The organism is Pseudomonas mohnii (assembly GCF_900105115.1).
Classification (GTDB): domain Bacteria; phylum Pseudomonadota; class Gammaproteobacteria; order Pseudomonadales; family Pseudomonadaceae; genus Aquipseudomonas; species Aquipseudomonas mohnii.
This window is the reverse complement of the sequence record NZ_FNRV01000001.1, coordinates 5397501-5858873: the sequence shown is the minus strand read 5'-3', so window position 1 is coordinate 5858873 and position 461373 is coordinate 5397501. Positions and strand designations below refer to the sequence as shown.

Here is a 461373-nt window from a genome sequence, read left to right as displayed (position 1 = left end):
GGCCCGAGCCACAGTCTGAACAGAGGCGAACGCGATCGACCAGCACCCCCTCTTCGAGCCAGTCCTGCTGCACCATCAAGCCGAGCCAGACAAACGCGTTGATCTGCTCGTTGTCAGCCAAGGCGTCCAGCAAAGGGTAACGGTAATGCTGGGGCACCTCCGGGTCGCGCAACGCAAACACATGGGCGTTTTCGCGCAACCACAACCAGGACAGCACCCGGCTTTCGAATCGCTCGGGGGCGGCCCCCTGTTCAAGCAGCCTGAAGCGCTCCTGCCAGGCGCCCCAAAGCTGCTTGATCTCACTGGACTCGACAGGACACGCACCATCGCCCAACGCTTCACACCAGCCATCCTGGTCGCGGCAACAGTAAATAAGGGTATAGCGATACGGGGGGATCGAGCGTAGCTTGCGCAGCACTTTGCCCGCATAGGCCGCTGGCATGTCCAGCAGTAATACATCAAATGCGCGGGCCGCCAACAGGCTGCCCAAGTCGGAAAAGTGTTCAAGTTCTGGAAGATTCAGACTGGGCACTCTATTACCGAGTATCGCGATTCGAGGATTTGGAATGGGCATGACGCACGTCCTTTAGAGAGACAAGTGCGGTGAATTGAAGTTATCAACACTAGCACCAATGACGAAGCGCGCTTGCTTTTATTCTGATTTTTTTGCAGATACACGGCAACAGCACTTCGTCACCTAACTTCCTTTGCAACCCTTCCTCAATCAGATAATGATCACAGCCGACCAACCTCGCACGACATCAAATTTTTTACCAATGTAAATCAACGTCTTAGATAATATAGCCCGATATATTATTGTATATATTGTCAGTACTAGTAAATCGCCACCTTGATAGCGTTGCGCCATTCAATGCATTTGCAAACTCTTCCCTATAAGTGCCTTTAATTAATAAAACTGCCGGCATACCTCACTTCAAACCAGAAGTTCAAAATTTTTTTATAGCCATTTGGCTTTTCGATATAACTAAAATTTAGTAAAAGCAAAATCAGTAACAACAGCTTAACACCAACTTGGAAAACAACGAATGTTTGCCCAGTTAATTAGAACTTATTCCTTCTCCAGTTACTTTCTATTCCGAACAAACCACTCGAAGACATTCACGTAACCAGCGATGCACCGGATCGGCATCCAGTCGTGGGTGCCAGAGCATGGCCACGGTGAAAGAAGGCAATGACACCGGAAGTTCGAAACTGTGCATGCCTTCGCGCAGGTCGGCCGTGTGGCGCTCCGGCACGCTGACGATCAAATCACTGGTCCGGGCGAGCGAAAGTGCCGTCGAAAAGCCGGCGACGATGGTGGCGACCTCGCGCTCCAATCCGAGCCGTTCCAGCGCGTCATCGATCGGCCCCTTGTCCAGGCCGCGCCGGGACACGCCGATGTGACGGCCCGTAGCGAAACGCGCAGCGCTGATCGGGCCCTGACTCAACGGATGCCCCGAACGCACCACGCCGATGAAACGGTCACGGAACAGACCCTGGGTACGCAATTCCGGACCGGCGCCTTTCCCCACCACCCCGGTTTCCAGATCCACCGTGCCGTCGCGCAGTGACGTGCTGTCCTTGTCCGTTTTGTGCACGAAGCGCAGGCGCACACCGGGCGCTTGTTCGGCGATGCGCGCAATCAGCCTGGCGCCGAAATTTTCGACAAAACCTTCACTGGTGCGCAGGGTGAACGTGCGAACCAATTGCGTGAGGTCCGGTTGCTCGGCCGGACGCAGCACCGCTTCGACCTCCTGCACCAGTTGGCTCACCTGCTCTCGCAAGGCCAGTGCCCAAGGCGTGGGCACCAGACCGCGTCCGGCCCTGACCAGCAGCGGATCGCCAGTGGTTTCGCGCAATCGCGCCAGCGCCCGGCTCATCGCTGACGGACTGAGGCGCAAGCGCTTGGCGGCGCGGGCCACGCTGCCTTCTGCCAGCAGCACATCAAGGGTAATCAGCAAGTTGAAATCGGCGGTGGACATGCAATGCCTCGTGGCGGGCTCATGGGGCGTTGAATGCACGTATTAAGTGCAAAGGCTGCGTCTTCCGCCATGTTAGGCGCGGGCGTAAATTTCCGATAGCTCCAATCGGGAGTGGCCACGAGAGGGGGACCCCATGAATTCGACAACGACAATGACAGAGGGCGCGCAACGAACAGGATCCGTCAGGTGGGCGCTGGCCAGCCTGTCATTGTCGATGCTGCTGTCCGCCCTCGGCACCAGCATCGCCAACGTGGGTTTGCCGACGCTGGCCCAGGTGTTCGAGGCCTCCTTTCAACAGGTGCAGTGGATCGTCCTCGCGTATCTGCTGGCCATCACCACGCTAATTGTTAGCGTCGGCCGGCTCGGCGATCTGACCGGACGGCGGCGCCTGCTCCTGGGCGGGATCGGCGTTTTTACCCTGGCTTCGGCCTTGTGCGGCCTGGCACCGACGCTCGGCCTGCTGATCGGCGCGAGGGTCCTGCAGGGCCTGGGCGCGGCGATCATGATGGCCCTGACCATGGCCTTCGTCAGCGAGACCGTGTCCAAGGAAAGGACCGGCAGCGCCATGGGCTTGCTCGGGACAATGTCGGCGATTGGCACCGCAATGGGCCCTTCGCTCGGCGGCCTGCTGATCGGCGGTTTCGGCTGGCGGGCGATGTTTCTGATGATGCTGCCGCTGGGCCTGGTGACGCTGCTGCTTGCGTATCGCTACTTGCCGGCCGATCAGCGCAAGGCGGACACCGTGGGCAGCGGTTTCGATCCGCTGGGTAGCCTGTTGCTGGGCCTGACACTGGGCGCTTATGCATTGGCCATGACCCTCGGCCGCGGCCACTTTGGGCCCTTGAACATCGCCCTGTTGCTGGTCACGTGCGTGGGCGTCGGCCTGTTCATTCGGGTGGAGGCCCGGGTCGCTGCGCCGCTGATTCGCCTGGGGATGTTCCGCGATCCGCAGCTGAGCGCGAGCCTGGCCATGAGCCTGCTGGTGACGACGGTGATGATGGCAACGCTGGTGGTCGGGCCGTTCTACCTGGCCCGGGCGCTCGGGCTGGATGCGGTCGGGGTCGGGTTGGTGTTGTCGGTCGGGCCACTGGTGGCGGCACTGGCCGGCGTACCCGCCGGGCGCATGGCCGACCGCTTCGGCGCGCGGCGCATGACCTTCGCCGGGCTCATCGCCCTGGGGCTGGGTTGCTTCGCGCTATCGGCGCTACCAAGGACATTCGGTATCGCCGGCTACCTCGCACCCATGGTCATCATTACCCTGGGTTACGCGGTGTTCCAGACCGCCAACAATACCGTTGTCATGAGCAATGTGGCGCCGGACCGGCGGGGCCTAGTCTCTGCGTTGCTCAACCTGTCGCGCAATCTCGGGCTGATCACCGGGGCCTCGGTGCTGGGCGCGGTGTTTGCGCTGGCATCTCATTCGGTGGACATCAATACCGCACCTCCCGAGGCGGTTGCCAGGGGCATGGGCGTGACGTTCATGGTGGCATGGGGACTGATCGGGATTGCTTGTATGATCGCCCTGATCAGCCGCCGCAGCCATTAAGCGGTCACCGTGTGTCGCGCAGGTCCCTGTTGTGTATGCGCAGGTCCCTGTCGGTGCTGAAGACAGGTCGCAATCCAAACCACATCGCGTTTATCGCAGATCAGCCCAACCCGTACGTTTGAGCCGACCCTAAAGATCAAGCCCCGAAAACGACTCGAGGCTTGATGAGGATCACGCAGCATTAGGCCTTACGTCCTCCGCCGCCGCTGTGGTCCCCGCCTTTGCGCCCCGCTTCAGAGCCTTTATCCATGTCATCGGCCATATTGTCACCACGACCGCTTCCCTGCCCGCCGGTGGTCGAATGATGAGCATCGCCCGACTGGCGTCCACCGGAGGCCTGACCACCCTTCTGTCCTGGTTTGGTCATGTCCTGCTTGTCGTCAGCAAACTCGCCGCCGCGCTGGGTACCTTGCCCACCACCTGACATGCGATCAGCGTCGCGCGATTGCCCGCCCGACGCCTGGCCGCCTTTCTGGCCTGCCCGTTGTGGATCATTGGTTACGTTGCCGCCGGAAGCCCCTGTGCCTTTCTTGGTGGTATCGGAAGCCTTGTCCCGATCACTGGCTGAATTACCGGGGTTCTTGTTTTCTGTATTGGCCATTTCTGTTCACCTCTTGAGTCGTTAGTACGAGCTCGGGCCCGTACAATTCGGAGGGCGCAGGGAATCGAAAGTTTGAACGCAAATCCGGTGTCGCGACGAGTGGATTTCGAGGGTTAGTTCCATTGAATTCAGGAACAATCGACTGGCGGACGCAGCCGCTCAAGCCCGGACCGTACGCCGCTTTTCAAGAATCGAAGGGCATTGTTGACTAGACTGGATAACGCGCGGTACGTCCTCCTGGCTGCGGACTCGGAAGGCCAATCAATGACAGAGCACATCGTACATTTTCATTGCCAGATCGATCAGGGAACGACTGAGCGCTTCAGGGATTGCTGCCTGGAAGCGATCGATCAAGGGGCCCATTCGCTGCTCTTGAATCTGTCCACCAGCGGCGGCAGTACCAACTTTGGCTTTACCCTTTATACCTTCTTGAAATCATTGCCAGTGCCACTCTGCGCGATCAATGCCGGCAACATCGAATCGATGGGCATCATCATGTTCCTGGCAGCCGGCCGTCGAATTACATCCCCCCATTCGCGATTTCTGATTCACCCGATGAACTGGTACTTCAGCCAGAAATCGGTCGACCACCAGCGGTTGAGAGAATACCTGTCGAGTCTGGACAACGACCTGGCACGCTACGTCCAGATATTTGCCCAGGAAACGGCGGAGGCCCCCACCAGGCTGGACATTTTCCACTGCCTGTCGGCGGAGGAAAAAGTCATCGCCGCCCACGAATCCATGGCTTACGGCATCGCTCACGAGATGCGGCAAATGGTGTTCGCCGACGATGTCAAACACTGGAAAGTCAGTGGTGGATGAGGCGGGCCAGGCAAACGCGACGCCGTGACGTCGCGCTCGCCTGTCACTCAGTGAGGCGCGCGGGGGATGGTTTTGAGCAGGTCTTCAGGGCTGATGTGGCCGACCACTGACTGAACGCTGCCCGGTTGCGGCAGATCCAGGATGTGGCCCTTCATCTTGCCGATCACGTGCATTTCGCACGGTTTGCAGTCGAACTTCAGGGTCAGCACTTCATCGCCGTGCACCAGTTGCATCGGCGCGACCTTGGTGCGAACGCCGGTGACGCCCTTGGCCTGTTTCGGGCAGAGGTTGAAGGAAAAACGCAGGCAGTGCTTGGTGATCATCACCGGCACTTCGCCCGTCTCTTCGTGGGCCTCGTAGGCCGCGTCGATCAGCTTCACGCCGTGACGGTGATAGAAATCACGAGCCTTCTGGTTGTAGACGTTGGCCAGGAACGACAGGTGCGATTCCGGGTACACCGGCGGTGGAGTGGTCTCGGCTTTGCGAGCGCCCCGTGGGTGTGCGGCGATGCGCGCCACGGTCAACGCTTCGATCACTTCGCGGCGCAAGGCCTTGAGCTGCGAGTTGGGGATGAACCAGGCCTGGGGTGCGTCCAGCTTGATGTCCGTGGCGTGGTATTCGGTGGTGCCCAGTTGGCCCAGCAGATCGTGCAGTTGCTCCAGGGCCTGTTCCGGTTTGTTGGCCACACCGAACGGTCCGTCCAGGTTGACGCTGGCGCTGACGCCCTCTTCACTGGTGGCGGTCAGCTCCAGGCGATCTTCACGCAGGCGCGCGACCCACGAGAGACCGATACGGCGCTCGGCGGACGTCTTTTGCAGCGCCTGGGCCCAGTTGTGATCCAGGTTGCGGCTGAGCGGGTGATTGGGGCGCAACTGATGCAAGCCTTTTGGCATCTCGTTTGGCTCGACGCGGTAGCGGTAGCGCTTCTCGCCGTCCTCTTCGAACTCGCCCTTGGGCTCGGCAATGTTGGTCCGCCAGCCCACCACTTCACGCTTGACCAGCACATTGAGGCCGTCGCCGTTGGACAGCGGCTCGTGAGTGACCACCAGCAGATCACGCTTGCCGACTTTTTCCACCACGCCCACCGGCAGGCCGGTGAAGGTCGGCGAATCGAAGGCGCCGATGTCGATCTTGCGTTCGCTGACGAAGTAGTCGGTGCTGCCGCGGTGGAAGGTCTTGTCCGGATCGGGCAGGAAGAAGTGCGCGGTGCGGCCGCTGGAGGCGCGGGCCAGGTCCGGGCGGTCTTCAAGCACGTCGTCCAGGCGCTGGCGGTAATAGGCGGTGATGTTCTTCACATAACCCATGTCCTTGTAGCGCCCTTCGATCTTGAACGAGCGCACGCCGGCTTCGACCAGGGCGCGGATGTTGGCGCTCTGGTTGTTGTCCTTCATCGACAGCAGGTGCTTCTCGTAGGCGATCACCCCGCCCTTTTCGTCTTTGAGGGTGTACGGCAGACGGCAGGCCTGGGAGCAGTCGCCCCGGTTGGCACTGCGGCCGGTCTGCGCGTGGGAAATGTTGCACTGGCCGGAGAATGCCACGCACAGCGCGCCGTGGATGAAGAACTCGATCGCCGCATCGGTCTCGTCGGCGATGGCGCGGATTTCCTGCAGGTTCAGCTCGCGGGCCAGCACCAGTTGCGAAAAACCGGCCTGATCGAGGAACTTCGCCCGCGCCAGGGTGCGGATGTCAGTCTGGGTACTGGCGTGCAGTTCGATCGGCGGGATATCCAGTTCCATCACGCCCAGGTCCTGGACGATCAGCGCGTCGACACCGGCATCGTAGAGTTCGTGGATCAGCTTGCGCGCCGGCTCCAGCTCGTTGTCGTGCAGGATGGTGTTGATGGTGGTGAACACCCGGGCGTGGTAGCGATGGGCAAACTCCACCAGCCGGGCGATATCGCTCACCTCGTTGCAGGCATTGTGGCGGGCGCCGAAGCTTGGCCCCCCCAGGTACACGGCGTCGGCGCCATGCAAAATGGCCTCGCGGGCGATGGCGACGTCGCGGGCGGGGCTCAGCAATTCGAGGTGATGCTTGGGTAGGGACATGTGTTTTTAGTCTGGCTTGTCACGATCAAGGCACGCATTGTAGCGGCGAAACGCCTGACCGGCACCCGTATGCTGCCGGGTGGTGCTCACTTGCTGACTTTCTTCAAAACACAGCAGATCAAATGTGGGAGCGGACTTGCCCTCGATGGGGGCGGTACATCCAGCATCCTGGTTGCCTGACCCACCGCCATCGCGGGCAAGCCCGCTCCCACAGAGTTGAGTGTCGCTGGAAGGGATCAGCCCTTGGCGGCCATCGCGGTGACTTCCACGCGCATGCCTTCGACTGCCAGGGCGGCCACGCCAACGGCGGCGCGTACCGGCCATGGCTTGGCGAAAAAGCGCTGGTAAACCTCGTTGAAGGCAGCCCGGTCGGCCATGTCGGTGAGGTAGATGGTCAGGTGCAGAACCCGGTCCATGGAGCTGCCGGCCCGCTCCAGCGCAACCTTCAGCGCCTGCAGGGTGCATTCGCTCTGGAGGGTGATGTCGCCCAGCTCCAGGCTGCCGTCGGCACGGGTCGGGATCTGGGTGGAGACCAGCAGGCCGCCAAAACCGGCAACGTCGGAGGAGATGGAATCGGCATCGGGGTCAGGAACGAAGGTGATGTCTTGATTGGCCATGGGAAACTCTTGCTCGAGGGGTAAAGGGTCGGTCGAAACCGGGCGGCCAGTTTACAGCGCCATCGTCTGGCCGTCCCTGAATCAGCTCGAAAACCCCGCCCCCACGCAGAGTGCCCCTGCCCCGTTACACGCGGCCGCGCCCGCATTCACCGAATCAATGAATTGCACGAACGCCTGGCCAGGCAGTGGCAACGAGAAGAAATTGCCCTGGCCGACCTCATACCCTTGGGCCTTGAGGATGTCACGCTGGACGGCGGACTCGATGCCTTCGGCCACCACGGTCAACGACAGACTCTTGCCGATGCCGATGACCGACTCGCTCAGGGCCCGGCAAGACGTATCGTGCTCCAGGTCGTCGACAAAACTCTTGTCCAGTTTCAGCTCGCTGATCGGCAGATGCCGCAAATACCCCAGACTGGAGTAGCCCGTGCCGAAATCATCGATGGCCAGCCGCACCCCCAACGCGTGCAGATCGCGGATGGTTTTACAGGTGCCAGGACTGTTGGAAAGCACCACGCCCTCGGTCACTTCCACGCACAGGTCGGCGGGTTGCAAACCGTATCGCTGCAATTGGCCGGCAATCAGTTCGGCCAGATCGAGGTTATGAAAGTTGATCGGCGACAGGTTGATCGAAAGCGACGCAATCGCCAATCCCTGTCGACGCCAGACGGCCAGTTGTTCGCATGCCGCTTGCAGCACCCATTGACTCAGTTCATTAATCAGCCCGCACTCCTCGGCCAGCGGTATGAATTGCCTTGGCGAGATGTCGCCCAGGGCCGGATGCGCCCAGCGAGCCAACGCCTCGACACCCACGAGCCTGCCGCTGTTGAGGTCGATCTGCGGCTGGTAGAACAACTCGAGGTTGCCGGTGGCCATGGCGTTGCGCAGCGCCGTTTCCAGCACCAATCGGTCTTGAGCGATCCGGTTCATCTTTTCGACAAAAAAGCTGAAGCTGCCGCGCTCGATGCGCTTGGCCTGATACATCGCAATGTCGGCACGGTGCAGCAAGGTCTCCATGTCACGCCCATCGCCGGGGAACAGGCTGATGCCAATGCTGGCCGAAACGACCACCGACATGCCCGCGATCGTCATCGGGCGACTCAGGAGCATCATCATCCGCTCCAGAAAAGTCGCGACCTGTGTCGCGTTCATGCGTGGCAGCACCAGGACGAATTCGTCGCCGGACAAACGCCCGACCAGGTCGGCCTCTCGCAACAGGCTGCGCAGCCGGTGCGCCGTGACGCGCAATAACTCGTCACCCGAGGCATGGCCCAACGCATCGTTGATTTGCTTGAAACGATCCAGGTCGACAAACAGCACGGCCAGCTCCGCCTGCTCTCGCGCCATTTCGCCCAGGGTGCGTTGTGCCTGGGCGAGCAGGTAACTGCGATTGGGCAGGCCGGTCAATCCATCGTAAAAGGCCATTTTTCGAATGGATTGGCGGGCTTGCTCGCGTTCGAGGGCCAACATGCACAGATGCGTGCCCGCTTTGACCAAGTGGCCATGCAAGGGGTCCGGTCCACGGCTTTCCCGGAAATACAGTGCAAAGGTCGCGGCGATGCGCCCGGCACCGTTGCGCACCGGCATCGACCAACAGGCCTGCAAACCGGACTGTTGTGCCAGGTGCTTGTAGTCCGCCCACAGCGGGTCGTTGTTGATGTCGGTCACCAGCACCGGTTCGCCCCGGTAGGCGGCCGTGCCGCAGGACCCCGTCGTGGGGCCGATGACCAGGCCCTCGATGGCCCTGGAGTATTCGACCGGCAAGCCGGGGCTGGCCAGGGGATGCAGAATTCCTTGCGGATCAACACTGAGGATCGACACGATGACTTCGGGGGCGATGCGTTCAATTTCATGGCACAACAACGTCAGCACGCTCTCCAGCGACTCCTCCTTGAGCAATGCGCCAATGACTTTGTTCTGCAGCACCTCATGCAACTTCGACTGGGTAATGTCCGTCAGCACGATCACGACATGTTCGAGCTGGTCTTGAGCATCGAAGACGGGTGTCGAGGACACATGCACCCACAGGCGCTGTCCGCTGCGTTTGCTGATCAGTGCGCTGAACTCGTGAGGCTGGCCGCAGAGAATGGCTTCCAGCTCCGGCTCCGCTTGCGTCTCGGCCCGAGCGTCGGGCACGAAGAACAGCAAGGGTGATTGCCCGATCACCTCCTCACGGGAATACCCCAGCAAGCGGATCAGTCCGTCATTCACGTAGATAAGCTGTCGATGGGCGTCGACGATGCACGTCGCCGAATGCGTGGCATTGATCGACATCGATAGCAACCGGTGCTCGAGGTCTTGCACGCGCAGGTGCGTGACATCCTTGAGGAAGACCGCATGCAGGGTCTGGTCATGCATAACAATTGTCGAGACGGACATCACGCCCCAGCGCTCCTGACCATCCTGGCGCACGATCCGCGTATCCAGACTGCTGCCTGCCAGGTGATGGACGCCGCCGTCCGTGTGCTCGCTGGCAGAATCGTCAGGGTTCGGGTCAAGCCCCCGGGGAATCAGGGCACTGACGTTACCGCCCAGCGCCTCAATGCGCGAACAGCCCCAAAAGCGTTCGGCAGCGGCATTGAAAAACACCACGAGGCCCTGCGCATCCACGACCACCACGGCGTCGATAGCCTGCTCCAGTGTTTGCACCAAGACGCCTGGAGCCGCTTCGTCTCTTGCCAGTTCGACCCTTGTGTTCATCGCTGCCACACTTATCCGTGCAACCACCGCCTTTCATCCAGAAAAGCCTGTGGAACGCCGAAAGACCCTTCCCTGCCAGAAGGTACCCATCATCCAGGCAACAGTTGACTCCGGTTAACGAAGCGCAACGGCATCAAGAACATGGAAATCAGGATAGCCGTGAAGTGGCGACCTGACGAAAACATCGGCGTCAGGCCACCCGTTCAATCTTTTGCGCACGGCGCTTCTTCTCGGCGCCGTTGAAGCGCATCAACACGATTCGCACGAACTTGTTCCAGGCGTAACCGACCACGATCCCGCCGACGATGGCGATCACCACGGCCAGTACAGGGCTGTCATTGAGGCGACGGGCCACGGACTGGAACTGGAAGTGCGTCAGATAGATGTACAGCGTTGACGCCGCGATGGCGGCGAGCCCCCGCGCGATGAGTCCTGGCACGGGCACCGAGCGGATCCAGATCACCGCGAGCACCGCCGGCACCGCCACATCGATGTATTCGCTCATGCCAACCGCAGGCAAGCCATGCCCGTAGAACTCCAGTAAATCTCGCCCGCCCACCACAATGACCGCCACCGCGCTGGCCATCCATTTGCGCCGGGTGGAGTCGGCATAGTGAATGGCCATGCCGAGCACCATGATCGCCAGGAAGTGCTGTGGCACCCGGTTATCCAGCGCTGAAGCGTCAAACACATACAGACTGATCAACAGATCAGCCACCGCCAACAGGCAGGACGCCATGAGCAAATAACGGAACGGATTGGAAAGGATGATTTGCCTGACGCGCTCGAACGACAACACTAGCCCGATAATCACGATCATCTGCAACAGCACTTCAACGTACCAATAGGTGAAGTAGCCGATGTCATTGGGTGCAAACCAGTTGGAAATCATCAAGACGGACTGCCAGTGAAATCTGTCGAAAAGCACCTGGGTCAACAACGTATACAGGACGGTGGGCACTGCGATAGTGGCCACGGACTTGACGAGCGTACTGGCGTTACCGCGTTCATTGATGGCTTGAAATTGAAACCTCGCCAGGCTGAGACCGGACACGACGAACAACACCGCCGTTTCGCCGAAGAACGCCCAATCCTTAAACAGTTGAAAATGCCCGACAACGATCATCACGATGGACATGACCCGCAGCAACACGGGAACTTCCATTGCCCGAACGGCCAGCCGCGAGGGTTTGGCGGTATTGGCCAACTCACCCAGATCACGGACCGGCAGCATTTCCCATCGTTCGGGCAAATGCCCGATCAACCGCTCAAGGACCATTGACGCCTGGACGAACGACAGCGAATCGCCGCCCAGCTCGACGAACGACAGGTTGGCGTCGATATGCGGGACGTCGAGGATTGCAGACCAGGCGTCCGCCAGCTTGAGCCCGATCGGCGACAGATTCTGGTCCGAGCCCGGGGACGCCGCTTGCGTCGAAGCGCCCGCCGCAGTCAGCGCCCGCTTATCGATCTTGCCATTGGGCGTCAGTGGAATGGCGTCCAGAAACACGAACAACGCCGGCACCATGTAGTCGGGAAGTGCCTTGCTGACATGCTCGCGCAATTGAACCGACGAAACAGGCTGGGTTGAAACGCAATAGGCCACCAGCCTCACGCTGGAACGGTCATTCGCCGCCAGCACAACGCACTGCTTGATTCGAGGATGGCGCGAAATGGCGCCTTCGATTTCAGTCAGTTCGATTCGGTGCCCGCGAATCTTGACCTGACTGTCACCCCGCCCCAGAAACATGACACTGCCATCCGGAAGGTAGGTGCCGAGGTCGCCGGTCTTGTAGCAAATGTCATCCGGGACACGGGTAAAGGGATTGACCACAAAACTATCCCGGGTCTTCGCCGCGTCACCCCAGTAACCCAATGACAGATAGGGGCTGCGAATCAGGATTTCCCCCACTTCTCCAATGCCGGCCAACTGACTGGCGTCATTCACGACCAGCAGTTGTGCCCCGTCTATGCCTTTGCCCAGCGGTATCCGCGAATTGTCGGCGGTGGGATCGAGCGGGTGAAACGCCATGGCCTGTGGCGTTTCCGTCGTACCGTAGAAGTTCACGCTCTTTGCATCGGGTGCAATGACGCGCATCTGTTCGTACAAGGTATCGCTCAGGGCGTCGCCACCCCAAAACAGGTAGCGCAAATCGTTGAATCGGGTTCCATTGATCTTTGCGCCCGCTTCAATGAGCTTGCCCAGGGGCGGCGTCAAGTGAATGACCGAAATGGCATGTTCATGCAGCCATGTGGCCAGGGCCGATGGATCGATAACCAGCGACTGCGCCGGAATGACCACTTTCGCGCCGATGGACAGCGGCGTGAAGACGTCCCTGTAGACAGGGTCATGACCCAGTCCGGACAACAGGGAAAAGCAATCGTTTTCCGATAGCGAATGATGCCGGGCATGCCACTCGATGAAATGAACCAGCGGCGCATGGTGGGTGACAATCCCCTTCGGTTCACCGGTACTGCCCGATGTGAAGGTGATGTAGGCCGGATGAGCCGGGTCGACTTCCGGCAAATCATCTGGAGCAATGGCAAACGCTTGCAGGGATTCGTCAGGCGATTCGGGAATCTGCACCACCTGCGGATGAGCAGTGCCCTGCCCCGGTTGTACAGGCCCGGGATCGAAGGTCGCCCCGCCGCAAAGCAACACAAACGAGGGCTGCAGGATGCGTATGATCTGGTCGATGCGCGCAGCGGGATAGGCCATGTCGGCGACGCTGAACGTCAACCCGGCCCGCGAGGCGCCGAGCATGGCGTAGACCAGGCCCGCGCAGCGATTGGAAATGATGACCACCCGGTCTGACTCGCGGGCGCCTTTTTCGATCAGAAAGCCGGCAATGCCCCGGCTTATGCGCTCAAGTTGACGATAACTGCACGATGCATCGTGGGAAATGACAGCGGTTGCATCGGGTGTACGGTTCGCGTACTGCAAGAAATCCATGAATATCGGACGTTCGACACAATATTCCAGGGTCAGCATTGGGTTGGGGCGAACATCCTGCATTTATTGATCCTGCTCCGCATGAAGTCGATTGCGACCCGGTACCCATGACCGCAATCGAACTGACGCCGTCATTCCTTGGTCAGCGCTCCGGGTAAGGTAGCGCCCTGCTGGAAAATCACCGTTTGCGCCGGTATCGGTGCCGGGAAGCCCGCCTCGCCGAGGGCATCCTTGATGGTGCGATTGGTGTCGAAATACACCTGCCAGTAGTTTTCGTTGTGGCAATAAGGACGCACCGCCAACACGGGCCCTACCAGATTGAACTCCAGAATCTCCACATCCACCGCCGGCTCGGCGAGCACGTTGGGAATGGACGCGATTTTCTGCTTGAGCAAGGCCGCCGCTGCCTTCCAGTCGGCGGCGCCGGACAGCTGTGCCTTGAGTTCAACACGGCGGAAGGGATTGTGGGTGAAATTCTGGATGTTGTCGCTGAAGATCTTGTTGTTGCCCACCAGGGTCAGCACGTTGTCCGGGGTGTTGATCGCCGTGGCGAACAGTCCGATCTCGGTGACCGTGCCTGTTACCCCGCCGGCGCAGATGAAATCGCCCACCTTGAACGGCCGCAGGACAATGATGAAGGCACCGGCCGCCAGGTTGGCCAGCAACCCCGACCAGGCCATGCCGATTGCCAGGCCGACTGCGGCGAGCAACGCGGCGAAGGTGGTGGTCTGCATGCCGAGGTAACCGAGGATGCCGATCACCAGGATGATGTTCAGCGTCACCGTGATCGCCGAGCCCACATAGCGCAACACCGTCGGGTCGACCTTCTGCTTGCCCAGGGCCTTTTGCACCATATGGACGGCAAAGCCGATCAGCCAGCGCCCGACGATCCAGAACGCGATGGCGGTGAGAATCTTGATCGCGAAAGCGGCCCCGTAGGCCTGGACGATGGCGATGAGGGCGTTGAACTTGGCAGTGGTGACATTAACGATAGTCTCGTCCATGGAGGGAGCTCGCGAATGAGGGTTGACCTCAAGACGCTAGCACAGCCGGTGAGCCCTGCCAGTCGAATTGCGTTACCTATGCCTGGGGTACATCGCTCTGTAGGAGCCGGCCTGCCAGCGATGGTCGTTAACGATGATGCGTGTGGCCTGGTTAAACGCGGCGTGTTTGAGTCCATCGCGAGCAGGCTCGCTCCTACAGGTATTGTTACCTATGCCTGGGTACATCCCTCTGTAGGCGCCAGCCTGCTGGCGAGGGTCGTCAACGATGACGCGTGTGGCCTGGTTAAACTCGGTGTATTTGAGTCCATCGCGAGCAGGCTCGCTCCCACAGGTATTGCGTTACATCGCTCTGTAGGAGCCAGCCTGCTGGCGAGGGTCGTTAACGATGACGCGTGTGGCCTGGTTAAACGCGGCGTATTTGAGTCCATCGCGAGCAGGCTCGCTCCTACAGGTATTGCGTTACATCCCTCTGTAGGAGCCAGCCTGCTGGCGAGGGTCGTCAACGATGACGCGTGTGGCCTGGTTAAACGCGGTGTATTTGAGTCCATCGCGAGCAGGCTCGCTCCTACAGGTATGGCGTTACATCCCTCTGTAGGAGCCAGCCTGCTGGCGAGGGTCGTTAACGATGACGCGTGTGGCCTGGTTAAACGCGGCGTATTGGAGTCCATCGCGAGCAGGCTCGCTCCTACAGGTATTGCGTTACCTGTGCCTGGCTTCTGCAGGATTGCGTGAACGGCATTAAAAAGCCCGCTCAAGGCGGGCTTCGAAGGTTAAGTAGGTGGCCAGCGCTGGTCTCTGGCTTACAAGGTTTATCAGGCCTCCCACAGAACAGTCATGTAACCATGATGCAACTAAACACTGTCCTGCTTCACACGGCATAAGGGCTGGATCTCAGCGCGGAGATCTTTCTAACCGTGTACCCTTCGGAGCGCGCCCCACGCCTCCTCGCTATCCGCTTGCGCATCAGTCTGCGTTTTCACCTACAACTTCAGATTAGCAAAGCACTCAGGGAATGGGTGGCCGTTTTTAGACCGATTTCATCCTGGGAAACACCTGGCTGGAGGGAAAAATGCTATCGCCCTCACCGCTCCAGCGATCAGCCTCGACAGGGTCATTCATCGGATAGCGTGTCCGGCCCGGCAAAGTGCTGTAAATATGCATGAACTGCTGCATTATCACAGCGCTCAGCCAGACAGGCCTTCGTGAACGTCAATGTTTATAAGCGTTTCGATTGGCATGCAATGTGCCGTATCCAAACACTCAAACGCCAATATCGAGCTGATCCATCAATGGATATCCTGAATTTGCTGGCCAAGAAAGCCCAGCCCCTCGCAAGCACCGTCAGCGCCGACGGGCAACTGCTCAACCTGTCCGCCAGCCTGAGCGATCAATTGGGCTATGCGCTGGAGGAACTGCTGGCGCAACCGATCGAACGCATTTTCAGCGTCGAGTCGGTGCGTGCCTTGCAGTCGCTGTTCGCCAACCCGCCTGCCGACGAACTCATCCCGAGCCTGGAGCTCACCTTGATTCGCCACAATGGCGGCCTGCTGCATGTGATCGCCAGTGGCCTGCTGGAATGGCGGACCGTGCAACCTGCGCGCCTGCACCTGGTGAAAATCCCCCTCGGATCGCTGGGCCACCGGCTGCGGGAAATGCACAACGCCAACGAAGTAATGAGCCAGATGCTGCAGAGCGCAAAGGTGGCGTACTGGTGCATCGAATTCGCCGAAGCGGTGAACATCAACAATACCCCGGACGAAATTGTCCGCCAGGTCTTTGAAAACGACTCCCACTGGCGCTTGTGCAACCGCGCCATGGCCGATGTCTACGAGATGCCGTCGGATGTCGATTTCAATCAGCAGCCCGTCCGCCTGTACTGGCCGCGCAGCCCGGCCAACGAAGCATTCGTGCGGCGTTTGATCGAGGCCGGGTTCAGCGTCGACTGCGCCCTCTCGGTGGACCGTCGCCACGATGGCTCGCCGGCCTACGTCGAAAACGATGTGCGGGCAACCATCATCAACGGGCAACTGCTGCGGATGTGGGGCAGCATTCGCGACGTCAGCCAGGAATTGCGCATGCAGCACGACGCCGAGCAGCGCATCGAAGCGTTGCGCCGGGTGTTCGATGCCGTGCCCGACGCCGTGTTGGTGATCGATGAACACCTGCAGCCGCAATGGCGCAATGCGGCGTTCGAAGACACGTTCGGCATCACTCATGGCGCCGGGATCGCACAGTTGCTGCTGGACATGGCCTTGCCCGAACGCACCTGGCACAGCCTGCCGCTACCTGATTTGCATGGGCGCGACCGGAATTTCAATGTGCACTGCTCGCGCATCCTGGTCCGTGAGGGCGTGGCGTGGCGGGTGGCGGTGTTTCGCGAATGCCAGGGGCGTCGCGTCCAGGATTTGCACCCATGAACGACTCGAACCTGCCGCCCTCGTTGCAGATGGGCATGCGATCTTCGGTCAATGCCAGCAGTGAAGTGCTGGGTGCCTTGCTGGAAACCCCGGCACTGCACGCCTTGCTCGACAGCTTCAGCGAAGCACTGATCGTCACTGACGGCGAAGGTCGGGTGCGCTTTCTCAACCTCGCCGCCGAGCGGGTCAACCGGTTGTCGAAACAGCAAGCCATCGGGTTGTCCGAGCGCGATTTCTTCCAGCGCTCGGCCCTGAATTACGACGACTTGCTGGCCGCGCTCAATCGCGGAGGCAACAGCGCCCTGACCCGTTCCCGGGAAGGTCGGGTGCTGCTCAGCAGCACCCATGCCATCCCCACCGGGGCCTACGAAAAACCGTTCCGGATGCTGACCCAGAAAGACTTCGACGGCAGCCAGCCGCAACGGCGGGCATCACTCGGCAATCGACCGGCGGAACCGCAAGGCCTGCGCGACCCGCAGGACAACGCCCTGCACCTCTCGCCTCAACTGTCGAGCATCGCCGACACCGGCGTGCGCGCGTTCCGCCGGCGCGCACGACTGTTGCTCCTGGGCGAGCCCGGCGTCGGCAAGACAGCCATTGCCCGACACATTCACCGTGCGGCCGGCTGGGGTGATCGACCGTTCATTCATGTCAACTGCGGGAGCATTCCCGAGAGCCTGTTCGAGTCGGAGATGTTCGGCTACGAGCGTGGCGCTTTTACCGGTGCGCTGCAGGGCGGCAAGCAAGGCTACATCGAGGCGGCCTCCGGGGGGACGCTGTTCCTCGATGAGATCGGCGAGATCCCCTTGCATGTACAGGCCAAGTTGCTGAAGTTTCTCGAAGACAGCACCATTCAATCGGTCGGCTCGCCCCTGAGCAAAACCGTGCAAGTGCAAGTGATCGCGGCCACCAACAAGGATCTGCGCCACCTGGTGAGCACCGGTGAATTTCGTGCCGATCTTTACTATCGCCTGGCCGTGCTGCCGGTGGAAATCCCGCCACTGCGCCAGCATCGCGATGACCTGCCGTTTCTCATCGACATCCTGCTCAGCCGCATCAACGGTGATCGAGAGCCTTCCCTGAGCCTGTCGGCCGGTTGCCGCAAGCGGCTGATGAGCTATGACTTCCCGGGCAATATTCGTGAACTGGTCAACATCTTCGAACGCCTGGCGGTTCTCGCCGACGACGAGGCGCAAGAGCATCATTTGCCCGCGGAGCTGCTGCAAGCGCAACGACTGAAACCCTCCGTCGTTCAGGGCGCCACCGATCAGAGCGCCGAGCAGAACCTCAAACTTCAGGTCCAGCAGTTCGAACGCCAGGTCATCCTCGAGGCGGTGGAACTGTGCGGCAGCAAACGCAAGGCGGCGCAGCATCTGGGCATCGACATCGGTACGTTGATTCGCAAATTGCAGCGTGACTGATGTCTTGATTCCCTCAACACACAACCCTGTGGGGGCACGCTCGCGCCTACAGGGGTGATGTGGCTTCCCGCCTGAATGCTGCAAAAATGCCTACACCCATCGTTGTTTTTACCCCCAAGCCATCCTCAATAAACAATAAAACCCTTTAATTTCAATAACTTGAATATCTGGCACGCCCTGTGCTCCTGCTATCGCAACCCACCGTCGTTGGGCTTTGCATCACAGCCGGCTTTCATCAGCCGAGCCGATAGTCAGGAGAAAAAACAAGAATGCTGATCACCGGGATCAAAAGCCGACCGGTCTATGACCAGTTGCAACCGCTGCCGGGCGGTACGCGGCACATCATTGCGGGGCAAGGCAGTGGCGGGCGCGCCATGTTGCGCCTGCTCGACGAAATGGCCGGCCTGGACCGGCCCATCACCTTGCTGTATTCCCGCGAGTCCTTTTCCGGGCAGGACTTTGTCGCCCAACTGCAGGAGCATCCAGGCCATCAATTGAAGCTGTACGCCAGCAACCAGGCGTTGATCGATGACCTGAACGACCTGCTCTTCGATGCGCGAATGGGCACCCGTCTGTACCTCGCCGGGTCCGAAAGTTTTCTGGGCAGCGCCATGCAAGTGGCCACCCGTTACGACCTCAACCGCGATGAAGTGCTGCGCGAACATTCCGGCACGCTGGTGCGCCGGGTCTGGTGCGTGCACTGCGACACCTATACCGAAAACGTCACCCAACGTGTCTACGACTGCCCCGGTTGCGGCCTGACGCTGGTGGTGCGCGATCACTATTCCCGCCGGCTGGCAGCGTTTCAAGCGGTCAAGGCCGATGCCGAAGTACCGGGCGAACTGCCGCCCGCCGAGGAGCTCGACACATGAGCCAGAACACTGGGACTTTGAATCTGCGCGTGGCCCGAATCGAATCGGTGACCCCGGAAATCAAGCGCTTCACCCTGGTCTCACCGACCGGCGAGCACTTGCCGGCGTTCTCCGGTGGCAGCCATGTGGTGGTGCTGATCGCCAACGACCGCAACACCTTGCGCAACCCTTACTCGCTGCTGAGTTCGCCCTACGACACCAGCAGCTACCAGATTGCCGTACGTCGCGTGGAAAGCGGTCGCGGCGGCTCGGTGGCCCTGCACGACAGCGTCAATGAAGGCGATCTGATCGAAGTCACGCCGCCGGTCAATCTGTTTCCGCTGATCAAACAGGCACGCTTGCATCTGTTCATCGCTGGCGGCGTCGGCATCACCCCGGTGATTTCCCAACTGGAGGAGTTGCGCCTGAGCAAGGTGCCGTTCGAGCTGCACTACGCGGTGCGCGGCGAAGAACATGCGCAGATTGGCAAAGAGCTGCAGGCGACCTACGGCGACAAGGTTCACCTGTATCGCAAGGGCATCGAAGCGCGCATGGACATCGGCCGGGTCCTGGCCGATCGCCCGCTCGGCAGTCACGTGTACGCCTGCGGCCCGGACAGCATGATCGATGCCACCCTGGCCTGCGCCCGCGAATTGGGCTGGACCGACAGCCACGTGCACTTCGAACGTTTCCTGGAGCAAAGCAGCGGCGGCGAAGCCTTCAGTTTCACCCTGGGCCGCAGTGGCGCGACCATCGAGGTCTCGCCCGACCAGACCATGCTCGAAGCCGTGGAAGCCGCCGGTTACAGCATGCCTTACCTGTGCCGTGGCGGCGCCTGTGGCCACTGCGAAACCGAGGTGCTGGAGCTCGACGGCGAGCTGCTGCACACCGATGACTGGCTGTCCGACGAGGACAAAACCAGCGGCAAGAAAATCATGCCCTGCGTGTCCCGCGCCAAATGCAATCGCCTGGTCATCGACCTCTGATCGACGGAGAAAAAAAACAATGAACATCCCATTCAATCCCGACGAAACCTACCGCGACGACTACACCTTCGCCAACAGCCCGGAATGCATCGCCCGCGCGCCCTTCCCGTTTCCCGATGACAATTACATGTACTCGATGAACCTCGAGCCCCATGTCTCGGTGGGAGACGGTGCCTTCCGCGCCGCGTTCGATATCGATGAGCATTACATCAGCGAATGCCGCGACCGGGCGATCACCCTGGAGAAAGACCCGGGCATGCACTATGTCTCGGCGCCGCACATGATGGAGGCGCAATGGGATTTGCTCGAACTGATCATGGAATCCTACGCCCGGGACTACCCGCAGTACTTCAGCCTGGAGCGTGAAGGCCGCCAGTGGCACTGGACCAACCGGTTGCTGGACATTGACGACCGCTTCACTTTCGGTGACCCGGCCACCCTGCCCTACGAGCCGATGGAGTACGTGACCCGCCAGGCCCAGGGCGACTGGGTGTTGCAAGAGGAGCGCGACGGCACACTGTACTGGGGAGCGGGCATCGCCACCCAGCGCGCCGATTATTCGCTGCGATTCAACCTCGGCATGAGCTGGGAAGAATTCCACGGCCCGGTGCCGCTGGTGAAAGAAATCGGCATGCTCGACCGTGCGCTGAAGTTCCTGCTGCGCCTGCGCACCGGGCATCCGGTGCGGCGTCTGAACTGGTCGCTGACGGTCAACCCGCGCCTCGAGGTCTCGGCCGAAAGCCTGCCGGAATGGGCACCGGACCGGACCATCGTGACCGCGGAAAATGCCGGCAAACTGGTTTACCTGCGCATTGAGTTGCAACCGCTGCATCGCCTGCCGCGCAGCAACGCCATCGTCTTCCCGATCCGCACCTACCTGCTCAGCCTCGAAGACATCGCCACCAACCCGGCCTGGGCCCGGCGCATGCACCGGGTGCTGCGCGACCTGGATCAGCAACTGGTCGACTACAAGGGCTTCAGCCGTTATCGCGATGCGGCGGTGCAGTGGTTGTCGCAATACGACGACGGGCGCGACAGCGAAGTGACAAAGCAGGCTTAAGAAAAATAACGCCTTTATCCCTTGCAGGAGCGAGCTCCTGCAAGGGAGCCGTGGCGAAACAAAGGTCAGAACCCAATCACTGCCATTGATAATGAGGAAATAACATGAGTGGCTCACCTAACGCGCGTGCAAGCGTCAGCGACGACCAGGATGCGGAACAGCTCCGCGCCCTCGGCTACAGTTCGGATTTCAATCGCAGCATGAGCCTGTGGGAGAACTTCTCCCTGGGCTTTACTTACCTGTCGCCGGTCGTCGGCGTCTATACCCTGTTCGGTTTGTGCCTGGCCGCCGGCGGCCCGCCAATGTTCTGGTCTTACTTGTTGATCGGCGCCGGGCAGATGCTGGTGTGCCTGATCTTCGGTGAAGTGGTATCGCAATTCCCGATTTCCGGCGGCGTGTACCCTTGGGCCCGCCGGCTGGTGGGCAAGCGCTGGGCGTGGATGGTCGGCTGGGTGTATGCCTGGGCCTTGTGCGCGACCATCGCCGGGGTCGCGGTGGGTGCCGGGCCTTATCTGGCGATCATGCTCGGCTTCAAGCCCGGTCCCGAGTCCAACATCCTCATCGCCCTGGCGATCATCCTGCTCTCCACGGCGCTGAATCTGGTGGGCACCAAACTGTTGGCGCGGGTGGCGATGTTCGGCTTTCTGTGCGAGTTGGTCGGCGCGATTCTGGTCGGCGGCTACCTGCTGATCTTCGAACGTCACCAGCCGCTCAGCGTGCTGTTCAACACCTTCAACCTCGAGGTGAATGGCTCGTACCTGCCGGCGTTCCTGGCGGCGTCGTTGGCCGGCCTGTTCCAGTACTACGGTTTCGAGGCCTGCGGCGATGTCGCCGAAGAAACGCCGAACCCGGGCAAGCGCATTCCCAAAGCCATGCGCATGACCATCTACATCGGTGGTGCAGCGGCGATGTTTGCCTGCCTGGCGCTGATCCTCTCGGTGCCGGACATGGCCAAGGTCCTGGCCGGTGAAGACACCGACCCGGTCGCCACCATCCTGGCCAATGCCTTCGGCCCGGTCGGTTCCCGCCTGGTCATGGCCGTGGTCATGGTGTCGTTCATTTCCTGCGTGCTGAGCCTGCAAGCGGCGGCCAGTCGGCTGTTGTTCGCCTACGCCCGCGACGAAATGATCGTCGGCAGTTCGCTGTTCAAGCGCCTGTCGGCCAACCATGTGCCTTCGTTCGCCCTGCTGGTCAGCGGCCTGGTGCCGGCAGCGATTGTCTGCCTGGGCATGTTCATGGCCGATGCCGTGGCCACCATCGTCGGCTTCGCCGCGATTGGTATCTACGTGGCCTTCCAGTTGATCGTGGTCGCCGCGTTGATCGCCAGGGCCAAGGGCTGGCGTCCGAACGGTCAATTCACCCTCGGCGCCTGGGGCTTGTGGGTGAACCTGGCTGCGCTGGTCTACGGCGTGTGCGCCATCGTCAACATGGTCTGGCCGCGCTCGCCCGATGCCGCGTGGTACATCAACTACTCGATGATCCTGACCACGCTGGTGGTGATGGGCGCCGGGCTGGTCTACATGCTGCTGGGCAAACCTTATGACAAGGGCACGGCGCCGGCGGGTGACGCGTGGAAGTTCTCCAAACCCAAGGCCAAAGCGACGGGAGTGGCCGGCGCAACGCTGCAACAGCCTTGAGCCCACCGACCCTCTACGACCTGTAACCGACCTGCAGGAGCTGGCTTGCCAGCTCCTACGGGTTTTGTGCCCTGCGCAATGGTGCGGCACCCACCTCTACAACGTCCTCTGACTGTTGCCGATGCCCTTGGCAATATCGATGCCCCAATCCATCGCCGCTTCCATGTCCAGCATGTGCGGCTTGGGATCAGGGTTCTCTTCAATGACCGTGCCGTCCGGCCGGTAAACACCGATGAACATCCCCAGCGAGCCGTCCCTGAGGATTTCGGCCTTGACCTCGATGCTGCATCCATTCGACAGCGTTTCCTTGTGAATCAGATGGCGCTCAGTCATTGCGGCATTCCTCTCCGTACTGGATGTGGACCCTATCCGCCATGCTAGCTCAGCCACGCCAAATAGCGCTGATCCACAGGACCGGAGGCTCCCCCCTGACAGCGGCGTAATGCCTCCTATACTGAAAGCCACCTCCCCTCAGGGGTCTGCACTTCCAACAATAAAAAGCAGAGGTGGAACATGGTCTGGCAGCAAGTCTACGATCCGTTCAATAACCCGGTGCTTTCGACCCTCATGGCGGCCGTGCCGGTGGTGGTGATGCTGGCCTCCCTGGCGTTTTTTCACGTCAAGGCGCACCTGGCGGCGCTGCTCGCCCTCACCTCCGCCTTGCTGATCGCGATCTTCGCCTTTGGCATGCCCGCCAACATGGCCGGGTCGGCCGCGTTGTACGGTGCCGCCAATGGTTTGCTGCCGATTGGCTGGATCGTGCTGAACATCATCTTCCTGCACCGGCTGACCACCGAAAACGGCTCGTTCAAAGTGCTGCAGGATTCCCTGGCGAGAATCACCGACGACCGCCGCCTGCAACTGTTGCTGATCGCCTTCTGCTTCGGCGCGTTCTTCGAGGGGGCGGCCGGTTTCGGTACGCCCGTGGCGGTGACCGGGGCGATTCTGATCGGCCTGGGCTTCTCACCGCTGGCGGCCTCCGGTCTGGCGCTGATCGCCAACACCGCGCCGGTGGCTTTCGGCGCCCTGGGCACGCCGATCATCACCCTGGCCAAAGTCACCGGGCTGGATGAAATGGAGCTGTCGATGATGGTCGGCCGGCAACTGCCGTTCTTCTCGGTGATCGTGCCGTTCTGGCTGATCTGGGCCTTCGCCGGTTGGCGCAAGATGCTGGAAATCTGGCCGGCGATCTTGGTGGCCGGGGTCACCTTTGCCGTGCCGCAGTTCCTGGTGTCCAACTATCACGGGCCCATGCTGGTGGATGTGATCGCCGCGCTGATTTCCATGGCCTGCCTGACCGGTTTCCTCAAGGTCTGGAAACCGGCCACGGTGCATACCTCAGCCGCCCTTTCCGGACGGGTCGACAACTCGAAAATCGATACCGAACACGAGACCAAACCCGAGCCGACCGCGACCTTTGCCAGCGATGCCAAGCCTGCGGTGATGCGCGCATGGATGCCGTGGATCATCCTGACCCTCTTCGTTTTCGCCTGGGGCACCCAGGGCTTCAAGAATATGTTCGACACGCGCCCGGCGATCGATCCGGCCACCCATTCGGCCAAGCTCGACCCCCAGGGCAAACCGTTGTCTGAAGCCAATCCGCTGTTCGCGCCGGTCCTGACCTTTACCACCATCCACCAGCAGATCGAGAAGGTGCCGCCGGTGGTACCGGCACCGAAAACCGAGGACGCGGTGTACAAGTTCACCTGGTTCACCGCCACCGGCAGCGGCATCCTGCTCGCGGCGATTCTCGGCGGATTGCTGATGGGTTACTCCATCCCGCAGTTGATCAGCCAGTACCTGCGAACGTTGTGGGTGGTGCGCTATTCGCTGATCACCATCACGGCCATGCTCGCCCTCGGCTTTCTCACGCGCTATTCGGGCCTGGACGCGACCATGGGGCTGGCGTTCGCGGCGACGGGGATTTTCTACCCGATGTTCGGCACCCTGCTCGGCTGGCTCGGCGTCGCCCTGACCGGCTCGGACACCGCCTCCAACGTGCTGTTCGGCGGCTTGCAACGGGTCACGTCCGAGCAACTGGGGCTCAGCCCGGTATTGATGGCCGCCGCCAACAGCTCCGGCGGGGTCATGGGCAAGATGGTCGATGCCCAGTCGATCGTGGTCGCCTCCACCGCCACCCGCTGGTACGGCCATGAAGGGGAAATCCTGCGTTACGTGTTCTTCCACTCGATCGTCCTGGCGATCCTGGTCGGCGGGCTGGTGACATTGCAGGCTTATGTGGCGCCGTTCAGCCATATGGTGGTGGGCGGCCATTGATCGCCCAAGGCCCTGGCCAGCCTCGAAATGCCCGGGCAATCGTCCGGGCTTTTCACGAAGGGAGTATCGTAAAGCGACTATGAACATTCTCTACGATGAACGCGTCGATGGCGTGCTGCCGGACGTGGACAAGGCCGGGTTGTTGCAGGCGTTGCACACGCAGTGGCCGGGCCTGGAAGTGCTGCATCAGCAGGAAGAACTCAAGCCGTACGAGTGCGACGGGCTCTCGGCCTACCGTACGACGCCGATGCTGGTGGTGTTGCCCCGTGACATTGCGCAGGTCCAGGGCGTGCTGCGCCTGTGTCATGAGCGTCAGGTGCCGGTAGTCGCCCGCGGTGCCGGCACCGGTTTGTCCGGTGGGGCGCTGCCGCTGGAAAAAGGTGTGCTGCTGGTGATGGCGCGCTTCAATCAGATCCTGCACATCGACCCCGCCGCGCGCACCGCGCGGGTCCAGCCCGGCGTGCGCAACCTGGCCATTTCCCAGGCCGCCGCCCCCTACGGCCTGTACTACGCGCCGGACCCTTCCTCGCAAATCGCCTGTTCCATTGGCGGTAACGTTGCCGAAAACGCAGGCGGCGTGCATTGCCTGAAGTACGGCCTGACCGTGCACAACGTGCTGAAGGTCGACATCCTTACCGTCGACGGCGAATACCTGAGCCTGGGCTCGAACGCCCTGGACTCGCCCGGCCTTGATCTGCTGGCCTTGTTCACCGGCTCCGAAGGCATGCTCGGGGTGATCACCGAAGTCACGGTCAAACTGCTGCCCAAACCACAAACCGCGAAAGTGCTGCTGGCGGCCTTCGATTCCGTTGAGAAAGCCGGCCACGCCGTCGGCGACATCATTGCCGCCGGCATCATTCCCGGTGGCCTGGAAATGATGGACAACCTGGCCATCCGCGCCGCCGAGGATTTTATCCACGCCGGCTACCCGGTCGACGCCCAGGCCATCCTGCTGTGCGAACTCGACGGCGTTGAGGCCGATGTCCATGACGACTGCCTGCGCGTACGCCAAGTGCTGGAACAAGCCGGTGCCACCGAAGTCCGCCAGGCCAGGGACGAAGCCGAACGCGTGCGTTTCTGGGCCGGGCGCAAGAACGCCTTCCCGGCGGTCGGCCGTCTGTCGCCGGATTACTACTGCATGGACGGCACGATTCCGCGCCGCGCGTTGCCCGGCGTGTTGCACGCCATCGCCGCGCTGTCGGCGGAATACGGCCTGCGGGTGGCCAACGTGTTTCATGCAGGCGACGGCAACATGCATCCGCTGATCCTGTTCGACGCCAATCAACCGGGCGAACTCGACCGCGCCGAGGCACTGGGTGGCAGGATTCTGGAACTGTGCGTGAAGGTCGGCGGCAGCATCACCGGGGAACACGGTGTCGGCCGCGAAAAAATCAATCAGATGTGCGCGCAATTCAACAGTGATGAACTGACCCTGTTTCACGCAATCAAGGCGGCGTTCGACCCCAGCGGCCTGCTCAACCCCGGCAAGAATATTCCGACCCTGCACCGCTGCGCCGAGTTCGGCGCCATGCACGTGCATGGCGGGCAACTGCCCTTCCCTGACCTGGAGCGTTTCTGATGCACGGCACTGGCGATTGCGACGACAGCAGCCTGCTGCTGGAGCAGGTCAATCAGGCGCTGCAAAACGCTACGCCCCTGCGCATCCAGGGCTCCAACAGCAAGGGGTTCCTGGGACGGGTGACCGCGGGTGAAATACTCGACACCCGCTCGCATCGGGGCATCGTCAGTTACGACCCGACCGAACTGGTGATCACGGCTCGTTGCGGCACGCCGTTGGCGGAGCTGTCGCAAGCACTGGACGCCGCGCAACAGATGCTGGCGTGCGAACCGCCCGCCTTGGGCGATGGCGCCACCGTGGGCGGCATGATTGCCTGTGGCCTGTCGGGGCCGCGTCGGCCCTGGTCGGGATCGGTCAGGGATTTCGTGCTCGGCACCCGGGTGATCACCGGCCACGGCAAGCATTTGCGCTTTGGCGGCGAAGTCATGAAAAACGTCGCCGGTTACGACCTGTCGCGCCTGATGACCGGTAGCTACGGCACCCTGGGGGTGATCACCGAAGTCTCGCTCAAGGTCCTGCCAAAACCCCGGCAAGCCTTGAGCATCAGCCTGGAAATGGACAGCGAACGCGCCCTGTTGCGCCTGGCTGAATGGGGCCAGCAACCCTTGCCGATCAGTGCCGCGTGCCATGACGGCCGGTGCCTGCACTTGCGACTCGAGGGCGGTGAAGGTTCGGTGGCGGCGGCCCACGACCGCTTGGGCGGGGAGTTGCTGGACGCCTCTTACTGGGCCGACCTCAATGAGCAGCGCTTGAGTTTCTTCGACGAAGACCAGCCCCTGTGGCGCCTGTCGCTGCCAAACAACACGCCAAAACTGTCGTTGCCCGGCCGTCAGTTGATCGACTGGGGCGGCGCCCAGCGCTGGCTCAAGTCCGACGCCGAAGCGGCGTTCATTCGCCAGGTCGTCGATGAGGTCGACGGCCACGTCACCTGCTACAGCCACGGGCTCACCGACAGCCCGTTCCAGCCGCTGCCCTCTGCACTGATGCGCCTGCATCAGAGCCTGAAGCAGCAACTCGATCCCCGGGGCGTCTTCAACCCCGGTCGCCTGTATGCGGAGCTTTGAGCCATGCAGACCACATTGAGCGACAGCGCCCGCCAACTGCCCCGTGCCGAGGAAGCCGACAGTATCCTGCGCACCTGCGTGCACTGCGGCTTCTGCAATGCCACCTGCCCGACCTATCAACTGCTTGGCGATGAACTGGATGGTCCACGGGGGCGCATCTACCTGATCAAACAGGTGCTGGAGGGCAACGAGGTCACGCAAAAGACCCAACAACACCTGGACCGTTGCCTGTCATGCCGCAACTGCGAAACCACCTGCCCGTCCGGCGTCGACTACCACAACCTGCTGGACATCGGCCGCGCGGTGGTCGACGCGGCGGTGCCGCGCCCGGTCGGCCAGCGCTTGCTGCGCGAAGGTTTGCGCACGCTGGTGCCGCATCCGGAGCTGTTCAAGGGACTGGTCAGCAGCGGCCAGGTGTTTCGCGCGCTGCTGCCCGGCACACTGCAAAGCAAGCTGCCGCGCAGCGCGCCGCCAGGCAAAGCGCGCCCCACCACCCGCCATGCCCGGCAGGTGCTGATGCTCGAAGGCTGCGTACAGCCGGGTCTTGCGCCCAACACCAACGCGGCCGCCGCGCGGGTCCTGGATCGATTGGGGATCAGCATCACGCCGAGCCGCGAGGCCGGGTGCTGCGGTGCCGTGGACTATCACCTGGACGCTCAGGCCGCGGGTCTGGATCGCGCCCGCCACAACATCGACGCCTGGTGGCCGAGCATCGAAAAAGGCGCCGAGGCCATCGTGCAAACCGCCAGCGGCTGCGGCGCCTTCATCAAGGACTATGGCCATCTGCTGCGCAGCGACCCGGCCTATGCCGAGAAGGCCAGAACCGTCAGCGCGCTGGCCAAGGACCTGATCGAAGTGTTGCGTGACGAACCCCTTGAGCAACTCGGCATACACAGTGCCCAGCGCCTGGCGTTCCATTGCCCGTGCACGTTGCAGCACGCGCAAAAACTCGGCGGTGCGGTGGAAGCGCTGCTGACACGCCTGGGTTTCAATTTGACGACCGTGCCCGACGGCCACTTGTGCTGCGGCTCGGCGGGCACGTACTCGCTGACCCAACCGGAACTGGCGCGGCAACTGCGCGACAACAAGATGAACGCACTGGAAAGCGGCTATCCCGAGGTGATCGTCACCGCCAATATCGGCTGTCAGTCGCACCTTGATGGCGCCGGTCGAACCCCGGTCCGGCACTGGATCGAACTGGTCGAAGCCGCCCTTCCTTAACGAGCCCTGGAGAACCCCATGAAAAGCAAAGCCGTGCTGAGTCAGGCCGAAGTCGGCCAGATCCTCGCCGCCGCCCGGCAGGAGGCGCAGAACAACCAGTGGCCGGTGACCATTGCCGTGGTCGATGACGGCGGTCATCCGCTGGCCCTCGAACGCCTTGATGGCGCCTCGCCCATCAGCGCCTACATCGCCACCGAAAAGGCCCGCACCTCGGCCTTGGGCCGGCGCGAATCCAAGGGCTATGAAGACATGGTCAACGGCGGGCGCCATGCCTTTCTGTCGGCGCCCTTGCTGACGTCCCTGGAAGGCGGCGTGCCGATCATCGTCGATGGCCAGGTGATTGGCGCGGTCGGGGTGTCCGGGGTCAAGGCCGAGCAGGATGCACAAGTGGCGAAGGTCGGGGCGCAGTGCCTGAAATGAACACGCTACCTTCGCCGCGCACATTGTGGGAGCGGGCTTGCCCGCGATGATGGTGGCAAATCCGGCATCCACGTATCAGACATACCGCTATCGCGGGCAAGCCCGCTCCCACAGGGTTCGCGTCGCCTGCCATGGCCATGTTTTCCGCCTCATTAAGTTCGTTCCCGCCAGCAGGCCCCACCGGGATCGCGTTCAACCCGTCGAATAGGAAGCGCACCGATGACCCGTCTCACCGCGAAAGACTTTGCCCCGCCATTGCTGGAGCTCTATGACTACTACGCCCACGGCCTGATCAATCGCCGTGAGTTTCTCGACCGGGCCGCGTTGTTCACCCTGGGTGGTTTGACCGCCAGCGCGCTGCTGGCGTCCTTGAGCCCCGATTACGCCCTTGCCGAGCAGGTCGAGTTCACCGATCCGGACATCCTTGCCGAATACATCACCTACCCCTCGCCCAAAGGCCATGGCCAGGTGCGAGGCTATCGGGTGCGCCCGACGAAAAACGCCGGCAAGGCTGGAAGCGTGGTGGTGGTGCATGAGAACCGCGGGCTCAATCCTTATATCGAGGATGTTGCGCGACGGCTGGCCAAGGCCGGTTTCATTGCGCTTGCCCCGGATGGCTTGAGCTCGGTCGGCGGCTATCCCGGCAACGACGACAAGGGCCGCGAACTACAGGCAACGGTCGATCCGGAAAAGCTCATGAATGACTTTTTCGCCGCCGTCGAGTGGCTGATGAACCAGGCCGACAGCGGCAAAGTCGGCATTACCGGCTTCTGTTACGGCGGTGGTGTGGCCAATGCCGCGGCGGTGGCCTACCCGGAACTGGGCGCTGCGGTGTCGTTTTATGGCCGACAACCGGAACCCAAAGATGTCGTGCGGATCAAGGCCCCGGTGATGCTGCACTACGGTGAACTGGATACGCGCATCAACGAAGGCTGGCCTGCCTACGAAAAGGCCTTGAAAGCCGCCGGCAAGACCTATGAAGCCTTCATCTACCCCGGCTGCAATCATGGCTTCCACAACGATTCCACGCCGCGTTACGACGAAGCGGCGGCCAAACTGGCCTGGGAACGCACACTGGGGTGGTTTCGCCGCTATCTGGTCTAGGCGTTGTCGCAGCGATAAGGATTACGGGTAAGTCAAGGTCACCACGTAATTGCCCGAGGTCAGCGCCCGGCCTTTGCCGTCCACCAAGGCGTACTGCTGACGGAGCGAGCCGCCCTCTTCCCTGCTTTCGCGGATCAGCTTGACCTGGGCGGTCGAACCGTCGATTGAGCGCACTGACTGTAGCGGCGGCACCTTGCGTGTACTGCCGTCCTGGCCGGTGGCCCTGGCAGGACAGCCGTGGAAGGCGAACCCTTCAGCCGACGTCGAAACCGGGCAAGGCGCCTCAACAATGGCGCCACGCAAAGCGATAACGCCTGGCGAGGCGAAACAGGTTCCACTCAGGCTGACCAGCAGCCCCATTGCGATAGAAATACGCAGACAGCTCATCTTCACGCTCCCTTCGAAAAAGCTCATGTCCTTGACGCTGTATCGACCGGATAGCGGATTTCTGAAGATCGTACTGGGGAAGTTCCTACCGACCATCGCTCACCCCGAAGACCTGCTTCGGGGTGACCGTTCTGTTGAGACGGCTACTTCGGTTGCGCCACGGTGCGCAGATACGGCTTCAGGGTTTTGAAACCGTCGGGGTATTTCTTCTTCGCATCCTCGTCGGAGACCGATGTCGGGATGATCACGTCTTCACCCGGACGCCAGTTCACCGGGGTGGCCACGGTGTGTTTGGCATTGAGTTGCAGCGAGTCGAGCAGGCGCAGCACTTCGTCGAAATTGCGCCCGGCGCTCATCGGGTAGATCAGCATGGCCTTGACCTTCTTGTCCGGGCCGACAATGAACACTGACCGCACCGTGGCGTTGTCCACCGCTGTGCGCGAACCGCCACTGGCGTTCGGGTGGATCATGTCGTAGAGCTTGGCCACCACCAGGTTATCGTCACCGATCAGCGGATAGTTGACGGCAGTGCCCTGGGTTTCCTCGATATCACCGACCCACTTGTTGTGGTCGCTGACCGGGTCGATGCTCAGTCCGATGACCTTGGTGTTGCGCTTGTCGAATTCCGGCTTGAGCTTGGCCAGGTAACCCAGCTCGGTGGTGCAGACAGGGGTGAAATCCTTCGGATGGGAAAACAGGATGGCCCAGCCATTGCCAATCCATTGGTGGAAGTTGATCGTGCCTTCGGTGGTTTCGGCGGTGAAATCCGGTGCTTCGTCGCCAATGCGGATGGACATTTTCGAACTCCTTGCAGTGTTGGATGGAGAAGCCGTAAGAGGGCCGACTGCGGTTCCAACGGCATGGGGAAGACGGTTGACGCGAACAGTATAGGAGAGCTTCCAGGGGGCGCCGCCCGCTACTCCACCAGTGCTATCAACAGATAACGCTGCGCATCGGTGAGCATCGGACCAAAACCGGCTCCGGCATTTTCCGCCATGTAGCGCGGGTTGCCGGTACCGGGGATGACGCAGGTCACTGCCGAATGGGACAGCACGAATTTCAGCGCCAGTTGCGGCCAGCTCTTGGCCCCGACTTGGGCGGCCCAGCCAGGCAACGGTCTGCCTTTGAGACGCTCGAGCAGGCCCCCGCCACCGAACGGCCGATTGCAGATCACCGCCACGCCCCGTTCGCGACACAACGGCAAGATGCGCTTCTCGACGCCGCGATCGCCCAGCGCGTAGTTGATCTGCAAGAAATCCAGTGGCTCGGTATTCAGAACGGCCTCCACTTCGTCATACGCCGACGGGGTGTAATGGGTGATACCGATGTAACGAATACGCCCTTGTTCCTTCCAGTGCCGCAACGTCGGCAAGTGAATTTGCCAATCCAGCAGGTTGTGAATTTGCATCAGGTCGATGCAATCGGTCTGCAATAACGTAAACGACCGCTCCATCTGCGCAATGCCCTCTTCGCGGCCACGGGTCCACACCTTGGTCGCCAGAAATGCCGGGGACCGTGGCTTGTGGATCGACAGCAATTCACCGGTCGTCTGCTCCGCACGACCGTACATCGGCGAGCTGTCGATCAGCGTCCCGCCCTTCTCGAACAGCGCGCGCAGCACCGCGGGCAATTGCTTGTAGGCGGCATCGGCGGGGGCCACGTCAAAGCCGCGATAAGTGCCCAACCCAACGATAGGCAATGGTTCGGCGCTGGACGGAATGGCGCGGGTCTGCATGGTCTTGCCTCCTGTTGCGGTCGACGGCGCTGATGGCGCGGCGGCCGGGCCGAACGTGAAGACCGCCGAGGCACCGGCAGCCAGCGTGAGTAGTTTCCTGCGGGTGAACCCCTCTGGATGCTGCATGAGCATGACCTCGGCAAACGGCCGGCGTGCCCCGCTGGCGATTGACTACACTCTGGCAGCGATCCAGCGTAGCCGTGTTCACCCCCGAGCCATCAATGCCGTCCACTAACGTTAGTCGAATGTCACGCAACCTGATGCTGCTTATCGTCGTCCTGGCCGCCTTGTATCTGACGCTCTGCGGGGCGCTGTATGTGTTTCAGCGCGCGCTGATCTACTACCCGCAACCCCGCGCTATCGGGACCAGCGAGACATTGCTCACGTTGCCCGTCGACGACGCGCAGCTCCAGGTTTCCGTCAGGCCCCACGACGGCCCCAATGCGCTGATCTATTTCGGTGGCAATGCCGAGGACGTTTCGCGCAACCTGCCAGAGTTCAGCCAGGCCTTCCCCGACTACGCCCTGTATTTGCTGCACTACCGAGGCTACGGCGGCAGCACTGGCTCGCCCTCGGAAGAGGCCATTGCCCGCGACGCCCTGGCCTTGTTCGACACCGTGCAGGCCACTCATGGGCATGTCGCGGTGGTCGGGCGCAGTCTCGGTTCGGGGGTGGCCGTGCGCCTGGCCAGCCAACGCCCGGCGGCACGCTTGGTGTTGATCACGCCTTACAACAGCCTTGAGGGCCTCGCCGCCCGGCAGTTCCACTGGTTTCCGGTGAAGTGGCTGCTCAAGGACAAATTCGAGTCCTGGCGTTATGCCGCACGCATCACGGTGCCGACGCGGCTGATCGCGGCCGAGCATGACGAAGTGGTGCCAGGCTCAAGCACGCGGCTGCTGTACAGCCATTTCGCCCGGGGCGTGGCTTCGCTGCAGGTGATTGCAGGCACGGGACACAACTCGATCAGCGACAGCCCGGAGTATCTGAAGGCGTTGGGGGATGGTTTGTAGTGACCGAAGGTTTAACGACCGTTGATCCGGCGACCAGGACATCGTCGCGCATGACTGCGTGTTCCATCGTTTGGCCGCTACCGAACCCTGACACCCAGGCCGTCTGAGCCCCGTACAGGCAAAAAAACAACATCCGCTACGTCCGTCGGATGCTCCTCCCCATCCGCCAAAATGCCCGCCCGCCCCGTGAACCAAGTCCCGGGGCGCCAGTCTTAGAGCGGCGCCAAATCCACCCCTCATCGTTGTCATCTCATCAGAGCTGTCCGCACCATGCGCCAAACCGCCCTTGTCTTGCGCTTTTCTTCGCTGTGCCTGTTTACCTTGCTTCCCCTGATCGCCAATCCCGCCCACGCCAGTGCCGAGCGAGAATTGGTGGAAGCGATCAACGATTATCGAGCCCACCCCCAGCGCTGTGAGCGACGTCCAGCTCAACGCCTGTCGCCACTGGCGCTGAAATCCAGCCTGGCCCTGCCCGTGGGCTACGGCGGTGGCTTGCGCGACCGGTTGAAATCCAATGGCTATCAAGCGGTGGCCGTGCGCTCCATCCGTGTGGTCGGTGCGCAGGATGCCGAAGAGGCGTTCGATCTGTTTCAGAGCGAGCATTGCTCGGCGCTGCTGGACAGCCAGTACGCCGACATCGGTGTGAGTCGCAGCCGCAGCGAATGGCAAGTGGTCATGGCGCAACCCGTGCTGGACCGTCAGTTGAACGATACGCGATCGGTCAGCAAAGCCTTGCTCGCGCAGGTCAATGCCGCCCGCGCAAAACCACGCCTCTGCGGGCGCCAGCGCTTTGCCGCCGCACGGCCACTGTCGTGGAATGCCAGCCTTGGCGCGGCGGCGCAAGGCCATAGCAAGGCCATGGCCTACGGTAACTACTTCGCCCATCAGGACCCCGATGGCGACATGCCCGCTGACCGGGCCAGGGCTGCGGGTTACCGTGGCCGGCAGATTGGCGAAAACATCGCCGCCGGCCAAGGCTCACCGAGCAAAGCCATGGCCGGCTGGCTGGCCAGTCCCGGGCATTGCGCCAACCTGATGAACCCGATGTTCACCCAGGTCGGCGCGGCCTATGCCACGGACGCGCGCAGTGACGAGGGGGTTTACTGGACGATGGTGTTTGGGACGCCCTGAAGCCCCTGATGGCTCTCCCTCGGGGCGAAGGAATGTTTTGATAGTTCCTGCGCCGAGACGCTGATGTCAGCACAATGAGTGAAGATAAAAAAGACGATGTGACGATAGCCTTTGATTCAGCCCCGTCAGAGCCAAAGTTGGAGGGTGAAAGCATTATTCAGTTAGACCACGACGGCAATTTTATTGAAGCCCATTCTTATGGAAACTTCGTGGAAAGAATTGAGGGTGGTGTAAGGGTTACTCGTCCGGACGGGGTGACGATAAGCATGATTGATGGTGATATATCCATCGAAAATCTTGTCGCCAAATCGGTAGGTATCCGGGATTTGTCCGAGATCGAGTCATTTGAAATGCGGACTGTGAATGAGACACGCATTTATCGCATGGATTTCCTTGGCGGTGGCCACGTCGAAGTTACCTATTTACAAGACGGCCAACTGTTGGGTGTCACTGGTCAGAACCTTAAGCAAACAATCACGAAAGACCACGAAGTCATTTTTAGCCAAGGGAATTCAGCCAGCGATCAAGTGCATTGAATCGAATGAGCCCGCTTGGCCGGCGGCTCGGCTAACGGTTGTCATTCTGGAAGTAAGCGAAAGCATTGAGCAATGTAAGGAGTCGACACGGTCACGTTGAAGATGAGGGAGTCAATTACAAGGCCATATAACCCTCAGGACGCTGCCATGCGTGACTCCTACAGGCATTACACGCACCTGTAGGAGGTTTTTCCCGAGAAGGCGGCTTCAAGGCTGTCGACTGCTGACCCGCTGCTCGCTGCCCTGGATCAGGGCACCGTTGCTGGCCAGGCGATTGTTGACGTTGGCCTGGTACAGCACCAGCACCTGCTCGTCGTTCACTTCGGCGTGTTCCATCCGCCATCGATGAATCGCAGGCCAAGGCAAAGCTATAGATTGCGATATCGACTACGCCAGCCCAGCAAATTCACTCAACGCTGCGCACAGTAAAGCTCCTACGCCAACCTCGGAATCAGCCACCTTGCCACGTTGGAACGATGAAGCTTATAGTCCGCCCCGTCGTCCACATGGCGACCGGGTTTGGCGACCTGACTAACGAGTGCGAGAGCTATCTGCTTATTTGCAGGCGCCGCCGCATCCGCAAAACTGCTTTTTATGGCAGTTGTGCGCGGGAGACCTTCGGGTCTGCCGGTTACTCGTTTCCGGTTCGCCAACCTGCGTACAACTGCCACCCCATTTCGTTTGGCGACGATCTGCTGGCAGTCTCAGCAAACTAAACGAGGTTTCACCTATGGATAGATACATGCCCCTTACCGGAATCGACTTGATCCCGGCAGCACTGCTCATCGACACCCAAGCGCCATTAGATGTCCTTCAAGCAATGGCGGATTACCGTATTCGCACTGTCACCCAAGTGCTGGAGAACATCGCCTTTCGCGCAGAAATCGGCTGCGACACAGTCGTACTATCCGACTTCTCAAAATTGCTCGCCATACCGTTGCGTGACGGTTGTGATTTGATGGATGTGATCGGTCGGCGGTTGAGGGCGCAGGCTGCGAAGTGAATGAAAACGGGCGACCTGTAGGTCGCCCGTTTTATATGGCTCATACAAAAGCCTAACAGCCTCACTTCTTCGATTTATCGTACGAAAAATCGAGTTTTTTTCTCAGAGAAAGATTTGTTTTTTGGGTAAAGGCAATAAATAAATTCGTCCCCTTTACGGTGTCGTCTCGAAGGCGAGTTGGTACGAAATAGCCGACTCACACCCACAATTGCCCTGACCCGGCGCAGACTCGACCATCATGAAGGCCGTCGTACCACCCTCACCTTCCCGCTCGTGCCACCGCCGCAGAAAAACCGCGCGCCACCATCGGACTCAAGCCCCGACACGCCGATACCGGCCGGCATCTTCAGGCTTTCGAGGACTTCGCCCGAGTGTGGATCGACGCGGCGCAGTTCGCTCTCTTCGGCTTCCCAGGTGCCGTGCCACAGGTCGCCTTCAACCCAGGTCACGCCGGTGACAAACCGGTTGGATTCGATGGTGCGCAGAATCGCCCCGGTCTCAGGGTCGATCTGATGGATTTTCCGCGCCTGATACTGCCCCACCCACAACGTGCCTTCGGCCCAGGTCAGGCCTGAATCGTTGCCGCCACCGGGGGCCGGGATGGTGCCGAGTATCCGGCCGGTACGCGGGTCGATTTTCTGGATGCGGTCCTCGGCAATCTGGAACAGGTGCTGACCATCGAAGGCGGTGCCGGCATGGGCGGCGACGTCGATCGAGCGCAGGGTCTTGCCGGTGTCGGGATCCAGGGCGTTGATTTTTTCTCCGCTGGCAAACCATACCTGCTGACCGTCCCAGGTCAGGCCGTGCACCTTGTCGACATCGGCAAAAGGACCATATTCACGGAGAATTTCGGCGGCTGACTGTTTCATGAAGGTGTTCCTCGCTAGGGGTTGTGGCGTTCATCCTAGCCACCGGGCAGCGGACCGGGGAGTAACAAGGTCGTCGCGAAACCGGGCACCGGCGCAGTCACCCAGCGCCGTGCCCGGCCGTGACCAAACGACTGCACCTTCCCCGCCGTCGCCAGGGTGTCGAGTGCCCTTTGCACGCTGCGCTGACTGTTGCCCAGCGCCAGGGCCAGGGCCGAGCTCGACCAGGACTCACCGTCGGCGAGCAAGGCGAACACCGCGGCATGGCGCGCTTCGACCGGTGGCATCAGCAGCACCACATCGGTAGAAACCCGGGTGACCAGGGCAAATCCCCGTTTGCTGGCGATCACGCTGGCCAGGGGTTTGAGTGCCGCGCGCAGGCGCCCGATTTCCACGCGCAAACGGGCGCGGTGGGATTCATCGCTGAGCTTCAGGCGAAAGGTCTTGGCGATCAGCGTTTCCCGCGACACGTCTGCCGGCCAAGCTTCGGCGAGGGTTCGCACCAGGGTGAAGAGGATCGGACGCGTGGCCAGCGACACCGACATGCCCGCACCGCGCACGACAGAGCGGCAGCCGTCGATCACCAGCGATGTCGAGGCGAGCAGCGCTTGCACTTCGTCGAGCAACAGGGGTCGTGTTTCGCCCTGGCAGATCAGGCGTGCGGCCGGGCTGTCGAGCATCCGTGCCGCACTGTCGACTTCAGCGCACAGCGCCGCAATGCCGGACTGGCGCGCGGCGAGTTCGGCCCTGACGAGCGCCGCCCGTGCCGCTTGGGATTGCAGGCACCGCATCGCAATCCCCGCCACCACCAGTTCATGGTTGGCCCGCAACGCGGGAGGCAGGGTCACCGAATCGAGATCGGCGAGCAGCGCCTGCGCCTCATCGAGCTGCCCGATCAACAGCAAGCGGCGGATCTGCAGATAACGCGCATGGGCGGCGTTGATGGCGTCGCCGTGGGACATCAGTGCGACCCGCGCGGCGTCGAGCGCCTTCACCGGCCAGCCAAGCTCCCGCGAGGCCAGTGCAATTTCGGCTTCAGCGACCACGCAACGCGCCCGCGCTACGGCCTCTTTCGGCCCGAAGGCCCGCGCTGCCCTGCGTACCAGTGCCTTGGCCCGCAGCAGATCGCCCAGTTGCGCCATGGCGATACCCCGCAGTGCCAGCGCCGGTGCATCCTCGCGCAACGCCACCCGGTCCAGCGCGCCGAGCGGGTCGCCCGCCGCCAGCGCCTGCGCCGCGGCGGTGATCAGCGAATCCATTGCAATCCTGCCACGCGTGTCACTCCTGCGTTCAGAAGACCCGCGTTGAGTCTATTTCACGACCGCTCACCACAGCGCCCCTGCTCAGGTACAGGGAAAACCTTGAGCCGGTGTCGGTTTGTCTTGCCGGGCACTCTTTACCAGGCAGGCTTTTTGGTACTTGTACCGATGATACCGCCGGCCGAGACAAGACTGACTCGCCCTGTCTATGCTCAATCCAACCGCAGCGTCGCCAGGAGAATCGACATGAATGAATACCAGCCCATGAGTTGCGACCTCTATGACTATCTGGAAATCGCCTGCATGCGTGGCTATCGACTGGATATCGAGTTGAAAGACGGCGCACGCCTGGTGGCCAAGGCGCTGACCACGCGCACCTCGAGCGAGAAGGAAGAGTTCATCCTCCTCGAGACGGATGACGGTCAACAGGAGATTCGCCTGGATCAACTGCTGGCCATCACCCCCCTCGATGCCAACGCGCAGTTCGGACGAGTGGTGTTTTCCGAAGCCGTCTGCACGTTCTAGAGTTGAATCGCCGCAAGCGACAGGCGGTGGCTTCAGGCGGCCAAAAAGGCTTGTGCCAGGCTCCCGGAAAATTGCCAACAAGGAATGAATATGTCACGAGTACAACTCACGCTGTTCTGGACCTTGGTGGCCTCGACGCATAGCGGCTTGAGCCTGGCAGACGATTCGGCAGAGCTGGCCAAAAAGGCACTCAACCCGGTCGCGGCCATGTACAGCCTTCCCGTGCAATACAACTGGGATCAGAAGCTGGGCCCGACGGGCGATGGCATGCACAGTGTCACCAATATTCAGCCGGTGCTGCCCTTCAGTCTGAATGATGACTGGAACCTGATCTCGCGCACGATCCTGCCCGTCATCGACCAGCATGGCCTGGCACCCAATGGCGCGGCCGACCAGTCGGGTATCGGTGATGTGACCCAGAGCTTTTTCTTTTCGCCGAAGAAACCCACCGACAGCGGCTGGATACTCGGTGTAGGGCCTGCGCTGCTGATTCCCACCGGTAGCGACAAGCTGCTGAGCAGCAAGCAATGGGGCCTCGGGCCGACAGCCGTCGCGCTCAAACAGTCGAATGGCTGGACCCGTGGCATTCTCGCCAACCATATCTGGGGCCTGGAAGACAGTCCGCCGGATAACAAGGACAAGGTCAACCAGACCTTCCTCCAGCCCTTCCTTTCTTACACCACCCACACCTACACCACGTTCGGGGTGAACACCGAATCGACCTACGACTGGCAAACCCGGCAGTGGTCGGTACCGATCAACTTGACCGTCACTCAACTGCTGAGAATCGGCGGCCAGCCACTGACGATCCAGGCCGGGCCACGTTATTGGCTCGACAGTCCGGAAGACGGGGCTCAAGGCTGGGGCTTTCGCGCGGCGGTGACCTTGCTGTTTCCGCGCTGAACACACACCACACGTCACCTGACTCGAACGCCCCACGCCGGCAGGTAAATGTGGGAGCGCGCCGGCTCGCTCCCACCGTGGCTCGGCTACTTGTCCGACTTGATGCTGGTCCAGACCCGAGTGCGCACCCGTTCAAGCTTTTGCGGCAACGGCTGCACGACATACAAGGTTTTCAGGGCTTCGGGGGTGGGCGTCAGGTTGGGGTTGCCGGTGATGTCCTTGTTGATCAGGGCAATCGAATCTTTGTTGGCGTTCGGATAACCGAGGAAGTCACTGATGGGCGCGATGACTTTCGGCTCCAGCAAGGTGTTGAGAAATTCGTGGGCTTCCTCGACGTTCTTCGCACTTTTAGGAATGGCGAAGGTATCGAACCAGATCGGCGCGCCCTCCTTCGGCAAGCGCCAATCGACGACCACGCCGTTGCCCGCCTCCTTGGCGCGATTGCCGAACTGATAGAAGCTGCCGGAGTAACCGATGGCCACGCAAATGTCGCCGTTGGCGATGTCGGTCATGTACTTGGCGGAGTTGAAGTAGGTGACGTAAGGCCGGATCTTCAACATGAGGGCCTTGGCTTTATCGTAGTCGTCCGGGTTCTGGCTGTTCGGGTCCAGCCCCAGGTAATGCAGGGCCAGGGGCAGGATTTCCGACGGCGAGTCGAGCATCGCCACGCCGCAGGATTTGAGTTTTTTCATGTTCTCGGGCTTGAACACCAGATCCCAGCTGTCCACAGGCGCGTTCTCACCCAACGCGGCCTTGACCTTGGCCGGGTTGAAACCAATCAGCACGGTGCCGTACATGTAGGGCACGCCGTACTGGTTGCCGGGGTCGTTCTTGTCCAACAGCTTGAGCAATGCCGGGTCCTGATGGCTCCAATTGGGCAGTTTGGACTTGTCCAGCTTCTGGAACACCCCGGCCTTGATCTGGGTTTCGATGAACTGGTTCGACGGTACCACCAGGTCGTACCCGGAGTTGCCGGTCAGCAGCTTGGCTTCCAGGGACTCGTTGGTGTCGAAGGTGTCCCAGGTCACTTTGATGCCAGACTTGTCGGCGAAGTCCTTGGGCACGGACGGCAGGATGTAGTCCGCCCAGTTGTACACCCTCAACTCGCGCTGTTCGGCGTGCACGGCGCTGGCCAGCAACGTCAGCCCACAAACCGTGGCGCCCAAAATGCGTTTCATAGTGTCCATGGATCAGTTCCCCAATGTCAGCTCTGGTTTTTATGTTTTGAGACGGCAGTGGCCCGCAAATAGCCAAGGGCAAGGAAGATCAAAGATTCTGGTTATGGATTCGAGGGGCGCCGGGTCGGCAGCCTGGCTCCGATTCTTGCTGACAGGCTGGACGCTTCATAGCGTGGCATTGGCCAAAAGGGGATCGTAATGGCCATTATCGGTGGCCGCAGGGAAACGAAGGATCGTCAGAGGAGGGTTTTGTCGCGGGCAAAAAAAACGCCAGACCGATTCGGACTGGCGTTTTTTCATGATCATCCTCAACCCGCGTCTTGGCTGCCGACTGAGTTGAACCTGGATGAGCAAGGAATATGGCAGGGGCGGCTGGATTCGAACCAACGCATGGCAGGATCAAAACCTGCTGCCTTACCGCTTGGCGACGCCCCTGTATCTGCAACTTAAAGGCCCGTGAGGCCCTGTGCGAGAGTGGGCGGAAATTTATCAACTTTCTTCGCAGCTGTGAAGCCCAAACAGAAAATATTTGTTTGAAAACAGCCAGTTATTATTAAACAAGGTTAAACGCAACACCCTCGACGGTGTTTTTTGCCTTTCCAGACAGAATGACCGGGTGCGCACGTTGCGCTCGCGCACAGGCAGGCGCAGATTGATACGGCTGTGCTGAATGCCCCCTTGGGTCGTCATCAAAGCGTCGACCACCCCTGCGGATGACTGAACCTGGGCGCACTGACCTCCTCCTGTTCATTTATCAATAGGACCCGATCATGATCCTCAAGCGCGTAGGTTCGCAGCCCTCGATAAAAGCCCCTGAAGCCTTCTTCACCGGCACCGTCCGCATGGACCCGCTCAACGCCCCTCCGTCACCCGCCCGGGTTTCCGTCGTCAGCGTCACCTTTGAACCCGGCGCACGCAGCGCCTGGCATACCCATCCGCTGGGGCAGACCCTGATTGTCACCGCCGGCTGCGGCTGGACCCAGTGCGAAGGCGAACCGATCGTGGAAATCCGTGCCGGTGATGTCATCTGGTGCCCGCCTGACCACAAGCACTGGCACGGCGCCAGCGCCACCACCGCAATGACCCACATCGGCGTCCAGGAAGCGCTGGACGGTGTGAGTGTGGTCTGGATGGAAAAAGTCACGGACGAGGAATACAACGTCGGCCCGCCCGCGCAATGATGTATCACAGTGTATCCGGGTGACATCGCGATACATCCGCTTGCATCTGGCCTGCCCACCGACACAGGCCAGATACATCGCCGCGCTCAAATGCAGGCAAGGTTTGAAGGGGATCATCCAGAACCCCTGACCAACGGCTTGCAACGGAGACATCCCCATGACGATGGCACTGCGGAACCACGAAAACGGGAAAACCCGCCGTCACCTGGTCGGCGCCTCGCTCCTCGCCCTCAGCCTGTTCGGCGTGCTCGGCACGGCCCACGCGCAGTCGAACGCCGCCGCTCAGACCGAAGCCGGTGCGACTTATACGACGCCCTCTCCGTTCGGCCCGCTCAAGCATGTCACCGCCGGGCTGCTGAATGTCGCGTATGCCGAAACGGGCCCGGCCAACGGACCGGTGGTGATTCTCCTGCACGGCTGGCCATACGACATTCACAGCTATGACGAGGTCGCTCCTTTGCTGGCCGCCAAGGGCTATCGCGTGTTGATGCCCTACGCGCGGGGTTATGGCGATACGCATTTCCTCTCCGATAAAACCCTGCGCAATGGTCAACCGGCCGCGCTGGCCAGTGACGTTATCGACTTCATGGATGCGCTGAAGATCAAGCAAGCCGTGCTCGGTGGCTATGATTGGGGCGCGCGCTCGGCCGACATCGTCTCGGCGCTGTGGCCGGAACGGGTCAAGGCATTGGTGTCGGTCAGTGGTTATCTGATCGGTAACCAGGCGGCCGGCAAGAACCCCCTACCGCCCAAGGCTGAATTGCAGTGGTGGTACCAGTTTTACTTCGCCACTGATCGCGGCCGTGCCGGTTATGAGAAAAACACCCACGATTTCGCCAAGTTGATCTGGCAAACGGCTTCGCCGAAATGGGCGTTCGATGACGCCACGTTCGACCGCAGCGCCAAGGCGCTGGAAAACCCGGACCATGTCGACATCACCGTGTTCAACTACCGCTGGCGCCTGGGGCTGGTAAAAGGTGAATCCCGTTACGAAGCCCTGGAACAAAAACTGGCCACCGCGCCGTCCATCGGAGTGCCGACCATCACCCTGGAAGGCGATGCCAACGGCGCGCCCCACCCTGCCCCCGAGGATTACGCCAAGCGCTTTACCGGCAAGTACGAATTTCGCCTGATCAACGGCAACATCGGCCACAACCTGCCGCAGGAAGATCCGCAAGCGTTCGCCAAGGCCGTGATCGACGCCGATCATCTTTGATGATCGATACCTGCAGGAGCCAGCCTGCTGGCGATGGACTCCAGGACGCCGCATTCATCCAGGCCAGACGCGTCATCGTTGACGACCATCGCTGCGATGCGGCGATCCGACAGGCCAGCTCCCACAGGAAAACGACCATCGCTGCGATGCGGCGACTCGACAGGCCAGCTCCTCCAGGGGGACAGAGGGGATCAGTGTTTCGACATCAGCCCATGCAGCACACCCAATCTCAACCCTGGCTCGGACGGCGTCATGTGTGAGACGCCAAACACCTTGAACGCCGCCAGCATGACCACCAGACCACCCGGCAGAATGCTCAAACGATGAGCCTGTAAACCTGCCAGCTTGAGCTGCTTGACATGCCCGACTTCCAGCAGGCGCAACGACAGGCGCAAGAGACCGCCATAGGTCACGCCGCCTTGACCGTCGTCGTTCAGCCCGTTGGCCTTGAGCACCTTGGCCAGCATCCGTGCCGTGCCTGAAGAACCGATGACTTGCTGCCAACCCTTGGCACGGTAACGGCGCGCCACCCTTTCAAATTGCAGGGTGGCGACACGCTCGGCTTCCAGCAACGCCCGTGCGCTGATCGCGCCTCCCGGAAAGTAACGCGCGCCCACGGTGCCGCTGCCAACGGCAACGCTCTCGGTGAGTAATGGCTGTGCGCCCTGGCCCAGGATCAGTTCGGTCGAACCGCCGCCGATATCCACCACCAGGCGCATGCGCTGGGTATCAGGAAGGGTATGGGCAACGCCGGCGTACACCAGTTGGGCCTCTTCGTGCCCGGAAATGACATCAATGCGGAACCCGAGGTGCCGCTCTGCGCTGGCCAGAAACAAGGGGGCGTTGTCGGCTTGGCGAACCGCGCTGGTCGCCACCGCCCGCACTCGCCCGGCCTCGAAACCCCGCAACTTTTTGCCGAAGCGCGCGAGCGCCTGCCAGCCACGGTCCAGCGCCAGTTCGTCGAGCGCGCCGCCCTGGAAACCCTCGGCCAAACGAACAGGCTCGCGCAGGGTTTTCACTTCCTGGATCATCAATTGCTGATTGCGCTTGACCGACTGGCCGATCATCAGGCGAAACGCATTGGAGCCCAGATCAATAGCGGCAAAGAGTGAGGCATCGCCTTTCATGGTGGGGGTTCCCTGGCAAATTCGACAGCCCGTGGGCCGCTCAACGCGGAGTGCGAGGATGTTGCCACGGGCTCGGTGACAGTCAGATGACACCGGGATCATTTTCTGCTGAATCCCATCGTCACCAGGCCGTCACATCCCCAGGGCTAGCATCGGCACTTCCACCTTCGTCGGGAGTTCCCATCATGCTTTTGACCAACGACACCTTGATGCAACGCATTCATCGCGAGCTGCTCGATCACAGTGACGAAGAACTGGAACTGGAATTACTGGAGGACGGACACGACCTCAATGCGCTGTTTGACGATCACCTCAGCGACACCCCCGAAAAGCAAGAGCGGCGACGCTATTTCAGCGAGCTGTTCCGCCTGCAGGGCGAACTGGTGAAGTTGCAGAGCTGGGTCGTGAAAACCGGCCACAAGGTGGTGATCCTGTTCGAGGGCCGCGACGCCGCCGGCAAAGGGGGCGTGATCAAGCGCATTACCCAGCGCCTCAATCCTCGCGTGTGCCGGGTGGCCGCCCTGCCCGCCCCCAACGACCGCGAACGCACCCAGTGGTACTTTCAGCGATATGTCTCACACCTGCCGGCCGCGGGTGAAATCGTCCTGTTCGACCGCAGTTGGTACAACCGCGCCGGGGTTGAACAGGTCATGGGCTTTTGCAACGCCGACCAATACGAAGAGTTCTTCCGCACCGTGCCGGAGTTCGAACGCATGCTCGCCCGCTCCGGGATCCAGTTGATCAAATACTGGTTCTCGATCTCCGATCAGGAACAGCACCTGCGCTTTCTCAGCCGCATTCACGACCCGCTCAAGCAATGGAAACTCAGCCCCATGGACCTGGAGTCCCGCCGGCGCTGGGAGGCCTACACCAAAGCCAAGGAAATCATGCTCGAACGCACCCACATCGCCGAAGCGCCCTGGTGGGTGGTGCAAGCCGACGACAAGAAAAAGGCCCGACTCAACTGCATCCACCACCTGCTCGGGCAAATGCCCTATGAAGAAGTGGAAATGCCGGCCATCGAACTGCCTGAACGCTTGCGCCAGGAAGACTACTCGCGCAATCCCACGCCGCCGGAAATCATTGTGCCTCAGGTCTACTAGGCGCAGCGCCACTCGGGCTCGCCCCCATAAGCCGTGCTGTTTTTTCTGCTGCCTCCCAAGGCAGCTTTTTTTGCCTGATACCTGATCATTCACAGACGTTGCCGAGTCCGGAACGACAAGTTACAACGGCGACGACTGACCCTCGTCCAGACCCGACAAGGTCAGACCGTCCTTTATAGCGATTGCCCTCCCCCCGACTTGGTGCAAAATACAGCGCTCAGCCAAAAAAACAGCCCGCGTCGCGGAACGCCGTGCAACGAGAACCGATATGAACACCCATTTTCAGAAAAGCGATGTCGCTGTGTCCAAGACCTTGTGTGATGGCCGCCATCACCGTGTCGCCCATCAGCAAGCGGCGGTGGCGGCATGATCGAGGTCACTGAAGTTTCCATCGCCCAACTGCGCGCTGCGCTGGAGTCCGGCCAGACCACGGCGGTTGAGCTGGTCCAGGCCTATCTCGCCCGGATCGATGCGTACGACGGCACCGACACGCCCACCGCCCTCAACGCGGTCGTGGTGCGCAACCCTGAAGCGCTCGCTGAAGCGCAGGCCTCCGATGCCCGTCGGGCCAAGGGCCAGACGCTGGGTCCGCTTGATGGCATTCCCTATACGGCCAAGGACAGTTACCTGGTCAAGGGACTCACGGCGGCTTCGGGCAGTCCGGCCTTCAAGGACCTGATTGCCTATCGCGACGCGTTCACCATCGAGCGCCTGCGCGGTGCCGGGGCGATCTGCCTGGGCAAGACCAACATGCCACCGATGGCCAATGGCGGCATGCAGCGGGGCGTCTATGGCCGTGCCGAGAGCCCGTACAACGCCAACTACCTCACCGCGCCTTTCGCCTCGGGTTCGTCGAACGGCGCCGGCACGGCCACCGCTGCCAGCTTCGCCGCCTTTGGCCTGGCCGAAGAAACCTGGTCGAGTGGCCGTGGCCCGGCCTCGAACAACGGTTTGTGCGCCTATACGCCTTCACGCGGGGTGATTTCGGTGCGCGGCAACTGGCCGTTGACGCCGACCATGGACGTGGTCGTGCCGTTCGCCAGAACCATGGCCGACCTGCTTGAGGTCCTCGACGTGGTGGTGGCGCAAGATCCCGACACCCGTGGCGACCTGTGGCGCCTGCAACCCTGGGTGCCGATTCCGAGCGTTGCCTCGGTGCGTCCGGCTTCCTATCAGGAACTTGCCGTAAAGTCCGACTCACTGGCAGGCAAGCGCTTCGGCGTTCCGCGCATGTACATCAACGCCGATGCCGAAGCCGGCACCAGCGATGCACCGGGTATCGGCGGGCCGACCGGGCAACGCATCATCACCCGTGATTCGGTCATCGGGCTGTGGCAGCAAGCGCGCGAGGCCCTGGAAGCTGCTGGCGCCGAAGTGCTCGAAGTCGATTTCCCGCTGGTTTCCAATTGCGAAGGTGATCGTCCCGGTGCGCCGACCGTGTTCAACCGCGGCATTGTCTCCAAAGAGTTCCTGCACCACGAATTGTGGGACCTGACGGCCTGGGCCTTCGATGATTTCCTGCAGGCCAACGGCGACCCGAAACTCAACCGTCTGGTCGACGTCGACGGGCCGCTGATTTTCCCGCACGACCCGGGCACGCTGCCCAACCGCGAGGGCGACCTGGCCGCCGGCATGGACGAATACGTGAAGATGGCAGAGCGCGGCATTACGCCGTGGGACCAGATCAGCACGGTGCCTGACGGCCTGCGTGGTCTTGAACAGACCCGGCGGATCGATCTCGAGGAGTGGATGGATCGCCAGGGGCTCGACGCGGTGCTGTTCCCGACCGTCGCCGACGTGGCGCCGGCCAATGCCGATGTCGACCCGCAGTCGGCGGATATCGCCTGGAGCAACGGCGTTTGGGTGGCCAACGGCAACCTCGCCATCCGCCACCTGGGCGTGCCGACGGTTACCGTCCCAATGGGTGTGATGCCCGACATTGGCATGCCCGTCGGCCTGACCTTCGCCGGTCGTGCCTATGACGATTCGGCGCTGCTGCGTTTTGCTTCGGCGTTCGAATCGACCGGGTCCAAGCGCCTGATCCCGCCGCGCACCCCGCCGCTGTCTGGCGGCCGATAAAGGGTGTGGGAGAGCTTGCTCGCGAATACAGGGTGTCAGACGACTTAAATAGCGTCTGATACACCGCTTCGCGGGCAAGCCCGCTCCCACAGGATTATGCGTTGATCACAGACCGTGTCAGAACGGCACGGTCAGTTTCATCCAGTACGCATTGCCCTGCGCCCGGTTGCGCACTTCGGTCTCCTGCTCCCACTTCCCGGTGACGAACCATCCCTCCTTGCTGGTGTATTTGATCGACGGCCCGATGGCCAGCGCCCGACCCTTGTTGTCTTTGACCGTCTCGCCGTTCTGGCGGTCATCGGTGGTCTGTCGGTAGTAGTAGCCACCCACGCCCAGCACCCAACCATTACCCAGCCCCCAGCCGACGGCATAGTCGACGTGAAACTCCTGTCCCGAACGGTAGTCGGTCGCCGGGTTCTCGCGGTTGAAGTCGTACATCACCTTGGCATCGAGGTTGAGCCCGTTCGGGTCGACGTAGGACATGGCATAGACCGGCTCGATCACCCAGTAGTTACGCCCGATGTTGGCCAGGTCGCCTTTGTCATAACGACCGGTGGGGGCGATCATGTCCAGGGCGAGGATGCTGTGGAATTTCTCGCTGTGGTGAAAGCCCAGTGCCGGTCCGAAGATCACGTCCCCCAGGCCTTGTTTGCTTTGCGACTGACCGTTGAGATCGACCTTGAGGTCCACCAGCGGGACGATCGCGTGCAGCGCCACGCTGGCGCCAAACAGGGTGTAATCGCTGACCCAGATCAGCCGTGGGGTGATGGCGTTGGCGCGCACGCGAAAATCCACCGGGAGTTTCTTGCCGTCGTTGCCGCGCAGATTGTCGGCCTCATAGTGATTGACGAACAGTTGCCCGTAGAAGCCCGGTGGCGGCATCGCCCCGGACATGTAGTTTTCCGCGCCCAAGGGGTAAGACGTTCCTCCGCCTTCGGTGGCGTGCACCGGGACAGCGAGCGCCGCGCTGACGCTGGCCAGGGTAGAGATCACGAGCAGCTTGTTTGTTCTGCGAGTCATTCGTTTCAACCTTTATTGTTGTTATCGGTCAGGCACGCCCTGCCCGCTCGCAGGGTGTCGAGAAGGCAGGTTCCATTACTGGTTGGAGCGAGCAGGCTCGCTCCCACAGTGGGTCGAGGGCTGTGTCAGATGCGTTTGAACAAAGCCGAACGCTGGGTTTGCTCACTGCCGTCGGCGGCGCTATAGAAGCGCTCCATGAAGATGTCGCGTTCGAACAACCGCCCCTGCATCAGGCAGGTAATGGCCGAATCGATCATCACCGGCGGCCCGCACAGGTAAGCCTTGCGGTTGTTGAAGCGACCGTCGAAGTGCTGCTTCGCGGCGTCATGCACGTAGCCCTTGAACCCCGTCCAGTCGGAATCCTCGACCGCCTGACTGAGCGCCGGCACATAGGTGAAGTTGGCGTGCTCCCGGGCCAGCGCCTCGAACAGTTCGTGGTTGTAGAGTTCGGCGCGGTTGCGCGCGCCCTGGAACAGCACGATCTGGCGGCTATCGCCGGCTTCCAGCAGGTCAAGAATCATCGACTGCGGGCTCGATAAACCGGAGCCGCCGGCGATGAAGATCAGGTCGCCACTTTGCGAGGTGCGCACGAAAAACTGGCCGTACGGCCCGGACAGATCCACCCTGTCGCCGACCTTCAAGTCGTCGTGAATCTTGCCCGTGGCCAGGCCGCTGTCGACCCGCCGTATATGGAGTTCAACTTCATCGGCACGGCTCGGTGGATTGGCCAGGGAAAAGGCCCGCGTGCCTTCGATGCCGGGCAATTGCAGGTTGATGTACTGCCCCGCCTGAAAGGCCATGGGCCGGTCAAGCTTGAGGTGCACGCCTTTGATGGTCGGCGACAGGTCCACCAGTGCACTGACCACCGCGCGGTAGTCCTCGACCGGATGCCCGAGGAAATCCGGGTCGGCATCGATATCGGCCTCGATCACCATGTCGCTCTGCGGAATGGCACAGCACGCCAACACCTTGCCTTCATCGCGCTCCATATCCATCAGCGCAAAGGACGAGGCCGCGCCCAGGTCCGCTTCGCCTTCGAGCACCTGGACCTTGCAGGTGGCGCAGGTGCCGTGCCCGCAGGCAAACGGCAGCCAGACGCCCTGGCGCAAGGCGGCCTGCAGGATGGTCTGGCCCTCTTCCACTTCGATCTGCTCGCCCGTGGGTTCGATCGTTACTTGGTAGCTCATCTCCGTGTCCTCAGTTAAAGGTGCCGGCAATGCCGTTCAAGCCAGGGGTGTCGAGGTGCAGCAGGCTCTTGTGATCAATGCCGTTGGCGATCAGGCTCGCCTCAAGGTCAGGGGTGAACGGCTGATCGTTGAGGCGCCACAGGGCCTGGGCGAAATCGACCCGAGGTGCATCCGGGTGCTGAGAAATCGAAGGCTTGACCACCTGCTCGAGGAAGTCGCTGAACGGCATCGCCGGGGGCAGCGGAAAGGTAAACGGGGCGCAGAACATCAGGTGTCTTTCCCAGCACAGGTACACCAGTTGCAGGCCATGGAAATTTTCCTGGCGGTCCAGGGGTTGGGCGTCGTAGGCGCCGATGGCAGTCACGGGCATGGTCTTGTTCCTTCTTGTTTTCGGTCGACTGCAGGAGTCGGCTGCCGGCGAAGCTAACTAACGGCCACCCATACAGGTGAATGTTCAGCCGCTATCGCGAGCAGGCTCGCTCCCACAATGGTTAGGGTTTCGAGGTGGCCGGTGTGCTGTTGCGATCGTTCGGGTGCCAGTCCTGCCAGCGCCGATGCTCGGTGGAACCCAGGTATTCAAAGTTGTCCTGGCCGGGATTGATGTTGTAGTAATCGCGCACCACCGATTCGACGTCCGCACCACCGCAGTTGCCCTGCAGAATCTGATGCACCGGCAACCAGGCCTGGATGTACTTGGTTGGCTCGTATTCGAAGATGTCGCAGCAACCCTGGGAGCAGAAGTGATAGCGCTCGCCTTCGTGCTCGGCGCTGCGATGGCTGAGGGTGGTCTGGTCATCCGGCTCGCCGAACGACAGCGGGATCTGGCAGATCTGGCAGAGCATCGGCAAGGTCGGGTTGTAGAAGCGCTCGCCCTTTTCCTGCAGCGCGCGCCAGTGCTCAAAGCGTGGACGGTAGATCTTGTCGAAGGTGTCCGGGTACTTTTCCGAGAGCCAGTCCAGTTCCTCGTCGGTCGGCATCCAGGTGTGGAAGTTGGTCGCCTGGCTGTACTGGTAGAAGATCGACCAGGCCTGATGGCTGACGTGGTCCTTGGCGATGTTGGCCTCTTCGACATGCTTGGGTGGGCGGATGCCATAGCGCTCCAGATCCTTGAACAGCGCACCGCCGGCCTCTTCGAAATACACGCCCCAGGCTTCGGACCAGGACATGACTTTGTTCGGCAGCATGTAGTCCATCATCATCCCCACCAGCGTCAGCAGGCGGTAGCCGCGCCAGAACCACTTGTCGATCCAGCGCTGGATGATTGGCACGTTGTCTTCGTGTTGCTCGAGCAGGAACTTGATCACCTCAAGACCGAGGGTCATGTGCCGCGCCTCGTCGGACTGCGCGGAGAAGCCGAAGGTCACCGTGGCCATGTCGCCATTGAACGCCGCGCCGGACATGAACGGCACGAACAGCAGGTTGGTCAGCACGTACTCGAACGAAAACGAAATCGCCGTCAGGAACTCGAACGGACCGGCCGTGCGTGCATCTTCGAAGAACGACTTGGGCACCGAGAGGAACCACACGCGGTCGTGCATGTGAGCGAAGTCATGCAGGCCGTTGAAGTGCTTGTTGTAGTGGCTCATGGCGTGGATCTGCGTCTGCACGTGGCGCAGTTCGTCGATGGCCTGCATCTGGCAGGCGATCCGTGCACCGGCGCCGCTGAACTGCCGGCCCACCCGGGCGAAACCTTGATAGGCCTGGTATTCCAGTGGCGTGACACCGGACAGAAACAGCTTCAGCGCGTTGACGTAACGGGCGTTCGACAGCGTGGTATGGCCGTTGTTTTGCGAGAACGCATCGAAGATCGCGTAGAGTTTTTTCTCTTTCTCGGCCTGGTACTTCCAGTAGGTGTCCATGGTCAGGCGGAACGGGTCTTCCCACTTGTCCCAGTCGGTGATCTTGATTCCTTCGAAACGCTCATGGGGGTAGATGTCCTCGTGGGTCTGGTAGCTCGGCTCCCAGTCCAGGTCACGGGTCATGCAGCGGTATTTTTCTTTGGCATTAAGGCGTTTTTTCACGGCCATGATGGCACTCCCGAATTCTTGTGATGGATCAAACGGCGGTCGGCGACGGATCAGCTGTTCCAGTACAGGGAAAAGCTGTCGTCCTCTTCCACGACGTTGCCGCCCAGGGTGATCACGTACATCAGCATTTCCTGGATATCCCAGACGCTGCCGGTCAGCGCCTCGACCGTCTCGCGGCGGATATCCAGCCGGCCCTGGGCTTCAATGCGGATCATCGAAGGCTGGTGCTGGATCTCGGCATGGGGGTTGTCCTGGACGATGGCGTCGACGATCGAGCGCGCGTAGTCGGTGTCCTGCAGGTTCATGTAAACGAGGGAAGTCATGCTTGGGCTCCTGTCAGGCCGAGTTTTTTCAGGCGCGAGTCGAATTCGCTGCACACCGTATCCAGCGCCGATGGATCGAGCCCCAGGGCCGCCAGCGCTTGCAGCGCCTCGACCGAGCGATGGCTCCAGTGATCGATCCAGCCTTGCACCAGCGCCTTGTTGGCCGCGCTTTCGTTGACCACGGTCTTGAGCAGGGCATCGACCCAGCGCTGGCTTTCGGCGAACCACAGGCGCATGAATTCGGTCAGCATGCCGACCTGGCCGGCGCCGTTGGCCGTCAGCTGTTCGTCGAGTTTGTGGAACAGCAGCGGGTACACCAGGCCGTCGCTGACCAGGTTTTGCGCCACGGTCAATTCGAACCAGTCACGCACCACCAGGGTGTCCTCGACGTAGCGGCGCATGCCCTGCCATGCCGGGTCGTTCAGCCACTGCTGTTTGGCCTGGGCCAGCAACTGGACATCGCCGTCGTCGAGCATCAGGCCGATGCGCGACAGGTACTGGGCGATGCCCAGGCGATCCATGGCCTGGAACATGTGCATCTGCGTCACACTGGTGCCAAAACCATCGGCGGCGATGTTGCTGTTGTTCATGTTGGCGCCCATCTCGGCGTGGCGCAGCGGCAACAACAGCGTGCTGATCAGCTGGACATTGGCGCCGGACAGACCGGCGAGCATGTCGCGCTTTTCGCAGAACGCGTAATCGTGCTCGGCGTTTTCCTGCATCTTGGCCCGGGCCTGGACGTAGGCCCCGTAGTAGTACTGGCGCGGGTCGCTGACGGTGTACCAGTCGGCCATGACCACCGCCGTGCGGGTGGCGTCGTTAAGCAACTTGTCTGGCTGCCAGAGCGGCCGGTAATGGAAGTTGGTCGCCGACTCCAGGTCGAAACTGGCTTCCTGATAGCGGCTGGCCACCTTGTCGCCAAAGCGGCGACGGGTGTGGCTGAAGGTGTTGCGGATCGTCTCGACGGTCGTCGTCTTGATCTCGACACTCATGGAGTGGACTCCTGTGGTTTTTGTTGTGTTGGGTGGTCGGCGACCTGATCAGCGTCGCGGGTTTCGCCGTAGCGCCACTTCTGCGCATCGGCGTCGAGGGCCTCGGACATCTGCGCATCCATGTGCTGCACCCGGTTGTTTTCGCAAAACTGCTGGAACGCCTGACGCGGCAGCACCAACTCGACGAACAGGTCGGGATAGCCGATGGCGAAATCGAATTCGACGAAGGTGGCGTCAGGCTCGCTGCGTACACGGATGTAACGCGGCATCTGATCGAAGGTGCTGCCAGGTTGGCTCATGCTCGGGTACTCCCTTGGTATGGTCGGGGTACGGAGCAACAAGGGTGCCAGCGACGGAAAATCGTTCGAAATTGATTTTTTATTTGTTTAAAAACAATCAGTTAAACGAACGCACCCAGCACCGGGCAGGGTTCAAGACCGGCTGCCGGGCAAGCCCCCGGCAGCGGCAAATTGATCATTTGATCAATCGCCCCCGGCCCCTTCGAGCAAATGAGCGATCATCCGGCGATTGACTTTTGGTCCGCTTTCAGGCCGCTTAGAAAAAGAAAAAGCGACCTTGCCTTGCCTGAAAAACCACGGTCGCTACGATGCCTGGAACAATCCGCCAAAAGCCTGGGCGGACCGCATCGCCACCCCAATAACTACAAATCAGGGGCGAACTGAATGATCACCACGTACAAGGCTACCCAGCACCCGCCGTCGCTCAAGGATCTGAGCGACCAGGTTCGCTTTCTCGGTAGCGAAGGGAAAATCTGGCTGGATGAACAACGCATGTTGTTGATCCAGGTTTCGATGATGGCATCGTGCAGACGCGAGTTGATCGAGATGCTCGGCGTCGAGCGCGCCAAGGGATTTTTCCTGCGCCTGGGCTATCAGTCCGGGCTCAAGGATGCGGAGCTGGCGCGCAAGTTGCGGCCCCAGGGCAGTGATGTGGACATGTTCTTCACCGGCCCGCAATTGCACTCGCTCAAGGGCATGGTCAACGTGCGCCCGCAGACCATCGACATCGATCTGGAGAACGGCCAGTTCTACGCCGATATCGAATGGCAGGACTCCTTCGAAGTGGAAAACTGCCAGACCGAGAACCTCCACTCCGATCAGCCGGTGTGCTGGATGCTGCTCGGTTATGCCATCAGCTACAGCTCGTTTTTCCTCGGCCGGCAGATCATCTACAAGGAGGTCAGTTGCCGCGGTTGCGGCGACGAGCACTGTCGGATCATCGGCAAGCCCGCCGAACAGTGGGACGACGCCGAAGAGATCATGCACTACTTCCAGAGCGACCCGATCATCGATGAACTGCAAGCGCTGCAGGTGCAAGTGGCCAACATGCGCCAGCGCTTGCAGATCGAGGCCGGCAAGTTCTACGGCATCGGCCAGTCGGCGGTGTACCGCAGGACCTGTGCACTGATCGACAAGGTCGCCTTGGGCAAGGCCTCGGTGTTGCTGCTGGGCGAGACCGGCGTGGGCAAGGAAGTGATCGCCCGGAGCCTGCACTTGCGCAGCGAACGGGCCGGCGGGCCCTTTGTCGCGCTGAACTGCGCGGCCATCCCGCCAGACCTGATCGAAGCCGAATTGTTCGGCGTGGAAAAAGGCGCCTACACCGGTGCTCAGCAATCGCGCATGGGGCGTTTCGAGCGGGCCAATGGCGGCTCGTTGTTCCTCGATGAAATCGTCGAATTGACCCCGCGCGCGCAAGCCTCGCTGCTGCGGGTCTTGCAGGAAGAGGAGCTGGAACGGGTCGGCGATTCGCAGACCCGCAAGGTCGACGTGCGGGTCATCACCGCGACCCACGAAGACCTGGAAAACGCGGTCAAGCAAGGGCGTTTCCGGGCGGACCTGTTCTACCGCCTGAACGTGTTCCCGGTGCGCATTCCGGCCTTGCGCGAACGCCGCGAAGACATCCCGCTGTTGATCGATCACTTCCTGGAAAAACTCCACGCCAGCTACAAGAAAAAAACCCTGGGCCTGTCGGACCGGGCGCTGCAGGTGTGCCTGCACTACGACTGGCCCGGCAATATCCGCGAGCTGGAAAACCTGATGGAGCGCGGCGTGATCATCACCGACGAGAACCAGAGCATCACCGTCGACGCCCTCTTCCCGCATTCACCGCAACTGGCCGAAAGCATTGGCCTGGCCAGCGATGGACGCCTGGTCAAATCGGCGCTTGCCAGCGACCAGGACTGGATCGACACCATCATCGACAGCGGTATTGGCCTGGACGGCGTGGAGGATGCGTTGATTCAGGCAGCCATGGAACGCAGCCAGCACAACGTCTCGGAGGCGGCCCGCCTGCTGGGTCTGACCCGGCCCGCGCTGGCGTACCGCCTGAAAAAGTCCCCCTAGACTTACAACAGCGACCGCGTGTCGTTGACGAAGAAGCGGCTCTGATCAACGTCGCGGCCGCCTTCGGTGTTCGACTGGCCATTGCGCAGCGAGAAACCGACGTTCCTGAAGGTGCCCGCTGCCCGATACCCTGGGGGGTGTTCCCGGTGATTTCTTATCGTTATTCGGTTTTTCGCCGCCAACTTCCGCACGCACGAGGGCGCGCCCGATGAATGGCCATGGGTATCAAGGTTGGGAAGTGACGGATGGCGGTGTTGGCGGCTGGCGCACTGCGAAACGCTTCAAGCATTTCGAGGCGTGACAGAAGCGTGTTGTCCGACCTTGGCCAATACTGCAAAGGTTGCCCTGCAAGCCGGAGCTGAAAGATGCCGCTGACTCTTTACTACCATCCGCTGTCGTCGTACTGCCACAAAGTGCTGGTCGCGCTCTACGAACAGGCCATCGAATTCGAAAAGAAAATCATCGACCTCACCAACGAGGCGGACCGATCAGTGCTCCAGGCACTCTGGCCGCCGTGCAAGTTCCCGGTCATCCGCGATCACGCGCGCCAGCGCAACCTGGCGGAGTCGAGTGTCATCATCGAGTACCTGGACCACTTCCATGCTGGCCAGCACCCGCTGATTCCCGCTGATTGGGACACCGCGCTGGAGGTACGCCTGTGGGACCGCTTCTTCGACCTGCATGTGCAGACCCCGATGCAACAGATCGTTGCCGATCGCCTGCGTGGGACCCATGGCGACCTGACCCGCGAGCGCGCCGCGCTGATGACCGCCTACGGCATGCTCGAACGCCAGCTGGCCGGTCGTACCTGGGTGGCCAGCCCGGACTTCAGCCTGGCCGATTGCGCCGCCTGCCCGGCCCTTTTCTATGCCAGCACCTTGCTGCCGTTTCCCACGGACTGCCGGCACTTGCAGGGGTATTTCGAACGATTGACCCAGCGGCCGTCGTTCCAGCGGGTCATCGACGAAGCCCGGCCTTACTTTTCGCTCTATCCATTTGCCGAGGCCATTGCGCAGCGGTTTCGCTAGCCGCTGCCGGGCATTGGCCCGTCCCTTGCTTTGGCTGATTGTGCGCATCAGCACAATCGGCAGCGGAGGTAGTCATGGGGGCGCAAGCATGGGTGGCGGTGTTCATCCTTGCCGTGGCGGCAGTGATCGTCCTGACGACGTTATCGGCGCTGTCATTGCTGACCTCGGCAGCGTCCACGGCCATCGGCATTGCCGAACGGGTCACTACCGACATTCAGCTGCTGGCCGCTCTGGCGCTGAATCCGGCGCAGGCGATAATCATGATCGCCCTACAGGCCACAGGCCTGGCGACGATCACGCCGTTCATGCAGGCGTTGAACCTGGTCATGATCGCGGCAACCCTGTAGACGACGAATCCTGCGGTAAAACCCACGCCGCAGCGCTGCTCTCCCCGCCCCCCAAAAGCTGCCCAAACTCAGGGAATTCCCCCACTGTCGGGGCCCTTTGGCATTGGCAAACAACATGACCGACTGGCCGCCTCAGGTTGCGGCTCCGGCATTCCCGGCCTATGGTCCAAACGAAGATTTGCCACAAATGGCGCGATGACGCGCCGCTGGTTTCTGTCTTTCCAGTGCGAATTTCCACAGGAGGTGACGACATGCCAAACGACTCCCGCCCCGCCGTCCTCGAACTGATCGGCAACACGCCGCTGGTGCGTGTCAGCCGTTTCGATACCGGCCGGTGCACCCTGTTCCTCAAGCTTGAATCGCAGAACCCCGGTGGGTCGATCAAGGACCGTATTGGGCTGGCGATGATCGATACCGCCGAACGCGATGGTCGCCTGCAGCCCGGTGGCACCATCGTTGAAGCCACCGCCGGCAATACCGGTCTCGGCCTGGCCCTGGTCGGTCGCGCCAAGGGATATCGGGTGGTGCTGGTGGTGCCGGACAAAATGTCCACGGAAAAAGTCTTGCACCTCAAGGCCATGGGCGCCGAAGTGCACATCACCCGCTCCGACGTCGGCAAGGGCCATCCCGAGTACTACCAGGACGTCGCCGCGCGGCTGGCACAGGACATTCCCGACGCCTTCTTCGCCGACCAGTTCAACAACCCGGCCAACCCGCTGGCCCACGAGTGCAGCACCGCCCCGGAGATCTGGGCGCAGACCCAGCATGATGTAGACGCCATTGTGGTCGGCGTCGGTTCCGCCGGCACGCTGACCGGGCTGACGCGCTTCTTCAAACGGGTGCAGCCGGACCTGGAGATGGTGCTGGCTGACCCGGTCGGTTCAGTGATGGCCCAGTACAGCCGCGATGGCACCCTGCCGACGCCCGGCTCCTGGGCGGTGGAAGGCATCGGCGAAGACTTCATTCCGTCGATTGCCGACCTTTCCAGCGTGCGCCACGCCTATTCGATCAGCGACGAGGAAAGCTTCGATCATGCCCGGCAACTGCTGCGCGCCGAAGGCATCCTCGGCGGCTCCTCGACCGGTACGTTGCTGGCCGCGGCGCTGCGATACTGCCGCGAGCAGACCGAGCCGAAACGGGTGGTCAGCTTCGTCTGTGACACCGGCACCCGCTACCTGTCGAAGGTCTACAACGACCAGTGGATGTCCGATCAGGGCCTGCTGCAGAGCAAGCGCTACGGCGACCTGCGCGACGTGATCGCGCGGCGTTTCGAAGATGGCCGGGTGATCAGCGTCGGCCCAGATGACACCCTGCTCACCGCCTTCCAGCGCATGCGCCTGGCGGATGTGTCGCAACTGCCGGTGCTGGTCGATGGCCAGCGGCTGATCGGGGTGATCGACGAGTCCGACATTCTGCTGCGTGTGCACCAGGACGCTTCGCAATTTCGCCTGACCGTGGCCGGCGCGATGACCGACAAACTGCAAACCCTGCCGCCCGGCGCCAGCCTGGCCGAGCTGCAAGCAGAGCTCGACCGCGGCCTGGTGGCCATCATCGCCGACGCGTCGGGCTTTCATGGCCTGATTACCCGGTTCGACATGCTCAATCACTTACGGAGATCCCTAGCATGAGTCAGCACGATAAAGACGCCGCGCCACAGGGCTTCGCCACCCGGGTGATCCACGCGGGACAGGCGCCGGACCCTTCCACCGGGGCGCTGATGCCACCCATTTACGCCAACTCCACCTATTTGCAGCAAAGCCCCGGCGTGCACAAAGGCCTCGACTACGGACGCTCGCACAACCCGACGCGCTGGGCACTGGAGCGTTGCGTGGCCGATCTCGAAGGGGGCACCCAGGCCTTCGCTTTCGCGTCCGGGCTGGCAACGATCTCCACCGTGCTGGAGCTGCTCGACGCCGGCTCGCACGTGGTCTCGGGCAATGATTTGTACGGCGGGACCTTCCGCCTGTTCGACAAGGTGCGCCAGCGCAGCGCCGGGCATCGCTTCAGCTTCGTCGACTTGACCGACCTGGCGGCGTTCGAGGCGGCACTGCAAGACGATACCCGGATGGTCATGGTCGAGACGCCGAGCAATCCCCTGCTGCGCCTGTCCGACCTCGCCGCCATCGCCCGAATCTGCCGTGCACGGGGCATTATCTGCGTGGCCGACAACACCTTTGCCAGCCCGTATATCCAGCGCCCGCTGGAGCTGGGTTTCGACATCGTGCTGCACTCGACGACCAAGTACCTCAACGGCCACTCCGACGTGATTGGTGGCATCGCCGTGGTCGGGCAGAACGCCGAACTGGCCGAGCGCCTGGGCTTCCTGCAGAACGCAGTGGGCGCGATTGCCGGCCCGTTCGACGCCTTTCTCACCCTGCGCGGCGTCAAGACCCTGGCGCTGCGCATGGAACGTCACTGCAGCAATGCGCTGGAGCTGGCGCAATGGCTGGAGCGCCAACCGCAGGTTGCGCGCGTCTACTATCCGGGCCTGGCATCGCATCCGCAGCACGAACTGGCGCGACGACAAATGCGCGGTTACGGCGGGATGATTTCGCTCGACCTCAACACCGACCTGGCCGGTTCCAGGCGGTTCCTCGAAAACGTCCGGATCTTTGCCCTGGCCGAAAGCCTGGGGGGTGTGGAAAGCCTGATCGAGCACCCGGCGATCATGACCCACGCCACCATCCCCGCCGACACCCGTGCACAGTTGGGTATCGGCGATGCGCTGGTGCGCTTGTCCGTGGGGGTCGAAGATGTCGAAGACCTGCGTGGGGATCTGGCTCAGGCGCTGGCGCGGATCTGAAGTCGCCGGCAGAGGCTCGATGGAGACGCTGCCAGCGCTTCTCGCCTGCGCAAAGGGTCACGGCATATCAGGTTCAACGATCCTGAGCCAGGGCCAGCGCGCCTGATAACTTTTCGCCTTCTGCGCGAACAGCTCCGGCTTGGGATTCTTGCGATTGATACGCAGCAGGCCGTGCTCGGTGTCGGCCAGGCCGTTGGGTGCATAGAGCTCGCCGGTTTCAACATCCAGACCGATGCAGGTGCCGGCGATCAGGTAGCGATCGATTCCGTCCCTGGCCGACTGAAGCTGAGGATAGGCACCGCCAAACCGCTGGCCGTACCACAGGTGCACGCGAGCCTGGTTCCTGATCTCGACGGTGGCGTCCAGGTCCCGGAACAGGCGCTGCGCGCACTGAATGACCTCATTCTCGGCCTCCCAGGACAGATCCTCGTCGAAGTAGAAGACGTCATAGTCCTTCACACCCCATGCGGCCGGCCACTGCGCCTGATGGTTCCATACAGCCTGGAACAGGCAACCGGCCGTGAGCATGCACTCGGACAAACCCAGTGCAGGCAAACGTGCGGTCAATTGAGCGTTGATGGGGTTGGTCATTGCGATGCTGACCAGGCTTTCGACAGTCAATGTCATGTGCTTCGTCCCTTGTAAATCGCTCCAGTGCTGGCCAGCGACAATAGCGCAATTTCCCGGGACGCCGCTTCACTCGACGGTCAAATCAGCAAATCCTCATAGAACGCGCCGAAGGGACGCTCGGGATGGGCGATCTGGATTTCCAGAATCCACAGGCCGGTATTCGGGCATTGATCCAGATCCCCGAGGTCGCCACCCCGGTAGATCGCATGGGGAAAATCGCTGACCCGGTGACCCTTGATGTCCAGATTGAGCCTCCAGCCCATGGCCGTTGCCTGAGCGGCGGCATAGTCATAAAGCGCCACGCCGGACACCCGCTCGCTGCGCCAAAAGCTTTTGACCCGGTCAAACAGATCCTTGGCCGCCGCCGCACAGGCGATCATTTGCGGATCGGAACCGGTGGTGAATGTTGCGCCGGCATCCCCTTCGTGGCCCTGCCAGACCACGCCCATGTCGATGAAGAAAATGTCCTCTTCGCCCAATTGCGGGTCGCCATCGGAACGCTGCTTGAACGTCTTGAGCGTATTGGCACCGAAGCGCACCAGCAGTGGATGCCAGATTCGATCCATGCCCAGTTCGGACAACACCTGCTTGCCGAGCAACTGCGCCTCGGACTCGCGCATGCCCGGAGTGATGACGCGGGCAATCTGATCGATCGCCTTCCAGGTCATTTGCTGCGCATGGCGCATCGATTCCAGTTCGTAACGTTCGCCTACCGCTTCTTTACCGCTCAGGGCCATGGTCATGAGTCATTCCTTGTTTAAGACCGCGCATGTGATCGCTGTATACCTTTTTATATTGCGATATTCAAGATCAAGGCAGGGGTCACGACCTGGCAGCGTTAAACCGGTGAAATAGTGGCCAGCACGCCGATCAGGATCGTCAGTATCAGAAAGCCACCGAGAAAAAATGCCATCTTGCCCATAAGTCTTCCTCCCGCTTGAAAGTACGGTGCAATCACGGTGGCGACTGCCGACCGTACCGTTATTGTGGCGCGCCAGCTGAGTACGTTACAGAGGCAGAAAGCGCAGAAAAATACGGATCAGATCAAAATCCGCCCAGGAAAGGCCCTGCACGCGAGCCCGGCAAACGCACAACCTGCGGGAGCCCGCTTGCTGGCGATGGACGCCAGTGCGCCGCGTTTAACCAGGCCACACGCGTTATCGTTAACGACCATCGCTGCGATGCGGCGACCCGACAGGCCAGCTCCTACAGGTTTTGCCCTGCCGCATGTCATTAAAAACCCAAAAAAAAGCCCGCTGACCGTCACCGGGTCAGCGGGCTTTCTTTATCGCGGATCAGCTCATCCGGGCGTCCCGTTCACAACGATGGGACCTGCGGATTACAACGCCATATCCGTCGAGGCGTTCTCCTTTGGCGCCTTCGGCTTTTCAGCCTCGACAGCCGGAGCAGCAACCTGACCGATCACTGGTGGCGGAGTCAGTTCCAGCACCTTGGCGGTGTAGGCCCACTCTTGCGCCACTTTCTCGGGGCTGGCATTGAGCGCAGTGCCGTAGCTCGGCACGATCTGGTGCAGCTTCTCTTGCCAGGCCGGGGTCGCGACCTTGTCCTTGAAGACTTTCTGCAGTACCGACAGCATGATCGGTGCAGCGGTCGAAGCGCCTGGCGATGCGCCCAGCAGGCCGGCGATGGTGCCGTCCTGGGAAGCGACGATCTCGGTGCCCAGCTTCAGTACGCCACCGGCGGCTTCATCACGCTTGATGATCTGCACGCGCTGGCCCGCTTGCCACAGGCGCCAGTCTTCAGCCTTGGCGTTCGGGAAGTATTCCTTCAGGGCATTGAGGCGGTCTTCATCCGACAGCATCAACTGACCGGCCAGGTACTCCACCAGCGGGTATTCCTTGATGCCGACCTTGGTCATTGGCCACACGTTGTGCGTGGTCGTGGTGGTCAGCAGGTCCAGGTACGAACCTTCCTTGAGGAACTTGGTCGAGAAGGTCGCGAACGGGCCAAACAGGATCACGCGCTTGCCGTCCAGCACGCGGGTGTCCAGGTGCGGAACCGACATCGGCGGTGCGCCAACGGAGGCTTTGCCGTAGGCCTTGGCCAGGTGTTGCTCGGCGATGGCCGGGTTTTCGGTCACCAGGAACGAGCCACCCACCGGGAAGCCTGCGTATTCCCTGGCTTCAGGAATGCCGGACTTCTGCAGCAGGTGCAGGGCACCGCCGCCAGCGCCGATGAACACGAATTTGGCGTCGGTTTCGGATTTGCTGCCGTCTTTGAGGTTTTTGTAGCTGACGCGCCAGCTGCCATCTGCGTTCTTGGTGATGTCCTGCACTTCGCTGGACAGCTTCAAGTCGAATTTCGGCGTGGTTTGCAGGTGAGCAACGAATTGACGCGTGATTTCGCCGAAGTTCACATCGGTGCCGATCGGAGACCAGGTGGCCGCGACTTTCTGGTTCGGGTCACGCCCTTCCATCATCAGCGGAACCCACTTCTTGATCACCGCCGGGTCTTCGGAGTACTGCATGCCGGCGAACAGCGGGCTCGCTTGCAGGGCTTCATAGCGCTTTTTCAGGAACTTGATGTTGTCATCGCCCCACACAAAGCTCATGTGCGGCGTGGAGTTGATGAACGAACGCGGGTTTTTCAGCACGCCTTGCTGAACCTGCCAGGCCCAGAACTGACGGGAGATCTGGAAAGCTTCGTTGATTTCAACGGCTTTCGGGATCGAGACTTTGCCGTTCTCGTCTTCCGGGGTGTAGTTCAATTCGGCCAGGGCGGAGTGACCGGTACCGGCGTTGTTCCAGCCGTTGGAGCTCTCCAGGGCGACGCCATCGAGACGCTCGATCATTTCCATCGAGGTGCCGGGTTCCAGCTCATTGAGCCAGACGCCAAGGGTCGCACTCATGATGCCGCCACCAATCAGCAGCACGTCGACTTTCCTGGCTTCTTCGGCCTGGGCCGTCGTCATCCCCAACGACAGGGCCAGCCCCAGCAGGGCCGTGTTCACTTTTTTAAACATCTGTAGCACCTATGATAAAACGCAATCCGCCCTTCCAGCTTCACTCACGAGCCTTGATTCACGGCATTCAGGCAGGCTGCCGCAGGTTCTCGCGCATGACATCCGGAGGGTGGGCACACAAGGCCGACTGTATCGACCCCAGTTATATGTCCCTTCTGAACTGACTTTTTATCTTTTTTGGCTTCAGCTACTTGAGCGACAGTGATTCCGTTCGCCTGTCTCAAGGACAGGAAAACTGAATAGGTCAAACCAAGTTGGCGCGAAGAATATCACGACATGGCAAACCCGCGGTTGATGGATCTGCAGGCGCCAGGCTTGCGGTGCAGGGGTGACTATACTCACTGGTCATCCGTTGAGCCTGTGAGGAACCGCCCATGAACGATAAAGACGATCTGCGCAAACACTCCTCTCAAGTCATCGACGGCGTGGAGGCCGCACCCGCCCGCGCCATGCTCCGTGCAGTGGGCTTCACCGACGAAGACTTCAAGAAACCGCAAATCGGCATTGCCTCCACCTGGGCTATGGTCACACCTTGCAACATGCACATCGACAAACTCGCGATCGAAGCCGAAAAAGGCGCGAATGCAGCCGGTGCCAAGGGCGTGATTTTCAACACCATCACCATTTCCGACGGCATCGCCAACGGCACCGAAGGCATGAAATATTCGCTGGTCTCCCGTGAGGTGATTGCCGACTCCATCGAGGTGGTGGCCGGTTGCGAAGGCTTCGACGGACTGGTGACCCTGGGCGGTTGCGACAAAAACATGCCGGGCTGCCTGATCGGCATGGCGCGGCTGAACCGGCCGTCGATCTTCGTCTATGGCGGCACCATCCGCCCCGGTGCCGGACACACCGACATCATTTCCGTGTTCGAGGCCGTGGGCCAGCACGCGCGCGGCGACATCAGCGAGATCCAGGTCAAACAGATCGAGGAAGTGGCCATTCCCGGCCCCGGTTCCTGCGGCGGCATGTACACCGCCAACACCATGGCGTCGGCCATCGAGGCGCTGGGCATGAGCCTGCCCGGTTCCAGCTCCCAGGACGCCATCGGCAGCGACAAGGCTTCGGACAGTTTCCGGGCCGGCCAGCAGGTCATGGAACTGCTCAAGCTTGACCTCAAACCGCGCGACATCATGACCCGCAAGGCCTTCGAAAATGCCATCCGCGTGGTGATCGCCCTCGCCGGCTCGACCAACGCCGTGTTGCACCTGTTGGCCATGGCCCATGCGGTCGATGTCGAACTGACCCTCGATGACTTCGTCGAGCTGGGCAAGGTTTCTCCCGTGGTCGCCGACCTGCGCCCCAGCGGCAAATACATGATGAGCGAACTGGTGGCCATCGGCGGCATTCAACCCTTGATGAAACGCATGCTGGCAGCCGGGATGCTGCATGGCGATGTGCTGACCGTCACCGGCAAGACCCTGGCCGAAAACCTCGCGCACGTCCCCGACTACCCGGCCGGCCAGGACGTGATCCTGCCCTTCGACCAACCGATCAAGAAGGACTCGCACCTGGTGATCCTGCGCGGCAATCTCTCGCCCACCGGTGCCGTGGCCAAGATCACCGGCAAGGAAGGCCTGCGCTTTGAAGGCACGGCACGGGTCTACCACGGCGAAGAAGATGCGCTGGCGGGCATCCTCAACGGTGAAGTGCAACCGGGCGAAGTGATCGTGATTCGTTACGAAGGCCCCAAGGGCGGGCCGGGCATGCGCGAAATGCTCTCGCCGACCTCGGCGGTGATGGGCAAGGGATTGGGCAAGGAGGTGGCGCTGATCACCGACGGCCGTTTCTCCGGCGGCTCACACGGTTTTGTCGTGGGGCATATCACGCCCGAGGCGTTTGACGGCGGACCGATTGCGCTGATCGAAAACGGTGACAACATCACCATCGACGCCGAAACCCGACAGATCACGGTCGATGTGTCCGATGCCGAACTGGCCGAACGCAAGAGTCGTTGGGTGCGGCCGGAATCGAAGTACACACGCGGGGTGCTGGCCAAGTACGCGAAGACCGTGTCCAGCGCCTCTGAAGGCGCCGTCACGGACAAATACCTCTAAAGCCTCCCTGTGCCCCGGATTTCCGGTGCGACCAATGATCACTGTGGGAGCTGGCTTGCCAGCGAAAGCGTCGGTTCTGCCCACATTGATGGTGAATATGCTGCAGTCTTCGCTGGCAAGTCGGATCGCCGCACCGCAGCCCCTACAAAAAGGTGTTGTCAGGCCACCCCGACCTCCACGACCCCATCATTCAACCGCACCGGCCAGACCCGCAGACGCTGTTGCGGGTACTCCAGGCAGGTGCCGTCCTCCAGGCGAAAATGCTGCTTGTAGATCGGTGACGCCACCACCAGATCGCCCTTGAGGCTGCCGACCAGACCGCGGCCGATGACATTGGCCCCCGATTGCGGGTCGTGATTGTCGATGGCGTAGAGGTTTTTTCCCTCGACGCCCGGCAGGTAGAACAGCGCCACTTGCGCGCCGTCCAGCCACACCACCACACCGGAGTCATTCACCAGATCCTGTTGGCTGCACACCGATTGCCAGACGGCTGACACACCGGTTTCAACGCGTTGGGTATTGGACTGAGTCATCAGACAGTCTCCTCGGTAACAGGGATCAGGTTGAGTTCGGCCGCCATGATCGGCCGGCGTTGACCACGTTCCTGAACAAAGTGAATGTCCGGGTCCGGGCGTTTATCGTTGACGAAGGTGCGGAAGCGCTTGAGCTTTTCCGGGTCCTTGAGGGCGTTGGCCCACTCGCATTCATAGCGGTTGACCACCAGCTGCATCTGCGACTCCAGTTCGGCGCCCAGGCCCAGGCTGTCGTGGAGGATCACGTCCTTGAGGTAATCCAGGCCGCCCTCGAGGCTTTCGCGCCAGACCGAGGTGCGCTGCAGTTTGTCGGCGGTGCGGATGTAGAACATCAGGAAGCGGTCGATGTAGCGGATCAGGGTCGCGTCATCCAGGTCGGTGGCGAACAGCTCGGCGTGACGTGGACGCATGCCTCCGTTGCCGGCGATGTAGAGGTTCCAGCCTTTCTCGGTGGCAATCACGCCGACGTCCTTGCTTTGCGCCTCGGCGCACTCGCGGGTGCAACCGGACACGGCGAACTTGAGCTTGTGCGGCGAACGCAGGCCCTTGTAGCGATCCTCGAGGGTCAGGGCCATTTGCACGCTGTCCTGCACGCCGTAGCGGCACCAGGTGCTGCCGACGCAAGATTTCACCGTACGGGTCGATTTGCCGTAGGCGTGCCCGGTTTCGAAACCGGCTTCGATCAACTCGGCCCAGATGTCCGGCAGCTCATGCAACTGGGCGCCGAACAGGTCGATGCGCTGGCCGCCGGTGATCTTGGTGTAGAGGTCGTATTTCTTCGCGACCACGCCTATGGCAATCAGCTTGTCGGCCGTGATCTCGCCACCGGGAATGCGCGGCACCACCGAATAGGTGCCGTTCTTCTGCATGTTGGCCATGAAGGTGTCGTTGGTGTCCTGCAACGGCACCAGCGACGGGTCCATGATCGGCTGGTTCCAGCACGAGGCGAGGATCGAGCCCACGGCCGGCTTGCACACGTCGCAACCGGTGTGACCCCGGCCATGTCTGGCCAGCAGTTTGTCGAAGGTGATGAGCCCTTCCACCCGAACCAGCGCATACAGCTCCTGGCGGGTGTAGGCGAAGTGCTCGCACAGGCTCTTGTCGACACTGACGCCCCGGGCGGTCAACTCATGCTCGAACACTTGCTTGAGCAGACCGGCGCAACCGCCGCAGCCGGTACAGGCCTTGGTCTGTGACTTGAGCAGACCCAGGTCGGTGCAACCGCCGTCGATGGCCGAGCAGATGGCGCCCTTGGTCACGTTATGGCAAGAGCAGATCGTCGCCGCTTCCGGCAAGGCGCCCGGCCCCAGGGTCGGCGCGCCTTCGGACGACGGCAGAATCAGCGCGGCCGGTTCGGACGGCAAGGCAATCGCGTTCTGCATGTATTGCAGCAGGGTGTCGTAGTAGCTGTTGTCGCCGATCAGCACCGCACCAAGCACGCGCTTGCCGGTGGCGTCCACCACCAGGCGCCGGTAGCCGGCGCTCGTCTCGTCGATGAACTGGTAGCTGCGGGCACCCGGTGTATTCGCGTGGGCGTCGCCGATGGAGCCGACGTCGACGCCCAGCAGTTTGAGCTTGGTCGACATGTCCGCCCCCTGGAACGGCTCGGCCACGTCATCACACAGCCGCGCGGCAACGCTGCGCGCCATTTGATAGCCGGGAGCAACCAGGCCGAACAGGCTGCCATTCCACGATGCGCACTCGCCGATGGCGTAGATGTTCGGGTCGCAGCTCAAGCAGGTGTCGTCGATCACCACGCCACCGCGGGGGCCGATCTCCAGCGCACATTGGCGAGCCAGCGCGTCTTGCGCACGGATACCGGCGGAGAACACCACCAGGTCGGTTTCGAGGAATTCGTCGTTGGCAAAATTCATCCGATAGCGATAGTCCTCACCGGCGCTGATCGATTGCGTGGCGCGGGACAGGTGCACGCCGACGCCCAGGCGTTCGATTTGTGCCTTGAGCGCCAGGCCACCCAGATCGTCCAGTTGCACCGGCATCAGGCGCGGGGCGAACTCCACGACGTGGGCTTCAAGGCCCAGGCGCTTGAGCGCGTTGGCCGCTTCCAGACCGAGCAGGCCACCGCCGACCACGACGCCGCGCCGGGCATTGGCCGCCGCCGCTCGAATGGCGTCGAGGTCTTCGAGGGTGCGATAGACCAGGCGCGAGTCGCCTTCAGCGCCTTCAATCGGCGGCACAAAGGGGTAGGAGCCGGTGGCCAGGACCAGTTTGTCGTAGCTGACACACCCTTGCGCGGTGATGACCTGACGACGCTCGCGGTCGATTTCCAGCACCGGCACCCCCAGGTGCAGGGTGACGCCGGGCGTCTGGTACAACGATGCATCGCTCAGCGCCAACGACTCGGCGTCGCGGCCGGAGAAGTATTCGGAAAGGTGCACACGGTCGTAAGCGCGCATCGGCTCTTCGCTGAAGACGTGCAAGCGATAGCGATCAAGGGCTCCGCGCTCGATCAACTGTTCCACACAATGATGTCCGACCATGCCGTTGCCGATCACGACCAGCGTTTGCAGCTTGTTTAACGTGGCTACATTGGAATTCATAAACGACACCTGCCAAAGCCAATCACGGTAAAAAAAAGCAAAAAAAAACGCCTGAAACCTTGCGGTTCCAGGCGTCTTTGCCTGTTCTTTTGCGGTGTTGAAACCAGACGGCTATGCCTGATCCACCGATGTAGCCCACGACCTGTGCGGCCAGTCGATCGTCGTTGACCGAGAGGGCTGTCCCTCTTTTTCAGATGGACTTGAGGGGATTAATGCAGCCTTTGTGCCAGTGGGTGACGGATGCGTTGCGCGATACGCGAAACGGGTCCATCACGCGATGGAAATGGCCTTGCGAGGGTGGGTCAGAGGCGTTCCCGGCAGGATGGAGGCGTTCCAACGGCGGGTGACAGGTGACGCTGAAACACCCGGCAAATCGCCTCGCACTGGTGCACGTCGCCCGCCACGGCGCTTTAAAAGTGCATCCAGGGAAGCGCTTTATGTAAACAAAACGGCCAGCTTCAGCAGGGCTGAAACTGGCCGTCAACGCGGTGCGCCCCTGGGGCCTGACCGGCGGTCTTGCGCTTAGAAAATCGAGATCGGGTAATCCACGATCAGACGGGTTTCGTTGTAATCCCCTTCCGCCTGATCGGCGTTACCGCGGTGCCAGGCTTGACGCACCCGCATCGACAAGTCTTTGGCTGGACCGGTCTGCACCACGTATTTGGCTTCGAAGTCGGTTTCGTGGTGCTTGCCGTCAGAGCCATAACCATAGGCCTGGTAGGCGCTGCCGACCGGCATGTGGGTGCCGTCGATATTGTCGCCGTTCAGGTAGCGCGTCATAAAGCTCAGCCCCGGCACGCCATAGGCCGCCATGTTCAGGTCGTAACGGGCCTGCCAGGATTTTTCGCCTGGACCGTTAAAGTCAGAGTACTGAACCGAGTTGGCCAGGAAGATGGAGTCGGCCAAATCACCCGACTTGTTATTACCAACGGCCACATAGTCAAACGGCGTGTCGCCATGAACTTTCTGGAACGCCAGTGTAACGGTGTGAGCACTCAGGAAAGAGTACGCCGCAGCCATCGACCAAGTGGTGTTGTCGATGGCGCCGGCTTTGGACTGGCCGGAATCGAGGGTGCGGTAGATATTGAAGTCCAGGTTCAGTGACTGATCGGCAGTGAACGGGATCGTGTAGTTGGCATTGCCATAGTATTGGTGCCAGACGTCTTTGAGGTCCGATGCAAACAAGCTCATGGACAAGTTATCGGTCAGCGTGTACTTGCCGCCAAGGTAGTCAATACTCTTGGCCGCCACGTTTGCATAACCGGCATACAGGTCATGGCTATTGTTGGTTGTGGTCGAACCGTTACTGGCGGTGAAGTGCCCGGCGTCGAGGTTCAACCCTTCGATTTCGCTGCTCAACAGGTTGAAACCGGTCGCCGTTTGAGGCGTAGCACGCGTACCCGCCGTGGCCAGGACCGGGTTGTTGGGCTGCAAGTTGCCATAGTGCAGTTCAGTCTTGGAGAACCGGGCCTTGATCGACGCGCCTGCGCTGCTAAAGTCATCCTTCGGCCGGCCGTTGCTGTCGACCGGCAAGTTGCCGGAATCCGCATTGCCTTTGCCACCGTCCAGCTTCACCCCCCAATACCCGTAAGCATCCACACCAAAGCCGACGGTGCCTTGGGTGAAGCCGGAAGTGAAGTTGCCTTGTGTCACTTGCAACCAGTCCTGTTTGTCGCCCGCCGTATTTTTACCGTCACGATCAAAATAAAAGTTGCGAAGTAGGAGGTTCAAACTGCTGCCTTCAACAAACCCCTTGGCAGTCGCTTGGTCTTCCACACCAGCGGCCGACGCTAGTTGACTAACACCCAGTGAAACAGCCAGCGCCACCAAATTCCACTTCAAAGACATTGTTCGTTCCCCTGTTTTTTAATAGAACTGCCTCGTCTCTCAATGCGCAAAAAGCAGGGCATCCCCTGAAGTCGGGCCGTCAAAAGCGAACAGTCGTAAGTCAATGGCAGATAAGAAAAAAAGGCTCTAAGTCGCAATCTTTTGAATGCGCAGAGTGATACACCGTTTTATAACGGTTTATTTTTATTACATGGCAGGCCCTAAGGCGAAAAACTTATAACACTTTCGCACCGAAACATTGATCCGGTTTCCCGTGAAAGTAATTATCAATTCCTGCAACAATTCGGGCTTATACAAACAGATACCTTATCTCGCTTAGAGCGGGCTCGTTATATAGCCGAACACACCCCGGCATTTGAGCTTGACTCAAATGTCCAACACTGAAGGCACCGCAAAAAAGAAGTAGACGAACACGCCGAATCCATCGGCTAGTGCCCGCCCGTTAAAACCATTGAGTCGTTGTCGTCATCGGGCTCTCCGACCATCAATCGCGCACGCGGGTGCATCTGCACTGTGTCCGCAAAGGCGCGATTAGCCGGGTTGTGAACGGCTGGCCGCGACCATTTGGCGCATGACCGGCGGGCGACCGATTGAGCGCCACAGGGCAACAGTTTGTTAACATCCACGCGCTTTTTTTCGCCTGATACGTCAGGCACTGTGGTTTTTCAGTGGTGACACAGGAAGCTTTTTTCCATGAGTACGTTGTATACCCGTCGCACAGTCCTTCAAGGCATGGGCCTGCTGAGCCTTGGCCTGCTCGCCGGCTGTGATGACAGCAGCAAGCTGTCGTTCAAGTACGGCAAGGATCTGAGCGACAAGATCATGGGGCGTAACTTCAAGCTCAAGGACGCCCAGGGCGAGACCCGGATGCTCGGCAGCTACCGTGGCCTGATGCCGATGATCTTCTTCGGTTTCACCCAATGCCCCGCGGTGTGCCCGACGACACTGGCCCGCGCCGCCCAGGCCAAGAAACTGATGGGCCGCGACGGCGAACGCCTGCAAGTGATCTTCATCACCCTGGACCCCGAGCGCGATACCCCGCAAATGCTCGACAAATACGTCAAGGCCTTCGACCCGAGCTTCCAGGCGCTCTATGGCACCCTGGAAGAAACCGCCGCCACCGCCAAGGAGTTCGGCGTGTTTTATGAAAAGGTCCCGAGCGGCGACACCTACACCCTCTCCCACACCGCGACCAGCTACGTCTTCGACTCCAGAGGCAACTTGCGCCTCGGGCTGTCCGCGTCCCTTACCGCAAAAGAGTGCGCAGAAGACCTGCTCACCGTCATGGAGGTCTGCTGATGACTTCGTTGTACGCAAAGCGTTTTAAACAACTGGCCCTGGGCCTGTCCCTGATCGGCATGGCCTGGCAAGCATCGGCGCAAACCCTGGTCAACGACGCCTGGGTCCGCGCGACGGTGGCTGGCCAGCCTTCGACAGGGGCCTTCATGACCCTGCAGGCGGACACCGACAGCAAACTGCTGAGCGTACAGTCGCCCGTCGCCAAGACCGTGCAAATCCACCAGATGAGCATGAAAGACGACGTGATGAAAATGGGTCAGGTCGAGTCCGTCGAGCTGCCGGCCGGCAAACCGGTGAGCCTTGACCCGGGCGGCTACCACGTCATGTTGATGGACCTGAATGCCCAGGTTCAGGAAGGCAGCAAAGTGCCGCTGACCCTGGTCGTGGAAAACGCCAAGGGCGAGAAAGAAACGATCAACGTCGAAGCTGAAGCCAGGGCGCTGGGCACCATGGATCACAGCAAGATGATGGACCACAGCAAGATGCAATGATCTGCTGACCGCCTCATCCCCCGAGGCGGCTCATTGACTGGCAGGGGTTGCACTCAGCCAACCCCGATTCCCGCGCAAGCGTCCGACGTTCGGAAAAAAACCGAACTCCTGCCATCGCGCCTCCTCCAATGTGCAGACACTGGAGGAAAAGCATCATGAACGACGATGACCTGATCAACCCCGCCGAGTCAGAGGACGCCAAGCGTCGGGACGAAGCCAATCCGCCGACGCAACCTCTGACCGAAGAGCAAAAGCTTGAGGAGCAGCGGCGCAAGGTGGCCGAAATAGAGCGCAAGGTGGCCGATGGCAATTGAGCGACGGCGTCAGCCGCGGCTTTCTTGCAACAGATGATCGACCACTCGCTCAAGGCATCGCTGTGCGTCCGCGCCCTGGGCCATGGCCCGGGCATGGCAGTCCAATTGACGACGGGCACTGTTGCCCGACAGCAGCAGTGCCTGGACGGCATCGTAAACACCCGGCTCGCCAATCAGCGCTGCGGTGGGCGCCAATACCGATCGCAGCTGTTCGAGCCATTGTTCGGCGCTGATCACCTCGCCTCCTGCATCGATTACAAAACGCCCTTCGATCCCATGACGCTTGGCCTGCCACTGGTTTTCCTTGAGCAACCAGCGGGCTGTCGCATCGTATCCAGCGCCGGGGTTGGCGCTTGAAATGGCGAACGCGACCATCACTCGAAACAACGTGGCCAACAGTACCGTGTCGGCCAGACGCGGGCAGGCATCGGTCATGCGCAATTCCAGGGTGGGAAAACGACTGGCCGGGCGAATCCCCCACCATCCGTTGCCGCCGTCTTCAATCGCGCCGGTACGCCGCAGCAACGCCAGATAACGCTGGTATTCGCTGTCGTTCTGAAAATATTCAGGGATGCCCATGCGCGGCCAGCCGTCGCAAACGACCTGGCGATAACTCATGAAACCACTGTCCATGCCCTCCCAGTAGGGCGAGGAGCAACTGAGCAACAGCAACAACGGCAACCAGGGCGCCACCTCGTTCAGGACCGCCATCCGATCGATCCCGGCAGGAATTTCCACATGCACATGCAGGCCACTGAGCACGCTGCGCTGTGCCACGGATCGATATTCCTGAAACAGCTGATCGAAGTGCGGCAGCCTTGTCGCATGCTGCTCACGCCAGCGCGCCAACGGGTGACTGCCTGCGCAGAGCAGCCCCAGACCGCGTTCGGCCAGCACGCGATTCAAGCGCTCACGCACGCCGCCGAGAAAATCGGCGGCCTCGCTGGCCTGGGTAAACACAGGCGAGGCCACTTCGATTTGTCCCTGGAACATCTCGTAGGCAAATCCCTCGCCAATGGCTTCGCGACAAGCGCTCAGCAGCTCGGCGCCGGGTTCAGCGAGCATCTGGCGGGTCGTGAGGTCGGTGAGGAAATACTCTTCCTCGATGCCAAACCGGGGCGCCAGGCTCATGGTCACGCCTCGCGTCTGCGGGTAACGGTCAGCGCCACGGCCGCAATGCGTTCGGCCCGTTCATAACCAGGCTTGAGCAATTCTTCGCCGAACACGTCAGGGTCCAGTTCCCGATAGGTCCAGGCAAAGGTGTCGCCGGACAGCATGGGCAGCACGGCCTCCAGAAATGGATCGCTCCCGGCCACCATCGCCACCCCCGTGTACAGCACCAGGCTGCCGCCCACGTGCAGGCGCGGCAACGCTTCGCGAACGATGCGCAGTGACAGGGCTTCGCCCAAGGCGCCACCGCCATCGCGATAGGCGCGGTGCTGGCTGTCGTTCATATAGGGCGGGTTGGCGATGATCAGATCGAATGCACCTTCGACGCTGCCCAGCACATCGCTGTGATAGACCGTGACGTTGCTGGCCCCGGCCAACTCGGCGTTGACGGCCGACAGTCGCAGCGCTCGCGGGTTGATGTCCACGGCCAGCACTTGGGCGTCCCGTCGGGCGCGGGCGACGATCAACGCGCCGACGCCGGCACCACAACCGATGTCCACCACGCGCCGCACAGGCTCGAAACACTGCTGCAAATGCGCTTCGATCAACCGGGCAAAGCGGTAGCTGTCGGGACCGAAAAACACCGAGTCGGCCTGGGTCGTCGGGTACGCCGAATGGGCGAACAGCAATCCTTCGAGGGTTGACCAGCGCACGGTGCTGCGCCACAGCGAGCCATCCCTTTCGACGATGCCTGCCTGCTCCAGCGCCGCCAGTCCCTCCGTCGCAAACAACCGGTGATCGAACGGCATCGACCAACCGAAAACATCGCGCAGGTCCCTGGCCAGCGGTGTCGCCAGGCGCTGAAGAACCCTTTGGTGGGTCAACGGCGTCGGGGTGACGAAACGATAATGCCCGGCGAGCAGGCGCTTGCCCAACTCCAGTAAGCCTTGATCGGCGTTTTGTTGTACTGACATGTGGCGCTCCTTGAGTCAGTGCAAAGGGGTCAGCGCAGACGGGTACGCAATTCAATGAAGCGTCGGGTGGCGTAGAGCCCGGCCGGACGGCAATGACGCTGTGCCGACAGCCACGGAATCAACGACTCAAGCTGTTGCCGTGGCGATTGCTCGCTCAGAGAGTCCTGCAATGCCTTGAGTTCCGGATCATCCGCCCACCCGGCGTCGGCGTGGTTCTCGTCGTGCTTGCGACGCGGTGATGGCTGACTTTTCGGGTCTTGCCAGTCACCGGCCATCCAGTCGCGCAGCAGCTGCTTCTCGTAACCACTGAACACGCCGAACATGGCGGCGGTGCTGCCTTCGATCAAATTCCAGAAGCGACTTTCCTGTGGTGGACAATGGCGCTTGATCCAACCCTTGCGCTCCAGTGCGCCGAGAAAGTCCTCCACCTGCCCGGGCGCCGACAGCCACTCGTTCACGGTCTTGCCCTCGATCCGGCAGTAGTCGGAATGCATGTGCTGACCGAAGCTGCGTTTGCGCTCGAGCATGGCGAGCACTTCGCGATGCAAATCGAAGCCCTGTATCACCGCCGTCGAGCCTGTTCCCAGATCGTTGAGGCGATAACCCAGTGCCACGCGGCGATAGAACTCGTCCCGCCCCTCGTCAACAGGCATCAAGTCCAGCAGCGCCTGGATGGCCTTGCGTGCATGTCCGCTGCTGACGTTGTCGATGGTCACATGCAGGGTGAAATAATACGGATCAATGCCCAGCTCACGCAGTTCATAGGCGCTGATCAACAGGTGCAACGGCAGTTGCTCGTAACCGAGGTTGTAGCCGATCACCTCCGGCATGAACGCCGCGCCGCAGCGTCCCAGCGCCAGTTGAATCGCGCCTTGCAGAAAGTACTGGTCATCCAGCCCTTGCTGATCCTGCGCGTCATGGTCGGCCAGTAACTGGCGGTAAATCACCACATGGTTCTGCCGGGGGTCGCCACTGCCGAGTTCCTCGAGGTAGGTGGTCAGCAGACCGTCGAACCGTTGGTCCTGCCAGCAATCCACCACCCCCTCCAGCCAGGCGCCATCGACCTCTTTGGTCGGCGCGACCCGTTGCAGGAAATACAGCGCGTGAGCCTTGTTCTGAAAATAACGCCGTGCGCCGCCCTGCTGGCGCTCCTCGATGTACCGGGCATAGTCGCGTGCCACCTCGGCACAATGCAGTTCGGCCCATGCCGACAATTGCTCCGGCGTTTCGGGCAAGTCACATGGCAGCTCAGCGGCGCGGGCCAGTTGTTGGCGCAGGAAGGTTTCCCCCCTTGATCCGGCATCGGGAGCATTGCTGTACAACACGCCGTAGAGGTCGCGGCACTGTTCATGACTTGAATCAGTCAGTGTCGAGGACGTGCCGGACAAAAGTGTGAACACGGTCATGAGGTCATTCTCCTGGGCCATGCATTTCGACTGCCCCTGACATCAGGTGGCGATTAAACGAAACGCTGCTCGTTGAACAGGAGATTTGGCCGGCCACGAAAAATTCCATCGGCTTTCCCAGGCCATGGACCGGTGGCAATACAGAATGCTGCGCCAACACCTTCGCGCCTGCGCCCCTATCCGCGATTTGCAATACCGGCACGACGGCGCTCGGGCAAGCTGCATGAGGCTTTGCGCCAGCGACATCTCCAAGCCATTGATATAGCTTGAATTTTTAACAAGACAAGATTGGCACAGCTCATGCTCCTGTCATGGGGCAACCACAGAGATTGCCGGCAACGACCGGTCCTGACTTCCCGTGACAGCAGAGGCTGAACCATGAACGCCATTGACATTCTGAAAGCCGACCATGAACGAGTAAAAACTATCCTGACCCAACTGAACGACTCCACCGAGCGGGCGGTAAAAAAACGCGCCGAGCTGATTGCCAAACTGGAAATGGAGATCACCCTTCACACCAAGCTTGAAGAAGAAATTCTCTACCCGGCCTACAAAAAAGCCGGCGGTAAAGAACAGGAAAAAATGTACTACGAGGCGAAGGAAGAGCACCGCACGGTCGACTCCCTGGTGCTGCCTGACCTGAAGGCCACAGACCCGGCCAGCGTGGAGTTTTCCGGACGCGCCAAGGTGGTCAAGGAGTTGCTTGAGCATCACATCGAAGAAGAAGAAACGGAGATGTTTCCTCAGGCCAAAAAACTGTTGGGCAAAGAGCAACTGGATGAACTGGGGGCACAAATGGAGTCGATGAAGGCTTCTTATAAGAAGTCGCTCGGCGACGGCATGGCGGCCTGATCACTGACCGGCAATACATTGAAGCCTGACGCGGGTCCTTCGACTCCGCGCTCAGGCTTCGCCGCGCAAGGACGCTGCCAGTGTCAAGGCATTGCCCAGCGCAGCGCCGCTGGCGGTGTTGTCAAAGATGCACCAGGTCGCTTGCCCAGCGCCGGTGGCGGCCTGGAGCTCGACCGCCAGGTGTTCAAGGCAGCTTCGTTCATAGGCGCTGTAGTAAATGCGTGGCGAACCATGAAGCCGCCAGTATTGAAGTCCCTGCCATCCTCTCGGAGCGCCATCACCGCTGATACGCGACGGATCCACCACCGCTTGGGTAATGCGATGGCGCACCAGCAGTGGCTCGGCATCGGCCCAGGATTCATGACGCGGCTCCAATACCACATCCCCGAAAAACCGCTGCCTCAAAGCGACAAAAAATGCCTCGGCAAACGGTTCTGCAAACGCCAGTGACGGTGGTAGTTGCAGTAACAGGCAACCCAGACGATCGCCCAACCCGGAGCATTGCCCCAGAAATTCATCGAGTTCCTGCTCGCAGTGTTGCAAACGCCGGACGTGGGAAATCCGCTTGGGCATCTTCACGCAAAAGCGAAAGTCGGCTGGCACCGAATCGGCCCAGCGAACGTAAGTCTGTTGACGATGGGGGCGATAAAACGAGCTGTTGATTTCAACGCTGCCCAAAATCGCTGCATAGCATTGCAAGTGCGTGCCCTCGGTGGGGAACGCCGACAAATGCTCGCGGCCCAGATTCCAGCCAGCGCAGCCCACGTAAAACCGCTGAGCGTTCAATAGCGCACCTTGCCTGTATGCCTTGTCGAGCCCGATTGGCTGGATCCCTACGGTAAAGGCATGGCCGGCGCACCGCAGTTCCCTTTTTCAACTGTTCAAGACCGGCATCCGATCAATGGCTGGCGGGTTTGCGCACCTTCCGACCAGAAACTCCATTCAGGGTCTTGCGCTAACGGTATTATGGTATACCATCAGACGCACAGACACTTTTCACTCTGAAATGGAGCCGCTCATGAGTTTTGAAATCCGCAAGATCGTCAGCTACATCGAAGAAACCTTTATCGAAGGCGGCAAGGCCAGTGATAAGCCTGTGACCATGGTCGGGCTGGCCGTGGTGATGAAAAACCCTTGGGTGGGCAACGGCTTTGTCGAAGACCTGAAACCGCAAATCCGCGCCAACTGCTCCGACCTTGGCGCCATGATGGTTGAACGCCTGGTGGGCCTCATCGGCGGTGCCGAGAAGATCGAAGCCTACGGCAAGGCTGCCGTGGTCGGCGCCGATGGCGAAATCGAACACGCCTCGGCCGTGATCCACACCCTGCGCTTCGGCAACCATTACCGCGAAGCCGTGAAAGCCAAGAGCTACCTGAGCTTCACCAACAAGCGCGGCGGCCCGGGCACCTCGATCCAGATCCCGATGATGCACAAGGACGATGAAGGCCTGCGTTCGCACTACATCACCCTGGAAATGCAGATCGAAGACGCGCCGCGTGCCGACGAAATAGTCGTCGTCCTGGGTTGCGCCGATGGCGGCCGCCTGCACCCACGCATCGGCAACCGTTACATCGACCTGGAAGAACTGGCGGCTGAAAAAGCCCAGTAAGACGGTCGGTCACTACAACAAGAAGGTTTGCAGGAGCGCTCCATGATTCGGCTCACCGCTGAAACCACCCCGGCTGGAACCAGTTACCTGGCGACCGGCCAAGGCCAGCCCGTGGTCTTGATCCACGGCGTGGGCCTGAATAAAGAAATGTGGGGCGGCCAGATCGTTGGCCTGGCCTCCCAGTACCGGGTCATCGCCTACGACATGCTCGGTCATGGGGCCAGCCCGCGCCCGGAAAGCGGCACGCCCCTGCTCGGCTACGCCGACCAGTTGCTGGAGCTGCTCGATCACCTGCAATTGCCCAAGGCGGCGGTGATCGGTTTTTCCATGGGCGGGCTGGTGGCACGGGCCTTCGCCCTGCATTACCCGCAACGCTTGCAAAGCCTGGTGGTGCTCAACAGCGTGTTCAACCGTAGCGCCGAACAGCGCGCCGGTGTGATCGCCCGCACCAGCCAGGCCGCCGAGCATGGACCGGACGCCAACGCCGAAGCGGCGTTGTCGCGCTGGTTCAGCCGCGAATACCAGGCGGCCAATCCGGCGCAGATCGCCGCGATCCGCCAGACGCTGGCAGGCAATGACCCCCAGGGCTACCTGACCACCTATGAGCTGTTTGCAACCCAGGACATGTACCGCGCCGAGGACCTGCCCGGCATCCAGGTGCCGACCCTGATCGCCACCGGAGAACTGGACCCGGGGTCGACGCCGGAAATGGCCCGGCAACTGGCCGAGCGCATTCCCGGCGCGGCAGTTGCCGTCCTCGCCGAGCAGCGGCATATGATGCCCGTAGAATCGCCGCGCCTGGTCAACCAGCTGTTGCTGGAGTTTCTCGATAAAGCGCACTCCCGACCAAACCAAATCAAGGGGATCGTTGCATGACACTCGCACGCTTCCAGATGTGCATCGGCGGTGAATGGGTCGATGCCCTGTCCGGCAAGACCTTCGAAAGCCTGAACCCGGCCCTGGCCGAACCCTGGGCCGAACTGCCCGATGCCGACGAAGCCGACGTCGAGCGCGCCGTGCAGGCCGCGCAGAGCGCTTTCGACAGCCCGGCCTGGCGTGGCCTGACCGCCACCGCCCGCGGCAAACTGCTGCGGCGCCTGGGCGACTTGATCGCCGAAAACAAGGAACAACTGGCGCAGCTGGAAAGCCGCGACAACGGCAAGCTGATCCGCGAAACCCGCGGTCAGGTCGGCTATCTGCCGGAGTTCTTCCATTACACCGCAGGCCTGGCCGACAAGCTTGAAGGCGGCACCCTGCCGCTGGACAAGCCGGACCTGTTTGCCTACACCGTGCATGAAGCCATGGGCGTGGTCGCCGCGATCATCCCGTGGAACAGCCCGCTGTACCTGACCGCGATCAAACTCGCCCCGGCACTGGCGGCGGGCAACACCATCGTGATCAAACCGTCCGAACATGCCTCGGCGACCATTCTGGAGCTGGCGCGCCTGGCCCTCGAAGCCGGGATTCCGCCGGGCGTGGTCAACGTCGTCACCGGTTATGGCCCAAGCACCGGCGCCGCCCTCACCCGCCATCCGCTGATCCGCAAAATCGCCTTCACTGGCGGTGCGGCGACGGCGCGGCATGTGGTGCGCAGCAGCGCCGAAAACTTCGCCAAGCTGTCCCTGGAACTGGGCGGCAAATCACCGAACATCATTTTCGCCGACGCCGACCTCGACAGCGCGATCAACGGCGCCATCGCCGGGATCTACGCCGCCTCCGGGCAGAGCTGCGTATCGGGTTCGCGCCTGTTGGTGCAGGACGACATCTACGACGAGTTCGTGGGTCGCCTGGTGGAGCGCGCCCAGCGCATCCGCATCGGCAACCCGCAGGAAGACAGCAGCGAAATGGGCCCGATGGCCACGGCGCAGCAACTGGCGGTGGTTGAAGGCCTGGTCGCCGATGCCATTGCCGAAGGTGCAAAGCTGCGCCTGGGCGGCAAGCGTCCGCAGAATCTCGGCGAGGGCTGGTTCTATGAGCCGACCTTGTTCGAATGCGACCGCAACTCGATGAAGATCATGCAGGAAGAAGTCTTTGGCCCGGTGGCTTCGGTCATCCGTTTCAAGGACGAAGCCGAAGCCCTGGCGATCGCCAACGACTCGCAGTTCGGCCTCGCCGCCGGCATCTGGACTCGCGACCTGGGCCGTGCCCATCGCCTGGCCCGTGACGTGCGTTCGGGGATCATCTGGGTCAACACCTACCGCGCGGTCTCGGCCATGGCGCCGATCGGCGGGTTCAAGAACAGTGGCTATGGACGCGAAAGCGGCATCGATTCGGTGCTGGCCTACACCGAGCTGAAAACGGTGTGGATCAACCTGTCCCAGGCGCCAATGCCTGATCCGTTCGTGATGCGCTAGGAGTCCAGAGAAATGATCGAACCCGGCATTTACAAAGACGTCATGAGTTCGTTTCCGTCCGGCGTCACGGTGGTCACCACCCTGGACCCCGACGGCGGCATCGTCGGCATCACCGCCAGCGCATTCAGTGCGCTGTCGATCGATCCGGCGCTGGTGCTGTTCTGCCCCAACTACGCCTCGGACACCTACCCGGTGCTGCGCGACAGCAAGCAATTCGCGATTCACTTGCTGTCCGCCGACCAGACCGCCGAAGCCTATGCCTTTGCCGGCAAAGGCAAGGACAAGGCCAAAGGCATCGACTGGCACCTGAGCGAACTCGGCAACCCGTTGCTGGCCAAGGCCACGGCAATCATCGAGTGCGAACTGTGGCGTGAATACGACGGCGGCGATCACGCCATCATCGTCGGCGCAGTGAAGAACCTCATTTTGCCCGCGCAACCGGTGACGCCGATGGTCTACCACAAAGGCAAACTGGGGCCGCTGCCCGCGCTGGGCTGATGGTTCACACCCCCCTGTAGGAGCGAGCCCGCTCCGGGCGGCGCTCCGACGATGGTCGTGAACGATAACGCGTGCTGCCTGACAGCCCTTGGCGTTCTCGGGTTTTTCGCGAGCAGGCTCGCTCCTACAAGGGGCCGCGCAGATCTTTTAATTTTGTCAGGAGCCGGCATGAGCCCAGCAGCCTCATCACTGTTCCGCCAGCAGGCGTACATCAACGGCCAATGGCTGGATGCACCCGACGGCGCGCAACAGGACATCTTCAACCCGGCCACCGGTGAACTCATCGGTCGGGTGCCGAACCTCGGTGCCGAGCATGCGCGCCTGGCCATCGAAGCCGCCAACAACGCCTGGCCGGCCTGGCGTGCACTGACCGCCAAGGAACGCAGCAACACACTCAAGCGCTGGCACGCCCTGATGCTGGAAAACGCCGACGCCCTCGCTGAAATCCTCACCCTCGAACAGGGCAAGCCATTGGCCGAAGCCAAGGGTGAAATTCTCTACGCCGCCAGCTTCATCGAGTGGTTCGCTGAAGAAGCCAAACGCATCTACGGCGACACCATTCCCAGCCACAAGGGCGATGCACGCATCGTCGTCAGCAAAGAACCGATTGGCGTGGTCGCGGCCATTACACCGTGGAACTTCCCGGCGGCGATGATCACCCGCAAGGCCGGCCCGGCACTGGCCGCTGGCTGCCCGTGCATCGTCAAGCCAGCGCCGGAAACGCCGTTCTCGGCCCTGGCCATGGCCGCGTTGGCCGAACAGGCCGGTATTCCTGCGGGCATCTTCAACGTGATCACCGGCGACGCCATTGCCATCGGTGGCGAACTGACCGCCAGCCCCCGGGTGCGCAAACTGTCGTTCACTGGCTCCACGGCGATTGGCAAATTGCTGATGGCGCAGTGCGCGCCGACGTTGAAAAAGGTTTCGCTGGAACTGGGCGGGAACGCGCCGTTCATCGTCTTCGACGATGCCGACCTGGAGCGTGCCGTGGAAGGCGCGCTGATTGCCAAGTTCCGCAATGCCGGGCAGACCTGCGTCTGCGTCAACCGCTTCCTGGTGCAGGACGGCATTCATGACGCCTTTGTCGCCCGGCTGGCCGAGCGGGTTTCGCAGCTCAAGGTTGGCAGCGGTTTCGAGGCGGGCATCACTCAGGGTCCATTGATCAACGAACGCGCCGTGGCCAAGGTCGAAGACCACGTACAGGACGCACTGGCCCAGGGCGCGCGCCTGCTGTGCGGCGGCGAACGCCATGCGCTGGGCAACGGCTTCTTCCAGCCGACCGTGCTGGCCGGCGTCACCACGCAGATGAAAGTCGCCCGGGAAGAAACCTTCGGCCCGCTGGCGGCGGTGTTCCGCTTCGACAGCGAAGCCGAGGCCGTGCACATGGCCAACGACACCGAATTCGGCCTGGCCGCCTACTGCTACACCCGCGATCTGGGTCGTGCCTGGCGCATGAGCGAAGCGTTGGAATACGGCATGGTCGGGATCAACGAAGGGCTGATTTCCACCGAAGTCGCGCCGTTTGGCGGAATCAAGTCCTCAGGCCTGGGCCGTGAAGGCTCCAAGTACGGCATCGAGGACTACCTTGAACTTAAATACACCCTGATGGGTGGGCTCTAAGTCAGTTTGGCCAAACGGCAGGAGCCGCGCTGCGGCCAACAGCACAGCCTCGAGATCTGAGCGCCACAGGAGACACATGCAATGAGCAACGAGAAGTACGAGAAAGGCTTGCAGATCCGTACCCAGGTGCTGGGCGAAGCCTATGTCAATCGCTCCATCGAGAACGCCGACGACTTCACCCGCCCTCTGCAGGAAATGGTCACCGAATACTGCTGGGGTCACGTCTGGGGGCGCGAGGGCTTGTCCCTCAAGGAGCGCAGCATGATCAACCTGGCGATGATCTCGGCGCTCAACCGGCCTCACGAACTCAAGCTGCATGTGCGCGGCGCCTTGCGTAACGGCTTGAGTCGTGAGCAAATACGCGAAATTCTGCTTCAGGTCGGCATATATTGTGGTGTTCCCGCCGCCGTCGACAGTTTCCGGCTCGCCCGAGAAGCCTTCGCCGAAGCCGATGCCGAGGCCTCCAGTTAACCCCTTGGCTGTTTGATCTGACGAGCACGGAGATTGCTGCAATCGAAGTGCTTTTTTTGCATGGACAGCCACAATCAGAGCGGACCCCATGAAACGCCTGCCACTCGACGACAGCTTCAAGGTCAATCGCAACCCCGTTACCCTGCGCGAAATCGTGCTGGATAAATTGCGAAGCGCCATCATGAACTTCCAGCTTCTGCCGGGAGACCGTCTGGTCGAACGCGATCTGTGCGATCGCCTGGGCGTCAGCCGTACCTCCGTGCGCGAAGCCCTGCGCCACCTGGAATCCGAAGGCCTGGTGGAATTCGCCGACGCCAAGGGCCCACGGGTGGCGATCATCACCCTGGCCGACGCGGTCGATATCTACGAACTGCGTTGCGTGCTCGAAGGCCTGATCGTCCAGTTGTTCACCCTGCGTGCCAAGGCCAAGGACATCAAGGCCCTGGAAAAAGCCCTGGAAGAAAACCGCCAGGCCCTGAAGGAAGGTGAGCTGCAACAGGTCATCGACTCCGTGCAAGGCTTCTACGACGTGTTGCTCGAAGGCTCCGGCAACCATGTCGCGGCCACGCAGTTGCGCCAGTTGCAGGCGCGCATCAGCTACTTGCGTGCCACCTCGGTGTCGCAGCAGAACCGTCGTGGCGCCAGTAACCAGGAAATGGAACGCATGGTCGAGGCGATCAAGAGCGGTGATCCGCTGGCCGCTCACCAGGCCTGCGTCGACCACGTCCGCGCCGCCGCCACCGTGGCCCTCGACTACCTCAAGCGCAAGCAGGAAGAGACCGGGGCAATCCCCGAGATCACCCAACCCATCGCCCTCAAAGAACCCCGCATAGGTCGTTGATCATGTTCAGCCCGAGCTTTTGTCCGAAGTGTGGCAGCCCTGACCTGGGTCAACAGCTGCCGCCGGGCGATACGCACGAGCGCCTGATGTGCCGCGGCTGCGGCTACATCCACTACGTCAATCCGAAAATCATCGCCGGCTGCATCATCGAGCAGGACGGCAAGTACCTGCTATGCCAGCGCGCCATTCCGCCGCGTCCGGGCACCTGGACGCTGCCGGCGGGCTTCATGGAAACCGGCGAAACCACCGAGCAGGCGGCCTTGCGCGAAGTCTGGGAAGAAAGCGGCGTACGCGCGGAAATCCTCTCGCCGTACTCGATCTTCAGCGTGCCGAAGATCAGCGAGGTGTACATCATCTTCCGCGCCATCGCCCTGGAAATCACCGGCCAGTACGGGCCGGAAACCCTCGACTACAAATTCTTCGCGCCCGAGGACATTCCCTGGGACAGCATCTATTACCCGGCGATCCGGCAAATTCTCGAGCGCTACATCGAAGAGCGGCAGGCCGGGGTCTATGGCATCTACATCGGCAACGACGATACCGGCAAGATTCACTTCATTCGCTAGCGCCCTTGTAGGAGCGAGCCTGCTCCGGGCGGCGTTCCGACGATGGTCGTCAACGAAAACGCGGGGGAGTCTGACACCCCGCAGTGTTCTCAAGTCCATCGCGAGCAGGCTCGCTCCCACAGAAAAGCACAGCGGCGTTCCGACGATGGTCGTCAACGAAAACGCGGGGGAGTCTGACACCTCGCGGTGTTCTCAAGTCCATCGCGAGCAGGCTCGCTCCCACAGAAAAGCACAGCGGCGTTCCGACGATGGTCGTCAACGATAACGCTGGGGAGTCTGGCACCCCGCGGTGTTCTCAAGTCCATCGCGAGCAGGCTCGCTCCTACAGAAAAGCACAGCGGCGTTCCGACGATGGTCGTCAACGAAAATGCGGGGGAGTCTGACACCTCGCGGTGTTCTCAAGTCCATCGCGAGCAGGCTCGCTCCTACAGAAAAGCACAGCGGCGTTCCGACGATGGTCGTCAACGAAAACGCGGGGGAGTCTGACACCCCGCGGTGTTCTCAAGTCCATCGCGAGCAGGCTCGCTCCTACGGAAAAGCAAGGCGCGCCACCCTGCTCTTAACCACTCATCAGGGCGAGCGTTAGCTCGCCTGCAGCTTTTGATCTTGATCCACCCGCCCCTTCGGTAGGCTGAGTGGAGGTGTGCATCCGGGGAGTGGCGCGCAGCGCCGTTCGACGCAGTCGAACACGCTGCATGCAGGTCGTCGCGAAGCAGACCGGAGGGCAGTGTCCCCGGATGGATACCGGAGTGAAGGAACGCCGAGCCCAAGCGAGGGGCCGGACGCTCGGGGCGAGCCTTTTTTTGCTTATCTTTTTTTTGGCGTTTCCCTCCGTGTCAGGCTACCTGTCGCCCTTGTTGATTGACTCGTTCATTCAAGAGGGCGAAGGTGCATAACAATGTCCAAGTTAGGTAAACGCTACGACAACGACTTCAAAGACTGGGTCGTTTTGCAAATGATGCCGCCCCTCAATCGATCAGTGGCAGAACTTGCCGTTGCGCTCAATCTCACACCACAGTCACTGCGAAATTGGAGACAAATGGCTAGAGATAAAGGCTTGATCGTGCCGGGAAACGGCAAGACCAGCGACCAATGGTCTAGCGCCGATAAATTCAATGCTGTCATGGAAACCGGGCCGTTGAGCGAGGTGGAGATCTCTCAGTATTGCCGAATTAAAGGCATTTACCCTGAGCAAATCCAGCAGTGGCGACTGGCATGCCAAAACGCCAATCCGGTCGTTGATCTCAACTCCCGAACCTCTAAGACGGCCGAGCAACGGCGTATCAAAATACTTGAGCGTCAATTGATACAGTCTGACGCCGGACGTGCGGAGGCGGTGGCTTTGCTGGAACTCAGAAAAAAAGCCAATGCGATCTGGGGCAAGGACAAGGAAGACTGATCAACGCCTCTGATCGTACGCAAGCCATGAAGTTGATTGCGGACGCGGTGCTCAATGGTGCTCGCCGATATCAAGCCTGTAATGAACTGGGGCTGAGCCTGCGAACAGTTCAACGCTGGCGACACGCGGACTGTGATGGACGACTGTTAGCTCAACGGGCAGCTCCGGCCAACAAGCTCAGTGATACAGAGCGCCAAGCGGTGCTTGATGCTGCCAATCAGGCTGGCTACGCCAGCCTCACCCCGCACCAAATCGTTCCAAAACTGGCTGATGAAGGTATCTACCTGGCTTCGGAGTCGACGTTTTACCGTGTGTTAAAAGCCGCTAATCAAAACGTGCGTCGCGGCCGAGCCAAAGCCCCGAAACGCAGGGTGCTGACAACGCATCGCGCAGACGCTCCCAATCAGGTTTGGTGCTGGGATATCACTTGGCTGCCCAGCACTGTCAGAGGTCGTTTTTTCTATTGGTACATGGTCAAGGATGTCTACAGCCGCAAGCTGGTAGCCAATGAAGTGCATGAGGTGGAATGTGCCGAACACGCGTGTGAGCTGCTTAGAAAGGGATGCTTGCGTGAACATACAGCGGGTCGTCCGTTGGTCCTGCACTCGGATAACGGCCACGTCATGAGAGGTTCCTTGTTACGCGAAAGCATGATTGCCCTGGGCGTCGAGCCATCCTTTAGTCGACCAAGGGTGAGCAATGACAACGCTTACGCCGAAGCACTTTTCCGTACCGCAAAGTACTGCCCCCTCTGGCCGGATCAACCATTTGATACGGTTACTGAGGCAAGGCTTTGGGTGCAGAAATTTATCGAGTGGTACAACGAAGATCACCGCCACAGTGCCCTGAAATACGTGACGCCAAACGAGCGGCACGAAGGCAAAGCAACGGCTCTATTACAAGCTAGGACAGTGCTTTATGAGGATGCCAGGGAGGTTAATCCGAGCCGCTGGAGCACTCGAACACGCAACTGGAAGCTGGCAGATGCGGTGTATTTAAACCCAGAGCGCCCTGAAATTAAGGACGCAACGGGCTAACAACTGTAGGACTAAGGCGACAGTTACCTTGACACGTACCGGTTTGAAAAAAAAGTAAGTCGCCGTAAGGGCGAAACCGCCAGCCGCCACTACCGCAGCAACGGATATGTACCCAGTCAACCACACACAGGTCGGCTGTCAGGCCGCCGCCGCTGGCAAGCTCCTACAGTCGATCCGGGGACCACCCCTCAAACCGGCACCACCCCCTCGACAATAATCACCTCAGCCCGAGCCACACCCTCGCGGTGCCCCCTGGCCTCCTGATAAAGATCCGACCGATAACAGGCCACCGCCTGGTCATAGGAATCGAACTCGATCACCACGCTGCGTTGCGGTGTCGGCCGCCCTTCCATCGCCTCGCTGCGCCCACCACGCGCCAATATCCGTCCGCCGTATTCGGCAAACGCCTTCGGCGCCCGCTGGGTGTATTGGCTGTATTGAACGGGATCGGTGATATCCACGTGAGCAATCCAGTACGCCTTCATAGTGACCTCTCCGGTTGTTTTGTATTATGGTATACCACAAAATATTTCCAACAAACACCGAGAATCCTCACATGGCCTTCAACAGCATCGAAGAAATCATCGAAGACTACCGCCAAGGCAAGATGGTGCTCCTGGTTGACGACGAAGACCGGGAAAACGAAGGCGACCTGTTGCTCGCCGCCGACCGTTGCAGCGCCGAAGCCATCAGCTTCATGGCCCGGGAAGCACGCGGGCTGATCTGTCTGACCCTGACCGACGAGCACTGCCAGCGCCTTGGCCTGGAACAGATGGTGCCGAGCAATGGCAGCGTGTTCAGCACGGCGTTCACCGTGTCGATTGAAGCCGCCGTCGGCGTGACCACCGGCATCTCCGCCGCTGATCGGGCGCGTACCGTCGCCGCTGCCGTCGCCCAAGGCGCGAGTGCCGCCGATATCGTGCAGCCGGGGCACATCTTCCCGTTGCGCGCCCGGGAAGGCGGCGTCCTGACCCGCGCCGGGCATACCGAGGCCGGTTGCGACCTGGCACGCCTGGCCGGTTTCACACCGGCCTCGGTGATCGTTGAAGTCATGAACGACGACGGCACCATGGCCCGTCGCCCGGATCTGGAAGTGTTCGCGCGCAAACACGGGATCAAGATCGGCACCATCGCCGATTTGATCCACTATCGTTTAAGTACCGAGCACACGGTCGTACGCATCGGCGAGCGCGAGCTGCCAACGGTGCATGGCACCTTCCGTCTGATCACCTTTGAGGATCGCATCGAAGGCGGTGTGCACATGGCAATGGTCATGGGTGACGTGCGTCGCGAACAACCGACGCTGGTGCGCGTGCATGTGATCGACCCGTTGCGCGACCTGGTCGGCGCCGAGTACAGCGGGCCGTCCAACTGGACGTTGTGGGCGGCGTTACAGCGAGTGGCTGAAGAAGGATGTGGCGTGGTCGTGGTGTTGGCCAATCACGAATCCTCGCAAGCGTTGCTGGAGCGCGTACCACAATTGACCCAACCGCCACGGCAGTTCAGCCGTTCGCAGTCACGGATCTATTCGGAAGTCGGCACCGGGGCGCAGATCTTGCAGAACCTGGGTGTGGGCAAACTGCGGCACTTGGGGCCACCGCTGAAATACGCCGGTTTGACCGGGTACGACCTGGAGGTGGTGGAGAGTATTGCGTTTACCCAGTGATCCGAGCGGAATTTGCCCCGGTGGGAGCAAGCTCGCTCCCCCATGGAATTGTGGCGATCAGAGGCACCGAAGTTTTCCAAATAAAACCGATTCGGCAGATAGCCGGTAAGGCAAAATGCTTGCACAAAGTTTGGAATACCATAATATGATATTCCATAGACCGAACGATTTAGCCAAGTGCGCCCGGCAGGGAAAGCACCAATAACAGCCCTTGGCACGGTCGCCTTTAGAGGCCAGATGGACCTACTGCTCCCGATAGGCGGGCAATACAAAGCCCGCTCAAAAACACAACAAATGAGGGCGTGAAAATGGTGTTGAACAAACGTGCAACCGCAGTACTGTTCGCGGGTTTGCTGGCCACGGCCAGTCACGTGGCAATGGCGGCTGAAAGCGTCAACTTCGTCAGCTGGGGCGGCAGCACCCAGGACGCGCAGAAGCAGGCCTGGGCCGACCCGTTCAGCAAGGCCAGCGGCATCACGGTGGTCCAGGATGGCCCGACCGACTACGGCAAGCTCAAAGCCATGGTCGAAAGCGGCAACGTGCAATGGGACGTGGTCGATGTCGAAGCTGACTTCGCCTTGCGCGCCGCCTCTGAGGGCCTGCTCGAACCCTCGATTTCAAAGTCATCGATCGCACCAAGATCGACCCGCGGTTCGTCTCCGATCACGGTGTGGGCTCGTTCTTCTTCTCCTTCGTCCTCGGCTACAACGAAGGCAAGCTCGGCGCCGCCAAACCCCAGGACTGGTCCGCGCTGTTCGACACCAAGACCTACCCCGGCAAACGCGCCCTCTACAAATGGCCAAGCCCAGGCGTGCTGGAACTGGCACTGCTGGCCGACGGCGTGCCGGCCGACAAGCTCTACCCGCTGGACCTGGATCGCGCCTTCAAGAAACTCGACACCATCAAGAAAGACATCGTCTGGTGGGGCGGTGGCGCGCAGTCGCAACAGTTGCTGGCCTCCGGTGAAGCGAGCATGGGTCAGTTCTGGAACGGCCGGATTCACGCCCTGCAGGAAGACGGCGCCCCGGTGGGCGTAAGCTGGAAGCAGAACCTGGTCATGGCCGACATCCTGGTCATCCCAAAAGGTTCGAAAAACAAGGACGCGGCGATGAAGTTCCTGGCCAACGCCAGCAGTGCCAAGGGCCAGGCCGACTTCTCCAACCTGACCGCCTACGCCCCGGTCAACGTCGACAGCGTGGCGCGCCTGGACTCGGTGCTCGCCCCTAACCTGCCGACGGCCTACGTTAAGGATCAGATCACTCTTGATTTCGCGTACTGGGCCAAGAACGGTCCGGCCATCGCGACACGGTGGAACGAATGGCTGGTCAAATGAAAATGACGGTAACCGCGTCCCGTCCATCCACGCCCGTCGGGAGCGCCTCCGGCGCTGCCGGCAAGGCCGCTGCGATGACGCAATCCCCGACCCTGGCGCAGCGCTGGCGTGGTGCAAGCAACCTGATCCCCGCGCTGTTGTTCCTTGGCCTGTTCTTTCTCGCGCCGTTGATTGGCCTGCTGTTGCGCGGGGTGCTTGAACCGGTGCCGGGCCTGGGCAATTACGAACAGTTGTTCGCCAACTCGGCGTACGCCCGGGTGTTGCTCAACACCTTCTCGGTGGCCGGCCTGGTCACGCTGTTCAGCCTGTTGCTGGGCTTCCCGCTGGCCTGGGCGATCACCCTGGTACCGCGCGGCTGGGGTCGCTGGATTCTCAACATCGTGCTGCTGTCGATGTGGACCAGCCTCCTCGCCCGCACCTACTCCTGGCTGGTGCTGCTGCAAGCTTCCGGGGTGATCAACAAGGCGCTGATGGCCATGGGCATCATCGACCAGCCCCTGGAAATGGTGCACAACCTGACCGGCGTGGTGATCGGCATGAGCTACATCATGATCCCGTTCATCGTGCTGCCGCTGCAGGCGACCATGCAGGCGATCGACCCAATGATCCTGCAGGCCGGTTCGATCTGCGGTGCCAGCCCGTGGACCAACTTCTTCCGGGTGTTCCTGCCGCTGTGCCGGCCGGGCCTGTTCTCCGGGGGCCTGATGGTGTTCGTGATGTCGCTGGGTTACTACGTCACCCCGGCCCTGTTGGGCGGTGCGCAGAACATGATGCTGCCCGAGTTCATCATTCAGCAGGTGCAGTCGTTCCTCAACTGGGGCCTGGCGAGCGCCGGCGCCGCGTTGCTGATCGTGATTACGCTGGTGCTGTTCTACTTCTACCTGAAGCTTCAGCCGGAATCCCCGGTTGGCGCCAGTAACGCGAGGTAAGCCGTCATGCTCCTGACCCCCAATGCCATGAGCCGCCGGATGCGCTTCGGCCTGTACGCCACCACCGGGCTGATCGGTCTGTTCCTGTTGCTGCCGATCGTGTTCATCGTGCTGCTGTCGTTCGGATCGTCGCAATGGCTGGTGTTCCCGCCACCGGGCTGGACGCTGAAATGGTACGTCCAGTTCTTCTCCAACGCCGACTGGATGAACGCGGCCATGGCCAGCCTCAAGGTCGCGGTGCTGACCACGTTCTTCGCCGTGGCCCTGGGTTTGCCAACCGCGTTCGCCCTGGTGCGCGGCCGCTTTCCTGGCCGGGAAATGCTCTACGGCCTGTTCACCCTGCCAATGATCGTGCCGCTGGTGATCATCGCCGTGGCGGTGTACGCGCTGTTCCTGAAACTGGGCTACACCGGGACGATGTTCGCGTTCGTGGTCAGCCATGTGATCGTCGCGTTGCCGTTCACCATCATCTCGATCATCAACTCGCTGAAGCTGTTCGACCAGTCGATCGAGGATGCCGCGGTGATCTGCGGTGCCTCGCGCCTGCAAGCAGTGTTCAAGGTCACCTTCCCGGCGATTCGTCCCGGCATGGTGGCCGGCGCCCTCTTCGCCTTCCTCGTCTCGTGGGATGAAGTGGTGTTGAGCGTGATGATGGCCAGCCCGACCCTGCAAACCCTCCCCGTGAAAATGTGGACCACCCTGCGCCAGGACCTGACGCCCGTGATCGCCGTCGCCTCGACGCTGCTGATCGGCCTCTCGGTATTGGTCATGGTGATCGCCGCCGCACTGCGCCGGCGCAACGAAATCAGCGCCTGAGCGCGCAGGAGAACGACATGAGTGCAGTGATCAAAGATAGCGCCCAGCAAAACGACCAGCCGCTGGTCAGCCTGCGCAACCTGAACAAGTACTACGGCGACTTCGCCGCCGTGGACAACATCTCGCTGGACATCAAGGACGGTGAGTTCCTGACCTTCCTCGGCTCCAGCGGCTCCGGCAAAAGCACCACCCTGTCGATGCTCGCCGGCTTCGAAACGCCGAGCAGCGGCGAGATCCTGGTCAATGGTCAGTCGCTGGTCAATGTACCGCCGCACAAACGCGATATTGGCATGGTGTTCCAGCGCTACTCGCTGTTCCCGCATCTGTCGGTGCGCGACAACATTGCCTTCCCGCTGACGATTCGCAAACTGTCCGCGGCCGAACGTGAACGCCGGGTCGATGCCATGCTCAAGCTGGTGCAGCTCGAGCAGTTTGCCCATCGCCGCCCTTCGCAACTGTCCGGCGGCCAGCAGCAACGGGTCGCCATCGCCCGGGCACTGGTCTACGAGCCACGCATCCTGCTGATGGACGAACCCCTCGGCGCACTGGACAAAAAACTGCGTGAAGATTTGCAGGATGAACTGCGCCAGCTGCATCGGCGCCTGGGCATCACCATCGTCTACGTGACCCACGACCAGGAAGAAGCCATGCGCCTGTCCCAGCGCATCGCGATCTTCAGCCACGGCAAGATCGTTGGCCTGGGCAGCGGCTATGACCTGTACCAGAACCCGCCGAATGCCTTCGTCGCCTCGTTCCTCGGCAACTCGAACTTCCTCAAACTCAAGGCCCAGGGCAATGCGGCGGCTTCGTTTGAAGGGCAGTCGCTGTCGATCCGCCTGACCGCCGGGCTGCAAACCCATCAGGATGTGCTGCTGATGGTGCGTCCGGAAAAAGCATTGGCCTTGAGCGTTGAGCAAGCAGCCCGGGAGCCACTGGCCGCCGGCTGGAATGAAGTCTCGGCCAAGGTCGTGGAAGTGTTGTTCCTGGGCGAAAGCCAGACCTGCAGTGTGGTGACCTCGGGTGGCACCTCGATGACCGTCAAGGCGTTGTCTGCCGCCGGCATGCCCATGAAGGCGGGCGATCCGGTGCGCGTGCGCTGGGCGACGGCGGATGCTTGTGTCTATACCGAATGGGCTGAGAGCGACCTGAACAAGGCGGCTGGGGCCCATTGATGTTTTGAGGTCCATGCCAGTGGACCGGTAATAGAGTGTCACCCTCGGGTCATCACAACGTCGGGTTGTGGTGACCTTTTTTTTCAGTGAGTGTACCTGTCCATTCCTTCGGTAACGGCCACTTGGGGTTCCGCTCTTACAGCGGGTCACTTTGAAAAGCGCAACGCCACCCGGGGCCAAGTAATCAAACCCTGGCGTTCGCTGGGCCCGCCGCGATGGGGCAAGATCATCAATAGCCAGAGCAACGCGAGGCGGCCTGACAGCCGACCTGATTTTCGCGGACACCGCCAATCCCCTGTGGGAGCCAGCCTGCTGGCGATGGACGTCAACGATAACGCGCCCTGTCTGAAGGATCGCGTTATCCGGGCGTTCATCGCCAGCAGGCTGGCTCCCACAAGGGGATCGCAGACAGACCTGTAATCAGGTCCGCTGTCAGGCCGCCTCGCTTTGGCTTTTGAAAAAGAGACTCGCCATCAGGGCAAAACCAAAAGTGGCCGTTACCGCAGGAATGGGTAGGTACTCCGAAAACAAACAACAGGTCGGCACCAGGCTGCCTGTATTCACGAATCACCAGAACAAAAATGCCCGGCCAAAAGCCGGGCATTCCAGACAAACATCACCCAATATCAATCAGTAAAACCAAGCCCCGCAACCCGGCTCAACCGAGCCTGCCCACGAGTTGCCAGGCAGTAATACAGCGGACACGTCACCACCAACCCCACCAGCCACGACAGATCCGCGCCCTCAACCAGATTGGCATAAGGCCCGACATACAGCGATGTATTGGCGAACGGCAACTGCACGATGATCCCGATGAAATACGCCACGATCGCATGCAGATTGAACCGCCCATAGATCCCGCCATCCGCACGGAAGATCGAGGCAATGTCGTAGCACCCACGCTTGATCACATAGAAATCGATCAGGTTGATCGAAGCCCACGGCACCAGCACTAACAGCAGCGCCAGGATCAGCCCGATGAACTGTGAGATGAAGTCCGCCGAAGCGCCGAGCGCGACCACGCAGCACCCCGCCAGCACCACGCTCGACAACACCACGCGCACCTTGATGCTCGGCGTCCACTGACTGGCGAAGGTCTGGATCGAGGTGATGATCGACAGCACCGCGCCATACAGATTCAAGGCGTTGTGACTGATGATGTTGAGCAGGAACAGCACCATCAGAATCGGCCCCAGCCAACCGGTCGATTGCTTGACCGCAGCCATCGCTTCAGTGCCTTCCGGGGTCGCCAGGACCGCCACCGCGCCGAAAGTGAACGAGAGGATCGTGCCCAGCGTCGCGCCCAGGTAAGTGGCGAAGAACGGGCGAGTGATGCCGATATCCGCCGGCAGGTAGCGCGAGTAGTCCGACACGTAAGGCGAAAAGCTGATCTGCCAGATGATGCCCAGGGACACGGTGGCCAACCAGCCGGACAGGTTGAAACCGCCACGGGTGAAGAAGTCCGCCGGCAAGTCATGGGCGAAGATGTAGAGGAAACCGGCGAGCAGCGCGCTGCCCATCACCCAGGTACCAATACGATTGAGGGTATGGATGAAGCGGTAACCGATCACCCCGATGGCGGTCGCGCTGAGGGCACCGATCAGGATACTGGCAGGCACCGGGACCGAAGGCACGATGCCGACGATCGATTTGCCGGCCAACACGATGTTGGAAATGAAAAAACCGACGTAAATCAGGGCGGCAAAGAACACGATCAGCAGCGCGCCATAGCGACCGAACTGACCCCGGCTCTGCACCATTTGCGGAATGCCCATGCGCGGGCCCTGGGCCGATGCCAGGGCAATCACCAGCCCGCCGACCATGTGTCCCAGGGCAATCGCCAACAGCCCCCAGAACAAATTGAGATGGAACACTTGAACCACCATGGCACCGGTGACGATAGGCAGTGGCGCAATGTTGGTGCTGAACCATAGGGTGAACAGATCGCGGGCCTTCCCGTGGCGCTCTGCGAGTGGAACGTAGTCGACCGTGTGATTCTCGATCAACGGGTCTTGCCGGGACATCTGGGACATATGCATGAACTCGAGTTTGTCTGTTCTTATCTTTGTATGAAGCCAAACCGGGGGGACTCTCTGGTCGCCCCTCAGATGAACACCATATTATGGTATTCCAACTTTTTCACAAGACTGATCCGGTCTTTGCAATCCCATCTGATCTGCAATCCTGCCGCAAACCCCCACCCTCTGCCTAGCTGAAAGCCCTGTATTTATTGACCTCAAGACCGGAGGTGTACGTTTATCGGCCGGTAGAAAAAGCCCTTGCAAACGATGTATTACGGTATACCATCAGACCTACAAACTCATAAAAACCATGCACCACACCCGAGGACAGTCCAATGATCGATGCCGCCATCTACAAACAAGTCATGGGCTCGTTCCCGTCCGGCGTAACCGTGATCACCACGCTCGATGACGACGGGCAAATCGTCGGCCTGACAGCCAGTGCGTTCAGTTCGCTGTCCATGGATCCGGCCCTGGTGCTGTTCTGCCCCAACTACAGCTCCGACTCCTACCCGGTTCTGATCAAGAACAAACGCTTTGCCATTCATGTGCTTTCCGGCGGTCAGCAAAGCGAAGCCTATGCCTTCGCGCGCAAGGGCAAAGACAAGGCACAAGGCATCGAGTGGACATTGAGCGAGCTGGGCAATCCGATCCTGGCCAACGCCACGGCGGTCATCGAATGCGAACTGTGGCGCGAATATGAAGGGGGCGACCACGCGATCATGGTCGGCGCGGTGAAGAACCTGATCGTGCCCCGGCAGAATGCCGGACCACTGGTGTATTGCCACGGCAAGATGGGCGCCCTGCCCGTTCTCGCCTGATTCCACAATCCATGTAGGAGCGAGCCTGCTCGCGATGGGCGTCAACAACGCGGGTCGTCTGAATGCCCGTGTTGTCCGCGCGTTTTTCGCGAGCGGGCTCGCTCCTACAGATCTACGCAAATCCCTGTAGGAGCGAGCCTGCTCGCGATGGGCGTTAACGATAACGCGGGTCGTCTGAATGCCCGTGTTGCCCGCGCGTTTTTCGCGAGCGGGCTCGCTCCTACAGATCTACGCAAATCCATGTAGGAGCGAGCCTGCTCGCAATGGACGTCAACGATAACGCGGGTCGTCTGAATGCCCGTGGTGCCCGCACGTTTTTCGCGAGCAGGCTCGCTCCTACAGATCTACGCAAATCCCTGTAGGAGCGAGCCTGCTCGCGATGGACGTCAACGATAACGCTGGCTGTCTGAATGACTGCGTTGTCCGCGCGTTTTTCGCGAGCGGGCTCGCTCCTACGGTTTTGGGTTCCACGCAAATCCTTGTGGGAGCGGGCTTGCCCGCGATGGACGTCAACGATAACGCCGACCGTCTGAATGCCCGTGTTGTCCGCGCCGGAATACATAACCGCCCTCCTGCGTGCCCAGGGACAGATAGGCATAAGCCGAGTGACTCTTGGTAAGTGACCGTCTAAGAGAAATATTTTGCAGATATTCCGTATTATGGTATACCAATAATCAATCAGCCGAACAGCCGTACTCAGGAACGCGCTTTACACTGGCGAGAACACCGGGGAGCCCTGCGCTCATTCCAGGCAACAGGCCCGCAGTCGACAGGCCGACAACAAAAGATCCGAGGTAAGCGTCATGAAATTTTCCCTGTTCGTACACATGGAACGTTGGGACGAAAGCATCAGCCATCGCCAGCTGTTCGAAGACTTGACCGAGCTGACCTTGATGGCCGAAGCCGGTGGTTTCAGCACCGTCTGGATCGGTGAGCACCACGCCATGGAATACACCATCTCGCCGAGCCCGATGCCGCTGCTGGCCTACCTGGCGGCCAAGACCACCACCATCCACCTCGGCGCCGGCACCATCATCGCGCCGTTCTGGCACCCGATCCGGGTCGCCGGCGAATGCGCATTGCTGGACGTGATCAGCAACGGGCGCATGGAAGTGGGCCTGGCCCGTGGTGCTTACCAGGTTGAATTCGACCGCATGGCCGGTGGCATGCCAGCCTCAAGCGGCGGCCAGGCGCTACGGGAAATGGTTCCGGTGGTTCGTGCCCTGTGGCAAGGCGACTACGCCCATGACGGCGACATCTGGAAATTCCCGACCTCTACCAGCGTGCCCAAGCCAATCCAGAAGCCGAACCCGCCGATGTGGATCGCCGCCCGTGACCCGGACTCGCACAACTTCGCCGTGGCCAATGGCTGCAACGTCATGGTGACGCCGTTGATGAAAGGCGACGAAGAAGTACTGGACCTGAAGAACAAGTTCCAGACCGCGCTGGACAACAACCCGGACGTGCCACGCCCGCAACTGATGGTGCTGCGTCACACCCATGTTCACGCAGTCGATGATCCCGAAGGCTGGAAGGTCGGGGCCAAGGCGATCGCCAAGTTCTATCGCACTTTCGATGCCTGGTTCGGCAACAAGGAAACCCCGGTCAACGGCTTCCTGGCGCCAAGCCCGGAAGAGAAATTCGCCGGCCGTCCGGAGTTCGAACTGGACAGCCTGCACAAAACCGCCATGATCGGTACCCCGGAAGAGATCATTCCGCGCATCAAGTACTATCAGGAACTGGGCGTCGACGAGTTCAGCTTCTGGTGCGACAACAGCTTGCCGCACGCCGAGAAGAAGAAATCCCTGGAGCTGTTTATCAAACACGTGGTCCCGGCGTTCCGCTGAGTCCTCTGAGTTGCTTTATGTAGGAGCGAGCTTGCTCGCGATGTTCGTCAACGATAACGCTGGGGGCCTGACACCCCGCGGGGTTCTCAGGTCTTTCGTCGGAACGCCGCCCGGAGCGGGCTCGCTCCTACAGGGTCGATTTCCATGTTCAATGGTCGTCTCCAGTCACTCGCCCTTCCCTCCGGCGCCGCGCGGGCTTACCTGCGCGGTGAATGGACCGCTTCGCACCTGCATTTCAAGCGTTTGCGCGCCAGTGTTTCGGCCAAGCAGAACGGCTTCTGGCAAATAGTTCACTGAGCACTCCCGAACAGGAATCCACGTACCTCGACGTCAGGCGATAGCCTCGCGGTTGTGGTGCATTGTGCTTCGGCCCGGTGGTTATCGGGCTGGCTGGACGCAACAGCGTCCGGCCCATGATCAGGTTTGCTCTATGAACAATAAAAACGCACTGTTGATCATCGACATGCAACAGGAGGACGGTTTCGTCCTCGAACACTTCGATTCGGTGCTGGCCAACACCGCCACACTGCTCCAAAGCGCCCGCCAGCAGCGGGTCCCCGTTATCTATACCCGCCATATCAACCAGGCCGACGGCAGTGATCTGCCACCGGGCGAACCCCGCGCCGCCGATGGCGGCCCGAGCGGCTATCGCGCCGGCACGCGGCAAGTGGAGATCATCCAAAGCCTCGCCCCGCGACCCGATGAAGCCGTCGTCGATAAAGGCCGCTACAGCGCTTTCCACCGTACCGACCTCGATGCCCGGCTCAAGGCACTGGACGTCGACACGCTGATCATCGGCGGCGTGCTGACCGATGTCTGCGTGTTGACCACGGTGTTCGATGCCTTTGCCCTCGGCTACCACATTCGCCTGGTCAGCGATGCGTGCACCACGACCACCGAGGCCGGGCACTATTCGGCGCTGTTGATCATGGCCAACTGGGTCTACTCCCTGGAAATCCTCACCACCGGCGAATGCCGGCGCGCCCTGGAAAACCGTGACTACGTAAGCCTGAGTCCCGAGCACCCGGACCTGTTCGCCCACCAGCCCCACGAACTGCAAAGCACCATCGCCCGCCTGCACACCCACCTCGTCCGGACTCAGGAGTGATCGCCATGCAAGTTGAAAAAAGAAGCATCGATTTCATCCCCGAAGCCGAACGTCATGGTCAGCCGGGTTCACTGTTTTTCATCTGGTTCGGCGCCAACATGAACATCACCACCATCGCCTCGGGTGTGCTGCCGGTGGTGATGGGGCTCAACCTGTTCTGGAGCGCATTGGCAATCATCATCGGCTCGCTGATCGGGGCGATATTCATGGCCTCCCACTCCGCCCAGGGACCGAAACTGGGCATCCCGCAGATGATCCAGAGCCGGGCCCAGTTCGGCGTGCTCGGGGCGGTGTTGCCGCTGTTGTTCGTGATGCTGATCTACCTGGGATTCTTCGTCAGCAACACGCTGCTCGCCGCCCAAGCGCTGGAGTCGGTCAGCCCGTTGCCCGCCAACGGCAACATCTACCTGATCGGCGCCTTGTGCTTCGTCGTCGCGCTCTACGGCTACCGATTGATTCACCGCCTGCAGAAACTGCTGTCGATCCTTTCGCTGCTGGTGTTCGTCGTCGCCACGCTCTTCGCCCTGCAACTGTCGATTCCGCCCGAGCAGTGGCTACCGACCGGGTTCTCGCTGTCGAAATTCCTGGTGGCCGTGAGCATTGCCGTCACCTGGCAGCTGTCGTATGCGCCGTATGTCGCCGACTATTCGCGCTACCTGCCCAGCCAAACGCCGACCGCCAAGGTGTTCTGGTACAGCTACGCCGGGACGGTCAGTGGCGGTGCGTGGATGATGATTCTCGGGGCGATCCTGAGCGTCGGCATCGGCGACTTCTCCAGTAACGTCGGCGGCCATGTCGCCGGGCTGTTCGGCAGCGGCGCGCTCCTGCTGTTCGCCTTCATCGTCTACGGCCAGGTGTCGATCAACGTCTTCAACCTGTACGGCGCTTTCATGTCGACCATCACCGTGATCGAACCCTTCACCCGCCTGAAAGTGACACCCCGGGTGCGCGGCCTGTTCATGCTGGTGATCAGCCTGGTGGCCACCGCCCTGTGCACCATCAGTCAGGATGACTTCATCACCTTCTTTCTCAACTTCATTTTCTTCATGAGCTACTTCCTGATCCCGTGGACGGCGATCAATCTGGTGGATTACTACTGCTTGCGCAAAGGTCAGTACCGGATCGATGACATCTTCGACGTCAACGGGATCTATGGCCGGGTCAACTGGATTGCCTGCGGCAGTTTTGTGCTGGCGATTGCGCTGGAGATTCCGTTCATGAACACCACGCTCTACGTCGGCCCGGTGGCCACGGCCCTCGACGGCGTCGACCTGGCCTGGCTGGTCGGGTTGCTGGTGCCGGCCTTGAGCTACTTCTGGCTGATGAAGCTCGGCAAGCGCGCGCCGGTGCTGAAGCAAGCGTCGTAATCGTTAATCTGTGGCGAGGGCGCTTGCTCCCTCGCCACAAGTCAGTGTTCGACCTTGAGTGGACAGCATTGCAGCCCCGGACAGCGATTAATGAGCTATACCCCTTAATCACCCATTGCGGTTCTTCTATGCAGGAGGTTGGCAATGAAATTCAGAAACTCACTTACCGCGCTCATGGTCATGACCAGTCTGTTCGGCTGCGCTACTTCATCAAACAAGAGCGTGTCCGTTACATTGGTTGCCACCCGGCAAAACACTGGTCAGATCGGCAATGTCGCCTTGTCCGACTGGGGCAAACAGACCGGCCTCAGCTTCTTCATCAGCGGTGTTCCAACCGGAGCGGTGCTGCCCTTGCGCCTCTATTCGTTCATCAACAAGGGCAGTTGCGCAAAACCCGGGCCCGTCGCCTACGCCATGAACGACAAGGTCGATACCGAACGCCAGGCCGTACGTGGCTGGTCGTTCAGCCGAAGCGCCCCCGTCGAATTGTCCGTGCTGCTGGCCGGTGAGTATTCCATTGTCGTGCGCACTGCGGCGACCGATGGAAATGTCGATATTTTCTGTGGGGACATCAAGCAAGGCGTTGCGCAGAAATAGCTCAAGGCCAGCACCCGCATCCCGACTGGCGAGGCGACGCCGGCAGCGGTGCGAACGCCCCCTTAACGCTCACCTGACGGCCCTTCAGCAGAACCTGCTGGCGGGCCTTTTTCATTGGAAGGCGCTATCACTCACAAAAGCTGCAGCTGGATCAGGTCGTCGTTCAGTCTGGCCACAATCTGGTCATAACCGGCCAGGGTCGCGTGCGCCGTCTGCATCGGCTGATCATGGGTGGCCGTGACGATCAGCAAATCCGCCCCCGCCGCTTCGGCCGCGAGAATACCAACAGTGGCGTCTTCGAACACCAGGCATTCGGTGATCTCGACACCCAGTCGCCGGGCCGCCAATCGATAACCGGCCGGATCAGGTTTGCCAGCGCTGACGTCTTCGGCCGTGACCATCACCTGCGGCTCGGGAATCCCGGCGGCGGCCATGCGGCGCAACGCCAACGCTCTGGGGGCCGAGGTGACGATGGCCCATCGATGGGCCGGCAATGACTTGAGAAACCCCGCCGCACCCACCACCTCTGCCACCCCGTCGACATCCTCGAGTTCCGCCTGGGTGATCCATGCCGCTTCGGCTTCGGCATCGACGCCGGGTAACGCCAGACGGCTGATCGTGTCGATGGCGCGGGCGCCGTGGATGGTCGGCAGGAAGGTCTCGACATCGACGCCGTGACGCTTGGCCCAGGTCGCCCAGACGCGCTCGGCGGCGGCAATGGACGTCAGTACGGTGCCGTCCATATCGAACAGAAAGGCACGGTACGGGTGATGGAAAACGCAGGTTTGAGCGGACAAGGCGGACCTTCCTGTCTAACGGAGCTGGCGGGTGTGATGGCCAATGTACAGGATCAATGCGGCGGAAGATTAGCCTGCAATGCGTTTTGTACGCAGTCGAGCAACTGCCCGAGGGCCCAGGGTTTCTTGATGAACCAAACCGCATGCCGCACGCCTGAACTTTCGGGGGTTTCATAGCCGGACATGATCATGATCGGCTTGTCCGGCCAGCGATCACCGACCAGGTTGGCCAGGTCCGCGCCATTGAGCTTGCCCGGCATGGTGATGTCGGTCAGCAGCATCCGCACATCCTGCGCATGCTGCTCCAGATACTGCGATGCAGCGTCCGCACTGGTCTGCGGCTGCACCACAAAGCCTTCGTCCTGCAGGATTTCACAGAGAAACTCCAGAATGAGCGGGTCATCCTCAACCACCAGGATCAACCCGCCAGGAAGGTGTTCGCCCGCTGTCGGTACTCGACTCATGACCGTGCCGCTCCCTGATGCTTCAATGAATTCGCGGGCTCAATGCCGCTGCCTACAGGTAGGAGCAGCGGAGTGGGCGGAAATTCATTTTTGATGCAGGCAAAGGGTGAAACCAGGCAATGGCATGGGGCATGACTTCAAGTCATAGGGTGATAAACCTGTAGGAGCGAGCCTGCTCGCGATGAGGTTTACCAGTCGATATTGATGTTGACTGACACACCGTCATCGCGAGCAAGCTCGCTCCCACAGGGTTTGCAGTTGGCCGGGGTTACTGCGACATGGCGTCCTTTTTCATCGCGTCCTTGCTCATGCTGTCCTTGGACATGGCGTCTTTCTTCATCGCATCTTTGGACATGGCATCTTTGGACATGGCATCTTTGGACATGGCATCTTTTTTCATCGCGTCCTTGGACATGGTGTCCTTGGACATTGAATCCTTGGTCATCGCGTCTTTTTTCATCGTGTCCTTGGACATGGCGTCCTTGGACATCGAGTCTTTGCTCATGCTGTCATTGCTCATCGTATCGGCGGCAAACACGCTGGCGGCGCCGACGGCCAGGCACAGGGACAGAACAACGGTGGTCAACTTTTTCATGATGAAACTCCTTGATGCATGGGGGGACAAACGAAGTTGCCGGGCGCCTGTCAGCTGCCACCGAACCAGTTGTAGCCCTGGTCTTCCCAGTAGCCACCGCTGTAGGTGTTGCTGACGAAAATCGCCTGGATGTGTTTGGGGTTCTTGTAGCCGAGCTTGGTGGGCATGCGCAGCTTCATCGGGAAACCGTATTCGCGAGGCAGCACGGCGCCGTCATAGGTCAGCGCCAGCAGGGTTTGCGCATGCAGTGCGGTGGCCATGTCGATACTGGTGTAGTAGTCGTCGGCGCACTTGAAGCCGACGTATTTGGCATCGGTGTCGGCGCCCACGCGTTTGAGGAAATCGCTGAAGCGCACACCACCCCAGCGGCCGATCGCGCTCCAGCCTTCGACGCAAATGTGCCGGGTGATCTGGTCGGTCTGCGCCATCGCGCGTAGCTCTTCGAGGCGCCAGCTGCGCTTGTCGGCGACCAGGCCGGTCACTTCCAGGCGATAACTCTCCTGGTCCACCACCGGTGCCTCGTCGATGCCGTAGAAGGCATTGAAAGGAAACGGCCGGGTGATCATCGACTCCGGATAGGTCGGCGCCATGGCGTTGGGGTTGAACAGCCAGCCCTGCACCCGATCGTTGAAGCGCGACATCGACGACAAGGCGGTGTCGACGCTTTCGTTGTCGGTGAGGTTGCAGCCGGACAGCATGGCCACGCCACCGAGGGTCAGACCGCGCAGCAGGAACGAACGGCGCGAGCGGTCTTCGATCTGCGGGGCGAGGATTTTGCGGGCGTCGGTCAGGATGGACGACTCGTCCAGACCCGATCCTTGAATGTGCTTTTTCATACGGGCTCCTTGCGACCCACGATCATGGCCAAGAGTGTTTTTGGCACCAGCGCGACCATCACCAGATGCACCGCCACGAAGGCGACCAACAGCGCCATGGCGAAGAAGTGCACACGTCGTGCGCCTTCGTAGCCCCACAGCAGCTCACGCAACAGCGGGAACTGCACGGACTTCCACAGCACCAGCCCGGAAAGCACCAGCAGCGTGATATCGACCATCACGAACAGGTAGGCCACGCGCTGCACCTGGTTGTAATGACTGAGGTCGGCGTGACCGAGTTTGCCCCGCAACGCGGCCCACAAGTCTTGCAGCACGCCTTTGGGCGAGACCGGGAAAAAGCGCCGTTTCAGGCGCCCGCTGAACAGGTTGAACGCCAGATAGACAAGACCGTTGATCGCCAGGAACCACATGGCAGCGAAGTGCCATTGCAACGCACCACCGAGCCAGCCGCCGAGGGTGATCGACTTGGGAAAGCTGAAATCGAAGATCGGCGAGGCGTTGTAGATGCGCCAACCGCTGGTGACCATGACCAGCACCGCCAGGGCGTTGAGCCAGTGGGTCAGCCTTAGCCATCGTGGATGGCTGGCTCTGGGTGAGGCAGGTAGCGGCGACATGACGGGCTCCCGGCTGTTGTTCGTTGGGGCCGAGTATGGGAGCCGCAAGGTCGCCAAATCCTCACGTAAAGTTAAATAAATCGTGATAACTGCCCTCACCCGACCCCTTGTAGGAGCGAGCCGGCTCGCGATGGTCGTTAACGAAAACGCGGGAAGTCTGACACCCCGCAGCGTACTCAAGTCCATCGCGAGCAGGCTCGCTCCTACAAGGTTTGTGGGAACCGCCCATGCTGCAACTATGGTTAAATGCCGCCCCCTTCAAATGACCGACCCGACCCGATGAACCCTGAAGCCCTCGCCACCCTCCGCGAACATTTGCTGACCGCCCTGGCGGCCGCCCCCGCCGAAACCCGCCGCCTGTTCCACGGCCGCGGCCGCTGCTGGCCGGGGCTGGAGCAATTGACCGTCGACTGGTTGCAGGGCGTGGTACTGGTGGCGTTGTTCAAGGAGCCGGAAGCGGCGCAGCTGGAGGCGTTGAAACAGCTTCTGCTGGCATTCACGCAGTCAGACGCCTGGGCGCAATCCGGCGCGCACACCCTGCTGCTGCAACATCGCTACCTGCTGCAAAGCACCACCGAATGGTTGCTCGGGGAAGAAATCGACGAGCTGACGATTGTCGAGGGCGGTCTGAAGTACCGGGTGGACCTTGGGCGCAAACAGAACACCGGCCTGTTTCTGGACATGCGCTACGGTCGCGATTGGGTACGGGCCAACGCCGAGGGCAAACGGGTGCTAAACCTGTTCGCCTACACCTGCGGCTTCTCCGTTGCCGCCATCGAGGGCGGCGCGACCCACGTGGTCAATCTCGACATGTCCAGCCCGGCCCTGAGCCGCGGTCGCGACAATCACCGGCTCAATGGGCATGACCTTGGCAAGGTGACCTTTCTTGGCCACGACCTGTTCAAGTCCTGGGGCAAAGTCATCGGCAAAGGCCCTTACGACCTGGTGATCATCGACCCGCCGTCGTTCCAGAAAGGCAGCTTCCTGTTGACCAAGGACTACCAGCGCGTGCTGCGCCGCCTGCCGGAATTGCTCGCTGAAAACGGCACCGTTCTGGCCTGCATGAACGACCCGGCCTTCGGTGCCGACTTCCTGATCGACGGCGTCACCCGCGAAGCGCCGAGCCTGCAATTCATCGAACGACTGGAAAATCCGCCGGAATTTCCGGATGCCGATATCGAATGCGGGCTGAAGGCGTTGGTGTTCAAACTGCAAAGCTGAAACACCGCCTTCGCCGGCAAGCCGGCGCCTGCAAAAGCGAAAGCGTCAGCGTGGCCGCAACACCAGGGCAAACAGCTCGCCATGTCCGTTCACATTGAGCTTGTGATAGAGATTGCGCCGATGCACCTTCACCGTCTCCGGCGAGATCCCCATGTGCTGGGCGATGGCCTTGCTGGAGAAGCCCTGGAGAATCAGGCGCGCGGTTTCGATTTCCCGTGCCGACAGGCGTGCATCGAAGCGGTCCAGCAAGGTCGCCAGATCACCGGCCACCGCCTCGGCGGCCGGCCCTTGCAGCGGCAGCAGTTGCGTATGTCGACGCATGGCGGCCAGCACCCAATCGCGCACGCACAGCAGGCGACCCTGCTCTTCGAGGCTGAAGCGTGTGGAACGTCCCAGGGACAAACCGAGCACGGCGCCGTCGACGTTGAGCATGAACTGCAATTCGTCGCCGCCGACCACCGAACGGAAGTAACTCAGGTAGTACTCGCTCTGCTGGAACTGGTCGGGTGCCACCGATTCGAGCCTGTGCAAGCCATCGGCAATGCCCGCGCACACGGCCAGGTAGAACGGATCGAGCAGGTACATGCCGGCGCGGTAATCCGCCAGTTCTTCATGCTCGTCGGCAACGCCCCGCGAGTCGAAATCAATCAGCAGGCTGGGCACCCGTCCGGCCTGCATCACCGCGACCAGCGCGTTGTCCAGCGGCACCAGCAAACGCAGGGTGTCGACCAGCGCCCGCCAGAAGCCCTCCTGGCCCACGGCGCCAAACACCCGCGCCAGCCCCTGGTGCAGCGGTAACTCTTTCAACAACGCGTCCACGCACTACCCCTTTCGAGTAACCCATGATGGGAATGGGTGACGGCCACCCCGGTCGATACGCTGCAGACTCCTGATTATCACCGGCCTGCAGCAGGCCAGGAGTGCCGCATCATGAGTGGTCACCGCTCGTATTTCAATCTGGGGTTGGGCGCCTGTCTGGCGATCTCGTTGTCGGCGGTCGCCGCCGATGGCGAGACCGTGCATGTGTACAACTGGTACGACTACATCGGCCCGAACACCCTGCATGACTTCAAGCGTGACACCGGTATCCAGCCGGTCTATGACACCTTCGACAGCGCCGAAGTCCTGGAAGGAAAACTGCTGACCAGCCGCAGCGGCTACGACGTGGTGGTGGCCAGCAACTTCAGCCTGCCGACCCTGATCAAGGCCGGCGCCCTCGCCCCGCTGCCCCACGCCCGGATGCCGGATTTCACTAACATGGACGCGGATCTGATGGCGAAACTGGCCAACAATGATCCGGGCAACCAGTACGCCGTGCCGTACCTGTGGGGCACCAACGGCATCGGCTACAACGTCGACAAGGTTCGCGCTGCCCTGGGTGACAAGGCGCCGGTGGACTCCTGGGACCTAGTGTTCAAGGAAGAGAACCTGGCCAAGCTCGGCCAGTGCGGCGTGGCGATGCTCGATTCGCCCTCGGAAATGCTGCCGGTCGCCCTGCACTACCTGGGCCTGCCGCCCAACAGCACCAACCCCGAGGACTACAACAAGGCCGAAGCGCTGCTGCTCAAGCTGCGTCCACACATCGCTTACTTCAATTCGTCGAAATTCATCAGCGATCTGTCCAACGGCAACATCTGCGTCGCGGTGGGCTGGTCCGGCGCGATGCTGGAGGCCAAGGCCACCGCCGAACAGGCCGGCAATGGCGTGAAGATCGCCTACAGCCTGCCCAAGGAAGGCGCGCCGGTGTGGTTCGACACCCTGGTGTTGCTCAAGGATGCCCCGCATCCGCAACAGGGGCTGGCGTTCATCGACTACCTGATGCGTGCCGACGTCATTGCCCCGGTCAGCAATCACCTCAACTACCCCAACGGCAACCGCAACGCGACGGCGCTGGTGGCCGAGGCAACCCGCAACAACCCTGCGGTCTACCCGTCGGCCGAGGCCCTGGCCACCCTGTTCACCCTGCAACCCTTGCCGCCGGCTACCGAACGGGTGCGCACGCGGATCTGGAGCAAGGTCAAGAACGGCGAATGAATTTGATCCTGTGGGAGCGAGCCAGCTCGCGAAGACGTCGGGTCAGTCGACATCACTTCGCCTGATACACCGCATTCGCGAGCAGGCGCGCTCCCACAAGTGAATCACCGCTGTCAGCCAGATATTTTCCAACCCACGAATTCGAAGATGAGTAAACCGATGAAACCACGTGCCCGCGACCTCAATATCCAGTTTGGCCAACTGCAACCCGGCCCGCTCAATGCCATCACCGATGTCCCCGGCGTGCGCGTCGGCCACAGCAATGTGCGCGGCCGCAGTGCCAAGGGTCGTGACATCCTCACCGGTGTCACCGTGATCGAACCGCGTGCCGGTTCGACCAGCCTGCAACCGTGTTTTGCCGGCGTTCATGTGCTCAATGGCAATGGCGACGCGACCGGCCTGGAATGGATTCGCGAAGCGGGTCTGCTGACCAGTCCGATCGCCTTCACCAACACCCATAGCCTGGGCGTGGTGCGAGATGCGCTGATCGTGCTGGACCGTGAGCAGCAACCGGACGACGGCCGGCTCTACTGGAACATGCCGGTCGTGCTGGAGACCTTCGACGGTTTGCTCAACGACATCAACGGCTTCCATGTGCAGGTCGAACATGTGGCCCAGGCCCTGCGTACAGCAGAAAGCGGCCCGGTGGCCGAGGGCAATGTCGGCGGTGGCAGCGGCATGATCTGCCATGAATTCAAGGGCGGCATCGGCACCGCTTCACGGCGCCTGAACAATGCCCAGGGCGGCTGGACGGTCGGCGCCATCGTCCAGGCCAACCACGGTATTCGCGGTGAGTTGCGCGTCGATGGCTACCCGGTCGGGCGCTACATGGAACAGGTCGATTCGCCGTTCCTCAAGGCATCGCTGCCGCATCCGGGCATGGGTTCGATCGTGGTGTGCCTGGCCACCGATGCGCCGTTGCTGCCACACCAATGCACACGCCTGGCGCAGCGTGCCAGCCTCGGCCTGGCCCGCACCGGCGGTGGTAACGAAGACCACAGCGGTGACATCTTCATCGCCTTTTCCACCGGCAACCCGCACGTGCCGCCCGCCGCCTACGAGAGCAAACGCGCGCCCACCACGGGCAACCTGAGCATGGTCAATAACGATCACATCAGCGAATTGTTCCTGGCGGCCACCGAAGCGGTGGAAGAAGCCATCATCAACGCCCTGCTGGCCGCCGACAGTGCCGAAGGCAATGGGCATGCCGTGCCGGGACTGGATCCGGAAACGCTGCTCGATGCCCTGCAGCAGGCCGGATGGCCGGGCGCCGGGAAAACAAAAAGCTGACAATTATGGGGGTGATTCGACTAGCGGTACTTGAGGTCGAACCCCCAACTTTCTACGATGATTCTGCGCAGCCGCTTGCTTGCCCAAGCCGTTGCGCAGGTGGTGAGTGTACTGAACCCCTATCAAGCTCACCGCCTGCTTCATGCGCATCTTGAGCCTCAATGGCTCCACTTCCTCCCCATCAAAGAGCTTTGAGGCTCTTTTTTAACTGCGCGACTTCCAGACCAGAGAAAGCCCGGCAAATGGCCGGGCTTTGTGCTGCCTGAAATCCGCCCCTTGTGGAAGCGGCCTGCCCGCGATGGACGTCGACGATAACGCCGGCTGTCTGAATGCCCGTGTTGCCCGGGCGTTTTTCGCGAGCAGGCTCGCTCCTACAGGTGCCATGCAGATCCTTGTGGAAGCGGCCTGCCCGCGATGGACGTCAACGATAACGCCGGCTGTCTGAATGCCCGTGTTGCCCGGGCGTTTTTCGCGAGCAGGCTCGCTCCTACAGGTGCCATGCAGATCCTTGTGGGAGCGGGCCTGCCCGCGATGGACGTCGAAGATAACGCCGGCTGTCTGAATGCCCGTGTTGCCCGTGCGTTTTTCGCGAGCAGGCTCGGTCCTACAGGTGCCATGCAGATCCTTGTGGGAGCGGGCTTGCCCGCGATGGACGTCGACGATAACGCCGGCTGTCTGAATGCCCGTGTTGTCCGTGCGTTTTTCGCGAGCAGGCTCGCTCCTACAGGTGCCATGCAGATCCTTGTGGGAGCGGGCTTGCCCGCGATGGACGTCGACGATAACGCCGGCTGTCTGAATGCCCGTGTTGTCCGTGCGTTTTTCGCGAGCAGGCTCGCTCCTACGGGTGCCATGCAGATCCTTGTGGGAGCGGGCTTGCTCGCGATGGACCTCAACGATAACGCGGGGTATCTGAACACCCCGCATTGCCCGCGCGCTTTTCGCGAGCGGGCTCGCTCCTACAGGTGCCATGCAGATCTTTGTGGGAGCGAGCCTGCTCGCGATGGTCGTCAACGATAACGCGGGCTGTCTGAATGCCCGTGTTGCCCGGGCGTTTTTCGCGAGCAGGCTCGCTCCTACGGTTTCGATCGGGTTATCAGACCAGGCGCAAGCGCGGGCCGGTGGCGGGCACGGCGTCCTCCCCCAGTCGTTCGCGCACAAACTCGTTGGCCTTGCGCGTCAATTGGTCCAGATGCCGGTCACGCTGTTTTTCCGCGTCGAGCATGGCGCGCTTGCCATGTTTTTGCAGCAGGTAGGTGTGAATCTGCCGCACTTCCAGGGAGCTGTAGATTGACGCCACATCCAGCAGCGCCATCAGGCCGTCGCTGCCGTGATCGCGGGTGTTCATCAGCACCTGGGTAGCGCGCGCACCCACGACCTGAAAGCCCATCGCTTCGAAGTACGGCACCTTGCCCACTGCACAGGTCAGCTCGGCATGGGGATAGCGACCGACCATCTCCCGCAGCATTTTGCGCGCAACGCCCTGGCGCCGATGGCTAGCATCCACCGCCATATAAGCCACGCCGCACGCCTCGGGATCGTCCTTGACCGGCAAGTACAGCAAAAAGCCGATGACCTTGTCCGGGTCGTCCAGATCGGTGGCGACCAGCAACTCCACATCAATCCCTTTCGCCCCGTTCAACGCCTCCAGATACAGGTGCACCTCATAGCCAATCGCATACTGGTAGACGTTGTACAACAGGTTGCTGGGCGGGATCGCGACCATGCTGATGTCGGTCAGGTTATCGACCACCATCTGCAGGATCTGGCTGTTGATGTGCTCGGGGCACGGGGTTTTGAAGTGGCTGATCTGGGGCATTGCGGGGGCTGACTCCGGGGGCTGGGGTGAAGCGTTGATCGCGGGGCTGCCTATCATAACGTGCCCGGGCGCATTACTCGCCTGCCAAACCGTCGAGACGGCTGAACGTCCGGCCGCGGAAACTGGCGCCGGAGCGATTACGGAGCAATGCGTCCTGAGAGAGCGGATCGCCGGGCCGTTTTTCTCCACACTCGCCTGGCCTAAGGTGGCCTCCAGACATTTAACGGAGATCACCATGAAACACCCCACCCTGCTGTCCAACATCCAGATCGGCCCCTACTCCCTCAGCCATCGCGTAGTCATGGCACCGCTGACCCGCATGCGTTCGGAGCCCGGCGACCTGCCGGGTGCGTTGATGGCCGAGTACTACTCGCAACGCGCCACCGATGGCGGCCTGATCATTTCCGAAGCGACGGTTGTGTCCACCACCGGCAACGGCTACCTCGGTTCGCCCGGCCTGTATAACGATGCACAAATTCCGGGCTGGAAGGCCATCACCGAAGCCGTCCACGCCAAGGGCGGGCGGATTTTCCTGCAGCTGTTCCATGCCGGTCGCCAGTCCCACAGCGACATGCAGCCCGACGGCGCGCCACCGGTCGCGCCTTCGCAGGTCGATTACAACGGCGTTGCCTACACCGCCAACGGCTGGGTGCCGAGCACGCCGCACCGCGCTCTCGACGAAATGGAAGTCGAGGCGCTGGTCGAAGATTTCCGCCGTGCCGCGCAACGGGGCTTGCAAGCCGGTTTCGACGGGGTGGAAATCCACGGCGCCAACGGTTACCTGATCGACCAGTTCCTGCAGGACGGGAGCAACCGCCGCACCGATGCCTACGGCGGCACCATTGCCAAGCGTGCGCGCTTCCTGATGGATATCACCCGTGCAGTGATTTCGGTATGGGGCAGCGAACGCGTGGCCGTGCGGCTCGGGCCCAGCGGCAACTTCGGCGACATGCACGACAGCGATCCCGAAGCCCTGTTCGTCTACGTCGCGCAGCAGCTGGCACCGCTGCAACTGGCCTATCTGCACTTGATCGAGCCCCGGGTACTGGGCAATTCCATCGATGAAAGCAAGGACCAGAACCCGGTGGCCGCGCAGTTGATCCGCCGGCATTACAACGGTCTGATCGTTGCCGCCGGTGGCTTCACCGCCACGTCGGCCGAGCAGATCCTCCAGGCAGGCGACGCAGACCTGGTGGCTTTCGGTCGTGACTTCATCGCCAACCCCGACTTGCCGGAGCGCATTCGCCATGACCGGCCGCTCAACGCCTACGACCGGGAGACGTTTTACGGGGGTAACGAGGTGGGGTTTACTGATTATCCGGTCTATCAGCACAGCGCCTGACATTGGCGCTGGATGCAACATCGCTATCGCGAGCGGGCTCGCTCCCACATTGGGTCTGCGTCGTGCACGAATAATGTGCTCGCCAAAGACCCCTTGTGGGAGCGAGCCTGCTCGCGAATGGGGCCAACCGGTTTCCAGGCCAAACCTCTGCTTTGCAATTGCCCCTCCCCCCTCTACTCTGCGTTAACCCTCCCAGCACCGAGCACATCCCATGATGGACAGCCTCAGCGGTATCACGGCCTTCATTCAAGTGGCCGAAACCCGCAGCTTCACCGAAGCCGGGCGCCTGCTGGAAATCTCCTCGTCCGCGGTGGGCAAGAGCGTGGCGCGGATGGAGGAACGCTTGGGTGTCCGGCTCTTCCACCGCAGCACCCGCAGCGTCACCCTGACCACCGAAGGCGAGCTGTTCCTGGACCGCTGCAAACGCATCCTCAGTGAAGTGGAAGCCGCGCAAATGGAGCTGCTGGACCTGTCCGCCAATCCACGGGGCAAAGTGCGCCTCAGCGTGCCGATCCAGAACGTGTTGATCATGCCGGTGCTGGCCGGGTTCATGCGCGCCTACCCGGACATCGAATTGGACGTGGACATGTCCGACCGCATGGTGGACGTGATCGAGGAAGGGTTCGATGCGGTGATCCGCACCGGCGCACCGCAAGATTCGCGGCTGATGGCGCGTAAACTGGGCGGCTATCAATTGCAGTTGGTGGCATCGCCGGAGTATCTGCGAGAGCACGGCGAGCCGACGCATCCGGACGACCTGATCGGCCACGTCTGCCTGCTGCATAAGTTTCCGGCTACCGGGATGATCGAGCGCTGGCCGCTGCGGATTGGCGAAACGCACATCGAGCCGCACCTGTCGAAGGCGTTGATCTGTACGACGATGGACCCGCTGACGTACCTGGCGATCGATGGGGTGGGGATTGCCTGCCTGCCGGACTTTTCAATCCGCCAGCCACTCGCCGACGGCAGGCTGAAGGTGGTGCTGGAGGATTACACTGACCATACCGGCAACCTGTGGATGCTCTGGCCCGCCTCGAAGCAGACCGCGCCGAGGCTGCGGGTGTTGATCGATTACTTCAAGGACAACATTCTCAAGGGCTGAACTCAGCGTTGCAGCGCCTCGGCAATCGGTGCCTTGCCGAGGCCGAAGCTGAGCATCACCGCCACCCCGAGCATGCCAATGCCTGCGCCCAACCACAGCGCCGACGGTACGCCGTGATGATCCACCATCCAGCCACCGAACAACGAACCCGAGGCAATCGCCACCTGGAACATGGTGACCAGCATCGCCGAACTCGCTTCCGGCAACTGCGGCGAAGTCAGTTGCATCCAGGTGCTCACACCCAGCGGAATCGCGCCATAGGCAATGCCCCATGCCAGCACCGCCAACACCACACCCGCTCCCTGCAACTGCGGCAACGCCAGTTGCGCGATGACCATCAGCAGCACCACCGCACCCAACGACGCCCGCAGATGCCGGGCAACCCCGCTGGCCATGGCGAAGTTGGCCAGCATGCCGACCAGGCCGAAGCCCAACAGGATCGAGGTGATGGCGCCCGTCGAGTAGCCCGCTTCACGGCCAAGAAATGGCGCGATGTAGGTGTAGGCCGAGAAGTGCGCCGCCACCACCAGGCCCAGCAGCAACATGCTGCGCCGGGCGTTTTTGCGCGCCAGGAAGCTCAGCAGCGCGCGCACCTGCAAGCCGTCCCGGGATGGCAATGAAGGCAGGGTCAGGCCTTGGGCGATCAAGGCCAGCAGCGCTAATGCCGCGGCAACGGCAAAGGACACGCGCCAGGAGAACAAGCTGCCGAGAAAGGTGCCGAACGGCACGCCAAACACGGTGGCCAAGGTAATGCCGGCGAAGATCAACGCCGTGGCTTTGGCGGCGTTCGATTCACTGACCAGTCGCCCGGCCACGGCAATCGCCACCGCCCAGAAACCACCCAGCGCCACCCCCAACAACGCCCGTCCCAGCAGCATCACTGGCAGCGAAGGCGCGATGGCCGACACCAGGTTGGCAATCAACTGCAACAGCGTCAGCAACAACAGCAACTGCCGGCGGTTCATCCGCCCAGCCCCCAACATGATTGCAGGCGCAGCGATGGCGGCGACGATCCCCGGCACGGTCACCATCAACCCAGCCACCCCGTCGGTGATGCCCAGGCTGCTGGAGATAGACGGCAGGACGCCAACGGGCAGGTATTCGGTGGTGACAAAGGCAAAGGCGCCCAATGCCACCGAATACACCGACAGCCAGTCGCGCCAGGAGGACGGCTGCCCCTGGGCGAGCGCGGGGTTGGCCGGTAATGCAGGTGAATCGTTCATGGCAAAGCTCCACTGAAATGAGTGGAGCCATGCTAGGTACCCCGCCGCCGGGGAAAAATGGGCTGCAGATCCGATCACTCTGGAGCGATGACTCCGCAATCGAACGCGCGTGCGTACGATGGCGCGGGATCAACTGATCTTGTTCAGCGGTCGGTAATCGCCAGACAAGAACACACCCACCGGATTCTTGGGCCGATACGTGCCCACCGTGGTCACCCGCTGCTGCACGCTGTCATCGATGCATTCCTGGCCGAAGGTCTTGGTGCCGACCGGCCGGAAATACCGGGCATTGAGCAAGCGGTAGGTTCCACCGAGGAAATCACTGTAGGAGTCGGTGACGTCCGGCAGGTTTTTCGGCTGCCGGGGAATTTTCATCGGGTCCAGCTCCAACCCGCAGTCCATGGCCTTGTTGGCCATCCAGCGCAGCGGAATATCCGACAGGTTGTTATCGGCATAACCGCCTCCGACGTTGGCATGGGCCCCACAGAACCACAGCTGCTCCATGACCTGATTGGGCTTGGCGATCGGGTCCCACAGCGTGCACTCGTAGTTTTCCCGATGTTCATCGATGGCCACGGCATGGAAGGCATTGCGCACAATCCCGCTGAGTTCAGTGTCGTGAAATTCGTAATATTTGTGGTTGAACCACTCGGCCGACTTGAACGGAACACCCAGCGCCCCGACCGTGTCCCAGACGCCCAGGAAGTGGATCTCGATTTCCCGCGAGTAGCTTTGCCGAAAGTACTGGGCGTTTTCGGTGTCGGCGCTGGAGTCACGGGTGCGGTACAGGCTGTAGGCCTCATCGATACGATTGAGGTGTCGTTTGGTCAGCAACCCGACGTTTCGAATCAGCCCCACCAGGCTGCGCGCCGAATAAGCGCCGCGACTGAAGCCGATGATGTACACCTGATCACCGTCTTCGTAACTCTTGGCCAGGGCCAGGTAACCTTCCTTGATCTTCTTTGACAGGCCGACCCCGAATGCCCCGCCTTCAAGCTTGTCGTACCAATCGGTGCCCACACCGGCGATGTACACCGCATGCTGGACAGTGCCGTCCTTGTGCGCGGGCAGGATCGCATCATGCAATTTAACGACGTTGGTGCTCGAGTCGCCGTCGATTTCCGGCGCCTGATCCGGCAGGTTCCAGGTACCATCAAAGGCGATGATGATTTTTTTTGGCATGACTATCTCCCTTCAGTAACGGGCATTGCTTGATCGCTGCGTTGCGGCGCGACCATGCGAAACCGGATGTTGATGTCGTCGGAAACCACACCGCTGGCGAACTCCCCTTCGCCGATGTTGAAGTCACTGCGTTTAAGCGTTAACTGACCGTCGAAAATGCCGATGGCGTTCTCCACCTTTAGCAGAACCGGCACCACCACCTCCCGTGTTTGCCCACGGAGCGTGAGGTGACCGGTGATCTGATAGCGGTTGTTGCCCAGGTCTTTGGCGCCGTTCGACTCAAAAATCGCCTGCGGATAAACCGCCGTATCGAACCAGGCGGTTTTCTTCAGTTCGCTGTTGGCGTCGCTGCTGCCGGCATCGATGCTGTCGAGCTCGATGATCAACCTGGCATGGGCCGATTCGGGCCTGACCGTGTCGAAATAGAGGCTGCCTTCGAACCTGGAAAAGGTGCCATACACGCTCGCCCCCACCTGGTCATAGGTAAAGCTGATGGTACTGGCCGTGGTGTTGACATCGGCGTACTGCGCCGCCTCGGCGACGGGCTGCACGCCCGCCGCGAAGAGGGCCGCCAGGAGGGTGAAACGAGGGAATCGAAAGTTCATGGAACGCTCCGGGCCAGAGCCTCCTCAGGGGTTGAGGTGGCCAGCGCACGCCAGCCAGCAACAGAAGGACTAAAGCAAAGAACGGCGCTTTATTCCACCTCATACCCGTTGTGGCGGATCGCCAGCATTCGCGATGCGCCAGACGTCAGGCGTATTCCGAGATACCTACACCAACCGCTCAATCTTCTGATGCTTCCACACCTGTTTGTAGTACAGCGTCTGCAACGCCAGCATCCCCAGGTACGCCAGCGGAAACGCCATCCACACCCCCGGCAGCCCGAACCGCGCATCCAGCAGGTACGCCGCCGGCAATTGCACGCCGACCACGCACACAATGGAAATACCCACCGGCACCATCACCGTGCCACTGGCGCGCATGATGCCGCCGATGACCGCCTGGAAGCCGAACACCAGCAGGCTCCAAAGCATGATGTGCAACAGGTGTTCGGCCATGCTTTGCGTCGCCTCTTCGGTGAGGAACAGGCCCAGCAACCAGTGCGACAGCGCATAGCTCAACACCACCAGGCCGCCGGTCAGGCACAGGCTGATCATCAGCCCCGTGCGCAAAATCGAGCCGATGCGTTCGATGCGCCCTGCCCCAATCGCCTGCGCACCGAGGATCGACGCCGCGATCGCAATCGACAGCGCCGGGAACTGCACGTAATTGACGATCTGCGTCACCGCGCCATACGCCGCCGTCGCCTGGGAACCGTGCTGGTTCACCAGCGCCAGGATCACCAGCTCCGACAGCGACAACACCACCATTTGCAACCCGGTCGGCAAGCCGATGCGCAGCACCTTGCCCAGGATCGCCCCGTCCAGCTTCATCGCCGCGAAAAACTCCCGGTCCGGCGCCAACGGATGCCCCCTGCGAATCAAGCGCCACGCCAGCCAGCCCATCGCCGCCAGGTTACTGACCAACCCGGCAAACGCCGCACTCTGAATCCCCATCGGCGGCAACCCCACCCAGCCGCGAATCAACGCCGGCGTCAGCGCCAACCCGATACAGGTCGAGACCACCAGCGCCAGCAGCGGCGACAAGGTATCGCTCACCCCGCGCAGCAACTGGGTGAACAGCACGAACACCAGCAGCGTCGGCATGAACCACAACATCACATGGGCATACGCCACCGCATCGTCCAGCACATCCGCTGGCGTCCCCAACCCCACCAGCGACGCCCGCGCAAACACACTCCCCACCACTGCCGCGACCAGACCGATCAACAAGCCCAACAACAAGGTCGACCCGGCGATGGCCTTCACCAAATGCTTCTCCCGTGCGCCCCAGGCCTGCCCGATCAACACCCCCGCCCCCGCGCCGAGGCCGATGATCAGGGCGATGAAGAAAAACACGATGGGGAACATGCCGGACACGGCGGCCAGGGCCTGGGTGCCGAGCATTTGGCCGATGTAAATGCTGTTGACGGTGCCGGACATGGCCTGAAGGAAATTCGACAGGACCATGGGGGCGAGAAACAGGAGATAGGTTTTCCAGAGGGGGCGTTGGGGTTGGGTGGGGGTTTGCATGGGGCGGAGGTCCATCTCGACGGCGTGAGGGTTGATAGGGATAGCTTCGGTGAGTTACGAGCCAGGGGCAATGAACATTTGAGGATTGGGTTTGGATTTCTGGCGTGGGGGGCGAAAGGTCTGAGGTTTCGTCGTCGTGGGTCCTACAAAAAGCTCGGAATGGCTCACCTACCGCGCGGATTCCATGCCGCTTATAGTCTGCGCCGTCACCCAAATGACGATTCGGGTTTGGCGACCTGACAACGGACGGACGTTGGTTTCGTTTTATCTGGGCCAAAAAAGCAGGCCGTCGTTGCGGGTCGCTGGGGTGAAAATGACCCCGGTTCTTGAACAAGGCCAAGTATCTGCATAGTCTTGCCGAGCGTTTCCATCGATAGCCATTGGCGCCTATTGATCGTCGACTGGGAAGTGGGGCTGCGATCGACCTGTGTTCGAGGTATCGACCAACTGTTATGAGGGACGACCGTTCAATGAGGAAACATGCGTTCAGCAAAGATGAACTCAAGCAAGTGGCAGTCCAGACCGATGCTGCTGATGTGCCTTCTTTATCTACTGGCTCCGAGCACCGTCGCTGCGCTGGAAACGCGTGAGACGATGACGATCCTGGCAGAGGATGCAGCCCCGCCATGGTCGGAGCATGACGGCACGGGTTACGCCAATGATGTAGTGGTCGCCGCCTTCAAGGAAATGGCGGTCGACGTTCAGCTCAAAGTCGTACCCTACGCCCGGTGCAAGTACATGGTGCTCAATGGCACGAACATCGCTTGCTTTAACATGAGTTGGTCGCCCGAATTCGAGGGCAAGATCAAGCTGGCCGCGCAACCCATCTTTACGGTTAACAATGACATTTTCGAACAGGTGGACGCGCCCTTGCCCAAGCCAAGCAAAGGCACATGCACCTTGCCGCCCGGCACAGTAGTGGGCTCGGTCAGAGACTACGAGTACTCGACCCAAGCCACAGCGCTACGGTCCGCGGGAATAGTGTTTGAGAGCGCCGAATCTGATGGGCAAAACCTTCAGAAGCTCGCTGCTCGCCGTCTGTCTGCCGCCTTGATCGTGACCAATGACCTGGAAGCAAAAGACCAGAAGGCCAAACTGGCGGGCACAGAAGAGGCTGTTCGGTTTGCCTTCAGTTGCGGGGTGGTAACCGCGACCATAGGCTTTAGCCTGACTCACCCTGACGGATTGCGGGCGTTGAAGATCTATGAGGAAGGCTATCGGCGCATACAGGCTAACGGCGTGCTCGAGCAAATCCATATCCGCCGGTTCCCCTCGCAACCTGTCGTTGATTGATGACGGGAAAATGGGGACTGATCTGTTTTTTCACTGCACTTTATAAAGCCGTCACCCCAACGCGAGCTGACCACTCCAGTTTTTGAACATGCAATGCACCACAGGGATACACAGGAAGTACTGTCTAACCGTTAAGAATAGAAGGTTCCTGCGCTGCATCGATTCGCCAAGGATTTTGAGAGGCTGCATTTGGTCGTTTTCTGCCTGTGGCGACCGGCTGAAAACGGCCAGAAGCAATGGGTTGCCTAAAAAACCAGGCAATTCACGCACCTTTCAGGCCAGCGAAAGGTCAATGGCGGCTGCCAGGAGGCATCGGACATCCGCCGCGCTGGTCGTGTCTCGAAGTGCATCGTTGATCGAGTAAAGCCAACGCGCGTGAGGTCTGCGATAATGACGACCACAGCGGCGCGATGGCATATCGAGTGCTCGTGCCACCATCCGCTACTCGGGTTTGGAGGACTCCATGCGTGACATTATTGACGGCTTTCTGCGCTTTCAGCGCGAGGTTTATCCGCAACGCGTCGAGCTTTTCAAGCAGCTCGCGACGACACAAAATCCGAAGGCGCTATTCGTCACCTGCTCAGACAGTCGTGTTGTGCCCGAACTCCTGACACAGCGCGAGCCGGGTGAACTGTTCGTGATTCGCAACGCCGGCAACATTGTGCCGTCGTATGGTCCCGAACCCGGCGGCGTCTCGGCCACCGTCGAATATGCGGTCGCAGTGCTCGGCGTACAGGACATCGTGATCTGCGGTCACTCGGACTGCGGAGCGATGGGCGCGATTTCACGCTGCACGTGTCTGGATCATCTTCCGGCAGTCGCTAACTGGCTACGTCACTCGGACGCCGCGAAAGCGATTAACGCGGCGCATGAGTTCGACACGCCACGCGCGAAACTCGATGGCCTCGTGCGCGAAAACGTGATCGCGCAACTGGCGAATCTGCGTACGCATCCATCGGTGGCCCTCGCGCTCGAGCAGGGGCGCATGAATCTACACGGCTGGGTCTACGACATCGAGGCGGGGTGCATCGATGCGCTGGACGGCGCGACACGACAGTTCGTTTCACTTGCCGAGTCGCCGACCACCGTGGCGATCGCTGCGCGCAACGGCAAACAGATGTAATGGCGACCGACAAGTGAGGGTGGCCGCATGACTTCAGGTCATTCGTGAATGTCTGTTTTAGACCAATAGCTGCCCTTCATGATCGGCAGCTATTGGCAACAAGCAGCACTTGCCGACACCAACCTGCAGCGAGTGTCGGCAATGGGTCGCACTACTTCGAAACCACCAGCGCCGGTGGCTGCCAGCTGCCTTCGCCAGCGGGAAGAATCGAAGGCGGTGCGGTCTTCGGCCAGTAGAGACGCATCACCAGATAGACCGTATCGTCAGGCGCCGGCAGCCAGTTGCTTTCTTTTGCCTTGCCGGGGGAGTCCTTCTGGATGTACAGCGTCAGTGAGCCATCCGCGTTTTTCTTCATGGCCGACAGCATCGGCGAATTGATCAGGTAACGGTTGAGCGGGTTGTTGATCAGCAGCTGGCTCTTGCCGTCGTACAGGGTCACCGACCAAAAGGCGTTCACTGGCGGCAGCTTGCCCGCCGGGAAGGTCAGCGTGTAATTGCGCTTGCTGGTATCCAGCGTCTGGCCTTTACCGTCGGTGCGGGTATAGGGGTACATCGCCTCAACGGCGTCATTGCCGTAAAGGCCGCCCTTCGCGGCGCCGGCACGCATCAGCCAGTCGCCCTTGTAGAACGCCTGGTCGCCAAAGAACGCGCCGACGTTCCAGCCGTTGATGTTTTTCATGCCGCTGGAGAGAAACTTGTCGACCTTCTCATCGCCAGCTTTCATCCCCAACAAGACCACCGCCTTGTGTTCAAGCGAGAGGTCTTTGAATTCGAAGCGCCGGCCGGGGCCTACGCCGATGCTGGCCAGCTTCGACCGAATCGCCTTGTCGTCAGCCGATGGCGGCACATACTCCAACGCGGCCGACAGGTACTCGAAGAAATTGTCCTTGATGCCAGCCGTGGTGGCCGGTACGAAATCAATCTTCGGGGCCGCGACCGGCGCTGGTTGATGGAGGAAGGCTGAAAGTGGCTGGACCTTGTAACCCGCCTGAACCTTCTCGACATTGGGCATGTCGGCTGGATTGAACAACTGGGTCCGGATCAGCGTCAGTGAGAAGGGAGTCGTGGAGTTGAACACTTTATCGATGCCAGGCGGTGTCGCCCCTTTCCAATCGGGGCCTGCAATCAGATAGCTCCCGGGGGCACTTGCAGTTGCCCGGCTGCCGATGTAGCCGTAGTTATAGGTGTTGCCGTCGATTAGCTGCACCGAGTAGTAGCGCTTTTTGGAGACTGCCGGCACGGTGATCACGAGAGGCTCTGCGCGCAGGTCGGTCCAGAGTATCGAGTAGGGGGTGTCACTGTTTGGCGTAATGACGGCGGTATCAGCGGGTGTCGCGACCCGATGCTCGTTATGCAGTTGATTGAAGGGGGCCTTGAACTGGCTGGATTTGGGGTCCACCGCGAACTCGTTCATCACGGCGTAGTTCATGACCAGCGGCAAGCCGTAAATAAAGCCTTCCTCGGCGATCGCCTTGGTCTGCTCGAGGCTCGGCGCGGGTACGCCCTTGGCCACGTCCGCCTTGTCTGCCTGTGCGATGGGGTCGTTCTTGCTCGCACACCCCGTGAAAAGCGTTGAACCCACCACGACGAGTGCCGCAGCCATTGTCCAGCCCCGGTTAGACTTCCTGTTCATTTTCACCTCGTTTGTTCTGAGCAACGTTTTGCTGTCGACTGGCATGCACCACCCAGACCGCGCCCCAACTGAAACTCTGGCTGTCTCTTTACCTGGCGAATGAGTAACTCCTGCGGCGAAGCGCCAACTCACCCGCCCCGGGAGTGTAGATCACAATAAGCCAGCATCCCCTTGCGCAGCCAAGATCGTGCCCGTTATCTGTAAGCCTTGTCGCCAGGACCCATACGAGATGATGTTCAAATTCCGTCAGGTCACACGCACTATATAAATCCGCCCCCCATTTCAGTCATTTAAGATGGCCACACTGGTTTACCGGCATGACATGAAAATCCCGGTCTAGTGCTGGTTTTTAAATTATGCGCGGGACTTCTAAGGAATGAGGGCTACCAGATCAGTATCGCCTACGTCGACACCACCTTGTGACAGCAAAGTAGTAGCTTGGCCTCGGTGATGAGTCTGATGGTTGAAGAAATGCATGACCAAGCCATAAAAGCTCTTGTCAGCGGGAGCTCCTTTCATGCTTGTGTAATTGAGGGTGTAATCTAAATCTGACTCTGTAATGGAGCGAGACCACTCGACAATTACCTGATCGAGCCAAACGCGATATGTCGAAAGTTCTCGGATATTTGAGAGCAGTAACTGGTCGAGGCTTTGGGGGGCAGGAAGCTGTCGAATCGGCTCCAGAGCCAAGTAATTCGCTGGGTGCTGGGCAAATCGCTTTAGCCAGATTGTGTCCCCGACCACCAGGTGGTTTAACGTCCCGAGAATAGAACCAAAGAATGCTTTCCTGTCCACTGACAGCTCTTCATCTGTCAGACGTCTGGCCGCTTCATAAACCTTTGCGTTCATCCAGTCGTTATAGATCGCCATCAGGCAGATATGGTCGATGCGGCCCATCGTATTCATCCTTTGAATGATTACTTGACAAGCGATCCACGCTCATTTGGGGCCATTCTAGAGCAGGGCTTTTTAAATCGCCCCTGATTTCGCAGGCACCTGTCCCAGAAAATGGAGACGAAAATGGGTGTCCCCATTATTTCCCTGGATCCGACGTGCGACTCGTTGCAGCCCAAAGGTTCATGATGGACCGCTTTCCGTACCGCTCCCTTGCGTAATCACTGACCAGATCATCCCCCGATGGTTTCTGGCAGCCTGGCGATCACCTTGATCTCGAACTGATAACCATAAAGCCACGTGACGCCCACGCCGGTCAGTGTCGGCAATCTGGTCGATGGCGGGGGTAGCATCAAACTGCGCGTGTTCATCGATTGGGTCGCTGAGTTGATGGGCAGGCGTTAAACCATCAATTTCCGGCTGAATTTAGTTTCCATCACAATATGCGACGCGGTGTGCGCCACGCCTTTGATCATGTTGATCCGGGTCAGCTCGGCATTGAGTTCACTCAGCGTCGACGTGGCGAGATGGATGATGAAGTCGGATTCGCCCGAGACCGCATACACCGCCTGCACCGCATCCATCTTGCGAAGCGAGGTCATGACATCGGTATAACTCTTGTTGGTGCAAGAGGTCATGGTGAAACAGTTGATTGTCTGCTGGAGTCTGTTCTGGTCGATGCGCACGCTGTAACCGGTAATGACCCCGGCCTTTTCCAGGCGGGCGATGCGTTCTTGCACCGAAGAGCGTGAGACCTCGAGTTTACGTGCCAAGGATGCCGTGGGCTCGCGGGCGTTGGCCTGCAGCAGGCCAAGCAACTGCCGGTCCTTATCAGTCAGGTTAAACAACGGACCGGGATTGTGCGCATCCATCAACACTGCCTTGACCTCACTGTGATTTTCAGTTTTTTTGACTCGCCCTGTACTGCGAACGCGTTTCCTGAAACTTGTCCATCATTTTCAGGCCGGCATATACCGTTTGCGCCGCAGCCGGGCCGAGCGGGCCGCCATTCCATTCCAGGCCGTAGGCATCGAAAAGACGGTAGCGATTGGTCTCGCCGCAAATGGCTTCGGCAATGACGCGCCCGCCGATAGGCGCCGTGTTCATACCATGGCCACCAAATGATGTACATGCCCATAGCCCCTTCCCGAGAGGGCCGATGTGAGGCATCTTGTGCCGCGCATAACCCATCAGTCCCGACCAGGCTTTTTCGATCTTGATGCCGCGCAATTGCGGATACACATCGAGGATGTCTTCGGTCAGCAACTGCCCCAGGCGCTTTTCGTCCTGCAGGTTCCTGGTGGTGATACGACCGCCCCAGAGCAGTCGGTCACCTTCGACGATTCGGTAATAGTCTGAGGCCCGGCGATTATCACCCACGGCATCGGTGGTGCCTACCGCATCGGCCAGCCGCTCGCCCAAGTGTTCGGTCAGTACCGCGTAGGTCGCAATGGGCAGAAAGGCACGGCGTAATTTACCGAACTCGGGGCCGCCATAACCGCCGCAGCAATACACCACGTTGGCGCAATCGACAGTGCCCCGGTCAGTGATGACTCGGTGTCGCCCGCTTCGGCTCTCGACACGGGTCATCGGCGACTGTTCGTAAATCTTTGCCCCGTTGCATTCAATCAGCCGACCCAGGCCCAAGCAGTAGTTCAAGGGATGGAAGTGAAATCCATGGGTATCGCGCAGAGCCTGGAAATACCGCTCCGTCTTGAGCTTTTCACGCACGGCCTGGCGATCCAGGTAGTCGAGGTGGAAGTCGAAATCCGTCGCCATCCTGTCGCGCAAACGCTTGAGATTATCGCCATCCTCGTAGCGAACCACGCTCAATTTTCCAGGCGTTGGCGAGCAACCTGGCAGTTGATGACGGGCGATCATGTCGCGAACAGTGTCGACACCTTCGAGCGACAATTTGAACAGGGCGGCGGCTGTCGCTTTTCCGCAGCGCCGCTCGATGGATGACAATCCTTCGGACCAGCCCTGAAGGACGAAGCCACCGTTACGGCCGGAGGCCCCCCAGGCAACACGGCCTGCCTCGAGCAGCACCACGGACTTTCCTCGTGAGACCAACTCCCAGGCCGTGCTCAGCCCCGCCAGGCCCGCGCCGATGACGCACACATCGGCCTGGACATTGCCTGACAGCGCCGCGCGCTCAGTCGTGTCGTTCATCGTGGCGGTGTAGTAATTGTTGTTATACGTGTACATGAAGTCCCTTGTCCTTCTTCGCGGCGCAGTCATACAGGGCGCCGCGTTTGGAACGGGCGCCTGCAATGATTGGGTTTATTGCTCTGGAATTTATTGCACCCGGAGTTATTGCACCTGGGTGAGATCGGCGCCGTACCACTTCTCGGAAAGTTGCTTGAGCGTTCCGTCGGCTTTCATCTGCGCAATGGCCTTGCTCAATTCGCTATTGAACGCCTCATCGCCTTTATCCACGGCGATGGCCAGCGGTTCGTAATAAGCGGGTTTGCCTTCCACGCGTACGATGGGATAGCCATTCTTGACGGCCGCGACGACGGTTGGAAGCGCAGACAGGGTGGCGTTCAGACGGACCCCGTTGCCCATACGCAAATCATCCAGAGGGCCCATGCTGTCGCCATACGTCTTCACCTCGCCGGGTGTGACGTCGTAGGTGAACGCCGGCACATCGGCGGCGTCGATCTTGAGCCGGCGATTGATATAGTCCTCCGACGTGGTGCCTGCTTCGACGCCGATGATCTTGTCGTTCAGGTCCGCCGCCTTTGCCCCGGCCGCGTCCTTGTGCACGGCGAATACATAGGGCGTGTAGTAGTAGATCGCGGGGAAGTCGAGGACTCGGGAGCGCTCGGTGGTTGGCGTCATCGAACCGACCGACAAGTCCCAGCGATTCGACCAGCGCCCTGCGGTGATGATCCCGTATTCGGGGGTGACGAAGTCGACCTTGCTACCCAGGCGTCGACCGATTTCGGTGGCAACATCGATATCAAAACCTTGCAACTTGTTGTCCGGCCCCAGGAACGATTGTGGTGGCCAGTTGGCGGCCGTGGCCACTTTGATCACCTTGGTTTCATGGATGCGGTCGAGGGTCGAGCCCGCCCAGGCGGCGCCTGAGCTGATCGTGACGGCTGTGGCGATAGCCGCTGTGGTGAAGAAGCGAGTGATCGAGATCATGAGTAAGCCTCCAGGTGTTTGAGTGCAGGTCTTTGTTGTTTTTATCGATGACGTTGGACGGTGTGACGATGCTGCTCAGTGGCTGAGAATCTGTGACAGAAATTCTCGGGCGCGTTCATGCTGCGGGTTCTCAAAAAAATCATTGGGTTTGGCCTGCTCGACGATACAACCCTGATCCATGAAGATGATCCGGTCGGCGACCCGCCGGGCAAACCCCATCTCGTGGGTGACGCACACCATCGTGATGCCGTCCTGAGCGAGCTCGCCCATGACATCCAGCACTTCCTTGACCATTTCGGGATCAAGTGCCGAGGTGGGTTCGTCGAACAGCAAGATGCGTGGTCGCATGCAGAGGGCCCGGGCGATGGCAACGCGTTGCTGCTGACCGCCGGAGAGCTGGCTGGGGTACTTGTCCGCCTGGTTCCCGATCCGCACTCGATCCAGGTACTCGTAAGCCAGTTGGCGAGCCTGCGACTCATCGAGCCTGCTCACCAGGCGCGGCCCCAGCATCAGGTTCTCCAATACCGTCATGTGCGGAAACAGATTGAACTGTTGGAAGACCATGCCGACCTGGCGCCGGATGCTGGCCACGCAGGCGGCATTGCGGGTCAACTCGATTCCGTCGATGAACACTTTGCCTTTCTGGAAATCTTCCAGCAGATTCAGGCAGCGAATCAACGTCGATTTTCCGGAACCCGATGGACCACAGACGACCACTATTTCGCCGCTGGAAATGTGCAGGTCGATGCCCTTGAGCACATGAAAATCGCCATACCATTTTTGCATCTCGTGAATCGATATGGCGGGATACGGGGCAGTGACTGCTGAAGCTGACGGCTGATTCATCGTAAGGCTCCTGATTCAGCGGTGGGCGCGATTGAAGTGCTTTTCCAGACGCGACTGAACGGTTTCCAGCACGATCGACAGCAGCCAATACAGCACGGCTGCGGTGATGAGCATTTCCAGGTGACGGAACTCGGCGCGTCCTTGTGTTCGCGCCAGGAACATCAGTTCCCAGACGCCGATCACGGACACCAGTGAGCTGTCCTTGAGCATCGAGATGAACTGGTTGCCAGTGGGCGGAATGATCAGGCGCATGGACTGCGGGAGAATGACCCGGGTCATTGTTTGAAATGGGTTCAGGCCAATCGCCCGGGAGGCTTCCCACTGCCCCCGCGGGATGCTGCTGATCCCCGCACGGAAGATCTCCGTCATATAGGCGCCGTAGCAGAGCGAGAGCGCCAGAATCCCTGCCGGCACGGCGCCGACCACGTAGCCGAGCTGAGGAATGCCCAGGTAAATGAGATAGATCTGGATGAGCAGCGGAACACCTCGGAAAAACGAGGTGTAGAAGCTCGCGATGGCAATGGCGAAACCGTTGGAAGATAAACGCGCGGTCGCTCCCAGCAATGCCAGGACAAACGCAATGGCAATGGAAATCGCGGACACGTAGACGGTGGTGAAAACCCCTTGGGTGATCATGAAGCCGACTTTGGTCGCGATGAAGCTGTAAGAAAGATTGAAGGTGTCGAAGAATAAAAGGAACAGCACCAGCAATTCGCACCAGACCGTAATGATCTGCGCCCGCAAGGGAAACCGCCCAAGGATGAACAGGTTCAGTACGGCCGTGATCGTGAAGGTCCCCCCGACGGCGATGTCACGCGCCAGAGGAGCTTTCAAGTCGAGAACGATTGGCCCCATCAACGTGGAAAGACGGCCTTCACCTACACCGCAGACCAGCGTGATGATGAAAATGACTGCAGCGACTCCCCCCATGAACAGGGCACTGTCAGTCATGCGCGCCTTGACGATATGGTCTTTGTACATGGCTTACGCTCCTTAGGGGTGTCCCTTTGTTGTAAGCCAATTATGAGTGTGCGAAATGCCGGGCGGGACCCGGCAGAATATTGGATTTATCGGTTTTTTCCGGCATATCGGTGGTTATGACCCTGACATCTGCTCAGGACTCCCGGCCATTCTGACGGCAGGCTTTTTTTGGATTGCGCCCGAGCGCCATAAAGGAGGACCTGGATTTTATCGATCGCTGCAAGGCTTTTATCGACTGCGCTCTCCTCCGGGTGATGACACGCGTCTGGCTAACTGAGCAGATGCCATCGACGGGAACATCTTTCTCCGTGAGGCGATACACAGTTTCCCCATCATTGTTGGCTGGGCTTCGGTGACTCCTGTAGGTGATGCGTAATTTGCATCATCAGGTAACGATGTCTCCGGTAGCATACCCTCAGTTATTCAGGAGCCTGGACCCATGGACACGAACACGATGCTGGCTTTTACCCTGGTCGCCGCGATTGCCATCGCCAGCCCCGGGCCCGCGACATTAATGGCGATCAACAACAGCCTCGCCCACGGACAACGCAGCACGATCTGGTCCTCGCTGGGCAATGCCACTGGCCTGTTCTGCCTGTCGGGGGCTGCAATGCTGGGGTTGGGGGCGCTGCTTGCCAGCTCCGAAGGGTTGTTCAACATGGTAAAGATTGTTGGCGCCGGGTATCTGTTCTACCTGGGGGTGAGGCAGTTGCTCAATAAGACGCCGCTGCTGGCTGATGGCATTCATGAGGGCCTGAGCCGCAGGCCCACACGGCTAAAACTGTACAGGTCGGCGTTTTTTACCGCCCTCTCCAACCCCAAGGCGACGCTGTTTTTTACAGCGTTATTCCCGCAGTTCATCGATCAAGGCGCAGCCCTGTTCCCACAATTCATGATCCTGACCGCGATTTTCATGGCGCTTTCAGTGTCGTCGTTGAGCCTGTATGCCGCGCTGGCCTCACGCGCCAAGGGCCTGCTGGTACGACCCGAGTTGTCCCGCTGGGTTAGCCGGGTGGTGGGGGTCACATTCATCGGGTTTGGCGCTGCGATTCTCGCTATACGCCGGCAGACGGCCTGAGACTTGAGTATCGGCACCTTTGGCAGGCACTTCTCGCAGAAGACCGGACTTAGAGCAAGTCCGCAGGCTGCATCGTGAGAATGATCTTCCCGACGTTTTCGGACGACTCCATCCTGTGATGGGCATCTGCGGCGCGTGACAGGGGGAAAGTGCTGTCGACTACCGGCTCCAGGCTTCCTCCCCCTTCGAACCGTTCAAGCCAATGCTCGCGGAATCGCTTGATCATCTCGTGCTTCTCCGGCTGGGTACGGGATTTCATGACCGTGCCGATGATTTGCAGGTGACGGTAGAGAATATGCTCCAGCTCCAGGGCGACCTTCCCGCCACCGCCAAGGATGCCAACCTGGATCAGCCGCCCGCCGTTAGCGAGTGAAGCCAGGTTGCGGGCGAAGTAAGGTTCGCCGACGAAATCGATGATGACATCGACACCCCGGCCATCGGTTTTGCTGGCGATGACTTCCGCGAAATCACTGTTCTTGTAGTCGATGGCGACATCGGCACCCAAATGCTCGACGCGGGATAACTTGCTGCCATCGGTTGTCGCATAAACCGTCGCACCTGTGGCGTAAGCGAGCTGTACCGCAGCGGAGCCAACACCACCCGCGGCGGCATGAATCAAGACCGAGTCACCTGGCTTGAGTCGAGCCAGATGCATCAGCGCCTCATGAGCGGTGACAAACACCTCGGGAATCGCCGCCGCGTGCACGTAATCCAGTTGAGCAGGAATTGGCATGGCCATGCGGTAGTCAATGCGTGCCAGCTCGGCATACGCCCCGCCACCCACCACGCCCATCACCCGATCCCCCACTTCGAAACCAACGACGGCATTGCCTTTTTCAATGACCTCGCCTGCGATCTCAAGTCCGATGATGGGCGAATCTCCAAAATCAGGACGCCCGTAGCCACCGGTGCGATGCGTCAGATCCGCGCGATTGACACCGGCCGCATAGACCCGCACCAGCAAGTCGGCAGGGCGTACTAGCGGGTCGGGAACATCGCTCAACTTCAGTACGTCGGGGTGGCCGAATTCTTCAATGGTGATGGCTTTCATGGTTGCTTCGCCTGCGATTGAGTGAATGTGGCATTGGCAATGGCGGACGCGGTGATGGCGGCCGGGAAACCGGCATAGAACGCCAGGTGGGTGATCGCTGCGGATATTTCGTCATGGGTGACCCCATTGCTGACCGCGCGCCGCAGGTGCGCAGGCAGCTCTTCGGAGTGACCACCGGCAATCAATGCAGCCACCGTTATCAGGCTGCGGTCACGTGGAGACAGTGCCGGATCACTCCAGATTTGCGGATAGAGCGTAGCGTCGACGAACTGCGCCAGCTTTGGGGTGAACGCTCTGGCCGCTTCACGAGGGCTGCTGAAATTGATGTTCGACATTTCGGGCGTCCTTAAATCTGGCTGATGAATTTGTTGGTCAGATAGTGTTCGATGCCTTCAATGCCGCCCTCTGAGCCATGACCGCTCTCCTTTATGCCGCCGAAGGGAAGTTCAGTAGCAACAATTCGGTATTGATTGATCCCGATCATTCCGGCCTCGAGGCCATCTGCGACGTCAATGGCGGTTCGAGCGTTAGCGGTAAAGGCGTAGGCAGACAACCCGTAGGGAAGGCGGTTGGCCTCTTCCAGGCCGTCGGCCAACGTATCGAAGGGCATCAAAATCGCGATCGGGCCGAAGGGTTCTTCATGCATGACCCGAGCGTCCATGGGCACATCAGCCAAAACGGTGGGCTGGAAGAAAAAGCCTTGTCCTGGCAGGCCTTCGCCACCGGCAAGCACCCGCGCGCCTTTCTCGACGGCGTCAGCCACCAGTTCTTTCATCTTTGACAATTGCCTTGGGTTGGCGAGTGGCCCGACCTGAGTATCGGGATGCAGGCCGTTGCCGATTCTCAGGGCGTTGGTTGCTGCAACAAAGTGATCAGTGAACGCCTGATAAGCACCACGCTGGATCAGGAAGCGTGTTGACGAGATACAGACTTGCCCTGTCCCCCGGAACCGATTCGCCACGCCTTCTACTGCCGCCTTTTCAATGTCGGCGTCTTCAAACACCAGCACAGGGCCGTGGCCGCCCAGTTCCAAAGTGATTGGCTTGACGCCTGCGGCTGCCCTGGTCGACAGCAGTCGCCCAATCGGTACGGAACCGGTGAAGGTCACCTTGCGAATGATCGGCGAGGCAATCAGGTGGCTGGAGACTTGATCGGGCACACCGAAAACGACTTGCAAAACGCCTTTGGGCAAGCCCGCATCATCAAGGGCGCGAGCGAGGGCCAGCGCCGTGGCAGGGCTCTCTTCACCGGGTTTGAGAATGACGCTGCAACCTGCCGCCAAAGCAGCTGACAACTTGCGAGCCGGAGTAATGGCCGGAAAGTTCCAGGGCGTGAAGGCTGCGACCGGGCCGATGGGCTGGCGCTTCACCAGTTGCAAGACGCCTGGGCGGTTGGCCGGCACGACGCGGCCATCGATGCGGCGGGCGCTTTCGGCGAACCATTCAAAATACTCCGCTGCACGCGTGACCTCGTCCATGCTTTCGCCAAGGGGTTTGCCCTCCTCCAGCGTCATCTGGGATGCGATGTGTGGCGCTCGCTCCAGGATAAGATCAGCGGCACGTTTGAGAATTTTTGCGCGCTGGTCTGGCACCATCTGACGCCACGTCTGGAAGCTGAGCCGGGCGACTTCAAGGGCGTGGTCAAGGTCGGCTGAAGTGGCCAGCGGCACACGTCCGATTTCACTTGCTGTGGCTGGGTTTATGACGGCTGCGGTGTCGCGCCCTTCAGCGCTGATCCACTCACCCCCAATGAAAAGATAGAGCGCGTCGTATGGTGTGTTCATCGATGTGGCCTTCACTTGATTGTCAGGAATCGGGCCGAAGCGCGCTGCGTCAATCCTCGCTTCGGTGGTTTGCGACAGAGCCGGTTCAGGCGGCCCATGCAACCAAGTCTATGGAGGGCGACAGGTTTGATTTAGATAGCCACGAGGGAATCATTGTTGTGTGCAGAGGGAAGATCATGCGCCGTCGTTGAGTTGTGTCCTCAACAGTCAACGTCCATGATGCGGGGTCGGTGGGTGGTGGCGTTGCGCTCACGAGCACTGAACAGCCTCAGTGGATTTTCTCTGTAATTTGAGCGTTAAACCGGTAGAAAAGGACGGTAGGGATGGACAAATTTTCAAATATGTCTGTGTTCGTAAAAGTCGTTGAGATGGGCACTTTCACTGCAGTGGCCAACCATCTGGACTCAACAGTCGGCAATGTGTCCCGTGCCGTTTCTGCGCTCGAAACAATGCTCGATGCCCGCCTGCTGCAAAGGTCCACTCGCCGTCTTTCCGTGACTGACGCAGGTCGACGATTTTACGAACGCTGTACGGCAATCCTGGCCGACCTCGAAAACGCTGAAGCCGAAGCAAGTGATTCGATCCTGGAACCCAAGGGCACGCTACGGGTTCATAGCGTGCCCGGCCTTGCGCGTCATCTGGTGACCCGCGCCGTCCTTGAGTACCGCAAGGAGTTTCCGGCAGTCACGGTCGATTTGCTGCTATCCCAACGGATGCCGAACCTGCTGGAAGACCAACTGGATGTTTCAATTCTGATTGCCAGAACGCTGCCGGATTCAGCGTACGTCAGTCAAAAGATTGGGGTCAGTCATTGCGTGCTGGTCGCGTCCCCTGCCTACCTGGCACAACATGCACCGCCGGCGAAGCCTGAAGACCTCAACGATCATCAGTGCCTGTTGCTGGGAACCGTTGATTACGCACGGGATGAATGGCAACTGAGAAGCAAATCCGGCACCGCCACTTTCGTACCCACCGGGCCGAGCTTTAGCGTAAATGATATGGATGCAATGGCAGTCGCTGTTCGATCCGGAGCGGGGATTGGCTTATTGGCCGGATTCTCGGCCATCGACGATCTGCGCTCGGGACAACTCGTGCGCGTTTTGCCGGAGTACCATACCTACGAGCGCAATGTTTATGCCGTTTACACTTCCCGCCAGTTTGTCGATGCGAAGATAACCCGCTTCGTAGAAACGCTAAAAGCGCGGGTGGGTGGCCAATTGGCAGACACTGCAAGAGAGCTTATCGGTAGGTCACCGGCTTGAGACTCTCGGGAAAGTCAGACCCTGAATGACACATCAGCCATTTCACGATTTATTTCAGCAAAGGGAGTGACTCACATGGACGTTTCCAATCAATTGCAACCCTCAGAATGTGCCGGAATGGAGGACATCAGACGCGAGATCGATGCCCTCGACCGGGCCGTTATCAAGCTGTTGGGCAAGCGTTTCCAGTACGTGCTTGCGGCTTCGAAATTCAAGACCTCTGCGGCCTCGGTGCGTGCCCGGGAGCGATTCAATGCCATGCTCGCGACCCGCCGCGAATGGGCAGAGGCCGAAGGCCTGAGCCCGGATGCAATCGAAAAGTTGTATAGCGACTTGGTTAACCACTTCATTGCCGAAGAAATGAAACACTGGTCGGCGCAATTGCCCACTACGTAATCCCGGATGATCGGATATCCAGCCTGGCGCACCGGGCGTGTCTCAGTGGTGCACCAGGTTGTGTGAAAACGCGGGCTGCCTGATGGCGCCCGCTTCGTTGGCAACCGGGTACCTGCGGCGACGTTGGGTTTTTCGCGAGCAGGCTCGCTCCTACAGGGGTATTGACCTGGACGCGGCGTTGTCACTTCGACGCGTTGCGCGGATCGTCATGGTCATCCACATACTTGAGCCCCAGCGGCCCCGTTCCGTAGACTTGCGAGATGTATTCCCCTGATTTCGCCCAATGAAAGTGCGGCGTATTGGCCGGGAGTATCACCACACTCCCCGGACCATACGCCACCAGTTTGTCCGGATCAAAAACAGTGCCGAAGCCGATGTAGAACACACCGGACATGACGGTGTAGATACGATCTTCCGGATGAGTATGGGGCATTAACTTGATGCCGTTGGGCACTTTGACTCGCACTACATAAGGTGCAGGTTTACTGGGGTCGCCGGCGATAACAGCGAGTTTCACTTCACTCGGAAAAGCCGGAAAGTTGCGCCATTCCACGTCTTCATTATGCAAGGCACCGACTTTATCGAGTGGCAAGGGTTGTGCCTGGGCCAGGGGCATTGCCGCGCTTGCGACAAGCAGGGCGGCCAGACCCGCCGTTTTGATCATGCTTTGAATCATGGGAGGCACCTTAACTGCGCGGAAGACATCATCGTCAGGCGGACTCTATTTCTGATTGGCTTTACTGATAACGGCATGATCGCGAATTACAGTTGATACCCAATGTAATCAATATGCGCCGCATAGGCTTCGCCTCTTCATCACGCTCACCTACGATGTTCTGCTCGCCCTATCAATCCCGTCGATGTTCACAATCACCTCAATGAAGTTCTCATAAAAAAACCGCGGCGTAACATGGGCTCCATACCCAACAAACAACACCCCTGGAGCACACGATCATGAAACGCCAAACCATCCTCAGCATCGCTTTTTCGATCTTCGCCGTTAACGCTTTTGCCGCGACCTCCGTTCAGCCTGTTGTCGCTGAAGGTGGCTCGGATCGTCTGATTGAAAGCCGTGTGGCTGAAGGTGGCTCGGACCGCCTGATCGAAAACCGCGTCGCCGCCGATGGTTCGGATCGCCTGCAAGGCAACACCGTCGCCGCCGATGGCTCCGACCGCCTGCAAGGCAACACCGTCGCCGCTGATGGCTCCGACCGTCTGCAAGGCAACACCGTCGCCGCTGATGGCTCCGACCGTCTGCAAGGCAACACCGTCGCCGCTGATGGTTCTGACCGTCTGCAAGGCAACACCGTCGCCGCTGATGGCTCTGATCGCCTGCAAGGCAACACCGTCGCCGCTGATGGCTCCGACCGTCTGCAAGGCAACACCGTCGCCTGAACACATCGCCTCACCGCAATATCCGCAAAAAGCCCGGCCTGATCAGCCGGGCTTTTTCGTGTTCACGGCAATTCACCCCTCTAATGTCCTTACATGAACAATTGTTCATGCCGTTGTTCACAGCCCTGCATTAATGCATGTGTTAACTGGACTTGAATCGCAACGAATGATTTGTTCGCGATCTACTGACAATTTCATCACATTTCAACCGATAGCCTTGATGATTCAGCCGCTTCGCCGACGTCACGGTGAGCGCAACGTGCGAACCGTTCATGAAAAAATCGTTAGTCAGCTTTCTGAAAAGTGATCAGGGGGCGCTGTCACTTTTGCTGGGCGTGTCCGCGCTCTTGTTGCTTTTCGGGCTGGGCGCCAGAGAGCTTTGGGGCCCGGAAACCCGCTGGGCCAATATCGCCCTGCAAATGTTGCAAACTGGCGATTATTTCGACCCTTATCTCAAGGGCATGCCCTATTACGACAAGCCACTGCCCTCCTATTGGTTGATCACGGCCACGGCCCACTTGATGGGTGGCCTCGGGCACTGGTCCCTACGCCTGCCCTCGGTCTTGTCGGCGTGGCTGAGTGTCTGGCTGGTCTACCTGATCGGCGAACAGTTGTATCGCAAAGGCACGGGCCTGATCGCTGGCTGGTTTCTGGCAACGACGTTTTTTTTCGTGTTCTGGGCTCGGGTCGCCACGGCGGACATCCTCACGGTTTGCGGTGTCCTGGGTGCGGTCTGGTGGTATTGGCGCGGTCCCAACGACACGCGCCTGAGCCGCTATCTCGTATTTTTTCTGATACTGGCGCTGACCTCGCTGTTCAAGGGTTTGATCGGGTTCATTCTTCCCGGCCTGATACTGCTGCCGCACCTGCTGGGCGAAGGGCGCTGGAAAAACCATCTCAATCCACGTCTGTGCCTGGCGCTACTGGTAGCGGGCGCGTTCTACATGTTGCCGTTCCTGCTGTCGCACCGCTATGGCACGCCAACTTATGAACAGAGCGGGCTGGATCTGGTCTTTCGGGAAAACGTGGTCCGGTTCTTTCATCCTTTCGACCAATTTGGCCCGATCTACACCTATCTGCTTTATCTGCCGGTCTACACCCTGCCCTGGGCTCCCTGCTGGATACTCGGCCTGTGGGTGGCCGTGCGCAGCTGGAAGCACACCGAGCCCAACGTTCGCTGGCTGATCGGCGGCCTGGGGTTGCTGTTCCTGTTCTTCACCGCCAGTGGCAGCCGGCGCAGTTATTACGTATTGCCGCTGGTGCCGTTTGCCCAATTGCTGGCGGCCTGGTGGGTCACCCGGCGCATGGCCGAACGCGAGGCTGCCGGTAAAGTCAGCGGCCCCGGCTGGACCAAGGGCATTGCCGGCGCGGCTGTTTTTTTATGGTTGATTCTGGGCGTCGTCTACCCCTGGACCAACGGCGGAGACGGCGGTGTCATGCAGTTCACCAAGGATGTGCGTGCCGAAGCCAGCAAAACGGCGCCGTGGAACGAATGGCGCCTGGTGCTGGTAGACGTCGACAACAAGTTGCCCATGTACCTGCAAAACCACGGCTCACCGTTCTACTACGTACTGCCGGACTCGGACCTCCCAAAAACCGGTGGCAGCCCGGCGCTCATGGCGTGGCTGGAGAAGAAAAGTGGCGAGCGCTGGAATCCCGAACGGACGATCATTTTCGAACAGTACGAAGACATCAATCGGTTGCCCCTGGGTTATCTGACTGCTGATCATCAGTTGATCACCACCAGGCCCAACAACGGAGCCCGCCTGTTTCACGCCCATGAATCCGGCAGTGCCGCGTACATTCCCAAGGTGAGAACGGACGGCTGAGGCCCCTCTTTCCCGCGTGCATAACCTTCGCGGATTTTCGGGGTAGTCGGCCGACTGCCTCATCTCGCGCTCACCTGCTTACCGCGCAGGCAGTCGCCCCCTGGCTGCGCGCCGATCTCAGTGGCAGATATTTTTTGTTTGCTACTATTACTGAACGGCATCGAGGTCTGTGGCTTGCAAAGTCAGCTGTCACCTCCCTGGCATTGATCCACTCCTTTCCAATTGCCAGATCACAGGGAGCTGCGATGCGCCTTCCAATTCTTTATGCGTTGTCAGCGCTGCTGTTTTTGAGCGGCGCGCCCTGCATTGCGCAGACCGAAGAGACCGCCAACCCCACCGCCAACCCTGCCCCAGCCACGCCGGTCCCGGTGCCCGCGAAAGATGCCGTGTTTACCCAGGAGCAACTGGATCAGATGCTGGCGCCCATCGCGCTTTACCCGGACCCACTGCTGGCACAGGTGTTGATGGCTACTACCTACCCAGGGGAAGTCGCCGAAGCGGTCACCTGGTCGAAAGCCAGTCCGGACGCCAAGGGCGATGATGCGGTCAAGCAAGTGGCAAACCAGCCGTGGGACCCCAGTGTGCAGGCGCTGGTCGCCTTCCCCCAAGTCCTGGCGACGCTGGGACAGGACCCGGTGTGGGTTCAGCGCTTGGGTGATGCCTTCCTGGCACAACCAGACGATGTCATGGAGGGGGTGCAACGCTTGCGTCATCAGGCACAAGCCGCCGGCAACCTGCAGAGCAACCAGTATCAGAACGTGACCATCCAGAACGTAGCGGCACCCGCCCCCGCACCGGCACCCACGACCACAGCGTCCGCTCCGCCCCCTGCCAGCAGCAGCTCCACCATCATCATTCAGCCCGCTGATCCGCAGGTGGTGTACGTCCCCACCTATAACCCGACCACCACCTACGGCACCTGGCCTTATCCAGCGTCGCCGCCAGCCTACTATCCACCGCCACCGGCCTATTACCCCGGTCAGGCGCTGATCGCCGGGCTGGCGTTCGGGACCGGTGTGGCGATCATCGGCGCGTTGTGGGGGCAATGCGACTGGGGCAATAACGACGTCGACATCAACGTCAATCGCTACAACAACATCAATGGCAACAACCGAATCACCAATAACAGCTGGCAGCACAACCCCGTGCATCGCAATGGCGTGCCCTATCGAGACACCAGGAGCCGCGAACAGTACGGCCGCCAACTGGACGGTGCCAATCAGCGTGAGGCCTATCGGGGGGACAATGCCCAGCGTGCCCAGGCGCGTGACAGGGCCCGTAGTTCGATGGACAAACACGGCATCGAACGACCGGCCACCAGCAACCTCGAAGCCCGGGATCGGGCCCGCGAAGCCCAGGCGCGAGACTCGGGCAATCGGTTGCAAGCCGGGGCAGACCGGCCCAAGGCAGCCGACAGGTCCAGGGCCACCGATAGACCGCAAGCAGCTGACAGAAGCCAGGGCACGACCAGGAATACTCGGGAGAATCAGACGTCCAGGAAAGAGACGGCGCAGGTCAATCAACGCGCACAGGGCAATGCACAGGCACGCCAGACCACGCAAAACCGAACGGCCGCGAAGACCGCCAGCCAGGGCAGTGCCCGCGACAATGCCTTCGCCGGCGCGCGCTCGCCGTCCCAGGCCAACCTGCAAGCCAGTCGTGGCCGGGCCAGTGAGGCATCCGTTCAGCGTCCCAGCGCTTCGCGTTCAGCCGGTCAACAGATCAGTCGGCCGTCCACTCCACCCGCGCGTCAAAGGGGGGGCCGCCGTTGAATAACCATCCTCGATTTCCGGTTCTCAAGGGCCTGTTGGGTCATGTCCTGGCGATCACGGCCGGTTTGGCCTGGTCATGCCTGGTCATGGCGCAGCAGGCATTTCCAACCCCGGAAAAGGCCGCCCAGGCATTCGTCGAAGCACTGGGCACAAAACATGCCGACCAGAAACGCCTGAGCGAGTTACTGGGCAACGAATGGCGCACCTACATCCCGCGCGCAGGCGCGGAGCGCAAAGACGTGGATGCGTTTTTGAAGCAATACCGCAAGCAACACAGCATTGAAAAAACCAGCGACGGCAAGGCGATTCTGTCGGTGGGGCCTGATCACTGGACACTGCCCATTCCCCTGGTCAAAAGCGCGCAAGGTTGGCGCTTCGACATCAAGGCTGGCAACGCCGAGATCCGCGCTCGCCAAATTGGTCGCAACGAACTGGCCGCGGTGCAATCGGCGCTGGCTTATCACGACGCCCAGATGGACTACGCGTCGGTGGACCGTGACGGTGACGGCGCCCTTGAATATGCGCAGAAAATCTTCAGCACCCCGGGCCAGCACGACGGGCTCTATTGGGCGGACGACAGCAGTGGTCAGATCAGCCCGCTGGGTCCCGAATTCGGCAAGACAATTGCCGGCCAGGACTGGCATGGTTACCGCTTCCGCATCCTCGATGGCCAGGGTCCTTCGGCGCCCGGCGGTGCCTATAGCTACCTGATCGGCGACAAGATGAGCCGGGGCTTTGCACTGATCGCCTGGCCGGCGAAGTACGGCGAGAGCGGCGTGATGAGTTTCATGATCAGCCATGAAGGTCAGGTGTTCGAGAAAGACCTGGGACCGGAAGGTGAAAAGCTGGCGCAGTCGATGAAGCTGTTTGATCCGGATGACAGTTGGAAGTTGGTGCCTGCGGATGACGAGCAGCCGGATTGATTCAGGTGTCATGCGCGGCAGGTTGTTGACGAGCTCTCGTAGTTGGCGATAGCACGATGATGTGTGTGTGTGTGTACCCGGGGGCGCTTGATAAAACGAACCGGCGCCTGGCTAAAGCGCCGCCGTACAGTCATTGACTGCGTCGATAGTCACCATTGACTCAATGAAGTTCTCTTAAAAAATCCGCGGCGTAACATGGGCTCCATACCCAACAAACAACACCCCTGGAGCACACGATCATGAAACGCCAAACCATCCTCAGCATCGCTTTTTCGATCTTTGCAGTGAACGCTTTTGCCGCTACCTCTGCTCAACCTGTAGTCGCTGAAGGCGGCTCGGATCGTCTGATTGAAAGCCGTGTGGCTGAAGGTGGCTCGGACCGCCTGATCGAAAACCGCGTCGCCGCCGATGGTTCGGATCGCCTGCAAGGCAACACCGTCGCCGCTGATGGCTCCGACCGTCTGCAAGGCAACACCGTCGCCGCTGATGGTTCCGACCGTCTGCAAGGCAACACCGTCGCCGCTGATGGCTCCGACCGTCTGCAAGGCAACACTGTCGCCGCTGATGGCTCCGACCGTCTGCAAGGCAACACCGTCGCCGCTGATGGCTCCGACCGTCTGCAAGGCAACACTGTCGCCGCTGATGGCTCCGACCGTCTGCAAGGCAACACTGTCGCCGCTGATGGCTCCGACCGTCTGCAAGGCAACACTGTCGCCTGAACACATCGCCTCACCGCCATACCCGCAAAAAGCCCGGCCTGATCAGCCGGGCTTTTTCATGGGCACCCGTTTTGTGCTTGATCGATTATCCTGTGCCACCCCATTCCCCCTGCCCTGTATCTGTCGGAGACACTTGTGCCCCCCTTGACCGCCCGCGAGGTTTATCAGCAATTGCGTGACGTCGCCCAAGGCATTCGTACGTTAACGCGCCTGGACGAACAAGCCGTGGCCGGCCAGGTGCTGGTAGACATCGAGGGTTGGCGCCTGACGCTGGAGGTCGAGGCGCATCAGCTGCGCCACTGCCTGCAATGCCTCAGCGCGGACGGTCGTACGCTCGCCGGTTGGCAGCGTTACGGCACCGACCCGGTGAGTCTGCTCAGCACCTGGGAGCTGGCGCAGATTGAGCGGCGGCTGGCCGAGCCTCAGTCCGCTTGATTGCGTCGCGACCACTCGTCCGTTCGGCGCGCCTGTGCTACACAAGACCTCTGTATGAACTCCGCTCCCGATGAGGTTTGCTTATGCTCCACTTTTCACGCCTTTCACAGCTGCTGACGGGAGCCCTGCTTGGCGTTCTCGCCAGTGGCACCCAGGCCGCTGCTCCCACCCCGGCACCCGATGCGTTGCAACCGCTGCTGGCCACGATCAACGAACGCTTGAATCTTGCTGATCAGGTGGCACTGACCAAATGGGACAGTGGCAAGCCGATCCAGGATACCGCCCGGGAGACGCTGGTCATCGCCAATGCCCGCCGGCAGGCGATCGAACACAAAGTGGACCCAGAGGACGCGGCCGAGTTGATCGCCGCCCAGATCGAAGCCAACAAACTGGTGCAGTACGGCTTACTGGCGCAGTGGCAAGCGGCGAGCAAGGCGCCTGATGTGCCGCGGCCGGACCTCAATAAAATCAGGCCACAACTGGACGAATTGCAAAACCGACTGCTGCAGCAATACGCCGATTTCGCGCCTTATCGCGTGGACCCGGACTGCCCGGCCTGGTTGGCCGCCCAGCGTTCCAGCCTGATCAAGGATGCGCTGCATGGCCAGGCGCTGATACGCGCCACCGGGGAGCTTTGTATCGCTGAGCAATGAAGCCAGCGGTATCCAGCGGGTGGGCGATGGTGCCCTTGAGATGGCCATCGCCGGCAAGCCGATGCCTGCACAAAGTGCCTTGGTCCATTCATTGACTGCGTCGATAGTCACCATTGACTCAATGAAGTTCTCTTAAAAAATCCGCGGCGTAACATGGGCTCCATACCCAACAAACAACACCCTTGGAGCACACGATCATGAAACGCCAAACCATCCTCAGCATCGCTTTTTCGATCTTCGCCGTTAACGCTTTTGCCGCGACCTCCGTCCAGCCTGTTGTCGCTGAAGGTGGCTCGGATCGTCTGATTGAAAGCCGTGTGGCTGAAGGTGGCTCGGACCGCCTGATCGAAAACCGCGTCGCCGCCGATGGTTCGGATCGCCTGCAAGGCAACACCGTCGCTGCCGATGGCTCCGACCGCCTGCAAGGCAACACCGTCGCCGCCGATGGCTCCGACCGCCTGCAAGGCAACACCGTCGCTGCTGATGGCTCTGACCGCCTGCAAGGCAACACCGTCGCTGCTGATGGCTCTGACCGCCTGCAAGGCAACACCGTAGCCGCCGATGGCTCCGATCGTCTGCAAGGCAACACTGTCGCCGCTGATGGCTCCGACCGCCTGCAAGGCAACACTGTCGCCTGAACACATCGCCTCACCGCCATACCCGCAAAAAGCCCGGCCTGATCAGCCGGGCTTTTTCGTGGGCGATTTTTAAGCGAATCTATGGCTCTTCTCCCAGGAGCCTCGGTATGAGCAAGATTGAAACGCTGGCCAACATCCTGCTCGGCCCCTTGTTGCTCATGCAGGGTGCGCACACCCGTCGGGTCACGCCAAAGCTTCCGGAAGCCGAGGGCGAGCGCGAAGGTGTGGCGGGCTCCGGCAAAGACCTTCGTGTGCTGATTCTGGGTGATAGCGCCGCTGCCGGTGTCGGCGCATCGACTCAGACTGAAGCCCTGAGCGGTCAAGTGGTCAGCCGTCTGGCCAAGGATCATCAGGTGCTCTGGCAGCTCTGGGCGCGCTCCGGCCTGGACTCGCGGGCGCTGCTGGATCTGCTCGAACAGCACCCGCCGCAACCCTTCGATGTGGTGCTGCTGTCCATTGGCGTCAACGATGTCACCAGCACGTTGTCGGTCGATCAGTGGATCACCTTGCAACAGCAGTTGATCGATGTGCTGCGCGATAAATTCGCGGCGACGCAGATCGTCATGTCCCCGCTTCCACCCATGCACCTGTTTCCCGCATTGCCGCAGCCGCTGCGCTGGTACCTGGGCAATCGGGCGGCGCGTTTCAATACACGGCTCGCCGGGCTGGCGACTGGCAACGATCACTGTACGATGCTGACCACCCGCCTGGCGCCCGTGGCCGGTTCGATGGCACGGGATGGTTTTCATCCCGGCCCGGCGATCTACAGTGTGTGGGCGGACGATGCCGTCGAGGCCATTACCCGGCGCCGTCGAGAAACCGCATCAGGCAAGGTTTGAACAACAACAAAAAACAGGAATTGAAAATGTCTGAACTGAAACTGCAAGCCGACGCCGCCGCGTCCCTGGACCAGTGGCACGCGATGATCCGCAGCGGCGACTTGAGTGCCCTGCCCGGGTTACTCGACCCGAACGCGATCTTCCGCTCGCCGATGGCCCATACGCCATACCCGGGCGCACCGGTGGTCTCGATGATTCTCAACACGGTGTTCAACGTCTTTCAGGACTTTGCCTACCACCGCGAATTGGCCACCGCCGACGGCTTGAATGTGGTGCTGGAATTCAGCGCCAGGGTCGGCGAGAAACAGCTCAAAGGCATCGACCTGATCCGCTTCAACGAACAGGGAAAAATCGTCGAGTTCGAGGTCATGGTTCGTCCGCTCAGTGGCTTGCAGGCCCTGGGCGAGGAAATGGGACGGCGTTTGGGTGCTTACCTGGCCGCCAGTAAAGTCTGATCTTTTCAGCCATCAGTCACCGGTGGTGCCTGACCTTGCCGCCACCGTCTACATCTTTGATCGACCAAGGAAGTCCCAGATGCCTGTGAAACCCCTTCTGCTCTGCGCCGATGCGTGCCTGGCCCGGACTGCCGGGGCCCGGCGATGACGGCGATTATCCGGCCGCGTCCGTTGCTGACAGGCCTGGCCCTGTTGCTGCTGTTGGTGTTCTGGCTGTCCTTGGCCCTCGGGCCCGTCAGCCTGCCGCTGGGCGAAACCTGGCTGGCGGGTTTTAGGCTGCTCGGGCTGCCCCTGGACGGCGCCGATACCCAGCAGGCGCAGCTGATTCTCGGTCAAATCCGTCTGCCGCGCAGTTTGCTCGGCATCGCGGTCGGTTCGGTGCTGGCATTGTCCGGCGTGGCCATGCAGGGGCTGTTTCGCAACCCGCTGGCTGATCCGGGACTGGTCGGCGTGTCCGGCGGTGCGGCGCTGGGCGCGGCCCTCGCCATTGTCGGCGGCAGCCTGATCGGTGGACTGCCGCCAGCCATCGAACCTTATCTGCTGTCGGTCAGTGCGTTCGTCGGTGGCCTGATCGTCACGGCGGTGGTGTATCGCTTCGGGCGCCGCAATGGCCAGACCGACGTCGCGACCATGCTGTTGGCAGGCGTGGCCATGACGGCGATGGCCGGCGCCGGGGTCGGGCTGTTCACCTACCTGGCGGATGACGCCACGCTGCGCACCCTGACCTTCTGGAACCTGGGCAGCCTCAACGGTGCCAGTTATTCACGCTTGTGGCCGTTGCTGATCGTGGCCGTGGGCGTGGCGTTGTGGTTGCCCCGTCGCGCTGCGGCACTCAATGCAATGCTGCTGGGCGAATCGGAAGCGCGTCACCTGGGGTTCAACGTTGAGCGGGTCAAACTGGAACTGGTGTTGTGCACGGCGCTGGGCGTCGGTGCCGCCGTAGCCGCCGCGGGGTTGATCGGCTTTATCGGCCTGGTGGTTCCGCACCTGATGCGCCTGCTGGTCGGTCCGGATCATCGGGTGTTGTTGCCGGCGTCATTGCTCGCCGGTGCCAGCCTGTTGCTGCTGGCGGATCTGGTCGCCCGTTTGCTGTTGGCGCCGGCCGAATTGCCGATCGGCATCGTCACGGCACTCATCGGTGCGCCCTTCTTCCTTTACTTGCTGGTGCGGGGGCGTTCCTGATGTTGCGCGCAAACAACCTGGCAGTACGGCGCGGCAGTCGCACCGTGTTGGCGGGCATCGATGTTCAGTTGCATCCGGGCCAGGTCCTCGGCGTCCTGGGACCGAACGGCGCCGGGAAAAGCACCCTGCTCGCGGCCTTGTGCGATGAGCTGGCGGCCAGCGAGGGCACGGTCAGCCTTGACGGGCAAAAGCTGAGCGACTGGCCAGGTCAGGAGCGGGCCAGACGCCTGGCGGTGTTGCCCCAGAGTTCGAGCCTGAACTTCGCCTTTTCGGTCAATGAAGTCGTGGCCATGGGCCGTTTACCCCATGCCAGTGGCCGGGTGCGCGATGCACAAATCGTCGCCGAGGCGCTCAGTGCCGCCGACGCCTTGCACCTGGCCGGACGCAGTTATCTGGCCCTGTCCGGGGGTGAGCGCCAGCGCGTGCACCTGGCGCGGGTGCTCGCGCAATTGTGGCCGGGCGCCGAGGGGCAGACCCTGTTGCTCGATGAACCGACGTCAATGCTCGACCCGCTGCACCAGCACACCACCCTGCAAGCGGTGCGCGACTTCGCCGGGCGCGGCGCGGCGGTGCTGGTGATCCTGCACGACCTCAATCTTGCCGCGCGTTATTGCGATCACCTGCTGCTGTTGCATGCAGGTCGCCCCCACGCCTACGGCACCCCGGACGAAGTCCTGACCGCCGAAGCGCTGGAAACGGTCTATGGCTTGCAGGTACTGATTCATCGCCACCCGGAACGTGGCCATCCTTTGATTATCGCGCGCTGATCACCCATCCTCAGGTGGTGAATCAAGGGCCCTGTTAAGGAAAACCGATGCGCATTCTGTTGCTCTGCCTGTTCAGCCTGCTGGCTGCCTGCCAATCCCATCAAGCAGCAGCGCCACCGGCACCGATTGCTCCGCAAGGCCGGGATCACACCGATTTCGGGGTGATCCGTGAACTGGCCACCGGTCGCGCCCTGACCCCGCAGGAACTGGTCGAGCACCTGGCTGGCGCGCCCCGGGTGCTGGTGGGTGAACAACACGACAACCCCGATCACCACGCGCTGCAACTCTGGCTGCTGCGCGAACTGGCGGCGCAACGTCCCCAGGGCAGTCTGCTGATGGAAATGCTCAACCCCGACCAACAAGCCAGGGTCGATGCGGCGCAGGCCGCCAGCCGTGCCGGTCAGCCGCCGGCCGATCCTTATCAGGCGCTGGCCTGGCAAGCCAATTGGGATTGGGGTGTTTACGGGGCAGTGGTCAACTACGCGCTGCGTCAACCCTACCCGCTGCTGGCGGCCAACCTCGACCGGTCGCAGATCCTGCAAATCTACCAACAGCGCCCGACGCTGAGTGGCGAAGCCTCCACCACACCACAGGTTCAAGCCACGCTGCTGGACGACATCCGAGGGTCCCATTGCGGGTTGTTACCTGAAGCGCTGCTGCCGGCCATGCTCGCTGTGCAACAGCAGCGCGACCGGCGCATGGCCGAACGCCTGCTGGCCGCGCCAACCCCTGCCCTGTTGCTGGCCGGGGCGTTCCATGTGCGCAAGGACCTGGGGGTGCCGTTGCACCTCAAAGACCTCGGCGCCGCCCAGGGCAACGTGGTGTTGGTGTTGGCCGAAGCGGGCAAGACCGTGAGCGCCGAGAACGCTGATTACGTGTGGTACACGGCGGCGCAACCGGAACAGGATCATTGCGCGCAGTTGCGTCAGTGAGCGCAAATGCAAAAGGGTCGACTGTGTGTCATTGCATGGGCTTGACGGCGCTGTCAGGTGCATGGGTCACCGAGGAAACTGCCGGGATTCTCAGTGCACTATGCTCAAGAGCGTCAGCCCAACAACGGGTCAAGGTCCTTTGCGTTGACCCGCCGATTGGATGCTTATCGCCAGAGCCTCTGCGAGGCGGCAATCGATCCCTGTCACAGCCTCCATGAGGAACACCGATGCCTTCAATTATCGTCTTCGCATGGGGGCTGGCGGCCATTACAGTGATGGTGCATGCAATCGGCCTGGCTTTGTTACTGAAGGCTCTGGCTCGGTTGGAAACGCTGCATCTACATCACCTCTGGGCCATCATTGGCAGACTGGTATGGGTGGCCTCCTACCTGATTCTGCTCCATACGCTAGAGATCTCGATCTGGGGGATGTTCTATCTGTGGCAAAAATGTCTGCCCGATATTGAAACGGCCCTCTACTTCTCCGGGGTGACTTACGCGACGATTGGTTACGGAGACGTGACGCTCGCGAAACCGTGGCGGTTGTTCGGGCCGACCGAGGGCTTGATCGGCATACTCATGTGCGGCTTATCCACGGGCTTCTTCTTCGCGGTTGTTAATCATATTTATCAGACAGCTCACTTGAAAGCTGACAACGATCACAAGTCCTGATGCGCTCTCAGCGTGCAGGGCAACGTCCCAGGCAGCGCATCTACTGCCCGCGTTCTCTCCAGCAAGCGGGTTTCATTGACCCAAGCGGGCTACTCGTTGATCTGCGCTTGTATCCGCCCGGCGCGTACGGCTTCCACCAGGGCCGCATGATCGCGCTCGGTCTCATCCGCATAGGATTGGGCAAACACCGCCAGAGCCAGGTCAAAGGTATCGCTCCCACCCAGATAACCGCTGATGCTCGCTGCGTCTCCGGACTTGGCATGTGCCCTGGCCAGTGTCCATCCGCACACCTGCGCATAGCGTTTAAGCTGCACAGCCGAGAATTTTTCCACCGGAGCGGTGTACTTCATGTCGCGCAACTGGCGGACGAAAAAATCATGCTGCTGCCGACCGCGCACCCACCCCAGAAAGATGTCGCTGGCGGACTGCATCAGCCGCTGGCCGACGACGATTCTCTGGCCCTGCCGTTGATATTGGCTCTTGCCACAATAGGGTTCCAGGACGGAGCGGCAGGCTTGCTTGAATTGCAGCAACAGCGGATGTCCGTCCTTGTCGACGAGCAACACGACATAGCACCGGGTTCCGACGCTGCCAATGCCTACCACCTTCATGGCGAAGTCTTCCAGGCGGTAACGATCCAACAGCACCCGACGCTCATCGGGCAGCGATTGTCGGTAGTCGGAAAGCCGATCATGAACGTGCGCTTCGAATTCTGCTTCAGCGACATGGAAAAGGGTCGGCCGATGTTCAATGAAGCGATAGTGACCGCTTTCCTCGCAGACAATTTTCGGAAACAGATGCTCTGCTAAATGTGCGTGGGCCTTTTCGGCGATCTCCTCGCGATTCTTTCTGATGGGTCCTTTTTGAGCCATGGCCGTGATGCTGTCCACCTCCTGACGCGCGTACCAGACCTCCATAGGACTCATTCGAGAGTATTCGCGCAGGCGTTGCCGATAGGCACAAACGCATTCCAGAACGCAGTCCCTGGCCTCGGCGGCGGACAGGTGAATATCGCGTGCAGCCAAGACAAAGCTGACCGCCAGACGTTTGCAATCCCACTCCCAGGGCCCGGGCAAGGTTTCGTCGAAGTCGTTGATGTCAAAGACCAGGTTGCGCTCGGGGGTGGCGAACAAACCGAAGTTCAGCAGATGACAGTCGCCACAGGCCTGGACCCGGATGCCGGTGCTGGGCGTGGTCGCAAGGTCGTGGGCCATGAGTGCCGCCGAGCCCCTCATAAAGGTAAACGGACTGTGCAGCATGCGGCCATAGCGAATGGGCAGGAGCTCTGGCAAGCGGCCCTTGCTCGATTGTTCGAGTATCGCGACGGGGTCGCGGCGGTTGGCGGGTTGCAGCCAGGTGGCATGACTGCTTCGCGGCACACGCTCACGCAGCGATTGACCTTCTGCAACTCGCTCGGCCCGTGATCGAAGTTCGCAAAGCATGCCGACATCGGTGTCGCTCGGCTTGGCTGTCGAAGGTTTCTTAGTCAGCGCCACCATAATTTTCACCCTGTTTTCGCCATGCCTGAGGAGGGAGAAAAACGCCAGCAAGCTGCAGGAGGTGCCCGACCCGGTAGCACAGCGCGTACAGCGAAAGTGAACACAGAATCAACTCAATGCAATGCTCCGATCAGCATAGTTGGACTATCGACGTGTCTTGGGCAATTCAGCTTGATTCGGATCAAACGACCCTCAGCCTCCGTTCGGTTTCAGCAGGTCGTAACAGGCAGAAATTGGCCAAGAATGGTCACCGGGATGCGCCGGGAAAACGTGTTGGTTTAATGGGCATCAGAAATGACGGTGTATGCCGACGCGATGGCTGATATCTTTCCCGCGCCCCAAATCTCGTCCAATCGACGCGGATCCCATCAAGGAAGATAAAAGAAGATAAAAAATGAAAAGATTATTCATCGCTGCGCTAGGAATGTTATCGCTGACTCAAACATCACCATCCTTCGCGGATAATGCTAATGGCAAAAATCTCTATCTACAGCGATGCAGCATGTGCCACGGAATGGATCTCAAAGCAACAGGACCGCTGGCTAATAAAAGCAATCCGCCTACACCTGATCTAACAACCTCTGCTTTCAAAAAACGATTACATGATTATCCGGGCGTGATTGTATCTTCGATAATACTTCGCCCAAATGGCGATTTAATTCCAAGAACCTTGCGTGAGAATGGAGTAAAGCTATCGCCGCACTCATGGAGCGTTAAGGATTTTCGCGATTTAAATCAATACATGGGTGGTGTGATTTCACAAAACCGATGACCTTTGAAGTGCCTGCTCCTGTGCTGTCACCTTCGATTGACATGACGCCAGCGCTTGACTCTGTCCCTTAACTGCCAAGGCGCTGAGGGCTCAGCAGGCCCAGTTGCTCATACAAACGAATGGCTTCGGGAGTGCACCCCGACAACCGGGCAAATTCACCTATGTTCAGATGACGCTCCTCCCTGATCCAACTCCGGCCCGCAGTTTACTGGCTGTGGCCGGGTGTCGTCCGGGTGCACATGGTGTTCATGCAGAGTCGGTCAGCGGCACCGCGACAGGCAGAAAGCGGCCAAATGCAGCCGTTGGCTGCTGGCGACGAGCCTCCTCATTTTTGCTCGGAGGCTTTAGAGTAGCGCGGCCTATTCATAGGGATATTGTTACTTAAACCAACTTGCACCAAGAGCAATAGCAGGGAATGTATGAGAGGGCATGGAGCTTTGGCGGTGTTTCGGTTTTTGCTGGTTGTTCTGGCGCTGCTGGCGCATTCACATGTATATGCGCTGGAGCCTATTGCCGTTGATGCAAATCTCGATGGCTTGTCGCTGGTTGGTCATGCCGAATTTCAGCGCGATCCACACAATTACGAGTCGCTGAAGCAACTCGATCCCTCCGCGTGGAAGCCGCTGACACAAGCTGATCTTTATCAGGGCATCACCCGCGACGGGTTCTGGCTGCGGCTAACGCTGCACAATCCAGGCGCGGATGCACAGCCTTGGGTGCTTGTTGATGACACGTCATGGATTGATTCCATGACGGTTTTCGTGACAGCCCCGACCCCATGGCAGCAGGAAGTCGGCGATCGCCTGCCATTTTCCAGCCGCGCTCTGCCTTCGCCCCTACCTGCGATCATGCACAGCATCGCCCCTGGCGAAACACAGCAGGTTTTCGTGCGGCTGCGCTCGGTGTCTGGCGACGATATGCGATTGACCTTGCGCCTGTACCAGCCTGCTGCGTTCATGGCGGCCCTGCAGGCCTATACCGCCATCTACACAACACACTTGGGCGTATACATCACGCTGGGTGCCATCTGGCTACTGTTCGGTATCGTGCTGCGTCAGCCGACCTTTATCACCTATGCCGCCTTCGTCACGTGTACTGGCTTCGCGTGGTTCAACTTGCGCGGCCTGCTCGCGCAGCATCTTGCACCGGATACAAGTTTCTGGACGAACGAAGGCCTCGGCCTGCTGGTCAGCGGCGCGCTGTGTTTTTCCTTCCTGTTTTCCCGCAAGGCACTGCGCCTGAACTCCGTTGCTCCGATACTCGACCGCGTGGCCCTGGGGTTTGCGTTGGCGAATGCCGTGGTTGCGATCTTGTGTGCGTTGCGCGCATTGCCTCTCGATACACTTTTCCTCATGTACCGCTTCTTCAACGCCACCGCGATTATCAATGCGTACTTTGCTTTTGTCAGTTGGAGGCGTGGTACACCGCATGCAATTTGGCTGCTGATTGGCTGGGCGACCTTCGGTCTCAGTGCGCTCAGCGTCACCTGGGCCTGGTACGGTATCAAGGGCGGGCTTCCGGAAATCAACATGATCGCACCGATGACGATGACTCAGAGTGCCGCGCTGATCGAAGTCCTATGCTTCGCCATCTCTCTCGCCCTGTGGATACGTACCCAGCAGCAGGAACGTCTCGCTGCTGAGCATTCGGCAAATACTGATGGCCTTACCGGGCTGAATAACCGCAAATGCGTCGAGCGTCGTCTGGACGAGCTGATAAAACAGCCTTCTACACCGGATACTCTGTGGCTCGGGATTGTTGATATCGACTTCTTCAAGACGGTCAACGACACCTATGGCCATGCTGCCGGCGATGCTGTACTGCGTAGCTTTGCCAAGATTTTACGCGCCAACTCGCGCCAGACTGATATCGTCGGCCGTTTCGGTGGAGAGGAGTTCGTCCTGATCCTTGAGCGTATTGATCGCGAAGGCGCGGAACGCATCACCAATCACCTGCGTGAGGCCTTCGAGGCGACGCCGACCGAATTCGAAGGCCAGATCATTCCGCACACGCTCAGCCTGGGTCTCGCTGCCCATGCCGGCGAGACCGACTCGCAGCTCTGGTTCCAGCGCGCCGACGCTGCGCTCTATGAGGCCAAGCACCGTGGGCGCAACCGCGTTTGCATTGCAGGCGGATAACGCCTGATTCGTTGAGATATCTGGGCGTCTGCTTCTGGCCGGTTGCTGCCTGTGGTGACAGGAAGCAGTCGGCCAAAAGCGGTCAGTCGCTCAAAATACTTAAAAGCCACTGATTGCTAAAGTCATCAAGATCCGAACATAGCTCACTTGGTCGAAGGGACGGATACCTTGTTGCCCAAGCGGATTAGTTCATTGGAGAAACACAGGCCGACGATGATCAGTGCCGCTCCCGCGTAAAGGCTTTCACGCGGTACTTCATTGAGCGCCAAAAACGCCAGCAGCGCGGTGAACAGTGGCTCGGTCAGTTCCAGCGCTTGCACTTGGGATGGCTTGAGATACTCGATGGCCTTGGTGGTGCAGAAGAAGCCCAGGATTGTCGGCAGCGTGGCCAGCGCCAGCAGCGCGGCGATCGCCAGCGGCGACAGCTCGCCTATAGCAAAACCATCGGCTACAGCCGGCATCAGCAGGTACAGGCTGCCAAAGAACAATAATTGTCGGGTGAAGTGCAGCCCCCCCGACACACCCATACGCTTCATGGCCACCGAAAAGGCCCCATAGCCGCAGCCGGCCATGCAGGCGAGCGCAGCGCCTTGCAGGGTAAAGCCCTGCTGCAGGTCGCCGCCGAAGATCACCGAGATCCCAGCGATAGCCAGTGCGGCGCCAACGGTAGCGTTCGCGGTGATGGCATCCTTGAGGAAAATACGCCCCAGAATAATCGAGGATATTGAGGCGCTGGCCATCAGCACCACCACCACACCTGCCGCCGCATAGTGTCGATAGGCGGACGTTTCGAAATGGAACAGCACGAAGATGCCAAGGAACGCGCAGAGAGCCGCTTGAGTCCATTTGGTCGACACCGCCGGGCGCTTGAGGAAAAACAGTAAGATCGAGAGAAGCACGCAACCCAGTACGGTCTTGATGACAGCGACACTGCTGGCGGTGAAACCATTACTCATGAGCACTTTACTGAGCACACCGATCGTTGCGTTCAGTGCCGCTGCGCAGAGTGCAAACATGACGCCTTTGCTGAAAGTAGATTGCATTGTTGACGATCCCTGTCGCTGAATTGTCGTTCGATAGAATGCCGTCCTGCATCGACGGCGCAAAGTTTGAGGATGCCCCCAAGGGAGAAGTCAGAGGGCCTGGCCCTTGGCTATGCAATATGAATTGACGAACGTTGCAGTGTGCTGCAAAGACTGACGTATATCCGGTTTGGCTATTCCATGCCTGTTGGCAAATTGCTCGACCGCCGTTGTATCAAAACGAGTGGTCTGGATAAAGTCCAAGGCTTCGGGTTTTGAATTCAAAAACCGCGCAACGGGAGGAATACTCAGTAGCAACTTCAGCAATCGAAGTGAAATGTAATGCTTGGGAGACTTTAAGCCCAAAGGTTGTGCCGCCTGTACCAGGAGTTCTCGCAAGTTGGGCGTTTGGTCATCAAGCGCCAGCAGTTCCTGGCCCACCATGGCAGGATCAAAAGCACACACCGCCACCAGTTCAACCAGGTAATCCACGGTAACCAGTGGCAGCCAGTGCTCGGCGGTACCAGGCACTGCAGTCAGCTTTCCCTGCACAAGGTTGCGTATCAGCTCCACCAGCGGCTGACCGTCAAGGATATGCCCCGTGCGGCTGTGGCCACAAACCGTCGCGGGGTGGACAACGGTAATCTCTCCACCCTTGGTGGACACGACCTCCAGAGTCGCAAAATACGCCTCCAGCTTGCTCCCCTCGTAACCACCGACACGTCGGTAGACAGCAGGCCAATTCGTCAGCTCCGGATAACGAGGATCAATTCCGATGCGTTGCAAATGTTCATGATTTTTCAGCATGTAGCCTCCGATCATCACTAACCGGCTTTTTTGCTCAGCCGCCAACAGCGCCACGCGCTTCGCCCCTTCCACATTCACCGCACGAGAATGCTCCGCTGAAAGCCCCCATGCGAAGTGGGCACCTAGGTGGAATACAACTCTGGCGTGCCTTAGCACTTCTCGGTCAGCAGGACTCAGCCCGAGGTTGTCCCGTTCCAGATCGCCAGCTACGGCAAATACCCGGGTTGCGCAGCCTCCCAACTTGTCGACTTGCTCCCGCAGTGCAGCTAGTCGCTCCGGACGACGCATCAACACCTGAATGGTGTGACCTTTTGCACTCAGGTACGCCACCAAATGTTGACCGATGAAACCGGTACCCCCCGTGACAAAGCACTCCACGCTCATTTTCCTGTTCCTTGTTTAAGGTGAGGAACGAAGCGTAAACTATCGACCCAACTCTATGGTCAAGCGGTGTTTTGATGAAAATCGGCGAACTCGAGGCCCGCAGCGGTGCCAGCCGCCATACGCTACGTTACTACGAGCAAATCGGCCTGATCTCACCGCAGCGGCGAACTAACAACTATCGTGATTACACAGCGCAAACCCTGCAGGATCTGGACTTTATCCAGCGTGCGCAAAGCATGGGGTTTTCCCTGGGGGAAATAGGCGAGATTCTGGATGCGCAGCGGAACAAGCTGATCGATTGTGCTGACGGCGCCAAGCTAATTGAAAAGAAGATGGCAGAAATCAAACTGAAAATCGCCAACCTCCAAAGTATTTATCGGTACCTGGATGAAGAGCGTGCAAACCTCGAAGCCAGTGCTGCCAAACAACTTGAGCTTCAGCAGTTGAACAACTCTTCCAACTGAATAGTCAGCATCGAGAGATGCGGAAGCTGCAGCCTGTTTCAAATTTCAAGCTTCAAGCTTCAAGCTTCAAGCCCTGTATGCATTTTCTAAAGCCTTCTGGCCAGGCCCTGGACAGCATACGTCCGCCCAACAGACCTTGCGTGGTTAAATGGGCGCCCATCTATGCGGCTCAACTCGGTAATTTGTATCCGCCCGTCGGTGTCCTCTATCCCGCCCTGAAAAGCTATGGTGTCCGGCCGTTGGCCGAGTCGACGAAACAGAGTGACTCGTCTTCTCACTGCTACACGGGAGCATGCTAAACCTAGGTCAGATTCAACCCGCCGTCGGAGAGGAGTATCTCGCCGGTTAAATAGTCCGACTCGACCAGCATTACAACAGCTTTTGCGATGTCGTCTGGGCTAGCGGCCCTGCGCATAGGTGCACGAGTTCGCCACAACTCTTGAGCACCTGTCCACTCTGCGGTCAGAGGCGTGTCGACCAAGCCAGGCGCCACAGCGTTTACGCGTATTTCTGGCCCCAGCGATACCGCGAGCAAGCGGGTCATGTGATTAAGCGCAGCTTTGCTTACCGCATAGGGAATCGATGCACCCTTAGGACGGATACCGGCATGCGAACTGATGTTTACGACGCAACCTGCTCGACGGTCACGGGCGGCATCGCGTAATGCCGACTCGGCCAATGCGACTAGGTGGAACGGCGCCACGACATTAACCTCGTTAAGTTCGTGCCACACCGTCGAGTTGGCCGAGGCAAGATCGCAGTGCGGAATGACTCTGCTAATACCGGCGTTATTGACCAATACGTCGAGCTGCCCCCACGCGGCGATCGCCTCGTTAATAAGCCTGACCCTGTCAGCTTCGAAAGCAAGATCAGCTTGCACGTAAATAGCCTGCTTCATTTCGGCGGCCATAGTACGTCCTGCATCCGCAGAATTTCGCGAATGGAGCACCACCGCATAGCCTGCATGGCTGAGTACACGTGCAATGGCTGCGCCGATACCGGAAGTGGATCCTGTCACCAACGCGACGCGTAATACGTTATCGATTGTCGGATTGGGTTTCATATGGAAATCTCGAATTGGTTGCTAAAAAGCCATCACCGTAGCACCAAGCGGGCAACGTCGGCGTCAGGCGGTCACGATAGGCAGGTATCCATTTTCAAACCAGGTTTGCGCTTATTCTGCGGCGCAAAGCTACGCTTTTTATTGAGACGTCCGGCGGTACGTATTCCTGGACGACCTGGGCTTTAAAAGGTGTGGGGCAAGGTTCTCTGACGCATGGAAATCCCGGCGATAATGGCGGAGGTGCCCACGTACTTTTTAGTGAAAAACACCGCCTTTGTCACAGCTATCGGCCAGGTTTATGCGTCCGACACCACGCCTTGCGTGATGAAACCGGTTGCCACTTATGCGGCAACAACTGATCGACTTCACTCGCCCGCTGCGTCGGCAGGCGCGTGAGCACGCCCTTTAAATACGCATACGGTTCATGGATGTTAAGCCGTGCCGGCTGGTTCAAACTGATAATCGCAGCCGCACCTTTGCCGCGACGTAAGGTGCCCGCGAATAGCCAGTTTGAAAGCCAGAAAAGCCCATGGCCGGATTTGATTTCCACATCAGTGAATTGCTCCGGATTTGCTAGACACATCTGCTTTGGGTCGTTTTCTGCCTCTCGCGACAGACAAAAAGCGGCCAGAAGCGGACGCTCGGTCATGAGTTCAGAAGCCGCCATTCGCACTGATGCGACTGATTGTTTCAACGCTCGTTTGGTCCACTCACCACCGTGACTATCCCTCGCGGATGCAAGGCCGAACAGGTTTCCCGCGGCTTTGGCACTCCCATTCTCCACCTGCATGGGGGCCTTGAAAGAATTGCGGAAAATCACAGGTTAAGTTTTATTAAGAAACTAAAATAGTTGCTTAATGAAACTAAAAAACATAGAGTCAAGACTACATTTCTTGCATTTGAAGTCCTATGCCACGCCAGAGAGTCAACGAGTCCCTATGTTCTGCCGCCCGCGCTCTAGAGGTTCTGGGCGATCGCTGGACGCTCCTCCTGATTCGCGAAGTCGTATTCGGCACGCGCCGTTTCGATGAGTTTGCGTTGCACCTCGGCATCGCACGCAACGTCCTGACCACGCGCCTGAATGCAATGATTGCCGCCGATATTCTGGTGCAGGCGCCGGTCCGCGACGATGCGCTTCGCAAGGCCTACCATCTAACCGAAAAGGGACGCGATCTCCTGCCCGTCCTAATCGCATTGCTACAGTGGGGCGACCGCTGGCTACAAACTCCCGATTCGATTCCGATCCAGATCGTCGAGCGCGAGTCGGGCGAAGTGATCGAGCCCATGCGACCTCGCAATCGGTCTGGCAAAGCGCTAACCCTGCGCGACCTTGACTGGGTTCCGGGCCCCGGCAGTACCGATCCACGGATTGCCCGACTAGTCGCCGCCTACGAAAAACAGCGACGCATCGAACCGCGGCCGATAGCTGCGCCAAAAAAATCGAAGAAAGAGAAATCAGCATGAGTCTTTACTTTCGGCTGTTCTGGACCTGGCTACGAGCCCGTTTTAAATCGCCGATCCAGATGGGTGAAACCATCGAGCTGGTCATGCGCGTCTGGCCAAATGACCTCGACATCAACGGCCACATGAACAACGGTCGCTACATGACGATCACTGACCTGGCCCTGGTCGAATACTTCACCCGCGCCGGATTCACCGAGGTCGCGCTACGCAAGAGATGGCGCCCCATGCTGGGCGGTAGCATCATTTCGTACCGTCGCGCCCTGAAGCCGTTCGCGGTTTATACCTTACGCTTTTCGATGAAATGCTGGGACGCGCGTTGGAACTACATGGCGTTCGAGTTTCTGCAAGATGGCAGGATGATGGCGCACGGCCACAGCAAAGGTGCGATTGTCGGCAGAGAAGGTTTCGTGAGCAGCGCGGACGTGCGCCATGCGATGGGTCTCAATCCGGCCTCGCCTGAATTTCCCGCGTCGATTTCCGCGTGGATCGAAACCGAACGCCTGATGAACATTTAGTAGGAACCGCCATGCTTGCGCAAATACTCATAACGATCAGTGCAGGAATCATCATGTTGTTAGGCCTGGTGCATCTGGCCTACACCTACTTTGGCGACAAACTCCATCCGCGTGACACCGACTTACTAGCACGACTTAAAACGACCTCCCCCGTCATCAGCCGCCAAACAAGCGTGTGGAAAGCATGGATCGGCTTCAACGCGAGCCACAGTCTGGGTGCAATTTTGTTCGGAGCGATTTTTGGATATCTGGCACTTGAGCAGCCGATGCTGCTCTTTCATTCTTATTTCCTCGGATTCACAGGTTTGATCGTGCTTGGTGCCTACCTTGTGATGGCGAAACTGTACTGGTTCACCCGCCCCTTGCAAGGCATCTCGCTGGCATTCCTGTTCTATGTCGTCGGATTTATCCTCGCAAATATTCACCTTTTCGCGTGAGGCGACGGTGCTCAGTGCATGCAAATACCCTTCTTGGGTCCGCCTAGCGATTCGATGACATTGCGTTTCTGGCTGGTTCTGGTGCGCCTGCTGGACTCTACGGCTACATGAGGAATGTCTGCTTTGGGGCGAAATCGGCACATTGCATTCATTGAGCCTGTGGCCACTGATCCTGAATTTCATACCAGGATGCCTTGGACGCGACTTCGATATGTCGCTGTTTGTCGGACGTAATAGACGTGTCCAGGGTGCCCAGCGCTATGGATATCCAGTCAGCGTATTCACCTCGGCTTTTCGACCAGAACAACGACGAACCGCATCGGCTGCAAAACTGACGAATGACTGATTCAGACGAGCGGTAAGCAGTCATGAGTTCTGCACCCTGGATGAAGTGCAAATCAGCGCGCGGTACGCTTCCATAGCTGGCAAACGCAGCCCCGTGAGCTTTGCGACACTGACTGCAATGGCAATGTGTAAGTGCTTTGGGGTCTGATTTGATTTCGAATCTGACTGTGCGGCAGAGACAGCTGCCTTGGTACGTGCCGGTCATTGTTTATGCAGCCTGATAAATAAACCCACCCATTTAAACGTTGAGCAGGCGTAGTGTCGAATGAAGGCTTCGAGTCGATTTCTGCCTGTCACGGACCCATAGCGGTTAGCGAGCTGCAAAATCGCCTGTCACAGACTCAATCTTGGTTCGCATACGTTTAACGATGCTTTTTTTCATCTCTATGCAGTTTGCGCAGAGTATCCGGCGAGGTCAGGTGCGATATGCCCCCGGTCGTCTGTCCGTTATCCGAGAGGTCTTGAAGCGCACGGGGGCGGACAATTAGTCCAAAGCGATGGCAACCAGTGCTCCGCTCACCATCAGACCAGATGTCCCTCTATCAACCTTGCCACTTCGGCTGCGTGAGTAAAACCCAGATCGTGATCGGCGCCAGGGAAGACGTGTAGTTCCGCGCGGGGTAACAGTTGAGCAAGGCGCTGGCCGACGCGAACGGGGCTGATCGGATCAGAATCTCCCCAGAGGAGCAGGACTGGCATGCGCAACTCGGCCAACCGGAGCGTGAGGTCGGTCTGGTCGTCGAGAAACCAACTCGGCAGTGTCGGGTTGGCGGCAGCAAAATCCGGGCGCCAGTCATGCGCGCCCAGAGCAGACATATCCACCCCGCCAGAGGTGACGGTCAGCGTCAGGTGCGTGATCAGTTCAGGGCGCTCAAGCGCTGCACGCACAGCGACTATACCGCCCATAGACTGCGCCACCAGCGCTGTGGGTCGGTCGATCTCGGCCAGCACGCGAGCCACCAGATCATCCATGCCGGTTACGCCAGGCAAGGGCGGAGTGTCTCCAAAGCCGGGCCAGCCGAGATGGACCCGCTGCGCCGGGTGGACCAGACGCTCAGCAACCGGAAGCCAAAACCGGGTGTTACCCGAGGCTCCGGGCAGGAAGAGGAGTTTGGCGGGGGATGCGATCACAGGGTTGGCGAGATTATGGGCCAGCGACGGGGTCAAAATGCCTGACCGCTCTTCTTCAGTCACGTTTTCCGATAGCGTGATTTCTACAGTCATGGCGCTCTCCCTGAGCGACGAGTAAATGACTCAACAAGGTAGCCCATTCAGTCACCCCATGGTGAATCGGCACATGCATCAGTCGTCCTTTTTTGATGGGCTGAATACCCGCTTCCGGCCGTTCCCTGCCGATCATGGTTACAAAGCGTGCGGGTCAAATCCGATGCTATCGGTAGTCAGGTCGAATGCAAGCAGGTGTTCAAGTGGGGTGCAATGTCTCAGGCCGGTCACGGCGCCGGAAAGGTCTCCAGATACGCCAGCAGATCGTCGATTTTTTCCTGGTCGCTGATGCCCCAGAAAATCATCCGGGTGCCGGAAACCACTGCCTTTGGATCTTCGATATACGCAGCGAGTTTTTCCCGGGTCCAGACCACGCCCGATGACTTCATGGCGTCGGAGTACTGGTAGTCGGTGGTGCTTGCGGCCGCGCGTCCGACAATACCGTTGAGCTGCGGGCCAAAAAACGCCCGCGCCGATTCTCCGATCTGGTGGCAGCCGCCACACATACGCTTGAACAGTTTCCCGCCGGCCTCGGCATCGCCGGCCGCTTGGGCTTGCGCACCCGACAAACCTGCCTGAAGCAACAAGAAGAAGGTCAGCACCGCAGCTTTGTTCATGTACCGCTCCAGATCCGGGATGACGCACGGCGAAAAGGGGCGGCCATTTCACCATGTCCAACGCTTTTATCGAAGGGTTTGTTGCGGGTGCCTGCGGGAACCGGCATAAACGCCACCCTGCAGATGAGGGCGCATTCCTGGCCGCAAATCGCTGATGGCAGTCTGACGCAGGCCTTGGCAGACTGTTGCCCTTTGCATCCCGTCCCGCACTTTTACAAGGAAAGAAAACTGATGGTCACCTGCTACCTGAAATACGTACTCGACCCCTACAAGCTCGACGCGTTCGAGCACTACGGCAAGTTGTGGATTCCACTGGTGGAGAAATTCGGTGGTCAGCATCACGGCTACTTCCTGCCGTCCGAGGGTGCCAGCAATATTGCCCTGGCGATGTTCACCTTCCCCAGTCTGGCGACCTATGAAACCTATCGCCAACAGTCGATGAACGACCCGGCGTGCATTGCCGCGTTCAAGTACGCCGAAGAAACCCGCTGCATCCTCAGCTATGAGCGCAGTTTCTTCCGGCCGGTGTTCGGTTAGGGGACATCCGCGACTTGAAGCGCCGGGCTCAGCCCTGCTTCAAGTCCAGGCAGTAGGTGTAGTAACCCGGATCTCGTACATACCCCAAAGACTCATACAAGCGCTGCGCGGTGTGGTTGTCGGTGGCGGTTTCCAGGGTCATGCCCTTGGCGCCGCTCAACCGCGCAAAGTCGCGGGCGGTGTTCATCAATAGGGTGGCAACGCCTTTTCCGCGAGCGGCGGGTGCGCTGAACAGGTCGCCGAGCAACCAGGTGCGGTGTGCGTTGATGGAGGAAAAGGTCGGGAACATCTGCACGAAACCCAGGGCTTCGCCGCTGGCGTCCTCGGCGTAGAAGATCACCGATTCGTCGCGGGCGATGCGCTCGGCAATGAAGTCACGGGATTGCGGCAGGTTCGATGACTGACCGTAGAAGCCGCGATAGGCGTCGAATAACGGGGCGATCTTGTCGATGTGGGAAGCGTCGGCGCGCAGGGCCTGAATAGCCATGAGGGTGCTCCTTTGCGGTCTCAAGGACTCTGGAGCCTAGCAAACAATTGTCCGCACGCGGCGTGAAGCTGCGCGAATGCTTCAATCCTGCTGGAGCTGGCTTGCTGGCGAAGGTTGTCAACGATAACGCGTGCGGCCTGGATAAACGCGGCGCTCTCGGGTCCATCGCCAGCAGGCTGGCTCCTACAGGGTTTTATTACACGCGCACATTACGCCCCGGCAGGGTTGACCGCTGGCTGTTTTCCCAGTTTTCGACCAGTCCCACCGGCACATCCGACGCCGGCAGCATCTTGCGTCCGCGCACCAGGTCCGACGCCCGTTCGGCGAGCATGATGGTCGGTGCGTTGAGGTTGCCATTCGGTTCGGTCGGGAACACCGAGGAGTCGATCACCCGCAGCCCGGCGACGCCATGCACGCGCAACTCGGAATCCACCACGGCCATGTCGTCCTCGCCCATGCGGCACGAACCGCAAGGGTGGTAGGTGCTCTCCAGGTTGTCACGCACGAACGCATCAAGGTCCTCATCGCTGGTCAGGTGCGCGCCGGGGGCGATTTCGCCATCGCGGAAGCGGTCCATGGCTTTCTGGCCGATGATCTCGCGGGTCAGGCGGATGCAGCGGCGGAAGCCTTCGCGGTCCTCTTCGCGCTCCAGGTAGTTGAAGCGGATTTCCGGATGCTCGTAAGGATCGGCGGAACGCACGCGAACATAGCCGCGGCTCTTCGGTTTGTTCGGCCCGGTCAGCACCATGAAACCATGACCCTTGATCGGCTTGTTGCCGTCGTAACGCATGGCCGCCGGCAGAAAGTGGAACTGAATGTCCGGCCAGCGCAAGCCCTTGTCGGAGCGGATGAAACCACCGGCCTCGAAGTGGTTGGTGGCCCCCAGGCCATCCTTGAACAGCAGCCAGCGCAAACCGATCATCAGTTTGCTCAGCGGGTCCATTTTGCTGTTGAGCGTCACCGGTTCCTTGCAGCCGAACTGGATGTACACCTCGGCGTGATCCTGCAGGTTCTCCCCTACCCCCGGCAAGTCATGGCGCACGGCGATCCCGGCCTTGCGCAGGACCTCGGCCGGGCCGATGCCGGAACGTTGCAGCAGGTGCGGCGAACCGATCGGCCCGGACGAGATCAGCACTTCCTTGTTGCAATAGACCTGGTGGGTCTGGCCACCGTGGTCATAGCTGATGCCCACGGCGCGCTTGCCCTCGAGGATGACCTGGCGGGTCATCGCGTGGGTGATCACCGTCAGGTTCGGACGGTCCATGGCCGGGCGCAGGTAGGCGTTGGCGGTGGAACAGCGCACGCCGTTTTTCACGGTCATGTGCATCGCGCCGAAGCCTTCCTGCATGTAGCCGTTGCAGTCATCGGTCTTGATGTAGCCCGCCTCGGCGCCGGCTTCGACCCAGGCCCCGTACAGCGGGTTTTTCATGTGGTTACCGTTGGTGGTGTGCAGCGGTCCGGTTTGCCCGCGATAGCTGTCACCGCCCGACTCGTAGCTCTCGGCACGCTTGAAGTACGGCAGGCAGTTTTTATAGCCCCACCCCTGGGCGCCGAGGGATTCCCACTCGTCGAAGTCATATGCATGACCGCGGATGTACACCAGGCCGTTGATCGACGACGACCCCCCCAGCACCTTGCCCCGTGGGCAGTGGATGCGACGACCGTTGAGGTAGGTTTCCGGCTCGGTTTCGTAGCGCCAGTTGTACTTCTTGGTGTTCATCGGGATCGAGAACGCACTGGGCATCTGGATCACCACGCTGCGGTCGCTGCCGCCGAATTCCAGGACCAGCACCGAGGTGGCCGGGTCTTCGCTCAGGCGGTTGGCCAACACACAACCTGCCGAACCTGCGCCGATGATGATGTAGTCGTATTTTTGCGTAGCCATGATTATCTCCGGACCGTCGATTCGTTGAACACGGGCTTCGACGATTGGGTCAATTTTTCGCCGGTGGTGAATTGCGGGGACGTTTTCTCGATGTGCTGGATGACCGCCTCTTCGCGCTTGAGATCGATGGAGCGGCTCAGCCAGTAGTAGGCCACCCCCGATACGATCAGCCCGACCAGCCAGGCGATGTCGATGCTGCCCAGGGCCTTGGCGAGTGGGCCGACATACACTTCGCGCTGCTCGACGCCGTCGAAGATGTAGAAGAACGGAATCATCGAGATGAAGCCGATGGCGTACGCAGCGATGCCACGCAGGCCCCAGCTGCCATAGATGTTGCCGTGGGGCATGAAGAAATGCGGGATGGCGTAGCGGCCCTTGCGCACGAAGAAGTAGTCGGTGAGGTTGACCGAGGTCCAGGGCACCAGGAAGTACAGCATCACCACCAGGTAGATGCCGAGCACCGACAGGCCCTTGCCGGAACTCTGGATGCTCAGGGCCACGCCCAGTTGCAACAGGATCACAAAGGCGATGGCGAGGATCCGCGCCTTGCGGGTCGGCTCGATGTGCTTGATCGAGTCGACGCAGGTCAGCGTGGTCAGCTTGGCGCTGTAGATGTTCATCGCGATCACCGGCAGGAACGCCAGGATGGTGATCACCACGACCGCCGTGCCCATCAGCGGCGACACGGTATTGCCGACTTGTCCGAGGGCCACCAGCACGTCGGTCGAGTGCAGGTGATCGGCCAGCCAGCCCCCCACGGAAATCATCCAGGCACCGGACAACGAAGCGCCCAGGAAAACCACCGCAATCAGCTTGCCGCTGGAGGTGTTCTTCGGCAGGTAGCGCGAGTAGTCCGACACGTACGGGGCGTAAGCGATGTTGTAGCTCGCCGCGGCGGCGAATTGCGCGATGAAACCGGTCCAGTTGAACCCCAGTGGTGCCGGGGCCACTTCTCCGGCGCCGAGCGCCGGCAACGCCGCATCCGGCACCCAGCCCATCAGCACCGCCAGCGTCACCAGACCGTACAGTGGCAACGACAGGTACAGCGCCCATTTGAAGCTGCGGTGCATCCAGTCATGGCCGAGGATCGCCAGCAACGCGGCCGGTATCGTCACCGCCACCGCAATCGCCCAGGGGTGGAACCCGAATAGTGTGTGCAGGCCTTGCATCATCAACACCAGGTTGACGATGTTGAAGCCGGCGAACACGAACAGTGTCGCCAACAGCACCAGAATCACCCCGCGATAACCGAACTGCGCACGGGACTGGATCATCTGTGGCAGGCCCAGGTGCGGGCCTTGCGAGCCATGAAAGGCCATGAACAGCGTGCCGAACATGATGCCCAGCGTACCGGCCAGCGTGGTCCAGAGCGCGGTCAGGCCGACGCTTGGACCGACGAAGCCGATGGTCATGGTGAAGAAGGTGAAGTTGCCGAGAAACCAGAACGGGCCCTGGCTCGACAGTTTGTCGGTGCGCTCGTGCTCGGGGATGAAATCGATCGAATGGCTTTCGACGACGATTTTGTCATCGAGGACCGACACGCTCGGGGCGGACTTGGCGTTAGTGTTCATGATGGACTCTTATTGTTGGAAGATCATGACGAAAAAACCGCGTTTTATCGGGTGAACGACTCCCGGGGCGCGTCCTTGCCGTTCCCGAATTTCCGATGTGCAATTGCTTTCAACTTTGGCATTGTTCCTTGTCTTGCCTGATCAGCTTCAGCCCGGCAGCGTGATCCACACCGCCTTGGTCTCGAGCAGGTAGTCGAGCTGCTCGGCGCCCAGGTCCTTGCCGAACCCGGACTGCTTGTAACCGCCGAACGGCATCGACGGGTCAAGGGTGCCGTGGGCGTTGACGTAGACCGAGCCTGCCTTCAGACGGGGAATCAGGCTGTGCACCTTGCCCAGGTCATTGGAATACAGGGCCGCCGCCAGGCCATAGGGCGAGTCATTGGCCAGCGCCAGTGCCTGCTCCTCATCGTCGAAGGGTGCGGTGACCAGCACCGGGCCGAAGATTTCCTCCTGGACGATGCGCATGTCATTGCGGCAATGGGCGAAAATGGTCGGCTCGACAAAGAAGCCAGGGCCCTCGACCGGTTGGCCGCCGTAGACCAGTTGGGCGCCCTCCTGCTTGCCGGTCTCGATGTACTCGGTCACGCGCTGCTTTTGCAGGGCCGAGACCAGCGGGCCGATGAAGCAGTCCGGGTCCATCCCCGGCGCGAGCTTCAGGGTGCGGGTGTAGGCGATCAGCTCGCGCAGGAAATCGTCATAGACACTGCTGTGAATATAGGCCCGTGTACCGGCGTCGCATACCTGTCCCGAGTTGAAAAACACACCGTTGGCGACCGCCTGCGCCGCCGCCGGAATGTCGGCGTCGGCGAACACGATGACCGGTGATTTGCCACCCAGTTCCAGGGTCAGGCGCTTCATGTCATCCAGCGCGGCACGGCCCACGGTGCGGCCGACCGGGGTCGAGCCGGTGAAGGTCAGTTTGTCGATGCCAGGGTGGGTGGCCATGGCCGCGCCGACCACGCTGCCGCGCCCGGTGACGATGTTGATCACCCCGTCCGGGATGCCCGCTTCCTGCACCAGCTCGGCAAAACGCAGGGCCGACAGCGAAGTCAACTCGGCCGGTTTCACCACCACGGTGCAACCGGTGGCCAGGGCCGCGCCCAGTTTCCAGGCCATGGTTTGCAGCGGGAAGTTCCACGGCACGATGGCACCGACCACGCCCACCGCTTCCTTGCGGGTGTAGGCCAGGTAATTGCCCGGCAGCGACGGCTCGACGGTACGCCCGTGCAGCTTGGTGGCCCAACCGGCGAAGTAGCGCAGGGTATCGACGGTGCCCTGGATATCGACGTCCCTGGCGAAGGCGACCGACTTGCCCATGTCGATCGATTCGATTTCCGCCAGTTCGGCGGCGTTCTGTTCGATCAGGTCGGCCAGGCGTTGCATCATCCGCTCGCGTTCGGCCGGTTTGGCCTGGCGCCAGGCGCCGCCGTCGAACTGGGCGCGGGCGGCTTGCACGGCACGGTCCAGATCAGCGGTGGTGCCCATGGGAATGCGCGTAATCACACCTTCGGTGGATGGCTCGATGACTTCGGACGTCTGGCCATCGCTGGCCTCGACCCAGGCGCCGCCGATGAACATTTTCTGGACCTTGCCGAGAAAGGTCTGGGTGGCCTCGCTGACGCCGAACTTTTGCAGGTAACTTTTGACGATCGTGTCCATTTTTATTCTCTCTGCCCGGCAGTCGGGTCCTGCCGGGTTTAGTGGTTTCGATATCAGGCTGGAGTGGCTTCGCTCTGGGCCGCACGCACCTTGCCCCGCTCGTGGAAGATGAAGCCGATGCTGTTGAGCAGCAGTTGCGCGGCGAGGATCGAGGTCATGCCGGTCGGGTCGTACACCGGTGCCACTTCCACCAGGTCCATGCCGACGATGTTGCCTTGGCTGCGCTTGGCCAGGGCCTGGATGATTTCCAGCACTTCGTAGTAGAGGAAGCCACCGTGGCTCGGGGTGCCGGTGCCAGGAGCGATGGACGGGTCGAAACCGTCGATGTCGATGGTGATGTAGTAGTTGATGTTCTGCGGGATCAGCGCCAGCACGCCTTCGACGCCCAGGCGGCGCACATCGCGTACCGAAAGGATTTTCGAGCCGGCTTCATGAGCCGCTTCGTAGTCGTCGCGGTTGGACGAGGACACATTGCGGATGCCCATTTGGGTCATGCCGACGATGTGGTTCATTTCCGAGGCGCGGCGCAGCGGGTTGCCATGGCCGTAGCGCACGCCGTGGCGCTCGTCGACGAAATCCAGGTGCGCATCGAAGTGGATGATGTGGATCGGGCCACGGCCTTCGAAAGCCTTGATGACCGGGGCGTGCACCGAGTGATCGCCACCGAGCACCACCGGCATCACACCGGCATCGAGAATCTTGCGTACCGCGTACTCAGTGTTCTTGTTGCTGGTTTCCATATCGGTGTGGACGATGTCGGCATCCCCCACGTCGACCATGCTCACGTCGGCGGCGGTCAGGTACATCACGTCGTCTTCGTGGTCGTAGGCGCCGGCATGGCCGAAGGAAAACAGCGTCGATGCTTCACGAATCCCGCGTGGTCCGAAGCGTGCGCCGGAGCGCCACTGGGTACCCATGTCATTGGGCACGCCGAGCACCGCGACGTCGGCATCCAGGGCATCCCAGTCGGTGCACACCGGGGATTTGCCAAAGGTGCAATGACCCACGAATGGCAGGTTCAGGCGACCGGATTCATAACCATTGTTCGACATGTCTAGCCTCTCCACTTCTTGTTTTCGGCCTGGCGGACTGCAAGGCGACCGCCGTTGGAAAGACTATGGGCGCAGCTTTTCGTGGAAAAAATGCTAAACATCAGATACTCATATCGGCATTACCGATGCATCCACACGCGGGAGGTCCAAGTGATTCAACTGCATGATGTCGACCTGAAACTGCTCAGGGTGTTTGCCACCATTGTCCGCTGCGGCGGCTTCTCGGCCGCGCAGGCGGCGCTGAACGCCGGCCAGTCGACCATCAGCGAACAGATGACCCATCTGGAAACCCGACTCGGGGTCAAGCTCTGCCAGCGCGGACGCAGCGGTTTTCGTCTGACCGAGCAAGGCGTGGCGATCCACGAAGCCACCCAGCGCCTGCTCTCGGCGGTGGAAAATTTCTGCATGGACGCCGACGTGCTCAAACAGCACATCAGCGGCAAGCTCAACCTGGGGATCATCGACACCACCATCACCGACCCCGACTCGCCGATCCCGCGCACTACCCAGCGCTTCGTCTCCCGTGGGCACGATGTGCACCTCAACGTCTACGTCGGCACCCCCGCCGAACTGGAAGAGCGCGTGCTCGACGGGCGCCTGCACCTGGCCATCGGGCACTTCCCGATCCACGTGCCGGGGTTGCTGCATTCGCCGCTGTACCAGGAAGCGCTGGGGCTGTATTGCGGGCGGCGGCATCCGCTGTTCGGCAACCAGGCCGAAGGTGAGGAATTGCTCGAAGAGATCGCCGCGAGCCGCATTGTCGTGCGCGGCTACATGCAGCAATACGACCTGGAACACCTGGGCGTCAGCAAGGCGGCGGCGACCGTGGACAACATCGAAGCCCTGGCGATTCTGATCATCTCCGGCGCCTACCTGGGCTTTCTGCCAGCGCATTTCGCCGCGCAGTGGATCAAGACCGGCGAGATGCACCAACTGGCGCCCGGCAGCTTGCAGCTGATGTCGCCATTCGACGTGATCACTCGCCGAGGCACGGCGCCACCGCCGATTTTGCAGGCGTTTCTCGAAGACCTGGCGGCCTGTTCCCGCAAGGCGCCTGCACCCGAGCAGCATTGACGGCTCGCCAAATTCAAACAGCGCCCGCCATACTCATCGACGCAACGTTTCGCTTCATCACCGCTCAAGGCCACCTATGCGCATCCACGTCACCTTCATCGACCGCGTCGGCATCACCCAGGAAGTCCTGGCCCTGCTGGGCGGACGCAGCTTCAACCTCGACGCCGTGGAGATGGTGCCGCCGAACGTCTATATCGATGCCCCGACCCTCGGCGCCGAAGTCCTGGAGGAGTTGCGCGAAGCCCTCTTCGGCGTGCGTGGCGTGCAAGCGGTGACCCTGGTCGACATCCTTCCGGGGCAACGCCGGCGCCTGCAACTGGATGCCTTGCTCGCCGCCAGTTCCGACCCGGTGCTGGCGGTGGATGAACGTGGTCATGTGCTGCTGGCCAACCCGGCGCTGATCGCCCTGTGCGGCCGCGAGCCGGCCGGTGAAGCGCTGGACGCGCTGTTCGATGATCCCGACTTGCAACCGACGCTGATCGCCCAGGGCTTCCGCCTGCCCATGCGCGAAGTCAGCCTCGGCGGCCACACCTTGCTGCTCGACGCCATGCCGATCACCGATGCCGGCGCCCTGCTCACCCTCTATCAACCGAACCGCATCGGCGAACGCCTCTCGGCGCTGCATCACGATCACGCCGAAGGCTTCGATGCGCTGCTGGGCGAGTCGCCGCCGATCCGTGCGCTGAAGGCACGGGCCCAGCGGGTGGCGGCCCTGGATGCGCCGCTGTTGATCCAGGGCGAAACCGGCACCGGCAAGGAACTGGTGGCCCGCGCCTGCCACGCCATCAGCGGCCGATGCGAAAAGCCTTTCCTGGCGCTCAATTGCGCGGCACTGCCGGAAAGCCTGGCCGAAAGCGAGCTGTTCGGCTACGCCCCCGGCGCCTTCACCGGCGCCCAGCGGGGCGGCAAACTCGGGCTGCTGGAACTGGCCGACCAGGGCACGGTGTTCCTCGACGAAGTGGGGGAAATGTCGCCGTACCTGCAGGCCAAGTTGTTGCGCTTTTTGAGCGATGGTTGCTTCCGTCGCGTGGGCGGCGATCGCGAGGTCAAGGTCAACGTGCGGATCCTCAGCGCCACCCACCGCAACCTGGAAAAAATGGTCAGCGAAGGTCACTTTCGCGAAGACCTGTTTTACCGCCTCAACGTGCTCAACCTGCAAGTGCCGCCGCTGCGCGAACGCGGCCATGACATCCTGCTGATGGCCCAGCACTTCATGCAGCAAGCGTGCGCACAGATCCAGCGACCGGTCTGCCGCCTGGCACCCAGCACCTTTCCCGCCCTGCTCGGCAACCGCTGGCCGGGCAATGTGCGGCAACTGCAAAACGTGATCTTCCGCGCGGCGGCCATTTGCGAAAACCCGTTGGTCGACCTCGACGACCTCGACATTGCGCGCACGGCAGTGGAACGCCAGAACGATGGCGAAGTGGGTAGCCTCGAAGAGGCTGTCGAAGGTTTTGAAAAGAACCTGCTGGAGCAGCTGTATCGCAGCTATCCGTCCAGTCGATTGCTCGCAGCACGCTTGCAGACCTCCCACAGCGCCATCGCCATTCGCTTGCGCAAGTACGGGATTCCCAACAAGGCCTGACCGCCGGTTTCAGCAACACTGAAAATCCCTGTGGGAGCGGGCTTGCCCGCGATGAGGCCATGTCAGTCACCATTTTCGTTACCTGACACACCGCAATCGCTGCGATGCGGCGACCCGACAAGCCCGCGCCCACAGGGTTCGAGTGCCATTCAACAATGTATACAAATCGATACGGCGTATCGAAATCAAGACAGAACGAGCTCGACCCGTCTCGCCCGGCCTTCGCCCCCTGTCTCTTGCCTGCCTGTATTGATTTCAATACGCGAGACCTCCGCAAAACTGCCAAAAACCATCTCAAGCCATTGATTTATAACAATTAATCAATTCTGGCACCGCCCTTGCTATGACTCCTTCAGCCACGCTCGCCACCCAAACGAGCCTGCCCATCGTCATTCGCCACCTGCAGCGAATGAGCCAGAACAATGAGGAGTAGACATGAGCGAATTGCGTTTTACCGTCGACCACGAATGGCTGCGCACCGAAGCTGACGGCACGGTCACCGTTGGCATTACCGCTTTTGCCCAACAGGCGCTGGGGGATGTGGTGTTTGTACAGGTGCCCGAACTGGGCGGCTTCGACGCCGGCACCGAAGTGTCGGTGCTGGAGTCGGTGAAGGCCGCCAGCAGCATCGGCATGCCGCTGGACGGTGAGGTGGTGGAAGTGAATTCGGCGCTCGACGCCAACCCTGAGTTGGTCAACGAAGATCCGCTGGGAGAAGGCTGGTTCTTCCGCTTCCAGCCTGCTGACGCTTCGGCGATCGCCCGCTTGCTCGATCAAGCCGCTTACGAACGCCTGATCCAAGACCAGACCGACGCGTGAGGATTCCGTATGACCACCCTCCTCGACACCCGTAACGAATTCATCGCCCGCCACATCGGCCCGCGCGCCGGTGACGAGCAAGCGATGCTCAACAGCCTCGGCTTCGATTCCCTCGAAGCCCTGAGCGCCAGCGTCATTCCCGACAGCATCAAGGGCACCAGCGTGCTCGGCCTGGAAGACGGCCTGAGCGAAGCCGACGCCCTGGCGCTGATCAAAGGCATCGCGGCCAAGAACCAGCTGTTCAAGACCTACATTGGCCAGGGTTACTACGGCACCCACACGCCGTCGCCGATCCTGCGCAACCTGCTGGAAAACCCGGCCTGGTACACCGCCTACACCCCGTACCAGCCGGAAATTTCCCAGGGTCGTCTCGAAGCGCTGCTGAACTTCCAGACCCTGATCAGCGACCTCACCGGCCTGCCGATCGCCAACGCCTCGCTGCTCGACGAAGCCACCGCCGCCGCCGAAGCCATGACTTTCTGCAAGCGCCTGAGCAAGAACAAGGGCAGCCACCAGTTCTTCGCCTCCGTGCATTGCCACCCGCAGACCCTCGACGTGCTGCGCACCCGTGCCGAGCCGCTGGGCATCGAGGTGGTGGTCGGTGATGAGCGCGAACTGAGCGACGTGACGCCGTTCTTCGGCGCCCTGCTGCAGTACCCGGCGAGCAACGGTGATGTGTTCGACTACCGCGCATTGACCGAGCGTTTCCACGCCGCCAACGCCCTGGTGGCCGTGGCCGCCGACCTGCTGGCCCTGACCCTGCTGACCCCGCCGGGCGAGTTCGGCGCCGACGTGGCCATCGGCAGCGCCCAACGCTTCGGCGTGCCGCTGGGCTTCGGCGGCCCGCACGCGGCGTACTTCTCCACCAAGGATGCGTTCAAGCGCGACATGCCGGGCCGCCTGGTCGGTGTCTCGGTGGACCGTTTCGGCAAGCCGGCCTTGCGTCTGGCGATGCAGACCCGCGAGCAACACATCCGTCGCGAGAAGGCCACGTCCAACATCTGCACCGCGCAGGTGCTGCTGGCCAACATCGCCAGCATGTACGCCGTCTACCACGGCCCGAAAGGCCTGACGCAGATCGCCAACCGCGTGCATCAGCTGACCGCGATCCTGGCCAAGGGCTTGAGCGCTTTGGGCCTGAACGTTGAGCAGGAACACTTCTTCGACACGCTGACGATCAAGACCGGCGCCGACACCGCGAAACTGCACGAACAGGCGCACGCCCGGCAGATCAACCTGCGCGTGGTCGACGCCGAGCGTCTGGGCCTGTCCCTCGACGAAACCAGCACCCAGGCCGACGTCGAAACCCTGTGGGCCTTGCTGTCCAACGGCCAAACCCTGCCGGACTTCGCCGCCCTTGCCGCCGCCACTCAAGCGACGATCCCGGCCGCGCTGGTGCGTCAGTCGCCGATCCTCAGCCACCCGGTGTTCAACCGCTATCACTCGGAAACCGAGCTGATGCGCTACCTGCGCAAACTGGCGGACAAGGACCTGGCGCTCGATCGCACCATGATCCCGCTGGGCTCGTGCACCATGAAACTCAACGCCGCCAGCGAAATGATCCCGGTGACCTGGGCCGAGTTCGGCGCGCTGCACCCGTTCGCCCCGGCCGAGCAAAGCGCCGGCTACCAGCAACTGACCGACGAACTGGAAGCGATGCTCTGCGCCGCCACCGGTTACGACGCGATCTCTCTGCAGCCGAACGCCGGTTCCCAAGGCGAGTACGCTGGCCTGCTGGCCATTCGTGCCTACCACCAGAGCCGTGGCGAAGACCGCCGCGACATCTGCCTGATCCCGTCGTCGGCCCACGGCACCAACCCGGCCACCGCCAACATGGCCGGCATGCGCGTGGTGGTCACCGCCTGCGATGCCCGTGGCAACGTCGACATCGAAGACCTGCGCACCAAGGCCATCGAGCACCGCGAACACCTCGCCGCGCTGATGATCACCTACCCGTCGACCCACGGTGTGTTCGAGGAAGGCATCCGCGAAATCTGCGGCATCATTCATGACAACGGCGGCCAGGTGTACATCGACGGCGCCAACATGAACGCCATGGTCGGCCTCTGCGCGCCGGGCAAGTTCGGCGGCGACGTCTCGCACCTGAACCTGCACAAGACCTTCTGCATTCCCCACGGCGGTGGCGGCCCGGGCGTCGGCCCGATCGGTGTGAAATCGCACCTGGCGCCGTTCCTGCCAGGTCACGCGCAGATGGACCGCAAAGAAGGCGCGGTGTGCGCCGCGCCATTCGGCAGCGCGAGCATCCTGCCGATCACCTGGATGTACATCCGCATGATGGGCGGCGCCGGCCTCAAGCGCGCCTCGCAGCTGGCGATCCTCAACGCCAACTACATTTCCCGTCGCCTCGAAGAGCACTACCCGGTGCTCTACACCGGCAGCAACGGCCTGGTGGCCCACGAGTGCATCCTCGACCTGCGCCCGCTGAAAGACAGCAGCGGCATCAGCGTCGACGACGTGGCCAAGCGCCTGATCGACTTTGGCTTTCACGCCCCGACCATGTCGTTCCCGGTGGCCGGCACGCTGATGATCGAGCCGACCGAAAGCGAATCCAAAGAAGAACTGGACCGTTTCTGCGACGCCATGATCCGCATCCGCGAAGAAATCCGCGCGGTGGAAAACGGCACCCTGGACAAGGACGACAACCCGCTGAAAAACGCCCCGCACACCGCGGCGGAGCTGGTGGGCGAGTGGTCGCATCCGTATAGCCGGGAGCAGGCGGTTTATCCACTGGACACCTTGATCGACGCCAAGTACTGGCCGCCCGTAGGCCGAGTCGACAACGTCTTTGGCGACCGCAACCTGATCTGTGCCTGCCCGTCGATTGCCGAATACGCCTGACCACAAAACATAACCCTGTAGGAGCGAGCTTGCTCGCGATGGACTCCAGAGCGCCGCTGGGCATCTGGTTCCCTGTGTCATCGTTAACGACCATCGCGAGCAGGCTCGCTCCTACAGAAGAGCAGTGCCCCCTATTCAAGAACAACCAGAGGACTTCACCATGTTCAGCAAACACGACCAGATCAAAGGCTACGACGACGAACTGCTGGCGGCGATGAACGCCGAGGATGCGCGGCAAGAACACCACATCGAATTGATCGCCTCGGAAAACTACACTAGCCAGCGGGTGATGGAAGCGCAAGGCAGCGGGCTGACCAACAAGTACGCCGAAGGTTATCCGGGCAAGCGTTACTACGGCGGCTGCGAGCACGTGGACGTGGTCGAACAACTGGCAATCGATCGCGCCAAACAACTCTTTGGCGCCGATTACGCCAACGTCCAGCCACACTCCGGCAGCCAGGCCAACGCGGCGGTTTATCTGGCCTTGCTGCAACCGGGCGACACCGTGCTGGGCATGAGCCTGGCCCACGGCGGGCACCTGACTCACGGCGCCAAGGTCAGCTTTTCCGGCAAGCTGTACAACGCCGTGCAGTACGGCATCGACACCGCCACCGGCCTGATCGATTACGACGAAGTCGAGCGTCTGGCCGTCGAGCACCAGCCGAAGATGATCATTGCCGGGTTCTCGGCTTACTCCAAGACCCTGGACTTCCCGCGTTTCCGTGAGATCGCCGACAAGGTGGGTGCCTACCTGTTCGTCGACATGGCCCACGTCGCCGGGCTGGTGGCCACCGGTCTGTACCCGAACCCGATCCCGTTTGCTGACGTGGTGACGACCACCACCCACAAGACCCTGCGCGGCCCCCGTGGCGGGCTGATTCTGGCCAGGGCCAATGCGGAACTGGAGAAAAAACTCAACGCGGCCGTGTTCCCCGGCGGTCAGGGCGGCCCGTTGATGCACGTGATCGCCGCCAAGGCCGTGTGTTTCAAGGAAGCGCTGGAGCCCGCCTTCAAAACTTATCAGGCACAAGTGATCCGCAACGCCCAGGCCATGGCGAAAGTGTTTATCGAGCGCGGTTATGACGTGGTGTCCGGCGGGACCGACAACCACCTGTTCCTGGTCAGCCTGATCCGCCAGGGCCTGACCGGCAAAGACGCCGACGCCGCCCTCGGCCGTGCCGGCATCACCGTGAACAAGAACGCCGTGCCCAACGATCCACAATCGCCGTTCGTGACCTCCGGATTGCGCATTGGCACCCCGGCCATCACCAGCCGTGGTTTCAAGGAAGCCCAGAGCATCGAGCTGGCGGGCTGGATCTGCGACATCCTCGACCACCTCGGCGATGCCGATGTCGAGGCCCAGGTGGCGCGGCAGGCGGCGGCGATGTGCAGCGATTTCCCGGTGTATCGCGACTGATCGCCCGACACAAAACCCTGTAGGAGCGAGCCTGCTCGCGATGGACGTAAAGCTGATGCGTTTTCGTCAGCAAGCCCGCGTTATCGTTAGCGACCATCGCGAGCAGGCTCGCTCCTACAGGTCCGGTTCTTGTCTGACAGACCTTGGAAAAATATATGAACACACCCGTGGAATCGCCCGGCAAAAGCCCGGCCAAGGTGGAAGTCGGTACCAAGTTGCGCGGCGCGGATAAAGTCGCGCGGATTCCGGTCAAGATCATTCCGACCGATGAGTTTGCGCGTAAACCGAACTGGATACGTGTACGCATGCCGATCTCTCCCGAGGTCGAACGCATCAAGCAATTGCTGCGCAAACATAAGCTGCACAGTGTCTGTGAAGAAGCCTCGTGCCCGAACCTGGGCGAGTGTTTTTCCGGCGGCACCGCGACCTTCATGATCATGGGCGACATCTGCACCCGCCGCTGTCCGTTCTGCGACGTGGGCCACGGTCGGCCGAAACCGCTGGACGTCGATGAACCGACCAACCTCGCCGTGGCCATCGCCGAGTTGCGCCTCAAGTACGTGGTGATCACCTCGGTGGACCGTGATGACCTGCGCGACGGCGGCGCCCAACACTTTGTCGACTGCCTGCGCGAGATCCGTAAACGGACGCCGGGCATACAACTGGAAACCCTGGTGCCGGACTATCGCGGGCGCATGGACGTGGCCCTGGCGATCACCGCCAGCGAGCCGCCCGATGTTTTCAACCACAACCTGGAGACCGTTCCGCGCCTGTATAAGGCCGCGCGGCCGGGTTCGGATTTCGAGTGGTCGCTGGACCTGCTGCAGAACTTCAAGCAGCGGGTGCCGCACGTACCGACCAAGTCCGGGCAGATGCTGGGCCTGGGTGAAACCGACACCGAAGTCATGGAGGTGATGCAGCGCATGCGCGAGCACGATATCGACATGCTCACTCTTGGCCAGTACCTGCAACCCTCGCGCAGCCACCTGCCGGTGCAGCGTTTCGTCCACCCGGACGTGTTTGCCTGGTTCGCCGAGGAAGGCGCGCGGATGGGCTTCAAGAACGTCGCCTCCGGGCCGCTGGTGCGCTCGTCCTATCATGCCGATCAACAACTGCATGGAGGTGCGGCGGGATTCACGCCATGATGGGCTGACTTGCCATGCATTTCGGAGACCCGGCCCGATGCCCTTTGCCGTTCGAACATTGCTCCTGTCACTGAGCCTCACCCTGCCCTGCATCGTCGGTGCCGACGAGGCGGCCAAAACCAGGCCCGAACACATGGTGTACTTGCGCACGATCGACCCGGGCATCGCGCAGGACATCCGCTACGCCAGCGCCCACAACTTCACCGGGCACCCGCTCGACGGTTATGCGGCGCCGGAGTGCCTGCTGTCGGTGAATGCCGCCAAGGCCCTGTCCCGGGTGCAAGCGGCCTTGCAGGCGCAAGGCTACGGCTTGAAGGTTTTCGACTGCTATCGACCCAGCCGCGCGGTCGCGGACATGGGGCGCTTCGCCACCGAGCCGGGCGACCCGCGCAAGACCGAGTTCTACCCACGGGTGGACAAGCAGGACTTCTGGCGTCTGGGCTATGTGGCCCGGGTGTCCAATCACTCCCGAGGCAGCACCGTCGATCTGACCATGACCGGCCCGGACGCCCTGCCCGCCGACACCTGGACGCCTTCCGCCACTGCCGTCGATTGCACGGCCCCGTACGACCAGCGCTGGCACGACGGCGCCGTGGACATGGGCACCGGTTTCGACTGCTTCGATGAACGCGCGCACACCGACTCAACGCAGATCAGCGCCACGGCCAAGGCCAATCGCCAACGACTCACCCGCGCCATGGAGAAAGAAGGCTTCAGCGGCTACTCGGCCGAGTGGTGGCACTTCACCTACAGCGGCGATGCGACGCTGAAAGACGTCATGGATTTCCCCATTACGCCGCTTGCGCTGGGGGACGTTCTCAAGACCAGCAATCAACTGATTGTGGTCACCAGCCAAAAATGGACCGACACCCACGCGACCGCGCAGCGTTATGAACGACAGGGCAACCGCTTTCGCAAATACCAGGCAGCGTTTGATGTGGTGCTGGGCAAGAACGGGTTGGCCTGGGGCAAGGGCCTCGGCCCTGTTGATCAGCGCGACGGGCCCATCAAACAGGAAGGCGATGGAAAAGCGCCGGCCGGGATATTCAAGCTGGGGACCGCGTTTGGCTACGACACGACGGCTGAAACCCGGCTGCCTTACGTCGCACTGACCTCCACCATTGAATGCGTGGATGACAGCCACTCCCAACGCTACAACCAGCTCGTCGACGGCGCGACGACAACGAAAGACTGGACCAGCTCCGAGCACATGCGCAGCATGGATGAGCTGTACCGAAAAGGCATCGTCATTGAACACAACACACCGGCCGCCCCGGCAGCGGGTTCGTGCATTTTCTTCCATATCTGGCGCAGCCCTGCCTCGCCGACGCAGGGCTGCACTGCCATGGATCAAGCCGATATCACTCGGCTGTTCAGTTGGCTCGACCCAAGCCAGGCGCCCCTGCTGATTCAAATGCCCGAGGAGCAATACGAGCAATTGCGCGTCGGCTTGAACCTACCCGGACGTTGAAGCGGGAACCGGTTCAGGCGTTTGAACGCTGCTCAGGCGACAGCGCCCGAGCCGAGTCCCTGGCCAGCCAGTAATAGAGAATTCCCGGCACTGCCAGCCCTACGATCCAGGAAATATCCACGCCACCCAGCTGCGCAACCATCGGCCCGGAATAGAAGTGGGTATCGACGAAAGGCAGCTGGATCAGCACGCCAACCACATACACGCCGATGCCGCGCAGGTTCCAGCGACCATAACGCCCCGACGGATCGGACAAGGCCGGGATGTCATAGCGTTCCTTGTTGATGAAGTAGTAATCCACCAGGTTGATCGCGCTCCAGGGCGTGAAGAATGTCAGCAGGAACAGGATGAAATACTTGAAGCTGTTGAGGAACGAGTACTGCCCCAGCAGCGCGAGCGTGGTGGACGCCGCGACAATCAGCAGTACAAACAGCATGCGCTGGCCGGCGCTGATTTCCAGACGGCTGCGAAAGCCACTGATGATGGTGGCCACGCACATGAAGCTGCCATAGGCGTTGAGGGTCGACACCGTGACCTTGCCGAAGACCACGCTCAGGTACAGCAAGGAAGCCATCACCCCGGTACTGCCCAGACCGACGATGGTCGCCACTTCATGGCCACGAAAATTCGCCCCGGCCAACGCGGCGGCGAATACCCCCAGCACCATCGACGCCTGGGCGCCGAGCACGGTGCCCAGGCCAACCGCCGTGAAGGTTTTCCAGGACGCGGTATTGCTCGGCAGGTAGCGCGAGTAGTCAGCGACGTAAGGGCCGAAGGCGATTTGCCAGGAGGCGGACAGCGACATCGCCAGCAGGAACGTGCCCCAGCCGAAGTGCCGGTTGTCCAGCAGCAGGCCGATGTCGTTGAGGGTCATCAAGCGGGTGAACAGATAGACGAACGCGATGATGCCCAGGACGCTGGCCACGCGCCCGACCAGGTGAATCACCCGATAACCGAAGATCGTCAGAAAGGCGATGCAGGCGGCGAAAATCAGGATGCCGGCGCTGTCGCTGACATTGATCAACTGGGCTATCGCCTGTCCTGACAGTACCGCGCCAGTGGCGCTGAATCCGAGGTACATCAGGCACACCAGGACAATCGGGATCGCCGCGCCGTACACCCCGAACTGCACGCGGCTGGAGATCATCTGCGGCAGCCCGAGCTTCGGCCCTTGCGCCGCATGCAGCGCCACCACGGCACCGCCAAGCACCTGGCCAATCAGCAAGCCGATCAGAGACCAGAACACATCGCCACCCAGCACCACGGCCAGCGCCCCGGTGACGATCGCGGTGATCTGCAGGTTGGCGCCAAGCCACAGGGTGAACTGGCTGTAGAGACTGCCGTGGCGCTCGGCCTCGGGAATGAAATCGATCGAGCGCGTCTCGATCAGGGGACTTCGTTGTGGGCTGTCGCAGGTCTTGGTCATTGTTATTGTTCTCTTTGAAAGATAGAAAGCATTCATGCATCACGGAGCGGGCTTGCTCGCGACAGCGCCGGGTCAGCTTGCACACATGTCAAATGTGCAGACGCCTTCGCTGGCAAGCCCGCTCCCACAGGTTTCTCGGTTGCTCACTGATTGCGCATGCATCCCCACCTCTTGCAGGAGCTGGCTTGCCAGCGAAGGCATCGTCACATCCAACATCACCGCCGCCTGACTCACCGCCATCGCGAGCAGGCTCGCTCCCAAGGGGATTTGTGTTTAACGGACAGGCTGTTGTTCGTTAACGGCCACCTGCCCCACGAACGGTGCCTTGGCCCACACGATCTTGCCGCCGACCATCGTCAGCAGCACCTTGTTGCGCCCCAACGCGTCCTCCGGAACCTGCATGAAGTTTTTGTCGAGAACGATCAAGTCCGCGAATTTGCCCACCTCCAGCGAACCGACCACGGCATCCAGTTTCAGTTGCTCGGCGGCATTCAGGGTGATGGTGCGCAGTACGTCGGCACGGGACAGTGCCGGCTCGGCGTTGAGTCTGCCCGCATAGTCGGGGCCATAACTGTGCGGGTTCTGCGGATCGCCCGAGCGGGTGACGCCGATCTTCAATGCCAGGAATTCATCGAGCGGATCGACCGGCCAATCGCTGCCATAGGCCACGCGGCCACCGGCGCGGGCGATGCTGCCCGACGGTTCCATGCGCGCGAAGCGCTCGACACCGAGGTGATCGCTGGTGCCATCGACCGTGGACGGCGCTTGCTGTGCCCACTGGAAAGACATGTTGGCGGTCACGTCCAGGGCCTTGAAGCGCCCGTAGTCCGCGGGGTCCACCGATTCGGCGTGGGTGATGGTCGGTCGGAAGGCATTGCCGGGCAATTGCTTGCGCACGTATTCGATGGCGTCGAGCGAGTCACGCACCGCGCGGTCACCGGTGGCATGCAGGTGTGGATCGAAACCGGCCTGCACCGCTTTCAATAGCAGCGGGTCCAGCACTTGCGGCGGGAAATACAATTCGCCGCGATTCTTGCCAGGCGTCCATTTCGGTGCCTTTTCCGTGCCGGCGTTGTGCAGGTAGGGCGTCAACATGGCGCCAGTGTCGGCCGGCGCATTGATGATGCCGTCCATGAACAATTTGACGTGGCGCATGTTCACACCCGGTGTGACTTTGGCCTCGCCCTGGTCATACAGGCTGGCCAGGCTCTTGGCTTCGGCAATGGTCTTGTCCGGGTCGGCAGCCGCGGCGGCCGGATCGAGCTTGATGGCCAGCAAGGCCCGAGCGGTCAACTCGCCCGATTGCTCCAGCATGGTGAACGCCTTGGCGTTCTCCGGCCCGGACAGGGCATCGAAGAAACTGGTGATACCTTGCTGGCGCATGGCATCGAGCGCGGCGCGGCTCTGAATCAACTTCTCGGCCTCGGTGGCGGGCGGTACCACCGCGGCCATGGCATCGGCCGCGCCGTCCTCGCAGATGCCGGTCGGGTTGCCGGTACTGTCGCGCACGTATTTGCCATCGCCGGGGTTGGCCGTGTGCTTGTCGATGCCCGCCACCGCGAGGCCACGGGAGTTGACCAGCACGGTATGGAAATCGGTGGAACGCACCTGGATCGGACGCTGGGTCTTCAGCGCATCGAGGGTCGATTTGTCTGGGTCGCCATCAAGGCCGTCCATGCCCATGCGGTCCCAACTGCCGACCTCGAGCCAGACGTCGGGCCCCTTGTCCTTTTCGGCATCCAGACAGGCCTGGATGGTTTCCTGGAAGACTTTGCGGGTCATGGTCTGGTATTTCAGGTCACACAGGGTCATGGCCCGGCCGCCGTCCCCCGGGTGCATGTGCGCATCGATCAAGCCCGGCATCAGCATGCGCCCGGCCAGGTCGATCTGCTGGGTCTGGGTGCCGATGTAGGAAGCGGCCCCCTCGTCGCTGCCGACATAGACAATCCTGCCGTCCTTGACCGCCACCGCCTGCTGCACCGAATTCTTGCCGTCGACGGTGTACACGTAGCCGTTGCGCATGACCACGTCAGCGCTTGTCGAACCCTCGGTCTGGCACCCCACCAGCGCCACGCAGGAAACGGCCGTTGCACCGGCAACGGCGATAAATAGCCTGGACAATTTCAATTGCCTCACCCCTGTTTTTATAGTTTTGAAGTGGCCCGAACAGACTGCCGCGCAAGCCCTTGATATGCAGGGCATACCCTATAGAGCGCGGCGGTTGGATGGACCTCTTCAAATGAGGAGGGTCAGGTGGTTATTTGCGCCATGGCGCTCACTCCCGGCGCACGATCTCCGGTGAATTTGGCAAACGCAGCACCGAGCCGAGCTCCACCTTGCTCTTCACACCCAGTTGCAGGTAGCAGTTGCGCAAGTAGGTGCGCACCGTCGCCGGGCTCAGGGAGAGAATTCTGGCGATTTCTTTGTAGGAATGACCGGCGGCAAACAGCATCGCCACGGTCCGTTCGCGAGGCGCCAGCACCGCGCCGCGTGGTTGGGTTTCCAGCGACAGGATCACGTGTTCCGCGTTGGGGGTCAGGGCCAGCGCAGAGCGCCCCAGGCGCATGACGCAAGGCGCCTTGGGTAACTGCGCAATGACTTCGGCGGGCAGTGTCGAACCGTTCCAGCCAGGCAGTTCCCGCTGGATCATGGTGCACAACCCGGCGCCGATGTAGAGCAGGCCCCCGTCCTGGCGCGCGACGCCGAAGTCGCTGGCGCCGTTGCCGGTGTCGACGCGGATCATGTCCTGCACCTGAAACCGCCACAGTTGCAACAGGTGCTCGCAGAATGCCGAAAACAACTCGGCCTCAATGTCGTTGAAACCCGGGGCCTCGGCCCCCCGATAAAGACAGACAAAAAACATCAGGCCGCTTTCCGGCAACTCAAAGGTGATGCACATCGGGTGATAGAGGTCATGGCGCCGGGCGAACGCATCCACCTCGGCATTGGGGTCGGTGAAGCCACTGTCACGGATGACTGCGCCGGGTTGGCTCAAGGTGTCGTGGGAAAACTTGTCGCTACCGGCGCTTTTTTGCCAATCGCCAGCGAAGGAATCGGGCAGGTCGATGCGCCCGTGCATCCAGCTCTGCGGAGGTGCGCTGGCCACCGAGGTGGACATCTCGCCCCACCATGCCGATGCGAAAGGCACCAAGTGCCGAAATGCCTGCAGGCCGTCGGCGATGAATTCGGCGGCGCCACATTCCCGTGCCAGACGTCCCAAGTGCAATACGCATTGGTTGAACGCTCGCAGCGTGACCATCGACGTGTCGACGCCAATCTTGCTCCCCTCCTCCATCCTGTCGATCCTGTTCGCTGCATGGTTTTCGATTCGACCATGCCACAGGCGCTGCGATGGCGTCCACAGAACCCACCGCAAGGCTGTCTTCGCTGGCAAACCAGGTTTCTACAGAGGATGGGCGTGACGGGTATTGCGCTGGCCGTCAGTCGAGCGAGCGGTCCATCCCGTACAGGTGCGGGCGCCGATCGCGATGCAGGTCATTGCGCTCGCTGATGCGCTTGTTGCGGGCCTCGGCGAGGTTCAGGGTGGCCAGCAAAATCTGCTCACCGCCCTGCTCCGCGGGCCCGGCTACCGGATAGCCATCGGCGTCGACGATCACCGAGCCCTGCACCCAGCCCACTCCGCGCTCATGGCCGTAGCGGTCACACGCGGCGATGAACAAACGGTTGACTGAGGCATTGGCCTGTACCCGCAAGACTTCCGCCGGGCGTTCGGTTTGCGGACGTGGGCCGTCGGGCCAGTTGACCGGGGCGCAGAGCAGGTCTGCGCCGGCCAACGCCGGCAGGCGCACCCACTCGGGGAATTCCAGGTCGTAGCAAATCAGCATTCCGATACGCCCGTGGTCGGTCTCAATGACCGGCGGCGCTTCACTGCCGGCAGTGAAGATCTCCTTCTCCGCATCCCACAGATGCGCCTTGCGGTACACCGCACGCACGCCCTGAGCATCGATCAGCGCCGCACTGTTGGCCAGATCATCGCCGCCCAGGTGCTCACAGAAGCCGCCCACTATGACAAGGTTCAGTTCCCGGGCCAGCGCTTGCCACAGGCGCAGCGCCGGGCCATCGCGGGTTTCCGCCAGGGCCAGGGCCTCGTTGCGGTCGGCAAACAGGTAACCGCTCTGCACCAGTTCCGGCAACACCACAACCTGCGCCCCTCGCAGGGCCGCCGAGCGAATGGCACGCTCGGTGAGGCTGCGGTTGTAAGCGAGGTCACCGATTTTCGGCGCCAACTGACAGCAAGCGACCACGGTACTTTTTGCAGTGTTCAACGCCCTGCCTCCTCCGTTTGATGAGCCATGGCGACAATGTCCTTCTCGCTGATCCCATCGATGACCCGGCGCTCGGCGACCAGGTCGAGCGAACGACTGAGAAGGAAATAAGTCAGGCCGGACACCACCAGACCCACCAGCCAGGCAATGTCGACCCCTTCAAGCATGCGTGCCAGCGGGCCGACGAACACTTCCTTGTTGGCGGCGGCATCGAAGATGTAGAAAAACGGCACCATCGCGGCAAACCCGATCAGGTAGGAGGCGATGCCACGAAATTGCCAGGCGCCGTAGATACCGTTCGGTGTAAAGAAGTGCGGGATCGCGTAGCGGCCCTTGCGGACGAAGAAGTAGTCCACCAGATTGACCGCGGTCCAGGGCACGAGGAAGTACAGCAGCAAGACGAGGAAGGTGTTCAACAGTGCAATGCCGTCACCTTTGATCGACAGCACGCAGGTCAACAAAATCACGCTGATGACACTGATCGACAGCACCCGGGCACGGGGCGTCGGGGTGATCTTGCTGATCGAGTCGACACCGGTCAGCAGCGTCAGCATGGCGCTATAGGTATTGAGCGCAATGATCGGCAGGAAACCCGCCACCGACACGACCACCAGCAGATTGCCCAACCCCGGCACCATCGAAGAACCGACCTGATTGAGCGCCACCAGCGCGTCCGCCGCTTTCAGTTCCTGGGCGAGCCAGGCACCGAGGCCGATCATCCAGCTACCCGACAACGAGGCGCCGATGAACACCGCCGCGATCAGTTTCGGCCGGCTGGTGTTCTTCGGCAGGTAACGGGAATAGTCGGAAACGTAAGGTGCATAGGAAATGTTGTAGCTGGCGCCGATGGCAAACAGCGTGGCGAAGGCAACCCAGTTGAAGCCCAGGTCAGTAGCTGGCGTGACGCCTTCGGAACCGGCGCCGAACATCAACGCGATCGTCACCAGCGCATACAACGGCAACGTCGCCAGTAATGCCCACTTGAAGGCTTTGTGCATCAGGTCGTGGCCGTAGATCGACAGCAGCGCGCCAATGAGCACCACAGCCACGGCGACGTAAGTCGGGTTGATCCCGAACACATGCTCAAGACCGTTCATGATCAGCGAGATGTTGACCACGTTGAATCCGACGAACACGAACATCGTCGCCATCAACGCCAGGATCACCCCGCGATAACCGAACTGGGCGCGCGACTGGATCATCTGCGGCAGGCCCATTTCCGGCCCTTGCGAGCCGTGGAAGGCCATGAAAATGGTGCCGAACATGATGCCCAGGGCGCCGGCCAGCATGGTCCACAGAGCAGACAACCCGAGGCTCGGGCCGACAAAGCCGATGGAGATGGTGAAGAAATGGAAATTGCCGAGAAACCAGAATGGCCCCTGGCTGCTGAGCTTGGCGTGGCGTTCGCTTTCCGGAATGTAATCGATCGAGTGGCCTTCGATGGCCAACCCGCTGCCGGCCTCGGCGGCGCGCGCAGAAAGTGGGGTTCCTGACATACGATGGTTCCTATGCAGTTGATTGTTTTTATTGTGGGCGCAGCGGTCGTTTCGACGTCCAGATCAGATGAAAATCCCGAAAAAGCTGACGATGACCCTGGTTTCCCTGCAATGTATGGCGTTGGTCAGGGCGGTAAAATATCGCAGGCACACTGTTTACATAGATCTACACCTATGTAATTGAACATCGGGAGCGCCCATGCTGGGGAATGTAACGGAGCTGGATCTACGCTTGATCCGGGTATTTCTTACCGTCGTCGAGGCGGGCGGGATTTCGGCGGCGCAAACCGCCCTCAACACCACGCAGCCGACCATCAGCGCACAGTTGGCGACGCTTGAGGCGCGGGTCGGATTTCGTCTGTGCGAGCGTGGACGGGGCGGATTTTCGGTGACGCCCAAGGGCGGCCAGTTTGTCGAGGCGGCCCGGCGCTTGCTCGCGGCAGCCGAAGGCTTCCGGGTTGAAGTGCAGCACATCAACCGCAAAGTCTCGGGCAACATCAACATCGGCCTGCTCGGGCAGATCGACCCGGTGGCCAACAAAAAGATCGGCCTGGCGATTGCGCGCCTGCGGGCCAGGCATGAAGGCCTGTACTTTCACTTCACCGAACTGTCGTCGTCGCTGTTGGAAGAGAAAATCATCAACAGCCACATCGACCTGGCCATCGGTTATTTCTGGCACCGCTTGCCCAATATCGACTACTTCCCCCTGTTCCAGGAAACCCAGATCGCCTACTGCGCACCGTCTCATCCGCTGTTTGGCCAGGTGGGCGCACTGACCCGTGACGATGTCAGCCACTATGACTGGGTCTGGCCGAGCCACCCCTTGCCGGAAATGCCGGCACCCACCTCCATCGAACGCCTGACGGTGCTGACCGACAGCATGGACGGCGCCGCCCTGTTGATTCTGTCGGGCCAACATTTGGGTTTTCTGCCGCAACACTACGCGGCACGGCATGAACAATTGGGGCAACTGCACCCGCTCAACCCCGAGTTGCTGCGCTATGAGGTGGGTTTCCACGCGGCGGTGCGGCATTCATCGCGACAGCGCGATCTGGTCAGTGCCTTCCTGAACGAATTGATCGACATCTTTGGCGCGCCTTAGATAAAGGCATCAGCGCAATGCCTGTGGGAGCTGGCTTGCCAGCGAAGGCGCCATCGCGAGCAGGCTCGCTCCCAAATGGGGTGGTTTCAGGGTCGGATATCGTTGGCCGGGACGACGTCGATCCGGGCAACAGCGCTGGTCAGGTGCGCCAGATCCTTGTTGTGCTCGGCGATGATGTCTTCAGCGGCCATATTGCCGTTGTCGACGGTGGAGTGGGCGTCGGCCGCGAGCACGACGTCGTAACCCAGTTTCAATGCCTGGCGCACGGTGGCGTTGACACAGTAATCGGTTTGCAGACCGCAGATGATCAGGCGGCTGACGTCCAGCTCCTGCAACTGGTCATGCAAGTGGGTCTGGTAGAACGAATCCGGGGTGGTCTTGCGTACGCGCAGGTCCTGGGACACGGTTTGCAATCCTTCGGCGAGTTGCCAGCCTTCGGCGTTGCGTGCCAGGGGACTGCCCTTTTCTTCATGCTGGATCAGCACCACGGGGAGCCCTTTGCTTCGGGCCTTGGCACTGAGGCCGTTGATGCTGTCGATGACGCGCTGGATCTGGAAGCACTCATACTCGCCGGAGCACAAGGCCTGCTGGACGTCGATGATTAACAGTGCGGTAGTCATGGTTCCTTCCTTGAGAAGTCAGTGGAACAGGGACGAACATAAGTCCGTCCCCGTCCAAACACAAGGCTCAATAACCCAGCGACAACCCGGTGTTACGCCGTGGATCGTTGGCGCCGTAGAAGCGGTTCTTGCCTACCGGTTTGCCATCCAGGAACGGCGCGCCGACGAGAATCGCCGCCAGGTGGTTGGCGTCCTGCGGCCCGGCAAACTTGTGGCCCCAGCTTTCGAGGATCTTCACTGTATCCGGGCTGGTGGTGAAGGCTTCGAGGTTGGTTTCCTCCGGCAGCCATTGCTGGTGGAAACGTGGTGCATCGACCGCTTCCTGGATGTTCATGCCGTAGTCGATGACGTTGAGCATGGTCAGCAAGGTTGCGGTGATGATGCGACTGCCGCCGGGGGTGCCGACCACCATCACCACTTTGCCGTCCTTGGTGACGATGGTCGGGCTCATGGATGACAGCGGCGCCTTGCCGGGGGCGATGGCGTTGGCTTCACCCTGCACCAGGCCGTACATGTTCGGCACGCCGATCTTCGAGGTGAAGTCGTCCATTTCGTCGTTGAGAATGACCCCGGTTTTACTGGCCATGACCCCGGCACCGAACCAGTCGTTGAGGGTGTAGGTCACCGACACTGCGTTGCCCCATTTGTCGACGATGGAGTAATGGGTGGTGTTGTTGCCTTCATGCGGCGCGACGCCAGGCTTGAGCTCGCGGGACACACCGGCCTTTTGCGGATTGATGGCTTCGCGCAGTTTGGTCGCGTAATTCTTGTCCAGCAGATGAGCAATCGGGTTCTTCACGAAGTCCGGGTCGCCAAGGTAGCTGTTGCGGTCCACGTACGCGTGGCGCATCGCTTCGATCTGATAGTGCATGCCCTGGGCCGAGTGATAGCCCAGGTCCTTCATCGGGTAGCCTTCGAGGATGTTCATGATCTGGCAGATCACCACGCCACCGGAGCTCGGAGGCGGGGCCGAGACCACGTGGTAGCCACGGTAGTCGCACTCGATCGGCGCCAGTTCGCGGGTCTTGTATTTGTCCAGGTCGGCCTGGGTGATGATGCCCTTGTTGGCCTGGCTGGAGGTGACGATGGCGTCGGCGACCCAGCCCTTATAGAAGCCGTCGGCGCCCTTCTCGGAGATGGTCCTCAGGGTTTTGCCGAGGTCTTTCTGCACCAGCTTCTGTCCGACTTGCATCGGCTCGCCGTTGCTCAGGAAAATCGCCCCGGAATCCTTCATGTCCTTCTTGAACACGTCGGTGGCGTAGTCCAGCAAATCGACATCACCTTGTTCCAGCACGAAGCCGTCTTCGGCCAGCTTGATGGCCGGGGCGATCACTTCCTTGCGCGGTTTGGTGCCGTATTTGCTCAGGGCCAGTTCCATCCCGGACACCGTGCCGGGCACGCCGACGGCCAAGTGGCCGCGGGTACTCAGGTCCGGCACAACGTTGCCCTCTTTGTCGAGGTACATGTTGGCGGTGGCGGCCAGCGGGGCTTTTTCGCGGAAATCGAGGAAGGTCTTGCGTCCATCGGCCAGTTGGATGGTCATGAAACCGCCACCGCCCAGGTTACCGGCGGCGGGATAGACCACCGCCAGCGCGTACCCCACCGCCACGGCGGCGTCGACGGCGTTGCCGCCGCTCTTGAGCACGTCCACACCCACATGGCTGGCCAGATGCTGGGCAGTGACCACCATGCCGTTTTCGGCCGCGACCGGGGCTACGGAGGCGGCGTGGGCCATCAGGCAGCTGAGTGCCAATGAGGTCGCTATCAGCGATTTGGCAAAAGGTTCGTACTTCATCAGTCGGTCTCTTCTTGTTATTGAACAGGGGAACGCTTCAGGAGCCGTAGGCAAGTATGGTCGCGATTGCGTATTGCGCCTCCCCGGCGAGACAGTATCCTTAACGCCCGTTCAACCATTCGGCGCGGCCTTCGGCATGACCTACACCTGCAGCACCCTGGCGTCTCCGGTCGGCGAGTTGAAGCTGGTTGCGAACGGCTCGCGACTGGCGGCCATCCTCTGGGAAAACGACAAACCCGGCCGGGTGCGGCTCGGCCCGATGAGCGAAGCGCCTGACAATCCGATTCTGCTGCGCACGGCGCAACAACTGCGCGAATACTTCGCCGGCGGCCGCCATCATTTCGAGCTGGATCTGGAGTTTGTCGGCACGGAGTTCCAGAAAAAGGTCTGGGCAGCGCTGTTGACCATTCCGTTCGGCGAGACCCGTAGCTACAGCCAGATCGCCGAGCAGATCGGCACCCCGAGTGCGGTCCGGGCGGTGGGTGCGGCGAATGGCAAGAACCCGATTTCGATTATCGCGCCGTGCCATCGGGTGATTGGTGCGTCGGGGAAGCTGACGGGATTTGCCGGGGGGCTTGAGGCGAAGGAGAAGCTACTGACGCTGGAAGGTGCTCAATGGCTCGGAGCCGGAATGACCGCTGATCTGTTCGGGTAAACACAGTTCTCTGTGGCGAGGGAGCTCGCTCGCCACAGAAGGCCCAAGGCTTAAGCCGCGAAGATGTTTTTCATCGCCGCATACTGCAGCAGCATGATGGTCTTCGCATCGCAGATTTCGCCACGATAAAACGCCTCGATCGCTTCATCGAAGGCCCATTCCAGCACTTCCAGTTCTTCCGTCTCTTCCTCCAGCCCGCCGCCTTCGCTGACCTTCGACGCCGCATCGTATTCGGCGATGAAGAAATGCAGTTTTTCCGTCACCGAGCCCGGACTCATGTAGGCCTCGAACACCGGCTGCACGTGGTGCACGCGGTAACCGGTTTCTTCTTCCGCTTCGGCACGAATGCGTTCCTGCGGCGCTGCACCTTCCAACAGCCCTGCCGCCACTTCGATCAGCAGACCGTCGTGGCCGTTGACGAACACCGGCAAGCGGAATTGCCGGGTCAGGACCACCGTTTTCTTCTCGCGGTTGTACAGGAGAATCGCCGCGCCATTGCCACGGTCATAGACCTCGCGGGTCTGGCGCTGCCAATCGCCGTTGTTGCGTTGATAATCGAAGGTGATTTTCCGCAGCAGGTACCAGTCGTGGGACAACACCTGTGACTCAAGGATATTGACCCGCTCGGCTGTGTTCGACATGACAACGCATCCTGTTTTATCGAGATTGCGCATCTTAGGTGAAAACGCCCGGCGTTTGATCCCTCAAACAAGCTGAGCCTTGTATTCCTTCAAATAGGCACCGGCCAGGGACTCTTTCTGTTTGTCGTCGAGCAGCTTGCCGGCCATCTGGAAGAACTTCTGCTCTTCCTCTTCAAGATGGTGATGGACCTTCTCGGACAGCTTCTTCGCGGTGACCAGCCAGGCCGGGCTGGACATCTCGGTCCCATCCAGCTCTTCCATCATTTCGTCCATTTCGTGGTGTTCGGCGATCGCGTGGCGGCTGAGGTCGACGCCGTTATCGAACTCCATCAACGGGATGTAGAAGTGCCGCTCCTCAGCGGTTTCGTGGGCCTGCAGTTCGGACTTGAGCTGTTTGTAGGCCGCAACCCGTTCCGGGGTGTCGCCGCTGGTGCGAATCAGCGCTTTGGCATAGGTACGTTGGCGTTCGTGGCTTTCGCGCAAGGCTTCGAAAATATTCACGGAGTGTCCTCATGGGCGGCGTTCTGGAATGACGCTCTCTGAGGCTAGACATCTGCGTGCAGGCTACGGTTCCACGCGTGCGGGGATAGATCAACCGCCGCGACCAAGATAGTCTGCGGCTTACTGCCATAAGGACATAGCCATGACCCTGCGAATCGAGCTGTCGCCAAACCCCACGGAAGAAGAGCGCCAGGCCATCCTGCAGCCACTGCGCGCCTATAACGCCTCGAAGGCCGCGGGTGCCGTGCCCGAGCACATTGCATTGCTGGTGCGCGATGACAACGATGAAATCCTCGGCGGGCTCTACGCCCGGTTGTTCTACCAGTGGTTGTTCATCGACCTGTTGTCGGTGCCGGAGCAGGCGCGGGGACAGGGCATGGGAACCCGGCTGATGCAGATGGCCGAAGACCTGGCGCGGGAGAGGAAATGCATCGGGCTGTGGCTCGACACGTTCGAATTCCAGGCACCGGAGTTCTACAAGAAATGCGGCTACAGCGAGATCGGGCACATTGCCGACTACCCGCCGGGGTATAAGCACTTCTTTTTTCAGAAGCGCCTGAACAACTGAATCAACACGCCTGCTGTAGGAGCGAGCCTGCTCGCGATGGACGTTAACGATAACGCGGGCAGGCTGACTTAACGCGTTGCCCTTGAGTCCATCGTCGGAACGCCGACCGGAGCAGGCTCGCTCCTACACCGGCGTGCATCAAATCAGAGGCAGGTGGCCAACGCCGCCAACCGACGCTTGGCGACAAAGTCATCATGCTGCGCGTAGTAGCTCAACACGGTGCCCGAGGCATCGGTGGTCACGTCGACGAACGACTCCGCCGAACGCGTGTAGACGGTAGTCCCGCCCTTCTCGCCTGGCTGCAGGTAAGCCGCCGCATCGACACCGAACACCGCTTCGTCCTGCCAGGAAAACTGCACGCACTGGGCAACATCCCTGGCCGGCTTGTCCGAGTTGAGGGTTTTGTACGGAGGTTTGCTGCGGGCATCGCTCATCACCGAGCCCGCGCAACCGGCCAGCAACGTCACGGCCAGCGCTACCATCAGAATTCGCATTGCAGTCGCTCATCAGGAAAAAGCGGACTGTATCACCGTGGCACGGCGTTTCGTTCTGCTTTACTGCATTTATACCGCGACATCGCGCGACGAATCGCGCACCCTGTCGCGCCCTTCGCGTCGCATCGACCTCTATTGTGGAAGCCCAATGACACCCAACGCCGAGTTTTACAAACCCACCACTGAATACGCCGACAAGCTGATCAGTCAGATCGGTCAGACCCCCTCCTGGATCGCCAAGCGAATCGGCGTGACTGACAAGCGCATCCGTTACATCCTCGACGGCGAAAGAACCGTCAAGGGTGAAACCACACCGATCCAGATGACCTACACCGAGCAGTTTGCCCTGGAGTGCCTGGCGGCAGCGGCCAAGGCCAGCAAGAAGCAGGCTTCGCAATCCCTACCCAAGGAGTGACCATGGCGGCATCCGGGCAGCAACACGAACAGGCACTGAAGCGGTTTCTCGAAGAACGCCCCGAGCTGCGTGTGGAGCTCGACAACCTGAATCCATTGCTCGCTCAGGTAAAGGGCGAGACCCTCGCGCAGTATCGCGACGAGCGTTTACACGAAGCCTTCGAGGCCGAAGCCGAGCGTCTCGGTCTGTTTGCCTGGGAATTGACGCTGCTGTTGACCGCCGCCACACCCGAGGACTATCAGGCCCAGCGGCTGGACGTGCACAGGGAAGTCGCGGAAATGGCCGGGCTAGACTGGCAGGAATATTGCGAGTTATATGGATTAACCCCCTAACGTCTCGCTCAAGGATGCCGCTGCCGATGTTGCCTTCGTCTTCAAGTACCCACGCCAGTTCCAGACATTTGCACACTCAGAAATGGCGCGGGCGCATCGGCCTGAGCCTGGTGGCGTTGCTCTCGGTGCTGGCCGGCATGACGGACGCCATCGGTTTCATGGCCAGCGGTGACTTCGTTTCGTTCATGAGCGGCAACACCACCCGTATGGCGGTTGCCATCGGCGCTGGCGACGCGGGATTGACCTTGCGCCTGGCGCTGCTTGTCGCCACCTTCATTGTCGGCAATGCGCTGGGCATCATCGTCAGCCGGCTGGGTGGGCGCCGGGCGCTGCCGCTGTTGCTGACCATCGCCGCGTTGCTATGTGCTGCCGCCGCCTGGCCTTTTGATTCACAGCTGCCAGCCCTGCTCGCGGCCATTATTGCCATGGGCATGCTCAACGCCGCCGTGGAAGAGGTCAATGGTTTGCCGGTGGGCCTGACGTATGTCACCGGCGCCCTGTCGCGCTTCGGACGCGGACTGGGTCGCTGGATGCTCGGTGAGCGCCGTAACGGCTGGCGTGTGCAACTGATTCCGTGGACCGGCATGTTCGCCGGTGCGGTACTGGGCGCCGTGCTCGAACATCATCTGGGGCTCAAGGCGCTGTTCGCCAGCGGCCTGCTCGCTGCGGGACTGGGGTTTCTATCGCTGAAGATCCCGCGGCGTTGGCAGTTGGGGTATATGCCGCGTTGACTGCAGTCCGCAATCGCTGGCAAGCCAGCGCCCACAGTAGATCTGCGGCGAACGACGATTCTGTGATCGACGCATTACCTGTGGGAGCTGGCTTGCCAGCGATTGGCGGCAACCCGGTCCCCGCGAAAACGCCCTTCGCCGCCCCGCCGATAAAGCTTTATCATGGCCGCAGTTTCGCTGATCGAGTCCGTCATGAAGTTCGCCATCGCGCTGTTTTCCGCCGCCCATGCACCCTCCTCGCGCCGTGCCCTGCTGTTCGCCCAGGCCGCGCTGGCCGGCGGGCATGAAATTGTCCGGCTGTTTTTCTACCAGGACGGCGTGTACAACGCCTCCAGCAGCGTGGTCACGCCCCAGGACGAGCAGGACGTGCCCAAGCAATGGCGCGCCTTTGTTTCCGAGCACCAGCTGGACGGCGTGGTGTGCATCGCCGCCGCCTTGCGCCGTGGTGTGCTGAACGAAGAAGAAGCCAGGCGCTATCAACGTGAAGCCGTCGCCGTCGACGCGCCATGGGAATTGTCCGGCCTCGGTCAGTTGCATGACGCCGTTCAGGACGCCGACCGCCTGATCTGTTTCGGAGGCGCTTGAGATGGCCAAATCCTTATTGATCATCAGTCGCCAATCGCCTTGGTCCGGCCCCGGCGCGCGCGAAGCGCTGGACATCGTGCTGGCCGGCGGTGCCTTCGACCTGCCCATCGGCCTGTTGTTTCTCGACGATGGCGTGTTCCAGCTCGCCGCCAGACAGGACGCCAAATCGCTGCAACAGAAAGACCTGAGCGCCAACCTGCAGGCCCTGCCGATGTTCGGCGTCGAAGCGCTGTTTTTCTGTGCCGACAGCGCCGCCGAACGTGGCCTGGACCCTGGCGCCCTGTCGCTGGAAGAAGCCGGACCGCTGACAGCCGGCGAAATCACCGCCCTCATTGACCGTTACGACCAGGTGATCACCCTCTGATGTCGACTTTGCATGTGTTGTCTCACTCCCCGTTCGGTGACTCGCGCCTGAGCAGTTGCCTGCGCATCATCGGCGCCGCAGACGCGCTGCTGTTGTCCGGCGACGCAGCTTATGCCTTGCAGCCGGGCACAGTGCCTTTCGCCACGCTTCAAACCCGTGGCCTGAAACTCTACGTGCTGGCCGAAGATGCCCAGGCCCGGGCCATCGACGTTCCTGACTGGGCCAGGGCCATCGATTACCCGGCCTTCGTCGAGCTGTCGATCCAACACGACAAGGTCAACACGTGGCTATGAATTCCCTGACAGTCGGCGCCCGTACCATCGAGTTGGACAAGGACGGTTTTCTGGTCGAGTTGAGTGACTGGTCTGCCGACGTCGCCAGCGCCCTGGCGGCGGCCGAAGACATCGAGCTGAGCCCCGAGCACTGGGAAATTCTCGAACTGCTGCGCAGTTTCTACGCCGAATTCCAGTTGTCGCCGGCCACCCGTCCGCTGATCAAATACACCGCCTTGAAACTCGGTCCGGCCAAGGGCAACAGCCTGCACCTGAACCGACTGTTCAAAGGCACCCCCGCCAAACTCGCCGCGAAACTGGCGGGCCTGCCCAAACCGACGAATTGCTTATGACTGACTACCCAGCGCTGATACTCGAAACGCCCGCCGAACACCCGTTCGCCCAATTCGTGCGGATTCTCGGCAAAGGCAAGCGCGGTGCCCGCGACCTGACCCGCGAGGAAGCCCGCGAAGCCATGGGCATGGTGCTCGACGACAAGGTCGAAGACACCCAACTCGGCGCGTTCCTGATGCTGCTGCGGCACAAGGAAGAAAGCGCCGAGGAAATGGCCGGCTTCACCGAAGCCTTGCGTGAGCGCTTGCAGCCACCCTCACTGGCGGTCGATCTGGACTGGCCGACCTATGCCGGCAAGAAGCGTCATCTGCCGTGGTATTTGCTGGCGGCCAAATGCCTGGCACAGAACGGCGTTCGCATCTTCATGCACGGCGCCGGCGCCCACACGGCGGGTCGCCTGTACAGTGAACAATTGCTGGGGGCTTTGCAGATCCCGCTGTGCCGCAATTGGCAGCAGGTCGGTGAGGCACTGGACAACGGCGGCTTGGCCTTCATGCCACTGGTGGACTGGGCACCGCAGCTGCAACGGATGATCGACTTGCGCAACACCCTGGGCCTGCGCTCGCCGATCCATTCCCTGACGCGCATTCTCAACCCGCTAGGTGCACGCTGCGGCCTGCAAAGCATTTTCCATCCCGGTTATCAGGCGGTGCACCGCGATGCCAGCGGCCTGCTCGGCGACACCGCGATTGTGATCAAGGGCGATGGTGGCGAAATCGAGATCAACCCGGATGCCGACAGCCACCTGTATGGCACCACGGGCGGCGAGAGCTGGGACGAGGAATGGCCACAGCTGTCGAGCCAGCGCCATGTCAAACCGGCCAGCCTCGACCCCGAGCACCTCAAAGCCGTCTGGCGAGGGGATGTGGTCGACAGCTATCCGCAGATGGCCCTGATTTCCACTATGGCCCTGGCGTTGCGCGGCCTCGGACAAAGTCGCGAGCAAGCGTTCGAAACCGCACAGCGTTACTGGGATGCCCGGGACAAATCGATTTAATCGATCATAACTGCCCAACCTTTGCGCTTTTTGTTCGAACTCATGGGAATAGACTCGACTCCAACGATTATTGGTTGAGGAGTCTGAGCATGGGTTTGTTAGTCGAAGGCCGCTGGCAGGACAAATGGTACGAAAGCAGCAAGGACGGCGCGTTTCAGCGTGAACAGGCGCAGCGCCGTCACTGGGTTACGGCCGACGGCCAGCCGGGACCGACGGGTGTCGGCGGCTTTGCGGCCGAGGCCGGTCGTTATCACCTTTATGTCTCCCTGGCCTGTCCGTGGGCCCATCGCACGCTGATCCTGCGCAAACTCAAGGGTCTCGAAAAGCTGATCGACGTATCGGTGGTCAGCTACTTGATGCTGGAGAACGGCTGGACCTTCGACAAGTCCCACGGCTCAACCGGCGACAAGCTCGATCACTTCGACTTCATGCACCAGCGCTACACCGCCGACACCGCCGACTACACCGGCCGCGTCACCGTACCGGTGCTGTGGGACAAACAACAGCAACGCATCGTCAACAATGAATCGGCGGAAATCATCCGCATGTTCAATGGCGCGTTCGACGCATTGACCGGCAACGACCTGGACTTCTACCCGGCACCACTACGCAGCGAGATCGATGCGCTGAACGAGCGGATTTATCCGGCGGTCAACAATGGCGTGTACCGTGCGGGGTTTGCCACATCGCAACAGGCTTATGAAGAAGCGTTTGATGGATTGTTCGCCGAACTGGATCGGCTGGAGCAATTGCTGGGGGCCAACCGTTATCTGACGGGGGAATACCTGACCGAAGCGGATATCCGTCTGTTCACCACAATCATTCGATTCGACGCGGTGTATTACGGGCACTTCAAGTGCAACCTGCGGCGGATTGCCGATTATCCGAACCTGTCGAACTGGCTGCGGGAGATTTATCAGTGGCCAGGGATTGCCGAGACGGTGGACTTCACCCACATCAAGCATCACTACTACGGCAGCCACAAGACCATCAACCCGACCGGCATCGTGCCTAAAGGCCCGGAACAGGATTTCACCGCGCCCCATGATCGGGAGCGGTTGAGCGGTAAAGGGGTTTGGCGCAAGGCCTGAAGCTTGTGCCGTTTTTCAGGCCCCCAACGCTAGCAGGCTAGCTCCCACACAGGATTTGTGTCGTTCACAAACCCCCTGTGGGAGCTAGCCTGCTAGCGAAGGGCGCGACTCGGTTTTCAGACCTGCGCCTGAGCCCCTTCGAACCACGCCAGTTTCTCGCGCAGTTGCACCACCTCACCCACGATCACCAGCGTCGGCGCATGCACTTCATGCTCCGCCACCAGCCGTGGAAGATCGGCCAATGTGCCGGTAAATACCCGCTGATTGACCGTGGTGCCCTGCTGGATCAATGCCGCCGGGGTATCCGCGTTGCGACCATGCTTGATCAACTGTTCGCAGATGATCGGCAGGCCTACCAGGCCCATGTAGAACACCAGGGTCTGCGCCGGCGCAACCAGATCGGCCCACGGCAGATCGGTGGAACCGTCCTTGAGATGCCCCGTGACGAACCGCACCGACTGCGCGTAATCACGGTGAGTCAGCGGGATCCCGGCGTACGCCGCGCAACCGCTGGCCGCCGTGATGCCCGGCACGACCTGGAACGGGATGCCTTGGGCCGCCAGTTCCTCGATCTCTTCACCGCCACGGCCAAAGATGAACGGATCGCCGCCTTTCAGCCGTACCACACGCTTGCCTTGCCTGGCCAGGTCCACCAGTTGCTGGTTGATCTGATCCTGTGGCACGGCGTGATCGGCGCGACGCTTGCCGACATAAACCCGCTCGGCATCACGCCGACACAGTTCGAGAATTGCCGGCGCCACGAGGCGGTCGTACAGCACCACATCGGCTTGCTGCATCAGGCGCAGGGCACGGAAGGTCAGCAAGTCGGGATCACCCGGCCCGGCGCCGACCAGATACACCTCACCGGTCGCCACGGGTGCTTCACCGTCGATTTTCGCTTGCAGCAAACGCTCGGCTTCGGCGCCCTGCCCGGCCAGCTGTCGGTCGGCAATCGGCCCCTGGAACACGTCCTCCCAGAATGCCCGGCGCTGTTGCACGTCCGGGAACAGGCCTTTGACCTGGTTACGGAAGCGCGCGGCCAGACCGGCCAGTTGACCGTAGGTAGAGGGAATCCAGGTTTCAATCTTGGCGCGGATCAAACGCGCCAGGACTGGCGCATCGCCGCCGCTGGACACGGCAATCACCAGCGGCGAGCGGTCGACGATGGCCGGGAAGATCACGCTGCACAGGGCCGGCGCGTCCACCACATTGACCGGCACGCAACGCCGATGGGCATCGGAGGAGACTTGTGCGTTCAGCGATTCGTCATCGGTGGCGGCAATGATCAGCCCGCAACCGTCTAGGTCCGCCTCGACGTAACCACGCAGCACGCACTCGCCACCGCTGAGGGCGACCAGTTCGCTCAATTGGGTTTCGATTTCAGGTGCGACCACCCGCAGTAGCGCACCGGCATCGGCCAGCAGGCGGGATTTGCGCAAGGCAATCTCCCCCCCGCCGACGACCAACACACGACTGCCGCGAAGGTTATGGAACAGCGGCAGATAGTTCATTTAGCCGATGACCTCGAGGCCACCCATGTACGGCTTCAGCACTTCAGGCACACGGATCGTACCGTCGGCCTGCTGATAGTTCTCCAGCACCGCCACCAGGGTACGACCGACTGCCAGGCCGGAACCGTTCAGGGTGTGGACCAGTTCAGGCTTGCCGGTTTCCGGGTTGCGGAAACGTGCTTGCATGCGACGGGCCTGGAAATCGCCGCAGTTGGAGCACGACGAAATTTCACGGTACTTGTCCTGGCTCGGGATCCACACTTCCAGGTCGTAGGTCTTGACTGCACTGAAGCCCATGTCGCCGGTGCACAGCGCCAGGGTGCGGTATGGCAGCTCCAGCAACTGCAGGACTTTCTCGGCGTTGGCGGTCAGGCCTTCCAGGGCTTCCATCGAGGTCGATGGCTCGACGATCTGGACCATTTCGACCTTGTCGAACTGGTGCTGGCGGATCATGCCACGGGTGTCGCGGCCCGATGCACCGGCTTCACTGCGGAAGCATGGGGTGTGGGCAACGAACTTGATCGGCAGCAGTTTCGAATCAACGATTTCGCCGGCCACGATGTTGGTCAGGGACACTTCGGCGGTCGGGATCAGGTACAGATCGGCCTCGCCTTCGCGGGCGATCTTGAACAGGTCTTCTTCAAACTTGGGCAACTGGCCAGTGCCTTGCAGCGCCGGGGCCTGGACCAGATAAGGCGTGTAAGCCTCTTCATAGCCGTGCTCGGTGACGTGCAAGTTGATCATGAACTGGGCCAGGGCGCGGTGCAGGCGGGCAATCGGGCCACGCAGCAAGGCGAAACGGGCGCCAGACAGTTTGGCGGCGGTTTCGAAGTCCAGCCAGCCGAATTTTTCGCCCAGGGCCACGTGGTCCTGAACCGGGAAATCGAATGTGGTCGGCGTACCCCAGCGGCGCACTTCGACGTTGTCGTCTTCGTCTTTGCCGACCGGCACCGACTCGTGCGGCAGGTTCGGAATACCGAGCAGAATCGAGTCCAGCTCAGTCTGGATCGCGTCCAGCTCGACCTTGCCGGCACTCAACTCGCCCGCCATGCGCTCGACGTCGGCCATCAACGGCGCGATGTCTTCACCGCGCTGCTTGGCCTGACCGATGGATTTGGAGCGCGCATTACGTTCAGCCTGCAGGGCTTCGGTGCGGGTCTGGACGGTCTTGCGCTGTTCTTCCAGCGCTTCGATGCGCGCAACATCCAGGGCAAAGCCACGGGATGCCAGGCGGTCCGCTACGTCCTGAAGGTTGCTACGTAACAGTTTGGAATCGAGCATGTCGGTCTCTCGTTATCAAAGTTTGGTCAAGGACAGGCCAGCCCAGGTGGCGAGCAGCCCGCCGAATACGCTGATGGCAGCATAGCCCAGGGCCAGCGGCACCTGCCCGCTTTCCAGCAGGCGCACCGTATCCAGTGAAAAGGATGAAAAAGTCGTCAGCCCTCCGAGGAAGCCGACGATTAGCCCGGCGCGCACCTCGAACGGCACCTCCGGGCGGATCAAAAACAGACCGTATAGAAAGCCGATCAGCAAACAGCCGACGATATTAACGGCCAGCGTCGCGGTATAGAAGTGCCGCGGCCAATTAGCGTTGATCCAGTTACCGGTGGCGAAGCGCAACAGCGTGCCGGCCATCCCGCCGACGGAAACCGCAATGATCAAGGGAACCACTATTTTCTCCGCTGCCGGGGGCTTAAACGGTCAAGTTGCGCCAAGTGATTGAGCTTCTCGCCAATCTTCAATTCCAGCCCACGTGGTACGGGCTGATAGAAGGGTTGAGGTTCGAGCTCTTCCGGAAAATAGTCTTCGCCAGCGGCGTAGGCATCCGGCTCATCGTGGGCATAACGGTATTCATCGCCATAGCCCAGTTGTTTCATCAGTTTGGTCGGGGCATTGCGCAGGTGCAGTGGCACTTCCAGGGAACCGTGCTCGGTGGCGCTGCGCATCGCGGCCTTGAAGCCCATGTACACCGCGTTGCTTTTCGGCGCGCAGGCCAGGTAGGTGATGGCCTGGGCCACCGCCAGTTCGCCTTCCGGACTGCCGAGGCGCTCCTGCACCTCCCACGCCGCCAGGCACAGGCTCAGCGCACGCGGGTCGGCATTGCCGATGTCTTCGCTGGCCATGCGCACCACGCGCCGGGCCAGATACAGCGGATCGCAACCGCCGTCGATCATTCGCGCGAACCAGTACAACGCGCCATCGGGGTTGGAGCCGCGTACGGATTTATGCAGCGCGGATATCTGGTCATAGAACGCTTCGCCGCCCTTGTCGAAACGCCGACGGGTATCGCCCAGCAGGCTTTGCAGCAGATCGACGCCGATCTCGCTGTTGTCTTCGGCGAGGTCCGAGGCGTTTTCCAGCAGATTGAGCAGGCGCCGGCCATCGCCATCGGCCGCCGACAGTAACATCTGGAAGCCTTCATCGCTCAAGGTCAGCTGGCGTTTGCCCAGGCCACGCTCTTCGGTCAACGCACGCTGCACCAGTTTGCGCAGCGCCGCTTCGTCGAGGCTCTTGAGCACGTAGACGCGGGCACGGGAGAGCAAGGCGTTATTGAGTTCGAAAGACGGGTTTTCCGTGGTCGCGCCGATGAAAATCAGCGTGCCGTCTTCGACGTACGGCAGGAACGCATCCTGCTGCGACTTGTTGAAGCGATGAACCTCATCGACGAAGAGGATGGTGCGCTTGCCGTATTGCCCGGCCTGTTGCTTGGCGATTTCCACGGCCTGGCGGATTTCCTTGACCCCGGCCAACACCGCCGACACCGTTTCGAAGTGCGCGTCCGAGACTTCCGCCAGCAGACGCGCCAGGGTGGTCTTGCCCACGCCCGGCGGCCCCCAGAAGATCATCGAATGCAGGGCACCCTGCTCCAGGGCTTCGCGCAATGGCTTGCCGCGAGCGAGCACGTGTTCCTGACCGACGTACTCGTCCAGATTGGTCGCGCGCAAACGGGCGGCCAATGGCTGGGCAATCGGGGCACTGCGAAACAAGTCCATCACTACCTCTGAAACCTCAATTGAACACCGTCCCCACTGTAGGAGCGAGCCTGCTCGCGATGGACTCAAGGGCACCGCTGGGTGTCAGGCCGCCAGCGTTATCGTTAACGCCCATCGCGAGCAGGCTCGCGCCTACAAGGGTGTTGTGTCTTATTCCTGGATCACATCGGCACCCTTGGGGATGTCGAACTTGAATTTCGAAGCCGGGATCGGCTCGTTGGCCTTCACGCCAGTGAACAGGATATTGGTGCGCTGACCGACGCTGTCAATCAATTGCATGTCATTGACCAGGCCATTGCGGAACGACAGACGCAGGCTGTCGAACAGGGTGTCCTTGGTTTTCGGCTTCAAGGTGAAGTCGATCACGCCGCCGGCTTCCTTGGCGCTGATGTCGAAGCTCTGGCTGATCTTGGACACGTCACCGGACAGCAGCAAGGCTGGGGTCTGGGTCAGGCGCTGGTCGAGATTCTTGATGGTGGCCTGCTCCAGATCGGGGTCCCACAGGGTCACTTTCTTACCGTCGGAGACCATGGTCTGTTCGGCTGGCGCATTGGTGTGCCAGTAGAACAATCCCGGGCGTTGCAGGGACATTTCACCGGCCGTCTCCTGCAATTGGGTGCCTGTACCATCGAGGGTCAACTGGGAGAAACGTGCGGTCAGGGTCTGGGATTTTTCCAGCAGTTGGGTCAGACGCGCCACGTCCTTTTCATCGGCGTGGGCCGAGAGCGTGGTCAAGGCCAGTACCGGCAACAGCATGCGGATAAGACGCATGGGAGTCCTCATAATATTCGTGGGAGTGCGGACGGTGCCTCAAGACGCCGTCCTTCAAAAATCAGGTCAGTCGCGCACCGGGCCGGGGGCCAGGACTTCACGCGAGCCATTGGTGTTCATGGACGTCACGACCCCGGCCATTTCCATGGCTTCGATCATGCGCGCAGCGCGGTTGTAGCCGATTTTCAGCTTGCGCTGAACCGCGGAAATGGACGCGCGACGGCTTTCCAGAACGAACTGCACCGCCTCGTCGTACAGCGCGTCAGCTTCGGGATCATCGCCGTCGCCACCACCGCTGCTGCCTTCAAAGCCGCTACCGGCCTCTTCGACACCGTTGAGAATGTCGTCGTTGTACTCCGGCGCCCCACGCAGTTTCCAGGCTTCGACCACCCGGTGTACCTCGTCATCGGAAACGAACGCACCGTGGACGCGAATCGGCAGGCTGGTGCCCGGCGGCATGTACAGCATGTCACCGTGGCCCAGCAGCTGTTCGGCGCCGCCCTGGTCGATGATGGTGCGCGAGTCGATCTTGCTCGATACCTGGAACGCCATGCGGGTCGGGATGTTGGCCTTGATCAGACCGGTGATCACGTCCACCGACGGACGCTGGGTCGCAAGAATCAAGTGAATACCGGCGGCTCGCGCCTTCTGCGCGATACGGGCAATCAGTTCTTCAACCTTCTTACCGACGATCATCATCATGTCGGCAAACTCGTCGACGACCACGACGATGGTCGGCAGCTTTTGCAGCAGCGGCGCTTCGTCGTGGATGCTTTCGCGCTTGTACAGCGGATCGCTCAACGGCTCGCCAGCGTCCTGGGCTTCCTTGACCTTGGCGTTGAAGCCCGACAGGTTTCGCACGCCCATCTTCGCCATCAGCTTGTAGCGCCGCTCCATCTCGGCAACGCTCCAGCGCAGGGCGTTGGCGGCGTCCTTCATGTCGGTAACCACCGGGCAAAGCAGGTGCGGAATGCCCTCGTAGATCGACAACTCGAGCATTTTCGGGTCGATCATGATCAGCTTGGCGTCTTCCGGGCCGGACTTGAACAGGATCGACAGGATCATCGCGTTCACGCCCACCGACTTACCGGAACCGGTGGTACCGGCCACCAGCAGGTGAGGCATTTTCGCCAGGTCGGTGATCACCGGCTTGCCGCCGATGTCATGGCCCAGGGCCAGGGTGACCGGCGATTTGAAATTGTCGTACTCGGGCGTCGAGAGCACTTCGGAGAAACGCACGATCTGGCGGTCTTCGTTGGGGATCTCGATACCGACCGTGGTCTTGCCGGGAATCACTTCCACGACCCGCACACTCGTCACGGCCAGGGAGCGCGCCAGGTCTTTGGCCAGGTTGGAGATACGGCTGACCTTGACCCCGGCCGCCGGCTGGATTTCGTAACGGGTGATCACCGGACCCGGATGGATCGAGTCCACGGTAACTTCGACGCCGAATTCCTTGAGTTTGATTTCCAGCAAGTGACCGACCGCCGCCAGGGACTCCGGTGAGTAATTGAGCTGTTTCTTTTCCGCAGGGTCGAGAATCGAGATCGGTGGCAAGGTGCCTTCCACGGCGCTGTCGACGAACAGCGGCGCCTGTTTCTCTTTCTGTACGCGCTTGCTTGGCTCGGGCGCCTTGACCGGGGCCGGCGCGATCACAGGCGGTACCTGCTTCTCGCGCTCGGACATGTGCTTGCTCAGCGCCTGCTCACGTTCGATCAGGCGCTCCTTGACCTTGGCCTGCTCGCGTTTGTCGGTGACGGTCGGCGCGACCACGTCATGCACGCGATCATCGACTTCACGCAACTGCGCGACCAGTTGCTTGCGCTCGGTACGGGCCGCCCACCAGCGATTGGCCGCGCCCTGGAACAGTTCGAAAAGGTCGAGGGTGATCTTGCCGGTGACGTCCATCACCTTGAACCAGGAAAGGTCGGTGAACACCGTCAGGCCAAACAGGAACAGCGCAATGAACAGCAGCGTTCCGCCCTGGATGTTCAGGGCGTTCTTTGCCAGATCGCCGAGGCTTTCCCCCAGCGCGCCGCCAGCACCGGCCGGCAACCCGGTCGCGGCATGGAAATGGATGTGCGCCAACGCAGCGCCGGACAGCACCAGAAACACCAGGCCGATCAGCCGCCAGGAAAACAGCCAGCCGCTCCACTGCCATGGCTCGTGGCGTTGACGGAATATCTGGTAGGTCTTGATCGCCAGCAGCAGCGGGAAGACGTAGGCGAAATAACCGAGCACCATGAACAGGATATCGGCGCTGTAGGAGCCCGCCGGCCCGCCGAAATTCTGTACGTCGTCGATCTTGCTGTTGTGGCTCCACCCCGGATCGTCCTTGCCATAGGTCAACAAGGCCATCATCAGGAACAGGCACAAGGCACCAATGGCGATCAATGCACCTTCCTTGAGTCGGTAGTGCAAATGCTGGCGCCAGAGCGGAACGACGGCTGGTTTAGGTGCTGCGGTGGATTTCTTCAAAACGCTTCTTTTCCTGCGCCTATGGCGCGTCCATCTGTTGAATGACTATAAAAACTGCCAAAAAAACTGCCCAATCCAGGCAGGTAAAAAGTTAACGGGCGTAACAAGTACTACTTTTAACATTGCGCCTCGGTTTTTATAAATACGAAGTGCACTGCATATTTTGTTACAGACACTGTGACAGCCACGCATTGTACGGGTTTGTTCGTCCGATGCCATGCTTGAAACCTTAGGTTGCAGCATAGTCAAAAGCACATTACGTGCGACTCAATTTGAGCACGCATTCTCTTTTGTGACAAAGGCTTATGAGGTGTTTTTATGAGCGAAGCGAAGCATCACCGCCTGATCATTCTGGGTTCCGGCCCCGCCGGTTACAGCGCAGCCGTGTATGCCGCCCGCGCCAACCTCAGACCCGTTGTCATTACCGGCATACAGGCAGGTGGCCAGCTCACCACCACCGTCGAAGTCGATAACTGGCCCGGCGATGTCGAAGGCCTCACCGGCCCTGCCCTGATGGAGCGCATGCAAAAACACGCCGAACGCTTTGACACAGAGATCGTCTACGACCACATCCACACGGCCAAGTTGCAACAGCGCCCGTTTGAACTCACGGGAGACAGCGGAACCTACACGTGCGATGCGCTGATTATTGCCACCGGAGCCTCCGCGCAATACCTGGGTCTGCCCTCGGAAGAAACGTTTGCCGGCAAAGGGGTTTCGGCTTGCGCGACTTGCGACGGCTTCTTCTATCGCAATCAGGTCGTCGCCGTGATCGGTGGCGGCAATACGGCGGTTGAAGAAGCGTTGTACCTGTCCAACATTGCCAGGGAAGTGCATCTGATTCACCGTCGGGACAAGTTGCGCTCGGAGAAGATCCTTCAGGACAAACTCTTCGAGAAAGCCGCCAATGGCAATATCCGCCTGCACTGGAACCAGCATCTGGATGAAGTGTTGGGCGATGCCAGTGGCGTCACCGGTGCGCGCCTGCGTGACAGCCACACCGGAGCCACCCAGGAGCTGCCGCTCGCTGGCGTGTTCATTGCCATCGGCCACAAGCCCAACACCGACCTTTTCACCGGCCAGCTGGAAATGCGTGACGGCTACCTGCTGGTCAAGGGTGGCAGCGAAGGCGACGCCACAGCGACGGCCATCGCTGGCGTATTTGCCGCCGGCGATGTGGCCGACCATGTCTATCGCCAGGCCGTCACTTCGGCCGGAGCCGGCTGCATGGCGGCACTGGACGCGGAAAAATACCTCGACGACATTCCCGTCGTTTGACGGCACACTAAGTGGCGGATCGACAATCCGCCACTGCCCTCCCCTCTCTGCAAGCCCGGACGCCATGCTGACTTGGTTACAACGCAATACCCTGACGTTCCCGCCGCTGGATAAAGCCATGCGCGACCCCAACGGTCTGCTGGCCGCCGGCGGCGATCTGTCCGCCGACCGGCTGATCCGGGCGTACCGGCACGGTTGCTTTCCCTGGTTCTCGGAAGGACAGCCGATTCTCTGGTGGTCGCCGGACCCGCGCACCGTGCTTTTTCCCGACGAACTGCACGTCTCGCGCAGTCTGAACAAATTGCTGCGCCAACAACGCTATCAGGTGACCTTCGACCAGGATTTTGCCGCCGTCATCCGTGCCTGCGCAGCACCGCGCGACTACGCCGATGGCACCTGGATCACGCAAGCCATGCAGGACGCCTATCTGGAGCTGCACAAGCGCGGTTATGCGCATTCGGTGGAGGTCTGGGATCAGGGTGAACTGGTTGGCGGGCTGTACGGCCTGGCAATGGGTCGGTTGTTTTTCGGCGAGTCCATGTTCAGTCGCGCCGACAACGCCTCCAAGTATGGCTTTGCCACCTTGGTGCAACACCTGAAAGAATGGGGTTTCGTGCTGATCGATTGCCAGATGCCGACCGACCACCTGCATAGCCTCGGTGCGCGAGCGATTCCCCGCAGCGCGTTTGCCGGCTATCTGTCGCAGTACCTGGACCAGCCCAGCCGTGCGACCTGGGTTTGCTGAGCGACTTTCGCGCGCGTGGCTTACACTTAGAGACGCCCCTAATTAAAAGTTTATCCCGAGGGTTGATCATGACCGAGTTGGCGCGCTTGAAGTTCTATGCCACTCAGCCCCACTCTTGCAGTTATCTGCCAGAGGAGCAGGCTACAACCCTGTTCCTCGATCCTAGCCAGCCCATGGATGTGCATGTCTATGCGGACCTGTCGGAAATGGGTTTTCGTCGCAGTGGCGATCACCTCTATCGGCCGCATTGTCAAAACTGCAATGCGTGCGTGCCTGCACGCATCCCTGTAGGACAATTCACCCCCAACCGTCAGCAGAAGCGCATTTTCAAACGCAATGCCGACTTGCAGGTACGCCCGGCAAAACCAGGCTTCAGCGAAGAGTATTTCGACCTTTACCAGCGCTATATCGAACAGCGTCATGCCGATGGCGACATGTATCCGCCGAGTCGCGATCAATTTTCGACATTCCTGGTACGTGACCTGCCTTTCTCGCGCTTCTATGAATTTCGCCTCGACGGGCGGCTGCTAGCCATCGCTGTCACTGACCTTCTGCCGAACGGTCTGTCGGCGGTCTACACCTTCTATGAGCCTGCAGAAGACCGCCGAAGCCTGGGGCGTTTCGCGATCCTGTGGCAGATTGGCGAGGCCCGGCGCCTGGGGCTGGACGCAGTCTACCTGGGTTACTGGATCAAGAACTGCAAAAAAATGAGCTACAAGACGCAATATCGACCCATTGAACTGCTGATTAACCAGCGTTGGGTTGCCCTGAACTAGAGCACGGCCTAAACCCCTTGGCTTGAACCCCACTTTTCGGGCACAATGCACGCCGCTTTTGCCTGGCGCAGTTGCACCGGGCCATTCATTGGACACCGAGGGCTTTACTGCATGTCGAAAGAAGACAGCTTCGAAATGGAAGGCACTGTCGTCGACACCCTGCCCAACACCATGTTTCGTGTGGAGTTGGAAAATGGGCACGTCGTAACCGCGCATATCTCCGGCAAGATGCGCAAGAACTACATCCGTATTCTTACCGGTGACAAAGTGCGCGTCGAGCTGACGCCCTATGACTTGAGCAAAGGGCGCATCACTTACCGCGCTCGCTAATCAAGTCAATACAAAACGCCCGGCTATGCCGGGCGTTTTTGTATGTCCGAAATTTGAAGCCCACCGCAACCAATGTGGGAGCGAGCCTGCTCGCGAAAGCGTCGTGTCAGCCAGCATCTCTTTCACTGATATAACGCATTCGCGAGCAGGCTCGCTCCCACAGGGGGCAGGCGCACATCTGACAGACAGCAAAAAGGCGCCAATCGGCGCCTTTTTGCTTTGCAGCGGTTTAACGTCAGGCCATTTCGGCCGTGGTCTCGAACTCGAAGGTCAGCTCGCCGTCCTTGATGTCGATGTGCACCACACCGCCATGTTCGGCCAGTTCGCCAAAGAGAATCTCCTCTGCCAGCGGACGCTTGATCTTGTCCTGGATCAGGCGAGCCATTGGTCGAGCACCCATTGCTGCGTCGTAACCACCGGCCGCCAGCCAGCTGCGGGCCGCATCGGAAACCTCCAACAGCACACGCTTGTCTTCCAGCTGCGCCTGAAGCTCGATGAGGAACTTGTCCACCACGCTCTTGATAACCTCGTGACTGAGGCGACCAAACTGAATGATGGTGTCCAGGCGGTTGCGGAATTCCGGCGTGAAGCTTTTCTTGATCACTTCCATCGCATCGGAAGAGTGATCCTGATAGGTGAAACCGATCGAGGCACGGGCTGCGGTCTCGGCACCGGCGTTGGTCGTCATGATGACGATCACGTTACGGAAATCCGCCTTGCGCCCGTTGTTATCGGTCAACGTACCGTGATCCATGACCTGCAGCAGCAGGTTGAAGACTTCCGGATGCGCTTTCTCGATTTCATCGAGCAACAGCACGCAGTGAGGCTGCTTGGTAATGGCTTCGGTCAGCAGACCGCCCTGATCGAACCCGACGTAGCCCGGAGGCGCACCGATCAGACGCGACACGGTGTGGCGCTCCATGTACTCGGACATGTCGAAACGAACCAGCTCGACACCCAACGCCTTGGCGAGCTGACGCGCCGCTTCGGTTTTACCGACACCGGTAGGACCGGCGAACAGGAACGAACCGACAGGCTTGTCAGGCGACTTGAGTCCGGCACGGGACAGTTTGATCGCGGTCGCCAGGGAGTCGATCGCGGCATCCTGACCAAACACCGTCAATTTCAGGTCACGCTCAAGGTTACGCAGCAGTTCCTTGTCGGAACTGGTGACGTGTTTTGGCGGAATCCGCGCGATTTTCGCGACGATGTCCTCGACCTGAGCCACCTCGATGCGTTTTACGCGCTTCTCGATCGGCTGCAGGCGCTGGTAGGCACCCGCCTCGTCGATGACGTCGATGGCCTTGTCCGGCATGTGCCGGTCATTGATGTAGCGCGAGGCCAGTTCGGCAGCGGCGCGCAGGGCTTCATCACTGTATTCGATATTGTGATGGGTCTCGAAACGCCCTTTCAGGCCGCGCAGGATACCGATGGTGTCTTCCACCGAAGGCTCGGACACATCGACCTTCTGGAAGCGCCGAGCCAAGGCACGGTCCTTCTCGAAGATGCCGCGGAACTCCTGGAAGGTCGTCGAACCGATGCAACGGATATCACCCGACGACAGCAGCGGCTTGAGCAGGTTCGAAGCGTCCATGACGCCACCGGACGCTGCACCCGCACCGATGATGGTGTGGATCTCGTCGATGAACAGGATTGCCTGTGGACGTTTTTTCAGTTCATTGAGCAACGCCTTGAAGCGCTTCTCGAAATCACCGCGATATTTGGTCCCGGCCAGCAAGGCACCCAGATCGAGGGAGTAAACCACGCTGTTGGCCAGCAGGTCCGGTACCTGGTTGTCGACAATGCGCTTGGCCAGACCTTCGGCAATCGCGGTTTTACCCACGCCCGCCTCGCCTACCAGCAGTGGATTGTTTTTGCGACGACGCGCCAGGATCTGCGCAACGCGCTCGACTTCCAGCTCACGACCGACCAACGGATCGATACGACCCTGGCGCGCGAGTTCGTTGAGGTTACTGGCATAAGCATCCAGTGGGTTGCCTGAAGAAGAAGACTCACCGCCCTCGTCGTCCTGCATATCTTGCTCACCCTCAGAGTGATCGCCATGCCCTGGCACCTTGGAAATGCCATGGGCGATGTAGTTGACGACATCGATACGGGCAACGCTCTGCTGTTTCAGCAGGAACACTGCCTGACTCTCTTGCTCACTGAAGATCGCGACCAGCACGTTGGCGCCAGTCACTTCACGTTTGCCCGAGCTCTGTACATGAAACACAGCACGTTGCAGTACACGCTGGAAGCCCAGGGTTGGCTGGGTTTCGCGGTCCTCGTCATGCACGGGGATCAACGGCGTGGTGGAGTCAATGAACTCCTGCAGGTCGTGCTTGAGTTTGTCGAGGTTTGCGCCGCAGGCACGCAATACGGTGGCGGCAGCCTCATTGTCCAATAGGGCCAGCAGGAGATGCTCGACGGTCATGAATTCATGACGCTTCGAACGGGCCTCCTTGAAGGCAAGATTGAGGGTGACTTCGAGCTCGCGGTTTAACATAGCTTCACCTCATACCCAAGTGTCCGGCGATTAACCGTCCTTCTCGATTTCACAGAGTAGCGGATGCTGGCTTTCCCTGGCGTACTGGTTGACCTGCATGGCCTTGGTCTCGGCGATGTCGCGGGTAAACACTCCACATACTGCCCGCCCTTCTGTATGGACGGCCAGCATGACCTTGGTCGCCAGCTCGCGATTCAGGTTAAAAAACACCTCGAGCACTTCGACGACGAAATCCATCGGTGTGTAGTCATCATTGAACAAAACCACCTTGTACATCGGCGGCGCCTGTAGAGCAGGCTTGGCCTCCTGAACAGCAATGCCTGCGGAATCGTCGTCGTGTAAATCAGGGCGATCCTGATTGAATGTTAGTCGAATCTGGCTGATTGCATGCATGGAAAGAAAGGTTCGTCAGTTGTGCAAATACAGTGGTGGGGGCAGCTATGGCCAATTTCAACTCCGACTGCCGGGTCACCTTGACTATCAGCAAAACGGTGTTACAACCAATAGAGCCCACAGTGGGTAAAAAAGGTCCGCGGAGTCAACTTTTTTCTAAAAAGCGACTGCGGATGAACTGGATGATACTCCAGTGATGGAGTCTGTTGCAGAGGGATATGTGTATGGCAGTCGGCAAGGTCAAGTGGTTCAACAACGCCAAGGGTTACGGCTTCATCAACGAGGACGGCAAGACAGAAGATCTGTTTGCCCACTACTCGGCCATCAAAATGGATGGCTATAAAACCCTGAAGGCCGGACAGGCTGTGACCTTCAACATCATCCAGGGGCCCAAGGGGCTGCATGCGGTCGAGATCAACGACGCCCTGGCCAAAACCACCACCGCGACTGCCACCACCGCCTCCACCAGCACCCACGGCACAGCTCTGAGCTGACCGCCCCGGCCATGAAAAACGCCCGGATCAATTGAGCCGGGCGTATTTTTTTGCAACCTGGTTTCGCTTACATATGCGAGATCAGGGCATCGCCGAAGGCCGAAGACGAAAGCAGCGTGGCGCCGTCCATCAGGCGTTCGAAGTCGTAGGTCACGGTTTTGGCGGAAATCGCGCCGTTGGTGCCTTTGATGATCAGGTCAGCCGCTTCGGTCCAGCCCATGTGGCGCAACATCATTTCAGCGGACAGAATCAACGAACCCGGGTTGACCTGGTCCTTGCCGGCGTACTTCGGCGCAGTACCGTGGGTGGCTTCGAACATCGCCACGGTGTCGGACAGGTTGGCGCCTGGCGCGATACCGATACCGCCCACTTCCGCCGCCAGGGCGTCGGAGAGGTAGTCGCCGTTCAGGTTCAGGGTCGCGATGACATCGTACTCGGCCGGGCGCAGCAGGATCTGCTGGAGCATGGCATCGGCGATGGCATCCTTGACGATGACGTTCTTGCCGGTTTTAGGGTTCTTGAACTGCATCCACGGACCACCATCGAGCAGGGTCGCGCCGAACTCTTCGGCGGCCACTTCGTAGGCCCATTCCTTGAAGGCACCTTCGGTGAACTTCATGATGTTGCCTTTGTGCACGATGGTCAGCGAATCGCGGTCATTATCGACCACATATTGCAGCGCCTTGCGCGCCAGACGCTTGGTTCCCTGCAGGGAAACCGGCTTGATGCCGATACCGCAGTTTTCGTCGAAACGGATCTTGGTAACGCCCATTTCTTCTTTAAGGAATTTGATGACTTTGGTGGCCTCGGCCGAACCGGCCTTCCACTCGATACCGGCATAGATGTCTTCGGAGTTCTCGCGGAAGATCGTCATGTCGACGTCGCCAGGCTTCTTGACCGGGCTCGGCACGCCTTCGAACCAGCGCACCGGACGCAGGCAGACATAGAGATCGAGTTGTTGACGCAGCGCCACGTTCAGCGAACGAATGCCACCACCGACCGGGGTAGTCAGCGGACCCTTGATGGAAACCACGTAGTCCTTGACCGCGTCCAGGGTTTCCTGGGGCAGCCAGGTGTCCTGGTCGTAAACCTGAGTCGCTTTTTCCCCGGCGTACACTTCCATCCAGGAAATCTTGCGCTCGCCACCGTAAGCCTTCTTCACGGCAGCATCGACAACCTTGATCATGACGGGGCTGATATCAACCCCAATGCCGTCGCCTTCGATGAAGGGAATGATCGGGTTATTAGGAACATTGAGAGAATGGTCTGCATTGACGGTGATTTTGTCGCCGACGGCTGGAACCTGAATCTTCTTGTAACCCATGCTGAACTCCATTGATTGGATTGAACATCTGGCTTCATTCGAGCGTAACCCAGTTAAATCTGCGCGCAAACCCTATGTTCCATCCACGTGCCGCAAAGCTGCACAACTGGCGGCCTACAAGTCTGAAAGCAAAGGGAAAAGCGCCAAACTACAGCACGACGAATGACTCTACGCCCGACGCGCCCCTGCGACCTTTAGACCAATGGACGACAATCGTCGCGTATGAACCATCAACAGATTGCCAGCTACCTATGTATAATGCTGCCCGCTGACCACAGAGTCACGACGACTGAACTGCTCCATGATGAGCCTTTCCGCCGCATAAGCCGGTCTGTTACCGCAGCCCGCTTGCTTGTCGCTCTACTGATGCACCCAACATCACAGCAACGAAACCTCGATATTCGGCTCATGGATGACTTTGAACGAACGCGCTTACCCGGCGCCCTCGAGTTTCTGCGCACGCTTTAGCAAAGAAGAGAGAGTTAATCCGAATATGCCCACCCGCTCGAAGATCATCTATACCTTCACCGACGAAGCTCCCGCCCTCGCCACCTATTCACTGTTGCCTATCGTAGAGGCCTTCACCGCCTCGGCTGATATCGCCGTTGAAACCCGCGATATCTCTCTTGCAGGGCGTATCCTGGCCAGCTTCCCCGAGCAATTGGGCGACAAAGCCGTAGCCGACCACCTCGCCGAACTGGGCGCCCTGGCGATTACGCCTGAAGCGAACATCATCAAGCTGCCGAACATCAGCGCCTCGGTTCCGCAACTGCAGGCCGCGATCAAAGAGCTGCAGGCCCAGGGCTACGCACTGCCGGACTACCCGGAAACCGTGACCACCGAAGCCGACAAAGAAGCCAAGGCCCGTTACGACAAGATCAAGGGCAGCGCCGTGAACCCGGTCCTGCGCGAAGGCAACTCCGACCGTCGCGCTCCGCTGTCAGTCAAGAACTATGCGCGCAAGCACCCGCACAAAATGGGTGTCTGGGCTGCTGACTCCAAATCCCATGTCGCGCACATGACCACCGGCGATTTCTACGGCAGCGAAAAAGCTGCCCTGATCGACGCCGCTGGCGCTGTGAAAATCGAACTGATCGCTCAAGACGGCACCACCACCGTCCTGAAAGAAAAAACCACCGTGCAAGCCGGTGAGATCATCGATTGCGCGGTCATGAGCAAAAACGCTCTGCGCAGCTTCATCGCTGCCGAGATCGAAGACGCCAAAGCCAAAGGCGTGCTGCTGTCGGTTCACCTGAAAGCGACCATGATGAAGGTTTCCGACCCGATCATGTTCGGCCAGATCGTTGCCGAGTTCTATAAAGACGCACTGGCCAAGCACGCTGACGTGCTGGCGCAGATCGGCTTTAACCTGAACAACGGCATCGGCGACCTGTACGCTCGCATCAAGGCCCTGCCCGCCGAGCAACAAGCCCATATCGAAGCAGACATTCAAGCGGTCTACGCTGTTCGCCCATCGCTGGCGATGGTCAACTCCGACAAAGGCATCACCAACCTGCACGTGCCGAGCGACGTCATCGTCGACGCCTCGATGCCAGCCATGATCCGTGACTCCGGCAAAATGTGGGGCACCGACGGCCAGCTGCACGACACCAAGGCCGTGATTCCGGATCGCTGCTACGCCACCATCTACCAGGCAGTGATCGAAGACTGCAAGGCCAATGGCGCTTTCGATCCAACCACCATGGGCAGCGTGCCGAACGTTGGCCTGATGGCGCAAAAAGCCGAAGAGTACGGTTCCCACGACAAGACTTTCCAGATCAAGACCAACGGTGTTGTCCGTGTGACCGACACCAAAGGCACCCTGCTGCTGGAACAACCGGTTGAAGCCGGCGATATCTTCCGCATGTGCCAGGCCAAAGACGCGCCGATCCAGGACTGGGTCAAACTGGCCGTCAACCGTGCCCGCGCAAGCAACACACCAGCGATCTTCTGGCTGGACCCGATGCGCGCTCACGACGGCGTAGTGATCGAGAAAGTTCAGGCTTACCTGAAGGATCACGACACAACCGGTCTGGACATCCAGATCATGGCGCCAGTCGACGCGATGAAGTACACCCTCAAGCGCACCCGCGAAGGCAAGGACACCATCTCGGTGACCGGCAACGTTTTGCGCGACTACCTGACCGACCTGTTCCCGATCATGGAACTGGGCACCAGCGCCAAGATGCTGTCGATCGTTCCGCTGATGAAGGGCGGCGGCCTGTTCGAAACCGGCGCTGGCGGTTCCGCACCGAAGCACGTTCAACAGCTGCTGGAAGAAAACTTCTTGCGCTGGGACTCGCTGGGTGAATTCCTGGCACTGGCTGCGTCCCTGGAACACCTGGGCGCGACCTACAACAATCCCAAGGCGCTGGTTCTGGCCAAGACCCTGGACCAGGCCACCGGCCAGTTCCTGGACAACAACAAGTCGCCATCGCGCAAAGTCGGCAACATCGACAACCGCGGCAGCCACTTCTACCTGGCGCTGTACTGGGCTCAAGCCCTGGCTGCCCAGACCGAAGACAAGGCCCTGCAAGCGCAGTTCGCGACCCTGGCCAAAACCCTGACCGAGAACGAAGCAACCATCGTTGCCGAGCTCAATGCCGTTCAGGGCAAACCAGTGGACATCGGCGGTTACTACCACGCCAATGCCGATCTGATCAGCAAGGCCATGCGTCCGAGCGCCACGTTCAACGCGGCGATTGCTGCGCTGGTTTAAGGCTGCAAGGAACATCACAAACCCCGGCCCCGTGCCGGGGTTTGTGTTTTTGGGATTTATGATCGACTCAAAACCCTGTGGGAGCTGGCCTGCCAGCTCCCACAGGGATAGTGTTTCAACTTTTGAAAATTGAGGGCATTTCATGGACTGGCAACCCCACATCACCGTCGCCACCATCGTAGAAGACAACGGCCGCTTCCTGATGGTCGAGGAACTCAAGCACGGACGCGTGGTGCTCAACCAGCCCGCCGGCCACCTCGACCCGAACGAAACCCTGACCGAGGCCGCCGTGCGCGAAACCCTCGAGGAAACCGGCTGGGACGTCGAGCCGACCGGTGTGCTGGGCATTTATCTCTATACCGCACCCAGCAACGGCGTGACCTACCAACGGGTCTGCTTCATCGCCAAGCCGCTCAAACACCACCCGGACTACCAGCTGGACGACGGTATCGTCGGCGCCAAGTGGTTGACCCGCGACGAATTAATCGAGCAGAGGGACAGCTGGCGCAGCGAGCTGATTATCCGCTGTATCGACGACTATCTGGACGGCAAACACTTCGGTCTCGAATTGATCCGCCCTTCTCTTTAGCCTTGCGGGCTCCAGCCTGTTAGAATCGCGTCCTTTTTCAAGACACTCATTGAATCCCTATGCGTGATCCAGCCCCTTCTGACACACAAAAGAAGCGCGTCATTGTCGGCATGTCCGGCGGCGTGGACTCTTCCGTTTCCGCCCTCCTGCTGATCGAGCAGGGTTATGAGGTGGAAGGCCTGTTCATGAAGAACTGGGAAGAAGACGATGGAACGGAATACTGCACCGCCATGGATGACCTGGCGGATGCCCAGGCTGTGTGCGACAAGATCGGAATCAAGCTGCACACCGCCAACTTCGCCGCCGAGTACTGGGACAACGTCTTCGAGCACTTCCTGGCCGAATACAAGGCCGGCCGCACGCCGAACCCGGACATCCTGTGCAACCGCGAAATCAAGTTCAAGGCGTTCCTCGACTACGCCATGATGCTGGGCGCCGACCTGATCGCCACCGGCCACTACGTGCGCCGCCGTGACATCGACGGTCGTACCGAATTGCTCAAGGGCCTGGACGCGAACAAGGACCAGAGCTACTTCCTGCACGCCGTCGGCGGCGAACAGATCGCCAAGACCCTGTTCCCGGTCGGCGAGCTGGAAAAGCCGGAAGTACGCGCGATTGCCGAGAAATACGAACTGGCAACCGCGAAGAAAAAAGACTCCACCGGGATCTGCTTTATCGGCGAACGTCGCTTCAGCGACTTCCTCAAGCAGTACCTGCCGGCACAACCGGGCGAGATCAAGACCACCGAAGGTGAAGTCATCGGCCGCCACCACGGCCTGATGTATCACACCATCGGCCAGCGCCAGGGCCTGGGCATCGGCGGCTTGAAAGACGCCAGCGACGAGCCGTGGTACGTGCTGATCAAGGACCTGGAACATAACGAACTGATCGTCGGCCAGGGCAATGACCACCCATGGTTGTTCTCCCGCGCCCTGCTCGCTTCGGACATCTACTGGGTCAATCCGATCGACCTGAGCGAGCCGCGCAGACTGACCGCCAAGGTCCGCTATCGCCAGAGCGACCAGCGCTGCACCCTGGAAAAAACCGCCACCGGTTACCGCGCCACGTTTGACGACCCGCAACGCGCGGTCACTCCGGGCCAGTCCGTGGTGTTCTATGACGGTGAAATCTGCCTGGGTGGCGGAGTGATCGAAGTGGCGGAACCCTGGACCAGCAAGAGCACCGGCAAAGGGCAGCCCCAATGAGCCCGACCCAGGAGCAACTGACGGCACTGGGCGGCGTGTTTCTCGCCGCCGTGCTGGTCGATAAAATTGCCAAGACCGGCCAGACCAACGAGGCCGGCCTGACCTGCATGCTGGGTAGCCTGCTGATCCGCGACCCCAAGGACACCCTGGAAGTCTACGGCGGCGACGATATCAATCTGCGCGAAGGCTATCGCGCCTTGATCGGCGCCCTGGAACGCGATCCGAGCGCCCTGCAGCGCGAACCGCTGCGCTACGCGCTCGCCATGCTCGGCCTTGAGCGCCAACTGGCCAAGCGCAGCGACATGCTGGACATCATCGGCAAACGCCTGCCCCAGATTCAGTCCCAGGTCGAACACTTCGGCCCGGCCCATGAAAACGTGATCGCCGCGTGTGGCGCGCTGTACCAGGACACCCTGAGCACCTTGCGCCAACGCATCCAGGTCCACGGCGACATGCGCAACCTGCAGCAACCGAGCAACGCGTCGAAAATTCGCGCGCTATTGCTGGCCGGCATTCGCTCGGCACGCCTGTGGCGGCAGCTGGGCGGCCATCGCTGGCAGTTGGTGATCAGCCGACGCAAATTGCTGAAAGAGCTTTATCCGTTGATGCGCGCCAGCTGAGGCGTATCCGCAACACCCCTTTGTAGTCAGTAACGCGTAATACGCTGGTCAGTTGGCAACGGACCGGCGGATTTTTTCATGTATGATACGCGCCCCATTTCGTTGCCCGACTGTCCGAGAACACCCCATGCAGCTCTCTTCGCTCACTGCGGTTTCCCCTGTTGACGGCCGCTACGCCGGCAAAACCCAGGCCCTGCGCCCAATTTTCAGCGAGTACGGCCTGATCCGTGCCCGCGTTCTGGTTGAAGTACGCTGGCTCCAGCGTCTGGCCGCTCACCCTGCCATCAGCGAAGTGCCGGCGTTCTCCGCCGAAGCCAACGCGGTGCTGAACACCCTGGCGGAAAACTTCTCTCTGGAGCACGCCGAGCGTGTCAAAGAGATCGAACGCACCACCAACCACGACGTAAAAGCCATCGAATACCTGCTCAAAGAGCAAGCGGCCAAGCTGCCGGAACTGGCCAAGGTCAGCGAGTTCATCCACTTTGCCTGCACCAGCGAGGACATCAACAACCTGTCCCACGCCCTGATGCTGCGCGAAGGCCGCGATGACGTGATGCTGCCGCTGATGCGCCAGACCGCCAACGCCATCCGCGAACTGGCCATCCGTTTCGCTGACGTGCCAATGCTGTCGCGCACCCACGGTCAACCGGCTTCGCCGACCACCCTGGGCAAAGAGCTGGCGAACGTGGTTTACCGTCTGGAGCGTCAAATCGCTCAAGTCGCTGCCGTTCCGCTGCTCGGCAAGATCAACGGCGCCGTCGGCAACTACAACGCACACCTGTCGGCCTACCCTGAGATCGACTGGGAAGCCAACGCCCGCGCCTTCATCGAAGACGAGCTGGGCCTGGGCTTCAACCCGTACACCACGCAAATCGAGCCGCACGACTACATCGCCGAGCTGTTCGATGCGATCGCCCGCTTCAACACCATCCTGATCGACTTCGACCGCGACATCTGGGGTTACATCTCCCTGGGCTACTTCAAGCAGCGCACCATCGCTGGCGAAATCGGTTCGTCGACCATGCCGCACAAGGTCAACCCGATCGACTTCGAAAACTCCGAAGGCAACCTGGGTATCGCCAACGCACTGTTCCAGCACCTGGCGAGCAAACTGCCAATCTCCCGCTGGCAGCGCGACCTGACCGACTCCACCGTTCTGCGTAACCTCGGTGTCGGCTTCGCCCACAGCGTGATCGCGTACGAAGCAAGCCTCAAAGGCATCAGCAAGCTGGAGCTCAACGAGCAGAAAATCGCCGCCGACCTGGACGCGTGCTGGGAAGTCCTGGCCGAGCCCATCCAGACCGTGATGCGTCGCTACAACATCGAAAACCCGTACGAGAAGCTGAAAGAATTGACCCGCGGCAAGGGCATCAGCCCTGAAGCGTTGCAGACTTTCATCGACGGCCTGGACATGCCAGCCGCCGCCAAGGCCGAACTGAAATTGCTCACCCCGGCAAACTACATCGGTAACGCTGCAGAGCAAGCTAAACGCATCTGATCGACCGCTTGACCCTTTTAAGACGCCCGGCCGCGCCGGGCGTTTTTATTCCCGTATGAAAAGTGCATTTTTTCAATAGGTTACACATGAATCCTGACATTCCTCTTCAACTTTTGGGCGGCATCACGGCACGGGAGTTCCTGCGCGACTACTGGCAGAAAAAGCCACTGTTGATCCGTCAGGCCATCCCAGACTTCGAAAGCCCGCTCGATGCCGACGAATTGGCCGGCCTGGCGCTGGAAGAAGAAGTCGAATCGCGCCTGATCATCGAGCACGGCGAGCGCCCTTGGGAACTGCGCCGCGGCCCGTTTGCCGAGGACGAATTCAGCAAGCTGCCGGAACGCGAGTGGACCCTACTGGTACAAGCCGTGGACCAGTTCGTTCCGGAAGTCGGCGAACTGCTGGAGCACTTCCGCTTCCTGCCGAGCTGGCGCATCGACGACGTAATGATCAGCTACGCGGCACCAGGTGGCAGCGTCGGCCCGCATTTCGACAACTACGACGTGTTCCTGCTGCAAGGCCACGGCAAGCGCAACTGGAAGATCGGCCAGATGTGCGACTCCGAAAGCCCGCTGCTGCAGCACGCGGACTTGCGCATCCTCGCCGAATTCGAAGCGACCGATGAATGGGTCCTGGAACCGGGTGACATGCTCTACCTGCCACCACGCCTGGCCCACTGCGGCGTCGCGGTCGATGACTGCCTGACTTACTCCGTCGGCTTCCGCGCACCGAGCGCCGCTGAAGTGCTGACCCACTTCACTGACTTCCTCAGCCAGTTCCTGCCTGACGAAGAGCGCTACACCGACGCCGACGCCCTGCCAGCGGTCGATCCGCACCAGATCCAGCACGACGCCCTCGACCGTCTGAAAGGCCTGCTGGCCGAACACATGAGCGATGAGCGCCTGCTGCTGACCTGGTTCGGCCAGTTCATGACCGAGCCACGCTATCCGGAATTGGTCGTTGGCCCGGAAGACGTCGAAGAGGAAGACGTCCTCAGCGCGCTCGAACAGGGCGCCGTACTGATCCGCAACCCAAGCGCACGCCTGGCCTGGTCGGAAGTCGATGATGACTTGCTGCTGTTCGCCAGCGGCCAGAGCCGTTATCTGCCGGGCAAACTGCGCGAGCTGCTGAAGATGATCTGCGCAGCCGATGCGTTGCACAGCGACAACCTTGGTCAGTGGCTGAGCGATGAAGATGGCCGCAGCCTGCTGTGCGAGCTGGTCAAGCAAGGTAGCCTGGGGTTTGCCGATGAATAAGATTCACGTACGTGTCGCAGACTGGCAGAAGGACAACGCCGAGATCCGGCGCATTCGTGAGACGGTGTTCGTCGCCGAGCAATGCGTTCCACCTGAACTTGAGTGGGATGCCGACGACGCGACTGCCGTGCACTTCCTGGCGTTCGAAGGCGACTTTCCAATCGGTACCGCCCGCCTGCTGCCTGACGGTCATGTTGGCCGGGTGTCGGTACTCAAGGATTGGCGCGGCCTGAAAGTTGGCGATGCGTTGATGCAAGCGGTCATCGGCGAAGCCGAAAAGCGCGGGCTAAAACAACAGATGCTCAGCGCCCAGGTCCAAGCCACGGCGTTCTATGAGCGCCTGGGCTTCAGCATGGTCAGTGAGGAGTTTCTGGAAGCAGGGATTCCGCATGTCGACATGGTTCGCCATTCGGCTTGATACCTGTGGTGAGGGGGCTTGCTCCCTCACCACAAAAGCAACACGCAAACACCACAAAACGCCTCGCCATTTTCGGATGCCGGGGCGTTTTGCTGTCTACGATTCAACTTGCCCCATTGCGGGCCGACAAAGTGGCACTATCAAGCCTTTGATTGCGGAGATAACGGATATGTCCCTACGCACCCTGCTCACCACGCTGTTGGTGACCTGCAGTTTTTCGGTCATGGCAGCCACCGAAATCGTGCCATTGAACTACCACACCAGCGCCGATATGTTGCCGGTCGCACAGGATTTCATCGGCAAGGATGGCCAGGTTAGCGCTTACGGAAATCAGCTTATAGTCAACGCTGATCAGCGCAAAATCGACGAACTTAAAGCCCTTCTTTCCCAGCTCGACACGGCGCCAAAACGCCTGCTGATCACTGTCGATACCAGTGACAACAACACCCAGGGCGACCAGGGATATTCAGTGAACGGCGCCAAGCCCAACCAGACCCGCATCATCAGTTACAACACCGCCAGCCGTAATGGCGGCATTCAGCAAGTCCAGACCAGCGAAGGCACGCCAGCACTGATCCAGGTCGGCCAGAGCGTACCGCTCACCAGCAGCCAGACCGACTCCTACGGCGACCTGCGCAGCCAGACCGAATACCGCAACGTCACTCAGGGGTTCTATGTCACCGCCAGCGTCACCGGTGACATCGTTCACCTGTCGATCAGCACCAACCATGACCGCATGAGTCAGGAACGTCCCGATGTAGTGAACGTACAAAGTACCGACACAACGGTCACCGGACACTTGGGCGAATGGATCCTGCTGGCTGGCGTAAACGGCCAGACACAGGCCGACAAACAAGGCCTTACCCGCAGCTACTCGACTCAAGGCCGGGATGACATGACGCTACGGGTGAAAGTCGATACCTTGGACTAAGTCACCGAAAACTGACTGGCAAGTCGTATTAGACCAAAGATGTAGTGCTTAAAAAAAAGCACTACAAAGTGTTTGACGGGCTAAAAAACCGAAGGCATGATGGCCTCGCTCCCGCTAATCAGAGGCCCCGGCAAGGGCCTTCGAGTCGCCGCTTGCAACTTACCCCACGCAAGCCGATTCGTGTCTGTACCGCCCACAAGGTGTGTTTGACGAGGTTGTCGACTGGAACGAAGTTGTCCCGAGGGACGGAAGCGTAATTAGGTAACCCGGCACCACACTGATGTTCGCACCAAGGCCCACGACGCCCGAATGCGCCCGCAGTTCGCCCGTACCTGCTCACTTCCCCTCGAGCCCATCGTTCATCCCGTCGCCTCCCCCGCCGAACCCGACTTGACCGCTTAAGCTTCTGGTCAGCGAGCAGCCTCTTACGCCAATTTCAGGATGCGTACGTGGCAGGAGCAGGAATTTTCCACCCCAAGACCTATGCGACGAGGTTTATCTCCATGGCACTGACACGCGAACAGCAAATTGCAGCCCTCGAAAAAGACTGGGCTGAAAACCCGCGCTGGAAAGGCGTGACACGCACTTACTCCGCTGCTGACGTCGTCCGCCTGCGTGGCTCGGTTCAACCTGAGCACACTTTTGCAAAAATGGGCGCCGAAAAGCTGTGGAACCTGGTTACCCAAGGTGCCAAGCCAGCCTTCCGTCCTGAGAAAGATTTCGTCAACTGCATGGGCGCCCTGACCGGCGGCCAGGCTGTGCAACAAGTCAAGGCCGGCATCCAGGCGATCTACCTGTCAGGCTGGCAAGTAGCTGCGGACAACAACTCCGCCGAATCGATGTACCCGGACCAGTCGCTGTACCCGGTGGATTCGGTTCCAACCGTGGTCAAGCGCATCAACAACTCGTTCCGTCGTGCTGACCAGATCCAGTGGAAAGCCGGCAAGAACCCAGGCGACGAAGGCTACATCGACTACTTCGCGCCAATCGTGGCTGACGCTGAAGCCGGTTTCGGCGGCGTACTGAACGCTTACGAACTGATGAAGAGCATGATCGAAGCGGGCGCCGCCGGTGTTCACTTCGAAGACCAACTGGCCTCCGTCAAGAAGTGCGGCCACATGGGCGGCAAGGTACTGGTTCCAACCCAGGAAGCCGTACAGAAGCTGACCGCTGCTCGTCTGGCTGCTGACGTTGCCGGTACTCCGACCATCATCCTGGCTCGTACCGACGCTAACGCTGCTGACCTGCTGACTTCCGATTGCGATCCGTACGACCAGCCATTCGTCACTGGCGAACGTACCCAGGAAGGCTTCTACAAAGTGCGCGCCGGTCTCGACCAGGCTATCGCTCGCGGCCTGGCCTACGCGCCGTACGCCGACCTGATCTGGTGCGAAACCGCCAAGCCTGATCTGGAAGAAGCTCGTCGCTTCGCCGAAGCGATCAAGAAGGAATACCCGGACCAACTGCTGTCGTACAACTGCTCGCCTTCCTTCAACTGGAAGAAAAACCTGGACGACGCGACCATCGCCAAGTTCCAGCGCGAACTGTCCGCCATGGGCTACAAGCACCAATTCATCACCCTGGCCGGCATTCACAACATGTGGCACAGCATGTTCAACCTGGCGCACGACTACGCCCGCAACGACATGACCGCCTACGTGAAACTGCAGGAGCAGGAATTCGCCGACGCCGCCAAGGGTTACACCTTCGTGGCTCACCAGCAGGAAGTGGGCACCGGCTACTTCGACGACATGACCACCGTGATCCAGGGTGGCTCGTCGTCGGTAACCGCACTGACCGGTTCGACCGAAGAAGAACAGTTCCACTGATCTGCTTCACCTGAAATACCAGCCGCTGCGGACGGGATAGAAAGCTAACCGCAGCGCTGCACATCTGACGCCCCGACTGGTTCGGGGCGTTTTTTTTGCCCGGGATTTAAGGCATCCCCCCCCGTAGTAGCAAAGCTTGCTCGCGATGAGGGTCTCACATTCAACATTGATGGTGAATTTGCCACTGCTATCGCTAGCAAGCTTTGCTCAGTGGCCCGATGGTGCTTCAGCGACTTTCAACTGGATGCGCAGGACTTCGCTCTCGCAAATAGCAGTATGTAACCAGCGCAAATAGCACAATGAGCCCAGTCACAATAGTACTTGTCGTCATCACGCCGTCTGTAAATGCAGCGTTAGCGTCTTCCAGAATCCGCGTCGCCACTTCCTCTGGCTGGACTTGACTGATGGCGTGAGCCCCTCCCAGCGTTGCAAATGCGGTCACTACGTTTTCAGGTGCGCCCTCAGGCATTACCAAAGACAACCGATACAGCGCCGCCACTGCCCCTCCGATCAACGTGGTACCCAACACCACGCCAATCTCATAAGCCGTCTCACTGACGGATGAGGCACTACCGACACTCTCGGCTGGCACCGAGGCCAACACTAGATCGTTGGACACGGTGGTGATGGCGGCAATACTAGCGTTGAGCAAAACGAAAGCCACACCGACGATCAGCGCAGTAGGTGCAACCAGTGCCATCATCGCGAAGGCCGCAGCGGCCAGTAGCAGACATCCGGAAATGACCCTATTCGGTGCATGCTTTTGCGCCAGCGGCACGATGGCAAGGCCGGCGACAATCGCCAATACCTGCCCCGGCACCAATGTCAAGCTGGCCAACAACGGGGATAACCCAAATACCAACTGCAGCAACTGGGTGGCGAAGAAAATGAAACCGACCAACAAGCCCAGGCTGACGAGATTTTTCGCAATGGACACGCTGAAAGCAGAGGAGCCGAACAACCTGAGGTCCAACAGCGGGTGTTCCAACACTAGCTGGCGACGGACAAAAACTACGCCCAGCAAAATTCCGGACAGCACCCAGATCAAAACCTGCCCGTCGAAGCCGACCGTGGCCAGATGCTTGAGACCCAGCATCACACCCGTCATGGCACCCAGACTCAACAAGATACTCAGGTAATCGGTCGATTTACCCAGCTGCTTTGGCGACTCGGTAATCATCCGCGCAAAGAGCAACACGGGCAACAGGAACGGCAAAGCCACCAAAAAAACCGACTGCCAATTGAAATACTGCAACAGCACACCGCCCAGCAATGGCCCCAAAGCCGACCCGACAGTCAGGCAAGTTGCCCAGACCGCCACTGCCAGGCGCCGCTCTTCTCGATCCTCAAATGCAGTGCGAATTAGCGCCAGGGTCGCCGGCAAAATCATTGCACCGAAACAACCCAACAGCGCACGCCCCGCAATCAGATGCCACGCTTGCTGTGAAAACACCACCCCCACCGACACCACTACGAAACCCATACACCCCAAACAAAGCATGCGTCGATGACCAAAGCGGTCTCCGGAGCTGCCCATGCTCACCAGCAACCCGGCGAGCACCAGAGAATAGGCATCGATCATCCACAGCTGCTCGGCGGCAGACGGGTTCAGCGCAGCAGCGATTCGCGGCATGGCGAAATTGAGAATGGTGTTATCGATGGTCACCAACAGGACCGGAAGCATGATCACCAACAAGGCCGCGCCTTTCGAGCGATCCTGGATAATGGAGACAAGGGGGGTTACCGATCTTTGCATCAGTCGCTTTTCCTTGATGGGCTCATTGTTTTGAAGAGCACTTCACAGGTTTTTCCATAGACTTCGACTGAATGCTCGCGCAAAGTTTGTTCAATAGCTGCGTAGTTGACGCTGTCAATTTCAGCCATACCTGCGGAGTTGAGGAGCACATGAGTGCCACAAGCTGTTAGCATCTCTTGCTGGTTACCCGAGGCCCGCGCAAGCCGCTGTGACCAATGCGGCCATAGTGCTTTAGCCTGAATATCCATGGCCAATTTCAAACGGCCATGCTCACTGGCGAGCAAACCACTGGTGATTTCACCGAAGCAACCATTCATCGCGCCCGCAGCCTTTGATGCGGCATTAGTCCTATCCGCCTCACCGACCCTGCATACTTTGAACCCTCGACTCGCCAATTCGAAGGCAATTGAACCACCAATAGCTCCGTTACCAATCACAACAATGTCGCAGATCATTTTCAACCCCAAATCTTTATATTCAGGAGTCAATATCAGAACTTACGAAACAAACAGAAGATCATTAAACACAGAACGCAAACTCACAGAACCCACCAAGCCGTTCACAAATAAACATATTTAATCGCGAGAACCCAACATGCAGTAAGATTGTTCCTCCTCACGAAAACATCATTTTCACGAAAAGCAACTATCGCGTGATTGCTCGGGACGAAAGCCCAACCCAACCGATTTCTGAGCTTTCGCACAATCAATATTTCGGCACACCTACTGAGCGACAAAGCCCTCCATCAGAAGGAAATGGAGGCCGGCCTGCTTACGCTGGCGTTTCCAGCTGACAGAGAAAAACATCAACCGACTTCAACCTTATTTCGCAGCTCAATAGTTTTTAGAGCTCCTCCCGAAATTCATGTCTCAAGCCTTAACCCTACCTAATAAAAACTCGTCGTCCACCGCCGGATTTCAATCTAATCAATAACAAAGACGCATCTCACATTTAGAAAATAATGATCTGAAGGCAATTTCTTACATCCCACCACGATTTCACTTACCCAATCAGACAGACGTAACTGAAGAACCAAATCCCATTCGAAATAAATCAATGCAAGCTCGCATTGCGAGCCAACTCACACTACCCAATTATTGTTGCGCAACAAATTTGATCGGCGCTAAAAAAACACCTCAAGAGTTGATCGATAACAGATGCAATTAACGGACGATGCTGACGGTTTCGCTTGCCAAATGAGGGTCAGCTATCCCTTGGTGATACCCACCTGCCATTTACGAACGGCTCAATGCTTGATGGGCGATATGGAAATGACCTAGAAACCTCAAAACCTCTCTGAGCGAGCCGTTTTTTTTGGCGCAGGACTATGCTCACAACGACATGACTGACTGCGTGAAGGGGCAAGGAGCAGGAACTTGCCGCTGACACCGCCAAGAATTGCACTGTCGTGGCATACCCGCAGGAACCGGACATCGGCCATTTCGACGACCGTAATCCAGAGGGGCTCGTCTTCGGTAACCGCGCTGACCGGCTCGACCGAAGAAGAACAGTTCCACTGATCTGCTTCACCTGAAATAACAGCCGCTGCGGATCGGATAGAAAGCTAACCGCAGCGCTGCATATCTGATACCCCGACTGGTTCGGGGCGTTTTTTTGCCTGTAATTCAATGTACGCCCCTTCTGTAGGAGCGAGCCAGCTCGCGATGACCCTGAGGACGCCGCGGCCTGTCAGACCCCCAGCGTCATCGTTGACCACCATCGCGAGCAGGCTCGCTCCTACAGGGGTTGGTGGCGATCTGGAAAAATACTGATCCAAAGCGGCGCCAACATCGGAAAAATCCGCTAAAAAGGTCACCACCGCTACTTCAAGTAACGCGCATATAAGACAACTTAACGAACGCTGACCCGTTAGACAGATTAAAAACCAACGCAAACAATATTGATTATCATTCAGGTAGAGCTGTGTTCGTTACATTCCCTACAAAACATAATTGACGAAATGCCATCTAATGCCCGTAACGCAAGGGCTACAGCGCTTTTGCCGCTCGCCATGTCCTTATTCCTATAAATAATTTCGCTATAGGAATTTTACTTGCCGAGTGTTTAGCCATAAAATCAGCGGGATTGATTGCTGCGACATATCGTCACTGCGTTGTTTCTTTTCAAGCTCAGAGACCTTTGCTCTCTGTTAAGGATTACCAGCATGCCCGAAGCGACAGGACTCATGGCCCACAACTGGGGCTTTGCCATTTTCCTTCTGGGCGTAGTCGGCCTCTGTGCCTTCATGCTCGGCGTCTCCAGCCTCCTCGGGTCAAAAGCCTGGGGCCGCAGCAAAAACGAACCGTTCGAGTCCGGCATGCTACCTACAGGTGGCGCCCGCTTGCGGCTCTCTGCCAAATTCTATCTGGTCGCGATGCTCTTCGTGATATTCGATATCGAAGCCCTCTTTCTCTTTGCATGGTCTGTGTCCGTCCGCGAAAGCGGCTGGACCGGATTCGTCGAAGCTCTCGTTTTCATAGCAATTCTGTTGGCAGGTCTTGTCTACCTATTCCGAGTGGGCGCCCTTGACTGGGCTCCGGAAGCTCGGCGCAAGCGGCAAGCGAAGCTGAAACAATGAGGCTTTGGCAATGCAATACAATCTCACCAGGATCGACCCCGATGCTCCTAACGAGCAGTATCCGATTGGCGAACGGGAAACCGTTTCCGATCCGTTAGAAGATCAAGTCCACAAAAACATTTTCATGGGCAAGCTCGAAGACGTGCTTAACGGCACGATCAACTGGGGGCGCAAGAACTCCCTGTGGCCGTATAACTTCGGCCTTTCGTGCTGCTATGTGGAAATGACCACCGCCTTCACGGCGCCCCACGACATCGCGCGCTTTGGCGCCGAGGTTATCCGGGCATCACCGCGTCAGGCGGATTTCATGGTTATCGCCGGTACCTGCTTCATCAAGATGGCGCCGATCATTCAGCGTCTCTACGAGCAAATGCTCGAACCTAAATGGGTCATCTCCATGGGTTCGTGCGCCAACTCCGGTGGCATGTACGACATCTACTCTGTCGTTCAAGGGGTGGACAAGTTTCTGCCCGTGGACGTCTACGTGCCTGGCTGCCCGCCCCGCCCTGAAGCTTTCCTGCAAGGCTTGATGCTGTTGCAGGAGTCGATTGGCCAGGAGCGTCGCCCTCTTTCCTGGGTCGTTGGCGATCAAGGCGTTTACCGCGCCGAGATGCCTTCCGAGAAGGAAAAGCGCCGCGAACAGCGTATTCAGGTAACCAACCTGCGCAGCCCCGACGAAGTCTGATCCAGATCTGCTGTTTCAAAGAAACGAGAAGCTGGCTTCATTCTTTACGTTGACCGAAAGCGATAAAAAAATCATGACTACAGGCAGTGCTCTGTACATCCCGCCTTATAAGGCAGACGACCAGGATGTGGTCGTTGAATTGAACAACCGTTTTGGCCCCGAGGCGTTCACCGCCCAGCCTACCCGCACCGGCATGCCGGTGCTTTGGGTTGCCCGTGCCAAACTCGTCGAAGTCCTGACTTTCCTGCGTAACCTGCCCAAGCCGTACGTCATGCTCTATGACCTGCACGGCGTGGACGAGCGTCTGCGCACCAAGCGTCAAGGGCTGCCGAGCGGCGCCGACTTCTCTGTGTTCTATCACTTGATGTCGATCGAACGTAACAGTGACGTCATGATCAAGGTTGCCCTCTCCGAGAGCGACCTCAGCCTGCCGACCGTCACCAGCATCTGGCCGAACGCCAACTGGTACGAGCGTGAAGTCTGGGACATGTACGGCATCGACTTCAAAGGCCACCCTCACCTGTCGCGCATCATGATGCCGCCGACCTGGGAAGGTCACCCGCTGCGCAAGGACTTCCCTGCGCGCGCCACCGAATTCGATCCGTACAGCCTGACCCTGGCCAAGCAACAGCTCGAGGAAGAAGCCGCGCGCTTCAAGCCTGAAGACTGGGGCATGAAGCGTTCCGGCCCGAACGAGGACTACATGTTCCTCAACCTCGGCCCGAACCACCCTTCGGCGCACGGTGCGTTCCGCATCATCCTGCAGCTGGACGGCGAAGAGATCGTCGACTGCGTACCGGACATCGGTTACCACCACCGTGGCGCCGAGAAGATGGCCGAGCGTCAGTCCTGGCACAGCTTCATTCCGTACACCGACCGTATCGACTACCTCGGCGGCGTGATGAACAACCTGCCGTACGTGCTCTCGGTCGAGAAGCTGGCCGGCATCAAGGTACCCGAGAAGGTCGACGTCATCCGCATCATGATGGCCGAGTTCTTCCGGATCACCAGCCACCTGCTGTTCCTGGGTACCTACATCCAGGACGTCGGCGCCATGACCCCGGTGTTCTTCACCTTCACCGACCGCCAGAAGGCGTACACGGTGATCGAAGCCATTACCGGTTTCCGTCTGCACCCGGCCTGGTACCGCATCGGTGGCGTCGCCCACGACCTGCCACGCGGCTGGGAAAAGCTGGTGAAGGATTTCGTCGAGTGGATGCCAAAGCGTCTGGACGAATACCAGAAAGCCGCCCTCGACAACAGCATCCTGCGTGGCCGTACCATCGGCGTCGCGGCCTACAACACCAAGGAAGCCCTGGAATGGGGTGTCACCGGTGCCGGCCTGCGTTCGACCGGTTGCGACTTCGACCTGCGCAAGGCGCGTCCTTACTCGGGCTACGAGAACTTCGAATTCGAAGTGCCGCTGGCCGCCAACGGCGATGCCTATGACCGCTGCATCGTGCGCGTCGAGGAGATGCGCCAGAGCATCAAGATCATCGAGCAGTGCATGCGCAACATGCCGGAAGGCCCGTACAAGGCGGATCACCCGCTGACCACGCCGCCACCCAAAGAGCGCACCCTGCAGCACATCGAGACCTTGATCACGCACTTCCTGCAAGTTTCGTGGGGCCCGGTGATGCCGGCCAACGAATCCTTCCAGATGATCGAAGCGACCAAGGGCATCAACAGTTATTACCTGACGAGCGATGGCGGCACCATGAGCTACCGCACCCGGATTCGCACCCCAAGCTTCCCGCACCTGCAGCAGATCCCTTCAGTGATCAAAGGCAGCATGGTCGCGGACTTGATCGCGTACCTGGGTAGTATCGATTTCGTTATGGCCGACGTGGACCGCTAAGCATGAACAGCACGCTTATCCAGACAGACCGTTTCGCCCTGAGCGAAACCGAGCGCTCGGCCATCGAGCACGAGCTGCATCACTACGAAGACCCGCGCGCGGCGTCGATCGAAGCCCTGAAGATCGTCCAGAAGGAACGTGGCTGGGTGCCGGATGGCGCCCTGTACGCCATCGGCGAGATCCTCGGCATTCCGGCCAGCGACGTTGAAGGCGTGGCGACGTTCTACAGCCAGATCTTCCGTCAACCGGTTGGCCGCCACATCATTCGCGTCTGCGACAGCATGGTCTGCTACATCGGCGGCCACGAGTCCGTGGTCAGCGAAATCCAGAGCAAGCTCGGCATCGGCCTGGGTCAGACCACCGCCGATGGTCGTTTCACCCTGCTGCCGGTCTGCTGCCTCGGCAACTGCGACAAGGCGCCGGCGTTGATGATCGACGACGACACGTTCGGTGATGTGCAGCCAGCAGGCGTCGCCAAATTGCTCGAGGGCTACGTATGACCCTGACTTCCTTCGGCCCGGCCAACCGCATCAAGCGTTCGGCCGAGACTCACCCGCTCACCTGGCGTCTGCGTGACGACGGCGAAGCCGTCTGGCTCGACGAGTACCAGGCCAAGAACGGTTACGCCGCTGCCCGCAAGGCCTTCGCCGACATGGCCCAGGACGACATCGTCCAGACCGTGAAGGACGCCGGCCTCAAGGGTCGTGGTGGTGCAGGCTTCCCCACTGGCGTGAAGTGGGGCCTGATGCCCAAAGACGAATCCATCAACATCCGCTACCTGCTGTGCAACGCGGATGAAATGGAACCCAACACCTGGAAAGACCGCATGCTGATGGAGCAACTGCCCCATCTGCTGATCGAAGGCATGCTGATCAGTGCCCGCGCACTGAAAACCTACCGTGGCTACATCTTCCTGCGTGGCGAATACACCACCGCCGCCAAGCACCTCAACCGTGCCGTGGAAGAAGCCAAGGCTGCTGGCCTGCTGGGTAAAAACATTCTGGGCAGCGGCTTCGACTTCGAGCTGTTCGTCCACACCGGCGCCGGGCGTTACATCTGCGGTGAAGAAACCGCACTGATCAACTCCCTCGAAGGCCGCCGCGCCAACCCGCGCTCCAAGCCGCCCTTCCCGGCCGCCGTTGGCGTGTGGGGCAAACCGACCTGCGTAAACAACGTAGAAACCCTGTGCAACGTACCGGCGATCATTGCCGACGGCGTGGACTGGTACAAATCGCTGGCACGCGAAGGCAGCGAAGACATGGGCACCAAGCTCATGGGCTTCTCCGGCAAGGTCAAGAACCCTGGCCTGTGGGAACTGCCATTCGGCGTGACCGCGCGCGAGCTGTTCGAAGACTATGCCGGTGGCATGCGCGACGGCTACAAGCTCAAGTGCTGGCAGCCGGGCGGCGCCGGTACCGGCTTCCTGTTGCCGGAGCACCTGGACGCACAAATGTACGCCGGCGGCATCGCCAAGGTGGGCACCCGTATGGGTACCGGCCTGGCCATGGCGGTCGACGACAGCGTCAACATGGTGTCCCTGCTGCGCAACATGGAGCAGTTCTTCGCTCGCGAATCCTGTGGTTTCTGCACCCCTTGCCGCGATGGCCTGCCATGGAGCGTCAAGCTCTTGATGGCCATCGAGAAAGGTCAGGGTCAGCCAGGCGACATCGAGACCCTGCTGGGTCTGGTCGGCTTCCTCGGCCCAGGCAAGACCTTCTGTGCTCACGCACCGGGCGCCGTGGAGCCGTTGGGCAGCGCAATCAAATACTTCCGTCCAGAGTTCGAAGCCGGCATCGCGCCCACCAGCGCCGCCGTCCCGCCTCTGGCAAGGCCGATCGTAGTCGGCGCGTAAATGCTTAAAAAGGCGAAGGGTCCGTGCCCTTCGTCTTTCGTTCGATGACGCCTTTAAAGGGCTGTTTGGATTCGGACGAACAACAAGATTCCATTAGCCACGCCCGCTGACACCGGGCCAACGAAGAACTTTGAACCATGGCCACTATCCACGTAGACGGCAAAGAGCTCGAAGTCGATGGGGCAGACAACCTGTTACAGGCATGTCTGTCGCTAGGCCTCGATATCCCTTATTTCTGCTGGCACCCTGCCCTGGGCAGCGTTGGCGCTTGCCGCCAGTGCGCGGTCAAGCAGTACACCGACGAGAACGACACCCGTGGTCGCATCGTCATGTCCTGCATGACCCCTGCCACCGACAACACCTGGATCTCCATCGAAGATGAAGAATCCAAGGCCTTCCGCGCCAGTGTTGTCGAATGGCTGATGACCAACCACCCTCACGACTGCCCGGTCTGTGAAGAAGGCGGTCACTGCCACCTGCAAGACATGACGGTCATGACCGGCCACAACGAGCGCCGTTACCGCTTCACCAAGCGTACCCACCAGAACCAGCAACTGGGCCCGTTCATTTCCCACGAAATGAACCGCTGCATCGCTTGCTATCGCTGCGTGCGCTTCTACAAGGACTACGCCGGCGGCACCGACCTCGGCGTGTTCGGCGCCCACGACAACGTGTACTTCGGTCGCGTTGAAGACGGCACCCTGGAAAGCGAGTTCTCCGGCAACCTCACCGAGGTCTGCCCGACCGGTGTGTTCACCGACAAGACTCACTCCGAGCGCTACAACCGCAAGTGGGACATGCAGTTCTCGCCGAGCATCTGCCATGGCTGCTCCAGCGGTTGCAACATCTCCCCGGGCGAACGCTATGGTGAGCTGCGTCGTATCGAAAACCGTTTCAACGGTTCGGTAAACCAGTACTTCCTGTGCGACCGTGGCCGTTTCGGCTATGGCTACGTCAACCGCGAGGACCGTCCGCGTCAGCCACTGCTGGCCAACGGCACCAAGCTGGGCCTCGACGAAGCACTGGATAAAGCCGCCGACCTGCTGCGCGGTCGCAACATCGTCGGTATCGGTTCGCCCCGCGCCAGCCTCGAAAGCAACTACGCGTTGCGCGAACTGGTCGGTGCCGAGCACTTCTACTCCGGTATCGAAGCCTCCGAACTGGAGCGCATCCGCCTGGTCCTGCAAGTGCTGAAAGACAGCCCGCTGCCAGTACCGAACATGCGCGACATCGAAGACCACGACGCCGTGTTCGTCCTCGGTGAAGACCTGACCCAGACCGCTGCACGCATGGCCCTGGCCCTGCGCCAATCGGTCAAGGGCAAGGCCGAAGACATGGCCGAAGCCATGCGCGTACAGCCTTGGCTCGACGCCGCGGTGAAGAACATCGGTCAGCACGCGCTGAATCCGCTGTTCATCGCCAGCCTGGCTGAAACCAAGCTCGACGACGTGGCTGAAGAGTGCGTTCACGCCGCGCCGGACGACCTGGCCCGCATCGGTTTCGCCGTGGCTCACGCCCTCGACGCCAGCGCGCCTGCCGTTGAAGGCCTGGACGCCGAAGCCCTCGAATTGGCCAAGCGCATCGCCGACGCCCTGCTCGCGGCCAAGCGCCCACTGATCATCGCCGGTACTTCCCTGGGCTCCAAAGCCTTGATCGAAGCCGCCGCGAACATCGCCAAGGCTCTGAAACTGCGCGAGAAGAACGGGTCCATCAGCCTGATCGTGCCAGAGGCCAACAGCCTCGGCCTGGCCATGCTCGGTGGCGAATCGGTCGATGCAGCCCTGCAAGCGGTGATCGACGGCAAGGCCGACGCCATCGTCGTGCTGGAAAACGATCTGTACACCCGTACCGACAAAGCCAAGGTCGATGCCGCCCTGACCGCCGCGAAAGTGGTGATCGTGGCGGACCATCAGAAGACCGCCACCAGCGATCGTGCGCACCTGGTCCTGCCGGCTGCGAGCTTCGCCGAAGGCGACGGGACCCTGGTCAGCCAGGAGGGCCGTGCCCAGCGCTTCTTCCAGGTTTTCGACCCGCAATACATGGACGCCAGCATCCTGGTTCACGAAGGCTGGCGCTGGCTGCATGCCCTGCGTTCGACCCTGCTGAACCAGCCGATCGACTGGACGCAGCTGGACCACGTCACCGCTGCGGTCGCCTCGAGCACCCCGCAACTGGCGGCCATCGTCGACGCGGCACCGTCCGCCGCGTTCCGCATCAAGGGCCTGAAACTGGCGCGCGAACCGCTGCGTTACTCCGGTCGTACCGCCATGCGTGCCAACATCAGCGTGCACGAACCCCGTACACCGCAGGACAAAGACACCGCGTTCGCCTTCTCGATGGAAGGTTACTCGGGTTCGGTCGAACCACGTCAGCAAGTGCCATTCGCCTGGTCTCCGGGCTGGAACTCGCCGCAAGCCTGGAACAAGTTCCAGGACGAAGTCGGTGGTCACATTCGCGCTGGCGACCCGGGCACCCGCCTGATCGAAACCACCGGTGATTCGCTGAAGTGGTTCGCCAACGTTCCGCGCGCGTTCAACCCGGCCCAGGGCACCTGGCAGGTTGTGCCGTTCTTCCACCTGTTCGGCAGCGAAGAAACCTCTTCGAAAGCCGCGCCGGTTCAGGAACGCATCCCGGCGGCCTACGTTGCCCTGGCCAAGTCCGAAGCCGACCGCCTGGGTGTCAACGACGGCGCACTGCTGAGCTTGAACGTGGCTGGCCAGACCCTGCGTCTGCCACTGCGCATCAATGAAGAACTGGGCGCCGGCCTGGTGGCATTGCCAGCGGGCATCGCCGGCATTCCGCCAGCGATCTTTGGCAAATCCGTTGACGGTCTGCAGGAGGCAGCTCAATGACCTTGTTCACTCCTGAAGTGATCGACATCATCATCGCGGTCCTCAAGGCCGTGGTGATTCTGCTGGCCGTGGTGGTCTGCGGTGCACTGCTGAGCTGGGTCGAGCGTCGTTTGCTCGCCCTCTGGCAGGATCGTTACGGTCCGAACCGCGTGGGTCCGTTCGGCGCATTCCAGATCGCCGCCGACATGATCAAGATGTTCTTCAAGGAAGACTGGACGCCTCCGTTCGCCGACAAGATGATCTTCACCCTGGCACCGGTCGTGGCCATGAGCGCCCTGCTGATTGCCTTCGCGATCATCCCGATCACCCCGACCTGGGGCGTGGCGGACCTGAACATCGGCATCCTGTTCTTCTTCGCCATGGCCGGTCTGTCGGTCTACGCGGTGCTGTTCGCCGGCTGGTCGAGTAACAACAAGTTCGCTCTGCTGGGCAGCTTGCGGGCTTCGGCGCAAACCGTGTCGTACGAAGTGTTCATGGGCCTGTCGCTGATGGGCATCGTGATTCAGGTCGGCTCGTTCAACATGCGCGACATCGTTGATTACCAGGCCCAGCACCTGTGGTTCATCATTCCGCAGATCTTCGGTTTCCTGACCTTCTTCATCGCTGGCGTGGCCGTGACTCACCGTCACCCGTTCGACCAGCCGGAAGCGGAACAGGAACTGGCCGACGGTTACCACATTGAATACGCCGGCATGAAATGGGGCATGTTCTTCGTCGGCGAGTACATCGGCATCGTGCTGATCTCGGCGCTGCTGGTGACCTTGTTCTTCGGTGGCTGGCACGGTCCGTTCGGCATCCTGCCGCAGATCCCGTTCATCTGGTTCGCACTGAAAACCGCGTTCTTCATCATGATGTTCATCCTGTTGCGCGCTTCGATTCCGCGCCCACGGTATGACCAAGTGATGGATTTCAGCTGGAAGTTCTGCCTGCCGCTGACCCTCGTCAACATGCTGGTGACCGCTGCGATCGTGTTGCTCAACACGCCCGCCGTCGCGGCTCAGTGAGGATAGAGAATCATGAAGTACATATTTGACATCGTGCATGGCCTCTACACCCAGCTTCGCAGCCTGGTGATGATTTTCGGCCACGCCTTCCGCAAGCGCGACACGCTGCAGTACCCGGAAGAACCGGTCTACCTGCCGCCGCGCTACCGTGGGCGTATTGTCCTTACCCGCGACCCCGACGGCGAAGAGCGTTGTGTAGCGTGCAACCTGTGCGCCGTGGCTTGCCCGGTTGGTTGCATTTCACTGCAGAAAGCTGAAACCGAAGACGGTCGCTGGTACCCGGACTTCTTCCGCATCAACTTCTCGCGCTGCATTTTCTGCGGCCTCTGCGAGGAAGCCTGCCCGACCACCGCGATCCAGCTCACGCCGGATTTCGAAATGGCCGAGTTCAAACGTCAGGACCTGGTTTACGAGAAAGAAGATCTGCTGATCTCCGGCCCCGGCAAAAACCCTGATTACAACTTCTATCGTGTTGCAGGTATGGCGATTGCCGGTAAGCCAAAAGGCTCCGCGCAGAATGAAGCCGAACCGATCAACGTGAAGAGCTTGCTGCCTTAAGGAAGAAAGATGGAATTCGCTTTCTATTTCGCATCGGGTATCGCTGTGGTCTCCACGCTTCGCGTGGTCACCAACACCAACCCCGTGCACGCCCTGCTCTACCTGATCATTTCGCTGATCTCCGTGGCGATGACGTTCTTCGCCCTCGGCGCGCCGTTTGCCGGTGTGCTGGAAGTGATCGCCTACGCTGGCGCCATCATGGTGCTGTTCGTGTTCGTGGTGATGATGCTGAACCTGGGCCCGGCCTCGGTTCAGCAAGAGCGCGTCTGGCTCAAGCCCGGCATATGGGGCGGCCCGGTCGCCCTCGCCGCCTTGCTGCTGGTGGAACTGCTGTATGTGCTGTTCTCCCACCAGAGCGGTCAGGCCATCGGCCACACCACCGTGGACGCCAAGGCCGTGGGCATCAGCCTGTTCGGTCCTTATCTGCTGGTGGTCGAACTCGCCTCGATGCTGCTGCTCGCCGCAGCCGTCACGGCGTTCCACTTGGGCCGCAACGAAGCCAAGGAGCAATGACGATGCCTGCTATCCCCATGGAGCATGGTCTGGCGGTCGCCGGCATCCTGTTCTGCCTCGGTCTGGTCGGCCTGATGGTCCGCCGCAATATCCTTTTCGTGCTGATGAGCCTGGAGGTCATGATGAATGCCTCCGCGCTGGCGTTCATCGTTGCCGGTAGCCGCTGGGCGCAGCCGGATGGACAGATCATGTTCATCCTGGTGATCAGCCTGGCTGCCGCCGAGGCCAGTATCGGCCTGGCGATCCTGCTGCAACTGTATCGCCGCTTCCACACGCTCGATATCGACGCTGCCAGTGAGATGCGCGGATGAACATGATCTTTCTGACTTTCGTATTTCCCCTGATCGGGTTTCTCCTGCTGTCGTTCTCCCGCGGACGCTTCTCGGAAAACCTCTCGGCACTGATCGGCGTCGGCTCCATCGGCCTGTCCGCAGTGGTCGCGGCCTACGTGATCTGGCAATTCAATGTCGCGCCACCCGAGGGTGGTCACTTCACCCTGGTGCTGTGGCAATGGATGGCGGTCGAAGGCTTCAAGCCTGACTTCGCCCTGTACATCGACGGCCTGTCGATCACCATGCTCGGCGTGGTGGTGGGCGTCGGCTTCCTGATCCACCTGTTCGCGTCCTGGTACATGCGCGGTGAAGACGGCTACTCGCGCTTCTTCGCCTACACCAACCTGTTTATCGCCAGCATGCTGTTCCTGGTACTGGGCGATAACCTGTTGTTCCTGTACTTCGGCTGGGAAGGCGTGGGCCTGTGCTCGTACCTGTTGATCGGTTTCTACTACAGCAACCGCAACAACGGTAACGCGGCACTCAAGGCCTTCATCGTGACCCGTATCGGTGACGTGTTCATGGCCATCGGCCTGTTCATCCTGTTCGCTCAACTGGGCACGCTGAACATCCAGGAACTGCTGGTGCTGGCACCGCAGAAGTTCCAGGCCGGCAACTTCTGGATGGTCCTGGCTACCCTGATGCTGCTGGGTGGCGCTGTCGGTAAATCCGCGCAACTGCCGCTGCAAACCTGGCTGGCGGACGCGATGGCCGGTCCGACTCCGGTTTCGGCACTGATCCACGCCGCGACCATGGTGACCGCCGGTGTCTACCTGATCGCCCGTACTCACGGCCTGTTCACCCTGGCGCCGGAAGTCCTGCACCTGGTGGGCATCGTCGGTGGCGTGACCCTGGTGCTTGCAGGTTTCGCCGCACTGGTACAGACCGACATCAAGCGTATCCTCGCCTACTCGACCATGAGCCAGATCGGCTACATGTTCCTGGCCCTGGGCGTCGGCGCCTGGGATGGCGCGATCTTCCACCTGATGACCCACGCCTTCTTCAAGGCCCTGCTGTTCCTTGCCTCCGGTGCGGTGATCGTTGCCTGCCACCACGAGCAGAACATCTTCAAGATGGGTGGCCTGTGGAAGAAACTGCCTCTGGCCTACGCCAGCTTCATCGTTGGCGGCGCGGCCCTGGCGGCCCTGCCACTGGTGACTGCGGGCTTCTACTCCAAGGACGAAATCCTCTGGGAAGCGTTCGCCAGCGGCAACCACGGTCTGCTTTACGCCGGTCTGGTCGGCGCGTTCATGACCTCGCTGTACACCTTCCGCCTGATCTTCATCACGTTCCACGGTGAAGCGAAGACCGAAGCCCACGCCGGTCACGGCATTGCTCACTGGCTGCCGCTGTCGGTGCTGATCGTCCTGTCGACTTTCGTCGGCGCGATGATCGTTCCACCGTTGCACGGCGTGCTGCCGGAAAGCGTCGGCCATGCCGGTGGCGAAGCCAAGCACAGTCTGGAACTCGCTTCGGGCGCCATCGCCCTGGCCGGTATCCTGCTGGCCGCGCTGCTGTTCCTCGGCAAGCGTCGCTTCGTGACCGCCATCGCCAACAGCGGCATCGGCCGTTTCCTGTCGGCCTGGTGGTTCGCTGCCTGGGGCTTCGACTGGATCTACGACAAACTGTTCGTCAAGCCTTACCTGGCGATCAGCCACATCCTGCGCAAAGACCCGCTCGACCAGACCATCGGTCTGATCCCGCGCATGGCCAAAGGCGGTCACACCGCCCTGAGCCGTACCGAGACCGGTCAACTGCGTTGGTATGCCGCCTCGATGGCTGCTGGTGCCGTGCTGGTAATTGGCGCCGTCGTGCTGGTAGCGGTCTGATATGAACCTTGCGAACTTGCGAAAGGAATTGAGCCCGTCATGATTCTGCCTTGGCTAATCCTGATCCCCTTCATCGGCGGCCTGCTGTGCTGGATGGGTGAGCGCTTCGGCGCCACCCTCCCCCGCTGGATTGCGCTGTTGACCATGACCCTGGAACTCGCTCTCGGCCTCTGGCTGTGGGCCCACGGTGATTATTCATTTGCCCCGGCGCCTGGCGCCGATCCGACCTGGTCGCTTGAGTTCAAGCACGTCTGGATCCAGCGCTTCGGCATCAACGTGCACCTGGCCCTCGACGGCCTGTCGCTGTTGATGATCCTGCTGACCGGCCTGCTGGGTGTCCTCTCGGTACTCTGCTCGTGGAAAGAGATCCAGCGCCACGTCGGCTTCTTCCACCTGAACCTGATGTGGATCCTGGGCGGTGTCGTCGGCGTGTTCCTGGCCCTCGATCTGTTCATGTTCTTCTTCTTCTGGGAAATGATGCTGGTGCCGATGTACTTCCTCATCGCGCTCTGGGGTCACAGTTCTTCGGACGGCAAGAAAACCCGGATCTACGCGGCGACCAAGTTCTTCATCTTCACTCAGGCTTCCGGCCTGATCATGCTGGTGGCGATCCTGGGTCTGGTACTGGTCAACTTCAACAACACCGGCGTGATGACCTTCAACTACGCCGACCTGTTGAAAACCAAGATGTCGATGACCACCGAGTACGTCCTGATGCTCGGCTTCTTCATCGCCTTCGCGGTCAAGCTGCCAGTCGTACCGTTCCACTCCTGGCTGCCTGACGCTCACGCCCAGGCGCCGACCGCAGGTTCCGTGGACCTGGCCGGTATCTTGCTGAAAACCGCTGCCTACGGCCTGCTGCGTTTCGCCCTGCCGCTGTTCCCGAATGCGTCGGCCGAGTTCGCGCCGATCGCCATGACCCTGGGTCTGATCGGGATCTTCTACGGTGCGTTCCTGGCGTTCGCGCAAACCGACATCAAGCGTCTGATCGCCTTCTCGTCCGTTTCCCACATGGGCTTCGTACTGATCGGCATCTACTCCGGCAGCCAACTGGCGCTGCAGGGCGCGGTGATTCAGATGCTGGCGCACGGTCTGTCGGCCGCGGCACTCTTTATCCTCAGCGGTCAGTTGTACGAACGCACCCACACCCGCGACATGCGTGAAATGGGTGGCCTGTGGTCGAAGATCGCCTACCTGCCGGCCATCAGCCTGTTCTTTGCAGCGGCGTCCCTGGGCTTGCCGGGTACCGGTAACTTCGTCGGCGAGTTCCTGATCCTGATCGGCACCTTCGCCAGCGCTCCATGGGTCACCGTGATCGCGACGTCCGGCCTGGTGTTCGGTTCGGTCTACTCGCTGATCATGATCCACCGTGCCTACTTCGGTCCGTCCAAATCGGACGCGGTCCTGCAGGGCATGGATGCTCGCGAACTGATCATGGTGGTCGGTCTGGCAGCGCTGCTGGTCTACATCGGCGTCTACCCGCAACCGTTCCTCGACACCTCTGCCGCGACGATGCATGGCGTGCAGCAGTGGCTCGGCACCGCCTTCACTCAACTCGCTTCGGCACGGTAAGAGCGCTATGGAATTCACGACTCAACACTTTATCGCGCTTGCGCCGTTGTTGATCACCAGCGCCACGATCATCGTGGCGATGCTGGCGATCGCCTGGCGCCGCAACCACTCGCAGACCTTCCTGATTTCCGTGGCGGGTCTGAACCTGGCGCTGCTGTCGATCCTGCCAGCCCTGAAAGTCGCGCCCCTGGCCGTGACGCCATTGCTGCAAATCGACACCTTTGCCTGCCTGTACATGGCGCTGATCCTGGTCGCCACCCTCGCCTGCGTCACCCTCGCCCACGCCTACCTCGGCGAGGGCGGTTCGGGTTACCCGGGCAACCGTGAAGAACTGTACCTGCTGATCCTGATGGCCGCCGCCGGTGGCCTGGTTCTGGTCAGCGCGCAGCACCTGGCCGGGTTGTTCATCGGTCTGGAGCTGCTGTCGGTACCGGTCTACGGTCTGGTGGCCTACGCCTTCTTCAACAAGCGTTCGCTGGAAGCCGGCATCAAGTACATGGTGCTGTCGGCAGCCGGTTCCGCGTTCCTGTTGTTCGGTATGGCCCTGCTCTACGCTGACTCCGGCTCCCTGAGCTTCGTCGGTATCGGTCAGGCGCTGGCGGCTACCGGTCTGCCAAGTTCGCTGGCGCAACTGGGCCTGGGCATGATGCTGATCGGCCTGGCGTTCAAGCTGTCGCTGGTACCGTTCCACCTGTGGACCCCGGACGTTTACGAAGGTGCTCCAGCGCCGGTCGCGGCGTTCCTGGCAACCGCTTCCAAGGTCGCCGTGTTCGCCGTGATGGTGCGTCTGTTCCAGATCTCGCCAGCGGCAAGCAGCGGTGTGCTGAGCAACGTACTGACCATCATCGCCATCGCGTCGATCCTGTTCGGTAACCTGCTGGCCCTGACCCAGAGCAACCTCAAGCGTCTGCTGGGTTACTCGTCCATCGCCCACTTCGGTTACCTGCTGATCGCCCTGGTGGCGAGCAAAGGCATGGCCGTGGAAGCTATCGGCGTGTACCTGGTCACCTACGTGATCACCAGCCTCGGCGCCTTCGGCGTGATCACCCTGATGTCCTCGCCGTACAAAGGCCGTGACGCGGACGCCCTGTACGAATACCGCGGCCTGTTCTGGCGCCGTCCGTACCTGACTGCCGTACTGACCGTGATGATGTTGTCCCTGGCTGGTATCCCGCTGACCGCGGGCTTCATCGGCAAGTTCTACATCATCGCCACCGGTGTCGAATCCCATCAGTGGTGGCTGGTCGGCTCGCTGGTACTGGGCAGCGCCATCGGCGTGTTCTACTACCTGCGTGTGATGGTCACCCTGTACCTGATCGAACCGAACCTGCGTCGCCACGATGCACAACTGCACTGGGAACAGAAAGCAGGCGGCGTGATGCTGCTGGCCATCGCGGTACTGGCATTCTTCCTCGGCCTGTACCCACAACCGCTGCTGAGCCTGGTTCAGCAATCGGGCCTGGCGGGTTGATCGCTTAAGCGTTATCAGTAGCAAACAGAAACGGCACCTAAGGGTGCCGTTTTTGCATTCTGGCCGTTGCTGGGCCGGCAGCGCTGTCCTCACCATTCCGTGCTGACCGACACGACGCCATCGCTGGCAAGCCAGCGCCTGTAAGTGATCGTGAGTCAATGCCGGGACTGCGTCCGACGCCGCATCTGCAGGAGCCGGCATACCGACGAAAGCGGTGGCACAGGCACAAACAAAAACGGCACCTTCCGGTGCCGTTCGCCTTTCGCAGTTCAGCTTTTATTTACGCGCATCCGCCCACGATTTCAGCAGTTCGTTGTAGCTCACGGTCTCCCCTTTAGGCTTCTCGTTGGCCAGTTTCGGTTTCGGTGCGCCCGGTTGGTCGAACCAGTATTGCGCGTCGCGTTCCGGGTTCATCTTCGGCGCGCAGGTGGTTTGCGCTTTCGAACGTTCCAGGCGGGACATGATCGCGTCCTGATCCTTGGCCAGACCGTCCAGTGCCTGCTGCGGAGTTTTCTCGCCGCTGGCCGCTTCGGCGATGTGGCTCCACCACAACTGCGCGAGGCGAGGATAATCAGGCACGTTGGTCCCGGTCGGCGTCCATTGCACGCGGGCCGGGCTGCGGTAGAACTCGACCAGGCCACCGAGCTTCGGCGCCAGGTCGGTCATGGCTTGCGAGTTGATGTCCGACTCGCGGATTGGCGTCAGGCCGACGATGGTTTTCTTCAGTGACACGGTTTTCGACGTCACGAACTGCGCATAGAGCCAGGCGGCGAGTTTTTGCTTCTCCGGCGTGGACTTCATGAACGTCCAGGAACCCACGTCCTGATACCCCAGCTTCATGCCCTCCTCCCAGTACGGGCCGCGCGGCGACGGTGCCATGCGCCATTTCGGCGTGCCGTCGGCATTCACCACCGGCAGACCCGGCTTGGTCATGTCGGCCGTGAACGCGGTGTACCAGAAGATCTGCTGGGCGATGTTGCCCTGGGAAGGCACGGGGCCGGATTCGGAGAAGGTCATGCCCGCCGCTTCCGGTGGAGCGTAGGCCTTCATCCAGTCGACGTATTTCTGGGTGGCGAAGACCGCCGCCGGGCCGTTGGTGTCGCCACCGCGGGTCACGCTGGAGCCCACCGGATGGCAATCCTCGACGCGAATGCCCCACTCGTCCACCGGTAAACCGTTGGGCAAGCCCTTGTCGCCGCCACCGGCCATGGAGAACCAGGCATCGGTGAAACGCCAGCCCAGGGACGGGTCTTTCTTGCCGTAGTCCATGTGCCCGTAGACACGCTTGCCGTCGATCTCCTTGACGTCTTCGCTGAAGAACTTGGCGATGTCTTCATAGGCCGACCAGTTCACCGGTACGCCCAGCTCGTAGCCGTATTTCTCCTTGAACTTGGCCTTGAGGTCCGGGCGCTCGAACCAGTCGGCGCGGAACCAGTACAGGTTGGCAAACTGCTGATCGGGCAGTTGATAGAGCTTGCCGTCCGGAGCCGTTGTGAAAGAAGTACCAATGAAGTCCTTGAGGTCCAGAGTCGGCGAAGTGAAGTTCTTGCCTTCATTGGCCATCAGGTCGGTGATGGCTTCAGTCTTGCCGTAACGGAAGTGCGTACCGATCAGGTCCGAGTCGTTCACCCAGCCGTCATAAATGCTTTTGTCCGACTGCATCACGGTCTGCAGTTTTTCCACCACATCGCCTTCTTGCAGCAGGTCGTGGGTCACCTTGATCCCGGTGATCTCGGTGAAGGCCTTGGCCAGCACCTTGGATTCATATTCGTGGGTGGTCAGGGTTTCGGAGACGACCTTGATGTCCATCCCGCGAAACGGTTCGGCGGCCTTGATAAACCACTTCAATTCCTCGAGCTGCTGATCAGCCGTCAGGGTGGACGGTTTGAACTCGCTGCCAATCCATTTCTTCGCAGCGTCTTCATAGGCATCGGCCCAGGCCGCGGCGCTCAAACCGCTGAGTGCCAGCATGGCTGCCAATGAAATGCTATGTCGCAGCTTATTGTTTTTGTCGAACATAGAGACCTCCTGTTTAAGTTTCGGAGCAACATTGCCGAGCGATTCGACTAGCCCCACCGCATCACAGCCAACAGCCACACCAGGGACGACGCGAAGGCGACCCAGATGCTCCAGTCGGTTACGCCGATGACCAGCAGATGCAGGTAGGCGCTACCGAGAAGACCGATAAACAGCCGGTCGCCACGGGTGGTGGCAATCGGCAGAAAACCACGCCGAAGAATGCTCGGCGAACGCAATTCCCAGGTCGTCATGCCCACCAGAATCAGGCCAATGACGACGAAGAACGCTGCGGTGGGAATCGTCCAACTCATCCATTCCATCATCAGTTCCTCATACCCGGCCCAGGGCAAAGCCCTTGGCCACGTGGTTGCGAACAAACCAGATCACCAGCATGCCCGGCAAAATGGTCAACACCCCCGCCGCCGCCAGCACGCCCCAGTCGATGCCTGACGCCGAGACCGTGCGGGTCATCACCGCCGCGATCGGTTTGGCGTTCACCGACGTCAGGGTGCGCGCCAGCAGCAGTTCGACCCAGGAAAACATGAAGCAGAAAAACGCCGTGACACCGATGCCGGAGCCGATCAGCGGGATGAAAATCTTCACGAAGAACTTGGGGAAACTGTAGCCATCGATGTAGGCGGTTTCGTCGATTTCCTTGGGCACTCCGGACATGAACCCCTCGAGAATCCACACCGCCAGTGGCACGTTGAACAGGCAGTGCGCCAGGGCCACGGCGATGTGGGTGTCGAACAGCCCGATCGACGAATACAGCTGGAAGAACGGCAACAGGAACACCGCCGGTGGTGCCATCCGGTTGGTCAGCAGCCAGAAGAACAGGTGCTTGTCACCGAGGAAACGGTAACGCGAGAACGCATAGGCCGCCGGCAGCGCCACGCTCAGGGAGATCACCGTGTTCAGGCTCACGTAGTACAGCGAGTTGAGGTAACCGGTGTACCAGCTCGGATCGGTGAAGATCACTTTGTAGTTATGCAGGGTGAAATCCGCGGGAAACAGCGTCAGGCCGCCGAGGATTTCGGTGTTGCTCTTGAAGGACATGTTCAGCAACCAGTAGATCGGCACCAGCAGGAACAGGATGTAGAGCAGCAACGGAATCAGCTTTCTCTTGCTCATGGCGGCCTCAGCGGTTGGCGTCAGAGTGCGTCATGGCGGTATAAAACAGCCACGACACCAACAGGATGATCAGGAAATACACCAGCGAAAACGCCGCGGCAGGGCCCAGGTCGAATTGCCCTACGGCCATCTGGGTCAATGTCTGACTGAGGAAGGTCGTGGCATTACCCGGCCCGCCGCCCGTGAGCACGAACGGTTCGGTGTAGATCATGAAACTGTCCATGAAACGCAGCATCACCGCGATCAGCAGCACGCTCTTGAGCTTGGGCAACTGAATGTGTCGGAACACCGCCCAGGCCGAAGCCCGATCGATCCGCGCCGCCTGGTAATACACGTCCGGAATCGCCCGCAGACCGGAGAAACACAACAGCGCCACCAGCGACGTCCAGTGCCAGACGTCCATCACCAACACGGTGACCCAGGCGTCCATGGTGTTCGCCGCATAGTTGTAGCTGATGCCCATGGCATTAAGGCTCGAACCCAGCAGACCGATGTCCGCGCGGCCGAAGATCTGCCAGATGGTGCCCACCACGTTCCACGGAATCAGCAACGGGATCGCCAGAATAATCAGCACCAGCGACGACCAGCGGCCCTTGGTCGGCATGGTCAGGGCGATGGCAATGCCCAGGGGAATTTCAATCAGCAACACACAGGCCGAGTAGATGAACTGGCGCAGCAGCGAGTCATGCAGGCGCGGATCGAGCAGCACTTGCCTGTACCAGTCGGCACCGACGAAGTAGCGGCTGGACTGGTCGAATATGTCCTGCACCGAGTAGTTGACCACGGTCATCATCGGGATCACCGCACTGAACGCCACCAGCAGGAACACCGGGAGCACCAGCCACCAGGCCTTGTTGTTCTGCACCTTGTTCATGGCTGCGCCTCTTCATTGGCCATTGCTTCGTTGACGGCATGGGGCTCCAGCAGGAATTCGTCGGCGTAGACCATCAGCCACTGCCCCGGAAAACTGATGTACGCCGTGCCTTCAGGCACCGGTTTGTCTTCGGCCAGGCGTACTTTCAGCGGCGCGCCATCGAGGTTCAGGGTCATGATCTTGTAGGTGCCGAGGTCTTCGACGTGTACGACATGAGCCCGCATCGCGTCATCGAATGGCTCTTCCCACACATGGACGAACTCGGGTCGGATTCCGACTTTCAGGGTTTTCCATTCGGTCTCGGCGATGCGTCGCTGCATGGCGGCGGACAAGGGCAAATGGGTCGAAGCGAAACCGACGCCGCCCGGTTGCGGCTGCACCTCGATCAGGTTCATCCCCGGGCTGCCGATGAAGTAACCGACAAAGGTGTGGCTCGGGCGCTCGAACAATTCCCGTGGCGTGCCGAACTGCACGATCTGCCCGCCGTACATCACCGCGATCTTGTCGGCAAAGGTCGAGGCTTCCAGTTGATCGTGGGTGACATAGACCATGGTGATGTTGAACTGCTCGTGGATCTGCTTGAGCTTGCGCCGCAGCTTCCACTTCAGGTGCGGGTCGATCACGGTCAGCGGTTCATCGAAGAGAATCGCCGACACGTCATCACGCACCAGCCCACGGCCCATGGAGACTTTCTGCTTTTCGTCGGCGGTGAGGTTGCGTGCTTTTTTGCTCAGCAGGTTCTGCAGGTCGAGGACTTCAGCGATTTCCTGCACTTTGGTGTGAATCTTCGCCTCGGCCATGCCCTGATTGCGCAGCGGGAAAGCCAGGTTGTCGAACACCGTCATGGTGTCGTAGACCACCGGAAACTGGAAAACCTGAGCGATGTTGCGCTTCTCCGGGGTCAGGTCATTGACCGCTTTGCCATCGAACAACACATGGCCCTGGGACGGGCTGAGCAACCCGGAAATGATGTTGAGCAAGGTCGACTTGCCGCACCCCGACGGGCCGAGCAAGGCATAGGCACCGCCCTGCTCCCAGATGTGGTCCATCTCGCGGATCGCGTAATCCTCGGGTCCGCCCGGGGTTTTGGTGTAGCTGTGGGCGAGGTTCTGCAAACGGATTTCGGCCATCAGGCAACCCTCGCGACACGCCGGCCCGGCGCCTGGACCAGCCGCCCCTGCGTATCGAACACAAACAGTTTATGGGTCGGGATGTAGATGCGGATCGGCGCATCGACGTCGTATTCGTGGACACCGGGCAAGTGCAGCACCAGCAGGAAATGCTCGTTGCGCACGTGCAGGAAGGTTTCCGAGCCGCTGATTTCCGCGACTTCGACGGTCACTGCCAATTCCAGGTCGTCGTCGTTGCTCGGCACCAGCGAGATATGGCTGGGCCGCACGCCGAAGCGAAACTCGCCCTCGCCCACCGGCCGCAAATCGACGTTCAGCGGGAAATGCACGAAATTGGCGAAACTCACTTCATTACCGGCGATGCGCCCCGGCATCAGGTTGATCGGCGGTTCGGAAAACAGCTCGGCCGCCAGCACGGTCTGCGGCTGGTGATAGACCGCGGAAGATTTGCCGCTCTGGATCACCCGACCCTCATGAAGAATGGTCGTAGTGCCGCCGAGGGCCAGCGCTTCGTTGGGTTCGGTGGTGGCGTAGATCGCGATGGTGTGGCGGGCCTTGAACAGCTCGCGCATTTCCTGGCGCAGTTCCTCGCGCAGTTTGTAGTCGAGGTTGACCAGCGGCTCATCGAACAGAATCAGTTCGGCGTCCTTGACCAGCGCCCGGGCCATGGCCGTCCGCTGTTGCTGGCCCCCGGAGAGCTCCAGCGGATAACGCTGCAGAAACTTCTCGATACGCAGCATTCTGGCGGTTTCCAGCACCTTGCTCTGGATCTGCTCATTGGACACGCGGGCCTGACGCAACGGCGAAGCGATGTTCTCGAACACCGTCATGGTCGGGTAGTTGATGAACTGCTGATACACCATCGACACATTGCGCAGGCGCACCGGGCGTTGGGTGACATCCACGCCATTCATCAGGATGCGCCCGGTGTCAGGCTTGTCCAGCCCGGCCATCAAGCGCATGAGACTGGTTTTGCCGGACAGCGTGCGACCCAGCAAAACGTTGAAGGAACCGGGTTCGAAACTCAGGCACGCATCGTCGATCCAGGTCTGGCCCTCGACGGTACGGCTGACATGCTCCAGGGTTAATGACATGGCTCGGCCTTTTTTATTTTTGGAGTCAAGCGACCGGAGCTACATAGCGACATTTGTGCCAAAAATCACAAGCCGTTGATTTGGCTTGAAATCCTTAAACGTGACTACTGAGTCACGTTCGTTGCTGAACACAAATGAACAATCGAAAGTGAACAATTGAACAGTTCCCCGATTGACAATGAACATTAGTGAACAACACTCTATGGGTGCTTTTTGCCTTTCCCGGGACATGAAACAGACGCAAAACCTGTGGGAGCGAGCCTGCTCGCGATGGCGTTGGATCAGGCAACATTCATGTCGCCTGATAAGCCCTTTTCGCGAGCAGGCTCGCTCCCACAAGGAAAACCTATAACAACAATAAAAGCGTAAATCAGAGGCTGACCTGTAATGGCCCTACCTGCCCTGCCGCTGTCCCACGACGCCATCATCCAGGACTCCTGGTCCCGCTGCCGCGCGTTCGGTCTCAATCATCAAAGCGCTCCGGCGTTCGATCAGTTGCCCGCCGAAGGCATCGCGCAGTTGCTCGAGAGCCAGCACTCGCTGGTGCAGACCACCCACCAGGAAGTCCTGCCGTATTACGAGAACATCCTCAGCAACTCCAATTGCCTGATCATGCTCGCCGACAATCAAGGCCAGGTGCTGACGTCATGGGGCACCCAGCGCTTCATCGAGCCGAGTCTGACCCGCGGTTTCAGTGCCGGCGCCAGTTGGCTGGAGCACTGCAGCGGGACCAACGCCATCGGCACCGCTTTGGCCTGCGAACAAGCGGTGCACATCGAACACGATGAACACTTTCTCAAGGCCAACCGCTTCATGACCGGTTCCGCCGCGCCGATTTTCGATGCCGAGCGCAAAGTGATTGCCGTGCTGGATGTCTCCAGCGACAGCTACCTGCCGCCGTCCCACACCCTGGGCATGGTCAAGATGATGAGCCAGACCGTGGAAAACCGGCTGATCCTCAACCTGTTTCACGGCCAGCATTTCCAGTTGACCTTTAACACGGGCCTGAACAACCTCGACAGCCAGTGGGCCGGCTTGCTGATTTTCGATGAAAGTGGCCAGGTGCTGTCCGCCAACCGCCGCGCTGACAACTTGCTGGGCATCCGCCTGTCGCGAGTCAGTGTGGAGAGCCTGTTCAACGTCTCGCTGCTGGAACTGCTGAATCAGCCAGAAGGCCTGCCCTTCGCCCTGCAGACTCGCGGACGCAACCGCTTCCAGTGCCTGTTGAAACGGCCGAAGCAGGCACCGATTCAGCCGCGGCTGTTTTCTGAAAGCAAAAGTGCTGACCCCAAGAGCGCCGTGGCGGACGCTAAACCCGCCACCATCAGCCTGAAGACCCTGCACTTTGGCGACAGTCGCGTGGAAAAGGCCGTGCGCCAGGCCGAACGCTTGCTGGAGAAAGACATTCCGCTGTTGATTCACGGTGAAACCGGGGTCGGCAAGGAAGTCTTCGTCAAGGCCCTGCATCAAGCCAGCTCCCGCCATAAACAAGCGTTCATTGCCGTCAACTGTGCAGCGATCCCTGCCGAACTGGTGGAGTCTGAGCTGTTTGGTTACGAGAAAGGCGCGTTTACCGGAGCGAACCAGAAAGGCAGCATCGGCCTGATCCGCAAGGCCGACAAAGGCACGTTGTTCCTCGACGAAATCGGCGATATGCCGCTGCCGACCCAGGCACGCTTGCTACGGGTGTTGCAGGAGCGCTGCGTGCAACCGGTGGGCAGCAGTGAGTTGTTTGCGGTGGACATCCGCATCATCTCCGCGACCAACCGCTCCTTGCGCGAGCAGGTGCAATTGGGGCGTTTCCGCGAAGATTTGTACTACCGCATCGGCGGCCTGACCCTGGAGTTGCCGCCGCTGCGCGAGCGCAGCGACAAGCAGGCACTGTTCAAGCGTTTGTGGGAGCAGCATCGGGAGCCCACCCAATGGGCGGGACTTAGCGACGAAGTTCTGGAGCTGTTTAGCCGTCATCCGTGGCCCGGCAACCTGCGCCAGGTCAGCAGCGTGATGCAGGTGGCGCTGGCCATGGCCGAGGAACAACCGGTGCGGCCGGAGCATTTGCCGGATGATTTCTTCGTCGACCTGGAGATGGAGCCGGTGGAGGCGCCGGAGCCGTTGGGGGTTGATCTGAATGACGCCCAGGCGTTGAACCGGGAACTGAAGGCTGCCGGAGGGAATATTTCGCATCTGGCGCGACGGTTGGGGGTTAGTCGCAATACGCTCTATAAGCGCTTGCGCCACCTGGAAAGCTGACTGCTGCGCAGTCAATCGCGAGCAGGCTCGCGAAGGCGCCAACCCAGTCACCGCAAAAACCACTCACTGCCCCCATTGACCGCAGCGACCAAATTGTGACGAAATGTTTCAGCTTTTCGCCTGACTCCTTTTTATCCAGACCCTCCTCCTCCTGATCCTCACAGGATAAGTGCTTTGACCAACATCTGTTCTACCGGCCTTGATATCGGCTTTGCCTCGCTGGATTACCTGCAAATCGGCTTCTTGGGCATCGTTCAGGGCATCACCGAATTGTTGCCCGTGTCCTCCACCGCGCACATGCGCATCGTGCCCGCCCTGCTCGGCTGGCCCGATCCCGGCTCGGCGTTTTCCGCGGCCATGCAGTTGGCCGCACTGGCGGCGGTGGTCAGTTATTTCTGGCGTGACGTCAGACAAGTTGTCAGCGGCAGTGTCGGCGCGGTACGCCAACGCGATTACAACAACCAGTGGTTCATCCTCGCGGTGGCCATCGTGCTGGCGACCATTCCCATCGGTATTGCCGGCGTGGCCTTGTCCTCGACGCTCAATGCCTGCAACTCGCCGTTGCGGGGGCTGATGGTGATCGGGATTTCCTGCGTGGTCATGGCGGTTTTGCTCGCGGCCGCCGAACTCAGTTGCCGGCATCGCCGCACCGTTGGCGAAATGCGCCTGCGTGATGCACTGATCGTTGGCATTGCCCAGATCGGCGCGCTGATTCCCGGCGTGTCGCGCTCGGGGTCAACGCTGACGGCGGCGCTGTTCCTCAATTTCAAACGTGAAGAGGCAGCGCGGTTCTCCTTCCTGCTGGGGCTCCCCGCGATCGCCCTGGCCGGCTTGAAGGAGCTGTGGGTGTTGTTCCATGCTGATCTTCCCGCGCAAGCCTGGGCGCACCTGTTTTTTGGCCTGGTGATCGCCAGCATCTCGGCGTTTTTCGCCATCTGGGGCCTGATGCGCTTTCTGGAGAAGTTCTCCACCTGGCCGTTTGTCATCTACCGCGCGGTGCTCGGGATCTTCCTGATTGTCGCGGTCAGCACCGGACTCCTGAGCTAACGCCCGCCACAAAAAAACAAAACCCGCACAAGGCGGGTTTTGTTTTTTACGGATCAAGCAATCAGTCAGCCAGACGCCAGGTCGTCCCACCCTTGCCGTCTTCCAGCACCACGCCCATGGCGGTGAGCTGGTCGCGGATGCGGTCGGACTCGGCCCAGTCTTTCCCGGCACGTGCCGCCAGACGCGCAGCAATCAGCGCCTCCACTTCAGCGGCATCCACGCGCCCTTCGGCACCGGCCTGCAGGAAGTCGTCGGCCTCAAGCTGCAACACACCCAGCACGCTGGCCAGTTCTTTCAGGCGCGCCGCCAGACCGGCCGCCGCATCGAGATCGGTCTCGCGCAGGCGGTTGATCTCGCGCACCATCTCGAACAACACCGCACAGGCTTCAGGCGTGCCGAAGTCGTCGTTCATCACCGTGGTGAAGCGCTCGACGAACGCTTCGCCGCCAGCCGGAGCCACGCTCGGCAGGCCTTTCAACGCGTGGTAGAAACGCTCGAGGGCGCCCTTGGCGTCCTTGAGGTTGTCTTCCGAGTAGTTGATCGCGCTGCGGTAGTGGCTCGACACCAGCAGGTAACGCACGACTTCCGGGTGGTACTTGGCAAGCACGTCGCGAATGGTGAAGAAGTTGTTCAAGGACTTGGACATCTTCTCGCCATTGATGCGGATCATGCCGCAATGCATCCACGCGTTGGCGTAGGTCTTGCCGGTGGCCGCTTCGCTCTGGGCGATTTCGTTTTCATGGTGCGGGAACTCGAGGTCACTGCCGCCGCCATGAATGTCGAAAGTCTCGCCGAGGCAGCAGGTCGACATCACCGAGCACTCGATGTGCCAGCCCGGACGCCCGGCGCCCCACGGCGATTCCCAGCTCGGCTCGCCCGGCTTGACGCCTTTCCACAGCACGAAGTCCAGCGGATCTTCCTTCGCTTCGTCGACCTCGATCCGCGCACCGATGCGCAGGTCCTCGACCTTCTTGCGCGACAGCTTGCCGTAACCCATGAACTTCGCGACGCGGTAGTACACGTCGCCATTGCCCGGGGCGTAGGCGTAACCCTTGTCGATCAGGGTCTGGATCATCGACAGCATGCCCGGGATGTGGTCCGTGGCACGTGGCTCCATGTCCGGTTTGAGGATGTTGAGGCGCGCCTCGTCCTCGTGCATTGCGGCGATCATGCGCTCGGTCAGCGCGTCATACGGCTCGCCGTTCTCGCGGGCACGATTGATGATCTTGTCTTCGATGTCGGTGATGTTGCGCACATAGGTCAGGTTGTAACCGCTGAACCGCAACCAGCGGGTCACTAGGTCGAACGCGACCATGCTGCGGCCGTGGCCTATGTGGCAGTAGTCATACACGGTCATCCCGCAGACGTACATGCGCACATTGTTGCCATCCAGCGGCTTGAAGACTTCTTTGCTCTTGGTGAGCGTGTTGTAGATCGTCAGCACTTTAAATTTCCTTGACGCTAAATCACTGGCCCCACGAATCACGCAGGGTCACGGTACGGTTGAATACCGGCTGACCTGGTTTCGAATCCTTGATATCGGCGACGAAGTAACCTTCGCGCTCGAACTGGAAACGGTCTTCCGGCTGTGCATTGCCCAGCGAAGGCTCAGCACGACAACCGGTCAGCACTTGCAGTGAGTCAGGGTTGATGTTGTCCAGGAAACTCGCGCTGTCTTCGGCCTTCTCCGGGTTCGGAGAGCGGAACAGACGATCGTACAGACGTACTTCACACTCGACGCTGGCAGCGGCCGGCACCCAGTGGACCACGCCCTTGACCTTGCGGCCTTCGGGGTTCTTGCCCAGGGTGTCCGGGTCGTACGAGCAACGCAGCTCGACGATGTTGCCGTCGGCGTCCTTGATCGCTTCGTCGGCACGGATCACGTAGCTGCCGCGCAGGCGCACTTCGCCGTTTGGCTCCAGGCGCTTGTAGCCTTTTGGCGGTTCTTCCATGAAATCATCACGATCGATGTAGATCTCACGGGCGAACGGCAGCTTGCGCACGCCGAGTTCTTCTTTCTGCGGATGACGCGGCAGTTCGAGGTTGTCGACCTTGTCTTCCGGGTAGTTGGTGATCACGACCTTCAACGGACGCAGCACGCACATGGCACGCGGGGCGTTCGCGTCGAGGTCCTGACGGATGCTGAACTCGAGCATGCCGTAATCGACCACACCGTCGGAGCGGTTGGTGCCGATCATCTCGCAGAAGTTGCGGATCGATGCCGGGGTGTAGCCGCGACGGCGGAAGCCCGACAGCGTGGACATGCGCGGGTCGTCCCAGCCATTGACGTGCTTTTCATCGACCAACTGCTTGAGCTTGCGCTTGCTGGTGATGGTGTAGTTCAGGTTCAGGCGGCTGAACTCGTACTGGCGCGGGTTGGCCGGCACGGGCAGGTTCTCGAGGAACCACTCGTACAGCGGACGGTGGCTTTCGAACTCCAGGGTGCAGATCGAGTGGGTGATGCCTTCGATGGCGTCCGACTGACCGTGGGTGAAGTCGTAGTTGGGGTAGATGCACCACTTGTCACCGGTCTGGTGGTGGTGGGCATGACGGATGCGATACATGATCGGGTCGCGCAGGTTCATGTTCGGCGAGGCCATGTCGATCTTCGCTCGCAGCACACGTGCACCGTCCGGGAATTCGCCGGCGCGCATGCGGGCGAACCAGTCCAGGTTCTCTTCGACGCTACGGTCGCGGAACGGGCTGTTGCGGCCTGGCTCGGTCAGGCTGCCACGGTATTCCTTGGCTTGCTCAGGGGTCAGGTCGTCGACATAGGCCTTGCCGGCCTTGATCAGCTCGACGGCCCAGTCGTGCAACTGATCGAAATACTGCGAGGCATAGCGCACTTCACCGGACCATTCGAAGCCCAGCCATTTGACGTCGCTTTCGATTGCGTCGATGTATTCCTGGTCTTCCTTGGCCGGGTTGGTGTCGTCGAAACGCAGGTGCGTGACGCCGCCGAACTCCTGGGCCAGGCCGAAGTTCACGCAGATCGACTTGGCGTGACCGATGTGCAGGTAGCCGTTGGGCTCAGGCGGGAAACGCGTGACGATCTGCGTGTGCTTGCCCGAGTCCAGGTCTGCCTGGATGATCGGCCGCAGGAAATTGACCGGCACAGCAGGGCCGGTCTTGGCATTCGAGGTAGGGTCGACAGTGGGCTTGCTCATAGGATCCTTGAACGTACAAGTGCGTGGCCGTAATAAAGGCCGGACAAAACAAAGCCGCTATCATAGCCGATGCCGTCAAGCAGCTGACAGAGCAGGCCTGCAAACGGTCGCATTTAATGGGGCGTAAATGAAAAACAGCCTCGAAATTCGCGTCTGGCACGCTAAACTGGGCACCTTGGCCGAAAACGGCTGAACCGGTGAAGGGACCGCAATGTCCCGAAACCCACGAATTCCCTGAATGAGTAGTAATCATGACCCAAGTCAAACTGACCACCAACCATGGCGACATCGTCCTGGAACTGAACGCCGAGAAAGCCCCGATCACCGTGGCCAACTTCGTCGAATACGTCAAAGCCGGTCACTACGAAAACACTGTTTTCCACCGCGTCATCGGTAATTTCATGATCCAGGGCGGCGGTTTCGAGCCTGGCATGAAAGAAAAGAAAGACAAGCGCCCAAGCATCCAGAACGAAGCCGACAACGGTCTGCCGAACGAGAAGTACAGCGTGGCCATGGCGCGCACCATGGAGCCGCATTCGGCTTCCGCCCAGTTCTTCATCAACGTGGCTGACAACAGCTTCCTGAACCACAGCGCCAAGACCACTCAGGGCTGGGGCTACGCCGTGTTCGGCAAAGTCGTTGCAGGCACCGACGTTGTCGACAAGATCAAGGGTGTTTCCACCACCATGAAGGCCGGCCACCAGGACGTACCAGCAGACGACGTGATCATCGAGAAAGCCGAGATCATTGAGTGATATTGCTGATTTCAGACTTGCATCTGGAAGAGGAGCGCCCGGACATCACCCGGGCGTTTCTGGATTTGCTCGCCGGACGCGCCCGCTCGGCGAGTGCGCTGTACATTCTGGGCGACTTTTTCGAGGCATGGATTGGCGACGATGCCATGACGCCGTTCCAGCGCTCCATCTGCCAGGCCCTGCGCGACCTCAGCGACAGCGGCACGGCCATTTTTCTGATGCACGGCAATCGCGACTTCATGCTCGGCCAGGCCTTTTGCAAACAGGCCGGCTGCACCTTGCTGAAGGATCCGAGTGTCGTGCAACTGGCAGGCGAGCCGGTGCTATTGATGCACGGCGACAGCCTCTGCACCCGCGACGAAGCCTATATGAAGCTGCGTCGCTACCTACGCAACCCCGTCACGTTGTTCATCCTGCGGCATCTGCCGCTGCGCACGCGGCATAAACTGGCGCGCAAGCTGCGCAGTGAAAGCCGTGCGCAAACGCGGATGAAGGCCAACGACATCGTTGATGTCACCCCCGAAGAAATTCCGCGAATCATGCAGGAATACGGGGTGAAAACCCTGATTCACGGCCACACCCATCGCCCCGCCGTGCACAAGCTGCAACTGGGCGATCAAGCCGCCCGGCGCATTGTCTTGGGGGATTGGGATCGTCAAGGGTGGGCGTTGCAAGTGGATGATCACGGGTTTGCGTTGGCGCCGTTCGATTTCGCCCCACCGCCGCAATTGGCTGCCCCCGCCAACTAATTTGCACAACAAATAACCTGTAGGAGCGAGCCTGCTCGCTCCTACAGGGATTGTGCTTGTATCAATGTCCGGCGGAAGCCGCCGGCCCGGCCTTGGCGGTAAAGGGGGGCTTGGCCAGCCACACGATCAGGATCAACCCCATGAACATCCAGCCCAGCAGCGTGAAATAGTCCACCGTGGACATGATGTACGCCTGGCTGATCACCATCTGATCCAGCTGCGTATAAGCCTTGGCCCCTGCCCCGCCCAATTGATGCAACGCCTCGCGGGTGGCCGGGTCGAACGGAGTGATGCTTTCCGTCAGGTAGGCATGGTGCTGGTCGGCGCGGCGGATCCAGATCCAGGTGGTCAACGACGCCGCGAAACTACCGCCCAGCGTACGCAGGAACGTCGCCAGGCCCGAGCCGTCGGCAATCTGGCTGGGCGGCAGGTCCGACAGCAGGATGGTCAGGGTCGGCATGAAGAACAGTGCCACGCCAATACCCATGAACAGCTGCACCAGGGCGATGTGCTGGAAATCCACCTCATTGGTGAAGCCGGCGCGCATGAAACAACTCAGACCGATGGCCAGGAATGCCCCGCCCGCCAGCACCCGCATGTCGAATCGCGGCGCGTATTTACCGACGAAAGGCGACAGCAGCACCGGCAGAATGCCCAACGGCGCCACGGCAAAACCGGCCCAGGTCGCGGTGTAGCCCAAGCGGGTCTGCAACCATTGCGGCAGGATCAGGTTGATCCCGAAAAATCCGGCATAGCCCAGAACCAACACGATGGTGCCAAAGCGGAAGTTGCGGTGAGCGAACAGCCGCAAGTTCACCACCGGGTGCTCATCAGTCATTTCCCAGATCACGAAAAACGCCAGGGCGACCACGGAAATCACCGAGCCGATAATGATGAAACTGGACTCGAACCAATCGGCGTCGTTGCCCTTGTCGAGGACGATCTGCAATGCGCCGACGCCGACGATCAACGCGATCAGTCCCACGTAGTCCATGGGTTGGCGGCTGGTGACCACAGGACGCTTCTTCATCTGCTGGGTGACCACCCAAGCGGCGAACAAACCGATCGGCACGTTGATGAAGAAAATCCACGGCCAGCTATAACTGTCGGTGATCCAGCCGCCGAGGATCGGCCCCGCAATCGGTGCCACCACCGTGACCATCGCCAACAGCGCCAGCGCCATCCCCCGTTTCGCCGGAGGGTAAACCGCAATCAGCAGTGTCTGGGTCATCGGATACAACGGCCCCGCCACCACGCCTTGCAGCACGCGAAAGCCCACCAGCTCCGGCATGGAGGTGGAAACCCCGCACAGGAACGAAGCGAGCACGAACAGCAACGTCGCCCAGACAAACAGCTTCACCTCACCGAAACGCCGACTGAGCCAGCCGGTCAGCGGCAAGGCAATGGCATTGCTGACAGCAAACGATGTGATGACCCAGGTGCCTTGCTCCGAACTCACCCCAAGGTTGCCGGAAATCGTCGGCAGCGCCACGTTGGCGATCGTGGTGTCGAGCACCTGCATAAAGGTCGCCAGCGACAGGCCGATGGTGCTGAGCAGCAGGCTGGGCGGGGAAAAAGACGCGTTATTGCTCATCGCGAATCCTTTGGAGCTGAATTTTTTGCAGCGGGATTGGCGCTGCGCCTGTTACAGACGCAGCTGACCCTGTGGGAGCGAGCTTGCTCGCTCCCACAGAGGGGCGGCGTGCTGCACATAGGCGAATCAGCGTTGCGCGGTTTTGCTGACTGCCGCGCTGTTGTCGTGGATCAGTTGAGTAATCATCGCGTCGGCCTCGGCCAACTGACGGTCATAGATGTTGGTGCTGAACGAGGCCTTTTGCGGTGGCTGTTGCGCCAGCACCGGGCCACTCTGATCATGCAGGTTCACATCGACCACGGTCGACAGGCCGACCCGCAGCGGGTGCCTGGCCAGCTCATCGGCGTTGACGTGAATCCGCACCGGCACGCGCTGCACGATCTTGATCCAGTTACCGGTGGCGTTCTGCGCGGGCAACAGGGCGAACGCGCTGCCAGTACCGGCGCCAAGACTGTCGATGGTGCCGCTGTATTTCACAGCACTGCCGTAAAGGTCGGTTTCGATTTCCACTGGCTGACCGATGCGCATGTCACGCAACTGGGTTTCCTTGAAGTTGGCGTCGATCCACAACTGATCCAGCGGGATCACCGCCATCAGCGCCGTGCCCGGCTGCACACGCTGGCCAAGCTGCACGGTGCGCTTGGCCACGTAACCGGTGACCGGCGCGATCAAGGTGCTGCGCGAATTGTTCAGGTACGCCTGGCGCAATTGCGCGGCGGCGGCCATCACGTCCGGATGCGACGACACCACGGTGTCATCCACCAGGGCACTGGTGGTTTTGAGTCGCTGCCTGGCGTCGGCCAGAGCGTTTTGCGCCGAGGTCAGGTCATCACGGGCGTGGGACAGTTCCTCCTGGGAAATCGCCCCGCCCGCAGCGAGGTTCTTGCGGCGATTGAAGTTGTCCTGCGCTTTCTGCACTTCTGCCTGCTGGGCATTGACCTGGGCTTTCTGGCCGTCGACGTTGCTATACAGGCCGCGCACCTGACGCACGGTACGGGCCAGATTGGCCTGGGCACTTTGCAAACCGATTTCGGCATCGTTCGGGTCGAAGTTCACCAACACCTGGCCTTCGTGGACCAGATCGCCATCATCGGCACCGATGCTGACCACGGTGCCGGTCACCAGCGGAGTGATTTCCACCACGTTGCCATTCACGTAGGCGTCGTCGGTGCTTTCGCTCCAGCGACCGTAAAACTCGTGGTAGGCCCAGACGCCCGCGCCGCTCAGCGCCACCGCCACCGCGAGGATCAGCAGCATGAACTTGCGCTTGCCCGAGTTGGGATTGCCTGGAGTGTTTTCAGCAGTTTGAGTTGTATCGGCAGTGGCCATGGCAAATACCTTGAATTAGTGGCTCAGCGTGGCTGGCGATGTGTTGGCTGAAGCGATGGTGTCGGGCGTAAACCCGCCGCCCAGCGCCTGCATCAGTTGGATCGACAAGTCGATCTGCTCGGCATTCAGGTTGGCCAGCTGCCGCTGGGCCTGGAGCAGTTGCTGCTCGATGCTGAGCACGTCCAGGTAGTTACCGATGCCGGAACCATACCGCTGGACCACGGTGTTGTAAGAGTCCTGGGCGATGTCAGTGGCGTGTTGTTGGGCGGCGATTTGCCGGCCGATGTCACGCAACTGGTTGATGCTGTCGCTGACATCCCCCAACGCCTTCACCAGGCTTTTGTTGTACTGCGCCACGGCGAGGTCGTAATCGGCGTCGCGGGAGTCGAGGTCGGCGCGCAGGCGGCCGCCATCGAAGATCGGCAGTGAAATCGTTGGCCCGACGTTGAAGAAACGACTGGCCGAACCGAACATCGCGTCACCCAACAACGATTGGGCACCGGCCGCCGCACTCAGGTTCAAGTTGGGATAAAACTGGGTTTTGCCTGCGTCGATGTTTTTACTGGCTGCCTCAACCCGCCAGCGCGCCGCTACCAGGTCCGGGCGACGACCGAGCAACTCTGCCGGCAGCACCGATGGCAACGCCACGGCGCTGGCCTGAAGGACTTTCGGCCGGGCGATCTCGTTACCGCGATCCGGGCCCTTGCCCAGCAGCACGGCCAGGGCGATTTTGGCGCTTTGCAGGCGTTTCTCGGCGTCAATCAGGTTCGCTTCAGAGGTGGCCTCCAGGCTTTCGGTCTGCTGGAACTGGTACTGACTGTCGATCCCGGCGCTCAGGCGGCGCTGGCTCAAATCGAGCATCTGCCGGGTGCGCTTGAGGTCTTCGGCGGACAGGTCATAGACGATGTGCGCCTGCCCCAGATCGCTGTACGCGCGGGCCACGTCGGCGGACAAGGTCAACTGCGCGGCCTGCTGATCGATTTCAGCGGCACGGGCCTGGCCCAATGCGGCTTCCCAGGCGTCTCGCTGGCCACCCCAGAGGTCGAAGTTGTAATTGAAACTGGCGCCGATGTTACGCAGGGTGGAGTAGTTGTCACCCTGCCCGCTCGGGTCTTGATCACGGGCCAGACGCGAACGGGTCACGCCGGCGCTGGCATCGAGGGTAGGCATCCGCGCGGCATCGGCGGCGTATGCGGCGGCGCTGGCCTGATGGGCACGGGCGTCGGCGATCTGCATGTCAGGGCTGTCGTGCAGGGCTTCGCGAATCAGGCCGTCGAGCTGAGGGTCGCCGAGGCTTGTCCACCAGTCGCTCTTCGGCCAGGCCGCCGGCGAAAGCTTCACGCCGCTGAGGGATTGCCCGGCCTTGAGGTTTTTCGCCTCGAGGCTGACACCTTCGGTATTCAGGCCGCTGTAATTGGCACAACCGGCGAGGGTCATGGCCAACAGCACCAGGCTCAAACCGGTACGCAGGGTTTTGCTGCTCATTTGTCACCTACCCGCAGCAAGGTGATCGCGTCACCGGCTGCCACCAGGATTTTCTTCAGGATCTGTTCCAGCGTCTTCAACTCTTCAGGGGTGATGCCGCCCGCCAGTTCGTTCATGGCTTCGGCACCGATGTGCGGCAACAGAGCGGCCAGTTTCTCGCCCTCTTCGGTCAGCACCAGCTGGACCTGCCGGCGATCGGCTTCGCAGCGTTGGCGGGCAAGGAAACCTTTCTGTTCCAGACGATCGAGCATTCGGGTCATCGAACCGCTGTCCAGCGACAGGTGCCGGCACAGCTCGGCCGGGGTATCGACGCCGAACTGGGCCATGATGATCAGCACCTTGAACTGCGCCGCGGTGATGCCGTGAGGCTCCATGTGGGTGTCGATGATCCGGTCCTTGAGCAGCGCGGCGCGGCCGAGCAGCAGACCAAGGTGGCAATTGTGGAAATCGTCTGGGGTGAAATGTTTCATCTGGACACCAGTTAGCTGCCTAGGCAGTGAATGTATGTCGAGATGTTACTGCTTAGGCAGCGAATGTCAACGCAATAGTTAGCATGCTTTGTAATTAGTTGACTAACGGCATCGGATATTAACGGCGAACGCGGTGACGCCTTCGCTGGCAAGCCAGCGAAGGTTGAGAGCAGGTTTTGGAGAAAACGGGACCTAGAAATCCCGCTTGTAGAAGATGTCCAGCGAACTGGCCACGCCGCCAGCGGCTTCGAGGTAGACCTTTTTGCTCAGTTTGTAACGCAAGGCAATGGTGTTCGCCGGTTCGAACACGCCCACGCCATAGCGCAGGCTGAGCTTCTCGGAGAGGTTGCCGCTCGCCACCACGCTGGTGGTGTTGCCGCTGCCCTGGGTGTCGAGCTGGAAGTCCTGAATACCCAGGTTCTTGGCCAGCCCGCTAGTGACCCCGGAACTGCCCATCAGCCCCAACCCGAGGGCCGCCTGGGCGAGCATGTTGTTATCCTCGCCGTTGCTGCTCAGCGGACGGCCCAACACCAGGTAGGACAGCGCCTGCTCCTGACTCATGGCCGGCTCGGAAAAAATCTGCGTGGTCGGCTGCTCGGCGCTGCCGCTCAAGCGAATGCCGGCGATCACGTCGTCGGTCTTGCGAATGGCTTCGATGTCGAGGTAAGGCTGATCGATCGGCCCGGCAAACAGTAAACGCGCACGACGCACGGTCAACCGCTGACCGTAGGCGCGATAGCGGCCGTCGTTGAGCCAGAGTTCACCCCGGGTGTCCATGTTGTCGCCGATGTGCACATGACCTTGCAGATTGGCCGTGAGGCCAAACCCGGCGAAGCTCAGTTTGTCCTCGCCGACCACCACATCGATGTCCATCAGCGTGGCCATCGGCGGCTTGCCCTGTTCGGTCTGCTGGCCGACGATCACCGTGTCACCGGAGACTTTGACCGTCGATGGCGGCAGCTCGCGAATGGTGATTTCGCCCTTGGGCACCTGCACTTTCCCGGAAACCGCGAGCTTGTCGTCCTTGATCGAGATCTTCAGGTCCGGCGCCACTTCCAGCTTGGCGTAGGGCTCAACGGTGACCGGCAACTGTGAGCCCTTGAGCGCCAGGTCCACCACCAGAGCCTGACCCCAGGCAACGCTGCCGCTCAAACTGCCCTGCCCGGTCTTGCCGCTTTTCCAGCCACCGTTCAATTGCACGGTTTCGCCGGCGATGACGGCCTGAAGTTGCAACGCCTCAATCTCCAGTGGCAGTTCCGGCCCGGAAACCTGGCCATCGCTGAGCAACAGATTGCCATTGACCTGGGGCGCCAGCAGCCCACCGGAAATCGTGCCGCTGCCGTTCAAACGGCCAGTCAGCTTTTCGACCATGGGCACAAACGGTCGCGCCACCGACAGGTCCAGGCCACTCAAGCGGAATGAACCGCTCAGGGGTTTGTTCTTGGGCAGCGGGTTGATCTGCGCCTGCACCATCAGTTCGCCGAGCTTGCCGCCGACGAAGTTGAGGTCGGTGTCGATACGTTTGGGCGTGAATTTGCTGGTGAGCTTCAGGGCCTGGTACGGAAAGTCCAGCCACTGGTCTTTCTCGCGCATGCGCAAGACGCCACCGCTGGCGTCGAGGCTGACCTGGCCGTTCGGGCCGCTGGCGGGAAGATCCAGTTGCACGTCGGCGTTGAGTCGGCCCTGCCAGGCAAAGTCTTTCGGCAACCACTGCGCGAGGCTTTCGATAGGGAACTGCTTGAGGTGATAGCGCAGTTTCGGATCAGGCATCAGACGCTGGTCTTCGCCGCACAAACTGGCCGGGCCGGACTGCCAGCAATGGGCGCCGAAGTTGATCTTGCCGTCCGCCAGCCGCTCCAGTTTTGCCGGGCCTTGCAGCCTCCAGTCCTGGCCACCGGCCTGGATATCGCCACTGGCCAGGCGTCCGCGCCAGTTGCCGTTGTCCAGGCTGCCATCAAGACCGAGGGCCAGCTTCAGCTTCGGCCCTTGCAGGTCGAGGGTCAGTTTCTGGCTTTTGATATCGCCCTGCCCACTGGCGGTCAGGGTGCCGAGAGAGGTGTCGCCGGCCTGGATCCCGCTGCCCTTGAGGTCGATTTTCGCCCGTTGCGCGCTGTCGAGGGTGGCGTCCAGGTTCAGGCTTTGCAGCCGATTGTCGGCGAACGCCAGCTGGTTGCCTTGCAGACCTAGCTTGCCTTGGGGGGCCTTGAGCGTGCCGGCGACATCAATCCGGCCATTGAGCTGACCGCGCAATTGCGGCCAGAGCTGGGCCAGACGCGGCAGCTTGATATCGATCTGCCCGGCGAGCTTCTGTTGCAGGCTGCCCTTGCCGTTGATGCTGTTGTCGCCCAGGCGTATCTGCAGCGCATCGAGGTTCCACTGCTCGCCGCCGCCATTGGCCTTGGCCTGGATCACCGCAGGCTGGCCACGCAGTTTGCCTTTCAGATCAAGGTCGGCGCTCAGGCTGAGTTTTTCATCCTTGATTTCCCCTTGGCTGCGCAACGGGCCGGCCAGGGTGCCGGGCAATTCCGCCACCCAGTACGCCGGGTTGATCGCCGACAAATCCAGCGCGGTATCCCAGGCGATGCCATTGGCGAACTGCAGGTTCAGATGCCCTTCAGCCTTGCCCTGGCCGGCCGCGAGCTGAATCTGTTGCAGGTAGATTTTCGTCAGGTCACCCGCGAACGGACTGGTCAGGCTGAACGCCCCGGCCGGACCGTCCAGCGCGGCGTTGAAGTGGCCGAGGTACTGACCGTCCGTGTAGGAAACTTCGCCATTGAAGCTGCGCAGAGCCACTTGCGGCTCATCGATCAGCGGATAGAGGCGGTGCCACGGAAAGTCCAGCCAATCGATTTTCGCCTCGGCACTCAGGCCTTTGCCCCAGTCGACTTGCCCCGTAAGTTTTAGGTGTTGCTTGTCGCTGGCCGTCAGGTCCAGCGCGGCGATCTGCGCGCCATTGGCGTCGACCTTGCCTTGCAGCACCAGCGCAACAGGCCCTTGTTCGGCCGGTAACGTGGCCTTGCCGAGCAGCGCGTAGCCGTTTTTCAGGTCGCCGTCACCCGTGAGTTCAAGTTGATTGAGTTGCAAGGTGTCCGGCAGATCGGCGCCGGGCTTGAAACCGTCAGCGATGATGCGCACCTTGGCCGGCAGGTTCTCCACCAGCGGTTGCAGTTGGCCGGTCAGTTGGCCGTTGAGGTATCCGCTGCTGTCGGCTTTCAGGTTGAGGGTCTTGAGCAAATCACCGTCGATTTTCAGGGCCAGCGTCCAGGGCGCGGGGGTCGACAGGGTCAATTGCCCCTCAGCGCTGAGCGGCCAGTTGCCGCCCGGTTGCAGCTGCCCGGTCAAATTCAGGTTCAGATCGTCCCGCTGCAGTTTTACCGAGTCGATCTGCATCCCCTTCTCGGTCCAGTGCGCCGTCAGTTGCAGGCCCTTGAGCTGCTCGCTGCCGTTGAACCGCAAGCTGCCGACCTGCACGTCACCCAGCTCCAGCGCCACCGGTAATTTCAAATCCGGCAGGCTGATCGGCCCGCTGCTTTGTTCTTCACCGCCCGGCGGGAATTGCAGGCTGACCTGATCAGCCTTCAATTGTTCGATGCACAAGGTCATGCGCGTCAGGCACAGCGGCGACCAGGCAAAAATCACCTTGCTCAGTTCGACCTGGCTGGCGTCTTGCTGCCACACAACGCGATCGGCGCTCCATTGCCCGCCCAGCCGCCCCTGGAAGTTGTCCAGGGTCAAACTCGGCACAAAGCCAAGCGCCCACCGGCTGCCCGCCGCCGTGCCCAGCACCGTGGCCAGGGTCAGGGCGACCAGCATCAGCAGCGTCAGGATCGCCAGCAGCGATAGGTTCAAACCACGCTTCACAACTCGGGCCCCATGGAAAAGTGCAGTCGAATGCCGCCATCGTCGTCCAGCGCGTGGGCCAGGTCGAGGCGGATCGGCCCCACTGGTGATACCCAGCGCACACCGATACCGACACCGGTCTTCAGATTCGGCAGTTCAAGTGTATTGAAGGAATTGCCCTGGTCGATGAACGTGGCGACACGCCATTTTTCGGCAATGGAATATTGATACTCCGCGCTGGCGGCGACCATGTAGCGGCCCCCGATGCGGTCACCCTCATTGTTTTCCGGGGACAGGCTCTGATAGTCGTAGCCGCGCACACTCTGATCGCCACCGGCGAAGAAGCGCAGCGATGGCGGAACCGACTTATAGCCGTTGGTGGCACTGCCGCCGACTTGCACCCGACCGAGGAAGCGGTGTTTGTCGAACACCGTGGTCAAGCCCTTCACCAGCGCCGTGCCGTACACCAGGTTGTTATCCGACCCCAGACCTTCCTTGGCCACCTTGCTTTCGAATTGCAGGCGATAGCCATTGTGCGGGTCGATGCGGTTATCGCTTTTGAGGTACGAATAGCTCACGCCGGGCATCAGCAGGTTACTGAGTCCCGAGTCGTCGCCGAGCCGGTACTCCTCGCGTTGCCACTTGAGTGACACCACCCGTTGCCATCCACTGGGCAACTTGCTGTGCCATTCGGGACCGATGGTCAGGAGTTTGCTGAGGCTGTCCCTGTCCGCGATTTCTTCATTCTGATAACCACCGGCGAAACGCAGTTTGTCCGTCAGTGGCGGGTCCAGAGGAATGTCATAGAACACCCCGACGTTTTGCCGTGGCGCCGAGACCTCGGTTTCCCAGCCATAGCTGTGCCCCTGCGGGTTGACCCAATGCCGCGTCCAGTTGGCTTTGATCCGCGGGCCGACATCGGTGGAGTACCCCAGGCCAAGGCCCATGGTCCGCGGCTTGCGGGTTTCGAGCCTGACGTCCACCGGGATCACGTTGTCCCTGGACGCGGTCGGCGCCGCGTCCACTCGCACGCCCTCGAAATAACCGCTCGATTGCAGGGCTTGGTTGAGTTCGGCAATCAGCTCGGAGTCATACGGCGCGCCTGCCTTGAACGGCACCATGCGTTGCAGCAGGTCTTCGTCGAAGGGCGTATCGCCTTCGAAACTGACCTTGCCCAGGGCGTAACGCGGACCACTGTCATAGACCAGCTCGATATCGGCCACGCCGGCTCGCGGGTCCACCGACAATGTCGAACGGGTAAAACGCCCGCTGAAAAAGCCATAGCGCGAGGCCTGGTTCTGGATCAGCCGCTTGGCATCTTCATAATGGCCATGGTTGAGCACCGCACCGGTTTTCAGCGAATGGTCATTGGGCACACGAAAGGATTTGAGCGAGGCGGCCGGGCCGTCGATGCGGATGGTGACGTTGCGCAGATGCACCGGTTCGCCGGGGTCGATGTTCAGTATCAGGCGTGGTGTCTTGCCGCCCTTCACGTCGCTGTCGATCTGCGGCTGGTAATAACCCAAGGCCTGGGCGGCCTTGCGCGCCTGTTCCTCGGCACCCCGACTGAAGCGCTGCAAGGCTTCCTCGTCACGATCGCCGAGACTGCCGACATAGCCCTCTATATTGGCTTTCAGTTCATCGTTGGACGGTTTGATCCGCACATCCAATTCACTTTGGGCCAGTGCCGCGCAGCTGGAAATCAGCATCAGCACGCCACTGGTAATTCTTCCTGGAAACTTCATAGGCGCGGATGCTATCACGAGCATGCTTGATGAACATGGGAGCGTGATAGAGCCCGGTGCGCCCCAAAAGTTCGACGGTCAGGCCGTTGCGGTTTGTACGACTTGAGGATTGGCGTGAAAAAACACGTGTTCGCGGATCGGTCCTACAGCGACCTCACCAATTTCCTCATAACCCTGACGCTTATAGAACTCCAGATAACGCGGATTGCCGGTGTCGAGCACCACGCCCTGAGAATGTTCATCCACCGCGCACCAGTTGTGCACCGCTTGCAGCAGTTGTTCGCCGAAGTGCTTGCCCTGGAATTGCGGATGAATCCCCAGCAATGGCAGCAAATGCACCGAGTCGGACGGCACACAAGCCATCACCGCATCGTGATATTCAAGGTAGCGACGGGTGCAGCGAAACCCGGTGCTCAGCACCATCCGCAGGCGCCAGGCCCAACTTTCAGTGATGCCCAGGCGCCGTTGCGGCGGCGCGATCAGGGCGATGCCGATCAAGCGATCGTTGACCAGCAGGCCGATGGCCGGCAAATCCTGGAGAAAGTGTTGCTTGACCAGCTCACGTACCGTGGCGCGCACCCGCTGTTCATAACCGGGACGCTCGGCTTCGAACAGGTAGCCGAACGTCGGCTCGTGCCGGTAAGCCTGGTACAACAGGGAACGTGCTTCGCGGGAATAGCCCCTGTCGAGCATGTGAATATCGGCGATGGCGGTGGACGTTTCGGGCATGACGGTCATTCTCCCCGGCACAGCTCGAATGGCTGTGCTCTTGTTGGTAGGAGCCTTTGGGTGGCAACACAGTTCCCCCTCACAGGTATAGACCAGACTCGCCGATCAGTCAGTCAATATAAAAGCCGGCTGCACCCACTCCATCCCGACACTGGCCCGATGCCGACATGTCAGCTAGCATCGCCCTTTTGCCAGGACTGCCGACCATGAAGATCGTCTCTTTCAACATCAACGGGCTGCGTGCCCGTCCCCATCAGCTGGCGGCGCTGATCGACAAACACCAGCCCGACGTGATCGGGCTGCAGGAAACCAAGGTCCATGACGACCAGTTTCCGCTCGATGAAGTCAGAGCCCTGGGCTACCACGTGTATTTCCATGGACAAAAAGGTCACTACGGCGTCGCCCTGCTGTCGCGCAAAGAACCGCTCGCGCTGCACAAAGGCTTCGCCACCGATGATGAAGATGCCCAGCGGCGCTTTATCTGGGGCACGTTCGCCGACGCCAATGACGTGCCGGTGACCATCATGAACGGCTATTTCCCTCAAGGCGAAAGTCGCGACCACCCGACCAAATTCCCGGCCAAGGAACGCTTCTACAGCGATCTGCAGCAGTTGCTGGAAAGCCAGTTCCGTAACGACCAGCCGTTGGTGGTCATGGGCGATGTGAACATTTCCCCGGAAGACTGCGACATCGGGATCGGCCCGGACAACATGAAGCGTTGGCTGAAAACCGGTAAATGCAGCTTCCTGCCGGAAGAGCGCGAGTGGATGGCCCGCCTGAAAAACTGGGGCCTGGTGGACAGTTTCCGTCACCTGAACCCGCAGGTGACCGACATGTTCAGCTGGTTCGACTACCGCAGCCGCGGTTTTGAAGACGAGCCCAAGCGTGGACTGCGCATCGACCTGATCATGGCGTCCCATGGACTGTTGCCACGGATCAAGGATGCCGGCGTGGACTACGAACTGCGCGGCATGGAAAAACCCTCCGATCATGCGCCGATCTGGCTTGAATTGAGCTGAATACAATCTCCTGTGGGATCGCGCCTGCTCGCGATGGCGGACTGTCATCCAACTGAATATTGAATGCCAGGCCCTCATCGCGAGCAGGCTCGCTCTGACATTGGAAAACTGTCATCTCTCTGAAACCCTACTGACTTAATCTCCCGGCACCTCCTTTAGCCATTCAAGGTGCCGGCATGACGCTGCGCGGTTTATTCCTGTTGATGCTGTGCACCTGCTTGCCGCTGATGACCTCGGCCAACAGTTTGCCGGTGCCGGACCATGGCCCGGTGCTCAGCATCCAGGGCTCCAACACCATCGGAGCGGCACTCGGTCCGGCGCTGGTCGAAGGACTGTTGCGCGAACAGGGCTTGCTCAAGGTGCACAGCGAAGCGCCGGACAAGGCCAACGAACTGCGAATAGTCGGTGAAACCCCGCAAGGGCGCCGGGTCGAAGTCGAACTCGCGGCCCACGGCTCCAGCACCGGCTTCAGCGCACTGAAGGCCGGCAGGGCCGATCTGGCCGCTTCATCGCGCCCGATCAAGGACAGCGAGTTGGTTGACCTCCGATCCCTGGGTGATCTGAAAAGCGCGGCCGCCGAGCAGGTCATCGCCATCGACGGCCTGGCCATTATCCTTCACCCGCAAAACCCGCTGAACCAACTCGATACCGAGCAACTGGCACGCCTCTTCAGTGGCGAGGTCAAAACCTGGGAAGAACTCGGCGGCCGTGGCGGGGCCATTCATCTGTATGCGCGGGATGATCACTCCGGCACCTACGACACCTTCAAGGAACTGGTCCTCAGCCGTCGCGGGAAAACCCTGAGCGGTGCAGCGAAACGTTTCGAATCCAGCGAGCAATTGTCGGACGCGGTCAGCCTCGACCCACAAGGAATCGGCTTCATTGGCCTGCCGTACGTGCGCTCGGCCAAACCGGTGGCGATTGTCGACGGCCAATCCCAGGCCATGCTGCCGCTCAACAGCCTGATCGCCACGGAAGACTATCCCCTGTCCCGCCGCTTGTTCCTCTACCTGCCGCCCAACGGGAAAAATCCCTGGGCCGACGCGCTGGTAGCGTTCGCCCAAAGCAGCCAGGGCCAGGCGATTGTCGCGGCCAACGGGTTTATCGCCCAGACCGTGCAGGCCATGACCGTCACGCCCAACGCACTGATGCCCGAGGCCTACCAGGGACTCAGTCGCCACGCCCAGCGCCTGACCGTGAACTTTCGCTTCGAAGAAGGCAGCGCCAGCCTGGACAACAAGGCGCGACAGGACCTGTCACGGGTGCTCGACTATATAAAGCAGCGCGGCAAAACCGATCGGCAGGTCACACTGGTAGGGTTTGGCGATGCCAAGAGCGACCCGGCGCGCGCTGACCTGCTGTCAAAACTGCGGGCCATGGCGGTGCGGCGGGAACTGGTGAAAAGTGGCGTGGTGCTGCGCGACGTTCGCGGGTTTGGCGCCGAAATGCCTGTGGCGGCCAATAGCGCCGATGAGGGGCGGATCAAGAATCGGCGGGTTGAAGTTTGGGTGTATTGAATTTGATGTAGATGTATTGAATGGGCCGACGCCATCGCGGGCAAGCCCGCTCCCACAAAGATCACACTAAACCTGTGGGAGCCGGGCTTGCCCGCGATGAACGATGACTCGGTGCCTGTTATTGCCCGCTACGCATCATGTCTTTTGGCACGTACTTGCCGATTTCGAACTTGCCGATCGCCGCACGGTGCACTTCGTCCGGACCGTCGGCCAGGCGAAGGGTGCGCTGCATCGCATACATGTAGGCCAGCGGAAAATCGTTGGAGACCCCTGCCCCGCCGTGAATCTGGATCGCCCGGTCGATCACCCGCAACGCCACGTTCGGCGCCACCACCTTGATCTGTGCGATTTCGCTCTTCGCCACTTTGTTACCGACAGTGTCCATCATGTACGCCGCTTTCAACGTCAGCAGGCGTGCCATGTCGATTTCCATCCGCGAGTCGGCGATCTTGTCGATGTTGCCACCCAGTCGCGCCAGGGGTTTGCCGAACGCCGTGCGGTTCACCGAACGTTTGCACATCAATTCCAGGGCACGTTCGGCCATGCCGATCGAACGCATGCAGTGGTGAATCCGGCCCGGGCCGAGGCGACCCTGAGCGATTTCGAAGCCGCGTCCTTCACCCAGCAGGACGTTTTCGTACGGCACGCGCACGTTTTCGAACAGCACTTCGGCGTGACCGTGGGGTGCATCGTCGTAACCGAACACCGGCAGCGGACGCACGATCTTCACGCCGGGGGTATCCACCGGAACCAGAATCATCGAGTGCTGTGCATGGCGCGGTGCATCAGGGTTGCTCAGGCCCATGAAGATCAGGATTTTGCAGCGTGGATCGCAGGCCCCGGAGGTCCACCATTTCTTGCCATTGATCACCCACTCGTCGCCATCGCGCACGGCACGGGCGGCCATGTTGGTGGCGTCGGACGATGCGACGTCCGGTTCGGTCATGGCAAATGCCGAGCGGATTTCGCCGCGCAGTAGCGGCTCGAGCCAGCGTTGCTTCTGTTCTTCGTTGGCGTAGCGCACCAGCACTTCCATGTTGCCGGTGTCGGGCGCGGAGCAATTGAACGGTTCAGGCCCCAGCAGCGAGCGCCCCATGATTTCGGCCAGGGGCGCGTATTCGAGGTTGGTCAAGCCGGCACCGAGCTCTGACTCAGGCAGAAACAAATTCCACAGGCCCTCCGCCTTGGCCTTGAGTTTGAGTTCTTCCATGATCGCGGTCGGCTGCCAGCGGTCACCCTCGGCGACCTGGCGCTCGAACACGGTTTCAGCGGGATAGACGTAGGTGTCCATGAACGCTGTCACGCGCTCACGCAGTTCCTGAACCTTGGGCGAATAAGCGAAATCCATGAGCAAGATACCTTCTTGGGGGAGGTTGTTTAGATCATGCAATCGATGCTAGAACAGCTACGAAAATTTACCTAGCCTATTCTCGGCGTGTATTAACATTCATCACCGATATATGATCGACTGATCTTCAAGGCCAGCCGCCCACACAATAAGAGAGCCGCGTAATGAATCTGAGCAAGGTCGACCTCAACCTTTTCATCGTCTTCGACGCGATCTACACCGAAGCCAACCTGACCCGCGCCGGGCAGATTGTCGGGATCACCCAACCGGCGGTATCCAACGCACTGGCCCGCCTGCGCGAAACCTTCAACGACCCTTTGTTCGTGCGCACCGCCCAGGGCATGGTGCCGACGCCGATGGCCCAGAACATCATCGGCCCGGTACGCAACGCCCTTTCCCTGCTGCGGGTATCGGTGCAGGAAAGCCGCATTTTCAACCCGTTGCAGGCGGTCAAGACCTACCGCATCAGCATGACCGACCTGACTGAGGCGGTGATCCTGCCGCCGTTGTTCCAGCGCCTGCGCCGTCTCGCCCCCACGGTGATCATCGAGAGTTTCCTGTCCAAGCGCCGCGAGACCACCAAGGAACTGGCCGCCGGTCGCCTCGATTTTGCGGTGGATGCGCCGCTCAACACCGACCCGCAAGTGCGCCACGTCAAGTTGATGGAAGACCGCTATGTATGCGCCATGCGCAAGGGGCATCCGTTGGCGGGCAAGGAAAAATTCACCCTCGATGATTATCTGGGCCTGACCCACATCCATATTTCCAGCCGTCGCAGCGGTCTGGGGCATGTCGACCTGGCCCTCGGCAAGATGGGCATCCAGCGCAAGATCGCCCTGCGCTCACAGCATTACCTGATGGCATCGCAAGTGTTACAGCAGACCGACATGGTTATGACCGTTCCGGAGCGCTTCGCCCGTCGTAACGATCTGCACGCCTTCAGCTTGCCGGTCAACGATGTGCCGCCGGTGGAAACCCACCTGTACTGGCACGAAAGCACCGACCAGGATCCGGCCAACCGCTGGATGCGCGAGCAGATGATCGAGTTGTGCCAGCAGGTGACGGCGCATGAGAAGAAGCTCGAAAAGGTGTAGGAAGTTTACCCGCGTCATCGTTCATCACGGGCAAGCCACACTCCCACAGGTCAATTTGTCATGCACTTGATTGAGTACGCCGAAAAACTTTGTGGGAGCGAGAGCCTGCTCGCGATGGGGCCGGCAGAACAGCAGTCAACCCCTGTCCCCTTGACGTAAACGTCAACCTGCCATTAGCTTAGCGCCATGACCTTTTGCGAGCGCTTCCATGAGCAGCCAGACCTACAGCATTTCCGACCTCGCCCGCGAGCTCGACATCACCACCCGGGCGATTCGCTTCTATGAGGAGCAAGGCCTGCTCAGCCCCGAGCGGCGAGGTCAGGAACGCGTCTATTCGCCCCGCGACAAGGTCAGCCTGAAGCTGATCCTGCGAGGCAAGCGTATCGGCTTCTCCCTGGCCGAATGCCGCGAACTGATCGAGCTCTACGACCCTTCCAGCGGTAACACCAAGCAGTTGCACAGCATGCTGGCGAAAATCAGCGAGCGTCGGGAACAGCTGGAACAGCAACTGCTGGACATCGAGCAGATGAAACTCGAACTCGATACGGCGGAAGAACGCTGCGTCCAGGCGCTGGAGCAGACCCTCAAAAGCCAGGAAGTCATTCAATAAAACCCGCCCCCTTGTAGGAGCGAGCCTGCTCGCGATGGTCGTTAACGATAACGCGTGTTTGCTGGATAAACGCGGTGCCTGGGAGCCCATCGCGAGCAGGCTCGCTCCTACAGGGTTCTCCGAACAATCAGCACAGGTCGAACCCCATGTCCCTCCCTACCCATGTACGCCTTGTCGAAGTCGGCCCGCGCGACGGTCTGCAAAATGAAGCCCAACCCATCAGCGTTGCCGACAAGGTACAACTGGTCGACGCGCTGACGGCTGCCGGCCTGGGCTATATAGAAGTCGGCAGTTTCGTCTCGCCCAAATGGGTACCGCAGATGGCGGGCTCTGCGGATGTCTTCGCGCAGATCCAGCGTAAACCCGGGGTGACTTACGGCGCGCTCGCCCCCAACCTTCGAGGGTTTGAAGACGCCATCGCTTCCGGGGTCAAGGAAGTCGCGGTGTTTGCGGCGGCCTCCGAAGCGTTTTCCCAACGCAACATCAATTGCTCGATCAGCGAAAGCCTGGAACGTTTCGTGCCGATCATGGAGGCGGCCAGACAACACGGCGTGACCGTGCGTGGTTACGTGTCCTGTGTGCTGGGCTGCCCCTATGAAGGTAACGTCGCGCCGGAACAAGTCGCCCGGGTCGCGCAAGAGCTCTACGCCATGGGGTGCTACGAGGTATCCCTGGGCGACACCATCGGCACCGGCACCGCGGGCGCAACGCGCAAGATGTTCGACGTGGTTAGCGCCGTGGTGCCACGGGAAAAACTGGCCGGGCACTTCCACGACACCTACGGCCAGGCCATGGCCAACATTTACGCCAGCCTGCTGGAAGGAATCTCGGTATTCGACAGCTCCATCGCCGGCCTCGGCGGCTGCCCTTACGCCAAGGGCGCCAGCGGTAACGTCGCCACGGAAGATGTGGTGTACCTGCTCAATGGGCTGGGTATCGACACGGGAATCGACCTGGACGCCTTGATCCTCGCCGGCCAGCAAATCTGCACAGTGCTGGGGCGGCCCACCGGTTCGCGCGTGGCCAAGGCACGTAGCGCTCAGTGAGGGCGCGGTTGTGTCCGGGTGTTACCGCTGCGGCTGAGCGTGGGGCAAAAGCGAGTAACACGGAAACAAATTGTCGGGGTTTACCTGAGGGAAAAACCTTAAACTTTTATTAAGTCATTGATTTTAAAGGGTTTTTAAAAGTTGGCACGACACCTGCTATCTCTATGGCATAACAAGAATAAAAAAAGCGGCACAACCAATAAAAACAAGACGTAACGACTCTGACATAACAAAAACAACACGGCAGAGACGCAGCTAACAGATTTTTTTGGAGAAGATGTGCTTTTCAGGGTGCTTTCCGAAGTTACCCGCAACCGGGCAGAGAACAATAAAACTACCTTCAGGTAGCTCCCGAATCGGTTGGATCGCTCAGCGAGAAAGTAGATCAGCGCTCAAAAAAATACGTTTGCTCTTGATCCCGGATGGGGATCGACAAAAACAGCGGTAAAGGGTCACGGTCACCAAAAACAACAACAGACCGCCCCTCAATAATAAAAAAAGAGCACGCGCAACGAAAAATTAAAGGGGAGCTTCGGCTCCCCTTTGTGCTGTCTGGCATTTGTGTTTTTCACCACTCTCCTGTGCGAGCGAGCCTGCTCGCGAAGAACGTCAACGATAACGCGTGCAATCTGGATCAACGCGGTGCCTTTGAGTTCTTCGTCGGAACGCCGCCCGGAGCAGGCTCGCTCCTACAAAAGGCCTGGTCAGCCCTGCTTGCTACGCAACTCCTCGATGCTGACCTCGCGCATCCGGAATTTCTGGATCTTGCCGGTCACCGTCATCGGAAACTCCTCAACGAACTTGAAGTAACGCGGCGTCTTGAAGTGCGCGATGCGCTCCTTGCACCAGGCTTGCAGTTCCTGCTCGGTCGCGCTGTGACCGGGGTGGAATTTGATCCAGGCAACAATCTCCTCGCCATAGCGCGAGCAAGGAATCCCGATCACCTGCACGTCGGCCACGGCCGGGTGGGTGAAGAAGAACTCCTCCAGCTCCCGTGGGTAGATGTTCTCGCCGCCACGGATGATCATGTCCTTGTTGCGCCCGGCAATGCACACGTAACCCTCGTCATTCATGCTCGCCAGGTCCCCGGTATGCATCCAGCCCGCCTGGTCGATCGCTTCGGCGGTGCCTTCGGGGTTGTTCCAGTAGCCGAGCATCACGCTGTAACCGCGGGTGCACAGTTCGCCGATGGTGCCGCGCGGCACCAGGTTGCCCGCCTCATCAATGATTTTGCTTTCCAGCTGCGGCTGGGTACGGCCGACGGTGGTCACGCGCAACTCCAGGTCATCTGACGGCCCGGTCTGCAAGGACACCGGACTGGTTTCCGTCATGCCGTAGGCAATCTGCACTTCGCTCATGTGCATTTCGCTGATGACCCGCCGCATCACCTCAATCGGACAGGTCGCGCCCGCCATGATCCCGGTGCGCAGGGTCGACAGATCGAAATCGTTACGTTGAGGCTGATCGAGCATGGCGATGAACATGGTCGGCACGCCGTACAGCGCAGTGGCTTTCTCTTCGGCGACGGTGTTCAGGGTCAGCAGCGGATCGAAGGCGTCACTGGGGTAAATCATGGTGCTGCCGTGGGTGATACACCCCAGATTGCCCATCACCATGCCGAAGCAGTGGTACAACGGCACCGGAATGACCAGGCGATCGGCGGCGCTCAGACCAAGGCTTTCACCGACCATGTAACCGTTGTTGAGAATATTGTAGTGACTGAGGGTCGCGCCTTTGGGAAACCCGGTGGTACCGGAGGTGTACTGGATATTCACCGCCTGGTCAAAATGCAGGCTGTCCTGGCGCTCGTGCAATTGCTCGACCGACACACCGGCCGCCAGATCGCTCAGCTGCGACCAGGGCAGGAAACCGACGGGTGGCTGCGCATCAAGGCTGATGACGCCGCGCAACGCCGGCAAGCGATCACTCTGCAGCTTGCCAATGGATTGCTCCGCCAGTTCCGGCACCAGGCCTTGCAACATGGCGTGGTAATTGGAGGACTTGAACGCCCCGGCACAGACCAGCCATTGGCAGCCGGATTGCTTCAACACGTATTCCAGTTCGGAACTGCGGTAGGCAGGGTTGATGTTGACCAGGATCACGCCGATTTTCGCACTGGCGATCTGACTGATGCACCACTGAGCGCAATTCGGAGCCCAAATCCCCAGGCGGTCCCCGGTCTGCAAGCCCAGCGCCAGCAGGGCTCTGGCGTGCAGGTCCGCCGCATCCGCCAATTGCCGCCAGGTGTAGCGCAGCTGCTGATGGCGCACGACCAACGCCTCACCGTCCGGGTACTGCGCGGCGGTGTTGTCGAACGCCTGGCCGATGGTCATCGCCAGCAAGGCTTTGTCCTGGGAACCGCGGGTGTAGCTGCGCTGCGGATGTGCACTGGGTTGATCCATGACGACCCCTATTATCTTTATTGTTGGTGCGCGGCATGTGTGGCGAGGGAGCAAGCTCCCTCGCCACAGAGTGCGACGCTAGTCTGTAAGAACAGCTCTACTCTCGCTCAAGTTGACGTTAACGTAAAGGGCGATTGACAGCCATTCGTCACAGGCTTACGTTAACGTAAAGGTGAGAGCTGAATCACTGCCCTCCCCACCCAACAAAAAAGCCAAAAGGTGACCCATGAGCTATCCATCCCTGAACTTCGCCCTCGGTGAAACCATCGACATGCTGCGCGATCAGGTTCAGTCCTTCGTCGCCAAAGAGATCGCCCCGCGCGCCGCTCAGATCGACATCGACAACCTGTTCCCCGCCGACCTGTGGCGCAAGTTCGGCGACATGGGCCTGCTGGGCATCACGGTGCCGGAAGAGTACGGCGGCGCTGGCCTGGGTTACCTGGCCCACGTGGTGGCCATGGAAGAAATCAGTCGTGGTTCGGCTTCGGTTGCGCTGTCCTACGGCGCGCATTCCAACCTCTGCGTCAATCAGATCAACCGCAATGGCAACCACGAGCAGAAATCCAAATACCTGCCGAAACTGATCAGCGGCGAGCACATCGGTGCCCTGGCGATGAGCGAACCGAACGCTGGCTCCGACGTGGTATCGATGAAGCTGCGCGCCGACAAGCGCGGCGATCACTACGTGCTCAACGGCAGCAAGACCTGGATCACCAACGGTCCGGACGCCAACACCTATGTGATTTACGCCAAGACCGACCTGGAAAAAGGCCCCCACGGCATCACCGCCTTCATTGTCGAGCGCGACTGGAAAGGCTTCAGCCGCAGCAACAAATTCGACAAGCTCGGCATGCGCGGTTCGAACACCTGCGAACTGTTTTTCGATGACGTCGAAGTCCCGGAAGAAAACATCCTCGGCGTGCTCAATGGCGGCGTGAAAGTGCTGATGAGTGGCCTCGACTATGAGCGCGTCGTGCTTTCGGGTGGCCCGACCGGGATCATGCAGGCCTGCATGGACCTGATCGTGCCGTACATCCACGACCGCAAGCAGTTCGGCCAAAGCATCGGCGAATTCCAGCTGATCCAGGGCAAAGTCGCCGACATGTACACCCAACTCAATGCCAGCCGCGCCTACCTGTACGCCGTGGCCCAGGCCTGCGAGCGCGGCGAAACCACGCGCAAGGACGCGGCGGGCGTGATCCTCTACAGCGCCGAACGCGCCACGCAAATGGCCCTCGACGCGATCCAGATTCTCGGCGGTAACGGCTACATCAACGAATTCCCGGCCGGTCGTCTGTTGCGTGACGCCAAGCTGTACGAAATCGGCGCCGGCACCAGTGAGATCCGTCGCATGCTCATCGGCCGCGAACTGTTCAACGAAACCCGCTAAACGGAGCTGTCCATGGCTATCCTGCATACCCAGCTCAACCCCCGTTCGGCGGAGTTCGCCGCCAACAGCGCGGCGATGCTCAAACAGGTCGACGCCCTGCACACCCTGCTCGCCCAAGTGGCGCAAGGTGGCGGCCCGAAAGCGCAAGAACGCCACATCTCGCGGGGCAAGCTGCTGCCCCGTGAGCGCATCAATCGCCTGCTCGATCCAGGCTCGCCGTTTCTCGAAATCAGCCAATTGGCCGCCTACGAGGTCTATGGCGAAGACGTTCCCGCCGCTGGCGTGATTGCCGGGATCGGCCGTGTGGAAGGCGTCGAATGCATGATCGTCGCCAACGATGCCACGGTGAAAGGTGGCTCGTACTACCCGCTGACCGTGAAAAAGCACCTGCGCGCCCAGACCATCGCCCAGCAAAACCGCTTGCCGTGCATCTACCTGGTGGACTCCGGCGGCGCCAACCTGCCGCGCCAGGATGAAGTGTTTCCGGATCGCGAGCACTTCGGGCGGATCTTCTTCAACCAGGCCAACATGAGCGCCATGGGCATTCCGCAGATTGCCGTGGTCATGGGTTCCTGCACCGCTGGCGGCGCCTATGTGCCGGCGATGGCCGACGAAGCGATCATGGTCCGCGAGCAAGCGACGATCTTCCTCGCCGGCCCACCGCTGGTGAAAGCCGCGACCGGTGAAGTGGTCAGCGCCGAAGACCTCGGCGGGGCGGATGTGCACTGCAAGATCTCGGGCGTGGCCGACCATTACGCCGAAAGCGATGAACACGCCCTCGCCATAGCGCGCCGCAGTGTGGCCAACCTCAACTGGCGCAAACACGGCGAAGTTCAACAACGCACACCGATCGCCCCGCTCTACAGCAGCGACGAGTTGTACGGCGTGGTCTCGGCCGATGCCAAGCAACCGTTCGACGTGCGCGAAGTGATTGCCCGGTTGGTGGACGGCTCGGTGTTCGACGAATTCAAGGCGCTGTTCGGGACGACGCTGGTGTGCGGCTTTGCTTACCTGCACGGTTATCCGATCGCGATCCTCGCCAACAACGGGATCCTCTTCGCCGAAGCCGCGCAGAAAGGTGCGCACTTCATCGAGCTGGCGTGCCAGCGCGGCATCCCGTTGTTGTTCCTGCAAAACATCACTGGCTTCATGGTCGGTCAGAAATACGAGGCCGGCGGTATCGCCAAGCACGGCGCAAAACTGGTGACCGCCGTGGCGTGCGCCAAAGTGCCGAAATTCACGGTGATCATCGGCGGCAGCTTCGGTGCCGGTAACTATGGGATGTGCGGTCGCGCTTATGACCCACGTTTCCTGTGGATGTGGCCGAATGCGCGCATCGGCGTGATGGGTGCCGAGCAGGCGGCTGGCGTGTTGGTGCAGGTCAAGCGCGAGCAAGCCGAGCGCAGTGGCCAGGGTTTCAGTGCCGAGCAGGAAGCCGAGATCAAGCAACCGATCCTCGACCAATACGAAGAACAGGGCCACCCCTACTATTCCAGCGCCCGCTTGTGGGACGACGGTGTCATCGACCCGGCACAGACTCGCGATGTTTTGGGCCTGGCCTTGTCCGCGTCGTTGAACGCGCCAATCGAACCGAGCCGCTTCGGCGTGTTCCGGATGTGATCTTTTTGTAGGAGCGAGCCTGCTCGCGATGGACGTTAACGATAACGCGTGTGTTCTGGATAAACGCGCCGCCCTTCAGTCCATCGCGAGCAAGGCTCGCTCCTACAAAGTGCCGTGGAGAACGGAAGAATATGAGCGACTTCAACACCCTCCAATTGCTGACCGACCCTCGGGGTTTCGCCACCCTGTGGCTCAGCCGCGAAGAGAAGAACAACGCGTTCAACGCCGAGATGATCCGCGAATTGATCCTCGCGCTGGACAAGGTATCGAACGACGCCAGCCTGCGTTTTCTGCTGGTGCGTGGCCGCGGCAAGCATTTCAGCGCCGGTGCCGACCTGGCCTGGATGCAACAATCGGCCGAACTCGATTACCACACCAACCTCGACGACGCCCGGGAACTGGCAGAGTTGATGTACAACCTCGCCAAGTTGAAAGTCCCGACCCTGGCGGTGGTGCAAGGCGCGGCCTTTGGTGGCGCACTGGGCCTGATCAGTTGCTGCGACATGGCCATCGGTGCCGATGACGCGCAATTCTGCCTGTCAGAAGTCCGCATCGGCCTGGCACCGGCGGTGATCAGCCCGTTCGTGGTGCAAGCCATCGGCGAACGGGCCACCCGACGTTATGCCTTGACCGCTGAACGCTTCGGCGGGCAACGGGCGCGGGAACTCGGTTTGTTGTCGGAGAGCTATCCGCTGATCGATCTGGAGCAAAAGGTCGAACAGTGGATCGACAACCTGTTGCTCAACAGCCCCGCCGCCATGCGTGCCAGCAAGGACCTGCTGCGTGAAGTCGGCGATGGCTCGCTGAACCCGGCGTTGCGCCGCTACACCGAGAACGCCATTGCCCGCATCCGCGTCAGCCCTGAAGGCCAGGAAGGCCTGCGCGCCTTTCTGCAAAAACGTCCGCCGAGCTGGCAGTCCGAAACCACCACCAAGGAGCCCCGTTGATGAGCGCACCTGTTATCACCTCTGTGCTGGTGGCCAATCGTGGCGAAATCGCCTGTCGGGTCATGCGCACCGCCAAGGCCCTGGGCCTGACCACCGTGGCCGTGCACAGCGCCACTGACCGTGACGCCCGCCACAGCCGCGAAGCCGATATTCGCGTCGACCTCGGTGGCAGCAAAGCCGCCGACAGCTACCTGCAAATCGACAAACTGATCGCCGCCGCGAAGGCCAGCGGCGCCCAGGCCATCCACCCCGGTTACGGCTTTCTGTCGGAGAACGCAGGGTTCGCCCGCGCGATCGAAGCGGCCGGCCTGATTTTCCTCGGCCCGCCCGCGTCGGCCATCGACGCCATGGGCAGCAAGTCCGCCGCCAAAGCCTTGATGGAAACCGCAGGCGTGCCGCTGGTGCCCGGTTATCACGGCGAAGCTCAAGACTTCGAGACCTTCCGGGCGGCCTGTGAACGCATCGGTTACCCGGTGCTGCTCAAAGCCACGGCCGGTGGTGGCGGCAAGGGCATGAAAGTGGTCGAGGACGTCAGCCAACTGGCCGAAGCCCTAGCCTCGGCCCAGCGTGAAGCGCAATCGTCGTTCGGCGATTCGCGGATGCTGGTGGAGAAATACCTGCTCAAACCGCGCCACGTGGAAATCCAGGTGTTCGCCGATCAACACGGCAACTGCCTGTACCTCAACGAACGTGACTGCTCGATTCAGCGTCGGCACCAGAAAGTCGTGGAAGAAGCGCCGGCGCCAGGCCTGAGCCCGGAACTGCGGCGTGCCATGGGGGAAGCGGCCGTGCGTTCGGCCCAGGCCATTGGTTATGTCGGCGCCGGCACCGTGGAGTTTCTGCTGGATGCGCGCGGCGAGTTCTTCTTCATGGAGATGAACACGCGCCTGCAAGTCGAACACCCGGTCACCGAAGCCATCACCGGCCTCGACCTGGTGGCATGGCAGATTCGTGTCGCACGGGGTGAAGCACTGCCCATGACCCAGGATCAGGTTCCGCTGATCGGCCACGCCATTGAAGTGCGGCTGTACGCCGAAGACCCGGGCAATGATTTCCTGCCGGCGACCGGGCGTCTGGAGTTGTATCGTGAGTCGGCCGAGGGTCCGGGGCGTCGTGTCGACAGCGGCGTTGAGGAAGGCGATGAGGTTTCACCTTTCTACGACCCGATGCTCGGCAAGTTGATTGCCTGGGGCGAGGACCGTGAACAGGCACGCTTGCGCCTGCTGAGCATGCTCGATGAATTTGCCATTGGCGGGCTCAAGACCAACATCAACTTCCTGCGTCGAATCATTGCCCATCCGGCGTTTGCCGCGGCGGAACTGGATACCGGGTTCATTCCTCGTTACCAGGAGCAACTATTGCCGGCGCCGGCGGCGCTTAGCGACGGCTTCTGGCAAGCCGCCGCCCAGGCATTTGCCCAGAGCCAGTCTCGTTCACCGCGCGTCGATGACCCGAGTTCGCCTTGGGCCGACAGCAACGGTTTCCGCGCCGGATTGCCATCGGAAATCACCCTGCACTTGAGTTGTGAAGGCCAGGACCGCGCGCTGACGCTGCGCAACATCAACGCCCAGAGCGCGCGGCTCAAGGGTGAGCAATTGCTGACCGAGCACGACGGCGTGCGTCGTCAGCATCGGGCCATCCGCCAGGGTGAGCTGGTCTATCTGCAATGGGATGGCGAGTTGCGCCGCATCGAAGCCTATGACCCGATCAGCGCCGTCGAAGCCAGTCACAGCCACCAGGGTGGGCTGACCGCCCCCATGAACGGCAGCATCGTGCGCGTACTGGTAGAGGCCGGGCAAACGGTCGAAGCCGGGGCGCAACTGGTGGTGCTCGAAGCGATGAAGATGGAGCACAGCATCCGTGCGCCACACGCCGGGGTGATCAAGGCGCTGTATTGCCAGGAAGGCGAGATGGTCAGCGAAGGCAGTGCGCTGGTCGAACTGGAAGAAGCGTGAAATGAAGATCGGTCCCGCGCCTGGCGAGGACCGATCCGGTCAGAACTTGGCTGTCGCCTGAACCACCACGCCGATGATTCGGCAGTCGTCGGTGTAGAGGGCTTTGGGATACGTCGGATTGAGCGGGACCAGGTAACGCTGCCCGCCCTCTTCGATCAGCTTGCGAAAGATCGCCTCGGTGCTCTCGGGCCATTGCGCGATCACCAGTTTGCCGGGCTCCGCAGCCACGTCCGGGTCCACCAGAATCAACATGCCTTCGCCAATGCTCAGGCCACTGGGGGCGGTCATCGCGTCGCCGGTCACCGTCAGCCAGAATGCCGAGCCTTGGGCGTGGTAGTCCGACAACTCGAAACGGTACTGCGCCCGTTCTCCGTCGCGAACTTCAGCGGTTACCTTCCAGTCACTGACCGGGTAACGAAAGTACGGATTGTACTTTTGCGTCAGGGAGACTTCGTCGTCCTTCGCGTCCGTGGTTTCGCGAATCACCAGCGCCACTTCCAGAAAGTCCATGCCGAGCGCCTTCAACACTCGATTCATATTCTCGACACCCGGCTCGCGACGTTTATTCAGCCAATGGCCAATGCCGCCCTGGGACATCCCGAGGCGCTCGGCGAGTATTTCCTGAGTGATTTTGAGTTCACTCATCTTGGCCTTGACCAATTCGATCCATTTATCCATGGGCGGCACGATACTGGGGCAACTCCGGCCATCAAAACACAAATTGTAGTATTAAACCCATGGTCACAAATACAAATCGTACTAGGATGAGCTCACGGATCTGAATCTATCACGGAGCTTGCCATCACCATGACCCAACAACCGGCCAACGAACTGCCCGACCTGCAAATCGACACCTCCCTCACCTCGCCCCAAGGCTCCGCTGCCGCCCAACGGGCGCTGGACTACTACTTGAAGCCGGCGGTTTCAGAGAATGAGGTCGAGGAGCGCTTCTTTGATGTGAACCGCAACATCAGCAAAGAAGAGGCATTGGTCCATGCTTCCGATCTGCTGCGTTGTGCCGCAGCCATCGCCTACGAGTCAGCCAATCACCTGCAGGGCGCCAGTCGGGACCTGGCGTTTTCGGCAGTGCATATGATCGATATGGCCAAAGCCATGGTCGCCCGCTCCCTGGAGGGGCACCAGAAAGCCTAAGAGGAAGGCGCTGACAGAGGACCGGAAAGAACTTTCCGATCACAAGACAAAAAAAGCTTGACCCACAAACGAGAATGATTATTATTGCACCATCTGGTCGCGAGATCAGTCGATGGATCAAGGGACCTCAGGTCGGACTTTTGGTCTATCTCCTCATCAGGCTAATCACGGTTTTTGACCCGGCTTATTGCCGGGTCTTTTTTTGCCCGTGTTCTGGCCTGTGGCTTCAGGCTGATCAACTCTTCAAGTGCCGTATACACGCAATGGCGCGGACGATATCAAAAGAATATCCGTTGGCATGGGCAGCCCGACATCATTGGGGCGAACCACCGAAAAATAGCACTTGAGAATCAATTCCACAGTCTCTAAGCTGCGACAGCGTCAAGGAAGACGCCCCCCTCGTTTTACATCATCTGCCTGCCCCCCCTCGTTCCTTGTCTCTGCGATGACCTGTCTTGCCGTCACCATCAGGTTGAAGCGGGTATGCAGGCGAGGATGCACCACCCTCGCCCTCCTGACCTCAATACACCCCGATATGCGAATCCGCCCGTAACGGGTCAGGTTGCCCACCACGTGCACCTCATGCCCACGGCGCCAAGGCGGGTTGAGGTCGGGGCTGGCTATATAGAGGGGCAGGCTGTAGGGGGAGCACTAAAGGAGGAACGCGTAGAAATGCCCCCATTCTGTCACTCGATAGCCTCAAAACAGTGCTGGTGGTAACACGGATGATCGCTACGCTGAGAAGGAGCGCTTCGTGGCGGACACGGGCCGCGGATCAGTGCATCCGCAGGAAGGGTGAAACGTTTTTTCTGCCGCTCCTAACCCCCTTCTCTTGCGTGTACAGTAGCCGCCATAAAATCTAAACAGGAACCCAACCGTGGCTAAATCCTCTCTCGACATCAGTGCCAACTTTGACAGCGGCAACATTGAAGTGCTGGACATCAGCAACCCGCTGCAGGCGCTGCTGGCCATCAAGCCCGACACCCGCAGCCAGCATTTTCAATGGTTCCACTTCAAAGCCAGTGGCCTGCATGTCGGACAGGAGCACTGGTTTCGCCTGAACAATGCCAGCAAGTCCTCTTACAACAAGGCCTGGGACGGGTACCAGGCGGTGGCGTCCTACGATCATGTGAACTGGTTTCGCATACCGACCATCTTCGAAGGCGACTGCCTGCGTTTCAGTCTTGAAGCGACCCAGACCCACGCCTGGTTCGCCTACTTCGAACCCTACAGCCGTGGCCGTCACGACTGGTTGATCGAGCAGGCGCTGACCAAGGCCGGCACAGAACTGCTGGCCACCGGCAAGAGCGTCGAAGGTCGGGACATTCAGCTGTTGCGCAAAGGCTCGGGTGCCGAAGGCCAGCGCAAGGTGTGGATGATCGCTCAGCAACATCCGGGCGAACACATGGCCGAGTGGTTCATGGAAGGCGTTATCGAACGCCTGGAAAAACACGACGACACCGAACTGAACAAACTGCTGGCCAGCGCCGACCTTTACCTGGTGCCGAACATGAATCCGGACGGTGCCTTCCATGGTCATCTGCGCACCAACGCCATGGGCCAGGACCTGAACCGCGCCTGGCAGAGCGCCAGCCCGGAAATCAGCCCCGAAGTCTTTTTCGTACAGCAACAGATGGAAAAGTACGGCGTCGACCTGTTCCTCGACATCCACGGCGATGAGGAAATCCCCTACGTGTTCACCGCCGGCTGCGAAGGCAATCCAGGCTACACGCCGCGAATCGAAAAACTCGAGGAGCACTTCCGCTCCCACCTCAAGCACGTGACCAAGGACTTCCAGACCAAATACGGCTACACCCGCGACGAACCGGGTAAGGCCAACATGACCCTGGCGTGCAACGCCGTTGGCCAGAAATACGATTGCCTGTCACTGACCCTGGAAATGCCGTTCAAGGATCACGACGATCATCCGAACCCGATGACGGGGTGGTCGGGCAAGCGGTCGAAGCAGTTGGGCAAGGATGTGTTGACCACGGTGGCCGAGATGGTTGATACGCTGCGCTGATTGCTTTTTCAGATCAAAAGATCGCAGCCTGCGGCAACGCCCCAGGCGGCGATCTTTTTTCAGGTTATGACTAACCGCGATCCTTGCCCCGCAACATACTGTCCAGCACGTCATCCCGACGCACCCAGGCGTGAAACAACGCCGCCGCCAAATGCAGCAACACCGTCAAGAACAACAGATAAGCCAGATACCCGTGGGCCTTGCGCAGGAAGGCAAACACCTGGGCATTGGCCGGCAGGATCGACGGCAATTGCAACGAATTGCTGAGCATCACCGGTTCGCCCGAGGCCGAAATCATCGCCCAGCCCAGCAGCGGCAATATCAGCATCAAGGCATACAGCAGCACGTGGGAGGCCTTGGCCGCCAGCGCTTGCCAACCCGGCAAGTCCGCGGGTAACGGCGGCTGTTGCGTGGAGAACCGCACAAGCAGACGCACGATCACCAACAGCAAAATGGCGACGCCCAAGGGCTTGTGCAGGTGAATCAGCCATTCATGACGCTCGGACACCGAAGCCACCATGCCTGCGCCGATGAACAGCATGGCGATGATCATCAGCGCCATCAACCAGTGCAGCAGTCGCGCCAGGGGAGCGAAATGGTTCGGTTGGGCGCTCATTGCTTGGCCTCCTGTTTGGCGGCGGGTAACTGGCTGACTTCGCTGGTGCGACGCAGGTAGGAATTGGCGTAACCTGCCGAACGAGCGGCGAGCAACGGGTCGTCGGAACCTTCGATCCCGGCGGGCAATACCAACGGGTCGTAGTTGATGTCACGGCACTCGCCACTGAGCTGCGGCTGGGTGCTTTCAAGGACCAGGGTACCGGCGTTCAACACCTTGCGCCCGTCGGGCCAGGCCTTGCTCGCGTCGTTGACCGGATCGCCGGGGTTGGCCAGGATGATGTTCAACTGCCAACGCAACGGCCCTGCGGCGATGCGTTGAACCAGGTCTTTTTCCAGATAATCGCTGCCTTCCGGGGCCGTCGCGCCCGGCGCATCTTGAGCCACTGGCACCATGCTCCAGCGCACCGCCTGCCGTTGTCCAGCGGCGTTCACCAGGTAAAACGCGTTGACGCTGTTGTAGGTTTCCGTCACGTAACTGGCCGATGGCTTGGCGGTCTTGATCCAGGCAAGAAACGGTGCGGCTTCAGGGTGCGAGCCGAAGAATGCCGGCACCGCCGCCGGGTTCGGCTTGCCGGTGGCCGGGTCAGGCGACTGGGCTTGTTGCAATTGATAGAACGCCTCGGGCGTGCCCACCGGGAACACCGGCATGCTGTTCATCCCGGTGCGCCACTGCTGGCCGTTGGCCTGGGTGAAGCGCAACGCCAGGCTGCGGATGGGCACGGCACTGTCCGGCGCATAAGGATTACCCGCCGGCAAGGCGAAACGCCCGACCACCGGGGTCCGCGCTTCATTGAACACCTGTGCCGAGGAGTAACTGCGCGCTTCGCCGCTGCTCTCGAAATGGCCGATCACGCACACGCCTTTAGAGTGATTACGTCTGAATCCGGGGTGCACGCCGTTGTTGGTTTCCAGCACATTGATCAGCTTTTTCGGCGTCAGGCGTTGTGGGTCAAGGGTGCCGTTGACGTAGGCAAACGCCCCGGCCACGGCGGCGACGACCACGGCAATGCCTGCCAGGCGCATCATCAGGCTCGCGGTACTCAGGGGTGGCCGGGTGGGCGGTGTTGATCGATCTACCATGAAGGACTCCAGGGCCATCGGCCACAAGTGAGAAGAACCAGACAGACGCCCCCCCCGAGGGTTTATTCCATCGTTCGGTATTTATTTTTTCCGGCGTGGAATAACCTCGATGGCCATGCGTCTTCCTGGACACTCACCACAGCGTAGTGACTGGTCAGAACTTCATGAATGATATCGACGAACAATTGCGGGAAATTATTCCCAGGCTGCGTCGCTTCGCCGTATCGCTGACGCGAAATCCCGGCAATGCCGACGATCTGGTGCAGTCGTGCCTCGAGCGGGCACTGTCGGCCTGGGGCGACAAGCGGCCCGAGGGAGACCTGCGTGCCTGGCTGTTTTCAATTCTCTATCGGCAGTTCCTCGACGCTCACCGGCGCTCCCGACGCTATGCGCGAATGCTCGAGTTCTTCACCGGACGCGACGATGCGCAGCCCTCGACAGAGCGAACGGTGATCGCCCAATCGACACTGAACGCCTTCGATCAACTGCCCACCGAACAGCGCGCATTGCTGCTTTGGGTATCGGTGGAAGGCCTGAGCTACAAAGAGGTCGCCGAGATTCTCGATGTCCCCACTGGCACGGTGATGTCCCGCCTGTCCCGGGCCCGCCAGGCCTTGCGCCAACTCAGCGATGGTGAAATCAACCGCCCTTCCCTGCGGAGACTCAAATGATCAGCATGCCCCCCAGCGAGCGAGATCTGCACGCTTATGTCGACCACCAACTCAGCGATGACGACCGACGCCTGGTGGAGACCTATCTCTCTGGCAACGCGCCCATTGCCGAGCAGGTGCGCGCCTGGCAAAAAGACGCCCAGCAACTGCGCGCAGCCCTGAGCGGCGCCCTGCAGCAACCGGCCAACCCGGACCTCGATCCTGTGATGATTCGTCAACGCCTCAAACGCCAGTCCCGTCGTCACCTGGCCAGCGCCGCTGTATTGCTGATCGCCGTCGGCATCGGCGGGGTCAGCGGCTGGCAGGCACGGGAGATGACCCTCGCCAGCGCCCCGCTGCCCATGACCGATGCCCTGCAGGCCTACCGGCTGATTGCCCAGCAAGGCATCTTGCCAGCCGACTACAAGGTCAGTGCCGACGGCGACATGCAAGCCTGGCTCGACCGCTACTTCACCCAGGCCAATCGCCTGCCCGATCTCTCGGGCGCCGGGTTCAAACCGGTCAGCGGGCGTTTGCTCAGCACCGAGCAAGGGCCAGCGGCGATGGTGGTCTACGAGGATCAAGGCGGACATAAGATCAGCTTCTACGTGCGCCCGCCGGGGCCGAAAAACTTCCTGCTGCCACGGGGCAGTCGCCGTGATGACGGCTTGCAGGCCGAGTACTGGTCAGGGGGCGGCTACAACTATGCGATGGTCAGCCCGGCGGATACGCCGGCGGCGCAGATGCTCAAACAGACAACTCAGTTCTGAGCGCCACATCAATTCCGTAGACGCTGGCCTGGCAGCGTCTGCCGGGTTTCGCCTACGCTTTCTTTTTCAGCGTTGCCCACGTAGATCTTAGCGTTGCAGTGGACCACCTGACGGCCCCTAAAAAAATGTATCCACGCCCAATTGAATTGATTTTGTAGGGCCTGTATCGATTTTCTACAGAATTCCAACTCGAAATAAGTTGTACACACCGCAGTAATCCGTCCAAAAAAAACCAGCATTCCAGCGACATGACTGGAAGCAAATTCTCCCCTCTGGGTACACTATGGCGCCGCCGCGCGGGAGCCGGCCTGAAGATTATGGGGTGACATCACAGTGGCCGTTCGACCGCCCAACCGTTTGCGTCTCGCACCGCGCTGGCCATCGCTGCGCCGCCTGTTCGGCAAGGCCTCGGCTGCGCACGCCCATGGAACCGCAACAGGCCGGGTCATCCACGATTACTTTCACCGCAAGGCTCACGCGCAGGGCTACACCCTCAGTCACAGTCAACAGCGCGTGATCGACTGCATGGCGCAACACGCCACAGCACTGCTGGGCAGCGCAGCGCCCCCCCTGCCCGGCCTCTATCTGCACGGCGCCGTGGGTCGCGGCAAGAGTTGGCTGCTCGACGGCTTCTTCCAGGCTATTCCCCTGGAACAAAAACAGCGCCTGCACTTCCACGAGTTTTTTGCCCGGTTGCATCAGGGGATGTTCAGCCATCGCGATCAACCGGACGCGCTGGCGACCACCCTGGATGATTTGCTGCGCGATTGCCGAGTGCTGTGTTTCGACGAATTCCATGTCCATGACATCGGCGACGCGATGCTGATCAAGCGTCTGTTCAAAGCGCTGTTCCGTCGAGGCATTCTGCTGCTGGTCACCTCCAATTACCCACCGGAGGGTCTGTTGCCCAATCCGCTGTACCACGCGCGCTTCAAACCGGTGATCGACCTGATCAATGCGCGCATGCAGGTGATGGAGGTCGGCGGGCCACACGACTACCGCAGCCAGGCCAGAACTCACACGCATCAACTGTTTACCCAGGGTCAATACATCTGGCCCGGCACAGCGTCGCAGCGTCAGGCATCCAACCTGCCACCCGCCAACGCGCCGGCCATTGCGCTGCCGGTCGGCCCTCGCCACCTGCCCGCTCGTTACTGCGAAGACCGTACCATCGGCTTTACCTTCACCGATCTGTGTGAGCAGCCCACGGCGGTCATGGATTACCTGGAGCTGTGCCGACGCTTCGATCACTGGATCATCGACGAATTGCCCAGCCTGGCCGACTGTTCAATCGCCGCCCAGCAACGTTTCATCAATCTGGTGGACGTCTTGTACGATCAAGACAAGCATCTGGTGCTGATGGGGCAGCGTTCTTTGCGCGAAAGCCTGGACGGCGATGCCATCGACCTGGCACGTACCCGCAGCCGCTTGGGGCAGTTGGTGGAGGTCCGGGAGCCGGCCTGATCGCTCGTATTCGATTGGGCTGCTGGCGCGTTAGCGCGCACCTTTCGCCCGCGCTTGATTAAACAACTCGGTCGACTGCGGGCTCGCTCGCGAAAGCGGTCTGACCGACAACACTCATTACCGTTATCATGCCGCCCATTCATTTGATCGATGGCGAGCCCCGTTCATGCACACCCTTGCACAATTGCGCGCCGGCACACTGGCAGGCATCACCCGTCTGGACCTCAGCTGCGGCCTGACAGAATTCCCCCGGAAAATCTTCGACCTGGCGGACTCCCTGGAAGTGCTCAACCTCAGTGGCAATGCCTTGAGCAGCCTCCCGGACGACCTGCATCGCCTGACCCGTTTGCGCGTGTTGTTCTGCTCGGACAATCTGTTCACCGAACTGCCGGCCTGCGTGGGCCAGTGCGCGGCGCTGACCATGATCGGCTTCAAGGCCAACCGCATCGAGCACGTGCCGGGCGCTGCGTTGCCACCGCTCCTACGTTGGCTGATCCTGACTGACAATTGCATCGGCGAACTGCCGACAGAGCTGGGCGAACGCCCCTACCTGCAAAAACTGATGCTGGCGGGTAACCGACTGCAACGCTTGCCGGAAAGTTTGCGCAATTGCCATCGGCTGGAGCTGATCCGCATCGCCGCCAACCAGATCAGCCAATTGCCCGAATGGCTGCTCGCGCTGCCGAGCCTGACCTGGCTGGCGTACGCCGGTAACCCACTGGAAACCGAAGCCGACGCGGCCGCCCTGGCAGCCACTGCGAGCATTCCCTGGTCGCAGTTGCGTCTGGAGCAGCTCCTGGGCGAAGGTGCTTCGGGGTTGATTCATCGGGCGGCATGGGCACGACCGGCCCACGCGGACACGCCAGTCGCGGTCAAACTCTATAAGGGCGAAATGACCAGTGATGGCTCGCCGTTGCATGAAATGAACGCCTGCATTACCGCTGGCCTTCACCCCAACCTGATCCGGGTCGAAGGCCGGGTGGTCGATCACCCGCAAGACACCGCCGGGCTGGTGATGCAACTGATCGAGCCCAGCTACCGCAACCTTGCCGCGCTGCCGAGCCTGGCGACCTGCAGCCGCGATGTCTACGCCGAAGATACCCGGTTCACGGCCGATGTCGCCTTGCGCATTGCCCGTGGTATCGCCTCGGTCGCCGAGCACTTGCACCGCCAGGGCATCACCCATGGCGACCTCTACGGCCACAATATTCTGTGGAACGCGCAGGGTGATTGCCTGTTGGGGGACTTTGGCGCGGCGTCTTTCCATGCCACGCAAGACACCCTGGAAAGCCGTGCACTGCAACGCATCGAAGTGCGAGCGTTCGGGGTTCTGCTGGGGGAATTGCTGGAGCGGATCGACTCGGGGTTGAGCGCCGAGGAGCGTCTGCGGCTGGAGGATTTGCAGCAGCGCTGCTGTCAGCCTGATGTACTGGCGCGACCGGGGTTCGACGAGGTTATTCAACTGCTGAAAGATTGATGACCGCTGCGCGGTCAATCGCGGGCAAGCCCGCTCCCACAGGGTTCAGCGTCGTACGCATTTTTTGCGAACGACACAAATACAGTGGGAGCGGGCTTGCCTGCGATGGCGGTGTCACTGGAAATACAACTTAACCCGCCAACCCGACAAACATGTCTTGCACGTCATCATGGTTATCGAGGCCTTCGAGGAAGGCTTCGACTTCAGCCATCTGCTCGTCGCTCAGGCCGCTGACCGGGTTCTTCGGCTGGTAGCCCAGCTTGGCCGACAGTACGGTGAAGCCTTGTCCCGGCAGGGCTTTTTGCACGGCGTCCAGATCCGCAGGTTCGGTCAGGAACAGGGTCGCGCCGTCTTCGCCCGGCTCGAAATCCTGAGCGCCCGCTTCGATGGCGGCCATTTCCGGATCGGCGTCCGGGGTGTCCGGCGAGGCTTCGATCATGCCCACGTGGTTGAAGTCCCAGGCCACCGAACCGGAAGCGCCCAACTGGCCCTTGCGGAATGCCACGCGGATTTCAGCGACGGTACGGTTGATGTTGTCAGTCACGCATTCAACGATCAGCGGCACCTGATGCGGCGCGAAGCCTTCATACGTCACGCGATGGTATTGCACGGTTTCGCCCAACAGGCCCGCACCCTTCTTGATGGCGCGATCCAGTGTTTCCTTGGGCATCGAAGCTTTCTTGGCCTGTTCAACCACCAGGCGCAGGTGTGCGTTGGTGGCGACATCAGCGCCGTTGCGCGCAGCAATGGTGATTTCTTTCACCAGTTTGCCGAAGATCTTTCCCTTGGCGTTGGCTGCCGCTTCTTTGTGTTTAACCTTCCACTGTGCGCCCATTACTCACTCTCTTGTCTGTGGCGCCGAGACATCTATTGGCCGACGCATTGCGCAAGTTTACCCGGCCTAAAGTTGGCAATCGACCAAAAATTCCGACCTCGAATCGACATATTCACCGGCAGTTGTAGGGCGATTCTGAAACTCCTGTTTGCGATGACCATTAACGGCTGTGGTTTCGTACCCTCTGCAGCCGTACTCCATAGCAGAAGCGCGTCCGATGCATAACGACAAGGAAAGTCCCTTCACCCTGACACTGCTTGACGACGATTTGAGCCTGCAGGTGGTGCAGTTCAGTGGCCGAGAAGCCCTCAACCAACCCTATCGATTCGAGATTGAAGTGATTGGCCTGGCTCCGGCCATGCCGCTGCAACAACTACTGCACCAAGCGGCGTTCCTGAGCCTTGGGCAGGGCCAGGGCATTCACGGCGTACTGCACAGTGTCAGTCGCGAACATCGCGGCCCGCACCGGGTCGGCTACAAACTGGTGCTGGGCCCCGCCCTGCAATCGCTGGACCGACATCGTTGCCGACGCATTTTTGAGCCGTCCAGCGTGCCCATGATCCTGCAGCAGTTGCTGGCCGAACATGAGCTACCCGATGACAGCTATCGCTTCGAACTGACCAATGACCACTATCCTCTGCGACCGTTTTGCATTCAGTACGAAGAAACCGACCTGGCCCTGCTGCAACGGCTGTGCGAGGAGGAAGGCATTCACTATCACTTCGAACACCACCGCCACGGGCATGTTCTGGTGTTCGCCGACGACAGCCTGAGTTTCCCTCAGGAACCGTTGTTGATGCCGTTCCAGAGCGACGCACCCGCTGACAGCAACCCATGGCGAATCAGCGAGCTGTTCCAGCGTCACGATTCACGGCCCTCTTCGCCAAGGCTGGATGCCCGAGACCGCGGCGCCATGGACACCGACGACGGCGCGGCCAATCATGTCTTTAGCCAAGCCATGGCGCCCATGGCCCGCCCCGCTCCCGAACAGCGCTACCGCGATCAACTTGCTCGCCGGCATCTGGAGCGCTTGCGATGCCGGCAAATGCAGATTCACGGCCAAAGTAATCACGGCGAACTGCGCAGCGGCTGCATCGTGCAGGTGACTGAGCACCCACTAACCGGTTTCAACGATCAATGGTTGGTGACCCAGGCGCGTCATCAGGGAGAGCAGGGTTCGATTCTGCAGCAGGGCACCTCGGGCGCGCCCAGGCGTTACCGCAATCAGTTCAGCGCGATTCCCTGGTCAACGGTGTTTCGTCCGGCGCTCGAACAGCCGAGGCCGCGTATCCCCGGTTATCAGCCAGCGCGGGTGCTGGGCCAGACCGGGCAGCAGTCGACGCTGGATGAGCAAGGTCGCATACAGGTGAGTTTGTGGCCTGCTACGGACAATGAAACCGCAGAAGGCATCGGCCTCTGGCTGCCCGTCGCGGTGACGGGTGCCCGCATCGATCCTGGCGGTTTGCCCATGGCCGGCAGCGACGGGTGGGTCAGTTTCCTCGACAGCGATCCCGACCGCCCGGTGTTCTGCGCCAGCACGGGACACCGCTCCACGCCTCGATCCGCCCGGCGCCATGAGCCACGGAGCGATAGCCGTCTGCTGCTCGACTGGTTGATCGACCCCACCGACGCCGGGTCCTGAGCCTCACCCCTTGTCAGCCTTGCCGGCCGCCGCCGCGAACCTGGCCAGGCGCACGTCCAGATGCCGGGGCCGCCGCCCGTGGTCCTCGGCGCGCTCCTTGCGGCGAATGGCGTTGCGCACCATCAACGAGCCAAGGTAACGAATCGGTTCCGGCGGGAAGAAGCCCAGCGGTCCGTTGACCAGTGGCGAGCGCGTCCATGGATTGTCCAGGCCCTGGACCATCGAAGCCAGAATCTGCCCGCCCATGTGGCATGGCCCGACACCGCTGCCGGAATATCCAAAACCGTAGAACAGGTTCCCGCTGGCACTCATCTGCCCAAAGAACGGCAGCCCTGTGACCGAGCGATCCGACGGGCCGTTCCAGGTTGCGTCGACCTTGACGTCGGCAAACGCCGGGAAGAAATCCGTCAGACTGCTGCGAAGCAGACCGGCATAGGGCGATGGCTGATCGAACACCGGTGACAGGCGACCACCGTAAGCGAAGGTATTGCCACCCTTGCCGAGCATGATCCGGCCGTCGGGTGTGTTGTGGTAGTAGTGCACGAAAATCCGCGAATCGAGCACGGTGACACCGCTGGTCAAACCGATTTCGTCGAGCAGATCGGGTCGTGGTTCGGTGATCAACATGTCGCTGGAGACGATCGCCACGCTGCGTTCGAACTGTGGGAATGCCCGTGCCATCCAGGCATTCATCGCCAGCACCACACGATCGGCGCGAACGCGGCCACTGGCGGTCTGGATGACGGCCGGCTTACCTTCCTCCAGCCCGGTCATGGCGGTGTTTTCATGAATCCGCACGCCAAGCTGCAAGGCCACCCGGCGCAAACCGCGCACCAGTTTGCCTGGCTGCACGCTGGCGGCGGCCGGGGAAAACCAGCCTTCCAGGTGCCTGGTGGAACCGGCCATGCGTTGTACATCGGCCAGCGGTCGCTGACTGAAGGAGTTGATGCCGTTGCGCTCCAGCGCGGCGATCACCGCGTCGGTCGAGCCGACCTGAGCGCGGTTGGTCGCGGTGTAGAGGGTGCCATCGAGGCGGTAGTCGGCGTCCACCGCATACCGCTCGCAGAAGGCCCCGATCGCATGGATGCTGCGCTCGGATTCCTTGACCAGCCGCACCGCTTCTTCTGCGCCGAACAGGCGTTCAAGGGTGAAATACTTGGCCGACCATGACAGCGCACAACCACCGTTGCGGCCACTGGCGCCGGCGCCACAGATATCGGCTTCGATCAGCACCACCTCCAGGCCGGGGTTCTGCTCCTTGAGCATGATGGCGGTCCATAACCCGGTGTAGCCGCCGCCGACGATGCAGACGTCGGCGCGGATGTCGCCTTGCAGCGCCGGACAGGTTTCGGACGTCTCGGTCTTCAAGGCCTGCTCCAGCCAAAAGGGTCTCATGGGATCACTCTCCATTCGATAGTCCACACGCCAACCTGCCGCAAACGCAGCAGGCGGCGACGGACAGGGTTCAGGTACGCAGGGATTTGACGCTTATCGGCCGATTAGGCACGAGGGGATAGTGGGTTCGCAAACCACCGGGGCGACTGTTCCAGTGCGGGATCAACACCAGTGCGGAGAACATCGCGCAGCCAGCGAAGACAATGAACACCGTCACGGTGTCGAAATAACCAGGCAGCAACCCGCCAAGAATCGCCCCGACCGAGCCGCAACCGTTGACGAAACCGGCGGCGGTCGCACCGGCCTTGGCAGTGCCGAAGTCGATGGCGGCCGCGCCGCTGATCATCGAATCCGGTCCATAAAGCGTCAGCCCCATGACAAACAGCAGCGCCACTACCAGCAGCACACTGCCGGTGTGCAGGGCACCCATAAACAGCGCGAGCGACACGGTCAGCGCCAGCAGACTGAGCACACAGGCGGGCATACGTCGGGCGCCGAACACTTTGTCGGAGGCAAGGCCGATCATGATCGGTCCGAGCAACCCGGCCAGTTCGAACGCCGTCGGAATGATCGCCGCGCCGACCTTGCCCACCGAAGGCATCTGTTCGAAAACGATCACCGGGCCCCAGAGCAGAATCGCATAGCGCGCCGGTTTCAGCATGAAGTACGCGAGGCCGAGCACCAGCACCGTACGATTGCGCAGGATTTCCTTTAACGGCTCCAAGACGCTGATTTTGCTTTGAGCCTGTGCCTCTTCAGCGGTCAGCTCGGGCTCGGGCTCCACAGCCGGCAAACCGACGTCTTCGGGTTTGTTGCGTTGAAAAATAAAAAACAGCACGGCGACCAGCCCAACCACCGCCGCACTGGAAATGAAGGCCGCATGCCAGCTGCCGATCAGCGTATAAGCCCACCAACCGGCAAAGGGCGATGCCACCAGACCGCCAAAGGCGTAGCAGGAGCTCCACAGGCCCAGCACCCGCCCGCGCTGCTCGGCGGGATAGAAACTACCGAGGTTCTTGCACAGCCCCGACCACCCGGTGGACTGCGCCAGGCCCTGAATCAACATGCAAGTGGCGAAAATCGGCAACGTGGCGAAACTGCCCATCACCAGCGCGGCGGCCGCAGAAATCAGCAAGCCGCCCAGTACCACGACCCGCGGGCCGAAGCGATCGGCCAGGATGCCCCAGGTGAATTGGCCGATGGCGTAAGCGGTCAGATAGATAGCATCGAGGTTGGCCATGGCCATTTTGTCGAGCATGAACGTCGGGTCTTCGCCAATCCCGAGTTTTGCAACAGAGAATGCTTTGCGAGTGAAGTAGAAAGCGGCGTAGGCGAGCCAGGTGATCGCGAAGATCTGCACGCGCCAACGTTTGATGGTGCCGATGTGCTTGTTCATTGTGGTTCTGACCTCAGGGTGTGAGTGTGCCGGCAGAATTGAAAGAAAACGCCTGTGTTTTTATTGTTGAGCACTGCGAAATCACCTTGTCCCTGTGGGCGATTCCGGTCAGATGAGTCCTGTTGTTGCACGCACAGGCTCATGGCACCCGCTGCTGTTCGATTGACCAGTCACCGGGGCTGAGGTGGATAAAAACAACTACTGATTAATAAGTGAAATCGATTTATCGTATTTCAAAAATAAGCTCAGCTTGTTATTGGAGATTCGCATGTCGGTTTCCCACGCCCAACTCAAAGCCTTCCACGCCGTGGCCGTGTACGGAAGCTTTACCAAAGCCGCCGAACGACTGTTTCTCACGCAACCGGCCATTTCCGATCAGGTGCGCAAACTCGAAGAGCGCTACGGTGTGCTGCTGTTCCACCGCAACAAGCGTTCAGTGCGCCTGACCGACCTGGGCGAACGCTTGCTCGGCGTCACGCAGAAACTGTTCGTGATCGAAGCCGAAGCCCAGGAACTGTTGCAAGACTCCCAGGCCTTGCAGACCGGCAGCCTGGTTCTGGCGGTGGACGCGCCGGTGCATGTGCTGCCGCAGATCGCCCGATTCTGTGAGCGTTATCCGGGGATCAGCGTGAAGATCGAAACCGGTAACACCGATGAGTCGCTATTGCGGCTCTTCAACTATCAAGCCGATCTGGCGTTACTGGGCCGTGATGTCAGTGATGAACGTCTGCTCTCGTTACCGCTGCGCAACGACCCGATGGTGGCGTTCGTGTCGCGCAATCACCCGTGGGCCGATCGTAAGTCCATCTGCCTGGCGGACCTGGACGATACGCCGCTGGTGCTGCGGGAAATCGGTTCGGTGACGCGACAAACACTGGAAGAAGAAATGGCTGGCGCCGGCTTGCGCATCCGCTCGGCCATTCAGGTCGAAGGGCGGGAGGCGGCGCGAGAAGCGGTGGTGGTGGGGATTGGTGTCGGCGTGGTGTCGGCAGCCGAATTCGGCGCGGATTCGCGTGTGTGTGCATTGCCGATTACCGATTGCAAACGGCGGTTGACCGAGACGCTGGTGTGCTTGCGCGAGCAGAGTTCGCGGCGGGTGGTGGCGACGTTTCTGGAAATGGTGCGCGAGAGCCTGAGGTAGGCAGGTCTGGCCCCATCGCGGGCAAGCCACGCCACGGTTTATCGGCCTGGCACCAACTCAAAAAACGCCTGGATCAAACGCAAATCCCGGCGCCGTTCCATGCACCCCATCATGTGCCGGTTCACCAACCCCTCGCCAATGATCGGCACCGCCGTCACCCGGGGGTCGTGGCTCACCTCTACCGAAGACACCACGCCCACGCCCAACTCGGCGGCCACTGCTTCTGTCACCGCTTCGCGACTGTCCAGCTCCAGCAACACCCTTGGGTTGACTTGGGCATGGGCGCACGCCTGATCAAAGGTGCGCCGGGTGATCGAACTCGGCTCACGCAACACCATGATCACCTGATCCAGTTCCTTGAGTGGCACGCCTTTGGACCGTTGCGCCCACGGATGACCGTCGGGCACCAGTGCGCAAATGCGTGACTCGCTGAGCGCTTGCAGATGCAGCCCCTTGCGCGGCTCGACTTCGGTCAGCACCGCCACGTCGGCATGTTCGGACAACAGCGCCGCCAGGGTTTCCTGGGCATTGCCCAGGCGCAGGTTCACCGTGATTCCCGGATAACGCGCCCGCAGGCTCGCGAGCATCGGCATAACCATATGCGGGCCGTCCGCCGCCACTTCCAGGCGCCCGGTCAGCAACTGCCGGTTGGCCTCCAGCATCGCCTGTGCTTCTTCGGCCAGGCCGAACATGGCCCGGGTGATCGCCGCCAGTTTGGTGCCCTCTTCCGTCAACTCCACCCGCCGCGCGGTGCGGCGCAACAGGCTGATCTGGTAGTGCTCCTCCAGCGCCTTGATGTGCCCGGTGACCGCCGGTTGACTGATGAACAGCCGTGCGGCCGCCCGGGTAAAGCTGCCCTCGCGGGCCACGGCGTCGAAAGCACGCAGCTGAAACAGATTCATGAATAAGCCTCACTGATGGCTGGCATAACAACAAACAATTTGATTGATAACACGGCAAATTGCAATTTAGGCCCCGTAGCTTCATCCCATCGATTGCGAGGACACGAGAATGAGTACTGCCGCCCCCATCCTGCTCACCCCTGGTCCACTGACCACTTCAGCACGCACCCGTCAGGCGATGATGGTCGACTGGGGTTCCTGGGATGAGCGCTTCAACCAGTTGACCGCCAGCCTCTGCGAACAACTGCTGGCAATCATCAACGGGGCCGCCAGTCATCACTGCGTGCCCCTGCAAGGCAGCGGCACCTTCGCGGTCGAAGCGGCCATCGGCACGCTGGTACCGCGCGACGGCAAAGTGCTGGTACTGATCAACGGTGCCTACGGCAAACGCCTGGCGAAAATCTGCGAAGTGCTCGGCCGCTCGTTCAGCACTTTCGAAACCGCCGAAGACGAACCCACCACCGCCGCCGACGTCGAGCGCCTGCTGCGAGCCGATGACAGCATCACCCACATCGCACTGATTCACTGCGAAACCAGCACCGGTATCCTCAACCCGCTGCCGGAAATCGCTCGGGTCGTTGCGCAACACGGCAAACGCCTGATCATCGACGCCATGAGCTCCTTTGGCGCGCTGCCGATCGACGCGCAACAGATACCGTTCGACGCGCTGATCGCTGCTTCCGGAAAATGCCTGGAGGGCGTACCCGGGATGGGGTTCGTTTTCGCTCGCAAGGAAGCCCTGGCCAACGCTGCCGGCAACTCGCATTCGCTGGCGATGGATCTGTTTGACCAGCACTCCTACATGGTCAAGACCGGCCAATGGCGCTTCACCCCGCCGACCCACGTGGTGGCGGCGCTGCACGAAGCCCTGCTGCAATACAACGAAGAAGGCGGCCTGCCGGCCCGGCACCAGCGCTACGCCGCCAACTGCCAGGCACTGATGGAAGAGATGGGCAAACTGGGATTGCGCAGCTTCCTGCCGGCCGCCATCCAGGCGCCGATCATCACCACGTTCCACGCACCGAAAGATCCACGCTACCAGTTCAAGGAATTCTACGAACGGGTCAAGGCCAAGGGTTACATCCTCTACCCCGGCAAACTGACCCAGGTCGAAACCTTCCGCGTCGGCTGCATCGGTCACGTCACCCCGGCGCAGATGCGCGAAGCGGTGGCGGCGATTGGCGACGTGCTGCGTGAGATGGAAGTGTTAGAGATCTAAGCCATACCGCCTTCCCCACAGTAACCACATCGCCCCTATTAGCCAGTTGCCACAGGACTTGATCACCATGAACTACACCCATCCAAGCAAACTCCAGGCCGCCATCCTCGACTGGGCCGGCACCGTGGTCGATTTCGGCTCCTTCGCGCCGACGCAGATCTTTGTCGAAGCCTTCGCCGAGTTCGACGTCCAGGTGTCCATCGATGAAGCCCGTGGCCCGATGGGCATGGGCAAGTGGGACCACATCCGCACCTTGTGCAATCAGCCGGAAGTCGCCGAACGCTACCGCAAAGTGTTTGGCCGCACGCCCACCGACGATGACGTCACCGCCATCTATCAACGCTTCATGCCGCTGCAGATCGAAAAAATCGCCGAGCATTCGGCACTGATCCCGGGCGCCCTGGACACCATCGCCAACCTGCGCCGGCAAGGGATCAAGATCGGCTCGTGCTCCGGCTACCCGAAACAGGTCATGGACAAGGTGGTCGAACTGGCCGCCACCAACGGTTACGTGGCCGATCACGTGGTCGCCACCGACGAAGTGCCGAATGGCCGCCCATGGCCGGCACAGGCACTGGCCAACGTGATTGCCCTGGGCATCGACGATGTCGCCGCCTGCGTGAAGATCGACGACACCGTGCCAGGCATTCTCGAAGGTCGCCGCGCTGGCATGTGGACCGTGGCGCTGATCTGTTCGGGAAACGCCCTGGGCCTGGACTACGAAGGTTATCGCGCCTTGGACAGCGAAAAACTGGACAGCGAACGCACGCGTATCCATGCGCTGTTCGAAGGCTCACGCCCGCATTACATGATCGACACCATCACCGACTTGCCGGCCGTGATCGCCGATATCAACAAGCGCCTGGCCAAAGGTGAGATGCCGCAAACCAGCTGATTGCCACGCCTCCAAATGCAGCGCCAGTGTTTGAACGGAACTGGCGCTTTTTGCTGTCAATCAGCTGAACCAGTGCTCCCGTGACCCATCGCCACAGGCAAACACGGTGAAACAGGATTACAGTAAAGCACACCGTCGAAGAAGAACGGTGGCTTGAGCTGACCTGTGAGGAACACCGTATGCCATGGAAAAATTCCGATTCGCGCTATAGCACCGTCTCGATAGCGCTGCATTGGTTGATGTTGGTCTTGCTGGCGTTGGTTTACGCCTGCATAGAATTTCGCGGGATTTTTCCCAAGGGCAGTGGCGGGCGAACACTGATCGTGGAATCGCACTTCATGCTCGGCCTGACCGTGTTCGTTCTGGTCTGGTTGCGTTTGTTTGCTCGCAGCCTGGGCCCGGCGCCGCAAATCTTCCCGGCCTCCCCTCGGTGGCAGACGGTGATGGCCAGGCTGATGCACTGGGCGCTGTACCTCTTCATGATCACCATGCCGATTCTCGGCTGGCTGGTCACCAGTGCCAAAGGCAATCAAGTGATGTTTTATGGTATCGACCTGCCCATGCTGATCGCTGAAGACAAAGCACTGGCCAAACAAATCCAGGGATGGCATGAACTTGGCGCAACCATCGGCTATTGGCTGATTGGCCTGCACGCGTTGGCCGGGCTTTATCATCACTACGTGGTCGGCGATAACACCTTGCTGCGGATGATGCCCAAACGAGTGAGCCGCAATTCCTGAGACCCGCAATACCTGAGTGTGGGAGCAAGCTTGCTCCCACACTGGTTTCTGTTGCCCTTCAGTGCTGCGAACCGAACCCTCGCAGGCCCTGCAAGCCACCGGTATGGATGAAGATCAGTCGGGTCCCGGGAGCAAACCGGCCCGCCTCGACTTGCTGTTTGAGCGCCAGCAACGCCTTACCTGTGTACAGCGGTTCCAGAGGAATGCCGCTGGCGCGCTCGGTCTTTTCGATGAATTCGAGCAACGGCGGATCGACGCGGGCAAAGCCGCCACGACTGGCGTCGAACAGTTGATAAACCGCCGTGGTTTCGCCCGCTTCTGCAACGATCCTCTCGACCGCCTGCGCGACCCCATGATCGTCGGGCACCGCCAACGCGCCGTAAACCGGATGATCCCCCGCTTCAGCCAGCACCAGGCCGGCCAGGGTCGTACCCGTTCCGCAGGCCAGCCACCAACCGTCGTAGCCGCTCCAGCCCACGCTGGCCAGTTGCGCAGAGACCTGCCCTCTCAGCGGCATGCAGCCGAGCGCGCCTGGCAAACCACCACCGCCTTCCGGTACGGGGTGCAATGTCGGGTACAGGGATTGCCACGGCTGCCAGAAACCCGCTTCGTGCCGCGCGCGATAGCCGCCATAACCGAGCCAGTGCAGCTGCATGCCGAACGCCTGCAAGTCTTTCACGGTGGGCGTTTGCTGAGGGTGTCCGCGCAGCAGGCCGACCGTGGCAAAACCCAGGCGCTTGCCGGCGGCGGCCAGTGCGTGAAGGTGATTGGAGTGCGCGCCACCGAGGCTGATGATGCCCTCGGCACCCGCCCGGTCAGCGGCGTTGAGGTGTTCGATGAGCTTGAACCATTTGTTACCGCTGATCAGCGGGTCGATCTGATCCAGGCGCAGGATGGCGACTTCGATTCTGGCGCGGCTGAGCCAGTCGAGTTGCAGTGGTTCGAGGGGGGCTTGGGGTCGCCAGTTTGCGGGAGGAAAAAGCATTGATGCCGGCCCAGGGAAAAGAGCCGGCATCTTAGCAGTTGACGGGTGACGAGGGCGTTCGCGCCCTCGCCGCAGGGCTGCTATTACAACTCAGCCGCCAACCGCGAACCCTGATTGATTGCACGCTTGGCATCCAGCTCCGCCGCGACGTCCGCGCCACCGATCAAATGCACGTTCTGCCCTGCCGCGACCAGGCCTTCCTGCAACTCGCGCAACGGGTCTTGGCCGGCACAGATTACGATATTGTCCACTGGCAACACTTGCGGCTCGCCGGTTTCGCCGATGCGGATGTGCAAGCCTTGGTCGTCGATCTTCAGGTATTCGACACTGTTGAGCATCTGCACCTGCTTGTTCTTCAAACCGGTGCGGTGAATCCAGCCGGTGGTTTTGCCAAGGCCGTCGCCGACCTTGGACTTCTTGCGTTGCAGCAGGAACACTTCACGGGCCGGGGCATGGGGCGTGGCCTTGATCCCGGCGACACCGCCGCGCGCTTCCAGGTGCGTATCGATGCCCCATTCTTTCCAGAATTCATCGCGGTTCAGGCTGGTGGACACGCCCTGGTGAACGAGGAACTCCGACACATCGAAACCGATACCACCGGCGCCAATCACCGCGACACGCTTGCCCACGGGCTTGCGCTCGAGGAGTACGTCCAGGTAACTCAGGACCTTGGCGTTCTCGACGCCAGGGATCGCCGGGGTTCTTGGGGCGATGCCGGTCGCCAGGATGATTTCGTCGTAACCGCCCTCGACCAGTCTTGCCACATCCACCCGGGTGTTCAGGCACAGCTCGACGTTGGTGGTCTGCAACTTGCGGTTGAAGTAACGCAGGGTCTCGTAGAACTCTTCCTTGCCCGGTACGCGCTTGGCGACGTTGAACTGGCCGCCGATTTCGCTGGCCGAATCGAACAGCGTCACTTGATGACCGCGCTCGGCCGCTACGGTCGCGGCGGACAAACCGGCAGGGCCGGCACCGACCACGGCGATTTTCTTGATCTGCTTGACCGGCAGATAGTTGAGTTCGGTTTCGTGGCAGGCACGCGGGTTGACCAGGCAACTGGTCAACTTGCCGCCGAAGGTGTGGTCCAGGCACGCCTGGTTGCAACCGATGCAGGTGTTGATTTCGTCGGCGCGCCCTTCAGCGGCCTTGTTGACGAAGTCCGGGTCGGCGAGGAACGGCCGCGCCATCGAGACCATGTCGGCATCACCTTCGGCCAGAATCTGCTCGGCGACTTCCGGGGTGTTGATGCGGTTGGTGGTGATGAGCGGAATGTTCACCGAACCACGCAGCTTGGCCGTGACCTTGCTGAAGGCCGCACGCGGGACCTTGGTGGCAATGGTCGGAATCCGCGCTTCATGCCAGCCGATACCGGTGTTGATGAGGGTCGCACCGGCCTGCTCGATGGCCTTGGCCAACTGCACGATTTCTTCCCAGGTACTGCCGCCTTCCACCAGGTCGAGCATCGACAGGCGAAAAATGATGATGAAGTTCGGACCGACCGCTTCGCGCACCCGGCGTACGATTTCCACCGGCAGGCGCATGCGGTTTTCGTAGCTGCCGCCCCAGCGGTCGGTACGGTGGTTGGTATGAGCGGCGAGGAACTGGTTAATGAAATACCCTTCGGAGCCCATGATTTCGACGCCGTCGTATTCGGCCTGTTGCGCCAGGGTCGAACAAGTGACGAAATCGCGGATCTGCTTCTCGATGCCGTCCTCGTCAAGCTCTTTAGGCTTGAACGGATTGATCGGCGCTTGAATGGCGCTCGGCGCGACCTGTTTCGGGCTGTAGGCATAACGGCCGGCGTGAAGGATCTGCATGCAGATCTTGCCACCCGCCTCGTGCACCGCGCGCGTCACGATCTGGTGCTTGAGCGCCTCTTCTTCGGTGGTCAGCTTGGCGGCGCCGGAATACACCCCGCCCTCGTCGTTCGGACCGATGCCACCGGTGACCATCAAACCGACACCCCCACGGGCACGCTCGGCGAAATAGGCCGCCATGCGCTCGAACCCACCCGGTTTCTCTTCGAGGCCGGTGTGCATCGACCCCATCAGGGTACGGTTGCGCAGCGTGGTGAAACCCAGGTCCAGCGGGGCCAGCAGGTGCGGGTAATGGGCGGCGGTCATCGGAAACTCCACATCGAGCGATCACGGGAAAAATGCGGAAGCTCTCGTGGCCCCCGTCAGTCATGTTCGACAGACTAAGAGCCGAGTCGTTGTCACTCAATGACCATAACTGACAACTTATTGATCCAAATGCGCAGCACCCCTTGGCAAGCGTCGACATGGGTCATACCCTAGTCGACGAATCCTGCTCGCGGCCGTTGACTGTTTCCCCATGCGCAAACTTTTGTACCTGACCTTCTCCATGGCGCTGATTGCTGTCCTGGCGACCTACGCCATGTGGGCCGCGGATCGCCCGGCGGGGCATTACCTCTCGGACTTGCGGATCAACCTTGCCGTCGATCAGGGCACGCCTGCCGATCGCGGCAATCTGCTGGGTATCCAGCCCGAACTCTTTCCCACCGATTATCAGAGCCCTGAACGCCTGCACCGAAAACTCGCGGCCTACTTGCAGAAAGCCAAGGACCAGGGATTGCTGAACGAGAAAACCATCGTGGTCCTGCCGGAGCATGTCGGCACCTGGCTGATGGTCAGCGGCGAGAAGGATGAGCTGTACCAGGCCAGCACGTTGAAGGAAGCCATGAACTGGCTGGCCGTGAGCAACCCCTTGAAATTTGTCCGTGCCTTGATCAGCGCCGAAGGCGGCAATCGCCTGGACGATGCTCACCTGCGTATGAAAGCAAAAGGCATGGCCAAGGATTACCAGGCGTTGTTTGGCGGCCTGGCGAAAGAATTCAACGTGACACTGGTGGCAGGCTCCATTGTATTGCCCGAGCCGAGCATCATCGATGGCACCCTGAAAATCGGCCACGGTGCGCTTTACAACAGCAGCGTCGTGTTTAGCCGCGATGGCCTGCCAATCGGGCAACCGCAGCGCCAGATGCACCCGATGTTTGCCAAGCAGGATGGGATCAAGGCCAGTGGCGAGCATTCACTCAATGTGGTCGACACACCGGCCGGACGTTTGGGCGTGCTGATCGGTCGCGACAGCTGGTATCCGGAAAATTATCGCAAGCTCGACGATCTGCACGTGCAACTGGTTGCGGTTCCCGCCTATTTGGCAGGGCGCGGCACCTGGGATCAACCGTGGCGAGGATACCGGGGCTCGTCGACGCCAGCTTCTGTCAACCTCAAGCCAGGAGAGCTCAGCGAAGGCCAGGCGTGGCAGCACCTGACCCTCACGACCCAGGCACCGGCCAGTCAGGCCACCGCCGGGGTCAGCGTGTTTCTGCGCGGGCAATTCTGGGATCAGGGCAGCGCCGGACAAAGCTTCATCAGCAGCAGCGGCCAGCAGTTCATCGATGCCAACGCGCATGGTGCGCGCTTGCTGAACCTCTGGTTGTAGCGCATGAAATCCCTTCCGATGCGTCTGGGCGATCTGTCAGTGGGGTTTGTTCACAGCCTAGCCGACGCCATACGCAGCCACGGAGTCGACCCGCAACCCTTGCTCGAACAATACGGCCTCGACGCAGCGCGACTCGGCGAAGCGTGTGCACGACTCTCGATACCCCGCTACATGCGCCTGGGCCATGGCGCAATTCAGTTGACCGATAACCCGGCACTCGGCCTGCGCATGGGCCGGTACAGTCGCTTGAGCCAGGCGGGCCTCGCCGGAGTTACCGCCTCCCAGGCGCCGACCGTGCGCGAAGCGGCACGTTGCCTGATCCGTTTTGAAGCCTTGTATGGTTCCAACTATCGCGGACAGTCGAGCTTTCACGAAGACCCCCAGGGTGCCTGGCTGAGGTTCTACTCGATCAGCCCTTACAACAGCTATAACCGCTTTGTGGTCGACTCGATCATCGCCGGCTGGTTGCAGCAATTGTCCAGCGTCAGCCCTGCTCCACTGTGTGCCGAGCGCATCGAGATCGAATTCGAAGCCCCCGATTACCGCGCGGACTATGAAGTGTTGGGTGACTGCCCGATCCAGTTCGGCTGCGAACACAATCAGCTGCGCCTGGGCCTGGAGAGTCTCGCTCAGCGCAACCCTGAACATTGTCCAAGCACCTGGCGTCACTTGCTGCAACTGTGCGAGCGGGAACTGGAGCAACTGACACGCACCCGCAGCCTGCGTGAACGTATCACCCAGTTGCTGGGGCCGTTGCTCAATGGCGGCCGGGAACCCGACCTGGAAGAAGTGGCGGCACGCCTGAAGCTGCCCACCTGGACCTTGCGTCGCAGACTTGCCGAAGAAGGCACGCAATTTCGCGCAATTCTCAACGACACACGTCGCGACCTGGCCATGACCTACATTCGCGACACCGAACTGGCATTCGGAGAAATCGCCTATCTGCTGGGTTTTGCCTCAGCCGAAGCCTTTCAACGCGCATTCAAGCGCTGGAACGGTCAGACCCCCGGCGAATTTCGCCGCAGCCACCGTCAGTTAGCCTGACGCTTACAGCTCGGTCGCGTCTTCGGCTGGTTCCAGCGGGTCCAGCTCAAAGGCCTGATACTCGAGCAGCTCTTCCTGATAATCGTCCATTTTGAATCCCCCACGGCTCATTGAAAATTGTCTGAATAAATGACCAGCAACTTGAGCATAAAGTCCGCGCATGAAAGAAAAATGACGCAGCCACGACACGCCTTCGCTCTACGATAAAACGTAGCAGGCGGTCGGGCATTTATCAGCGTTTTTTTCGAGACAGACCGCAGAACGGCAGCCTGGTTTGACGTGGGTCAATCTGTGCAGCGCAATGGGAGCGGTTTTTCACTCCCGCGACGCTGCAACCCGCTATTGGCCGGTAACAGGCATCGCCGGAATCGGTTCTGTCGGCGGCGGCATGTCGCTTGAATGGGTCGGCGGCGTAATGGTTTCCGAGGACGCGGCCGGCTCTTCGCTCCGGGTCGCCGCAACTGGCGCGGTTTCCGGCGGCGCAACCGGTTCAGAGGCTGCGGGAGCGACTTCAGCGGGCGCTGGGGGCACTGGGGCCGCTACGGGTGCAGGTTCTGCTGCCGGTGCCGGAGGCGCTGCTAACGGAGCCGGAGCAGCCTTGGCTTCAGGCACTCCCAGGTCGGTTTTCGGCTTTTCGGTGATGTGTGCAGCCTTCTTCGCCTCCGGTGGCAGGAACAGCTCGACCAGCGTGAAAAAACGCTCATAGAACTTGGCCGACGATACGGTTTCGCTGGCGACCTTGACCATCGAATCGTCAGACGAGCCTATTGGCATCGACACCGAACCCAACACACCGACACCCAGACTGGCGGAGTTGTTGGTCTTCTTCAATGCATAGCGGTCCTGCAGGGCATTGGCGAACATGGTCGCGTGGTGCCCCTCGCTACCATCATCGGCACACACCACACTGAAGCTGATCTCCATATGGGTCTCGCCGGTCTGCTGGAAGCTCTTGTGACCACTGACCAGTTTCGGATCACTGCTGGTGATGATATAGCCCTGGCTGAGCAACGCCCGACGGGCGGCTTCACAGGATTGCGCATCAGTCACCGGATAGTTACGGGAAAACGTACCGGAGTCGGCGAAGTTCTCATGCTCGTAGATGGTGGCTTTTTTCGACGAGCACCCGGCCGCAACGGCCAGCACCAGCGCCAGCCCGGCAACACGCATGGGAAATGATTTAAACATTGAACATCCTGAGGAAATCGGTTCGGGGCGTATTGTGCAACAGATCGATGCTTAGCGGCGCAACGATTGTGTCTTAAAACAGTTACAGGTCCGTTGATCCCGATATTAGGCAAAAGATCCCGGAAGATTGATGACAACTGCACAAACAAAAAACCCCGACCTTTCGGCCGGGGTTCTTGATAAGCGCAAAACTCAGTCGGGCATCAGAAACGCTTGATGTCCGCCTGGCTTTCCAGCTGCTTGCGGTAAGCCGCAAAGTCCTGCTGGCCAACGCGCGAAGCGAGGAAGCGACGGTATTGAGCCTTCTCTTCTTCGGTTGGCGTTGCCGCTTCGTTGACACTGTTCAGGCGCACGATCATCAGGCTGCCATCAGGCAACGTCACGCTACTGAAGGCCGGCTTGTCTTTCGCGACAGGCTTCGGCATCCGGAACAGCGCTTGCAGCACGGTTGGGTCAACCCCCTCTTGAGCGCGAGTCGCGCCGGAGGTGACTTTCCAGTTCTGTCCGTCGATCGCCTTGTCCAACGGCGTCTTGCCAGCACGCAGACTGGCGATCAGCTCGTCAGCCTTGGTCTTGGCGGCAGCACTGGCGTGCTCCTTGGTCAATTGCTCGCGGATCGGGCCGGCGACGCTTTCCAGCGGCAGCTGCGCAGGCTTGAGGTGCTCCTTGGCGCGCAACACGATCACGGTTTCCGGATCGAGCTCGATGGCAGTGCTGTTGGCACCCTCATCAAGTACTTCAGGGCTGAACGCTGCGGTCACCACGGCACGGTTGGCCGTAACACCTTCGCCACCTTCACGGCCGAACGGCTTGGAGGTGTGAACGGTCAGCTTCAGGTCCTGCGCCGGCTGAGCCAGATCGGACGCCTCGAACGAAGAGTCTTCCAGTTGCTTGGTTGCCTCGACGAAGCGCTGTTCGACCTGCTGGGCCTTCAGTTCGCGAGTCAGCTTGTCTTTCAAGCTGGCGAAGGTCGGCACTTCCGGCGCTTCCACACCCAACAGCTTGATCAGGTGGAAACCGAAGTCGGTGCGAACCGGTGCGGAAACCTGATCCTTGGCCAGTGAATACAATGCTTTTTCGAACGCTGGATCATAGACACCCGGCCCCGCGTAGCCGAGATCACCACCGTTGTTGGCCGACCCCGGATCCTGGGAGAATTCCTTGGCCAGAGCCTCGAATTTATCGCCTTTGGCCAGACGGGCCTGGATCTCTTCGATCTTGGCCTTGGCTTGCGCCTCAGTGGTCTTGTCGTTCACTTCGATCAGAATGTGCGCCGCCCGACGTTGCTCGGACAGGTTCGCGGTTTCTTTCTGATACGCCGCTTGCAGGTCTTCGTCCTTGACGCTGACCTGATCAAAGAAGGAGGACTTCTTCAACTCCAGGTAATCGATGACCACCTGATCTGGCGTCATGAATTCCTTGGCGTGTTCGTCGTAATAGGCTTTGATTTCATCGTCGGTCAACTTCACAGCCGCCGGGTCAGCCTTGATGTTCAGGGAAGCGAAATCGCGGGTCTGTTTTTCCAGACGGGCGAAAGCCAGGACCTGTGCATCGGTGACAAAACCGCTGCCCGCAACGCCGGCGCGCAATTGACCGATCAGCATTTCCTGAGCCAGCATCTGACGGAATTGCAGACGGCTGTAGCCGAGCTGACGAATAACCTGATCGAAACGCTCAGGACTGAACTTGCCATCCACCTGGAATTCAGGTGTTTGCAGGATGACCTGGTCCAACGCCGCTTCGGAGAAAGCGAATTTCGAACTCTCTGCGCCTTGCAGCAGCAGTTTGCGGTCGATCAAGCCTTTGAGGGCCGATTCGCGCAGCATTTTTTCGTCGAGCAAGGAAGCATCGAAATCCTTGCCCAGCTGTTGCATGAGTTGACGGCGTTGCATATCAACCGCCTGGCTCAGCTCGTTCTGGCTGATTTGTTCGCCGTTGACCTTTGCCGCTTCATTGTTGTGCGTCGTGGCCTTGAAAATGGCGTCGAAACCAGTCAAAGCCATCAGTGCAACGATGACCCCGATAATGGTCTTGGCAATCCAGCCTTGTGAATTGTCCCTGATATTCTGCAGCATGCGTCCCCCATAAACGGTTGAACTTCAAAATTAGGCAACCGTGGAGCGTGGGTAGAATCCGGATAGAAGAAAGGCGCATCCGAGGATGCGCCTTCTCGTAACTGGCGGAGCGGACCGATGACTCGAACTTGCGAGCCTCGGCGTCTCGGACCGGCACCTGCCGACTGGACTACCGCTCCGCTGCCAGGTCAGGCATGACCCCGACCCGGATAGGCAAAAACCTGAATCGAACTTAGTTGACAGCTTCTTTCAGAGCTTTACCGGCTTTGAAACCTGGTTTTTTGGCTGCTGCGATTTCCAGAGTCTTACCGGTCTGCGGGTTACGACCAATGCGAGCTGGACGATCAGTTACGGAGAAAGTACCGAAACCAACCAGAACAACAGAGTCGCCAGCCTTGAGAGCGCCAGTGACGGATTCGATTACAGCGTCCAGCGCACGGCCAGCAGCAGCTTTCGGGATATCAGCGGATGCAGCGATAGCATCAATCAGTTCCGACTTGTTCACTCTAAGTCCCCTTATATCTATTTGAGTATGATTCTAAGTTTTTTTGGTGAAAGCAAAAACGAGTGCTGAATGGCCTACAGACACTTAAGAGCCGCTTTATAACAAGGGCTCTAAAAAGCTGTCAAGGAAGCCCTTCAGGCAAATACGTACTAATGCGTGCTAATTCTTTCCTTAGAATCCGACTCGCGTTTTTCATCCTTCGCGACTATCTCCGGAGCCACATCAGGCAAGGGCTCCGGCGCGTATTGCAGCGCAATTTGCAGGACCTCGTCAATCCATTTAACCGGTTTAATCTGTAGATCTTGCTTGATATTGTCGGGAATTTCCTTCAGATCGCGCACATTCTCTTCCGGAATGATCACAGTCTTGATCCCGCCACGGTGAGCGGCCAACAGTTTTTCTTTCAGGCCACCGATTGCCAGCACCTGACCACGCAAGGTGATTTCACCGGTCATGGCGACATCCGCGCGCACAGGGATACCGGTCAGTGCCGAAACCAGCGCCGTGCACATGCCCACACCGGCGCTAGGGCCGTCCTTTGGAGTCGCCCCTTCCGGCATATGGATGTGCGTGTCACGCTTCTCGTGGAAGTCCAGGGGGATCCCCAAGCTCTTCGCGCGGCTACGGACCACGGTCAAGGCAGCCGTGATCGATTCAACCATCACATCACCGAGCGAACCGGTCTTGATCAACTGGCCTTTGCCCGGTACGACGGCGGCCTCGATGGTCAGCAATTCGCCACCCACCTGAGTCCACGCCAATCCGGTGACCTGACCGATCTGGTCTTGCTGTTCAGCGAGGCCGTAACGGAACTTACGCACGCCCAGGAAGTGTTCCAGCATGTCTGCGGTGACCTTCACCGAGAAGCGTTTTTCCAGTGCGTGCTCTTTGACCGCCTTGCGGCAAACCTTGGCAATCTGCCGCTCCAGCCCCCGTACACCGGCTTCGCGGGTGTAGTAGCGGATGATGTCGCGGATCGCTTCGGAGTCGAATTCCAGCTCGCCTTTCTTAAGGCCATTGGCCGTAATCTGCTTGGGCGAAAGGTATTTGACCGCGATGTTGATCTTCTCGTCTTCGGTGTAACCCGGCAGACGAATCACTTCCATCCTGTCCAGCAGCGCGGGCGGAATGTTCATGGAGTTCGAGGTGCACAGGAACATCACATCGGACAGGTCGTAATCGACTTCCAGATAGTGATCGTTGAAATTGTGGTTCTGCTCGGGATCGAGCACTTCCAGCAAAGCCGACGCCGGGTCGCCACGCATATCGCTGCCCATCTTGTCGATTTCATCGAGCAGGAACAGCGGGTTGCGAACGCCCACCTTTGTCATCTTTTGAATCAATCTTCCTGGCATCGAACCGATGTAGGTACGGCGATGACCACGAATTTCCGCCTCATCACGTACGCCGCCGAGGGCCATGCGCACGAATTTACGGTTGGTGGCGTGCGCAATCGACTCCGCCAGGGAGGTTTTGCCCACCCCAGGAGGACCCACCAGGCACAACACCGGGCCACGAATTTTTTTCACGCGCTTTTGAACGGCGAGATATTCGAGAATCCGTTCTTTGACTTCTTCCAGACCGTAGTGATCGGCGTCGAGAATGTCTTCGGCGCGCGCCAGATCCAGACGCACTTTGCTCTGAGCCTTCCACGGCACCTGAACCAGCCAGTCGATGTACGAGCGCACCACCGTCGCTTCCGCGGACATTGGCGACATTTGCTTGAGCTTGTTCAGTTCGGCCGTAGCCTTGGCCAGCGCGTCTTTTGGCAGGCCAGCGGCATCGATACGCTTTTTCAGCTCTTCGATTTCGTTGTGCCCCTCGTCGCTGTCGCCGAGCTCCTTCTGAATGGCTTTCATCTGCTCATTCAGGTAGTACTCGCGCTGACTGCGCTCCATTTGCTTTTTGACACGACCGCGAATGCGTTTTTCGACTTGCAGCAGATCGATCTCGGCGTCCAGCAGCGCCAGAACGTGCTCGACCCGGGCCGACAAATCGATGATTTCGAGAATTTCCTGCTTCTGCTCGATCTTCAGGGCCATGTGCGCGGCCATGGTGTCGACCAGGCGCCCGGGCTCGTCGATGCTGTTGAGCGACGAGAGGACCTCAGCCGGGACTTTCTTGCCCAGCTGCACATATTGTTCGAACTGCGACAGCAGGCTGCGCACGAACACTTCCGACTCGCGCGCAGGCGCGTCGACTTCGTCGATCAAGGAGACTTCGGCACGGCAATGGCCGTCCACTTCACTGAAACGCTCCACGGCGCCGCGTTGCTCGCCTTCGACCAGAACCTTGACCGTGCCGTCAGGCAGCTTCAGCAACTGCAGAACGGTGGCAATCGTACCTACGCGATAAAGCGCATCTTCGCCGGGATCGTCGTCAGCAGGGTTTCTCTGTGCCAGCAGAAGGATCTGCTTGTCGCCCGTCATCGCAGCCTCAAGGGCTTCGATGGATTTCTCGCGCCCCACGAACAGCGGGATAACCATGTGCGGATAAACCACGACATCACGCAATGGCAGGAGAGGCAATTCGATGGTTGTCTTCATGATTTCGCCTCTACGGCGGCCATAAGGCCGTAAACAGATGGAAGTAAGCTTGAAACCAAGATGGGGGCTGATCTGGAAAAAAACAAGCGGATAAAAGTACGACTTAAAAGATCGCTTCTTACGGCAGCAACTGTGGGGCTCGGATACAGCGAAAAAAACAGGCAAGCGGGCTGGCATGTCGCCTTCCCAGCGGCGCAGCGATCCGACAAGCCCTCCGCCACAAAAGCAAAGGGGCCCGAAGGCCCCTTCTTTGTACCGGCTGCGTGACGCTTATGCGTCTGGCGCGGCCTTGGCAGCAGGCTCACTGTTTTCATAGATATACAGTGGCTTGGACTTGCCTTCTATAACGCTTTCATCGATCACTACTTTACTCACCTCGGACTGCGAGGGGATTTCATACATAGTGTCGAGCAATACACCTTCGAGAATCGAACGCAAGCCACGAGCGCCGGTTTTGCGTTCCAGTGCGCGTTTCGCAACCGATTTCAGTGCGTCAGCCCGGAATTCCAGGTCCACGCCTTCCATCTCGAACAACTTGGCGTACTGCTTGGTCAGAGCATTTTTCGGCTCGGTGAGGATCTGCATCAAAGCAGCTTCATCGAGCTCGTCCAGTGTGGCAAGAACCGGCAGACGACCGACGAATTCCGGGATCAGACCGAACTTGACCAGATCGTCAGGCTCGACTTCACGCAGGGATTCACCGACTTTCTTCCCTTCTTCCTTGCTGCGCACTTCCGCGTTGAAACCAATGCCGCCCTTGGTGGAACGGTTTTGAATAACCTTTTCCAGACCGGAAAATGCACCACCGCAGATGAACAGGATGTTACGGGTGTCGACCTGAAGGAATTCCTGCTGTGGGTGCTTGCGACCACCTTGAGGCGGAACGGAAGCGACTGTACCTTCGATCAACTTGAGCAGGGCTTGCTGCACGCCTTCACCGGAAACGTCCCGGGTAATCGACGGGTTGTCAGACTTGCGCGAAATCTTGTCGATTTCATCGATGTAGACAATGCCCATCTGGGCTTTTTCCACGTCGTAATCGCACTTCTGCAGCAGCTTCTGAATGATGTTCTCGACATCTTCACCCACATAACCCGCCTCGGTGAGGGTGGTTGCGTCGGCGATGGTGAACGGAACGTTCAGCAAGCGGGCCAGTGTTTCGGCAAGCAGGGTTTTACCCGAGCCTGTCGGGCCGATCAGCAGGATGTTGCTCTTGCCGAGTTCGACATCGTCATTCTTTTTGTCACGCTGGTTCAGGCGCTTGTAGTGGTTGTACACCGCTACGGCCAGAATTTTTTTCGCACGCTCCTGACCAATCACATACTGATCAAGGATGCCGCTGATTTCTTTAGGCGAAGGCAATTTATGCGCGCTGCTTTCGGCCTGGGCTTCCTGCACCTCCTCACGGATGATGTCATTGCACAGGTCGACGCACTCGTCGCAGATAAAGACCGAGGGGCCGGCAATCAATTTGCGCACTTCATGCTGGCTTTTGCCACAGAAGGAGCAATAGAGCAGCTTGCCGTTGTCCTCGCCGTTGCGGGTGTCAGTCATTCGTTCGATCCAAATCCGATAGGCTTGCAACACAAGATGAAGGCTATTGCGGGCTTTTTCAAGCCCGCAGGTGATCGGACCTGCCGACCAACCTTATTTTGAGCTGCTTATTTTAAGCAGGGCGCTGGCTGATCACTTCATCGATCAACCCGTATTCACGCGCGGCTTCCGCACTCATGAAATTGTCGCGGTTTGTGTCTCGCTCGATTTCTTCAAGAGTGCGACCACTATGCTTGGCCATCAGCGTGTTGAGACGCTCACGAATAAAGAGGATTTCCTTGGCATGGATTTCGATATCCGAAGCCTGGCCCTGGAAACCGCCCAATGGCTGGTGAATCATCACACGTGAGTTCGGCAGGCAGTAACGTTTGCCAGGGGCACCAGCCGTGAGAAGAAACGCGCCCATGCTGCACGCTTGGCCAATGCAGGTGGTCGACACGTTTGGCTTGATGAACTGCATGGTGTCATAGATCGACATGCCCGCCGTCACCGAACCACCCGGGGAGTTGATATAGAGATGGATGTCCTTGTCCGGGTTTTCCGCTTCAAGGAACAGCAGTTGCGCACAGATCAGGTTGGCCATGTAGTCCTCTACCGGACCTACCAGAAAGATCACTCGCTCCTTGAGAAGACGCGAGTAGATGTCATAGGCGCGCTCGCCACGAGCAGACTGCTCGACAACCATCGGGACCAGGCCGCCTGCGGCCTGGATATCAGAGTTCTGCTGAATATACGAATTACGGAACATGCTCTGCAGTCACTCCCAAATAGTTATGTCTTGAATACGCATAAGCCAGCACGAAGGCTGGCTTATGGTGTGTACTTCTTACCGCAAAAACGATCAGTCGGCTTGTGGAGCTTCTACCGGCTTGACCGCTTCTTCGTAAGAGACCGATTTGTCGGTCACGCTAGCTTTCTGCAGAACAGTATCCACAACTTGTTCTTCCAGCACAACCGAACGGACTTCGTTCAGTTGCTGGTCGTTCTTGTAGTACCAGGACACAACCTGCTCAGGCTCTTGGTAAGCCGAAGCCATCTCCTGAATCATCTCGCGAACGCGGGCTTCGTCAGGCTTGAGGTCGAATTGCTTGACCACTTCAGCGACGATCAGGCCCAGTACTACGCGACGCTTGGCTTGTTCTTCGAACAGCTCGGCCGGCAGTTGATCAGGCTTGATGTTGCCGCCGAACTGCTGAACAGCCTGCACGCGCAGACGGTCAACTTCGTTGGACAACAGAGCCTTAGGCACTTCGATCGGGTTGGTGGCCAGCAGACCATCCATGACCTGATTCTTGACCTTGGACTTGATCGCCTGACGCAGCTCGCGCTCCATGTTCTTGCGAACTTCGGTGCGGAAGCCTTCCAGGCCGCTTTCCTTGATGCCGAATTGAGCGAAGAACTCTTCGGTCAGCTCTGGCAGCTTTGGCTCGGAAACGGTGTTTACGGTAACGGTGAACTCAGCGGTTTTGCCTGCCAGGTCCAGGTTCTGATAGTCCTCTGGGAAGGTCAGGTTCAGAACGCGCTCTTCGCCGGCCTTGGCGCCAACCAGGCCGTCCTCGAAACCAGGGATCATGCGACCGGAGCCCAGAACCAGCTGAGTGCCCTTGGCGGAGCCGCCAGCGAACACTTCACCGTCGACCTTGCCAACGAAATCGATGTTCAGTTGGTCTTCGTTTTGAGCAGCGCGATCGGCCACTTCGAAACGGGTGTTCTGCTTGCGCAGGATGTCCAGCATCTTGTCCAGATCGGCATCAGCCACGTCAGCGCTCAGACGCTCTACGGTGATACCTTCGAAACCGGCAACGGTGAACTCAGGGAACACTTCAAAAACAGCAACGTATTCCAGGTCCTTGCCAGCTTCGAGCGACTTAGGCTCGATCGAAGGCGAACCAGCCGGGTTCAGCTTCTGCTCAACCACAGCTTCATAGAAAGAGGACTGGATCACGTCGCCTACAGCTTCCTGGCGAGCTTCAGCGCCGAAACGACGCTTGATTTCGCTCATTGGCACTTTGCCTGGACGGAAGCCAGCAATCTTGGCCTTTTGGGCAGTCTGCTGCAGACGCTTGTTGACCTGAGTCTCGATGCGCTCAGCCGGCACGGTGATGCTCATGCGGCGCTCAAGAGCAGAAGTATTTTCAACAGAAACTTGCATGGATATTCCTCGTTGCACAGACGTTAGCCGGCCGTTTCCGACCCCAGAATCAAGGGCATGCATTCTAGTGGGTCAAACTCAAGAAGTCACCCTACTGAAAACGGGTAAAAAAGCAGCTGGCAATTTATAGGTGCGAATGCACGGATGCACCTCGCCCCGGTGGCAAATACAGCCAATCACGCCAGGGCTCTGCGCCAACCCTTCTATATATAGAAGAGGCAGCCAATCATCTCCCTGACAGCCGATCTTGCGAGCAAGGCCGGCGAGCAGCGCAGCATCATCGAGAAACATAAATACGACGAAACGCCCTGCCCCTGCGACCCAGAACCTGCAGCCGCTGAATACTCGAACCGCTGAAACAAAAAAGGCGCCAGACTTTTCAATCTGGCGCCTTTCGAAATATGGGGTGGACGATGGGGATCGAACCCACGACAACGGGAGTCACAATCCCGTGCTCTACCAACTGAGCTACGCCCACCATATTGCATGACAAAGAAGCCAAACAACTTCTTTAGTCAGCCCCAAACAAGCCAAGCGGCATGACTGAAGCTTTATTTGGTGCGGATGAAGAGACTCGAACTCTTACGCCTCGCGGCGCTGGAACCTAAATCCAGTGTGTCTACCAATTCCACCACATCCGCGGGTTGAAGCTGTTAAAGCAAAGGCGCCAGACTTTTAATCTGGCGCCTTTCGAAATATGGGGTGGACGATGGGGATCGAACCCACGACAACGGGAGTCACAATCCCGTGCTCTACCAACTGAGCTACGCCCACCATATCGCGCTACTTGTGCCAAAGCTGCCTAATGGCGCACCCGGCAGGACTCGAACCTGCGACCATCCGCTTAGAAGGCGGATGCTCTATCCAGCTGAGCTACGGGCGCCTTGTTAATCTGTAACCTTGGAGGACTACAAACTAAATGCTTTCCAGTCTCGCAGAACCTTGATTCCGCTCGACCTTCTTAACCAGTGCTAGGCTGTGCCCGACAAGTGCGACGAATAGTATAGAGCCCCCCGAGGGTCGTCAAATCCTTTTTAAAAAAAATTCATTTAATTAAAGGAGTTAGGGGAATTTGCAGACCAAGCGCCTTTGCCCTCACCTCATGACATGCGAGAATGCGCTCTCTTTTTTTCCCCTCTCGATGGTTAATCACGCGCAATGACTGCACAACTAATCGACGGCAAATCGATCGCCGCCAGCCTGCGCCAGCAGATCGCCCAACGGGTCAACGAGCGTCGCCAGCAAGGCCTGCGCACGCCCGGACTCGCGGTGATCCTGGTCGGCAGCGATCCTGCCTCTCAGGTTTATGTCTCGCACAAGCGTAAAGACTGTGAAGAGGTCGGCTTCCTCTCCCAAGCTTATGACCTGCCTTCCGAAACCACTCAAGAAGCACTGACCGACCTGATCGATCGCCTCAATGACGATCCGGCAATTGACGGTGTTCTGCTTCAGCTTCCTCTACCGGAACACCTGGACGCGTCCAAGTTGCTGGAGCGCATTCGTCCGGATAAAGACGTCGACGGCTTCCACCCGTATAACGTCGGTCGCCTGGCCCAACGCATACCGCTGCTGCGTCCGTGCACCCCTAAAGGCATCATGACCTTGCTGGAAAGCACCGGTGCCGATCTGTACGGGATGAATGCCGTGATTGTCGGCGCTTCCAATATCGTGGGTCGCCCGATGGCGATGGAATTGTTGCTGGCCGGTTGCACCGTGACCGTCACCCACCGCTTCACCAAGGACCTGGCCGGCCACATTGGTCGCGCGGATCTGGTCGTGGTGGCCGCCGGCAAGCCGGGCCTGGTCAAGGGTGAATGGATCAAGGAAGGCGCGATCGTGATCGACGTCGGCATCAACCGTCAGGAGGACGGCAAGCTGGTCGGCGATGTGGTTTACGAAACCGCCCTGCCCCGCGCTGGCTGGATCACTCCAGTGCCCGGCGGCGTCGGTCCGATGACTCGCGCATGCCTGCTGGAAAACACACTGTACGCGGCTGAAACCCTGCACAGCTGAGTCCCGCTTTCGGCGCTGGCAACAACTCAAGGAACCCCGCCCATGGCGGGGTTCTTTTTGCCCGCGAATAAAGGCCGACCACCTGCCGGAAAATGACATTTTTTTCATGTTTCAAAGGACTTTAACCACTTCCCGGAACAACCATCGACAGTTATTCAGCCATACTCCAGAATGTCGCGCTTTTTACGAAATAGCCCGTTACAAAACGGCTTATCAACATTTTATGAGTCTGCCAGCGTGAAAATCCGTCTTTCCATCCTGAGCCTATTTTTTGCAGTTACAGGGACTTTCATCACGCCAATCGCCAGCGCTGGCGAAACCACCGCCGCGCCTCGAGACACCTCACACCTGAAGATCGCTTCCGGCAGCGCATTGCTGGTCGACTTGCAGTCCAACAAAGTCATTTACGCCAGCAATCCCGACGTCGTTGTCCCCATCGCTTCGGTGAGCAAACTGATGACCGGCCTGGTGGTCGTCGAAGCCCGGCAGAACATGGACGAATACATCAACATCAACATCAGCAACACGCCGGAAATGAAAGGCGTGTTCTCCCGGGTCAAGCTCAACAGCGAGATGCCGCGCCGGGAGATGCTGCTGATCGCCTTGATGTCTTCGGAAAACCGTGCCGCCGCGAGCCTGGCGCACCATTATCCGGGTGGCTACGCGGCGTTCATCGCCGCCATGAACGCCAAGGCCAAGGCACTGGGCATGACCAATACCCATTTCGTCGAGCCGACCGGCCTCTCGCCACGCAATGTGTCCACAGCCCGCGACCTGAGCAAACTGCTGGTCGCCGCTCACAAGTACCCGCTGCTGACACAACTGAGCACCACCAAGGAAAAAACCGTGTCGTTCCGCAAACCCAACTACAGCCTGGGTTTCCGCAACACCGATCATCTGGTGGGCAAGCCGAACTGGAACATCGAACTGACGAAAACCGGTTTCACCAACGAAGCGGGTCACTGCCTGGTATTGGTGACCCATATGGCTAACCGCCCGGTAGCACTGGTGATCCTCGATGCCTATGGCAAGTACACACACTTTGCCGACGCCACTCGCATCCGCAATTGGGTCGAAACCGGCCACAGCGCAGACGTACCCTCTGTAGCACTGCAATACAAATCCGAAAAGAACCTCAAGCATCGCCAAAGCGGCGTGGTTGAAGCGTCAAAATAACTGCACGACAGTCGAAAGCAAAAGCCCCGATCATTCGGGGCTTTTGCTTTCTGCCTTAATCATTGGGCAGCGGCATCTGGTCATCATCCGGAATCCCGTCGCCGGTACTCGGGTCTCTCCAGGGTTTCGGATGTTCGGTGGACACCACGGTTGGCCGAGCCAGAGGATCCCTCATCGGGCTATCCGGATCCATCACCGGATCCACGTCTTGCTCCGGGGTTGTCGGGACGTTTTCCGGACGTTTATCGTCAAAGCTCGAATCAGTAGACATACGCACCTCCAATGAGACCTGGCAATGAGACCTAGGGTTTCAGATCACCGAGTGGATCGTAAGGCTTTGCCGGAGCCTTGGGATTGTCGCCCGGCTTAACATCCCGTGGCGCCTTTGCCGGACCGATGGGATCGACCTGAGGGTCGGCGAGATCCGGAGAGTCGGGGTCGAACCCCAACTCGTCGCCGGATGAATGCTCAGACGAGTGCGGACCGGCGGGAGTATTGAAATGAGCCATGAACGCCTCCTGGTCGTGGCCCGAGAAACTCGGGCCTCAATCATCAGAGGCTGGCAATGCGCAGTGGTGCCATGGGGGTGACGAACGGGCTTACTGTGCGCCCAACGCTTTTTTCGCCCTGGCGGCCGCTTGCTCCTGGCCGGCCTGAGCGAGGTCGCTCGCAGCCTTTAACCAGCGCTGCCGATCGACGCTGGCCGGAACCTGTGTCGGCGCCTGAATCAAAACCGCCCAGCCACCGGCATCCTTGAAAGACGACTCAAACGAACTGAAACTCATCATCGTCCTCTGACTCATGCCGGCGCGCAGCAGCACTGTCTGTTTCTGCCGGTTGTACCCGGCGAGAATGGCATAACGCGGCTCGGCCCACAGCGCAGAACCCTCAGTGAAGCGCACCATGACCGGATATCCGGCAGCAACCTGAGTCAGCAAGGCAGGCAGATTGCTGTCGAGGGGATAAACCATCATCCCGTATTCACGGGCGAGGTTTTGCATGTTCTGTTGCAATTGCGCTTCGGCACCCGGCAAACGCAACGGCTTTTCGAGCAAGCCCGGGGTAATCACAACGCCCTGCTGGGACAGCATGCTCGCCAACACTTGCGGCCCGCTTTGATTGGCTACGCCCTTATAGAACCGGCCGCCGAGCTCGACGCGCTCCGGCAGACGCTTGATCTCAGGCGCGACACTGCCCGCGCAACCTGCCAAACCAGCCACGCACCCCACAATCAGTGCCGCCGATAGAATTCGAGAAATTACCCGCACCATCATCACTCTCTTCGTTCAGACGCCAGGCAATCGCACTCCCGGCTTGGCCGTCGATCATAGGATGCCTCGCGACAGCGGTATAGCCTTAACCGGTAGTTGATTGCATTCGATAGAGCGAACTGGTTGATCCGGGTCGACCTTTGGTCAATAGCCTGCAACACCGCAGCGTCTAGACTGTCACTTGCAAGTCGTGTGTGCCCGCCGCAGGGCAAAGAGGAGGCATCGATGAGCCTGACAATGACAATCGTGATGTTGATTTCCGGCTGGCTGGCCGTTGCCACCGCCATGCTATGGGGCGTTCTGCGCATTACTCGTCGGCACCATCACCACCCTGCTCAACCGGCGCCCCTGGTGAAAGCCGAAAAACCGGCCACGCGCCACGCCACTGCCCATTAACCAAAGCGTTGGGGCCCTACAAAAAAAACGGCCGCCTGGACTCTTTCGAGTGCAGGCGGCCGTTTCGTTAAGCGCCAATCAAGCTTCCGCGGAGACCCGCTTCTGCCGGGCGCGGCGGGACATCATGTTCAACACCTCGATCGCAGCCGAGAACGCCATGGCAGCGTAGACGTAGCCTTTCGGTACGTGGGCGCCGAAGCCTTCGGCGATCAGCGTCATGCCGATCATGATCAGGAAGCCCAGGGCCAGCATCACCACCGTCGGGTTGTCGTTGATGAACTTGGCCAGTGGATCAGCCGCCAGCAACATCACCAGCACCGACACCACCACCGCGATGATCATGATCGGCAAATGTTCGGTCATGCCGACAGCGGTAATGATGCTGTCGATGGAGAACACCATGTCCAGCATCAGAATCTGACCAATCGCCGCGGCAAAGCCCAGGGTCACGGTCGAGGTGGCCGACGTCGGATCTTCCGGAGCCGGGTCCATGCTGTGATGGATCTCGGTTGTAGCTTTCCACAACAGGAACAGGCCACCGGCAATCAGGATCATGTCTTTCCAGGAGAAGGCCTGGCCAAACACTTCAATCACAGGCGCCGTCAACTGGACGATGAACGCAATGGTGCTCAGCAAGCCCAGTCGCAGAATCAGCGCCATGCCGATACCGATGCGCCGTGCTTTCTGTCGATGTTGCTCAGGCAGCTTGTTGGTCAGGATCGAGATAAAGATCAGGTTATCGATGCCAAGCACGATTTCCATCACCACCAGGGTGGCCAGGGCAACCCACGCGGTGGGGCTGGCAGCTAGTTGTAAAAGGTATTCCATGGGTCAGTCCTGACTCGCTGTAAGACGGTTTAGATTTCCTGGGAGGAAGATTCGGTTTTTTCCGCGTCTTTTTCCGTTGATTCTTTTTTGCTGATCAACCCGCCAGTGGCATCGCTCAGCGCTTGTTCGGCGGCTTTATGGGTGTCGTCGATGGCCTGTTTGGCGCTTTCGGCGGCTTTGCCCATCAGTTGCTGGGCACTTTTTTCGGCCTGGTCACAGCCGGCCAGTACCAGTAAAGACGTGATCAGCAATGCCGTGGTCTTAAGCTTCATGTTGCCTCCTTCAATAGAACAAACGGCGCCGAGACGATGGCCCGTTGATAGCGACGCATTCTAGGGAGATGAACACTTCAGGAAAATTCGTATTTTCAGCGTATATACTTCGGTTTTTACGAACTGTAGATTCTCATGCTCAACTATCGACAACTGCATTACTTCTGGGTCGTGGCCAAGACCGGCAGCATCGTGCGCGCCTGCGAGCAACTGAACCTGACGCCCCAGACCATCAGCGGGCAGATCTCCCTGCTGGAACAAACCTACGGCATCGAGTTGTTTCGCAGGGTCGGCCGGCAACTGGAGCTGACCGAGGCTGGCCGGCAAACCCTGCCCTACGCTGAACAGATGTTTCAGCTGGGTGGCGAATTGGAGTTAATGCTGCGGGCGCAGCCCAATGAACAGCAGATTCTGTTCCGGGTCGGTGTGGCCGATGTGGTCCCCAAATCCATCGTCTACCGCCTGATAGCGCCCACCATGGAATTGAGCGACCCCCTGCGCATCAGCTGTCGCGAGGACAAGCTGGAACGCCTGCTCGCCGACTTGGCCATCCAGCGCCTGGATCTGGTGATCTCCGACAGCCCGATGCCGTCGCACCTGGACATTAAAGGCTACAGCCAGAAACTCGGTGAATGCGGGATCAGTTTTTTCGCGACCGCTGAGCTGGCAGCGCTCTACGGTGGGGATTTCCCCCGCAGCCTCAATGGCGCTCCGCTGCTGATTCCAGGGCCGGAAACCGTGGTGCGCAGCCGCTTGCAACGCTGGTTCGCCGAACAACAGATCCAACCTCGCATCGTTGGCGAATTCGACGACAGCGCCTTGATGCAAGCCTTCGGACAGTCCGGTAGCGGGATTTTCATCGGCCCGAGCGTGATCGCCGATGAAGTGCGGCGCCAATACGGCGTGGAGGTGATTGGCCAGACCGACGCGGTGAGCGAGTCGTTCTATGCCATTTCGGTGGAACGCAAGGTCAAGCACCCCGGCATTGTCGCCATTACCGAAGGTGCCCGCCGCGAGTTGTTTACCGAACTGTGAAGCCTTAGGCGAAGACTTCGCGGGGTTTGAAAGTCATCAGCGCGAGAGCCAACAGGATCGACGCCAAGATAAAAGCGGCAGCCGCAAAACCCAGGCCTTGCAGGCCGACGCTATCGATCACCCGGCCGCCAATCATGGCGCCCAGGCCAATCCCCAGGTTGGCCCCGGCGATGTTCAGCGAGGCGGCAAAGGCTGGCGCCTCGGGTGCGGCTTTCATCAAACGCACATGGCTGACCAGAAACAGCGCTGCCTGAGTGATGCCCCAGATACCCATCGCCGCCGCCAGACCAAAAGGCGAATGGATGTTCGGCACCAGCGCCACCAGCCCGGCAATCATGAACGCGCAAAACATCATCGACGCGATCAGCGGATGCCGATCCACCGCACGGCCCCCCAGTGAGTTACCGATCAACCCGACCGCGCCAAAGCCCATCAGACACCAGCCAACCACCGTGCCATCGAAACCGGCCAAACGCTCGAGGATGTCCGCCAGATAGGTGTAAGCGGTGAACATGCCGCTGAACACAATGATCGACAGCAGCACGTGGCCGACCATCACTGGGCTGCGCAGAATCTTGAACTGTGAACGGAAACTGACCTGATGCTGATGCAGACTGGTTTTCGGCAGATAGATAAACAGCAGCAGCGCCTTGGCAAACGCGATGACCGCGAGGATGCCGAAAGCACTGCGCCAGCCAAATGCATCGGAGATCAGGGTGCCCACCGGAATACCGAACACGGTGGCGCAGACAATGCCGAAGCCGATTTTGGCGATGGCGCGTCCGGCGTAATCCGGCCCGACAATGTCCACGGCCGTCTCACTGGCCAGCGCCCAGAACACCGGTAAGCCCAACGCCGGAATCAAGCGAGCAACCGCCATGACCCAGATATTGGGCGCCAACGCCGCGAGGGTGTTGGCCAGGCCGAACATGATCAGCACGCTGATGAACAGCTTGCGGCGCTCGAACCGGGCGAAATACGCGGTAAGAAATGGCCCGAAGGCGGCAACGGTGAAAGCGAACAGGGTCACCAGCAAGCCCGCTTGCGGGATGCTGACCTCGAGGTCGCGGGCGATGGCCGGCAGCAGGCCGACAATGATGAACTCCGTGGTCAGCACCGTGAAACCGGCGGCGGACAACAGAAGGATGGGCAACAACCGCATGCAAAACTCCAAATAAACGACAACACCAGCGATAGCCCGAAGGCCCACTGGCAGACATGAAAAAGAGGATGGCGAATCTTAACAGAGTGTTTCCGGATGCGGTTGCACGAACCTGCAAATCGCGTTGAACGCCAGGGCGTCAGTTCGTCACAGGCCTGAAGGATCGGCCCTGCGCTGTGATAAAGTCCGCGCCCTGAAAAACGTACACCCTGTGGTCGATGCTGTTCATTCAAGTGACAAAACCTGTGGGAGCGAGCCTGCTCGCGAAGGCGGAGCCTCAGCAAACACTAATGTTGACTGTTCCACCGTCATCGCGAGCAGGCTCGCTCCCACAAGGTTTCTAAACGTTGAATGACATTACACCCCCGCGTTTCTCCTTACGGTTTCCTGCCTGCGGCCTGCCCGGCTTGTTGCTGCAAACCCGCGAAACCATGCACTTACAAAAAATCAGAGATGCCGTTTTATGACCGCTTCATCCCCTTCTCTATGGCAACACCTCAAACGCACCAGCCTGGTCACGCAAATCATCATCGGCTTGATCGCCGGGATTGCCCTGGCCCTGTTCGCGCCGGAAGCGGCAAAGTCCACGGCGTTTATCGGCAAGGTCTTCGTCAGCGCGCTGAAAGCGGTCGCGCCGATTCTGGTGTTCGTGCTGGTCATGGCGTCCATCGCCAACCACAAGCACGGCCAGGAAACCCATATCCGGCCGATTCTGTTCTTGTATCTACTGGGCACCTTCGCCGCCGCCGTGGTCGCAGTAGTGGCGAGCATGATGTTCCCCTCCAGCCTGGTGCTATCGACCCATGACGTCGCGGTGACCGCGCCCGGTGGTATCGGCGAGGTCCTGCAAAGCCTGTTGCTGAGCGTGGTCGACAACCCGATCAGCGCACTGATGAACGCCAACTTCATCGGCATTCTGGCCTGGGCCATCGGCATGGGCATCGCCATTCGCCACGCCGGCGACACCACCCGCGAAGTGCTGGGCGACCTGTCCAATGGCGTCACCGTGATCGTGCGAGTGGTGATTCGCTTCGCACCGCTGGGGATCTTCGGCCTGGTGGCCTCGACCCTGGCCACCTCCGGTTTCGGTGCCCTGATCGGGTACGCACATCTGCTGGCCGTGTTGCTCGGCTGCATGCTGTTCGTGGCGCTGGTGATGAACCCCGCCATCGTGTTCTGGAAACTGCGTCGCAATCCGTATCCACTGGTGTTTATGTGCCTGCGTGAAAGCGGCATCACTGCCTTCTTCACCCGCAGCTCGGCAGCGAACATCCCGGTCAACCTGGAATTGAGCAAGCGCCTGGGCCTGCACGAAGACACCTACTCGGTGTCGATCCCGCTCGGCGCCACCATCAACATGGCCGGTGCGGCCATCACCATTACCGTACTGGCGCTGGCGGCGGTGCATACCCTGAACATTGCCGTGGACATCCCGACCGCCATCCTGCTCAGCGTTGTCGCGGCGATCTGCGCCTGTGGTGCTTCGGGCGTCGCGGGCGGTTCGTTGCTGCTGATCCCGCTGGCGTGCAGTTTGTTCGGCATCCCGAGTGAAATCGCGATGCAGGTGGTAGCGGTCGGTTTCATCATCGGCGTGTTGCAGGACTCGGCGGAGACGGCTTTGAATTCATCCACGGATGTGCTGTTCACCGCGGCGGCTTGCCTGGGTGAAGAGGCAAAGGCAGAACGCCTGGCCTAACCCAAATCCCCTGTGGGAGCGAGCCTGCTCGCGATGGCGGCGTCACATTCAATATCAATGTTGACTGACCCACCGCTATCGCGAGCAGGCTCGCTACCACGGGGTTCGTGGTGTAGCGAGTCAATGCGCGCACATGAAAAAGCCCCCGCAACCCAAGGCTGCGGGGGCTTTTTTGTATCTGGACGGTTTAGAACGCGCCCATGTAGTCGCGCTTGCCCACTTCCACGCCGTTATGACGCAACAAGGCGTAAGCGGTGGTGACGTGGAAGAAGAACTGCGGCAAGCCATAGCTCAGCAGGTATGCCTGGCCACTGAAGCGCTTCTCTTTAGGGGTGCCTGGACGCGTGACGATTTCGATGCCTTCCTTGCCGTTGATCTGCTCCGGCTTGATCTCGCCGATGTAAGCCAGAACCTTGGTCAGCAGCGCTTGCAGTTCGGCGAAGGTGGTTTCGGTGTCTTCGTATTTCGGAACTTCAACTTCGGCCAGACGCGAAGAAACGCCCTTGGCGAAGTCAACGGCGATCTGCACCTGACGCACCAGCGGGAACATGTCCGGGTACAGGCGCGCTTGCAGGAACGCATTCGGGTCGATGTTCTTTTCAGTCGCGTGGGCTTCGGCCTTCTTCAGCACGTCACTCAAAGCGTTGAGCATTTGTTTGAAAACAGGAACGGAAGCGTCGTACAGGGAAATGGTCATGGCAGTCTCGTGTGATGACGGAGAGAAATGTGCGCCGATTATAGCCATGACCGCCCGCTCAGCGGCTTGTCTTTTGTTGCGTCACGATCGGCAACTCGCCTTGCCGATCAGTGGCAATCACCGCCCATGCGGACCAACAGCGCCGAGCGGCCCGGTTTCAGATACGCATCGACTTCTCCGACCTTGCACGATGCCAGGTTTTGCAATTGTGGATTCAGTGGCTCCGGCACGAATAGCAGCCCCGCTGGCCGGTCTTCCCCTTGCAACTGATCAATCGTCAGCGGCGCAACCGGTCGGCCCATGTAGTAGACCAGGCGGATATCCGGCTCACCGATTGTGTAGGCCTTCTGGCCCGGTTGCCCTGCCGCCAGCGTGGCGACCTGCTCAAGGCCACCGACGCGGTGAGACAGCACCCGCGCCTCGACGAACGCATAAAACACCACGAACCCGGCCAGCATCACGCAGGGAACCGTGGCCAGGCAGGCACGCCAGCGACCCTTCGCGTCTTCGAGCACGGCCGTCCAGTGCATGGCCAGCAGCAGCGCCAGGGACGGGTAAACCGGCAGCAAATACTTGCCGTGTTTTTCGGTAAAAAAAGAGAACACCAGCAGTGGCAGCAGACTGCAACACAGCAACATGGCCGCCTCGCGGCGCGAACGGATCATTGCCCAGAACTTTCGCGGCTGCACGAAGACAATCAGCCAGAACGGGAAGAAGTCACCGGCCAGGTACAACAGATAGGCGTACCAGGCTTCGGCGCCTTGCCCGTCGATCTTCTTCACGATGTCTTCGCTGATGATCGACGCCCAGACACCCCAACCCTGATTGATGGACACGGCCAGATACCAGGAACCGCCCAGAACCACTGCAAGGAGCCAGCCCCAACCGTCACACAGATAGGCTTTGGCCCGGGCATCGCGATAGATCAAGGCATAAGCCAGAATCGGCGCCGTCACCCACAGAAGGCACACCGGCCCCTTGGTCAACAACGCGCAGCCTATGAGAACGTAGCTGAGTCGACTCCAAACGGCCCGGCCCTGCTGGAATATGAATTGCCAGGCTGCCAGCAGCGCGCCGAAACACAGCAGGGTCAGCAGCATCTCGATTTCAGAGCGGCGGGCGAACAGGCTGAATGCCCCGTTCGCGGCCAGGAACACCACCGCAAACAGCCCCACCTGGCGCCCCGCCTGCCTGAGGCCGTACAGATAAGTGCCGACACAGCACAAGGTCGCGGCCAGCGCCGAAGGCAGGCGCATGCTCCACTCGGACAAGCTGCCCAGCACGGCGGTCGAAACGAGACCGACCCAGTAGAAAAACGGCGGCTTGGACAGGTACAGATCGCCGTTCATATAAGGCAGCAACCAGCTCCCCGCTTCGCGCATTTCGCGGACGGTGACCGCGCGCCGGGCTTCGTTGACACTCAAAAACGGTACGCTGCCCAGGCCCCAGAAAAACAGCAGCGCAATGGCTATGGCCGCAAGCAAGGCGATATTGCGGTTCGACAAACGCGACAGACTCAGCCCCATCCAGGTTACTCCGCAGCAGTTACTTGAGCGTTTTTGGTCTTGCTGAAGCGATAGAAAAGGTTGGACTCGCTGACGACGTAGAGGTCGCCATCGGCGTCCATTGTCATACCCTCGCCTTGCGGCACCGAATGCTTAAGATCGCCCGCCTGGCTGCGCAGGGAGAGAATGCTGACGAAGTTCCCCTCGCCGTCCAGCTCGGTGATATTGGCGGACTCATCACTAAGCAACAAAAGGTGCCCGCTCTTCGGATCGAAGTAGCCCTCGGAGAGGTCTCGACTGAAGACACTGCGGTTGACCCAGGACGTCAGGTCCTTGATGCGGATCTGTAGAGGGCCGCCCATTGAAGCGAGCATGCCTGTCACCGAATACAGCTGCCGCGGATCACGCTCCTTGATGGCGAAGACACGATCATTGGCCCGGTCGTACGCCACCCCCTCAAACCCTTTGTTGTGTGGGCTAAGGTTGACGCCGATGGCGACAAATTGTGCTTGTTCGACATGGATCGGCGCAGGGGTGTCGGGCAAGGTGACGATGTCCAGTTGCTGCAATCTTTCATCGGCGATCACCACCCGTCCACCGCCAATGTAAGCGATGCCTTCGGTGTCTTCGAAGCCGATCAGCGGGTAGCGCCCGAGCAAGTCGCCGTCGCGGCTCAACACCACGATTCCCATGGGCTCGCCATTGGTGATTCCCAGCAGGCGATCACGATCGTAATCGTAAGCGATGCCGGACAAATTGGTGACACCCTCCACAGGTTTGGCCTGGATCACCGCCTTATAGTCAGGCAGCCAGATATTTTTGTCCGGTGCCTGATTGCCGTACCACTGGTTGTGCCAGTGTCCGTACAACTGCGAGAACCAGGCATCACGCACTCCTGTAGTGATAACCAGTGCCAACGCGACAACGACAACCAACAGCCCCGCTTTCCTTGCCTTGCTCATTATTATTTTTCTCAGTCCCAAGTGAAACGATAGACATGCCCAGGCTGCTCCGGATGGCATTTGCCGTTATCGGCATCGGCGCCGACGATCGACCACTCGGCACGGGACGTTTCGCCCAGTTCATGTGCAGCCTCGGGGGCGAAGCACTGGCCGAGCAACTCGTCCGGGACCAACGCATAAGCCTTGGGGTGATCGCGCAGCCATTGTGCAGCCTGCTCGACCGAGGACTCGGCCATACCGAAATGCACGATCGGCTGACGGGCGTACAACCAATGTCCCTCGCGCCAGTTGACCAGTACCAGGTCAGCACCGTGAGTCATCGACGCGGCTTGCTCCATGATGGCTACGTGTGGATTGGCGCCGTCCGTGATCGGCTCGATAAACCCACGGGCGAACCACAACACGAACCAGCCTGCCACCAGGGCCGGAAATGCCCGGCGCAGGCGCGGGCGCTGCTTGAACCAGCGCTGCAGCAGCCAGGGAATCAGCGGCGCGGCCGCCAGTACCAGTCCCGGTAGCGCCGGGTAGATGTACAACTTGCGCTTGCCGGCACTGATGCAAAAGAACAGCACCACCAGCGCAACCCAACCGAGCAGCACCAGCACCCGACCGTCACGCTTTTGCAGCTGACGGCGCCAGGCCGGCACCAGCCATGGCAAGGCCAGTACCAACGGCAGCCAGTATTGCGGAATGACGTTGGTGAAGAAGTACCAGAACGGTTCCCGGTGGTCCCACGAAGCGGCGTAGCGTCCGGCGGTCTGGCGCAGGAGGATTTCCCGGGCATAGGCCACCTCGTCAGCGGAACCATTGAATACGATGGACAAGGTCAGGGGTAACAGCCAGACCGCAATCGCCGCCAGCATTACCAGCAACCCGAGCCCCCATTTGCGCGCCTGGCCCGGCATGGCCACCACACCCGGCCAATCCTTGCGCACCGCATAGGCATAAGGGATCAGCATCAGCGCCGGCAAAAAGCCCACGCCTTTGGTGATCACGCCGATGCCCATGCCCGCACAGCCTACGTAGAACCAGCGCCATGCCGGCCCCAGCAACAGATGACGGGCCAGGCCGTAGAGGCCCAGGGAAGTGAACAGAATCAGAAAGCTGTCGATCTGCCCAGTGCGCAGAATGCTGTAAGTCTGGTAGGTCGCCAGGTACAACAGCGCGGCAATGCGCCCGATGCGCTGGTTCCACAGCCGTCGCCCCAGGTCATAGACCATCGCCGTGACGGTCACGGCGGAAAACAGCCCCGGAATATACAACGCGATGTTGGGCTTACCCGTGAGCCAGGTGAAGAACGCCACCGTCCACATGAAGATCGGTGGTTTATCGCCGTAGATCTCCCCGGCGCGATGGGGAATCAGCCAAGAACCGTTGTGCAGCATTTCCAGGGCCACGCCGAGGAAACGTTCTTCATCGACGTTCTGCACCTGACGCAGGCCCAGACCGGCACCGACCAAAAGCAGGGCGAGCAACATCAACCCCAGGCATTCGACCCTGGGCGACAACGATCTGCGCATGACTTACTCCTTGAGGTTTTTGCTTTTTGCAATCAGTTGCAGGTTGCGCAGATAAACAATAAAGCCAAAAGCCTGGCCGGCAATGAACACCGGGTCCTGCCGGTAAATGGCATACATCAGCAGCAGGGCACTGCCGACGATACTCAGGTACCAGAAGCTGGTCGGGATCACGCTGCGTTTTTTGTATTCGCTGTACAGCCACTGCAGGACGAAACGGCCGGTGAACGCGATCTGGCCGGCAAAGCCGACCACCAACCACAAGGATTCGCGGGAAAGGTTCATTCCTGAACCTCCCGAGCCTGAGTATTCAGGCGAGTACGCTTGATCAACCACCACACCCCGAAGAGGTCGAGAATGCCGACAAGGGCGCGGTCGATATTGCCGTACTTGGACACGCCGGCGGTGCGGTGCCGGTGGTTGACGGGATGGACGACCATCTTGCCATTGTGGCGCTGGATCAGCGCTGGAATGTACCGATGCATATGATCGAAGTACGGCAGGCGCAAAAACGCCGCGCGTTGAATCAGTTTCAAGCCACAGCCAGTGTCGGGCGTGGCGTCCTTGAGCAGGCGGCTGCGCAGGCCATTGGCGAAACGCGAAGCCCAGCGCTTGCTCGCGGTGTCGCGGCGGTTGACCCGGTGCCCCGCCACCAGCTGCAAGTCGCCACTGCCACGCGAGTTACGCACCAGTGCCAACATGCCCGGGATGTCTGCCGGGTCATTCTGCCCATCGCCATCGAGCGTGGCCAGCCACTGCCCGCGAGCGGCCTGTGCCGCGTGGTACAGCGACGTGCTTTGGCCCAGCGAGCGATCATGATGCAGGATGCGTAACTGGCTCAGACCATTGTTTTTGGCCTGCTGCAGTTCGTGCAAGGTCGCATCGGTACTGCCATCGTCGACGACGATGATTTCATAAGACTCATCCGCCAGCGCCACGCGGACCTCCTCAAGCAAGGGCTTGAGATTGTTCGCTTCGTTCTTCGCGGGGATCAGTACCGATACAAAAATGTCATTGCTCATAGAGGCGCTCTTTTGCCTTGCTCTTTTATTTTCAAGGGAGAATGGTTCATAACTGATAGAACTGGCGATACCACTTCACAAACTCCCCGACGCCGGTGCCAACCGGCACCTGCGGACTGAAATCGACCCACTCTGCCAGGGCCGACACGTCGGCCCAGGTCTTGACCACATCGCCAGCCTGCAGCGGTAGATAGTTACGTTGCGCCTGCATCCCCAGCGCCGCTTCCAGGCAGTCAATGAACTCCAGCAGCGCCACTGGCTGGCCGCGACCGATATTGAACAACCGGTTGACACCTTCTCCCGCCCCGGTCGATACCGGTGGTCGTGTGCGCAATCGGGCAACGCTTTCGACGATGTCGTCGATGTACGTGAAGTCCCGTGCCATCTGGCCCTGATTATAGATATCGATCGGCCGGCCTTTGAGCATCGCCTCGGTAAACTTGAACAGCGCCATGTCCGGCCGCCCCCACGGTCCGTAAACCGTAAAGAAACGCAGCCCACTGGCCTTCAATCCGTACAGATGGCAATAACTCTCGGCCAGCAGCTCATTGGCGCGCTTGGTCGCGGCATACAAGGAAATGGGATGATCGACCGCGTCCTCGACACTGAACGGCATTTTGCTGTTGCTGCCGTACACCGAGCTGCTGGAAGCGTAGATCAAATGCGCGGGACTGTGGTGTCGGCAGGCTTCCAGCACATTGAGGAAACCCACCAGATTCGATTGCGCGTAGATGTCGGGATTGTCCAGCGAATAGCGTACGCCGGCCTGTGCGGCCAGATGCACCACTTCGGTAAACGGATGATCGCGAAACAACGCCATCAACGCCGGCTTATCGACAATGTCCATTTTCTCGAAACGAAAGCCCGGCAAGCACTCCAGTTCCTTGAGTCGTGCGCGCTTGAGCGTGACGTCGTAATAGTCATTGAGGTTGTCGATGCCAACCACTTCATGGCCGTCCAGACATAGACGCCGGGCGGTGTGAAACCCAATGAATCCGGCAGCGCCGGTAATCAAAATAGTCATGCGAATCGTGTGCTATTGAGCACATCTTGTTTGGCTGATACCAACATCAACTTCATGCCTTGCTCCATCTTCCATTGCTTAAGGCCGATGACATTGTCGATGCAAGAAACGTGTAAATCCCCCACTTCAAGGACATCCTGTCCATGGCCCCGCATACGGTGCCCATCCAATTGTAAAAAAATCGTTAGTATTGCGTTAAAGCCTCATTAAACAGCCCAGATAGTTCGCAAATACTATTGCCATTGACGCACACCAATCTAAAGTGCATCCACGCAAGTGAAAACCTGAACCGGGTAAGGACGCAGAACCATGATCACCGAGCAAGAGACGACCTATGACGAGCCGCCACTCAACAGCACGGAAATCCGTATTCTGGGCTCTCTGATCGAAAAACAGGCCACCAGCCCGGAAACCTACCCGCTTACCCTCAATGCGCTGATGATCGCCTGCAACCAGAAGACCAGCCGTGAACCGGTGATGAACCTGACCCAGGGCCAGGTCGGTCAAAGCTTGCGCGCCCTTGAGGGACGCGGCTTCACCAAACTGGTGATGGGCAGCCGTGCGGATCGCTGGGAGCACAGGGTCGACAAGGCACTGGAACTGGTACCGGCTCAGGTGGTGCTGGCAGGACTGTTGTTCCTGCGTGGCCCACAAACGGTCAATGAGCTGCTGACCCGCAGCGGCCGCATGCATGACTTCGAAGATACCGACCAGGTGGTGCATCAGCTTGAACGCTTGATTGCCCGTGGCCTGGCCCTGCTGATTCCGCGCCAGGCCGGACAGCGGGAAGACCGGTATATGCATGCCTTGGGCGACCCGGCGGACATCGACGCGATTCTCGCGGCGCGGCAGAACCCGGTCGAACGTGGTGGTGGCAGCGCTGTTTCGGTTGAGCGGATCGAAGAGCTCGAGGCGCGGATTGCGGCACTGGAAGAGCGTTTGGCGCGCCTTGAGTAACCATAATTAGCTGAACAACAAATCCCGTGGCGAGGGTCATGCTGTTCAGTTAAGGACGAACACTGTACCTGTGGCGAGGGAGCTTGTCGGAACGCCGCCCGGAGCAAGCTCGCTCGCCACAAATACACCATGGCCGACTCGATCTCGGAGCCGTTCATTCCCCGTCCCAGTAATCCACCCCATCCGCCTGCCGGGCAACCGCGACAAACCCCGAGGCATTACCCTGGGCATCGACCTTGAAGTCATCCATCACCGCATACTTGCCGGAGTCCGGATATTCGCAAATCTCCGGTGACTGCTGGGTGCTGACCGCCCCCCGGTTCCAGCACGTACAGGCGATAACCGAGCTTTTGAGCCCCCAGTTGCTGACCCACGCGGGCCATGCGTTGCCGATAGCGGCCAGCGGTTTCACCGGTGGGCGCCAAGGCTTGGGGCAAGGGCTCGAGTTCGACCTGATTCAGGTTGAGAATGGGGGGATGCATGGACACCTCCTTGATCTGGTTTTAAGGCAGGCAAAAGACCTTCAACTGCGCGCAAACGCCACCGCTTGCTGAAATTGCTCATCCGTCGGCCGCACACCGGTATAAAGCACGAATTGCTCCAACGCCTGGAGCGCGATCACCTCCAGTCCGGTGATCACTTGCTTGCCCTCGGCACGACCACGCACGATCAGCGGCGTTTCCGAGGGAATCGCCACCACATCGAAGACGATATCAGCAGCCGCAATGACCTCGGTTTCGTACGCCAACTGCCCGGCCTCCGGGCCGCCATCCATACCGACCGGCGTGACATTGATCAGCATTTGCGGCCGCCTCTCCCCCAGTTCCGCTTGCCATGGATAACCCAGGGATTCAGCCAGGGCACGGCCTGCGCGCTCGTTGCGGGCCACGATCAGGCCGTTTGTGTAACCGCCATCGCGCAAGGCACTGGCCACCGCCTTAGCCATTCCGCCACTGCCGCGCAGGGCAAAGGTGGTGTCCTTGGGCACTGCGTGGGTTTCCAGCAGTTGGGCAACCGCAATGTAATCGGTGTTATAGGCCTTGAGATGACCGTCGGTATTGACGATGGTGTTGATCGATTGAATGGCGGCGGCGGACGCGTCCAACTCATCGACCAGCGCAATGCAGGCTTCCTTGAACGGCATCGACACGCCGCAGCCGCGAATGCCCAAGGCACGAATACCGCCGACAGCGCCCGGCAAGTCGTGACTGCTGAAGGCTTTGTAGTAGAAATTCAGCCCCAGTTGTTCATACAGATGGTTGTGAAATCGCAGGCCAAAGTTGCCGGGGCGTCCGGAGAGGGACATGCACAGCTGGGTGTCTCTGTTGGGGTTCATCTGCATGTGAATCTCCTTCCATTGCACTTTCAGATGGACGGGCTTGGCCAGTCCAGGGTGTTCTGATCAATCATATTCCAGGGCCTGCGCATGGTATCGGGCGACCGTAAGCAGGCCGGTACAGACCTTACACAAAATTTACCTAACGGCTGTGCTGATTATCAAAAACGCGCTGTCTTAGAAGTATCCCCGCGACGATCCTTGGGTCTATTGCAGACGCAAGCGCCGGGGCGAAGAACCGAGGAATTATCATGATCCGTAAAATCCCCACAGTAGCCTTGCTGATCGGCGCGCTCGCTATCGCAGGACAGGCGCAAGCCCATGGTGGTGGTAATGACGCGGCGGTATTTGGAGCAATCGTCGGTACGGCCATCGTCGGCTCGGCCCTGATCAACGCCAACCGGCCGGTGTATGTCGAGCCGCAACCGGTTTATGCACAGCCGGTCTACGCCCAACCCGCACCGGTGTATGCCGCACCACCGCCACCGGTTTACTACCAGCCGGCTCCGGTCTATGTGCAGCAACCGATCTACTACCGTCCGGCGCCGGTCTACTACGGACCTCCCCGTGGTTACTACGGACCTCCCCATGGTTACTACGGCCCTCCGCGTGGTTACTATGGCCCGCATTACGGTCACTACTGACACAGTCCGCAGGGGCCCGCTTGCCGGCGATGACGCGTTCAAAAACGCGATCGCCGGCCAGCAGGAACATTGAAAGGTGCGGTGACCGAGAAACGGTCATTTGCACCCACTGGCGTCAATGACCACTATCGAAAACGGTGATTGTCCGAAAAAACGCCCGCCCCGTAAGGTATCTCCATAGATCGATGGAGGTACTGATGATGTCCCAGGTTCAGATTATGTCCGTTATCGGCAGTGCCGTGCCCGCCCCTCTCAGAGAGCTGGGATTACTCGCCTGCTGGTACCTGGTACAGGACGGCGAACAGATCAGCGGCCCGCTCACTTCGCTGCCGGCCGCCCAGGCATTGTCTGAGCGTATCGGCACTGGCCAGACAGGCAAATTCAGCGCTTAAGGCAGCTGAACCCGCGGTTTGGTTTCGATGAAGATCGCCCAGCTCGACATGAACAGCGCGGCAATCAGCGGACCGATCACAAAACCGTTGAGGCCGAAAATCGCCAGGCCGCCCAGGGTCGAGATCAGGATCAGATAGTCCGGCATCTTGGTGTCCTTGCCCACCAGGATCGGTCGCAGCACGTTGTCCACCAGTCCGATCACAAAAACCCCGAACAACCCCAGTACCACGCCCTGCCAGATCGCCCCGGTGAACAGGAAAAATGCCGCCACCGGCGCCCAGACAATACCCGCCCCCACCGCTGGCAACAGGGACAGAAACGCCATCAACACGGCCCAGAGCAACGCGCTCGGGATGTCCAGAAACCAGAAAATCAAACCACCCAATGCGCCTTGTGTGATCGCCACCAGCAGATTGCCCTTCACCGTGGCCCGCACCACGCGGTTGAATTTGAGTTGCAGACGACGTTTCTGGTGTTCCTGCAGCGGTACGGCGGAGCGAACCTTGCGCGCCAGTTCGGCACCGTCCCGCAGAAAGAAGAACAGCAAGTAGAGCATGATGAAAAAACCCACCACAAAATCGAAAGTGCCCTGACCAAAACTGAAGACCTGCGTGGCGACAAACTCATTGCCCGTCACCGCGCTCTTGATGATTTTCTCCCGCAGGCCGTTCAGCTCGCCGACCCCGAACCGATCGAGCAAGTGCTGAAAGTACGGCGGCAGGCTGTGTTTGAAGTGCGTCACATAGCCTGCAATGTCCAACTCGCCGCTTTCGATTCTGTTGTAGAGCGCCGCCCCCTCCTGAACCAGCAAGGCACCAAGGATGATCACCGGCAGGATCGCGATCACCAGACAAACGCTCAGCGTCAGCAACGACGTGACGTTGCGCTGCCAGCCGAACTTCAATTGCAACCGACGCTGCAATGGCGCAAACAGGATGCCGAGGATCACTGCCCAGAACACCGCGCCGTAGAACGGCAACAGAATCCAGATGAAGGCGATGCTCACCACCCCCAGCAACACCGTCAGTGACTTGTCTTGTAATGTCTCTTCGTTCATGTCCGATCCATGTCAGTCCGCCGGAACGCAATGTTGCGCCCTGATGCTTAGGCCACCATGGCTCGCGCGAGTGCCATCGTTTTTTTCATCAAGCATAGATCCAGATCAATAAACCTTCCGAGCAAGGCGTATACGCTCGGCGGCTTTTGCGATCGATCCCACCATGAACCAGATTGCTCCGGAACTGCTCGCCCCCGCCGGCACCTTGAAAAACATGCGTTATGCCTTCGCCTATGGCGCCGATGCCGTGTACGCGGGCCAGCCACGCTACAGCTTGCGCGTGCGCAATAACGAATTCGATCACGCCAACCTGGCCCTCGGCATTCGTGAAGCGCAGGCCCAGGGCAAGCGCTTCTACGTGGTGGTGAACATCGCGCCGCACAACGCCAAGCTCAAGACGTTCCTCAAGGATCTGGAACCCGTGATCGCCATGGCGCCGGACGCGTTGATCATGTCCGACCCCGGCCTGATCATGCTGGTGCGCCGGCACTTCCCGCAGATGCCGATTCACCTCTCGGTACAAGCCAATACGGTGAACTGGGCCAGTGTCGAGTTCTGGCAGCAGCAGGGCTTGAGCCGGATCATCCTCTCGCGGGAACTGTCTCTGGAAGAAATCGCCGAAATCCGCCAACAGGTTCCCGCCATGGAACTGGAGGTATTCGTGCACGGTGCGCTGTGCATGGCCTATTCGGGCCGCTGCCTGCTGTCGGGCTACCTGAACAAGCGCGACGCCAATCAAGGCAGTTGCACCAACGCCTGCCGCTGGAAGTACTCGGCGCAGGAGGCCACCGAAAACACGCTTGGCGAGATCGTCCAGCAGTTTCAGCCGGAACCGACCCTGGGTCTCGGCGCACCCACCGAGCAAGTGTTCCTGCTGCAAGAGGCCAATCGCCCCGACGAACTGATGCCCGCCTTCGAAGACGAGCATGGCACTTACATCATGAATGCCAAGGACCTGCGCGCCGTACAGCATGTCGAGCGCCTGACGCAGATGGGTGTGCACTCACTGAAAATCGAAGGCCGGACCAAATCGCATTTCTATTGTGCGCGGACCACCCAGGTCTACCGACGGGCCATCGATGATGCCGTGGCCGGCCGCGATTTCGACCGCAGTCTGATGACCGACCTCGAATCCCTTGCTCAGCGCGGCTACACCGAAGGCTTTCTGCGTCGGCATGTGCATGACGAGTACCAGAACTACCAGAACGGCAGCTCGGTGTCGGAGCAGCAACAGTTCGTCGGTGAACTGACCGGCGAGCGACGTGAGCGGTTGGCGGAAGTGAAGGTGAAGAATCGGTTTGGCCTGGGCGATCACATGGAGTTGATGACGCCCAAGGGCAACTTCCACTTCGATCTGCATCAATTGCACAACATCCGGGGTGAAGCGATCGAGGTCGCGCCGGGGGATGGGCATACGGTGTACCTGCCGATTCCGGATGCGGTGGATTTGAGTTTCGGGTTGTTGATGCGGGATGTGCGCACGAGCTGATCAATCCGCGTTCACGGCTACCAGTTCGCTTAAGCAAATTCCTCGCGCAACATTGCCACGAACGCCTCTCGCGCCGGGTGCACCCCGGCGTTTTCATGCCAGTAGAACAAGTTCTCGATCGCCGTCAGCTCGGGAAACTCGTAACCCACGCACCCCGCGCCCTTGGCGTATTGATCGAACACGCCTTTGGGCACCAGCGCCACGCCGGCCCCGGCGCTGACGCACCCGACAATCGCGCCGTAACTGGCCAGGCTGACAATCGGCAACGCCTGCCCCTGGCGCAACAACCAATGTTCCAGCGCCGCCCGATACGGACAACCCTGGGGCCACATGAAGACGGTCTTGTCATGCAGATCCGCCATGTCACGCACTGGCCCCAGCGATGTCGAGGCAATCAGCAACAGATCTTCGCGGTACATCGGCGTGCGCTTGAGGTGCGAGCGCTCGACATCCACCGCGACGATCGCACCGTCAAGCCGATGATTGAGCGTGTCATCCAGCAACTGGCCCCAGGTGCCCGTGGTCAGTTCCAGCGCCACTTGCGGGAAGCGCTTGTGGAATTTGGCCAGCAGTCGCGGCAAGCGACCGGTGGCCGAGGACTCGATGGCGCCGATGCGCAACGGCCCGGAGGGCTCGGCCGCGGGGTCCACCGCCCGCTTCGCCTCCGCGGTCAACGCCAGGATTTTCGAGGCGTAGGCCAGAAAGGTCTGACCCGACGGACTGATGCGCAGCCCGCGCCCCTCGCGCAAAAACAACGCGACACCCAACTCCGCCTCCAGCGACTTGATCCGCGCCGTGATGTTCGACGGCACGCAATGCAGCACTTCTGCCGCACGGGCGATGCTGCCCATTTCGGCAACGGTCTTGAACATGCGAATCTGTGCCAGCTCCATACATCACCCAAAGTGAACGGTTAACGCATTATAAGTCAGTTGTGGCGAATGGTTCAGGTTCAGATACTCAGAGCACCTGCCTACCGGTGCACGACCATGAAGCCGCTCATACACTCCCCCGTTTCACCCTTGAAGATCATCCTGGCCATGGCGTTTGTCGTGACCTGCTGGGGGTATTCCCCGACCGGCATCCATATCGGCCTGCTCGCCTACGACCCCGTGCATCTGGCGCTTTTGCGTTTCCTGCTGGCATCGGTGTTCATGGCTGTGGTTGCGTTGTGCAGGGGCATTCGCCTGCCCGGGTTGCGCGATGTTCCATTGCTGTTCGGGCTGGGTTTCTTTGCGGTCAGCCTGCATCACGTGGCGATCAACGTCGGCCAGCAAGGCGTCAGCGCCGGCGCTTCCAGTGTGCTGGCACAAACCACGCCGTTGTTCAGCACCTTGCTCGCGCGCTTCGCGTTCAAGGACCGGGTCAGCCTCTGGCGCTGGGGCTGCGTTTTATTGGGCCTGCTCGGCGTGTTGATTGTGGTGGCGGGCGATCATGGCCTGGGCAGCATCGACGCCCACGGCTTGCTGATCCTGCTGGCGGCGCTGTCCTGGAGTCTGTATTTCGCCCTGCAAAAGCATCACACCGGGCGTTATGACGGGTTGACCCTGGTCTGTTACACGGTCTGGTCCGGGACGTTACTGTTACTGGTTTTTCTGCCCGGCCTTGTGGAGCAGGTCGCCGTGGCGCCGCTGCGCGTGCAGCTGGCCGTGTTTGCCCTGGGGATATTCCCCAGTGCCTTGGCGTATCTGGCCTGGGCCTATGTATTGGCACACGTGGATTTGAGTCGGGCGACGATGACGCTGTATCTGGTGCCGCCGACGGCGATGGCCATTGCGTCGTTTGCACTGAGTGAAAGGCCGACGCTGATGGTTGGGGTTGGAGCGGTTGTGGTGTTGATCAGCGTGTTGGCGCTGAATCTGGAGCGGCGAGTGGTCGTTCAAGTGGCCAATGCCTGAACACTGAAGATCCCTGTGAGAACGAGCTTGCTCGCTCCCACAGAGGGGCGGCGGCACCACGATCAACTGCCGGCAGGCGAAAAACGGTCGCGACTGTTGGTCAAATGCAGCCACATCGCTGCCCGCGCCGCGTCCGGGTCCTGGCGCTTGATGGCGTTGAGAATTGCCTCATGTTCGAGGTTGGCCAGTTCGCCGAGTTTGCTCAGGTCCACTGCGCCGCGCTCGGCGGCGTTGACCCGGGTTCGCGGAATCATGGCGCTACCCAGATGCTGCATGATCTCGGTGAAGCACACATTGCCCGTGGCTTCGGCGATCAGCAGATGGAAGCGCCGATCCGCTTCGACACAACTGTCATTGTTGGCCAGCAGACGCTGATAGTCGTCGAGCGCCTCGCGCATCTGCGCCAACTGTTGATCGCTGCGGCGAATGGCGGCCAGTGCGGCCGCCTGGGTTTCCAGGCCCATGCGCAATTCCAGAATGCTGCGCACCCCCAGCGCCGTATCGACATTCAGTCGCAAGCCCTGTTCGGGCGCACGCTCCAGCACAAAGGTGCCGATGCCGTGCCGGGTCTCCACCAGGCCGGATGCCTGCAACTTCGAAATCGCCTCCCGCACCACGGTACGACTGACACCGTGCTCCTGAACAATCGTGTTCTCCGACGGCAGCTTTGCGCCAGGCAACATATGCCCGAGCAGGATGCTCTGGGTCAGCTTGGCCACCAGGTCATGGGCCAGGTTGTGGCTGCGCTTGCGGGCAGGTGCATCGAGATCTTCTTGCATGGCGATCATCCAAAAGCAGAACTAGCGCAATCGTAGCACTGCCCTCACCCTAAAACTCAAAAAACACCGCCTAACTTGTATGACAACAGTCAACAACAAGTCGAAAAATCTTTCAATCAATCCGCCAAAAACCACCCACCAAGGAATAAAAATAGGCGCTATAGCGCCGTTTTATTCGGAAAAACCTATTGCAGCATGAAAAAATGCAGTTGTATGATGTCTATCAACAACGCAGCGCTCAGCCGCACCCCGCATAAAAATAACGAGTGGGAGAAAACGCAGTGAAAACATCCATATCAGCCATGGACGATGGCGCCGATTCGGTGCTCAAGTCCGCCATCTCGAAAGTCAAACGTCACGTCTTGCCGCTGTTCGTGATCATGTTCATCGTCAATTACATTGACCGCGTGAACATCGGCTTCGTCCGCGCCCACATGGAACACGACCTGGGTATTGGCGCTGCCGCCTACGGCCTGGGCGCCGGTCTGTTCTTCATCGGCTACGCACTGTTCGAGGTGCCCTCCAACATCCTTCTGCAGAAAGTCGGCGCTCGCCTCTGGCTGACCCGCATCATGCTGACCTGGGGCCTGGTCGCGGCAGGCATGGCGTTTATCCAGACCGAAACCCACTTCTACGTCCTGCGTTTTCTGTTGGGTGTGGCCGAAGCCGGGTTTTTCCCTGGCGTGATCTACTACTTCACTCGTTGGTTGCCCGGTGTGGAGCGCGGCAAGGCCATCGCCATTTTCCTCAGCGGCTCGGCGGTTGCGTCGCTGATTTCCGGCCCGCTGTCCGGGTTGCTCCTGCAAATCAACGGCTTCGGAATGCACGGCTGGCAATGGATGTACTTCATTGAAGGGATGTTTTCAGTCGGGCTGTGCGTGTTTGTCTGGTTCTGGCTTGACTCCAGGCCCCACGACGCGAAATGGCTGACCCGGGACGAGCAAGACGCACTGGTCCAGGCCATCGATGATGAGCAACTGGCCCGCGAAGCCGCGACGCCCATCAAACCGTCCCTCGGCAAACTGCTCAAGGATCGCCAGATCATCCTGTTCTGCCTGATCTACTTCTTCATTCAACTGACCATCTACGCCGCCACCTTCTGGCTGCCGAGCATCATCAAGAAGATGGGCGACCTGAGCGACTTCCAGGTCGGGATGTTCAACTCGATTCCGTGGCTGCTGTCGATTGTCGGCATGTACGCCTTTGCCTCGCTGTCGGCCAAATGGAAACACCAGCAAGCATGGGTCGCCGCCGCTCTGTTGATCGCCGCCGCCGGGATGTTCATGTCCACCACCGGCGGGCCGGTCTTCGCCTTTGTCGCAATCTGCTTCGCCGCACTGGGTTTCAAATCGGCGTCATCGCTGTTCTGGCCGATCCCCCAGGCCTATCTGGATGCCCGAATCGCCGCTGGCGTCATCGCGTTGATCAACTCGGTGGGCAACCTCGGCGGGTTCGTTGCGCCGACCACCTTCGGCCTGCTGGAAGAACGCACCGGCTCCATTCAGGGCGGCCTGTACGGCCTGGCCGCGACGTCGATCATCGCCGCGATCATCGTCTTTGCCGCACGCAACACACCCAAAGCCGCTTCCATCACCACAACGGCCAAACCGGCGCCCCACCACGCCTGATGACTTTTCAAGAACACGGCTTAAAAGGATAAGAACATGACCCTGCAAGAAACCGCCAAAGCCCCGATCATCACCAGCATGCAAGTTGTTCCGGTGGCTGGCCACGATGGCATGCTGCTCAACCTGAGCGGCGCCCACGGGCCGTTTTTTACCCGCAACATCGTGATCCTCAAGGACAACGCCGGCCACACCGGCGTCGGCGAAGTACCGGGTGGCGAGCGCATTCGCCAGACCCTAGAAGACGCCCGCAGCCTGGTGGTCGGCAGCCCGATCGGCACCTACCAGAAGGTTCTCAATCAAGTGCGCCAGACCTTCGCCGACCGCGACGCCGGCGGTCGTGGCCTGCAGACCTTCGACCTGCGCATTACCATCCACGCCGTCACGGGGCTGGAGGCGGCGCTGCTCGATCTACTCGGTCAGCATCTGGACGTACCCGTCGCCGCCCTGCTCGGCGAAGGCCAGCAGCGTGATGAAGTGAAAATGCTCGGCTATCTGTTTTATGTCGGTGACCGCCAGCAAACCGATCTTGCCTACCGTAGCGAGCCGGATGCCGACAATGACTGGTTCCGGGTGCGTCACGAAAAAGCCATGACCACCGACGCCGTGGTGCGCCTGGCCGAAGCCGCTCATTCGAAGTACGGCTTCAAGGATTTCAAGCTCAAGGGCGGTGTGCTCAGCGGCGATGCTGAAATCGAAGCGGTGGCGGCCCTGGCCGAACGCTTCCCTGACGCACGCATCACCCTCGATCCGAATGGTGCCTGGTCCCTCAAAGAGGCCATTCGCTTGTGCCGCGACCAGCACAAGGTACTGGCTTACGCCGAAGACCCCTGCGGCGCGGAAAACGGTTACTCGGGACGCGAAGTCATGGCTGAGTTCCGCCGCGCCACGGGCCTGAAGACCGCGACCAACATGATTGCCACCGACTGGCGGGAAATGGGCCACGCGATCCAGTTGCAATCGGTGGACATCCCGCTGGCGGACCCGCACTTCTGGACCCTGCAGGGCTCGGTGCGCGTGGCCCAGATGTGCCATGAATGGGGCCTGACCTGGGGCTCGCACTCCAACAACCATTTCGATATTTCCCTGGCGATGTTCACCCATGTCGCGGCGGCCGCACCGGGTGAAATCACGGCGATCGACACCCACTGGATCTGGCAGGACGGCCAACGCCTGACCAAAGCCCCACTGCAAATCGTCGAGGGCTGCGTGCAGGTGCCGCAGAAACCCGGGCTGGGCATCGAGCTGGATATGGATCAGGTGGTCAAGGCCCATGAACTCTATAAGGGCATGGGGCTGGGTGCGCGGGATGACAGCGTCGCGATGCAGTTTTTGATTCCGGGGTGGACATTCGATAACAAGCGGCCGTGCCTGATGCGTTGATTTAGCGGATGCATGCCCTCCAACGACCCGCCCTGCCGCCTATGGTCGGCAGGGCCCAAAAACCATTCGGAACGGAGCAATTAACCCCCTAACATGACGCGCAACTGAATCGATGACGGACGACACCCACATGGACAGACTGAAAACTTTCGCGGTTTGCGTGGCGGCGCTCGCGGCTGGCCAATGCCTCGCACAGGATCAAATGGAGACGCTGGTGAATACCGCCGTGCGCCCGGTCATGCAAGCCCAGGGCATTCCCGGAATGGCTGTGGCGGTGACCGTCAACGGCACGCCGCACTACTTCAACTACGGGGTAGCGTCGAAAGAAAGCGCGCAACCGGTCACTGAAAACACCCTGTTCGAAATCGGCTCCCTGAGCAAAACCTTCACCGCCACCCTCGCCGCCTACGCCCAGGCCAGCGGCAAGTTGTCGCTGTCCGACAAGGCCAGCCAGGTGTGGCCCGCATTGCGCGGCAGCGCGTTCGATCACATCAGCGTGCTGCAACTGGGCACCTACACCGCGGGCGGCCTGCCGCTGCAATTCCCCACCGCCGCCGACTCGGCGGACAAGATGCTCGGCTATTTCAAACAATGGCAACCGACTTACGCCGCTGGCACCCACCGGCTGTATTCGAATCCGAGCCTCGGTTTATTCGGCTACCTCGCGGCCCAAAGCATGGGCCAGCCATTCGATGAACTGATGGACAACACGCTGCTGCCCAAACTCGGCCTCAAGCACACCTACCTCAACGTCCGCCAGGCACAGATGAATCTATACGCGCAGGGCTACAACAAGGACGACAAGCCCGTACGCGTGGGGCCTGGCGCGCTGGACTCCGAAGCTTACGGGGTGAAAACCAGCACCTCGGACCTGATCGGCTATGTGCAAGCGAACCTGCAACCGAGCTCGCTGGAAAAGCCATTGCAACAGGCAATCGCCCTCACCCACACCGGTTACTACCGCGTCGGCGAGATGACCCAGGGCCTGGGATGGGAGCTCTATCAATACCCGGTCACCCTTGAACGATTGCTGGCCGGCAACTCGTCGCAGATGGCCATGGAGGCGCACAAGGTCCAGTGGCTCAACCCGCCTCAACCGCAACCGGAAAACCTGCTGCTGAACAAAACCGGGTCGACCGGGGGCTTCGGCGCCTATGCCCTGTTTGTGCCGTCGAAAGACATTGGCATCGTGATCCTGGCCAACAAAAACTACCCGATCGCGGAACGGGTCAAGATCGCTCACCAGATTTTGAGTGCACTGAGCCAGTGAACCGAGGGTAGTGCCTCTGTGGCGGGGGGGCTTGTCGGGACGCCGCACCGCCCCGTTCGGCTGCGCAGCAGTCGCACAACCTGCCTATGAAGTCGATCTGGATAACGCCAATGCCACATGTAGCGCCGCTTCATAGCTCGACGAGGGCTATGGCTGAAACCCCTCAATCATCCGGCATTTCCGCTGGTTTGGCGGGCTTGGCTGGTTTGGCCGGCTTACCGGATTTTGTGCCTTTTGCGCCCTTGGCGGTCGGCTCCGGTTCGGCTGCCGGCGCTACCGTGGGTGCTGGCGTTTCCTTCTCGGCCGCCGGCAACTGATCGACAGCGGCGAACACCTCTTTCAGCTCGACAGGTCCGGACTGTTCAAGCTTCTTTTCGCCGTCCTTGCCCACCAGAATCACCTTGGTCTTGGCTCCGGCACCCAGTTTGAGTGAACGAATCAACGCTGCCGTGTCCTGCGGCCCGAGGTCTTTGCCATCGCGCTGGCCCATCAGGTTGAGCACCGTGTACAACACCAGGTTTCGCTCGGTGAAGCCCTTTTTGTTATCCGGTTCTTCCAGCGACTTTTTCAGGCTGACCCACGTCGGGTCGACCGTACTGGGAGCGATAACAATCAGTGGCCGGGACCTGCCCTTGTCCATGTCCAGCGGTGAGTCGCCATCAGCGGCGAACAAGGGACCGGCAACTGCCAGCAGGGTAGCCAGGGTCAGTGACCTGATGAGCATGCGCATCTCCTTTTGATATCCACGCTCTAATGATTGCGCATCGCGGCGATCGTTCCGGGTGACGCTCCGCAAATGTTGTTCGCCTTGTCCAAAGCTTAGGTCAGGGCGGTCGAAGCGCAACAGGCCGGGCTAAACTCAAGATTCATGGAAACCCACCTGATCCGCCGTGAGGACCACTGCATGAGCGCTCAGTTGAATCACACCATTGTCTGGTGCCGCGACAAGCAACTATCGGCCAACTTCCTCGCAGACCTTCTCGGCTTGCCCGCCCCGCAGCCCTTTGGCCCGATGCTGGTCGTCAAGTTCGACAACGGCGTGTCACTGGACTTCTACGACAATGACCCGCCGATCGCGTCACAGCACTATGCGTTCTTGATTGGCGAGGATGATTTCGACGAGGTCTTTGCGCGCCTTCTGGCCCATGGTCAGCAGTGGTGGGCTGACCCTGGTAAACAACGGCCGAAGGAGATCAATGAGTTTGCGGGGGGGCGACGGGTGTATTTCGATAACCCGGACGGGCATCTGCTGGAAATATTCACCCGTGAGTGACGCTGCGCCCCATGGCGAATCAAAACACCAGTTTGTAACCGATCAGCACCAGCATCGTCGCCAGGCAAGGGCGCAGCACTTCATCGGAGATGCGGCCGGTCAGATGGCTGCCCAGGTAAATCCCCGGCAGCGAACCCACCAGCAAGTAACCCAGTACATGCCAGTCCATGTTGCCCATGCTCGCATGGCCAAGACCGGCGACCAGGGTCAGTGGCACGGCGTGAGCGATTTCCGTGCCGACCAGGCGGCGGGTCGGCAGCAGCGGATAAAGAATGAACAGCGCCACGGTGCCCAGCGCGCCAGCGCCGATGGAGGTCAGCGCGACCATGGTGCCGAGCACCAGACCGGTAACGACCGTCAGGACATTCAACCGCGTACCGCTGGGGTTGTAGTTGCCGCCGGCACGCTTATGGGCGAAATCGAGCAGGCGCTTCTTGAACAGGATCGCCAGCGCCGTGGCGAACAGGACAAAACCCAACGCCTGCTTGATGATGGCGTTCATCGCCTCGGGGGCGCTGTGCAAACTGCTGAGGAACCACAGGGTCAACGCCACTGCCGGCACACTGCCCAGCGTCAACCAGCCGGTGATGGCCCAGTCAATGTTGTCGTTCTTTTTGTGAACCAGCACGCCGCTGGATTTGGTGATGGCCGCGTACAGCAAATCGGTGCCCACCGCCGTTGCCGGGTTGATGCCGAACCACAGCAGGATCGGCGTCATCAACGACCCGCCGCCCACGCCCGTCATGCCGACGATGAAGCCGACCACCAGCCCGGCTACGACCAACCCGATATTCACTAAATCCATCGATACGTCCACAAAGACTGCAGGGAAAATCTGGCCCGCAGCATAGCGATTTTTCTTATAACCACTTATATCGATGCGATCTATCTTTATTCCCTACATGCACTATCACCCTTGTTGGAAAGTCACCGCCGTTCTATTGCACCGGCAGGAAATTCAGGAACAACAGGCTCTGGGCGTAGTTGAGGCCGATGCGCCGGTAGCGCTCGTCCAGCATCTGCGTCAGCAAATCCAGGCGCGCGACTATTTTGCCGAACTCCACGGCAAAACTCAGGTTGCTGCCCTCCTCCGAGATTTCGTTGGAAAACAGCATGGGTTCGCCGTTTTTGTTTTGCCGCTGACTCAGGATCCAGGTCGCAATCTCGATGTTGCGTGCAGCGTTGCTGACGAACGTCGGGTTGATCGCGTCCGTCATGTAGAACTCCAGGCGATTGCCGTGGGCGGTGACCAGCATGCTGCCGATGGCATAGATGAACGCACCGACCCGGTCGCCAAGGAACTCCGGACTCATGGCAAACCGTAGCGCCGCGAGGTCCTTTTTACCGCCAAGCGTTGGAAGCGGCTGCTGCTGCTCGATCGCCAAGCGTACTTGCTTGCCGGCGCTGCGCGCGTCAAGGAAGCCGGATTTTTTCAGCTCGTCGGGGTTGCGCAGGTACAGCTTGCTCATCAGCAGATAGAGGCTGTCGAGGTTGTCGCGCATGGTCAGGGTGGCCATGCGGTCGACACTGGTTTGCAGAAATTCCTGGGGTTTGCCTTCGCGCAATTGAGTCAAGAGGTCGTTACCATCCTGATGGCTGCATCCGGTGACGAGGAACGTCGACAGGCCTAGCAGCATCAGGCAACGGCGGCGGATTGAGGGGGTACTGAAAGGTAACGCTCGAGCCATGGGTACTTGAACTTGGGCATGGGCCGGCAGAGGGGATCGCCGCAGGCTGCCCAAAAGTAGAGCGGTTGATTTCAGAAAAGTGCAGTCATGCCGTCACCAATCGATCACCGGCAAGTTGCGATCTTTTGATCGAAGCGTGGAACCCAAAAGCTATGCTGAGTGCCAAAAGCAATACGGCTTGAGTGTTTACAGGAGATTTGCATGCGTACTCTTGAATTGGCCGGCGTCAACGTACCGGTCATCGGCCAGGGCACCTGGCACATGGGCGAGGACCACTCCCGGCACAACGAAGAGGTCGCGGCGTTGCGCCTGGGGATCGAGTCGGGCATGACCCTGATCGACACCGCCGAAATGTACGCCGAGGGTGGCGCCGAGGAAGTGGTGGGCGAAGCCATCGCCGGCCGGCGCGACGAGGTGTTTCTGGTCAGCAAGGTCTACCCGCACAACGCCAGCCGCCAAGGCATTCCCCAGGCCTGCGAACGCAGTCTGCGGCGCCTGAACACCGACCATATCGATCTGTACCTGCTGCATTGGCGCGGCCAGTACCCTCTGGAGGAAACGGTCGAGGCCTTCGAGCGACTGCGTGCGGCGGGCAAGATCGGTCGCTGGGGCGTGTCCAACTTCGACGTCGATGATTTGCAGGAACTGGCCGCGCCGGCCTGCGCCACCAATCAAGTGCTCTATAACCTGGAAGAGCGCGGCATAGAATTTGATTTACTGCCCTGGTGTCAGGAGCGCAGGATGCCGGTCATGGCCTACTGCCCCATTGGCCAGGGCGGGAACATGCTGGGCAACGCCACGCTCCGGCAAGTGGCCGCCCGTCACGATGCCACGCCTGCCCAGGTGGCGCTGGCATGGCTTTTGCGCCAGGACGGGGTGATTGCCATCCCCAAGGCGGTACGGCCCGAGCATGTGCAACTCAACGCACGCGCGGCGCAGTTAGTGCTTGAACCTGGGGATCTGAAGGCGCTGGACCAAGCGTTTCGTGCGCCACAACGCAAACAGCGGTTGGCCATGGTCTGAGCCATCGCAGTCTGTCAGAGGACTTGCGCATGAGAAGCACCGATCGGCTGGACACCTTTAACCTGCAGCGCTTCATTCAGGCGCAGGACCCGGTGTTCGACCGGGCTCAGGCCGAATTGAAGGCCGGCCGCAAGCGTAGCCACTGGATGTGGTTCATCTTTCCGCAGTTTGCCGGGCTGGGTGGCAGCGACATGTCCAAACGCTTCGCGATCGGTTCGCGCGAAGAAGCCCGAGCCTATCTCGAGCACCCATTGCTGGGCGCACGGCTGCGCACGTGCACCCAAGAGGTGCTGAACATCCAGCAGCGCTCGGTGAGGGACATCTTCGGCCATCCCGATGACCTGAAATTTCATTCGTCGATGACGCTGTTCACCCAGGTCGCACCCGATGACAGCCTGTTCCATCAAGCCCTGAATCAATACTTCCACGGCATTCTGGATGACTGGACGTTGTCGCTGATGGACTCAAAACAGGCCCAGTTGCCCACCAATCAGGGTTGAAAAATCGTCGTCGACGAACGGCAGGATCGCGTCAGCCACAGGCTGTAATTGCTTGCTGACGTAATGTTCGTAATCGATGGGCGCGCTGCGGATCTCCAGTGGTTCAGGGCCGACGACGGTGATTACGTAACTGATCCAGCCACCGTTCTGGTACTGGCGGGGACGCCCCTGCCGGTCGTTGTAGTCATCGGCGATACGCGCTGCCCGTACATGGGGCGGCACGTTGCGTTGATAATCATCGAGGGTTCGGCGCAGGCGCTTGCGGTAGATCAAGCGCTCGTCGAACGCTCCGGCCAGGGTCTTGCGCACATAGTCGCGCACGTAATCCTGATAGGGTTTGCGATTGAAGATGCGCAGGTACAGCTCCTGCTGGAACTGGCGGGCCAGCGGCGACCAATCAGTGCGCACGGTTTCCAGTCCTTTGTAGACCATCTCGTCCGTGCCATCGGCGCGCGTCACCAACCCCGCATAACGCTTCTTGCTGCCCTCCTCCGCTCCGCGAATGGTCGGCATCAGAAAACGTTTGTAGTGGGTTTCGAACTGCAGTTCGAGCGCGCTTTCCAGGCCATATGCCTGCCGCACATGCTCGCGCCACCACTGGTTGACGTGCTTCACCAGCGCTTCGCCGATCTGTGCCGCTTCCTGTTGGCCGTGGGCGCGGCGCAGCCAGACGAAAGTGGAATCGGTATCGCCATAAATCACCGTATGACCCTGGTCTTCGATCAACTGACGGGTGCGCAGCATGATCTCGTGCCCGCGCAGGGTGATGGACGACGCCAGGCGTGTATCGAAAAACCGGCAACCACTGGAGCCGAGCACACCGTAGAAGGCGTTCATGATGATCTTCAGTGCCTGGGACAGCGGCGCGTTGTGCTCGCGCTTGGCGGTTTCCCGGCCTTCGGCGACCCGGGCCACGATGGCGGGCAGGCAATGCCGGGTTCTGGAAAAACGTGCCCCCCGGAAACCTGGCACCGACTCGCTGTCCTCGGGATGCTTGAGCCCTTCGATCAAGCCCACCGGGTCGATGAGGAACGTGCGGATGATCGATGGGTAAAGGCTTTTGTAGTCGAACACCAGCACCGACTCGTACAGGCCCGGTTGCGAGTCCATGACAAACCCGCCGGGGCTGGCTTGCGGCGGGCGCCCGCCGAGGTTTGGCGCGACGAAGCCCTGGCGGTGCATCAACGGCATGTAGAGGTGGGTGAACGCCGCCACTGAGCCGCCCATGCGATCCACCGGCAACCCGGTGACACTGGCCCGTTCCAGCAAAAAGGTCAGCAGTTGGGTGTGGGCGAAAATTCGGGTGACCAGCTCGCAGTCCTTGAGGTTGTACTTGGCCAGGGCCGGTTTGTCCTCGGCGAACATGCGATTGATTTCGTCCATGCGCTGGTAGGGGTTGTCGATCGACTTGCCTTCGCCCAGCAGGGTTTGCGCGACGTTTTCCAGGCTGAACGACGGAAAACTCCAGGTCGCCGAACGCAGCGCCTCGATGCCGTCGATGATCAGCCGGCCGGCAGCGGAGGCAAAATAATGGTTGCCGTTGCCGTGTTCGCGCCACTGCATCTCTTCGCCACCACGCCCCAGCTTCAGCGGCACGCCCAGTTGCCTGGCGTGTTTATGCAACACCCGCAGATCGAACTGCACGACGTTCCAGCCAATGATCGCGTCGGGATCGTGCCGGGCGAACCATTCATTGAGCTTTTTCAGCAACAGGGTGCGCGAGTCGCAGTATTCGAGCTGGAAATCCACCTCGCTGTCATCGCCATTGGGTGGGCCGAGCATGTACACCTGCCGCTCTCCGCAGCCCTCCAGGGCGATGGAGTACAACTCGCCCTGAGCGGTGGTTTCGATGTCCAGGGACGCCAACTTGAGGCTTGGCCGATAGTGCGGATCGGGTTTCATCTGTGCGTCGAGCAACAGGCCCTCGGCATCCGGCGTACCGCCAAAGCGCACAGGGGCGGTGATGAACCGCTCCATCATGTAGCGTTCCGGCGGGCGTACGTCAGCTTCATACACTTCGACCCCGGCCCTGCGCAGGGCCGTTTCCAGGCGCATCAATTGTCCGTGCTGCGGGCAATACAGCCCGAGCACCGGACGGTGCTCGAAATCCCGCAAGGCCAATTCCCGCAGTTCGACATTTTTTTCGTCGTGCAGCAGTGCCTCGGCCTGCTCGCGCTGGCTGGCCGGAATAAACGCCACCGACGGCTGATGAGGCAGGCGGATGCGCCGGGGACCGCTGTCGGTCGCCAGCCAGAACTCGACTTGCGTACCGGTCGGTGTATCGCGCCAATGCCGGGTCAGGACAAAGCCCTGCGGTAAATCCACCACTGAAAACCTCAACATTGATTCAGGTTGGTGATTCTACGCCACCATGAACCTGTGGGAGTGAGCTTGCTCGCGATGGCGGCCTGACATTCAACATGGATGTCGACTGATTTGACCTCATCGCGGGCAAGCCTGCTCCCACAGGTATTTTGCCGGGCAGGAATCCGGGGATTACCGAAGAAAAACCACCGAATGACGTTTTTTGCCGTTTATCTGCCGCTTTCTCTCTTGCCCTGCGCGCCGGCGTCTACGATTCTTCAATAACAACGACAACACCCGAGAAACCGCCATGAAAACCGTCGCGCAACTACTCAAGTTGAAAGATCAGAAGAATCAGGAAGTGCACCAGATCAAACCTGGTCATATGGTGCTGGAAGCGCTGATGAAGATGGCAGAGAAAAACGTCGGCGCCTTGCTGGTGGTGGAGAATGACGAAGTGCTGGGCATCATCAGTGAGCGTGACTACGCACGTAAACTGGTGCTGCACGGGCGTTCTTCGGTGGGTACGCCGGTTCGCGACATCATGGTTTCACCGGTGATCACCGTGGACACCCATCAAACCGTCGATACCTGCCTGGGCATCATGTCCGACAAACGCCTGCGCCACTTGCCGGTGGTGGAGGACGGCAAATTGATCGGCTTGCTGTCGATTGGCGACCTGGTCAAGGAGGCCATCGCGGAACAGGCGGAACTGATTCGTCAGCTGGAACAGTACATTCGCGGGGAATAGCTCAAACACACCAGGCATCCCTTGTGGGAGCGAGCTTGCTCGCGAAGCGGTGGATCAGTCGACATATACGTTGACTGACTCTGCACGCTCGCGGGCAAGCCCGCTCCCGCTCTTGTTTTGCAGTGCTCAGGCCGGCCAATGCCGGGCGAACACCGGCGCCAGCGTCGGGTGTCGGTCGATGCGTTCCAGCCAGACGTAAAACCCCGGTCGGGCAGCGCGCAAATGTTCGCGGCTGCCTGACCATCGGCTGATCACCGCCGCCAGCACATCCAGTGCTCCCGGCGTCTCGTCTCCCAGATACAGCTCGCCGGAAAACTGATCGGCAAACACCTCCCAACTCCAATGCAACCGTGCACGGGCGCCCGCTATCAGGTTTTGCCGAGACGATTCATCTGCCTCGGCCAACCAGCGTTCGGGGTAGTCGATGATACCGATGGCCGTATAGCAATTGCTGACGATGTACGCCAGACCACGGATGGCCTGATCACGATCAGCCGGGTTGTCCGGCAGCAGATTCGACTCGGGAAACGTCAGCCCGAGGTGAATCAGGATCGCCGCGCTTTCGGTGAGGACGCTGCCGTCGGGCAATTGCAGGGTCGGAATCTGCTTGAGCGGGTTGAGCTTCTCCAACGCCAGAGCGGCCTGCGAAGACGACTCGACGTCGATGAAGCGATAAGGGATCTCACACAGTTCCAGTGCCGCCTCGATAGCGGCTGCGCCCGAATTCTGATGACCGTAGAGCTGATACATAAACACCTCCTTGCGACGCTATCCAGTGTAGAAGCCGCCCTTGACAGCGCTGGAGCCATCCGACGACTGCATCATCACGCCCGCCAGGGGTATGCCGCTGGCCCTATCAATCCCGTCGATGTTCACCATCATGCCAATGAAGTTCTCATAAAAATTGTGCGGCGTAACATCTGCTCCATACCCACCCAATAAGACCCGGAGCACACCACCATGAAACGCCAGACTCTTCTCAGCATCGCTTTCTCGGTTTTTGCAGTGAACGCTTTCGCCGCTACCTCTGCTCAACCTGTCGTCGCCGAAGGCGGCTCGGATCGCTTGATTGAAAGTCGCGTGGCGGAAGGTGGCTCCGATCGCCTGATCCAGAATCGGGTGGCCGCTGATGGATCCGACCGCCTGCAAGGCAACACCGTTGCCGCCGATGGCTCGGATCGTCTGCAAGGCAACACCGTTGCTGCCGATGGCTCGGATCGCCTGCAAGGCAACACCGTCGCCGCCGATGGCTCGGATCGCCTGCAAGGCAACACCGTCGCTGCCGATGGCTCGGATCGCCTGCAAGGCAACACCGTCGCCGCCGATGGCTCGGATCGTCTGCAAGGCAACACCGTCGCCGCCGATGGCTCGGATCGCCTGCAAGGCAACACCGTCGCTGCCGATGGTTCCTATCGTCTGAACAGCAACCACATCGCTTGAATGAATGGCTTTACCGCAGTCCTCGACAAAAAAACCGGCCTGATCAGTCGGTTTTTTTATGCCTGGGATCATGCGTAAAACCGCCTGCGATCGTTTTGCTCTTCAACCCGCCCGCGCCATACAGCGTTGATAACGCTCATCAACCCGCTTGGCAAACCAGGCCGTGGTCAGTTTGCGAGTGATTTTCGGGCTCTGCAGGACAATTCCCGGCAACACTTGCCGAGGCAATGACCGGCCTTCGGCCCGCTCCGCCAGCGCGAAGACTCGCTGATACAACGAGCTGTTCTCGAACGCCAGGCTCTTGCCCTCTTCCAGTTGATCCCTGATCGTCGTGTTGCGCATGCCCAGTTGCTTGCCGAGGCTGCGCACGGCCACTTCGGTGTTGCCGGGCATGATCGAACCGTAATTGACCAAATCGCCATCCAGCGCCAGCGCAATGCCCGAGGCACGGCTCACGGCGTTCTGGAACGCGGCATTGCGACTGGCATACCAACCGGCGTTGAAATCGGCGAAGCGATAGAGCGGTTGCGGGTAGTTCACCGGGTATCCGAGCAAATGGGCGATACCGAAATACATGCCGCCGCGCCGAGTGAAGACTTCATGGCGGATCGACCCGTCCACCGGGTAGGGATAGGCCTTGGCGTGCTGCTCGGCAAATTCGATGCTGACCTGCATCGGCCCGCCGGTGTGTACCGGGTTGAGGCCGCCAAACAGACTTTTCCCCATGGGCACCATGCCAATGAAGTCATCGAAAATCGCGCTCAGTTCCTTTTCGCTACGCGCCGCATTGAGGCGCTCGCTGTAACTTTTGCCATTGGGCGAGCGTACCTGCAGCGCCGCACTGACCAACAGGCCGGGGATGTGGGCCTTGGCCGCTCGGCGATCGATCTCGTCGCGAGCGATTTTGCCCAGGCCAGGCACGCTCGGGTCTGCCTGAAAGGTCGACTCTTGCTCAGTGACAGCCAGCACCGAGCACAGGTTTTGCGTGGTCGTCTCGATGTTCTGCGCGGCGAACGCCGCCTGGATGTCCGTGGCCCAACCCTGGCGGTCGCCGGTTTTGGCCGGCAACAGTCGCATGATTTCGGCCTTGACCTCGGCGGGTGTACGCGCCGGCGCCTGCTGCGTGCGTTGACTGCCGCAACCGGCCAGCACCAGCAATGCGACGATGCTCATGATCAATCGATGGGCTTGCATGCTGCTCCAGAAAATCCGTTATGCCGGGCTAACCATACGATCAATGGCCTGTCTGAGGCTATGACCTTGAGCAGTGGCCTTCTCCGTTGGGCAGCCAGCCTGGCCCGCCGCCACGGCTGGACCATACTAGACCCACACCGCGAGGAGGACTGGCTCATGCACCGTAGCGACGTATTGATCATTGGCGCGGGCCCGACCGGGCTGGTCCTGGCGTTGTGGCTGAGCAGACTGGGGATCGCCGTGAGGATAGTCGATAAAACATCGGCGCCCGGCACCACATCACGGGCGCTGGCTGTACAGGCACGGACCCTGGAGTTGTACCGCCAGCTCGACCTCAGTGACAGCGTCGTGCAGAAGGGCCATTGCGTGGAGGCCGCCAATTTCTGGGTCAAGGGTGAACCCGTGGCACGCTTGCCGCTGACCCACATCGGCGAGGGCCTGACGCCTTACGCCTTCCTCGAAATATTCCCCCAGGACGAACACGAACGGCTGCTGATCAAACGCCTCGAATCCTTTGGCATCACGGTGGAGCGCGACACCGAGCTTGAGGCTTTCGAGGAAACCGTTGACGGCATCAACGCCACGTTGCGGCTGCCCGATGGTCAACAGGAAACCTGCCAGGCCTGTTACCTGGCCGGTTGCGACGGTGCCCGTTCAGTCGTGCGCAAGGTCCTGGACACCGGATTTCCCGGCGGGACCTACCAGCAGATTTTCTATGTGGCCGATGTGCAGGCCAGCGGCCCGACGTTCAACGGCGAACTGCACGTGGACCTCGATGAGGCGGACTTTCTCGCGGTGTTCCCACTGGCAGGAAGCGGTCACGCACGCCTGATCGGCACCGTTCGCGATGAGCGTGCCGAACGTGCTGAAACGCTGCGATTCGAAGACGTCAGCAGCCGGGCCATCGAGCACCTGAAGGTGCAGATCGAACAGGTGAACTGGTTCTCGACCTACCGCGTGCATCATCGGGTGGCCGATCACTTCCGCACCGGACGCGCGTTCTTGTTGGGCGACGCCGCCCATGTGCACAGCCCCGCCGGTGGCCAGGGCATGAACACCGGGATTGGCGATGCCATCAACCTGGCCTGGAAACTCGCCGCCGTATTGAGCGGCGGCGCCGAGGCCAAACTGCTTGATACTTACGAAACCGAGCGCATTGCGTTCGCCCGAAAACTGGTGGCGACCACCGACCGGGTGTTCAGCTTCGTCACCGCTGAAGGCCCCATGGCCGACCTGCTGCGCACACGCCTGGCGCCCTTACTGATTCCGAAAATGGCCTCGTTCGAGAGATCCCGTGAATTCCTGTTTCGCACGGTGTCGCAGATCACCTTGAACTACCGCGGCATGCCTTTGAGCACAGGCGTCGCCGGGCAGGTCCATGGTGGCGACCGCCTGCCCTGGGCACACGACGGCGAAGGGGACAATTTCGAACCGCTCAAATGCCCGAACTGGCAGGTGCATGTGTATGGCGACACCAGCGACGAAATGATCGCCTGGTGCATCGAGCATCATTTGCCGCTGCATGTGTTCGACTGGCGGCCGGCGTTTGAAACGGCAGGCCTGGGGCGTAACGGGTTTTACCTGTTACGGCCGGATACCTATGTGGCGATTGCCGAAACCTGCTCGGATCCCAAGGTGATCGAGCGGTACTTCCGGGATCACGGGATCCGGCCGTTCATTGGTTGAACCCGAAACACTCCCGGCTCCTGCGGGGGCCGGGTGAGTTTCAGATCCCGGCCAATGCCAGGTCCATCGCGAAATACGTGAAGATCAGATCGGCCCCCGCCCGCTTGATCGCACCAAGACTCTCGCGCACCACGCGGTCTTCATCAATCGCCCCGGCTTGCGCGCCGAACTTGATCATCGCGTACTCGCCGCTCACCTGATACGCCGACAACGGCAAACGCGAAACCTCACGAATATCGCGAATGATGTCCAGGTACGCACCGGCCGGCTTGACCATCAGCGCATCGGCGCCTTCCTGCTCGTCGAGCAACGATTCGCGCACCGCTTCACGGCGATTCATCGGGTTCATTTGATAGCTTTTACGGTCGCCCTTGAGTGCGCTGCCACCGGCTTCGCGGAACGGTCCGTACAGCGCCGAGGCGAATTTGGTCGAATAGGCCATGATCGCCGTCTGACTGAAACCGGCCTCGTCGAGTGCCCGGCGAATGGCCTGGACCTGACCGTCCATCGCTGCCGACGGTGCAATCACATCGGCACCGGCACGGGCCGCCGCCACGGCTTGTTTGCCGAGGTTGATCAGGGTCTGGTCGTTATCGACTTCGTGATTGTGCAGAACACCGCAGTGGCCGTGGTCGGTGTACTCACAGAAACAGGTGTCGGACATGACGATCATTTCCGGCACGGCGTCCTTGGCGATGCGTGACATGCGCGACACCAGACCGTCGTCGCGCCAGGTGTCGCTGCCGCTGCTGTCCAGGTGATGTGACACGCCAAAGGTCATCACCGACTTGATCCCGGCCCGGGCATAACGCTCGATCTCGCCGGCCAGTTTCGATTCGGGAATGCGCATCACACCGGGCATGCTTTTGATCGGTACAAAGTCATCGATCTCTTCTTCGACGAAAATCGGCAGCACCAGGTCGTTGAGGCTGAATTCGGTTTCCTGGAACAGACTGCGCAGGCTCGCATTGCGGCGCAGACGGCGTGGGCGAGCTTCGGGGAACTGACTGGACATGGGCATTCCTGGAAATCGGAGGACAAGACGAAAGTCGTAAGGGGGCAAAGCTTATGCCCTGCGGGGTGCCGGGCACAAACACCCAACGCTCAAGATTGCGTTACTGCAATGGCAATAATCCTTTAACAAACACCAACCCCCTGTGGGAGCGAGCTTGCTCGCGAGGGCGTCGCGCCAGTCAATACATATGTTGACTGATACTCCGCCATCGCGAGCAGGCTCGCTCCTACAGGGGGATTGCGGTAATCAGTTGGAGATGGTTTTCGGAATTTCCAGCCCGCGCTTGACCGCCGGCCGCGCCAGGAATTTTTCCAGCACGCGGGTGACGTTGGGGAAGTTCTGGATGCCGACCAGATCGCCAGCCTCATAGAAACCGATCAGGTTGCGCACCCAGGGAAAGGTCGCGATATCGGCAATGGTGTAGCGCTCGCCCATGATCCAGTCACGACCTTCAAGGCGTTTGTCGAGGACGCCGAGCAGGCGTTTGCTTTCTTCGACATAGCGGTCACGGGGACGCTTGTCTTCGTAGTCCTTGCCGGCGAATTTATTGAAGAAGCCGAGTTGGCCGAACATCGGCCCGATGCCGCCCATCTGGAACATCAGCCACTGAATGGTCTCGTAGCGCGTAGCCCCTTCCCGGGCCAGCAACTGTCCACTCTTGTCAGCCAGATAAATCAGGATCGCGCCTGACTCGAATAACGGCAACGGCTGGCCGTCGGGGCCGTGAGGATCGAGGATGGCCGGGATCTTGTTGTTTGGGTTCAACGACAGGAACTGCGGCGACATTTGATCGTTGGTGTCGAACCCGACGCGGTGCGGCTCATAAGGCAAGCCGATCTCTTCGAGCATGATCGAAACCTTGACGCCGTTGGGGGTCGGCAAGGAGTACAGCTGAATCCACTCCGGGTACTGTGCGGGCCATTTTTGGGTGATGGGAAACGCAGACAAATCGATCATGGGAAGGATCCACGAGAAAATTGAAAGTAGTGATATTAATGCAGGCGTTGCGCTGTCGTTATCAATATCACTGATGTTGAAGATCAAGGGATTGCAGCCCTCGTCAGCCCCATAACCTGTACCGTATCCATAATTCAGCAACATCCTGTCGATAACCTTCGCTCCTGTCCGCTCCTGGTTGCCGGTAGATTGCTGCGCACTCCGCCGGAATCGAACCAAATGGGCATCAGCGGACTCTGAGCACCGCCCTTGTTGAAACGGACCGGCTCAACGACATGGAAAACACCCGACGCAGGAAATTCGTGGTGTAGAGGTTTGTCAGCCTTAACCGAATGCGCTGAAGAATCCTTTATTCCATGAAGAACTTTCTGAAACTCTGCCATCGCTTCAAACACCGCGCGTATCTATTCCTGCCCGCCCTGCTGGCGACCAGCGCGTTGTTTCTATCCCTGGAGTCTCGCGAAAGCCGCGCCCAACCGGCAGATGGCACCCAGACGCTGGTGTTCCTGCGTCATGCGGAAAAACCTGCCGGGGGCCTGGGCCAGCTCAATTGCCAGGGCTTGAACCGTGCGATCGATCTGGCCACCTTGCTTCCGGAAAAGTTCGGCAAGGCCAACTACGTGTTTGCCGCCAACCCGACGCGCAATGTCGAGGAAGGTGAACTGAACAATTCCTACAGCTACATCCGCCCATTGATGACCATCAGTCCCAGCGCGATCAAGCTCGGCTTGCCGGTCAACATCAATTTCTCGGCCAATGACACCAGCGACCTGGCCGATGAACTGCTTCAGAACAAGTATCACAACTCGGTCATCTACACCGCGTGGTCCCACGGCTACCTGCCGGAGTTGATCAACAAGGTCGCCGGGGAAGCGGTCGGCAAGAAACAGAAGATCACCGAAGACTGGGAGTCCAGCGACTATGACTCGCTCTTTGTGCTGACCCTGACCTGGCATAACGGCAAGGCCAGCCTGCAAAGCCACAGCTACAAGCAAGGGCTGGATAACGGGCCGCAGACCTGCCCGACCTGAGTTGAGCAGGGCCTGATCGGGCCTTTTGTGCACGCCACGGCCCCTGTGGGAGCGGGCTTGCCCGCGATGAGGCCGGCAAGACCACCGTCACCCTCGCTGACTACCGCGCTCGCGCAAATACCCCAATACCGCTTCACGATTCCCGGCAAACTCGATCCGCGCGCCCTTCTTTTCACGCTGAAAGGCATACATCGGATCGTAATACTCGGTCAGCAACCCCTCGATCCAGCCCCGGTGCAGATCCACCGAGCCGCTGCGACCCTGCTCCGCCAAGGCATCTTCCATCAGAATCAGCATCCGTCGATGGCGCTCGCCGCCCAGGCGCTTGTGCACGTTATTCAAACTCTCCAGCATCCGCTCGGAAAACAGCGCAAAACCTTCCTCGCCGCGCACCCGGATGAACTCTGCACACAGGTCCACCACGTAATCGCGCAGGATTCGCTCGACCCGGCCCTCCAGGCTGTCCTCGAGCCAGACCATCGGAAACTGCTGCATGCCCTGATAAAGCGGCAGAGGCAGTGCGCAACTGCCGATCGCGCGGCTCTCGTCTTCCAGCACGAATTGCTCGAGGCCCGCGGCGCGCTTCTTCAGCACATCCACCGCCAGGCGGTTTTCGAAATCGATATTGCAAGGTTGCCCCGTGGCGCGCTTGCCGAAACTGGAACCGCGATGATTGGCGTGCCCTTCAAGGTCCAGCCCGTTGCCCAGTTGCAGGAGTACTTCGGTCTTGCCGGTGCCCGTCATGCCCCCCAACAACACGAAATCGCACTGGGCCACCGCTTGATCAAGGGTATCGAGCAGAAAACTGCGCATGGCCTTATAGCCACCCGCGACTCGCCGGTAGTCGATACCCGCCTCGTCCCTGAGCCATTGCTGAACGATCTGCGAGCGCAACCCGCCGCGAAAACAGTACAAAAGCCCATCGGGATGAGCACGGGCAAAGTCGGCCCAGGCCTGGATGCGCTCGGCCTTGATTGCGCCAGATACCAGTTGATGACCCAGTTCGATGGCGGCTTGTTGACCCTGTTGCTTATAGCAAGTGCCAACCCGTTGCCGCTCGTGATCGTTCATCAGCGGCAAATTGACCACACCGGGAAACGAGCCCTTGAGAAACTCGACTGGCGCACGGGCATCCATCAGCGGCCGGTCGTTGAGGAAAATATCGCGGTAATCGGTGCAGTCGGCGAACATCAGGAGACCTCGACTGCATGGCTCTGTCGCTCGACCAATTCACCGATGGGCGCAAGGTTCAGGCCCATTTGCGCAGCGGTCGCCAGAAAAGTGTCATTACCCTCGGGCGTCACGGCGATCAACAGGCCTCCGCTGGTCTGCGGGTCGCATAACACGTTTTTGTGCAACGCCTGCAATCGCCCCAGTTTGCTGGCGTAGCTGTCGTAGTTACGCAAGGTCCCGCCGGGAATGCAGCCCTGCTCAAGGTAATACTCGACACCCGGCAGACGCGGCACGCGGTCATATTCGATAAGGGCGGTCAGCTGGCTGCCGTCGGCCATTTCCACCAGATGCCCCAATAGACCAAAACCGGTGACGTCGGTCATCGCGGTCACCCCGTCCAGCTTGCCAAAACGGCTGCCGGGTTTGTTCAGGGTGCACATCCAGTCCCGGGCCAGGCCAATGTCGGCATTGCGCAACTTGCCTTTCTTTTCGGCGGTGGTGAGGATGCCGATGCCCAAGGGCTTGGTGAGGTAAAGCAGGCAACCGGCCGTCGCCGTGTCGTTGCGCTTCATGTGACGCTTTTCCACCAGCCCGGTGACGGCCAGGCCAAAGATCGGCTCCGGTGCGTCGATGGAATGCCCGCCAGCCAACGGAATACCTGCTTCATCGCACACCGAACGGCCACCGCGAATCACTTCCCGGGCAATTTCCGGCGCCAGCACATTGACCGGCCAGCCCAGAATGGCGATGGCCATCAACGGGTCGCCACCCATGGCGTAGATGTCACTGATGGCATTGGTGGCAGCGATGCGGCCGAAATCGAAGGGATCGTCGACGATCGGCATGAAAAAGTCCGTGGTCGATACCACACCGCGTTCTTCGTCGATGGCATAGACCGCCGCGTCATCGCGCGAGGCGTTGCCAACCCAGAGCCTGGGGTCCAGATTCTGCGCCCCGCTGCCGGCGAGAATCACTTCCAGCACCTGGGGAGAAATCTTGCAACCGCATCCAGCTCCGTGGCTGTACTGGGTCAGGCGAATCGGCTCGCTCATGGGACACCTCGCAGGATTGGTGCCGTCGATTCTAGCAGAGCACCATTGCGGCAACGGATTGCAGCGCCAGTGGGAGAGAGCCTGCTCGCGAAGACAGGCTAGCCCGCTCCCACAGGGGTCGGCGTTATGGCAACAGGATCACCTTGTCACCGCTGCCTTGGTTGACCTCTGCATAACGTTCCAGACCTTCTGCCAATGGCGACTCGAACAGCCCCTGGGGCAACGGTAATAAGTCCTGATCGAAGAATTGACCGAACTGATCGAGCATCGCCGCGCACGCTTGCACCCCGTACAGCAACGAGTTGATACCGACCACCGAGCCGCCCTTGCGATACAGCGCCAGGGCCGGTAGCTGCACCATGCCATCCACCGGCGCGGCGATGATGGCGATGCGGCCAAAGGTGGCCAATGCCGCAACGGACGCCGGCAACCAGAAGCCGGTGGTGTCGAAAATCACGTCGGCGCCGCCCTTGAAGACGGCATTCACCTGAGCGCCCAGATCCTCGGGCTTGTCCAGTTGCAGCGTCTGAAAACCCTGGTCCTGCAGCTCCTTGACCTGCTCGGGCCGCCGCGCTGCCGCCAATACTTGGGCGCCACGCACCTTGGCCAACGCCAGCGCGGCACTGCCCACCGCGCCGCCGCCGATCACCAGCAAACGGGTTTCGGCAGTCACCAGGCTGCGCTCCAGTGCATCCCATGCCGTGGTGTAGGGCACGCCCAGACTGGCGGCCTGGGCAAAGCTCAAATGCGTGGGCTTGAGGGCGACGCCATTGGCCGGCAGTTTGACGAATTGCGCGTGGGAGCCATCGGCGAAAAAGCCCAGTTCGCGACCGGTACCCCAGACCTGTTGACCGACCAGCGCCTGCGGGCCTTCAACGACGATGCCGGCAAAGTCGCGACCAGGAATCCGCGGCAACGTGGTGTAGGGAAAACGTCCCAGCACGTTCTTCACATCGCTGGGGTTGAGCCCGGCCGCCTTGATTTCGACCAGCACTTCATCGGCGCCGGGAACGGGCGTAGCAACCTCGACGTAGCGCAGGGCCGAGAGGTCGCCGGTTTTGTCGAACTGCAATGCTTTCATGAGGGTTACCATCGAATGATCAGAGAAGGTTCAGGAGATCCAGCCGGCCACCAGCTCGCGGCCCATCGGCCAGAGCTTTTCGCCGGCCAGCATGCCGAGCAGGCCTACCAGTGCGATCGCCGGTGGTGCGGGGGAACGAAAATCCAGGGCGCCGTAGAGCAGACCGACACCCAGGCCGATCGCCAGTGAAATGAGGTAGTTCATGACAGACTCCGTGGGCAATTGGGATATGCCCGAAAGTCTAGTGCGCAGTGCCAACGAGTACCGGCCAAGTGCTTCTGAATTCCGGCCAAACACTGGTCCTGAAAACGTCAGTCCGGATGCTGACTGGCCGAAAACTGCGACGGCGCGACACCCAGTTCCCGACGGAACATGTCGCTGAAGCTGCTGGGCGAATAACCCAGTTCACGGGCGATGGCACTGACCGGCACCCCCTGAATCAACTCGGCCACCGCCGTCGCCAGTTGTACCTGGCGCCGCCATTCGGCAAAGCCCATGCCCAGGCCGTCCTTGAACAACCGCGCCAGGGTCCGCACGCTGGCGCCGGCGTTTTCCGCGTGTTGCTCGAAAGCGATGTCCAGCGACGGCGCGGCCATGACGGCCTGGCAAAGGTTCATCAGTCGCCGGTCAGAATCATCCGGAAGCGGGATCTTCAGCTGTGAACGCCGGGCCCGCTTGAGCTCCAGCAGCGCCAGTCCCACCAGTGCTTCGTAATACTCGGGCGCACCGTCGTCGCCCTGCTCCACCAGGCCGACGATCAGCTCGCGCAACAACCCGCCGACTTCGATGACCTGGACACTGGCGTCGAGTGTTGCCGCCAGCGATGGTCGCAAGTAGATGTTGCGCATTTGCAGGTCCGAGACCACGCGAATCCCGTGAGGCACACCGGGCGGCAACCAAACCGCCCGTTGCGGCGGCACCACCAGTGCCTCGTGAGGCGTCTCGACCCACATCACGCCACTCATCGCATACAGCAACTGCCCCCAGACATGCTCATGCGGCTCGATGAACAACCCGCGCGGATAAGTGCGCGCCAGCGGTTGCACGGGGACATCGGTGTCGCTCAAATCTGGCGGTGCGGCAAGGGCCATGGGCAGCAATCATTGGGGTTGGGAAAGGCTCAATGGTAACGAGGCCTTGAATTTGCCGCCAGCGGCTGCCACCGTCCGCCAATCCAACTGAATTTTCCGTTCGGCCCGTGATCCGTTTATGTACCACAGGGAGGAATACGGGCTATATGAACAATGCAAAACTCTTCGTCATTGAATACACCCTTCATGGCGTCCCCAAATCGTTCATTATCCGTCTGGACAAAATGGACAACGCAGAAGCCTGGCATTGGGCGAGCTGCGACGCGGGAGTCGGCCGGATACCGCGCTTTGGCCGGGAAAAGGTGCAAAAGACCAGTAAGCCGATGGCTGAGAAATTCGGCGTGGAAAACGTCAAGTGGCGGCCGGCTAACTGATGCCCGGCACGCGACAGGATTGGAGGGGGCCAAGCACATGACTCTGATCAGCAGCCCTGCGCATCTCGACTATGGTCTGGATACGCTGTTTGGCCGCATCACCAAAAGCGCCGAGTGCCAGGTTGGCCTGGAACAGGTCGTAAACGACCCGACCTGCTTCGCGATTCGCGTTCCGCCGCCGCTGCCGGAAGATCTCGAGCAGGCCAAGACTGTCGTGCTCAGGGTCGAAGGACGCCGCCTGTCGGGCACCGTCCGACACACCGAACGCCTCGACGATAACAGCCTGAAACTGGACGTGGAGCCCGACTAGGCTCCACTTTCAACGTAAACGAACTATTTGGCGTGGGCGCACTTGCAGCCCTTGCTGGAACATTCTTCACCGTGCTCGTGGTGCTTGGCGCAGGCCTCGCAGCAATAGTGCTTGCCGTGGCGCGCAATCGGATGCGCGCCCAGCTTGCACGAACATTTCGGGCAATCGCAGATACTGTCACTGTTGATCATGAGCCTGACTCCTGAGGTAGTGGTCGTCGGGGCGAGAAGAACAACCCGTGTTACCAGTGTAGGCTGGTGGACCGTTATCGTCGGAACGCCGCCCGGGGCAGGCTCGCGTCCACAGTAGGTCCGGTAAACCTGCGGGTGATGGGTCGGCTGGCAGGCCGCCATCGCTGGCAGGCCAGCTCCCACAGTAAGTCGGGTGCATCTGCGGGTGATTGGTTGGCTGTCAGGCCGCCATCGCTGGCAGGTCTGCTCCCGCGGTAAGTCGGGTGCATCTGCGGGTGATTGGTCGGCTGTCAGGCCGCCATCGCTGGCAGGTCTGCTCCCGCGGTAAGTCGGGTGCATCTGCGGGTGATTGGTCGGCTGTCAGGCCGCCATCGCTGGCAGGTCTGCTCCCACAGTAGATTGAGTACAGCTGCAGGTGATGGGTTGGCTGTCAGGCCGCCTTCGCTGGCAAGCCAGCTCCCACAGTAGGTCGGGTACATTTGCAGGTGATGGGTCGGCTGTCAGGCCGCCTTCGCTGGCAGGCCAGCTCCCACAGTAGATTGAGTACAGCTGCAGGTGATGGGTCGGCTGTCAGGCCGCCATCGCTGGCAGGCCAGCTCCCACAGTAGATTGAGTACAGCTGCAGGTGATGGGTCGGCTGTCAGGCCGCCTTCGCTGGCCAGCCAGCTCAGAAAAGCAAGTCGGCGTACACCCACCCGCTCCTCACCACTCATCAGGCCGAGCGTTAGCTCGCCTGCAGCTCTTGATCTTGATCCACCCGCCCCTTCGGAAGGCTGAGTGGAGGTGTTCATCCGGGGAGTGGCGCGTAGCGCCGTTCGACGCAGTCGAACACGCTGCATGTAGGTCGTCGCGAAGCAGACCGGAGGGCAGTGTCCCCGGATGGATACCGCAGCGAAGGAACGCCGAGCCCCAGCGAGGGGCCGGACGCTCGGGGCGAGCCTTTTTTTGCTTATCTTTTTTTTGGCGTTTCCCTCCGTGTCAGGCTACCTGTCGCCCTTGTTGATTGACTCGTTCATTCAAGAGGGCGAAGGTGCATAACAATGTCCAAGTTAGGTAAACGCTACGACAACGACTTCAAAGACTGGGTCGTTTTGCAAATGATGCCGCCCCTCAATCGATCAGTGGCAGAACTTGCCGTTGCGCTCAATCTCACACCACAGTCACTGCGAAATTGGAGACAAATGGCTAGAGATAAAGGCTTGATCGTGCCGGGAAACGGCAAGACCAGCGACCAATGGTCTAGCGCCGATAAATTCAATGCTGTCATGGAAACCGGGCCGTTGAGCGAGGTGGAGATCTCTCAGTATTGCCGAATTAAAGGCATTTACCCTGAGCAAATCCAGCAGTGGCGACTGGCATGCCAAAACGCCAATCCGGTCGTTGATCTCAACTCCCGAACCTCTAAGACGGCCGAGCAACGGCGTATCAAAATACTTGAGCGTCAATTGATACAGTCTGACGCCGGACGTGCGGAGGCGGTGGCTTTGCTGGAACTCAGAAAAAAAGCCAATGCGATCTGGGGCAAGGACAAGGAAGACTGATCAACGCCTCTGATCGTACGCAAGCCATGAAGTTGATTGCGGACGCGGTGCTCAATGGTGCTCGCCGATATCAAGCCTGTAATGAACTGGGGCTGAGCCTGCGAACAGTTCAACGCTGGCGACACGCGGACTGTGATGGACGACTGTTAGCTCAACGGGCAGCTCCGGCCAACAAGTTCAGTGATACAGAGCGCCAAGCGGTGCTTGATGCTGCCAATCAGGCTGGCTACGCCAGCCTCACCCCGCACCAAATCGTTCCAAAACTGGCTGATGAAGGTATCTACCTGGCTTCGGAGTCGACGTTTTACCGTGTGTTAAAAGCCGCTAATCAAAACGTGCGTCGCGGCCGAGCCAAAGCCCCGAAACGCAGGGTGCTGACAACGCATCGCGCAGACGCTCCCAATCAGGTTTGGTGCTGGGATATCACTTGGCTGCCCAGCACTGTCAGAGGTCGTTTTTTCTATTGGTACATGGTCAAGGATGTCTACAGCCGCAAGCTGGTAGCCAATGAAGTGCATGAGGTGGAATGTGCCGAACACGCGTGTGAGCTGCTTAGAAAGGGATGCTTGCGTGAACATACAGCGGGTCGTCCGTTGGTCCTGCACTCGGATAACGGCCACGTCATGAGAGGTTCCTTGTTACGCGAAAGCATGATTGCCCTGGGCGTCGAGCCATCCTTTAGTCGACCAAGGGTGAGCAATGACAACGCTTACGCCGAAGCACTTTTCCGTACCGCAAAGTACTGCCCCCTCTGGCCGGATCAACCATTTGATACGGTTACTGAGGCAAGGCTTTGGGTGCAGAAATTTATCGAGTGGTACAACGAAGATCACCGCCACAGTGCCCTGAAATACGTGACGCCAAACGAGCGGCACGAAGGCAAAGCAACGGCTCTATTACAAGCTAGGACAGTGCTTTATGAGGATGCCAGGGAGGTTAATCCGAGCCGCTGGAGCACTCGAACACGCAACTGGAAGCTGGCAGATGCGGTGTATTTAAACCCAGAGCGCCCTGAAATTAAGGACGCAACGGGCTAACAACTGTAGGACTAAGGCGACAGTTACCTTGACACGTACCGGTTTGAAAAAAAAGTAAGTCGCCGTAAGGGCGAAACCGTCAGCCGCCGTTACCGCAGCAACGGATATGTACACAACCAACCCAAAACCTGGTCGGCCCAGAGGCCGCCAAGGTCACCCCCGACACCGCACACTACTGCGATACATGAACACCAGGGCCAACCCCAAAAGCCCCATCGCCAACACCCGACTCCCAGACAACTCGATCGCCGGATTCCCCAACCAACCGAAATTATCAATCAGCATCCCCATCCCCAACTGCCCGACAATCACCGCCACCGTCGCCACCGCAGTCCCCACCCGTGGCACCGCGCCCACCATCACCATCATGTAGACGACACCGAACAACGCCCCGCTCAGCTGCCATTTCGGCACGTCCAGCAAACTCACCGCATGCGCTGGCTCAAAAAACAGAATCAGCAACCCGGTACTCACCGCCCCCACCACGAAGGTCAGCAAACTGCTGCGCAACACACCGACCGTTTCGCCGAGTCGACCATTGATAGCCGCTTGCACACTCAACACCGCACCGGCAGCCACGACCACCGCCAACAAAATAATCAGATTCATCATCAACCCCGGGCGATCAGAACAAGTGCCGCCACAATCAGCAGCAAGGCCAGCCAACGTTCACCGTTGACCTTTTTGCGAGTCGCGCCAAACCAGCCGAAATGATCGATCAAGACGCTTTTGCCGACTTGCCCGGACAGGATCGCGATCATGGTCATGGCAATACCGATATGCGGCGTGGCCAGCGTCAGCACCACCACGTAGATCGGCCCGAGAAAACCGCCGATCAATTGCCAGCGCGGCAGTTCGCCCAAGGCAGGCCCCTGTTGCCGGCCGCTGAACAACAGCAGCAAGAACAGAATCGCCGAGCCCACACCGAAAATGCTCAAGGTCGCCCACAAGTGCCCGACCTGTGCACCCAGCGGTCCAAGCAACCCGGCCTCCACGGACAGGCCCATGCCGGCCAGGATCACCAGCGGCAACAGCAACAACCGCTGCCCCGATCCGGTCGCCGGCGTTGTGTCAACGTCCGCGTGATTGATTGAAGAAGTTTGCATAAAGAGCCCCCGTGAAATGGATCAAAACGTCAGGCGGGCATTATCGATTGGCGCATCTGTGCGATAAATGGGAGCATGCCGACAACACTTTTGCGTAACACGCACAGCAGGTCGCTTATGCACGGCTTCAACGAACTCGGATTCAAGGCACTTCGGCTGTTTGTCGCGGTACTCGACCATGGCAGTTTTTCCGAAGTGGCGCGCCGTGAGGGCCTGGCGCCCTCTTCGATCTCCCGGCAGATCCAATTGATGGAGCAGGCCCTGAACCAACAATTGCTTTACCGCCACACCCGCGCCGTCACCCCCACCGAAGCGGGGCGCATGCTCGGTCATCATGCGCGGTTGGTGCTGGTGCAACTGGAGGAAGCGGAGCAAGCCCTGCAGGAACAACAAAGCGAACCCAGTGGACTGGTACGGATCAACGCGCCGGTGGTGTTCGGCCAACGCCACCTGACGCCCTGGTTGGGGCAGTTGTACGCGCGCTACCCGAAGCTGCAACTGGACATCCAGCAGACCGACAGTTACGTCGACCCGTTGCAGGAAGGCGCCGACCTGCTGTTTCGCATAGGGCCGCTGCACGACTCCAGCATGCAGGCGCGGATTCTTGCGCCCCACCGTTTCCAGGTCGCGGCAAGCCCTGCTTATCTGGAGCGCCATGGCACACCACAGCATCCCGATGAACTCGCCAGACATCAATGCCTGGCCTATAAGGGCGTCACCGGCCAGCAGCGCTGGTTTTTCCGAAAGGGCCAGCAAACGTGGACGCCCTACTCGGTGAGGGGACCGATCACCGGCAACCACGCCGATACCCTGACCCAAGCCGCCGAACAGGGGCTGGGGCTGGTGATGTTTCCATCGTGGTTGATCGGTGAAGCGGTGCGCAACGGCACGCTGGTGCCGGTGCTGGGGAACTATCAAGTGTCCAACAGCCTTGAGCCGCAGCAGATTGCCGTGCTCTGGCCCGGTAGCCGACGCCTGTCGGTGAAGGTCAGGACGGTGATCGACTTCTTTGTCGAATGTTTTGGTGCAGTGCCGTATTGGGACAGGCCCTAGCAGGCTTTCTTATAGAAGCCTGCTTGCCGGTTCCTATAACTATTACGTGACCGAGACCGTCCCCTGTAGGCGCTGGCTTGTCAGGTCGCCGCATCGCAGCGATGGTCGTCAACGATCACGCGGGTGACCTGATTAAACGCGTCGCCCTTGAGTCCATCGCCAGCAGGCTGGCGCCTACAGGGTCAGGGTGGCTGGTCAGATGCGGAACTGCCCGACCAGATTGCCCAAGCGCTGCCCCAGCTCCGCCAGACTGCGCGAGGTTTGCGCACCCAGCTGGGTTTCATCGGCGACGTTGTCCACCGCCACCGCGATCTGATGCACGCTGCGGTTGATCTCTTCGGCCACGGCGGTCTGCTCTTCTGCGGCGCTGGCGATCTGTGCGTTCATCGAATTGATGGTAGCAATCAACTGGGCCATGGTATCGAGCGACGCGCCCGCTTCGTTGGCCTGGGCCGAGGTGCCGTCGCCGGCTTCACTGGAACGGCGCATCGCTTCCACCGCTGACTGGGTGCCGGCCTGCAAGCGGTCGATCATGCCCTGGATTTCCTGGGTACTGATTTGCGTGCGGCTGGCCAGTGCCCGTACTTCATCGGCCACCACTGCGAATCCGCGACCAGCCTCACCGGCGCGCGCCGCTTCAATGGCCGCATTGAGCGCCAGCAGGTTGGTTTGTTCGGCAATCGAACGGATCACCCCGAGCACGCTGACAATCGACGACACGTCTTTTTGCAAGCTGTCGAGGGACACACCGCTGCTACGAATGTCGTCCACCAACGCATGAATCTTCACGATGCTGCCAGCCACCACACGCTTGGCGGCCTGGCCTTCTTCGTCGGTCTGCTGGGCGGCCACTGCCGCGTTTTGCGCACTCTTGGCCACTTCCTGAGCTGCCGCCGACATTTCATTGATCGCCGTGGCGACTTGATCAGTCTCGTGACGCTGACGCTCCATGGCCTGGTCCGAACGGTGCGCCTGATCGGAAACCTGATGCACCAACCCGGTCAGCTGCGTGGTCATTTCGGTGATCTGGCGCACCAGGCCGTGGATCTTGTCGACAAAACGGTTGAACGAACCGGCCAGTTGGCCCAGCTCATCCTGGCTGGTGATGGTCAGGCGACGGGTCAGGTCGCCCTCGCCCGCCGCAATATCGTCCAGGTTGGCTTTCATCAGGTTCAGCGGACGCAGAATGGTATTGGCCAGCAGCATCCCGGCGGCGGCGATCACCAGCAGCACCACCACGGCGACGCCGACGATGCTCAGCACAACACCTTCCATGCGTTCCTGAACCTTGGCCTCAACCACCGCGACTTGCGCCTCGATGCCGTCCAGGTTCACCGAAGTACCCACCGCCATGTCCCACTTCGACAGGTATTCGGTGTATCCGAGCTTGGGCACCAGCACCTGGTTGTTGCTGGGCAGCGGCGAGCTGTATTGCAGGTAGTGAGTACCGTCCTTCGCGACCTTCACCAGATCACGGTTGACGTAGACGCCGTTCGGGTCGCGGTTGTCCTTGAAGCTCTGGCCCACGCCTTCGGGGCTGTTGGCCTTGAACAGCCGCACGGTGTTGGAGTCGTAGCCGAAGAAGTAGCCTTCCTTCCCGTAGGCGATGCTCGACAGCAGCTTGATCGCCTGGGCCCGCGCCGCGTCATCGCCAGGGGCTGCCGCGTCGTAGAGCGGTTTGATCGCGGTCATGGCCACGGCAACGTAGCTTTGCAGGGTGGCCTTGGCATCGCTGAGCAGGCGTTCGCGGGTTTCTTCGACTTCGTGGCGAGCCTGTGCCTGCAGGATGAATAACGTGGTCAGGCTAATGACCAGCGCAAAGAGCAACACCGGGAGGACGGCAAGGGACAGGACTTTGGCCTTCAGGCTCATGCGCATGACGTTCACTCTTTTTTGATTTTATTGGCGTGGTTAAAGGCGTTAACGGCAGGCCAGGTCAAAAGTTGAACACGTTCATCGGGAGCACTGGAGCCCCCCTGTGGGAGCGAGCTGGCTCCCACAGGGGTTGCGGTTTTACAGCACCATCGCCGCCACCCAGCCAAACGCGAGCAATGGCAGGTTGTAGTGCAGGAAGGTCGGGACCACGGTGTCCCAGATGTGGTGATGCTGGCCGTCGATGTTCAAACCGGAGGTCGGGCCGAGGGTCGAGTCCGAGGCTGGCGAACCGGCGTCGCCGAGTGCGCCGGCGGTGCCGACGATGCAGACGATTGCCAGCGGGCTGAAACCCAATTGCACGCACAGCGGCACGAAGATCGCCGCCAGAATGGGCACGGTGGAAAACGACGAACCGATGCCCATGGTCACCAACAGCCCCACCAGCAACATCAACAAGGCGCCGATGCCTTTACTGTGGTCGATCCAGGACGCCGACGATTCGACCAGCGTCTGCACTTCACCGGTGGCCTTCATCACTTCGGCGAACCCTGAGGCGGCGATCATGATGAAGCCGATCATCGCCATCATCTTCATGCCTTCGGTGAACAGGTCATCGGTGTCGCGCCATTTGACGATGCCCGACACCGAAAAAATCAGGAAACCCACCAGTGCACCGATGATCATCGAGTCCAGCAGCAGTTGCACAATGAAAGCGGCGGCAATCGCCACCCCGGCCACCATCAGGCTCAGCGGGTTGTACTGCACCGCGACCTGCTCGACTTGCTCGATTTTCTCCAGGTCATAGACGCGCTTCTTGCGATAACTGATAAACGCGATCAGCAGGCCCGCCACCATGCCCAGCGCCGGAATGCCCATGGCGTGGGTAACATTGATGCCCGTGATGTCCACGCCGCTGCGGGCCACGTTGGCCAGCAGGATTTCATTGAGGAAGATGTTGCCGAAGCCCACCGGCAGGAACATGTAAGGCGTAATCAAGCCGAAGGTCATCACGCAGGCGATCAGCCGGCGATCCAGTTGAAGCTTGGTCAGCACATAAAGCAGCGGCGGCACCAGCAACGGGATAAAGGCGATATGAATCGGCAGAATATTCTGCGAGGCAATGGCCACCACCCACAGCAACCCGATCAGCAACCACTTGACCTGACCACCCCCGCTGGCGTGCTGGCGATCGACCATCGCCAACGCCTTGTCGGCCAGGGCATGGGCCAGGCCAGACTTGGCAATGGCCACGGCAAACGCACCGAGCAATGCGTAGGACAGCGCCACCGTCGCCCCGCCGCCGAGGCCACTGTTGAAGGCCTTGAGCGTCGCGTCGATGCCAAGACCGCCGGTCAGGCCACCCACCAGCGCACCGACGATCAGCGCGATGACCACATGCACGCGGGACAGGCTGAGTATCAGCATGATGCCGACCGCGGCAATCACTGCATTCATTTCATTACCTCGAGACAAACGGAAAGAGTCCGTCCGGCAGTCTGCGTGAGCCGCCAGCGGATAAAGGAATGGGTTTTATTAGAGGGCGCGCACTGTGCCGCAGACTCGCCCTCGTGTCAAAGCGCCCAAGCCCTGCGCAGATGTAACGGCATATGAATACCTGCAGGAGCGAGCCAGCTCGCGAAGCGCATGAGAGCACCGAGGGGTATCCGCTTTCCATCGTGATCGTTGGCGACCATCGCGAGCAGGCTCGCTTCTACAGGGAGATCGACAATAGACGGGATAAAGAAACCAGAAACTCGGCCGTTACAGTTCAAAGTCGCAGATAAATATCGAATAAGGACGTCTCCATGTCACTCAAGCAACTGTCCATTCAATGGAAAATCACCCTGCTGGCCGGGCTTTGCCTGGCGGGCATCGTGACCCTGCTGGTGGGTCTTTCGCTGTATCGCATGGAGACCAGCTCGGAATTGGTGAAAGCCTCAAGCATGGAAATGCTGACCGAATCCGCCCAGGCACGGATCGAGTCCCAGGGTGAAAACCAGGCGCTGGGCATTCGCCAGCAGTTCATGGACGCCTATCAATATGGCAACGGTTTTTCACGCCAGGTGCTGTTTCTGCGCGACCAGGCCGAAAAGCGCTTTCTCGATGCCTTCGACTTGCGCGAAGACCTGACCCGCCAGGTCAAGGCGACACTGCAAGCCAACCCTGAACTGCTCGGCCTGGCCCTGGTGTTCGAGCCCAACGGCCTGGATGGCAAGGACGAACTGTTTGCCGGCCAGAGTGACGTCGGCAGCAATGAAAAGGGGCGTTTTGCCTTGTACTGGTCGCAACCGACGCCAGGCCAGCTGACCTCCATGCCACTGCCGGAAAAAGACATCGCCGACACCAGCACCGGCCCCAGCGGCGAAGCGGCCAACGCCTGGTTCACCTGCCCGCGCACCACCCTCAAGCCCTGCGTGATCGAGCCCTACTTCTATACGATCGACGGCCAGAACGTGCTGATGACCAGTATCGTTTTCCCGCTGATGCTTAACGGCAAGCTCATCGCCTCGCTGTCGGTGGACATCAACCTCAACAGCCTGCAAACGATCAGCCAGAACGCCAGCAAAAAGCTCTATGACGGCCAGACCAGCGTCAGCATTCTCAGCCCGGCCGGTTTGCTCGCCGGCTACAGCCCCGACGCCAGCAAACTCAGCCAGCGCCTGGAAACCGTGGACAAGACCAACGGTGCCGAGCTGGTACGCATGCTCGCCGCCAGCAGCAAGACCGCCAGCCTGCACAGTCAGCAACAGCTCAAGGTGCTGTCACCGTTCCAGCCGATTCCCGGTGGCAAAACCTGGGGCGTATTGCTCGACGTCCCGGAAAAAGTGTTGATTGGCCCCGCCGAAGCGCTGAAAAAGCAACTGGATGAAAGCAACACCGCCGGCACCCTGACGGAACTCGGATTGGGCGTTCTGGCGGCGTTGATTGGCCTGCTCCTGGTATGGCTGATGGCTCGCAGCGTGACCCGACCGATCCTCGGCGTGGCGCACATGCTCGAAGACATCGCCAGCGGCGAAGGCGACCTGACTCGACGCCTGGCCTACGACAAACAGGATGAACTGGGTCAGTTGGCCGGCTGGTTCAACCGTTTCCTCGACAAGCTGCAGCCGATCATCGCCGAGGTCAAACGCTCGGTGCAGGACGCCCGCAGCACTGCGGACCAGTCCTCCGCCATCGCCACCCAGACCAGCGCCGGCATGGAGCAGCAATACCGGCAGGTGGATCAGGTCGCGACCGCTTCCCACGAAATGAGCGCCACCGCCCAGGACGTAGCCCGCAGCGCCGCACAAGCGGCACAGGCTGCGCGGGATGCCGATCAGGCGACCCGTCAGGGCCTGACCGTGATCGACCGTACCACCGCCAGCATCGACAACCTCGCCGCCGACATGAGCGCGGCAATGGTGCAAGTCGAAGGCCTGGCGGCCAACAGCGAGAAAATCGGTTCGGTGCTGGAAGTGATCCGCGCCATCGCCGAACAGACCAACCTGCTGGCGCTCAACGCGGCCATCGAAGCGGCCCGTGCCGGTGAAGCGGGCCGTGGTTTTGCCGTGGTCGCCGATGAAGTGCGTAACCTGGCGCGACGTACTCAGGAGTCGGTGGAAGAAACCCGCCTGGTGATCGAACAACTGCAAAGCGGTACTCAGGAAGTGGTCGGTTCGATGGGCAACAGCCATCGACTGGCCCAGGGCAGCGTCGATCAGGTCGGCCAGGCCGTGACCGCGCTGCGCCAGATCGGCGATGCCGTGACAGTGATCAGTGACATGAACCTGCAGATTGCCAGCGCCGCCGAAGAACAAAGCGCGGTGGCCGAGGAGATCAACAACAACGTGGCAACCATTCGTGATGTGACGGAATCGCTGTCGGGTCAGGCCAACGAGTCGGCGCGGGTGAGCCAGTCGCTCAATAGCCTGGCGAATCAGCAGCAGAGCCTGATGGATCAGTTCCGCGTCTGACCCCGCCCCCCCCCTGTAGGAGCGAGCCTGCTCGCGATGGAGTATCAGTTGCCACCTCGGTGACTGACACACCCTCGCGAAAAGGCCCGCCCACAGCGTCCCCGTCTGGTTTCAGAGGCGCTTGGGCAATTCGATCAGCACGTTCAACCCGCCCCACTCGCTCTCCTGCAGCTGCAATACCCCGCCCCACGCCTCGACGATGTCGCGGACAATCCCCAAACCCAGGCCATGCCCGTCAGTCTGCTCATCCAGCCGAGTACCGCGGCTGAACACCTGCTTGCGGCGATCTTCGGGGATCCCAGGCCCGTCGTCTTCCACACTCAGTTCAAAGACTTCAGCGGTTTCGACCACGCTCAGTCGCACTTCGGCATCCGCCCATTTGCAAGCGTTGTCCAGCAGATTGCCGAGCAGTTCCAGCAAGTCCTCACGATCCCACGGCAACTGCAGGCCCCCGGGGGCGCGAGCGCTCAGCGTCAGGTGCTCACCATGGATCATGTTCAAGGTCGACAGCAATCCCGGCAGTTCGGCATCGCAATCAAACAATGCTCCCGGCAGCGCGTCGCCGGCGAGGCGGGCACGGTTGAGTTCGCGATTGAGCCGTTGCTGCACCTGTTCCAGTTGCGCCTTGAGGGTTTTGCGCAGTTGCGGATGCGCTTCCAGCTGTGCACTTGAAGCCAGGCTCAGCAATACCGCCAACGGGGTTTTCAAGGCGTGGCCGAGGTTGCCCAGGGCATTGCGCGAACGCTTGAGGCTGTCTTCGGTGTGGGCCAGCAGATGGTTGATCTGCGCCACCAGCGGCTCCAGTTCCACCGGAACCTGATCATCGAGTTGCGAGCGTTGGCCCTGCTGCAACTGAGCGATCTGTTCGCGGGCCTTTTCCAACGGGCGCAAGGCGCGCCGTACGGTGATTCGTTGCAGCAGCAGAATCAGCAACAATCCCGCCAGCCCGAGCCCCAACCCCACCTGCTGCATGCGCCGGAAGCTCTCGCGCACCGGGGTGTAGTCCTGCGCCACGCTGATGGAGATCGACTGGCCCAGGCGGCGATAGTCCGAGCGCAGCACCAGCAACTGCTGCCCTTCAGGTCCCAATTGCAGATTGCTGTCCAGGCCGGGGTGTTCGAGACGTGGCAGTTCCTGGTCCCACAACGAACGGGACCGCCAATGGCTGTCAGCAAAATCGATGCGGAAATAATGCCCGGAAAAGGGTCGTTGATAGGCCGGTGCCAGGTGCCTTTCGTCCAGCTGCAAACCTTGCGGGCCACGTACCAGCGCCACCAACAGGTTTTCACTGTCGTTGCGCAGCCCGGCTTCGAGGTAGCGCTGCAAACCCATTTCAAACAGCCACAGACTGGTCTGCGCCAACACCAGGCCGACAATCACCATCACGCTGATCAGGCCCAGACTCAAGCGGCGCTGGATCGACCTCACCGGGTTTGTCCACCGAACAGATAACCCTGGCCGCGACGGGTCTCGATCACGCTGCGCCCGAGTTTGCGCCGCAGGTGATTGACGTGGACTTCCAGCACGTTGGAGTCGCGTTCGGTTTCGCCGTCGTAGAGGTGTTCGGCGAGGTGGCTTTTGGAAAGGATCTGTTCCGGGTGCAGCATGAAATAACGCAGCAAGCGGAATTCGGCGGCGGTCAGTTGAATCTCGGCACCGTCGCGGGTCACGCACTGACGTCCCTCATCCAGCTGCAGACCCGCAGCCTTGAGGGTCGGCTGATTGACCTGGCCGTGGGAACGGCGCAGCAACGCCTGGACTCGCAAGTGCAATTCTTCGGGATGAAAGGGTTTGGTCAGGTAATCGTCGGCGCCGGCCTTGAGGCCTTCGATGCGCTCGGCCCAGGAGTCGCGGGCGGTGAGGATCAACACCGGCGTGGGCAACCCCTCGGCACGCCAGCGGGCCAACACTTCAAGCCCTGGCAACCCCGGAAGGCCGAGGTCGAGGATGATCAGGTCGTAAGGCTCGGTGCTGCCCTGATGGACCGCGTCGCGACCGTCGGCCAGCCAGTCCACCGCGTACCCTTGGCGATTGAGGCCGGCCATCAGTTCGTCGGCCAGGGGCACATGGTCTTCCACCAGGAGCAAACGCATCGATCAATCTTCCTTGTCTTTGAGTAAACGGCCCGTGGCAGCGTCGATATCGAGCTCTCGAACCACGCCTTCAGCGGTCAGCAACTCGACTTCATAAATGTAGACGTCGTGCTTCTCTTCGAGCTCGGCTTCCAGCAGTCTGGCCCCGGGATAACGGTCCAGCGCCTGCTGCAACACTTGCTCGAGCGGCAGGATGATCCCTTGCTGGCGCAAGCGCAGGGCTTCGTCCTGGTCCAGATCGCGGGCCATGACCACCGAGCAGAAAGCCAGCAACACCAGCGCCAGAATGCCCGCGCGCCGATGTAAAAAAGAAAGCAGCGTCATTTCGAATCCTGATGATCCTTGAGTCACTGGCCACCGGCCGCGTCAAATTGCAGATCCCGGTCGATGCCACGGCGTTGAGCTTCTCGAAAGGCACAATGGTACCAGCGTCGTGCAACCTCGAGGCTTTGTCCGGCTCCTGGGTGTTGCACACGGGGTCCACTTTAGCGGCCTGAACTTAATTGAAACTGAATTGCCATCATTGGGTTGCAGTGGCAAGCAGACACAAATGCAAACCTGTAGGAGCGAGCCCGCTCGCGATGGAGGATAACGATGGCGTGGGCTGTCTGAATGCTCGCGTTGTCCTCGCGTTTTTCGCGAGCAGGCTCGCTCCTACAGGATTAGCGCCGTGATGGAACCTGCTTATAATTCCCCGCTTGCCCGACATCGAGACCGGTATGACCGCCATCCACATCAAGTTCCCTTCCCTGACGCTCAAGGCCGGCCCCCGTGCCTTTGCGCGCATCCGTGAAAACGGCCTGAACGCCGTTGATGTCGGCACGCTACCGGGTGCCGCCGGTGGCCCGAAGGCGCTGGGAATCCAGGGGCTGGACCTGGCGTTGTTCGGCGAATGGCTGCCGGCGGCGCCACGGGAGCGCTCGCTGATCGGAGCATCAGTCGGGTCCTGGCGCTTCGCCAGCGCCTGCCTGCCGGATGCCGCCGAAGGCATCCGCCGCCTCGGGCATCTCTACACCGAGCAGAATTTCGCCAAAGGCGTGACCATGGCGCAGATCAGCCAGAGCTCGCGGCGCATGCTCGATGATTTGCTCGACGGCCGCGACGCCGCCCTGCTCGACAACGCCCATTACCGCTTGAACATCATGGTGGTCAAAAGCCACGGCCTGCTCGCGGACGATCATCGCGGCCGCCTGGGCCTGGGCCTGTCGTCGGTGATCGCCGACAACCTGCGCGGCCGCGCGCGCCTGTCGCGGCACTTCGAACGCGTGATCATCCACGATCCGCGCCTGGCTCCGCCGGTCAACACGCTGAACGATTTCCCGTCGCGCTTCGTCGCGCTGAACGCCGGCAATCTGCGCCAGGCCCTGCTCGCCTCGGGGTCGATTCCGATGGTGATGGAAGGCGTGCGCGACCTGCCGGGTGCAGGTGCCGGGACCTTCCGCGATGGCGGCCTGCTGGACTACCACCTCGACCTGCCCTACAGCGGCGACGACATCGTGCTCTACCCGCATTTCACCGATCGGGTGATTCCGGGCTGGTTCGACAAGACCCTGCCATGGCGCCGCGCCTGCCCTGCGCGCCTGCAAAATGTGCTGTTGCTGGCACCGTCCAGAGACTACCTGTCGCGTTTGCCCTACGGCAAACTGCCGGATCGTAATGACTTCAAACGCTTCATGGGGGACGCCCCGAGCCGGCAGAAATACTGGCGCGCGGCGATGGACGAAAGCCGTCGCCTGGGTGATGAATTCCTCGAACTGGCCGCCAACGGTCGCCTCGGTGAGCGCTTGCTGACCCTTTAGTCAGGACAAGCTGTTAAACTCGCCGCCTGCCCCTATCGCCGCGGCGATCGCCACCTGAACAGAGCTGAAAACACTGTGGAAATCTTCAAAGAATTTACCTTCGAATCCGCCCACCGCCTGCCCCACGTCCCGGACGGCCACAAGTGCGGCCGCCTGCACGGCCATTCGTTCAAAGTGGCGATTCACCTGAGTGGCGACATTGATCCGCACACCGGCTGGATCCGCGACTTCTCGGAAATCAAGGCGATCTTCAAGCCGCTGTATGAGCGTCTGGACCACAACTACCTGAACGACATTCCTGGCCTGGAAAACCCGACCAGCGAAGTGTTGGCCAAATTCATCTGGGCCGAACTCAAGCCCCTGCTGCCGGAACTCAGTGCGATTCGTATCCACGAGACCTGCACCAGCGGTTGCATCTATCGCGGCGAGTAAACCAGACCCCCCGTAGGAGCGAGCCTGCTCCTACAGGGGAAATGCGTTTCGTCAGTGATACAAAAGACAGCCTCCAAGGCTGTTTTTTTATGCCTATGCTTTTTGGCGTTTACACGCCAAGAGGACACGCCCAATGACAGACTGGCCACTGGCTCAGAGCTACCGCTTCAATGGTCACTCCGTTCGCTACGCGGTAAGGGGCGACGGCCCGCCGTTGGTGTTCGTGCATGGCACGCCCTTCTCTTCTTATGTCTGGCACCGGATTGCACCGCACTTCATCACCTCGCACCGGGTGCATTACTTCGATCTGTTGGGCTATGGGCAATCCGAGAAGGTCGACGGCGATGTGTCGCTGGGTGTGCAAAATCAACTCTTGGCGCAACTGCTGGAGCATTGGGGGCTGGATCGTCCCGACATAGTGGCCCATGATTTTGGCGGCGCGACTGCCCTGCGCGCCCACCTGTTGAACGGCAAGGAGTACCGCAGCCTCACACTGATCGACCCGGTGGCGCTGACACCCTGGGGTTCGCCATTCGTGCAGCATGTTCGCCAGCATGAGGCCGCGTTCAGCGGGCTGCCCGACTACATTCAGCGCGCCATCGTACCGACCTATATTCGCGGGGCGATCAAGCGCGATATCCCTGATGACGAACTCGACCCTTACGTGCAACCGTGGGTGGGCGACCCTGGGCAAGCGGCGTTTTATCGGCAGATCGCCCAGATGGACGAGCGCTACACCCGCGAGGCCGAGGGCTTGTATCCGACGATCCGCTGCCCGGTGCAGATTCTCTGGGGTGAAGACGATCAATGGATCCCCATCGAACGCGGGCGCGCCCTGCAACAGATGATTCCGGGAGCGCAATTTCACGCCATTCCCAACGCCGGTCATCTGGTCCAGGAAGACGCCCCCGAAGCCATTGTCGCCGCACTGATGCGCTTTTTGCCGCAGCCCCCGTCCTCCTGAAGGAATGGCCCTTGCGGGAGCGAGCTTGCCAGCAATGATGGCATCAACCACGCCACGCAATTGACTGATCCAGCGCCATCGCAAGCACGCTCGCCCGACATTTGCACAGGCAAGATCAATGACGCTGGCAGGGATTGCCTCCGCCGCGCTAACGTAGGGTCATTGTCTATCGAAAAGGACGCTCCTGATGCACATCATCAACGCCCGGCTGCGTCACCAGGAAGGCCTGCATGAGTTGCACCTGGAAAACGGCCTGATCAGCCACATCGCCCGGCAAACCGAGGCCCCGACCCTGGGCCCCGACGATCTGGATGCCGGTGGCAACCTGGTGGTACCGCCCTTCGTCGAGCCGCACATCCACCTCGACGCAACCCTGACCGCCGGCGAGCCGCGATGGAACATGAGCGGCACGTTGTTCGAGGGCATCGAATGCTGGGGCGAACGCAAGGCGACCATCACCCAGGAAGACACCAAGACCCGCGCCAAGAAAACCATCCAGGCCCTCGCCGCCCATGGCATCCAGCATGTACGCACCCACGTCGATGTCACCGATCCGCAACTGACCGCCCTTAAAGCCATGCTCGAAGTGCGCGAGGAAAGCCGTGATCTGATCGACCTGCAAATCGTCGCATTCCCCCAGGAGGGCATCGAGTCGTACCGCAACGGCCGGGACCTGATGGAAGAAGCGATCCACATGGGCGCCGACGTGGTCGGCGGCATTCCGCATTTCGAATACACCCGCGATCAAGGCGTGAGTTCGGTGAAGTTCCTCATGGACCTGGCCGAGCGCACCGGTTGCCTGGTGGATGTGCATTGCGACGAAACCGACGACCCGCACTCGCGCTTTCTCGAGGTGCTGGCTGAAGAAGCCCGCAGCCGCGACATGGGCTCGCGCGTGACCGCCAGCCACACCACGGCCATGGGCTCCTACGACAATGCCTACTGCGCCAAACTGTTCCGCCTGCTCGGGCATTCCGGGATCAGTTTTGTCTCCTGCCCCACCGAAAGCATTCATCTGCAAGGGCGCTTCGATAACTTCCCGAAACGCCGTGGCGTGACCCGGGTCAACGAATTGCTCGAAGCCGGCATGAACGTGTGTTTCGGCCAGGACTCGATCGTCGACCCGTGGTATCCGCTGGGCAACGGCAACATCCTGCGGGTCCTCGAAGCGGGCCTGCACATCTGCCACATGCTCGGTTACCGCAACCTGCAAAGCGCGCTGGACCTGGTCACCGACAACAGCGCCAAGGCCATGGCCCTGGGTAATCGTTACGGGTTGGAGCCGGGGCGGCCGGCGAACTTGCTGATCTTGTCAGCGGAAAGCGATTACGAGGTGATCCGCAGCCAGGGCCTGCCGCTGTATTCGGTTCGTGGCGGCAAGGTGCTGATGAAGCGCACGATGCCGGTGGTGGAGTTCGGTAGTCCGGATTGAGATTTGTATTGGCCGGACGGGCACTGTCGTCGGAACGCCGCCCGGAGCGAGCTGACTCCGGGCGGCGTTCCGACGATGACGCAGGCCCAGTCAACTCACCAACCGAGCCGTGCCAAACAGGCTCACCCGACTCAACGCCCCCCGCTCTTCCTCCAGCAGAATCGGCGCCGTCCCACCCGGCATCGTCACCTTCACCTCCCCCGCATCGACCCAACCAACCCGCCATGCCGCACACGCCACCGCACTGGCACTGGTGCCCGAGGACGCCGTCGGCCCCTCCCCGCGCTCGAACACACGCGCGGCGATGTGCCCCGGGGACAGCCGCATCGCCCATTGCAGATTGATACCCGCCGGGCAAGGCCGCCCGGCACCGGTCGGCATGGCATAGGCAATACGCGTCAGCCCTTCGCCTAAAGCCGGCTCGCGCATCTGCTCATTGCCCGGCAACGCGTCCGCGCTGTCGACCAGGGTCACGCAATGCGGATTGCCGAGCCGCACGAACTGGCTGCGTGACCAGGCGCCATTGAGTGCTGACAGTTGTTGAACGTGGCTGAGTTCGCGCCCGTTCAACAGCACCGTGTCCATGCCCGCCGCGCTGACCGCCGCCGGCCCGAACCCAGGTGGGCCCAAGTCAAGCCAGAAACCCTGGACACCCTCGACTTGCGCGGCTTTCACGGACGTCTGGCCCGGTGAAGGCGTGTCGGATTTGTCGTGGTGAACCCTGAGCACGCAAGGGTCATCGCTGGGTAAAAACCCCTGGTCGCTGAGCGCCTGGGAGAAAATCGTCAGCCCGTTGCCACTGCGCTCGGCCAGTGTGCCGTCGGTGTTGACGATCAGCAGATCAAACGGCGGCGACGACTGGAACGGGCCGACCAACAGACCATCGCTGCAATGGTCTTTGCTACCAGGTGGTTGCGTACCCGGGGCCCAGCCACAGTACGCCGCAATGGCCGCCAACGCCCAGACCTCGCGGGTTTGCGCGGCGTGGCCGGCCTGATCGGGTACGGCGATACCCTGTTGGCGCAACGCCTCGGGCGCCACAACGATATAGATATTGCCCCGTGCATCGTACATTCGCGCCATGGCGCCCTCCCTGCTGGAATGATTGGACTGCCTCAACATATCGCGAAACACACTCTGGCTGTGCAAGGATGTCAGCCTGTTTGAGCGCAAGCCTGGCGGACACTGATCGAACCCTTGCAGGCGGATCACTGTCCCTTGGAATCGCGACGTTTTTTTGGCCAAGGATCGATATGACCAACCTCAACACCCAGACCTCATTCGTGCCGGGGCGACTGGAACAAATGTCCACGCGCATCGCCTTTTTCATCGCCGGGTTCGGCATCGCCGCGTGGGCGCCACTGGTGCCGTATGCCAAGGCCCGGGCCGGGCTGGATGAAGGCACGCTCGGTCTGTTGCTCCTGTGTCTGGGCGTGGGCTCGATTCTGGCGATGCCCATGGCCGGAGTGCTCGCCTCGCGTTTTGGCTGTCGCAAAGTGGCCACCGGCGGCACCTTGCTGATCTGTCTGGCGCTGCCACTGCTGGCAACGGTGTCATCGATTCCGGCCCTGATCGCGGCGTTGTTCATCTTCGGTGCCGGCCTCGGCACGGTGGATTCCACGGTGAACCTGCAAGCAGTGATCGTCGAACGGGCCAGCGGAAAGAACATGATGTCGGGTTTTCATGGCCTGTTCAGCCTCGGCGGGATCGTCGGAGCGGCCGGCGTCAGCGGGCTGCTCGGTCTCGGGATTTCACCGCTGGGCGCAACGTTGGTGGTGATCGTGATTCTGCTGATCGCCCTGGCCAAAGCCGCGCCGCATCTGCTGCCCTATGGCAGCGACAGCTCGGGACCGGCGTTTGCCGTTCCCCACGGCATCGTGCTGTTCATCGGCGTGATGTGTTTCATCGTATTCCTCGCCGAAGGCGCGGCCCTCGACTGGAGCGCGGTGTTCCTGGCCCAGGAGCGTGGAATCGACAAGGCCTATGCCGGATTGGGTTACGCAGCGTTTGCCCTGACCATGACGGCGGGACGATTGACCGGTGATTCGATCGTGCGTCGCCTTGGCGCCACACGGGTCATTGTATTCGGCGGACTGACGGCCGCGGCCGGTCTGTTTCTGGCGACATTCGCACCGGGCTGGGAGTCGGCACTGCTGGGGTATGCGTTGCTGGGCGCAGGCTGTTCGAACATTGTGCCGGTGCTGTACACCGCAGTGGGCAAGCAGACGGTCATGCCGCAAAGCATCGCCGTACCGGCCATCACCACCCTCGGTTACGCCGGCATTCTCGCGGGGCCTGCGGTGATCGGCTTCATCGCCCATGGCAGCAGTTTGAGCTTTGCCTTTGGCTTGATGGCGGTGCTGCTGGTGGCGGTGGCCATTGGCGGGAAGGTGTTGAAGGCCTGAAAAGCATCGCTGGCAAGCCCGCTACGGTTGAGCCATGCCGTTCATAAACGCTTCCCGTTAACCAGCGGCGGCGCGATGGCAAAGCGCTATATCCGCTTGCCAAGCCCTCGCCAGTCGGGAAAGCTGATTGCGGCACAGAGCCAAAGGATTTTGGCAGGCATCCAAAAGCAGCCATCGCCGGGCTGTAGCAAAGTACAGGTGCGCTGTCACCGGCTTTTTCGAAGGAACCCAGAATGTTCACCTCCCTTGCGTTGCGAAACAGAAAACCGCTTGCCCGGCTCGCCCTGGCGATCACCCTGGGCACCCTCGGCCTGCCTTATTGGGCAGGCAATGCCCAGGCCCATGGCGGTCACGCCGAAATGGTGCCGCTGCAGGCGGGCCTTGAGGAGTTTGGCGCCACGGTCAAATGGGACGACTATTCCAACCTGTTCACCATTGCCAAGGACGGGGTCTACCTCAAGGTCAAGCCGAACAGCAAAGTGGCCATGCTCAACGGCAAGCCCATGGCGCTGACGGTGCCAGTGGTGTTCAAGGGCAAGACCGCCTTCATGTCCAAGGACTTCATCAACCAGGTGTTCCAGTCCGGTCTGGACAAGACCTTTGTCGTCGAAACCCGCCCTAACCCGCTCAATCCCCTGAGCGCGGACGAAATCACCACGGCGGTGGACATCGTCAAGAAGTCCGAGCATTACCAGCCTGGTTTGCGCTTCACCGAAGTCTCGGTCAAGGAGCCGCCGAAAGATCAGGTGTGGAACTTCGTCTACACCGGGCAGAAGGTCGACCAGCCGCGCCAGGCCAATATCGTGGTGCTGGACGGCAAGCACGTGATCGAAGCGCTGGTCGATCTCGACAGCAAGGAACTGAAGTCCTGGAAACCGATTGAAGGCGCCCATGGCATGGTGCTGCTGGACGATTTCGCCACGGTGCAATCGGCCGTCGAGACCAGCCCGGAATACGCAGAAGCGCTGGCCAAGCGCGGCATCACCGATGTGAAAAAGGTCGTGGCCACTCCGCTGACCGTCGGCTACTTCGACGGCAAGGACGGCCTGGCCCAGGACAAGCGCCTGCTGAAGATCGTCAGCTACCTCAATACCGATGACGGCAACTATTGGGCGCATCCGATCGAAGGCCTGGTGGCGATTGTCGATCTGGAGCAGAAGAAACTCATCAAGATCGAAGACGAAGCGCTTATCCCGGTGCCAATGAAGCCGACGCCGTATGACGGGCGCGGGCGCAAGGGTACGTCGGTCAAGCCGCTGGAGATCATCGAGCCCGAGGGCAAGAACTACACCATCACCGGCAACAGCATTCACTGGCAGAACTGGGATTTCCATGTTCGCCTCGACTCACGCGTGGGGCCGATCCTGTCCACCGTCACCTATGACGACAAGGGCAAGAAACGCAAAATCATGTACGAGGGTTCGCTGGGCGGCATGATCGTGCCGTATGGCGATCCGGATGTCGGCTGGTACTTCAAGGCCTACCTGGATTCGGGCGACTACGGCATGGGCACCCTGACCTCGCCGATCGCCCGGGGCAAAGACGCCCCGGAAAACGCCGTGCTGCTGGATGCCACCATCGCCGACTACACCGGCGCCCCGACGGCGATCCCGCGCGCCATGGCGGTGTTCGAACGCTACGCCGGCCCCGAGTACAAACACCAGGAAATGGGCCAGCCCAACCTCAGTACCGAACGCCGGGAACTGGTGGTGCGCTGGATCAGCACCGTCGGCAACTATGACTACATCTTCGACTGGGTCTTCCAGCAGAACGGCACCATCGGCATCGACGCCGGCGCTACCGGCATCGAAGCGGTCAAGGGTGTGAAATCCAAGACCATGCACGAGGACACCGCCAAGGAAGACACCCGTTACGGCACCCTGCTCGATCACAACATCGTCGGCACCACCCACCAGCACATCTACAACTTCCGCCTCGACATGGACGTGGACGGTGAAAGCAACTCGCTGGTGGAGGTGAACCCGGTGATCGCCCCGAACGACCGTGGCGGACCGCGTACCAGCACCATGCAGACCGAAACCAAAGTGGTCAGCACCGAGCAGCAGGCGGCGCAGAAATTCGACCCGTCGACCGTTCGCCTGCTGACCAACTTCAGCAAGGAAAACAAGGTCGGCAACCCGGTGTCCTATCAGTTGATTCCCTATGCCGGCGGCACGCACCCGGTGGCCAAGGGCGCCAACTTCGGCAAGGACGAATGGCTGTATCACCGCCTGAGCTTCATGGACAAGCAACTGTGGGTGACGCAATACAACCCGGAGGAGAAATACCCGGAAGGCAAGTACCCGAATCGCTCGGACAAAGACTCGGGCCTGGGGCAGTTCACCCAGGACAACCACTCCATCGAAAACACCGACGACGTCGTGTGGCTGACCACTGGCACCACCCACATCGCCCGCGCCGAAGAGTGGCCGATCATGCCGACCGAGTGGGTGCATGTGCTGCTCAAACCGTGGAACTTCTTCGATGAAACGCCGACGCTGAACCTCAACGCACCCAAATAACGTACATCCCCCCTGTAGGAGCGAGCCTGCTCGCAATGGTGTGTCAGGCGACACCTATGTTGCTGATACTCCATCGCGAGCAGGCTCGCTCCTACAGGGTTACATCGGTCCGTTCATTGGCTGACCACAATCTTCCCCAGCATCTGCGGATGCAGTGCACAGAAATACTCATACTCCCCCGGTGTATTGAACACCCAGGAATAGCTGTCACCGGTATCCAGCGCCCCGGAGCGAAACAGCTTGTGGGTTTCCGCCACCGTGTGCGGAATTTCGTCGTCATTCACCCAGGTCACTTTGGTGCCCACCGCTACGTTCAAATCCTTGGGCCCGAACATGAATTCCTTGATATCGACTTTCACCTCCTGAGCCCACACCGGCATCGACAGCAACACGCAAACAACAGCCAACAATCGCGCTTTCATTCCAATGCCCTCCGCTAAACCAGTGTCGAATCGATCAGCGCCAAGGGGTGCTCACCCTGCGTCGCTCGCACATCGGTGATCCCCAGGTAATTGCGCAATTGATCCGCCGGCACCGTCATCGGTCCCGGAGCCGGCGCCGTGCCCGGTGCCGGTTGTGGATAGGCGGTGCCGCGCGCGGTGTGGAAGGTGATGTTGCCCTCGACCTTCTGGATGACCTGATGGATGTGCCCGTTCAGCACCGTCACCGAACCGTACTTGCGCAGCATGGCAATCGCCTGATCGCCGTCCTCCGTGCCCCAGCCCCACGGCTGATAGAGGGTCCACAATGGAATATGGGTGAACACGACAATCGGTGTGCTGCTGCTCACCGCGCGCAAGTCATCGGCCAGCCAGGCCAGTTGATCGGCACCGAGGGTCGCTTCATGGCCAGCCTGGAAGTTGAAGACGTTCACCAGGGCAATGAAATGCACGCCGTGGTCGTCGAAGCTGTACCAGCCATTGCCTTTGGTGCCCTTGCCGTAACGCTCCAGATAGAGCTTGCCGCCGCCCTCGTCGAGGGTGTCGTGCTCGCCCGGCACATAGTGCACGGTGGACGGCAGCGCCTTGAGCAATTGTGCGGCGGTGTCGAACTCTGCGGGTTTGGACAGGTGGGTAATATCGCCGGTATGCAGGATCAGCGATGGCCGCTTGGGCAGCGCGATGACCTTGTCAATCGCCACTTGCAAGGTCTTCACCGGATCGGGATTGGCCTCTTTGTTGAAACCGATGTGCGAGTCGCTGATCTGCACGAAGTGGAAGGTGCTGGCCAGCGCCTTGGGGTCGGAGACATTCCCCGTGTCATCCAGAGCGAAGGCCCGGGGAATGCCGCCGCTCAAGGCCCAGATGACCCCCGCCCCGGCCCACGCCGAGCACTTGAGCAGTGTCCGGCGGTCGGGGTTTAACGGGGCGTCGGTGCGCAGTGGGTGTTTTGCTTGAATGTCCATCGGTATTCCCTCGCAGGAGAACTACAGTGATGTAGCTGACACGAGGTAAACCTTGCAGGACGGGTCTTTATTCCCCGTCGAAAAAATAAATTTTTCCGGGAATAAAAGGCCACGCACCGCAGTTATAGGGGTGGGACAGTGCGGGAACCACTATGAAGCGATTTGAGGAACTGTTTGCGCCGCACCTGGACGCCGCTTACAACCTCGCGCGCTGGCTCACGGGCAATGACAGCGCCGCGCACGATGTCGTACAGGAAAGCGCCCTGCGCGCCTTGCGGTTTGCGCACCGCTTCGTCGACGGCAACGCCAAGGCCTGGTTTCTGACCATCGTGCGCAACGAAAGCTACACCTGGCTCAAGGCCTCGGCCGGACGGCACTGGGTCGCTTTCGACGATGAATCCGATGAAAACACAGCAGCGCCGGGCCACAGCCAGACCCCGGAACTGCTGGCCATCCACACCGAAAATGCGGCGCTGATCCAGCAAGCCCTGTGCGCCCTGCCACCGGCGTTTCGTGAGGTGATCATTCTGAAAGAACTCGAAGACCTGGCTTACAAGGACATCGCCCTGGTGGTCGACGTCCCCATCGGTACCGTCATGTCGAGGCTGGCCAGGGCTCGCGCCATGCTCAAGCTCGAACTATTGAAGTTGCACGCCCATGAATGAATTCGACTGCACGGTTTGCCAGACGCTGGTGCATGGCTATCTGGACAAGGAACTTGATCCCGAGACAGCGGCGAATGTGGCCGGGCATCTGGCCGAGTGCGCCGCCTGCGCGCGGTTACATGATCAGGCGCAGCTGCTGAAGGTCAGCGTCAGGCACAAGGCGCCGTACTACGCGGCGCCGGCGTCACTGATTGCCCGCGTGACCACCCCTGAGGCGCCAGCGCCCGGGGCCCTGGAGCGCTGGCGAAAATGGTTTGCACCGGCTTTTTCAGCGGCGGCGCTGGCTTTGGCGATGGTGCTGTATGTGGCGACACCCGGCAGCGAGCAGCCGTTGATGGACGAGGCGGTTTCCAGTCACGTTCGCTCGTTGATGGGCGAGCATCTGAACGATGTGGTGTCGTCCGACCGCCACACCGTCAAGCCCTGGTTCACCGGCAAACTCGACTTCTCGCCACCGGTGTTCGATTACTCGGCGCAGGGCTTTCCCCTGTTGGGCGGGCGCCTGGATTATCTGCAACACCAGACCACGGCGGCCCTGAGCTATGGCCGGGCCAAGCACATCATCAATGTGTTTATCCTGCCCGCGCCCGAGGCCGACAAGCCGCGCCAGAGTCAGACGATCCGCGGCTTCAACGTCGTGTCCTGGCAAGCCAACCACATGCGCTTCGTCATGGTTTCCGATCTGGAGAAAGGCGAGCTGGAGGCGTTTAGCGAATTGCTCAAACCCTAGGACTTCCAAGCATCGAACGCTGCGATCTGATCAAGGACCTCAAGCATGCAGCTTGCGATACTCCCCCGGCGCAATACCGAAGCGTGACTTGAACGCCGTGGAGAAGTAGCTCGAATCGGAAAAACCCCATGAGTACCCCAGCACCGACAACTTTTGCTCCTTGCCCGATTGGCGCAGGGATTCGGCGCACAGGTCCAGGCGACGATTCTTGATGTAGCGCGCCACCACCAGGCCCTTCTTGGCAAACATCCGGTACAGCCCGCGAGTGGACATGCCCACTTCTCGCGCCAGCCATTCCGGGCACAGCTCTTCGGAGCGGATGTGCTGGTCGATAAAACTCAGGGTCTTGCGGAAGGTGCGTTCATGCAGATCCGTGCAGTCGTCTGCCTGACTGATCGCCGGGCGCAGCAGGCTGACAATCGCTTCCAGGGTCGCTTCGCTTTCCTGACGACTGAGGTTTGGCTGGCGGGTGGCATCAAGGATCAACCGGTGCGACAGCATCGCGATGGGCGATGTCGCGGCGATGCGGTGACCGCACCTGACCTGGTTGAAGCGCAGGGTCTGCTCGACCAATGGGTAGGGCAGGATCAGTGACAACTGTCGGGAGTTTTCGCTGTAGGTGAAGTCGCTTGGGCGCGATGCATCGATCAGTGTGATGTCGCCGGCGGACAGCAACACTTTGTCGTCGCCCTGGGCCATACCCGCCGAGCCATCGAGCTGGAACACTGCGAAGTACTTGCCGCCCTCGCCCGCCGCGACTTCCTGCGGCGTGCGGTACAGGCGCGCCTGACAGGCATCGACAAAGCTGAGCTTGAGGGCATCGCTGCGGTATTCCCGGATCTGCCCGGTAAACCCCGCGCCCAGCGGTTGTGCATTGAAGGCGCCACAGATCTGGTTGATCTGATGGATCCACTGATCGAACCCATCCTGGCGCTGTGCAATTATTGAAGAAATCATGTCAGGCCTCACGCAGGCTTATTTTTATTGTCTACGTCAATCCACACGACATCGGGGTGCTACGCCTCTCCTGAACAACCCTGCTCCCTGCACCATGACGTGTTATTTGAGTCCGCCAAAACGCCGGTAAAAGCTTTCCCCCACATCCGGCAACGGGCCGTCGGCCGTTTCCAGTGCAGCGTTCAGCCATTCCTCGGCCTTGGCGTAAATCAAACGGTAAATGTTGCGGCACAACTGCCGCGCCGCCCGACCTTCCCAATCACCGGGCAACAACTCGTCCGGCAGTTGCGGATCGCGCAACAGCAATTTTCGGTATTCATGAATTAGCAGAATCCGTGCCAGGAAACAGTCCGCCGGCTGCAGGTTCTCCTGCTCGCGAAGCGCTTGCCAGAGCGGCCGGAACAATTGAATGAACTCACTGTAATGGGTCGCCAGCTCCTCGATGTTCCAGCTCTCGCGCACCTGCAGGCGCAGGGCCTTGGAGGCCAGCACGTCCTGGGCGGTGGTTTCGAAGACGATGGTTTCTTCCTGGGCGCCGAGGTCGATCAGGGTCGCGTTGACATCGGTGCGGTCGCTGCGCGGACACGCCAGCACCGCCGGAGAAATCGCACCAAAACCTTGCCACTCCAGCTCTTCACGCACTTGTTTGCGCTTGTCCTGGGTCAGCTGCGACAGCATCACCAGGCACCAGGAACCGTCCCAGGCCGGCATGCTGGTGCTATAGACCCGTTTGAACGCCTTGTCGAAACGCCGGCGACCGGTGCCGGTCAGGCTGTAGTAACTGCGACGCCCGACTTTTTCGGCGGTCAGCCAGCCTTCCTTGGTCAGGCGGAAAATCGACGTGCGGATCAGCCGTTCGTTGATGCCGATCGGTTCGAGCAACTGAATCAGGCTGCCCAGCCACACCGTCCCGCCATGAGGCTCGATGGCATCGCCGTACAACGTGATGATCAAGGAGCTGGCGCGGATCGGCGTTTGCTCCTGGAAGCGGGTAATCAAGTGATTCAAAGGTGTCAGGGACGACATGGGCGTACCGAGCGAAAAAAGAAAACGAATATACCGAAAGTCCGCCTGTTAATCGCAAATCCCTCTGTAGGAGCGAGCTCGCTCGCGATGGACGTCAACGATGACGCGCTCTGTCTGAAGGCCCGTGTTGTCCTGGCGTTTTTCGCGAGCAAGCTCGCTCCTACAAGGGGATTTGTGTTCACGACGTGCCCTTTGGCCGCAGACCACTGTCGCTGATGCGCGGGCGATCCGGCTCCGGCTCGCTCAGCGGTTCGCAGACTTGCATCTGTTCCAGGCAACGCCGGGCCAACTGCTGATACTCGCGGGTGCCTGCCTGTTTCCACGCCACCTCCTGATCGCTGAGGCTGCGCTTGACGCTGGCCGGGGCGCCCATCACCAGCGACTGCTCGGGGCATTCGAAACCGGCCTTGACGAACGCCGCCGCCGAGACGAATGAACGCGGGCCGATGTGCGCGTTGTCCATCACCACCGCATTCATGCCCACCAACGCGTCGGCGCCGATCCGGCAACCATGCAGCACGGCACCGTGACCGATGTGGCCATTGCGTTCGACCACGGTGTCACTGTCGGGAAAACCGTGCATCACGCAGGTGTCCTGCAGATTGGCGCCCTCCTCCAGGACGATCCGGCCAAAGTCGCCACGCAGGCTCGCGAGCGGCCCGACGTAGCAATGAGGACCGACGATCACATCACCGATCAACACGGCAGACGGATGCACATAGGCACTGGGGTCAACCACCGGGGTCAGGCCATCGAGGCTGTAGCAGGTCATGGAAGGTTCCTTCACAAAGCGATGCAAATAATGACTCATTTTGTATCATATCACTTTTACCAGCACAAAGACAAAAAACCGTATCACTTGAAAAGGGCGATCAGCGCGGTGACTCGCCTGCCGCCACCACCCGATCAGCAGCCAATAAAATCGGGATATTCAGGCATATCAGCGTCCACTCCCGGCAGACATGCAATGACTGAAGCAACGACAAAAGGACACATTAAATCTATTTTTATATTGCGTTTGCGTATCACGTTGCAGGTATACTCGGGCAAAACCGGTTCCTGCGACCGATCCAATAACAAGCCGGCATCACCGCCGAGCGTGCACCGTGAGGGCATCCGCCATGCCTCTAACCCTTGCCGTCGAACTGATCGAGCCCGGCGTCCGCCTGATTACCCTGCAGCGCCCGCAAGCCCTGAACGCCCTGACCACCCAATTGCTGGGTGAGCTGGCCGACGAACTGAGCGCCGCACAAGCCGACCCCCAGACCCGCGCCGTGGTCCTCACCGGTAGCCGCAAGGCCTTCGCCGCTGGCGCCGACATCAAGGAAATGGCCGAACGCGACCTGGTCGGCATCCTCGACGATCCCCGCCAGGCTTCGTGGCAGGCGATCACCCGCTTCAGCAAACCACTGATCGCCGCCGTCAATGGCTTCGCCCTCGGCGGCGGCTGCGAACTGGCGATGCACGCCGACATCATCATTGCCGGTGAGGACGCCCGCTTCGGTCAGCCGGAAATCAACCTCGGGATCATGCCCGGCGCCGGTGGCACCCAACGCCTGCTGCGTGCCGTCGGCAAATCCATGGCCATGCAGATGGTCCTGACCGGCGAGCCGATCGATGCGCGCCAGGCCCAGCGCGCCGGGCTGGTCAGCGAAGTGACGCAACCGGAACTCACCGTTGAGCGCGCCCTGCAAATCGCCCGCAGCATTGCCGGCAAAGCCCCGCTGGCGGTGCGCCTGGCCAAGGAAGCGCTGCTCAAGGCCATGGACACCGACCTGTCCACCGGCCTGCGCTTCGAGCGCCATGCCTTCACCGTGCTGGCCGGCACCCGCGACCGCGAGGAAGGCATTGCCGCCTTCCAGGAAAAACGCACGCCGACCTTCACCGGCCAGTGATCACCCCGCCCCTTTTAAAAAAGAACGATCTCTCAGAGAGCGCCAAGACCATGAACTTCGAACACATTCTGTTTTCCATCGAGGCCGGCGTTGCCCTGCTCAGCCTCAATCGCCCGGACCAGCTCAACAGCTTCAACACGCAGATGCACGGCGAAGTGAAGGAAGCGCTCAAGCAAGTCCGGCAGAACCCGGACGTGCGCGTGCTGCTGCTGACCGGCGAAGGTCGTGGCTTCTGTGCCGGACAAGACCTCAGCGACCGTAATGTCGCACCGGGCAGCGCCGTGCCGGACCTGGGCGAATCCATCGAGAAGTTCTACAACCCGCTGATCCGCCAACTGCGCGACCTGCCGATGCCGGTGATCTGCGCGGTCAATGGCGTGGCGGCCGGCGCCGGCGCCAACATTCCGCTGGCCTGCGACCTGGTACTGGCGGCACGCTCGGCCAGTTTCATCCAGGCATTCTGCAAGATCGGCCTGATCCCTGACTCTGGCGGCACCTGGACCCTGCCGCGCCTGGTCGGCATGGCCCGCGCCAAGGCCCTCGCCCTGCTCGGCAATCGCCTGACCGCCGAACAGGCCGAGCAATGGGGGCTGATCTACCGCTGCGTGGAAGACGCTGAATTGCGCGACGAAGCGCTGAAGCTCGCGCAACACCTGGCCACGCAACCGACCTACGGTCTGGCCCTGATCAAGCGCAGCCTCAACGCCAGCCTGAGCAACAGCTTCGACGAACAGCTCGAACTGGAGCGCGATCTGCAACGCCTGGCCGGACGCAGCGAGGACTATCGCGAAGGCGTGAGTGCCTTCATGGAAAAACGCACCCCAAGCTTCAAGGGACGCTGAGCCATGACCGCACTGAACGTCAACGCACGCATCGCGGTGATCGGTGCCGGCGCCATGGGCGCCGGGATTGCACAGGTCGCGGCGCAGGCCGGTCACCCGGTGTTGCTGCTGGACAACCGCCCCGGCGCCGCCGCCCAGGCCATCGAAGGCATCGACCGGCAACTGGGCAAACGGGTCGAGAACGGCAAACTCTCGGCCGAGTCCCGCAGCGCCACGATTGCCCGTCTGCACGCAGTAGAAGCCATTGAAGCGCTGGCCGATTGCGAGCTGATCATCGAGGCCATCGTCGAGAACCTTGAGGTCAAACGCGCGCTGTTCCGGCAGCTGGAAGGCATCTGCGCCGAACACTGCATCCTGGCCAGCAACACGTCGTCGCTGTCGATCACCAGCATCGCCGCGCAACTTGATCACCCAAATCGCCTGCTCGGCCTGCACTTCTTCAACCCGGCGCCGGTCATGGCGCTGGTGGAAATCGTTTCCGGCCTGGCCAGCGATCCAACCCTGGCCGAGTGCCTGTACGAGACAGCCAAAGCCTGGGGCAAAAAACCGGTGCACACCCGTTCCACGCCGGGCTTCATCGTCAACCGCGTGGCCCGGCCGTTCTACGCCGAGAGCCTGCGCCTGTTGCAGGAAGGCGCCGCCGATTGCCCGACCCTGGATGCGCTGATGCGCGAGGCCGGCGGTTTTGCCATGGGTGCGTTCGAACTGACTGACCTGATCGGCCACGACGTCAACTATGCCGTGACCTGCTCGGTGTTCGATGCCTATTACAAGGACACCCGTTTCCTGCCTTCACTGATCCAGAAAGAACTGGTGGACGGCGGACGCCTGGGACGTAAAAGCGGCCAGGGTTTCTACAGCTACACCCAAGGCGCCGAACGTGCGCAAGCCGCTCAAATCAGCAGCGAAGCAACGATCGAGGTTTGCGCTGCTGAAGGCGACCTCGGCATTGCCCAGGGTTTGCTGGCGCGTTTGCGCGAACAAGGCGTCGAGATCATCCAGCGTGATGGCCTGGGCCTGCTGCGGGTCGGTGACGCGGTGCTGGCCTTGAGCGACGGGCGCATGGCCTGTCAGCGCGCCCGGGAAGACGGACTGCGCAACCTGATCCTGCTGGATCTGGCCCTCGATTACAGCAAGGCCCAACGCATCGCCATCAGCTGCGCGGCGGGCATCGATCCACTGGCCCTCGAACAAGGCGTCGCCCTGCTGCAACGGGCCGGTTTCAAGGTCAGCCTGCTCAGCGACAGCCCGGCCCTGGCGGTCCTGCGCACGGTGGCGATGCTGGCCAACGAGGCGGCGGATGCGCTGCTGCAAGGCGTGGCCTCGGCGGCCGACATCGATCTGGCCATGCGTGCCGGGGTCAATTACCCGCAAGGGCCGCTGGCCTGGGCCGATGCCATTGGCCTGGCACACATCGTTACCGTGCTGGACAACCTGCAAGCCGCCTACGGCGAAGAACGCTATCGCCCATCGCTGCTGTTGCGCCGTCGGGTCGCCGAAGGGAGAAACCTCCATGACTAATCACGAAGCCATGACCCTGGCCAGCGATTGCGCCCAGGCCCTGTTCCTGCGTGACAGCGCCAGCCAGGCCATGGGCATGCGCCTGCTGTCCGCCGGCCCCGGCTGCGCCCGGGTGGGCATGACCGTGCGCGCCGACATGCTCCAGGGCCACGGCACCTGCCACGGCGGCTACCTGTTCGCCCTCGCCGACTCGGCGTTCGCCTTTGCCTGCAACAGCTACAACGAAGCCACCGTGGCCATCGGTTGCAGCATCGACTACATCGCCCCGGCGCGCCTGGGCGACACGTTGAACGCCGATTGCACCGAGCAGAGCCGCTCGGGTCGCACCGGCAACTACGACGTACGCATTGAAAACCAACAGGGCCAGTTGATCGCCCTGTTCCATGGCAAATCCTACAAAGTGCGCGGCCCGGTGCTGACGCAGGAGAACCCGAATGAATGACGCCCTGATCATCGATGCGGTACGGACCCCGATCGGTCGCTACGCCGGAGTCTTGAGCAGCGTGCGCGCCGACGACCTCGGCGCGGTGCCCCTGCGCGAACTGCTGCGGCGTCACCCGCAAGTGGACTGGAGCAGTGTCGATGACGTGATCTACGGCTGCGCCAACCAGGCCGGCGAAGACAACCGCAACGTCGCGCGCATGTCGGCGCTGTTGGCCGGGTTGCCCGTCAGCGTGCCCGGCACCACCCTCAATCGCCTGTGCGGTTCCGGGCTGGATGCGGTCGGCACGGCGGCGCGCGCCATTCGCAGTGGCGAGGCCGGGTTGATGCTGGTCGGCGGCGTCGAATCGATGTCCCGCGCACCGCTGGTGATGGGCAAGGCCGAGCAGGCGTTTTCCCGCCAGGCGGAGATTTTCGATACCACCATCGGCTGGCGCTTCGTCAATCCGTTGATGAAAAAGGCCTTCGGCATCGATTCCATGCCGGAAACCGCAGAGAACGTGGCCGAACAGTTCAACATCTCCCGCGCCGACCAGGACGCTTTCGCCCTGCGCAGCCAGCAACGGGCCGCTGCCGCCCAGGCTAATGGACGCCTGGCCAGGGAAATCGTCGCGGTAGAAATCCCCCAGCGCAAAGGCCCGGCCAAAGTGGTCGAGCAGGATGAACACCCGCGCGGCGACACTACCCTTGAGCAGTTGGCCAAACTCGGCACGCCGTTCCGCGAAGGCGGCAGCATCACCGCCGGCAACGCTTCCGGGGTCAACGACGGTGCCTGTGCGCTGTTACTGGCCAGCCCGGAAGTCGCCAAGCGTCACGGCCTGACCGCTCGCGGCCGGGTGGTGGCGATGGCCACTGCCGGGGTCGAGCCACGCATCATGGGCATCGGTCCGGTGCCGGCGACGCGCAAGGTGCTGGAACTGGCCAACCTGAGCCTGGCGGACATGGACGTCATCGAACTCAACGAAGCCTTTGCCGCACAAGGCCTGGCGGTGCTGCGCGAACTGGGCTTGAGCGACACCGATCCACGGGTCAACCCCAACGGTGGCGCGATTGCCCTCGGCCATCCACTGGGCATGAGCGGCGCGCGCCTGGTGACCACGGCCCTGCATGAGCTTGAGGAACGGAGTGGCCGCTATGCCCTGTGCACCATGTGCATCGGCGTCGGCCAAGGGATCGCGCTGATCATCGAGCGACTCTCCCACTAAAGAACCGCGATTCCCGGGGAGCCGAGAGGTATCCTTGGGTCATGCACTCAAAGCCCCTGTGCAAAGGGGCTGGAACACAAAAACAATTCGAGTGAAGTCATGAACATGCCAATTGCCCAATCCGTGCTTGATCCTGTGCTGGACCCGCTGGAAACCGCCAGCATCGACGAGTTGCGTCAACATCAGCTGGATCGCCTGCGCTGGAGCCTCAAGCACGCCTACGAGAACGTGCCGCTGTACCGCCAGCGTTTCGATGCCCTGGGCGTGCACCCGGACGACATCCAGTCTCTCGAAGACCTGGCGAAATTCCCGTTCACCACCAAGTCCGACCTGCGTGACAACTACCCGTACGGCATGTTCGCCGTGCCGATGCATGACATCGTTCGCCTGCACGCCTCCAGCGGCACCACCGGCAAACCGACCGTCGTCGGCTACACCCAGAACGACATCGACACCTGGGCCAACGTGGTCGCCCGCTCGATTCGTGCCGCGGGCGGACGTCGCGGCGACAAGGTGCATATTTCCTATGGCTACGGCCTGTTCACCGGCGGCCTCGGCGCGCATTACGGTGCCGAACGCCTGGGTTGCACGGTGATCCCGATGTCCGGCGGCCAGACCGAGAAACAAGTGCAACTGATCAAGGATTTCCAGCCGGACATCATCATGGTCACGCCGTCCTACATGCTCAACATCGCCGATGAAATCGAGCGCCAGGGCATCGACCCGCACAAACTGGCCCTGCGCCTGGGCATCTTCGGCGCCGAGCCATGGACCGCCGAACTGCGCAGCGCCATCGAAACACGCCTGGGCATCACCGCCCTGGACATCTACGGCCTCTCGGAAATCATGGGCCCGGGTGTCGCCATGGAATGCGCCGAGTCCAAGGACGGCCCGACCATCTGGGAAGACCACTTCTACCCGGAAATCATCGACCCGGTCACCGGCGAGGTGCTGCCGGACGGCCAAATGGGCGAACTGGTGTTCACCTCCCTGAGCAAAGAAGCCCTGCCGATGATCCGCTACCGCACCCGCGACCTGACGCGCCTGCTGCCGGGCACCGCAAGGCCAATGCGACGCATCGACAAAATCACCGGACGCAGCGATGACATGCTGATCATCCGTGGGGTCAACGTTTTCCCGACGCAGATCGAAGAACAGGTGCTGAAAGTCAAACAACTGGCCGAGTGCTACGAGATCCATCTGTATCGCAATGGCAACCTGGACAGCGTCGATGTCCATGTCGAGTTGAAGGCCGAACATCAGCACTTGAGCGATGAACAGCAGAAGGCTGTTTGCGGGGAACTGAGCAAGCACATCAAGACCTATATCGGGATCAGTTCGCGGATTGTTTTGCAGCCTTTCCACTCGATCAAACGTTCAGAGGGCAAGGCTTGCCACGTGATGGACAAGCGCCCGAAAGCATGACTGCTGCACCCCTTATGGCCCCGCTTTTGCGGGGTTTTTTTTTGGTTTTTTTTGATGTATGTCCATCAGCTTTTCTGTGGGAGCGAGCCTGCTCGCGAAAAACGCCGGGACAACGCGGGCATTCAGACAGCCCGCGTCATCGTTACCCTCCATCGCGAGCGGGCTCGCTCCCACAGGGTTTGCGTTGTCTCTGTAGGAGCGAGCCTGCTCGCGAAAAACGTCATGACAACGCGGGCATTCAGACAACCCACGTCATCGTTATCCTCCATCGCGAGCAGGCTCGCTCCTACAGGGTTTGCATTGTCTCCGTAGGAGCGAGCCTGCTCGCGAAAAACGTCATGACAACGCGGGCATTCAGATAGCCCGCGTCATCGTTACCCACCATCGCGAGCAGGCTCGCTCCCACAGGGTTTGCATTGTCTCTGTAGGAGCGAGCCTGCTCGCGAAAAACGCCGGGACAACGCGGGCATTCAGACAGTCCGCGTCATCGTTACCCACCATCGCGAGCGGGCTCGCTCCTACAGGGTTTGCGTTGTCTCTGTAGGAGCGAGCCTGCTCGCGAAAAACGCCGGGACAACGCGGGCATTCAGACAGCCCGAGTCATCTTTACCCACCATCGCGAGCGGGCTCGCTCCCACAGGGTTTGCGTTGTCTCTGTAGGAGCGAGCCTGCTCGCGAAAAACGCCGGGACAACGCGGGCATTCAGACAGCCCGCGTCATCGTTACCCACCATCGCGAGCAGGCTCGCTCCCACAGGGTTTGCGTTGTCTCTGTAGGAGCGAGCCTGCTCGCGAAAAACGTCAGGACAACGCGGGCATTCAGACAGCCCGCGTCGTCGTTATCCACCATCGCGAGCGGGCTCGCTCCTACAGGGGGCGCGTTACGTTCTTCCAAATGGTTCGCCTGAACGGCGAAACCGCCAGCCGCCGTTACCGAAGAAATGGATATACCCCCAAAACCAAGCTTCCCTCCCCCCAAAGCGATACAAAAAACAAATACGACACATCATTTTGTGTTTGATATAAATTTCCGTATCGCTTATAAAGTTCTCCATGCCCTCGAACAGATTCACGGCGGGAGACCCCCAATGTACGCACAGCTCGTAGAAACAGGCGTAAAGCGCATCAAAGACCTGTCGGAAATGTCCGATCAGGAACGCGCCTTTCAGGAAAAAATCGATTCAGAAATCAAGATCGAAGCCAAGAACTGGATGCCAGATGCCTACCGGCAAACCCTGATCCGGCAGATTTCCCAGCACGCCCACTCCGAAATCGTCGGCATGCTGCCCGAAGGCAACTGGGTCACCCGCGCGCCGACGCTCAAACGCAAACTGCAATTGATGGCCAAGATTCAGGACGAAGCCGGTCACGGCTTGTATCTGTACAGCGCCATGGAAACCCTGGGCGCCGACCGCGATGAGGAAATCGCCAAGCTGCACAGCGGCAAGGCCAAGTATTCGAGCATCTTCAACTACCCGACGCTGAACTGGGCCGACATGGGCGCAGTGGGCTGGCTGGTGGATGGCGCGGCGATCGTTAACCAGGTGGTTTTGCAGCGCACCTCCTACGGCCCCTACTCCCGGGCCATGGTGCGTATCTGCAAGGAAGAGAGCTTCCACCAGCGCCAGGGCTACGAAATCCTCCTGACCATGATGCGCCACGGCAATCAGGCACAAAAAGACATGGTCCAGGATGCGATCAACCGCCTGTGGTGGCCGTCGCTGATGATGTTCGGTCCAAGCGACGAACACTCGCCCAACAGCGCCCAGTCCATGGCCTGGAAAATCAAGCGCCAGAGCAACGACGAACTGCGCCAGCGCTTCATCGACCAGACCATCCCGCAACTCGAGCTGCTGGGCTGCACCTGCCCCGATCCGGACCTGAAGTGGAACGCCGAGCGCGGCCACTACGATTTCGGCGAGATCCAGTGGAGCGAATTCTACGAAGTGCTCAAGGGCAACGGCCCGTGCAACCAGGAACGCGTCGCCACCCGCCGCAAGGCGATTGAGGACGGTGCCTGGGTTCGTGAAGCCGCCGTCGCCCACGCCCGCAAAAAACAAAACAAGAACGCCGCCTGATTCGGCCACCTGATGTGGAGTAATTGAAATGTCCGAGTGGACCCTCTTTGAAGTCTTCGTGCGCAGCAAGCACGGCCTCAACCACAAGCACGTCGGCAGCGTGCATGCCGCCGACACCACCATGGCCATCGAGAACGCGCGCGAGCTCTACACCCGTCGTAGCGAAGGCGTCAGCCTGTGGGTCGTGCCATCGGCGCTGATCACCGCCTCCTCCCCGGATGAAAAAGACCCGCTGTTCGATCCGTCGGACGACAAGGTTTACCGCCACGCCAGCTTCTACGAGCTGCCGGCCGAAGTCGGGCACATGTGAGGTCGACCATGAATAACAAGACCGATCTGATCGAATACCTGCTGCGCCTCGGCGACAGCGCCCTGATCCAGGGCCAGCGTCTGTGCCAATGGTGTGGCAAGGCCCCGGCCCTGGAAGAAGAGCTTGCGCTAATGAATGTCGGCCTCGACCTGGTGGGCCAGGCGCGCAACTGGCTGGACTATGCCGCCGAATTGCTCAACGACGGTCGCGACGCCGACGACCTGGCGTTCCGTCGCGACGAGCGCGCCTACCGCAACCTGCTGCTGGTGGAGCAACCCAACGGCGATTACGCGGTGACGATCCTCAAGCAGTTCCTGTATGACGCCTGGCACCTGCAAGTGCTGAGCGGCCTGAGCCAGTCCAGCGATGAACGCATCGCCGGGATCGCCGCCAAAGCCGTGAAGGAAGTCACCTATCATCTGCGCCGCTCCGGCGAGTGGGTCGAACGCCTGGGTGACGGCACCGAGGAAAGCCACAAACGCATGCTGGCAGCGATCCCCGAGGTCTGGCGTTTCACCGTCGAACTGACCAGCGCCGACGACAGCGAACAACGCCTGCACGCGGCCGGCATCACCCCGGACACCGCGCAAGTCGCCGCCGCCTGGCAAGCCAAGGTCAACGAAATCTTCGCCAGCGCCACCCTGCCCGTGCCTGCCGCGCCCAGCTATTTCTACCTCAATGCACGCAAGGGCCTGCACACCGAACACTTGGGCATCCTGCTGGCCGAGATGCAATTCCTGCCACGAGCGTACCCCGATGCAACCTGGTGAGCTGATCGCCAGCGACCTCGGCGCCCGGCCGGCACAACCGACCGACCTGGCTGCTGCGTGGGCGATCCTCGCCGAGGTCATGGACCCGGAAGTGCCGGTGGTCAGCGTGGTCGACCTGGGCATCGTCCGCGATCTCGATTGGCAGGCCGGCCATCTGCATGTGGTGGTCACACCGACCTACTCCGGCTGCCCGGCCACCGAAGTGATCGAAGGCGATATTCGCCAGGCGCTGGAACAGGCCGGTTTCCAGGCGCCGCAACTCGAGCGCCGGTTGACCCCGGCCTGGACCACCGACTGGATCACTGACAGCGGCCGCGAACGCCTGCGCGCCTATGGCATCGCACCGCCCGAAGGCAGTACCAGCAAGCGCAGCCTGCTCGGTGAAAGCCCGGTGATCCTCTGTCCGCAATGCGGCAGCGCCCACACCGAAGTGCTCAGCGAGTTCGGTTCCACCGCGTGCAAGGCGCTGTATCGCTGCGTCGATTGCCGGGAACCGTTCGACTATTTCAAGTGCATCTGAGCGGCAATCGGCCGTCCCAGCTGGAGAACAACAATGAGTAAATTTCACAGCCTGACCATCAAGGACGTGCGCACCGAGACCCGTGACGCGGTGTCCATCGCCTTCGAAATTCCGCAACACCTGCAGGACAGTTTTCACTTCACCCAGGGCCAGCACCTGGTGATGCGCACCCATCTGGACGGCGAAGAAGTGCGTCGCTCGTACTCGATCTGCACCGGGGTCAACGACGGTGAACTGCGTGTCGCCATCAAGCGCGTGGCCGGCGGGCGCTTTTCCGCCTTTGCCAACGAACAGTTGAAGGCCGGGCACAGTCTGGAAGTGATGCCGCCTGCCGGGCATTTCTGCGTCGAACTCGATCCGGCGCGCCACGGCCACTACCTGGCGGTCGCGGCGGGCAGCGGCATCACGCCGATCCTGTCGATCATCAAGACCACCCTGGAAACCGAGCCGCATAGCCGCGTCACCCTGCTGTACGGCAACCGTTCAAGCTCCGGCGCCTTGTTCCGCGAACAGCTTGAGGATTTGAAGAACCGTTACCTGCAACGGTTGAACCTGATCTTCGTGTTCAGCCGCGAGCAGCAGGATGTCGACCTGTACAACGGCCGGATCAACGCCGAGAAATGCGAGCAATTGTTCAGCCGCTGGATCGATGTCAAAGCCCTCGACGCCGCCTTCATCTGCGGCCCGCAGGAAATGACCGAGACCGTACGCGACAGCCTCAACGCCAAGGGTATGGCGCCTGAACGCATCCACTTCGAACTGTTCGCCGCCGCTGGCAGCCAGCAAAAACGTCAGGCCCGCGAAGCCGCGCGCCAGGTCGACGCCGCCGTCAGCCAGATCACCGTGATCAGCGACGGCCGCGCCCTCGCCTTCGACCTGCCACGCAACAGCCAGAGCATCCTCGACGCCGGCAACGCCCAAGGCGCCGAACTGCCTTACTCGTGCAAGGCCGGCGTGTGCTCGACCTGCAAATGCAAGGTCATCGAGGGCGAAGTGGAAATGGACAGCAACCACGCCCTGGAAGACTACGAAGTGGCCGCCGGCTATGTGCTGTCGTGCCAGGCGTTTCCGGTGAGCGACAAGGTGGTGCTGGATTTCGATCAGCTCTAACCCCCAACCGCCTCCCCTGCAGGAGCGAGCCTGCTCGCGAAGAACCTGAGAGCAACGCGTGTATCCAGACTACACGCGTCATCGTTCACGGCCATCGCGAGCAGGCTCGCTCCCACAGTTGTTCAGTGATCAACCCGAATACACCGTTACACCCAAAACAAAAACAACAAAGGAGCTCGCGTCATGACCCCCCAGGAAATAGAACTCATCGGCCAGCACCCGGATTTCATCCAGCTGGTTCGTCGCAAACAGAAACTGTACTGGTCACTGAGCCTGGCCATGCTGGTGATCTATTACGGCTTTGTGCTGCTGGTGGCTTTCTCCCCTTCTACCCTCGGCCAATCCCTCAACGGCGGCGTGACCAGCGTGGGCATGCTGGTGGGTGTAGTGATCGTGGTGCTGGCCTTTGCACTGACCGGTTTCTATGTCTATCGCGCCAACCACGTGATCGATCCGCTGAATGAAAAACTCAAGCAGGAGTGCGCCCGATGAGCCGTCTTCTCGCGATGTTCCTGCTGCCGCTGGCGGTGGTCACTGATTTTGCCGTGGCCGCCGACGGCGCGTCCCGGCCAATGAACTGGAACGCCATCGGCATGTTCCTGGTGTTCGTGCTGTTCACCTTCGGCGTGACGCGCTGGGCGGCACGGCGTACTCGCTCCGCCAGCGATTTCTACACCGCCGGCGGTGGCATGACCGGCTTTCAGAACGGTCTGGCGATTGCCGGCGACATGATCTCGGCGGCGTCCTTCCTCGGCATCTCCGCGATGATGTTCCTCAATGGTTATGACGGTTTGCTGTACGCCCTGGGCGTATTGGCGGGCTGGCCGATCATTCTGTTTTTGATCGCCGAGCGCCTGCGCAACCTCGGCAAATACACCTTTGCCGACGTGGTTTCCTATCGCCTGGAACAAACCCCGGTGCGCCTGACTTCGGCGTTCGGCACTCTCACAGTGGCGTTGATGTACCTGGTGGCACAAATGGTCGGCGCCGGCAAACTGATCGAATTGCTGTTCGGCATCGATTACCTCTACGCGGTCATGCTGGTCGGCGTGCTGATGGTGTTCTACGTGACCTTCGGCGGCATGCTCGCCACCACTTGGGTACAAATCATCAAAGCCGTGATGCTGCTGTTCGGCACCACGTTCATGGCGTTCATGGTGCTCAAGCATTTTGGTTTCAGCACCGAAGCGATGTTCGCCGGCGCCACCGCCGTGCATGCCAAGGGCAACGCCATCATGGCGCCCGGCGGGCTGCTGTCGAACCCGATCGATGCGATCTCGCTGGGGCTGGGCATGATGTTCGGCACCGCCGGCCTGCCGCATATCCTGATGCGCTTCTTCACCGTCAGCGATGCCAAGGAAGCGCGTAAAAGCGTGTTCTACGCCACCGGTTTCATCGGCTATTTCTACTTGCTGCTGATCATCGTCGGCTTCGGCGCGATCGTCATGGTCGGCACCGACCCGGCGTTCCGTGACGCCAGCGGCGCGATCATCGGCGGCGGCAACATGATCGCCGTACACCTGGCGCAAGCCGTGGGCGGCAACCTGTTCCTCGGCTTCATCTCGGCCGTGGCCTTCGCCACCATTCTGGCGGTGGTCGCGGGGCTGGCATTGTCCGGCGCATCGGCGGTGTCCCACGATTTGTATGCCTGCGTGATGCGCAAGGGTCAGGCCACCGAGCAGCAGGAAATTCGCGTGTCGCGCATTGCCACGCTGTGCATCGGCGTTCTGGCAATCATCCTCGGTCTGTTGTTCGAGTCGCAGAACATTGCGTTCCTGTCCGGGCTGGTCCTGGCCATCGCCGCGTCGGTGAACTTCCCGGTGCTGTTCCTCTCGATGTACTGGAAAGGCCTGACCACCCGTGGCGCAGTGACCGGCAGTCTGGCGGGGCTGGTCTCGGCGATTGTCCTGCTGATCCTGAGCCCGGCGGTATGGGTCAACGTGCTGCATCACGACAAGGCCCTGTTCCCTTACTCCAACCCGGCGCTGTTTTCCATGAGCCTGGCCTTCTTCAGTGCCTGGGTGTTTTCGGTCACCGACACCTCGCCCCGTGCCTCCCTTGAACGCGGCCGTTACCTGGCGCAGTTCATCCGTTCAATGACCGGAATCGGTGCCTCCGGCGCCAGCAATCACTAAACGACAATCGATCTGATGGCAGGGAACAAAAATAATGAAGCCCGCGCGTACCGCCTCCTACGAATCACTGTTTTCGCTGGCCGCCGCATTGAGTCTGCCCATGGTCGCCACCAGCGCCATGGCCGACTTCATCGACGATAGCAAGGCCCGCATTGAAATGCGCAACCACTACATCAATCGCGATTTCCGCCAGGACAACGCACCACAATCCAAGGCTGAAGAATGGGCCCAGGGGTTCACCGCGCGCATCGAGTCCGGGTTCACCGAAGGCACATTCGGCTTCGGTCTCGACGCGTTGGGGGAGTTGGGGCTGAAACTCGATTCCAGCCCGGATCGCCGGGGTACCGGGTTGCTGCCCTACGGCCCGAACAGCCACGAACCGGCGGACGAGTACAGCCAACTGGGGCTGACCGGCAAGCTGCGAGTTTCCAAAAGTGTGCTGAAGCTCGGCACCCTGCAACCCTTGTTGCCGGTGGCGACCTACAACGACACCCGCCTGCTGGCGTCGACCTTCGAGGGCGGCCTGCTCACCAGCCAGGAAATCAGTGGCCTGACAGTGAACACCGGACGCCTGACCAAGACCAATCTGCGGGATTCCTCCAGCAACGATGACATCGGCTACGGCACCGCCACCAGTGATCACTTCGACTTTGCCGGCGGCAGCTACGCCTTCAGCCCGCAACTGAACCTGAGCTACTACTACGGCAAGCTCGATCAGATTTATCGCCAGCAGTTCGTCGGGCTGGTGCACACCCAACCGCTGGGCAACGGCTTCAACCTGCGCAGCGACCTGCGCTATTTCGACAGCCGGGGTGATGGCGCCGAGCGGGCCGGGCGTATCGACAATCGCAATTTCAACAGCATGTTCACCGTGTCCCACGGTGCCCACAAGGTCAGTGCCACGTACCAGCAGTTGTCTGGCGACAGTGCCTTTCCGTTCCTCAACGGCGGCGACCCGTACGTGGTCAACCTGGTGACCTACAACACCTACACCCGCGCGGACGAGGACTCCTGGCAGCTGCGTTACGACTATGACTTCGCGGCGCAAGGCATCCCCGGCCTGACCTTCATGACGCGCTACACCGACGGTCGCCACGTCAAGGCCGGCAGCGTCGACAACGGTCGCGAGCGGGAGCGCGACACCGACATCAGTTACGTCATTCAGAGCGGCGTGTTCAAGGACGTCAGCCTGCGCTGGCGCAACGTGACCTTCCGTTCCGGCAATGGCTTGAAAACCGCCATCGATGAGAACCGGCTGATTGTCGGTTACACCCTGGCGCTTTGGTAATCCCTGAAAAGCGCGGTTGCGGCCGCGCCAACACCTTTCATAATCTGGAGCAATCGTGATGTCCTCTTCACCTGCACTGCACGCCCCCACCCTGCAAAGTTTCATCGCCGGCCGCTGGATCGGCCAACACGGCGCCCAGGTGCTGCGCAGCGCTATCGACGGCCATGAAATCGCCCGTACCCACGAAGAGCGCCCGGACTTCGCCGAAGCCATCGAACATGGCCGTCGCCAGGGTGTCAGCGCACTGATGGCGCTGGACTTCCAGCAGCGTGCCCAGCGCCTCAAGGCCCTGGCCCTGTACCTGGCCGAACGCAAGGAACAGCTCTACGCGATCTCCCACCACAGCGGCGCCACCCGCGCCGACAGCTGGATCGACATCGAAGGCGGCAACAGCACGCTCTTCACCTACGCCGGCCTCGGTTCGCGGGAACTGCCGTCGGGCAACGTCGTCCATGAAGGCCCGGCCCTGCAGCTGAGCAAAATGGGCACCTTCGCCGGCACCCACATCCTCGTGCCTCGGGGCGGCGTGGCGGTGCACATCAACGCCTTCAACTTCCCGATCTGGGGCATGCTGGAAAAATTCGCCCCGAGCTTCCTCGCCGGCATGCCATGCATCGTCAAACCGGCCAGCGCCACCAGCTACCTGACCGAAGCCGTGGTGCGTCTGATGGACGAATCCGGCTTGCTGCCAGCGGGTAGCCTGCAACTGATCATCGGCGGTACCGGCGATCTGCTCGACCGCCTGCAAGGCCAGGACGTGGTGACCTTCACCGGTTCCGCCGACACCGCGGCCAAGCTACGGGTCAACCCGAACCTGATTCGCAACTCGGTGCCGTTCACCGCCGAAGCCGACTCGCTGAACTGCGCGATCCTGGCCCCGGATGTCACCCCGGACGACGAAGAGTTCGAGCTGTTCATCAAGGAAGTCGCCCGGGAAATGACCACCAAGGCCGGGCAGAAATGCACCGCCATTCGCCGTGCCATCGTCCCGGCCAAACACATCGATGCCGTGGCCACCCGCCTGCGCGATCGCCTGGCCAAAGTGGTGGTCGGCGACCCGTCGGTGGAAGGTGTGCGCATGGGTGCGCTGGCGTCCCACGATCAACAGAAAGACGTGACCGAGCGCCTGGAAGCGCTGTTGCAGAGCAGCGACATGCTGTTCGGCGCCCGTGACGGCTTCGAACCGCGCGGTGAGAACGTGAGTCAAGGTGCGTTCTTCGCCCCGACCCTGTTGCAGGCTCGCGACCCGCACGCCGAAGGCGGCGCCCACGATATCGAAGCCTTCGGTCCGGTCAGCACCTTGATGGCCTATGACGATCTCGACGAAGCCCTGGCCCTGGCCGCACGCGGCAAAGGCAGCCTGGTGGCCAGCCTGGTAACCAAGGATCCGCAGATTGCCGCCAAGGCGATTCCGGTGGCCGCTGCGTTGCACGGGCGCTTGCTGGTGCTGGATCGCCACTGCGCGGGCGAATCCACCGGTCACGGCTCGCCGCTGCCGCAACTCAAGCATGGCGGCCCCGGTCGTGCCGGTGGCGGTGAAGAACTGGGCGGCCTGCGTGCGGTGAAGCACTACCTGCAACGCGCGGCGGTACAGGGTTCGCCCACCATGCTCGCGGCGGTGACCGGTGAATACGTGCGTGGCGCCAACGTGATCGAAACCGACGTGCACCCGTTCCGTCGTTACTTCCAGGACCTGCAGATCGGCGAGTCGCTGCTGACTCACCGCCGTACCGTCACCGAAGCGGATCTGGTGAACTTCGGCTGCCTGTCGGGGGATCACTTCTACATGCACTTCGACGACATCGCCGCCAAGGAATCGCAGTTCGGCAAGCGCATCGCCCACGGTTATTTCGTGCTGTCGGCCGCCGCCGGTCTGTTCGTATCCCCAGGCGTCGGCCCGGTACTGGCCAACTACGGCCTGGACACCTTGCGCTTCATCAACCCGGTGGGCATCGGCGACACCATCCAGGCACGCCTGACCTGCAAACGCAAAATCGACCAGGGCAAAATGAGCCCGCAAGGCGTCCCGCAAGGGGTGGTGGCGTGGGACGTGGAAGTCACCAACCAGTTGGGTGAACTGGTGGCCAGCTACGACATTTTGACCTTGGTGGTTAAACGCGAGGACTGATGCAACACCTGTAGGAGCGAGCTCGCTCGCGATGGACGTGAATAATGGCGCGCGCTTTCTGGATGAACGCGGTGCTCTCAGGTTCTTCGCGAGCAAGCTCGCTCCTACATTGGCTCTGCGTTGTAGTCAGTGCTTGCGCAACCACTCAATAAACAACGCAAACAACTCCGACTGCGAACCCACTTCCAGTTTCAGGTACAGATTCTTGCGGTGCATGCGCACGGTTTCCGGGGAGATGCCCATCTGGCTGGCGGTGGATTTCACCGAGTGGCCGCGAAGCACCATGTGCGCCACTTCCCGCTCACGCTCGGTCAGCACGTCGCAGCCGAATTGTTCGAATGCCGACTGCACCCGGTGCTTGAGATCATCACGCAGGCCTTGATCGTTATTGCTCTGGATTTCGTGACTGCGAAGCAGGCCACGCTGACTGAACTCGCTGACAAATTCGCGCACCAGCGGTTCGACGGCGTGCAGCAGGTTCAGCTGATCGACCCGCAGGCATTCACCCCCGAAACCCTGGAAGAGGCTGACGGAGATCTTGGTGTCGTTGCCCGTATCGACGATGTAGTAACTGTCTTCCGAACAACCCGCCTTCAGGTAATAGGACTTGTAGTAGTCACTGTCGAAGAAGTTGTCCGGGGCGATTTCCTCCAGGTGATAGAAGCCTTGCGCCAGGCCATGCTCCACCGCCAGGCAAAACGGGTCGAGCAGGTAGCCCCCGGAAAAATAGCGGTCGAGAATCGAGACCTGGTACTCCTGGGCAATACCGCGCTGGTGCAGCAACCGGGGCGCGCGGTCCTTGCGCTCCAGGCTGATCATCATCGACTCGATGGACACCAGCTGCGCCAAGGCTGACGCCAGGTATTGCAGGGCGTCAGGCTCGTCGACATGGGCGAATGCCTCGCGCATGCCCCCATGCCATTTGTGCAACGCCCCGAAGGGCATTGCGATCAGTGTGTCGTCGTCTGGTTTGCTCATGCCCCGCAGTCTAGCGGGTGTGCAAGCCCTTGGTAAAAACCTGACTGAAAGACTCATTGGCCGAAATACTGGCCGCTCTGCTCCAGCTCGGCCGCCACTTCGAGGATGCACACCCGCAGGATCTCGACAATTTCGTCGACCTGGTCATAGGTGAGAATCAACGGCGGCGACATGACATTGAGGTGCATGATCGGCCGCACCAGCAAGCCCCTGGCCTGTGCCCGCACATGGATTTTTTCGCCGATGTTGATCTCGTCGGCGAACAACGCCTTGGTGCGTTTGTCGGCAACGAACTCCACGCAGGCCATCAGTTTCTGGCAACGCACATCCCCCACCAACGGCAAATCCTTGAGCGTGGACAGGCGCTGTTCCAGATAGCCGCCGACATCGTCGACATGGGCCAGCAGGTTTTCCCGCTCGATGATTTCAATGTTCTTCAGCGCCGCCGTGCAGCACACCGGATGACCGCTGTAGGTGAAGCCGTGGGTAAAGCAGCGACCCTTGCCGGGTTCGGCGATGACTGTCCAGATACGGTCGGAAAAGATGCACGCGCCCAGTGGCAGATAGGCGGAGGTCAGGCCCTTGGCGGTGGTGATGATGTCGGGTTGCACATCGAACACGTCCAGGGAGGCGAAAAACTTGCCCAGGCGCCCGAACGAAGTGACCACTTCGTCGGCAACGAACAGGATGTCGTAGCGCTGGCACACCTCCCACATGCGCTTGAGGTAACCCTTGGGCGGAATGATCACCCCGCCCGAGCCCATGATCGGCTCGGCGAAAAAGCCGGCGACCTTGTCCACGCCGATCGACAGGATCTTGTCTTCGAACTCCTTGACCAGAAACTCGAGGAACTGCGCTTCATCCATGCCGTCCGGGGCGCGGTACGGGTTAGGGTTGGACACGTGATGGATCAGCGGGTTGGCGTAATCGAACTCCGGCACCCGGTCGGCGGCCTTGTTGCCGATCGACATGGTCAAGGTGGTCGAGCCGTGATAGGCGTTGAAGCGCGCGATGATTTGTTTCTTTTCCGGCTTGCCGCGACAGTTCTGGTAGTACTGGATCAGCCGGTACGCCGTGTCCACCGCCGTGGAACCGCCCGTGGTGAGGAACACATGGTCGAGGTCACCGGGGGCGAGGCTGGCGAGTTTTTCGCACAACTCGATCGCCACGTTGTTCGACATGTCGGAAAACGGGTTGGAATACGCCAGTTGCCGCACTTGATCGGCAATGGCAAGGGCCATTTCTTCACGGCCCAGACCGATGTTGGTGCACCACATGCCGCCGACGGCATCGAGAAAACGGTTGCCCTGGGTGTCATATATATAGGCGCCGTCGCCGGCGACGATGTTCAGCGAGCCCTGCTCGGCATGCTCGTCGAACACGTGATAGCCGTGCATGTGATGGGCCTTGTCGGCCTTGACCAGTTCAGCCGCTTCGACGGTCGAGAACACTTTTTTAGTTGGGGTAGCCATACAAGAACCTCAAACGAAACGATTGGACGATCAAATCCCGCTTTTCACGGTGCTCCAGACGCGTGTCATGGCTCGCATGTCTTTCGCGTCCTGGGTTTTCTGCGGAAACAACCGTTGACGAACATCTTCATCGGGATAAATCGCCGGATTGTTTCGCACGCTGGCATTGAGCAATGGCGTGGCCGCCGCGTTGCTGTTGGCGTAATTGATGAAGTCGCTCACGTCCGCCATCACCTGCGGCTGCATCAGGTATTGCAGAAACCTGTGGGCGTTGGCGACGTGGGGTGCATCGGCCGGGATGTACATGTTGTCGAACCAGATCAGCGAGCCTTCCCTGGGAATGAAGTACGCCAGGTTGATCTGCTTCTTGGCTTCTTCGGCACGAGCCATGGCCGTCGCGTAGTCACCGGACCAGGTCATGGCCATGCACACGTCGCCATTGGGCAGACTGGTGAGGTAATTGACCGAGTCGAACTTGCGGATGTACGGCCTGACCGACAACAGCAAGTCCTGGGCGGCTTTCAGGTCTGCCGGGGCCGCGCTTCTCGGGTCGCGTCCCAGGTATTTCAAGGCCATGGGAATGACTTCGGTGGGGGCGTCGAGCAGGGTCACGCCGCAGTCGGCGAAGCGCGAAACGATCTTCGGATCGAAGATCATTGCCAGCGAACCGATGGGCGCGTCCGGCATGCGCTCCTTGATCTTGTCGACGTTGTACGTGATGCCGTTGCTGCCCCAGGTGTAGGGCGCCGAGTAGGCGGTGCCCGGATCGAACCCTTGCAGGTCATGCAGGACTTTCGGGTCAAGATTGCTCCAGCCCGGCAGCAACTTTTTATCCAGCGGCTGGAAAACCCTGGCCTGGATCAGCGGCGGTGCGAGGGAGGCGTTGAGCACGATCAGGTCATAACCGGAGTGGCCGGTGAGCAACTTGGCCTGCACGGTTTCATAGGAATCGAACGTGTCGTAGATGACTTTGATGCCGGTGGACTTTTCAAAGTCCGACAGGGTTTTTTCACCGATGTAATCCGCCCAGTTGTAGAGCCGCAGCGTATGGCTGTCGTCCACTTCGGCGGCCTGGGCGTTGATGATCAACGGAAGAGCAAACAGACTGGAAATCACCCTCAGTGTCTTGCGCATTGCACATTCACCTTATCAAGCGAGTTCGGCTCTGGATGAGCGGTGAACCTACTATTGGGCGATTCGCCAGGCGGCACCATACCCCGAATGGGTGTGTGCGGACCGACTGGCACCGCCGGACCAGCAACGGCACATGGCAAAAAGCATCAGGTGGGTTGACCCGTTTTGTCATAGCTGCGGGGTTTGCCTGACGCTTAAAGTGGCGGCCGAACCGACTCTGCAAGAGCCATCCATGACCGACCTGATCAAACATGAACAACGCGATGGCGTACTGACGCTGACCATCGACCGCCCCGACAAGCTCAACGCACTGACCAACGCCATGTACATGCGCCTGGCCGACCTGTTGTTCGCCGCGGACGAGGACGACTCGGTCGGCGTGGTCATCCTGACCGGTGGCCCGACCTGTTTTTCCAGCGGCAATGACCTGGTGGACTTCCTGCAGCAGCCACCCACGCACCTGGACAGCCCGGCGTTCCGCCTGATGCGCGCCGTGACCCATCTGCAAAAACCACTGATCGCGGCCGTGTGCGGAGCCGCCATCGGCATTGGCACCACCGTGCTGCTGCATTGCGATCAGGTGCTGGTCACCCGCAATGCCAAGCTGCGCATGCCGTTCGTCAACCTGGGCCTGTGCCCGGAGTTCGGTGCCAGCCTGCTGCTGCCGCGCCTGCTCGGTCAGGCCCGCGCCGCACGCCTGTTGCTGTTGGGCGACAGTCTGGACGGCAGCGAAGCGCTGGCATGGGGCCTGGCCAACGAGGTGTTCGACGACGGGGCGCAATGCCTGGCGGCGGCCACCCGTCTCGCCCACCGACTGCTGGCAATGCCTCAGCAAGCCCTGCGGCAATCGCGACAACTGATGAAACAGGCCGGCATGGCGGAACTGCAAGCCACCCTGCGTAAAGAGAACCTGCTGTTCATCGAACGCCTCAACAGCGACGAAGCGAAAACGGCCTTGAACGCCTTGCTCAATCGCAGTACTGATAAGAATTCACCGAAAGGAAACCAGCCATGAACACTCCGGAAATCTACGTCGTCAGCGCCGCCCGTACCGCCATCGGCACCTTTGGCGGTTCACTCAAGGACGTGCCGCCGGCCGACCTGGCCACCACCGCCGTGAAGGCCGCCCTGCAACGGGCCGCCGTGGACCCGGCGCTGGTCGGTCATCTGGTCATGGGCAACGTGATCCCGACCGAAAACCGTGACGCCTACATCTCCCGGGTCGCCGCGATGAACGCCGGGATCCCGAAAGAAACCCCTGCCTACAACGTCAACCGTCTCTGCGGTTCCGGCCTGCAAGCGATCATCAGCGCGGCGCAGACGCTGCTGCTGGGCGATGCCGAAATCGCCATCGGTGCCGGCGCCGAATCAATGAGCCGCGGCCCGTACCTGCTGCCTTCGGCCCGCTGGGGCGCGCGCATGGGCAACGTCCAGGCCATCGATTACATGCTGGGCATCCTGCATGACCCGTTCCACAACATCCACATGGGCATCACCGCCGAGAACATCGCCGAACGCAACGGCATCAGTCGCGAAATGCAGGATGCCCTGGCGCTGGAAGACCAGAAACGCGCCGCCCATGCGATTGCCAACGGTTATTTCAGCGAGCAGATCGCGACCGTGGAAATCCAGGATCGCAAGGGCACCAAGCTGTTCAGCGTCGACGAGCACCCACGCGCCACGTCGCTGGAACAGTTGGCCGCAATGAAGCCGGCGTTCAAGAAAGAGGGTTCGGTCACCGCCGGCAACGCTTCGGGCTTGAACGACGGCGCGGCGGCGCTGGTCATGGCCACCGGCAACGCGGTCCAGGCTAACAACCTGCGCCCTCTGGCGCGTCTGGTCAGCTACGCCCACGCCGGCGTCGAGCCTGAACTGATGGGCCTGGGACCGATCCCGGCCACGCGCCTGGCACTCAAGCGCGCCGGCCTGACCGTCGCTGACCTGGACGTGATCGAAGCCAACATCGCCTTCGCCGCACAAGCCTGCGCGGTCAGCCAGGAACTGGACCTCGATCCGGCCAAGGTCAACCCGAACGGTTCGGGTATCGCCCTGGGTCACCCGGTAGGCGCGACCGGCGCCATCATCGCCACCAAGGCCATCCACGAACTGCACCGCATCAACGGCCGTTACGCCCTGGTGACCATGTGCATCGGTGGCGGTCAGGGGATTGCGGCGATTATCGAACGCGTCTAAGCAATAGGTCCAAAAAAGGCCGGTGATCGCGCAGATCACCGGCCTTTTTCATTCCAGTAAACCCGTAGCGATTCCCTGTGGGAGCGAGCCTGCTCGCGATGGCGGCGTGTCAGGCACCATCATTGTTGACTGAACGGCCGCTATCGCGAGCAAGCTCGCTCCCACAGGGTCCTCCAGCGCACACAAAACCTTCTTTATTTCCACTGGACAAACCACCTGACGACCGGCCGCAAATACCATTTGCCACAAAATATTACATACGTCATATTACATGCGTAATTAAACGCCGCTTCCGACAGGTAATTCTCCATGACCGGCATGCCCCCCGTTGAACCCGACCTTGCTGTCCCGGTGAACACCCCCAGGCCTCCCCTGCTCAAGCGCCTGCTCCTGCCGACGCTGGGTGTGGCGGCGCTGGTAGTGGCCGGCGTGTACGCCGCACATTGGTGGACGGCCGGCCGTTTCATCGAAGCAACCGACGACGCCTACATTGGCGGCGATGTGACGGTGATCGGGCCGAAAGTGGCGGGTTACATCGACGAAGTGCTGGTGACCGACAACCAGAAGGTCAAGGCCGGCGATGTGCTGATTCGTCTCGACTCCCGCGATTACCGCGCCAACCTGGCCAAGGCCGAAGGCGCGGTGGCGGCCGAGGAAGCCTTGCTCGCCAACCTCGACGCCACCGAACAACTGCAGCAAACCGTCATCGGCCAGGCCCGCGCCGGCATCGACGCCGCCGGCGCCGAAACCGCCCGTTCGCGGGATGACGACGCGCGCTACAAAAAACTGGTCAGCACCAACGCCGTTTCCGTGGAAAGCGCGCAGAGGGCCAACGCCACCTTCAAGACCGCCCAGGCCCAAAGCAATCGCGCCCAGGCTGAGTTGCTGGCCGCTCAGCGGCAGTTGAACGTGATCGCCACCCAGAAGCAGCAGGCCCGCGCCGCGCTGATCCAGGCCAGGGCCGAACGTGATCTGGCGCAGTTGAACGTGGGCTATACCGAACTGCGCGCACCCGTCGACGGCGTGATCGGCAATCGCCGGGCACGGCTCGGCGCTTATGCCCAGGCCGGTTCGCAACTGCTGTCGGTCGTGCCCTCCAGCGGCTTGTGGGTCGATGCCAATTTCAAGGAAGACCAATTGGCACGCATGACGCCCGGCCAGCGAGTCGTGATTCATGCCGACGTGCTCTCGGGTCAGGAATTCCATGGTCACCTGGACAGCCTCGCGCCGGCCAGCGGCGCTCAGTTCAGCGTGCTACCGCCGGAAAACGCCACCGGCAACTTCACCAAGATCGTGCAACGGGTGCCAGTGCGCATCCACCTCGATCCGGCTGACGGTGTGCTCGGCCACCTGCGCCCCGGCCTGTCGGTGACCGCCGAAGTGGACACCCGCAAGGAGCCTGAAGCGCCAGCCGTGGCCAGCGCGCCATGAGCCGCGCCCTCGCCGCCCCGGCGCAACCGTTCAATGCGGCGAACATGGCGACGGCGACCAAGGTCTTCGCCTTCGCCAGCATGTGCATCGGCATGTTCATTGCGCTGCTGGACATCCAGATCGTCTCGGCGTCGCTGCGTGACATTGGTGGCGGACTCTCGGCCGGTACTGACGAAACCGCCTGGGTGCAAACCAGTTACCTGATCGCCGAAATCATCGTCATTCCACTGTCAGGCTGGCTCTCCCGAGTGTTCTCCACACGCTGGCTGTTTTGCGCCTCGGCGGTGGGCTTCACCCTGACCAGCCTGTTGTGCGGCGCGGCATGGAACATCCAGAGCATGATCGCCTTCCGCGCCCTGCAAGGGTTTCTCGGCGGATCGATGATCCCGATGGTGTTCACCACGGCCTTCGTGTTCTTCAGCGGCAAGCAACGGGTCATCGCCGCCGCGACCATCGGCGCTGTGGCTTCCCTGGCGCCGACCCTGGGCCCGGTCATCGGTGGCTGGATCACCGACATTTCGTCCTGGCACTGGCTGTTCTACATCAACCTGGTGCCAGGGATTTTTGTCGCCGTGGCCGTGCCGATCCTGGTGAAGATCGACCAGCCGGAACTGTCGCTGCTCAAGGGCGCCGACTATACAAGCATGGTGTTTCTCGCCCTGTTCCTCGGTTGCCTGGAATACACCCTCGAAGAAGGCCCGCGCTGGAACTGGTTCAGTGACCGCACGATTCTGACCACCGCCTGGATCAGCGGCCTGGCAGGCCTGGCGTTTATTGGCCGGACCTTGCACGTGGCCAACCCGATCGTCGATCTGCGTGCCTTGAAGGACCGCAACTTCGCCCTCGGCTGCTTCTTCTCGTTCGTCACCGGCATCGGCCTGTTCGCCACCATTTACCTGACGCCGCTGTTTCTCGGTCGGGTGCGTGGCTACGGCGCGCTGGACATTGGTCTGGCGGTTTTCTCCACCGGCGTGTTCCAGATCATGGCGATTCCGCTGTATGCCTTTCTGGCCAACCGCGTCGATCTGCGCTGGATCATGATGGCCGGCCTTGGGCTGTTCGCCTTGTCGATGTGGGATTTCAGCCCGATCACCCATGACTGGGGCGCCAGGGAATTGATGCTGCCGCAAGCCCTGCGCGGGATTGCCCAGCAACTGGCGGTGCCGCCCGCGGTGACCTTGACCCTGGGCGGGTTGGCACCGGCGCGACTGAAACATGCTTCGGGGTTGTTCAACCTGATGCGTAACCTGGGCGGCGCGATTGGCATCGCCGCCTGTGCGACCATTCTCAACGACCGCACTAACCTGCACTTCACAAGGCTGGCGGAGAACCTCAACAGCACCAACGAGGCCCTCAACCAGTGGCTGTCGCAGGTCGCAAACAACTTCGCCGCCCTGGGACAGAGCGGCGATGTCGGGGTCACTGCCAGCCTGCATCAGCTCTGGCTGTTGACCTATCGCGAAGCCCAGACGCAAACCTATGGCGACGCGTTTCTGATGATCGGGGTCTGCTTCGTCATCGCCACGGCGATGGTGCCCTTGATGCGCAAGGTGCAACCACCGGCCGCGCCGAGTGCCGATGCCCAATGAGGCGCATCGGCAGCGACTTGAGAATCAGGCCTGAGGGGTTTTGCGGAAGCCTACCGCCAAGCGGTTCCAGCTGTTGATGGTGCTGATGGCCACGGTCAGGTCGACCATTTCCTTGGGTGTGAACTGGGCGCTGACCACGTCGTAGTCTTCATCCGGCGCGTGGGTCAGGCTGAGTTGGGTCAGGGATTCGGTCCAGAGCAGCGCAGCGCGTTCGCGCTCGGTGAAGAACGGCGCCTCACGCCAGGCGGTCACGGCGAACAGGCGACGCGGGGTTTCACCCCCCTTGATCGCATCGGCGGTGTGCATGTCGATGCAGAAGGCGCAGCCATTGATTTGCGAAGCACGCAGCTTGACCAGTTCGATCAGGGGCTTCTCCAGCGGCAGCTTGGAAACCGCGGTTTCCAGGGCGATCATCGCTTTGAGGGCGTCAGGGCTGGCGGTATAGAAATCGGTACGTGGTTGCATGGGATGTGCTCCAGGGCAAGTGGGTGTGTGACTACGTTAGTGCCCGAAGCGCTTTGGACAAATAGCCAATATTCCAGAAGTCGAGGAGGCCACTTGCGCAAGAAGAAAGGTCAACCTCCCCCACGAACCTGCAACGCCCCTTCATACCCGATTACGCAACCAATGCAAAAAACCCGTTTTCTGCACAACCTGCGGCACGTCCTGAGTCAGTGTTTGCGCTTTGTGCAAACGGAAATCCAGCAGGTTTTTCATCGCATCGTTGATGTCGTGTCGGGCATCCAGACAAGGTTTGAGGTACTCCTTCTCGATGCGGTAAAGCGCGCACGGGGTTTTCGCCGCAAACGCGGCGGGCACCGAACTGTCTTCCAGGATGCCCGCCTCGCCGATCACTTCGCCCGGTCCCATGCGCCCGGATTCGAAAGGCGTACCGTGGCGGCTCAAGGTGACCGTCACCACCCCGGATTCAATGATGAACAAATGATCACTGACCTCCCCCGCCGCCAATATCGTCTCGCCGGCACGAAAGGTTTGCAGGCTCATGTTCTGGCTGAAGGTTTCTTTCTCTTCCTGACGCAAGGTAGAGAAGATCGGTGAACTGTCGAGCAGCGCCCGTGGCCGCGAGAGGTTGGTCGGCGTGCAGGATTCCTCGCTCGAGAGCAAGTTGACCCCGGACGCCTGCAAATGCCGGTACGCCAGATCGTAGAGTTGATTGCGTACCTCGCGCTGCTCGTTCATCGAGGCGACAAACCCGATGATTTCGAATTCCACGCCAGTGCTGGAGGAGTTTTTCAGTGCCACTTTGGCCGGCGGCGTGGTCAACAGCATGCGGCAGCCCTGCATCGCCCGCTCAAGGGCATCGATCACCCTGTTCGGCCGGACATGGGGGCTCACCTGCAAACTGATCGAAATGCCGAAAATGTCGCTGGGCCGGCTGAAGTTGACGATCTTGGCCTTGGCCGCCAGCGAATTGGGAATCACCGCCATGCAGCCCAGGGACGTCTGCAGGCGCGTGGCGCGCCAATCGATGTCGATGACCCGGCCTTCGGTGCCGTCGATGGAGATCCAGTCATCCAGTTGATAGGGTTTGGTGGTGTTGAGGACGATCCCGGAAAATACGTCGCTGAGGGTGCTCTGCAAGGCCAGACCGACAATGATCGCCAGCGCGCCGGATGTGGCCAGGACGCCCTTGACCGGCAGATCAAGCACGTACGCCAGGGCCGCGATGACCGCGACCAGGAAAATCACCGCGCCGAGCAGGTCCTGCAACAGTCGCCCGGTATGCCCGACCCGTTGCATCATCGCCGCGCCAATCAACACGGTCAGGGTGCGCGCACCGAACAGCCACCAACCGATCTGCAACCCTGTCGCCGCCAGATGCAACGGCACGTTGTCGGCCCACGGCGCCGGCTCCATCGGATTCAAGCCTTCGTTGAACAGCAGAAGACTGAACAATGAAAAAATCACGACCCGCACCAACAGCTTCCAGCCATTGCGATTGGCACTGACTAAACGCCACAGCCCGAGATCGATCAACACCAGCACCATGGCGCAAATCAGCGGATGTTCGGTAAGAAAAGACAACATCAAGCAACTCCAGCCCGGAACAATGAACGCAAGATCGCATTGGCCACAGTGTAGGAGCAATTGATTTAGCTGGAGCCTAACGAGCACAAACCTGCAGCAACGTGCTTGCCCGTTGCCACAAGTTATGGGGGTTGCCGGATGTACGTGCCCATGCTCAGCGCGATGTCGCGGGTCTTCCCGTCAACCGTGCATGCGACCGAAGCGGCCGGACTGGAAGTCGGCGAAAGCCTGGTGGATCTCCTGTTCGGTGTTCATCACGAACGGACCGTGACCGACGATGGGCTCGTCAATCGGCTCACCGCTGAGCAACAACACCACTGCATCGGCACTCGCTTGCAGGGTGAGCTGGTTGCCCTGGCGCTCGAACAGGACCAACTGCCCTTCGCCCACCGACTCCAGACCATTGACCTGAACCGTGCCGCGCAAGATCACCAACGCCGTGTTACGACCTTCATGCAGGTCAAGCGTGAGCGCCTGGCCGCCATTGAGACGCAGATCCCAGACGTCGATCGGCGTAAAGGTGCGCGCCGGGCCTGTTTGCCCATCGAACTCACCGGCAATCAAGCGCAGGCGGCCTGCGTTGTTCTTCAGGGCGATGCTTGGGATATCCGCATCGAGCAGGGTCTGGTATCCGGGATCGGCCATTTTGTCCCTGGCCGGCAGGTTGACCCACAACTGCACCATCTCCAGGGTGCCGCCGCTTTTGGCAAAACCTTCGGAATGGAACTCTTCGTGGAGAATGCCGGAAGCAGCGGTCATCCATTGCACATCACCCGCGCCGATCTTGCCGCCACTGCCAGTGGAATCGCGGTGTTCCAGTTCGCCCTTGTAGACGATGGTCACGGTTTCGAAACCCCGGTGCGGGTGCTGACCCACGCCACGTCGCTCGGTGGTCGGGGTGAATTCAGCCGGCCCCGCGTGATCCAGCAGCAGAAACGGGCTGATGTGTTTGGCCAGGTTGTCGTAGGAAAACAGCGTACGGACCGGAAAACCGTCGCCGACCCAGTGCATATGCGGGCTGGTGTAGATACCGATGATGTTTTTCATGGTGTCTCCTGAAGAGGTGAGTGAAACCATGGACATAGCTTAAAAATATCGACAATGAAGCGCTAGACGGTAAAAAACAGCTTGATCGTTCTACTAGCGGAACGATGATGACTCATCTGACGCCCACGCCGCCAGATCAGTCCCCGTGCTACAGCGGACTGTCCGATTCATGATTTCCGGTAAACATTGCTTTGCCATTCCAGCGGTTTTTCCCATGGATGCAGACCCGGATACTCGCGCCCATTCCCACTGCAACCTCTGGAGTCTTTCATGTCTATCCCCGCATTCGGCCTGGGTACTTTTCGCTTGCAAGGCCAGGTGGTCATCGATTCGGTGCGCACCGGCCTCGAACTGGGCTACCGGGTCATCGACACCGCGCAAATCTACGAGAACGAAGCCGAGGTTGGCGAGGCCATCGCCGCCAGTGGCATCGCCCGTGACGAACTGTTCATCACCAGCAAGATCTGGGTGGCCAACTTCGCCAGGGATCGCCTCATCGACAGTCTCAAGGAGAGCCTGCGCAAACTGCGCACCGACTACCTGGACCTGACGCTCATCCACTGGCCGTCGCCGGAAGATCAGGTACCGGTGGAGGAATTCATGGGCGCCCTGCTCGAAGCCAGGCAACTGGGCCTGACCCGGCAGATCGGGGTGTCGAACTTCACCATCGACCTGATGAAACAAGCCATCGCCGCCATCGGCGCCGAGCACATCGCTACTAACCAGATCGAACTGCACCCCTATCTGCAAAACCGCAAAGTGGTCGAGTTTGCGCAGCGCCAGGGCATCCAGATCACCTCGTACATGACCCTGGCTTACGGCGAAGTGCTCAAGGACCCGGTCATCCGGCAGATAGCCGAGCGCCTGCAGGCGACCCCGGCACAGGTCACCCTGGCCTGGGCCATGCAATCGGGTTACGCGGTGATTCCTTCGTCCACGAAACGCGCCAACCTTGAAAGCAACCTGAAGGCCCGCGAACTGATTCTCAGCGAAGCCGACATGGCCTTGATCGCCAGTCTGGATCGCGGCCATCGCCTGACCAGCCCCAAAGGCATCGCGCCACACTGGGACTAAGCGTCAGCCCTGCTCAAGGCCTTGTTCCAGGCGCCTCATGGCTTGCTGCAACTGATCGACGGCGACGTCGATCAGTGACGCGTTGCCCTCGCCACACGCACGTTCCAGCTGTTCGCAGCACTCGACCAGATTCATGGCCCGGACCATCAACGCTCCGCCCTTGATCCGGTGCGCCAGCTCCTGCAAGCCATGGTGATTGCCGCTGGCATGCTCCTGCAGCAAGCGTTCACGATCATCGCGATTGGTCACCGCCAGATCGCGCAACAACTGGGTAATCAGCTCATGATCGGCGCCCACGTAGCGCTCCAGTCCGCTCAAGTCGATCTCGCCGGATGAAGGCGCTTTGACCGGCGCGGCCGGCTCGCTCAAAAACCTTGCGGCCAACCAGGCGCTCAGATCCTCCAACCGAATCGGCTTGAACAGGCAATCGTCCATCCCCGCCTCGATACAGCGAATTTTCTCCTCGGGTTGCGCATTGGCCGTTAACCCCAGGATCACCGTCGGCGACAATCCCTGGCACCGCTCCTCGTCGCGAATCGCCCCCGCCAACTCATAACCACTGACCACCGGCATGTTGCAGTCGGTGATGACCAGGTCGAATTCGTACTCGCTCCACTGCTCAAGACCTTGCTGGCCATCCTCGGCCTCCAGCACCTGATGCCCCAGCCAGCTCAACTGCCGCGAGAGCAACAGGCGATTGGCCGGGTAATCGTCGACCACCAATATCGTCAGCGGTCGTGTCGGTGCCTGCACGGCGCGGTCCTCCAACGCGCTGGCCGGCAGCGGTTGCAACGCAACCAGTTCAAGGTTGATGTCGACACGGGTACCGCCCCCGAGGGTGCTTTCGAGCTGCAAGCGGCCGCCCATCATTTCGCACAAGGTGCGGCTGATCACCAGCCCCAGCCCGGAACCCTGCCGACCCGATTGCTGACCATTGCCGGCCTGCACGAAGGGACTGAACAAGCGCTGCTGATCGAAGGCGCTGATGCCGATGCCGCTGTCCTGCACTTGCACGCTGACCGCCAGACGCTGCGATGACAACTGATCCACCCGCAGTTTCAGACTGACCTCGCCTTCAGGGGTGAACTTGATCGCATTACTCAACAGATTGGACAGCACTTGCTTGAAACGCGTGGGATCGATCAGCACATCACAGTCGCTCTGTGGGTCGAGCTCAACCCGCCATTGCAGGTTTTTCTGCCGCGCCAGGCCTTCGAAGATCCGACACACCGACAGCACCAACGCCTGCAATCGGGTGCGCTCCGGCGTCTGCGACAGATGCCCGGACTCGATACGGGCGATGTCCAGAATGTCACCGATCAATGCCAGCAATTGTTGGCCGGCATTGGATGCCACTTCGATGGCCGAACGGTCGGTGACACCTTCATCCGCCCGTTTCAGCGCCAGTTCGAGCATGCCGATCAGGGCGTTCATGGGCGTGCGGATTTCATGGCTCATGGTGGCCAGAAACGTGGTCTTGGCCCGGTTGGCGTCGTCCGCGGCGTCCTTGGCGTCCTGCAGTTGCGCCAGCAATTGTTGACGCTGCCGGATCTGTCGACGCTGCCAGACGATCCCTGCCAAAGCGATCAAGAGCAAGACGCCAGCGGCGGCGAACGCCTGGAAAATGGTCTGCCGATGCCGCAGCCAATAGCTCTGCTCGACCATCAGGTCATTGCGCCAGGGCAGTATCAGCTCGTCGATTTCTTCAGGGGGGATACTCAGCAGCGCCTTGTCCAGGATCGAATGCAACTCGGTGGCTTCGCGACTGGTGGCCAGGGTACTGCGAGCGGGGTCGGTGCCCACCGTGCTGGTCACTTGCAGACGATCGCGGTATTGCCGGGAAATCTGGTAGCGGGCGCCGATCAAGGAGTTGATGCTGCCATCGGCCTTGCCCTGGGCGACCATTTCCATGGCCTCCGCCGACAAGGGCGCATCCACACAGCGGATCAACGGGAAGTGCTCCCGAATGTACTCGCTGGCGATGTTGCCCTGGGTCAGCGCGAGGGTTTTTCCGGCCATCTCATCCAGGGTTTTGGGGCTGCCCGGTGCTACCCGTGTCACCAGCACCGAAGGACTGGTCAGGAATGGCCGGGTAAAGAGCAGCGCCTCTTCCCGTCGAGAACTGAGGCCGATCCCCGCCAGCATGTCGATCTGGCCGCTCTTGATGCCCTCTAACATCTCGCTCACCGAATGCATGACGTGGATGTCGAACTGCATGCCGGTGCGCAGGCCGATTTTCGCCAGGACGTCGACACCGATGCCACGAAACCGGCCCTCGCTGTCGGTGAACGTGATCGGCGGGATGTTCGCATTGATCGCCACATTCACACGCGGGTGCCGGTCGAGCCAACGCTGCTCGGCCACGCTCAATTGCAGTGACTGAGTACCCGGCATGGACACACCCCCCGCCCCCCAGCGCCGCAAAATATTCATCTGCTCATTGGTGGCAATCATCGCCAACGCCTGGTTGACGATGCGCAGTAACGGACGGTTGTCGCGGCTCATCGCAAAAGCGAAGCGGCCGGACTCCATGCGCGAGAAGTCAGCCAACTGCACGTTGTTGAGGTAGTTCTTGCTGATCAGGTAATGGGCGCTGATCGCATCGCCCAGATACACATCCGCCTGACCGAAGGCCACGGCACCCACTGCCGCCAGCGTCGAGGGATAGAGCTGAACGTTCGCGTCGGGGTAGAACTGCTGCACGCTGTGTTCGGGCAAATAGTGGTACAGCATCGCCAGTCGCTTGCGGGCCAGCGCCGGGTCCGTTATCTGAGGCGCATCGGTCTGGGTCACCAGCACCGGTTGATCGACGGCATAGGCACTGGACATCTGTAACTGCGGGTCCTGGGCCTCATAACGATTGGCCGTGCCCAACAGGTCCGCATGCCCCTCCTTGAGCGCCCGGACTGCTTCCTCCCGGGACGCGTAGCGCTGAACGTCGATCTGCACCTGCAACAGTTGTTGGAGCACACCGGCATAGTCCGCCGTCACCCCTTCCAGCGCATGGCCGGTGGTGGTGATGTCGAAGGGCGGATAATCCGGAGCCGAGACGGCCAGCACCAGCCGCCCCTTTTGCTGCAGCCAGCGCGAATCGGCCGCTGACAGCTTGACGCTGTCACCCTCCACGCTTGAGCGCCCGAGCAGGGTCAGCGTTTGCGGCTGCGCGCAGGCACTCGATGCCCACAGGCATAGTCCCAGTAGCAAAAGGATGCTCAGGTCGCGCGGGCGTCGAAAAATGTTCATTCAGATCAGGTGATTGCGCCGGGCAAGATCGCGCAGGTGCACCGGTGAATCGACATTGAGCTTTTCCGTCAAACGGGTTTTGTAGGTGCTGACGGTCTTGTGGCTCAAATGCATGATTTCGGCGATAGCCTTGTTACTCACCCCCCTGGCCAGGTGCTGGAAGATCGACAGCTCGCGGTCCGACAGATTGGCGATCATCTGTTTTTCGCTGCGTTGCAATGCGCTCAACGACACTGAACTGGAGGGTAACCGGGTGAAATAGGTATAACCGGACATCACGGCGTGCACGGCCTTATGCAAATGCTGCAGGTCATTGGTCTTGGCGACGAAGGCAGAAGCGCCGGCACGCATGCACCGGTCCTGGAAAAACTCCGGCTCCTGGGACGTGAAGACCACGATCCGGCACGGCACCTCACCGGCCTTGATCCTGGCCAGCACATCCAGCCCGTCGAGGGACGGAATGTTAAGGTCCAACACCACCAGTTCCGGTCGGTGCTCACGGATCATCGGCAGCACTTCGTTACCGCTGGCCGCTTCATAAATGCGCTTGTACCCCTCTTGCTTGAGTACGATTTTGAGTGCGCCGCGAATCACCGGGTGATCGTCCACTATCAGCACTGACTTCATGGCTACTCCCTGTGCAACAACACGACGATTAGGCACTGATTACCCATGAGCAAAGCTCGAATTGGACGCAGTAGCTGCGCATAGACTGTTGCATGAAAAGCCTCTGCGAACTACCTGACAGAAATGACAGTGCCGACAAACGGTAGGCGCGGATCGATGATCGCCATCAGGCGCTGGATCGTCCCCGGATCCGGCAGCGAGGCATGGCTCACCTGAATTTTCTGCTGCTCGCAGGCTGGGACAGGCGGCAGTTGCGCCTGCTGGCCGTCGTAGATCAACACGCGATCCAACTGCCGATTGTCGAGGCAGTAATCCAACAGATCCAGCTTCCCGCCCGGCAGTGCGGCATTGATGACCAACAGGTCGAATGGCTCGCCACCGTATTCCACCAGGCTCAGCAACTCGTCGAGATTTTGCACTGGCGCTATCCGAAAATAATTAAGTTGGTTGAACCAGCGCTCGATTCTCAGCCGATTGAAGTGTTGCTCGTCAGCGATCAGGATGCGTAAGGACTTGTTCGACAACGTGCGCCCCAGAAAGGTGTCAGATGAGTGAGGGCGCAAGGCTACGGAAGACCTGTCGAGCTTTCTGTAGGACTTTTCCTAAATCCCGTGCCCCGTTGGCGGCGCGTTCTCCCGCAGGCACCGGGCTTGCCCGGCGCCTGCGGTTGACAGCCTTATTGCCAGCCGAATCGCCGGATGTAGAACCCCTTCACCGCCTGGGTCAGGCCCATGTACGCCAGCAGAATCACCGGCAGGAATACAAAGTACAGCGATGGCAGCGCCTGCAGTTTGAAGTAGTGCGCCAGAGGTCCCATCGGCAGGAAAATGCCCACCGCCATGATGACCGCGGTCATCACCATCAACGGCATCGCCGCGCGGCTTTGCAGGAACGGGATCTTCGGCGTGCGGATCATGTGCACGATCAGCGTCTGGGTCAGCAGCCCGACCACGAACCAGCCCGACTGGAACAGGGTTTGATGGTCCGGGGTGTTCGCGTCGAACACGTACCACATCAACGCAAAGGTGGTGATGTCGAAGATCGAGCTGATCGGCCCGAAAAACAGCATGAACCGCCCGACGTCGGCGGGTTGCCAACGCTGTGGTTTTTTCAGCATGTCCGCGTCGACGTTATCGAACGGAATGGCAATCTGCGAGATGTCGTAGAGCAGGTTCTGCACCAGCAGGTGCATCGGCAACATTGGCAGGAACGGAATGAATGCACTGGCCACCAGCACCGAGAACACGTTGCCGAAGTTCGAACTGGCCGTCATCTTGATGTACTTGAGCATGTTGGCGAAGGTCCGCCGACCTTCCAGTACGCCCTCCTCCAGCACCATCAGGCTCTTTTCCAGGAGGATGATGTCCGCCGCCTCCTTGGCGATGTCCACGGCACTGTCCACCGAAATCCCGATGTCGGCGGTGCGCAGGGCCGGCGCATCGTTGATGCCGTCGCCCATGAAGCCGACCACATGGCCATTGCCCTTGAGCAAACGGACGATGCGCTCCTTGTGCGATGGCGTGAGTTTGGCAAACACATTGGTGTGCTCCACCGCCACCGCCAGTTCCGCGTCGCTCATGCGCTCAACGTCATTGCCCATGAGCAGGCCTTGTTGCTCCAGGCCGACTTCACGGCAGATCTTCGCGGTGACCAGTTCGTTGTCGCCGGTCAGCACTTTCACCGCCACACCGTGGGCGGCCAACGCCTTGAGCGCGGGCGCGGTACTTTCTTTCGGCGGGTCGAGGAAGGCGACGTAGCCGATCAGCGTCAGGTCCCGTTCATCCGCCAGGCTGTAGGCGTCACGCCCTTCAACCATCGGCCGCGCGGCCACGGCAACCACCCGCAGCCCTTCAGCGTTGAAAGTCGCGGTCACTTGGCGAATCCGCGCCAGCAGTTCCTCGCTCAGCGCTTCGTCAATCTCGCCATGGCGCACCCGCGAGCAGACCGCCAGCACCTCTTCGACCGCCCCTTTACAGATCAGCAAGTGTGGCTGATCACGCTCGGCCACCACCACCGACATGCGCCGGCGATTGAAATCGAACGGGATCTCGTCAACCTTGCGAAACGCCGTGCCGACTTTCAGTTCGCGGTGGATTTCCACGTGTTCAAGCACCGCCACATCCAGCAGATTTTTCAGACCGGTCTGGTAGTAGCTGTTCAGGTACGCCATTTCCAGCACATCGTCGGAGTCGTTGCCCCAGACATCGACATTGCGCGCCAGGAAGATTTTGTCCTGGGTCAGGGTGCCGGTCTTGTCGGTGCACAGCACGTCCATGGCACCGAAGTTCTGGATGGCGTCGAGGCGTTTGACGATGACTTTCTTGCGCGACAGGAACACCGCACCCTTGGCCAGGGTCGAGGTGACGATCATCGGCAGCATTTCCGGGGTCAGGCCCACGGCGATCGACAGTGCGAACAACAGCGCTTCGGTCCAGTCGCCCTTGGTGAAGCCGTTGATGAACAACACCAGCGGCGCCATCACGAACATGAAGCGGATCAACAGCCAACTGACTTTGTTGACCCCGGTCTGGAACGAGGTCGGTGCCCGGTCGGTGGCGCCGACCCGCTGCGCCAATGCGCCGAAATAAGTACTGTTGCCTGTGGTCAGGATCACCGCCATGGCCGTGCCCGACACCACGTTGGTGCCCATGAACAGAATGTTGTCCAGGTCCAGCGGGTTGCAGGTGTCGTTGTCCTGCTGGCGTGGAAACTTCTCCACCGGCATCGATTCACCGGTCATGGCCGCCTGGCTGACGAACAAGTCCTTGGCGCTCAGCACCCGGCAATCGGCGGGAATCATGTCACCCGCCGAGAGCACGATCAGATCGCCTGGCACCAGTTGCTTGATCGGCAGTTCGATGCGCTGGGCACCGTGGTCCTCCAGATCCCGCCGCAGCACAGTGGCGGTGTTGCTCACCATGGCCTTGAGGGCGTCGGCGGCCTGGTTGGATTTGGTTTCCTGCCAGAAGCGCAGCAAGGTCGAGAGCACCACCATCGAGAAAATCACGGTGGCGGCCTTCATGTCTTCGGTCAGCCAGGAGATCACCGCCAGCAGGGTCAGCAGCAGGTTGAACGGGTTTTTGTAGCAGTGCCACAGGTGAACCCACCATGGCAGCGGTTGTTCGTGTTCGACTTCATTGAGGCCGACCTGCTCACGCACGGCTTCGGCTTCGAGTTCGCTCAGGCCGTCGGTGTGGCTGCCGAGGCTCTCCAGCAAGTGGCCGGTATCGCTGATCGCGGCGTTGACCAGGGTTTGTGCCAGGGTGGGCGGGACCTCACGGCTGACCGTGGTGTCGGTGAAATTTTCCAGCAGTGCCAGGCGACGGAAGTGCCGGGCAATGTGGCGGGTGCGCAGGAATCCGGCAAAGAATTCCTTGAGCAGGGTCAGGTTCATGGCAGTTCCCCCAGGGTCGGCCAGGAAACCGTCGAGCAGGCGTGTCGATGCGCCGCGATGACGACACAAAGTCGAACATCACGCACGGTTCAGCGTCGATGAGAGGACGTCGGGAATCCAGCCTGGGCCGGCCGGAATCGGGATGCCGCTGCTCGCTTTACGGCGAGACAACGGCATAAAAAAATGCGCGTTATCTTGCCGGGAAGGTGCCGGTTATCGAAACCGGCCGACTACTGTCACTCGAACAAGTACCCACTGTGGGTCTCCGCTATTGATGAAAACGCGCGAAGCTTACGCCCCGGTTTTTGGAGAGTAAACCTGTTACAGAATCTTGCAGGGGGAATCGTGTGGTTCTTCAGGAAGGGTTCAGTTTACAAGCGTTGCAGCGCTTTTGAGGGCCCTGTTACGCAGCGGCTGCAGGCTGTTTTTTCATGATAAGGACGGGGCAACGGGCCGATCAATGCGCATCCCATTGCCGCATGCGCACCCGGCAGTGCTTCATCGCATTGACAATGTGCTTTTCGACCATGGCCTTGGAAATACCCAGGTGCTCGGCGATCTGCGGGTGTGTCAGACCTTCGATCTTGCGCAGCAGGAAGCTCTCGCGGCACAGCTGTGGCAGTTCGGCCAATGCGCGCTGGAGCATGTCGATGCGTTGGCCATGGTCGAGGCTGTTGAGGGGCGATGGACTGACACAGCGTTCTTCGCTGTCCAGCACTTCCAGCGATTCGACCTGGCGCAGGGCATTGCGCCGATGATTATCGATCACCAGGTTCAGCGCGGTGCGATAGAGAAACGCCCGCGGCTGCTCGATCGGCGTGTCACTGGAGCGTTCCAGGACACGCAGGTAAGCGTCATGCACCACATCTTCGGCCACCTGACGGTTGCCGAGCTTGGCGTTCAGGAAACACACCAGCTCGCGATAGTAGTTTTCCAACATGACTCCCGTCCGCACGGGTGCGGTTTCTGTCCTTGAGCGACTTGATCGGACACTGAAGCAGGCAGTGGCACGATAGTGGCAATTTGAGGTGCGTAATTTATAGTAATTCTCATATAGATTTAAAGTAATGCTTTGCCCTGCTCGGAAATAGTCGTGGACCCACGCACCTGAAGGTTGTTTTTCGCCCCCGCTCCGCCGTTTTCTGTAGGAGCGAGCCTGCTCGCGAAAAACGTCAACGATTACGCGAGACAACCTGGCGATACGCGGCGCCCAGACGTCCATCGCGAGCAGGCTCGCTCCTACAGGTTGTTTTTCGCCCCCCGCTCCGCCGTTTTCTGTAGGAGCGAGCCTGCTCGCGAAAAACGTCAACGATTACGCGAGACAACCTGACGATACGCGGCGCCCAGACGTCCATCGCGAGCAGGCTCGCTCCTACAGGTTGTTTTTCGCTCCCGCTCCGCCGTTTTCTGTTGGAGCGAGCCTGCTCGCGAAAAACGTCAACGATTACGCGAGACAACCTGACGATACGCGGCGCCCAGACGTCCATCGCGAGCAGGCTCGCTCCTACAGGTTGTTTTTCACCCCCCGCTCCGCCGTTTTCTGTAGGAGCGAGCCTGCTCGCGAAAAACGTCAACGATTACGCGAGACAACCTGACGATACGCGACGCCCAGACGTCCATCGCGAGCAGGCTCGCTCCTACAGGTTGTTTTTCGCCCCGCCTGAACCTAAAAACCTCAGCCATTCATCATTCTGAAATTTCTTTTCCGGTTTCGCGCCCACGCCCCGTCTTAATAATAATTCCCATTAACAAAAACTCCGCACGACCCTTTTCAGGAGCACAGGCAAGTAATGCGATCCCTTTCACGCCGCACACCTCTCGCGCTGGCCGTTCAGCGCCCGACCCTGCATCGAACCCTGCTGACCGGCATTCTGCTGACCGCCACCTTGCTGGGGAGCTCGATGGCCAATGCGCAACCGGTAAAAGTCAGTATTGCCGTGCAACCACTGTCCAGCGCCCTGACGGAACTGGGCATGCAGACCAACCTGCAGATCCTGTACAGCCCCGATCAAGTGGCCGGCCTCAAATCCCGCGCGGTGTCCGGGTCGCTGGAGCCTTCCGCGGCATTGGCCGAAATGCTCAAGGGCAGCGGTATTTCGTTCCAGATCAATGGCAACAGCGTCACGCTGACGTCCGGCGGTGCCTCCAGCCTGCAACTGGGCGCGACCACCATTTCCGGCCAGGCCCTGGGGCTGGTCACCGAAGACACCGGCTCCTACACCACTGGCGCGACCACCACCGCCACCAAGCTGCCGCTGACCATTCGGGAAACCCCACAGACAGTCACCGTGATCACCCGCCAGCAAATGGACGATCAGGGTTCAAAGAGCGTCGGTGATGTGCTGCGCAATACCCCGGGGGTCTCGGCGCAAAAGTACGACAGTGACCGTACCGAGTTCTCCGCTCGCGGCTTTGCCATCACCAACTTTCAGTACGACGGCGTCAACATCCCTTACGACGGCGTCTACGGTGAAAACCCGAACAACAGCGACGACGCCGCCAGCCTGGATCGGGTCGAAGTCATCAAGGGCTCGACCGGCCTGATGACCGGCGCGGGCGACCCGTCGGCCACCGTTAACCTGGTACGCAAGAAGCCGACCAAGGACTTCAAGGCGTCGATCAGCGCCACCGCCGGTTCCTGGGACAACTACCGCACCGAAGGCGACATCTCCGGTTCGTTGACCGATTCGGGCAACGTGCGAGGTCGCTTCGTCGGTGCCTATCAGGACAAGGATTCGTACATCGACCACTACAGCCAGAAAAAAGACCTGTTCTACGGCATCCTCGAAGCCGACCTGAGCGACGACACCCTGCTGACCTTCGGCGTCGACAAGTCCAGCGCCACCCCGCGCGGCAGTTCCTGGACCGGCAACGCGGTGTACTTCACCGATGGCGGCCGTACCGATTTCCCGCGCAGTTTCAACCCGGGTGCCGACTGGAGCCGTCGGGATTTCGACAGCACCACCTACTTCGCCGCCCTGGAACAGGCACTGGCCAACGACTGGAAACTCAAGCTCAGCCTCGACCAGAAAACCACCGACCACGACACCCGCCTGGCCTCGGCCAGCGGCGGTAGCCCGGACCGCGCCACCGGTGAAGGCATGTTCCTTTATTGGGGCCGCTGGGAAGGTCATCGGGTGCAGAACACCGCTGACGTGAACGTCACCGGCCCATTCACATTGGGCGGTCGCGAGCATGAACTGGTGGCAGGTTTCATGACCTCCCACTCCCGTCAGACCGGTGCGACCTACGACACCAGCGCCACCGGCCTGGTCCCGGGCAGCATCTATGACTGGAACGGCGACCTGGCGTACCAGGACTTCCCGAAAAACGGCAAATACGAGCGCACCCAGAGCCAGAACGGCATTTACCTGGCCACGCGCCTGCGCCCGACCGACGACCTGTCGTTCATCCTCGGCGGCCGCCTGAGTACCTTCAAGTACAACGAAGATTACCGCTACAACGCTGACGCCGGTCAGGCCGACACCCATGCCGGCTATAAGGAACACGGGGTCGTCACGCCTTATGCCGGTGTGGTCTACGACCTCAACGACACCTACTCGGTCTATGCCAGTTACACCAACATCTACCAGCCTCAAATCTACAAAGACGCCAGCGGCAAGACCCTGGACCCGGTCGAAGGCGACAGCTATGAAACCGGTCTGAAAGCGGCCTACCTCGATGGCCGACTCAACGCCAGCCTGGCCCTGTTCCGCATCGAGCAGGACAACGTCGCCCAATACGTCATCACCGACACGAACACCGGCCAGGACATCTACAAACCGACCTCCGGCGCGACCACCAAGGGTGTCGAACTGGAACTGGCCGGCGAACTGGCCGAAGGCTGGAACGTCTCGGCCGGCTACACCTACGCCCGTACCCGCGACAAGGACGAACAGCGCATCTACGGCTTCCCGCTGGCCACCACCAAACCGGAACACGTCGTGCGCACCTTCACCACCTATCGCCTGCCCGGCGTACTGGACCAGGTCACCGTCGGCGGCGGCATCAGCTGGCAGAGCGCGTTCTACGGCCAGAGCTCCAGCCCTACCGAAGGCGCCACTTCCCTCAAACAAGGCGGCTACACCCTGGTGGACCTGATGACCCGCTATCAGTACGACGATCACCTGAGCTTCACCGTCAACGCCAACAACGTGTTCGACAAGCGCTACCTGACAGGCCTGGGCAACTTCGGCACCACGTTCGACGGCGAACCGCGCAACCTGCAACTGACCGCGAAGTACAACTTCTGAGCGGGTGAACCGAAATGAAAAATGCCCGCATTGTGAGATGCGGGCATTTTTTGTCGTCTGCGATGCCGTCATCGCGAGCAGGCTCGCTCCCATAGGGATGCAGGATGGCCACAAACGGTGCAGTCGCATGGGTTAACGGTGGGAACAAGCTCCCCCGGGTGAATCATCCTTTCAAATGACGGTGGCTTTGCACCGCCGAACCCAGTACCACCGCCCCCGCCGCAATCGCCACCCAGAATCCGCTGCGCGCCCCGAAGGCATCCACCAGCCACCCCGAACTGGCGGCGCCGATTGCCACGCCGATGCTTAACCCGGTGACCAGCCAGGTCAGGCCTTCGGTGAGTTTGGCCGGCGGCACGATTTGCTCCACCAGGGCCATGGCGACGATCAGCGTCGGCGCAAAAAACAGCCCGGCGACGAACACCGCCAGCGACAGCCCGAGAATGTTCACCGCCAGCAGCAGCGGCAAGGTGGTCACCGCTGTCGCCACTCCGCCGTACAGGAACAATCGCGGCAGCGGCACGCTCGAGCGCAATGCGCCGAACGCCAGTCCGGCCAGGCACGAACCAATGGCATACACCGACAACACGACGCTCGCCGCCGCCGGTTGCCCCTGTTGCTGGGCGAAGGCCACGCTGACCACATCCACCACGCCGACGATGGTGCCCATGGCGACCATCAACAGCATCAGCAACTGAATGTCCCTTGAACGGATGATCGACCCCTGGTGATGTTCTTCATGGGGATGCAGCGCGGGCTCGGTGTCGCGTTGCAACACAAACGCGGTCACGCCGATCGCCAGCATCAGTGCCGCTGCCAAGGGCCCGGCCTCGGGGAACGCCACCACGCACAGCCCGACCGACAAGGGCGGCCCGACAATGAAGCAGACTTCGTCCAGCACCGATTCCAGGGCATAGGCCGTTTGCAGTTGCGGCTGACCGCGATAGACCTCGGTCCAGCGCGCCCGCACCATCGCCGACATACTCGGCATGCAACCGGCCAGCGCGGCGAACACGAACAGCGTCCAGTGCGGCGCCTGCAAGCGGGTGCAGAGCAACACCATCAACAGCGCCCCGCCCCCGACCAACGCCGACACCGGCAAGATTCGCCGCTGGCCAAAACGGTCCACCAGCCGCGACACCTGCGGCGCACAAAACGCCGTGGCCAGGGCAAATGTCGCCGCCACCGCCCCGGCCAACCCATAGCCGCCCTGCAACTGCGAGAGCATGGTGATCAGACCGATGCCGGTCATGGAAATCGGCATGCGCGCGATCATCCCGGCCAGCACGAAGGCGCGGCTGCCAGGGGCGTTGAACAGTTCGCGGTAGGGGTTCGCCATGGGGTCCGGCCTCGATAGGGGCCTGCAAAGTGCCACAACGGCGGATTGAGGGGGAAGCGGCAATTTGTTGCTTGAATGTGAAGGCCACAGACACCCTGCTCTCCCATCGAATGAACTCCAGGGCGTTCGGGCCAGTCAGTTGCATAGGAGCTCAACTCCCGGAGTTTCACGGTTATGCCTGATCATCATCCGGAACGACAAAGCCCCATCGACGCCCACGGCATCATCGGTGACATGCGCAGCGCCGCGCTGGTCAACGACAAGGGCAGCGTGGATTTTTTCTGCTGGCCGGAGTTCGACAGTCCGTCGATTTTCTGTTCGCTGCTGGACACCCCCGAGGCCGGTATTTTCCAGCTGTCCCCGGATTTGCCCGATGCGCGTCGCGAGCAGATTTACCTGCCAGAAACCAACGTGCTGCAAACCCGTTGGCTCAGTGACCGCGCTGTTGTTGAAATCACCGATCTGCTGCCCATCGGCGACACCGAAGATGATTTGCCGATGCTGATGCGTCGGGTGCGGGTGGTCAGTGGCCGGGCGACGTTTCGCCTGCGCTGCGCCGTACGCCATGACTACGCCCGCGCCAAGACCCTCGCACGACTGGACGGCAAGGACGTGATTTTCAGCGCCGCCGATCAACCGTCACTGCGGCTGTCCACGGACCAACCGCTCAGGATCGACGGCAACGTGGCGGTCACCGAATTCACCCTCGAACAGGATCAGGCCACCGGGTTTCTGCTCGGCGCCATCGACGATCCGCGCTTCAGGGAGGGCGCCGCCGATCTGTGTCTGGAGCGCACCCTGAAGTTCTGGCGCGACTGGATCAGGCAGTCCAGCTATCGCGGGCGCTGGCGGGAAATGGTCAATCGCTCGGCACTGGCGATGAAGCTGCTCACCTCGCGCAAACACGGCGCCATCCTCGCCGCCGCGACCTTCGGCCTGCCGGAAAGCGTTGGCGGCGAACGCAACTGGGACTATCGCTACACCTGGATCCGCGACGCCTCGTTCACCGTTTACGCCTTCATGCGCCTGGGTTTCGTCGACGAGGCCAACGCCTACATGCGCTGGTTGCGCGGGCGGGTCAGTGACTGTCGGGGCCACGCGATGAAACTCAATATCCTGTATGGCATCGACGGCCGTCAGGAACTGCCGGAAATCGAACTCACACACCTGTCCGGCCATGGTGGTGCAACTCCGGTGCGCATCGGCAATCTGGCGTATGCGCAGGTGCAACTGGATATCTTCGGCGAGCTGATGGACGCGGTGTACCTGGTCAACAAGTACGGCGAAGCCATTTCCCACGAAGGGTGGAAGCACACGGTAGAAGTGGTCGATCAGGTCTGCGAAACCTGGCAGCAGGGCGATGTCGGCATCTGGGAAATGCGCGGCGAGCAGCATCATTTCCTGCATTCGCGCCTGATGTGCTGGGTGGCGCTGGACCGGGCGATCCGCCTCGCCTCGAAACGCTCCCTGCCCGCCCCGTTCGCCCGTTGGGACCAGACGCGGCAGGCCATCTATTCCGATATCTGGGAAAATTTCTGGCACGAGGAACGCGGGCATTTCGTCCAGCACATCGGCAGCACCGCCCTCGATGGCTCGATGCTGCTGATGCCATTGGTGCGTTTCGTCAGCGCCAAGGACCCACGCTGGCTGGCCACCCTCGATGCCATCGAAAAGAACCTGGTGCGCGACGGCATGGTTTATCGCTATCACAATGACGACAACCCCATCGACGGCCTGCCCGGCACCGAAGGCGCGTTCGCCGCGTGCTCGTTCTGGTACGTCGAATGCCTGGCCCGGGCCGGCCGCGTGGAAAAGGCCCATCTGGAATTCGAACAGCTGCTGCGCTACGCCAACCCGCTGGGGTTATACGCGGAAGAATTCGACAGCCAGGCGCGGCACATGGGCAACACGCCGCAAGCGCTGACGCACCTGGCATTGATCAGCGCGGCGTGTTTTCTGGATCGGAAATTGAGTGGGGAGAAGAGTGTGTGGCAGCCTTGAACGGACTGACTACAGTGGCAACGCCAACATCCCGTTCAAGGCAGCACTGGATCTGTCCCGGCATTGACGGAAAACCGCTCACGATAGGCTTGTGGTGTCACGCCCATGGCGCGCAGAAAGCTGCGACGCAGGGTTTCCTCGCTGCCGAACCCGCATTGCACGGCAACCCGTTTGATCGGCACGCCGGTGTCGCTGAGCAGCCGTCGCGCGGTCTCGACGCGGATCTGCTCGATGGCCCGTGCCGGGGTCTGGCCGGTGTCGGCGCGGTAGTGGCGCACGAAGCTGCGCTCGCTCATGCCGGCCTGCTGGGCCAGGGTCGGAATGCCGAGGTCCTTGGTCAGGTTTTCGCTGATCCAGGCGTGAAGCTCGTCGAACCGGTTGCCTTCTTTTTGCAAGGACAGGGTCACGCTGAATTGCGACTGACCGCCGGGCCGCTTGAGGAACACCACCAGTTGCCGGGCAACTTCCAGGGCCATGCCACGGCCGAGGTCTTGCTCGACCATGGCCAGCGCCAGGTCGATGCCGGCGGTGACCCCGGCCGAGGTCCAGACCGGACCGTCGTTGATGAAAATCGGATTGGGTTCGACCTGCAATTGCGGATGCTGCTGCGCCAGCTGCTCGCAACGGGTCCAGTGCGTCACCACACGCCGCCCATCGAGCCAGCCACTGGCCGCGAGCAAAAACGCCCCGGTACATACGGATGAAACCCGCCGACACCCCGCTGCATGCTCGCGCACCCACGCCACCAGCGGCAGATCTTCAGCCGCCGCATAAACGCCCCAGCCGCCGGCGATGATCAAGGTGTCGCTGCCCTGCTCCGGCAACGGTTCGGCCAGCAAGGCCAACCCCGCCGACGACATCACCGCCCCGCCGCCGCTGGCGATCACCGTCGGCGCATAGGGCGGCGGCAAGCCTTGCTGACGGGCGATGTCGTTGGCCGAAGCGAAGACCTGCAACGGCCCGGTGACGTCCAGCAATTGCACGTTGGTGAAGGCGAGCACATGAATGGTCTTGGGCATGATTGGCGTAATTCGTGGGGTAATTGGCGTATGCGCCAAATCCTACGAGCCTACAGTGAAGCCGTCCACCCACTTCATGAGAAATACACCATGACCTTGCACATCGGTTTTCTGTTGTTTCCACAGGTTCAGCAACTCGACCTGACCGGCCCTTACGACGTGCTGGCCTCGCTGCCGGATGTGAAGGTGCATTTGATCTGGAAGGACCTGATGCCGATCACCGCCAGCACCGGTCTGATGTTGAAACCGACCGTCACCTTTGACGACTGCCCCGCGCTGGATGTGATCTGCATTCCGGGCGGCAGTGGCGTCGGGCCTTTGATGGAGGATGAGCAGACCCTGGATTTCATCAGGACCCAGGCTGCCAAAGCGCGGTATGTCACCTCGGTCTGCACCGGTTCGCTGGTGCTCGGTGCAGCGGGCCTGCTCAAGGGCAAGCGTGCAACCACCCACTGGGCCTATCACGAACTGTTGGCACCGCTGGGGGCGATTGCGGTGAAAGACCGGGTGGTGCGCGACGGCAATTTGCTGACCGGTGGTGGAATCACCGCCGGCATCGATTTCGCCCTGACCCTGGCGGCGGAGTTGTTCGATAAGGACACCGCCGAACTGGTGCAATTGCAGCTCGAATACGCCCCGGCGCCGCCGTTCGCCGCAGGTAGTCCGGAAACGGCGCCCGCCAGCGTATTGGAAGAAGCCCGCAAACGCGCTGCCGGTTCATTGAAGCTGCGCGCAGAAATCACCGAACGTGCTGCGGCGAAACTGGATCGACGCTGACAGAAATGGCTGCGGGAGCCGGGTCCCCGCAGCCAGTACATTTCTTGCGCCCATAAAAAAACCCGCCGAGGCGGGTTCTTCCAAGACCATTACGACTCCCTGTCGTCAGCATTCCATGCAGGCCGATCATCCGTGATCCTGAGCACTCCCTGTGCTTCAGTGGATGGGGCCAGAATACGCACGGGATCCAATCTGCGATAGAGGACATATCTACTAACACTTGTAGGACATTCGCTATAGTCGACCTTCCGAAATCCCTGAGATACGTCGGAAATCGAGCAAGGAGGCCGCGAGTGACGCAACCGGTGGCTGACTTGCAGCTATCCAGGTGCCATCACTCCACCTGGCGTTCGTGGGCCTTGCCGATAAGAAACTGCTCGATGTTGCTCATTTGCTCGTCCCAACCACGACTGTCCATGCGGAACGCCTTGAGTCGGCGAGTTTGGGGAATGTGGTCGAATCCCGACTCGGACACCTTCAGCAACGTGCCGTTTTCCATGTCTTCGAGCTCGAATTTCACCAGGGTGGTGGGCTCCTGGGAGTAATCGAAGCCCGGCTCCACGGCGTATGGATGCCAGCGAAACGAAAACAGCCGCTCCGGCTCGACCCGTTCGACCAACACATTCCACAACACATGTTCATAACCCGGGTACGTCACCTGCCCCTGGGTCCACTCGCCGGCGACAAAACGCCTTCCGTCCAGCCCCACGCCAAACCATTTCCCGAATTGCTCGGCATGGGCTATGACGCGCCAGACCTGTGAACGCGGCGCCTTGAGCAGGATCTTCCTTTCGATGCGATCTGATGCTGGGTTCATAAGTCACCTCCTGTACTGAACAACAGTAGGCCTGTAAGACCACTTGTCCAACCCTAAAGTTGTGTGGCGATCAACGTTGCCTGAAGTATTCGGCTGTATTCGTGGCGATAAGTTCTGCTTTGACGGTGGCGGTTGGCGTCAATCGAACCTGCTAACGTTGACCGCCACAACGCAGCATTGAGCCATGTCACCGGGAGGCACCATGAACAAACTGCAGGGCAGCTGCCTATGCAAAGCCATCCAATACGAAGTCGACAGCCTCGACATGCCCATCAGCCATTGTCACTGCCATACCTGCCGCAAGGCACACGCGGCAGCTTTTGCGTCGACTGCCGGAGTGATGCGCGAGCATTTTCGCTGGATCAAGGGCCAGGATCGGCTGAGCAGCCATGAGTCCTCGCCGGGCAAGTGGCGGCATTTCTGTTCAGTCTGCGGCTCGCATTTGATGGCGGAACGTTTGGTCCAGCCCCACGTGATCGTTCGTGTCGCGACACTGGATGACGATCCGGAAATGACGCCTCAGGCGCACATCTGGACGTCCCACGACGTGCCCTGGCTTGCCTGTGAGGCAGTGAAAAAACACCCTGAATGGCAGACGTAGAGGGCTGGAGATTGCACTGCGCTAAACTGCACCGCTCTTTTCCCTGTCATAGCGAGCTTCTGACATGCATCCACGCTTTCTTCTGGCGCTGGCACCCTTGATGTTGACCCCCATGGCCCATGCCGTGGACTGCGACAACGCCTCCGACCAGGCGACGATGAACCAGTGCGCGTCGCAACAGCACGCCGCGGCTGACAAGGAGCTGAATGCGCTCTACCAGCAAATCACCGCTCGACTGAAGGCCAATCCCGACAGCAAGAAACTGTTGGTGGGCGCACAGCGTTCGTGGATTGCGTTTAGGGATGCGGAGTGCAAGTTTGCGGTGTCAGGGGTGGAAGGCGGGAGTGTCTATCCGCTGGTCTACGGCAACTGCATCACGCAATTGACCAAGGCGCGGGTCGAGACGTTCAAGACGTATCTGAAGTGTCAGGAAGGGGATTTGGGGTGCCCGGTGCCGGGGATTTGATTCTGCCTATTTTGGCTGTGTTTGTGGGGGCCCCATCGCGAGCAAGCTCGCTCCCACAGGGTTCAGCGGCGTACACAAATGTGTGATCCACCGAAATCCTTGCAGGAGCTGACTTGCCAGCGAAGGCAGCTCAGGCGACGTGATTACCGCACAAACACCTGCGCCGTGGTAATCGCCATATCCCCGCCTGGCATCTTGATGCTGCCGATCTGCTTCAGGCTGTCGGCATCGAAGATCGCCACATCGTTGAAGGTCCCGGCCAGGTAGATCTTGCTCCCGTCCTTGTTGAAGGAAATGCAGTAGTAAGAGTGATCCAGCGTGGCGGACTGGAGCATTTTCTTCTCCTTGATGTCGTACTTGGCCAGGCGGTTAAGCACGCCAAACATCAGGTTCGGGTCCTTGGGTGAGCGCATGCCACTGAAGTAGATTTCCGTCAGGGGACCGAAGTCAGTGGTTTCGGTCTTGCCGGTTTTCAGGTCGATGCTGAACAGGCCATACAGGTATTCGGCAGTGGCCGGGTCCTGTTTCTTGTCCTTGAATTTCGCGGCGGTGTAGAGCAGCGAGAAGTCATGGCGATAGGTCTGCTGGTTCCACACGTAGAGCACGTCCGGGGCGCTGTAGTTCGGGCGCTTCCAGTGACGGCTCGGGATCAGCACGTCGAATTTGCCGGTCTGCACGTTGACCTTGTAGACATCCGCCCCCGCCACGTACAGCGTGCCGTCGTCACCGCTCTGCATGATGGTCAGCTGTCGCGGCGCCGGGAAGCTGCGCACCGGTTTGGCGTCCATGCCGGCGTCGGTCTTGTACACGTCGAGCCGCGGCTGCTGCACTTCGTAGCGGTCGTTGAGCATCAACGTCGGGTTGGCGACGGTGAACAGTTCCTTGCCGTCGTGGCTGAGGGTAAAGGCGAACATCGACCGCGCTTTCTCCCCCGGCTTCTGGGTGATGCTGGCATGGAACACCTGCTTGCAGCTGTCCAGTTCGACGCCGTAGACATCCGCATAGTGGTTGTTCAGCACATAGGCGGTCTTGCGGTCCGGCGACAGTTGCACGGTGCCGGGACCGAAGGCGTCGGGCATCTTGCAGGTCTTGTACAAGGTGTCCGTGGACAGGTCGATCACATGCAGGTTGTTCGGGTAATTGGTGGTCAACATGTATTCGTGACCGTCTTGCAATGCGGTGTTTTCATCGGCCAGAACACTGAGCGAACAGGTGCTCAGGAGGGCGAAAGCGGCCAGGCCGCAGGCTTTGATGCTGTGCATGCTGGAATCCTTCTTCTTATCTGATCACTTGTCTTTGGGGAAGACCGTGCCGAGGTTGCGCCAGTTTTCGTTGGACGCCTGGGCATCCTTGTTCCAGTCCGGATAGGTGCTCATCATGTCGGGCACCTGGGCCGGCCACCAGCACGGATCGGAGCAGCCATACAGGTCGGCTTCCATCGGCTGGCAAAGGGACGACACACCGCCAAACGCATCGATTTCCCAACCCGGGTCGGTGGTCGAGGCGCAGCCCGCCACGGAGCTCATCGCCACCACTTCTTCGATGCGGTTTTCGTCCGCGGCCTGATCCAGCTTCAACGCTTTGTTATTGATTGCCTTGAGATGTTTCATATCAGTGAGCCTTGCGCGGAGTGATGTAGCTGCTGATGAACGCAGGGTTATGAGCCATGATCCGGGTGTAGACCTCGATGCCGAAGTCGACCCAGTCACGCATCAGTTCGCAGTAGTGATAGGTCGGATGGGTCGGGTCGCCGTAGCGGGCGTAGCTTTCGTGGTAGCAGCCACCAGAGCACAGATTACGGATCTGGCAGTCTTCGCAGCCGGTGTTCGTACGGTCGAGGCGCTGGGACAGGAAGTCGTTCAGCTCGACCTGTTTCACGCCGCTGTGTACGTTGCCGAAGGTCGGCAGGCTCGAACCGGTAAAGCGGTGGCACAGGTTCAACTCACCCTTGTGATCGACCGCCAGCATCTTCAGGCCCGCACCGCAGGGCAGGGCTTTTTTGTGGCCCTCGTGGATGTCGGTGATCAACTGATGCAAATTGGAGAAGCCAATGTTGCGGTGCTCCAGCGCCGCTTCCAGGTAACGTCGACCGAGCTTCTTCATGTTGGCGAAGACTTCGATCAGTTCGTCGCTGGTCAGGTTGAACGTGCTGATGTCGCCTGAGGTGACGGGGGCGAAACCGACTTCGGCAAAACCCAGTTCGTTGAACAGGTGGTCCCAGATGGTTTCGACATCGGTGACGCCAGTGGTCAGGGTCACCCGCGCCCCGACCGGACGGCTGTTGTAGCGCGACAGCAGCATTTCGGCCTTGCGCCGCACCACGTCGTAGGTGCCCTGCCCGCCCACGGTGATGCGGTTGCGGTCGTGCACGGTTTTCGGCCCGTCGATACTCACCGAGAGTCCGAAACGGTGGGCGTTGAGGTAGTCCACGGTTTCTTCGGTGAGCAGCGTGGCGTTGGTGGTCATCACGAACTCGACGAACTTGCCGGCCTCGCGAAAACGCTTTTCACAGTAATCGACCATGTACTCGATCAGCTTGCGATTGCTCAGCGGCTCTCCGCCGAAGAACACCACGGTGAAACGTTCTTCATCCGGGGATTCGCGCAGCAGCATCTCCACCGAAGCAATGGCGGTCTCAACGTCCATTTTCTTGCCGGCCGAGGGCTTGTCCAGGTCTTCCTTGTAGCAGTAGGTGCAGCTCAGGTTGCAGCCGGTGTTGACGTTGAGCACCACGGTGTTGATCGCCGTGCGCTCGACCCGTTTGGTGGCGATGTCCGGGGTCAGCGGCGAGCCGTCGCTGACCAGTTCCAGGGCCATCAGCTCGCGCAGGGTTTCGGTGACTTCTTCACCGTTGAAACGCGTAGCCAGCCGCTCGATCAGGTCGTCCGACGAGCAGCCGGGGCCGCGCAAGGTATCGATGATGGTGCCCGTCAGTTCATCGCTGGCGAACAGCGAGCTGCTGGGGATGTGGAACAGCATGCGGTCGGCATCAACGTGCACTTCGTGCAAGTTGCGTTCGACCAGATTCAAGATAGCGCCCATGGCAAACCTCCTGTGCAAGCCCCGTTCTGCGGGGCTTGCGGTCATTCCGAAAAGTGTCTGAAGCCTTTGCTGTCAGTGCAGCTCACGTTTCAACATCACGGAATGGGTGGGTTGTTCCAGCGTTGCACGGTCACGATCATGTGGCCTTCGCCGGTCAGGGATTTCCCTGCGTCGTCGACGGCGGCGATCACCTTGAGGTTGCCGGCATTGTTGGTGGACATTTTGCGCGCCGGGTTCGGTCCGGCATCGCCCGGTGTGAACACGCCCGCGTCGGCCTGCATGGTGCCGGCGAACTTGACGTCTTCGTCTTCCCTGGCGCGGTCGTCGAAGGCCTCGACCTTCCACTGCGCCGGGAACACGCCGATCCGATACGGCTTGCCATCGGCGCCCTTGCCCCAGGCTTCGGCGTCGAATCGGCCCTGGACTTTCGGCGTCGAACCGCCGCCCTCGCCGATCCGCGCCACCGAGAACTCAGGCACGACTTTGACTTCGGCGATCTGGTTGTACACCGACAAGCTCGGGCCTTTCAACGTACCGACGGTGACCACGCGCAGACCCGGCTGGGCATTGGCGGCGGCCTTGAGTTTGACCTTGATCCGCTGCGGGCTCTGCTCGATGACTTCGAGCACTTCCACGCCTTTGCCGAAATTCGGCTTGCCACTCAGACCGCTGCCGACCAGGGTGACTTCGCTTTCGCTGCCGGCCTTCAGATAACCCGGCTGCACCGCCAGCAAACGGGCGGAACCCTGTTTGGCGGCGACGAAGTCCAGGCCACGCTCATCGTGCTCGGCCTCGAACATCCGGCCCTGCATCGCATTGCCTTGGGCGGCGAACACCTGGCGCATGGTCACGCCGTCGATGGTCACGTTGCCGCGCCATTCGTAGCCGGTGTAGAGAATCGCGCTGCCGTCGCCGTTGAACGGGGTGCCGTCGGCGTATTGGCCTTTGACGCTGACCTTGAAGGTGTCGCTGCCGTCGGCGCTGACGCTCATCACACCCGCCAGTTCACCCTTGCCCGGAAAATGACCGCTGAAGCTCCAGTCGCCCACCAGTGCATCGGACTTCGGCGCCACGCTCTGCCATTTCTTCCAGGCCGGGTTGTCCAGCGGATAGCGCTTGGCCAACAGCGGCACCATGTCTTTGCGAGCGATATCGAACCAGTCGCGATCGCGGGCCAGGGCCTGGTATTCCAGGGACGGCCACTGGCCGAGGTGGAAGTTCACCAGACGCTCCCATTCCTGGGCCGGACGTCGTTGCAGGGCGACCCGCGCACCGGAGTGGCAGCGACCGCACATCTGGCTGGTCTGCTCGTCGAACTTCTCGGCGGTGTTGAGCCGGCGTTCCAGTGCATAACGCACGCCGTCGGTCTCGCTCGGTGCCAGGCCCTGGGTGTCGGCCAGGTACTTGACCAGCGTGCGGCGATCTTCATCGCTGATCTGCAAACCGTGCATGGTCTGCATCCGGGCGATGCTCATCAACCAGCCCTCCGGCGTCTTGCGCTGGTGGCTGATGCGACTCAGCGCGTTATCGGCTTCTGGGGTGTGACAGCCCTGACAGGTTTCCTTGAGGACGGTCTGGGCATCTCGGGCTGCCAGGCTGTGCGGCGAATGCAGGGCCACGCAAGCGGCCACGGCCAGCAGGCTGGCGCTCATGCCTGATCGGATTCTTCTCTTCATCAACGTCGAACCTCGCACGGTGCTTTATTATTGTTGTGGCTTATCGTTTTTATGGTTTCTGCCGTCGGCGGCGCACCGCAGACGGAGGCAAGAGAAACGTCTGCAATGAGCAATACACGGAGCGTGCCAGCTTCCCGATAATCTTTTTAATCAACTAGTTACGGGTTATTCCCCGCATTGCGCCGGCATTTGCACCAAGCCCCGGCGTCCAGTTTCGCGACAGCTGTTGCAATCTGAGACAAGCATAGATGCCCATGGCGGCAACCACCTCTCGACACACCTCCCGACATATTCAGTAACGTCTATCGAAGCGCAATCGCTCAAGCCTGGCTTCAACTCGTCGATAAACGACTTACGACCAATGATCAGGGAATGACGACGTGGCAATCTCTTTAAACTCTGTCTTTATCCAGCCATCAGCCGCTGAGCTGAGCAAAACTGCCCAACCATTGACAAAGACATCGCTCAGCGAAGACCTCCAAAAGACGGCGGTCAACCTCAATCCGGCGGCTGTTTACCATCCCAGCGATGACGCCCAGACAATCAGCCCGACCATGGAAGTCATCGAGACCTGGATCGGCCGTTCCCAGGCAGCTGACTTCCCGCAAATTGCCGAACAGCACAAAAATGCGCACGAATCGCTGAAACTGGCGTTCGAAGACTTCAAGTCGGCCTTGAGTTACGCTTTTCCGGATCTTGCCAACAAGAAATTCGGCTTTACCGTTGAAGCCGATGGCAACCTCAAAGTGCTGAACCCCGCCAACGAGCTGAGTGCTTCAGACATGGATCAACTGAACTCACTGCTCAATGCCTCAAGCTCACTGAAAATGGCGGCGAACGGCTACCGGGACACGTCCATCGAGTTGGTCGCGGCCGATGCAGGCTGGGGAGGCAGCCATTTGGGCAAGTACAACCTGACCAAAGACAACTTCGCCAACACTATTGATATGGCGGCCCTGTTTCTGCCAAAGGGCAACGCGCCAAGCGCTGAAGCCATCGACGGCTATTTCTCACACCAGTTATGGCGTAAAGGTGAACTGGGGACGCCGCAGACGGATGCCGCAATCGTGGCTGCACGCGATGCCAAAAGAATCAATGAGAAGGTCTGATTCCCAATAGCCCTCCCCGGACACGCCCTGGCCTCATCGCTGGCCGGGGCTGACCAATCCGTCGCTTGCGTCTCAGCCGACGTCGCGATTTGCGACAATTCCCCCGCTGCCGCCCGTCCCGGGCTTTATCCAACTCCCGCCAACAGTGGGCCATAAGGCCTTCCCGGGCAGTTGGCACAGCCATTGCGAAAGTCTCGTTCTCACGAACAACAAGAGGCTTTGCCATGTCCCTCCCGAATCTACTCCCCGCCACTTCGGCCTTCATCCAGCGCGCACCGCGCATGTTGATCGGCGGAGATTGGGTCGAGGCCGCCGACGGCCAGACCATGCCCCTGCACAACCCGGCCACTGGCGAAGTGCTTTGTGTGGTGCCACGGGCCACGCCGGAAGATGTCGACCGCGCCGTGCTCGCCGCGCGTCACGCGTTCGATGACTCGGCCTGGAGCCGTACCCGCCCCCGGGAGCGGCAGAACCTGTTGTGGAAACTCGCCGACCTGATGCAGCGCGACGCCGAGCTGCTGGCGCAGCTGGAGTGCCTGAACAATGGCAAAAGCGCTGCCGTCGCACAGGTGATGGACGTGCAGTTGGCCATCGACTTCCTGCGCTACATGGCCGGTTGGGCGACCAAGATCGAAGGCTCCAGCGTCGAGGTGTCGTTGCCGCTGATGCCCAACGATCAGTTCCACAGTTTTATCCGTCGCGAAGCGGTGGGTGTGGTCGGTGCCATCGTTGCCTGGAACTTCCCGTTGCTGCTGGCCTGCTGGAAGCTCGGCCCGGCCCTGGCCACCGGTTGCACCGTGGTGCTCAAGCCTGCCGATGAAACGCCACTGACCGCATTGAAGCTGGCGGAGCTGGTACTGGAAGCCGGTTATCCCGAAGGCGTGTTCAATGTGGTCACCGGCACGGGCATCACCGCCGGCTCCGCACTGACCCACAACCCGCTGGTGGATAAGCTGACCTTTACCGGCTCCACCGCCGTGGGCCAGCAGATCGGCAAGATTGCCATGGACTCGATGACCCGGGTCACCCTCGAATTGGGCGGCAAGTCGCCAACCATCGTCATGGCCGATGCCGACCTGCCAAGCGCCGCCGCCGGCGCCGCCAGCGCGATTTTCTTCAATCAGGGCCAGGTGTGCTGCGCAGGGTCTCGCCTGTATGTGCAGCGCAAGCATTTCGACAATGTGGTGGCGGACATCGCCGGCATCGCCAATGCCATGAAACTCGGCAACGGCCTGGACCCGAGCGTCGACATGGGGCCGCTGATCTCTGCGCGTCAACAGGCGCGGGTGTATGGCTATATCGAAAAAGGCCGGGAAAGCGGTGCGACCATTGCCTGCGGCGGCGAGCAATTCGGGCCGGGGTTTTTCGTCAAGCCAACGGTGATCGTCGACGTCGATCAGAAGCACTCACTGGTGCAGGAAGAAATCTTCGGCCCGGTGCTGGTGGCGATTCCGTTCGATGACGAAGCCGATGTGCTGCGCATGGCCAACGACAGCCCTTACGGCTTGGGCGCGAGTATCTGGTCGAATGACCTGGCGGCGGTGCACCGGATGATTCCGCGGATCAAGTCCGGTTCTGTGTGGGTCAACTGCCATAGCGCGCTGGACCCGGCGTTGCCGTTCGGCGGTTACAAAATGTCAGGGGTCGGGCGCGAGATGGGTTATGCGGCGATCGAGCATTACACGGAGTTGAAGTCGGTGTTGATCAAGCTGTAACAGCGTGGCCCTTTCGGCCGCCATCGCGGGCAAGCCCGCTCCCACAGGTTTTGTGGCGTTGCTGAATTCTTCGGCATCTCACAAATCACTGTGGGAGCGGGCTGCCCGCGATGGGGCCGGTCCAGACAGCACAAATCTCAGGGTTTGAAGCCTTGAGCCAATAACCAACTGCGAACCATCCTCCCCTGCTCCACCGTCAGCCCGGCCAGCGCCTGCTCGGCCGGCTCGGTGCGCAACCGCCGTATCAATGGTGCCAGCTCAATCCCCTGTACATGCCAGATTCCCAACGGCTGATCCGCCGTGATCACCACTTCGGCCTCATCGACAAACCCGTCGCGCAACACCGGCGCCCGCTCGATCCGCAGCGCACTGAAATCCGCCTCGGCATGGGCGATCTCGGCATCCGGCCACTGTCGACGCGCCTCCCAGAACGGCTGGCTCAACCAGCGCTGCTCATCGGCATAGAAATCCCGACCGATCCGTGCGAAACGCAAAAACAGCTGTTCCACTCGTTGCTGGTGAAAACGCCGGGCCAGCGCAGCCCGTTCGGGTTTGCACAACAGGGTGTTGATCACCGTCGGCGCTTGCAATGCCGACGACAGCGATTGAAAGATGCCATTGCCCGACAGCGGATCCACCGCCATCGCCGCATCGCCGACCCGTATCCAGTGATCGCCACACACCTGCGGGCTCAGGATGGCTGTGCTGCTGCGGGCGTGCAGGTTCAGATCAGCCTCCGCTTCGCCGGCAAAAAATGCCCGAGCCACGGCCGAATCCCGACGCCGCTGGCGACAGTACGCCAGCAACTGCGCCTTGCCCGGCAACCCGGCGCTGGCCACGTCCACCGTCCATTGCCAGTAGCACTGGCCGTCGGCCCGCCGCGCCATCCACGCCCAGCCGTCCTCAAGGCTTTCCACGGCGCTGGCGGTGTCGCCCGGGGTGCCTTGCCAGCGATTGAGCAGGCTGACCGTCTCCGGCCCGCGCAGGCCCTTGCCGAGCGCCGGTGCCTGACGCCCACGGGCTTCGACCAGAAAGTCTGCGCTCAGGCTTTCGCGGCCTTCGATGTCGATGCGATGCCCATCGGGGAATGACTGCACGCCCAGCACCCGGCCTTCGATCAACAGCACGCCAGCCGCGCGCAAGTCTTGGCGCAGGCCGCGATCGAAGGTCGGGCGATCCAGCAGGAATTCGATGTTTTGTGCGTGTTGCTGGCCGTTCCAGTTGACCTGCCGTTGAGAAGGCAGCGCCGCTTCCTCCAAAGCGTGATGCAGTCCCGCACCGCGCAGGGCCTCCAGCACCCGCACGGATACGCCCTCCAGCGCGGCAAACCGGCGCCACTCGCTGACCAGCGTGACGGCATAGCCGAGGCGCCGCAGCCCCAGTGCCACCGCCGCACCGGCCGGGCCCGCGCCTAAGACCACAATCGCGGTCATGGCCCGAGGCGCCGTTCAGGCCCGCGATAGCGAGCGTTGCGTTGCAGGTAGTCGATCACCTGTTCATTGCTCGCCTCGGGGTGGGCCACCAGGAACGCAGCGATATGCCCGCTCAACGCCGCGCAACCGAGACTGGCGCCCGACTGCCCCGGATAAGTGCCGTGCACGCAGGCGGCAAAGTCTGCCTGGGTGGTGTTGAGCCACGACCATTCGAGTTCGGCGCAGCGCGCATCGCCGGTCACGCGCAGCACTTGTGGATAATTCGCCGGAAACACGCCCTCGCCCTGGGCCGGACTGGACGCGCAAAGCAATACGCCCTTCGCCACCGCCGCCGCGCACGCGCCACGTAACAGACTGCGATCCTGACGCAGGCCGAGACTCAAATTGATCAGCCGCACATCCCGGGCCACCAGCCAGTCGATCGCCGTGGCAATTTGTAAGGCACTGGTCACCCCACGCTGATCGAACACCTGGGCCACGCAGAACAATGCCGATGGCGCACGGCGGCCGATGGCTTCGATGACCGCGCTGCCGTGGCCCAAGGGATCGCCGTGCAAATCGCTCTCGGTGAGTCCGTCCTCCACCAGCGCAAAGCGCCGCCCGGCGATAACTTGCACCTGCTGCGCCGCCGAGTGACCGCTGTCCACCACGCCAATACGCAACTCAGGCTTCATGCAGCACCGCTTTGGAAATTAATACGCCGTCGAGCAATTCAAAGCGCAGATCGGCATCGGCCAGGGTGGAAGGACGATGGCTGATCAGTATCCGTGTGCGCCCGGCGAACAGGCGGTCGATAGCCTCGATCACTTCGCGCTCGGTGGCTTCGTCCACCGCCGAGGTGGCTTCGTCGAGCACCAGGATCAGAGGGTCCTGCAACAGCGCACGGGCAATGGCGATGCGTTGTTTTTGCCCACCGGACAACTGCTGCCCGCGCTCACCCAGCGGGCTGTCGAGGCCTTCGGGCAAGGAGGCGATCAGGCTATCGAGTTGTGCCAGGCGTGCCACTTCGGCAATCGCTTCGCGGCTGGCATTCGGCACCGCATAGGCCAGGTTGTCGGCCAGGCTGCCGCGAAACAGCACGATGTCCTGACTGACCACGGCGATACGCCGACGCAGCTGGAACAGATCCAGTTCTCGCAGGTCCACTTCGCCGAGCAACACCCGACCGGATTGCGGGTCATGGTGGCGTTGCAGCAGGTCGATCAAGGTCGATTTGCCAACGCCGGAGCCGCCGCTCAAGGCGACTTTCAAACCGTAGGGTATGGATGCCTGGATGCCGCGCAGGGTGGTCGATCGACCCGGATGGCTGAAGTGCACGTCATCGAAACGCAGATCGCCAGAGGCCGGCAGCGGCTGTGGCGTCGCGGGTGTCAGGACGGTCGGCTGTTCGCCGCGCAGTTCCATCACGCGCCCGAGGCTGACGGTCATTCGCTGAATAGCGACATAGAGCCCGAGCAGGCTCTGCACCGGTCCGACGGCCATGCCCAGGTAGGTCGAAAACGCGATCAGCGCGCCCAGTTGCCAAGTGCCCTGCACCACCCAGTATCCGCCGATCAGAAAGGCGCAGGCGCGGGACAGGGACGTCAGCGTGCCCGGTACGGCCTGGGTGAAAAACTCGGTGACTTGCAGGCGCAGCAACTGGCTCATGTAGCCCTGGCCCAGGTTTTCCAGGCGCCGCGCTTCGCGCTGCTGCTGACCGGCGGACTGGATGAATTTCATCACCGGCAGCGTTTCGACCATGAACGAGGACATGTCTGCCGAACGCTCGCGCAACTGCCGCACATCGCGCTCGACCTTGCGTCGCATCCAGCGCAGCCAGAGCACGTCCAGGGGAATCAGCACCAGCGCCAGCAGCGACAGTTTCCACGACAGGGTCAGCAGCATCGCCAGCGCCACCACCAGGCCAATCACGCTGGACACCGCCGAGAACAGCGAGTCCACGGCAAAACGCTGGATCTCCGCCACGTCGCCGTCGAGGCGCGACATCAGGTCACCGATGCGCCGCTGGCCGTAGAAGCTGGGTGACAGGGTCTGCAAATGCCGATAGAGGTCATCACGCAGTGCAAACAGCATGCGCCCGGACAGCCGCGTGTGCAGATAACGGTTGATCCCGGACAACGCCGTGCCGAGCAAGCCGGCGACGATCATCAGCCCGGCGATCAGCACCAGCATCGGGAAATTGCGCGCGAGCAACCCGTCGTCGATCAACAGCTTGGTCAGCCACGGTTGCACCAGCACCAACGCCGAAGCACAGACCGACAAGCCGAGCAGCCCGGCGATCGCCAGCCGATGGGGCCGCACGAAACTGTAGAGCCAGCGCAGCGCTGATTGCAGAGCTTCGGGGTTCTGGCTGTCGATCAGCCGAACGATCAGGCGCTGCATCACGAGCGCAACTGTTTGAGCTTGCGATACAGGGTCGCGCGGCTGATGCCCAAGGCGTCGGCGGCGGCCGAGACGTTGCCCTGATGGCTATCCAGGGACTGGCGAATCATCTCCAGTTCGTTTTCGCGAATACTCCCGGACTGCGGTCGTTCGCTGGCGCTCAGGTCGTCAAGCATGCTGTCGGGCAAGTGATCGAGGGTCAGCACGGTTTCCCCTGGCTCACGCATGGCCAATGCAGTACGCAGGACCATCTCCAGTTGGCGGATGTTGCCCGGCCAGTGGTAACCGCCGAGCAAACGACTCAAGTCGTCATGCAGCACCACCGTGGGCGCATCGAGTCTGGCCAGCAAACGGCTGACCAGCGCGCTGAAGTCATCGCGCTCGCGCAGGGCCGGGAGCATCACGCTGATGCCGTTGACCCGGTAGAACAGGTCTTCGCGAAAATGTTGTTCTTCCACCAGACGCTTGAGGTCGCGGTGGGTGGCGCAGATCAATGCGATGTCGATGTCCTGTTCTTCGCCAGCGCCCAACGGGGCGACCTTGCGATCCTGCAACACGCGCAACAAACGCGCTTGCAGTGCCAGCGGCATGTCACCGATTTCGTCGAGGAACAGCGTGCCGCCATGGGCCTGTTGCAAACGACCGATCATGCCACCGCGCCGCGAACCGGTGAACGCGCCTTCGCGGTAGCCGAACAGTTCGGACTCGATCAGACCTTCAGGAATGGCCGCGCAGTTTACCGCCACGAAGGGCTTTTCGGCGCGACTGCCAGCCATGTGCAGGGCGCGGGCGATGACTTCTTTACCGGTGCCGGTTTCGCCCAACAGCAACACCGGCAGTTCGTTGGCCAGGCCTTGGCGGGCCATGCGCAACGCGCGGGCGTAACGCACGTTGTTGCCGGCCAGCGATTCGAGGTCCGGCTGGGTCTTGGCGGGTTTTGCGACGCTGCGCGGCGGGGTGCTGACGTTGATCGAACGCTGCGGCGCACGCAGGGTTTTGTAGAAGAACTCGCCTTTGGCGGTCTGCAGGCTGCCAACGCCACCCTGATGCAGCCGCGCCAACAGTTGCAGGCCATCGACGCCGAGAAACTCTTCGCACCGTCGACCAACCAGCGCCGAGCGCTCGGCATGCAGCAACTGACAGGCCTGGGCACTGACCGCGAGGATCTGCCCGCCGAGGCTGACGGCCAACAAACCCTGCCAGGGAGATTCGAGGTACTGCCGACGGCTGTGGAAGGCCAGGACGATTTCGTCCGGATAGCTGGCGTTGAACACCCGGCTTTCGATCTGGCTGACGGCCATGGCCAGCAACGCGGTGCTGTCGTGGGCGCGGCCCAGTGGCCCTTCGCGGGTCAGGTCGAGGACGCCGAGAATGTCGCCCTGGGGGCAATGGATCGGCACCGAGGTGCAAGAGAAATCACTGAGGCGATCCAGGTAATGTTCGCCGCAATCGATCAGGGTCGGCCGGGCTTCCACCAGCGCCGTACCGAGGGCATTGGTACCGCGTACGGCTTCGCTCCAGCAGGCACCGAGGGTGATGTCTTGCAGACCGCTGCCCTTGAGACGGTCGGCGCGTCCTTCGACCGCGAGAATGGTCGCCTCGGAGTTGGCGAGAATGATCAGCCCTTCCTTGCCCTGGCGTTCGGCCAGGTAATCGATCGCCGGCAGTGCCGCATCGATCAGCAGCCGGTTGCTTGCCAGCAGAACATCCAGGCTGGCCGTCGATTCCAGCGCCAGTTCATGCTTGGCGTTGAAATGCACGCCATGGCTGAGGCTGCGCCGCCACGAGGCATCGATTTCGGCGCGCAGGACGCCGTCCGGCACTTCGCCTTCCAGATGCAGCTTTTCCCGGGCCAGCCGGGCTTCGCGGTGCAATTTGGGGGAGTTTGTTTTTATGAGTGTCATCAAGCGCTCCGGGTCGGTCCGCCCTGCGCCTTGGTACAACGGCGCCCTGCCGCAATCTTTACGTTAACGTAAGGGCTATGGCAAGTGCCGTAGGGCGTTTGTGTTTCGACAGGTGGATCGCGATGGCTTTCAGACGTGAGGATCGCCCGGCGGTTTGCTCGGCGCGGCGTATTGCGGCTTCAAGTGACCGCCCTGATCAAGTAGCCAGGCGTCCATGATCTGCCGCACCACGGGACCGGCGACGCGGCCACCGGCCTCGCCGTTTTCGATCATCACCGAAATGACAATCTTGGGGTGTTCCGCCGGTGCGAAACCGACGAACAAGGCGTTGTCGCGGTTGCGTTCCAGGGTCTTCGCGCGGTTGTAACGCTCACCCTGCTTGATTGCCACCACTTGCGCGGTGCCGCTCTTGCCGGCGATGCGGTACTGCACCCCCACTGCGGCTGCCCGGGCAATGCCTCGGGCATCGTGCATGACCATCTGCATGCCATGGTTGACCTGCTCCCAGTCACGGGGATCCTTGAGCAGGATATTCGGCATCGGGTGCTCATCCACCGGTGCGACACCGTCCACAGTCCGGGCCAGGTGCGGGCGGTTCCACACCCCTTTGTTGGCGATCAGCGCGGTGGCCTGGGCCAGTTGCAGCGGCGTGACTTGCATGTAGCCCTGGCCAATGCCGAGGATCACCGTCTCACCCGGGAACCAAGGCTGGCGCCGCGTGGCGCGCTTCCAGGCCTGGGACGGCATCAATCCGGGAGACTCTTCGTACATGTCCAGCGAGACCTTTTCACCGAGACCGAACATCGCCATATAGTCGTGCAGGCGATCGATGCCCAGCTTGTGGGCCAGATCGTAGAAATAGGTATCGTTGGAACGCATGATCGCCGCGTCCATGTCCACCCATCCGTCACCGCTGTGGTTCCAGTTGCGGTATTTGTGATCGAAGTCCGGCAGTTGGTAGTAGCCCGGATCGAAGACTCGGGTCTGCGGCGTGACCACGCCCGCATCGAGGCCTGCGATCGCGACTTCCGGCTTGATAGTCGAGCCCGGCGCATAGAGGCCGCGCAGCACGCGGTTGAACAGCGGCCGGTCGATAGAATCGTGCAGCGCCGCGTACTCCTTGAGGCTGATGCCGGTGACGAACAGATTCGGGTCGAAGCTGGGCTTGCTGACCATGGCCAGCACTTCACCCGTCGACGGATCAAGCGCAACCACCGAACCACGGCGGTCACCCAAGGCTTGCTCGGCGGCTTCCTGAAGTTTGACATCTAGACTCAGGACGATGTTTTTACCCGGAACCGGGTCGGTGTGCTTGAGCACTCGCAACACGCGCCCTTGAGCGTTGGTTTCAACTTCTTCGTAACCGACATGGCCATGCAGTTCCGACTCGTAGAATTTTTCAACCCCGGTTTTGCCGATGGATTGAGTGCCACGGTATTCGACCGAGTCCAGGGCCTTGGATTCTTTCTCGTTGATACGACCGACGTAGCCGATTGAATGAGCGAAGTGTTCAGCGAATGGATAGTGGCGTACGAACTGCGGTTCGACATCGATGCCAGGCAAGCGGAATTCGTTGACCGCGAGCACCGCAATCTGTTCTTCGCTGAGCTCATAGAACAGCGTGACCGGTACGAACGGATGCCGTGCCTGCTTCATCGCTTTGTCGAACAGCGCGCGGTCTTCGGCAGGCAAGTGCAGCAGGTTGATCACTTCGTCCAGTTCTTGCTTGACGTCCGAAGCGCGCTCGCGGGTGATGGTCAGGTTGTAACTGGGCCGGTTGTCCGCCAGAACCACGCCATTGCGGTCATAGATCAACCCGCGAGTCGGGGTGATCGGCAGGACGTGGACACGGTTGTTTTCAGAGATCGTGGAGTGATAGTCGAATTCGACCACTTGCAGGACATACATGCGCACCACCAGCGCGCAGGTAATGGCGACGACAAACAAGGCGCAGGCGATCAGCCTTTTGTTGACCAGGCGCGTCTCATTTTCGTGGTCCTTGATCGGTATCGGTTCGGGCATTTCTGGACCAACTCTTTGAAGAGGAAGTGCCGATCCGTGGGCTTGAAATCAGTCCGTTAAAAAACGAGCTGCACCATAACAAAAACTGCCCGGTCACTTTAGTGCGATTTCCTCTAAGGGCAGTCGTCGAGCGTCGCAAAGTGATCTCGGTTGCCGCTGACTCGTGCGTCCTAATCAAGACAGATATTCCCATTCGTGCATTTTTCTTGCTGATTAGCCCGTGAATACTGGGTGCATGTCATTCCGTTCTGTTTTTTGGGAGTTTATACATGCATCCACGATTTCAACGATTGCTTGGGCCGAATGGGTTTTCCATCGGACTGGAACTGCCACTCGACAATGATTGGTCCAGCGGCGGTCAACGTCTGCGGATGGCCGAAGGTCGACCTTTTGGCGTACCGGACCTGAGGCAGCACGCGGCCATGGCGCGCCTGGCCGACAAGTCGGGTTTTCGTGCCCTTTGGGTTCGTGATGTGCCGATTTATGACCCGCATTTCGGTGATGCGGCACAGGTTTTCGAAACCTTTTCCTATCTCGGGTACCTGGCCGGCATTACCGAAAACATCATGTTGGGTACGGCGGCGGTTGTACTGCCGCTGCGTCAGCCTTGGCTGACGTTGAAATCGGCTAACAGTGTCGATGAGTTGAGTCACGGGCGCCTGCTGCTGGGCGTGGCCAGTGGTGACCGCCCGATGGAGTATCCGTTGTTTGGCGTGGATTACGATCGGCGCGGTGAAATCTTCCGCGATACCGTTGAATTGCTGCGCAGCCAAGGGGAAGGTCATTTACCCGAGGGGGCTCGCTTGCTTCCCGAGCGAGGTGAGTCAGCACCGTTGCTCGTTGCGGGTCTTGGCCAACAATCTCCAGCGTGGATTGGTCAACACATGGACGGTTGGCTCGCCTATCCAGGCACGCCAGACGAACATCGTCGCAGAGTCGGGTTGTGGCGCGAGGTTGGCGGCAACAAACTTTATGTCAGCTTCATTCACCTGGATCTCGCAGACAACCCCCACGCCCCCATGCGACGAGTACGGTTCGGCGGCACTTGTGGACGGTTGGCGTTGATTGATGAACTTCAGGCATTGCGCGAAGCGGGAGTACAGCATGTTGGCCTGCACCTACGGCGCAGTGAACGACCCATCGCACAGATTATTGAAGAGATTGCAGAGTACGTGTTGCCAAAGTTTCATTAGCGCTTCGGGATGAAAAAGGGATAGCCATCAGACTGTCCCTTTTTTACGGCACTTTCCTGCGGACAAAAACAAAACCCCTACCTGCATACGCAGATAGGGGTTTCGGAATTTAATCTTGACGATGACCTACTCTCACATGGGGAAACCCCACACTACCATCGGCGATGCATCGTTTCACTGCTGAGTTCGGGATGGGATCAGGTGGTTCCAATGCTCTATGGTCGTCAAGAAATTCGGGTACCGAATCGTCTTTCGACGCTTCAGCAAATTGGGTATGCGATAGTTTGTGCGGCTTTTGTGAATGGTTGCGAACTTTCGGTTCATTGCGTCTTCACACACCGCAATCTGGTGCCTTTTCAGGTCAGCAAATTGCTTGGGTGTTATATGGTCAAGCCTCACGGGCAATTAGTATTGGTTAGCTCAACGCCTCACAGCGCTTACACACCCAACCTATCAACGTCGTAGTCTTCGACGGCCCTTCAGGGGACTCAAGGTCCCAGTGAGATCTCATCTTGAGGCTAGTTTCCCGCTTAGATGCTTTCAGCGGTTATCTATTCCGAACATAGCTACCCGGCAATGCCACTGGCGTGACAACCGGAACACCAGAGGTTCGTCCACTCCGGTCCTCTCGTACTAGGAGCAGCCCCTCTCAAATCTCAAACGTCCACGGCAGATAGGGACCGAACTGTCTCACGACGTTCTAAACCCAGCTCGCGTACCACTTTAAATGGCGAACAGCCATACCCTTGGGACCGGCTTCAGCCCCAGGATGTGATGAGCCGACATCGAGGTGCCAAACACCGCCGTCGATATGAACTCTTGGGCGGTATCAGCCTGTTATCCCCGGAGTACCTTTTATCCGTTGAGCGATGGCCCTTCCATACAGAACCACCGGATCACTAAGACCTACTTTCGTACCTGCTCGACGTGTCTGTCTCGCAGTCAAGCGCGCTTTTGCCTTTATACTCTACGACCGATTTCCGACCGGTCTGAGCGCACCTTCGTACTCCTCCGTTACTCTTTAGGAGGAGACCGCCCCAGTCAAACTACCCACCATACACTGTCCTCGATCCGGATAACGGACCTGAGTTAGAACCTCAAAGTTGCCAGGGTGGTATTTCAAGGATGGCTCCACGCGAACTGGCGTCCACGCTTCAAAGCCTCCCACCTATCCTACACAAGCAAATTCAAAGTCCAGTGCAAAGCTATAGTAAAGGTTCACGGGGTCTTTCCGTCTAGCCGCGGATACACTGCATCTTCACAGCGATTTCAATTTCACTGAGTCTCGGGTGGAGACAGCGCCGCCATCGTTACGCCATTCGTGCAGGTCGGAACTTACCCGACAAGGAATTTCGCTACCTTAGGACCGTTATAGTTACGGCCGCCGTTTACCGGGGCTTCGATCAAGAGCTTCGCGTTAGCTAACCCCATCAATTAACCTTCCGGCACCGGGCAGGCGTCACACCCTATACGTCCACTTTCGTGTTTGCAGAGTGCTGTGTTTTTAATAAACAGTCGCAGCGGCCTGGTATCTTCGACCGGCGTGGGCTTACGTAGCAAGTACTTCACCCTCACCGGCGCACCTTCTCCCGAAGTTACGGTGCCATTTTGCCTAGTTCCTTCACCCGAGTTCTCTCAAGCGCCTTGGTATTCTCTACCCAACCACCTGTGTCGGTTTGGGGTACGGTTCCTGGTTACCTGAAGCTTAGAAGCTTTTCTTGGAAGCATGGCATCAACCACTTCGTGTTCTAAAAGAACACTCGTCATCAGCTCTCGGCCTTAGAATCCCGGATTTACCTAAGATTCCAGCCTACCACCTTAAACTTGGACAACCAACGCCAAGCTGGCCTAGCCTTCTCCGTCCCTCCATCGCAATAACCAGAAGTACAGGAATATTAACCTGTTTTCCATCGACTACGCTTTTCAGCCTCGCCTTAGGGACCGACTAACCCTGCGTCGATTAACGTTGCGCAGGAAACCTTGGTCTTTCGGCGTGGGTGTTTTTCACACCCATTGTCGTTACTCATGTCAGCATTCGCACTTCTGATACCTCCAGCAAGCTTCTCAACTCACCTTCACAGGCTTACAGAACGCTCCTCTACCGCATCACCTAAGTGATACCCGTAGCTTCGGTGTATGGTTTGAGCCCCGTTACATCTTCCGCGCAGGCCGACTCGACTAGTGAGCTATTACGCTTTCTTTAAAGGGTGGCTGCTTCTAAGCCAACCTCCTAGCTGTCTAAGCCTTCCCACATCGTTTCCCACTTAACCATAACTTTGGGACCTTAGCTGACGGTCTGGGTTGTTTCCCTTTTCACGACGGACGTTAGCACCCGCCGTGTGTCTCCCATGCTCGGCACTTGTAGGTATTCGGAGTTTGCATCGGTTTGGTAAGTCGGGATGACCCCCTAGCCGAAACAGTGCTCTACCCCCTACAGTGATACATGAGGCGCTACCTAAATAGCTTTCGAGGAGAACCAGCTATCTCCGAGCTTGATTAGCCTTTCACTCCGATCCACAGGTCATCCGCTAACTTTTCAACGGTAGTCGGTTCGGTCCTCCAGTCAGTGTTACCTAACCTTCAACCTGCCCATGGATAGATCGCCCGGTTTCGGGTCTATTCCCAGCGACTAGACGCCCTATTAAGACTCGCTTTCGCTACGCCTCCCCTATTCGGTTAAGCTCGCCACTGAAAATAAGTCGCTGACCCATTATACAAAAGGTACGCAGTCACAGAACAAAGTCTGCTCCCACTGCTTGTACGCATACGGTTTCAGGATCTATTTCACTCCCCTCTCCGGGGTTCTTTTCGCCTTTCCCTCACGGTACTAGTTCACTATCGGTCAGTCAGTAGTATTTAGCCTTGGAGGATGGTCCCCCCATATTCAGACAAAGTTTCTCGTGCTCCGTCCTACTCGATTTCATGACTAAGAGATTTTCGCGTACAGGGCTATCACCCACTATGGCCGCACTTTCCAGAGCGTTCCGCTAATCTCAAAGCCACTTAAGGGCTAGTCCCCGTTCGCTCGCCACTACTAAGGGAATCTCGGTTGATTTCTTTTCCTCAGGGTACTTAGATGTTTCAGTTCCCCTGGTTCGCCTCTTAAGCCTATGTATTCAGCTTAAGATAACCATCTTATGATGGCTGGGTTCCCCCATTCAGACATCTCCGGATCAAAGTCTGTTTGCCGACTCCCCGAAGCTTTTCGCAGGCTACCACGTCTTTCATCGCCTCTGACTGCCA

410 protein-coding genes, 5 tRNA genes, 2 rRNA genes and 9 pseudogenes (2 of these 426 running past the window's edge) are annotated in these 461373 nt (G+C 60.4%); 221 read left to right on the top strand and 205 right to left on the bottom strand.

Annotation, left to right across the window (positions count from 1 at the left end):
• On the bottom strand, window positions 1-574 hold the beginning of the coding sequence (locus tag BLV61_RS27395) for a TackOD1 domain-containing metal-binding protein (protein WP_047527991.1). It extends 824 nt beyond the left edge of the window; only the first 574 of its 1398 coding nucleotides appear in the window; its start codon is at window positions 572-574; its stop codon lies beyond the left edge, outside the window.
• Between the two features lie 517 nt (window positions 575-1091).
• A complete protein-coding gene (locus BLV61_RS27390; protein WP_090468673.1) occupies window positions 1092-1982 on the bottom strand; it encodes a LysR family transcriptional regulator in 891 nt (296 codons plus the stop codon).
• Window positions 1983-2115: 133 nt separating this feature from the next.
• On the opposite strand from BLV61_RS27390, the gene BLV61_RS27385 reads away from it, so the two are divergent.
• Window positions 2116-3528, top strand: coding sequence for an MFS transporter (locus BLV61_RS27385; RefSeq protein ID WP_090468671.1), 1413 nt, complete (start codon window positions 2116-2118; stop codon window positions 3526-3528).
• Between the two features lie 181 nt (window positions 3529-3709).
• Here the strand turns inward: BLV61_RS27385 and BLV61_RS27380 are convergent, their stop codons facing one another.
• Window positions 3710-4129, bottom strand: a complete 420-nt coding sequence (locus BLV61_RS27380) for a stress protein (RefSeq protein ID WP_090468669.1) — start codon at window positions 4127-4129, stop codon at window positions 3710-3712.
• Window positions 4130-4393: 264 nt separating this feature from the next.
• Between BLV61_RS27380 and BLV61_RS27375 the strand changes: the two genes are divergently transcribed.
• Entirely contained in the window at window positions 4394-4951 is a 558-nt protein-coding gene (locus tag BLV61_RS27375) for an ATP-dependent Clp protease proteolytic subunit (protein WP_047527985.1), read from the top strand.
• Between the two features lie 47 nt (window positions 4952-4998).
• On the opposite strand, the gene BLV61_RS27370 is transcribed toward BLV61_RS27375, so the two are convergent.
• The 5 genes from BLV61_RS27370 to BLV61_RS27350 all read right to left on the bottom strand — a co-directional run bounded on the left by BLV61_RS27370 (window position 4999) and on the right by BLV61_RS27350 (window position 14270).
• Window positions 4999-6996 carry a peptidase U32 family protein gene (locus BLV61_RS27370; protein ID WP_090468667.1) on the bottom strand — a complete coding sequence of 666 codons (1998 nt, stop codon included), beginning with the start codon at window positions 6994-6996 and terminating at the stop codon, window positions 4999-5001.
• A gap of 236 nt (window positions 6997-7232) precedes the next feature.
• Entirely contained in the window at window positions 7233-7613 is a 381-nt protein-coding gene (locus BLV61_RS27365) for a RidA family protein (protein WP_090320103.1), read from the bottom strand.
• Between the two features lie 81 nt (window positions 7614-7694).
• Window positions 7695-10313: an EAL domain-containing protein gene (locus BLV61_RS27360; protein ID WP_090468665.1), complete on the bottom strand. Its 2619-nt coding sequence runs from the start codon at window positions 10311-10313 to the stop codon at window positions 7695-7697.
• 190 nt (window positions 10314-10503) lie between these two features.
• Complete coding sequence (locus BLV61_RS27355; RefSeq protein ID WP_090468663.1) at window positions 10504-13329, bottom strand: amino acid adenylation domain-containing protein; 2826 nt, start codon at window positions 13327-13329, stop codon at window positions 10504-10506.
• A 68-nt stretch (window positions 13330-13397) separates the two neighbouring features.
• A complete protein-coding gene (locus tag BLV61_RS27350; RefSeq protein ID WP_090468661.1) occupies window positions 13398-14270 on the bottom strand; it encodes a mechanosensitive ion channel family protein in 873 nt (290 codons plus the stop codon).
• Window positions 14271-15559: 1289 nt separating this feature from the next.
• On the opposite strand from BLV61_RS27350, the gene BLV61_RS27340 reads away from it, so the two are divergent.
• From BLV61_RS27340 to BLV61_RS27315, 6 genes are all read left to right on the top strand, one after another.
• Window positions 15560-16687 carry a PAS domain-containing protein gene (locus BLV61_RS27340; RefSeq protein ID WP_047527975.1) on the top strand — a complete coding sequence of 376 codons (1128 nt, stop codon included), beginning with the start codon at window positions 15560-15562 and terminating at the stop codon, window positions 16685-16687.
• Window positions 16684-18108, top strand: coding sequence for a sigma-54 interaction domain-containing protein (locus BLV61_RS27335; RefSeq protein ID WP_047527974.1), 1425 nt, complete (start codon window positions 16684-16686; stop codon window positions 18106-18108). The genes BLV61_RS27340 and BLV61_RS27335 overlap by 4 nt, the downstream gene beginning before the upstream one ends.
• 269 nt (window positions 18109-18377) lie before the next feature.
• Window positions 18378-18980: a dimethylamine monooxygenase subunit DmmA family protein gene (locus BLV61_RS27330; RefSeq protein WP_047527973.1), complete on the top strand. Its 603-nt coding sequence runs from the start codon at window positions 18378-18380 to the stop codon at window positions 18978-18980.
• Complete coding sequence (locus BLV61_RS27325; RefSeq protein ID WP_090468657.1) at window positions 18977-19945, top strand: PDR/VanB family oxidoreductase; 969 nt, start codon at window positions 18977-18979, stop codon at window positions 19943-19945. The genes BLV61_RS27330 and BLV61_RS27325 overlap by 4 nt, the downstream gene beginning before the upstream one ends.
• A 19-nt stretch (window positions 19946-19964) precedes the next feature.
• Entirely contained in the window at window positions 19965-21005 is a 1041-nt protein-coding gene (locus BLV61_RS27320) for a heme-dependent oxidative N-demethylase family protein (RefSeq protein ID WP_047527969.1), read from the top strand.
• Window positions 21006-21109: 104 nt separating this feature from the next.
• Window positions 21110-22642, top strand: coding sequence for an APC family permease (locus BLV61_RS27315; RefSeq protein ID WP_047527967.1), 1533 nt, complete (start codon window positions 21110-21112; stop codon window positions 22640-22642).
• A gap of 96 nt (window positions 22643-22738) precedes the next feature.
• Here the strand turns inward: BLV61_RS27315 and BLV61_RS27310 are convergent, their stop codons facing one another.
• Complete coding sequence (locus tag BLV61_RS27310) at window positions 22739-22975, bottom strand: hypothetical protein (protein WP_047527965.1); 237 nt, start codon at window positions 22973-22975, stop codon at window positions 22739-22741.
• A 180-nt stretch (window positions 22976-23155) separates the two neighbouring features.
• Here BLV61_RS27310 and BLV61_RS27305 point away from each other — a divergent pair, with 180 nt between their 5' ends.
• From BLV61_RS27305 to yghX, 6 genes are all read left to right on the top strand, one after another.
• Complete coding sequence (locus BLV61_RS27305) at window positions 23156-24919, top strand: L-lactate permease (RefSeq protein WP_090468655.1); 1764 nt, start codon at window positions 23156-23158, stop codon at window positions 24917-24919.
• 79 nt (window positions 24920-24998) lie between these two features.
• Window positions 24999-26498 carry a glycolate oxidase subunit GlcD gene (glcD, locus tag BLV61_RS27300; RefSeq protein WP_090468653.1) on the top strand — a complete coding sequence of 500 codons (1500 nt, stop codon included), beginning with the start codon at window positions 24999-25001 and terminating at the stop codon, window positions 26496-26498.
• Complete coding sequence (glcE, locus tag BLV61_RS27295) at window positions 26498-27562, top strand: glycolate oxidase subunit GlcE (protein ID WP_047527960.1); 1065 nt, start codon at window positions 26498-26500, stop codon at window positions 27560-27562. Before glcD ends, glcE begins: the two co-directional genes overlap by 1 nt.
• Window positions 27563-27565: 3 nt before the next feature.
• A complete protein-coding gene (gene glcF, locus BLV61_RS27290; protein WP_090468651.1) occupies window positions 27566-28783 on the top strand; it encodes a glycolate oxidase subunit GlcF in 1218 nt (405 codons plus the stop codon).
• Window positions 28784-28801: 18 nt separating this feature from the next.
• The gene (locus tag BLV61_RS27285; RefSeq protein WP_090468649.1) at window positions 28802-29203 is read left to right on the top strand and encodes a heme-binding protein; all 402 of its coding nucleotides are present in this window, start codon (window positions 28802-28804) and stop codon (window positions 29201-29203) included.
• Window positions 29204-29422: 219 nt separating this feature from the next.
• Entirely contained in the window at window positions 29423-30307 is an 885-nt protein-coding gene (yghX, locus tag BLV61_RS27280; protein ID WP_090468647.1) for a YghX family hydrolase, read from the top strand.
• 21 nt (window positions 30308-30328) lie between these two features.
• Here the strand turns inward: yghX and BLV61_RS27275 are convergent, their stop codons facing one another.
• The 3 genes from BLV61_RS27275 to BLV61_RS27265 all read right to left on the bottom strand — a co-directional run bounded on the left by BLV61_RS27275 (window position 30329) and on the right by BLV61_RS27265 (window position 32429).
• Entirely contained in the window at window positions 30329-30694 is a 366-nt protein-coding gene (locus tag BLV61_RS27275; protein WP_047538467.1) for a hypothetical protein, read from the bottom strand.
• A 143-nt stretch (window positions 30695-30837) separates the two neighbouring features.
• A complete protein-coding gene (locus BLV61_RS27270; protein WP_047527956.1) occupies window positions 30838-31491 on the bottom strand; it encodes a peroxiredoxin in 654 nt (217 codons plus the stop codon).
• Between the two features lie 119 nt (window positions 31492-31610).
• Window positions 31611-32429, bottom strand: a complete 819-nt coding sequence (locus BLV61_RS27265) for an aldo/keto reductase (RefSeq protein ID WP_425272109.1) — start codon at window positions 32427-32429, stop codon at window positions 31611-31613.
• On the opposite strand from BLV61_RS27265, the gene BLV61_RS31690 reads away from it, so the two are divergent.
• The 4 genes from BLV61_RS31690 to BLV61_RS27250 all read left to right on the top strand — a co-directional run bounded on the left by BLV61_RS31690 (window position 32428) and on the right by BLV61_RS27250 (window position 35106).
• On the top strand, window positions 32428-32664 hold the full coding sequence (locus tag BLV61_RS31690) for a hypothetical protein (RefSeq protein WP_244160003.1): 237 nt from the start codon (window positions 32428-32430) through the stop codon (window positions 32662-32664). The two genes, BLV61_RS27265 and BLV61_RS31690, sit on opposite strands and share 2 nt — an antisense overlap.
• On the top strand, window positions 32651-33439 hold the full coding sequence (locus tag BLV61_RS27260) for an alpha/beta hydrolase (RefSeq protein ID WP_090468638.1): 789 nt from the start codon (window positions 32651-32653) through the stop codon (window positions 33437-33439). The genes BLV61_RS31690 and BLV61_RS27260 overlap by 14 nt, the downstream gene beginning before the upstream one ends.
• Window positions 33440-33709: 270 nt before the next feature.
• Window positions 33710-34570, top strand: a complete 861-nt coding sequence (locus tag BLV61_RS27255; RefSeq protein ID WP_090468636.1) for a CAP domain-containing protein — start codon at window positions 33710-33712, stop codon at window positions 34568-34570.
• Window positions 34571-34644: 74 nt separating this feature from the next.
• Window positions 34645-35106, top strand: coding sequence for a hypothetical protein (locus BLV61_RS27250; protein WP_090468634.1), 462 nt, complete (start codon window positions 34645-34647; stop codon window positions 35104-35106).
• Between the two features lie 207 nt (window positions 35107-35313).
• Here the strand turns inward: BLV61_RS27250 and BLV61_RS31895 are convergent, their stop codons facing one another.
• Window positions 35314-35442: a hypothetical protein gene (locus BLV61_RS31895; RefSeq protein ID WP_279627448.1), complete on the bottom strand. Its 129-nt coding sequence runs from the start codon at window positions 35440-35442 to the stop codon at window positions 35314-35316.
• 394 nt (window positions 35443-35836) lie between these two features.
• Here BLV61_RS31895 and BLV61_RS27245 point away from each other — a divergent pair, with 394 nt between their 5' ends.
• Window positions 35837-36109: a hypothetical protein gene (locus BLV61_RS27245; protein ID WP_090468632.1), complete on the top strand. Its 273-nt coding sequence runs from the start codon at window positions 35837-35839 to the stop codon at window positions 36107-36109.
• A gap of 236 nt (window positions 36110-36345) precedes the next feature.
• On the opposite strand, the gene BLV61_RS27240 is transcribed toward BLV61_RS27245, so the two are convergent.
• Window positions 36346-36978, bottom strand: coding sequence for a Vgb family protein (locus tag BLV61_RS27240; RefSeq protein ID WP_090468630.1), 633 nt, complete (start codon window positions 36976-36978; stop codon window positions 36346-36348).
• Between the two features lie 35 nt (window positions 36979-37013).
• The gene (locus tag BLV61_RS27235) at window positions 37014-38234 is read right to left on the bottom strand and encodes a helix-turn-helix domain-containing protein (protein ID WP_090468628.1); all 1221 of its coding nucleotides are present in this window, start codon (window positions 38232-38234) and stop codon (window positions 37014-37016) included.
• Between the two features lie 246 nt (window positions 38235-38480).
• Here BLV61_RS27235 and BLV61_RS27230 point away from each other — a divergent pair, with 246 nt between their 5' ends.
• Together BLV61_RS27230 and BLV61_RS27225 are read left to right on the top strand one after the other, a co-directional pair.
• Entirely contained in the window at window positions 38481-38759 is a 279-nt protein-coding gene (locus tag BLV61_RS27230; RefSeq protein WP_090468626.1) for a Rho-binding antiterminator, read from the top strand.
• Between the two features lie 84 nt (window positions 38760-38843).
• The gene (locus BLV61_RS27225) at window positions 38844-39662 is read left to right on the top strand and encodes a hypothetical protein (RefSeq protein ID WP_047527943.1); all 819 of its coding nucleotides are present in this window, start codon (window positions 38844-38846) and stop codon (window positions 39660-39662) included.
• A gap of 86 nt (window positions 39663-39748) precedes the next feature.
• Here BLV61_RS27225 and BLV61_RS27220 read toward each other — a convergent pair whose 3' ends face one another.
• Both BLV61_RS27220 and BLV61_RS27215 read right to left on the bottom strand, forming a co-directional pair.
• The gene (locus BLV61_RS27220; RefSeq protein ID WP_090468625.1) at window positions 39749-40849 is read right to left on the bottom strand and encodes a polyamine ABC transporter substrate-binding protein; all 1101 of its coding nucleotides are present in this window, start codon (window positions 40847-40849) and stop codon (window positions 39749-39751) included.
• A gap of 351 nt (window positions 40850-41200) precedes the next feature.
• A tRNA-Gln gene (locus BLV61_RS27215) sits at window positions 41201-41275 on the bottom strand.
• Window positions 41276-41610: 335 nt separating this feature from the next.
• Between BLV61_RS27215 and BLV61_RS27210 the strand changes: the two genes are divergently transcribed.
• Together BLV61_RS27210 and BLV61_RS27205 are read left to right on the top strand one after the other, a co-directional pair.
• Window positions 41611-42021, top strand: a complete 411-nt coding sequence (locus tag BLV61_RS27210) for a (R)-mandelonitrile lyase (protein ID WP_047527942.1) — start codon at window positions 41611-41613, stop codon at window positions 42019-42021.
• A gap of 157 nt (window positions 42022-42178) precedes the next feature.
• Window positions 42179-43237 carry an alpha/beta fold hydrolase gene (locus tag BLV61_RS27205; protein WP_090468622.1) on the top strand — a complete coding sequence of 353 codons (1059 nt, stop codon included), beginning with the start codon at window positions 42179-42181 and terminating at the stop codon, window positions 43235-43237.
• Window positions 43238-43428: 191 nt separating this feature from the next.
• Here the strand turns inward: BLV61_RS27205 and BLV61_RS27200 are convergent, their stop codons facing one another.
• Complete coding sequence (locus BLV61_RS27200; RefSeq protein WP_090468619.1) at window positions 43429-44364, bottom strand: Ppx/GppA family phosphatase; 936 nt, start codon at window positions 44362-44364, stop codon at window positions 43429-43431.
• A gap of 185 nt (window positions 44365-44549) precedes the next feature.
• Between BLV61_RS27200 and ppk2 the strand changes: the two genes are divergently transcribed.
• The gene (gene ppk2 / locus BLV61_RS27195) at window positions 44550-45467 is read left to right on the top strand and encodes a polyphosphate kinase 2 (RefSeq protein WP_090468617.1); all 918 of its coding nucleotides are present in this window, start codon (window positions 44550-44552) and stop codon (window positions 45465-45467) included.
• A gap of 366 nt (window positions 45468-45833) precedes the next feature.
• Entirely contained in the window at window positions 45834-47546 is a 1713-nt protein-coding gene (locus BLV61_RS27190; protein WP_090468615.1) for an amidase, read from the top strand.
• Between the two features lie 117 nt (window positions 47547-47663).
• On the opposite strand, the gene BLV61_RS27185 is transcribed toward BLV61_RS27190, so the two are convergent.
• The 7 genes from BLV61_RS27185 to BLV61_RS27155 all read right to left on the bottom strand — a co-directional run bounded on the left by BLV61_RS27185 (window position 47664) and on the right by BLV61_RS27155 (window position 53394).
• Window positions 47664-48566 (bottom strand): SphA family protein, encoded by a 903-nt coding sequence (locus tag BLV61_RS27185; RefSeq protein ID WP_090468613.1) that lies wholly within the window; start codon window positions 48564-48566, stop codon window positions 47664-47666.
• A gap of 125 nt (window positions 48567-48691) precedes the next feature.
• Window positions 48692-49753 (bottom strand): NADH:ubiquinone reductase (Na(+)-transporting) subunit F, encoded by a 1062-nt coding sequence (locus BLV61_RS27180; RefSeq protein ID WP_090468611.1) that lies wholly within the window; start codon window positions 49751-49753, stop codon window positions 48692-48694.
• A gap of 10 nt (window positions 49754-49763) precedes the next feature.
• Window positions 49764-50123: a phenol hydroxylase subunit P4 gene (locus BLV61_RS27175; RefSeq protein ID WP_090468608.1), complete on the bottom strand. Its 360-nt coding sequence runs from the start codon at window positions 50121-50123 to the stop codon at window positions 49764-49766.
• Between the two features lie 121 nt (window positions 50124-50244).
• A complete protein-coding gene (locus tag BLV61_RS27170; protein WP_090468606.1) occupies window positions 50245-51780 on the bottom strand; it encodes an aromatic/alkene/methane monooxygenase hydroxylase/oxygenase subunit alpha in 1536 nt (511 codons plus the stop codon).
• A gap of 50 nt (window positions 51781-51830) precedes the next feature.
• On the bottom strand, window positions 51831-52103 hold the full coding sequence (locus BLV61_RS27165) for an MmoB/DmpM family protein (protein WP_090468604.1): 273 nt from the start codon (window positions 52101-52103) through the stop codon (window positions 51831-51833).
• Window positions 52100-53095 (bottom strand): aromatic/alkene monooxygenase hydroxylase subunit beta, encoded by a 996-nt coding sequence (locus BLV61_RS27160; RefSeq protein ID WP_090468601.1) that lies wholly within the window; start codon window positions 53093-53095, stop codon window positions 52100-52102. Before BLV61_RS27160 ends, BLV61_RS27165 begins: the two co-directional genes overlap by 4 nt.
• Window positions 53092-53394, bottom strand: a complete 303-nt coding sequence (locus tag BLV61_RS27155; protein ID WP_090468599.1) for a phenol hydroxylase subunit — start codon at window positions 53392-53394, stop codon at window positions 53092-53094. The genes BLV61_RS27160 and BLV61_RS27155 overlap by 4 nt, the downstream gene beginning before the upstream one ends.
• Before the next feature lie 384 nt (window positions 53395-53778).
• Between BLV61_RS27155 and BLV61_RS27150 the strand changes: the two genes are divergently transcribed.
• From BLV61_RS27150 to BLV61_RS27130, 5 genes are all read left to right on the top strand, one after another.
• Window positions 53779-55458 (top strand): sigma-54-dependent Fis family transcriptional regulator, encoded by a 1680-nt coding sequence (locus BLV61_RS27150; RefSeq protein WP_047527920.1) that lies wholly within the window; start codon window positions 53779-53781, stop codon window positions 55456-55458.
• A 365-nt stretch (window positions 55459-55823) separates the two neighbouring features.
• Complete coding sequence (locus BLV61_RS27145) at window positions 55824-56486, top strand: glutathione S-transferase family protein (protein ID WP_047527918.1); 663 nt, start codon at window positions 55824-55826, stop codon at window positions 56484-56486.
• Window positions 56487-56560: 74 nt separating this feature from the next.
• Window positions 56561-56833 (top strand): hypothetical protein, encoded by a 273-nt coding sequence (locus BLV61_RS27140; protein WP_047527917.1) that lies wholly within the window; start codon window positions 56561-56563, stop codon window positions 56831-56833.
• A 251-nt stretch (window positions 56834-57084) separates the two neighbouring features.
• Entirely contained in the window at window positions 57085-58461 is a 1377-nt protein-coding gene (locus BLV61_RS27135; protein WP_090468597.1) for a pyridoxal-phosphate dependent enzyme, read from the top strand.
• Window positions 58458-59636 (top strand): trans-sulfuration enzyme family protein, encoded by a 1179-nt coding sequence (locus tag BLV61_RS27130; protein ID WP_047527914.1) that lies wholly within the window; start codon window positions 58458-58460, stop codon window positions 59634-59636. Before BLV61_RS27135 ends, BLV61_RS27130 begins: the two co-directional genes overlap by 4 nt.
• Window positions 59637-59693: 57 nt before the next feature.
• On the opposite strand, the gene BLV61_RS27125 is transcribed toward BLV61_RS27130, so the two are convergent.
• From BLV61_RS27125 to mqo, 3 genes are all read right to left on the bottom strand, one after another.
• Window positions 59694-60263 (bottom strand): nucleotidyltransferase family protein, encoded by a 570-nt coding sequence (locus tag BLV61_RS27125; protein WP_047527913.1) that lies wholly within the window; start codon window positions 60261-60263, stop codon window positions 59694-59696.
• Between the two features lie 80 nt (window positions 60264-60343).
• Window positions 60344-61009 carry a M24 family metallopeptidase gene (locus BLV61_RS27120; RefSeq protein WP_047527911.1) on the bottom strand — a complete coding sequence of 222 codons (666 nt, stop codon included), beginning with the start codon at window positions 61007-61009 and terminating at the stop codon, window positions 60344-60346.
• Between the two features lie 596 nt (window positions 61010-61605).
• Complete coding sequence (gene mqo / locus BLV61_RS27115) at window positions 61606-63249, bottom strand: malate dehydrogenase (quinone) (RefSeq protein ID WP_047527910.1); 1644 nt, start codon at window positions 63247-63249, stop codon at window positions 61606-61608.
• A 374-nt stretch (window positions 63250-63623) separates the two neighbouring features.
• Between mqo and ilvD the strand changes: the two genes are divergently transcribed.
• Window positions 63624-65306 (top strand): dihydroxy-acid dehydratase, encoded by a 1683-nt coding sequence (gene ilvD / locus BLV61_RS27110; RefSeq protein WP_090468595.1) that lies wholly within the window; start codon window positions 63624-63626, stop codon window positions 65304-65306.
• 158 nt (window positions 65307-65464) lie between these two features.
• Here ilvD and nirD read toward each other — a convergent pair whose 3' ends face one another.
• From nirD to BLV61_RS27095, 3 genes are all read right to left on the bottom strand, one after another.
• Entirely contained in the window at window positions 65465-65839 is a 375-nt protein-coding gene (gene nirD / locus BLV61_RS27105) for a nitrite reductase small subunit NirD (RefSeq protein ID WP_090468593.1), read from the bottom strand.
• Window positions 65839-68400, bottom strand: coding sequence for a nitrite reductase large subunit NirB (nirB, locus tag BLV61_RS27100; RefSeq protein ID WP_090468591.1), 2562 nt, complete (start codon window positions 68398-68400; stop codon window positions 65839-65841). The genes nirD and nirB overlap by 1 nt, the downstream gene beginning before the upstream one ends.
• A 522-nt stretch (window positions 68401-68922) precedes the next feature.
• Window positions 68923-70248: an OprD family porin gene (locus tag BLV61_RS27095; RefSeq protein ID WP_090468589.1), complete on the bottom strand. Its 1326-nt coding sequence runs from the start codon at window positions 70246-70248 to the stop codon at window positions 68923-68925.
• Between the two features lie 693 nt (window positions 70249-70941).
• On the opposite strand from BLV61_RS27095, the gene BLV61_RS27090 reads away from it, so the two are divergent.
• From BLV61_RS27090 to BLV61_RS31370, 3 genes are all read left to right on the top strand, one after another.
• Window positions 70942-71547, top strand: coding sequence for an SCO family protein (locus BLV61_RS27090; RefSeq protein ID WP_047527901.1), 606 nt, complete (start codon window positions 70942-70944; stop codon window positions 71545-71547).
• Window positions 71547-72038: a copper chaperone PCu(A)C gene (locus tag BLV61_RS27085; RefSeq protein WP_047527899.1), complete on the top strand. Its 492-nt coding sequence runs from the start codon at window positions 71547-71549 to the stop codon at window positions 72036-72038. The genes BLV61_RS27090 and BLV61_RS27085 overlap by 1 nt, the downstream gene beginning before the upstream one ends.
• A 155-nt stretch (window positions 72039-72193) precedes the next feature.
• Window positions 72194-72352, top strand: coding sequence for a hypothetical protein (locus BLV61_RS31370; protein WP_167361810.1), 159 nt, complete (start codon window positions 72194-72196; stop codon window positions 72350-72352).
• Between the two features lie 9 nt (window positions 72353-72361).
• Here the strand turns inward: BLV61_RS31370 and BLV61_RS27080 are convergent, their stop codons facing one another.
• Genes BLV61_RS27080 through BLV61_RS27070 form a run of 3 tightly spaced genes read right to left on the bottom strand, consistent with a single transcriptional unit; the run spans window position 72362 to window position 75842 of the window.
• Complete coding sequence (locus BLV61_RS27080; protein ID WP_047527898.1) at window positions 72362-73483, bottom strand: carboxylate-amine ligase; 1122 nt, start codon at window positions 73481-73483, stop codon at window positions 72362-72364.
• A 2-nt stretch (window positions 73484-73485) separates the two neighbouring features.
• Window positions 73486-74436: a methyltransferase gene (locus BLV61_RS27075; protein WP_047527896.1), complete on the bottom strand. Its 951-nt coding sequence runs from the start codon at window positions 74434-74436 to the stop codon at window positions 73486-73488.
• Window positions 74437-74465: 29 nt separating this feature from the next.
• Complete coding sequence (locus BLV61_RS27070; protein WP_090468587.1) at window positions 74466-75842, bottom strand: iron-containing redox enzyme family protein; 1377 nt, start codon at window positions 75840-75842, stop codon at window positions 74466-74468.
• 378 nt (window positions 75843-76220) lie between these two features.
• Here BLV61_RS27070 and BLV61_RS27065 point away from each other — a divergent pair, with 378 nt between their 5' ends.
• Window positions 76221-76694 (top strand): hemerythrin domain-containing protein, encoded by a 474-nt coding sequence (locus BLV61_RS27065; RefSeq protein ID WP_047527893.1) that lies wholly within the window; start codon window positions 76221-76223, stop codon window positions 76692-76694.
• 51 nt (window positions 76695-76745) lie between these two features.
• Here the strand turns inward: BLV61_RS27065 and BLV61_RS27060 are convergent, their stop codons facing one another.
• Window positions 76746-77480 carry a DUF72 domain-containing protein gene (locus BLV61_RS27060; protein WP_047527890.1) on the bottom strand — a complete coding sequence of 245 codons (735 nt, stop codon included), beginning with the start codon at window positions 77478-77480 and terminating at the stop codon, window positions 76746-76748.
• Between the two features lie 232 nt (window positions 77481-77712).
• Here BLV61_RS27060 and BLV61_RS27055 point away from each other — a divergent pair, with 232 nt between their 5' ends.
• From BLV61_RS27055 to BLV61_RS27010, 9 genes are all read left to right on the top strand, one after another.
• On the top strand, window positions 77713-78303 hold the full coding sequence (locus tag BLV61_RS27055; protein WP_047527885.1) for an amino acid synthesis family protein: 591 nt from the start codon (window positions 77713-77715) through the stop codon (window positions 78301-78303).
• Window positions 78304-78345: 42 nt separating this feature from the next.
• Window positions 78346-79179: an alpha/beta fold hydrolase gene (locus tag BLV61_RS27050; protein ID WP_047527883.1), complete on the top strand. Its 834-nt coding sequence runs from the start codon at window positions 78346-78348 to the stop codon at window positions 79177-79179.
• A complete protein-coding gene (locus tag BLV61_RS27045) occupies window positions 79176-80657 on the top strand; it encodes an aldehyde dehydrogenase (protein ID WP_047527882.1) in 1482 nt (493 codons plus the stop codon). Before BLV61_RS27050 ends, BLV61_RS27045 begins: the two co-directional genes overlap by 4 nt.
• Before the next feature lie 12 nt (window positions 80658-80669).
• Window positions 80670-81155 carry a flavin reductase family protein gene (locus BLV61_RS27040; RefSeq protein WP_047527880.1) on the top strand — a complete coding sequence of 162 codons (486 nt, stop codon included), beginning with the start codon at window positions 80670-80672 and terminating at the stop codon, window positions 81153-81155.
• Between the two features lie 168 nt (window positions 81156-81323).
• Complete coding sequence (locus tag BLV61_RS27035) at window positions 81324-82775, top strand: NAD-dependent succinate-semialdehyde dehydrogenase (RefSeq protein WP_047527878.1); 1452 nt, start codon at window positions 81324-81326, stop codon at window positions 82773-82775.
• Between the two features lie 81 nt (window positions 82776-82856).
• Window positions 82857-83246 (top strand): carboxymuconolactone decarboxylase family protein, encoded by a 390-nt coding sequence (locus tag BLV61_RS27030; protein WP_047527877.1) that lies wholly within the window; start codon window positions 82857-82859, stop codon window positions 83244-83246.
• Between the two features lie 88 nt (window positions 83247-83334).
• The gene (locus tag BLV61_RS27025; RefSeq protein WP_046817510.1) at window positions 83335-84087 is read left to right on the top strand and encodes a GntR family transcriptional regulator; all 753 of its coding nucleotides are present in this window, start codon (window positions 83335-83337) and stop codon (window positions 84085-84087) included.
• Window positions 84088-84089: 2 nt separating this feature from the next.
• Window positions 84090-84653 carry an NUDIX hydrolase gene (locus tag BLV61_RS27020; RefSeq protein WP_047527872.1) on the top strand — a complete coding sequence of 188 codons (564 nt, stop codon included), beginning with the start codon at window positions 84090-84092 and terminating at the stop codon, window positions 84651-84653.
• Window positions 84654-85551: 898 nt separating this feature from the next.
• Window positions 85552-87089 (top strand): IS3 family transposase gene (locus tag BLV61_RS27010; RefSeq protein WP_090463090.1). Its coding sequence is split into 2 segments (ribosomal slippage): window positions 85552-86002 and window positions 86002-87089, totalling 1539 coding nucleotides; the frame shifts between segments, so codons are not numbered across the junction.
• Window positions 87090-87277: 188 nt separating this feature from the next.
• Here the strand turns inward: BLV61_RS27010 and BLV61_RS27005 are convergent.
• Window positions 87278-87574 carry a DUF1330 domain-containing protein gene (locus BLV61_RS27005; protein ID WP_047527870.1) on the bottom strand — a complete coding sequence of 99 codons (297 nt, stop codon included), beginning with the start codon at window positions 87572-87574 and terminating at the stop codon, window positions 87278-87280.
• Between the two features lie 71 nt (window positions 87575-87645).
• Between BLV61_RS27005 and ribBA the strand changes: the two genes are divergently transcribed.
• The 5 genes and pseudogenes from ribBA (at window position 87646) to BLV61_RS26980 (ending at window position 93005) form a co-directional block, all read left to right on the top strand.
• Entirely contained in the window at window positions 87646-88755 is a 1110-nt protein-coding gene (gene ribBA, locus BLV61_RS27000; protein ID WP_047527868.1) for a bifunctional 3,4-dihydroxy-2-butanone-4-phosphate synthase/GTP cyclohydrolase II, read from the top strand.
• Window positions 88756-89063: 308 nt separating this feature from the next.
• A pseudogene (locus BLV61_RS26995) lies at window positions 89064-90088 on the top strand (ABC transporter substrate-binding protein).
• Window positions 90085-91017 (top strand): ABC transporter permease, encoded by a 933-nt coding sequence (locus tag BLV61_RS26990; RefSeq protein ID WP_047527865.1) that lies wholly within the window; start codon window positions 90085-90087, stop codon window positions 91015-91017. Before BLV61_RS26995 ends, BLV61_RS26990 begins: the two are co-directional and overlap by 4 nt.
• Before the next feature lie 6 nt (window positions 91018-91023).
• Entirely contained in the window at window positions 91024-91833 is an 810-nt protein-coding gene (locus BLV61_RS26985; RefSeq protein ID WP_047527863.1) for an ABC transporter permease, read from the top strand.
• Between the two features lie 17 nt (window positions 91834-91850).
• On the top strand, window positions 91851-93005 hold the full coding sequence (locus tag BLV61_RS26980; RefSeq protein WP_090468583.1) for an ABC transporter ATP-binding protein: 1155 nt from the start codon (window positions 91851-91853) through the stop codon (window positions 93003-93005).
• 626 nt (window positions 93006-93631) lie between these two features.
• Here the strand turns inward: BLV61_RS26980 and BLV61_RS26975 are convergent.
• Window positions 93632-95038 (bottom strand): purine-cytosine permease family protein, encoded by a 1407-nt coding sequence (locus BLV61_RS26975; protein WP_090468581.1) that lies wholly within the window; start codon window positions 95036-95038, stop codon window positions 93632-93634.
• Window positions 95039-95361: 323 nt separating this feature from the next.
• On the opposite strand from BLV61_RS26975, the gene BLV61_RS26970 reads away from it, so the two are divergent.
• The 6 genes from BLV61_RS26970 (at window position 95362) to BLV61_RS26945 (ending at window position 100766) form a co-directional block, all read left to right on the top strand.
• On the top strand, window positions 95362-95847 hold the full coding sequence (locus BLV61_RS26970; RefSeq protein WP_047527859.1) for a flavin reductase family protein: 486 nt from the start codon (window positions 95362-95364) through the stop codon (window positions 95845-95847).
• Between the two features lie 803 nt (window positions 95848-96650).
• Window positions 96651-97694 carry an LLM class flavin-dependent oxidoreductase gene (locus tag BLV61_RS26960; protein WP_047527857.1) on the top strand — a complete coding sequence of 348 codons (1044 nt, stop codon included), beginning with the start codon at window positions 96651-96653 and terminating at the stop codon, window positions 97692-97694.
• Window positions 97695-97838: 144 nt separating this feature from the next.
• A complete protein-coding gene (locus BLV61_RS31365) occupies window positions 97839-97991 on the top strand; it encodes a hypothetical protein (protein WP_167361809.1) in 153 nt (50 codons plus the stop codon).
• Between the two features lie 133 nt (window positions 97992-98124).
• On the top strand, window positions 98125-98802 hold the full coding sequence (locus BLV61_RS26955; RefSeq protein ID WP_090468577.1) for a cysteine hydrolase family protein: 678 nt from the start codon (window positions 98125-98127) through the stop codon (window positions 98800-98802).
• Between the two features lie 5 nt (window positions 98803-98807).
• Window positions 98808-100169 (top strand): purine-cytosine permease family protein, encoded by a 1362-nt coding sequence (locus BLV61_RS26950; protein ID WP_090468575.1) that lies wholly within the window; start codon window positions 98808-98810, stop codon window positions 100167-100169.
• Window positions 100170-100313: 144 nt separating this feature from the next.
• Window positions 100314-100766, top strand: a complete 453-nt coding sequence (locus BLV61_RS26945; protein ID WP_047527851.1) for a hypothetical protein — start codon at window positions 100314-100316, stop codon at window positions 100764-100766.
• Window positions 100767-100897: 131 nt separating this feature from the next.
• Here BLV61_RS26945 and BLV61_RS26940 read toward each other — a convergent pair whose 3' ends face one another.
• The 5 genes from BLV61_RS26940 to BLV61_RS26920 all read right to left on the bottom strand — a co-directional run bounded on the left by BLV61_RS26940 (window position 100898) and on the right by BLV61_RS26920 (window position 104072).
• Window positions 100898-101563 carry an HAD-IA family hydrolase gene (locus BLV61_RS26940; RefSeq protein ID WP_090468574.1) on the bottom strand — a complete coding sequence of 222 codons (666 nt, stop codon included), beginning with the start codon at window positions 101561-101563 and terminating at the stop codon, window positions 100898-100900.
• A gap of 53 nt (window positions 101564-101616) precedes the next feature.
• Entirely contained in the window at window positions 101617-102027 is a 411-nt protein-coding gene (locus BLV61_RS26935) for a response regulator (protein ID WP_090468572.1), read from the bottom strand.
• Between the two features lie 268 nt (window positions 102028-102295).
• Window positions 102296-102622, bottom strand: a complete 327-nt coding sequence (locus BLV61_RS26930) for a pentapeptide MXKDX repeat protein (protein WP_090468570.1) — start codon at window positions 102620-102622, stop codon at window positions 102296-102298.
• 50 nt (window positions 102623-102672) lie between these two features.
• Window positions 102673-103458 (bottom strand): molybdopterin-dependent oxidoreductase, encoded by a 786-nt coding sequence (locus BLV61_RS26925; protein ID WP_090468568.1) that lies wholly within the window; start codon window positions 103456-103458, stop codon window positions 102673-102675.
• A complete protein-coding gene (locus BLV61_RS26920; protein ID WP_047527843.1) occupies window positions 103455-104072 on the bottom strand; it encodes a cytochrome b/b6 domain-containing protein in 618 nt (205 codons plus the stop codon). The genes BLV61_RS26925 and BLV61_RS26920 overlap by 4 nt, the downstream gene beginning before the upstream one ends.
• A gap of 279 nt (window positions 104073-104351) precedes the next feature.
• On the opposite strand from BLV61_RS26920, the gene BLV61_RS26915 reads away from it, so the two are divergent.
• Window positions 104352-105293 (top strand): class I SAM-dependent methyltransferase, encoded by a 942-nt coding sequence (locus BLV61_RS26915; RefSeq protein ID WP_090468564.1) that lies wholly within the window; start codon window positions 104352-104354, stop codon window positions 105291-105293.
• Between the two features lie 45 nt (window positions 105294-105338).
• Here the strand turns inward: BLV61_RS26915 and BLV61_RS26910 are convergent, their stop codons facing one another.
• Complete coding sequence (locus BLV61_RS26910; RefSeq protein WP_090468562.1) at window positions 105339-106112, bottom strand: helix-turn-helix transcriptional regulator; 774 nt, start codon at window positions 106110-106112, stop codon at window positions 105339-105341.
• A gap of 111 nt (window positions 106113-106223) precedes the next feature.
• Between BLV61_RS26910 and BLV61_RS26905 the strand changes: the two genes are divergently transcribed.
• Window positions 106224-107327 (top strand): polyamine ABC transporter substrate-binding protein, encoded by a 1104-nt coding sequence (locus BLV61_RS26905; protein ID WP_090468559.1) that lies wholly within the window; start codon window positions 106224-106226, stop codon window positions 107325-107327.
• 159 nt (window positions 107328-107486) lie between these two features.
• The gene (locus BLV61_RS26900; RefSeq protein ID WP_090468555.1) at window positions 107487-108617 is read left to right on the top strand and encodes a DmpA family aminopeptidase; all 1131 of its coding nucleotides are present in this window, start codon (window positions 107487-107489) and stop codon (window positions 108615-108617) included.
• A gap of 204 nt (window positions 108618-108821) precedes the next feature.
• Here the strand turns inward: BLV61_RS26900 and BLV61_RS31360 are convergent, their stop codons facing one another.
• The gene (locus BLV61_RS31360; RefSeq protein ID WP_167361808.1) at window positions 108822-109541 is read right to left on the bottom strand and encodes a hypothetical protein; all 720 of its coding nucleotides are present in this window, start codon (window positions 109539-109541) and stop codon (window positions 108822-108824) included.
• A gap of 169 nt (window positions 109542-109710) precedes the next feature.
• On the bottom strand, window positions 109711-110433 hold the full coding sequence (locus BLV61_RS26890; protein ID WP_090468550.1) for a GNAT family N-acetyltransferase: 723 nt from the start codon (window positions 110431-110433) through the stop codon (window positions 109711-109713).
• Between the two features lie 235 nt (window positions 110434-110668).
• Here BLV61_RS26890 and BLV61_RS26885 point away from each other — a divergent pair, with 235 nt between their 5' ends.
• Together BLV61_RS26885 and BLV61_RS26880 are read left to right on the top strand one after the other, a co-directional pair.
• Window positions 110669-111775 carry an alkene reductase gene (locus BLV61_RS26885; protein ID WP_090468548.1) on the top strand — a complete coding sequence of 369 codons (1107 nt, stop codon included), beginning with the start codon at window positions 110669-110671 and terminating at the stop codon, window positions 111773-111775.
• Between the two features lie 214 nt (window positions 111776-111989).
• The gene (locus tag BLV61_RS26880) at window positions 111990-112877 is read left to right on the top strand and encodes a LysR family transcriptional regulator (RefSeq protein WP_090469994.1); all 888 of its coding nucleotides are present in this window, start codon (window positions 111990-111992) and stop codon (window positions 112875-112877) included.
• Window positions 112878-112879: 2 nt separating this feature from the next.
• On the opposite strand, the gene BLV61_RS26875 is transcribed toward BLV61_RS26880, so the two are convergent.
• From BLV61_RS26875 to BLV61_RS26860, 4 genes are all read right to left on the bottom strand, one after another.
• Complete coding sequence (locus BLV61_RS26875) at window positions 112880-114100, bottom strand: MFS transporter (RefSeq protein WP_047527830.1); 1221 nt, start codon at window positions 114098-114100, stop codon at window positions 112880-112882.
• A 129-nt stretch (window positions 114101-114229) separates the two neighbouring features.
• Window positions 114230-115282, bottom strand: a complete 1053-nt coding sequence (locus BLV61_RS26870) for a DUF2235 domain-containing protein (protein ID WP_047527828.1) — start codon at window positions 115280-115282, stop codon at window positions 114230-114232.
• Between the two features lie 2 nt (window positions 115283-115284).
• A complete protein-coding gene (locus BLV61_RS26865; protein ID WP_090468546.1) occupies window positions 115285-115887 on the bottom strand; it encodes a YceI family protein in 603 nt (200 codons plus the stop codon).
• A 165-nt stretch (window positions 115888-116052) separates the two neighbouring features.
• The gene (locus BLV61_RS26860; protein ID WP_090468544.1) at window positions 116053-117414 is read right to left on the bottom strand and encodes an MATE family efflux transporter; all 1362 of its coding nucleotides are present in this window, start codon (window positions 117412-117414) and stop codon (window positions 116053-116055) included.
• Between the two features lie 480 nt (window positions 117415-117894).
• On the opposite strand from BLV61_RS26860, the gene BLV61_RS26855 reads away from it, so the two are divergent.
• Entirely contained in the window at window positions 117895-118707 is an 813-nt protein-coding gene (locus BLV61_RS26855) for a substrate-binding periplasmic protein (RefSeq protein ID WP_090468542.1), read from the top strand.
• 463 nt (window positions 118708-119170) lie between these two features.
• A complete protein-coding gene (locus BLV61_RS26845) occupies window positions 119171-119830 on the top strand; it encodes a carbonic anhydrase (RefSeq protein WP_047527822.1) in 660 nt (219 codons plus the stop codon).
• 151 nt (window positions 119831-119981) lie between these two features.
• On the opposite strand, the gene BLV61_RS26840 is transcribed toward BLV61_RS26845, so the two are convergent.
• The 8 genes and pseudogenes from BLV61_RS26840 to BLV61_RS26805 all read right to left on the bottom strand — a co-directional run bounded on the left by BLV61_RS26840 (window position 119982) and on the right by BLV61_RS26805 (window position 127337).
• Window positions 119982-121433 carry a DUF1254 domain-containing protein gene (locus tag BLV61_RS26840; protein ID WP_208604233.1) on the bottom strand — a complete coding sequence of 484 codons (1452 nt, stop codon included), beginning with the start codon at window positions 121431-121433 and terminating at the stop codon, window positions 119982-119984.
• Between the two features lie 399 nt (window positions 121434-121832).
• On the bottom strand, window positions 121833-122360 hold the full coding sequence (locus BLV61_RS26835) for a DinB family protein (RefSeq protein WP_090468535.1): 528 nt from the start codon (window positions 122358-122360) through the stop codon (window positions 121833-121835).
• A gap of 230 nt (window positions 122361-122590) precedes the next feature.
• Window positions 122591-122683, bottom strand: a pseudogene (locus BLV61_RS26830) (RidA family protein); the annotation flags it as partial.
• Between the two features lie 75 nt (window positions 122684-122758).
• A complete protein-coding gene (locus BLV61_RS26825; protein ID WP_090468533.1) occupies window positions 122759-123229 on the bottom strand; it encodes an Lrp/AsnC family transcriptional regulator in 471 nt (156 codons plus the stop codon).
• 28 nt (window positions 123230-123257) lie between these two features.
• Window positions 123258-124565, bottom strand: a complete 1308-nt coding sequence (locus BLV61_RS26820; RefSeq protein ID WP_090468532.1) for an NAD(P)/FAD-dependent oxidoreductase — start codon at window positions 124563-124565, stop codon at window positions 123258-123260.
• A gap of 105 nt (window positions 124566-124670) precedes the next feature.
• Window positions 124671-125510 (bottom strand): transporter substrate-binding domain-containing protein, encoded by an 840-nt coding sequence (locus BLV61_RS26815; protein ID WP_047527816.1) that lies wholly within the window; start codon window positions 125508-125510, stop codon window positions 124671-124673.
• Between the two features lie 75 nt (window positions 125511-125585).
• A complete protein-coding gene (locus BLV61_RS26810; RefSeq protein WP_047527815.1) occupies window positions 125586-126356 on the bottom strand; it encodes an amino acid ABC transporter ATP-binding protein in 771 nt (256 codons plus the stop codon).
• 15 nt (window positions 126357-126371) lie between these two features.
• A complete protein-coding gene (locus tag BLV61_RS26805; protein ID WP_047527814.1) occupies window positions 126372-127337 on the bottom strand; it encodes an amino acid ABC transporter permease in 966 nt (321 codons plus the stop codon).
• Between the two features lie 439 nt (window positions 127338-127776).
• Here BLV61_RS26805 and BLV61_RS26800 point away from each other — a divergent pair, with 439 nt between their 5' ends.
• Entirely contained in the window at window positions 127777-128415 is a 639-nt protein-coding gene (locus BLV61_RS26800) for a LysE family translocator (protein ID WP_047527813.1), read from the top strand.
• Window positions 128416-128464: 49 nt separating this feature from the next.
• Here BLV61_RS26800 and BLV61_RS26795 read toward each other — a convergent pair whose 3' ends face one another.
• The 3 genes from BLV61_RS26795 to BLV61_RS26785 are packed head-to-tail and all read right to left on the bottom strand — an operon-like array spanning window position 128465 to window position 131249.
• A complete protein-coding gene (locus BLV61_RS26795; protein ID WP_090468530.1) occupies window positions 128465-129466 on the bottom strand; it encodes an NAD(P)H-quinone oxidoreductase in 1002 nt (333 codons plus the stop codon).
• Window positions 129463-129801: a carboxymuconolactone decarboxylase family protein gene (locus BLV61_RS26790; protein WP_047527810.1), complete on the bottom strand. Its 339-nt coding sequence runs from the start codon at window positions 129799-129801 to the stop codon at window positions 129463-129465. The genes BLV61_RS26795 and BLV61_RS26790 overlap by 4 nt, the downstream gene beginning before the upstream one ends.
• Window positions 129802-129812: 11 nt before the next feature.
• Window positions 129813-131249 carry an NAD-dependent succinate-semialdehyde dehydrogenase gene (locus BLV61_RS26785; RefSeq protein WP_090468528.1) on the bottom strand — a complete coding sequence of 479 codons (1437 nt, stop codon included), beginning with the start codon at window positions 131247-131249 and terminating at the stop codon, window positions 129813-129815.
• Window positions 131250-131572: 323 nt separating this feature from the next.
• Between BLV61_RS26785 and BLV61_RS26780 the strand changes: the two genes are divergently transcribed.
• Together BLV61_RS26780 and BLV61_RS26775 are read left to right on the top strand one after the other, a co-directional pair.
• Window positions 131573-132511, top strand: coding sequence for a LysR family transcriptional regulator (locus BLV61_RS26780; RefSeq protein WP_090468526.1), 939 nt, complete (start codon window positions 131573-131575; stop codon window positions 132509-132511).
• A gap of 75 nt (window positions 132512-132586) precedes the next feature.
• Window positions 132587-132907, top strand: a complete 321-nt coding sequence (locus BLV61_RS26775) for an isochorismate lyase (RefSeq protein WP_090468524.1) — start codon at window positions 132587-132589, stop codon at window positions 132905-132907.
• A 181-nt stretch (window positions 132908-133088) separates the two neighbouring features.
• Here BLV61_RS26775 and BLV61_RS26770 read toward each other — a convergent pair whose 3' ends face one another.
• On the bottom strand, window positions 133089-133583 hold the full coding sequence (locus BLV61_RS26770; RefSeq protein ID WP_090468522.1) for a cupin domain-containing protein: 495 nt from the start codon (window positions 133581-133583) through the stop codon (window positions 133089-133091).
• A 278-nt stretch (window positions 133584-133861) separates the two neighbouring features.
• On the opposite strand from BLV61_RS26770, the gene BLV61_RS26765 reads away from it, so the two are divergent.
• The 14 genes from BLV61_RS26765 (at window position 133862) to BLV61_RS26700 (ending at window position 146117) form a co-directional block, all read left to right on the top strand.
• The gene (locus BLV61_RS26765; protein ID WP_047527796.1) at window positions 133862-134302 is read left to right on the top strand and encodes a hypothetical protein; all 441 of its coding nucleotides are present in this window, start codon (window positions 133862-133864) and stop codon (window positions 134300-134302) included.
• Between the two features lie 272 nt (window positions 134303-134574).
• Complete coding sequence (locus BLV61_RS26760) at window positions 134575-136131, top strand: ArnT family glycosyltransferase (protein ID WP_047527804.1); 1557 nt, start codon at window positions 134575-134577, stop codon at window positions 136129-136131.
• Window positions 136132-136376: 245 nt separating this feature from the next.
• On the top strand, window positions 136377-137903 hold the full coding sequence (locus BLV61_RS26755; RefSeq protein WP_090468520.1) for a DUF3300 domain-containing protein: 1527 nt from the start codon (window positions 136377-136379) through the stop codon (window positions 137901-137903).
• 86 nt (window positions 137904-137989) lie between these two features.
• On the top strand, window positions 137990-138826 hold the full coding sequence (locus BLV61_RS26750) for a DUF2950 domain-containing protein (protein WP_090469991.1): 837 nt from the start codon (window positions 137990-137992) through the stop codon (window positions 138824-138826).
• A gap of 239 nt (window positions 138827-139065) precedes the next feature.
• Complete coding sequence (locus BLV61_RS26745) at window positions 139066-139545, top strand: hypothetical protein (protein WP_090468519.1); 480 nt, start codon at window positions 139066-139068, stop codon at window positions 139543-139545.
• A gap of 135 nt (window positions 139546-139680) precedes the next feature.
• Window positions 139681-139980: a DUF7693 family protein gene (locus BLV61_RS26740; RefSeq protein WP_090468517.1), complete on the top strand. Its 300-nt coding sequence runs from the start codon at window positions 139681-139683 to the stop codon at window positions 139978-139980.
• A gap of 83 nt (window positions 139981-140063) precedes the next feature.
• Complete coding sequence (locus BLV61_RS26735) at window positions 140064-140633, top strand: chorismate mutase (RefSeq protein WP_090468515.1); 570 nt, start codon at window positions 140064-140066, stop codon at window positions 140631-140633.
• 197 nt (window positions 140634-140830) lie between these two features.
• Window positions 140831-141271 (top strand): hypothetical protein, encoded by a 441-nt coding sequence (locus tag BLV61_RS26730; RefSeq protein ID WP_047527796.1) that lies wholly within the window; start codon window positions 140831-140833, stop codon window positions 141269-141271.
• 107 nt (window positions 141272-141378) lie between these two features.
• The gene (locus BLV61_RS26725; RefSeq protein WP_090468513.1) at window positions 141379-142110 is read left to right on the top strand and encodes an SGNH/GDSL hydrolase family protein; all 732 of its coding nucleotides are present in this window, start codon (window positions 141379-141381) and stop codon (window positions 142108-142110) included.
• Window positions 142111-142136: 26 nt separating this feature from the next.
• A complete protein-coding gene (locus tag BLV61_RS26720) occupies window positions 142137-142565 on the top strand; it encodes a nuclear transport factor 2 family protein (RefSeq protein WP_090469988.1) in 429 nt (142 codons plus the stop codon).
• A gap of 198 nt (window positions 142566-142763) precedes the next feature.
• The gene (locus tag BLV61_RS26715) at window positions 142764-143747 is read left to right on the top strand and encodes a FecCD family ABC transporter permease (RefSeq protein WP_177329347.1); all 984 of its coding nucleotides are present in this window, start codon (window positions 142764-142766) and stop codon (window positions 143745-143747) included.
• Entirely contained in the window at window positions 143747-144514 is a 768-nt protein-coding gene (locus BLV61_RS26710) for a heme ABC transporter ATP-binding protein (RefSeq protein ID WP_090468510.1), read from the top strand. The genes BLV61_RS26715 and BLV61_RS26710 overlap by 1 nt, the downstream gene beginning before the upstream one ends.
• A 47-nt stretch (window positions 144515-144561) precedes the next feature.
• Window positions 144562-145446 (top strand): ChaN family lipoprotein, encoded by an 885-nt coding sequence (locus tag BLV61_RS26705; protein WP_090468508.1) that lies wholly within the window; start codon window positions 144562-144564, stop codon window positions 145444-145446.
• A gap of 227 nt (window positions 145447-145673) precedes the next feature.
• The gene (locus BLV61_RS26700) at window positions 145674-146117 is read left to right on the top strand and encodes a potassium channel family protein (protein ID WP_090468506.1); all 444 of its coding nucleotides are present in this window, start codon (window positions 145674-145676) and stop codon (window positions 146115-146117) included.
• Between the two features lie 89 nt (window positions 146118-146206).
• On the opposite strand, the gene BLV61_RS26695 is transcribed toward BLV61_RS26700, so the two are convergent.
• On the bottom strand, window positions 146207-147667 hold the full coding sequence (locus BLV61_RS26695; protein WP_244159925.1) for a DUF2252 domain-containing protein: 1461 nt from the start codon (window positions 147665-147667) through the stop codon (window positions 146207-146209).
• A gap of 343 nt (window positions 147668-148010) precedes the next feature.
• Between BLV61_RS26695 and BLV61_RS26690 the strand changes: the two genes are divergently transcribed.
• Entirely contained in the window at window positions 148011-148388 is a 378-nt protein-coding gene (locus tag BLV61_RS26690; protein ID WP_081997847.1) for a c-type cytochrome, read from the top strand.
• 67 nt (window positions 148389-148455) lie between these two features.
• On the opposite strand, the gene BLV61_RS31685 is transcribed toward BLV61_RS26690, so the two are convergent.
• Entirely contained in the window at window positions 148456-148551 is a 96-nt protein-coding gene (locus BLV61_RS31685; RefSeq protein WP_279627452.1) for a MerR family transcriptional regulator, read from the bottom strand.
• 280 nt (window positions 148552-148831) lie between these two features.
• Here BLV61_RS31685 and BLV61_RS26680 point away from each other — a divergent pair, with 280 nt between their 5' ends.
• Window positions 148832-150526: a sensor domain-containing diguanylate cyclase gene (locus BLV61_RS26680; RefSeq protein ID WP_167361807.1), complete on the top strand. Its 1695-nt coding sequence runs from the start codon at window positions 148832-148834 to the stop codon at window positions 150524-150526.
• Window positions 150527-150669: 143 nt separating this feature from the next.
• Here the strand turns inward: BLV61_RS26680 and BLV61_RS26675 are convergent, their stop codons facing one another.
• The gene (locus BLV61_RS26675) at window positions 150670-151569 is read right to left on the bottom strand and encodes a DMT family transporter (protein ID WP_090468499.1); all 900 of its coding nucleotides are present in this window, start codon (window positions 151567-151569) and stop codon (window positions 150670-150672) included.
• A 90-nt stretch (window positions 151570-151659) separates the two neighbouring features.
• On the bottom strand, window positions 151660-152739 hold the full coding sequence (locus BLV61_RS26670; protein WP_090468497.1) for an SDR family oxidoreductase: 1080 nt from the start codon (window positions 152737-152739) through the stop codon (window positions 151660-151662).
• Window positions 152740-152813: 74 nt separating this feature from the next.
• On the opposite strand from BLV61_RS26670, the gene BLV61_RS26665 reads away from it, so the two are divergent.
• Window positions 152814-153203, top strand: a complete 390-nt coding sequence (locus BLV61_RS26665) for a MerR family transcriptional regulator (protein WP_047527779.1) — start codon at window positions 152814-152816, stop codon at window positions 153201-153203.
• Window positions 153204-153504: 301 nt separating this feature from the next.
• Here the strand turns inward: BLV61_RS26665 and BLV61_RS26660 are convergent, their stop codons facing one another.
• Both BLV61_RS26660 and BLV61_RS26655 read right to left on the bottom strand, forming a co-directional pair.
• Window positions 153505-154266 (bottom strand): SDR family NAD(P)-dependent oxidoreductase, encoded by a 762-nt coding sequence (locus BLV61_RS26660; RefSeq protein ID WP_090468495.1) that lies wholly within the window; start codon window positions 154264-154266, stop codon window positions 153505-153507.
• 283 nt (window positions 154267-154549) lie between these two features.
• Window positions 154550-154811 (bottom strand): annotated as a pseudogene (locus BLV61_RS26655) (transposase domain-containing protein); the annotation flags it as partial.
• Between the two features lie 364 nt (window positions 154812-155175).
• Between BLV61_RS26655 and BLV61_RS26650 the strand changes: the two are divergent.
• From BLV61_RS26650 to BLV61_RS26640, 3 genes are read left to right on the top strand one after another with little or no spacing between them, the layout of a single operon-like run.
• On the top strand, window positions 155176-155730 hold the full coding sequence (locus tag BLV61_RS26650) for a winged helix-turn-helix transcriptional regulator (protein WP_090468492.1): 555 nt from the start codon (window positions 155176-155178) through the stop codon (window positions 155728-155730).
• Complete coding sequence (locus BLV61_RS26645) at window positions 155727-156245, top strand: thioesterase family protein (RefSeq protein WP_090468490.1); 519 nt, start codon at window positions 155727-155729, stop codon at window positions 156243-156245. The genes BLV61_RS26650 and BLV61_RS26645 overlap by 4 nt, the downstream gene beginning before the upstream one ends.
• Window positions 156246-156256: 11 nt before the next feature.
• A complete protein-coding gene (locus BLV61_RS26640) occupies window positions 156257-156682 on the top strand; it encodes an LIC_13387 family protein (RefSeq protein ID WP_090468487.1) in 426 nt (141 codons plus the stop codon).
• Between the two features lie 148 nt (window positions 156683-156830).
• Here the strand turns inward: BLV61_RS26640 and BLV61_RS26635 are convergent, their stop codons facing one another.
• The 3 genes from BLV61_RS26635 to BLV61_RS26625 all read right to left on the bottom strand — a co-directional run bounded on the left by BLV61_RS26635 (window position 156831) and on the right by BLV61_RS26625 (window position 158868).
• Window positions 156831-157232, bottom strand: a complete 402-nt coding sequence (locus BLV61_RS26635; RefSeq protein ID WP_081997844.1) for a GFA family protein — start codon at window positions 157230-157232, stop codon at window positions 156831-156833.
• Window positions 157233-157549: 317 nt separating this feature from the next.
• Window positions 157550-158251 carry an alpha/beta fold hydrolase gene (locus BLV61_RS26630; RefSeq protein ID WP_244159924.1) on the bottom strand — a complete coding sequence of 234 codons (702 nt, stop codon included), beginning with the start codon at window positions 158249-158251 and terminating at the stop codon, window positions 157550-157552.
• 227 nt (window positions 158252-158478) lie between these two features.
• Complete coding sequence (locus BLV61_RS26625) at window positions 158479-158868, bottom strand: c-type cytochrome (RefSeq protein ID WP_090468485.1); 390 nt, start codon at window positions 158866-158868, stop codon at window positions 158479-158481.
• A 231-nt stretch (window positions 158869-159099) separates the two neighbouring features.
• On the opposite strand from BLV61_RS26625, the gene BLV61_RS26620 reads away from it, so the two are divergent.
• Window positions 159100-159405 (top strand): NIPSNAP family protein, encoded by a 306-nt coding sequence (locus tag BLV61_RS26620; RefSeq protein ID WP_090468482.1) that lies wholly within the window; start codon window positions 159100-159102, stop codon window positions 159403-159405.
• A 28-nt stretch (window positions 159406-159433) separates the two neighbouring features.
• Here BLV61_RS26620 and BLV61_RS26615 read toward each other — a convergent pair whose 3' ends face one another.
• The 5 genes from BLV61_RS26615 to speB form a co-directional block, all read right to left on the bottom strand.
• Window positions 159434-159892, bottom strand: coding sequence for a GNAT family N-acetyltransferase (locus tag BLV61_RS26615; RefSeq protein WP_090468480.1), 459 nt, complete (start codon window positions 159890-159892; stop codon window positions 159434-159436).
• Between the two features lie 196 nt (window positions 159893-160088).
• Complete coding sequence (betA, locus tag BLV61_RS26610) at window positions 160089-161777, bottom strand: choline dehydrogenase (protein WP_090468478.1); 1689 nt, start codon at window positions 161775-161777, stop codon at window positions 160089-160091.
• Between the two features lie 2 nt (window positions 161778-161779).
• Entirely contained in the window at window positions 161780-163348 is a 1569-nt protein-coding gene (locus BLV61_RS26605; protein ID WP_090468476.1) for a purine-cytosine permease family protein, read from the bottom strand.
• A gap of 147 nt (window positions 163349-163495) precedes the next feature.
• Window positions 163496-165007 (bottom strand): aldehyde dehydrogenase family protein, encoded by a 1512-nt coding sequence (locus BLV61_RS26600; protein WP_090468474.1) that lies wholly within the window; start codon window positions 165005-165007, stop codon window positions 163496-163498.
• A gap of 53 nt (window positions 165008-165060) precedes the next feature.
• Entirely contained in the window at window positions 165061-166059 is a 999-nt protein-coding gene (speB, locus tag BLV61_RS26595; RefSeq protein WP_090468472.1) for an agmatinase, read from the bottom strand.
• A 150-nt stretch (window positions 166060-166209) separates the two neighbouring features.
• Here speB and BLV61_RS26590 point away from each other — a divergent pair, with 150 nt between their 5' ends.
• The 7 genes from BLV61_RS26590 to BLV61_RS26560 all read left to right on the top strand — a co-directional run bounded on the left by BLV61_RS26590 (window position 166210) and on the right by BLV61_RS26560 (window position 176429).
• Window positions 166210-167133, top strand: a complete 924-nt coding sequence (locus BLV61_RS26590; protein WP_090468470.1) for a LysR family transcriptional regulator — start codon at window positions 166210-166212, stop codon at window positions 167131-167133.
• A gap of 76 nt (window positions 167134-167209) precedes the next feature.
• Window positions 167210-168718 carry a sigma-54-dependent transcriptional regulator gene (locus BLV61_RS26585; RefSeq protein WP_090468468.1) on the top strand — a complete coding sequence of 503 codons (1509 nt, stop codon included), beginning with the start codon at window positions 167210-167212 and terminating at the stop codon, window positions 168716-168718.
• 435 nt (window positions 168719-169153) lie between these two features.
• On the top strand, window positions 169154-169537 hold the full coding sequence (gcvH, locus tag BLV61_RS26580) for a glycine cleavage system protein GcvH (protein ID WP_047527756.1): 384 nt from the start codon (window positions 169154-169156) through the stop codon (window positions 169535-169537).
• Window positions 169538-169546: 9 nt separating this feature from the next.
• Window positions 169547-172396 (top strand): aminomethyl-transferring glycine dehydrogenase, encoded by a 2850-nt coding sequence (gcvP, locus tag BLV61_RS26575; protein WP_090468467.1) that lies wholly within the window; start codon window positions 169547-169549, stop codon window positions 172394-172396.
• 160 nt (window positions 172397-172556) lie between these two features.
• Window positions 172557-173813 (top strand): serine hydroxymethyltransferase, encoded by a 1257-nt coding sequence (gene glyA / locus BLV61_RS26570; RefSeq protein WP_090468465.1) that lies wholly within the window; start codon window positions 172557-172559, stop codon window positions 173811-173813.
• Window positions 173814-173968: 155 nt separating this feature from the next.
• Window positions 173969-174958, top strand: coding sequence for a lipoyl synthase (gene lipA / locus BLV61_RS26565; protein ID WP_090468464.1), 990 nt, complete (start codon window positions 173969-173971; stop codon window positions 174956-174958).
• 37 nt (window positions 174959-174995) lie between these two features.
• A complete protein-coding gene (locus BLV61_RS26560) occupies window positions 174996-176429 on the top strand; it encodes a M15 family metallopeptidase (RefSeq protein WP_090468462.1) in 1434 nt (477 codons plus the stop codon).
• A 13-nt stretch (window positions 176430-176442) separates the two neighbouring features.
• Here the strand turns inward: BLV61_RS26560 and BLV61_RS26555 are convergent, their stop codons facing one another.
• The 5 genes from BLV61_RS26555 to BLV61_RS26535 form a co-directional block, all read right to left on the bottom strand.
• Entirely contained in the window at window positions 176443-177855 is a 1413-nt protein-coding gene (locus BLV61_RS26555; RefSeq protein ID WP_090468460.1) for a purine-cytosine permease family protein, read from the bottom strand.
• A gap of 273 nt (window positions 177856-178128) precedes the next feature.
• Window positions 178129-179982 (bottom strand): amidohydrolase, encoded by a 1854-nt coding sequence (locus BLV61_RS26550; RefSeq protein ID WP_090468458.1) that lies wholly within the window; start codon window positions 179980-179982, stop codon window positions 178129-178131.
• A gap of 148 nt (window positions 179983-180130) precedes the next feature.
• Entirely contained in the window at window positions 180131-181150 is a 1020-nt protein-coding gene (locus BLV61_RS26545; RefSeq protein WP_090468456.1) for a helix-turn-helix transcriptional regulator, read from the bottom strand.
• Between the two features lie 145 nt (window positions 181151-181295).
• Window positions 181296-182141 (bottom strand): nitrilase family protein, encoded by an 846-nt coding sequence (locus BLV61_RS26540; RefSeq protein WP_090468454.1) that lies wholly within the window; start codon window positions 182139-182141, stop codon window positions 181296-181298.
• Window positions 182138-183637 (bottom strand): purine-cytosine permease family protein, encoded by a 1500-nt coding sequence (locus BLV61_RS26535; RefSeq protein WP_090468452.1) that lies wholly within the window; start codon window positions 183635-183637, stop codon window positions 182138-182140. Before BLV61_RS26535 ends, BLV61_RS26540 begins: the two co-directional genes overlap by 4 nt.
• Window positions 183638-183836: 199 nt before the next feature.
• On the opposite strand from BLV61_RS26535, the gene BLV61_RS26530 reads away from it, so the two are divergent.
• The gene (locus BLV61_RS26530; protein ID WP_047527734.1) at window positions 183837-184739 is read left to right on the top strand and encodes a LysR family transcriptional regulator; all 903 of its coding nucleotides are present in this window, start codon (window positions 183837-183839) and stop codon (window positions 184737-184739) included.
• An 86-nt stretch (window positions 184740-184825) separates the two neighbouring features.
• Here the strand turns inward: BLV61_RS26530 and BLV61_RS26525 are convergent, their stop codons facing one another.
• Window positions 184826-185359 (bottom strand): cysteine hydrolase family protein, encoded by a 534-nt coding sequence (locus BLV61_RS26525; RefSeq protein ID WP_047527732.1) that lies wholly within the window; start codon window positions 185357-185359, stop codon window positions 184826-184828.
• Window positions 185360-185426: 67 nt separating this feature from the next.
• Window positions 185427-187154, bottom strand: a complete 1728-nt coding sequence (gene ggt / locus BLV61_RS26520) for a gamma-glutamyltransferase (protein WP_090468450.1) — start codon at window positions 187152-187154, stop codon at window positions 185427-185429.
• Window positions 187155-187290: 136 nt separating this feature from the next.
• On the opposite strand from ggt, the gene BLV61_RS26515 reads away from it, so the two are divergent.
• Window positions 187291-187809, top strand: a complete 519-nt coding sequence (locus BLV61_RS26515; protein WP_090468448.1) for a methylated-DNA--[protein]-cysteine S-methyltransferase — start codon at window positions 187291-187293, stop codon at window positions 187807-187809.
• 50 nt (window positions 187810-187859) lie between these two features.
• Here the strand turns inward: BLV61_RS26515 and BLV61_RS26510 are convergent, their stop codons facing one another.
• Together BLV61_RS26510 and BLV61_RS26505 are read right to left on the bottom strand one after the other, a co-directional pair.
• On the bottom strand, window positions 187860-188450 hold the full coding sequence (locus BLV61_RS26510; RefSeq protein WP_090468446.1) for an NUDIX domain-containing protein: 591 nt from the start codon (window positions 188448-188450) through the stop codon (window positions 187860-187862).
• 63 nt (window positions 188451-188513) lie between these two features.
• Window positions 188514-188951, bottom strand: a complete 438-nt coding sequence (locus BLV61_RS26505; protein ID WP_090468444.1) for a hemerythrin domain-containing protein — start codon at window positions 188949-188951, stop codon at window positions 188514-188516.
• Window positions 188952-189093: 142 nt separating this feature from the next.
• On the opposite strand from BLV61_RS26505, the gene BLV61_RS26500 reads away from it, so the two are divergent.
• Complete coding sequence (locus BLV61_RS26500; protein WP_047527722.1) at window positions 189094-189519, top strand: GNAT family N-acetyltransferase; 426 nt, start codon at window positions 189094-189096, stop codon at window positions 189517-189519.
• A 143-nt stretch (window positions 189520-189662) separates the two neighbouring features.
• Here the strand turns inward: BLV61_RS26500 and BLV61_RS26495 are convergent, their stop codons facing one another.
• Window positions 189663-190013, bottom strand: coding sequence for a hypothetical protein (locus tag BLV61_RS26495; protein ID WP_090468442.1), 351 nt, complete (start codon window positions 190011-190013; stop codon window positions 189663-189665).
• A gap of 148 nt (window positions 190014-190161) precedes the next feature.
• Here BLV61_RS26495 and BLV61_RS26485 point away from each other — a divergent pair, with 148 nt between their 5' ends.
• The 9 genes from BLV61_RS26485 to BLV61_RS26445 all read left to right on the top strand — a co-directional run bounded on the left by BLV61_RS26485 (window position 190162) and on the right by BLV61_RS26445 (window position 195154).
• Window positions 190162-190428, top strand: coding sequence for a hypothetical protein (locus tag BLV61_RS26485; RefSeq protein ID WP_047527719.1), 267 nt, complete (start codon window positions 190162-190164; stop codon window positions 190426-190428).
• 2 nt (window positions 190429-190430) lie between these two features.
• Window positions 190431-190760, top strand: a complete 330-nt coding sequence (locus BLV61_RS26480) for a DUF6388 family protein (protein WP_047527717.1) — start codon at window positions 190431-190433, stop codon at window positions 190758-190760.
• Between the two features lie 26 nt (window positions 190761-190786).
• Window positions 190787-191491, top strand: coding sequence for a YoaK family protein (locus BLV61_RS26475; RefSeq protein ID WP_047538438.1), 705 nt, complete (start codon window positions 190787-190789; stop codon window positions 191489-191491).
• Window positions 191492-191683: 192 nt separating this feature from the next.
• Complete coding sequence (gene tusD / locus BLV61_RS26470; protein ID WP_047538436.1) at window positions 191684-192076, top strand: sulfurtransferase complex subunit TusD; 393 nt, start codon at window positions 191684-191686, stop codon at window positions 192074-192076.
• Window position 192077: 1 nt separating this feature from the next.
• Window positions 192078-192440, top strand: a complete 363-nt coding sequence (gene tusC / locus BLV61_RS26465; protein WP_090468439.1) for a sulfurtransferase complex subunit TusC — start codon at window positions 192078-192080, stop codon at window positions 192438-192440.
• Window positions 192440-192733: a sulfurtransferase complex subunit TusB gene (gene tusB, locus BLV61_RS26460; RefSeq protein WP_090468437.1), complete on the top strand. Its 294-nt coding sequence runs from the start codon at window positions 192440-192442 to the stop codon at window positions 192731-192733. The genes tusC and tusB overlap by 1 nt, the downstream gene beginning before the upstream one ends.
• The gene (locus tag BLV61_RS26455) at window positions 192730-193065 is read left to right on the top strand and encodes a TusE/DsrC/DsvC family sulfur relay protein (protein WP_047527712.1); all 336 of its coding nucleotides are present in this window, start codon (window positions 192730-192732) and stop codon (window positions 193063-193065) included. Before tusB ends, BLV61_RS26455 begins: the two co-directional genes overlap by 4 nt.
• Window positions 193062-194063 carry a glycosyl transferase family protein gene (locus BLV61_RS26450; RefSeq protein ID WP_090468435.1) on the top strand — a complete coding sequence of 334 codons (1002 nt, stop codon included), beginning with the start codon at window positions 193062-193064 and terminating at the stop codon, window positions 194061-194063. The genes BLV61_RS26455 and BLV61_RS26450 overlap by 4 nt, the downstream gene beginning before the upstream one ends.
• 89 nt (window positions 194064-194152) lie before the next feature.
• Entirely contained in the window at window positions 194153-195154 is a 1002-nt protein-coding gene (locus BLV61_RS26445; RefSeq protein ID WP_090468433.1) for a glutathione S-transferase family protein, read from the top strand.
• Between the two features lie 116 nt (window positions 195155-195270).
• Here BLV61_RS26445 and cysG read toward each other — a convergent pair whose 3' ends face one another.
• The 6 genes from cysG to BLV61_RS26415 all read right to left on the bottom strand — a co-directional run bounded on the left by cysG (window position 195271) and on the right by BLV61_RS26415 (window position 202907).
• Window positions 195271-196665 (bottom strand): siroheme synthase CysG, encoded by a 1395-nt coding sequence (gene cysG / locus BLV61_RS26440; RefSeq protein ID WP_090468430.1) that lies wholly within the window; start codon window positions 196663-196665, stop codon window positions 195271-195273.
• Window positions 196666-197946, bottom strand: coding sequence for a serine--tRNA ligase (gene serS, locus BLV61_RS26435; protein WP_090468428.1), 1281 nt, complete (start codon window positions 197944-197946; stop codon window positions 196666-196668).
• Between the two features lie 15 nt (window positions 197947-197961).
• The gene (crcB, locus tag BLV61_RS26430) at window positions 197962-198336 is read right to left on the bottom strand and encodes a fluoride efflux transporter CrcB (protein WP_047527706.1); all 375 of its coding nucleotides are present in this window, start codon (window positions 198334-198336) and stop codon (window positions 197962-197964) included.
• Window positions 198336-199658: a replication-associated recombination protein A gene (locus BLV61_RS26425; RefSeq protein ID WP_047527705.1), complete on the bottom strand. Its 1323-nt coding sequence runs from the start codon at window positions 199656-199658 to the stop codon at window positions 198336-198338. Before BLV61_RS26425 ends, crcB begins: the two co-directional genes overlap by 1 nt.
• A 150-nt stretch (window positions 199659-199808) precedes the next feature.
• A complete protein-coding gene (gene lolA / locus BLV61_RS26420; RefSeq protein ID WP_047527704.1) occupies window positions 199809-200429 on the bottom strand; it encodes an outer membrane lipoprotein periplasmic chaperone LolA in 621 nt (206 codons plus the stop codon).
• A 66-nt stretch (window positions 200430-200495) separates the two neighbouring features.
• Window positions 200496-202907 (bottom strand): DNA translocase FtsK, encoded by a 2412-nt coding sequence (locus BLV61_RS26415; protein ID WP_081997843.1) that lies wholly within the window; start codon window positions 202905-202907, stop codon window positions 200496-200498.
• Window positions 202908-203225: 318 nt separating this feature from the next.
• On the opposite strand from BLV61_RS26415, the gene trxB reads away from it, so the two are divergent.
• From trxB to infA, 4 genes are all read left to right on the top strand, one after another.
• The gene (trxB, locus tag BLV61_RS26410) at window positions 203226-204185 is read left to right on the top strand and encodes a thioredoxin-disulfide reductase (protein WP_090468426.1); all 960 of its coding nucleotides are present in this window, start codon (window positions 203226-203228) and stop codon (window positions 204183-204185) included.
• Between the two features lie 64 nt (window positions 204186-204249).
• Window positions 204250-204930, top strand: a complete 681-nt coding sequence (gene aat, locus BLV61_RS26405; protein WP_090468424.1) for a leucyl/phenylalanyl-tRNA--protein transferase — start codon at window positions 204250-204252, stop codon at window positions 204928-204930.
• Window positions 204931-204998: 68 nt separating this feature from the next.
• On the top strand, window positions 204999-205706 hold the full coding sequence (locus tag BLV61_RS26400) for an arginyltransferase (protein ID WP_047527699.1): 708 nt from the start codon (window positions 204999-205001) through the stop codon (window positions 205704-205706).
• A 111-nt stretch (window positions 205707-205817) separates the two neighbouring features.
• Window positions 205818-206036, top strand: a complete 219-nt coding sequence (gene infA / locus BLV61_RS26395) for a translation initiation factor IF-1 (RefSeq protein ID WP_002553999.1) — start codon at window positions 205818-205820, stop codon at window positions 206034-206036.
• A gap of 235 nt (window positions 206037-206271) precedes the next feature.
• Here infA and clpA read toward each other — a convergent pair whose 3' ends face one another.
• Both clpA and clpS read right to left on the bottom strand, forming a co-directional pair.
• The gene (clpA, locus tag BLV61_RS26390) at window positions 206272-208542 is read right to left on the bottom strand and encodes an ATP-dependent Clp protease ATP-binding subunit ClpA (RefSeq protein ID WP_047527693.1); all 2271 of its coding nucleotides are present in this window, start codon (window positions 208540-208542) and stop codon (window positions 206272-206274) included.
• Window positions 208543-208572: 30 nt separating this feature from the next.
• Complete coding sequence (clpS, locus tag BLV61_RS26385) at window positions 208573-208935, bottom strand: ATP-dependent Clp protease adapter ClpS (RefSeq protein ID WP_015094394.1); 363 nt, start codon at window positions 208933-208935, stop codon at window positions 208573-208575.
• 224 nt (window positions 208936-209159) lie between these two features.
• Between clpS and cspD the strand changes: the two genes are divergently transcribed.
• Entirely contained in the window at window positions 209160-209429 is a 270-nt protein-coding gene (gene cspD / locus BLV61_RS31890) for a cold shock domain-containing protein CspD (RefSeq protein WP_047527689.1), read from the top strand.
• A 67-nt stretch (window positions 209430-209496) separates the two neighbouring features.
• Here the strand turns inward: cspD and icd are convergent, their stop codons facing one another.
• Window positions 209497-210753 (bottom strand): NADP-dependent isocitrate dehydrogenase, encoded by a 1257-nt coding sequence (gene icd, locus BLV61_RS26375; RefSeq protein ID WP_047527687.1) that lies wholly within the window; start codon window positions 210751-210753, stop codon window positions 209497-209499.
• A 493-nt stretch (window positions 210754-211246) separates the two neighbouring features.
• Here icd and BLV61_RS26370 point away from each other — a divergent pair, with 493 nt between their 5' ends.
• The 9 genes from BLV61_RS26370 (at window position 211247) to aceA (ending at window position 221818) form a co-directional block, all read left to right on the top strand.
• On the top strand, window positions 211247-213472 hold the full coding sequence (locus BLV61_RS26370; protein ID WP_090468422.1) for an NADP-dependent isocitrate dehydrogenase: 2226 nt from the start codon (window positions 211247-211249) through the stop codon (window positions 213470-213472).
• 142 nt (window positions 213473-213614) lie between these two features.
• A complete protein-coding gene (locus BLV61_RS26365) occupies window positions 213615-214061 on the top strand; it encodes an NUDIX hydrolase (protein ID WP_090468419.1) in 447 nt (148 codons plus the stop codon).
• Window positions 214062-214120: 59 nt separating this feature from the next.
• Window positions 214121-215266: a tRNA 2-thiouridine(34) synthase MnmA gene (gene mnmA, locus BLV61_RS26360; protein WP_090468417.1), complete on the top strand. Its 1146-nt coding sequence runs from the start codon at window positions 214121-214123 to the stop codon at window positions 215264-215266.
• A complete protein-coding gene (gene hflD, locus BLV61_RS26355; protein WP_090468415.1) occupies window positions 215263-215886 on the top strand; it encodes a high frequency lysogenization protein HflD in 624 nt (207 codons plus the stop codon). The genes mnmA and hflD overlap by 4 nt, the downstream gene beginning before the upstream one ends.
• A gap of 127 nt (window positions 215887-216013) precedes the next feature.
• On the top strand, window positions 216014-217384 hold the full coding sequence (purB, locus tag BLV61_RS26350) for an adenylosuccinate lyase (RefSeq protein ID WP_047527676.1): 1371 nt from the start codon (window positions 216014-216016) through the stop codon (window positions 217382-217384).
• Between the two features lie 86 nt (window positions 217385-217470).
• Window positions 217471-218640 carry a ribosomal protein uL16 3-hydroxylase gene (locus tag BLV61_RS26345; RefSeq protein WP_047527674.1) on the top strand — a complete coding sequence of 390 codons (1170 nt, stop codon included), beginning with the start codon at window positions 217471-217473 and terminating at the stop codon, window positions 218638-218640.
• Window positions 218633-219058, top strand: coding sequence for a GNAT family N-acetyltransferase (locus tag BLV61_RS26340; protein WP_047527672.1), 426 nt, complete (start codon window positions 218633-218635; stop codon window positions 219056-219058). The genes BLV61_RS26345 and BLV61_RS26340 overlap by 8 nt, the downstream gene beginning before the upstream one ends.
• A gap of 169 nt (window positions 219059-219227) precedes the next feature.
• Window positions 219228-219989 carry a secretin N-terminal domain-containing protein gene (locus tag BLV61_RS26335; RefSeq protein WP_047527670.1) on the top strand — a complete coding sequence of 254 codons (762 nt, stop codon included), beginning with the start codon at window positions 219228-219230 and terminating at the stop codon, window positions 219987-219989.
• A gap of 503 nt (window positions 219990-220492) precedes the next feature.
• On the top strand, window positions 220493-221818 hold the full coding sequence (aceA, locus tag BLV61_RS26330) for an isocitrate lyase (RefSeq protein ID WP_020799541.1): 1326 nt from the start codon (window positions 220493-220495) through the stop codon (window positions 221816-221818).
• A gap of 226 nt (window positions 221819-222044) precedes the next feature.
• Here the strand turns inward: aceA and BLV61_RS26325 are convergent, their stop codons facing one another.
• Together BLV61_RS26325 and BLV61_RS26320 are read right to left on the bottom strand one after the other, a co-directional pair.
• Window positions 222045-223574 carry an MFS transporter gene (locus tag BLV61_RS26325; protein WP_090468413.1) on the bottom strand — a complete coding sequence of 510 codons (1530 nt, stop codon included), beginning with the start codon at window positions 223572-223574 and terminating at the stop codon, window positions 222045-222047.
• The gene (locus tag BLV61_RS26320) at window positions 223574-224029 is read right to left on the bottom strand and encodes an FAD-dependent oxidoreductase (RefSeq protein ID WP_244159990.1); all 456 of its coding nucleotides are present in this window, start codon (window positions 224027-224029) and stop codon (window positions 223574-223576) included. The genes BLV61_RS26325 and BLV61_RS26320 overlap by 1 nt, the downstream gene beginning before the upstream one ends.
• A gap of 853 nt (window positions 224030-224882) precedes the next feature.
• On the opposite strand from BLV61_RS26320, the pseudogene BLV61_RS32215 reads away from it, so the two are divergent.
• The 14 genes and pseudogenes from BLV61_RS32215 to nuoN all read left to right on the top strand — a co-directional run.
• Window positions 224883-225094, top strand: a pseudogene (locus BLV61_RS32215) (isocitrate lyase); the annotation flags it as partial.
• Between the two features lie 644 nt (window positions 225095-225738).
• Complete coding sequence (locus tag BLV61_RS26315) at window positions 225739-226152, top strand: NADH-quinone oxidoreductase subunit A (protein ID WP_003223812.1); 414 nt, start codon at window positions 225739-225741, stop codon at window positions 226150-226152.
• A gap of 10 nt (window positions 226153-226162) precedes the next feature.
• The gene (locus tag BLV61_RS26310; protein WP_047527662.1) at window positions 226163-226837 is read left to right on the top strand and encodes a NuoB/complex I 20 kDa subunit family protein; all 675 of its coding nucleotides are present in this window, start codon (window positions 226163-226165) and stop codon (window positions 226835-226837) included.
• A 73-nt stretch (window positions 226838-226910) separates the two neighbouring features.
• A complete protein-coding gene (nuoC, locus tag BLV61_RS26305; RefSeq protein WP_047538433.1) occupies window positions 226911-228695 on the top strand; it encodes an NADH-quinone oxidoreductase subunit C/D in 1785 nt (594 codons plus the stop codon).
• A gap of 2 nt (window positions 228696-228697) precedes the next feature.
• Entirely contained in the window at window positions 228698-229195 is a 498-nt protein-coding gene (nuoE, locus tag BLV61_RS26300; RefSeq protein ID WP_007970445.1) for an NADH-quinone oxidoreductase subunit NuoE, read from the top strand.
• Window positions 229192-230547, top strand: coding sequence for an NADH-quinone oxidoreductase subunit NuoF (gene nuoF, locus BLV61_RS26295; protein WP_047527659.1), 1356 nt, complete (start codon window positions 229192-229194; stop codon window positions 230545-230547). Before nuoE ends, nuoF begins: the two co-directional genes overlap by 4 nt.
• Before the next feature lie 137 nt (window positions 230548-230684).
• On the top strand, window positions 230685-233399 hold the full coding sequence (nuoG, locus tag BLV61_RS26290; protein ID WP_090468411.1) for an NADH-quinone oxidoreductase subunit NuoG: 2715 nt from the start codon (window positions 230685-230687) through the stop codon (window positions 233397-233399).
• Window positions 233396-234403: an NADH-quinone oxidoreductase subunit NuoH gene (gene nuoH / locus BLV61_RS26285; protein WP_047527655.1), complete on the top strand. Its 1008-nt coding sequence runs from the start codon at window positions 233396-233398 to the stop codon at window positions 234401-234403. Before nuoG ends, nuoH begins: the two co-directional genes overlap by 4 nt.
• Window positions 234404-234415: 12 nt before the next feature.
• On the top strand, window positions 234416-234961 hold the full coding sequence (gene nuoI, locus BLV61_RS26280; protein ID WP_178132024.1) for an NADH-quinone oxidoreductase subunit NuoI: 546 nt from the start codon (window positions 234416-234418) through the stop codon (window positions 234959-234961).
• A gap of 9 nt (window positions 234962-234970) precedes the next feature.
• Window positions 234971-235474 (top strand): NADH-quinone oxidoreductase subunit J, encoded by a 504-nt coding sequence (gene nuoJ, locus BLV61_RS26275; protein WP_047527652.1) that lies wholly within the window; start codon window positions 234971-234973, stop codon window positions 235472-235474.
• 2 nt (window positions 235475-235476) lie between these two features.
• The gene (nuoK, locus tag BLV61_RS26270; RefSeq protein ID WP_007946416.1) at window positions 235477-235785 is read left to right on the top strand and encodes an NADH-quinone oxidoreductase subunit NuoK; all 309 of its coding nucleotides are present in this window, start codon (window positions 235477-235479) and stop codon (window positions 235783-235785) included.
• Window positions 235782-237635, top strand: a complete 1854-nt coding sequence (gene nuoL / locus BLV61_RS26265; protein ID WP_090468409.1) for an NADH-quinone oxidoreductase subunit L — start codon at window positions 235782-235784, stop codon at window positions 237633-237635. The genes nuoK and nuoL overlap by 4 nt, the downstream gene beginning before the upstream one ends.
• A 39-nt stretch (window positions 237636-237674) precedes the next feature.
• On the top strand, window positions 237675-239207 hold the full coding sequence (gene nuoM / locus BLV61_RS26260) for an NADH-quinone oxidoreductase subunit M (RefSeq protein WP_090468407.1): 1533 nt from the start codon (window positions 237675-237677) through the stop codon (window positions 239205-239207).
• A 7-nt stretch (window positions 239208-239214) separates the two neighbouring features.
• Window positions 239215-240678 (top strand): NADH-quinone oxidoreductase subunit NuoN, encoded by a 1464-nt coding sequence (gene nuoN / locus BLV61_RS26255; RefSeq protein WP_047527643.1) that lies wholly within the window; start codon window positions 239215-239217, stop codon window positions 240676-240678.
• 276 nt (window positions 240679-240954) lie between these two features.
• Here nuoN and BLV61_RS26250 read toward each other — a convergent pair whose 3' ends face one another.
• The 6 genes from BLV61_RS26250 to BLV61_RS26225 are packed head-to-tail and all read right to left on the bottom strand — an operon-like array spanning window position 240955 to window position 246926.
• Window positions 240955-242697 carry an ABC transporter substrate-binding protein gene (locus BLV61_RS26250; RefSeq protein WP_047527641.1) on the bottom strand — a complete coding sequence of 581 codons (1743 nt, stop codon included), beginning with the start codon at window positions 242695-242697 and terminating at the stop codon, window positions 240955-240957.
• Between the two features lie 47 nt (window positions 242698-242744).
• Entirely contained in the window at window positions 242745-243017 is a 273-nt protein-coding gene (locus BLV61_RS26245; RefSeq protein WP_047527639.1) for a DUF2160 domain-containing protein, read from the bottom strand.
• Between the two features lie 10 nt (window positions 243018-243027).
• Complete coding sequence (locus BLV61_RS26240) at window positions 243028-243828, bottom strand: carbohydrate ABC transporter permease (RefSeq protein ID WP_047527637.1); 801 nt, start codon at window positions 243826-243828, stop codon at window positions 243028-243030.
• 7 nt (window positions 243829-243835) lie between these two features.
• Complete coding sequence (locus BLV61_RS26235) at window positions 243836-244702, bottom strand: carbohydrate ABC transporter permease (RefSeq protein ID WP_047527635.1); 867 nt, start codon at window positions 244700-244702, stop codon at window positions 243836-243838.
• Window positions 244699-245832, bottom strand: a complete 1134-nt coding sequence (locus BLV61_RS26230; RefSeq protein ID WP_090468405.1) for an ABC transporter ATP-binding protein — start codon at window positions 245830-245832, stop codon at window positions 244699-244701. Before BLV61_RS26230 ends, BLV61_RS26235 begins: the two co-directional genes overlap by 4 nt.
• Window positions 245832-246926 (bottom strand): ABC transporter ATP-binding protein, encoded by a 1095-nt coding sequence (locus BLV61_RS26225; RefSeq protein WP_047527632.1) that lies wholly within the window; start codon window positions 246924-246926, stop codon window positions 245832-245834. Before BLV61_RS26225 ends, BLV61_RS26230 begins: the two co-directional genes overlap by 1 nt.
• A gap of 387 nt (window positions 246927-247313) precedes the next feature.
• On the opposite strand from BLV61_RS26225, the gene BLV61_RS26220 reads away from it, so the two are divergent.
• Both BLV61_RS26220 and uppP read left to right on the top strand, forming a co-directional pair.
• Complete coding sequence (locus tag BLV61_RS26220; RefSeq protein ID WP_047527631.1) at window positions 247314-249176, top strand: sigma-54-dependent Fis family transcriptional regulator; 1863 nt, start codon at window positions 247314-247316, stop codon at window positions 249174-249176.
• A 174-nt stretch (window positions 249177-249350) separates the two neighbouring features.
• Window positions 249351-250223 carry an undecaprenyl-diphosphatase UppP gene (gene uppP, locus BLV61_RS26215; RefSeq protein WP_090468403.1) on the top strand — a complete coding sequence of 291 codons (873 nt, stop codon included), beginning with the start codon at window positions 249351-249353 and terminating at the stop codon, window positions 250221-250223.
• Between the two features lie 61 nt (window positions 250224-250284).
• Here uppP and cysS read toward each other — a convergent pair whose 3' ends face one another.
• Both cysS and BLV61_RS26205 read right to left on the bottom strand, forming a co-directional pair.
• Entirely contained in the window at window positions 250285-251667 is a 1383-nt protein-coding gene (gene cysS / locus BLV61_RS26210; protein ID WP_047527626.1) for a cysteine--tRNA ligase, read from the bottom strand.
• A gap of 22 nt (window positions 251668-251689) precedes the next feature.
• A complete protein-coding gene (locus BLV61_RS26205; RefSeq protein ID WP_090468401.1) occupies window positions 251690-253390 on the bottom strand; it encodes a glutamine--tRNA ligase/YqeY domain fusion protein in 1701 nt (566 codons plus the stop codon).
• A gap of 251 nt (window positions 253391-253641) precedes the next feature.
• Here BLV61_RS26205 and BLV61_RS26200 point away from each other — a divergent pair, with 251 nt between their 5' ends.
• Both BLV61_RS26200 and lpxH read left to right on the top strand, forming a co-directional pair.
• The gene (locus BLV61_RS26200; RefSeq protein ID WP_090323535.1) at window positions 253642-254145 is read left to right on the top strand and encodes a peptidylprolyl isomerase; all 504 of its coding nucleotides are present in this window, start codon (window positions 253642-253644) and stop codon (window positions 254143-254145) included.
• Window positions 254142-254894 carry a UDP-2,3-diacylglucosamine diphosphatase gene (gene lpxH, locus BLV61_RS26195; protein ID WP_047527620.1) on the top strand — a complete coding sequence of 251 codons (753 nt, stop codon included), beginning with the start codon at window positions 254142-254144 and terminating at the stop codon, window positions 254892-254894. Before BLV61_RS26200 ends, lpxH begins: the two co-directional genes overlap by 4 nt.
• Window positions 254895-254955: 61 nt before the next feature.
• On the opposite strand, the gene BLV61_RS26190 is transcribed toward lpxH, so the two are convergent.
• The 7 genes from BLV61_RS26190 to BLV61_RS26160 form a co-directional block, all read right to left on the bottom strand.
• On the bottom strand, window positions 254956-256488 hold the full coding sequence (locus BLV61_RS26190; RefSeq protein ID WP_090468398.1) for a DHA2 family efflux MFS transporter permease subunit: 1533 nt from the start codon (window positions 256486-256488) through the stop codon (window positions 254956-254958).
• Between the two features lie 126 nt (window positions 256489-256614).
• Window positions 256615-257817, bottom strand: coding sequence for an HlyD/EmrA/EmrK family protein (locus tag BLV61_RS26185; RefSeq protein WP_047527616.1), 1203 nt, complete (start codon window positions 257815-257817; stop codon window positions 256615-256617).
• 15 nt (window positions 257818-257832) lie between these two features.
• On the bottom strand, window positions 257833-259302 hold the full coding sequence (locus BLV61_RS26180; RefSeq protein WP_090468396.1) for an efflux transporter outer membrane subunit: 1470 nt from the start codon (window positions 259300-259302) through the stop codon (window positions 257833-257835).
• Window positions 259299-259772, bottom strand: a complete 474-nt coding sequence (locus BLV61_RS26175) for a MarR family winged helix-turn-helix transcriptional regulator (RefSeq protein ID WP_090468394.1) — start codon at window positions 259770-259772, stop codon at window positions 259299-259301. The genes BLV61_RS26180 and BLV61_RS26175 overlap by 4 nt, the downstream gene beginning before the upstream one ends.
• Window positions 259773-259964: 192 nt before the next feature.
• Window positions 259965-263633, bottom strand: a complete 3669-nt coding sequence (locus BLV61_RS26170; RefSeq protein WP_090468392.1) for a translocation/assembly module TamB domain-containing protein — start codon at window positions 263631-263633, stop codon at window positions 259965-259967.
• Window positions 263630-265357 carry an autotransporter assembly complex protein TamA gene (locus BLV61_RS26165; RefSeq protein ID WP_090468390.1) on the bottom strand — a complete coding sequence of 576 codons (1728 nt, stop codon included), beginning with the start codon at window positions 265355-265357 and terminating at the stop codon, window positions 263630-263632. The genes BLV61_RS26170 and BLV61_RS26165 overlap by 4 nt, the downstream gene beginning before the upstream one ends.
• Window positions 265358-265435: 78 nt before the next feature.
• A complete protein-coding gene (locus BLV61_RS26160) occupies window positions 265436-266086 on the bottom strand; it encodes a GNAT family N-acetyltransferase (RefSeq protein WP_047538431.1) in 651 nt (216 codons plus the stop codon).
• Window positions 266087-266292: 206 nt separating this feature from the next.
• On the opposite strand from BLV61_RS26160, the gene xthA reads away from it, so the two are divergent.
• Both xthA and BLV61_RS26150 read left to right on the top strand, forming a co-directional pair.
• Window positions 266293-267105 (top strand): exodeoxyribonuclease III, encoded by an 813-nt coding sequence (xthA, locus tag BLV61_RS26155; RefSeq protein WP_090468388.1) that lies wholly within the window; start codon window positions 266293-266295, stop codon window positions 267103-267105.
• Between the two features lie 176 nt (window positions 267106-267281).
• Window positions 267282-268622: a substrate-binding domain-containing protein gene (locus BLV61_RS26150; RefSeq protein WP_090468386.1), complete on the top strand. Its 1341-nt coding sequence runs from the start codon at window positions 267282-267284 to the stop codon at window positions 268620-268622.
• Window positions 268623-268740: 118 nt separating this feature from the next.
• Here BLV61_RS26150 and BLV61_RS26145 read toward each other — a convergent pair whose 3' ends face one another.
• Window positions 268741-269970 carry an acyl-CoA dehydrogenase gene (locus BLV61_RS26145; RefSeq protein WP_047527603.1) on the bottom strand — a complete coding sequence of 410 codons (1230 nt, stop codon included), beginning with the start codon at window positions 269968-269970 and terminating at the stop codon, window positions 268741-268743.
• Between the two features lie 164 nt (window positions 269971-270134).
• Here BLV61_RS26145 and BLV61_RS26140 point away from each other — a divergent pair, with 164 nt between their 5' ends.
• The 3 genes from BLV61_RS26140 (at window position 270135) to BLV61_RS26130 (ending at window position 272720) form a co-directional block, all read left to right on the top strand.
• Entirely contained in the window at window positions 270135-271064 is a 930-nt protein-coding gene (locus BLV61_RS26140) for a LysR family transcriptional regulator (RefSeq protein WP_047527602.1), read from the top strand.
• 208 nt (window positions 271065-271272) lie between these two features.
• A complete protein-coding gene (locus BLV61_RS26135; protein WP_047527601.1) occupies window positions 271273-271674 on the top strand; it encodes a MerR family transcriptional regulator in 402 nt (133 codons plus the stop codon).
• Window positions 271675-271820: 146 nt separating this feature from the next.
• Entirely contained in the window at window positions 271821-272720 is a 900-nt protein-coding gene (locus tag BLV61_RS26130) for a hydroxymethylglutaryl-CoA lyase (RefSeq protein WP_090468384.1), read from the top strand.
• 704 nt (window positions 272721-273424) lie between these two features.
• Here the strand turns inward: BLV61_RS26130 and BLV61_RS26125 are convergent.
• Window positions 273425-275122, bottom strand: a complete 1698-nt coding sequence (locus BLV61_RS26125) for an AMP-binding protein (RefSeq protein WP_047527596.1) — start codon at window positions 275120-275122, stop codon at window positions 273425-273427.
• A 226-nt stretch (window positions 275123-275348) separates the two neighbouring features.
• Here BLV61_RS26125 and BLV61_RS26120 point away from each other — a divergent pair, with 226 nt between their 5' ends.
• From BLV61_RS26120 to BLV61_RS26105, 4 genes are all read left to right on the top strand, one after another.
• Entirely contained in the window at window positions 275349-276512 is a 1164-nt protein-coding gene (locus BLV61_RS26120) for an isovaleryl-CoA dehydrogenase (RefSeq protein WP_008031893.1), read from the top strand.
• 12 nt (window positions 276513-276524) lie between these two features.
• A complete protein-coding gene (locus BLV61_RS26115; RefSeq protein WP_090468383.1) occupies window positions 276525-278132 on the top strand; it encodes a carboxyl transferase domain-containing protein in 1608 nt (535 codons plus the stop codon).
• A gap of 131 nt (window positions 278133-278263) precedes the next feature.
• Complete coding sequence (locus BLV61_RS26110; RefSeq protein ID WP_090468381.1) at window positions 278264-279079, top strand: gamma-carboxygeranoyl-CoA hydratase; 816 nt, start codon at window positions 278264-278266, stop codon at window positions 279077-279079.
• Window positions 279079-281034: an acetyl/propionyl/methylcrotonyl-CoA carboxylase subunit alpha gene (locus BLV61_RS26105; protein WP_090468379.1), complete on the top strand. Its 1956-nt coding sequence runs from the start codon at window positions 279079-279081 to the stop codon at window positions 281032-281034. The genes BLV61_RS26110 and BLV61_RS26105 overlap by 1 nt, the downstream gene beginning before the upstream one ends.
• A gap of 39 nt (window positions 281035-281073) precedes the next feature.
• Here BLV61_RS26105 and BLV61_RS26100 read toward each other — a convergent pair whose 3' ends face one another.
• Window positions 281074-281712 (bottom strand): LexA family protein, encoded by a 639-nt coding sequence (locus BLV61_RS26100; RefSeq protein ID WP_090468377.1) that lies wholly within the window; start codon window positions 281710-281712, stop codon window positions 281074-281076.
• Between the two features lie 129 nt (window positions 281713-281841).
• On the opposite strand from BLV61_RS26100, the gene BLV61_RS26095 reads away from it, so the two are divergent.
• A complete protein-coding gene (locus BLV61_RS26095) occupies window positions 281842-282186 on the top strand; it encodes a DUF6124 family protein (RefSeq protein ID WP_090468375.1) in 345 nt (114 codons plus the stop codon).
• A gap of 877 nt (window positions 282187-283063) precedes the next feature.
• Window positions 283064-284209 (top strand): M14 family metallopeptidase, encoded by a 1146-nt coding sequence (locus BLV61_RS26090; protein ID WP_090468373.1) that lies wholly within the window; start codon window positions 283064-283066, stop codon window positions 284207-284209.
• A gap of 70 nt (window positions 284210-284279) precedes the next feature.
• On the opposite strand, the gene BLV61_RS26085 is transcribed toward BLV61_RS26090, so the two are convergent.
• Together BLV61_RS26085 and BLV61_RS26080 are read right to left on the bottom strand one after the other, a co-directional pair.
• Window positions 284280-284825, bottom strand: coding sequence for a cytochrome b (locus BLV61_RS26085; RefSeq protein ID WP_047527581.1), 546 nt, complete (start codon window positions 284823-284825; stop codon window positions 284280-284282).
• A complete protein-coding gene (locus tag BLV61_RS26080) occupies window positions 284822-285907 on the bottom strand; it encodes a catalase family peroxidase (RefSeq protein ID WP_090468370.1) in 1086 nt (361 codons plus the stop codon). The genes BLV61_RS26085 and BLV61_RS26080 overlap by 4 nt, the downstream gene beginning before the upstream one ends.
• A 164-nt stretch (window positions 285908-286071) precedes the next feature.
• Here BLV61_RS26080 and BLV61_RS26075 point away from each other — a divergent pair, with 164 nt between their 5' ends.
• The 4 genes from BLV61_RS26075 to BLV61_RS26060 all read left to right on the top strand — a co-directional run bounded on the left by BLV61_RS26075 (window position 286072) and on the right by BLV61_RS26060 (window position 290268).
• Entirely contained in the window at window positions 286072-286578 is a 507-nt protein-coding gene (locus tag BLV61_RS26075; protein ID WP_090468369.1) for an RNA polymerase sigma factor, read from the top strand.
• Complete coding sequence (locus tag BLV61_RS26070) at window positions 286575-287327, top strand: anti-sigma factor family protein (protein ID WP_090468367.1); 753 nt, start codon at window positions 286575-286577, stop codon at window positions 287325-287327. The genes BLV61_RS26075 and BLV61_RS26070 overlap by 4 nt, the downstream gene beginning before the upstream one ends.
• A 333-nt stretch (window positions 287328-287660) precedes the next feature.
• Window positions 287661-288791 carry a cell division protein ZapE gene (gene zapE / locus BLV61_RS26065; protein ID WP_090468365.1) on the top strand — a complete coding sequence of 377 codons (1131 nt, stop codon included), beginning with the start codon at window positions 287661-287663 and terminating at the stop codon, window positions 288789-288791.
• A gap of 166 nt (window positions 288792-288957) precedes the next feature.
• On the top strand, window positions 288958-290268 hold the full coding sequence (locus BLV61_RS26060) for a leucine-rich repeat-containing protein kinase family protein (RefSeq protein WP_090468363.1): 1311 nt from the start codon (window positions 288958-288960) through the stop codon (window positions 290266-290268).
• Between the two features lie 130 nt (window positions 290269-290398).
• On the opposite strand, the gene BLV61_RS26055 is transcribed toward BLV61_RS26060, so the two are convergent.
• A complete protein-coding gene (locus tag BLV61_RS26055) occupies window positions 290399-291103 on the bottom strand; it encodes a YebC/PmpR family DNA-binding transcriptional regulator (protein WP_090323589.1) in 705 nt (234 codons plus the stop codon).
• A gap of 217 nt (window positions 291104-291320) precedes the next feature.
• Here BLV61_RS26055 and BLV61_RS26050 point away from each other — a divergent pair, with 217 nt between their 5' ends.
• Window positions 291321-292745, top strand: a complete 1425-nt coding sequence (locus BLV61_RS26050; RefSeq protein ID WP_090468360.1) for a type VI secretion system Vgr family protein — start codon at window positions 291321-291323, stop codon at window positions 292743-292745.
• Between the two features lie 3 nt (window positions 292746-292748).
• Here BLV61_RS26050 and BLV61_RS26045 read toward each other — a convergent pair whose 3' ends face one another.
• Complete coding sequence (locus BLV61_RS26045) at window positions 292749-294140, bottom strand: FAD-dependent oxidoreductase (protein WP_090468358.1); 1392 nt, start codon at window positions 294138-294140, stop codon at window positions 292749-292751.
• A gap of 70 nt (window positions 294141-294210) precedes the next feature.
• Window positions 294211-295536, bottom strand: coding sequence for an MFS transporter (locus tag BLV61_RS26040; RefSeq protein WP_047527566.1), 1326 nt, complete (start codon window positions 295534-295536; stop codon window positions 294211-294213).
• A 268-nt stretch (window positions 295537-295804) separates the two neighbouring features.
• Between BLV61_RS26040 and BLV61_RS26035 the strand changes: the two genes are divergently transcribed.
• Window positions 295805-296677, top strand: a complete 873-nt coding sequence (locus tag BLV61_RS26035; RefSeq protein WP_047527564.1) for a LysR family transcriptional regulator — start codon at window positions 295805-295807, stop codon at window positions 296675-296677.
• Window positions 296678-296715: 38 nt separating this feature from the next.
• On the opposite strand, the gene BLV61_RS26030 is transcribed toward BLV61_RS26035, so the two are convergent.
• Window positions 296716-297579, bottom strand: a complete 864-nt coding sequence (locus BLV61_RS26030; RefSeq protein WP_047527562.1) for a LysR substrate-binding domain-containing protein — start codon at window positions 297577-297579, stop codon at window positions 296716-296718.
• Window positions 297580-297688: 109 nt separating this feature from the next.
• Here BLV61_RS26030 and BLV61_RS26025 point away from each other — a divergent pair, with 109 nt between their 5' ends.
• The 3 genes from BLV61_RS26025 to BLV61_RS26015 all read left to right on the top strand — a co-directional run bounded on the left by BLV61_RS26025 (window position 297689) and on the right by BLV61_RS26015 (window position 300433).
• On the top strand, window positions 297689-298798 hold the full coding sequence (locus BLV61_RS26025; protein WP_090468356.1) for a 2-aminoethylphosphonate--pyruvate transaminase: 1110 nt from the start codon (window positions 297689-297691) through the stop codon (window positions 298796-298798).
• Window positions 298799-298865: 67 nt separating this feature from the next.
• Window positions 298866-299693: a phosphonoacetaldehyde hydrolase gene (gene phnX, locus BLV61_RS26020; protein ID WP_047527558.1), complete on the top strand. Its 828-nt coding sequence runs from the start codon at window positions 298866-298868 to the stop codon at window positions 299691-299693.
• A 179-nt stretch (window positions 299694-299872) separates the two neighbouring features.
• On the top strand, window positions 299873-300433 hold the full coding sequence (locus BLV61_RS26015; protein ID WP_047527556.1) for a cytochrome b: 561 nt from the start codon (window positions 299873-299875) through the stop codon (window positions 300431-300433).
• Between the two features lie 58 nt (window positions 300434-300491).
• Here BLV61_RS26015 and BLV61_RS26010 read toward each other — a convergent pair whose 3' ends face one another.
• Together BLV61_RS26010 and BLV61_RS26005 are read right to left on the bottom strand one after the other, a co-directional pair.
• Window positions 300492-301418 (bottom strand): 1-aminocyclopropane-1-carboxylate deaminase/D-cysteine desulfhydrase, encoded by a 927-nt coding sequence (locus BLV61_RS26010; RefSeq protein ID WP_090468354.1) that lies wholly within the window; start codon window positions 301416-301418, stop codon window positions 300492-300494.
• An 83-nt stretch (window positions 301419-301501) separates the two neighbouring features.
• Window positions 301502-303541, bottom strand: a complete 2040-nt coding sequence (locus BLV61_RS26005) for an oxidoreductase (RefSeq protein ID WP_047527553.1) — start codon at window positions 303539-303541, stop codon at window positions 301502-301504.
• A gap of 211 nt (window positions 303542-303752) precedes the next feature.
• On the opposite strand from BLV61_RS26005, the gene BLV61_RS26000 reads away from it, so the two are divergent.
• Entirely contained in the window at window positions 303753-304883 is a 1131-nt protein-coding gene (locus tag BLV61_RS26000) for a nitrilase-related carbon-nitrogen hydrolase (protein ID WP_047527551.1), read from the top strand.
• A gap of 3 nt (window positions 304884-304886) precedes the next feature.
• Complete coding sequence (locus BLV61_RS25995; protein ID WP_047527549.1) at window positions 304887-305927, top strand: AraC family transcriptional regulator; 1041 nt, start codon at window positions 304887-304889, stop codon at window positions 305925-305927.
• Window positions 305928-305930: 3 nt separating this feature from the next.
• Here the strand turns inward: BLV61_RS25995 and BLV61_RS31120 are convergent, their stop codons facing one another.
• The 12 genes from BLV61_RS31120 to BLV61_RS25940 form a co-directional block, all read right to left on the bottom strand.
• Entirely contained in the window at window positions 305931-306116 is a 186-nt protein-coding gene (locus BLV61_RS31120) for a hypothetical protein (RefSeq protein WP_130207725.1), read from the bottom strand.
• A 150-nt stretch (window positions 306117-306266) separates the two neighbouring features.
• The gene (locus tag BLV61_RS25990) at window positions 306267-307115 is read right to left on the bottom strand and encodes a DUF2242 domain-containing protein (protein ID WP_090468351.1); all 849 of its coding nucleotides are present in this window, start codon (window positions 307113-307115) and stop codon (window positions 306267-306269) included.
• A gap of 203 nt (window positions 307116-307318) precedes the next feature.
• Complete coding sequence (locus BLV61_RS25985; protein ID WP_090468348.1) at window positions 307319-309190, bottom strand: SurA N-terminal domain-containing protein; 1872 nt, start codon at window positions 309188-309190, stop codon at window positions 307319-307321.
• Between the two features lie 232 nt (window positions 309191-309422).
• Complete coding sequence (locus BLV61_RS25980) at window positions 309423-309695, bottom strand: HU family DNA-binding protein (RefSeq protein WP_002552737.1); 273 nt, start codon at window positions 309693-309695, stop codon at window positions 309423-309425.
• A 149-nt stretch (window positions 309696-309844) separates the two neighbouring features.
• On the bottom strand, window positions 309845-312241 hold the full coding sequence (gene lon, locus BLV61_RS25975; protein WP_047527532.1) for an endopeptidase La: 2397 nt from the start codon (window positions 312239-312241) through the stop codon (window positions 309845-309847).
• 270 nt (window positions 312242-312511) lie between these two features.
• Entirely contained in the window at window positions 312512-313795 is a 1284-nt protein-coding gene (clpX, locus tag BLV61_RS25970; protein ID WP_047527529.1) for an ATP-dependent Clp protease ATP-binding subunit ClpX, read from the bottom strand.
• Between the two features lie 112 nt (window positions 313796-313907).
• Window positions 313908-314543, bottom strand: a complete 636-nt coding sequence (clpP, locus tag BLV61_RS25965) for an ATP-dependent Clp endopeptidase proteolytic subunit ClpP (RefSeq protein ID WP_090468346.1) — start codon at window positions 314541-314543, stop codon at window positions 313908-313910.
• A gap of 93 nt (window positions 314544-314636) precedes the next feature.
• On the bottom strand, window positions 314637-315947 hold the full coding sequence (gene tig, locus BLV61_RS25960; protein ID WP_047527526.1) for a trigger factor: 1311 nt from the start codon (window positions 315945-315947) through the stop codon (window positions 314637-314639).
• Window positions 315948-316349: 402 nt separating this feature from the next.
• A tRNA-His gene (locus tag BLV61_RS25955) sits at window positions 316350-316425 on the bottom strand.
• Between the two features lie 78 nt (window positions 316426-316503).
• Window positions 316504-316588 (bottom strand) — tRNA-Leu (locus BLV61_RS25950).
• Between the two features lie 57 nt (window positions 316589-316645).
• Window positions 316646-316721: transfer RNA gene (locus tag BLV61_RS25945), tRNA-His, on the bottom strand.
• A gap of 32 nt (window positions 316722-316753) precedes the next feature.
• Window positions 316754-316830: transfer RNA gene (locus BLV61_RS25940), tRNA-Arg, on the bottom strand.
• A 275-nt stretch (window positions 316831-317105) separates the two neighbouring features.
• Between BLV61_RS25940 and folD the strand changes: the two genes are divergently transcribed.
• Both folD and pbpG read left to right on the top strand, forming a co-directional pair.
• Window positions 317106-317960 carry a bifunctional methylenetetrahydrofolate dehydrogenase/methenyltetrahydrofolate cyclohydrolase FolD gene (folD, locus tag BLV61_RS25935; protein ID WP_047527525.1) on the top strand — a complete coding sequence of 285 codons (855 nt, stop codon included), beginning with the start codon at window positions 317106-317108 and terminating at the stop codon, window positions 317958-317960.
• A 237-nt stretch (window positions 317961-318197) separates the two neighbouring features.
• Window positions 318198-319136: a D-alanyl-D-alanine endopeptidase gene (gene pbpG, locus BLV61_RS25930; RefSeq protein ID WP_047527524.1), complete on the top strand. Its 939-nt coding sequence runs from the start codon at window positions 318198-318200 to the stop codon at window positions 319134-319136.
• 55 nt (window positions 319137-319191) lie between these two features.
• Here the strand turns inward: pbpG and BLV61_RS25925 are convergent, their stop codons facing one another.
• From BLV61_RS25925 to BLV61_RS25915, 3 genes and pseudogenes are all read right to left on the bottom strand, one after another.
• The gene (locus tag BLV61_RS25925) at window positions 319192-319407 is read right to left on the bottom strand and encodes a hypothetical protein (RefSeq protein ID WP_047527523.1); all 216 of its coding nucleotides are present in this window, start codon (window positions 319405-319407) and stop codon (window positions 319192-319194) included.
• 31 nt (window positions 319408-319438) lie between these two features.
• Window positions 319439-319645 (bottom strand): DUF6021 family protein, encoded by a 207-nt coding sequence (locus BLV61_RS25920; RefSeq protein ID WP_047527521.1) that lies wholly within the window; start codon window positions 319643-319645, stop codon window positions 319439-319441.
• A 90-nt stretch (window positions 319646-319735) separates the two neighbouring features.
• Window positions 319736-320465 (bottom strand): annotated as a pseudogene (locus BLV61_RS25915) (cysteine peptidase family C39 domain-containing protein).
• Between the two features lie 167 nt (window positions 320466-320632).
• Between BLV61_RS25915 and BLV61_RS31355 the strand changes: the two are divergent.
• Window positions 320633-320803, top strand: coding sequence for a hypothetical protein (locus BLV61_RS31355; protein ID WP_167361806.1), 171 nt, complete (start codon window positions 320633-320635; stop codon window positions 320801-320803).
• A gap of 78 nt (window positions 320804-320881) precedes the next feature.
• Here BLV61_RS31355 and BLV61_RS25910 read toward each other — a convergent pair whose 3' ends face one another.
• Entirely contained in the window at window positions 320882-321631 is a 750-nt protein-coding gene (locus BLV61_RS25910; protein WP_047527520.1) for a TerC family protein, read from the bottom strand.
• A 29-nt stretch (window positions 321632-321660) separates the two neighbouring features.
• On the bottom strand, window positions 321661-321903 hold the full coding sequence (locus tag BLV61_RS25905) for a hypothetical protein (protein ID WP_090468342.1): 243 nt from the start codon (window positions 321901-321903) through the stop codon (window positions 321661-321663).
• Window positions 321904-322038: 135 nt separating this feature from the next.
• Here BLV61_RS25905 and nhaR point away from each other — a divergent pair, with 135 nt between their 5' ends.
• Entirely contained in the window at window positions 322039-322938 is a 900-nt protein-coding gene (gene nhaR / locus BLV61_RS25900; RefSeq protein WP_090468339.1) for a transcriptional activator NhaR, read from the top strand.
• Window positions 322939-322942: 4 nt separating this feature from the next.
• On the opposite strand, the gene BLV61_RS25895 is transcribed toward nhaR, so the two are convergent.
• Window positions 322943-324100 carry an MFS transporter gene (locus tag BLV61_RS25895; RefSeq protein WP_090468337.1) on the bottom strand — a complete coding sequence of 386 codons (1158 nt, stop codon included), beginning with the start codon at window positions 324098-324100 and terminating at the stop codon, window positions 322943-322945.
• Window positions 324101-324563: 463 nt separating this feature from the next.
• Here BLV61_RS25895 and sstT point away from each other — a divergent pair, with 463 nt between their 5' ends.
• On the top strand, window positions 324564-325796 hold the full coding sequence (gene sstT / locus BLV61_RS25890) for a serine/threonine transporter SstT (protein ID WP_090468335.1): 1233 nt from the start codon (window positions 324564-324566) through the stop codon (window positions 325794-325796).
• Between the two features lie 187 nt (window positions 325797-325983).
• Here sstT and BLV61_RS25885 read toward each other — a convergent pair whose 3' ends face one another.
• The 7 genes from BLV61_RS25885 to BLV61_RS25855 all read right to left on the bottom strand — a co-directional run bounded on the left by BLV61_RS25885 (window position 325984) and on the right by BLV61_RS25855 (window position 332523).
• Window positions 325984-326493 (bottom strand): DUF1993 domain-containing protein, encoded by a 510-nt coding sequence (locus tag BLV61_RS25885; protein WP_047527511.1) that lies wholly within the window; start codon window positions 326491-326493, stop codon window positions 325984-325986.
• Window positions 326494-326600: 107 nt separating this feature from the next.
• On the bottom strand, window positions 326601-328019 hold the full coding sequence (locus BLV61_RS25880; RefSeq protein WP_090468333.1) for an ArnT family glycosyltransferase: 1419 nt from the start codon (window positions 328017-328019) through the stop codon (window positions 326601-326603).
• A 5-nt stretch (window positions 328020-328024) separates the two neighbouring features.
• On the bottom strand, window positions 328025-328960 hold the full coding sequence (locus BLV61_RS25875; protein ID WP_047527508.1) for an SdiA-regulated domain-containing protein: 936 nt from the start codon (window positions 328958-328960) through the stop codon (window positions 328025-328027).
• A gap of 11 nt (window positions 328961-328971) precedes the next feature.
• On the bottom strand, window positions 328972-330480 hold the full coding sequence (locus BLV61_RS25870; RefSeq protein WP_090468331.1) for an ArnT family glycosyltransferase: 1509 nt from the start codon (window positions 330478-330480) through the stop codon (window positions 328972-328974).
• A 3-nt stretch (window positions 330481-330483) separates the two neighbouring features.
• A complete protein-coding gene (locus tag BLV61_RS25865; RefSeq protein WP_047527501.1) occupies window positions 330484-330762 on the bottom strand; it encodes a lipid-A-disaccharide synthase N-terminal domain-containing protein in 279 nt (92 codons plus the stop codon).
• Window positions 330759-331499, bottom strand: coding sequence for a glycosyltransferase family 2 protein (locus tag BLV61_RS25860; protein ID WP_090468329.1), 741 nt, complete (start codon window positions 331497-331499; stop codon window positions 330759-330761). Before BLV61_RS25860 ends, BLV61_RS25865 begins: the two co-directional genes overlap by 4 nt.
• 46 nt (window positions 331500-331545) lie before the next feature.
• Window positions 331546-332523, bottom strand: a complete 978-nt coding sequence (locus BLV61_RS25855) for an NAD-dependent epimerase/dehydratase family protein (protein WP_047527496.1) — start codon at window positions 332521-332523, stop codon at window positions 331546-331548.
• 309 nt (window positions 332524-332832) lie between these two features.
• Between BLV61_RS25855 and BLV61_RS25850 the strand changes: the two genes are divergently transcribed.
• Window positions 332833-333480: a YceH family protein gene (locus BLV61_RS25850; protein ID WP_090468327.1), complete on the top strand. Its 648-nt coding sequence runs from the start codon at window positions 332833-332835 to the stop codon at window positions 333478-333480.
• A 154-nt stretch (window positions 333481-333634) separates the two neighbouring features.
• Here BLV61_RS25850 and BLV61_RS25845 read toward each other — a convergent pair.
• Together BLV61_RS25845 and BLV61_RS25840 are read right to left on the bottom strand one after the other, a co-directional pair.
• A pseudogene (locus BLV61_RS25845) lies at window positions 333635-333962 on the bottom strand (hypothetical protein).
• Between the two features lie 41 nt (window positions 333963-334003).
• Entirely contained in the window at window positions 334004-334822 is an 819-nt protein-coding gene (locus BLV61_RS25840) for a shikimate 5-dehydrogenase (RefSeq protein ID WP_090468325.1), read from the bottom strand.
• A gap of 245 nt (window positions 334823-335067) precedes the next feature.
• Here BLV61_RS25840 and BLV61_RS25835 point away from each other — a divergent pair, with 245 nt between their 5' ends.
• Both BLV61_RS25835 and BLV61_RS25830 read left to right on the top strand, forming a co-directional pair.
• Window positions 335068-335460, top strand: coding sequence for a hypothetical protein (locus BLV61_RS25835; RefSeq protein WP_090468323.1), 393 nt, complete (start codon window positions 335068-335070; stop codon window positions 335458-335460).
• Between the two features lie 200 nt (window positions 335461-335660).
• On the top strand, window positions 335661-335852 hold the full coding sequence (locus BLV61_RS25830; protein WP_047538427.1) for a hypothetical protein: 192 nt from the start codon (window positions 335661-335663) through the stop codon (window positions 335850-335852).
• On the opposite strand, the gene BLV61_RS25825 is transcribed toward BLV61_RS25830, so the two are convergent.
• Complete coding sequence (locus BLV61_RS25825) at window positions 335849-336910, bottom strand: AI-2E family transporter (RefSeq protein ID WP_090468321.1); 1062 nt, start codon at window positions 336908-336910, stop codon at window positions 335849-335851. The two genes, BLV61_RS25830 and BLV61_RS25825, sit on opposite strands and share 4 nt — an antisense overlap.
• 163 nt (window positions 336911-337073) lie before the next feature.
• Here BLV61_RS25825 and trhP point away from each other — a divergent pair, with 163 nt between their 5' ends.
• Entirely contained in the window at window positions 337074-338399 is a 1326-nt protein-coding gene (gene trhP, locus BLV61_RS25820; protein WP_090468320.1) for a prephenate-dependent tRNA uridine(34) hydroxylase TrhP, read from the top strand.
• Between the two features lie 29 nt (window positions 338400-338428).
• Here trhP and BLV61_RS25815 read toward each other — a convergent pair whose 3' ends face one another.
• A complete protein-coding gene (locus BLV61_RS25815; protein ID WP_090468318.1) occupies window positions 338429-339292 on the bottom strand; it encodes a LysR family transcriptional regulator in 864 nt (287 codons plus the stop codon).
• 96 nt (window positions 339293-339388) lie between these two features.
• On the opposite strand from BLV61_RS25815, the gene BLV61_RS25810 reads away from it, so the two are divergent.
• Window positions 339389-340297 carry a DMT family transporter gene (locus tag BLV61_RS25810; protein WP_090468316.1) on the top strand — a complete coding sequence of 303 codons (909 nt, stop codon included), beginning with the start codon at window positions 339389-339391 and terminating at the stop codon, window positions 340295-340297.
• Window positions 340298-340359: 62 nt separating this feature from the next.
• Here the strand turns inward: BLV61_RS25810 and BLV61_RS25805 are convergent, their stop codons facing one another.
• Window positions 340360-341076: a FadR/GntR family transcriptional regulator gene (locus BLV61_RS25805; protein ID WP_090468314.1), complete on the bottom strand. Its 717-nt coding sequence runs from the start codon at window positions 341074-341076 to the stop codon at window positions 340360-340362.
• A gap of 281 nt (window positions 341077-341357) precedes the next feature.
• On the opposite strand from BLV61_RS25805, the gene BLV61_RS25800 reads away from it, so the two are divergent.
• The 3 genes from BLV61_RS25800 to ampC all read left to right on the top strand — a co-directional run bounded on the left by BLV61_RS25800 (window position 341358) and on the right by ampC (window position 345354).
• The gene (locus BLV61_RS25800; protein WP_090468312.1) at window positions 341358-342704 is read left to right on the top strand and encodes an MFS transporter; all 1347 of its coding nucleotides are present in this window, start codon (window positions 341358-341360) and stop codon (window positions 342702-342704) included.
• Between the two features lie 36 nt (window positions 342705-342740).
• Window positions 342741-344084, top strand: coding sequence for a glucarate dehydratase (gudD, locus tag BLV61_RS25795; RefSeq protein ID WP_090468310.1), 1344 nt, complete (start codon window positions 342741-342743; stop codon window positions 344082-344084).
• 130 nt (window positions 344085-344214) lie between these two features.
• A complete protein-coding gene (gene ampC, locus BLV61_RS25790) occupies window positions 344215-345354 on the top strand; it encodes a class C beta-lactamase (protein ID WP_090468308.1) in 1140 nt (379 codons plus the stop codon).
• A gap of 163 nt (window positions 345355-345517) precedes the next feature.
• Here the strand turns inward: ampC and BLV61_RS25785 are convergent, their stop codons facing one another.
• Window positions 345518-346078: a DUF4174 domain-containing protein gene (locus tag BLV61_RS25785; RefSeq protein WP_047527476.1), complete on the bottom strand. Its 561-nt coding sequence runs from the start codon at window positions 346076-346078 to the stop codon at window positions 345518-345520.
• Window positions 346079-346258: 180 nt separating this feature from the next.
• On the opposite strand from BLV61_RS25785, the gene BLV61_RS25780 reads away from it, so the two are divergent.
• Window positions 346259-346627, top strand: a complete 369-nt coding sequence (locus BLV61_RS25780) for a VOC family protein (RefSeq protein WP_090469982.1) — start codon at window positions 346259-346261, stop codon at window positions 346625-346627.
• A 19-nt stretch (window positions 346628-346646) separates the two neighbouring features.
• Here BLV61_RS25780 and BLV61_RS25775 read toward each other — a convergent pair whose 3' ends face one another.
• Together BLV61_RS25775 and BLV61_RS25770 are read right to left on the bottom strand one after the other, a co-directional pair.
• Complete coding sequence (locus tag BLV61_RS25775) at window positions 346647-347432, bottom strand: sulfite exporter TauE/SafE family protein (protein ID WP_047527475.1); 786 nt, start codon at window positions 347430-347432, stop codon at window positions 346647-346649.
• 133 nt (window positions 347433-347565) lie between these two features.
• Window positions 347566-348315, bottom strand: coding sequence for a hypothetical protein (locus BLV61_RS25770; protein ID WP_047527473.1), 750 nt, complete (start codon window positions 348313-348315; stop codon window positions 347566-347568).
• Between the two features lie 201 nt (window positions 348316-348516).
• Between BLV61_RS25770 and BLV61_RS25765 the strand changes: the two genes are divergently transcribed.
• Complete coding sequence (locus tag BLV61_RS25765) at window positions 348517-349338, top strand: aldo/keto reductase (protein WP_090468306.1); 822 nt, start codon at window positions 348517-348519, stop codon at window positions 349336-349338.
• A 29-nt stretch (window positions 349339-349367) separates the two neighbouring features.
• Window positions 349368-349838 (top strand): DUF1810 domain-containing protein, encoded by a 471-nt coding sequence (locus tag BLV61_RS25760; RefSeq protein WP_090468304.1) that lies wholly within the window; start codon window positions 349368-349370, stop codon window positions 349836-349838.
• Here the strand turns inward: BLV61_RS25760 and BLV61_RS25755 are convergent.
• Window positions 349803-352163: a DNA polymerase II gene (locus BLV61_RS25755; protein ID WP_167361805.1), complete on the bottom strand. Its 2361-nt coding sequence runs from the start codon at window positions 352161-352163 to the stop codon at window positions 349803-349805. The two genes, BLV61_RS25760 and BLV61_RS25755, sit on opposite strands and share 36 nt — an antisense overlap.
• Window positions 352164-352452: 289 nt before the next feature.
• Here BLV61_RS25755 and BLV61_RS25750 point away from each other — a divergent pair, with 289 nt between their 5' ends.
• Window positions 352453-352893 carry a CBS domain-containing protein gene (locus BLV61_RS25750; RefSeq protein WP_047527469.1) on the top strand — a complete coding sequence of 147 codons (441 nt, stop codon included), beginning with the start codon at window positions 352453-352455 and terminating at the stop codon, window positions 352891-352893.
• Window positions 352894-353019: 126 nt separating this feature from the next.
• Here the strand turns inward: BLV61_RS25750 and BLV61_RS25745 are convergent, their stop codons facing one another.
• Window positions 353020-353643, bottom strand: a complete 624-nt coding sequence (locus BLV61_RS25745) for a glutathione S-transferase N-terminal domain-containing protein (RefSeq protein ID WP_090468298.1) — start codon at window positions 353641-353643, stop codon at window positions 353020-353022.
• Window positions 353644-353853: 210 nt separating this feature from the next.
• On the opposite strand from BLV61_RS25745, the gene BLV61_RS25740 reads away from it, so the two are divergent.
• Window positions 353854-354333 (top strand): hypothetical protein, encoded by a 480-nt coding sequence (locus BLV61_RS25740; protein ID WP_090468296.1) that lies wholly within the window; start codon window positions 353854-353856, stop codon window positions 354331-354333.
• Between the two features lie 102 nt (window positions 354334-354435).
• On the opposite strand, the gene BLV61_RS25735 is transcribed toward BLV61_RS25740, so the two are convergent.
• Window positions 354436-355527 (bottom strand): DUF1615 domain-containing protein, encoded by a 1092-nt coding sequence (locus BLV61_RS25735; protein WP_090468294.1) that lies wholly within the window; start codon window positions 355525-355527, stop codon window positions 354436-354438.
• 156 nt (window positions 355528-355683) lie between these two features.
• Between BLV61_RS25735 and BLV61_RS25730 the strand changes: the two genes are divergently transcribed.
• On the top strand, window positions 355684-357213 hold the full coding sequence (locus tag BLV61_RS25730) for an FAD-dependent oxidoreductase (protein WP_090468292.1): 1530 nt from the start codon (window positions 355684-355686) through the stop codon (window positions 357211-357213).
• 40 nt (window positions 357214-357253) lie between these two features.
• Here BLV61_RS25730 and hemB read toward each other — a convergent pair whose 3' ends face one another.
• Window positions 357254-358228 (bottom strand): porphobilinogen synthase, encoded by a 975-nt coding sequence (gene hemB / locus BLV61_RS25725; RefSeq protein ID WP_047527463.1) that lies wholly within the window; start codon window positions 358226-358228, stop codon window positions 357254-357256.
• A gap of 246 nt (window positions 358229-358474) precedes the next feature.
• Window positions 358475-359185 carry a glutathione binding-like protein gene (locus BLV61_RS25720; RefSeq protein WP_090468290.1) on the bottom strand — a complete coding sequence of 237 codons (711 nt, stop codon included), beginning with the start codon at window positions 359183-359185 and terminating at the stop codon, window positions 358475-358477.
• Between the two features lie 356 nt (window positions 359186-359541).
• Here BLV61_RS25720 and BLV61_RS25715 point away from each other — a divergent pair, with 356 nt between their 5' ends.
• On the top strand, window positions 359542-360216 hold the full coding sequence (locus BLV61_RS25715; protein WP_047527461.1) for a hypothetical protein: 675 nt from the start codon (window positions 359542-359544) through the stop codon (window positions 360214-360216).
• 87 nt (window positions 360217-360303) lie between these two features.
• On the opposite strand, the gene mnmH is transcribed toward BLV61_RS25715, so the two are convergent.
• The 5 genes from mnmH to BLV61_RS25690 form a co-directional block, all read right to left on the bottom strand.
• Complete coding sequence (gene mnmH / locus BLV61_RS25710) at window positions 360304-361407, bottom strand: tRNA 2-selenouridine(34) synthase MnmH (RefSeq protein ID WP_090468288.1); 1104 nt, start codon at window positions 361405-361407, stop codon at window positions 360304-360306.
• Complete coding sequence (gene selD, locus BLV61_RS25705) at window positions 361407-362441, bottom strand: selenide, water dikinase SelD (RefSeq protein ID WP_047527459.1); 1035 nt, start codon at window positions 362439-362441, stop codon at window positions 361407-361409. Before selD ends, mnmH begins: the two co-directional genes overlap by 1 nt.
• Window positions 362442-362565: 124 nt before the next feature.
• The gene (locus tag BLV61_RS25700) at window positions 362566-363522 is read right to left on the bottom strand and encodes a quinone oxidoreductase family protein (RefSeq protein WP_090468286.1); all 957 of its coding nucleotides are present in this window, start codon (window positions 363520-363522) and stop codon (window positions 362566-362568) included.
• 30 nt (window positions 363523-363552) lie between these two features.
• Window positions 363553-363726, bottom strand: a complete 174-nt coding sequence (locus tag BLV61_RS25695; protein WP_081997842.1) for a DUF1427 family protein — start codon at window positions 363724-363726, stop codon at window positions 363553-363555.
• Between the two features lie 107 nt (window positions 363727-363833).
• Entirely contained in the window at window positions 363834-364613 is a 780-nt protein-coding gene (locus BLV61_RS25690) for an AraC family transcriptional regulator (RefSeq protein WP_090468283.1), read from the bottom strand.
• A gap of 146 nt (window positions 364614-364759) precedes the next feature.
• On the opposite strand from BLV61_RS25690, the gene BLV61_RS25685 reads away from it, so the two are divergent.
• Window positions 364760-364987, top strand: coding sequence for a DUF6555 family protein (locus tag BLV61_RS25685; RefSeq protein ID WP_047527456.1), 228 nt, complete (start codon window positions 364760-364762; stop codon window positions 364985-364987).
• 37 nt (window positions 364988-365024) lie between these two features.
• Complete coding sequence (locus tag BLV61_RS25680; protein ID WP_090468281.1) at window positions 365025-365297, top strand: hypothetical protein; 273 nt, start codon at window positions 365025-365027, stop codon at window positions 365295-365297.
• A gap of 23 nt (window positions 365298-365320) precedes the next feature.
• Here BLV61_RS25680 and BLV61_RS25675 read toward each other — a convergent pair whose 3' ends face one another.
• Window positions 365321-365488: a metallothionein gene (locus BLV61_RS25675; RefSeq protein ID WP_047527454.1), complete on the bottom strand. Its 168-nt coding sequence runs from the start codon at window positions 365486-365488 to the stop codon at window positions 365321-365323.
• A gap of 1040 nt (window positions 365489-366528) precedes the next feature.
• Between BLV61_RS25675 and BLV61_RS25670 the strand changes: the two genes are divergently transcribed.
• A protein-coding gene (locus BLV61_RS25670; RefSeq protein WP_090468279.1) for an IS3 family transposase occupies window positions 366529-368066 on the top strand; the annotation gives its coding sequence in 2 pieces (ribosomal slippage) (window positions 366529-366979 and window positions 366979-368066; 1539 coding nt in all).
• Between the two features lie 153 nt (window positions 368067-368219).
• Here BLV61_RS25670 and BLV61_RS25665 read toward each other — a convergent pair.
• Both BLV61_RS25665 and BLV61_RS25660 read right to left on the bottom strand, forming a co-directional pair.
• Window positions 368220-368678 (bottom strand): DMT family transporter, encoded by a 459-nt coding sequence (locus tag BLV61_RS25665; protein WP_047527453.1) that lies wholly within the window; start codon window positions 368676-368678, stop codon window positions 368220-368222.
• Window positions 368678-369172, bottom strand: a complete 495-nt coding sequence (locus BLV61_RS25660; RefSeq protein ID WP_047527452.1) for a DMT family transporter — start codon at window positions 369170-369172, stop codon at window positions 368678-368680. The genes BLV61_RS25665 and BLV61_RS25660 overlap by 1 nt, the downstream gene beginning before the upstream one ends.
• A 117-nt stretch (window positions 369173-369289) precedes the next feature.
• Here BLV61_RS25660 and BLV61_RS25655 point away from each other — a divergent pair, with 117 nt between their 5' ends.
• The gene (locus BLV61_RS25655; RefSeq protein ID WP_090468275.1) at window positions 369290-370225 is read left to right on the top strand and encodes a LysR family transcriptional regulator; all 936 of its coding nucleotides are present in this window, start codon (window positions 369290-369292) and stop codon (window positions 370223-370225) included.
• Between the two features lie 195 nt (window positions 370226-370420).
• On the opposite strand, the pseudogene BLV61_RS32210 reads toward BLV61_RS25655, so the two are convergent.
• The 3 genes and pseudogenes from BLV61_RS32210 to BLV61_RS25645 all read right to left on the bottom strand — a co-directional run.
• A pseudogene (locus BLV61_RS32210) lies at window positions 370421-371011 on the bottom strand (methyl-accepting chemotaxis protein); the annotation flags it as partial.
• Between the two features lie 315 nt (window positions 371012-371326).
• Window positions 371327-372097: pseudogene (locus BLV61_RS32205) on the bottom strand (cache domain-containing protein); the annotation flags it as partial.
• A 141-nt stretch (window positions 372098-372238) separates the two neighbouring features.
• Complete coding sequence (locus BLV61_RS25645; protein ID WP_090468271.1) at window positions 372239-373555, bottom strand: Na+/H+ antiporter family protein; 1317 nt, start codon at window positions 373553-373555, stop codon at window positions 372239-372241.
• A 350-nt stretch (window positions 373556-373905) separates the two neighbouring features.
• On the opposite strand from BLV61_RS25645, the pseudogene BLV61_RS32200 reads away from it, so the two are divergent.
• Window positions 373906-375195: pseudogene (locus BLV61_RS32200) on the top strand (methyl-accepting chemotaxis protein); the annotation flags it as partial.
• 102 nt (window positions 375196-375297) lie between these two features.
• Window positions 375298-376053: a methyl-accepting chemotaxis protein gene (locus BLV61_RS32195; RefSeq protein ID WP_425272129.1), complete on the top strand. Its 756-nt coding sequence runs from the start codon at window positions 375298-375300 to the stop codon at window positions 376051-376053.
• Window positions 376054-376164: 111 nt separating this feature from the next.
• On the opposite strand, the gene BLV61_RS25635 is transcribed toward BLV61_RS32195, so the two are convergent.
• Genes BLV61_RS25635 through BLV61_RS25625 form a run of 3 tightly spaced genes read right to left on the bottom strand, consistent with a single transcriptional unit; the run spans window position 376165 to window position 378470 of the window.
• Window positions 376165-377481, bottom strand: coding sequence for a sensor histidine kinase (locus BLV61_RS25635; protein ID WP_090468269.1), 1317 nt, complete (start codon window positions 377479-377481; stop codon window positions 376165-376167).
• Window positions 377478-378146 (bottom strand): response regulator transcription factor, encoded by a 669-nt coding sequence (locus BLV61_RS25630; RefSeq protein ID WP_047527445.1) that lies wholly within the window; start codon window positions 378144-378146, stop codon window positions 377478-377480. Before BLV61_RS25630 ends, BLV61_RS25635 begins: the two co-directional genes overlap by 4 nt.
• Window positions 378147-378149: 3 nt before the next feature.
• Window positions 378150-378470 (bottom strand): PepSY domain-containing protein, encoded by a 321-nt coding sequence (locus tag BLV61_RS25625; RefSeq protein WP_047527444.1) that lies wholly within the window; start codon window positions 378468-378470, stop codon window positions 378150-378152.
• A 395-nt stretch (window positions 378471-378865) separates the two neighbouring features.
• Here BLV61_RS25625 and BLV61_RS25620 point away from each other — a divergent pair, with 395 nt between their 5' ends.
• From BLV61_RS25620 to codA, 4 genes are all read left to right on the top strand, one after another.
• Window positions 378866-379945 carry a patatin-like phospholipase family protein gene (locus tag BLV61_RS25620; RefSeq protein ID WP_090468268.1) on the top strand — a complete coding sequence of 360 codons (1080 nt, stop codon included), beginning with the start codon at window positions 378866-378868 and terminating at the stop codon, window positions 379943-379945.
• A gap of 75 nt (window positions 379946-380020) precedes the next feature.
• Window positions 380021-380377 (top strand): 6-carboxytetrahydropterin synthase QueD, encoded by a 357-nt coding sequence (gene queD / locus BLV61_RS25615; RefSeq protein ID WP_047527439.1) that lies wholly within the window; start codon window positions 380021-380023, stop codon window positions 380375-380377.
• 133 nt (window positions 380378-380510) lie between these two features.
• Window positions 380511-381341: an alpha/beta fold hydrolase gene (locus BLV61_RS25610; protein WP_047527437.1), complete on the top strand. Its 831-nt coding sequence runs from the start codon at window positions 380511-380513 to the stop codon at window positions 381339-381341.
• A 187-nt stretch (window positions 381342-381528) separates the two neighbouring features.
• Window positions 381529-382773, top strand: a complete 1245-nt coding sequence (gene codA / locus BLV61_RS25605; protein ID WP_047527435.1) for a cytosine deaminase — start codon at window positions 381529-381531, stop codon at window positions 382771-382773.
• A 90-nt stretch (window positions 382774-382863) separates the two neighbouring features.
• Here the strand turns inward: codA and BLV61_RS25600 are convergent, their stop codons facing one another.
• A complete protein-coding gene (locus tag BLV61_RS25600; RefSeq protein WP_090468267.1) occupies window positions 382864-383856 on the bottom strand; it encodes a diaminopimelate epimerase in 993 nt (330 codons plus the stop codon).
• Between the two features lie 170 nt (window positions 383857-384026).
• On the opposite strand from BLV61_RS25600, the gene BLV61_RS25595 reads away from it, so the two are divergent.
• Together BLV61_RS25595 and tynA are read left to right on the top strand one after the other, a co-directional pair.
• Window positions 384027-385178: an MFS transporter gene (locus tag BLV61_RS25595; RefSeq protein WP_090468264.1), complete on the top strand. Its 1152-nt coding sequence runs from the start codon at window positions 384027-384029 to the stop codon at window positions 385176-385178.
• A 233-nt stretch (window positions 385179-385411) separates the two neighbouring features.
• Complete coding sequence (tynA, locus tag BLV61_RS25590) at window positions 385412-387700, top strand: primary-amine oxidase (protein ID WP_090468262.1); 2289 nt, start codon at window positions 385412-385414, stop codon at window positions 387698-387700.
• Window positions 387701-387813: 113 nt separating this feature from the next.
• Here the strand turns inward: tynA and BLV61_RS25585 are convergent, their stop codons facing one another.
• Window positions 387814-388122, bottom strand: a complete 309-nt coding sequence (locus BLV61_RS25585) for a cupredoxin domain-containing protein (RefSeq protein ID WP_090468260.1) — start codon at window positions 388120-388122, stop codon at window positions 387814-387816.
• A 14-nt stretch (window positions 388123-388136) separates the two neighbouring features.
• Window positions 388137-389105, bottom strand: coding sequence for a metallophosphoesterase family protein (locus BLV61_RS25580; protein ID WP_047527428.1), 969 nt, complete (start codon window positions 389103-389105; stop codon window positions 388137-388139).
• 152 nt (window positions 389106-389257) lie between these two features.
• Between BLV61_RS25580 and BLV61_RS25575 the strand changes: the two genes are divergently transcribed.
• Entirely contained in the window at window positions 389258-389770 is a 513-nt protein-coding gene (locus tag BLV61_RS25575) for a sigma-70 family RNA polymerase sigma factor (protein WP_090468258.1), read from the top strand.
• Window positions 389763-390500, top strand: coding sequence for an anti-sigma factor family protein (locus BLV61_RS25570; RefSeq protein WP_090468256.1), 738 nt, complete (start codon window positions 389763-389765; stop codon window positions 390498-390500). The genes BLV61_RS25575 and BLV61_RS25570 overlap by 8 nt, the downstream gene beginning before the upstream one ends.
• A 39-nt stretch (window positions 390501-390539) precedes the next feature.
• Here the strand turns inward: BLV61_RS25570 and feaR are convergent, their stop codons facing one another.
• The 3 genes from feaR to paaY all read right to left on the bottom strand — a co-directional run bounded on the left by feaR (window position 390540) and on the right by paaY (window position 393255).
• The gene (gene feaR, locus BLV61_RS25565) at window positions 390540-391454 is read right to left on the bottom strand and encodes a transcriptional regulator FeaR (RefSeq protein ID WP_167361847.1); all 915 of its coding nucleotides are present in this window, start codon (window positions 391452-391454) and stop codon (window positions 390540-390542) included.
• A 105-nt stretch (window positions 391455-391559) separates the two neighbouring features.
• Complete coding sequence (gene paaX, locus BLV61_RS25560) at window positions 391560-392483, bottom strand: phenylacetic acid degradation operon negative regulatory protein PaaX (protein ID WP_047527425.1); 924 nt, start codon at window positions 392481-392483, stop codon at window positions 391560-391562.
• 178 nt (window positions 392484-392661) lie between these two features.
• Entirely contained in the window at window positions 392662-393255 is a 594-nt protein-coding gene (gene paaY, locus BLV61_RS25555; RefSeq protein ID WP_090468251.1) for a phenylacetic acid degradation protein PaaY, read from the bottom strand.
• Between the two features lie 349 nt (window positions 393256-393604).
• On the opposite strand from paaY, the gene paaF reads away from it, so the two are divergent.
• The 15 genes from paaF to paaZ all read left to right on the top strand — a co-directional run bounded on the left by paaF (window position 393605) and on the right by paaZ (window position 410150).
• Window positions 393605-394378 carry a 2,3-dehydroadipyl-CoA hydratase PaaF gene (paaF, locus tag BLV61_RS25550; protein WP_090468249.1) on the top strand — a complete coding sequence of 258 codons (774 nt, stop codon included), beginning with the start codon at window positions 393605-393607 and terminating at the stop codon, window positions 394376-394378.
• A gap of 50 nt (window positions 394379-394428) precedes the next feature.
• Entirely contained in the window at window positions 394429-395220 is a 792-nt protein-coding gene (gene paaG / locus BLV61_RS25545) for a 2-(1,2-epoxy-1,2-dihydrophenyl)acetyl-CoA isomerase PaaG (protein WP_047527419.1), read from the top strand.
• Between the two features lie 3 nt (window positions 395221-395223).
• Window positions 395224-396741, top strand: coding sequence for a 3-hydroxyacyl-CoA dehydrogenase PaaH (gene paaH, locus BLV61_RS25540; protein WP_090468246.1), 1518 nt, complete (start codon window positions 395224-395226; stop codon window positions 396739-396741).
• Window positions 396734-397183: a hydroxyphenylacetyl-CoA thioesterase PaaI gene (paaI, locus tag BLV61_RS25535; protein WP_047527417.1), complete on the top strand. Its 450-nt coding sequence runs from the start codon at window positions 396734-396736 to the stop codon at window positions 397181-397183. The genes paaH and paaI overlap by 8 nt, the downstream gene beginning before the upstream one ends.
• A complete protein-coding gene (pcaF, locus tag BLV61_RS25530; RefSeq protein ID WP_090468244.1) occupies window positions 397176-398387 on the top strand; it encodes a 3-oxoadipyl-CoA thiolase in 1212 nt (403 codons plus the stop codon). The genes paaI and pcaF overlap by 8 nt, the downstream gene beginning before the upstream one ends.
• A 99-nt stretch (window positions 398388-398486) precedes the next feature.
• Window positions 398487-399812 carry a phenylacetate--CoA ligase PaaK gene (paaK, locus tag BLV61_RS25525; protein ID WP_047527413.1) on the top strand — a complete coding sequence of 442 codons (1326 nt, stop codon included), beginning with the start codon at window positions 398487-398489 and terminating at the stop codon, window positions 399810-399812.
• A 1087-nt stretch (window positions 399813-400899) separates the two neighbouring features.
• On the top strand, window positions 400900-401889 hold the full coding sequence (gene paaA, locus BLV61_RS25520; RefSeq protein ID WP_047527409.1) for a 1,2-phenylacetyl-CoA epoxidase subunit PaaA: 990 nt from the start codon (window positions 400900-400902) through the stop codon (window positions 401887-401889).
• A gap of 28 nt (window positions 401890-401917) precedes the next feature.
• Window positions 401918-402199 carry a 1,2-phenylacetyl-CoA epoxidase subunit PaaB gene (gene paaB / locus BLV61_RS25515; protein ID WP_007943393.1) on the top strand — a complete coding sequence of 94 codons (282 nt, stop codon included), beginning with the start codon at window positions 401918-401920 and terminating at the stop codon, window positions 402197-402199.
• A gap of 8 nt (window positions 402200-402207) precedes the next feature.
• A complete protein-coding gene (gene paaC, locus BLV61_RS25510) occupies window positions 402208-402969 on the top strand; it encodes a 1,2-phenylacetyl-CoA epoxidase subunit PaaC (protein ID WP_047527406.1) in 762 nt (253 codons plus the stop codon).
• A complete protein-coding gene (gene paaD / locus BLV61_RS25505) occupies window positions 402956-403489 on the top strand; it encodes a 1,2-phenylacetyl-CoA epoxidase subunit PaaD (RefSeq protein WP_090468241.1) in 534 nt (177 codons plus the stop codon). Before paaC ends, paaD begins: the two co-directional genes overlap by 14 nt.
• Window positions 403490-403522: 33 nt before the next feature.
• Window positions 403523-404599 carry a 1,2-phenylacetyl-CoA epoxidase subunit PaaE gene (gene paaE / locus BLV61_RS25500; RefSeq protein ID WP_090468239.1) on the top strand — a complete coding sequence of 359 codons (1077 nt, stop codon included), beginning with the start codon at window positions 403523-403525 and terminating at the stop codon, window positions 404597-404599.
• Between the two features lie 183 nt (window positions 404600-404782).
• Window positions 404783-405091 (top strand): DUF485 domain-containing protein, encoded by a 309-nt coding sequence (locus tag BLV61_RS25495; RefSeq protein WP_047527400.1) that lies wholly within the window; start codon window positions 404783-404785, stop codon window positions 405089-405091.
• Window positions 405088-406734, top strand: coding sequence for a cation acetate symporter (locus BLV61_RS25490; RefSeq protein ID WP_090468236.1), 1647 nt, complete (start codon window positions 405088-405090; stop codon window positions 406732-406734). The genes BLV61_RS25495 and BLV61_RS25490 overlap by 4 nt, the downstream gene beginning before the upstream one ends.
• Before the next feature lie 34 nt (window positions 406735-406768).
• Window positions 406769-408022, top strand: a complete 1254-nt coding sequence (locus tag BLV61_RS25485; RefSeq protein WP_047527396.1) for an OprD family porin — start codon at window positions 406769-406771, stop codon at window positions 408020-408022.
• A gap of 58 nt (window positions 408023-408080) precedes the next feature.
• Window positions 408081-410150: a phenylacetic acid degradation bifunctional protein PaaZ gene (gene paaZ, locus BLV61_RS25480; RefSeq protein WP_090468234.1), complete on the top strand. Its 2070-nt coding sequence runs from the start codon at window positions 408081-408083 to the stop codon at window positions 410148-410150.
• Window positions 410151-410276: 126 nt separating this feature from the next.
• Here the strand turns inward: paaZ and BLV61_RS25475 are convergent, their stop codons facing one another.
• Genes BLV61_RS25475 through BLV61_RS25465 form a run of 3 tightly spaced genes read right to left on the bottom strand, consistent with a single transcriptional unit; the run spans window position 410277 to window position 413734 of the window.
• Complete coding sequence (locus tag BLV61_RS25475; protein ID WP_208604215.1) at window positions 410277-411128, bottom strand: helix-turn-helix domain-containing protein; 852 nt, start codon at window positions 411126-411128, stop codon at window positions 410277-410279.
• A gap of 53 nt (window positions 411129-411181) precedes the next feature.
• Window positions 411182-412600, bottom strand: coding sequence for an aminotransferase (locus BLV61_RS25470; protein WP_090468229.1), 1419 nt, complete (start codon window positions 412598-412600; stop codon window positions 411182-411184).
• Between the two features lie 30 nt (window positions 412601-412630).
• Window positions 412631-413734 (bottom strand): polyamine ABC transporter substrate-binding protein, encoded by a 1104-nt coding sequence (locus tag BLV61_RS25465; RefSeq protein ID WP_090468227.1) that lies wholly within the window; start codon window positions 413732-413734, stop codon window positions 412631-412633.
• Between the two features lie 232 nt (window positions 413735-413966).
• On the opposite strand from BLV61_RS25465, the gene BLV61_RS25460 reads away from it, so the two are divergent.
• From BLV61_RS25460 to BLV61_RS25445, 4 genes are all read left to right on the top strand, one after another.
• The gene (locus tag BLV61_RS25460) at window positions 413967-414749 is read left to right on the top strand and encodes an enoyl-CoA hydratase-related protein (RefSeq protein ID WP_090468224.1); all 783 of its coding nucleotides are present in this window, start codon (window positions 413967-413969) and stop codon (window positions 414747-414749) included.
• Window positions 414746-415927, top strand: a complete 1182-nt coding sequence (locus BLV61_RS25455; RefSeq protein ID WP_090468222.1) for an acetyl-CoA C-acyltransferase family protein — start codon at window positions 414746-414748, stop codon at window positions 415925-415927. The genes BLV61_RS25460 and BLV61_RS25455 overlap by 4 nt, the downstream gene beginning before the upstream one ends.
• 309 nt (window positions 415928-416236) lie before the next feature.
• Window positions 416237-417358, top strand: coding sequence for an HlyD family secretion protein (locus tag BLV61_RS25450; protein ID WP_090468220.1), 1122 nt, complete (start codon window positions 416237-416239; stop codon window positions 417356-417358).
• A complete protein-coding gene (locus BLV61_RS25445; RefSeq protein WP_090468218.1) occupies window positions 417355-418947 on the top strand; it encodes a DHA2 family efflux MFS transporter permease subunit in 1593 nt (530 codons plus the stop codon). The genes BLV61_RS25450 and BLV61_RS25445 overlap by 4 nt, the downstream gene beginning before the upstream one ends.
• Window positions 418948-418971: 24 nt before the next feature.
• Here the strand turns inward: BLV61_RS25445 and BLV61_RS25440 are convergent, their stop codons facing one another.
• From BLV61_RS25440 to BLV61_RS25430, 3 genes are all read right to left on the bottom strand, one after another.
• Window positions 418972-419412, bottom strand: a complete 441-nt coding sequence (locus tag BLV61_RS25440) for a carboxymuconolactone decarboxylase family protein (protein WP_090468217.1) — start codon at window positions 419410-419412, stop codon at window positions 418972-418974.
• Between the two features lie 141 nt (window positions 419413-419553).
• Window positions 419554-420996 (bottom strand): mechanosensitive ion channel domain-containing protein, encoded by a 1443-nt coding sequence (locus BLV61_RS25435; protein ID WP_090468214.1) that lies wholly within the window; start codon window positions 420994-420996, stop codon window positions 419554-419556.
• A gap of 180 nt (window positions 420997-421176) precedes the next feature.
• Window positions 421177-422043: a pirin family protein gene (locus BLV61_RS25430; RefSeq protein WP_090468212.1), complete on the bottom strand. Its 867-nt coding sequence runs from the start codon at window positions 422041-422043 to the stop codon at window positions 421177-421179.
• A gap of 270 nt (window positions 422044-422313) precedes the next feature.
• On the opposite strand from BLV61_RS25430, the gene dkgB reads away from it, so the two are divergent.
• Complete coding sequence (gene dkgB / locus BLV61_RS25425; RefSeq protein WP_047527373.1) at window positions 422314-423117, top strand: 2,5-didehydrogluconate reductase DkgB; 804 nt, start codon at window positions 422314-422316, stop codon at window positions 423115-423117.
• 3 nt (window positions 423118-423120) lie between these two features.
• Here the strand turns inward: dkgB and BLV61_RS25420 are convergent, their stop codons facing one another.
• The 5 genes from BLV61_RS25420 to BLV61_RS25400 all read right to left on the bottom strand — a co-directional run bounded on the left by BLV61_RS25420 (window position 423121) and on the right by BLV61_RS25400 (window position 431321).
• Window positions 423121-426360, bottom strand: coding sequence for a transporter substrate-binding domain-containing protein (locus BLV61_RS25420; RefSeq protein WP_090468210.1), 3240 nt, complete (start codon window positions 426358-426360; stop codon window positions 423121-423123).
• Complete coding sequence (locus BLV61_RS25415) at window positions 426361-426987, bottom strand: response regulator transcription factor (protein WP_090468208.1); 627 nt, start codon at window positions 426985-426987, stop codon at window positions 426361-426363.
• Window positions 426988-427097: 110 nt separating this feature from the next.
• Window positions 427098-427511, bottom strand: a complete 414-nt coding sequence (locus tag BLV61_RS25410) for an ANTAR domain-containing protein (protein ID WP_047527369.1) — start codon at window positions 427509-427511, stop codon at window positions 427098-427100.
• Window positions 427512-427663: 152 nt separating this feature from the next.
• Entirely contained in the window at window positions 427664-430381 is a 2718-nt protein-coding gene (gene mgtA, locus BLV61_RS25405) for a magnesium-translocating P-type ATPase (protein WP_090468206.1), read from the bottom strand.
• Between the two features lie 457 nt (window positions 430382-430838).
• Window positions 430839-431321, bottom strand: coding sequence for a sigma-70 family RNA polymerase sigma factor (locus BLV61_RS25400; protein WP_047527365.1), 483 nt, complete (start codon window positions 431319-431321; stop codon window positions 430839-430841).
• 850 nt (window positions 431322-432171) lie between these two features.
• Here BLV61_RS25400 and BLV61_RS25395 point away from each other — a divergent pair.
• Window positions 432172-434634 (top strand): TonB-dependent siderophore receptor, encoded by a 2463-nt coding sequence (locus BLV61_RS25395; RefSeq protein ID WP_090468203.1) that lies wholly within the window; start codon window positions 432172-432174, stop codon window positions 434632-434634.
• A 163-nt stretch (window positions 434635-434797) separates the two neighbouring features.
• Here the strand turns inward: BLV61_RS25395 and BLV61_RS25390 are convergent, their stop codons facing one another.
• Window positions 434798-435973: an MFS transporter gene (locus BLV61_RS25390; protein WP_047527357.1), complete on the bottom strand. Its 1176-nt coding sequence runs from the start codon at window positions 435971-435973 to the stop codon at window positions 434798-434800.
• Window positions 435974-436147: 174 nt separating this feature from the next.
• Between BLV61_RS25390 and BLV61_RS25385 the strand changes: the two genes are divergently transcribed.
• On the top strand, window positions 436148-437974 hold the full coding sequence (locus tag BLV61_RS25385) for a glycoside hydrolase family 15 protein (protein ID WP_090468201.1): 1827 nt from the start codon (window positions 436148-436150) through the stop codon (window positions 437972-437974).
• A gap of 35 nt (window positions 437975-438009) precedes the next feature.
• On the opposite strand, the gene BLV61_RS25380 is transcribed toward BLV61_RS25385, so the two are convergent.
• Complete coding sequence (locus BLV61_RS25380; RefSeq protein ID WP_090468199.1) at window positions 438010-438993, bottom strand: GlxA family transcriptional regulator; 984 nt, start codon at window positions 438991-438993, stop codon at window positions 438010-438012.
• Window positions 438994-439083: 90 nt separating this feature from the next.
• Between BLV61_RS25380 and inhA the strand changes: the two genes are divergently transcribed.
• Window positions 439084-439770 (top strand): isonitrile hydratase, encoded by a 687-nt coding sequence (gene inhA, locus BLV61_RS25375; protein ID WP_090468197.1) that lies wholly within the window; start codon window positions 439084-439086, stop codon window positions 439768-439770.
• 334 nt (window positions 439771-440104) lie between these two features.
• Here inhA and BLV61_RS25370 read toward each other — a convergent pair whose 3' ends face one another.
• On the bottom strand, window positions 440105-440587 hold the full coding sequence (locus BLV61_RS25370) for an SRPBCC family protein (protein ID WP_090468195.1): 483 nt from the start codon (window positions 440585-440587) through the stop codon (window positions 440105-440107).
• Window positions 440588-440789: 202 nt separating this feature from the next.
• Between BLV61_RS25370 and BLV61_RS25365 the strand changes: the two genes are divergently transcribed.
• Both BLV61_RS25365 and BLV61_RS25360 read left to right on the top strand, forming a co-directional pair.
• Window positions 440790-441188, top strand: a complete 399-nt coding sequence (locus tag BLV61_RS25365; RefSeq protein WP_090468192.1) for a GFA family protein — start codon at window positions 440790-440792, stop codon at window positions 441186-441188.
• 64 nt (window positions 441189-441252) lie between these two features.
• Window positions 441253-441654 (top strand): lysozyme inhibitor LprI family protein, encoded by a 402-nt coding sequence (locus BLV61_RS25360; protein ID WP_090468190.1) that lies wholly within the window; start codon window positions 441253-441255, stop codon window positions 441652-441654.
• Window positions 441655-441797: 143 nt separating this feature from the next.
• On the opposite strand, the gene peaD is transcribed toward BLV61_RS25360, so the two are convergent.
• The 4 genes from peaD to peaA all read right to left on the bottom strand — a co-directional run bounded on the left by peaD (window position 441798) and on the right by peaA (window position 446372).
• A complete protein-coding gene (gene peaD / locus BLV61_RS25355; RefSeq protein WP_047527344.1) occupies window positions 441798-442916 on the bottom strand; it encodes a quinohemoprotein amine dehydrogenase subunit beta in 1119 nt (372 codons plus the stop codon).
• A 24-nt stretch (window positions 442917-442940) separates the two neighbouring features.
• Entirely contained in the window at window positions 442941-443264 is a 324-nt protein-coding gene (gene qhpC, locus BLV61_RS25350) for a quinohemoprotein amine dehydrogenase subunit gamma (RefSeq protein WP_007971075.1), read from the bottom strand.
• Window position 443265: 1 nt separating this feature from the next.
• Window positions 443266-444696 (bottom strand): quinohemoprotein amine dehydrogenase maturation protein, encoded by a 1431-nt coding sequence (gene peaB, locus BLV61_RS25345; RefSeq protein ID WP_047527340.1) that lies wholly within the window; start codon window positions 444694-444696, stop codon window positions 443266-443268.
• A gap of 95 nt (window positions 444697-444791) precedes the next feature.
• Window positions 444792-446372, bottom strand: coding sequence for a quinohemoprotein amine dehydrogenase subunit alpha (gene peaA / locus BLV61_RS25340; RefSeq protein WP_090468188.1), 1581 nt, complete (start codon window positions 446370-446372; stop codon window positions 444792-444794).
• 449 nt (window positions 446373-446821) lie between these two features.
• Here peaA and BLV61_RS25335 point away from each other — a divergent pair, with 449 nt between their 5' ends.
• Window positions 446822-447481 (top strand): hypothetical protein, encoded by a 660-nt coding sequence (locus BLV61_RS25335; RefSeq protein WP_244159922.1) that lies wholly within the window; start codon window positions 446822-446824, stop codon window positions 447479-447481.
• 224 nt (window positions 447482-447705) lie between these two features.
• The gene (locus tag BLV61_RS25330; RefSeq protein ID WP_090468184.1) at window positions 447706-449196 is read left to right on the top strand and encodes an aldehyde dehydrogenase family protein; all 1491 of its coding nucleotides are present in this window, start codon (window positions 447706-447708) and stop codon (window positions 449194-449196) included.
• Between the two features lie 137 nt (window positions 449197-449333).
• Here BLV61_RS25330 and qhpG read toward each other — a convergent pair whose 3' ends face one another.
• The 5 genes from qhpG to mrdA all read right to left on the bottom strand — a co-directional run bounded on the left by qhpG (window position 449334) and on the right by mrdA (window position 456937).
• Window positions 449334-450629 (bottom strand): flavin-dependent monooxygenase QhpG, encoded by a 1296-nt coding sequence (gene qhpG / locus BLV61_RS25325; RefSeq protein ID WP_090468182.1) that lies wholly within the window; start codon window positions 450627-450629, stop codon window positions 449334-449336.
• Entirely contained in the window at window positions 450626-451303 is a 678-nt protein-coding gene (gene qhpE, locus BLV61_RS25320; RefSeq protein WP_090468180.1) for a subtilisin-like serine protease QhpE, read from the bottom strand. The genes qhpG and qhpE overlap by 4 nt, the downstream gene beginning before the upstream one ends.
• Window positions 451293-453011 carry an ABC transporter ATP-binding protein gene (locus BLV61_RS25315; RefSeq protein ID WP_090468177.1) on the bottom strand — a complete coding sequence of 573 codons (1719 nt, stop codon included), beginning with the start codon at window positions 453009-453011 and terminating at the stop codon, window positions 451293-451295. Before BLV61_RS25315 ends, qhpE begins: the two co-directional genes overlap by 11 nt.
• Window positions 453011-454915, bottom strand: a complete 1905-nt coding sequence (locus BLV61_RS25310) for a sigma-54-dependent Fis family transcriptional regulator (RefSeq protein ID WP_090468175.1) — start codon at window positions 454913-454915, stop codon at window positions 453011-453013. Before BLV61_RS25310 ends, BLV61_RS25315 begins: the two co-directional genes overlap by 1 nt.
• Window positions 454916-455044: 129 nt before the next feature.
• Window positions 455045-456937, bottom strand: a complete 1893-nt coding sequence (gene mrdA, locus BLV61_RS25305) for a penicillin-binding protein 2 (RefSeq protein WP_090468173.1) — start codon at window positions 456935-456937, stop codon at window positions 455045-455047.
• 269 nt (window positions 456938-457206) lie between these two features.
• Here mrdA and BLV61_RS25300 point away from each other — a divergent pair, with 269 nt between their 5' ends.
• Window positions 457207-458130 carry a TIGR03571 family LLM class oxidoreductase gene (locus BLV61_RS25300; protein WP_090468171.1) on the top strand — a complete coding sequence of 308 codons (924 nt, stop codon included), beginning with the start codon at window positions 457207-457209 and terminating at the stop codon, window positions 458128-458130.
• Window positions 458131-458243: 113 nt separating this feature from the next.
• Here BLV61_RS25300 and rrf read toward each other — a convergent pair.
• Both rrf and BLV61_RS25290 read right to left on the bottom strand, forming a co-directional pair.
• Window positions 458244-458359, bottom strand: a 5S ribosomal RNA gene (rrf, locus tag BLV61_RS25295).
• 155 nt (window positions 458360-458514) lie between these two features.
• A 23S ribosomal RNA gene (locus tag BLV61_RS25290) occupies window positions 458515-461373 on the bottom strand (it continues 33 nt past the right edge of the window).

Excerpts from the sequence above, each read along its gene's own strand:
- BLV61_RS26650 (WP_090468492.1), top strand. The coding sequence starts at position 155,176 with ATGCCACGCCAGAGAGTCAACGAGTCCCTATGTTCTGCCGCCCGCGCT.
- BLV61_RS27120 (WP_047527911.1), bottom strand. The coding sequence starts at position 61,009 with ATGACCATGGCCCTGAGCGGTAAAGAAGCGGTAGGCGAACGTTACGAA.
- BLV61_RS26145 (WP_047527603.1), bottom strand. The coding sequence starts at position 269,970 with ATGGATTTCGCTTATTCGCCCAAGGTTCAGGAACTGCGTGAGCGCGTG.
- BLV61_RS27245 (WP_090468632.1), top strand. The coding sequence starts at position 35,837 with ATGGATAGATACATGCCCCTTACCGGAATCGACTTGATCCCGGCAGCA.
- BLV61_RS25885 (WP_047527511.1), bottom strand. The coding sequence starts at position 326,493 with ATGACCATTTCCCTGTACGACGCTTCCGTTCCTGTTTTCAAACAAATG.
- BLV61_RS27165 (WP_090468604.1), bottom strand. The coding sequence starts at position 52,103 with ATGACTTCCCTCGTTTACATGAACCTGCAGGACACCGACTACGCGCGC.
- tusB (WP_090468437.1), top strand. The coding sequence starts at position 192,440 with ATGTCGACTTTGCATGTGTTGTCTCACTCCCCGTTCGGTGACTCGCGC.
- BLV61_RS26070 (WP_090468367.1), top strand. The coding sequence starts at position 286,575 with ATGATCAGCATGCCCCCCAGCGAGCGAGATCTGCACGCTTATGTCGAC.
- tusD (WP_047538436.1), top strand. The coding sequence starts at position 191,684 with ATGAAGTTCGCCATCGCGCTGTTTTCCGCCGCCCATGCACCCTCCTCG.
- BLV61_RS26675 (WP_090468499.1), bottom strand. The coding sequence starts at position 151,569 with ATGCAATCTACTTTCAGCAAAGGCGTCATGTTTGCACTCTGCGCAGCG.
- BLV61_RS25840 (WP_090468325.1), bottom strand. The coding sequence starts at position 334,822 with ATGCAGATGAACCCCAACAGAGACACCCAGCTGTGCATGTCCCTCTCC.
- BLV61_RS25610 (WP_047527437.1), top strand. The coding sequence starts at position 380,511 with ATGACAGACTGGCCACTGGCTCAGAGCTACCGCTTCAATGGTCACTCC.
- BLV61_RS25825 (WP_090468321.1), bottom strand. The coding sequence starts at position 336,910 with ATGAACGAAGAGACATTACAAGACAAGTCACTGACGGTGTTGCTGGGG.
- BLV61_RS26025 (WP_090468356.1), top strand. The coding sequence starts at position 297,689 with ATGAGTACTGCCGCCCCCATCCTGCTCACCCCTGGTCCACTGACCACT.
- BLV61_RS31370 (WP_167361810.1), top strand. The coding sequence starts at position 72,194 with ATGAACGACGATGACCTGATCAACCCCGCCGAGTCAGAGGACGCCAAG.
- BLV61_RS25620 (WP_090468268.1), top strand. The coding sequence starts at position 378,866 with ATGACCGCCATCCACATCAAGTTCCCTTCCCTGACGCTCAAGGCCGGC.
- ribBA (WP_047527868.1), top strand. The coding sequence starts at position 87,646 with ATGGCCTTCAACAGCATCGAAGAAATCATCGAAGACTACCGCCAAGGC.
- BLV61_RS26370 (WP_090468422.1), top strand. The coding sequence starts at position 211,247 with ATGCCCACCCGCTCGAAGATCATCTATACCTTCACCGACGAAGCTCCC.
- BLV61_RS26770 (WP_090468522.1), bottom strand. The coding sequence starts at position 133,583 with ATGATTCAAAGCATGATCAAAACGGCGGGTCTGGCCGCCCTGCTTGTC.
- BLV61_RS26805 (WP_047527814.1), bottom strand. The coding sequence starts at position 127,337 with ATGTACAAAGACCATATCGTCAAGGCGCGCATGACTGACAGTGCCCTG.
- BLV61_RS27265 (WP_425272109.1), bottom strand. The coding sequence starts at position 32,429 with ATGCAGACCCGCGCCATTCCGTCCAGCGCCGAACCATTGCCTATCGTT.
- BLV61_RS26110 (WP_090468381.1), top strand. The coding sequence starts at position 278,264 with ATGAGCGACTTCAACACCCTCCAATTGCTGACCGACCCTCGGGGTTTC.
- BLV61_RS26920 (WP_047527843.1), bottom strand. The coding sequence starts at position 104,072 with ATGTCGCCGCTACCTGCCTCACCCAGAGCCAGCCATCCACGATGGCTA.
- ppk2 (WP_090468617.1), top strand. The coding sequence starts at position 44,550 with ATGCTTTTGACCAACGACACCTTGATGCAACGCATTCATCGCGAGCTG.
- nuoJ (WP_047527652.1), top strand. The coding sequence starts at position 234,971 with ATGGAATTCGCTTTCTATTTCGCATCGGGTATCGCTGTGGTCTCCACG.
- lipA (WP_090468464.1), top strand. The coding sequence starts at position 173,969 with ATGAACACACCCGTGGAATCGCCCGGCAAAAGCCCGGCCAAGGTGGAA.
- BLV61_RS25395 (WP_090468203.1), top strand. The coding sequence starts at position 432,172 with ATGCGATCCCTTTCACGCCGCACACCTCTCGCGCTGGCCGTTCAGCGC.
- mrdA (WP_090468173.1), bottom strand. The coding sequence starts at position 456,937 with ATGCCCGAACCGATACCGATCAAGGACCACGAAAATGAGACGCGCCTG.
- ilvD (WP_090468595.1), top strand. The coding sequence starts at position 63,624 with ATGAACGATAAAGACGATCTGCGCAAACACTCCTCTCAAGTCATCGAC.
- BLV61_RS26365 (WP_090468419.1), top strand. The coding sequence starts at position 213,615 with ATGGACTGGCAACCCCACATCACCGTCGCCACCATCGTAGAAGACAAC.
- BLV61_RS25910 (WP_047527520.1), bottom strand. The coding sequence starts at position 321,631 with ATGGAATACCTTTTACAACTAGCTGCCAGCCCCACCGCGTGGGTTGCC.
- BLV61_RS25750 (WP_047527469.1), top strand. The coding sequence starts at position 352,453 with ATGAAAACCGTCGCGCAACTACTCAAGTTGAAAGATCAGAAGAATCAG.
- BLV61_RS25875 (WP_047527508.1), bottom strand. The coding sequence starts at position 328,960 with ATGAGCAAGGCAAGGAAAGCGGGGCTGTTGGTTGTCGTTGTCGCGTTG.
- BLV61_RS26620 (WP_090468482.1), top strand. The coding sequence starts at position 159,100 with ATGGTCACCTGCTACCTGAAATACGTACTCGACCCCTACAAGCTCGAC.
- BLV61_RS26530 (WP_047527734.1), top strand. The coding sequence starts at position 183,837 with ATGCTGGGGAATGTAACGGAGCTGGATCTACGCTTGATCCGGGTATTT.
- BLV61_RS27200 (WP_090468619.1), bottom strand. The coding sequence starts at position 44,364 with ATGAAAGGCGATGCCTCACTCTTTGCCGCTATTGATCTGGGCTCCAAT.
- BLV61_RS26585 (WP_090468468.1), top strand. The coding sequence starts at position 167,210 with ATGCGCATCCACGTCACCTTCATCGACCGCGTCGGCATCACCCAGGAA.
- BLV61_RS26855 (WP_090468542.1), top strand. The coding sequence starts at position 117,895 with ATGCGTTCAGCAAAGATGAACTCAAGCAAGTGGCAGTCCAGACCGATG.
- BLV61_RS26945 (WP_047527851.1), top strand. The coding sequence starts at position 100,314 with ATGAAATTCAGAAACTCACTTACCGCGCTCATGGTCATGACCAGTCTG.
- peaA (WP_090468188.1), bottom strand. The coding sequence starts at position 446,372 with ATGAAGAGAAGAATCCGATCAGGCATGAGCGCCAGCCTGCTGGCCGTG.
- xthA (WP_090468388.1), top strand. The coding sequence starts at position 266,293 with ATGAAGATCGTCTCTTTCAACATCAACGGGCTGCGTGCCCGTCCCCAT.
- BLV61_RS25715 (WP_047527461.1), top strand. The coding sequence starts at position 359,542 with ATGAAGAACTTTCTGAAACTCTGCCATCGCTTCAAACACCGCGCGTAT.
- BLV61_RS31360 (WP_167361808.1), bottom strand. The coding sequence starts at position 109,541 with ATGCGGGGTGTTCAGATACCCCGCGTTATCGTTGAGGTCCATCGCGAG.
- BLV61_RS26630 (WP_244159924.1), bottom strand. The coding sequence starts at position 158,251 with ATGACTGTAGAAATCACGCTATCGGAAAACGTGACTGAAGAAGAGCGG.
- trxB (WP_090468426.1), top strand. The coding sequence starts at position 203,226 with ATGAGCGAAGCGAAGCATCACCGCCTGATCATTCTGGGTTCCGGCCCC.
- BLV61_RS26135 (WP_047527601.1), top strand. The coding sequence starts at position 271,273 with ATGAGCAGCCAGACCTACAGCATTTCCGACCTCGCCCGCGAGCTCGAC.
- BLV61_RS25695 (WP_081997842.1), bottom strand. The coding sequence starts at position 363,726 with ATGAACTACCTCATTTCACTGGCGATCGGCCTGGGTGTCGGTCTGCTC.
- BLV61_RS26150 (WP_090468386.1), top strand. The coding sequence starts at position 267,282 with ATGACGCTGCGCGGTTTATTCCTGTTGATGCTGTGCACCTGCTTGCCG.
- BLV61_RS31690 (WP_244160003.1), top strand. The coding sequence starts at position 32,428 with ATGGTCTTGCCTCCTGTTGCGGTCGACGGCGCTGATGGCGCGGCGGCC.
- BLV61_RS26340 (WP_047527672.1), top strand. The coding sequence starts at position 218,633 with ATGAATAAGATTCACGTACGTGTCGCAGACTGGCAGAAGGACAACGCC.
- BLV61_RS32195 (WP_425272129.1), top strand. The coding sequence starts at position 375,298 with ATGGAGCAGCAATACCGGCAGGTGGATCAGGTCGCGACCGCTTCCCAC.
- BLV61_RS26880 (WP_090469994.1), top strand. The coding sequence starts at position 111,990 with ATGGACAGCCTCAGCGGTATCACGGCCTTCATTCAAGTGGCCGAAACC.
- mnmH (WP_090468288.1), bottom strand. The coding sequence starts at position 361,407 with ATGTTCGCCGACTGCACCGATTACCGCGATATTTTCCTCAACGACCGG.
- BLV61_RS26115 (WP_090468383.1), top strand. The coding sequence starts at position 276,525 with ATGGCTATCCTGCATACCCAGCTCAACCCCCGTTCGGCGGAGTTCGCC.
- BLV61_RS25390 (WP_047527357.1), bottom strand. The coding sequence starts at position 435,973 with ATGGCGAACCCCTACCGCGAACTGTTCAACGCCCCTGGCAGCCGCGCC.
- BLV61_RS26660 (WP_090468495.1), bottom strand. The coding sequence starts at position 154,266 with ATGAAACCCAATCCGACAATCGATAACGTATTACGCGTCGCGTTGGTG.
- BLV61_RS27385 (WP_090468671.1), top strand. The coding sequence starts at position 2,116 with ATGAATTCGACAACGACAATGACAGAGGGCGCGCAACGAACAGGATCC.
- gudD (WP_090468310.1), top strand. The coding sequence starts at position 342,741 with ATGACCCTGCAAGAAACCGCCAAAGCCCCGATCATCACCAGCATGCAA.
- BLV61_RS26085 (WP_047527581.1), bottom strand. The coding sequence starts at position 284,825 with ATGAGCGCCCAACCGAACCATTTCGCTCCCCTGGCGCGACTGCTGCAC.
- BLV61_RS26745 (WP_090468519.1), top strand. The coding sequence starts at position 139,066 with ATGAAACGCCAAACCATCCTCAGCATCGCTTTTTCGATCTTTGCAGTG.
- BLV61_RS25365 (WP_090468192.1), top strand. The coding sequence starts at position 440,790 with ATGAACAAACTGCAGGGCAGCTGCCTATGCAAAGCCATCCAATACGAA.
- BLV61_RS26990 (WP_047527865.1), top strand. The coding sequence starts at position 90,085 with ATGAAAATGACGGTAACCGCGTCCCGTCCATCCACGCCCGTCGGGAGC.
- BLV61_RS26725 (WP_090468513.1), top strand. The coding sequence starts at position 141,379 with ATGAGCAAGATTGAAACGCTGGCCAACATCCTGCTCGGCCCCTTGTTG.
- BLV61_RS26240 (WP_047527637.1), bottom strand. The coding sequence starts at position 243,828 with ATGAGCAAGAGAAAGCTGATTCCGTTGCTGCTCTACATCCTGTTCCTG.
- BLV61_RS26175 (WP_090468394.1), bottom strand. The coding sequence starts at position 259,772 with ATGAAACATTTCACCCCAGACGATTTCCACAATTGCCACCTTGGTCTG.
- lolA (WP_047527704.1), bottom strand. The coding sequence starts at position 200,429 with ATGCGTCTTATCCGCATGCTGTTGCCGGTACTGGCCTTGACCACGCTC.
- BLV61_RS26560 (WP_090468462.1), top strand. The coding sequence starts at position 174,996 with ATGCCCTTTGCCGTTCGAACATTGCTCCTGTCACTGAGCCTCACCCTG.
- aat (WP_090468424.1), top strand. The coding sequence starts at position 204,250 with ATGCTGACTTGGTTACAACGCAATACCCTGACGTTCCCGCCGCTGGAT.
- BLV61_RS26905 (WP_090468559.1), top strand. The coding sequence starts at position 106,224 with ATGAGTGGTCACCGCTCGTATTTCAATCTGGGGTTGGGCGCCTGTCTG.
- hemB (WP_047527463.1), bottom strand. The coding sequence starts at position 358,228 with ATGTCCAGTCAGTTCCCCGAAGCTCGCCCACGCCGTCTGCGCCGCAAT.
- paaI (WP_047527417.1), top strand. The coding sequence starts at position 396,734 with ATGACTAATCACGAAGCCATGACCCTGGCCAGCGATTGCGCCCAGGCC.
- BLV61_RS25815 (WP_090468318.1), bottom strand. The coding sequence starts at position 339,292 with ATGGAGCTGGCACAGATTCGCATGTTCAAGACCGTTGCCGAAATGGGC.
- BLV61_RS26780 (WP_090468526.1), top strand. The coding sequence starts at position 131,573 with ATGGACAAATTTTCAAATATGTCTGTGTTCGTAAAAGTCGTTGAGATG.
- BLV61_RS25465 (WP_090468227.1), bottom strand. The coding sequence starts at position 413,734 with ATGCGCAAGACACTGAGGGTGATTTCCAGTCTGTTTGCTCTTCCGTTG.
- BLV61_RS25805 (WP_090468314.1), bottom strand. The coding sequence starts at position 341,076 with ATGCAAGAAGATCTCGATGCACCTGCCCGCAAGCGCAGCCACAACCTG.
- nuoC (WP_047538433.1), top strand. The coding sequence starts at position 226,911 with ATGACTACAGGCAGTGCTCTGTACATCCCGCCTTATAAGGCAGACGAC.
- BLV61_RS27355 (WP_090468663.1), bottom strand. The coding sequence starts at position 13,329 with ATGCAGGATGTTCGCCCCAACCCAATGCTGACCCTGGAATATTGTGTC.
- paaH (WP_090468246.1), top strand. The coding sequence starts at position 395,224 with ATGACCGCACTGAACGTCAACGCACGCATCGCGGTGATCGGTGCCGGC.
- BLV61_RS27225 (WP_047527943.1), top strand. The coding sequence starts at position 38,844 with ATGAATATGTCACGAGTACAACTCACGCTGTTCTGGACCTTGGTGGCC.
- BLV61_RS26605 (WP_090468476.1), bottom strand. The coding sequence starts at position 163,348 with ATGAACACTAACGCCAAGTCCGCCCCGAGCGTGTCGGTCCTCGATGAC.
- BLV61_RS26690 (WP_081997847.1), top strand. The coding sequence starts at position 148,011 with ATGAAAAGATTATTCATCGCTGCGCTAGGAATGTTATCGCTGACTCAA.
- BLV61_RS27055 (WP_047527885.1), top strand. The coding sequence starts at position 77,713 with ATGAGTTTTGAAATCCGCAAGATCGTCAGCTACATCGAAGAAACCTTT.
- BLV61_RS26250 (WP_047527641.1), bottom strand. The coding sequence starts at position 242,697 with ATGTTCGACAAAAACAATAAGCTGCGACATAGCATTTCATTGGCAGCC.
- BLV61_RS25575 (WP_090468258.1), top strand. The coding sequence starts at position 389,258 with ATGAAGCGATTTGAGGAACTGTTTGCGCCGCACCTGGACGCCGCTTAC.
- BLV61_RS25490 (WP_090468236.1), top strand. The coding sequence starts at position 405,088 with ATGAGCCGTCTTCTCGCGATGTTCCTGCTGCCGCTGGCGGTGGTCACT.
- BLV61_RS26160 (WP_047538431.1), bottom strand. The coding sequence starts at position 266,086 with ATGCCCGAAACGTCCACCGCCATCGCCGATATTCACATGCTCGACAGG.
- lon (WP_047527532.1), bottom strand. The coding sequence starts at position 312,241 with ATGAAGACAACCATCGAATTGCCTCTCCTGCCATTGCGTGATGTCGTG.
- BLV61_RS26670 (WP_090468497.1), bottom strand. The coding sequence starts at position 152,739 with ATGAGCGTGGAGTGCTTTGTCACGGGGGGTACCGGTTTCATCGGTCAA.
- BLV61_RS25775 (WP_047527475.1), bottom strand. The coding sequence starts at position 347,432 with ATGGATTTAGTGAATATCGGGTTGGTCGTAGCCGGGCTGGTGGTCGGC.
- nirD (WP_090468593.1), bottom strand. The coding sequence starts at position 65,839 with ATGACTCAGTCCAATACCCAACGCGTTGAAACCGGTGTGTCAGCCGTC.
- BLV61_RS27065 (WP_047527893.1), top strand. The coding sequence starts at position 76,221 with ATGAACGCCATTGACATTCTGAAAGCCGACCATGAACGAGTAAAAACT.
- BLV61_RS26225 (WP_047527632.1), bottom strand. The coding sequence starts at position 246,926 with ATGTCATTAACCCTGGAGCATGTCAGCCGTACCGTCGAGGGCCAGACC.
- BLV61_RS27235 (WP_090468628.1), bottom strand. The coding sequence starts at position 38,234 with ATGGATTCGCTGATCACCGCCGCGGCGCAGGCGCTGGCGGCGGGCGAC.
- BLV61_RS25380 (WP_090468199.1), bottom strand. The coding sequence starts at position 438,993 with ATGCCCAAGACCATTCATGTGCTCGCCTTCACCAACGTGCAATTGCTG.
- BLV61_RS27045 (WP_047527882.1), top strand. The coding sequence starts at position 79,176 with ATGACACTCGCACGCTTCCAGATGTGCATCGGCGGTGAATGGGTCGAT.
- BLV61_RS27005 (WP_047527870.1), bottom strand. The coding sequence starts at position 87,574 with ATGAAGGCGTACTGGATTGCTCACGTGGATATCACCGATCCCGTTCAA.
- BLV61_RS26795 (WP_090468530.1), bottom strand. The coding sequence starts at position 129,466 with ATGAAAGCCATCACCATTGAAGAATTCGGCCACCCCGACGTACTGAAG.
- BLV61_RS27145 (WP_047527918.1), top strand. The coding sequence starts at position 55,824 with ATGCCGCTGACTCTTTACTACCATCCGCTGTCGTCGTACTGCCACAAA.
- BLV61_RS27080 (WP_047527898.1), bottom strand. The coding sequence starts at position 73,483 with ATGAGCCTGGCGCCCCGGTTTGGCATCGAGGAAGAGTATTTCCTCACC.
- BLV61_RS25690 (WP_090468283.1), bottom strand. The coding sequence starts at position 364,613 with ATGGCCCTTGCCGCACCGCCAGATTTGAGCGACACCGATGTCCCCGTG.
- BLV61_RS25785 (WP_047527476.1), bottom strand. The coding sequence starts at position 346,078 with ATGCTCATCAGGTCACTGACCCTGGCTACCCTGCTGGCAGTTGCCGGT.
- BLV61_RS26320 (WP_244159990.1), bottom strand. The coding sequence starts at position 224,029 with ATGATCTGCGACATTGTTGTGATTGGTAACGGAGCTATTGGTGGTTCA.
- BLV61_RS26200 (WP_090323535.1), top strand. The coding sequence starts at position 253,642 with ATGACCCAAGTCAAACTGACCACCAACCATGGCGACATCGTCCTGGAA.
- inhA (WP_090468197.1), top strand. The coding sequence starts at position 439,084 with ATGACCTTGCACATCGGTTTTCTGTTGTTTCCACAGGTTCAGCAACTC.
- BLV61_RS27130 (WP_047527914.1), top strand. The coding sequence starts at position 58,458 with ATGAGTCAGCACGATAAAGACGCCGCGCCACAGGGCTTCGCCACCCGG.
- nuoN (WP_047527643.1), top strand. The coding sequence starts at position 239,215 with ATGGAATTCACGACTCAACACTTTATCGCGCTTGCGCCGTTGTTGATC.
- BLV61_RS27360 (WP_090468665.1), bottom strand. The coding sequence starts at position 10,313 with ATGAACACAAGGGTCGAACTGGCAAGAGACGAAGCGGCTCCAGGCGTC.
- qhpE (WP_090468180.1), bottom strand. The coding sequence starts at position 451,303 with ATGAAGCCTGAGTTGCGTATTGGCGTGGTGGACAGCGGTCACTCGGCG.
- BLV61_RS25855 (WP_047527496.1), bottom strand. The coding sequence starts at position 332,523 with ATGACTATTTTGATTACCGGCGCTGCCGGATTCATTGGGTTTCACACC.
- trhP (WP_090468320.1), top strand. The coding sequence starts at position 337,074 with ATGAACCAGATTGCTCCGGAACTGCTCGCCCCCGCCGGCACCTTGAAA.
- BLV61_RS26205 (WP_090468401.1), bottom strand. The coding sequence starts at position 253,390 with ATGAGCAAGCCCACTGTCGACCCTACCTCGAATGCCAAGACCGGCCCT.
- BLV61_RS27325 (WP_090468657.1), top strand. The coding sequence starts at position 18,977 with ATGAGCCAGAACACTGGGACTTTGAATCTGCGCGTGGCCCGAATCGAA.
- BLV61_RS26925 (WP_090468568.1), bottom strand. The coding sequence starts at position 103,458 with ATGAAAAAGCACATTCAAGGATCGGGTCTGGACGAGTCGTCCATCCTG.
- BLV61_RS26790 (WP_047527810.1), bottom strand. The coding sequence starts at position 129,801 with ATGTCGAACATCAATTTCAGCAGCCCTCGTGAAGCGGCCAGAGCGTTC.
- selD (WP_047527459.1), bottom strand. The coding sequence starts at position 362,441 with ATGAGCGAGCCGATTCGCCTGACCCAGTACAGCCACGGAGCTGGATGC.
- BLV61_RS25460 (WP_090468224.1), top strand. The coding sequence starts at position 413,967 with ATGACCGACCTGATCAAACATGAACAACGCGATGGCGTACTGACGCTG.
- mqo (WP_047527910.1), bottom strand. The coding sequence starts at position 63,249 with ATGTTTAAAAAAGTGAACACGGCCCTGCTGGGGCTGGCCCTGTCGTTG.
- BLV61_RS26125 (WP_047527596.1), bottom strand. The coding sequence starts at position 275,122 with ATGGATCAACCCAGTGCACATCCGCAGCGCAGCTACACCCGCGGTTCC.
- BLV61_RS27375 (WP_047527985.1), top strand. The coding sequence starts at position 4,394 with ATGACAGAGCACATCGTACATTTTCATTGCCAGATCGATCAGGGAACG.
- BLV61_RS25920 (WP_047527521.1), bottom strand. The coding sequence starts at position 319,645 with ATGGCTCATTTCAATACTCCCGCCGGTCCGCACTCGTCTGAGCATTCA.
- BLV61_RS26875 (WP_047527830.1), bottom strand. The coding sequence starts at position 114,100 with ATGAACGATTCACCTGCATTACCGGCCAACCCCGCGCTCGCCCAGGGG.
- BLV61_RS25880 (WP_090468333.1), bottom strand. The coding sequence starts at position 328,019 with ATGGGGCTGAGTCTGTCGCGTTTGTCGAACCGCAATATCGCCTTGCTT.
- BLV61_RS26980 (WP_090468583.1), top strand. The coding sequence starts at position 91,851 with ATGAGTGCAGTGATCAAAGATAGCGCCCAGCAAAACGACCAGCCGCTG.
- BLV61_RS25780 (WP_090469982.1), top strand. The coding sequence starts at position 346,259 with ATGAGCGCTCAGTTGAATCACACCATTGTCTGGTGCCGCGACAAGCAA.
- BLV61_RS27090 (WP_047527901.1), top strand. The coding sequence starts at position 70,942 with ATGAGTACGTTGTATACCCGTCGCACAGTCCTTCAAGGCATGGGCCTG.
- BLV61_RS27230 (WP_090468626.1), top strand. The coding sequence starts at position 38,481 with ATGAATGAATACCAGCCCATGAGTTGCGACCTCTATGACTATCTGGAA.
- BLV61_RS26860 (WP_090468544.1), bottom strand. The coding sequence starts at position 117,414 with ATGCAAACCCCCACCCAACCCCAACGCCCCCTCTGGAAAACCTATCTC.
- qhpC (WP_007971075.1), bottom strand. The coding sequence starts at position 443,264 with ATGAAACATCTCAAGGCAATCAATAACAAAGCGTTGAAGCTGGATCAG.
- BLV61_RS26120 (WP_008031893.1), top strand. The coding sequence starts at position 275,349 with ATGAGCTATCCATCCCTGAACTTCGCCCTCGGTGAAACCATCGACATG.
- BLV61_RS25455 (WP_090468222.1), top strand. The coding sequence starts at position 414,746 with ATGAACACTCCGGAAATCTACGTCGTCAGCGCCGCCCGTACCGCCATC.
- BLV61_RS25400 (WP_047527365.1), bottom strand. The coding sequence starts at position 431,321 with ATGTTGGAAAACTACTATCGCGAGCTGGTGTGTTTCCTGAACGCCAAG.
- BLV61_RS27370 (WP_090468667.1), bottom strand. The coding sequence starts at position 6,996 with ATGTCCCTACCCAAGCATCACCTCGAATTGCTGAGCCCCGCCCGCGAC.
- BLV61_RS26555 (WP_090468460.1), bottom strand. The coding sequence starts at position 177,855 with ATGACCAAGACCTGCGACAGCCCACAACGAAGTCCCCTGATCGAGACG.
- BLV61_RS25420 (WP_090468210.1), bottom strand. The coding sequence starts at position 426,360 with ATGAACATTTTTCGACGCCCGCGCGACCTGAGCATCCTTTTGCTACTG.
- BLV61_RS27220 (WP_090468625.1), bottom strand. The coding sequence starts at position 40,849 with ATGGACACTATGAAACGCATTTTGGGCGCCACGGTTTGTGGGCTGACG.
- BLV61_RS26345 (WP_047527674.1), top strand. The coding sequence starts at position 217,471 with ATGAATCCTGACATTCCTCTTCAACTTTTGGGCGGCATCACGGCACGG.
- BLV61_RS26515 (WP_090468448.1), top strand. The coding sequence starts at position 187,291 with ATGACCTACACCTGCAGCACCCTGGCGTCTCCGGTCGGCGAGTTGAAG.
- BLV61_RS25985 (WP_090468348.1), bottom strand. The coding sequence starts at position 309,190 with ATGCTGCAGAATATCAGGGACAATTCACAAGGCTGGATTGCCAAGACC.
- BLV61_RS27255 (WP_090468636.1), top strand. The coding sequence starts at position 33,710 with ATGCGCCAAACCGCCCTTGTCTTGCGCTTTTCTTCGCTGTGCCTGTTT.
- BLV61_RS27270 (WP_047527956.1), bottom strand. The coding sequence starts at position 31,491 with ATGTCCATCCGCATTGGCGACGAAGCACCGGATTTCACCGCCGAAACC.
- BLV61_RS26970 (WP_047527859.1), top strand. The coding sequence starts at position 95,362 with ATGATCGATGCCGCCATCTACAAACAAGTCATGGGCTCGTTCCCGTCC.
- gcvP (WP_090468467.1), top strand. The coding sequence starts at position 169,547 with ATGACCACCCTCCTCGACACCCGTAACGAATTCATCGCCCGCCACATC.
- BLV61_RS25830 (WP_047538427.1), top strand. The coding sequence starts at position 335,661 with ATGTCCCAGGTTCAGATTATGTCCGTTATCGGCAGTGCCGTGCCCGCC.
- BLV61_RS26450 (WP_090468435.1), top strand. The coding sequence starts at position 193,062 with ATGACTGACTACCCAGCGCTGATACTCGAAACGCCCGCCGAACACCCG.
- nirB (WP_090468591.1), bottom strand. The coding sequence starts at position 68,400 with ATGAATTCCAATGTAGCCACGTTAAACAAGCTGCAAACGCTGGTCGTG.
- BLV61_RS26765 (WP_047527796.1), top strand. The coding sequence starts at position 133,862 with ATGAAACGCCAAACCATCCTCAGCATCGCTTTTTCGATCTTCGCCGTT.
- BLV61_RS27025 (WP_046817510.1), top strand. The coding sequence starts at position 83,335 with ATGAAACGCCTGCCACTCGACGACAGCTTCAAGGTCAATCGCAACCCC.
- BLV61_RS26900 (WP_090468555.1), top strand. The coding sequence starts at position 107,487 with ATGAAACCACGTGCCCGCGACCTCAATATCCAGTTTGGCCAACTGCAA.
- BLV61_RS26485 (WP_047527719.1), top strand. The coding sequence starts at position 190,162 with ATGACACCCAACGCCGAGTTTTACAAACCCACCACTGAATACGCCGAC.
- BLV61_RS25385 (WP_090468201.1), top strand. The coding sequence starts at position 436,148 with ATGCCTGATCATCATCCGGAACGACAAAGCCCCATCGACGCCCACGGC.
- BLV61_RS25735 (WP_090468294.1), bottom strand. The coding sequence starts at position 355,527 with ATGCAAGCCCATCGATTGATCATGAGCATCGTCGCATTGCTGGTGCTG.
- BLV61_RS26750 (WP_090469991.1), top strand. The coding sequence starts at position 137,990 with ATGGCGCAGCAGGCATTTCCAACCCCGGAAAAGGCCGCCCAGGCATTC.
- BLV61_RS27030 (WP_047527877.1), top strand. The coding sequence starts at position 82,857 with ATGAGCAACGAGAAGTACGAGAAAGGCTTGCAGATCCGTACCCAGGTG.
- BLV61_RS25730 (WP_090468292.1), top strand. The coding sequence starts at position 355,684 with ATGCACCGTAGCGACGTATTGATCATTGGCGCGGGCCCGACCGGGCTG.
- BLV61_RS26000 (WP_047527551.1), top strand. The coding sequence starts at position 303,753 with ATGCGCAAACTTTTGTACCTGACCTTCTCCATGGCGCTGATTGCTGTC.
- BLV61_RS25315 (WP_090468177.1), bottom strand. The coding sequence starts at position 453,011 with ATGCAGCGCCTGATCGTTCGGCTGATCGACAGCCAGAACCCCGAAGCT.
- BLV61_RS25595 (WP_090468264.1), top strand. The coding sequence starts at position 384,027 with ATGACCAACCTCAACACCCAGACCTCATTCGTGCCGGGGCGACTGGAA.
- BLV61_RS26735 (WP_090468515.1), top strand. The coding sequence starts at position 140,064 with ATGCTCCACTTTTCACGCCTTTCACAGCTGCTGACGGGAGCCCTGCTT.
- icd (WP_047527687.1), bottom strand. The coding sequence starts at position 210,753 with ATGGGTTACAAGAAGATTCAGGTTCCAGCCGTCGGCGACAAAATCACC.
- BLV61_RS27050 (WP_047527883.1), top strand. The coding sequence starts at position 78,346 with ATGATTCGGCTCACCGCTGAAACCACCCCGGCTGGAACCAGTTACCTG.
- BLV61_RS27240 (WP_090468630.1), bottom strand. The coding sequence starts at position 36,978 with ATGAAACAGTCAGCCGCCGAAATTCTCCGTGAATATGGTCCTTTTGCC.
- BLV61_RS27350 (WP_090468661.1), bottom strand. The coding sequence starts at position 14,270 with ATGGACGAGACTATCGTTAATGTCACCACTGCCAAGTTCAACGCCCTC.
- BLV61_RS26335 (WP_047527670.1), top strand. The coding sequence starts at position 219,228 with ATGTCCCTACGCACCCTGCTCACCACGCTGTTGGTGACCTGCAGTTTT.
- BLV61_RS25475 (WP_208604215.1), bottom strand. The coding sequence starts at position 411,128 with ATGAGCAAACCAGACGACGACACACTGATCGCAATGCCCTTCGGGGCG.
- BLV61_RS25660 (WP_047527452.1), bottom strand. The coding sequence starts at position 369,172 with ATGCAAACTTCTTCAATCAATCACGCGGACGTTGACACAACGCCGGCG.
- cysG (WP_090468430.1), bottom strand. The coding sequence starts at position 196,665 with ATGAACTATCTGCCGCTGTTCCATAACCTTCGCGGCAGTCGTGTGTTG.
- BLV61_RS27365 (WP_090320103.1), bottom strand. The coding sequence starts at position 7,613 with ATGGCCAATCAAGACATCACCTTCGTTCCTGACCCCGATGCCGATTCC.
- BLV61_RS26010 (WP_090468354.1), bottom strand. The coding sequence starts at position 301,418 with ATGCTTTTTCCTCCCGCAAACTGGCGACCCCAAGCCCCCCTCGAACCA.
- BLV61_RS26755 (WP_090468520.1), top strand. The coding sequence starts at position 136,377 with ATGCGCCTTCCAATTCTTTATGCGTTGTCAGCGCTGCTGTTTTTGAGC.
- BLV61_RS26495 (WP_090468442.1), bottom strand. The coding sequence starts at position 190,013 with ATGCGAATTCTGATGGTAGCGCTGGCCGTGACGTTGCTGGCCGGTTGC.
- BLV61_RS26835 (WP_090468535.1), bottom strand. The coding sequence starts at position 122,360 with ATGGGCCGCATCGACCATATCTGCCTGATGGCGATCTATAACGACTGG.
- BLV61_RS26865 (WP_090468546.1), bottom strand. The coding sequence starts at position 115,887 with ATGAACTTTCGATTCCCTCGTTTCACCCTCCTGGCGGCCCTCTTCGCG.
- paaX (WP_047527425.1), bottom strand. The coding sequence starts at position 392,483 with ATGTCGTCCCTGACACCTTTGAATCACTTGATTACCCGCTTCCAGGAG.
- tusC (WP_090468439.1), top strand. The coding sequence starts at position 192,078 with ATGGCCAAATCCTTATTGATCATCAGTCGCCAATCGCCTTGGTCCGGC.
- glyA (WP_090468465.1), top strand. The coding sequence starts at position 172,557 with ATGTTCAGCAAACACGACCAGATCAAAGGCTACGACGACGAACTGCTG.
- BLV61_RS31895 (WP_279627448.1), bottom strand. The coding sequence starts at position 35,442 with ATGGAACACGCCGAAGTGAACGACGAGCAGGTGCTGGTGCTGTACCAG.
- BLV61_RS26820 (WP_090468532.1), bottom strand. The coding sequence starts at position 124,565 with ATGTACACGTATAACAACAATTACTACACCGCCACGATGAACGACACG.
- aceA (WP_020799541.1), top strand. The coding sequence starts at position 220,493 with ATGGCACTGACACGCGAACAGCAAATTGCAGCCCTCGAAAAAGACTGG.
- phnX (WP_047527558.1), top strand. The coding sequence starts at position 298,866 with ATGAACTACACCCATCCAAGCAAACTCCAGGCCGCCATCCTCGACTGG.
- BLV61_RS26840 (WP_208604233.1), bottom strand. The coding sequence starts at position 121,433 with ATGGCTGCGGCACTCGTCGTGGTGGGTTCAACGCTTTTCACGGGGTGT.
- BLV61_RS27250 (WP_090468634.1), top strand. The coding sequence starts at position 34,645 with ATGAGTGAAGATAAAAAAGACGATGTGACGATAGCCTTTGATTCAGCC.
- BLV61_RS27075 (WP_047527896.1), bottom strand. The coding sequence starts at position 74,436 with ATGTCAGTACAACAAAACGCCGATCAAGGCTTACTGGAGTTGGGCAAG.
- paaE (WP_090468239.1), top strand. The coding sequence starts at position 403,523 with ATGAGTAAATTTCACAGCCTGACCATCAAGGACGTGCGCACCGAGACC.
- BLV61_RS25360 (WP_090468190.1), top strand. The coding sequence starts at position 441,253 with ATGCATCCACGCTTTCTTCTGGCGCTGGCACCCTTGATGTTGACCCCC.
- paaZ (WP_090468234.1), top strand. The coding sequence starts at position 408,081 with ATGTCCTCTTCACCTGCACTGCACGCCCCCACCCTGCAAAGTTTCATC.
- BLV61_RS27285 (WP_090468649.1), top strand. The coding sequence starts at position 28,802 with ATGAAAAGCAAAGCCGTGCTGAGTCAGGCCGAAGTCGGCCAGATCCTC.
- infA (WP_002553999.1), top strand. The coding sequence starts at position 205,818 with ATGTCGAAAGAAGACAGCTTCGAAATGGAAGGCACTGTCGTCGACACC.
- BLV61_RS25655 (WP_090468275.1), top strand. The coding sequence starts at position 369,290 with ATGCACGGCTTCAACGAACTCGGATTCAAGGCACTTCGGCTGTTTGTC.
- BLV61_RS25430 (WP_090468212.1), bottom strand. The coding sequence starts at position 422,043 with ATGAAAAACATCATCGGTATCTACACCAGCCCGCATATGCACTGGGTC.
- BLV61_RS25450 (WP_090468220.1), top strand. The coding sequence starts at position 416,237 with ATGACCGGCATGCCCCCCGTTGAACCCGACCTTGCTGTCCCGGTGAAC.
- BLV61_RS26185 (WP_047527616.1), bottom strand. The coding sequence starts at position 257,817 with ATGGCCACTGCCGATACAACTCAAACTGCTGAAAACACTCCAGGCAAT.
- BLV61_RS26950 (WP_090468575.1), top strand. The coding sequence starts at position 98,808 with ATGCAAGTTGAAAAAAGAAGCATCGATTTCATCCCCGAAGCCGAACGT.
- BLV61_RS26445 (WP_090468433.1), top strand. The coding sequence starts at position 194,153 with ATGGGTTTGTTAGTCGAAGGCCGCTGGCAGGACAAATGGTACGAAAGC.
- BLV61_RS26045 (WP_090468358.1), bottom strand. The coding sequence starts at position 294,140 with ATGAGACCCTTTTGGCTGGAGCAGGCCTTGAAGACCGAGACGTCCGAA.
- BLV61_RS27305 (WP_090468655.1), top strand. The coding sequence starts at position 23,156 with ATGGTCTGGCAGCAAGTCTACGATCCGTTCAATAACCCGGTGCTTTCG.
- yghX (WP_090468647.1), top strand. The coding sequence starts at position 29,423 with ATGACCCGTCTCACCGCGAAAGACTTTGCCCCGCCATTGCTGGAGCTC.
- pcaF (WP_090468244.1), top strand. The coding sequence starts at position 397,176 with ATGAATGACGCCCTGATCATCGATGCGGTACGGACCCCGATCGGTCGC.
- nuoF (WP_047527659.1), top strand. The coding sequence starts at position 229,192 with ATGACCCTGACTTCCTTCGGCCCGGCCAACCGCATCAAGCGTTCGGCC.
- BLV61_RS27155 (WP_090468599.1), bottom strand. The coding sequence starts at position 53,394 with ATGAGCCAACCTGGCAGCACCTTCGATCAGATGCCGCGTTACATCCGT.
- nuoG (WP_090468411.1), top strand. The coding sequence starts at position 230,685 with ATGGCCACTATCCACGTAGACGGCAAAGAGCTCGAAGTCGATGGGGCA.
- BLV61_RS27315 (WP_047527967.1), top strand. The coding sequence starts at position 21,110 with ATGAGTGGCTCACCTAACGCGCGTGCAAGCGTCAGCGACGACCAGGAT.
- BLV61_RS26005 (WP_047527553.1), bottom strand. The coding sequence starts at position 303,541 with ATGACCGCCGCCCATTACCCGCACCTGCTGGCCCCGCTGGACCTGGGT.
- BLV61_RS25310 (WP_090468175.1), bottom strand. The coding sequence starts at position 454,915 with ATGACACTCATAAAAACAAACTCCCCCAAATTGCACCGCGAAGCCCGG.
- BLV61_RS25995 (WP_047527549.1), top strand. The coding sequence starts at position 304,887 with ATGAAATCCCTTCCGATGCGTCTGGGCGATCTGTCAGTGGGGTTTGTT.
- dkgB (WP_047527373.1), top strand. The coding sequence starts at position 422,314 with ATGTCTATCCCCGCATTCGGCCTGGGTACTTTTCGCTTGCAAGGCCAG.
- BLV61_RS27335 (WP_047527974.1), top strand. The coding sequence starts at position 16,684 with ATGAACGACTCGAACCTGCCGCCCTCGTTGCAGATGGGCATGCGATCT.
- mnmA (WP_090468417.1), top strand. The coding sequence starts at position 214,121 with ATGCGTGATCCAGCCCCTTCTGACACACAAAAGAAGCGCGTCATTGTC.
- BLV61_RS27125 (WP_047527913.1), bottom strand. The coding sequence starts at position 60,263 with ATGACATTGACTGTCGAAAGCCTGGTCAGCATCGCAATGACCAACCCC.
- BLV61_RS31355 (WP_167361806.1), top strand. The coding sequence starts at position 320,633 with ATGAGCCTGACAATGACAATCGTGATGTTGATTTCCGGCTGGCTGGCC.
- BLV61_RS26245 (WP_047527639.1), bottom strand. The coding sequence starts at position 243,017 with ATGGAATGGATGAGTTGGACGATTCCCACCGCAGCGTTCTTCGTCGTC.
- BLV61_RS27160 (WP_090468601.1), bottom strand. The coding sequence starts at position 53,095 with ATGAGTGTCGAGATCAAGACGACGACCGTCGAGACGATCCGCAACACC.
- BLV61_RS26525 (WP_047527732.1), bottom strand. The coding sequence starts at position 185,359 with ATGACTACCGCACTGTTAATCATCGACGTCCAGCAGGCCTTGTGCTCC.
- BLV61_RS25570 (WP_090468256.1), top strand. The coding sequence starts at position 389,763 with ATGAATGAATTCGACTGCACGGTTTGCCAGACGCTGGTGCATGGCTAT.
- BLV61_RS26325 (WP_090468413.1), bottom strand. The coding sequence starts at position 223,574 with ATGCAAAGATCGGTAACCCCCCTTGTCTCCATTATCCAGGATCGCTCG.
- BLV61_RS25765 (WP_090468306.1), top strand. The coding sequence starts at position 348,517 with ATGCGTACTCTTGAATTGGCCGGCGTCAACGTACCGGTCATCGGCCAG.
- BLV61_RS26645 (WP_090468490.1), top strand. The coding sequence starts at position 155,727 with ATGAGTCTTTACTTTCGGCTGTTCTGGACCTGGCTACGAGCCCGTTTT.
- BLV61_RS25720 (WP_090468290.1), bottom strand. The coding sequence starts at position 359,185 with ATGATCGATTTGTCTGCGTTTCCCATCACCCAAAAATGGCCCGCACAG.
- BLV61_RS31365 (WP_167361809.1), top strand. The coding sequence starts at position 97,839 with ATGTTCAATGGTCGTCTCCAGTCACTCGCCCTTCCCTCCGGCGCCGCG.
- BLV61_RS27135 (WP_090468597.1), top strand. The coding sequence starts at position 57,085 with ATGCCAAACGACTCCCGCCCCGCCGTCCTCGAACTGATCGGCAACACG.
- cspD (WP_047527689.1), top strand. The coding sequence starts at position 209,160 with ATGGCAGTCGGCAAGGTCAAGTGGTTCAACAACGCCAAGGGTTACGGC.
- gcvH (WP_047527756.1), top strand. The coding sequence starts at position 169,154 with ATGAGCGAATTGCGTTTTACCGTCGACCACGAATGGCTGCGCACCGAA.
- BLV61_RS25835 (WP_090468323.1), top strand. The coding sequence starts at position 335,068 with ATGATCCGTAAAATCCCCACAGTAGCCTTGCTGATCGGCGCGCTCGCT.
- BLV61_RS26885 (WP_090468548.1), top strand. The coding sequence starts at position 110,669 with ATGAAACACCCCACCCTGCTGTCCAACATCCAGATCGGCCCCTACTCC.
- BLV61_RS26040 (WP_047527566.1), bottom strand. The coding sequence starts at position 295,536 with ATGAACAAGCACATCGGCACCATCAAACGTTGGCGCGTGCAGATCTTC.
- paaD (WP_090468241.1), top strand. The coding sequence starts at position 402,956 with ATGCAACCTGGTGAGCTGATCGCCAGCGACCTCGGCGCCCGGCCGGCA.
- clpX (WP_047527529.1), bottom strand. The coding sequence starts at position 313,795 with ATGACTGACACCCGCAACGGCGAGGACAACGGCAAGCTGCTCTATTGC.
- BLV61_RS26960 (WP_047527857.1), top strand. The coding sequence starts at position 96,651 with ATGAAATTTTCCCTGTTCGTACACATGGAACGTTGGGACGAAAGCATC.
- BLV61_RS25300 (WP_090468171.1), top strand. The coding sequence starts at position 457,207 with ATGCATCCACGATTTCAACGATTGCTTGGGCCGAATGGGTTTTCCATC.
- BLV61_RS26165 (WP_090468390.1), bottom strand. The coding sequence starts at position 265,357 with ATGAAGTTTCCAGGAAGAATTACCAGTGGCGTGCTGATGCTGATTTCC.
- BLV61_RS25685 (WP_047527456.1), top strand. The coding sequence starts at position 364,760 with ATGAACAATGCAAAACTCTTCGTCATTGAATACACCCTTCATGGCGTC.
- nuoE (WP_007970445.1), top strand. The coding sequence starts at position 228,698 with ATGAACAGCACGCTTATCCAGACAGACCGTTTCGCCCTGAGCGAAACC.
- BLV61_RS27020 (WP_047527872.1), top strand. The coding sequence starts at position 84,090 with ATGTTCAGCCCGAGCTTTTGTCCGAAGTGTGGCAGCCCTGACCTGGGT.
- BLV61_RS26785 (WP_090468528.1), bottom strand. The coding sequence starts at position 131,249 with ATGAACACACCATACGACGCGCTCTATCTTTTCATTGGGGGTGAGTGG.
- nuoK (WP_007946416.1), top strand. The coding sequence starts at position 235,477 with ATGCCTGCTATCCCCATGGAGCATGGTCTGGCGGTCGCCGGCATCCTG.
- BLV61_RS27330 (WP_047527973.1), top strand. The coding sequence starts at position 18,378 with ATGCTGATCACCGGGATCAAAAGCCGACCGGTCTATGACCAGTTGCAA.
- speB (WP_090468472.1), bottom strand. The coding sequence starts at position 166,059 with ATGTCGAACAATGGTTATGAATCCGGTCGCCTGAACCTGCCATTCGTG.
- BLV61_RS26105 (WP_090468379.1), top strand. The coding sequence starts at position 279,079 with ATGAGCGCACCTGTTATCACCTCTGTGCTGGTGGCCAATCGTGGCGAA.
- BLV61_RS26220 (WP_047527631.1), top strand. The coding sequence starts at position 247,314 with ATGGCCCTACCTGCCCTGCCGCTGTCCCACGACGCCATCATCCAGGAC.
- BLV61_RS26800 (WP_047527813.1), top strand. The coding sequence starts at position 127,777 with ATGGACACGAACACGATGCTGGCTTTTACCCTGGTCGCCGCGATTGCC.
- BLV61_RS26975 (WP_090468581.1), bottom strand. The coding sequence starts at position 95,038 with ATGTCCCAGATGTCCCGGCAAGACCCGTTGATCGAGAATCACACGGTC.
- BLV61_RS25445 (WP_090468218.1), top strand. The coding sequence starts at position 417,355 with ATGAGCCGCGCCCTCGCCGCCCCGGCGCAACCGTTCAATGCGGCGAAC.
- sstT (WP_090468335.1), top strand. The coding sequence starts at position 324,564 with ATGACCGCTTCATCCCCTTCTCTATGGCAACACCTCAAACGCACCAGC.
- BLV61_RS26035 (WP_047527564.1), top strand. The coding sequence starts at position 295,805 with ATGTCGGTTTCCCACGCCCAACTCAAAGCCTTCCACGCCGTGGCCGTG.
- BLV61_RS27170 (WP_090468606.1), bottom strand. The coding sequence starts at position 51,780 with ATGGCCGTGAAAAAACGCCTTAATGCCAAAGAAAAATACCGCTGCATG.
- BLV61_RS25860 (WP_090468329.1), bottom strand. The coding sequence starts at position 331,499 with ATGAGCAATGACATTTTTGTATCGGTACTGATCCCCGCGAAGAACGAA.
- nhaR (WP_090468339.1), top strand. The coding sequence starts at position 322,039 with ATGCTCAACTATCGACAACTGCATTACTTCTGGGTCGTGGCCAAGACC.
- BLV61_RS25700 (WP_090468286.1), bottom strand. The coding sequence starts at position 363,522 with ATGAAAGCATTGCAGTTCGACAAAACCGGCGACCTCTCGGCCCTGCGC.
- nuoL (WP_090468409.1), top strand. The coding sequence starts at position 235,782 with ATGAACATGATCTTTCTGACTTTCGTATTTCCCCTGATCGGGTTTCTC.
- BLV61_RS25745 (WP_090468298.1), bottom strand. The coding sequence starts at position 353,643 with ATGTATCAGCTCTACGGTCATCAGAATTCGGGCGCAGCCGCTATCGAG.
- BLV61_RS25585 (WP_090468260.1), bottom strand. The coding sequence starts at position 388,122 with ATGAAAGCGCGATTGTTGGCTGTTGTTTGCGTGTTGCTGTCGATGCCG.
- BLV61_RS26480 (WP_047527717.1), top strand. The coding sequence starts at position 190,431 with ATGGCGGCATCCGGGCAGCAACACGAACAGGCACTGAAGCGGTTTCTC.
- BLV61_RS26140 (WP_047527602.1), top strand. The coding sequence starts at position 270,135 with ATGAATCTGAGCAAGGTCGACCTCAACCTTTTCATCGTCTTCGACGCG.
- BLV61_RS25675 (WP_047527454.1), bottom strand. The coding sequence starts at position 365,488 with ATGATCAACAGTGACAGTATCTGCGATTGCCCGAAATGTTCGTGCAAG.
- BLV61_RS25485 (WP_047527396.1), top strand. The coding sequence starts at position 406,769 with ATGAAGCCCGCGCGTACCGCCTCCTACGAATCACTGTTTTCGCTGGCC.
- BLV61_RS27035 (WP_047527878.1), top strand. The coding sequence starts at position 81,324 with ATGAGCCCAGCAGCCTCATCACTGTTCCGCCAGCAGGCGTACATCAAC.
- BLV61_RS26810 (WP_047527815.1), bottom strand. The coding sequence starts at position 126,356 with ATGAATCAGCCGTCAGCTTCAGCAGTCACTGCCCCGTATCCCGCCATA.
- serS (WP_090468428.1), bottom strand. The coding sequence starts at position 197,946 with ATGCTCGATTCCAAACTGTTACGTAGCAACCTTCAGGACGTAGCGGAC.
- peaD (WP_047527344.1), bottom strand. The coding sequence starts at position 442,916 with ATGCACAGCATCAAAGCCTGCGGCCTGGCCGCTTTCGCCCTCCTGAGC.
- nuoI (WP_178132024.1), top strand. The coding sequence starts at position 234,416 with ATGAAGTACATATTTGACATCGTGCATGGCCTCTACACCCAGCTTCGC.
- BLV61_RS26475 (WP_047538438.1), top strand. The coding sequence starts at position 190,787 with ATGTTGCCTTCGTCTTCAAGTACCCACGCCAGTTCCAGACATTTGCAC.
- BLV61_RS27085 (WP_047527899.1), top strand. The coding sequence starts at position 71,547 with ATGACTTCGTTGTACGCAAAGCGTTTTAAACAACTGGCCCTGGGCCTG.
- paaB (WP_007943393.1), top strand. The coding sequence starts at position 401,918 with ATGTCCGAGTGGACCCTCTTTGAAGTCTTCGTGCGCAGCAAGCACGGC.
- BLV61_RS27180 (WP_090468611.1), bottom strand. The coding sequence starts at position 49,753 with ATGAGCTACCAAGTAACGATCGAACCCACGGGCGAGCAGATCGAAGTG.
- BLV61_RS25740 (WP_090468296.1), top strand. The coding sequence starts at position 353,854 with ATGAAACGCCAGACTCTTCTCAGCATCGCTTTCTCGGTTTTTGCAGTG.
- BLV61_RS25925 (WP_047527523.1), bottom strand. The coding sequence starts at position 319,407 with ATGTCTACTGATTCGAGCTTTGACGATAAACGTCCGGAAAACGTCCCG.
- betA (WP_090468478.1), bottom strand. The coding sequence starts at position 161,777 with ATGGCTACGCAAAAATACGACTACATCATCATCGGCGCAGGTTCGGCA.
- BLV61_RS26235 (WP_047527635.1), bottom strand. The coding sequence starts at position 244,702 with ATGAACAAGGTGCAGAACAACAAGGCCTGGTGGCTGGTGCTCCCGGTG.
- BLV61_RS26310 (WP_047527662.1), top strand. The coding sequence starts at position 226,163 with ATGCAATACAATCTCACCAGGATCGACCCCGATGCTCCTAACGAGCAG.
- BLV61_RS25870 (WP_090468331.1), bottom strand. The coding sequence starts at position 330,480 with ATGCGCAGATCGTTGTCGCCCAGGGTCGAATGCCTGGGGTTGATGTTG.
- BLV61_RS26615 (WP_090468480.1), bottom strand. The coding sequence starts at position 159,892 with ATGGCTATTCAGGCCCTGCGCGCCGACGCTTCCCACATCGACAAGATC.
- BLV61_RS26890 (WP_090468550.1), bottom strand. The coding sequence starts at position 110,433 with ATGCCCCAGATCAGCCACTTCAAAACCCCGTGCCCCGAGCACATCAAC.
- BLV61_RS27185 (WP_090468613.1), bottom strand. The coding sequence starts at position 48,566 with ATGACTCGCAGAACAAACAAGCTGCTCGTGATCTCTACCCTGGCCAGC.
- BLV61_RS26315 (WP_003223812.1), top strand. The coding sequence starts at position 225,739 with ATGCCCGAAGCGACAGGACTCATGGCCCACAACTGGGGCTTTGCCATT.
- BLV61_RS25625 (WP_047527444.1), bottom strand. The coding sequence starts at position 378,470 with ATGACGCTGCTTTCTTTTTTACATCGGCGCGCGGGCATTCTGGCGCTG.
- BLV61_RS27205 (WP_090468622.1), top strand. The coding sequence starts at position 42,179 with ATGACGATGGCACTGCGGAACCACGAAAACGGGAAAACCCGCCGTCAC.
- qhpG (WP_090468182.1), bottom strand. The coding sequence starts at position 450,629 with ATGACCGCGATTGTGGTCTTAGGCGCGGGCCCGGCCGGTGCGGCGGTG.
- BLV61_RS26180 (WP_090468396.1), bottom strand. The coding sequence starts at position 259,302 with ATGAGCAGCAAAACCCTGCGTACCGGTTTGAGCCTGGTGCTGTTGGCC.
- glcD (WP_090468653.1), top strand. The coding sequence starts at position 24,999 with ATGAACATTCTCTACGATGAACGCGTCGATGGCGTGCTGCCGGACGTG.
- ampC (WP_090468308.1), top strand. The coding sequence starts at position 344,215 with ATGGACAGACTGAAAACTTTCGCGGTTTGCGTGGCGGCGCTCGCGGCT.
- BLV61_RS25895 (WP_090468337.1), bottom strand. The coding sequence starts at position 324,100 with ATGCGGTTGTTGCCCATCCTTCTGTTGTCCGCCGCCGGTTTCACGGTG.
- BLV61_RS26015 (WP_047527556.1), top strand. The coding sequence starts at position 299,873 with ATGCCATGGAAAAATTCCGATTCGCGCTATAGCACCGTCTCGATAGCG.
- paaC (WP_047527406.1), top strand. The coding sequence starts at position 402,208 with ATGAATAACAAGACCGATCTGATCGAATACCTGCTGCGCCTCGGCGAC.
- BLV61_RS26915 (WP_090468564.1), top strand. The coding sequence starts at position 104,352 with ATGAACCCTGAAGCCCTCGCCACCCTCCGCGAACATTTGCTGACCGCC.
- BLV61_RS26870 (WP_047527828.1), bottom strand. The coding sequence starts at position 115,282 with ATGCCAAAAAAAATCATCATCGCCTTTGATGGTACCTGGAACCTGCCG.
- BLV61_RS25680 (WP_090468281.1), top strand. The coding sequence starts at position 365,025 with ATGACTCTGATCAGCAGCCCTGCGCATCTCGACTATGGTCTGGATACG.
- clpS (WP_015094394.1), bottom strand. The coding sequence starts at position 208,935 with ATGCATGCAATCAGCCAGATTCGACTAACATTCAATCAGGATCGCCCT.
- hflD (WP_090468415.1), top strand. The coding sequence starts at position 215,263 with ATGAGCCCGACCCAGGAGCAACTGACGGCACTGGGCGGCGTGTTTCTC.
- BLV61_RS25495 (WP_047527400.1), top strand. The coding sequence starts at position 404,783 with ATGACCCCCCAGGAAATAGAACTCATCGGCCAGCACCCGGATTTCATC.
- BLV61_RS26095 (WP_090468375.1), top strand. The coding sequence starts at position 281,842 with ATGACCCAACAACCGGCCAACGAACTGCCCGACCTGCAAATCGACACC.
- BLV61_RS26030 (WP_047527562.1), bottom strand. The coding sequence starts at position 297,579 with ATGAATCTGTTTCAGCTGCGTGCTTTCGACGCCGTGGCCCGCGAGGGC.
- BLV61_RS26500 (WP_047527722.1), top strand. The coding sequence starts at position 189,094 with ATGACCCTGCGAATCGAGCTGTCGCCAAACCCCACGGAAGAAGAGCGC.
- BLV61_RS26055 (WP_090323589.1), bottom strand. The coding sequence starts at position 291,103 with ATGGGCGCACAGTGGAAGGTTAAACACAAAGAAGCGGCAGCCAACGCC.
- BLV61_RS25435 (WP_090468214.1), bottom strand. The coding sequence starts at position 420,996 with ATGTTGTCTTTTCTTACCGAACATCCGCTGATTTGCGCCATGGTGCTG.
- folD (WP_047527525.1), top strand. The coding sequence starts at position 317,106 with ATGACTGCACAACTAATCGACGGCAAATCGATCGCCGCCAGCCTGCGC.
- BLV61_RS27390 (WP_090468673.1), bottom strand. The coding sequence starts at position 1,982 with ATGTCCACCGCCGATTTCAACTTGCTGATTACCCTTGATGTGCTGCTG.
- tynA (WP_090468262.1), top strand. The coding sequence starts at position 385,412 with ATGTTCACCTCCCTTGCGTTGCGAAACAGAAAACCGCTTGCCCGGCTC.
- mgtA (WP_090468206.1), bottom strand. The coding sequence starts at position 430,381 with ATGAACCTGACCCTGCTCAAGGAATTCTTTGCCGGATTCCTGCGCACC.
- glcE (WP_047527960.1), top strand. The coding sequence starts at position 26,498 with ATGCACGGCACTGGCGATTGCGACGACAGCAGCCTGCTGCTGGAGCAG.
- BLV61_RS27310 (WP_047527965.1), bottom strand. The coding sequence starts at position 22,975 with ATGACTGAGCGCCATCTGATTCACAAGGAAACGCTGTCGAATGGATGC.
- BLV61_RS26100 (WP_090468377.1), bottom strand. The coding sequence starts at position 281,712 with ATGGATAAATGGATCGAATTGGTCAAGGCCAAGATGAGTGAACTCAAA.
- codA (WP_047527435.1), top strand. The coding sequence starts at position 381,529 with ATGCACATCATCAACGCCCGGCTGCGTCACCAGGAAGGCCTGCATGAG.
- BLV61_RS26930 (WP_090468570.1), bottom strand. The coding sequence starts at position 102,622 with ATGAAAAAGTTGACCACCGTTGTTCTGTCCCTGTGCCTGGCCGTCGGC.
- paaY (WP_090468251.1), bottom strand. The coding sequence starts at position 393,255 with ATGACCTGCTACAGCCTCGATGGCCTGACCCCGGTGGTTGACCCCAGT.
- BLV61_RS26600 (WP_090468474.1), bottom strand. The coding sequence starts at position 165,007 with ATGGACACGATCGTCAAAAGTTACCTGCAAAAGTTCGGCGTCAGCGAG.
- BLV61_RS27150 (WP_047527920.1), top strand. The coding sequence starts at position 53,779 with ATGATCACCACGTACAAGGCTACCCAGCACCCGCCGTCGCTCAAGGAT.
- BLV61_RS25415 (WP_090468208.1), bottom strand. The coding sequence starts at position 426,987 with ATGAAGTCAGTGCTGATAGTGGACGATCACCCGGTGATTCGCGGCGCA.
- BLV61_RS27340 (WP_047527975.1), top strand. The coding sequence starts at position 15,560 with ATGGATATCCTGAATTTGCTGGCCAAGAAAGCCCAGCCCCTCGCAAGC.
- BLV61_RS27140 (WP_047527917.1), top strand. The coding sequence starts at position 56,561 with ATGGGGGCGCAAGCATGGGTGGCGGTGTTCATCCTTGCCGTGGCGGCA.
- BLV61_RS26400 (WP_047527699.1), top strand. The coding sequence starts at position 204,999 with ATGACCGAGTTGGCGCGCTTGAAGTTCTATGCCACTCAGCCCCACTCT.
- BLV61_RS26775 (WP_090468524.1), top strand. The coding sequence starts at position 132,587 with ATGGACGTTTCCAATCAATTGCAACCCTCAGAATGTGCCGGAATGGAG.
- BLV61_RS27070 (WP_090468587.1), bottom strand. The coding sequence starts at position 75,842 with ATGACCGTGTTCACACTTTTGTCCGGCACGTCCTCGACACTGACTGAT.
- BLV61_RS27190 (WP_090468615.1), top strand. The coding sequence starts at position 45,834 with ATGATCGAGGTCACTGAAGTTTCCATCGCCCAACTGCGCGCTGCGCTG.
- BLV61_RS25760 (WP_090468304.1), top strand. The coding sequence starts at position 349,368 with ATGAGAAGCACCGATCGGCTGGACACCTTTAACCTGCAGCGCTTCATT.
- BLV61_RS26455 (WP_047527712.1), top strand. The coding sequence starts at position 192,730 with ATGAATTCCCTGACAGTCGGCGCCCGTACCATCGAGTTGGACAAGGAC.
- BLV61_RS26060 (WP_090468363.1), top strand. The coding sequence starts at position 288,958 with ATGCACACCCTTGCACAATTGCGCGCCGGCACACTGGCAGGCATCACC.
- BLV61_RS27380 (WP_090468669.1), bottom strand. The coding sequence starts at position 4,129 with ATGGCCAATACAGAAAACAAGAACCCCGGTAATTCAGCCAGTGATCGG.
- BLV61_RS25865 (WP_047527501.1), bottom strand. The coding sequence starts at position 330,762 with ATGAACCTTTCCCGCGAATCCTTGTGGTTGGTGGTCGGCTTTGCCGGC.
- BLV61_RS25770 (WP_047527473.1), bottom strand. The coding sequence starts at position 348,315 with ATGGCTCGAGCGTTACCTTTCAGTACCCCCTCAATCCGCCGCCGTTGC.
- paaA (WP_047527409.1), top strand. The coding sequence starts at position 400,900 with ATGTACGCACAGCTCGTAGAAACAGGCGTAAAGCGCATCAAAGACCTG.
- BLV61_RS26955 (WP_090468577.1), top strand. The coding sequence starts at position 98,125 with ATGAACAATAAAAACGCACTGTTGATCATCGACATGCAACAGGAGGAC.
- BLV61_RS25665 (WP_047527453.1), bottom strand. The coding sequence starts at position 368,678 with ATGATGAATCTGATTATTTTGTTGGCGGTGGTCGTGGCTGCCGGTGCG.
- nuoM (WP_090468407.1), top strand. The coding sequence starts at position 237,675 with ATGATTCTGCCTTGGCTAATCCTGATCCCCTTCATCGGCGGCCTGCTG.
- BLV61_RS25440 (WP_090468217.1), bottom strand. The coding sequence starts at position 419,412 with ATGCAACCACGTACCGATTTCTATACCGCCAGCCCTGACGCCCTCAAA.
- BLV61_RS27275 (WP_047538467.1), bottom strand. The coding sequence starts at position 30,694 with ATGAGCTGTCTGCGTATTTCTATCGCAATGGGGCTGCTGGTCAGCCTG.
- purB (WP_047527676.1), top strand. The coding sequence starts at position 216,014 with ATGCAGCTCTCTTCGCTCACTGCGGTTTCCCCTGTTGACGGCCGCTAC.
- BLV61_RS27210 (WP_047527942.1), top strand. The coding sequence starts at position 41,611 with ATGATCCTCAAGCGCGTAGGTTCGCAGCCCTCGATAAAAGCCCCTGAA.
- BLV61_RS25810 (WP_090468316.1), top strand. The coding sequence starts at position 339,389 with ATGAAGCCGCTCATACACTCCCCCGTTTCACCCTTGAAGATCATCCTG.
- BLV61_RS26730 (WP_047527796.1), top strand. The coding sequence starts at position 140,831 with ATGAAACGCCAAACCATCCTCAGCATCGCTTTTTCGATCTTCGCCGTT.
- BLV61_RS26825 (WP_090468533.1), bottom strand. The coding sequence starts at position 123,229 with ATGGATGCGCACAATCCCGGTCCGTTGTTTAACCTGACTGATAAGGAC.
- BLV61_RS26130 (WP_090468384.1), top strand. The coding sequence starts at position 271,821 with ATGTCCCTCCCTACCCATGTACGCCTTGTCGAAGTCGGCCCGCGCGAC.
- BLV61_RS26190 (WP_090468398.1), bottom strand. The coding sequence starts at position 256,488 with ATGAGCAATAACGCGTCTTTTTCCCCGCCCAGCCTGCTGCTCAGCACC.
- paaF (WP_090468249.1), top strand. The coding sequence starts at position 393,605 with ATGCCTCTAACCCTTGCCGTCGAACTGATCGAGCCCGGCGTCCGCCTG.
- nuoH (WP_047527655.1), top strand. The coding sequence starts at position 233,396 with ATGACCTTGTTCACTCCTGAAGTGATCGACATCATCATCGCGGTCCTC.
- BLV61_RS26425 (WP_047527705.1), bottom strand. The coding sequence starts at position 199,658 with ATGGACTTGTTTCGCAGTGCCCCGATTGCCCAGCCATTGGCCGCCCGT.
- BLV61_RS25370 (WP_090468195.1), bottom strand. The coding sequence starts at position 440,587 with ATGAACCCAGCATCAGATCGCATCGAAAGGAAGATCCTGCTCAAGGCG.
- BLV61_RS25645 (WP_090468271.1), bottom strand. The coding sequence starts at position 373,555 with ATGAATGCAGTGATTGCCGCGGTCGGCATCATGCTGATACTCAGCCTG.
- BLV61_RS26815 (WP_047527816.1), bottom strand. The coding sequence starts at position 125,510 with ATGATCTCGATCACTCGCTTCTTCACCACAGCGGCTATCGCCACAGCC.
- BLV61_RS25580 (WP_047527428.1), bottom strand. The coding sequence starts at position 389,105 with ATGGACATTCAAGCAAAACACCCACTGCGCACCGACGCCCCGTTAAAC.
- BLV61_RS26635 (WP_081997844.1), bottom strand. The coding sequence starts at position 157,232 with ATGACCGGCACGTACCAAGGCAGCTGTCTCTGCCGCACAGTCAGATTC.
- BLV61_RS26535 (WP_090468452.1), bottom strand. The coding sequence starts at position 183,637 with ATGTCAGGAACCCCACTTTCTGCGCGCGCCGCCGAGGCCGGCAGCGGG.
- BLV61_RS26700 (WP_090468506.1), top strand. The coding sequence starts at position 145,674 with ATGCCTTCAATTATCGTCTTCGCATGGGGGCTGGCGGCCATTACAGTG.
- BLV61_RS25330 (WP_090468184.1), top strand. The coding sequence starts at position 447,706 with ATGTCCCTCCCGAATCTACTCCCCGCCACTTCGGCCTTCATCCAGCGC.
- peaB (WP_047527340.1), bottom strand. The coding sequence starts at position 444,696 with ATGGGCGCTATCTTGAATCTGGTCGAACGCAACTTGCACGAAGTGCAC.
- BLV61_RS25905 (WP_090468342.1), bottom strand. The coding sequence starts at position 321,903 with ATGAAGCTTAAGACCACGGCATTGCTGATCACGTCTTTACTGGTACTG.
- BLV61_RS27260 (WP_090468638.1), top strand. The coding sequence starts at position 32,651 with ATGCCGTCCACTAACGTTAGTCGAATGTCACGCAACCTGATGCTGCTT.
- BLV61_RS26050 (WP_090468360.1), top strand. The coding sequence starts at position 291,321 with ATGCATAACGACAAGGAAAGTCCCTTCACCCTGACACTGCTTGACGAC.
- BLV61_RS27320 (WP_047527969.1), top strand. The coding sequence starts at position 19,965 with ATGAACATCCCATTCAATCCCGACGAAACCTACCGCGACGACTACACC.
- BLV61_RS25990 (WP_090468351.1), bottom strand. The coding sequence starts at position 307,115 with ATGTTTAAATCATTTCCCATGCGTGTTGCCGGGCTGGCGCTGGTGCTG.
- BLV61_RS26705 (WP_090468508.1), top strand. The coding sequence starts at position 144,562 with ATGCGCATTCTGTTGCTCTGCCTGTTCAGCCTGCTGGCTGCCTGCCAA.
- BLV61_RS27040 (WP_047527880.1), top strand. The coding sequence starts at position 80,670 with ATGATCGAACCCGGCATTTACAAAGACGTCATGAGTTCGTTTCCGTCC.
- BLV61_RS26935 (WP_090468572.1), bottom strand. The coding sequence starts at position 102,027 with ATGAGTCGAGTACCGACAGCGGGCGAACACCTTCCTGGCGGGTTGATC.
- BLV61_RS26545 (WP_090468456.1), bottom strand. The coding sequence starts at position 181,150 with ATGGAGGAGGGGAGCAAGATTGGCGTCGACACGTCGATGGTCACGCTG.
- BLV61_RS27175 (WP_090468608.1), bottom strand. The coding sequence starts at position 50,123 with ATGCCCGTGACTGCCATCGGCGCCTACGACGCCCAACCCCTGGACCGC.
- BLV61_RS26625 (WP_090468485.1), bottom strand. The coding sequence starts at position 158,868 with ATGAACAAAGCTGCGGTGCTGACCTTCTTCTTGTTGCTTCAGGCAGGT.
- BLV61_RS26720 (WP_090469988.1), top strand. The coding sequence starts at position 142,137 with ATGTCTGAACTGAAACTGCAAGCCGACGCCGCCGCGTCCCTGGACCAG.
- clpP (WP_090468346.1), bottom strand. The coding sequence starts at position 314,543 with ATGTTCCGTAATTCGTATATTCAGCAGAACTCTGATATCCAGGCCGCA.
- BLV61_RS26760 (WP_047527804.1), top strand. The coding sequence starts at position 134,575 with ATGAAAAAATCGTTAGTCAGCTTTCTGAAAAGTGATCAGGGGGCGCTG.
- BLV61_RS25630 (WP_047527445.1), bottom strand. The coding sequence starts at position 378,146 with ATGCGTTTGCTCCTGGTGGAAGACCATGTGCCCCTGGCCGACGAACTG.
- BLV61_RS26230 (WP_090468405.1), bottom strand. The coding sequence starts at position 245,832 with ATGGCCGAAATCCGTTTGCAGAACCTCGCCCACAGCTACACCAAAACC.
- BLV61_RS25850 (WP_090468327.1), top strand. The coding sequence starts at position 332,833 with ATGATCACCGAGCAAGAGACGACCTATGACGAGCCGCCACTCAACAGC.
- BLV61_RS25470 (WP_090468229.1), bottom strand. The coding sequence starts at position 412,600 with ATGGCTACCCCAACTAAAAAAGTGTTCTCGACCGTCGAAGCGGCTGAA.
- glcF (WP_090468651.1), top strand. The coding sequence starts at position 27,566 with ATGCAGACCACATTGAGCGACAGCGCCCGCCAACTGCCCCGTGCCGAG.
- paaK (WP_047527413.1), top strand. The coding sequence starts at position 398,487 with ATGAACATGCCAATTGCCCAATCCGTGCTTGATCCTGTGCTGGACCCG.
- BLV61_RS26985 (WP_047527863.1), top strand. The coding sequence starts at position 91,024 with ATGCTCCTGACCCCCAATGCCATGAGCCGCCGGATGCGCTTCGGCCTG.
- BLV61_RS26710 (WP_090468510.1), top strand. The coding sequence starts at position 143,747 with ATGTTGCGCGCAAACAACCTGGCAGTACGGCGCGGCAGTCGCACCGTG.
- ggt (WP_090468450.1), bottom strand. The coding sequence starts at position 187,154 with ATGAAGTACGAACCTTTTGCCAAATCGCTGATAGCGACCTCATTGGCA.
- paaG (WP_047527419.1), top strand. The coding sequence starts at position 394,429 with ATGAACTTCGAACACATTCTGTTTTCCATCGAGGCCGGCGTTGCCCTG.
- BLV61_RS27095 (WP_090468589.1), bottom strand. The coding sequence starts at position 70,248 with ATGTCTTTGAAGTGGAATTTGGTGGCGCTGGCTGTTTCACTGGGTGTT.
- tig (WP_047527526.1), bottom strand. The coding sequence starts at position 315,947 with ATGCAAGTTTCTGTTGAAAATACTTCTGCTCTTGAGCGCCGCATGAGC.
- BLV61_RS26665 (WP_047527779.1), top strand. The coding sequence starts at position 152,814 with ATGAAAATCGGCGAACTCGAGGCCCGCAGCGGTGCCAGCCGCCATACG.
- BLV61_RS26080 (WP_090468370.1), bottom strand. The coding sequence starts at position 285,907 with ATGGTAGATCGATCAACACCGCCCACCCGGCCACCCCTGAGTACCGCG.
- clpA (WP_047527693.1), bottom strand. The coding sequence starts at position 208,542 with ATGTTAAACCGCGAGCTCGAAGTCACCCTCAATCTTGCCTTCAAGGAG.
- BLV61_RS25600 (WP_090468267.1), bottom strand. The coding sequence starts at position 383,856 with ATGGCGCGAATGTACGATGCACGGGGCAATATCTATATCGTTGTGGCG.
- BLV61_RS26845 (WP_047527822.1), top strand. The coding sequence starts at position 119,171 with ATGCGTGACATTATTGACGGCTTTCTGCGCTTTCAGCGCGAGGTTTAT.
- BLV61_RS26075 (WP_090468369.1), top strand. The coding sequence starts at position 286,072 with ATGAATGATATCGACGAACAATTGCGGGAAATTATTCCCAGGCTGCGT.
- BLV61_RS26510 (WP_090468446.1), bottom strand. The coding sequence starts at position 188,450 with ATGTCGAACACAGCCGAGCGGGTCAATATCCTTGAGTCACAGGTGTTG.
- BLV61_RS26640 (WP_090468487.1), top strand. The coding sequence starts at position 156,257 with ATGCTTGCGCAAATACTCATAACGATCAGTGCAGGAATCATCATGTTG.